Origin of the sequence: Caballeronia sp. ATUFL_F1_KS4A (genome assembly GCF_023630905.1) — a bacterium.
Lineage (GTDB): Bacteria > Pseudomonadota > Gammaproteobacteria > Burkholderiales > Burkholderiaceae > Caballeronia > Caballeronia zhejiangensis.
This window is the reverse complement of the sequence record NZ_JALQEB010000001.1, coordinates 172261-633633: the sequence shown is the minus strand read 5'-3', so window position 1 is coordinate 633633 and position 461373 is coordinate 172261. Positions and strand designations below refer to the sequence as shown.

The following is a 461373-nucleotide window of genomic DNA, read 5'->3' as shown; positions in this document are numbered from 1 at the left end:
GGCCTTGACGAGGCTGCCTTCCGTGAATTCGCGGCGCAGCACGATGCCATCGACGCGCGCGCGCACCTGGGCATCGAGAAAGGCGCTCGTGCGGCCCGAGAGTTCTGTCGTGACCGGCACAGCGGCCGGCTCGACGATGACAACGCCGACTTCCGGCGTGTGCGGCGCCATCGCGGGATGCTTCTCTCCGCAACCGGCTGCCAGCAAGGCGGCCGTCGTGACACCGATGAGGCGGTATGGAATCCGTATGAGACGCATGGAACGCGAGACCTCTGAGGTTACTGACAATGAAAGGCGCGCGTCTTCGCGTTGACCGCGAGCCGCGCGCAATGTGCTGTCGTGCGATGCGAAAGTCGCTGACCGCGGCGACCGGGGCATTCGTGCGGCCCGCGCGCCTTGGATGGGGCTGGCCGCTTTCGGAAGAAATGCGGCCATATTTTTGGGATAACTGAATGTATGCGACGCTCGCGGCGAGCTTCGTCAACGACTTTTTCGAACGATCGATGGAACGGATCGCGCCGTCACGACTGCGGCAAGCAGCCGATTATAGTTATCGCGCGCAGTGAGGAAGACTAAAGAGTAGGCAGATGTGTGGATCTTTGATGGCAACTGAAACAATGTGCCAAGTCTGTTGCATCACCCAGACATCGATGCAAAACGATGTGGAACAAGTTCGAAAGCGCGAAAAAAAGCCCGGCGCGGCCGGGCTTCGAGTGCGACGGTTTTAGGCGAATCAGCTCGCCGCGGGCGCCGAGGCTGCTTGCGGCGCGCCTTGCGAGCCGTAGTCGACGGGCGCATCGGCGGGACGCGGCGCGTCGCCGGAACGCTCGATCCATCCGCCGCCCATGAACTGATACAGATCGACGAGGTTCGTCAGTCGATTCAGCCGCGCCGTGATGAGCAGCTGCTGCGCTTCGTAAAGCGCCGTCTGCGCGGTCAGCACCGACAGATAGCTGTCCACGCCATTGCGATAGCGCAGGTCCGACAGCTCCAGACGCCGGCTCTGCGAATTGACGAAGCGCTCGAGCGCCTTGATCTGCTCGTCGAAGGTGCCGCGCGCGGCGAGGCCGTCCGCGACTTCGCGGAACGCGGTCTGGATCGCCTTCTCGTAGTTGGCGATCTCGATGCGCTTCTGCACGTTCGCCAGATCGAGATTGGCCTTGTTCTGGCCGCCCTCGAAGATCGGCACCGTGATCTGGGGCGCGAACGACCACGCAGCCGACCCCGGCTTGAACAGGCCGCCGAGCGTCGGCGACAGCGTGCCGAAGCTGCCCGTCAGCGAGACGCGCGGAAAGAACGCCGCGCGCGCCGCGCCGATATTCGCGTTGGCCGCGAGCAGCGACTGCTCCGCCGCCGCGATATCGGGACGGCGCGTCAGCAGATCGGACGGCAGACCCGCGGGAATGTCGGAGAGCAGATTCTGCGTATCGAGCGGCATGCCGGCCGGCAAATCCGCAGGCAACGGCTCCCCGACGAGCAGCACGAGCGCGTTTTCCGCCTGCGCGCGCAAACGCGACTGCGTCTGCAGATTCGCCTGCGCTTCCTCGACCACGCCTTCGGACTGACGCAGATCGAGTTCGGTGCCGGTGCCGTTCTCGTATTGCAGCTTGGTGATGCGGAACGACTCCTGCGCCGTCTTGAGCGTGTTCTGCGTGACGACGAGTTGATCGTCGTAGGCGAGCATCGTCAGATACTGGTCCGCCACCGACGACACCAGCGAGATCTCCGCCGCCTTGCGCGATTCCGCCGTCGACAGATATTGCGCGAGCGCCTGATCCTTCAGGCTGCGGATGCGCCCGAAGAAGTCGATTTCCCACGACGCATTCAGGCCGACCGAATACTCGTTCGAGATCGTGTTACCGAAGAACGACAGATTCTTCGGCGTGCGCTGCTTCGTCTGCGACGCGGCCGCATCGAGCGTCGGGAACAGACCCGCGCGCGTGATCTGATACTGCGCGCGCGCCGCATCGACGTTGAGCACCGAGACGCGCAGGTCGCGATTGTTCTTCAGCGCGAGCTCGACGATCTTCTGCAGGCGCGCATCGGCGAAGAAATCGCGCCAGCCGATGTCCGGCGCGCTCTGGCCGTTCGCCGTGCGGCCGTTGCTCGCGCTCGAACTCGCATCCGGCTGGTGCGCGTACACGCCGCCTTCCGGAAACGTCTGCGTGACGGGCTCGGGCGGACGCTCGTACTTCGGCTGGAGCGTGCAGCCCGCGGCGAATACCGCCACGGCGGCCGCGATCAAGGAATGTTTAAGCATCTCAGTGTCCTTCCTTACCGTTCGTGCCTTCGATGTCGCCCGACGAACCCGGCGCCGGCACGTCCTTGCTCTTGCTGAACTTGCTGATAACGACGAAGAACATCGGAATCATGAAGATGGCGAGGAAGGTCGCGGTCAACATGCCGCCGATCACGCCCGTGCCGATCGCGTGCTGGCTCGCCGAGCCCGCGCCGTTACTGATCGCGAGCGGCATCACGCCGAGAATGAACGCGAGCGAGGTCATCAGGATCGGGCGCAACCGCAGGCGCGCCGCTTCCATCGCCGCTTCGACCGTCGACATGCCCTGAATCCGCAACTCGCGCGCGAATTCCACGATCAGAATCGCGTTCTTCGCCGACAGACCCACCGTCGTCAACAGGCCGACCTGGAAGAACACGTCGTTTTCCAGACCGCGCAGCGTCGCCGCGAGCAGCGCGCCGAGCACGCCGAGCGGCACGACCATGATGACCGAGAACGGAATCGACCAGCTTTCATACAGCGCCGCGAGACACAGGAACACGACGAGGATCGAGATGCCGTAGAGAATCGGCGCCTGCGAACCCGACTGGCGTTCCTGATAGGAAAGGCCCGTCCATTCGTAGCCGATGCCCGCCGGCAGCTTCGCCGCGATCGCTTCCATCGCGGTCATCGCCTGGCCGGTCGACTTGCCCGCCGCCGCCGCGCCCTGGATTTCCACCGCCGAGATGCCGTTGTAGCGTTCGAGCTTCGGCGAACCGTAGGTCCAGTTGCCCGTCGCGAAGGCGCCGAACGGCACCATCGTTCCGGCGCCATTGCGCACGTACCACTTGTTCAGGTCGTCCGGGTTCATGCGGAACGGACCATCGCCCTGCACGTAGACTTTCTTGATCCGGTTGTCGACGTCGAGGAAGTTGTTCACGTACTGCGACGCCCACGCGATCGAGAATGTCTGATCGATGTCCGATACGGCGATGCCGAGCGCGCTCGCCTTCTCGCGATCGACATTCACCTTGAACTGCGGCGTGTCGTTCAGGCCGTTCGGACGCACCTGTGCGAGCGTCGGATCCTTCGCGGCCATGCCGAGCAGCATGTTGCGCGCTTCCATCAGCTTCGCGTGGCCGAGGCCGCCGCGATCCTGCAGCTCGAAGTCGAAGCCCGCCGCCGTGCCGAGTTCCGGAATCGAAGGCGGATTGACCGGGAAGATCATCGCGTCCTTGTAAGGCGCGAAGTGCATGAACATGCGTCCGACGAGCGCCTGCACCTTCTGGTCGCTGTGCTGGCGTTCCGCGTAGTCCTTCATCCGCACGAACACGAGGCCGGAGTTCTGGCCGCGGCCCGCGAACGAGAAGCCGTTCACCGTGAAGACCGATTCGACGATCGATTTCTCGTCCTTCAGCAGATAGTCCTGCACGTCCTTCAGAACGTGCGCGGTGTACTCCTGCGTGGAGCCGGACGGCGCGTTCACGAGCACGAACATCGTGCCCTGGTCTTCATCGGGCAGGAACGACTTCGGCAGACGCAGGAACAGCATGCCCACCGCGACGATCACGACGATATAGATGATGAGCCAGCGTCCCGAGCGGCGAATGACGTGCTGCACGCCGCTGTGATACTTCTCCTGACTCTTGTTGAACGTGCGGTTGAACCAGCCGAAGAAGCCCTTCTTCTCGGGCTCGTGCCCTTCCGGATGCGGTTTCAGGATCGTCGCGCACAGCGCCGGCGTGAGAATCAGCGCGACCATGACGGACAGCACCATCGCCGCGACGATCGTCAGCGAGAACTGACGGTAGATCGCGCCGACCGAGCCGCCGGAGAAGGCCACCGGCACGAACACCGCCGACAGCACGAGCGCCACGCCGACCAGCGCGCCGGTGATCTGCCCCATCGCCTTGCGGGTCGCTTCGCGCGGCGATAAATGCTCCTCCGACATCACCCGCTCGACGTTCTCCACGACCACGATCGCATCGTCGACGAGCAGGCCGATCGCGAGCACGAGGCCGAACATCGACAGCACGTTGATCGAGAAGCCCACCGCCGACATGATCGCGAACGTGCCGAGCAAAACGACCGGCACCGCGATCGTCGGGATGATCGTCGCCCGCAGGTTCTGCAGGAACAGATACATCACGAGGAACACGAGCACGATGCCTTCGATCAGCGTCTTGACCACTTCCTCGATCGACAGTCGCACGAACGGCGTCGTGTCATACGGATACTTCACCACCAGTCCATGCGGGAAGTATTTCGACAGATCGTCGATCTTCTGGCGGACCAGTTTCGCGGTCTGGAGCGCGTTCGCGCCCGTCGCGAGCTGGATACCGAAGCCGGCCGTCGGCTGTCCGTTGTACTTCGTATCGAAGTTGTAGTTTTCGCCGCCGAGTTCGATCCGCGCGACATCCTTCAGCAACACGCGCGAGCCGTCCTGATTCACTTTCAGCAGGATGTTGCCGAACTGCTCGGGCGTGCGCAGCAGCGTCGCTTCCGTGATGGTCGCCTGGAGCATCTGCCCCGGCACCGCCGGCGTGCCGCCGAGCGCACCCGCCGCCACCTGCACGTTCTGGTTCGTGATCGCGTTCTTCACGTCGACAGGCGTGAGCGCGAAGTTCGTGAGCTTGGTCGCATCGAGCCAGACGCGCATCGCGTACTGCGAGCCGAACAGCGTCGTCGTACCGACGCCGTCGATACGCGAGAGCGGATCCGCCACGTTCGACGCCACGTAGTTCGCGAGGTCGTACTTGCTCATGCTGCCGTCTTCGGACACGAACGCGAGCACGAGCAGGAAGCTCGAACTCGACTTCGTGACCTTCGTGCCCAACTGCTGCACGACTTGCGGAAGCAGCGGCGTCGCGAGCTGCAGCTTGTTCTGCACCTGCACCTGCGCGATGTCCGGGTTCGTGCCCGCCGCGAACGTCAGCGTGACGGTGGCCGTGCCCGAGTCATCGGACGTCGACGACAGGTACAGCAAGTGGTCGAGGCCGGTCATCTGCTGCTCGATCACCTGCGTCACCGTGTTTTCGACGGTGCTCGCGGATGCGCCCGGATACGTCGCGCTGATCTGGATCGCGGGCGGCGCGATCGTCGGATACTGCGCGACCGGCAGCGTGAAGATCGACGCCATCCCCGCCAGCATCAGGATGATCGCGATCACCCACGCGAAGATCGGTCGATCGATAAAAAACTTTGCCATGTAACAGGCTCCCTTTTATTGCGCGCCCGATGCAGCGGAGGCGGCCGATGCGGCTTGCGGACCGCTGGCAGCGCTCGCGCCGCTGGCACTGGCCGGCGCCGATGCCGCCTGCGCATCCGATGCGCCGGCTACGGGATACGGGAATTTCGCGTCGACCGGCTTCACCTGCATGCCGGGCTTCGCCTTCTCCACGCCGTTCACGATCACGCGGTCGCCCGGGTTCAGGCCGCTGTCGACCACCCAGTTGTTGCCGAACGTGCTGCCCGTGACGAGCTGGCGCAGTTCCACCTTGTTGTCCTTGTTGACGACGAGCGCGGTCGGCGTGCCCTTCTGGTCATGCGTGACGCCGATCTGCGGCACGACGAGCGCGTGGTCGTTCGTGCCTTCCTGAATCCGCGCTCGCACGAACATGCCCGGCAGAAGCACGCGGTCCTTGTTCTGGAAGATCGCGCGCACCGTCACCGAACCGGTGCTCTGGTCGACGCTCACGTCGGAGAACTGCAGCTTGCCCTGCTCGGTGTACGTGCGGCCGTCTTCGAGCTGGAGCGTGACCTTCGCGGCGTGGATGCCTTCGGTCTGCAGACGGCCTTCCTGAATCTGACGGCGCAGGCGCAAGCCTTCGACGCTCGATTGCGTCAGATCGACGTAGATCGGATCGAGCTGCTGCACGGTCGTGAGCAGCGTCGCGGCGCTCGCCTGAACGTAGGCGCCCGGCGTGACCTGCGAGAGACCGGTGCGGCCGGTGATAGGCGAGACGACGTCGGTGTAGCCCAAGTTGATCTGCGCGGTATCGACCGATGCCTTGCCCGCGGCGACATCCGCGACGGCCTGGCCTTGCGCCGCGACGGCGTTGTCGTAATCCTGCTTCGACACGGCATTGGCCGCGACGAGGATCTTGTAGCGCGCGACGAGCGCGTTCTGCGACGCGACGTTCGCCTGCGCCTTCGCGAGCGTCGCCTTGGCGTTGTTCAGCGCGGCGATGTACGGCGCCGGATCGATCTTGTAGAGACGCTGACCGGCCTTGACCTCGGAGCCTTCAGTGAACTCGCGGCGCAGCACGATGCCATCGACCCGTGCGCGCACTTGCGCGACCAGATAGGCGTTGGTGCGGCCCGGCAAATCGACGATGACCGGCACGCTCGTCGGCTGCACGGTGACGATACCCACTTCGGGCGTTTGCGGCGGAGGCGCTGATTGTTTTTGCCCGCACGCTGCCAGGAACACGGCAGCCGTCGCGGCGGTGATTAAGCGGAGTGGAACCCGTTCGACGCGCATGGAGCGACCTCTGTCTAAGACTGAGAGTGAAGTTTGGGCACGCGGCGGCCTTCCCCGGGCAACGCCGCGCACGAGCGTCCTTCGGGACGCTGTGAATACACCAACTTGTCCGGCGAGTGAGCGGCGACGCCAGCCTGCGCGTGACGCCTCATACCCGTGCGCGACGCTCGGAGGCGTCGCCCGTGGCCACAGGACGGCCAGAACGGGCAATGGAAACGCAAGCTTATGCGAAATCCGCCCGCCGGATGAATTTGTGAATATTCGTAAACGGGTGGTATTGTATATACATTCACGAATGAATGTAAAAAACCGTACGTGTTTCTCCCCATTGGCGATGAGAAGAAACCGCTCCGGGGAATCGATTACGTTCGACGAACCTTCGACAGAGTCGTCCTCAGAGCGGCTTTCAAACGGCAGTAGCAGGAGCAGACGGCCACCGGCCGCAGGATATGGTCAGACGAACCAAGGAAGAAGCGCAGTTGACGCGCAACCGCGTACTCGACGCGGCCGAGCGCGTCTTCTACGAAAAAGGGGTATCGCGCACGACGCTCGCGGACATCGCGCAGGCGGCGGGCGTCACGCGCGGCGCGATCTACTGGCATTTCGCCAACAAGGGCGATCTCTTCAACGCGATGTTCGACCGCAGCCTTTTGCCGCTCGACGAACTCGTGGAATCCACGCTGGACGGCAAGGAGGAAGACCCGCTCGCGCGTTTGCATGAACTCTTCGTCTGGTGCATGCGCAACATCACGACCGACGAGCAGCGGCGCCGCGTCTTCGACATCCTCTTCATGAAATGCGAATTCGTCGAGGAAATGGGGCCGGTGCGCGAGCGGCATCAGAACAACATGCGCGACGGCATGGAGCGCATCGAGCGCGCGCTGCGCAACGCCGTCGAAAAGAAGCAGCTTCCGGCGACGCTCGACACGCGCCGCGCGATGACCATGCTCCACTGTCTCTTCACGGGCATCCTGCACGATTCGCTGATGCTGCCCGACATCGTTCATCCGGAACGCGACGCCGAAGCGCTCATCGACGCATGCTTCGACGCATTGCGCTGCAGCCCGTCGCTGCTGATGCCCGCGAGCGCCTGATTCGCGCCGTCTATTGCGAACCGATGTGCTGCGCGAAATACGCGAACAGCGCGATGCACACGAGCATCGCCGCCCACGCCCATATCGGCAGGCCGAGCGGATGCGGATCGTGGGAATGATCGCGGTCGTTGTGCACGAATCCGTGTCCGTGCAGCCGATGCCGCAGCACGCCGCTCGCGTGGGCGTCGGCGGAGTGCCCGCGCATCGCGCCCGAGCGACGCGAGAACGCCGCCGACATCGCGCCCGGCCGCAAGAACACATGCCGGCGCTCGGCGCTTGCGCCTGCCGCGCGCATCGACGGCAAGCCGTGCTTCGCACGCACCACTTCGCAGAACTCGGCGAAGAAATCGTCGGCGCCTTCACGAAGCGCGTTTTCGATCTGACGCGCGGGCAAGCCGGCGAGCGGTCCCGAGACCGTCGCCCAGACGGTGTATTCGATCCACGTCGCGGCGCCGTCGTCATCGGGATTGAGCGCGACCGCGATCTGCCCGCGCAATGAGCCGACGCCTTCGCCGCGCGCCTTGAAGCTCAGCGTGCGCGCGTACGCGCCGTCGTGCGACGCGTCGCTTTCCCCTTCTTCATGCGCCGCCTGTCGCGTGCGCCCGGCGGCGTGCGCGCGAATTTCGTAGCGCGCCCGCAGCGCGCCGAGCGGCACGATCAGCGTGAGGACATACTCGCCGTTGGGCGTGCGCGTGAACGATTCGCAATTGTCGAGGCTCGCGCGCAGCAACGCGAGATCGGAGAGCGCCTCGCGGACGTGCGCGCAATCGAGCGGAACGCACAGCGCATCGGTGACTTCCATTCGAGCCTCCGGGACAAGGATCGCATGCGTTCGTTATGGCGGAGCGGATGTAAGGTGTCTGTTCGGATGCGCGCCTAGGAAGTCTCGTCGATGCGATCGACGCGCGAACCGTAGAACGCGAGATAGCCCTTGATTTTCGCGGCGGCGTCGAGCGGCGCTTCGTAGCTCCACGCGGCGTTCTCGACCGGGCCGTCTTCGGTCAGCAGATGATAGTGCGTCGCCTGGCCCTTCGTCGGGCAGTGCGTGGTGTGAATCGAGCGTTCGAGGCGCGCCATGTTCACGTCGGCGCGCGGAAAGTAGTGCACTTTCTCCGCGCCCTGCTCGACGAGCGTGAGGGATGCGTGCGTATCGGCGTAGGTCACGCCCTGATGGATCACGCGGCAGCGCCGGCCGTTCAGCGTGATCTCGATGTGATGCGCCGTTTCGTGCCCGACGTTCAGTTCCGTGCCCATCGTGCTGCCCCTCCGCGTAAGAACCGGCTTCCAAAGAAAAAGCCACGAGTCATCGAGACACCCGTGGCTTAATTATGAGACAAACTTCGGATCCTGCGTGAGCGCTTTCGACAGCCCGGGCGTTTCCCTTTCGACGCCCGCGCTTACTGAATGTTCCAGTGGAATGCCGCCTTGGCCTTGCCCGGCCCCGCGACCGTCACGGCCTGCTTTTTCTCCTGATCCTTGTACTTCGCGTAGACCGTATAGTTGCCGGGCGGCAGCTTGACGAGCATGTACGGTCCCATCGATTCCGTGGACAGCACCTCGCCGCCCTTGCCGCCGACGACGCGCACATGCACGCCCGAAAGGTAATCGGAAGTCGGACCCGTGAAGCGCAGCGATAGCGGCCAGTGCGCCTGTTCGCGCAACAATGCGCGCGACTCGTCGAGGCCGACGCCGCCCGACGTATACGAAACGTCGCCTTGCTGCTCGATCTGCGGCAGGCCGCCGCCGTTGGTGTTGCCGGCGCTCGACAAATCGGTCGCCGTGCCGCCCGAGGCGCCGCTCGCCTGCTGCGCCCAGGCGCTGCCCGCCATGCTCGCGCTCGCCGCCGCAACGAGAAGCGCGGCCGCCAGCCTGCCCGTGGTTCTGCTCGTCATGTTTTCAGCTCCTTTTTCCGATGCCGCCGCGCTCGAAAGCGCCGGCGGCGTCACGCCCGATGCGTCGGTTTCACGCGATGGGGCACCAGGGAACCCGGGAGCATGCTTCGTGCCCGCGTCGCGGCCGCCGATGCGCTGCGTCAGCCGAGATCGACAGGCACGAAGATCTGCGCGTCGTCGCGCTGGATCAGGAGCGCGATGCTGTCGCCCGCGTGCTGAACCATCGACTTCAACTGTTGCACGGACGTCACCGGCTGGCCGTTGACGGCGAGAATCACGTCGCCCGGCTGAATGCCCGCGTTCGCTGCCGCGCCGCCCGCCTGCTGCACGAGCAGGCCGCGCGAGAGCGAATCGTTCTGCCTTTCTTCCGGCGTAAGCGGACGCACCGCGACGCCGAGGCGCGCATCCTGCGCCGACGATTCGTCACCGCCGCCGGTCTTCGCGCTCGCGGTCTTCGTGTCCTTCAACGCGCCGATGGTCACGCTGAGATCCTTCGCGCTCTTGTCGCGCCACACCGTGACCTTCGCGGACGTGCCCGGCGCGAGACCCGCGACCTGCGACGGCAGCGAGGTCGAGTCCGTGACCGGCTCGCCGTTGAGCGCCGTGATGACGTCGCCCGGTTGCAGACCCGCCTTCGCGGCCGGCCCGCCCGGCTCGACCGAGCTCACGAGCGCGCCTTGCGGCGACTTCATGCCGAAGGAATTCGCGAGCGTCTGATTCATGCCCTGCACCGTCACGCCGAGACGGCCGCGATCGACGTGACCCGTCTTGATGAGCGCGTCCTTGACCTTGATCGCCTCATTGATCGGGATCGCGAACGAAAGGCCCTGGAAGCCGCCCGTCTGCGAATAGATCATCGAATTGATGCCGATCACTTCGCCTTGCAGATTGAAAAGCGGCCCGCCGGAGTTGCCCGGATTCACCGGCACGTCGGTCTGGATGAACGGCGTGTAGTTCTCGTTGGGCAGCGCGCGCGACTTCGCGCTGATGATGCCCGACGTCACCGTGTTGTCGAACCCGTACGGCGAGCCGATCGCGACGACCCACTGGCCGACCTTGCTGCCGTTCGGATCGCCGATCTTCACCGTCGGCAGGCTCTTCGCGTCGATCTTCAGCACGGCGACGTCCGACTGCTTGTCCGCGCCGATGACCTTCGCGCGGTATTCGCGCTTGTCCGTGAGCTTCACGGTGACGACGTTCGCGTTATCGACGACGTGCGCGTTGGTGAGGATGTAGCCGTCGCTGCTGACGATGAAGCCGGAGCCGAGGCCTTCGCTCGGACGATCCGCGCGCGGGCCGCCATCGCCGCCGCCGAAGCCGGGCATGCCGCCGAAGCGCTTGAAGAACTGATAGAAGGGATCGTCGGGGTCCATCGGCAACTGATTCTGGCCGCTGCGCGCGGACGTCTGCTTGACGACGTGCTTCGCGCTGATGTTGACGACGGCCGGGCCATACGTTTCCACGAGACCGGAGAAATCGGGGATGCCCGTCTTGGCCGCGGCTTCGGCGGGCATCATCGCGGCGGCTTGCGCGGGCGCGATGACTTGCGGTGCAGGAACGTTGTTATGACCCGCCACGTAACCCGCCGACAAGGCGACGGCAACGGCAGCCGCGACGGCGCTGCGGGTAAGAATCTTCGCTTTCATCGTGTGTGCTCCTGACGAGGGATGCGCTCTCACGGAGCGCGCTTTATCGATGGAGCAAGGTTACGGGGCGTCGCTTAAACCGCTCTTAAAAGAGGAGAAAGAGCGGCTTGCTTCGGCGCGGCGGCCACGCGCATCAGAACGTTACGGCCACCTTGAGACCGCCCGCGCTCGACTCCGCCAGCGTCACCGTCGCGCCATGCTGCTGCGCGATCCGCTTCACGATCGCGAGCCCGAGGCCGCTGCCGGACACATCCGTGCGCGCGCGATTCGCCCCTTCGCCCACGCGATAAAACCGGTCGAACACCCTTTCTCGCTCTTCTTGAGGAATGCCCGGTCCGGTATCGGAGATTTCGACGACGGGACGGCCATCGGCGAGACGAAGGCACACGTCCACGCGGCCGCCGCGAGGCGTGTACTTCGTCGCGTTGTCGATGAGATTGTTGAACATCACGCGCAGCGAATCGGGATCGCCGTTCACGGTCGCCGGTTCGCTCTCCTCGATGCCGAGATCGACGCCGCGTTGCTGCGCCACCAGCACCGAGCCGCGCACGCATGATTCGAGCAGCGCGGCGAGATCGACCGATGCGAACGCCGCCTTGCCATCCGGTTCCGAGCGGGCGAGCGCCAGCAGTTGCTCCGCAAGCCGCGTCGCGCGCGCGATGCCTTCGTGCAGATCCCTGAGCGCCTCGCGACGCGTTTCGTCATCCTGCGCGCGCGCGACGAGCTGCGCCTGAATCTGCACTGCGGCGAGCGGCGTCCGAAGCTCGTGCGCGGCATCGGCGACGAAGGCCTTTTGCGTGTCGAGCGCCGCCGACAAGCGCGACAGCAGCGCATTCAGCGCACGCACGACCGGCCGCACTTCCTGCGGCAGCGGCCGATCCGGCAGCGGATCGAGCGCTTCCGGATGACGCGTGTCGAGCGCGCGCGTGACGCGTTGCAAAGGCGCGAGCCCGAGCCCGACGATCACCCAGATCGCGAGCCCGAGCAGCGGCAGCAGCAGCACGAGCGGCCACAGCGTGCGCCACGCGACGCCCGCCGCGACGCGATTTCTGATCGACAGCGGCTGCGCGAGCTGCACGACGTTATCGCCGACGATCGCGCTATATACGCGCCATTCGCCGCGCGGCGTCATCTCCGTGGAGAAGCCGAGTTCGGCATGCGGCGCGAGCGGCACGCGCGGATGCGAGAAGTACATCAGCGCGCCGTTGCGATTCCAGATCTGGATGACGACGCCTTCGTCGCTTTCGCTGCGCGAACTGAGCACCGAAGAAAACGGCTCGGACGGCAGCGCGGCCGCGATCTGCTGAAGCTGATAGTCGAAGAGTTCGTTGGCTTCGGCGAGCGCCTGCCGGTAAATGAGCCAGCCCGCGAAGCCCACGCCGACGATCACGAGCGCAAGCAGCCAGATCAGCAATTGCCGGCGGATCGACCGCATCAGGCGTCCTTCGCGACCATGTAGCCGAGGCCGCGCACGTTGCGGATGAGATCGGCGCCGAGCTTCTTGCGCAGCGAATGGATGTAGACCTCGACCGTATTGCTGCCAATTTCCTCGCCCCAGCCGTAGATCTTTTCTTCGAGCTGGCTCTTCGACAGCACTGCGCCGGGCCGCGCCATCAGCGCTTCGAGCAGCGCGAATTCGCGTGCCGACAGCGACACGGGATTGCCCGCGAGCGTCACCTGATGACCGACCGGATCGAGCGTCAGTTCACCGTGCCGAACGAGCGATTCGCCGCGCCCCGCATGACGGCGGATCAGCGCACGCATGCGCGCGCCGAGTTCGTCGAGATCGAAAGGTTTGACGAGGTAATCGTCTGCGCCGGCGTCGAGTCCTTTGACGCGGTCCGCGATGGCGTCGCGCGCCGTCACGATCAGCACCGGCAGCGAGTTCGAACGCGCGCGCAGGGTCTTCAATACGTCGAGGCCGTCGCGCTTGGGCAGGCCGAGATCGAGCAGCATCAGATCGTAGGACTCGCCCGCGACCGCCGTGAGCGCGGCCTCGCCGTCCTGGACCCAGTCGACTGCGAAGCCGTCCGCGCGCAGCGCACGGCGCACGCCTTCGGCGATCATCCGGTCATCTTCGACAAGCAGGATTCGCATGGCACATGTCTGTTGATGGTTACGTGGGGCAGCCGGGGGCCGCGAGTCATTGTATCCGCGCGGGGCTTAAACGGGACTTAACGGCGCCGATCGTCCAGCATCGGAGGACAACCGCATGCCGCACCCGAAGCGCGTCGTGCAATGATTTTTTACCCGTACGATTTCCGCAAGCCAGCTTGTCTACAATAGCCGCTTCCTCGCGGCGCGACCCCGCCCGGCCACGCGCCGCCGCTCGTCATCCAGCCAAGAACAACGCTCGTCCATGCCGCCCGTTTTCCGTTCCTTCTCTCGCCGATTGTCTTCGTACGCTCTCGCCGCAGCGTTCGCCTGCGCGGCCCTCGGCCATATGCCGGATGCCGATGCGCGCGGCGGCGGCTCGAAGGCCGATGCGCAAGGTCACGCGCCGCAGCGCGCGGCCATCGGCGGGGCGAAGTCGAAGCGCGCGAAAGCCGAGCGCGCGGCGAAAGCGGTCGTGCCGGCCGGCCCGCTGCCCGCATCGGTGATGACGGCGCTCGCGCACGCGCATGTGCCGCTGTCGTCGATGAGCGTCGTCGTGCAGCGTGTCGGCGCGCCGCTGCCGCTCGTCTCGGTGAACGCGAACGAGCCGATGCTGCCCGCATCGACGATGAAGCTCGTCACGACCTTCTCGGGCCTTTCGATGCTCGGCCCGGACTATCGCTGGAAGACGACCGCGTACGCCGACGGCCAGCTCGATGCGCAAGGCGTGCTGCACGGCAATCTGTACATTCAGGGTACGGGCGATCCGAAGCTCGTGCCGGAAGAGCTGATCGATCTCGTCGATCAGATTCGCAAGAACGGCATCACGGGCATCGACGGCGCGCTCGTGCTCGACAAGCGCTACTTCGACGCGTCGACGCGCGATCTGCCCGCGTTCGACAACGACGACAGCGCGCCCTACAACGTCGGCCCCGATCCGCTGCTTTACGCGTTCAAATCGCTGTCCTTCACGCTGACGCCCAACGCCGACGGACAAGTATCCATCGACGTATTGCCGCAACTCGCGCAACTTCAGATCGACAACGAACTGCGCGTGACGCGCGGCGCGTGCGTCGGCTCGCTTTCGGCGGCGTCGCCGAGCGTCGCGCAGACGCAGGGCGGCTTCGTGCAGGCGTCGTTCGTCGGCGACTATCCGCTGCGTTGCGGCTCGCGCACGATCAACGTCGCGGCGCTCGATCATTCGACCTTCTTCGCGGGCGGTTTCCTCGCGCTCTGGAAGCAGGCGGGCGGCACGTTCGCAGGCACGACGCGCGAAGGCCCGACGCCGTCGAATGCGCGCCTCGTCGGCACGCATCGCAGTCCGGTGCTGTCCGATGTCGTGCGCGACATCAACAAGTTCAGCAACAACGTGATGGCGCGCAACCTGTTCCTGACGATCGGCGCGGCGCAACTGAAGCCGCCCGCGACGACGGCGAAATCGGCGACGGCGATCCAGGCGTTCCTGAAACGCAGCGCCCTGCCGATGAACGGTCTCGTGCTCGACAACGGCTCGGGCCTTTCGCGCGACGAGCATATTTCCGCGATCTCGCTCGCCGATCTGCTGATGGCCGCGAACGCGAGTCCGGTCGCGCAGGTGTTCGTCGAATCGCTGCCGATCGCGGGCGTCGACGGCACCATGCGCAACCGTCTAACGAACGCGGGCGCGCTCGGCAACGCGCACATCAAGACCGGCACGCTGCGCGACGTGCGCGCGATCGCGGGCTATGTCGGCGCGGCGAACGGCGAGAGCTATGTGGTCGTGAGTTTCATCAACGATCCGCGCGCCGAGGCCGCGCGCGCCGCGCACGATGCGCTGCTCGAATGGGTCTACGAAGGCGCGCGTCGGCCGGGCGTGGCGGATTGAGCGGGCACGGGCGTCTGCAAACACCGAAGATTTCTTCTACGAAGTCGCGTTCGGAAAGACGCGCGCCGCGTGTACGCTGTCGGGCACGGCGCTCGGCCGTAAGCTGCGCGCGCGCCAGGATGGCGCGCGGCATCGCTTAAACTCGCAGCTAGCGGCATGAAGACCGCGACACGGTCTGACGCCGTAATCGAACTAGAAAACAGGTAAGAAGGGAGACGAGGTCATGAAGAAGCAACGCTCGACGCGCGCCGCACTGGTGCGCTTTGCCCAAGTCGCGACGGCCAGCGCGGCCTTCGCCCTGATCGCCGCGTGCGGCGGCGGCGGCGATGACAACAATTCGACGCCCGCGGGCGGCGTGAAGCTGCAAGTGGTGTCGTTCGGCGACAGCCTTTCCGATGTCGGCACGTATGCGCCGGTCGCGGCCGCGAACTTCGGCGGCGGACGGTTCACGACGAATCCGGGTCAGGTGTGGGTGCAGAACGTCGCGCAGTATTACGGCGATACGTTGACGCCGGCGATGACGGGGGGGTTTGGGGTTGCGCCGACGAATCAGTCGGGACTCGGCTATGCGCAAGGCGGCGCGCGCGTGACGAATCCCATGGGCATCGGTCACGCCACGGATCCGAACAGCTACGCGGGCGCGTTGACCGTGCCGGTCGCGACGCAAGTGCAGAACTACCTTGCGGCGCACGGCAGTTTCAACGCGAATCAGCTCGTCATCGTGAATGGCGGCGCGAACGACGTCCTTTACAACTTGCAGTTGGTTAAGGCCGGCGCGATCTCGCAGGCCGATGCATCCACTGCGATCATCACGGCGGCCAAGCAACTCGGCGGAATCGTCGCGACGATCCTGCAGCACGGCGCGACGCATGTGCTGGTATCGAACGTGCCGGATATCGGTACGACGCCGCAGGGCACGATGAGCGACGCGGTCACGCGCGCCGGTCTTTCGAGCGCTTCGATCGGGTTCAATACTGCGCTCGATCAGACGTTGCAGGCGCTCAACATCAAGTCGAAAGTCATCTACCTCGATACGCCGCCGAAGCTGGCGCAGATCACCGCGAACTATCAGCAGTTGGGCTTCACGGTGTCGAATACGGGCACCGCGTGCAACCTGAAGGCGATGGCCGCGGCCGCGCAGAAGTACGGCGAGCCGAATCCGCAGGATTTCGCGACGTCGCTGTTCTGCTCGCCGGAAACGTTGACGGTCGCGGGCGCGGATCAGACGTACATGTACGCCGATACCGTGCATCCGACGACGCATCTGCACGCGCTGTATGCGCAGGCCGCGGAGCAGACGATTGCGGCGACGGGGTTGGGGAAGTAAGGGTTGGGGTTTTAGGATGAAAAACCGCTCGGGCGAGGGATCGCCCGAGCGGTTTTTTTGTTGCGGTGAGAAAGGCTCTGCGGGGCGGAGGAACTCGTCGATACGGTCCAGTTTGACGTTCTAGTACGGTCTATCTCCGCGCACGCGGAGGAACCCCTGCATCATAACTTCCTGACCGGAAAGCAAAATCCCCCAAACCCATCTTTCACAAACAGGCGCAAAGTCCAGTAATCACTCTTCCGCCTCGAACGCCGCCGCCGCCCTGCCAAGCCGATCGTTGACAGCAATCCACTCCACCGTCTCCGGCAGCTTCTCGATCAGAATCCGCTCGACATTGGCCCGATCCAGCGCCCGCAGCAAGCCATAAAGATCGCGCGCGTAAGTCTGCGGATCCTCAGGCGCCGCCACGAAGTGAACATCGGCAGCCCGCGCCCATTCCCCCGCGCTCGACGCCCGCGCCACCAGCGCAATCTTCCCGTCACGATTACGAAGCAACGGCTCGATCGACGCGAACGGCAGCAGCAAAAGCGGCGTGCGCGGCGCGTAATGCGCCTTCAGCGTCCCGGAAGCACGCGGCGCGGTCGCATCCGATCCATCCGGCAGCTTCGGCGCGATCCCGATGACATCCGCGATCTGCCGCGGACTCACATGTCCCGGCCGCAGCAGCGCCGGAAAGCCCCGCGACAAATCCAGAATCGTCGATTCGATGCCGACATCCGCCGCGCCGCCATCGAGCACATGCACGGCATCGCCGAACTCGTCGCGAACGTGCTGCGCGGTCGTCGGACTCACATGCCCGAAACGGTTCGCCGACGGCCCCGCGACGCCGCCCTGCTTGCCCGTCCCCGTTCGCCGCCGATGAAACGCCGACAACAATTGCTGCGCCACCGGATGCGACGGGCACCGCACGCCCACCGAATCCTGTCCGCCGCTGACCGCCGCCGGAATATGCGCGGCGCGCTTGAGAATCAGCGTCAAAGGACCGGGCCAGAACGCATCGATGAGCTTCTGCGCATCGGCGGGCAACTCGCGCACCCAATAGCCCGGATCAGCCTCGGGCGCGAGATGCACGATCACCGGATGATTCGCCGGCCGCCCTTTCGCCGCATAGATGCGCGCGATGGCCTCGGGATTCTCGGCGTCGCCGCCAAGCCCGTAGACCGTCTCGGTCGGAAACGCGACGAGTTCGCCGGCATCGAGCAGGGCCGCGGCTTCGTCGATCTGCGCGGCGCTCGGATAGATGATGGTCATTGCTTCTACTACGAAAAAACTCAATCGAGCGGGATATGCAGCATGCGCGCGCAGTCACGCGCCGCCGTGCGCGCTTCCTCGAGCGTCGCCGCCGTGAAGTTGATGTGGCCCATCTTGCGGCCCCGGCGCGCCTCTTCCTTGCCGTACAGATGCAGCCGCGCCGCCGGCATCGCGGCGACTTCCGCCCACGCGGGCGAACGCGCCTTGTCGCCATCGAACCAGATATCGCCGAGCAGATTCAGCATCGCGGCCGGCGAATGCTGGCGCGTGTCGCCGAGCGGCATGCCGGTCATCGCGCGCACCTGCTGCTCGAATTGACTCGTGGCGCAGGCATCGACGGTGTAGTGGCCGGAATTGTGCGGGCGCGGCGCCATTTCGTTGGCGATGAGCGAGCCGTCTTCCAGCACGAAGAATTCGACGCACAGCACGCCGACGTAACCGAGCTTCGCGGCGATCGTCAGCGCGGCGTCCTGCGCCTGCGCGACGAGCGCATCGGGCGCATCGGGGGCGGGCACGACCGTCCTCGCGAGAATGCCGTTCACATGCACGTTCTGCGCGAGCGGAAACACGGCCGATTTGCCGTCGCCGCCGCGCGCGATCAGCACGGACACTTCGTACTTCAGCGGCATGCGCTTTTCCAGCACGCACGGCACGCCCGACAGCGACGCATGCGCGTTGCGCAATTCCGCGACGTTGCGCACGCTGACCTGCCCCTTGCCGTCATAGCCGAGACGCGCGGTCTTGAGAATGCCCGGCAGCACGGCCGCGATCTTCTCGTCGGGCAGCGCGGCGAGCGCTTCCGTCGATTCGATCACGACATGCGGCGCGACCGGCACGCCCGATTCCGCGATGAAGCGTTTCTCCGCGACGCGATCCTGCGCGATCGCCACGCAACTCGCCGCCGGGCTCACGAACGTGCACGACGCGAGAAATTCGAGGCTGGCGGACGGCACGTTCTCGAATTCCGTCGATACTGCCGCGCACAGTCGGCCGAGTTCCGTGAGCGCGGCGCGGTCGTCGTAGGCGGCGCGGATATGGCGATCCGCGACGGCGCCAGCGGGGCTCGTCTCATCCGGATCGAGAACGGCGACGCGATAGCCCATCGATTGCGCGGCGAAGCAGAACATGCGGCCGAGCTGGCCGCCGCCGACCATGCCGAGCCATGCGCCCGGCAGGATGGGAGAGATCGGGGAGTTTTGTGGATTCATCGTTGGGCCAGATTGCGAAGTGGGATCACAGCGGCGGCAGCGTCATGTCCCGCGCCGCCTGATTCTGCTTCACGCGAAAAGCGGCGAGCGCATCGGCGAATTTCGCATCGGTGACGCTCAATATCGATACCGCGAAGAGCGCCGCGTTCGCCGCGCCCGCCTCGCCGATGGCGAACGTCGCGACCGGCACGCCCTTGGGCATCTGCACGATCGAATGCAGCGAATCGACGCCCTTCAGATACTTGCTCGCCACCGGCACGCCGAGCACCGGCACCGTGGTTTTCGCGGCCAGCATGCCCGGCAGATGCGCCGCGCCGCCCGCGCCCGCGATGATCGCGCGCAGGCCGCGCTCGCGCGCGCTTTCCGCATAGGCGAACATCTCGTCCGGCATCCGGTGCGCCGAGACGACCTGTGCCTCGTACGGCACGCCGAATTCCTGCAGCATCGCGACGGCATGCTTCATCACGTCCCAGTCGGAACTGGAGCCCATCAACACGCCGACGAGCGGCGCTTCGTTCTTGTGTACTTCGTTCGTCATCTTTCTTACTCAGTCGAGCGTCTTGCCGGTCAAACGCTGGAGCGCTTCCTGATACTTCTCCGACGTCTTCGCGATCACGTCGTCGGGCAGCTTGGGCGCGGGCGGTTCCTTCTTCCACGGCTGTGTTTCGAGCCAGTCGCGCACGAACTGCTTGTCGAACGACGGCGGATTCGTGCCCACCTGATAGCCATCGGCGGGCCAGAAGCGCGACGAATCGGCGGTCAGCACTTCGTCCATCAGATAGAGATCGCCCTTGTTGTCGAGGCCGAACTCGAACTTCGTATCCGCGATGATGATGCCGCGCGTCGCCGCGTACTCGGCCGCTTCCTTGTACAACTGGATGGAAATGCGCTTGATCGTCGCGGAAAGCTCCGTGCCGATGCGGCGTTCCATCTCATCGTAGGTGATGTTTTCGTCGTGATGGCCCATTTCGGCCTTGGCCGCAGGCGTGAAAATCGGCTCGGGCAGCTTCTGCGCGTTCTGCAGGCCCGGCGGCAGTTCGACGCCGCACACCGCGCCCGTCGCCTGATAGTCCTTCCAGCCGCTGCCCGCGAGATAACCGCGCACCACGGCTTCGACGAGAATCGGCTCCAGGCGCTTCACGACGACCGCGCGGCCCTTCACCTGCTCGGCTTCGTCCGCCGCGACGACCGTCGCCGGATCGATGCCCGTGTTGTGGTTCGGCACGATGTGGCCGAGCTTCTCGAACCAGAAATCGGCCATCGTGTTGAGCACGCGGCCCTTGTTCGGAATCGGCTCGCCCATGACGACGTCGAATGCGGAAAGCCGGTCGGTCGTCACGATAAGGAGCTTGTCGTCGCCGACGGCGTAGTTGTCGCGGACCTTGCCGCGGCCGAGCAGCGGCAGCGATTTGATCGTGGATTCGTATAGCGTGGACATCGTCATGTACCGGAAAAAAGTGATTCGCCGCTTCGACGTGGGAAGCGGCGAGGAGAAAGACGAACGGGTTCCGAACCCGGAACCCGTTGATTTTACTTTACAAAACCCGGCTGATTCAGATCAGTCTCATTTCACGATCTGAGCCAGCGCGCCGGACTTGTACTTTTCGGCGATCTTGTCGAGCGAAACCGGCTTGATCTTGCCGGCCATGCCCTCGCAGCCGAACTGCATATAGCGCTGGCGGCAGATTTCCTTCGCCGCTTCGCGCGCGGGCTTCAGATAATCGCGCGGATCGAACTTCGACGGATTTTCGAACAGATAGCGGCGGATCGCGCCGGTGATCGCGAGGCGCAGATCGGTGTCGATGTTCACCTTGCGAACGCCGTGCTTGATGCCTTCCTGAATTTCCTCGACCGGCACGCCATAGGTTTCCTTCATGTCGCCGCCGAATTCGCGGATTTCGGCCAGCAATTCCTGCGGTACCGACGACGAACCGTGCATCACGAGGTGCGTGTTCGGAATGCGCTGGTGAATTTCGCGGATGCGGTCGATGGCGAGGATATCGCCCGTCGGCTTCTTCGAGAACTTGTACGCGCCGTGCGACGTACCGATCGCGATCGCCAAAGCATCGCATTGCGTCTGCTTGACGAAATCGGCGGCCTGCTCGACGTCGGTCAGAAGCTGCTCGCGCGTCATCGTGCCTTCGGCGCCGTGGCCGTCTTCCTTGTCGCCCTTCATCGTTTCGAGCGAGCCGAGCACGCCCAGTTCGGCTTCGACCGTGACGCCGATCGAATGCGAGAACTCCACGACCTGCTTCGACACCGCGACGTTGTACTCGTAGGAAGCGACCGTCTTGCCGTCGGCTTCGAGCGAGCCGTCCATCATGACGCTGGTGAAGCCCGAGCGGATCGCGGCCATGCACACCGCGGGCGACTGACCGTGATCCTGATGCATCACGACCGGAATATGCGGATACGACTCGACCGCCGCTTCGATCAGATGACGCAGGAACGCTTCGCCCGCGAACTTACGCGCGCCAGCGGACGCCTGCATGATGACGGGCGCGTTGACTTCGTTCGCCGCCGACATGATCGCCTGCACTTGTTCCAGATTGTTGACGTTGAACGCCGGGAGACCGTAACCGTTTTCCGCAGCGTGATCCAGCAGTTGACGCATTGATACGAGAGGCATTGTGGTGAGACTCCATAAGTGAAACGAATTCTTCAGCGCGCGAACTCGCTCTCGGGCGGTTTTCGGCTTCATCGTCCTGCGCGCTTGACGAAACGAGCGCGGCTGCTGGGACCGCGCTCGCTCCGGACTTGCGACAAATCGCGCGGCGTTTGACCGCGCAGCGTTCTCAAAAACGCTTAGAAGTGATCGCCCACGCGCACGATCTTGAGCGTGTTCGTGCCGCCTGCCTGGCCCATCGGTTCGCCGACCGTCAGCACGACCATATCGCCGCGCGCCGCGTAACCCTTCGACACGACCACTTCCAGCGCCTGATTCAGCGCCGTGTCGCGGTCCATGTTGGTGTCCACGTGCAGCGGCGTCACGTTGCGGTACAGGGACATCGTCCGTTCGCTCGACACGCGCGGCGTCAGCGCGAAGATCGGCACGTGCGTCCAGTGACGCGACATCCACAGCGCGGTCGAGCCGGATTCCGTCAACGCGACGACGGCCTTCGCGCCGAGATGGAACGCCGTGAAGAGCGCGCCCATCGCGATCGACTGGTCGATGCGCGTGAACGTGCGGTCGAGGAAATCGCGATCGAGCTGCGATTCTTCCGACTTCTCCGCTTCGATACAGATGGCGGCCATCGTTTCGATCGTCGTCACCGGATACTTGCCGGCCGCGGTTTCGGCGGAAAGCATCACGGCGTCGGTGCCGTCGAGCACGGCGTTGGCCACGTCGGAGACTTCGGCGCGCGTTGGCACGGGCGCGTGGATCATCGATTCCATCATCTGCGTGGCGGTGATCACGAGCTTGTTCGACTCGCGCGCCATGCGGATCATGCGCTTTTGCAGCGCCGGAACCGCCGCGTTGCCGACTTCGACCGCGAGATCGCCGCGCGCGACCATGATGCCGTCCGATGCGTCGAGAATGCCTTGCAGCGCCGGAATGGCTTCGGCGCGCTCGATCTTCGCGATCATCTTCGGCTTGATGCCGTACGGCGCGCCCGCGATGTTCGCGAGCTGACGCGCCATTTCCATGTCGGTCGCGTTCTTCGGGAACGACACCGCGACGAAATCCGCGCCGAGCGACATCGCCGTCTTGATGTCCTCCATGTCTTTCTCGGTCAGCGCGGGCGCGGTGAGACCGCCGCCCTGACGGTTGATGCCCTTGTTGTTCGAGAGCTCGCCGCCGACCTTCACCGTCGTGTGAATCTCTTCGCCGATGACGCGCACCACGTCGAGCACGATGAGGCCGTCGTTGAGCAGGAGCACGTCGCCCGCGCGCAGGTCGCGCGGCAGATCCTTGTAGTCGAGCCCGACGCGCTCGTTGTTGCCGAGCGTGCAGTTCGCATCGAGGATGAACGGATTGCCCGCGACGAGCATCGTCTTGTTGTTCTCGAACTTGCCGACGCGGATCTTCGGGCCCTGCAGGTCCGCCATGATCGCGACTTCCCGGCCCACCTGACGCGCCGCCTCGCGGACGATTTCGGCGCGCTGGCGGTGATCGTCGGCGGTGCCGTGCGAGAAGTTGAAGCGAACGACGTCGAGGCCCGCCTGCAGCATTTGCAGCAGGACGTCCGGGCTCGTTGAAGCCGGGCCGATGGTGGCAACAATCTTGGTAGCGCGATGCATGTCTTTCCTCGTCTCTGTAGGAACGCCCGTGTTGAGGCCGCGAGCACGTTGCGCTTGCAGTGAGGTGTTGCTCACCGGTTGCGCGCGCGCGCCGGTTCGTGCCGGCGTCGCTTTGTCGATTTCATTCAGGGCATGGGCGGGCACGCCGCCGATGATGACCGGAGGCGTTTCCGGAATCACCGATTCGTCTTCGGGCGCCGTCTGATCGGGTTGAGCCGCTTCCGCGATCACCCGCGCTGCTTCGGCGGCCGCGTCGAGCGCGGCGCCGCTTTCCATTTCTTCGGTTTGCGCGCCGCCGGCTGGCGCGCCCTTCTTTCCTGCTTTCGCCGGATTGTTTCGGGCGGCCAACGCCTCAAGCCCCGGCGCGGGATTCGAGCACTTCGACCGCGGGCAGCTTCTTGCCTTCGAGGAATTCCAGGAACGCGCCGCCGCCGGTCGAGATATAGCTCACCTTGTCGGCGATGTCGTACTTCGCGATGGCCGCGAGCGTGTCGCCGCCGCCGGCGATGGAGAACGCCGACGAATTCGCGATGGCCTGCGCGAGCGTCTTGGTGCCGTTGCCGAACTGGTCGAATTCGAACACGCCGACGGGCCCGTTCCAGACGATCGTGCCGGCCGTTTCGAGTTGCGCGGCGAGCGCCTTCGCGGTGTCCGGGCCGATATCGAGGATGAGGTCGTCGTCGGCGACGTCGGCGACGGGCTTCGTTTCCGCCTTCGCGGTCGCGGCGAATTCCTTCGCGGTGACGACATCGCTCGGAATCGGCACCGATGCGCCGCGCGTGCGCGCCTGTTCGATGATTTCCTTCGCCTCGCCGACGAGATCGGCTTCGGCGAGCGACTTGCCGATCTTCAGGCCCGACGCGAGCATGAACGTGTTGGCGATGCCGCCGCCGACGATCAGCTGATCGACCTTCTCGGCGAGCGACTTGAGAATGGTGAGCTTGGTCGACACCTTCGAGCCCGCGACGATCGCGACGAGCGGACGCTTCGGGTTGCCGAGCGCCTTGCCGAGCGCATCGAGTTCGGCGGCCAAGAGCGGTCCCGCGCACGCGACAGGCGCGTACTTCGCGATGCCGTGCGTCGTGGCTTCGGCGCGGTGCGCGGTGCCGAACGCATCGTTGACGTAGACGTCGCAGAGCTTCGCCATCTTCTGCGCGAGGCCGTCGTCGTTCTTCTTCTCGCCCTTGTTGCAGCGGCAGTTTTCCAACAGCACGACGTTGCCCGGCTGGACCTGAACGCCGTCGACCCAGTCGGCGACGAGCGGCACGTCGCGGCCGAGCAGCTCCGACAGACGCTTCGCGACCGGCGCGAGCGAGTCTTCCGGCTTGAACTGGCCTTCGGTCGGACGGCCGAGGTGCGACGTGACCATCACGGCCGCGCCCGCGTCGAGAGCGGCCTTGATCGCCGGGACCGAGGCGCGCACGCGCGTATCTTCGGTGATGTTGCCGTTATCGTCTTGCGGCACGTTGAGATCCGCGCGGATGAACACACGCTTGCCGGAGACTTTGCCTTCGGCGATCAGATCGGTGAAACGCAGTACTTTCGTCATGGGAGTCAACGTAGATAAAGAAGCGGTTCGGGCGGGAACGGCCGTCGGGGCGGGCCGGTTCGTGGAGTCGCCGCGCGCAGGCCGCCGGGCAGGACGGCTCGCGCGCGGTTCAAGCTGGGGGCGAAGGACGCGCGCTTAAGCCGAACGCGCGCGCGGGATGCGGGAGAAAGGGATGAGACAGATGAATCCGGAGAGGCGCGCAAGCCCTGCCCGGGCGCGGCGATGGAGCCGGGAGCGGCGTGTTGCAAAATGAGTTGCAAAACCGTAGCGCGGTGACTGCCGGACACACTTTCGACCTCGCTCACTCGGGAAAGACCCTCATTTTAACCGATCAACCCGGCCGCTTTTAGCGGGCAATCGTTGATGACGCGTATTTGACGCGGCGCGTAGCCATCTCCACGCCGCGGTCAGGCCACGAGCCGCAGCAGCGTGAACACCACCATGCCGACGGCGATCGTGCCCATCATGCCGCGCCGCCACAGGTAATACGCGAGTCCCGCCGCCGATGCCCACAACGCATGGTTCGACAGCCACAGCGAAATGCCCGCGGGCGTTTCGAGCAGATCCGGCACGACGACGCCCGCGAGCGCGGCGGCCGGCGCATAGCGCAGCACACGCTGCACGCGCGGCGGCAGCACCATGCGCTCGCCGCCGATCAGAAAGAGCGCGCGCGTCACCGCCGTGACCACGCCCATGCCGATGATCGCGAGCCAGACTTGCAGCGCGCTCATCGGCTGGACCTCGTGGCATCGGATGCGGATTTGGGCGCGGCCCGCTCGGCGACGACATCCGCGAGCGTGCCCGCGATAAGCGCCGCGAACACCGCGAGCGGCAAGCCGAAACGATACGGCAGATCGAACGCCAGCAACGCGACGACGCTCGCCACCGCGACCGCCGCGAGCGTCGAACGCGTCGCGATAGCGGAAACGATGAGCGGGATCAGCGCGAGCGTGCCGGCGAGTTCGAGGCCCCAGTCATCGGGAATCAGGCTCGCGAGCAAGATGCCGAGCACCGACGATGTTTGCCATGACAACCAGCTCGATACCGCCAGTCCCCAGAAGAACGCCTCCTTGCCGGGCTGCCAGCCGGCAGGAAAATTCCGCTTCGAGAACATCAGATAGATGATGTCGCCGTTGAAATAGCCGAGCAGCAGACGCCGCTTCAGCGGCAGCCACGAGAAATGCGGCGCGAGCCCCGCGCTGAAGATCACGAAGCGCAGATTGACCATCGCGGCGGTCAGGAGAATCGTCCAGAGCGGCAGCTTCGCGGCGAAGAGCGGCAGCACCGCGAGCTGCGACGAGCCCGCGTACACCGCGAACGACATGCCGAGCGCCTGCGGCACGGTGAGCACGGACTTCGTCATCGCGACGCCGGTCACGAGACCCCAGGAAAACGTCGCCAGGACGGCGGGAGAAAAGGTACGCACGCCCTCGAAAAACGCGCGGCGATTGGTGTCGGACAGCCGGTCAAGCATGAGCGAATGCGAGGCGATGAAGACCACCCGTGATGCCAATGCGCGGCCTCGAGCGATTGCGCGATGGATCGGGAAAAACCGGGAAAATCGGGAATGGCGGGCTTCGCCGTTTCGTCCCGCTGTTTTCAGCGGACGGCGAAAGGCAAATTATAGCGTCGTGAAAGGCGCTCCAAGATCGGTTTCGTCGCGAAAAGACGCTAAAATGACGGTCTTTCACAGCCTTTGCGCCTCCGATGCGCGCGTTCGCCGGCAATCGCCGATGCACGAACGCGGCGCGAGATGCGCGAGCGCCGCCGCCCGGAAGTCTTTGGCGGCCTGCCCGAACTCACTTGAACGAGACAGCTAGGAGAACCGTATGTCAATGGCCGACCGCGACGGCAAGATCTGGATGGATGGCAAGCTGATCGACTGGCGTGATGCCAAGATCCACGTTCTGACCCACACGTTGCACTACGGCATGGGTGTCTTCGAAGGCGTGCGCGCGTACAAGACCGCGCAGGGCACGGCCATTTTCCGCCTGAAGGAACACACGAAGCGCCTGCTAAACTCGGCGAAGATCTTCCAGATGGACGTCCCGTTCGATGCCGCGACGCTCGAAGCCGCGCAACTCGAAGTCGTGAAGGCGAACGCGCTCGAGTCGTGCTACATCCGCCCGATCATCTGGGTCGGCTCGGAAAAGCTCGGCGTGTCGGCGAAGGGCAACACCATCCATGTTGCGATCGCCGCGTGGCCGTGGGGCGCGTATCTCGGTGAAGACGGGCTCGCCAAGGGCATCCGCGTGAAGACGTCGTCGTTCACGCGCCATCATGTGAACGTGTCGATGGTCCGCGCGAAGGCGTCCGGCTGGTACGTGAACTCGATTCTCGCCAACCAGGAAGCCGTCGCCGACGGCTACGACGAAGCGCTGCTGCTCGACGTCGACGGCTACGTGTCGGAAGGCTCCGGCGAAAACTTCTTCCTCGTGAACAACGGCAAGATCTACACGCCGGATCTGGCTTCGTGCCTCGACGGCATCACGCGCGACACGGTCATCACGCTGGCGCGCGATTTCGGCATCCCGGTGATCGAGAAGCGCATAACCCGCGACGAGGTCTACACCTGCGACGAAGCGTTCTTCACCGGCACCGCCGCCGAAGTCACGCCGATCCGCGAGCTGGACAACCGCACCATCGGTTCGGGCGCGCGCGGTCCGATCACGGAAAAGCTGCAAAGCGCGTTCTTCGACGTCGTCGGCGGCAAGAACGAGAAGTACGCGAGCTGGCTCGCGAAGGTTTAAACAATCTCATGCGACGCGGCGGGCCGTTCGCTCGCCGCGCGACGTACATCACGAAAAGAGATAGCAATGAGCGACCTGAAGGAAATGCCGCTGGTGGAATTGTCGGCGAAGGATCTGCCCGCCTTCTGCCCGAACCCGAAGATGCAGCGCTGGAGCACGCATCCGCGCGTGTTCATCGACGTGACGCACGGCGAGGCGCGCTGCCCGTATTGCGGCACGCGCTACAAGCTGAAAGACGGCGAAGTGCTCAAGGGCGGTCACTGAAGCCCGCGGGGCGCTGGCCGCGCCCTGGCTCATGCGCGCCGTACGCGGCGCGAAACATACCCACGACAATCGACGGCTCGCCCCAAGGCGGCGGGCCGCGTTCATTTTGAGATCGGATAACAACAGATGCGCCGCGCGCTGGTTATAGCACCGAACTGGATCGGTGACGCATTGATGGCGCAGCCGCTCTTCACGCTCTTGCGCAAGCTTCATCCGCGTATCGCGATCGACGCCGTCGCGCCCACCTGGGTCGCACCCGTGCTCGAGCGCATGCCGGAAATCCGCGATGTCTACGCGACCGACCTCGCCCACGGCAAGCTGCAACTGCTGCGCCGCTGGCAGCTCGCGAGCGATTTGCGCGATGTCGGTTACGACGCCGCCTATGTGCTGCCCAACTCCGTCAAATCCGCGCTGATTCCGTGGATGGCGGGCATCAACCTGCGCATCGGCTACAAGGGCGAGAGCCGCTACGGGCTCTTGAACGTGCGCCACGCGAATCCGCCGAAGACCGACCGTCCGCCGATGACCGCGCATTACGCGGCGCTCGCCTATGCGCCGGGCGCGAAGCTGCCGTTCGTCGACCGGTTCGCGCAGCCGGAAGCCGCCGCGCTTCCCGACGCGCAGACGCTGCCGGTGCCGCGCCTCGAAGCCGATCCGAACGAAGCCGCGCGCGTCTCGACGCGCTTCAACCTCGACACGCGCGCGCCGCTCGTCGTGTTCTGCCCCGGCGCGGAATACGGTCCGGCCAAGCGCTGGCCGCCGGAGCATTTCGCTTCGCTCGCCCAGTTCATCGCGCAGTCGTTTCCGTATGCGCGCATGATCGCGCTCGGTTCGAAGAAGGATGCGCCGATCGCGCAGGCCATCGCGGAGCGCGCGCCTATGGTGCGCAACCTGTGCGGCCAGACTTCGCTCGGTGAGGCGTGCGCGCTGATTTCGCGGGCGAGCGCCGTCGTCACGAACGATTCGGGGCTGATGCACGTCGCGGCCGCCTCGCGCCGGCCGCTCGTCGCGGTCTACGGCTCGACCGATCCGCGCCACACGCCGCCCTTGTCCGATCTCGCAAAGGTACAATGGCTGCATCTTGAATGCAGTCCGTGCTTTGCCCGCGAGTGTCCGCTCGGCCATCTGAACTGCCTTCGCGAACTCTCGGCCGAACAGGTCTTCGCCGATGTGCGCGGCATGCTGCTCGCGCATCGTTGATGTTGCGCTCACGCGTCGATACGCGTGTTCGTACCGGCGGTTTCCGGCCGTGTGTGCGGGTGCGGACACGCGAATGTCTCCGAACGGGGGCATGCTTTGACCAATGACCGTTGCAGCGCGCCGTTTCGTTGGCGTGAAGCATCGAATGCCAGAGACCCACGAGCCATGCCACGTTTCGCCCGCCTCTTCGAAGCCGCCGCCGATACCCTCAACGCTTACTATCAGGCAGTCGCGGACAACAGCATCGACACGGTGATGTCGTTGTGGATCGACGAGGAGTTCGCCACCTGCGTGTGCGCGGACGGCACGCATCTGCACGGGCTGGAAAGCATCCGCGCGGGTCTCGCGAAGCAGTTCGAGACGCAGCCCGTGACCGTCGAGCCGCTCGATATTCGCGTGTACGACAGCCTGGGCACGGTCGTCTATGCGATCGCCGAGGCGCATCAGCCGGCCGAGCCAGCCAGCGCGCCGCGCATGATCTACACGACGTATGTGATGGTTCACGAACGCGGCGAGTGGCGCATCGCGCATATTCACGCAAGCGAGATGCCGATCGAAACCGCGGGCCAGTTCGCCGCGAAGCTGCGTCACGGTCAGGGACCGCTGCACTAAGAAATTCGAAGAAGACGTCTGTCGGGAGGGGCCATGAAGCGCGATCCGTTGTTGAAGCACGATTCGTCGTTCGTGGACAAAGCGCCCGCCGTGGCACTGAAGGAAACCGCGCGCCTGCTTTCGCCGGGCGCCGCCGAATGGCTCTACAGCGCGCCGCGCTGGCTGCCCACGAGCCATGCGCAAACCATCGTCCCGGCGCTCTTCGGCCGCAAGCCCGACGTGCGTTACCGGCGCGAGCGCTGGAATACGCCCGACGGCGATTTCATCGATCTCGACTTTCTCGCGCACGATCCCGCCGATCAACCCGCCGCGAACGCCCCGCTCTTCGTGCTCTTCCACGGCCTCGAAGGCAGTTCCGATTCGCACTACGCTCGCACGATGATGGCCGCCGCCCGGGCGCGCGGCTGGCACGGCGTCGTGCCGCATTTCCGCAGTTGCAGCGGCCCGCTCAATCTGCTGCCGCGCTTCTACCATCTCGCGGACAGCGCCGAAGTCGACTGGATTCTGCGGCGGCTCGCGCAAGTGCATCGCGGGCCGATCGTCGCGGCGGGCGTGTCGCTCGGCGGCAACGTGCTGCTGCACTGGCTGTGCCAGCGCGGCACGGACGCGTCGATCATCAGCGCGGCGGCGGCCATTTCCGCGCCGCTCGACGTCCACGCGGGCGGCCTCGCGATCTCGCAAGGCTTCGGCATGGTCTATACGCGCAGCTTCCTGAAGTCGCTCAAAAAGAAGGCGCTCGCGAAGCTCGGGCAGTATCCCGGTCTCTACGACCGCAACGCCGTGCTCGCCGCGCGCACGCTGTACGAGTTCGACAACGTCGTCACCGCGCCGCTGCACGGCTTTCGCGACACCAATCACTACTGGTCGACGGCGACGATCCGCGCGCATCTGAAGCACATCGAAGTGCCCGCGCTGCTGCTGAACGCGCGCAACGATCCGTTCCTGCCCGAGTTCGCGTTGCCGTCGACGGCGGAAGTATCGGCGCGCGTGACGCTCGATCAGCCGAACCACGGCGGGCACGTCGGCTTCATGACGGGACCGTTTCCGGGCCGGATCGACTGGCTGTCGCAGCGCGTGTTCGGTTATCTGGAGAACTTCGTTTCGTGAACCGTCATGGATGACATCGTCAAGCAGGCGCTCGCCAAATGGCCCAACGTTCCGCACTGCACGGGCTGGCTGCTGCTCGACCGGCGCGGTCAGTGGCGCATGCGCGACGACGCCGCGCAAGCCGCCGGCGAACTCGGCACGCCGATCCGGCATGAGGCGCTGCTGGGCTTCATCAACCGCAACTACGAAAGCGATGCCGACGGCCAGTGGTTCTTTCAGAACGGCCCGCAGCGCGTGTATGTGGAGCTCGTGTACACGCCGTGGATCGTGCGTCTGCATGCGGCGGACGGCGCATTGCGGCTGATCGATCAGGGCGGCGCGCCGTTCGAGCCGGCGCATGTCTGGATCGACGACGCAGGCGGCATTCTCCTTTCCGATGACGCCTCGCCCGCACGCATCGCCGCCCTTCACGATCACGATCTCGAACTGTTCGCGGACCACGCGTCGCTCGACGATGCCGGCACACGCGGCGTGTTCCACTGGCGCGACGGGGTCGATCTGACCGTGCAGCCGATCGCCCGCGCCGATGTCGCCGCGCGCTTTGGCTTCGTCGCGAGTCCGGCCGAACGCGCCGCCGCGAAGAAAGACTGAGCTAGCTAGCCGTTCTTCTCCATCTCGCGCTCTTCCTTGTAGCGCGTCTCGAAATCGCGCAGCCGGGCGGAAATCGTCGAAAGATCGTAGAAACTCGCGGTCTTGACGTCGCGCGCTTCCTTCAGTTGCCGGATCGCGGATGCCCACGCGCCATCGAGCGCGAACTTTTCCGCCATCGCCTGATGCTGTTGCAGCGGATCGTTGAGACCCGCGCTTGCCTGCGCGAGATAGAACCACCAGTCGGGGCGCGTCGGCTCGGCGCGTGTTTCGCGGCGCGCGAGCGTCTGGGCGTCGGCGAAGCGGCGCGCGGAAAGCAGCGTCTGCAGATGCACGTCGATGGCGGCGTGCGACGCCGGCCAGCGCTTTTGCGCGAGGTCCGCGAGGCGGATCGCATCGTCGTTGCGGCCCGCGCGGCGCGCGATGTCGGCGGCGAGCACGTCGAGGCTCGGCGTGCTGCGCAGCGCCGGCGGTGCGGATTGAGGTTTCGCCGGCGGAGCCGATCGGGCTTCGACGCGAACCGGTGGAAGCACGATGTCGCTCTTCGCGCGCAATGCATTGCCGTTGCTGGAGTCTCCGAGATTGAGCGGCGTGCGCGCGTTGTCGAGCGGCGTCGCGATCGTCGACGCATCCGCGTTGCGCAGCGACGGCTCGCCGCTCTTCTTGCGCGGAGCCGGCTGCGTTTGACCAACCGCGCGATCCTCCTTTTGCACTTGCGCCGATGCCGCCGCCGCGCTCGCCTCCTCGCCCTCGAATAGCGCGCGCGCCTTCGCGAGCGCGTCGCTGGCCGCGTCGTGATTGCCCAGCAGCGATTGCGCGAGCGCGATGCCGTACCAGTTGGACGCGGGATTGAGCGCCGTCTGATCCTCGATTTCCGATTTGAGCCGGCTCGCGACCTCGCGATAATCACTCGCGTAATTCACCTGCAGCACGCGCGCCCGGGCGCGCACGAACGCATATTCGGCCGACTGACGCGGCTGCCGGTACGGCACGCGCCGCGCGCGGCCTTCCATGTCGGCGATGCGGTCGATCGTGAGCGGATGCGTGCGCACGTACGGCGGCACGCCGTTATCGGCCATCGACGCGCGATCGAGACGCTCGAAGAACGCTGCCATCGCGTAAGGATCGTAGCCGGCGGCCGCGAGCATCTGGAAACCGACGCGGTCGGCCTCGTGCTCGGCCGCGCGCGAGAAGCGCAACTGATTGTCGACGGCGAACGCCTGGCCGCCCATCGCGATGCCCATGCCGAGATCGCCGCTATGGGCGAGCAGGCCCGCGAGCAGGCCGGCGAGCATCCCGGCGAGTGCGGCGTAGGAACTCTTTTCCTGCGTGCTGAGCATCCGCGCGATATGCCGCTGAAGGACGTGCCCCATTTCATGGCCGATGACCGACGCCAGCTCCGATTCCGTTTGCGTCGCGGCAATCAGCCCCGTGTTCACGCCGATAAAGCCGCCCGGCATCGAAAACGCGTTGATCTGCGCGTCGCGCACGGCGAAGAGATCGAAATCCGGCCGATAGCCGCCGAGATACTGCGTCGCCGCCGCCGCTGAAAGCTTCGACGAGATCGAGTCGAGATAGTCGCGCAGCAGCCAGTCGTCGAGATAATCGGGATCGGCGCGCACTTCGCGCATCATCTTCTCGCCGACCTTGCGCTCGGCCTGCGGCGTGAGGGAGCCGCCGGAGCCGTCGCCGAGATCCGGAAGCTGCACCGACGACAGCGGCGCGCGCAAACCGGACATCGTCCCGGGGCGGTTCGCGAAACGGCTTTCCGCGCCGCCGTAGACGCCGAACACGCCTTGCGCGATGTTGCCCGGCACGTCGCCGCTGGCGCTTTCCTGCGACGCGCGCAGTTGCGCGGCCGCGAGCGTGCCGGTCGAGCCCGCGGAAGGCGAACTGGATTGCGCCAGCGCCGCGGGCGGCATGACGAGGGCGACGCAAAGGAGGGAGGCGAGCGCGCGGCTCGGACGTGTGAAATGCATGGCGCGAAGCGCCGATAGTCGGCTCGAGAATCGAAACGGGCTTATCGTATCAAGTGTTGCGCGCGGCGCGTCTCAGGTCGGCGGTGCGTCGCGCCGGACCGTGGCGTTCTGCGGAAAATCGCGCGGATTCACGCTGGTATGATAGACGCCCATTCGAAGGAGACGCTATGTCCGGACTCACCCATTTCGATGCCGCCGGCGAGGCGCATATGGTCGATGTCGGCGCGAAAAACGAAACGCGCCGCGTGGCCGTTGCACGCGGCTCGATCGCGATGCTCGCGCCCACGCTCGCGCTGATCCGCGAAGGCCGAGCGAAAAAAGGCGATGTGCTGGGCGTCGCGCGCATCGCCGCGATTCAGGGTGCGAAGCGCACGGCCGATCTGATTCCGCTGTGTCATCCGCTGGCGCTGACGCGCGTCGCGGTGGATTTCACGATCGATGAAGCGCTACCCGGCGTGCACTGTGAAGTGCGCGTGGAGACGGTCGGGCGCACGGGCGTGGAAATGGAAGCGCTGACCGCCGTGCAGGTCGGATTGCTCACGATCTACGACATGTGCAAGGCGGTGGATCGGGGGATGACCATCACCAATGTGAAAGTGATGGAAAAGCACGGTGGGAAGTCGGGGGATTGGGTGGCGGACGACCAGCCGTCGCCCGCGCCCTGACCGCTCACTCTTCTTCCTCATCCTCCGAAGGCTCCTGATTCGGCAGCGGCACACCATACAGCTTCACCAGATCCGCCTTGAACGACGCCAGCGGCTTGCCCGCTTCGTCCGCCAGATCGTAGACGGCCAAAAGCTGCTTCGGCCAGTCGTGCAACTGCGTCGCGAAGATCTTCAGGCGCGCCATCGTGTCGAGCGCCTCGGCCTTCTGCCCGGCGAGCGCCTGCAACACCGCGTAGCGGCGCAGCACGGTCTCCCCCGGCAACAGCGCAATCGCCTTCCGATGCGCCGCGAGTTTCTCCTCGACGTTCTGCGCGTTGATCGGCAGCAAGGTCGCCGCACCGTATTCGCCCCACGCCGTGAACAGGAAAGACGGATTTTCACGATACTGCTCGGCCGGGCGCGAGCCGTAGTACAGCACTTCCGCGCGGTTGTAGTCGCGTAAGGTCGGATACAACGCCGCGAGCCCGCCGAGCACCAGCACGACATATACGCCATAAGAGAGCGGACGCGGAACCAGCCGCAAGGGACGCGTCTCCAGAAGGCCGATGACGAGCATCGCCGGCATCAGAAAGAACATGTACTGCTGCGGATACTCGACGAGCGCATGCATCATCAGGACGCCGAGCAGCGACAATCCGAAAATGCGCGCCGGCGTCTGCGGCGCGCGCAGCACGCGAATCAGCCAGAAGACGACGCTCGCGACCAGAATCGCGACGCCGAGCGCACCCGTTTTTGCGAGCAGATCGATGAAGATGTCGTGCGCGTTGTTCGCGATCTCGACGCCGCCCAGATCGCGCACGAGGTCGAACTGATAGCGCGGAAACTCGCCCCATCCGACGCCCAGCAGCGGATGCGTCTTGAACATCGTCCAGCCGTACTTCCAGAGCGCGAGCCGCGGCGCGATCTGACTCGCTTCCTGCATGCGCTCCGCCGCCGATTGCGCGAGCCCGAAATCGAAGCGCACGTTCGCCCAGCGCACGGCCGCGTTCACCGCGAAAAAGACGATTGCGAGCAGAATCGGGACGATCCACGCGCGCGCATCGCGGCGGCCGGGGCCGTCGAAGCCTTCCGACGCGACCGGCCGCCCGAGCACGAACGCCATCCAGAAGCCGGCGACGACTATCACCGCCGTCTGCAGCCACGGCCCGCGCGATACGGTCAACGCGAGCCCGAGCGAGTAGATCGCCGACAAGATCAGCCACAGAACGAGCGGCAGCCGACGCGCCTGCACGAAATAAAGCGCGCCCGCCAGCGCGAACGCGATCACGGTCGCGAGGTGATTCGCCTGCGCCATGTTGCCGAACGGGCGCCGTTCGATCATCACGTTGTACGCGACCACGAACGGCGTGAATTTCACTTCGAGATGCAGCAACTGCACGATCTGACAGAAGACCGCGAACAGTCCGCCGACCATCAGCGCAGCCGCGCCGATACGCAGCGTCTTCTCGCCGAGCCCCGCCCGCACGAGACCGAAGCCCGTATGCACCGCGAGAAACGAAGCGAGCAGATACGCGCCGCCGAGCCAGTTCATCGATGGCTGCGCGATCGGCAACAGCACCGTCTGCGCGACGAGCAACAGGCCGAACGCAAGCGGCATCAATGCGACGACCGGCGATGCGAACGGCACCTTCGGCTCGGAGACGCGCACGAGGAGCGCAACCGTCGCACCGAGCGCCAGATAAAGCGCGAGCGCGCTGTATTCGGCGTAGAAGGTCGGAATCGGATACGTGTGGTTGACGACCGCGAAGGGAAACGTCAACGCAAGGCACAGAACGGCGAAGCAGAGAAAGCGCGCGTATTGGGAAGGCATGAGGAACTGGGAACGTCGGCGACCGGCGCACTATACAAAACTTTGCCCCCGCTGTCCGTCGAACGGCCGGTTTTGCTACCAAATCGCCAACTTTCGCGCAAAAACGACGGCGCGACGGCGCGGCGGCGACGTAAATCCTCCCGCCGCGCTTCGCCTCAGTGCTTACGCGCGGCACTCCGGCGGTGCGAGATTGCCTGGCAATGTCGGCGCCTGCGCGGGCGTCGGACCGGCGCCCGGCGCGGGCAGCGACGACTCGGTCTTCTTGCCCGCGAAGCATTCCCACGTCACCGACCCCGATTGCACGGAACCGCGGCTGAGCGACACGCGCGCCGTAGGTGTATCGGCGTTGTCGGGTGTCGAAGGCACGAGCACGAGCGTGTTCGAACCCGCCGGCGCGACGCGCGTCGTATAGGCGATCGTGATCTGCCCGTTGTCGCTGTCGACGTGAATCGACTCGACGTTGCGCGTGCCGGGCGGCGACGCGAATCCGCCCGCCAGATCCGCGCCGCTCGCCGCGTTCTCCGCCACTGCGAGGCGCGCGGCCGCCGCGAGCGTCATGCCCTCGCCCACGCGGCTTCGGGCAAGATAATCCTGATACGCCGGTATCGCATACGCCGCGACCACGCCGACGATCGCAAGCACGATCATCAGTTCGATCAGTGTGAAGCCGCGTGTCAGCGCATCTTTCGTGCGCCCGAACCACCATGCGCGCCGTTCGCGCGGCACGTCCAAAACCGAAGCCTTCGTCGTCATTGCTACTCCCTGAAAAACAGAAAAGCGCCCTTCCGCGCAATGCGGTCAGGACGCTTCGATCGTATTCAGGGAGCCGCTCCGGCGGCAGTCAGCCGAACGGCCTAGGAGAAATCAACCCGCCGCGCGATTGCCGTCGGCGAGCGCGCGCCGCTTGAGCAGCCAGCCCAACGCGACGACAAGCAACGCGCCCGCCAGACGCGCCGCATATCCGACGAGTTCGGTATTGAGCGCGGGCCATCGGTCGATGAACGGATCGTCGATGATGAGGCCGCCCGCGATCCAGCCGAGCAGACCCGCGCCGAGCAGCACGACGGCGGGCAAGCGGTCGAGCAGCTTCAGCACCAGCGTGCTGCCCCAGACGATGAGCGGAATGCTCACGACCAGGCCGAAGATCACCAGCGTGAGCCTATGACGCGGATCGGCGGCTTCGGCCGCGCCCGCGATCGCGATGACGTTGTCGAGGCTCATGACGGCATCGGCGACGATGATCGTCTTCACCGCCGCCCACAGCCGGTCGGATGCGTCGATCTGATGATCGTCGTGGTCCGGCTGCATCAGCTTTACGCCGATCCACAGCAACAGCAAGCCGCCGAGAAACTTGAGAAACGGAATGTCGAGCAGAAAGACCGCGAACGCGATGAGCACGACGCGCAGGATGATTGCGCCGAGCGTGCCGAACACGATGCCGCGCGTGCGCTGCCGATCCGGCAGATTGCGGCAGGCGAGCGCGATCACGACGGCGTTGTCGCCGCCGAGCAGAATGTCGATCACGATGATCTGAACGACCGCGCCCCAATGGAGCGTCGAAAAGAATTCAAGCATGAGGCTGAAATGAAAAAAGCGAGGAAGCAGCGCTCCCTCGCTTTTCAATGGCTTTTACGAAAGGAATCAGTAAGAGTACCAAACCCTCGCGTAATTTGCCTGCTTCGATCAGAGAACCGACTTCAGCAGACGTGCCATCTCCGACGGATTCTTCGTGACCTTGATGCCGCACGCGTCCATGATTTCGAGCTTGGCGTCAGCCGTGTCCGCACCGCCCGAGATCAGCGCGCCTGCGTGGCCCATGCGCTTGCCCGGAGGCGCCGTCACGCCCGCGATGAAGCCGACGACCGGCTTCTTCATGTTGTCCTTGATCCAGTAAGCGGCGTTCGCTTCGTCCGGACCGCCGATCTCGCCGATCATGATGACGGCGTCCGTTTCCGGATCGTCGTTGAACATCTTCATCACGTCGATGTGCTTCAGACCGTTGATCGGATCGCCGCCGATACCGACCGCCGACGACTGGCCGAGGCCCAGCGCCGTCAACTGGCCGACCGCTTCATACGTCAGCGTGCCCGAACGCGACACGACGCCGATGCGGCCCTTCTTGTGGATGTGACCCGGCATGATGCCGATCTTCAGCTCGTCCGGCGTGATCGTGCCGGGGCAGTTCGGTCCGAGCAGCAGCGTCTTGCGATTTTCGCGGCGCATGCGGTCCTTGATTTCGAGCATGTCGCGAACCGGAATGCCTTCCGTGATGCAGATCGCGAGATCGAGGTCGGCCTCGACGGCTTCCCAGATCGCGGCGGCAGCGCCCGCGGGCGGCACGTAGATGACCGAAACGGTCGCGCCGGTTTCGGCCTTCGCTTCCTTCACGGACGCGTAGATGGGAATGCCTTCGAAGTCTTCGCCGGCCTTCTTCGGGTTCACGCCCGCGACGTACGCTTCGCGGCCGTTCGCGTATTCGCGGCAGGCGCGCGTGTGGAACTGGCCGGTCTTGCCGGTGATGCCCTGCGTGATGACCTTCGTGTCTTTGTTGATCAGAATCGACATGTAGTGACCTCTGTTCGTTTGGCGTCGCCATGCAAAAAGCCAGGCGCCGCCATTCGTATCTGGTGGAACGCTCTCTTAAGGCAACAAGCGAACGCGCTTACTTGCCTTCGGCCGCCGCGACGACCTTCTGCGCGGCTTCTTCCATGCTGTCCGCCGAGATGATCGGCAGGCCCGAGTCGGCCAGCATCTTCTTGCCGAGGTCTTCGTTCGTGCCCTTCATGCGCACGACGAGCGGCACCTTCAGGTCCACGGCCTTCGACGCAGCGATCACGCCTTCGGCGATCACGTCGCAACGCATGATGCCGCCGAAGATGTTCACGAGGATCGCCTTCAGGTTCGGGTTCTTCAGCATCAGCTTGAACGCTTCGGTCACTTTCTCGGTCGTCGCACCGCCGCCGACGTCGAGGAAGTTCGCCGGCTCGCCGCCGAACAGCTTGATGGTGTCCATCGTGGCCATCGCGAGGCCTGCGCCGTTCACGAGACAGCCGATGTTGCCGTCGAGCGAGATGTATGCGAGGTCGAACTTCGACGCTTCGACTTCAGCCGGATCTTCTTCGTCCAGATCGCGGTACGCGACGATTTCCGGATGACGGAACAGCGCGTTCGAATCGAAGTTGAACTTGGCGTCGAGCGCGATGACCTTGCCTTCGCCGGTCACGATCAGCGGGTTGATTTCCGCGAGCGATGCGTCGGTTTCGAAGAACGCCTTGTACAGGCCTTGCAGGATCGCGCGCGCTTGCGGGATCGATGCATCGGGAATGCCGATCTTGCGTGCGAGATCATCGGCGTCCGCGTCTTGCAGACCGGTCGACGGCTCGACGGCGAACTTGTGCAGCAGTTCCGGCGTCTTTTCCGCGACTTCTTCGATGTCCATGCCGCCTTCGCTCGACGCCATCACGACGATCTTCTGCGAAACGCGGTCGAGCACGAGGCCGACGTACAGTTCCTTCTTGATGTCCGCGCCTTCTTCGATCAGCAGGCGATTGACCTTCTGGCCTTCGGGGCCGGTCTGGTGCGTGACGAGCTGCATGCCGAGGATCTGGTTCGCGTATTCGCGGACCTGTTCGATCGACTTCGCGACCTTCACGCCGCCGCCCTTACCGCGTCCGCCGGCGTGAATCTGCGCCTTGACGACCCAAACCGGGCCGCCCAGCTCTTCCGCGGCCTTGACCGCATCATCCACCGAGAACACGGGTTTGCCGCGCGGGACCGCGACGCCGAATTTCCGCAGGATTTCCTTACCCTGGTACTCGTGAATCTTCATGCGTGATTCCTTCAGTCTGAGAGTTGGAGTGAACTTCTGTTTGCTTGAACCGCTGATTCTTTTCTTGTTTGAATTCCGTGCGTGAGCGCGAGCGCTGCTTGCGCGCTACGAGGCGGACTTTGTCTCCGGCCTGTCTTGCACCGTTGTTCCGGATCTGGATGGTTCGCCGGGCGCGTGGCCGAACCAGCGCGGGTAGTGTTCCCTGACCGCGGGTCCGTCGAAACGCAGCGCGTGGCATCGGCCGAGCTGAAACGGCGGCTCGTCGCGCTGCGCGTTGGCGTCGGCTTGCTTGAATGGATTGCCGTCCTCGATCTTCCAGACGTCGCCCGCGAATGCCTGAATGGCTGCGGTCGGCAAGACCCCGCACAACTCGGTGAGATGCGTGCAGCCGGCAGTGCCGCGCAGCAGCGTGTTGGCTTCGCGGCGAAAATTCTGGAGGAGATTGAGCCCGATGAGCTTGCGATAGACCGCATTGGACTCGGCGCACAAACCGCCATACGGCGCCCAGTCGGACGACGCTTCGACGTCGACGATGCTGAGTGTGCGATCGATGGTGATGCGCAGCCAGAGTTCATGGATCGGCAGGCCGTGCGGCCGGACGCCCGTCGCGAGCTGGAAGTCGCGCGGCTTCTCATCGGTTAGACAGGCTTCGATATCCCACAGGCCGTCGTCGCGTTCGAACGCTTCCACTCGAATCGCGCGGCTATGACGCAATTGTCGGGGAGCGGGAGGCGAGAGAGGCATGCTGGAGTGAGCCGGTACGGGGAAAACCGTGGAATTTTAGCATATCGGGTATTTCGAGCCGGGCATGTGCCTGACGAATGGAACGCGCGTGCGGATCAAGCCGAACGGGCGCTCAGTCGTCGACGATTTCCTCGCTCCAATCTTCGTCACCGCCCTTCAATATCTTGCCGATCGTACCGCTCGAAAAACCGCGCGCAGCCAGAAAGCGCGCCTGCTTGGCGCGCTCGGCGGGCGTCTCCGGCGGCACGCCGTATTTCTTTTCCCACACCGCCCTGGCGCGCGCGGTTTCGGACTGCGCGAGCTTGTCGGCGGTTTCGCTGATGAGCGTTTCGCCGACGGCATGCCGCTTCAGCTCGCTGATGATCCTGCTGCCGCCCATGCGCGACGCCCGCCGATGCACGACGCTCTCGACGAAGCGCTCGTTCGACAGCCAGCCATCGCGCTCGAGACTGTCCAACAGGGATTCGAGCGGAGCGGCTTCTTCGACGTACGGACGCAGCTTGCGCGACAACTCCGCGCGGCTGTACTCGCGACGCGACAGGAACGCGAGCGCGCGGCCCTTCAACGAGCGTTGCGGACGTTTGGGATTGTTGACTTCGTTTGCCGATGTCTTGCGGGTGCGCTGGCTGGAGCGGCTATAAACCGTTTCGCCGGAAACGGCTGGCGATGGCTCGGAAGGCACGCATTGTTCGAAGGGCTCGAATGGATCGGCGTCTTCGAATGGGTCCGGCGGGTTAGCGGACGGCGGGCTGCGATCGGCGGCAGGCGCCTTCGGCTGCGCTGTCGCCTGCTTCAGTAAGGCGCGAGCTTGTTCCAGGCGGGCCGCGCGATCATTCGCGTCTACGCTGCTTTCATCCCTTTTAACAGGCTCGAAAACGCGATGCGCCGACGCGAATGACTTCGCGCCGGCGCGTTCCTTGTTGCTGCGCCTGAAGCCGCCTGACTTCGACGATGCACCGCGCCGCTCGCTGCTTCGCTCGTAGCGATCGACGGAATCGGAATCGTCGCCGGTTCCGTTATCCGCCGGGTCTGCCTTGGATCCGAGCCGGCGCGTCTGCATCTTCCTTCAGGCTCGATGCTTACTCGTCGTCGGCCGCTGCGGCGCTTGCGACGACAGCTTCGCCCAATGCAGCGACGCCCAGCGATTCGCGGATCTTGTTCTCGATCTCGCGCGCGATGTCCGGATTTTCGCGCAGGAATTCCCGCGCGTTGTCCTTGCCCTGACCGATGCGATCGCCGTTGTAGCTGTACCAGGCGCCCGCCTTGTCGACCAGCTTCGCCTGCACGCCCAGATCGATGATTTCACCCTGACGCGAAATGCCTTCGCCATAAAGAATGTCGAAGATGGCTTCGCGGAACGGCGGCGAGACCTTGTTCTTCACAACCTTCACGCGCGTCTCGTTGCCGATGACTTCGTCGTTCTTCTTGATCGAACCGATACGGCGGATATCCAGACGCACCGACGAGTAGAACTTGAGCGCGTTGCCGCCCGTGGTGGTTTCCGGGTTGCCGAACATCACGCCGATCTTCATGCGGATCTGGTTGATGAAGATGACAAGACAATTCGTGCGCTTGATCGTGCCGGTGAGCTTGCGCAGCGCCTGCGACATCAGACGCGCTTGCAGACCCGGCAGCGAGTCGCCCATTTCGCCTTCGATTTCCGCCTTCGGCACGAGCGCCGCGACCGAGTCGATCACGATCATGTCGATGGAGCCGGAGCGCACCAGCGCGTCCGCGATTTCGAGCGCCTGCTCGCCCGTGTCCGGCTGCGAGATCAGCAGTTCGGGCACGTTCACGCCGAGCTTGCCGGCGTACTGCACGTCGAGCGCGTGTTCCGCGTCGATGAACGCCGCCGTGCCGCCGAGCTTCTGCATCTCCGCGATCACCTGCAGCGTGAGCGTGGTTTTACCCGACGACTCCGGACCGTAGATTTCCACGACACGACCGCGCGGCAAGCCGCCGACGCCGAGCGCGATGTCCAGCCCGAGCGAACCGGTGGAAACCACTTGAATGTCTTCGACCGCCTCACCTGCGCCGAGCCGCATGATCGACCCTTTGCCGAATTGCTTTTCGATCTGCGAGAGCGCGGCGGCCAGGGCCTTGCTCTTCTCCGCAGTCATGCCAGCCGGGCCTTTCTTGCTTTCTTCCATGAATCGTCCTTTGCTATGATGAACGGCGTCTGAGGCAGTGTTCACGGGGTTTTTCGCCGCTCGATCGAGCATACGAAACCGCCCTTCCCACTCACGCAGACACTGTATAAAAAAACAGTAGTTTTTGCAAGCCTGTCGCGGCGTGGCGCAGCTTTTTTTCCACGTCGCCCAAGCACGCAAGAACCACGAACACCTGGAGACCGCCGCGCCGGGCGACACACGGTGCCGGCAATGCCGATGCGCTTCATCGCGCATGCATGGCGTACAAAGGCGCACACGACGATGCGAATCCTCATTGCCGAAGACGACAGCATACTCGCGGACGGGCTCGTCCGATCACTCCGCCAATCGGGATACGCCGTCGACCATGTGAAGCATGGCGTCGAAGCGGACACCGCCCTTTCCCTGCAAACTTTCGACCTGCTGATCCTCGATCTCGGCCTGCCGCTGATGCCCGGTCTCGAGGTGCTGCGCCGCCTGCGCGCGCGCAACTCGCAGATGCCCGTGCTGATCCTCACCGCCGCCGATTCCGTCGACGAGCGCGTGAAAGGTCTCGATCTCGGCGCGGACGATTACATGGCGAAGCCCTTCGCGCTCAACGAACTCGAAGCGCGCGTCCGTGCGCTCACGCGCCGCGGCGCGGGCGGCGGTCCGACCGTCGTCCGGCACGGCTCGCTCGCCTTCGATCAGATCGGGCGCATTGCGACGATCGGCGATCAGGTCATCGATCTGTCCGCGCGCGAACTCGGCGTGCTCGAAGTGCTGCTGCAGCGAACCGGCCGGCTCGTATCGAAGGAGCAGCTCGTCAATCACCTGTGCGAGTGGGGCGAGGAAGTCAGCAATAACGCGATCGAGGTCTACGTGCATCGGCTGCGGAAGAAGATCGAACCGAGCGGCGCGAAGATCATCACGGTACGCGGTCTCGGTTACACGCTGGAGAAAGCGGCCGCCACGACGAACGGCGCGGGCGGGCCGCACGCCGGCGACTCCGCCAGCCATCACTATAAGTAGGCCGCATGGCGTCGCCCGTTTCCCACGAAACTCAGCGAAACGCACAAGCGAACGACGACTCCGACGCGCTGCGCGACGCGCGCTACGCGAATCCGTTCGCGCCGCCCGACGAGCTCGAGCCCGACGCCGAAACGCATCCACGCTCGCTCTTCGGCGAGATTCTCGATTGGATGCTCGCGCCGCTGCTGCTGCTCTGGCCGATGAGCATCGCGGTGACGTATCTGGTCGCGAAATCGATCGCGAACGGGCCGTTCGACCGCGCGCTCGAAGCCGACGCCTACGTGCTCGCGCGCCAGATTCAGCCGGTAAACGGCGTCGCGGAACTCCGCCTGCCCGACGCGACGCGCGATTTCCTGCGCGCCGATAACGTCGACAGCGTGTTTTTCCAGGTGCTCGGCACGCGCGGCGAACTCGTCGGCGGCGATCGCGACATGCCCTTGCCGCACGACGACGATCGTCCGCAGCCGGGCATCGTCGAGTTTCGCGACGATGTGCTGCGCGGCAACGATATCCGCGTCGCATACACGACGGTCGATCTGCCCGGCCTCGCGCCCGGGCGCGATCCGCACAGCGCGCAGCCGGTGCTCGTGCAGGTCGCGGAGACGCTCGACAAACGCAGCCAGCTCGCCAACGACATCATCAAGGGCGTGATCCTGCCGCAGTTCGTGATCCTGCCGCTCGCGATCATCCTCGTATGGTTCGGGCTTTCGCGCGGGCTCGCGCCGCTGCACGCGCTGCAGTCGAACATCCGCGCGCGCCGCCCCGACGATCTCTCGCCGCTGCAGGCCGGCAGCGCGCCGCCGGAGATCGCGCCGCTCGTCGCGTCGTTCAACGACCTGCTCACGCGCCTCGAACAGAACATGGAGTTCCAGAAGCGCTTCATCGCCGATGCCGCGCATCAGATGAAAACGCCGCTCGCGGGCCTGCGCATGCAGGCGGAACTCGCGATGCGCCAGGACGTCTCGACGGAAGTGCAGCGCTCGCTAGAACAGATCGCGATGAGTTCCGAGCATGCCGCGCGTCTCGTCACGCAATTGCTCGCGCTCGCGCGCGCCGAGAATCGCGCGACGGGGCAGATATTCACGCGCATCGTCCTGACCGATCTCGCGCGGCTCGCGGTGCGCGACTGGGTTCAGGCGGCGCTCGCGAAACGCATGGATCTCGGTTATGAGGAGCCGCCGTTTGCGGTCGAAGTGGAAGGCAATGTCGTGATGCTGCGCGAGATGCTGTCGAACCTGATCGACAACGCGATCCGCTACACGCCGGCGGGCGGGCGCATCACCGTACGCGTGCGGACCGACGACGACGATCTCGATCTCGTGCATCTGGAAGTGGAAGACACGGGACTCGGCATTCCGGCGGCGGAACGCGAGCGCGTGGTCGAGCGCTTCTATCGCATTCTCGGGCGCGACGGCGACGGCAGCGGACTCGGTCTTGCCATCGTCAAGGAGATCGCGGCGATGCACGGCGGCGCGCTCGCCATCGAGGATCACGTGTATCAGGACAGCCCGCGACTCGCCGGAACGCTTGTCCGCGTCAGTCTTCAGCGGGTTTTTCCTGCCCGGGACAAACCCTGAGCGCGAGCGCGGCAGATTCGCATTTCGCGCGCACGAAGCACGAGCATAGACGAATTTAGACGGTCGTTCGCATCACATATGCGCGGCTTCGGCGCAGATCGTCGTTTCGGACGTCACTCGCGTCCGGACACGCCGCGTCAGAACGCCGTAAGTTTTCGTTCCAATAATCCTTTGCACCGGGAGCCGCCTTATCGCGGACCGATGTAATCGAAAATCAGAACAGGAGACGATGCATGGCTACGGTCGAAGGGCGCGTGTCACACGCACCGATGACGGCGGAGGAGAAGAAGGTCATCTTCGCTTCGTCGCTCGGCACGGTGTTCGAATGGTATGACTTCTATCTGGCGGGCTCGCTCGCCGTCTATATCAGCAAGACCTTCTTCTCGGGCGTCAATCCGACGGCCGGCTTCATCTTCACCTTGCTGGGCTTCGCGGCGGGCTTCGCGGTGCGTCCGTTCGGCGCGATCGTGTTCGGGCGGCTCGGCGACATGGTCGGGCGCAAGTACACGTTCCTCGTGACGATCGTCATCATGGGTCTGTCGACGTTCCTGATCGGCTTCCTGCCGGGATACGCGACCATAGGCATCGCGGCGCCGATCATCTTCATCGCAATGCGGTTGTTGCAAGGCCTCGCGCTCGGCGGCGAATACGGCGGCGCGGCGACGTATGTCGCGGAACATGCGCCGTCGAACAAGCGCGGGGCGTGGACGGCGTGGATCCAGACCACGGCGACGCTCGGCCTCTTCATCTCGCTGATCGTGATTCTCGCGGTCCGCACGATCATGGGCGAAGAGCAGTTCGGCGCTTGGGGCTGGCGCATTCCGTTCCTCGTATCGATCCTGCTGCTCGCGATCTCGGTGTGGATTCGTATGAAACTGCATGAATCGCCGGTGTTCGAGCGCATCAAGGCGGAAGGCAAGACCTCGAAGGCGCCGCTCAAGGAAGCGTTCGGCGAGTGGAAGAACCTGAAGATCGTGCTGCTCGCGCTCTTCGGTCTGACGGCGGGACAGGCGGTCGTGTGGTACACGGGCCAGTTCTACTCGCTCTTCTTCCTCACGCAGACGCTCAAGGTCGATGGCACCAGCGCGAACATCATGGTCGCGGTTGCGCTGCTGATCGGTACGCCATTCTTCGTGTTCTTCGGGTCGCTGTCGGATCGTATCGGCCGCAAGCCGATCATCATGGCGGGCTGCCTGATTGCCGCGCTCTCCTTCTTCCCGCTCTTCAAGGCGCTCGCGCACTACACGAATCCGACGCTCGAAGCCGCGACGCAGAAGTCGCCGATCGTCGTCATCGCCGATCCGGGCGAGTGCTCGTTCCAGTTCAACCCGGTGGGCACGGCGAAGTTCACGAGCTCGTGCGATATTGCGAAGAGCGCGCTGTCGAAGGCCGGTCTCAACTATGAGAACGTGGCGGCGCCGGCGGGCACGCAGGCGCAGATCAAGGTCGGCGAAACGGTGGTGAACACGTACGACGGCAAGGCCGCCGACGCGAAGACGCAAGGCGCGGCGTTCGACAAGACGCTCGCCGGCACGCTGAAGAGCGCGGGTTATCCGGCAAAGGCCGATCCGGCGCTGATCAACTGGCCGATGGCGATCGTGGTGCTGACGATCCTCGTGATCTTCGTGACGATGGTCTACGGCCCGATCGCGGCGATGCTGGTCGAGATGTTCCCGGCGCGCATCCGCTATACGTCGATGTCGCTGCCGTATCACATCGGCAATGGCTGGTTCGGCGGCTTCCTGCCGGCGACCGCGTTCGCGATCGTCGCCGCGAAGGGCGATATCTACTCGGGCTTGTGGTATCCGATCGTGATCGCGTTGATCACCTTCGTGATCGGCATGCTGTTCGTGAAGGACACGCGCAAGTCGAATGTCTATCACGAGGATTAATCGACGGGCTTCTGCGCGATTTGTTAAATAAATCGCGCAGAAGGGGTTGACACCCGCTTCGACGCTCGCCATAATCTCGTCTTCTTTCGGCGAATTAGCTCAGTCGGTTAGAGCGACGGAATCATAATCCGCAGGTCCGGGGTTCGAGTCCCTGATTCGCCACCAGCTTCAAGAAAAAGCCGCTGTTCCACAAGGACAGCGGCTTTTTTGTTTTCTGCGCGCGACCGCTCTCCACGTCGCGCTCATGCTTAAATAGCGCGTCCGCTTCCTCAAGCATCCAGAACGTGCCCACCTTCGACCAACTCGCGGCGACGATCCGCGACCGCTTCCCCGATCTGAGCCCGCAATTCCAGGCCGGCGCCGCCTTCCTTCTCGACTATCCCGACGAAGTCGCCGTCCTCTCGATGCGCAAGGTCGCCGAGCGCGCCAAGGTCCAGCCCGCCGCGATGGTCCGTCTCTCCCAGCAACTCGGCTTCCCCGGCTGGAACGAGTTGCGCGAAATTTTCGTGAGCCGCGTACGCACGCGCCCCGAGCCGCTGACGACGCGCGCCCGTTCGCTCGTCAAAGGCGGCGCCGACAATCACCTGAGCCGCGATCTCGCACACGCGCAATCGCACAATCTCGAACTCACGCTCGCGCAAAACGCGCAGAGCGTCGTCGATACGGCGAAGACGCTCAAGAAAGCGCCGCATGTGCACGTCGCGGGCTTTCGGTCGTGCTATCCCGTCGCGTTCGGCCTGCTTTATGGATATCGCCTGTTTCGGCCGTCGGTGAGTTTGATCAGCGGCGAAGCGGGCACGCTCGAAATGCAACTGCGCGGCATCGAGAAAAAGCACGCGGTGGTCGTCGTCAGCTTTGCGCCGTATTCCGTCGAAGCCGTGCGCGTCGCGCAGGCGGCGATCGAGCGCGGCGCGAAACTCATCACGCTCACTGACAGCGCCGTGTCGCCCATCGCGCTGAACGCCGATCACACGCTAATCTTCGCGCACGAATCGCCGTCGTTCTTTCCGTCGCTCGTCGCGGCGTCGGCGCTGGCGGAGATGCTCGTCGCGCATCTGCTCGCGCTCGAAGGCAAGGACGCCGTCGCCCATCTCGAACAGGCCGAAGCCGCGCTGCACGCGCACGGCGCCTACGCGGCGAGCTAATCGGCCGAGCGTTGCGTCACACGCGATATGGACAACATATGTTGTTATCACGCTAGAATGCCACATCGCGTGTTGCACGCGCATTCCGCATTCGAAAGGCAGGCACCATGACCACGGTATTTCATCGCGCGCCGCGCGCCACGCTTCCGGTCGCCGTCCGCGGCGACGGCATCGAGATCGTCGATTCGACCGGCAAACGCTACATCGATGCATGCGGCGGCGCAGCCGTCTCGTGTCTCGGACACAGCCATCCGCGCGTGATCGAAGCCATCCAGCGGCAAGTGCAGCAGTTGCCGTACGCGCACACGTCGTTCTTCACGACCGAGCCCGCCGAAGAACTCGCCGACCGGCTCATCGATGCCGCGCCGACAAATCTCGGCCACGTCTACTTCGTGTCCGGCGGCTCCGAAGCGATGGAAGCCGCGCTCAAGCTCGCGCGCCAGTATTTCGTCGAGAAAGGCGAACCCGCGCGCCGGCATTTCATCGCGCGCCGGCAGAGCTATCACGGCAACACGCTCGGCGCGCTCGCGATCGGCGGCAACGCGTGGCGGCGCGAGCCCTTCCTGCCGATGCTGATCGAAGCGCATCACGTCACGCCCTGCTTCGCGTATCGCGAACAGCGGGCGAGCGAAACCGACGAAGCCTTCGCGCAACGTCTCGCCGATGAACTCGAAGCGAAGATTCTCGAACTCGGAGCCGAATCGGTGGCGGCGTTCGTCGCGGAAACGGTCGTCGGCGCGACGGCGGGCGCGGTGCCGCCTGTGCGCGAATACTTCCGCAAGATCCGCGCGGTCTGCGACAAATACGGCGTGCTGCTGATCCTCGACGAAGTGATGTCGGGCATGGGCCGCACCGGTCATCTGTTCGCGTGCGAGGAAGACGGCGTGTCGCCCGATATTCTCGCGATCGCGAAGGGTCTCGGCGCGGGCTATCAGCCGATCGGCGCGACGCTCGTCAGCAACGCGATCTTCGAGACGATCGTCGGCGGCTCGGGGTTCTTTCAGCACGGCCACACGTATATCGGTCACGCGACGGCGTGCGCCGCGGCGCTCGAAGTGCAGAAAGTCATCGCCGAAGACAAACTGCTCGACAACGTGAAGGCGCGCGGCGAACAACTGCGCGCGTTGCTGCGCGAGCGGCATGCGGATCATCCGTTCATCGGCGATGTGCGCGGCCGCGGCCTGTTCACCGGCGTCGAACTGGTTCAGGATCGCGCGGGCAAGATGCCGTTCGATCCGAAGCACAGGCTGCACGCGCTCATCAAGAGCGAGGCGATGAAGCGCGGCCTCATGGTGTATCCGATGGGCGGCACCGTCGACGGCCGCATCGGCGATCACGTACTCATCGCGCCGCCGTTCATCACGACAAGCGCGCAAATCGAGACGATCGTCGAGCGGCTCTCCGATTCAATCGATGGCGCGCTTTCCGTCATCCAGTGAGAACAAACATGAAGAAGCGACTTCCCGATTTCGACATCGCGCAGGCTTCCGATGCGCAAAGAGCCGTGTTGCAGGACATCGTGAGCGGACCGCGCGGCAATCTGAACGGGCCGTTTCTCGGTTGGATCTTCAGCCCGGAACTCGCGCAGCACGCGCAAAAACTCGGCGCGTTCTGCCGCTACGAGACCGGCCTGCCGCTGCGCCTTTCCGAGCTTGCGATTCTCGTGACCGCGGCGCGCTGGCGCTCGCAGGCGGAATGGCACATTCATCATCCGATCGCGCTCGATGCCGGCCTGCCCGCCGATCTCGCCGAAGCGCTGCGCACGGGAAAGACGCCGACATTCGCCGATGCCGACGACAAGCTCATCTTCGATTTCGCCAGCGAACTCTACGACACGAAGCGCGTGAGCGATGCAACCTACGACGCCGCCGTCGCACGCTTCGGGCACACGGTCGTCGTGAATCTCGTCGGCTTGCTGGGCTATTACGCGCTCGTCGCGATGACCCTCAACACGTTCGCGATGCGCGCCGAAGGGCAGACGGATCTGCCCTTCGCGGAATGACGCGCGCGCCGTCGCGCTATTCGAACGCCTTGTCGTTCGGTTCGGCGTAGAGCTTCTGCATCGCTTCGCTCATCGGAAAATCGAAGTTGATGTTCTTCGGCGGCACCGGCTTCATGAACCACTTGTCGTACATCGTCTTGATCTCGGGGCTTTTCATCACCTGACTCATGGCGTCGTCGACGAGCTTTTTGAACTCGGGATCGTCGCGACGCATCATGAAGCCGTACGCCTCCGACGACTGCGGCGTGCCGACGAGCACCCAGTCCGACGGCTTCGCCGTCAGCGAGCGCGTGCCGGCGAGCAGCACGTCGTCCATCATGTAGGCCACCGCGCGGCCGGTTTCGAGCGTCGCGCGCCCTTCGCCGTAATCCTTCGCGCTGATGATGCTCATGTTCATCTTCTTCTCTTCGTTCATCTTGCGAAGAATGCGCTCGGACGTCGTGCCCTGATTCGTCACGACGGTCTTGCCCGCGAGATCGGGAAAGTCCTTGATGCCGGAATCCTTTTTCGTCAGCAGACGCGTCGTCGCGACGAAGAACGTGTCCGAAAACGCAACCTGATTCTGCCGCGACGTGAGATTCGTCGTCACGCCGCATTCGAGATCGACCGTGCCGTTCTGCACGAGCGAAATCCGATTCTGCGATGTCACCGGAATGAAGCGCACGCGTAGATCCGGATGCTTCGTTTTCGCCTTGACCGCATCGATCACCTTGTTGCACAAGTCCTGCGAAAAGCCGATGACGTCGTTGTTCGCATCGACGTACGAAAACGGCACCGACGTCTCGCGATGCCCGATCGCGATGAGATTGGCGCTCTGGACCTTGGCAATCGTGGATTGGCCGTAGCTTGCGCCCGCAATCAGAGATAACGCGACAGTCGATGTGAGCAACGACGCAAATTTCATGACGTCCTCTTTGAGAGTGGAATGATACATATGTTGCCATCGACAAAATTAACACAACATATGTATTCACCCTAGGCCACATCGCACAGCGGCCTCTTGCGACTTTTACTTACAAATGTCACAGCACATGCGTCCACCGCCGTCGTCGCGCGGCGTTATAGCTGGCAGGCATCCGGCGGTTACGCGCCTTAAGACACAGCTAATTTTCCGGTGCGATGATGCTTTCAACGTCAAACGCATCCAAACGCATCCAACGCATTCGCGTCCCGGCGCGACAGACAGCACCGGCGTTAAGCGAACACCTTTTCGGGAGCACTGCCGTGAAGAAGAAATCGACGAACATGAAATCCGCCCGTCCCGCGATGTCGCCGCTTCTGCGCGCGCTGACCTACAGCCGCGCCGCCCGCGAACCGATGATCGACGCGATGCTGCTGCGCTGCTATGTGGCGCTCGACGCGTTTCATCGCGGACACGGATCGCAGCCGCTCTTCATGACGCTATGCCGTCACATGTTGGTCGCGGAAGAGTTGTGCCAGTTGGGCCACGCGGCGGAATGCGACCACGACATCACGCTTGCGCACGAAGCGCTCGTCGAACTGGACGCGCGTCATTCGGACGAAGGCGTCTGGACGCTCGATGCCGGTCAGCACGCACGTCTGTGCACGGCGCTCGCCGTTTTCGCGGCGCAACTGGAAGAAGCGACGCTCGAGCACATCGCGCAGGCGGAAGCGCGCATGGTCACGCAATCGCTCGTCGCGGCGAACATGCGTTCGGGTATCGGGCGTGTGGAAACGGTGTCGTCGGCCGACTGAAGATCGCTTCGCGGATCGGGACTTCCCCGCAGATGCTTATCAATTTGCGAATGTGTTTGCGAGCGTACATTCTTAGGAATGGCCATTTGCAATACTTTTTCCAGCGCACGGGGGGCAGCAGCAAAACGCGCTGAGAGACCGACAAACAGGATGGGCGGCACTCGATCAGGTCGTGGGTAAAAGCAAAGCGCAAGAATAAAAAAGCAAAGCGCGAGTTTTTGCCAACGGCGCGACGAGTCGCAGGCGAAAGAGGCCAGCGCCCCGACAAAGAAGCTCAAAAGCCGGCATTCGCCGGCTTTTTCTTTGATGCCGTTGGATCGGTCAGCGGACGGCCGCGAACACGGTGCGCGCGCACTCGCTGCACCAATGGCGCGACACCGCATCGGGAGTCGCATCCCAAACGTGACCGTACGCGCATCGCCAGCTCAAGGGCGTCACGGCATCGACATAGCGGTGCGAAAGCAGCGCGCCGCCGCGCGCTTGCGCGATGTCCTGCAGACGCTTCGTCTCCAATTCGCGCCGCTCGGTCGCGCAATTCATGCAGCGCACGTTCTGCGCGATGTCGAGCGTCTTGTCCCAGCGATGCCCGCGCCCGCAATCCCAGAGCACAAGCTGCTTTGCGCCGGCCTGGCGCGACGCCTGATCGCGATAGCGCGACGCTTCGTCCATCAGGCGAAGGCGCGTGTCGTATGTCACCGAATCACTCATCGTCGTCATGCCGGGAATCAGCGTTGACCGCCGCGGATCGCTTCGGAACGCGACGTCGTCACCACGGTGCCATCCGGACCGAAGTGCACGTTGAACATGGCGTCCTGATTCACGCCGTCTTCGAGCCAGTGCCAGCTCCAGACGCGCTCCTTCTTCAGCCGATACTCCGCGATTTCGGTCGGCTTGCCGAGCAGTCTGCGCACTTCGTCCATCGTCATGCCGAGGCGCACTTTCGCGAAGTTCTCGGCGGTCAGCACCTGCGTCACGGAAACGAAATGCCCGCGGGGGTCGAGATCGACCATGTAGGTGTTCGTGCCCGCCGGGCCGCGCGGATATTCGAGGCGCTTGCTTCCGTCGGTGAACGTGCGCTCCGTCTCGGGTTCGCCCATTTGGTCGCGGATCTGCGCCTCGGTCGTCACGCCGGGCTGCAGGTTCTTGAGCAGCAAGTTGTCCGGCTTCACTGCATTGAAAAATGCCTTGAGCTTGTTCAACGCTTCCTCGCTCTGCTGCTGCTCGCAGCCGGAAAGCAGCGACGTCAGCGACGCCGCGGTCAGCGCGGCGATCATGATCTTCTTCACCTTTCGGCTCCCTTCCCGCCCGGCCAGGAATCAGCCGCCGGCCGCGCCGAGCAACGGCATCGGATCGACCGCGGTGCCCGACTTTCTCACTTCGAAATGCAGCGCGGGCGTGCCGCCCGGGCCGGTGCCCATGTCGGCGATGGTCGCGCCCTGCTTGACGGAATCGCCTTCCTTCACGAGCAGCTTCTCGTTGTACGCGTAGGCGGTCAGATAATCGTTGCCGTGCTTGACGATGATCATGCGCCCGTAGGAACGCAAGCCGCTTCCCGCATACACGACCTTGCCCGACGCCGCTGCCTTGACTGGCTGCCCGACCTTGCCTTCGATGTCGATGCCCTTGTTGCCGCTCGCGCCGAACTTGCGCACGACGTCGCCGTGCGCGGGCCAGACGAAGGTGCCCTTGGATGCAGTCGCGGTGACTGCGGATTGATGTTCTTCGCTGGCCGCAGCGGCGGGCTTTTCCGCCGCTGGCTTCTGCGCCACAGATTTCTCCGGCGTCGGCAGAAGCGGCGGCTGCGCCATCTTCGATCCGGCGGTCGCCGAACTCACCGTCGTTGACGACGCACCCGGCGGCATCACGCGCAACACCTGGCCGACGTTCACCTGCCTGCTTTCCGGCAACGTGTTCCACTTGGCCAGATCAGCGGGCTTCTGCTTGAAGGTGCGCGAAATGCCGTAAAGCGTGTCGCCCGGCTTAACGCGATAAAAGCCCGGTTCGACGGGCGCGGGTGTCGTCGGCCCGAGCGGCACGACTGGCGCGGGCGTCACGATCGGCGACCCGCTCTGCACCACCGGCGGCGCGCTCAGCGCGGAACTTTCGACGATCGGCGCGGGCTCGCGCGGCGTCGATGAACATCCCGTCAATCCGGCAGCCAACCCCGCTGCGAGCGCCACGCCCGCGATCGCCCCGCGCGGGCCCGATCCGAAACCTTCCTTGTGCATCACCACCAGCTTTCTCATGCTTGTCGTCTTGAACTTTTTCAACCAATTCCGCCAGCATAAAACATTACAGATACAAATTCGCCTCAGTGACCTAAACGACACACTTCGCCCAAGCGCCGACCGAACCTTTTGGCAATCCAAATTTTTGACGTATTTTGCCCCGGCCATGTGTCATCTGTCGTCCGCGCTGTTTGCCGACGCTGCATCGACAATCCTTGACAGTTGACAATCCCCCGCCACGGTCATTTCCGCTACATTGCCCGCGCCCGATTGCAGGTCCCGCCTGCGTCCCGCATCTCTCAATTCGACTGGAGTCTCAACGCATGCAAATCATGCAACACGGAATCATCCTCAGCCTCATCATCGGCGGCGTGGCGGGCTGGCTCGCCGGCCTCATCATGAACGGCAGCGGCTTCGGCGTGATCGTCGACATTCTCGTCGGCATCGTCGGCGGCGTGATCGGCGGATGGCTCTTCAGCACGCTCGGCATCTCGTTCGGCGGCGGCATCCTCGGCACGCTGATCACCGCGGTGATCGGCGCGGTCGTGCTGCTTTTCGTGATCCGCCTGTTCCGGCGCCGTTAAGCGGTTTCGCGGCGTGAGCGAGGCCGGCATCCGACGGCCTCGCGCATCCCGCTTTTCCTCAAGCCTTCGAATTGCGACGGCTCATCTTCCATAGCGCGCCGATCGCCACCGGCACGATGGCCGCGCCGATCCCCACCAGCACGATCACGTTCAGATACTGCTTGATGAACGGAATGTTGCCGAAGAAATAGCCGAGCAACACGAGCAACAGCACCCAGATGAGCGCGCCCAGAATATTGAAGAGCTGGAAGCGCCCGTGACTCATCGACGACACGCCCGCGACGAACGGCGCGAACGTCCGCACCACCGGCACGAAACGCGCGATCACGATCGTCTTGCCGCCGTGCTTCTCGTAGAAGTTGTGGGTTTTCTGCAGCGCGGCGCGGTCCAGAAAGCGCTCGAGCACGGGAATGTTCGTATCGAAAACTTTCGGCCCGATGGCGCGGCCGATCCAGTAATTCACCGTGTTGCCGGTCACGGCCGCGATGAGCAGGAGCGCGATCAGCGCGAAGAGATCCATTTCGTGCGACGCGGCGAACGCGCCGCCGATGAACAGCAGCGAATCGCCCGGCAGGAACGGAAACACGACGAGCCCGGTTTCGCAGAACACGATCAGGAACAACACCGCGTACACCCAGGCGCCGTAATTCTGGATGAAGACACCGAGCGACTTGTCGATGTGAAGGATGAGTCCCAGGAATTGCAGCAACGTGTCCAAAAATCTTTCCTCAAAAAGTAAGCCGGCGCCGGAAAAGCGGCGCATCGGCAACAAATGCGGGAGTCGCGCCATGATACCGAAGTGGCGCGGCGCCGGGCTCGCTCACACGAATGTTCACCCGGAAGCGCGCGCAACCCGGGCGCCCGAAAGCCCCACAGGAAAGATCAGGCTCCGGCCGGGTCGCTAAATTGGCAGCGCCTTGTTATAGGCCGCGATTTTCCCAAAAAATTCCTCCAGCCACTCGAGCGTCGTGCTGCCGACCGGCTGCACGATGCCGATATGATCCACGCCGGCGATCGGAGGATGAACGTACCAGACGCCCTTCTTCGGCGGATGAGCGGGGTTGTCCCCGACGAACTCGTGCGCGTGCCCGATCGGGTACTGCGCCGACGGAACCGGGACGCAACCGTCATTGGGACGCCAGTTCAGGAATCCGCCCGCAAGATCCCTTTCATTGAGGCCGAGCGCCGCGCCGCCGCCGAGGAGCAACGGGTTCATGTTCGACATCGGAACACGCGTGTCGGCGAGGCCGGGCACCGTTCCGTCGGCGCAATACGACGCGTAATAAGTGTGCGGCGACGTCTTTACCCAGATGTTCTGCAGTCGGGCCGCGGCGAAGGAAAGATCGTAGATTGCGCTGTCAGTCGTCTTCCAGGCCTTGCTGAGCATGATCTTTTTGGCGTATTCGACCAGATCCTCGCCCTTCTCGCGGTGGATGCCCCACTGCTTCAAGTCGAAGTCGAAAAGCAGATCGCGGTTATCGGCGCCGCACAGGCTCGCCAGGCTCAATAGCAGGTCGGACATCGGCTCGCCGAGATCGTCTGCGACCGGGGTGCCGTTGTTGACGCCAGCGATGGACGTGATGCTATGTACCCATTGCTTGCCGCCCTTGAAGAGTTCGGAGGTGCCGGCTTCCCGCGAACTCGGCGCGAAGGCAATTTCATCCGGATCGCCATGTTCCAGCAATTGCACGAGAGTGCGGATGGTCGGGCCGCCCATGCTGTGCCCGATCAGATGAACCTTGTGTGCTTCGCTCCATTCGGGAAATACGCCGGGATACGAACGTCCATAACGTTCGTGGCCGTAACGCGCCGAATGTACCGCGCCGTAATCCACCACGCCGCCCTTCAAGAAATAATAAAGCTCGCAGGCCCGGTCCCAGTTGCTGGATAACGGTCCGACCGCAGCGGTGAAAGTCTGGTAACCCCTATTATTGAGATATTCCTGAATATCGCCTGTGCCGCCGAAATAGTGATAAATCTTGCTCGTCAGCGTTTCGCGACCCCAACCGCAAAACCCATGCACGAGCACATTCGGAAAGTTGTTTCCGCTTTTACCGTTTGCCGCCACACGACTTTTCTGAGTTTTTGCTTCCGCGTTCTTATGACTGGAATGCGCGCCTGCCTGCTGGCCTTTCGTCGGCGGCGCTTCGGTCACAGCATGATTTCCAGTCGGTTTCTTTTTTTCTGAAGCGATACGGGACATGAATTATCCTTTTTCTGAAGTTTCGAAAACATAACCCAATACATTTGGCCTCCGGCGGAATCCCGTGGCTGAATCGCTCCGCATTTGCGGATAACCGGCATGATCAAAATCGTCGCGGCCATACGAAAACTCTTAAACAATTAATGCCCGAAATGATTATTAGGCCGTGACGATTACCCGATTCAACGGTCGCGAACGCGGCATTCGGAACACAAACGAATTCATACTCAGCAGGAATCGCCGCCTCGATGGCAAACAAATTGGCGGTGCGAGCGAAATATTGCGTGAGTGAGATCGACGGATTGATTGCGCGCGGCCTGGCAGAACTCTCTTGCGGCGGCGTAATGCATTGTACGCGTGGACCCGAAAAAAACTCAGTAATGCAAATAAATTGCGGCGCAAGAAAGTCCCGCTCTGGCCCGCGCTCTTGGATACGTGCGCGCCCGGACCGATGCAGCCGGCCACCCGAAGCCCGAACGTTGCGAATCGTTATAATTTCGCCATGTCCGACCTAAACGAAACCTCCGCTGGCGCTTCGACAGCCGATGCCGGGCGCCGTCCGCGCGCCATCGCCCCGCTGCCCGATCAGCTCATCAGCCAGATTGCCGCTGGCGAAGTGGTGGAGCGGCCTGCGTCGGTCGTCAAGGAACTGCTGGAAAACGCACTCGACGCCGGCGCGACGACACTGCGCATCACGCTCGACGAAGGCGGCGTGAAACGCATCGTGATCGCCGACGACGGCTGCGGCATTCCGCCGAACGAGCTTCCGCTCGCGCTGATGCGCCACGCGACCAGCAAAATCCGCTCGCTCGCGGAACTCGAAGCCGTTGCGACGCTCGGGTTTCGCGGCGAGGCGATTGCGTCGATCGCGTCGATTGCGGAACTGTTCATCACGAGCCGCACCGAAAGCTGCCCGCACGCGACGCGCATCGACGCGCAAACCGGCGCCATCTCGCCCGCCGCGGGCACCGTCGGCACGACAATGGAAGTGCGCGAGCTGTATTTCAACACGCCCGCGCGCCGCAAATTCCTGAAGAGCGAGCAGACCGAGCTCGGGCATTGCCTCGACGTGATTCGCCGCACGGCGCTCGCACGGCCCGACGTCGCGATTTCAGTGATGCACAACGGCAAAGCCGTCGAGCACTGGAACGCGAGCGATCCGCAGACGCGCGTCGCGAAGATTCTCGGCGAGGTGTTCGAAACCGCGCATCTGCCGCTCGACGAACGCGCCGGGCCGGTTGCGGTCTACGGCTGCGCGGGTTTGCCGACCGCGAGCCGCGGGCGCGCCGATCAGCAATATTTCTTCGTGAACGGCCGCTTCGTGCGCGACAAGCTGCTCACGCACGCCGTGCGCGCCGCGTATGAAGATGTGCTGCACGGCAATCGCTATCCGGCGTACGTGCTGTTTCTCGATTTGCCGCCCGAATCCGTCGATGTGAACGTGCATCCGTCGAAGATCGAAGTGCGCTTTCGCGATTCGCGCTCGATTCATCAATACGTCTTTCACGCCGTGCAGCGCGCGCTGGCGCGGCATGCGGGCGCGTCGCCGGAAACGACGGCGGGCGGACACGCGGCGCAATTGCAGCCGACCGGCCCGGCTTCGTTCAGCGCAAAGCCTTTCGCCGGCACGCCGGATGCGCTCACGCTGAAAAGCGAGAACGGCACGAACTGGATGCGCCAGTCGCGCATGACGCAGGGCACGCTGCCCGTCGCGCAGCCGCTCGCGCTTTACGACGCGCTGTTCGGTCGCAAGGACATCGGCGCGGGTACGTCAGGCGCGACGACGACCATCGACACGCCGTATCCGTCGATGAACGAGCGCCCTCCCGCGCCGCTGATCGCCAGTGACAGTGCGGACAGTGCGCTCGATCACGCCGATGAACAGCCGCTCGGTTTCGCCGTCGGCCAGATTCACGGCATCTATGTTTTGGCGCAGAACGCGCGCGGCCTCGTGATCGTCGACATGCATGCCGCGCACGAGCGCATTCTTTACGAGCAATTCAAGCACGCGCTCGCCGATCGCGCGATCGCGGTGCAGCCCCTGCTGATTCCCGTGTCGATGACAGCGGAGCCGGTCGAGATCGGCATCGTCGAGGAAGAGCGCGCGACGCTCGATGCGCTCGGCTTCGATCTCGCGGTGTTGTCGCCGACGTCGATCGCGATCCGCGCCGTGCCCGCGTTGCTGAAGGACGCCGACCTGCAATCGCTCGCGCGCGCCGTGCTCGCCGATCTGCACGCCTATGGCGGCTCGCGCGTGCTCACCGAACGTCAGCACGAATTGCTCGGCACGCTCGCGTGTCATAACGCGGTGCGCGCGAATCGCCGGCTCACGCTCGACGAGATGAACGCGCTCCTGCGCCAGATGGAAGCGACCGAGCGCGCCGATCAGTGCAATCACGGCCGTCCGACGTGGTATCAGCTCACGCTCGCCGATCTCGACCGACTCTTCATGCGCGGACAATGAGCGCTTCCGCCTTGCCTGTTGCGTGTCTTCTCGGGCCGACGGCGTCGGGAAAGACCGCGGCCGCGCTCGCGTTCGCGGCGCTGCATCCGGTGGAAATCGTCAGCGTGGATTCGGCGCTCGTCTATCGCGAGATGGATATCGGCACGGCCAAGCCGAACGCCGAGGAGCGCGCGGCGGCGCCGCATCATCTGATCGATATCATCGATCCCGCCGAAACGTATTCCGCCGCGCAGTTTCGTGCGGATGCGCTGCGGCTCGTCGGCGAGATCGTCGCGCGCGGCAACGTGCCGTTGCTGGTCGGCGGGACGATGCTGTACTACAAGGCGCTGACACAAGGTCTGAACGATCTGCCGACCGCCGATGCCGACGTGCGCGCCGCCCTCGACGCCGACGCCGCCCGCGATGGCTGGCCCGCGCTGCATGCGCGGCTCGCGGCGGTCGATCCGCAAACCGCCGCGCGGCTTGCGCCGAACGACTCGCAGCGCATCCAGCGCGCGCTCGAAATCTTCATGCTGTCCGGCCAGCCGATGTCCGCGCTGCTCGCCGCGCCGCGCGTTCAGGATGCGGATGCGCCGTATCGCTTCGTGCCGGTCGCGCTGGAGCCGTCGGATCGCGCGGTGCTGCATGCGCGCATCGCCGCACGTTTCGATGCGATGCTCGCGCACGGCTTCATCGACGAAGTGCGCGCGTTGCGTGCGCGCGGCGATCTGGATCTTTCGATGCCGTCGATGCGCTGTGTCGGCTATCGGCAAGCGTGGGACTATCTCGACGGCACGACGGGTTACGACGAGATGCGCGACAAGGGCATTTTCGCGACGCGGCAGTTGTGCAAGCGGCAGTTGACGTGGCTGCGCGCGATGCCGGAGCGAGTCGTGGTGGATTGCTGCGCGGGGGACGCGACGGAGCGGGCGGTAGCAGCGATTAGGAAAACTTCGAAAGTCTGAAAAGTCATACTGAAATTTTGCACACGATCGTTCTATAAGCTCAGTATCAAAAGGCTTCGCTGAGCGGCGCCACTGCGCCACGGGCTTGCCAATGTCAGACAGTCACGGCCGCGGCCGAAAGCTTCCAAGGCAGGAAGGACACTTTAACGCTCCTGATGCCGCGGCTGTCGTTTCCGTCCGGCGATACAGCGTTGATGCCACCTGGCTCGAAGATGTACGTGCCGCGCTACGAGGCGCTTACGACGCTCCTTCGGGTCGATCTATCCGAAAAATACAGCGACCCACGCACGCTCGATCAATTGAGCGCGTGGTACAAGCGAGAAATCCAATCGTTTGGCGGCCATCGCTACATGTGGGTGCGGGGGACCTCTATCGGGCTGCTCACGGAGAGCGCGAACTGGATCGTCGAATACAACGGCGCGTTGTACAAGGGCGAGTTGCTTACACCCGGATTGCGCCCGCCTTACCTGCCCAACGGCGTTTCGCACGTCGATCCAAGACCGGCCTATAACAAGACAGCTATGGACTTCCTCCTCACGCAACTGGGGCCGAATCCGCAGCAAATTCGGTCGCCTTACGTGCGGCCGATGTAATCCCCAAACAAAAAACCCTCGCACTCCGCGAGGGTCTTTCTTATCAGCGCGACAACGGCACTATCAAACCACCACCGTCTGCGCCTCACCTTCCTTGCTCTCGCGCACGACGCCGATCTTCCACACCTGCTCGCCCGCGCCCGACAACAGGCCGGTTGCCGCATCGGCATCTTCCGCCGCAACGATCACCGCCATGCCGATACCGCAGTTGAACACGCGATGCATCTCCGCATCCGCGACGCCGCCGTGCTTCTGCAGCCACGCGAACAGCGGCGGCAGCGGCCACGCGCGATGATCCAGCTCCGCCGTCAGCCCATCGCGCAGCACGCGCGGAATATTCTCGACGAGACCGCCGCCCGTGATATGCGCCATGCCCTTCACCGTGACGCTTTGCATCGCCGACAAGAGCGGCTTCACGTAGATGCGCGTGGGCGCCATCAGCGCGTCGCCAAGCGTTCGGCCGTCGAAATCGGCGTTGAGATCCGGATTCGCGCGCTCGATGATCTTGCGCACCAGCGAATAACCGTTCGAGTGGATGCCGCTCGATGCCAGGCCCAGCACCACATCGCCCGGCTTGATCGTGCTGCCGTCGATGATCTTGCTCTTTTCCACCGCGCCGACCGCGAAGCCCGCGAGGTCGTATTCGCCGTCCGGATACATGCCCGGCATTTCCGCCGTCTCGCCGCCGATCAGCGCGCAGCCCGCCAGCTCGCAGCCCGTGGCGATGCCCTTCACGACGTCCGCCGCGGTGTCGACATCCAGCTTGCCGCACGCGAAGTAATCGAGGAAGAAGAGCGGCTCGGCGCCCTGCACGAGAATGTCGTTGACGCTCATCGCGACGAGATCCTGGCCGACCGTGTCATGCCGGTTCAGCGTGAACGCGAGGCGCAGCTTCGTGCCGACGCCGTCCGTGCCCGATACGAGCACCGGCTCCTTGTACTTCTTCGGCACCTCGAAGAGCGCGCCGAATCCGCCGATGCCGCCCAGCACGCCGTCGCGCAACGTTTTCTTGGCAAACGGCTTGATCCGGTCGACGAGCGCGTCGCCCGCGTCGATGTCCACGCCCGCGTCGCGATACGACAAACCTTGGGCGTCCGGTGCGGATTTCGGTTGATTCATGGAGGGAGGAGCAAGAAGGTCGGTAAAATGCGATTTTACCCGATGATGACCCGTCGACGGTCGGCCAGCCGGATTTTCCCGCGCACGCCAGAATCCGCGAAGGCGCTTTTTTCGAGATCGCAGACAATCTCAGAAGCGCCCGAGCCATTGGCGCGCAAGGCCGTCCGCCGCGGCTTTGCGCGTATACCCGCAGCTCATCCGGCAGTTTTCAAGATTCGCCCGACTCAAGGCCCGACGATACCGATCTCCCGTGCAACGCCAACTGACGCTCGATCTGGGCACGCCGCCGCCCGCCACCTTCGATAACTTTTTCGCCGCCGGCAATCACGAACTGATCGCGCGGCTGCGCGAACTCGAAGGCGCGCTCGCGGCCGGGCCGGTCGCCGACCGCACGTTCTACGTGTGGGGCGAGCCGGGCAGCGGCCGCAGCCACCTGCTGCAGGCGCTCACGCACGAGGCGAACGGCCATGCGCGCTATCTCGGCCCGCAGAGCGCGCTCAACGCATTCGGGTTCGATCCGCGCGTGACGCTTTACGCCGTCGACGATTGCGACCGCCTTTCCCCCGCGCAGCAGATCGCCCTTTTCAATCTCTTCAACGAAGTGCGCGCATATCCGGCGAGCGCGCTCGTGGCCACCGGCAACGACGCGCCGCTCGCGCTCACGGTCCGCGAAGACCTGCGCACGCGGCTCGGCTGGGGCCTCGTGTTCCATCTTCAGCCGCTTTCCGACGAAGCGAAGGCATCGGTGCTGAAGCACGCGGCGCGCGAACGCGGCATCGTGCTCGCCGACGACGTGCCCGCCTATCTGCTCACGCACTTTCGCCGCGACATGCCGAGCCTCATGGCCCTGCTCGACGAACTCGACCGCTTCTCCCTGGAACAAAAGCGCGCGGTGACGCGAGCGCTGCTGCGCACGATGCTCCAGCAAACCGGCCGGGCCGCGCCCCTCGTTCCCGTATCGGCGCCGGAAGAAACGCCCGCCGATCCGAACGGCCCCGAATCCGGCCCCGCCGCGCCGGACAACGATCCGACCCGCTTCAAGTAGAATGCGCTCCCATGAACCTTGCCCTCTTTGATCTCGATCACACGCTCATTCCCACCGACAGCGACCACGAATGGGGCCGCTTCATGGTGAAGCTCGGCATCGTCGAGGCGGAATCCTTCGCGCGTCAGAACGACGCCTTCTACGCCGATTACAAGGCGGGCGTGCTCGACATCAACGCGTATCTGCACGCGATGCTGGCCCCGCTCGCGAAATACTCGCGCGAACAGCTCACCGACTGGCACGCGCAATTCATGCGCGAAGTGATCAACCCGCGCATCGTGCCGGCCGCCGTCACGCTCGTGCGCGAGCATCAGGACGAAGGCGATCTCTGCTGCCTCGTCACCGCGACGAACGCGTTCATCACCGCGCCGATCGCCGAAGCCTTCGGCATCGAAACGCTGATCGCCTGCGAAGTCGAAACGGTCGACGATCATCCGCTCGGCGCGCTCACCGGCCGGCCGACGGGCACGCCGAGTTATCGCGAAGGCAAGATCGTGCGCGTCGAGCAATGGCTCGCGACGCTCGGCAAGACGCTCGACGACTTCAAGCACAGCTATTTCTACAGCGACTCGCACAACGACATCCCGCTGCTCGAGCGCGTCACGGATCCGGTCGCGACCAATCCCGACGACACCCTGCGCGCGCACGCGCAAGCCAAAGGCTGGCGCATCCTGAACCTGTTCGACACTCGTGATTAAAAAACTCATCCGCAAGCTGTTCGGGCAAGAAACCGCCTCTGCCGACGAAGGCCACGACATCCCCGCCGCTGCTTCCGAAGCCGCGCCGAAACCCGCTCGCAAGAGCACGCGCAAGAAAGCCGCCGCGCCCGTGAAGCGCGATCCGAACGTGCCGGTCATCCTGTCGTCGGAGATTCACGGCATCGATCCTTCGCTGATCTCGAAGAACGCGATACGCGTGACCGACGGCCTGCAGCAGGCCGGGCATCGCGCGTTCATCGTCGGCGGCGCGGTGCGCGACCTGCTGCTCGGCGTCGCGCCGAAAGACTTCGACGTCGCCACCGACGCCACGCCCGATCAGGTGCAGAAGCTCTTTCGCCGCGCGCGCATCATCGGCCGGCGCTTCCAGATCGTGCATGTGCAGTTCGGGCAGGAGATCATCGAGACATCGACGTTCCGCGCGCTCATGGACGCGCCGCCGGAGCCTTCCGCCGAACCGCCGCGACGCCTCAAGCGCGGCGAGCTCGATGCGCGCACGCACGCCGTCGATGCGAGCGGCCGCGTGCTGCGCGACAACGTCTGGGGCGAGCAGCACGAAGACGCCACGCGCCGCGACTTCACCATCAACGCGATGTACTACGATCCGGCCACGCAAACGGTGCTGGATTATCACGACGGCATGGCCGACATCCGCGCGCGCCTGTTGCGCATGATCGGTGATCCGGCCACGCGTTATCGCGAAGATCCGGTACGCATGCTGCGCGTCGTGCGTTTCGCGGCGAAGCTCGGCTTCGAGATCGATGAAGCCACGCGCGCGCCGATCAAGGATCTCGCCGACCTGATGAACAACGTGCCGGCCGCGCGTCTCTTCGACGAGATGCTGAAGCTGCTCTTGTCCGGCCATGCGCTCGCGTGTCTCACGCGGCTGCGTCAGGAAGGGCTGCATCACGGCGTGTTGCCTCTGCTCGATGTCGTGCTCGAACAGCCGCACGGCGAGAAGTTCGTCACGCTCGCGCTCACCAGCACCGACGAGCGCGTGCGCGCCGGCAAGGGCGTGTCGCCGGGCTTTCTCTTCGCGACGCTCCTGTGGCACGACGTGCAGACGCGCTGGCAGCAATACACCGCGAACGGCGACTATCCGGTGCCCGCATTGCATCGCGCGATGGACGATGTCCTCGATATGCAGACGGAGAAACTCGCGATCCACAAGCGCTACTCGTCCGACATGCGCGAGATCTGGGGTCTTCAGCATCGGCTGGAAAAACGCGGCCGCAGCGCGCTGAAGCTGCTGGAACACCAAAGATTCAGAGCGGGGTATGATTTCCTGCTGTTGCGTTGCGAATCGGGCGAGCTCGATGCGGCCATCGGCCAATGGTGGAGCGACTTCATCGACGGCGATCACGCCGAGCGCGAAGCACTCCTGTCGCAAGGCGGCAAGGATCGCAACGCACCGAAGAAGCGCCGGCGCCGCAGCAACGCGAAGCGTCGCTCGGGCGAACCCGGCGCGCAGGACGAGCAAGCCGCGCAGGCAGGCAATGACGACGCGGTATCGAGTGCGGCGAACAGGCGCGAAGCCGCCGACGACGAGTAACGCCGGATTTGGTTACAGTAGCGAAGAGCGAGCCTGTTCTCCCGCTTTCCGCTGTGACCCACGCGTAGGACTTCTGCCATGACGATTGCTTATCTGGGCCTGGGGGCGAATCTCGGCGATGCGCGCCAGACCCTGAAAGACGCAGTCGTGTGTCTCGCCCAGCAGCACACGATCACCGTGCTCGCGAAATCGAGCGTCTATCGCACCGCGCCGATCGATTCATCGGGCGACGATTACTTCAATTGCGTCGTCAAGCTCGAAACGAGCCTGCCCGCGCGATCGCTGCTGCGCCTGTGTCATCACATCGAGTTGCAGTTCGGGCGCGAGCGGCCGTATCGCAATGCGCCGCGCACGCTCGATCTCGACATCCTGCTGTACGGCGCATCGAGCATCGACGAAGCCGATCTCGTCGTGCCGCATCCGCGCATGACCGAGCGCGCCTTCGTGCTCGTGCCGCTCGTCGAGCTCGAGCCGGATCTCATCCTTCCTCAACGCGGTCGCGCCGATGCGTTCATCGACGGCGTCGCCGATCAGCGCATCGAGAAAGTCGCGACGTGTCAGTGCATGGTCGCGACGCAACCGCGCGGCTCCAACGCAACCGACACCCCTTCCACGAAGACAGACTGCCGATGAGCGTTCCGCCACTCACCGTCACCGCGCCTCAACTGCGGCCGCCGCATCGTTACATCGCGATCGAAGGGCCGATCGGCGTCGGCAAGACCACGCTCGCGACGCTGCTCGCCGAACGGTGGTCGATGCGCACGCTGTTCGAGCGCCCGCAGGACAATCCGTTTCTCGAGCGCTTCTATCGCGACACCACGCGGCACGCGCTCGCCACGCAGTTGAGCTTCGCGTTGCAGCGCGCATCGCAGACGCAGGAAGCCGCCGATATCGTCACGAGCGGCGCCGCGCTGATGACCGACTTTCTCACGCAGAAGAGCGAGCTCTTCGCGCGCCTCACCCTGCCCGACGACGAGTTCCAGCTCTACAAGGACATCGCCTCGCGCATTCATGCGAGCGCGCCCGCACCCGATCTCGTCGTCTATCTGCAGGCGAGTCCGGAAGTGCTTTTTTCGCGCATCCAGAAGCGCGCGCTGCCGATGGAGCTGCAAATTTCCGATTCGTATCTGCGCGCGCTCTGCGATGCTTATAACGACTTCTTCTATCACTACGACGCGACGCCGTTGCTCACGGTGAACGCGGAGCACCTGAACCCGCTCGCCTCGGATGACGACCTCGCGCTTCTGATCGAGCGCATCGGCGCCATGCGCGGGCGCAAGGAATTCTTTGTCAAAGGCGTATCGGTCTGAATTCGCAGCCCGGCCACGCTCTCTTCAGTGAAACGACCATGACGTATCTGCAGGAAACGAATCGCGCGACGATCACCGTCCCCAAGCTCCAGACCATGCGCGAAAACGGCGAGCGCATCGCGATGCTCACGTGTTACGACGCGAGCTTCAGCGCGCTGCTCGAACGCGCGGGCGTCGATGTCATGCTGATCGGCGACTCGCTCGGCAATGTGCTGCAAGGCCACAACACGACACTGCCAGTGACGCTCGCGGACATCGCGTATCACACGGCGTCGGTCGCGCGCGGCAATCGCAGCGCGCTGATCGTCGCGGACATGCCGTTCGGCACCATCGGCTCGAAGGAAGACGCCTATGCGAACGCCGTGCAACTGATGCGCGCGGGCGCGCAGATGGTGAAGATCGAAGGCGGCGAATGGCTCGCGGATACCGTGCGCTTTCTCGTCGAGCGCTCGATTCCGGTGTGCGGGCACGTCGGTCTCACGCCGCAATCGGTGCACGCATTCGGCGGCTTCAAGGTGCAGGGCAAGTCCGAAGCGGCGGCCGAGCAGATGAAGCGCGACGCCATCGCGCTGCAGGAAGCCGGCGCGCAACTGCTCGTGATCGAAGCCGTGCCGACGTTGCTCGCGCGCGAAGTGACCGCAGCGCTCGCGATTCCGACGATCGGCATCGGCGCGGGCGTCGACTGTTCCGGACAAGTGCTCGTGCTGCACGACATGCTCGGCATCTTTCACGGCAAGCGGCCGCGCTTCGTCAAGGATTTCATGCAGGGTCAGCCGAACATTTTCGCCGCCGTCGAAGCCTATGTGCGCGCGGTGAAGGACGGCAGTTTTCCCGGGCCGGAGCACACGTTCTGAGCGAATGCGGCCCCGCGCGGGCCGCGCTTCACGATCTGCGTTTTCTCGTACATACTGGCGAGCTTCTTGCGCATACGCTGCCGATAGTCACCAAAAAAGCGAGAACAATCATGTGGCAGGTCCTTCCCGATGAATACGTCCGTGCCCAGCTCGCGGTCGGCTCGCTCGTCGCGCTGGGCGTGGCGCGCGTGGTGGCCGCGGGAATCGGGGCGCAGCGCGGCTGGCGCATCGCGGCCGTGACGCGCTGGTTCATCGGTGCGGCGGTCGTGTTCTGCCTGCCGCAACTGGTCGAAGTGATCTTCGTCGGCGGTTCGCATACGGCGTTCGTCGAGTTGCAGGGCAAGATCATCGGCTGCGCGGTTGCGCTGTTTTGCGCGCCGATCGTCAGTCACAGGCTCGGCTACGAGTAACGCCGCGCGTCGCCGTTTTCATCCCGCGAGCGACGAACCCGGCACGCTGTGCGACAGCACCGCCGCCGCCACGAACACACCCGCCATCATCAGCGCTTCGACGCGCATCACGTTGATGACCGTATGCGCGTCCATCGTCGATGCCGAGCGCGACAGGCGCGGCAACGCCGACCAGCGGTTGAGCGCGCCGAGCGCGAGCGCCGCCGCAACCAGCAGCATCTTCACGATCAACGCATGACCCCACGCGCTCGCGGTCAGCACCGCGGCCGATCCGCCGATGCCGCGCCACGCGTTGAACACGCCCGTCAGCACGACGAACGCGACCGCGATCGACGCCGCTCGCGACATGCGCGCGACCGTGCGGATCAGATATGCGCGCGCAAGCGATGTATCGAGCGCCGGCAACACGAACGCACCCGCGATCACAATGCCGCCCCACGCCGCCGTCGCGAGCAGATGCAGCGTCTGAACCGCTTCGGCGAGCGAGAACGCGCCGGCATCGGCGGCATGGCCGATCGCCGATTTGCCCGCCGCGACGATCAGCGCGGCAACGAGCGCCATGCCGATCCGCGTACCGGAAAGCGCGCCGCCGCCCGCCGACGCGAGCAGCAACAGCACGCTGCCCGCCAGTGCCACCGACCAGCCGATGCCCGCGTGCGTGCCCGTCGCGACGAGCCACAACGCGCCGCCCGCCTGCACGATCGGCGCGCCGCTCATCGCCGCCGCCTGCAGCCACAACGAAGCGAAGTTGCACAGAACGAGCGCGATGGCTGCGATCGGACCGCCGCGCGCCGCCCGCAACCAGCCGCGCCGCGCGGGCGATACGGTCGCGAACGCCTGTTCGCGCGACAGCCACACGTTCAGCAGCAGCGCGCCGAGCACGCAGGCGAAGGCCAGATCGGCGAGCGCGGCGAAGGCCGTCTGCGCGAGCGAGAGAGGATCGTCGTTCATCATGCGGAACCGGGCGCGGCGTGAACGCGCATTGCTAAAGGGAAGGTCATCGAAGGAATTTTGCGGAGTCTGAATGAAGGTCCGCGGTGCAGCACAGCATCGAACACGAGCGAAACGCCTTGAATTTTTGCCGGACGCTTCCGAAACTGCATGAAGCACGTCGATCGGGCGTCTCGCATCGAGTCGAATATTTGTCGAGAGGCAATGAACCACACGCGCCTAGGAAGTTCGTCGCGGGTGGTCAATAGCCGCGCGGCATATTGTCGCGAATGCGCTGCAGCGGGACTTAGAGCGAGATTGTGTCAAATAGTCATCATCATGCATCGATGATAGAATGCCGCGTCGCATCAGAGGCTCGTCGAGCCGCTGTGGCCGTGGTCCGCCACCCACCGCCCCCTGCGTGGCCGTGGTTCGCCACCTTCGCACCGAGCCGCACGAAGCTCGGCAGGTCCCCGAATTTCATGGAGTGTCGCGTGTTTTCAAGACGCATTTTTCGTCCGCTGCTCGCTATGGCTTTTGCCTCGGCTCTGGTAGGCAGCGCTGGCGTTTTCAGCTCCGCCGCGCAGGCGCAGAACCAGCCGATCGCACCGGACACGATGGCCGCGCGCGTGCAAGGCTGTACCGCGTGCCACGGCGTTCACGGTGAAGGCACGGACAACGATTACTTCCCGCGTCTTGCCGGCAAGCCTGCCGACTATCTGTACAACCAGCTCCAGAATTTCCGCGAAGGGCGGCGCAAGTACCCGCCGATGAACTACCTCGTCACGTATCTCTCGGACGATTACCTTCATCAGATCGCGACGTACTTCTCGAACCAGCGCCCGCCGTATCCGACGCCCGTGAAGTCGAACGTGTCGGCCACGACGCTCGCGCGCGGCCAGCAGCTCGTGCTGAACGGCGATGCATCGAAGAACATTCCCGCGTGCGCGGCCTGCCACGGCAAGGGTCTGACCGGCATGCAGCCGGCCATCCCGGGTCTCGTCGGCCTGCATTCGGACTACATCAGCGCGCAAGTCGGCGCATGGAAGTCGGGCACGCGTCACGCGAAGGCGCCCGATTGCATGCAGCAGATCGCCTCGCGCCTGACGGACGACGACGTGACCGCCGTCGCCGCATGGCTCTCTACGCAAACCGCACCCGCCAACCCGGTGCCCGCGCCCGCTGGCTCGTTGAAGATGCCGCTCAAGTGCGGCAGCGAACCGCAATAAGGCGTCTGGAGCGACAACACAATGAAACGCAAGTCCCTGTTCGCACTTTCCTCGGCTGTCGTGGTGGCAGCCGTCGCAGCCGGCGCCGTCCTCTGGTCGGGCGGCGACAACCTGCATTCGGGCGGCGCCATCGCGGCGACGCCTGCCGACAAAGCCGCGCTCATCAAACAAGGTGAGTACCTCGCCCGCGCCGGCGACTGTATCGCGTGCCACACGGTTCGCGGCGGCAAGGAATTCGGCGGCGGCCTGCCGATGGCCACGCCGTTCGGCACGATGTTCACGCCGAACATCACGCCGGACGATCAATACGGCATCGGCAAGTGGACCTCCGACGACTTCTATCGCGCGATGCACACGGGCCGCTCGAAAGACGGTTCGCTGCTCTATCCGGGCTTCCCGTTCACGAGCTACACGAAGGTCACGCGCGCGGACTCGGACGCGATCTACGCGTATCTGCGCTCGGTGCCGCCGGTTTCCGAACCGAGCCGTCCGCATGAACTGCGCTTCCCGTTCAACAACCGCAACCTGCTGATCGGCTGGCGCACGCTGTTCTTCTCGGAAGGCGAGTACAAGCCGGATCCGACCAAGTCGGTCGAATGGAACCGCGGCGCGTATCTCGTCGAAGGCCTCGGTCACTGCGGCATGTGCCACACGTCGATCAACGCGATGGGCGGCCCGGTCAGCTCGGCGGCCTTCGCCGGCGGCCTCATCCCGCTGCAGAACTGGTACGCGCCGTCGCTGACGTCGAACAAGGAAGCCGGTCTGGGCGACTGGGACCTGAAGGACATCAACGATCTGCTGAAGACCGGCGTGTCGCAGCGCGGCGCGGTGTTCGGCCCGATGGCGGAAGTGGTTCACAACAGCCTGCAGTACATGACCGACGCGGACATCAACGCGATCTCCACGTATCTCAAGTCGATTCCGCAAAAGAAGGAAGCGCCGGAAGTCATGCAGCTGGAGACGTCCGAGAAGTTCGGCGGCGAACTGCTCACGCTCGGCAAGAAGGTCTACACCGAAAACTGCGCGAAGTGCCACGCGGAGAACGGTCTCGGCAAGCCGCCTGCATACCCGCCGCTCGCGAACAACCAGTCGATCCAGATGCAATCGGCCGTCAACCCGATCCGTATGACGCTGAACGGCGGTTATCCGCCGAGTACGGAAGGCAACCCGATGCCGCACGGTATGCCGCCGTTCGCACAGTCGCTGTCGGATACGGAAGTCGCCGCAGTCGTGACGTACATCCGTATGTCGTGGGGCAACCACGGCACGCCGGTGTCGCCGCAGCAGGTGAGCAACCTGCGTTCGGCGCCGCTCGACTGATGGCTTCATAGGTCCTTCGCCGGGACAGCGTACAATACGCATATGGGGCGCAGCCTTCGTGGCCGCGCCCCTTGTCTTTTGGTGAATTCGATATGCATGTCGGCGAGCGTTTCAACAGCATCAGCCATTTGATCGGCGCGCTGCTGTCGGTTGCGGGTCTGGCTGCGCTCGTCACGATGGGCGCGCTCGACGGTGACGCGTACAAGGTCGTGAGCTTCGCGGTGTACGGCGCGATGCTCTGCGCGCTCTACGTGATCTCCACGCTGTATCACTGCGCGCGCTCGCCGCGCATGAAAGCGATACTGCAGAAGTGCGATCACTCGGCCATCTACTTGTTGATAGCCGGCAGCTACACGCCGTATACACTAGTGACCTTGCGCGGTCCCTGGGGCTGGTCGCTCTTCGGCGTGAGCTGGGGGCTCGCCGCGCTCGGGATCGTGCAGGAACTCACGCTCGGGCGGCGAACCCGCAGCGTTTCGATGGTGCTGTACGTGTTGATGGGATGGCTCGCGCTCGTAGCCATTCATCCGCTCGTGACGGCGCTGCCGCCCGCGGGAACCGCGTGGCTGGTGGCGGGCGGCGTCGTGTACACCGCGGGCATCTGGTTTTTCATCAACGACGAGCGCATCCGGCACGGACATGGCATCTGGCATCTGTTCGTGCTCGCGGGCAGCCTGTGCCAGTTCGTGAGCGTCGCGCGCTATGTCGCGTGAGCGCCGGCTGGAACGGGTGCCGCAGCGTCGAAGTGTCCATCGATGCAACTAAGCGCCAGATGACGTGTCTTGATAGCACGTCGAACCTCGCGGCAACGCCCGGCGATCGCTGATCGCCAACTGGCCCGCCGCCCGATTTTCCTTCGAGCGATGCACATGCGCTCTGCCGGCCGAAACTTTTCGCCGTGGCCCATTCGCATGCGCGCCGTTCGACACAACGAATAAGCATCCAATTTATGTCCTTTGATTCACTCGGCCTGTCCGAACCTCTGCTTCGCGCCGTCAACGAACTCGGCTATTCCAGTCCCACTCCGATCCAGCTTCAGGCGATTCCTGCCGTTCTGAAAGGCGGCGATCTGCTCGCGGGCGCGCAGACGGGCACCGGCAAGACCGCCGGCTTCACGCTGCCTATCCTGCAGCGCCTGTCGCAACTCGCGCCCGTCACGGGTGGCGCCAAGCGTCCGGTGCGCGCGCTCATCCTCACGCCCACGCGCGAACTCGCCGCGCAGGTCGAAGAAAGCGTGCGCGCGTACGGCAAATATCTGAAGCTCAAGTCGACGGTGATGTTCGGCGGCGTCGGCATCAATCCGCAGATCGACGCGTTGAAGCGCGGCGTCGATATCGTCGTGGCGACGCCGGGACGTCTGCTCGATCACATGCAGCAAAAGACGATCGACGTTTCGCAGCTCGAAATTCTCGTGCTCGATGAAGCCGACCGCATGCTCGACATGGGCTTCATCCACGACATCAAGCGCGTGCTCGCGCGCCTGCCGGCGAAGCGCCAGAACCTGCTGTTCTCGGCGACTTTCTCCGACGAGATCAAGGCGCTCGCCGACAGCCTGCTCGATTCGCCCGCGCTGATCGAAGTCGCGCGCCGCAATACGACGGCTGAGACCGTCGATCAGAAGATCCATCCGGTCGATCGCGATCGCAAGCGCGAGTTGCTCACGCATCTGATCCGCGGCAACAACTGGTTCCAGGTGCTCGTGTTCACGCGCACGAAGCACGGCGCGAACCGGCTCGCCGAGCAGCTCACGAAAGACGGCATCAGCGCGCTCGCGATTCACGGCAACAAGAGCCAGTCGGCCCGCACGCGCGCGCTCGGCGAATTCAAGGCCGAGACGCTGCAGGTGCTCGTCGCCACCGATATCGCGGCGCGCGGCATCGACATCGATCAGTTGCCTCACGTCGTCAACTTCGATTTGCCGAACGTGCCGGAAGACTATGTGCATCGCATCGGCCGCACGGGTCGCGCGGGCGCGGAAGGCGAAGCGGTGTCGCTGGTGTGCGTGGACGAGCATCAACTGCTGAAGGACATCGAGCGCCTCATCAAGCGGCCGATTCCGCGCGAAGTGATTCCCGGCTTCGAGCCGGATCCGAACGCGAAGCCGGAGCCGATCCAGCGCCGCAGTCAAGGACGCGGCCAGGGACAAGGTCAAGGTCAGGGACGCCAGAATCCGCGTAACGGCGAGGGACGTTCGAGTGGCGAAGCACGCCGCGAAGGCGGCCGTCCGAACGGCGATGCACGCGGCGCGCGTCCGGCGAAGCCGAACAACGGCGGCGCGCAGCCTTCGCGCGATGCGCGCACTCACAGCAAGCCGAACGTGAACGCGGGTTCCGCGCCGCGTCGTCAGGAGCCGGTTCAGGCCGGTCAGGTCGCGAACTCGCGCAAGCCTGGCGGCAATCCCGGCGCATTGCTCGGCGGACGGCGCGACGCATTGCGATCGGGCGATCGCAGCCGTTGATGCATCTGTCGTGATTCAGGCGGCGACGCTCGCCGCCCGCTTCAGCCAGTCGAGTTGCTCGCGCCAGCGCGCGAGCGCCGATTGCGCTTCGGTCAGTTCGAAGGCGATTCCGTTCGTGAGTCGCGCATATCCCACCCGTTGAACCTCACCGCTCTCGATCGTGCCGACGAAGCACGCGAGCGGCACATCGTCGAGCGGCACGCGACGCACGTCCAGATGCACTTGATAAAACGCCTCATCGGATACGAAGGCGAGTGTCGCGCGTCCGCTCGCGGCGACAGCCTGCGCCGTCCGCGACGACGGCCACAACGCGAACGCGAGTCTGCGCGCATCCGGCGCGTACAGCTCACCAGCGCTCAACAAAGCGGTTCGCACGCGATGAGCCTCATCCGCCGCGCATAGCGAAACGGTGAAGCCGTCGTCGGCGCGAGCGAGCGCGCCGTCGAAGCGCGCGCGCAGCTCGGGCGGCCATTCATCGAAAACGGATTGCGACGAAAGCGACGGTCGGGGCGTGTTGTGATCGGTCATGAAAAGATGCCGGCTTTGCGCCGGCATCGTCGAACAAGGTTAGCGGAAGAATAACTGCGTCATCTTCGACAGCGGATAGTGCACGCCGGGTTGAATGCGCGCGGGCAGATCGAGCGGCTTGAGCAGCATCTTGATGGCCTGATCCGCCGACAGATTGCGCCGCACGAGCGCATTCACTCGCGCGGAGAGCTCGCGGTTGTACTCGACATCCTGCGCGCGCTCCGGATAACGAATCGCGAAGACGTGCCGCAGCGCGATCTCCGAATCCTCGCTTTTCAGTTCCACGACGCGCCGCACGAGCGCGCCGAGCACGGCCATGCGGCCATTGCCCTCGATCTTGTTCCACTTCTTGAAGAAATGGAAAAAGTGCTTGTAATGCCGCACTTCGTCCGTGCGGATGTTGTCGGTGATTTCCTTCAGCACCGGTTCATCCGAACAATCGTTGATCGCGCGATAAAGCGTGGCCGTTCCCGTCTCGACGACGCAGCGCGCAACCATCTCGAGCGCGCGCTTCTTCTCGAACTCCTCGTATGAACAAGTGAGCGAGTATTCGTCGAAGAAATTCCTGAACGCAGTGTCCCAGTCGAACTCGGGCCACACATGGTTGATGTAGGTCTTGAGCGCCCTGCCGTGCTGCATCTCTTCGGGCTCCCATTCGTTGTTGAGCCACGCCGAGATTTCGGGATCGTCGTGAAAATACTTGCTGAGATTGCTCGTATAGAGGTCCGTCCCGCTCTCGATGAACGAGCAGGCGCACAACAACAAGAGAAGGTGCTCGTTGGATGCCGCCTTCTGACGATCGATTCGCGTGAGATCGATGTCTTCGATGCGCCAAGGCATCACATGTGTACTGTCCGTATGCATATATCGCGCTCCCTGGCTGGACTGAACGCGCCATCGGCCGATGAGAAACGGCCGAGGTTCAGGCGACGCCGTGATTGGATCGACCCCGGCGCTGTTGACTTCAAGTGTCAGCGGCTTGTTTTCATCTTAGCCGCCCTGCAATGAGTTTGCAGACATGGGGACAGACTCACCCGCGGCCCGCCAGTTCCATGCGTTCCAAATTCTTACGATCTGGCTCGGTCGAGTCGTCGGTGCGCTGCAGCATTATTCATGCCGGTCGGCTCTGTATATGGTTGCGTCGTGTTCGAAATGCAAAAGGCGGCCGAAGCCGCCTCGATTGTTTCGCGCGATGCCGTCGCGCAGCGCGCCGTTACGTTGCGCGTCGTGCCGCGCGCATGCGCCAGGCGACGATCGCCAGCGAGATTCCCGACAAGACGGCAGCCAGCAACACGTAGTAACTCGGCGCGAGCTTGTCCCCCGTGACATGGATGAAGGCTTCCACGATGGTCGGCGCAAAACCGCCAAACAGCGTGACGCCGAGCGCATAGCCGATGGAAAGACCCGTCGAACGCACGCGAGTCGGGAAGATTTCGGACATAAGCGCGGGCATTGGACCGGAATACGCGGCCTTGAGAATGCCCGCGACCGATTGGAGAACGACCAGCGACGCGACTGTCGGATGCGCTTGCAGCCACGCAAACATCGGATAAATCGTGACGCCCATGAAAATCGATGTACCGAGCATGATGCGGATGCGCCCGAGCCGGTCGGAGAGCGCGCCCATCAACGGAGAGAAGATGAACTGAAGTCCGCCATTGAGCACCACGACGGCGAACGATGCGGTCGCCGGCAGGTGCAACTGCTTGACTGCGTACAGCGGCATATAGAGTTGCAGGACGTACACGCCGACCGTCGATTGCGCGACGATGCCCACGGCCAGCAAAAGATTCAGCCATTGATTCGCGAACGACACGCCTGGCGCGCTCGCCTTCTGCGCGGAGCGCGTCGCGAGAAACTCCGGCGTTTCGTCCAGATGCGAGCGGATGTAATAGCCAACCGGCCCGACGAGCAGACCGAAGACAAACGGAATGCGCCAGCCCCAGCTTTCGAGTTGCGGCTGCGGCAGCCAGGCGCTGAGTACCGAGCCGAACGCCGCGGCCATGATCGCGGCAAGCCCTTGGCTCGCGAACTGCCAGCTCGCGTAGTAGCCGCGCCGCGCTTCGCTGTGCTCGACCATGAACGCGGTCGCGCTGCCGAACTCGCCGCCGACCGCGAAGCCCTGCACGAGACGCGCGAGCAAGATCAAAAGCGGCGCGGCGATTCCGATGTGCTGATACGAAGGCATCACGGCCATGGTGAGCGTGCCGACCATCATCAGCAGAATGGCGAGCGTGAGCGCGGCCTTGCGCCCTTTGCGGTCGCCGTAGATGCCGAGCACGATCGCGCCGAGCGGGCGCATCAGGAACGAGATGCCGAACGTGCCGATGGCAAGCATCGTCGAGAGCCATTCGTCATTCGACGGGAAGAACGCCTTCGCGATGACCGTCGCGAAATAGCCATAGACGAGAAAGTCGAACCACTCGAGCGCGTTGCCGATCGACGACGAGAACACGATGCGGCGGATCATCGCCTTGGATGGCGCCGGGTGCGGCGCGGGCGTTTGCGCCTGCGTCGGAGCAGCGCCTTGATACACGCGTTCATTCATGATTTCTCCTATCCCGCTTCCATGTCGTGATGTCGGACCGAGGCCACGAGGCGCGGGCGCGCAGCCCCCTCGCCTGCACAATTGCGGCGATCGGATGCGTGGTTTTTTATCGACGGAGACCGGCCGACGGCGCGGCCTCCGATGGCAGCCTCAGAAGCCTGCGGCGAGTCCGTCGCGCCGGCTGTCGCTCGCCGCGACATAGCCGCGCTCCGGATCATTGCGATCCAGCTTCCAGATGTACTGGCCGGAGCCGAAGTCCATGTAGGGATCGTCGATGGACTTGATCGTGTGGCCGAGACCCTCGAGCGCGCGCGCGGTTTCGAGATCGAGCGTGGCTTCGATGTCGATCGTGAAGTCGCGGTTCACCTTCCAGCGCGGCGCGTCGCACGCGGCCTGCGGCTGCTGGCCGTAGTCGAGCATGCGTACGATGGATTGCAGATGGCCTTGCGGCTGCATGTCGCCGCCCATCACGCCGAAGCTCATGACGGCTTCCTGCCTGCCATCGACCTGCTGAGTGAGGAAAGCCGGAATGATGGTATGGAACGGACGCTTGCCGCCTTCCACGACGTTCGCGGACTTCGGATCCATCGAAAAGCCGCAACCGCGGTTCTGCAGCGCGATGCCTGTGTCGGGAACGACCACGCCCGAACCGAAGCCCATGTAATTCGACTGGATGAAGCTGACCATCATGCCGCGCTCATCGGCGACGGACATATAGATGGTGCCGCCCGCCTTGGGCATGCCGAAGTCGAAGTGCGTCGCCTTTTTCGGATCGATGAGCTTCGCGCGTTCGGTCAGATAGGCGTCGTCGAGCATCTGTTCCGGCGTGACTTCCATCGAGCGCGGATCGGCGACGTAGCGATAAACATCCGCGAAGGCGAGCTTCATCGCCTCGATTTGCAGATGCTGCGACTCGATGCGATCGACGTTCAAAGCGCTCACGTCGAACTTGTCGAGAATGCCGAGCGCGATGAGCGCCGCGATGCCCTGTCCGTTCGGCGGAATCTCGTGCACCGTGTAGCCGCGATAATCCTTGCTGATCGGCTCGACCCAGTCCGCGCGATAGTTGCGCAGGTCGTCCATCGTCAACGCCGCGCCGCCCGCGCGCGCGAACGCGGCGATGCGCTCGGCGATCTCGCCTTCGTAGAACGCGCGCGGACCTTGCTGCGCGAGCAGGCGCAGCGTTTTCGCGTGGCCGGGAAAGCGCACGAGTTCGCTCACGTCAGGCGCGCGGCCGTGCGGCATGAATACATCGGCGAAACCCGGCATGTCCTTGAGCTCCGGCACCGCCGCCGCCCACTTGTAGGCGACGATGCTCGCCACCGCATGACCGCGCTCGGCGATTTCGATGGCTGGCTCCATCAGATCCGCGAAGGGCAGCGTGCCGAACTTCGCGTGCAACGCTTCCCACCCGGCGATGACACCCGGCACCGTCACGGCGTCCCAGCCGCGCTTGGGCTGGCGCGCGAGACCGTTTTCCTCGCCGTACTTGCGCCGGAAATAATCGACGTTCCACGCCGCCGGCGATACGCCCGAAGCATTCAGCCCGTGCAGCTTCCGACCGTCCCAGACGAGCGCGAAAGCGTCGCCGCCCAGCCCGCATGACACGGGTTCCACCACGGTAATGGCCGCCGCGGCCGCGATGGCTGCATCGACCGCATTGCCCCCCTTCCATAGCATGCGCAGACCGGCCTGCGCGGCGAGCGGATGAGATGTCGAAACGATATTGCGGGCGAACACCGGAAGGCGCGGGGTGGGATACGGGTTTTGCCAGTTGAAGCGAGTCATTGAATGAAGTCCGAAATTCCAGCGGGCAGAACGTGCGGGCCGACCTTGTGGCCAATCCGGGCAAAGGGGGAATATTGCATTGTCCGCTTAATCCAAAACAAATTCATTTATCGTATAAATTAATGCGGATTGCGCATTAACCGGGCGATCAGGCGTCGCTGATTGCGTGTGCTCGCATGCCGATCCTTGTGTGCGCCGCCGCACGAACCTCAAGTGGATTCTTCGAATTCGCGTGAGCGATGAACCGCTTCTGCATTGATAAAAAGTCAAAGCCAAAATTTTCTCGGCAAATTTGGCACTTGTCAGACGCTTGCCTACAATCCCAATTCCCGGCATCCGCAGCACAAAATCGACGCGTTTGCCCGGCGATTTTTCAGTTTTCCCGTACAACGTTTCGAAGCAAAAAGACCCGGCTTACAAGGCCGGTTGCTTATGCCGTTCGGTCGTCATGGAGAACACAATGCTGAGTCCGCACGAATTCGCCACGCTGCTATTGGTTCAGGAAGCGCCTAATCAGGTCGACATGGAACGCGAAGAGCTCGACGCCCTGCTCGAACGTCAGCTCGTCCAACTCGAAAATCTCGCATCGGGACGTCAGCAATGGCGCCTCACCGCCACCGGCGACTCCACAGTCAAGGCTTTCAAGCGTTACTCGTAGCACGCGGCAGGACTCGGGACGCGGTGCAAGGCCGCGTCCGCTTCACTTTCCCTTCACCTAGCGTCAAGTCGCGTCAGCCGGCCCGCAGTGTCGGGTCCACTGCCGCACGCCAGCTCAACGCCTGCGCGCGCTGCTCCAGGAAGAACTTGGCCCACGCGCTTTGCGCTTCGGGGCCGGGGTTCGCGCGATAAGCACGATACCGTTCTGCAATCGCCGCCTGGAACGCGCAGAAGCGCTCCTTCTGCAACCCGCCGCGCCGTTCGGCCACATAGGCATCGTAGAAGGCTGAATAGACCGATTGCGCGTCCGCGCCGTAGTCGACGGGCGAGGTCCCGCACATGTCCTGCAGCGCGCTGAACGACGGCGCGCCCAATGAGCCGTCCAGGCTGGGCGTGCCCACGCAGCCCGTCAGAAGCGCCGCGCCCAGCACGCCGGAAATCAACAGCATACGCATCGCACTCACCCTTCAATCGGTTTCGTGCCGCCAGTATCGGACGAACACGAACGCCGCGCCACTCGGCCGAATGGCATAGGCCAAATCCGCATTCGAGCGGTCGATGTCGCGCGGCTTATGCCGTTCGGCCAGCTTGTCCGCGTCGCCTCGCTCCGATAGATTGCGCAAACGGACAGCGCCTTTGCTGCCCGAAACGTCGATGTCCGTTCGAACCGGAGGAGACCATGCAGGATCAGTACGTTCTCGCGCTCGATCAGGGCACCACCAGCTCACGGGCCATGCTGTTCGACCGGAACGGCAACATCGTGTCCTTGGCGCAGAAGGAATTCCAGCAGATTTATCCCGAGGCGGGCTGGGTCGAACATGATCCGCGCGAAATCTGGTCGACGCAGGCAGGCGTCGCCGCGGAAGCCGTCACGCGCGCCGGCGCGAGCGCTGCTTCGATCGCGGCAGTCGGCATAGCGAACCAGCGCGAGACTACGATCGTCTGGGATCGCGAGACGGGCGCGCCGGTCTATAACGCGATTGTCTGGCAGGACCGCCGCACGGCCGGCTTCTGTGACGAGCTCAAGTCGCGCGGCCTCGAAGCGATGGTGCGCGCGAAAACCGGTTTGCCTATCGACGCATACTTTTCGGCGACGAAAATCCGCTGGATTCTCGATAACGTAGAAGGTGCGCGCGACAAGGCGAAGCAAGGGCGGCTCGCGTTCGGCACCGTCGATAGCTGGCTCGTGTGGAATTTCACGCGTCACGGCTTGCATGTCACCGACGTCACGAACGCCTCGCGCACGATGCTCTTCAACATTCACGAACGCCGCTGGGACGACGAACTGCTCGACGCGCTCGACATTCCCCGCAGCATGCTTCCCGAAGTGCGGACGTCGTCGGAACGTTATGGCACGGCGCGAGGCACCGTGTTCAACGCCGATGTCCCGCTTGCAGCGCTTGCCGGCGATCAGCACGCCGCGCTCTTCGGCCAGATGTGCACGGATTCCGGCATGGTGAAGAACACCTACGGCACCGGCTGCTTTCTCGTCATGAACACGGGCGACAAGCCCATCGAGTCGCGCAACAACCTCGTCACCACGATTGCCTGGCAGATCGGCGATCACGTCAGCTATGCGCTCGAAGGCAGCATCTTCATCGCGGGCGCGGTCGTTCAATGGCTGCGCGACGGCCTCGGCCTCATCCGGCGCGCGAGCGAAATCGAGACGCTCGCGCGCGGCGTGCCGCACAGCGACGGCGTGTATCTCGTGCCTGCGTTCGCCGGGCTCGGCGCGCCGCACTGGAACGCGCGCGCACGCGGCACGCTCTTCGGCGTCACGCGCGGAACGACATCGAGTCATGTCGCGCGGGCGGCGCTCGATTCGATCGCCTATCAGTCCCTCGACGTCTTGAAAGCCATGGAAGCGGACTCGGGCATCCGCATCGGCGAATTGCGTGTCGATGGCGGCGCCTGCGCGAACGATCTGCTGATGCAATTCCAGGCCGACATTCTCGGCGTCGATGTCGCGCGTCCGCGCATCGCCGAGACGACGGCGCTCGGCGCGGCTTATCTGGCGGGGCTCGCGGTCGGCTACTGGAAGGACGTCGACGAACTCAAGGCGCAATGGCAACTGGAGCGCCGCTTCACGCCGTCGATGCCGAAACCGGAGATCGATTCCTGCCTCGCCGGGTGGCGCCGCGCGGTCAACGCCGCGAAGGCATGGGCGGACAGCTAACGGCTATGCATGGCGTATCGCACCCTTTCGCGTCATGCGGCGGTGCAAAAACCGCCGGCGTGCGGTATCCTAAAAAAGCTCGTGAGCCTTGCGGCTTGCCGGCATCGAGTACGTCTTCAGGGCGGGGTGCAATTCCCCACCGGCGGTATGTGGCGAGGCTTCGCGGCCGGACCACGAGCCCGCGAGCGCCCGCGCAGGATTCACGCGCGGGGTCAGCAGATCTGGTGAGATGCCAGAGCCGACGGTCATAGTCCGGATGAGAGAAGATGTGCAGATGGTCATGTCCGTCCCCTTGGCGATTTCCGCATCGTGCCGAACCGGACGCCGCCGCGCCTCTTGGCGCGTCGCCGTGGGGTGCCGTTCTGTCTGTTTGCAATGCCCTGAAACGTTTTTCGCTTACATTTCCTGCGAGAGCGTTTCACATGTCCCAGTCCCAAGCTGCCAACCTGTCGTTCGCCACACCGGCCGTCATCGCCGATGACGCTTCTGCCGACCTTCCCCAGCTCGCTTCGTTCGACGTTCCGCCGCGCATCGCCGCCGCGCTCGACGCCATGCGCGAAGGCCGTCCGGTCGTGCTTCAGGACGACGACGATCGCGAGAACGAAGCCGATCTGATCGTCGCCGCCGAAAAACTCACCGACGCCACCATGGCCCTTCTGATCCGCGAATGCAGCGGCATCGTGTGCCTGTGTCTGCCCGACGACAAAGTACGCGCGCTCGAACTCCCGCCGATGGCCGCCGCGAACGGCAGCCGCTACGGCACGGCGTTCACCGTATCGATCGAAGCGCGTGAAGGCGTGACGACGGGCGTATCGGCGGCGGATCGCGTCACGACGATCCGCGCGGCGATCGCCGAAAACGCGAAGCCGGCGGACATCGTGCGGCCCGGCCACGTCTTTCCGCTGCGCGCGATGCCCGGCGGCGTGCTCGCGCGGCGTGGTCACACCGAAGGCACGGTCGACCTGGCGATCCTCGCCGGCCTCAAGCCTGCCGGCGTACTCTGCGAACTGATGAACGCCGACGGCACCATGACGCGCGGCGCGCAAGTCGAGCGTTTCGCGCAGGAGCGCGGCCTGCCGATGCTGACCATCGCGGAACTGGTGGAATTCCGCGCGGCGCTTGCGGCCGCACGTGAATCCGTCGAGGAAGCGGCGTAAGGATCAGGAGAGCACGTCGCCGAAATCCCCGCGCACGCCCGCCGCGACGAGCGCGGGCAGCTCGTCCATGTGCTCCATGATTCGCGTGATGCCGGTTTCGCGCAGCACTTGCGCGTAGCCGGACGGAATATGGCTCGCGCCGACGAACGCGATGGTCTTCATGCCCGCCGCGCGCGCCGCCGTCAGTCCGGCGACGCTGTCCTCGACGACGAGGCAGCGCTCGGGCGCGACATCGAGCGTGCGCGCCGCGAGCAGATATACGTCGGGATAAGGCTTCGGCCGCTCGACTTGCTGCGCGCTGAACACGCGCGCGCCGACGATCTCGGAGAGCCCCGCCCGCCGCACCGACGCGCGCACGCGCTCCATCCGGCTGTTCGACACGACCGCCACCGGCAGGCCGCAGCCTTCCAGCGCGGCGCGCACGCCGGCGATCGGTCCGACCGAGCGCGCGAGTTCCACCGAGACGCGCGCCTCGATCGTATCGACGAAATCGGGCGGCATCACGATGCCGAACTTCGTCTCCAGATGAGTCAGGAAGCGCGAGGTCTGCTGTCCGAAAGCCGTCTTGACGACCGGTCTGAAGTCGATGCCGGGAAACGTCTCGGTGAGCACGTCCAGCATCACGCGATCCGCGATGACTTCACTATCGACGAGCACGCCGTCGCAATCGCAGATGAGATGATCGATCATGTTGGCTCGAATTACGTTGAGCCAACATGATAAGCGCTCAGCAAGCGTCGGCTGCTTTTATGTCCGAGGTAACGCGCGGGACATCCAGGCGCGCGGCGAACCACGTCACCGCGAGCGCGGCCAGCGCGACCGCCGCCGCGGCCCACGGAAGCGCGTCGAGACCGTGACCGTGCGTCAGCACCGCGCCGCCGAGCCACGCGCCGCCCGCATTGCCGACGTTGAACGCGCCGATATTGAGCGTCGAAGCGAGATTCGGCGCGTCCTTCGCTTTCTCGACGACGCGCGTCTGCAACGGCGGCACCGTCGCGAACGCCGCGATGCCCCAGACGAAAATCGTCAGGATCGCGCCGGTCTGGCTGTGGCTCGTCTTCGCGAACACCGCCATCACGACGGCGAGCGCGAACAGAATGCCCATCAGCGACGGCATCAGCGCGCGGTCCGCGAGCTTGCCGCCGATCGTGTTGCCGATCGTCAGCCCGACGCCGAACAGCACCAGGATCAGCGTGACGGCGCGCGGCGAGAAGCCGCCCACCTGTTCGAGAATCGGCGCGATGTACGTGAACACGACGAACACGCCGCCGAAACCGAGCACCGTCATCGTAAGCGCGAGCCAGACCTGGCCGTCGCGCAGCACGCGCACTTCCCGGCCGAGCGTGCTCGGCGCGGCGTCGTGGCGGTTCGGCACGAGCGCGGTCACGCCGAGCGCGGACAATACGCCCAAGCCCGCGACGATCCAGAACGTCGCGCGCCAGCCGAGCTCCTGCCCGATGAACGTCCCGAACGGCACGCCCAGCACGTTCGCGAGCGTGAGCCCGGTGAACATCAGCGCGATGGCGCTCGCGCGCTTTTCCGCCGGGACGAGCGACGCGGCCACGACCGCGCCGATGCCGAAGAACGAGCCGTGCGCGAACGACGTCACGACGCGCGCGACCATCAGCAGGCCATAGCCCGGCGCGAGCGCGCACAGCACGTTGCCGACGATGAACACGAGCATCAGCAACTGCAGCGCGAGCTTGCGCGGCAGCTTGCTCGTCAGCACGGCGAGCAGCGGTGCGCCGACCGCGACACCGAGCGCGTAGCCCGTGACGAGCAGCCCCGCCGATGGAATCGTCACGGAGAGATCGTGCGCCACGTTGGGCAAGAGGCCCATGATGACGAACTCCGTCGTGCCGATGGCGAATGCGCTGATCGCAAGCGCGAGAAGTGGAAGAGGCATGATGAGGTGGAAGGGTTTACACGTAGCGCATTGTGCAAGCCGCGCAGCGATTTGAGAATTGGCCTACCCTTTGAATTATTCTCAAACCGGATTTGAAAATGACGATGGATCGGCTCGGCGACATGCGCCTGTTCGTGGAAGCTGCGTCGGCGGGAAGCCTGTCGGCGGCGGGCCGCAAGCTGGGCCTGTCGCCGGCGGCGGCGAGCGCGCGGCTCATCAAGCTGGAAAAAGCGCTGCACACGCGGCTCTTCGAGCGCACGACGCGCCAATTGCGCGTAACCGACGAAGGCCGCGTGTATTTGCAGCATTGCCGGATCGCGCTGCAGGCGATCGACGATGCCGAAGCCGCGCTGCAGGCCGGCCAGAACGTCGTGCGCGGCAAGGTTCGCATTTCGGCGACATCGAATTTCGGTCGCTCGATGCTGAACGGCTGGCTCGACGGATTCAGCGCGCTGCATCCGGACGTGAAATTCGCGCTCACACTATCGGATTCGGTGTCGAATCTTTTGCTGGAAGAGATCGATCTCGCGATCCGCTTCGGCGCCCCGCCCGACAGCGGCCTCGCCGCCCGCGCGCTCGCGCCGAATCGCCGCGTGCTGTGCGCGTCGCCCGCGTATCTCGCGCGCATGGGCGTGCCCGAAACGCCCGCCGATCTGACCGGGCATGACTTCCTCGTCGTCGTTACGGCGAACGGGCCGCTCAACGAGCTCGTCTTCGTGCGCGGCGACGAGCGTTACGCGTACACGATTCCGCTCGCCGACGCCTGGGAAACCAACGACGGCGCGCTGCTGCGCGAATGGGCGCTCGCGGGCCACGGCATCGCGCATAAATCGATCTGGGATATCGCCGCCGACGTGCGCGCCGGCACGCTGCAGATGGTGTTGCCCGACTGGTGTACGCACGAAGCCGCCGTGCACGCGCTTTTTCACGCCAATCGCTACATGGCGCCGCGCGTGCGGGTGCTGCTGGACTTTCTCGTCGAGCGTTTCGAAAAAACGACGAACGACCTGCTCGGCGACCTGGCGTATCCGCCCGACGCGCGCGGGAAGCGTCGGGAATGGCGGCCAGAGCTATAATATTGGGTCAAATACAGTAAAAAGCGGTGCAGATCAGTGTAATTGCGCCGCAAATTCCCTCTTTAATCTCTTTTACAGCGCCCCCAGGTTAACCACTGCGACCGGCGACGATTCATGACCAAGAAAGTTTATGTAAAGACCTTCGGCTGCCAGATGAACGAGTACGACTCCGACAAGATGGTCGACGTGCTCGGCGCGGCGGAAGGACTCATCAAGACGGATACGCCCGAAGACGCGGACGTCATTCTGTTCAATACGTGCTCGGTGCGCGAAAAAGCCCAGGAGAAGGTGTTCTCCGATCTCGGCCGTGTGCGCGAGCTGAAGGAAGCGAACCCGAATCTGCTGATCGGCGTCGGCGGTTGCGTCGCGAGTCAGGAAGGCGCGTCGATCGTCGCGCGTGCGCCGTATGTCGATCTCGTGTTCGGTCCGCAGACGCTGCATCGTCTGCCCGCGATGATCGATCAGCGCCGCGCGACCGGCCGCGCGCAGGTCGACATCACGTTTCCGGAAATCGAGAAGTTCGATCATCTGCCGCCGGCGCGCGTCGATGGCCCGAGCGCGTTCGTGTCGATCATGGAAGGCTGCTCGAAATACTGCAGCTACTGCGTCGTGCCGTACACGCGCGGCGAGGAAGTGTCTCGCCCGCTCGACGACGTGCTCACCGAAGTCGCCGGTCTCGCGGACCAGGGCGTGCGCGAAGTCACGCTGCTCGGCCAGAACGTGAACGCTTATCGCGGCGCGCTGACGCTCGGTTCGAGCGAGATCGCGGATTTCGCGACGCTCATCGAATACGTCGCGGACATTCCGGGCATCGAACGCATCCGCTATACGACGTCGCATCCGAAGGAATTCACGCAGCGCCTGATCGACACTTACGCGAAAGTGCCGAAGCTCGTCTCGCATCTGCATTTGCCGGTGCAGCACGGCTCGGATCGCATTCTGATGGCGATGAAGCGCGGCTACAGCGTGCTCGAATACAAGTCGGTCATCCGCAAGTTGCGCGCGATCCGCCCGGATCTGTCGCTGTCGACGGATTTCATCGTCGGCTTTCCCGGCGAGACCGAAGACGATTTCAACAAGATGATGGCGCTCGTCGACGAGATGAGCTACGACACGAGCTTCTCGTTCATCTACAGCCCGCGCCCCGGCACGCCGGCAGCGAATCTGCACGACGACACGCCGCGCGAAGTCAAGCTGAAGCGTCTGCAGCATTTGCAGGCGACGATCGAGGAAAACGTGCAGCGCATCAGCGAATCGATGGTCGGCAAGGTCGAGCGCATTCTGGTCGAACGCCCGGCGCGCAAGGATCCGAACGAACTCGCGGGACGCACGCAGAACAATCGCGTCGTCAATTTCCCGGCGCCGGCAGAATCGCACGCGCGGCTCATCGGCCAGATGATCGACGTGAAGATCGTGCATGCCTATCCGCACTCGCTGCGCGGCGAACTGGTCATGGCGCCCGAGCTTGCGCACTAAAGACAGGAACTCAAGTTCACTTTGAAGAACGCTCCCACGCAGCATCTGGAATTCACCGCTCCGCGCGACGACAACGCGCGGCTCGCCAACCTCTGCGGCCCGCTCGACGAAAACCTGCGGCAGATCGAGCAGGCGCTCGATGTGACGCTTTCGCGACGCGGCCACAAGATCGCGATTCGCGGACGTGGCGCCAAAGTCGCGCTCGCGGCGCTCGAAAACTTCTACAACCGCGCGCGGGATCCGATTTCCGTCGACGACATTCAGCTCGCGCTCGTCGAAGCGCGTCATGCGACGCGTCGCGCGAAGGATGCGCGCGACGCTAACGGCGAAGAAGGCGAAATCGATCCGCGTTTTCGTGGCGATCCCGATCATCCGTTCGATGAACCGAGCGCGACGATCGATCTCGGCGAAGACGAAGACCACGGTCCGAAGCTCTACACACGACGCGCCGATCTGCGCGGACGCACGCCCGCGCAGCGCGAGTATCTGAAGCAGATCATCGCGCACGACGTGACCTTCGGCATCGGGCCGGCGGGCACGGGCAAGACGTATCTCGCGGTCGCGTGCGCGGTCGATGCGCTCGAGCGCGATCAGGTCAAGCGCATCGTGCTGACGCGCCCCGCCGTCGAAGCGGGCGAGCGGCTCGGTTTTCTGCCGGGCGATCTCGCGCAGAAGGTCGATCCGTATCTGCGTCCGCTTTACGACGCGCTTTACGATCTGCTCGGCTTCGACAAGACCGCGAAGATGTTCGAGCGCCAGATGATCGAAATCGCGCCGCTCGCGTACATGCGCGGGCGCACGCTGAATCACGCGTTCATCATCCTCGACGAAGCGCAGAACACCACGCCCGAGCAGATGAAGATGTTCCTGACGCGGATCGGCTTCGGCTCGAAGGCGGTCGTCACCGGCGATACGACGCAGGTCGACTTGCCGCGCGGCCACAAGAGCGGCCTGATCGAGGCGCAGCATGTGCTGTCGGAAGTGCGCGGCATCGCGATCACGCATTTCACGTCGGCGGACGTGGTGCGGCATCCGCTCGTCGCGCGCATCGTCGAGGCTTACGACGCGCAATCGCAGAAAGACGCCGCGCTCGCCGAGGCCGCGCGCGCTGCGCAACAGCAAGCGCAGAAGCCCGAATAATGCCGCGCCTCACGTTGACCCTGCAGTTTCCAGCGGCGAAGGCGTATCCGTCGCACAAGGCGATCCTGCCGCGCGCGACGGTCGCCCGCTGGATCAAGGCGTCGCTGTTCGCGGACGCCGAACTGACCGTGCGCTTCGTCGACGAAGAAGAAGGCCGGATGCTCAACCGCACGTATCGGCAGAAGGATTACGCGACGAACGTGCTGACTTTCGCGTATGCAGAATCGGAGGACGATCCGGTCGCGGGCGATCTGATTCTGTGCTGCCCGGTCGTCGAGCGCGAGGCGGCCGAACAGGGCAAGCCGCTCGCCGCGCATTACGCGCATCTGATCGTCCACGGCACGCTCCATGCGCAGGGCTACGACCATGAAGTCGAGAGCGAAGCGCAAGAGATGGAATCCATCGAGACGGATATCATGCAGTCTCTGGGATTTTCCGATCCTTACGTGCCTTCGACCTGAAGCCGGTCCGATGTCCCCGATGTTCCCAACGCGCCGTGAACGACAAGCTGCCCGAACCCACGCATCCCGAGTCACTTCCTGACATCGCGCCCGAGCCGTGCGCCGGCTATCCGCCCGCGCTCGGCGAATCCGCATTGTGGACGGATGCCGAACTTGCGGCATCGCGCGAGGCGGCGTTCGCGCATTGGGACGGCGAGTCGGACGTGTGGCTCTTCGGCTACGGTTCGCTGATCTGGAACCCCGGGCTGCCGACAGTCGAAGCGGTGCGCGGCAAAGTGCATGGCTATCATCGCGGGCTTTATCTGTGGTCGCGCGTGAATCGCGGCACGCCGGAGCAGCCGGGTCTCGTGCTTGCACTCGATCGCGGCGGCTCGTGCACCGGCATGGCGTTCCGGCTCGCGGGCGTCGGAGCGATCGAGCATCTCGACGTGCTGTGGCGCCGCGAAATGGCGATGGGTTCGTACCGCCCCGCGTGGCTGCCCTGTACGCTCGCGGACGGACGGCGCGTCGATGCGCTCGCGTTCGTCATGCGGCGCGATGCGGCGTCTTATACCGGCAAGCTCGCCGATCCGGTCGTGCGAACGGTGCTCGGCTGCGCGAGCGGCCGATATGGGACGACGCTGGATTACGTCAGCCGGACGGTGGAGGCGCTGCGCGAGAGCGGCATGCCGGATCGGGCGCTGGAGGCGTTGTTGAAGCGTTGCCAGGCGCAGGGCGGACGCTGACGTTGGCGCTTTTTGCCTCCATATGATTTTCGCGCCTGATATCGTCCATTCGGCCAACGCTTTCCGCTGGACATACTTCTCGCACATTTATCGGCTAGCATGGCTGAAGTCATGCGCGCCGCGCCACGCAGCCCGCTTTTTGCCTTGGTGTATGCTTAACTTTCCGCTAACCTGCGCCCGGGAACTCCCGGGCGCTCCGCTATGAACGATCCCTATCCCAGTCGACGCCACACCGACAAACCGCAAGAAAAGCGCTCGCTCCTCGAACGCCTGACCGATTTCATCTCGCACGAGCCGGAATCGCGCGACGAACTTCTCGAAGTGCTTCAGGACGCGCACGAGCGCAACCTGCTCGACGCCGACTCGCTCTCGATGATCGAAGGCGTCTTTCAGGTGTCCGACCTCTGCGCGCGCGACATCATGGTGCCGCGCGCCCAGATGGACGCCATCAACATCGCGGAAACGCCCGCGGAATTCATCCCCTTCGTGCTCGAAAAAGCACACTCGCGCTATCCGGTGTACGAAGGCAATCGCGACAACGTCATCGGCGTGCTGCTCGCGAAAGACCTGCTGCGCTACTACGCCGAAGAAGAATTCGACGTGCGCGGCATGCTGCGCCCCGCCGTCTTCATCCCCGAATCGAAGCGTCTGAACGTACTGCTGCACGACTTTCGCGTGAACCGCAATCACATCGCGATCGTCGTCGATGAATACGGCGGCGTCGCCGGCCTCATCACGATCGAGGACGTGCTCGAACAGATCGTCGGCGACATCGAGGACGAATACGACTTCGACGAGGAAGCCGGCAATATCATCGCGACGCCCGACGGCAAGTATCGCGTGCGCGCGCTCACCGGCATCGAGCAATTCAACGAGGAATTCGGCACCGATTTCTCCGACGAAGAAGTCGATACCATCGGCGGACTCGTCACGCATCGCTTCGGGCGCGTGCCGCATCGCGGCGAAAAAGTACGCATCGACGATTTCGTGTTCGAGATCCTGCGCGGCGACGCCCGCCAGATTCACGTTCTTCTCGTGCGGCGCGTGCCGAATCTCGCGCAGCAACATCACCACGCGGGCGACGACGAAGACGAACTGCGCGACTAAGCGCTTCGCGGGCGCCGCAGCCGAACGGCGCCCGCTGTCAGTCCTACACTCGCTTTTGCCGTTTCATCTCGACCGTCATCAATGGCCGATTCATCGTTTCGCTTTCTCTCCCGTCAACGCGACGTCTCCGTGACACCCGATACGCGTCGCGCATTGCCGTTCTGGCATTACCTCGTCGCGGCCGTGCTCGGCGCGATCAATACGCTCTCCTTCGCGCCGACGCCGCACGGCGGATGGATCGAGCTCGCCGTGTTCGCGTTGTTCTTCTCGTGGCTCTCGCGCACGAACGGCTGGAAAAGCGCCGCCGCGACCGGCTGGGCATTCGGCTTCGGCAACTTCGTGACGGGCGTGTGGTGGCTCTACATCAGCATGCATGTCTACGGCGGCATGGCCGCGCCGCTCGCCGCCGCCGCCGTCGCACTGTTCTCGCTGTATCTCGCGATCTATCCGGCGTTGTCGAGCGTGGTCTGGTCGTTCGTCGCGGGGCGCGCGCGCTTCGGCGATGAAGACGCCGCCACCGCACGCGACATCGAAGCATCGCCGCGCTATGCGCCGACATGGCACGGCGCGTTCGCGTTCGCGAGCGCCTGGGCGCTCGGCGAATGGCTGCGCGGCCTCGTGTTCACCGGCTTTCCCTGGCTCGCGAGCGGTTATGCGCAAGTCGACGGTCCGCTCAAGGGCTTCAGCGCGATCGTCGGCGTGTACGGCGTCGGCTGGGTGCTCGCGCTCGTCGCCGCGCTGATCGTGCAGGCCGTCTATCACTTGCGCAAGACGCGGCGGCTCGCGTTCGCGCCGGGCGTCGTCGCGGTTGCGCTGATCGTCGCGGGCATGCTGCTGTCGCTCGTTCAATGGACGACGCCCGCCAACGCACCGCTCGACGTGCGTCTCTTGCAAGGCAACGTGAAGCAGGAAATGAAGTTCGAGCAGTCGGGCGTCGATGACTCGCTCGCGCTCTACAAGCGCCTCATCACCGAGAAGCCCGCTGATCTGATCGTCACGCCGGAAACCGCGCTGCCGGTGCTGTCGGTGCAGATTCCGCAGGATTTCGCCGTCGCGATCCGCAATTTCGCCGACGACACGAACTCGTCGATTCTCTTCGGCGCGATCGGCGTCACGATTCTGCCCGATGGCCGCGCAACCGATTTCACCAACAGTCTCTTCGGCGTCACGCCGCATGTGAACGGCGTGTATCGCTACGACAAGCATCATCTCGTGCCCTTCGGCGAATTCGTGCCGCCCGGCTTTCACTGGTTCGTGCGCATGATGGGCATTCCGCTCGGCGATCTCGCGCGCGGGCCGATCGCGCAGAAGGCATTCGTCGTGCACAACCAGCCGGTCGCCGTCGATATCTGCTACGAGGACATCTTCGGCGAAGAGATCGCGCGCACGATCCGCGAGCAGGAAACGCCCGCGGGCATTCTCATCAACTCGACGAATCTCGCGTGGTTCGGCAATACCATCGCGCTCGATCAGCACTTGCAGATCGCACGGATGCGGTCGATGGAAACCGGCCGGCCGATGCTGCGCGCGACCAACACCGGCATGACGGCGGCGATCGCGGCCAACGGCGATGTCATCTCGAAGCTGCCGACGTTCGCCACGGGCGTGCTCGAAGCGCGCGTGCAAGGCACGTCGGGCAGCACGCCGTATGTGACGAGCGGGAACATGACGGTGATCGCGGTATCGCTGATTCTGCTGGCGTTCGCGTTCGCATTCGCGCCGAATCGGAAACGTTCGGGCGAGCGTTGAACATCGGCTGAAACAAAGCCGCGTCGCGCGATGCGACGCGGCCCGCCTTCTCCCAAAAAGCCGCACCCGCCCGTCCGTTCGGCTAAAATTCTCCGTTTAAGTACTTCGGCCGAGCCTCCGAGTCGCGTCGTCACGACGATGGCCGCGCCGCGTTCGCCCGCAAAAGGCAATCATGCTCACTTTCCAGCAAATCATTCTGACGCTGCAGTCCTACTGGAACGAAAAGGGCTGCGCGCTCCTCCAGCCGATCGACATGGAAGTCGGCGCAGGCACCTCGCACGTCCACACGTTCCTGCGCGCGATCGGCCCGGAGCCGTGGCGCGCGGCCTACGTTCAACCGTCGCGCCGCCCGAAGGACGGCCGCTATGGCGAGAATCCCAACCGCCTGCAGCACTACTATCAGTATCAGGTCGTGCTGAAGCCCGCGCCGGAAAACATCCTCGATTTGTACCTCGGCTCGCTCGAAGCGCTCGGCTTCGATCTGAAGCAGAACGACGTGCGCTTCGTCGAGGACGACTGGGAGAACCCGACGCTCGGCGCCTGGGGACTCGGCTGGGAAGTGTGGCTCAACGGCATGGAAGTGACGCAGTTCACGTACTTCCAGCAAGCGGGCGGCATCGACTGCAAGCCCGTGCTCGGCGAAATCACCTACGGTCTCGAACGCCTCGCCATGTACCTGCAGAAGGTCGAGAACGTGTACGACCTCATCTGGACCGAATGGGAAGAAGACGGCCCGAACGGCCGCGAACTGCGCCGCCTCAGCTACGGCGACGTGTATCACCAGAACGAGGTCGAGCAGTCCACGTACAACTTCGAGCACGCGAACGTCGATCTGCTGTTCACGTTCTTCAAGAGCTACGAAGAAGAAGCGAAGAAGATGATCGATGCGAAGCTCGCGCTACCCGCGTATGAGCTCGTGCTGAAGGCCGGCCATACGTTCAATCTGCTCGATGCGCGCGGCGCCATTTCCGTGACTGAGCGCGCGGCGTATATCGGCCGCATCCGTGCGTTGTCGCGCCTCGTGGCGCAGGCTTATTACGATTCGCGCGAAGCGCTCGGCTTCCCGATGCTCGGCAATCCGGTCAAGGGCGATCGCGATCTCGTCAGCGACGAGCAGGAAGCGCAGCGTCCGGCATGGGCGCCGCCGCTCAAGGTGGAAAGCACGCCGCCGGGCGAACCCAGCAACAACGAACAGGCTTGACGAGGCTCGCTAGAACAATGACGCAATCCAACCACGCTTCGCTCCTCGTCGAGCTGCTCACCGAAGAACTGCCGCCGAAAGCGCTTGCGCGTCTCGGCACCGCTTTCGCCGATGGCATCGTCGAGCGTCTCGCCGCGCGCGATCTCATCGACGGCGCGCCTTCGTTCGAAAAGTACGCGACGCCGCGCCGCCTCGCCGTGCTCATCCGCAATGTGCGCGATGTCGCGCCGGAAAAGCAGGTGCGCGAGAAAGTCTTGCCGGTAACGGTCGCGCTCGATAAGGAAGGCAACCCCACGCCGCCGCTCGCGAAGAAACTCGCGGCGCTCGGCTTCCCCGACTTTCCCATCGCCGAACTCGAACGCGCGCAGGACGGCAAGGCCGAAGCCTTCTTCCTGCGCTACGCCGCGCCCGGCGCGACGCTCGCCGACGGCCTGCAAGCCGCGCTCGACGAAACCCTCGGCAAGCTGCCCATTCCGAAGGTCATGACGTATCAGCGTCCGGACGGCACCAGCGTGCAGTTCGTGCGTCCGGTGCAGCGCCTGATCGCGATGCACGGCCGCGACGTCGTGCCGGTCAGCGCGCTTGGCGTCGATGCGGGCGATACGACCATCGGGCATCGCTTCATGTCGGAAGGCTTCGTCGCGATCGCTCATGCCGACGACTACGCCGACACCCTGCTCGACAAAGGCCGCGTCGTCGCGAACTTCGACGATCGCCGCGAATCGATCCGCACGCAACTGCAGGCGTTTGCGGGCGAAGATCGCGTCGTGATGCCCGAAGCGCTGCTCGACGAAGTGAACGCGCTCGTCGAATGGCCGGTCGTCTACGAATGCCGCTTCGACGAGGAATTCCTGCAGGTGCCGCAGGAATGTCTGATCCTCACGATGCAGACGAACCAGAAATACTTCGCGCTCACGGACCAGAACGGCAAGCTGCGCTCGCGTTTTCTGATCGTGTCGAATATCGATACGAAGACGCCCGGCGAGATCGTCGAAGGCAACGAGCGCGTCGTGCGCCCGCGCCTCGCCGACGCAAAGTTCTTCTTTACGCAGGACAAGAAGAAGCGCCTCGAAGATCGCGTGCCGCTGCTCGCGAACGTCGTCTATCACAACAAGCTCGGCTCGACGCTGCAGCGCGTCGAGCGTCTCGAAGCGCTCGCGGGCGAAATCGCGCCGATGGTCGGGGTCGATCCCGCGCTGACGCGCCGCGCCGCGCGTCTCGCGAAGGCGGATCTGCTGACCGACATGGTCGGCGAATTCCCCGAGCTGCAAGGCACGATGGGCACGTACTACGCGCGTCACGACGGCGAGCCGGAAGAAGTCGCGCTCGCGTGCTCGGAGCATTATCAGCCGCGCTTCTCGGGCGACGAAACGCCGTCGACGGGCGTCGGTGCCGCGGTCGCGCTCGCGGACAAGCTCGAAACGATCGTCGGCATCTGGGGCATCGGGCTCGCGCCGACGGGCGAGAAAGATCCGTTCGCGCTGCGCCGTCACGCGCTGGGCGTGCTGCGCATCCTGCTCGAAAAGAAGCTGCCGGTCGATCTGCGCGATCTCGTCGGCGCGGCGCAACGTCAGTTCGCGGGCATGCCGCAAGTCGCCGATTCGACCGAAGCGGTCTACGCCTTCTTCCTCGATCGTCTGCGCGGACTGTTGCGCGAGCGCGGCTTCGAAGCGAACGATATCGAAGCGGTCCTGAGCCTGAACCCGACGCGCCTCGACGACATCGTCGCGCGCCTCGACGCCGTGCGCGAATTCGCGGCGCTGCCGGAAGCCGCGGCGCTCGCGGCGGCCAACAAGCGCATCTCGAACATTCTGAAGAAGTCGGAGCAAGGCGCGCCTTCGGTGGTCAACAAGGAACTGCTCGTCGAAGCGGCCGAGAAGGATCTGTACGCGCAGATCGAGCAAGTGACGCCGCGCGTGCAAAGCCAGCTCGCCGCGCGCAACTATACGGAGGCGCTCACCGCGCTCGCCGCGTTGCGCGAATCCGTCGATACGTTCTTCAACGACGTGATGGTGAACGCGGAAGACCCGGCGCTGCGCAACAATCGTCTTGCGCTGCTCAACGCGCTGCATCAGCAGATGAACTGCGTCGCCGACATCTCGAAGCTCGCTGCTTAAGAAACGCCGCCCATGGTCATGAACCGCAAACTGGTCATCCTCGATCGCGACGGCGTCATCAACGTCGATTCGGATGCCTTCATCAAGTCGCCGGACGAATGGGTCGCCATTCCCGGCAGTCTCGAAGCGATCGCGCGGCTGAACCAGTCGGGCTATCGCGTGGCGATCGCGTCGAATCAGTCGGGCATCGGGCGCGGTCTATTCGACATGGCCGCACTCAACGCAATGCATCAGAAGATGAATCGCGCGGTCGCGGCCGTCGGCGGGCGCATCGACGCGGTGTTTTTCTGCCCGCACACGGCCGAAGATCAGTGCGATTGCAGAAAGCCCCGGCCCGGCATGCTGCAACAGATCATCGACCGCTTCGAGATCGATCCGGAAGATACGCCGGTCGTCGGCGATTCTTTGCGCGATCTCCAGGCGGGCGCGGCGCTCGGCTTTCCCACGCATCTCGTGCTGACCGGCAAAGGCGAAAAGACGCTCAAGGAAGGCCAGTTGCCCGAAGGCACCCTCGTTCACAAGGACTTGCGCGCATTCGCGCTCGATTTCCTCGCGCGGCATCAGGATCGCGCCGCGGCTCAGTAACAGATATTCCATGCGCTTCATCCGTTCGTTGCTGTTGATGCTTTACTTCGTCGTGTACACGGTGCCGTACGCGATCGCCTGCTTCATCGCGTTTCCGTTCATGCGCGCCGACAAGCGCTACTGGATGGCCGCCGGCTGGTGCAAGTCGACGATCGTCGTGCTGCGGCATCTGATCGGCATTCGCTACACGATCGAAGGCATGGAGAACCTGCCGAATGGTCCGGCCGTGCTGCTGTCGAAGCATCAGTCCGCATGGGAGACGCTCGCGTTTCCCGCGCTGATGCCGCGGCCGCTCTGCTACGTGTTCAAGCGCGAGCTGCTCTATGTGCCGTTCTTCGGCTGGGCGCTCGGACTCCTGAAGATGGTGCACATCGATCGCAAGCAGGGCCGCGACGCCTTCGTCTCCGTCACCAGACAAGGCCGCGCGCGCATGGACGAAGGCGCGTGGATCATCATGTTCCCCGAAGGCACGCGCACACGCGTCGGCAGCCAGGGCAAGTACAAGACCGGCGGCGCACGCTTCGCGGTTGCAACCGGCGCGCCGGTCGTGCCCATCGCGCACAACGCCGGTCACGTGTGGCCACGCAATTCGTTCATCAAATATCCGGGTATAGTCACGGTGTCGGTCGGCAAGCCGATCGATACGGCCGGTCTCACGCCCGAGGAAGTGAACGCGCGCGTCGAAAGCTGGATCGAGACGGAAATGCGCCGCATCGATCCGCACGCTTACGCCGTGCCGAACGCGCAGCCGGCCAAAGCCGGCGCTGCGGGCGCGGGCCGCTGACGCGGCGGCGTTCGATTCGAGCCGAGGCGTGCCCTACTCTTTCTTCTCGTCATTCCTGCGCCGTGAGCGCAAAGCGGAGCCGATGCAGAAAGCCCCTTCGCGACAGCGCCCCGCCGTCGCGCTCGATACCCTGCAACTCGATCTGCCGTTCGAGCATGCGCCGGCTTACTCCGGCGCGCCGCCCGCGAACGGACCGGCTCCGCTGCGCGGCGATGTCCCCCCCGCCGATCCCGTTCCCGTCCTCACGCCCGCTGCACCGAACGCGCCCACCGCACCGCTGCCCGATGGCGTGCGCCTGCGTCGCATCGTGCTCAAAGCGGGCGCGCTCGAATACCGGTTGCGTCGTTCGTCGCGGCGCACGATCGGCTTTTGCATCGACGGAACCGGGCTCGCGATCACCGCGCCGCGCTGGGTGACGATCGCCGATATCGAAAGCGCGATTCTCGACAAGCAGAACTGGATCGTCAGGAAGCTCACCGAATGGCAGACGCGCGTGGAGCAGCGCGCGCTGCCGCGCATCGAATGGAAGGACGGCGCGCAGTTTCCGTTTCTCGGCAAGACGATCAGCGTGTCGCTCAACTCTGCGAGCGCGCTTTCGTTCGATGACGAAACCAGCGTGCTCACGCTTCCGCTGCCAGCATCCGCCGACGCGCAGCAGATCAAGGATCGCGTGCAAGGCTGGCTGCAAAGCGAAGCGAAGCGCATCTTCGGTGCGCGGCTCGCGGTCTATGCGGCGAAGCTCGGCGTCGAGTACCGCGCGTATGCGCTGTCGTCGGCGGCGACGCGCTGGGGCAGTTGCTCCAGCGACGGCAAGATTCGCCTCAACTGGCGGCTCATCCATTTTCCGATGTCGATCATCGATTACGTCGTCGCGCACGAGCTCGCGCATCTGCGCGAGATGAATCACAGCCCGCGTTTCTGGCAGACGGTGGAATCGATCTTCCCCGAGTTCCGCGAGGCGCGGCATACGCTCAAGCATCATCCACCGGACTTGCTGCCGGCACTGTGAGCGCGGTCAGCGCGTAAAAAGCGCCGACGGTACAATTTCATTCCTGTCCCCGCAAACCTACAAACAGGAATCCCACCATGCGACTCCTCCACACGATGCTGCGCGTCGGCGACCTGCAGCGTTCCATCGATTTCTACACGCGCATTCTCGGCATGCATGTGCTGCGTCAAAGCGAAAACACCGAGTACAAGTACACGCTCGCGTTCGTCGGCTACGGCCCGGAAAGCGAGAACAGCGTGCTCGAACTGACCTACAACTGGGGCACCGACAAGTACGATCTCGGCACGGCTTACGGCCATATCGCGCTCGAAGTCGATAACGCCGCCGATGCGTGCGAGCGCATCCGTCAGGCGGGCGGCAAGGTGACGCGCGAAGCCGGTCCGGTGAAGGGCGGCACGACGGTGATCGCGTTCGTCGAAGATCCGGACGGCTACAAGGTCGAACTGATCGAAAAGCATTCCTGAACCGCGCTCAATCCACGCTTTCAAAGCGCGCGCCGCACGCTCGTCGCGGCGCGCAATCTCCACGGGCTCGTCCCGACCTTTCGTTCATCGCAGCGGTTCGCTGGCACAATCGACGCTCCAGATCAGTGCACGCTTAACCGACAGCCGATGAGCTCGCCATCCCTCTCCCTGCGCCGCGCCCCCGACGCCACCGCCGTCATCGTGATGATCGCCCTCTGCGGCGCGTGGGGATTCCAGCAAGTCGCGATCAAGGAAGCCAACGCCTCGATTCCGCCGATGCTGCAGGCCGGCATCCGCTCGCTGATCGCGACATTGCTCGTATGGATCTGGACGCGCACGCGCGGCGTGCCGCTCTTTCAGCGCGACGACACGCTGCCCGCCGGACTGCTCGCGGGCGTGCTGTTCGGCGGCGAATTCGTCTGCATCTTCTTCGGCCTGAGTCTCACGACGGCCACACGCATGGCCGTGTTTCTCTACACCGCGCCCTGTTTCACCGCGCTCGGGCTGCACTGGTTCGTCGCGGGCGAGCGGCTTTCGCGCACGCAGTGGAGCGGCATCGTGCTCGCGTTCTGCGGCATCGCGCTCGCGTTCGCGGACGGCTTTCTGCACGGCAATCCGAATAGCGCATCGACGTTGCAAGGCATCGCTGGCGATGCGCTCGGCATCATGGCCGGCATCTTCTGGGCCGCGACGACGGTCGTCGTGCGCGCGTCCGCGCTCTCCCATGCGAGCGCGAGCAAGACGCTGTTCTATCAGCTGGCGGTATCGGCGGTTCTGCTGCTCGTGCTCGCGGCGGGCATCGGGCAGACGCACGTCGAAGCCGTGTCGCCCATAGCGATCGCGAGTCTCGCGTATCAGGCGATCGTCGTCGCGTTCATCAGCTATCTGACGTGGTTCTGGCTGCTCACGCGCTACATGGCGTCGCGGCTTTCCGTGTTCTCGTTTCTCACGCCGATCTTCGGCGTCACCTTCGGCGTGCTCTTGCTCGGCGAGCATTTCACCGCGCGCTTCATGGTCGCCGCCGCGATGGTCCTCGCGGGCATCGCGCTCGTGAACCGGCCGGCGCGCCGCAGCTAGGGTCGGCTCATTCCGGCGCGGTCGCGCGGATCGTCACCATATCGTGATCGATGTCGTCGTGATCGGCGGGCGCGCGCAAGTGCTCGGGCGGAATCGGCTCGGTCGGATAGCCGTGCTTTTCCCACGCATCGAGCCCGCCCTTCAGCGGCCGCACGTGTCTGAAGCCCTTCGCCCGCAATTGACGCGCGATGGTCTTCGCCGTCGCCTCGTTCGGACACACGCAATACACGACGACCTCGTGCTCCGCATACAACTGATCGACGCGATCCGGCGAATCGAGATCGAGCGCGATCGCGCCCGCGATGCGATACGGCTCGCGACGGCGAATGTCCGCCGGACGCGCGTCGTAGATCACGGGTGGCGTGTCGGAGTGCATCATCGCGTCGAGCTGATCGGGCGTGATGTGATACTTCGCGAGCCACTGACGAAACTGCTCGCGCCGGATCCATCGATACAGCACGAAGCCGAGCGCGATGATCACGAGCACGTCGATCAGCGTCGTGCCGTTCGCGCGCACCAGTTCGATGAGCCGGCCGATCTGCGCCTCGAGCGCCGCGCCGCCGAGCATCCAGAAGCTCGCCCAGGCCGTCGCGCCGATCAGATCCCACAACACGAAGACGCGCACTTCGATCTGCGTGGTGCCGAGCAGCGGCGCCGACACGAGCCCGAGCCCCGGCACGAACTTCGACAGCGCGAGCAGCGGCACGCCGAAGCGCTCGAACCATCGGCGCGCGGTGCGCAGCGTGGTATCGATCGACAGCGAGAAGCGCACGAGCGAATTGAGAAAGGTTCGGCCGTAGAGACGGCCCGCGGTGAACCACAAGGAATCGGCGATGAGCACCGCGAGCACTGCGGCCACCAGCATTTGCCAGAACGGCACGTTGCCGGCGGCGACGAGCGTGCCGGCGAGAATGAGCATCGGCGCGGCGGGGACCGGCACGCCGAGCTGCGTCGCGAGGACGCTGACGAACACGGCCCACGCGCCCCAGGACGACGCGAGCGCGGTCGGGACGTGCGGCATTCAAACCTCTCGATGGAGCTTTCGCGAAGACGACGGCCGGCGCATCGATGCCCGGCGCAAAGGGTTACACTGTATCGCGATCCTGACAAACACGCCCAATCCATCCGGGCCGCAAAAGCACAGGATCGCGTGACGCACCGGGGGAATCAACGTGCAAGCGATCATTCAGCCCTTCTTCGACATCAACACCGGCACGATGACGTACGTCGTCTACGAAGCGCCCGGCTCCGCCGCGGCTATCGTCGATCCGGTGCTCGACTACGATCCCAAAGCCGCCCGCACATCGACGAAATCCGCCGATGCGGTCGTCGCGTTCGTGCGGGACCAGCGGCTTTCCGTCGAATGGATTCTGGAGACGCACGCGCACGCCGATCATCTCTCGGCGGCGCCGTATCTGAAACGCACGCTCGGCGGGAAGATCGGAATTGGCGAGTCGATACGCACGGTGCAGGGCGTGTTCAAGAAGATCTTCGATCTCGAACCCGAGTTCCAGCTCGACGGCTCGCAGTTCGATCATCTGTTCGCCGACGGCGAGCGGTTCATGATCGGCGCGCTCGAAGCAACCGCGCTCTTCGTGCCGGGACATACGCCCGCCGACATGGCGTATCGCGTCGGCGATGCGGTGTTCGTCGGCGACACGCTCTTCATGCCGGATCTGGGCACCGCGCGCTGCGATTTCCCGGGCGGCGACGCCCGCGCGATGTATCGATCGATTCAGCGCCTGCTCGCGCTCGATCCCGACACGCGGCTTTTCGTGTGTCACGACTATCCGCCGGAGACGCGCGCTCCGCAATGGCAAGCCACGGTGCGCGAGCAGCGTGAGAAGAACATCCACGTCGGCGGCGGCAAGACCGAGGACGAGTTCGTCGCGATGCGCGAGGCGCGCGACGCGACGCTCGGCATGCCGACGCTCATCTTGCCCGCCATTCAGGTCAATATCCGCGCGGGCCACTTTCCCGACGCGGCGAGCAACGGCACGACCTATCTGAAGATTCCGCTGAACGCGTTCTAGCCTTCAATCCGGCCGCGTGTCACACCAAGCAGACCGGCCATCGCGCGGCGCGCGCCGTTCGAATCGCGCGCGATGATCGCTTCGAAAACCGCCGTATGTTCCGCGAGCGACGCGTTGTAGACGTCGGCGCGCTTCGCGTTCAGGCGCAACTGGCCTTCGAGCGTGCGCTCGATCAGCGCGCCGAGCGGAATCAGCAATTCGTTGCTGCACGCGGCGAGCACGCCCAGATGGAAGTCGAGATCGGCGCGCACCCATTCATCGACGTTCTGCGCGTCCGCCATCGCCTGATGCGCGCGCGTGAGTCGTTCGCGCGTGCGTTCTTCGTGGTTGTCGGCGGCGAGCGCGGCGGCGTACGGCTCGATCATCTCGCGCATTTCCTGAAGCTTGAGTGCGAATTGCAGCGGCGGCGCGACGCGCGAGTACCAGTCGAGCATGTCGGCATCGAGCAGATTCCACGCGTCTTGCGCGCGCACGCGCGTACCGACTTTCGGCCGCGACTCGATCAATCCTTTCGATGTCAGCGTGCGCAACGACTCGCGCAACACCGTGCGGCTCACGCCGAAGCGCTCCATCAGTTCCGCTTCGCGCGGCAATGGCGAACCCGGCGCAAAGTCGCCGCGCAGGATCGCCATGCCCAGTTCATGCGTCACACGGCCATGCAGATCGCGGTAAATGATGGTCTCCCTTCATATTTTGAGCACGATTATCGGGCATTCGACTGATGTTTCGTAAGTCCCGATCTTTACGCGAATAATACTATTAATATGCCCAGACATCGCCTTTTTGCTACCATGTAAAACCCTTCAGGAGACGCTCAATGAAAATCACGAAACTCGAGACCTTCATCGTTCCGCCGCGCTGGTGCTTCCTCAAGATCGAAACCGACGAGGGCGTCACGGGATGGGGCGAGCCGGTTGTGGAAGGCCGCGCGCATACGGTCGCCGCAGCCGTCGATGAACTCGCCGACTATCTCGTCGGCAAGGACCCGCGCCATATCGAAGACTTGTGGCAGGTCATGTACCGCGCGGGCTTCTATCGCGGCGGCCCGATCGGCATGAGCGCGATCGCGGGCGTCGATCAGGCATTGTGGGACATTCTCGGCAAGCATCACGGCGTGCCGGTGCACGCGCTGCTCGGCGGCCAGGTGCGCGACAAGATCAAGGTGTATTCGTGGATCGGCGGGGACCGTCCGAGCGACGTCGCGAACAACGCGCGGGCGGTGGTCGAGCGCGGCTTCAAGGCCGTGAAGATGAACGGCTCGGAAGAGCTGCAGATCATCGATACCTTCGACAAGGTTCAGGGCGTGATCGACAACGTGCAAGCGGTGCGCGAAGCGGTCGGGCCGAACGTGGGCATCGGCGTCGACTTTCACGGACGCGTGCACAAGCCGATGGCGAAAGTGCTCGCGAAGGAGCTCGATCCGTTCAAGCTGATGTTCATCGAAGAGCCGGTGCTTTCGGAAAACGTCGAGGCGCTGCGCGATATCGTCAACCAGACGAGCACGCCGATCGCGCTCGGCGAGCGGCTCTACTCGCGCTGGGATTTCAAGCACATTCTGGCGGGCGGTTACGTCGACATCATTCAGCCGGACGCGTCGCACGCGGGCGGTCTCACCGAATGCCGCAAGATCGCGACGATGGCCGAAGCCTACGATGTCGCGCTCGCGCTCCACTGCCCGCTCGGTCCGATCGCGCTCGCAACCTGTCTGCAGATCGATGCGGTCAGCTATAACGCGTTCATCCAGGAACAGAGCCTCGGCATTCACTACAACAAGGGCAATGACCTGCTCGATTACATCAGGAATCCGGAAGTCTTCAAGTACGAAGACGGGATGGTGTCGATTCCGCAAGGGCCGGGCTTGGGAATCGAGGTGAACGAGGAGAAAGTGCGCGAAATGGCGAAGGTCGGCCATCGCTGGCGCAATCCGGTGTGGCGTCACGCGGATGGCAGCGTCGCCGAGTGGTGATTCTGGCTAACGCTTGAGGCGCGCTTCGACCGCGCCGCGCAGGGCGTTGCTGATCAGCAGGCTCTGCGCGTTGTCGAGTTCGTTCGGCGTAAGCGCGCGTTCGCGCGCGCCGAGTTCTTCCATCAACACCGCGCGCATCACGCCCGGCAGCACGCCGGCATCGATGGGCGGCGTGAACCACTCGCCGTCGAGCTTCACGAACACGCTCGAGCGGCCGCCCTCGGTCAACTCGCCGCGCTCGTTGACGAACAACATGTCGAACGCGCCTTCGGCTTCGGCGGCTTTCCACGCACGATCGTAATCCGCGCGACGCGTCGTCTTGTGTCTGAGCAGCGGATCGGCCGAGCTTTGCGGCGCGAATCCGCGCTCCGAAGCGAGCAGCACGTTCACCGTATCCGATGGCAACGGCGCAAGCGGCGCGCTCGTCATCGTGATGCGCCCGCTCTTGGCCAGCGCGATACGCATTCGATACGGTTTCTGGCCTTCGAAGTCCGCGATATGTTGCGCAGTCTGCTCGTGCAACGAAGCTTCGTCGAACGTGAAACCGAGATACGCCGCGCTCGCCTTCAACCGCGCGACGTGGCGCGCGTAATGGCGCACGCCTTCATCGCGTGTCGCGTATGTCGTCTCGAAGAGTTCGAAGCCGGGATCCGCGCCCGTCAGAAAACGCGCTTTCAACAGACACTCCTCGTATTCGTCGGCGGCGACACTATCGAGCACGATGCCCGCGCCGATGCCGAGCACGCCGTGCCGCGCGGCCGCATCGATGACGAGCGTACGAATCGCCACCGACATGCAGAAGTCGCCGCTCGCATCGAGCCAGCCGATCGCGCCGGTGTAAAGCCCGCGCGGCGTGCTCTCGATTTCGTCGATCAGTTGCATCGTCCGATACTTCGGCGCGCCGGTGATCGAGCCGCACGGAAAGAGCGCGCGCACGATGTCCGCGAACGACGTGCCCGGAATGACGCGCGCTTCGATCGTCGACGTCATCTGCCACACCGATGCGTACGGCTCGACCGAGAACAGCGCGGGTACGTTGACCGAACCCGTGACCGCCACGCGCGACATGTCGTTGCGCAACAAGTCGACGATCATCACGTTCTCGGCGCGATTCTTCGGGTCGAGGCGCAGCGATTCGGGATCGGCATCCCGCGGCGCGGTGCCTTTCATCGGCCGCGCGCGCAACAGATCGCCATGTTTCTCGACGAACAATTCCGGCGAGCACGACACGACTGACCTGCCGTCCGGCAACGCGATGAACGCGCCGAAATGCACGGCTTGCCGCTCGCGCAATCGCCGATACAGCGCGAGCGGCGTGCCGAATACATCGAAATTCAGCCGATACGTGTAGTTGATCTGATACGACTCCCCTTCCTTCAACGCCTCCTGAACCGTGGCGATGGCCTTGTCGAACTCGTCGCGGGTGACGCTCGGCGCAATGCCCGCGACGCCTGCAACCTCGTCATCGGCGAGCCAGGCGCTCACTTCCTTACGCGACAGAAACACGCACGAGCGAAACATCAGCACGCGAAGCGCCTGATCTTCACCACGCCCGATTTCACCGAACTGGAGATTGCGTCCGAACTCGTAATCCGCGACGACAAGCGCATGCAGGCCGCTCTGCAGATCGCGCTCGATTTCGGCGCAAACGGCATCGAGATCGCGCGCGTTCACGCACACGCGTTCGCGCACGAAGTCCGTGTACAAACGACTCGACCGCCTTTCGGCGGTCGCATCGCAATCGTCGAGCAGCGCGAACACCGCGCTGCGCTCTTCGGTTTTCATCGTCATACCTGCCCGACGTACGACGCACTCGACCGCATCAATCGAAGAAGCTCTTCACGCGGTCGAACCAGCTCTTGCTTTGCGGACTATGCCGCGCGCCACCCTCGACGAGCGACTTCTCGAACTGCTTGAGCAAATCGCGCTGCGCGTCGGTGAGCTTGACCGGCGTTTCCACCTGGACATGCACATACAGATCGCCGGCGATGCTCGAACGCAAGCCCTTGATGCCCTTGCCGCGCAAACGGAACGTCTTGCCCGACTGCGTGCCTTCCGGCACCGTGAAGCTCGCGCGGCCCGCGAGCGTCGGCACTTCGATCTCGCCGCCGAGCGCCGCCGTCGTGAACGGAATCGGCATCTGGCAATGCAGGTCGTCGCCGTCACGCTCGAACACCGAATGCTGCTTGATGTGGATTTCCACATACAAGTCGCCGGCCGGACCACCGTTGATGCCCGGCTCGCCATTGCCCGCCGAGCGGATTCGCATGCCGTCGTCGATGCCCGCCGGAATCTTCACTTCCAGCGTCTTCGTTTCCTTCACCTTGCCAGCGCCGTGGCAGTTCGCGCACGGATCGGGGATGTAGCTGCCGCTGCCGTGACACTTCGGGCACGTCTGCTGGATGCTGAAAAACCCTTGCGACATGCGTACCTGGCCCTGACCATGACAGGTCGGGCAGGTTTCGGGCTTCGTGCCCGGCTTCGCACCGGAGCCGTGGCAGACGTTGCAGTTCACCCAGCTCGGCACGCGAATCTGCGTGTCGTAGCCGTGCGCCGCCTGCTCCAGCGTGATTTCCATGCTGTAGCGCAAGTCCGCGCCGCGATACACCTGCGGACCGCTGCGGCCGCGCGCGCCGGCGCCACCCGCCGTCTGTCCGAAGATGTCGCCGAAGATATCGCCGAAGGCATCGGCGAAACCGCCGAAACCTTGCGCGCCCGCGCCCGCCATGTTCGGATCCACGCCCGCGTGGCCGTACTGATCGTAGGCGGCCCGCTTCTGCTGGTCGGAGAGCATTTCGTAGGCTTCCTTCGCCTCCTTGAAATTCTCTTCCGCCTTCTTGTTGTCCGGGTTGCGGTCAGGGTGATACTTCATCGCGAGCTTGCGATACGCCTTCTTGATCTCGTCGTCGCTCGCATTTTTCGCGACGCCCAGAACGTCGTAGTAATCCCGTTTCGCCATGTCGGTTCGATGCCGCCGCGCTTGAGCGCCGCGGTTCCTGTCAGATGCTGCGAGATGCTGCGGATGTCGCTCGCAACCCGCGCGTAAAACTTTTTGCGCCTCGCCAGAAGCAACGCGCCTCTAAAAACAACGTGCCCGGAGAGCCGAAAGGCTCGCCAGGCGCGCTCCACGTCAGACGCCAACGCGTCCCGGTGATACCACCGAAAAGCGCGTGAATGTCGCCACTCACGCGCCCGATTCGGCGTTAGTCCTTCTTCACTTCCTTGAAGTCGGCGTCGACGACGTCATCGTGATGCTGGCTCGCGCCCGCATCCGCCGACGCGCCCGCGCCTGCCGCACCCGCGGCCGCGCTCGCCGCGCCTTGCTGCGCCTGCATGTCGGCGTACATCTTTTCGCCGAGCTTCTGCGAAGCCTGAGCCAGCGCCTCGACCTTTGCTTCGATCGTGGCCTTGTCGCTCGAGCTGCTCTTCAGCGCCTCTTCGAGGTCCTTCAGCGCCGCTTCGATCTTTTCCTTCTCCGAAGCGTCGACCTTGTCACCGTACTCCGCGACCGCCTTCTTCGTGCTGTGAACCAGCGCATCGCCCTGGTTGCGCGCGTCGGCCAGCTCACGCAGCTTGTGATCTTCCTCGGCGTTGGCTTCGGCGTCCTTCACCATCTTGTCGATTTCCGCGTCCGTCAGACCCGAGTTCGCCTTGATGGTGATCTTGTTTTCCTTGCCCGTCGCCTTGTCCTTCGCGCCAACGTGCAGAATGCCGTTCGCGTCGATGTCGAAGGTCACTTCGATCTGCGGCACGCCGCGCGGTGCGGGCGGAATGCCTTCGAGGTTGAACTCGCCGAGCAGCTTGTTGCCGACGGCCATTTCGCGCTCGCCCTGGAACACCTTGATCGTCACGGCGCCCTGGTTGTCGTCCGCCGTCGAATACACTTGCGAGTGCTTCGTCGGGATGGTCGTGTTCTTGTTGATCATCTTCGTCATCACACCGCCGAGCGTCTCGATGCCGAGCGACAGAGGCGTCACGTCGAGCAGCAGCACGTCCTTGCGGTCGCCCGACAGAACCTGGCCTTGAATCGCGGCGCCCACGGCGACGGCTTCGTCCGGGTTCACGTCACGGCGCGGATCCTTGCCGAAGAATTCCTTCACCTTCTCCTGCACCTTCGGCATACGCGTCATGCCGCCGACGAGAATCACGTCGTCGATGTCGCCGACCTTCACGCCCGCATCCTTGATCGCGATGCGGCACGGTTCGATCGTGCGCTCGATGAGCTCTTCGACGAGCGCTTCGAGCTTGGCACGCGTGAACTTGAGGTTCAGGTGCTTCGGACCGGACGCGTCTGCCGTGATGTACGGCAGGTTGATGTCGGTCTGAGCCGTCGACGACAGTTCGATCTTCGCCTTTTCAGCGGCTTCCTTCAGGCGTTGCAGCGCGAGCACGTCCTTGGACAGGTCGACGCCCTGCTCTTTCTTGAACTCGCCGATGATGTAATCGATGATGCGCTGGTCGAAGTCTTCACCGCCGAGGAACGTATCGCCGTTCGTCGACAGCACTTCGAACTGCATTTCGCCGTCCACGTCCGCGATCTCGATGATCGAGATGTCGAACGTGCCGCCGCCCAAGTCGAACACGGCGATCTTGCGGTCGCCCTTTTCGGCCTTGTCGAGACCGAACGCGAGCGCGGCCGCGGTCGGCTCGTTGATGATGCGCTTCACTTCCAGACCGGCGATGCGGCCCGCGTCCTTCGTTGCCTGACGCTGGCTGTCGTTGAAGTACGCCGGAACCGTGATGACGGCTTCCGTCACCGGCTCGCCGAGGTAGTCTTCAGCGGTCTTCTTCATCTTGCGCAGGACTTCAGCCGAAACCTGCGACGGCGCGAGGTTCTTGCCGTGCGCTTCGACCCATGCATCGCCGTTGTCGTGCTTGACGATCTTGTAGGGCATCAGGTTGATGTCCTTCTGCACTTCCTTCTCGTCGAAGCGGCGGCCGATCAGGCGCTTGACCGCGTACAGCGTGTTCTTCGGATTGGTGACCGACTGGCGCTTCGCAGGCGCGCCGACGAGGATCTCGTTGTCATCCATGTACGCGATGATAGACGGCGTGGTGCGCGCGCCTTCCGAGTTCTCGATGACCTTGACCTGATTGCCTTCCATCAGCGCCACGCACGAGTTCGTGGTGCCGAGGTCGATACCGATGATTCTGCCCATTTTTTATCCTCTCCTAGCTTTGATCGCAGTGGCGTTGCGGCCGGCCTTTCGATGCCGGCTTTTGCCGATTTACCGGGCCGAACGCCCAAAATTCATACCTGTACGCAAGATAAGAGCGTCAGTTTCGATTTCAAGACCCTGCAAACGATGCGGTCTATAAGTTTTTTTGTGCGGCGACCGACACGGCCGGCACGTACGCCGCGAGACCGATTACTTCGGCGCGGCGACGGTCACGAGCGCCGGACGCAGCACGCGGTCGGCGATGACGTAGCCCTTCTGCAGCACCGTGACGACAGTATTCGGGTCTTGTTCCGCCGGAACCATCGAGATGGCCTGATGGCGATGCGGATCGAATTTTTCGCCGACCGGGTTCACCGCGATCACGCGGCCTTTCTCCAACGCGCCCGTCAGTTGACGCAGCGTCAGTTCGACGCCTTCGCGAACCTTGGCGACATCCGTCGACTGGTCGGCGAGCGCGGCTTCCAGGCTGTCGAGCACCGGAAGCAGGTTCTCCGCAAAATTTTCGATGGCGAATTTATGCGCCTTCGCGACATCTTCCTGACTGCGGCGGCGCACGTTCTCGGTTTCGGCCTTCGCGCGCAGGAAGTCTTCCTTGAGCGCGGCGATGGTGGCCTGCGCTTCGGCGAGCGCAGCTTCGGCCTCATTCGGCGCGGCTTGCGGCGCGGCGGCGGCATCAGCCGGTGCGCCTTGGGACGCGGGAGCCGCCGCGCTGGTCGGGTCGGCGGACTGGCGCGCGTTATCGTCGGCGGGCGTTGCGTTCTGGCTCGCTGGATTCTCTTGCGTGTTTTCCATGTCGCTGAATATGTATTGCAGTGAGTTGAATCGGCTGCGAAAGCGGCCAGACCGGAAGTCGGACGCATTTTTCGCACTAACGGCCGAAATGAGGGCGCCGAAAGCTTTTTCAAGCCTTCGAAACGGTTTTTCGGACAAATCTCGACAGCAAGATGGCGCCGCAATGGCTCGTAATACAGACTTCGCCGCGGCGCGCGATTTTCGGATTGAGGGAAAGCCCTGAGTCGCCTACACTTCAAAAAAGCAGCGCAGGACGCACGTTAACCCTAATCCTACGAATTGCTTCAAACCGCTTTCAGCCCTTGCCCGTTTCCTGATCCGGCCGCCTTCTGACCGGGCAACCCGCTTCCCGGGGATACCATGAAACTGACCTTTGCTATCGCGGTGGTCGCCCTGGTACTCGTCGCGGGAACGACCACCATCTGCATGTCCGGCGTCGTGACCGAACGTACCACCGAGTACGGCGGCGTTCACGCGACCATCGAAAGCTACTTCAATCCGAACGAGAAAATTTGTCGATAGTGCGCCGGTCGCGCTTCGTCGGCCTTCCCTGCAGTTCCGCTGCGGGCTCGCGGAAATTCTTGCGGCGCTCGGCCTCGGCCATGCGTTTCGCACGGCCTTCCTCGGTTTCGGCATAGAGCGTCTGGGCGACCGGCGCCGGGCCGCGCACATCGCATATCCCGAGCACTTCAACCTGCCACACCAGCCGTTCGATATCGATCTCGACGATATCGCCGACGCGCACGTCCTTAGACGGCTTCACATTCGCCCCGCCGATCTTCACGCGGCCTTTCTCGACCGCATCGCTCGCGAGCGAACGCGTCTTGAAGAAACGCGCTGCCCAAAGCCACTTATCGATGCGCAAACGCGCGCCAGGTTCCGTCGAAATCTTGTAGTTCATGGGTAAATGCCTGAAAAAGCCGCGCTCAGGCCACTGCGCTGAGCGGCTGCACAGTCTGCACGGGCCATCCCTGAAGATGTTGCGCGGCGATCTCGCCCAGTGCCTTGATCCACGCGGGCGCTGAGTTCAGGCAGGCAATCCGGTGAAAATGCTTGCCGCCCGCCTTCAGAAATTCGTCGCGCACCTCGATGCCGATTTCCTCGATCGTCTCGAGACAATCCGCCGTGAAGCCGGGACAGAACACGTCCACACGAGAAACGCCGCCCGCGCCGAGCTCCGCGACCGTCGGCGCGGTGTACGGCTGAAGCCACTCCGCCCGCCCAAAGCGCGACTGGAACGTCACGCGGCATTCAACCGGCGTAAGCCCGAGCGCGGCCATGAGCAACGAACCGGTCAGCTGGCACTGGTCGTGATACGGATCGCCGAGATCCATCGTGCGCTTCGGCACGCCGTGGAAGCTCAGCACAAGCTTGTCGCCCGCGGCGAAATCCGGCTGGCCGTGATGCCGCCAATAGTCGCGCACCTGCTCCGCGAGCGCCGCGATATACGCCGGATGATCGGCGTAATGGCGGATCGTGCGGATTTCCGGCTGATTGCGCACGCGCTTGAGCGCGGCGAACGCGTCGTCGAATGCGGTGGCCGTCGTGGACGACGAGTATTGCGGATACATCGGCAACAGGAGAATGCGGTCGGCGCCTTCGAGCTTCAGCTGATTGAGCATCGCGCCGATGCCCGGCGTGCCGTAGCGCATCGCATAGTCGACGATGACGTGATAGTCGTTCGCCGCGAAGAGCCGCCGCAAGCCGTCGACCTGCTTTTCCGTATGCACGCGCAGCGGCGAGCCTTCGGGCATCCACACTTGCGCGTACTTCTTCGCCGATGCGCGCCCGCGAAACGGCAGGATCAGGCCGCGCAGAATGAATTGCCACACGAATGACGGAATTTCGACGACGCGCGGATCGGACAGGAATTGCGCCAGATACTTGCGCACCGCCCGCGGCGTGGGCGCGTCCGGCGTGCCGAGATTGATCAGCAGCACCGCGACGCGATGCGAAGCGCTGGGCTGCGAGGGCAACTCGAGGTCGAAACGCATAAGGGAAGCGAGCCTGAAGATGGTCGTCGGAAAAGTTGAGGACCATTATAGCGGCGCGTTTCCGGACGCATCATTGGCCGAACGGCCTAGCGGCGCGCTCTTTCGCGGCGCGCCAAGATGGCGTCACTGATGACTGAGCGACATCGACAGCAAACGCGCGGTGATATCGACGATCGGAATCACGCGGTTGTACGCCATGCGCGTCGGGCCGATCACGCCGAGCGTGCCGACGATTTTCCCGTTGACCTCGTATGGCGCCGTCACGACGCTCATTTCCTCGATCGGCACGAGATTGCTTTCTCCGCCGATGAAAATCTGCACGCCTTGCGCGTGACTCGATACATCCAGCAATTGCAGGAGGCTCGTCTTTTGGTCGAACAAATCGAAAAGCTTGCGCAGCCGCGCCATGTCGGACGAAAGGTCCGCCACTTCGAGCAGGTTGCGCTCGCCGGAAATCAGCACGGTGTCAGTGGGGTCCGTCTCGGCGGTGCTCGCGACCACGGCCGCCTGCATGAGCGCGGTCATGTCGCCGCGCAACTGATCGATTTCCTCGCGCAAACGGCGGCGTACTTCGTCGAAGGACAGGCCCGCGAAATGCGCGTTGATGTAATTGGAGGCTTCTACGAGTTGCGAAGGCGAATAGTCGCGTTGCGTGGCCATCATGCGGTTCTGCACGTCGCCTTCGGGCGTCACGATGATGAGCAGAATGCGCTTGTCCGACAGCCGCATGAACTCGATCTGCTTGAACATGTGGCTCCGGCGCGGCGTGAGCACGACGCCCGCGAACGAAGACAGATTGGACAGCACGCTCGCCGCCGCCGCGACGATCTTCTGCGGCTCCTCGCCTTGCAGGCGAGTCTTGACCGCGGTGGTCATGGCCTCGTCTTGCGGTGCTTCTACAGTCAGCATCGTGTCGACGAAGAGCCGGTAGCCGCGCGGCGTGGGAATGCGTCCCGCCGACGTATGCGGGCTCGCGACCAGCCCGAGGTCTTCGAGATCCGACATGACGTTGCGGATGGTCGCGGGGCTCAGTTCGAGGCCGGAATGACGTGATAACGTGCGCGAACCGACCGGCTGACCTTCGGCGATGTAGCGCTCGATCAACGTTTTGAGGAGGGTTTGTGCACGTGGGTCTAGCATGGGGAAATTTTAGCTCAACGTGTCGGATAGCGGCGAGCCGCGCCGGGTGGTCGGCATTCAACGTCCGCTCCATTCTAGCGACAAACGGCGAGCCTGCCCGCGTCATGCCGCACGGTCTCGTCGCGGCGCGCCCGGCGGCCATCGCCCACGGTTCTTTTCGCTCTCTGACTATGGTGTAATGCCGGCATGGAAATTGGCCAATTCAAGACCGTCGCCCTCGTGGGGCGCACCAACACGCCGGGCATCGAGGCGCCGCTGAGATCGCTCGCCGATCTCCTCAGGAGCCAGGGCTTCGAGGTCGTCTTCGAGGCGGGCACCGCGAAAGACGTCGGCGTGACGGAGTTCCCGGCGCTCTCCATCGCGGAGATGGGCGCGCGCGCGGACGTTGCAATCGTGCTCGGCGGCGACGGCACGATGCTCGGCATCGGACGGCAGCTCGCGCCGTATAAAACACCGCTCATCGGCGTGAATCATGGCCGGCTCGGCTTCATCACCGACATTCCGCTCAAGGCGATGCAGGAAATCGTCCCGCAAATGCTCGCCGGCCAGTTCGAGCGCGAGGAGCGCAGCCTGCTCGAAGCGCGCATCGTGCGCAACGACAAGCCGATCTACCACGCGCTCGCGTTCAACGACGTCGTGGTGAATCGCAGCGGCTTCTCCGGCATGGCGGAGCTGCGCGTGTCGGTGGACGGCCACTTCATGTACAACCAGCGTTCCGACGGACTGATCGTCGCGACGCCGACCGGCTCGACCGCCTACGCGCTGTCGTCGGCGGGGCCGATCCTGCATCCGCAATTGCAGGGCTTCGTGCTCGTGCCGATCGCGCCGCATTCGCTGTCGAACCGGCCGATCGTGCTGCCCGACGATTCGAAAGTGACCATTCAGATCATCGGCGGTCGCGACGTCAACGTGAACTTCGACATGCAGTCGTTCACCGCCGTCGAACTGAACGACGCGATTGAAGTGCGGCGCTCGAAGCATACGGTGCCGGTGCTGCATCCGGTCGGCTACAGCACGTACGCCACGCTGCGCAAGAAGCTGCACTGGAACGAGCATCCGTCGCAGGATTCGTCCGCTCTCTGATCTGCCAGAACTTCCTTCCCCGAAGCGTCCATGCTCCGTCATCTTTCCATTCGAGATTTCGTCATCGTCGCCACGCTGGATATCGATTTCGATCCAGGCTTCACGGTCTTTTCGGGTGAAACCGGCGCGGGCAAGTCGATCCTCATCGACGCCCTCGCGCTCACGCTCGGCGCGCGCGGCGACGCGAGCGTCGTGCGCGCCGGTCAGGCGCGCGCCGACATCACCGCCGAATTTTCGACGCATCCGCTCGTCGTGCGCTGGCTGGACGAACACGCGCTCACGCAGGACGCCGATTCGGTCATGCTGCGGCGGGTGATCGATTCGGGCGGCCGCTCGCGAGCGTTCATCAATGGCACGCCCGCGACGCTCGCGCAGTTGCGCGAAGTCGGCGAAATGCTCGTCGATATCCACGGCCAGCACGCGCATCAATTGTTGATGCGACCGGACGCGCAACGCGAACTCTTCGACACGCACGCGCAGTTGCTCGACACGGCCGGCGCGGTGAATCGTGCCTGGCGCGCGATGCGCGACGCGCAGCAAGCCGTCGAGACCGCCCAGAATCGCGACCGCGAGCTGCAACTGGAACGCGAGCGTCTCGCGTGGCAACTGAGCGAGTTCGACAAGCTCGCGCCGCAGCCCGGCGAATGGGAAGAAGTGAGCGCGGAGCATCATCGGCTGTCGCATTCGGCGAGTCTCATCGACGGCGTGCAGGGTGCGCTCGGCGCGCTCTCCGAATCCGACGAAGCGATGATCTCGCAGCTCGGCGCCATCATCTCGAAGCTGCGCGGCCTGTCCGATATCGATCCCGCGTTGAACGACGTGCTCGCGTCGCTCGAACCGGCGGAAATCCAGTTGCAGGAAGCGTCGTATTCGCTATCGCACTACGCGCAGCGGCTGGAGCTCGATCCTGACCGGCTCGCGCAAGTCGAAAAACGCATGGAGCAACTGCACTCGACCGCGCGCAAGTTCCGCCTTCAACCCGAAACGCTGCCGGAAGAACACGACGCGCGCCGCCGCCAGCTCGCCGAACTCGATGCCGCCGCCGATCTCGATGCGCTCAACGCCGCCGCCGAGAAAGCGAAGAGCGAATATCTCGCGCAAGCCAAGGTGCTGTCCAAGGCGCGCGCGAAGGCCGCGAAAAATCTGTCGAAAGCGGTCACGGAAGGCATGCAGGAGCTGTCGATGGCAGGCGGCAGCTTCGAGGTCGCGCTCGTGCCGCTCGCCGAAGGCGGCGCGAACGGGCTGGAGCAGATCGAATTCCGCGTCGCGGGACACGCGGGCGTCGCGCTGCGGCCGCTCGCGAAAGTCGCGTCGGGCGGCGAACTGGCGCGCATCAGTCTTGCGCTCGCCGTCATCGCGAGCACGGCGAGTCCGACGCCCACGCTCATCTTCGACGAAGTGGACACGGGCATCGGCGGCGGCGTCGCGGAAGTGGTCGGGCGTCTGTTGCATCAGCTCGGCCGCGACCGTCAGGTGCTGTGCGTCACGCACTTGCCGCAAGTGGCCGCGCGTGGCGATCAGCATTTCCAGGTCGCGAAATCGTCGGACGATGCGGGCGGCACGGTGAGCACGGTAAAGCAACTCGATCGCGCAAAACGCGTGGAAGAAGTCGCGCGCATGCTCGGCGGTCTCGAAATCACCGCGACCACCCGCAAGCACGCGAAGGAAATGCTGGCGGCTTAAGCATCCGCGTCAGCCCGCCGACGCCACTGCGAACACGCGGTCCCACAGCGCCGTCACCGCGTCGCGTTCGGTCTGAACCGTGGCCGGATCGACGCGCGCCTTTTCCATACCGTCGAGCCGCAGCGTGTGCTGCAGCTTGCGGTACTGGCGATACGCCGCGCCGATCGCATCGGCTTCTGCTTCGGCGATCAATCCGCTTTTCGCGGCGATCTTCAACAGCGTGATATTCCCCGCGTTGCGCAGAAACTCGCGATGCTCGCGCGCGTGCAGCAACACCCAGTACTGAACGATGAACTCGATATCGACCATGCCGCCGCGATCGTGCTTCAGATCGAACAGGTCGCTGCGATTCGGATGGCCATCGGCGACGCGCTGGCGCATCGACACGATCTCGCGCGCGAGCGCGGCCGCGTCGCGTTCCATGACGAGCACGTCGGCGCGAATCTGCTCGAACTCCGCGCCGATTTCGGCATCGCCCGCGCTGTAGCGTGCGCGCGAAAGCGCCTGATGCTCCCAGACCCACGCCGTGTTCGCCGCGTCGCCCTCGCGAATCTGATAGCGGCGAAACGATGCGAGGTCGGTCACGAGCAGGCCCGATTCGCCATTCGGCCGCAGACGCAAGTCGACGTCGAAGAGCGTGCCCGCGCCCGTCGCCGACGTGAGCCACGTAATGAGGCGGCGCGTGAACATCGCGTAGATGTCGGAGGCCGCGTCGTCGGGATCGTCGTACAGAAAGATGAGGTCGAGGTCCGACGCGTAGCCCAGTTCCTTGCCGCCGAGCTTTCCGTACGCGATGACCGCAAAGCGCGGCGTCTCGCGATGCCGCTTCGGGAACTGCTTCCACACGGTCTGCACGGTGACGTCGAGCACGGCGTCGGCGAGTTCGGAGAGACGGTCGCTCACGTGCTCGACGCTCAGATGCCCGGCGAGATCGATCAGCAGAATGCGAAATACTTCGGCCTGATGCGCGTGACGCAGCAGATCCATTTGATGTTCTGCGTCCTCGGCGGCATCGAGCCGTGCGATCAGCGAGCGTTTGAACGCGGCCCAGTCGAACGGGCTGGCGATGGCTTCGTCGTCGAGCAATTCATCGAGCAATTGCGGATGGCGGATCAGATAGCCCGCCGCCCAGCGCGACCCCGACAGCACCGAGAGCACGCGCGCGAGCGCCGCCGGATATTCGGTCAGCAGCGCGAGATACGCGCCGCGCTTGGCCGTCGCTTCGAGCAGATCGAAAAGCCGCATGATGGTGTCGGCGCGGCGCGGCGCATCGATCGACTGCACGGCTTCTATCGAGCGTTGCGCGACGATATCGAAGCGTTCGCGGCTCTGCGACGGCAAGCCGGCGTAACGCGCCGAATTCCACACGCCCGTCAGACGTGCGAGCACCGGCGCCGGGTCCGCGAAGCCGAGTTCCATGAGGCGCGCGGCGAGCTCTTCCTGCGCGGAATCGTCGGCGAGCGCGCCGCTCCAGATCCACGACGCCACCGAATCCTCCGCGACGCCGCAGCCGCCCTGCCCGCTCACCTTGTCGGCGAAGATCGCGTCGAACTGCTGCTCGACGAGCTCGCGATGCGCGTCGAGTGTTTCCATCAGCGCGGCGTAGTCCGCGAAGCCGAGCGATTTCGCGAGCAACGCGCGCTCGTCGTCGGCGACGGGCATCGCGTGCGTCTGTGCATCGTTGCGGTATTGCAGCCGGTGCTCGACCGTGCGCAAAAAGAGATAAGCGTCGGACAGCGCCTTGCACACCTGCGGCGCGAGCAGGCCATGCGCAGCGGCGCGTTCGAGCACCGCGAGCGTCGGACGAATGCGGAAATCCGCTGCCTGTCCGCCGCGAATCAACTGAAATACTTGCGCGCTGAATTCGATCTCGCGAATGCCGCCGCGCCCGAGCTTGATGTCGTCGGCCTTGTCGGGGCGCATCGACGCGCGCCGCCGCGCTTCCTGCCGAATCTGCTGATGCAGCGAGCGGATCGCGGCGATCACGCCGTAATCGAGATAGCGCCGGTAGATGAAGGGCGTCGCGATGGCTTCGAGCTGCTTCGCGAGACGCTTCGCCGAATCGCTCTTCGTCTCCGAGATGAGCCGGCCCTTGATCCACGCGTAGCGCTCCCATTCGCGGCCCTGCACGTAGAAATACTCTTCGAGCATGCCGAGACTGCACACGAGCGGGCCGGAGTCGCCGTTGGGACGCAGCCGCATGTCGACGCGAAAGACGTAGCCGTCTTGCGTCATTTCCGCGAGCGCGCCGATCAGCCGCCGGCCGAGCCGTGTGAAGAATTCCTGCGTCGGGAGTGCCGAGCGCGTGCCGCCCGAGGTTTCGCCGTCCTCTTCGTAGACGAAGATCAGATCGATATCCGACGATGCGTTCAGCTCGCGCCCGCCCAGCTTGCCCATGCCGACGACGCCGAGCGTGAGCCGCTCGCCGTCCGGTCCGCGCGGCTCGCCGAAGAGCGCTTCGAGATCGGCCGACAGCACCGCCAGCGCGCGCTGCACCGTGACTTCGGCGAGATCGGTCATCGCGCCGGTGACTTCGGCGACATCGGCGGTGCCCGCGAGATCGCGCTCCATCACCGTGCAGAACACTTCGGTCCGCAAGCGGCGCAACGCGGTCTTGAGCGCGGCTTCATCGAGCACGCCGCTTTCGGTGCAAGGCGTGCAGTGCGCGTCCAGCCGCGCTTCGATCCACCCACGCGTGATGCGCGTCTGCGCCCATTGCGCGACATTCGACGCCAGTTCGGGACGCGCCGAGTACGCGCGCGCCGCATAGTTGGAATAATCGGAACTGAGAAGAGTTGCGTCGGTCATGAAAGGTTAGGTTCGCTCATTGCTTCCGGAAAGGCATCGCGGTATAACACCGCGCCGCAAGTCTTGCCGGGCGCGGCTCAGCGAGCCTCCACGAGTGCGCAGGCAGCGGCCGTCGCCGCAATGCCCGTGTTACATTTCAGCGTCAAACACGCAAAACTACCATATCGCCGAACAGCAGCAGCATGTCCGACAGCAGACGATCCGTCGACCCGACCGAAGTTGGACAAGCCAGGCCCAGCGGCAACGCCGAGCGCGTGCTTGCGCGCGTCTTCAAATTCCTTCTCGTCATTGCGGCCATCGCGTATTTCGCGGTGGCGGGCGTGTATGTCGGCCTGCGCTATATCGTCATGCCGCAGGTCGATTCGTTCCGGCCGCGGATCGAGCAACTCGTCTCATCGCAGATTCACGCCCAGTTGCGCATCGGCAGGATTTCCGCGAGATGGTCCGGGCTCTCGCCGACGATCGATATCGACAACCTGCGCATCGACGCCGCCGATGGCTCGCCGGGCCTCGCCGTGCCGCACGCGAGCGCGAGCATCGCGTGGGGATCGCTGCTGCATCTGCGGCCCAAGCTCGCCGATCTGACCGTCGACGGACCCGATGTCATCATCGCGCGCAACGCCGATGGCGCGGTTACTGTCGCGGGCGTGCCGATTCCCACGCATCGCACCGGTTCGAACGCATTCACGACCTGGCTGCTCGGCCAGGACCGCATTCTTCTGCGCGATGGCACGCTGCGCTGGCGCGACGCGCAGCGCGCCGCGCCCGAGATCGCGTTCAAGCGCCTGCACCTCGCGATCGTCAACGACGGCGCGCGTCATCGGCTTGCGCTCAAGGCGCCCGCCGATGGCGACGTGCTGCACGGCCCGCTCGATTTCCGCGCGGACTTCCGTCATCAACCCTTCTCGGCGATGGGCGCGCCCGCGAACTGGACCGGCCGTCTCTACGTTTCGACCGGTCCCGTCGATCTGCCGACGCTCGCGCGCTACGTGAAGCTGCCGTTCCAGATGTACAGCGGCCGCATCAACAACCAGATCTGGCTGAACTTCGCGGGCGGCCAATTGCAGAACGCGACCGGCGACCTGACCGGCGCGAACGTCGCGCTGCGCACGCGCCCGACGCAGCCGCGCCTCGATCTTCCGATCGCCAGCTTCAACTGGAACATCGACAAAAGCGACAACGCGTACACGCTCGATCTGCGCGACCTGCACGCGGAGTTCGGCCAGTTGCCGCTCGACGACGGCACGCCGGTCGCGCGTCTGCTCGTGTCGCGCGCGCTGACGGCCACGTACCGGCTGCCTTCGGTCGGCAAGGGGCAATTGCTGCGGCTGACGGGCGATAGCGTCGATATCGGCATCCTCGCGGAATTCGCGCGTGCGCTGCCGCTGCCGGCGAAGCTCCTCAACGAGCTCGTGCGCTTCAATCCGCGCGGCCAGGTGTCCGATTACACGATCTACACCGAGCGCGCCGCGCCGAAGACCGAGGAAGAAGCGCAGCAGCAGCGCAAGAAAGGCGACGCGCCGCTTCTGCACTACGCGTTCAAGGGCGATCTCAACGGCCTGAGCGTGCAGGCGCAGGAGCCGCCGCCCGGGCTCACGATCAACAACCATCCGCGCGCCGGCATTCCGGGCGTCGAGAATCTGTGGGGCAGCGTCGACGCGAACGAGAAAGGCGGCCACATCACGATCGACACGAAGAACGTCGCCGTCACCGTTCCCGGCGCGTTCGACGATCCGCGCCTCGTCTTCGATTCGCTGCAAGGCCGCGCGCGCTGGACCGTCGCCGATGCGATCGCGCCCGGCGAACTGCGCCGCGCGTTCACGCTGCATCTGGAGACGCTGCGCGTGAAGAACGCGGATGCCGAAGGCGAGGCCACCGCGGACTACTGGAATCAGGGCCACGGGCGCGGCAATCTCGATCTGAAGGCGAAGGTCTCGCATCTGAAAGTGACGAGTCTCGTGCGCTATCTGCCGACGAGCCTCAACGAGCGCGTGCGCGTCTATCTCGGCCATGCGCTGCAGGCGGGCGTCGCGAAGAACGGGACGATCGAAGTGCACGGCGATCTCACGCGCTTTCCGTACGCGAAATTTCCCGATGCGGGCATCTTCCGCATCGAGGCGCCGTTCACCGGCGGCAAGTTCGATCCCACGCCCTTCCCGCCGCGCAAGATGGCCAACGGCCTGCCGAACTTCTGGCCGGCGTTCGAGGGTATCGACGGGACGTTCACGCTCGCGCAGAACAAGCTCGGCTTCGTTATCGGCCGCGGGCATTATCGTGGCGTCAAGGTCTCGAAGGTCGTCGGGCGCATCGACGATACGGGCAATCGCGAAACCAAGCTGTGGATCGACGGCAAGGCGCGCGGCCCGCTCGCCGACATGCTGAAGTACGTCGACGACAGCTCGCTCGGCCTGATGGCGAAGCACGCGACCCGCAAGATCGACGCAAAAGGCAACGCGGATCTCGCGCTCACGCTCGGCATTCCGCGCTATCGGCCGCCCGCGCCGCAGCCGCCGATCAAGCCGGAGTACAAAGGCTCGCTCACCTTCGCCGACAACGAAGTCAGGTACGCCAATCTGCCGCCGCTCTCGCATCTGCGCGGCCGTGCCGATTTCGCCGCGAAAACCGTCACGCTCAATGGCCTCTCGGCGCAATTGCTCGGCGGCGATGTGCGCGCCAAGGGCGGCGTGCAGGCGGACGGCAGCTATGCGTTCGACGTGAACGGACGCATCGGCGCGGATGCCGCGGGCCGCCTCAACAAGCCGATGACGCCGCAAGTCGCGGCTTTCATGAAGCGCATCGACGGCGCCGCGCCTTACGAGATGCACGTTCACGGCGTCAAGAACGCGCTGCCGGTCGTGCAGGCGAGTTCGGATCTGACCGGACTCGGCATCGATCTGCCCGCGCCGTTCGGCAAGGCGAAAGGCGCGCCGATGCCGCTCACCTTCAGCTTCCAGCCATCATCGGGCGGCGCGCCGGATCTGCATGACGCGCAGTTGAACGTCGGCCCGGTGGCCGCGCATTACGTGTTTCAGCAGATCGGCAAGGCTCAGGTCAAGATCGATCCGCAGAACGTCGCCGAGCCGATGAACATGCGCGCGCGCGTGAAGGTCGTGCGCGGCGCGATCGGCCTGAACAAGCCGGCGGATTTGCCGGCCGAAGGCGTGAGCGCGACCGCCGATCTGAACGAATTCGATGCCGATGCCTGGCGCAAGACTTTCGCCGAACTCAGCGCCGCGATGCCTGACTCGCCCGCCGACTCGCCCGCCGACGCGAACGCGCCGCGCGCACCGATGAGCGAGAACGTGAAGCAATTCATCCCAACGCGCGCCGCCATCCATTTCACGACGCTCAATCTGCTCGACCGGCGCTGGGAGAACGTCGCGATTGCCGCGAGTGAAAGCGAGACCGATCGCACATGGCAAGCGAACATCGCGTCGAATCAGATGTCGGGCGATGTCTCGTGGACGCCCGGCGCGAAGAAGGAAAGCCCCGGCGCGTTGCAGGCGCGCTTCGCGAAGATCGTGATTCCGGAGAAGAAGGAGCACGATGCCGCCGGCAAGCTCGTGATGAAGCCGCCGCGCAACATGCCGACGATCGATCTCATCGTGAACGAGATCGTGTTCCGCGACCACGACCTCGGCCGGCTCGAAGTCGACGCACATAACGAAGTCATCGCCGATGAGCCGATCTGGACGCTCGACAAACTCGAACTCGCGAACCCCGACGCGACGCTCACCGCGAACGCGACGTGGCGCACGCTGCCGGGCGGCGTCGTGCAGGCCGCCGCGCAACCGGACGCGATGCGCAGTCAGGCCGATGACGTCACTCCGCGCCGCACGTCGCTCAACTTCAAGCTCGACGTGAAGAACGGCGGCCAGTTGATCGACCGTTTCGGCGCGCCGCACGTGGTCGGTTCGGGCAGCGGAACCGTGTCGGGTCACGCGGCGTGGAACGGCGGGCCGACTGCCGTCGACGTGAACACGCTCGATGGCAACGTCGCCGTCGATCTGCGTCACGGGCAGATTCTGCGTGCGCCGGGCTCGGCGAAGTGGCTCGGCGTCTTCAGCCTGCGCAGTCTCGCGAGCCTGTTGACGCTGCATTTCGAGGATGTCGTCGGCAAGGGCCTGCCGTTCGAGAAGATCACCGGCAACGCGACGATCGTCGATGGCATCAGCCGCACGGACGACTTCCTGATGGTCACGTCGCCGGCGCGCGTGCAGATGCAGGGCATCGTCGATATGCCGAAGCAGACGCAAGACCTCCACGTCAAGGTGATTCCGACCGTCGGCGCCGGCGCGGTCGCACTGGGCGCGGCGGTCATCAATCCGCTGCTCGGCCTCGGCGCGCTCGCCGCCGATCTCGCGCTGTCGGCGTCGATTCAGAAAGCGTTCGCGCTCGACTATTCGATCACCGGCTCGTGGAGCAAACCCGTCGTTAAGCGGCTCACTGGCGATCAGGGTAAGATCGAAACACCCCCCGCCGCCGTGGCTCCGGCCGCTGCCCGCTGAAAACGGGCGTTCGGCGGCGCGGTTTTCGTCCCCTTTTTAGACAGCGCACCCAAGACATGAGCGAAAGATCGAGCGAAAGCGCGGCCCCGTTTCAGGTCGCCGCGCTGCAGATGGTCAGCGCGCCGGACCGCGACCGGAATCTCGCGGACGCCGGACGGCTTATCGCCCAGGCTGCGCGAAGCGGCGCGCAACTGGTGCTCCTGCCCGAATATTTCTGCTACATGGGTTTCAAGGACACCGATAAGCTCGCGATCCGCGAAACGCCGGGCGACGGGCCGATCCAGCGGTTCCTTTCCGACGCGGCGCGCGAACACGGCGTATGGATCATCGGCGGGACGTTGCCGTTGCAGTCGCCGGAACCGGATCGCGTGATGAACACGACGCTCGTCTTCGATCCGCGCGGACAGCAGGTCGCGCGCTACGACAAGATTCATCTGTTCAATTTCGAAAAGGGCGAGGAATCGTTCGACGAAGCGCGCACGATCTGTCCGGGGAACGAAGTGCGCTCATTCGACGCGCCGTTCGGACGCGTGGGATTGTCGGTGTGCTACGACCTGCGCTTTCCGGAGTTGTATCGAAAGCTCGGCGATTGCGCGCTGATGGTCGTGCCATCCGCGTTCACTTACACGACCGGCCGCGCGCACTGGCAGACGCTGCTCACGGCGCGCGCCGTCGAGAATCAGTGTTATGTGCTCGCGGCGGCGCAAGGCGGCAATCACGAGAACGGACGGCGCACGTGGGGTCACAGCATGCTGATCGATCCGTGGGGCGAAATCGTCCATGTGAAGGATGAAGGACCGGGCGTCGTGATCGGCGGCATCGATCTGCAGCGCATCGCCGCCGTGCGACAGAGTTTGCCGGCTTACCGGCATCGCGTGCTCCGTTGAAGCGCGCGCGAACTTGAAGACGCGGGTTTCTCCCCGCACATGATGTGAGCGAATCGGAACGTAGAATAGGCTGCAAATCGTCTGCAAATATCATCGAACTCGTCACAGAACACGCAATAGGCACCGCATGAATATCATCGAACCCGGCATTCGTAACCTGGTCACGGCGAAGGACGTTTTGCTCACGCCCTACGGCCTCGACGAAGGCCTGATCACCCGCACGCTGGCGGAAATCTTCACGCATCGCGTCGATTACGCGGATCTCTATTTCCAGTCCACGCGCAGCGAAGCGTGGAGTCTCGAAGAAGGCATCGTCAAATCGGGCAGTTTCAGCATCGATCAGGGCGTCGGCGTGCGCGCCGTGTCGGGCGAGCGCACCGCGTTCGCGTATTCCGATGACCTCTCGCCCGAATCCATCCGTCAGGCCGCGATCGCCACGCGCGCGATCGCCAAGGCGGGCGGCGGCAAGCACAAGATCAAGCCGGCGAGCACGCTTACGGGCGTGTCGGGCCGCGATCTTTATCTCGCCGCCGATCCGCTGCATTCGCTCGACGCCACCGCCAAGGTGAAATTGCTGGAACGCGTCGAGCAAATGGCGCGGGCGAAAGATCCGCGCATTACGCAAGTGATGGCCGGCATGGCCGGCGAATACGATGTCGTGCTGGTCGCGCGCAGCGACGGCGCGCTCGCGGCGGATGTGCGCCCGCTCGTGCGCGTCTCCGTGACGGTGATCGCCGAGCAGAACGGCCGGCGCGAAATCGGCACCGGCGGCGGCGGCGGGCGTTTCGACTACGGCTATTTCACCGACGCGATCCTCCAGAAGTACGTCGACGATGCCGTGCATGCCGCGCTCGTCAATCTCGAAGCGCGCCCTGCTCCGGCCGGCGCGATGACCGTCGTGCTCGGGCCGGGCTGGCCCGGCGTGTTGCTGCACGAGGCGGTCGGACACGGCCTGGAGGGCGATTTCAACCGCAAGGGCTCGTCGGCGTTCGCGGGACGCATCGGCGAGCAGGTCGCGGCGAAGGGCGTCACCGTCGTCGATGACGGCACGCTGCCGAATCGGCGCGGCTCGCTCAATATCGACGACGAAGGCAATCCGACGCAGTGCACGACGCTGATCGAAGACGGCATTCTCAAGGGCTACATTCAGGATTCGCTGAACGCGCGCCTGATGAAGATGCCGGTGACGGGCAACGCGCGCCGCGAATCGTACGCCGCGCTGCCGATGCCGCGCATGACCAACACGTACATGCTCAACGGCGACAAGGATCCGCAGGAGATTCTGGCGTCGGTGAAGAACGGCCTGTATGCGGTGAACTTCGGCGGCGGTCAGGTCGATATCACCAACGGCAAGTTCGTGTTCTCGGCGTCCGAGGCGTACATGATCGAGAACGGCAAGATCACGTATCCGGTGAAGGGCGCAACGCTGATCGGCAGCGGGCCTGAGTCGCTCAAGTACGTGACGATGATCGGCAACGACATGTCGCTGGATAGCGGCGTCGGCGTCTGCGGCAAGGAAGGACAGAGCGTGCCGGTGGGCGTCGGTCAGCCGACGTTGCGTATCGAGAAGATGACGGTCGGCGGCACGGTCTGATGGCCCACCGCGTGCATGCGGGATTTCCGCATCGATCGGGCGTGGATGTACCGTCTTTGTTTCGTTCGATGCGGATTGTCCGCGTTCTCGTAGCTGCGGGGTTGTCAACGCCGTGCGTTTGAGGTTATAAAAGCAGTCACAACTTTTTTGACACGCCTTCGATCCATCATGTCCGCCAAGTTTTATTTTTATTTTTTTTGGCATCTCAGACCGCTGGCGGATCGAGAGGGTGAGTCGTACACAGGTTGAAAGACCGAATTCCCGAAAAAACCGCCAGCGAGTCTGGCGGTTTTTTTTCGTCTCATAGTTTGATTAGAACGCTGCCGTTGGAGAACCGACATGCCCCCGCACAACACCGATGACGTTCGTATCCGTGAACTGAAAGAGCTGACCCCGCCCGCGCATCTGATCCGCGAATTCCCCTGCGCCGAGCCGGTTTCGGAGCTGATCTATAACGCGCGGCAGTCGATGCACCGCATTCTTCATGGGATGGATGACCGGCTGATCGTCATCATCGGGCCTTGCTCGATTCATGATCCCAAGGCCGCTATGGAATACGCGGGGAAGTTGATCGAGCAGCGTAAGCGTTTTGCGGGTGAGCTGGAAATCGTGATGCGCGTGTACTTCGAAAAGCCGCGCACGACCGTCGGATGGAAGGGGCTCATCAACGATCCGTATATGGATAACAGCTTCAAGATCAATGATGGATTGAGGGCTGCGCGGGAACTGCTCATGCATGTCAATGAGCTTGGGCTTCCGGCTGGGACTGAATACCTCGACATGATTAGCCCGCAGTACATCGCCGATCTGATTTCTTGGGGAGCGATCGGGGCTCGAACGACGGAATCGCAGGTTCATCGGGAATTGGCTTCGGGGCTGTCGTGTCCTGTTGGGTTCAAGAATGGCACTGACGGAAATGTAAAGATCGCCGTCGACGCGATTAAGGCGGCTTCGCAGCCGCATCATTTTCTTTCAGTGACCAAAGGCGGGCATTCCGCGATTGTTTCCACTGCGGGGAATGAGGATTGCCATATTATTTTGCGCGGAGGGAAAGCGCCTAATTATGATGCTGCGAGTGTGGATGCGGCTTGCTCGGATATCGGGAAGGCGGGGTTGGCGGCGCGTCTGATGATCGATGCGAGTCATGCTAATAGCTCGAAGAAGCATGAAAATCAGATTCCGGTCTGTGAGGATATTGGTAAGCAGCTTGCGGCTGGAGATGAGCGGATTGTCGGCGTGATGGTGGAATCGCATCTCGTTGCCGGGCGGCAGGATTTGAAGGAAGGGTGCGAGTTGACGTACGGGCAGAGTATTACCGATGCCTGTATCGGGTGGGATGAGAGTGTCGGCGTGCTTGAAGGACTGGCGGAAGCGGTGAAGCAGCGGCGGGTTGTGAGGGGTGGAGGAAACTAGTAACTCTACTCTTGCGGAGGTGCGGAAAAAGATAATTCGCACCTCGCCTAAAGATCCTTTTTCAAAACGGGATCTGATGCCTCAATCGCGCCTTAAAGTTAGTTAAATAAATCGCATGATCTTCGTACAGTTTGATTTTTATGCGCGACTCAACTGTCCGGAGAGTTGATTTTCGGCAATCTTGGCAGAGTGCAACATTAATATTTGCCTTCAACGATACAAGGACGAAGAATTTTTCTTGACTGAGCAAGACCCAGCCAATCTGAAAAAACGCTCACTGCCCCGCGAAGCTAACATGCCAAGTATTTCCGCATAGGTGAAGCGCAAATCAGCATGCAGTTGATTCGCCCGCTCCGCTTCATGAATCGATAGATGAACTGGTAACGAGGTACGTACATGCTCAAGACCTAGCGCCGCCACAACGCATCCTCGCCACCGTCAGCACGGTTTAAGATCCTCGCCAGTACGAACATCAAATCCGACAACCGATTCACATACCTCCGCGGCGCCTCATTAACCCCAGCAGTTTCAATGCGCCCCAACGCGACAATAGCCCTCTCTGCCCGACGGCAGACAGTGCGCGAGACATGCGCCAGCGCCGCCGCCCTTGACCCACCCGGCAAAATAAATTCCTTGAGCGGCGGCAATGTCGCGTTGTACTCCTCCAGCCATGCGTCTAATTGAGCGAGATGCGATTCCTGAATCATCGAATGCCCCGGAATCGACAACTCCCCGCCCAAGTCAAACAAATCGTTCTGGATCCGAGTTAAAGCATCGCGCACATCTGAAGGCATCGGCTCACACAGAAGGACGCCGATACACGAATTCAACTCATCCACATCCCCGATTGCAGCAATTCTCGCATCGTCCTTGGAAACGCGGCTTCCATCGCCCAGCCCGGTCGTTCCATCATCGCCGGTACGCGTGGCGATCTTGCTCAAGCGGTGACCCATCATCGACTCCTGAAAAGCGGACAAAAACCCCGACCCATTATAGGCACGCGCCTCCGCGCGAAGCCCGCGGCGCCGACCGGCTCCCCGACGGCGTAAAATGAGATACAAAGCCACGCCCAGAACAGAAACCAAAGCCGCACCGCCCGGAGACACGCACGTGAATCACCCGACCGAACATCAGGCGCTTCAGAAACGCCCCTTCCCCGCCGCGCTTCTCGATGCCCTGAAGCAGCAATTCGCCGACCGCGTCTCCACTGCGCAAGCAGTACGCGAACACCACGGCCGCGACGAATCGCCGTTCGATCCGCAACTTCCCGACGCCGTCGTCTTCGCGCGCAGCACCGACGAAGTGCAAACCATCGTCAAGCTCTGCGCCGAACACGACGTCCCGATCATCCCCTACGGCAACGGCTCGTCGCTCGAAGGCCATCTCCTCGCGGTGCAAGGCGGCGTCTCCATCGATTTGTCGGAGATGAACCAGGTCGTCTCGATCAACGCCGAAGACCTCACCGTCACCGTGCAGCCCGGCATCTCGCGCAAGCAACTGAACGAAGCGCTCAAAGACACCGGCCTCTTCTTTCCGATCGATCCGGGCGCGGACGCGAGCATCGGCGGCATGTCCGCGACGCGCGCCTCCGGCACCAACGCCGTGCGCTACGGCTCGATGCGCGAAAACGTCCTCGCGCTAACCGTCGTCCTCGCCGATGGCCGCGTCATCAAAACCGGCACGCGCGCGCGCAAATCGTCGGCGGGCTATGACCTCACGCGTCTTTTCGTCGGCTCGGAAGGCACGCTCGGCGTCATCACCGAAATCACCGTGCGCCTCTATCCGCAACCCGAAGCGATTTCGGCGGCCGTGTGCGCGTTTCCGTCGCTGGGCCACGCCGTGCGCGCCGTCATCGAAACCATTCAGATGGGCGTGCCGATCGCGCGCGTCGAATTCGTCGACAAGCTCGCCGTGCGCGCCATCAACAAGCATTCGAATCTGACGCTACGCGAATCGCCGATGCTGTTCTTCGAATTCCACGGCACCGAATCCGGCGTCGCGGAACAGGCGCAGACGGTGCAGGACATCGTCGCGGAAAACAAAGGCGAGGACTTCGAGTGGGCGACGCGCCCCGAAGATCGCAGCCGTCTCTGGAACGCGCGCCATTCCGCCTACTTCGCGATGCTGCAACTGAAGCCCGGCTGCCGCGCCGTCACGACCGACGTCTGCGTGCCGATCTCGCGCCTCGCCGAATGCGTCGAGGAAACGGAGAAGGACCTGCAAGGCTCGTACTTGCCGAGTCCGATCGTCGGGCATGTGGGCGACGGCAATTTCCACGTCGCGATGCTGCTCGATCCGGCCAAGCCCGAAGAGCTCGAAGAAGCCGAGCGCATCAATCGGCTCATCGTCGGACGCGCGCTGAGGATGGGCGGCACCTGCACCGGCGAACACGGCGTCGGGCTGCACAAGATGGGCTTTCTGATCGACGAACACGGCGAGGACGCCGTCGACACGATGCGTGCCATCAAGCAGGCGCTCGATCCGAAGAATCTGATGAATCCGGGAAAAATCTTCGCTTTCGAAGGCTGACGAAGTCGCGCAAGATGCACGCATGAAGACGCGGCGCCGACCGCGCGGTCATCGAACAAGGAGGAGACGTGAACGCACCCGACGAGCTCAAAGCCGAGCAGATGTCGCCGAATCTGCCGCACGAAGACGCGCCCGCGCTGACCGAAGATCAGCTCGCCGCGCGTCAGCGTGAAGTCGTGCAGGCGCTGATGGCCGTGCTGCCGACGCACTGTCTGCTCTTTCGCGAGGAAGACACGGCCGCGTACGAATGCGACGGCCTCGCCGCGTATCGGCGTTTGCCGCTCGCCGTCGCGCTGCCTGAAACTGAAGCGCAGGTGCAGCGCGTCGTGCAGATCTGCGCGCGTCTCGCCGTGCCGATCGTTCCGCGCGGCGCGGGCACCGGCCTCTCCGGCGGCGCGATGCCGATCCGCCACGGCATCGTGCTGTCGCTCGCGCGCTTCCGGAAGATCATCGAGGTCGATCCGTACGCGCGCACGGCGACCGTGCAACCGGGCGTCCGCAATCTCGCCATTTCGGAAGCCGCCGCGCCGTTCGGCCTCTACTACGCGCCCGATCCGTCGTCGCAGATTGCGTGCACGATCGGCGGCAACGTCTCCGAAAACTCGGGCGGCGTGCACTGCCTGAAATACGGGCTCACGGTTCACAACGTCCTGCGCGTGCGCGCGGTGACGATGGACGGCGATGTCATCGAATTCGGCTCGCTCGGCCCCGATGCGCCCGGCCTCGATCTGCTCGCGGTGATGATCGGCAGTGAAGGCATGTTCGCGATCGTCACGGAGATCACCGTCAAGCTGATTCCGAAGCCGCAGACCGCGCAAGTCATCATGGCGAGCTTCGACGATGTCGTGAAAGGCGGCAACGCGGTTGCCGCGATCATCGCGGCGGGCATCATCCCGGCCGGACTCGAAATGATGGACAAGCCCGCGACGCGCGCCGTCGAGGAATTCGTCAACGCGGGCTACGATCTCGACGCCGCCGCGATCCTGCTATGCGAATCCGACGGCACGCACGATGAAGTCGCCGAGGAAATCGTCCGCATGACGGCGGTGCTGCGCGAACACGGCGCATCGCGCATCCAGATCTCGCGTTCAGAAGCCGAGCGCCTCAAGTTCTGGTCGGGCCGCAAGAACGCGTTTCCGGCGGCGGGCCGCATCTCGCCGGACTATTACTGCATGGACGGCACCGTGCCGCGCCGCGCGATCGGGCCGCTGCTCGCGCGCATCGAAGAGATGGAGAAGAAGTACGCGCTGCGTTGCATCAATGTGTTCCATGCGGGCGACGGCAACATGCATCCGCTGATTCTCTTCAACGGCAACGATCTCGACGAGTGGCATCGCGCGGAAGCGTTCGGCTGCGACATCCTGGAGGCGTGCGTCGAACTCGGCGGCACGGTGACGGGCGAGCATGGCGTCGGCATCGAGAAGATCAATTCGATGTGCGTGCAATTCTCGCCCGAAGAGCGCGACGCGTTCTTCGCCGTGAAGCGCGCGTTCGATCCGCCGGGTCTGCTCAACCCCGACAAGGGCATTCCGACGCGCGCGCGCTGCGCCGAATACGGCAAGATGCACGTGCGCGGCGGCCTGTTGCCGCACCCCGAGTTGCCGCGCTTCTAGCCGGGAGAACGCGTTCCGCTATCCACGTTTCCCCGCGTGTGGCGCCGTTAAGCGGCCGGTACAATCGACCGGACTGCCATAGAAAACCAGAATTCGAGAGCGGAACACCCATGGAACAGGACGACGTCGTCGCCGGCTGGTCGGAGAGGATCGCCCGGGCCACAGAAACCGGCACGCTGCTGCGTATTCGCGGCGGCGGCACGAAGGACTGGTACGGTCAAACGCTCCAGGGAGAGATCCTCGACACGCGGGCGTATCGCGGCATCATCGCGTACGATCCGGCGGAGCTCGTCATCACCGCTCGAAGCGGCACGCCGCTCGCCGAAATCGAAGCCGCGCTGCGTGAGCACAATCAGATGCTGCCGTTCGAGCCGCCGCATTTCGGGCGCAACGCGACGCTCGGCGGCTGCATCGCCGCGGGGCTTGCGGGCCCGCGACGCGCATGGACCGGCGCGCCGCGCGACTTCGTGCTCGGCGCGGTCGTCATGAACGGCCACGGACAAGTGCTGCACTTCGGCGGGCAAGTCGTGAAGAATGTCGCGGGCTATGACGTGTCGCGCCTGCTCGCCGGATCGCTCGGCACGCTTGGCCTGATTCTCGAACTGTCGATCAAGGTGCTGCCGCGCCCCGTCGCCGAAGCCACGCTGAAATTCGACATGCACGCGACAGACGGCGTGCGCAAGCTCAACGAATGGGGCGGGCATCCGCTGCCGATCTGCGGCAGCGCGTGGCGCGACGGCACGCTCGCGCTGCGTCTCGCGGGCGCCGAAGCCGCCGTGAAAACCTCGCGCAACACGCTCGGCGGCGAGGTCGTCGATGCGGTCGAAGCCGACCGATTCTGGATCGGCATGCGCGAACAGACCGATCCGTTCTTCGCTGTCATCGAACCGCGTTCGGCGCTGTGGCGGCTCGCCTTGCCGTCGATCGCCGAGCCGCTGCATCTGCCGGGCGCGCAACTGATGGAATGGGGCGGCGCGCAACGCTGGTGGATCACCGACACCGATCCGCAAACCGTGCGCATCAGCGCGAAACAGGCGGGCGGCCACGCGACGATCTTCCGCGCCGGCTCCGCCTACGATCGCAATGCAGGCGTTTTCACGCCGCTGCCCGCGCCGCTCATGAAAATTCACCGTGGATTGAAAGTTGCGTTCGATCCGGCGCGCATCTTCAATCGCGCGCGTTTGTATCCAGACTTCTAGGCGCATCGATGCAAACCAATCTCGCCGATTTCATCCGCGGCACGGCCGATGGCGACGAAGCCGACGCCATTCTGCGCAAGTGCGTGCACTGCGGCTTCTGCACGGCGACCTGCCCGACGTATCAGTTGCTCGGCGACGAGCTCGACGGGCCGCGCGGGCGCATCTATCTGATGAAGCAGATGTTCGAAGGCGCGCCCGTCACGCGCAGCACGCAACTGCATCTGGACCGCTGCCTCACCTGCCGCAATTGCGAAAGCACGTGTCCGTCCGGCGTGCAATACGGCAAGCTCGTCGAGATCGGGCGCAAGGTCGTCGAAGAAAAGGTCGAGCGGCCGATGCGTCAGCGTCTGCAACGGCGTCTGCTCGCAAGCTTCCTGCCGAACAGCACGCTCTTCACGCCCGCGATGAAGCTCGGTCAGCAGTTCCGCGGCATTCTTCCGCGCAAGCTGCGCGCGAAGATTCCGCTGCCCGAGCGCCCGCTCGCCGCGCCGACCAACAAGCACGAACGCAAGATGCTGATGCTCGCCGGATGCGTCCAGCCGGCGATGATGCCCAACGTCAACACCGCGACGGCGCGCGTGTTCGACGCGCTCGGCATCGAGATCGTCACGGCGCCGGGCGCGGGCTGCTGCGGCGCGATCCGCCTGCATCTCGGCTACAACGACGACGCGCTCGACGACGTGCGCAACAACATCGACGCATGGTGGCCGTATGTCGAAAACGGCGTCGAGGCGATCGTGATGAACGCGTCGGGCTGCGGCGCGACCGTCAAGGAATACGCGCATCTGCTGCGCAACGATCCGGCGTACTCGGCGAAGGCGCAAAAGATCGTCGATCTCACGCGCGATCTCGCCGAAATCCTGCCGATGTACGAAGAAGAGCTGGTCGCGCTCGCGCGGCGGCGCGGCGTGCATACGGTCGCATTTCATCCGCCGTGCACGCTGCAGCACGGGCAGCAGATTCGCGGACGCGTCGAGCATCTGCTGACCGCGCTCGGCCTCGAAGTGCGCCTGCCTGCGGACAGCCATCTGTGCTGCGGATCGGCGGGCACGTATTCGGTCTTGCAGCCGAAGCTCTCGTACACGCTGCGCAATCAGAAGCTCGACCGGCTGGAAAAGCTGGAACCGCAGATGATCGTGTCGGCGAATGTCGGCTGCATCGCGCATCTGCAAAGCGGCACGTCGACGCCCGTCACGCACTGGATTCAACTGCTGGAACATCTGCTGTACGGTTGAGGCCGCTTCGTATAATGAGCGGCTCGACCGTCCCGAGCCTCAAGCATGTCCATCGCCCAACATCTCGAAGAAGTCCGGCAACGCATCGCGAAGGCGGCGCACGAAGCGTCGCGCGATGCGGATTCCGTCAAGCTGCTCGCCGTGTCCAAGACCTTTCCCGCCGACGACGTGCGCGCCGCCTTCGAAGCCGGCCAGCGCGCGTTCGGCGAGAACTACGTGCAGGAAGGCATCGCGAAGATCGCCGAGCTCGCGGATCTGCGCGGCGAAATCGAATGGCATTTCATCGGGCCGCTGCAATCGAACAAGACGAAGGTCGTCGCCGAGCAGTTCGACTGGGTGCATTCCATCGATCGCCTGAAGATCGCCGAACGTCTTTCCGCACAACGTCCGCCAAGCGCGCCCGCGCTCAACGTATGCGTGCAGGTGAACGTGAGCGGCGAGGCATCGAAGAGCGGCGTCGAACCGGATGAGGCCGCCGCGCTCGCGCATGCGGTCGCCGCCCTGCCGGGCTTGCGTCTGCGCGGCCTGATGGCGATTCCCGAACCCGCCGAAACACTCGACGCGCAACGCGAACCGCACGCGCGCCTGCGCGAACTGATGAACGCGCTGCGCGCCGACGGCCTCGATCTCGACACGCTGTCGATGGGCATGTCCGCCGATCTCGAAGCGGCCGTGCTCGAAGGCGCGACGATGGTCCGCATCGGCACCGCGATTTTCGGCGCGCGCAATTACACCAACTGACTTCGTCATCAACCATGAAAATTGCATTCATCGGCGGCGGCAACATGGCCGCGGCGCTCATCGGCGGTCTCATCAAGCGCGGCACGGCGCCCGCTGACATCTATGCCATCGACATCAACGACGAAGCGCGCGCGCGCACGGCGAAGCAGTTCGGCATCGCGACGGGCGCGGCTGTCGACGAAGCGCTCGCCGGCTACGACGCGATCGTGCTCGCGGTGAAGCCGCAAGTGCTCAAGAGCGTGGCCGAAGCGCTCGCGCCGCATCTGTCGAAGCAGACGATCATCAGCATCGCGGCCGGCATTCGCGCGACGGATCTTTCGCGCTGGCTGAACGGCTACGCGCAGATCGTGCGCACGATGCCGAACACGCCCGCGCTGATTGGCATGGGCGTGACGGGGCTCGCCGCGCTGCCTGGCGTCGCCGATGCGGCGAAGGCGCTCGCGTCGCAAGTGCTGGAAGCGGTCGGCACGGCCGTCTGGTTCGACGACGAAGCGAAGCTCGACGCCGTCACCGCGATCTCCGGCAGCGGCCCGGCCTACGTGTTCTATTTCATCGAAGCGATGCAGGAAGCCGCGCGCCAGCTCGGTATGGATGAGGAGCAAGGGCGCGCGCTCGCGGTCGCGACCTTCACCGGCGCGGCGCAACTCGCCGCGCAATCGGGCGAGCCGGCGAGCGTGCTGCGCGAGCGCGTGACGTCGAAGGGCGGCACGACGGCGGCGGCGCTCGCATCGTTCGAGGCGCAAGGCGTGAAGGATGCGATCGTGCGCGGCGCGCTCGCGGCAGAAGCGCGGGCGAGAGAGATGGGGGATGAGTTGGGCGGGGCTTGAGGGCGCCGCGCTCTCAAAGTTTCTGCACGACGAATTCTATGCCGCATTCCGAGAATGCGGTGCGCGTCTGATCGTAGCGCTCCATGCCGTGCAGGAAACTGTGATCCAGAAGCTCGATCTTCTTGATGCTGACTTCGCGCTCGAAACTGCGCAGCAAATCCACAACGTTGATCGAAACGGGCGACCAGCTTTCCCGCTTGTATAGGGTGAACGTGTGCTTGTGGTCGCCGTTGAACGTTGACGGCCACATGCCCTGCTCGTAGAGATCCTCGTCCGGCACGGTGATGACGAGATGGCCGCCCGGCTTGAGCACGCGCAACCAGTGGCGCATCGCGACACGCGGGTCGATCATGTGTTCGAGGCAGTGCCCGGAATAGACGAAATCGAAGCTGTCGTCCTGAACGTTCTCGAGATATTGCGCGTCGCCCTGCTCCCACTCGTAGACCGTCACCCTGTCGATACGCGGAAACAACGATCGATACAGCGCGATGCTGTCATTGCCGCCGCCGATATCGAGCCCATTGCCCACGAGCCAGCGATTGCTGAAACGAGCGTCGAGCAAGCGGCGGTTGACCGAGATGCAGGTCGTGCCGGGAACGCCTAGGGTGAGCGCGAACGGCTGCGTCTGGTCGCCGGGCATCACCCATTTTTTCAGCGCGTATTCGCCCCAAGCGCGCGGCCACAGGACCGCGTAGCCCGTATCCTCGGAATGCCAGTGCAGCGTGTGCGAGGAGTCGAACGACGCAAGCAATTCGAGAAACGCCGCTTCCTGATCGAAGCCGTTTTCGGCCCAATCCGGAAGCGTCCCGCAGCTTGTCTGAAACTCGCGCCGGTAGATGCGTACATCGTCCAGCACGATAAGCGCGTCACTGGCCCGCCCGCGCATGAGTTCAAGTTCCGCGAGCAACGGCAGGCGCTCGGTCGGAGAGTGTTCCTGACTCATGTAACTCTTGCCGCCATGGTCCGCGCCCGGATAGTGTGCGTCGAGAAACACGAGGCAGCGCTGTTCGGCGAGCACGCCGGTCACCGAATCGGAGCGCAGGAAGGTGAGACTGTCCGCGTTCACCACATTGAGCCGCTCGCTTTGTTCCGCTTCGGCGAAGAGCGGTTCGAAGATTTCGCAGGACAGCGCTTTCGCGAAACCCGCGCCCAAGGCGGCACGGCACGAGTCGCCTCGTCCATAGCCGGTCTCGATGAGATGCGTGACTCCGTTTCGGGATGCGAGTCCGGCTAGATCGAAGCGAGCGAGAAAACCCATGACTGACACATTGGAAGTAAAGCAAACGAACGAATGCAGCCGCGCGGAAATACCCCGCGGCGTTCGGTTGGCTTGTCGAAGGAAGGCCGGCGCGTTCGCAATCGAATTGCCGGGCGGTGTATAACGCGTCTTTCAGACGCGCCCAAAGGATTAGCTAGTTGCCTAACTTGGCGAACTTATCAAAAGATAAGACCGCGAGACTTCAATGTGAACAAATTTGTCGTTCTCAGACCATTTCGCAGGCCGGAATAAAATAGCGGGCGGCGCGATGTCGCAACGTGCGTTGCACACGTTGCGGCACCCGATCCACGCGAACGGGATCAGTTCGACAGTGCATACTGCAATGCAATCCCCGCAAACAACATCCCGCCGAGCCAGTTGTTATGCCTGAACGCGGCGAAGCACGCCATGCGCTCACGATTGCGGATCAGCCCGTAGTGATAAACCGCGCAGCCCGCCGCTGCGAGCCAGCCGAGCCAGTAGGGCCAGCGGAAGCCCAGCGCGACGCCGATGCCCGCGTAAATCGCGAGCGTTATCGCGTAGCAGAGCATGACGGCAAGCACGTCGTATCGCCCGAAGGTGAGCGCGGACGTGCGAATGCCGATCTTGATGTCGTCGTCGCGATCGACCATCGCGTATTCGGTGTCGTACGCGACCGACCAAAACACGTTCGCCGCGAGCATGATCCACGCGAGCATCGGCACCTGGTTCTGCACGGCGGCGAAGGCCATCGGAATGCCGAAGCCGAACGCGATGCCCAGATACGCCTGCGGGATCGCGAAGAAACGCTTGGTGAACGGATACGAACCCGCCACGAACAGCGCGAACACCGACAGTTCCTTCGTGAGCGTGTTGAGCGGCAGGATCAGCAGGAACGCGACGAGCGAGAGCGCCGCCGCGAGCGCCACGGCTTCCCACGCCTTGATCTTGCCCGATGTGATCGGCCGCTCCGCCGTGCGCTTCACGTAGCGGTCGAAATCGCGATCCGCGTAGTCGTTTATCGCGCAGCCCGCCGAGCGCATCAATATCGTGCCGACGATGAAAATGACGAGCAGCATCGGCGACGGATGGCCGCTCGACGCGATCCACAACGCATTGAGCGTCGGCCACAAGAGCAGCAGGCTGCCGATAGGCTTGTCGAGGCGCACGAGGCGCATGTAGAGCGGAAAACGGGCGAACATGGCGGACCCTGGGAGCGAAATTCACGACGAGCTATTTTAGATCAGCCCGAAAAGCAAAAACCCCGCGTGAAAGCGGGGTTTCGTCATGTCGAGGCCGAGCGCTTCAGGCCAGCATCGCGCGCAGCATCCACGCGGTCTTCTCGTGCGTCTGCATGCGTTGCGTGAGCAGGTCGGCGGTCGGCTCGTCGTTCGCGGCTTCCGTCGCCGGGAAGATCTCGCGCGCGGTGCGGACGACGGCTTCCTGGCCTTCCACGAGTTGGCGGATCATGTCTTCGGCGGCCGGCACGCCGTCCGCTTCCGGAATCGACGACAGCTTCGCGAAGTCCTTGTAGCTGCCCGGCGCGTGCACGCCCAGTGCGCGAATGCGTTCGGCGATCGAATCGACGGCGAGCGCCAGTTCGTTGTACTGGGTCTCGAACATCAGATGCAGCGTGTTGAACATCGGACCCGTGACGTTCCAGTGAAAGTTGTGGGTCTTCAGATACAGCGTGTACGTGTCGGCCAGCAGGCGGGACAGCCCGTCGGCGATCTTCTTGCGGTCTTTGTCGCTGATGCCGATATTGACGGCGGGTGCAATGCCTTTCTTCGCCATGATGACTCCGAGAGAGAGTTGATTCGAAAGGTGCGAACGCCGCGCGCAAGAGCTTGCCGCGCGGCGTTTCGAGCGTTCGACAGTTTATCGTATAAACGGGGAACGATTCATTGCACGGCGACGCTATCACGCGCCCGCGACACCGCCCGCGACGATCAGCCCGTATCCCGCCGCGACGATCCCGAACGCGATCGCGACGCGCACGCCGCGCGATGCCCGAACGCTCGTTGCGTCGATCTGCTCGACGGCCTGTGCGATGTGATGCAACGCCTGAGACATGATGTGTTCTCCCGTGTTTCCGAAAGCGCCGCCGTCAGACGGCTGCGGTGTCCTGCTCTTCGATCGTCTGCCCGAGCTTCGCGAGCGCATCGATCACGCCTTGCGCATACGCCGGATCGATACGGCGGAAATGCCCGATCTGCCGCGCGACGATCTCGTTCGGCACGCCATGAATGTGCCGCGCGATGTTGCCGAAGAAGCGTTCGCGCTGGGCTTCGTCGAAGAGTCTGAAAAGCGCTGCCGGCTGGCTGTAGTAATCGTCGTCCTCGCGATGGTCGTAGCGATGCACCATCCCGCCCGCTTGCGGCGGCTCGTTTGCGTTCACGTCCTGCGCGAATTCGCCGTAACGGTTCGGCTCGTAGTTCACGCGGCCGCCGAGGTTGCCGTCGGTCCGCATCGCGCCATCGCGATGAAACGTGTTCGCGACCGACGTACGCGGCGCATTCACCGGAATCTGATGATGGTTGACGCCGAGCCGATAGCGCTGCGTGTCGCCATAGGAGAAAAGACGCCCCTGCAACAGCCGGTCCGGCGAGAAGCCAATGCCCGGCACCACGTTCGCCGGCGTGAAGGCGGCCTGCTCGACGTCCGCGAAGTAGTTCTGCGCATTGCGATTCAGCTCGATCACGCCGACGTCGATCAGCGGATAGTCCTTGTGCGACCACACTTTCGTGATGTCGAACGGATTCACCTTCGACTTCGCAGCCTCGTCTTCCGTCATCACCTGAATGCGGAAATTCCAGCGCGGGAAATTGCCTTTGTCGATGTTGTCGACGAGATCGCGCTGCGCGCTCTCGCGATCGGCGGCGATCACGGCGGCGGCTTCGGCGTCGGTATAGTTCTCGAGCGGCTGCTGCGACTTGAAATGGAACTTCACATAGAAGCGCTCACCGTCGGCATTGATGAACGAGAACGTGTGCGATCCGAAGCCGTGCATTTGACGGTAGTTCTTCGGGATGCCGCGGTCGCTCATGAGAATCGTCACCTGATGCAGCGATTCCGGATGACGCGACCAGAAGTCCCACGCCGCGACATTGCTGCGCATATTCGTGTACGGATCGCGCTTTTGCGTGTGGATGAAGTCGGGAAACTTCAGCGGATCGCGGATGAAAAATACCGGCGTGTTGTTGCCGACGACGTCCCAGTTGCCCTCTTCCGTGTAGAACTTGATCGAGAAGCCGCGCACGTCGCGTTCGGCGTCCGCGGCGCCGCGCTCGCCCGCGACTGTGGAAAAGCGCATGAAGATCGGCGTTTCCTTGCCGATGTCGGCGAACAGCTTCGCCTTCGTGTAGCGCGAGATATCGTGGGTGACGCAGAACGTGCCGAAAGCGCCCGAGCCCTTCGCGTGCACGCGGCGCTCGGGAATCACTTCGCGGTCGAAGTGCGCGAGCTTTTCGACGAGCCAGAAGTCTTGCAGCGTGACCGGGCCGCGCGGACCTGCGGTCTGCGAGTTCTGGTTGTCGCCGACGGGTGCGCCTGCTGCGGTCGTGAGTCGTTGAGTCGTCATCGTGATGCTCCTGTTTTTGAGGTTCGGCGTGAGATGAATGCGGATCGGCCGCGCGTCATGCGGCGCTTGCGAAATCGGCGAGGATCGAGACCGCCATCTGGCGAAGGTCACTCCAGCGGTCGAAGAAGGTCGCGGCGGTCATGAAATCCTCTCTGTGTCGTCATCTGAGAAGGATCGTAACGCAAGCTATCGGCTTTTATAATTCGATTAAATTTATATATGCGATAGATCAAGCGAAGTGCCGGTTTCGCTTGCGCGCGCTACCGCAAAAAAGAAAACGCCGCGCTCCGTTGCCAGAGCGCGGCGTTTCGTGGGGACAGCCGAGTCAGTTCACGGCGACCGGCATATCGAGCTTTTTCACGCCCGGCAGATCGCAATTGGCGATTGCGTCGCAGATGGCGTCGATCGCGGGCATGCGCGTGAAACTCTTGCGCCACGCGAGCACGACGCGCCGGTCCGGCACGGGTTCGTCGAACGGTACGTAGCTGAGCAGACCCGAATCGATGCCCGCCGCGTGCGGCTTCACCTCGCTCACCGACATGCGCGGCAACACGGTAATGCCGACGCCGCTCGCGACCATATGGCGGATCGTTTCCAGCGACGAGCCTTCGAACGTCTTCTGGATGCCGTCCGCGTTCTGCGAGAAGCGCATCAGTTCCGGGCACACGCCGAGGACGTGATCGCGGAAGCAATGGCCGCTGCCGAGCAGCAGCATGGTTTCCTGCTTGAGATCGTCCGGATCGATCTTCGCACGGTTCTCCCACGCGTGCCCCGACGGCATCGCGACGACGAACGGCTCGTCGTAGAGCGCGCGCACCATCAGGCCGGTTTCAGGGAACGGCAGCGCCATGATCGCGACATCGATTTCGCCTTGCTTCAGGAGCTCGATCAGTTTGAGCGTGTAGTTCTCCTGGAGCATGAGCGGCATCTGCGGAACCGACTTGATCATCTGCTTGACGAGCGTCGGCAGAAGGTACGGTCCGATCGTATAGATCACGCCCAGACGCAGCGGTCCGACGAGCGGATCCTTGCCCTGCTTGGCGATTTCCTTGATGGCGAGCGTCTGTTCGAGCACGCGCTGCGCCTGCGTCACGATCTGCTCGCCGATCGGCGTTACGCTGACTTCGCTCGTGCCGCGCTCGAAGATCTGCACGTTCAGTTCGTCTTCGAGCTTCTTGATTGCCACCGACAAGGTCGGCTGGCTGACGAAGCACGCCTCGGCCGCGCGGCCGAAATGCCGTTCACGCGCGACCGCGACGATGTACTTCAATTCGGTGAGGGTCATTGGAGGCCAATGAAATACATTGATTCGATAGGTTTGAGTTATACACCCGCCGGCTGCCGTTCGACAACTTTTGCCGATTCGCCGGTCCGCGCAGGTTAAATAGGGACCGACATGGCCCGCGCGAGTTCAGTCAAGCCTTCAAATAGTGCTCCCGCGCGCCGAGCCAGCGCGCCAGATGGCGCGTGACGGCGTCGGGAAACTGCGCAAGCATCTGATCGGCGGCGGCGCGCGCCGGTTCGATCAGCCAGCCGTCGTTTTCAAGACTCGCGAATCGCAGCATCGCTTCGCCCGATTGCCGCGCGCCGAGAAACTCGCCGGGACCGCGAATTTCCAGGTCGCGCCGGGCGATCTCGAAGCCATCGGTCGTTTCGCGCATCGTTTGCAGCCGCGCACGCGCCGTCTGCGACAACGGATTCGAGTACATCAGCACGCAGATGGACGCCGCGCTGCCCCGCCCCACGCGTCCGCGCAACTGATGCAACTGCGCGAGGCCGAAGCGCTCGGCATGCTCGATCACCATCAGCGATGCGTTCGGCACGTCCACGCCGACTTCGATCACCGTCGTCGCGACGAGCAATTGCACTTCGTTGCGCGAGAACGCGTCCATCACGGCGGCTTTTTCGGCGGGTGCGAGCCGGCCATGGACCAGCCCGACGCGCAGTTCCGGCAGCGCGGCGACGAGCGTCTCGTAAGTCTCGACGGCCGTCTGAAGCTGAAGTGTCTCGCTTTCTTCGATCAGCGGACAGACCCAATACACTTGCCTTCCGGTCAGCGCCGCCTCGCGCACGCGGCCGATGATCTCGTCGCGCCGTCCGTCGGACACCACTTTGGTGAGAATCGGCGTGCGGCCGGGCGGCAGTTCGTCGATGGTCGAGACATCGAGATCGGCGTAGTACGTCATGGCGAGCGTGCGCGGGATCGGCGTCGCGGACATCATCAGTTGATGCGGCTGGAAATCGGCTTTTCCGTCAGCCGCGTTCAGCGCCTTCGCGCGCAACGCGAGCCGCTGCGCGACGCCGAAGCGATGCTGCTCGTCGACGATCACGAGCCCGAGGCGCGCGAATTCGACCGCGTCCTGAATGATCGCGTGCGTACCGATGACGAGTTTCGCCGTGCCGAGCGCCGCTGCTTCGAGCGCGGAACGCTTGGCCTTCGCCTTGAGACTGCCCGCGAGCCACGCGACCGTGACCCCGAGCGGCTCTAGCCAGCCGCGCAGCTTGCGCGCGTGCTGCTCCGCGAGAATTTCGGTCGGCGCCATGAGCGCGGCCTGATAACCCGCGTCGATGGCCTGCGCCGCCGCGAGTGCCGCGACGATCGTCTTGCCGCTGCCGACATCGCCCTGAAGCAGACGCTGCATCGGATGCGCGAGCGTCAGTTCGCCCGCGATTTCCGCGACCACGCGCTGCTGCGCGCCAGTCAGCGCGAACGGCAGCGCGCGCAACAGACGCACGACGAGCGACGCGTCGTCGTCCGGCGCACGGCGCGGCATCGCGGGCGCGGCGCGCGTGCGGCGCTCTTCATGCGCGCGCTTGAGCGACAACTGCTGCGCGAGCAGTTCCTCGAACTTGATGCGCGTCCACGCCGGATGCGTGCCGTCGATCAGCGCGGTTTCGTCGGAATCGGCGCGCGGATGATGGAGCGTCTTCACGGCGTCGAGCAGACCGGGCACGTTGAGCGGCTGCAAATGCGCTTTCGCGATCGGCGCCGGCAGCAGTTCGGGCAGATCGACCCGCGTGATCGCGTTGTCGATCGCTTTGCGCAAATACGCCTGCGAAATTCCCGCCGTCGACGGATAAACCGGCGTCAGCGCTTGCGGCAGCGGCGTGTCGTCATCGACGGGACGTACCGCCGGATGCACCATCTCCAGCCCGAAAAAGCCGCCGCGCACATCGCCGCGTACGCGCAGACGCACGCCGATCGCCATTTGCTTGACCTGCGAGCCGTAGAAGTTGAGAAAGCGCAGCGTGAGTTCGTCGCCGGAATCGTCGTGGATTTTCACGAGCAACTGACGGCGCGGCCGATACGCGATCTCGTTGTCGAAAACGACGCCTTCGGTCTGCGCGATGTCGCCCGGAATCAGCTCGCCGATGGGCGTGATCTGCGTTTCGTCCTCATAGCGCATCGGCAGATGAAGGACGAGATCGATGTCGGATTTCAGGCCGAGCTTGGCGAGCTTGTCCGCCGTCTTGACGACGGTTTTCGGCTTTTCGTCCGCTTTCGCCTTCTTTTTCGCCGGCGCGGCGGCACGCGGCGCGTCCCTTTCCTCCAGGGTCAGCGGATCGGTCGTGGCGGCGGCGCGGCGGTCGGACAAGGGCATTGACTCTCTTCGCAAGTACAATATGAGGTTTGTTCGGCGCGATTGCACTTCGTTCGCGCCCGTTCGCGCTACGTTCAAGCCATGTTCACGCTTTCCGATTTCGATTTTAATCTGCCGCCCGAGCTGATCGCGCAGAACGCGCTCGCCGAGCGCAGCGCGAGCCGTCTGCTCGAGGTGTCCGATGGCGCGCTCGTCGACCGCCGATTCTCCGAGCTGCCGAACCTGCTCGCACCCGGCGATCTGCTGGTGTTCAACGATACCAAAGTCCTGAAGGCGCGCTTTCCCGGCCAGAAGGCCAGCGGCGGGCGCGTCGAGGTGCTGGTCGAGCGGCTGACCGGCGCGACCACGGCGCTCGCGCAGATCCGCGCGAGCAAGAGCCCGGCCGAAGGCACGACGATCCGCCTCGCGGATGCGTTCGACGTGACCGTCGGCGAACGCGTCGAGCCGTTCTACACGCTGCACTTCCCTGCCGAATGCCTGACGCTCATCGAGCAATACGGGCGCTTGCCGCTGCCGCCGTACATCGAGCACGACGCCGACGCCTACGACGAAACGCGCTATCAGACCGTTTATGCGGCAAATCCGGGCGCGGTCGCCGCGCCGACCGCCGGCCTGCACTTCGACGACGCGCTGTTCGCCGAACTCGAAAAACGCGGCGTCGAGCGCGCGACGCTGACGCTGCACGTCGGCGCGGGCACGTTCCAGCCGGTGCGCGTCGAGAACATCGCGGAGCACAAGATGCATAGCGAGTGGTACGACCTGCCGCAATCGCTCGTCGATCGCATCGCGGCGGTGAAGGCGCGCGGCAACAAGGTGGTCGCGGTCGGCACGACGTCGATGCGCGCGCTCGAAGCCGCCGCGCGCGACGCCGCGCAAGCGAACCGCCCGCTCTCGGCGACGCAGGCCGAAACCGATATCTTCATCACGCCGGGCTACGCGTTTCGCGTCGTCGACCGGCTCGTGACGAATTTCCATCTGCCGAAGTCGACGCTGCTGATGCTCGTCTCCGCGTTCGCCGGCATGGATACGATTCGCGATGCATATCGTCACGCAATCGAGCAAAAGTATCGTTTCTTCAGCTACGGCGACGCAATGCTTCTGACTCGCCGCGACTAGTTTTCTCAACCGATGCGCTGGACTGTTTTCCAGTGGCAGGAACTCAAATGACCGCAACCCACACTCCGCCCGACAACGGGCTCAAGTTCGAACTGCTGACGACCGATGGCCAGGCGCGCCGTGGCCGTCTGACGCTCAATCACGGCGTCGTCGAAACGCCGATCTTCATGCCGGTCGGCACTTACGGCACCGTCAAGGCAATCCAGCCGCGCGAACTCGAAGAGATCCGCGCGCAGATCATCCTCGGCAACACATTCCATTTGTGGCTGCGTCCCGGTCTCGAAGTGATCGGCGCGCACGGCGGCCTGCACAAGTTCATGGGATGGAACCGGCCGATCTTGACTGACTCCGGCGGCTTCCAGGTATTTTCGCTCGGCGATCTGCGCAAGATCACCGAAGATGGCGTCACGTTCGCGTCGCCGATCAATGGCGACAAACTCTTCCTGTCGCCGGAAGTATCGATGCAGATTCAGAAGGTGCTGAACTCCGACATCGTCATGCAGTTCGACGAATGCACGCCCTACTCGACCAACGGCATTTCCACCTCGCACAAGGACGCCGCCGATTCCATGCGCATGTCGATGCGCTGGGCGAAGCGCTCCATCGACGAGTTCAACCGGCTAGGCAATCCGAACGCGCTCTTCGGCATCGTGCAGGGCGGCATGTTCGAAGACCTGCGCGACGAATCGCTCGCGGGCCTCTCGGACATCGGTTTCCACGGCCTCGCGATCGGCGGGCTGTCGGTCGGCGAGCCGAAGGAAGACATGATGCGCGTGCTGAATCACATCGGCCCGAAGCTGCCCGCCGACAAGCCGCATTACCTGATGGGCGTCGGCACGCCGGAGGATCTCGTCGCGGGCGTCGCGGCGGGCGTCGACATGTTCGACTGCGTGATGCCCACGCGTAACGCGCGCAACGGCTGGCTCTTCACGCGTTTCGGCGATCTGAAGATCAAGAACGCGACGCACAAGAACTCGATGAAGCCGCTCGACGAATCCTGCGGCTGCTACACGTGCCGGAACTTCACGCGCGGCTATCTGCATCATCTGCATCGCGTCGGCGAGATTCTCGGCGCGCAATTGAACACGATTCACAACCTGCACTATTACCTGCAACTCATTGGCGAAGTGCGCGAATCGATCGAAAATCATACGTTCGAGGCGTTTCGCAAGACGTTCGCGGAGAATCGCGCGCGCGGCGTGGATTGAAAACGCGCGGCTTCGTTGCGCCAAGCTTTACAATCTGCTTTCTACTGCTTGCGATAAGGCCCGCGAATCGTCCGTAACGGCTTGATGGCAAAGCGCATTCGGGCATTTTCGGGCAGGTGCGGGTGGTAGAATGCCGGGCTGACTTCCAGTCAATTATTTCGATGTAACAACGGAGAGACCAACGTGTCGTTCATTTCCAATGCCTTTGCACAAGGCGCAACCGGTGGCGCGGAATCGAGCCTGATGAGCTTCCTGCCGCTGATCCTGATGTTCGCGGTGCTGTACTTCATCATGATCCGTCCGCAGATGAAGCGTCAGAAGGAGCATCGCAACATGCTCGCCGCCATGGCCAAGGGCGACGAAGTGGTGACGAATGGCGGCATCGTCGGCAAGATCACGAAGGTGACAGACGCCTACGTCGGCGTGGAAATCGCCGAAGGCACGGAAATCACCATCCAGAAGGCGGCAGTGACGACCATTCTCCCGAAGGGCACGATCAAGTCGCTGTAAGGCCACTCGTTCCACCGCGTCCGGCGCGGCCTCGCTCACCGAGCCATCCGGGTCTTCAGACCGGCTCGTCGCGCATATCGCCGGACGCCCTCTCCTCCGAAGCCAACTTTCCGGTCGGCCATTCCCATGAATCGTTATCCCCTCTGGAAGTATGTCGTGATGCTGGTGGCGCTCGTCATCGGCCTCGTGTACACGCTCCCCAACTTCTTCGGCGAAGCGCCCGCAGTTCAGGTATCGAGCGGCAAGGCGACGGTCAAGCTCGACTCGACCACGCTTTCGAACGTCGAAGCCGCGCTCGCCGCGAGCAGCATCAAGGCCGACGAAGTCACCTTCGACAATTCGCAGCTGAACGCGAACATCCGCGTGCGTCTGAAAGACACGGACACGCAGCTGCATGTGAAGGATCTGCTTTCGAAGGCGCTGAACACCGATCCGAGCGATCCGCAGTACATCGTCGCGCTGAATCTGCAGAGCGCCTCGCCGCGCTGGCTGACGGCCCTGCACGCACTGCCGATGTACCTCGGTCTCGATCTGCGCGGCGGCGTGCACTTCCTGCTGCAGGTCGACATGGCCGGCGCGCTCAACAAGAAGCTCGACTCCGACGCCGCCGATGCGCGCACCTATCTGCGCGACCGCAATATCCGCGATGGCGGCGTGAACCGGGTCGGGCAATCGGTCGTCGTGAGTTTCTCGGATCAGGCGGGCGCGGACAACGCGCGCACGCTGCTCCAGACGGGCGTGTCCGAACTGCAATGGACGACGCGCCAGGGCGGTGATGGCTTTCAGGTCGTCGGCACGTTCTCGCCCGCCGCGCAGAAAGTCGTCGAGGACAGCGCGCTCAAGCAGAACATCACCACGCTGCATAACCGCGTGAACGAACTCGGCGTCGCGGAGCCGGTGATCCAGCAGCAAGGCTCCGACCGCATCGTGGTCGAGCTGCCGGGCGTGCAGGACACGGCGAAGGCGAAGGACATCATCGGCCGCACGGCGACGCTCGAAGCGCGTCTCGCGGATCCGGTCAACACCTATATCGGCCCGAACGACGCGGTGCCGCCCGGCGACGAAGCGTTCAAGCAGGGCGATCGCATCGTGCTGCTGCGCAAGCAGGTGATCTTCACCGGCGACCGCATCATCGACGCGTCCGCGGGCTTCGACGACCATCAACGGCCTTCGGTCAATATCCGTCTGGATTCTGCGGGCGGACGCGCGGTGTCGTCCGTGTCGCGCGACAACATCGGCAAGCCGATGGCGATGGTGCTGTTCGAAAAGGGCAAGGGCGAAGTGCTGACGGTCGCGACCATTCAGTCCGAACTCGGCGACCGCTTCTCGATCACCGGCCAGCCGACGCCGCAAGCCGCAACCGATCTCGCGCTGCTCCTGCGCGCGGGTTCGCTCGCCGCGCCGATGGACATCATCGAGGAACGCACGGTCGGCCCGAGCCTCGGCGCGGACAACATCAAGAAGGGCTTCGATTCGGTCACGTACGGTTTCGCCGCGATCGCCGTCTTCATGATCGCGTACTACCTGCTCTTCGGCGTGTTCTCCATGCTGGCGCTGTCGGTGAACCTGCTGCTGCTCGTCGCCGTGCTGTCGTTGCTTCAGGCGACGCTGACCTTGCCGGGTATCGCGGCTATCGCGCTCGCGCTCGGTATGGCGATCGACGCGAACGTGCTGATCAACGAACGTATCCGCGAGGAACTGCGTAACGGCGCGCCGCCGCAGACCGCGATTCAGGAAGGCTTCAAGCACGCGTGGGCGACGATTCTCGACTCGAACGTCACGACACTGATCGCCGGCCTCGCGCTGCTCGCGTTCGGTTCGGGTCCGGTGCGCGGCTTCGCGGTGGTGCACTGTATCGGCATTCTGACGTCGATGTTCTCGGCGGTGTTCTTCTCGCGCGGCCTCGTGAACCTGTGGTACGGCGGCAAGAAGAAGCTGAAGTCGCTCGCGATCGGTCAGGTGTGGCGTCCGGAAGGCACGAATGCCGAAGCGGCCGCGGCGGCTTATCTCGCGGCGCAACGCGGCGATGAATCGCCCGTCGACGAAATCGTGAAAACGGCCAAGGGCAAGACGAAGACCGCAGTGGCCGCGCCGCGCCAGACCGAACAAGCGCCGGCGCGCACGGGCAAGCCGACGGTGCGCCGTCGTTCGGGCCCCGGCATCGATCAACAGAAACCGGGCGAGTCCCGCTGAATCCGCTGAGTCCGGAGCAATAGACAATGGAATTCTTCCGCATTCGCCGCGATTTGCCGTTCATGGAGCGCGCGTTGATTTTCAACGTGATTTCGCTCGTGACGTTCCTCGTGGCCGTATTTTTCCTCGTGCATCGCGGGCTGCATCTGTCGGTGGAATTCACCGGCGGCACGGTCGTCGAGGTGCAGTATCCGCAAGCCGCGCAACTCGAACCGGTGCGCGCGTCGATGTCGAAGCTCGGCTATCCCGACGCGCAGGTGCAGAACTTCGGCACGTCGCAGGACGTGTTGATCCGTCTGCCGCTCAAGCAGGGTTTGACGTCCGCGCAGCAGAGCGATCAGGTGATGACCGCGCTCAAGGCCGACAACGCTGCCGTGAAGCTGCAGCGCGTCGAGTTCGTCGGTCCGCAGGTCGGCAAGGAACTCGTGACGAACGGCCTGCTCGCGCTCGCGTGCGTGGTCATCGGCATCGTGATTTACCTGTCGTTCCGCTTCGAGTGGAAGTACGCGGTCGCGGGCATCATCGCGAACCTGCACGACGTGGTCATCATTCTCGGCTTCTTCGCCTATTTCCAGTGGGAGTTCTCGCTGTCCGTTCTGGCGGCGATTCTCGCGGTGCTCGGCTATTCGGTGAACGAGTCGGTGGTTATCTTCGACCGGATCCGCGAAACGTTCCGCAAGCAACGCAAGATGAGCGTGAAGGAAGTGATCGACCACGCGATCACGAGCACGATGTCGCGAACCATCATCACCCACGGCTGTACGGAAATGATGGTGCTGTCGATGTTCTTCTTCGGCGGCCCGACGCTGCATTACTTCGCGCTGGCGCTGACCGTCGGTATTCTGTTCGGCATTTACTCGTCGGTGTTCGTCGCGGCGGCGCTCGCGATGTGGTTCGGCGTGAAGCGCGAGGATCTCGTGAAGGACAAGAAAGACAAGTACGATCCGAACGATCCGAATGCGGGTGCGCAGGTTTGAGCGTTGCGGCGCACTGAAAGCTGAAACCAAAACGGGCCAGTCATCGTGACTGGCCCGTTTGCTTTTCCGGCTCCCGAATTTCATCAAATTTCGACGCAAGAACAAAAGACAACCTCGACTTCGACTAGGCTCGAATCCGCACGCAATGCGCTGCCGAGCAAATCAGTCCGTTCCAACCGTACGTTATGTCGTCCTCACAGAAAAACAAAATCGGGATTTTCATCCCGACTTACAATCGCCCGGAATTGCTACGGAGTTGTGTCCTGCAACTGCTCGCCCAAACGCGACGCCCGGATATCATTTGCGTGCATCAGAACGGAGCCGGAGACAACTACGCATGGTGCGTCATGGATCTCGGCGCGCCCGTAGTATGGATGTACACGCCCCAGAGCATTCCCCAAAACGACTGGTATCGGATTCCGTTGAATCATCTCATCCAGGAGGACTGCACTCATTTTTTCTGGATGGATCACGACGACATCTATCTCACCAATCACATCGAAACCTGCGTCGCCGAACTCGATAGCGGCTACGACTTCAGGATCTCAAAACATTGCGGCATCCTTATTTCCCGTTCGGAGAAATACGAGTACCTACCGCATGCTTTATTCAAGGACATTCACGCCACGGGCGGAATGAGCGCTTCGATGGCGTTCACCTTGCCGTTCGCGACGGCGCTGTCCGCCGACCTGAGCAATCCCGAGTTCAACCACGTCTTTTCGGACGAAGTTCTAGCGCGCCATACCATGCCGCGTTTCCGCTGCCTGCAGTCGACAGAGAGAACAACCATTTACTTTTCTCATGCGATGTCGCTGTCGTCCGCACATTGGGTTCGTGAGGAAACGTCTTTCCCCGAGTATCGAAGCGATGCGTGAAATACGTCGAGCCGATAAGAACGACCGGGCCTGTCTTCGCGGACAGGCCCGTTTTCATTCAGGCGATGAAGCGCTCAGGAGCCTCCGCCCATCGCGCCGCCTCGCGCAATCGATCTTCGCAAAATGAAATGCACAGTTGCGACACCGCGGCGGAAAAGCCGCAGTCAGTCAACGTATCCCTGATATGTTCCGCGCTTACCGTCTCCAAGGCCAGCGCCAGCGCGCACCGATGTAGTCGTAGTCGAGAAATTCCGCGCGCCACGCGGACGGATCGACGACGTAGCCGTCCCACTGAATCAGCAGCACCCAAGGCGTGCGGATGTGCTGAATGACTTGTTTCAGCACGAAATCGCTGTACTGTTCGCGCGAAGCAATATGCGGCGTACGCACAATGCGCGCTTTGGTCGCGATCTTTTCATGCGTGAACAACACGACATCGCCGAAGTCGCAGTGCGCGCTCGATATTTCCAGCGCCCGCGCGGCAAGCCGGGGATTGAGTGAATCGACAGCGCAAACGGTTACATCGCGGAGGTCGGGACGCAATTCATGGATCATATTCGTTTTGGAATGCAGAGCAAATTTTGGAGCGCTTTCGGCTGGCAAAGAGCGGCCGGTCCTGGCGCACGCCAAACTACCATCCTTCAATTGGCAGGCGGCGATTGCCTGCAGAAATTGCCAAACCCAAAACTCGATCCACAAAAAAGGCTTCGCGCATGACACGCGAAGCCTTCTCTAAGCAGCAATGGAGCACGAGTTACTGCTTCACGCCCTCAGCCTGAATATGCAGCACCGTCGTCAGGCTGAAACCGTACGACTTGCCGTAATCCATCCCGAAGTCGCCGCGATCGAAGGTCGCCGTCGCTTCGACGCCGCACACTTCCTTCTTCATCATCGGGTTCATGAAGCACTTGAAGCTCTCGATCTTCAGGTTCATCGGCTTCGTCACGCCGTGCATCGTCAACGTGCCGATCACTTCGGAAGGCTTGTCGCCGTCGAATTTGATCGACGTGCCCTTGTACTCGGCTGTCGGATATTTCGCGACGTCGAAGAACTCGGCCTTTTGCAGATGCTCGTCCAGCTTCGCATTGCCGGTGTTGACCGAAGCGATGTCGATCGTCACGTTCACCGTGCCCGTCTTCGCCGCGCGGTCGAGCGTGACTTCACCGCTGCTCTTGTTGAACTTGCCGCGCCACGTCGACACGCCACCGAAGTGGTCCGCCTCGAAGCTCGGATAAGTGTGGTTCGGGTCGAGCTTGTACGTGTCGGCGGCGAATGCGCTCACCGAGGCGCCGAACGACAGTCCCAATGCGAGCGCGCTCGCGGCAATGATCGAAAGCTTTTTCAAGTTCTTCTCCTGACTAACCAGATACGCCGACTATGCGTCGTGTGTGACAAAAACGCCGCTCACTTCTTCGCGGCAACGATGTGAAACTTGATGACGACGTCGTCCGCGACGATCGACGTATCTTTCCATTCGCCCGTTCCGACATCGAACTGGGTGCGCTTGATCGGCAGCGCGCCGTCGAAGGTTTCCGTCGCGCCCTGCTGCGTGACCGTCACCGGCACCGTGACCGTCTGCGACTTGCCCTTGATCGTGATCTTGCCGGTCACGTTGTACTTGTTGCCGCCCGCCGGGGCGATCGCGCTGGAGACGAACGTCGCGCTCGGATACTTGCCCGCGTCGAACCATTCCGCGCCGCGCACCTGCTTGTTGTAATCGTCGTCGCCGAGGTCGTAGCTGCCGGTGTCGATCATGATGTTCGCCGAGCCCGCCGTCGGCTTCGCCGGATCGAACGCAATCTGCGCGCTGAACTTGTTGAACTTGCCGTCGGTGGGCACGTTCATCTGCTTCGACGTGGCTGTCACCGTGCTCTTGCTCATGTCTACCTGCGCATGCGCGCCCGCGATCATCGCGAACGAAGCAGCGGCTGCCATCCAACGGTTGAGTTTCACTTTCATGTGTGCCCTATTCAAACGGTTCGAACGAACAAACCGGTATTGGAAATCATAAGTACGCGATCACAATCAGCCGCCGGGAAACGCCTTGCCAACGGCGAGGAAACAATGACACGCGTTCATCTGAGAAACGGCAGCATGCGGCCGAGCAGGCCGTCGCGATCGACGAAATGATGCTTCAGCGCAGCCAGAACGTGCATCACGACGAAGAACAGCAACGTGTAGTTCAACGCGATGTGCACGATGCGCAGCGTCGCCTTCAGCGCCTTGTCCGGCCCGATGATCGTCGGCAGCGGCAGCACGCCGAGATACACGACCTGAATGCCGGCCGCCGAGCTGTACAGATAACCCGACACGGGAATGACGAGCATCAGCGCGTAAAGCAGAATATGCGTGAGATGCGCCGCGCCCTGTTGCCAGCGCGGCATGCCATCGGGCATCGACGGCGCCTGGTGCGTGGCGCGCCAGACGACGCGCAGCAGCGCGAGCGCGAACACCGTTACGCCGATCCACTTGTGCCACGAGAAGTATTTGAGCTTCGTCGGCGTGAAGCCCGGAATGTCCGTCATGATCCAGCCGAGCCAGAAGCCGCCCACGATCAACAACGCGATCAGCCAGTGCAGGCCGATCGCCGTGGCGCTGTATCGTTGCGCCGGCGCGCTCGCCGTGATGCCAGCGGTGCTTTCCATATTGCTCTCACCCAAGTGTTCGATGTCGCACGGCCTGCCGCCGCCTGACGACAAGTGTTCAAGGCCGCCATGCTACCTCAACGATAACGAATTGCCAGCGCGCGCAAAAAGCCCGCGCCGAACCGGCAAACCCAGTCCCGACGCGGCTTTGCGGGCTTTCGAGCCGGCTCGGCGAGCCTCGTGTGCCGCCCATGCAACGAACTATTCCATGCGTGCAACGGTCGATGAAGGCGCGAACCGCGACCGATTCCGGCATCGATGTATTAACGGGCGGCCTGGCAGTTTAATTCCGCTTGTAAAGAAGCGTTCTGTCCAAATTCGCCCGCCCCGCGCCATTTGATACCATGCTGCTACCAATCTCGCTGGCCCGCCGTTTGCTATGCCCGGTCGGAGCCGGTCTCGCGGCGCCCGACCAATACGCTCGACAAGCCTCGGGCCTCGACCATGAACGCGAATGAACGCGAACGAATCCGATGACCTGATCGCGTGTCACGAATGCGACGCGCTCTTCCATAAACGTGCATTGCCTCGACGCACCTCGGCGAAATGCCCTCGCTGCGGATCGCTGCTCTATCGAAGCATCTCGTCGAACCTCGACAAGATCTCGGCGATGACGCTCGCCGCGCTCTTCACGTTCCTGATCGCGCAAGGCTTTCCCATCGTCGAGCTGGAGGCGAACGGCCTCACGTCGGAGACGACGCTCATCGGCGCGATCGTCGCGTTGTGGAACGAGCAGATGGAAATCATGGCGGTGCTCGTCTTCTGCTCGACCATCCTGTTTCCGTTGTGCGAACTCGTTGCCCTGCTCTACGTGCTGCTTCCGCTGCGTTCCGGTTACGTGCCGCCTGGCTTCAACGCAATCCTGCGGGGCATTCAGCTCGTGCGTCCGTGGGGCATGATCGAAGTCTTCATGCTCGGCGTGCTCGTCACGCTCGTGAAGATGGTGAGCATCGCGCGCGTGATTCCCGAAGCGGCGCTCTTCGCGTTCGGCGCGCTGACGCTCATGTTCGCCGTCGTCGTGAGCTTCGATCCGCGCGCGTTGTGGGACATCGCGGCAAGGCTCCGTCCGCTCGAATCGAAGCGCGTCACAACCACGGCGAGGCAAAAATCGTGAGCGATTCCATCGATCCGAAAACCGGCGAAGCGGCGCGCGAAACGCAGTTCATCACGGCGTCGCGCGCGAATGTCGTGTCGTGTCATGCGTGCGGACTCGTGCAGCCGCTCGCGCACACCGTCGAGAAACAGCGCTGCACGCGCTGCGACGCCGTCGTGCACCGGCGTCATCCGGACAGCATCGCGCGTACGTGGGCACTGCTCATCAGCGCGGCGATTCTCTACATTCCGGCGAACCTCTTTCCGATCATGCATACGTCGTCGATTCTCGGTTCCGAGGACGACACCATCATGAGCGGTGTCGCGCTCTTCTGGAACGACGGCGACTATCCGCTCGCGGCGGTGATTTTCATCGCCAGCATTCTCGTGCCGATGCTCAAGCTCGTCACGCTCGCCTTTCTTACCATCAGCGTGCAGCGGCGCTCCACATGGCAGCCGCGTCAGCGCACGACGCTCTTTCGCATCGTCGAGGGCATCGGGCGCTGGTCGATGCTCGACGTCTTCGTCATCACGCTCACCATCGCGCTCGTGCGCTTCAAATCGCTCGCCGTCATCACGCCGGGACCGGGCGCGCTCGCGTTCGCGTCGGTGGTCGTGCTGACGATGATCGCGTCCATGCAATTCGACCCGCGCCTCATGTGGGACAACATCGAACCGTCAGGAAAGAAACATGACTAGTGCCCAAGGTCCGAACGACCCGAAGCAGCCCGCGCCGCCCGCCAGCAACGCCGGCAGCGGTAACGGGGACAAGGGCGGCCTCCCGCCGAACCTCCCCGAACCCGTGATCGAGCCGCGCAGCCGCTGGCTGCCCTCGCTCGTGTGGGTGATTCCGCTCGTCGCGGCGCTGATCGGCGTGATTCTCGTCGTGAAGACGGTGTCGAGCCGCGGACCGACCGTGACGATCAGCTTCGTTTCCGCGGAAGGCCTCGAGCCCGGCAAGACGAAAGTGAAGTTCAAGGACGTGGATATCGGCACGGTGAAGACGATCACGCTGTCGAAGGATCACGCGCGCGTGCTCGTCGACGTGCAGCTCACCAAGGAAGCCACCGATTTCGCCGTCAAGGACACGCGCTTCTGGATCGTGCGTCCGCGCGTTGCGGCAAGCGGCGTGACCGGCCTGTCGACGCTTTTGTCCGGCGCGTATATCGGCGTCGATGCGGGCAAGTCGACCGACGATGAGACTTATTTCGTCGGGCTCGAAACGCCACCCGCCGTCACCGGCGATCAGAAAGGCCATACCTTCACGCTGCACGGCGAATCGCTCGGCTCGCTCGATATCGGCTCGCCCGTCTATTACCGGCGCGTGCAGGTCGGCCAGGTCGTCGCGTTCTCGCTCGACAAGGACGGCACCGGCGTCACGCTGCAGGTATTCGTCACCGCGCCTTACGATCAGTACGTCGGCACCAACTCGCGCTGGTGGCATGCGAGCGGCGTCGATCTGCGGCTCGATTCGAGCGGCTTCACGCTCAACACGCAATCGCTCGCAACGGTCGTGCTCGGCGGCATCGCGTTCCAGACGCCGCCGAACCAGCAATCCGGCCCGCAGGCGCAAAACAACGCGACCTTCCGTCTGGCCGGCGATCAGTCCGACGCGATGCGCGATCCGGATGGCGAGGCCGTGCACGTCGTGATGAACTTCAATCAGTCGCTGCGCGGCCTGTCGGTCGGCGCGCCGGTCGATTTCCGCGGCATCGTGCTGGGGCAGGTCACGGGCATCGGCGTGCAATACGATCAGAAATCGCATTCGTTCATGATGCCGGTCACGATCGACCTCTACCCGGATCGCCTCGGCAAGCGCGCGCGTCAGGCGCTGCCGGAGCAAGGTTCGGTGGCGAGCCAGGACATGCTGCAACTGCTCGTGAAGCGCGGGCTGCGCGGACAGTTGCGCACCGGCAACCTGCTGACGAGCCAGTTGTATGTCGCGCTCGACTTCTTCCCGAAAGCGCCGCCCGCGAAGGTCAGCGTTGGCAACGATCCGATCGAACTGCCGACCGTGCCGAACACGCTCGACGAGCTGCAGCTGCAGATCGCCGACATCGCGCGCAAGATCGACAAGATTCCGTTCGACGAGATCGGCACGAATCTGAACGGCTCGCTCAAGAACGCCAACGCGCTCTTCGACAGGATGGACAAGGAAGTCCTGCCGGAAATGCGCGACACGCTCACGCAGGCCAAGCAGACGTTCGGTCAGGCGCAATCGACGTTGCAGTCGGATTCGCCGCTTCAGTCGGACGTGCATCAGGCGCTGCAGGAACTCACGCGCACGCTGCAATCGCTCAACTCGCTCGCGGATTATCTGGAGCGCCATCCGGAATCGCTCTTGCGCGGAAAATCGGGAGATAAACCATGAAGTTCGGCTCGTTGATGTTGACTCTGAGCGCAGCGGCGATGCTCGCTGCCTGCGCCTCGCCGACGAGCCGTTTCTACACGCTCGGCGGCGGCGACGCGCGGCCCGTGCCGTCGACGCAGGCTTCGTTCTATTTCGAGCTTGCGCCCGTCGACATGCCGCAGCAGGTCGCGAAGAATCAGTTGGTGGTGCAGACGAGTCCCGCGCAGGTGCGCGTGCTCGAAGAGGAGCGCTGGGCATCGCTGCCGGGCGACGAAGTGCGGCGCGCACTCTCCGCCGATCTCACGCAGCAGCTCGGTGCGATCGACGTCTACGGCACGCCGCATCCGGAATCGGTGCCGGTATATCGCGTGAAGGTGAACGTGCGGCGCTTCGAATCGTGGCCGGGCGCGCAAGCGGTGATCGACGCCGTGTGGAGCGTGCGCGCCGCCGGATCCGATACGGTGCTGACATGCCGGACGCTCGCGCAGGAACGCGTCGGCTCCGGTTACGACGCGCTCGTCGACGGCCATCGCAAGGCGGTCGACGAACTCGCCGCCGCGATCTCCGCAGGTGTGCGCAGCCTCGGTTCCTTGCCGCACGCGACGGCGAGCGCGCCTTCGGCATCCGCGAAGGGCAAGAGCGGCGCCAGTTCCAAACCCGCCGCGGCGCCGGTGCTGCCGTGTCCGCCAATGGGCGCAGCAACCACTGCCAGCGCGCAGTGATCCATGACGCCCGGCGCGCGCCGGGTGCGCTTCATGTTGTCGGCAGGCGACATTGTCGGCCGCCGCTATCTCTAATTCGCCGATGGTTCGCGCGCGCCGGTTAAGATCGTCGACGCCCGCATTTCGAATCAACGTGAAAATTAGATGATGAAACTGATCGGTTCGCACCCCAGCCCATTCGTCCGCAAGGTGCGGATCGTCATGGCGGAAAAGAAGATCGACTGCGAACTGGTGCTCGAAGACGTCTGGGCATCCGATTCGAAGATCCACGACTACAACCCGCTCGGCAAAGTGCCGTGCCTCATTCTCGACGACGGCGAAGCGGTATTCGATTCGCGCGTCATCTGCGAGTTCGTGGACACGCTCACGCCGGTCGGCAAGCTGCTGCCGCAGGAGCGGCGCGAGCGCACCGAAGTGCGCTGCTGGGAAGCGCTCGCCGACGGCATGCTCGACGCCGCCGTGCTGATCCGTCTCGAAGGCGTGTTGCGCGAAGAGGAACATCGCAGCGACAAATGGATCGCGCGGCAACGTCACAAGATCGAAGACGGCTTGCGCGCGATGGCGCGCGGCATCGGCTCGAAGCAATGGTGCTCGGCGAATCGCTTCACGCTTGCGGATATCGCCTGCGGCTGCGCACTGGGCTATCTCGATTTCCGTATGCCCGATCTGAACTGGCGCGACGCACATCCGAATCTCGACAAGTATTACGCGCGTATTTCGCAGCGTCAGTCGTTCGTGGATACCGCGCCGGTCTGATTCCTTTCTTGGACCAAGCTCCCGCGCGCGGCGGGAGCTTCCGGCGCACTCGGAAGCGCAAAGTGAGATCGAAGATTATCTACTGCTAGATAGATCACCGGCGAAGGGCGCGATCGACCGATTCTCTCCCAAACCCCTTTTCTTCCTGAAACCATCGGTCCGCGTGCGGCGACATGGTTCGAACGACGAATCGGGTCAGAGAAATGCTCTATTCCGCCAAAATCTATCTACTCAACGGTAGATAATCAACGCCCAGTTCAGGGGTTTTTCACAAGGTTATCCACAGGCTTATCTACCGCCGAAATGCGTCTGCGACCTCTTCAAGCCGCGACCGCGTCTGAAACAGGCGGCATGCAAGCAAACTCCCCTGAAACGCTGCATACAAGGTGCGTGCCGCCGCTTCAGGCTTTCCGCCAGCGTCGAGCGTGTCTTGCGCTTCGCCTTCGGCCAGAACTTTCGCCAGCCAGGTTTCATTCGCCTTGTAGAACGATTGCACCGCGTGCCGTACTTTCTCCGGCAGCGACTCGATATCCGACGCAAGCATGCCGCACAGACAAATCTGATTGCCGTCGCCGATGATCCTTCCAAATAGCTTCGTATAGCGGTCGAGTTTCTTGTCGGCCGGGGCGGAGCTGTCGATCGCGTAGATCGTCGACATCACGTCGGCGCTATACGCATTCACCGCTTCGAGCGCGAGATCTTCCTTGGTCGGGAAATAATAGTGAATGCTCGACGTTTTCACACCGACCAGTTCGGACAAATCGCGAAAACTGAAGCCGTTATAGCCGCGTGTCATCAACAGCGTCTGAGCGTGATCCAGTAAAGCGTCGCGTACCGTGTTCTTGTCCATTTCGCGTATCTCTGCAATTGTCCCTGCATTCGGTGTGCGTTAATTATCTACTACTAGATAGACGATCAAGCGACTGTTTCAAAAAAGTTTTTATCGGATCGATAGAAAAAAGCCCCGACCGAAGTCGGAGCTGATCGCTCGTTTGCCGCCGGAGATGCTCAACGCGCCGCAGCGAGCGCCGCAACTTGCGGCGACTCGTGCCCAGCCGCCGCGTGTTCGATGATTCCGCCACCCAGACACACGTCTTCCTGATACAGCACGGCGGATTGTCCCGGCGTCACGGCCCACTGTGCGTCGTCGAAATGAAGCGCGAAACGGCCATCGTCCGCGTTGGCGAAGCGGCACGCCGCATCCTGCTGCCGATAGCGCGTCTTCGCGCCGCACGCCGCGCCCTCTTCCGGCGCGAAACCCGCGACCCAGCCCGTGTTTCCGGCCACGAGCGTCGGCGACAGCAGCCACGGATGATCGTGCCCCTGCACGACATAGAGCGTGTTCGACGCCATGTCCTTGCCCGCGACGAACCACGGTTCGCCGCTGCCGTCTTTCGCGCCGCCGATGCCGATGCCCTTTCTCTGCCCGAATGTGTAGAACGCAAGCCCGATATGCTCGCCGACGATCTTGCCTTCGGCCGTCTTCATGGGGCCGGGCTTTGTCGGCAGATAGCGGTTCAGGAATTCGCGGAACGGCCGCTCGCCGATGAAGCAGATGCCGGTCGAGTCCTTCTTTTTGGCGTTCGGCAGGCCGATTTGCACGGCGATCTCGCGCACTTTCGTCTTCGGGATTTCGCCGAGCGGAAAGAGCGTCTTCGACAGTTGCGCCTGATTCAATCGATGCAAAAAGTACGACTGATCCTTCGTCGAATCCGTTGCCTTGAGCAACTGGAAAAGTCCATCGCGCTCGCGCACGCGCGCGTAATGTCCCGTCGCGATGGTTTCCGCGCCGAGCGACATCGCGTGATCGAGGAACGCCTTGAACTTGATTTCGGCGTTGCAAAGCACGTCCGGATTGGGCGTGCGGCCGGCCGAATATTCGCGCAGAAACTCGGCGAACACGCGGTCCTTGTATTCGGCGGCGAAGTTGACCGCTTCGACATCGATGCCGATCAAATCCGCGACGGAAACGACGTCGATCCAGTCCTGACGGGTCGAACAGTATTCGCCGTCGTCGTCGTCTTCCCAGTTCTTCATGAAAAGGCCGACGACGTCGTAGCCCTGTTCCTTCAGAAGCCATGCCGTTACGGACGAATCCACGCCGCCCGACATGCCCACCACTACTCGTTTCTTGCTCATAGGGATATCACGCCCGCACCACCGGCGCGACCGAATGCGTATGGATGAAATCGAGCGGGACGCGCCGCCCGGATAAATAATCGTCGACACACTTCATCACGAGCGGCGTCCGATGCCGGTCGACCGATGCGCGCAATTCGTCCGCGCTGAGCCACATCGCGCGCACGATGCCTTCGTCGAGCGCGCGGCCTGCTTCTTCGCCGAGCGACTTGCCGCAAAACGTGAAACGCAAATACGTGACGTCGCGCCCCGGCCGCGCGAAGTGCGTCATATACGCGCCGACGATTGCCTCCGGCTCGAAGCGATGCGCCGTTTCTTCGAGCGCCTCGCGGACCACGGCATCGACGAGCGTTTCGCCCGCTTCGAGATGACCGGCCGGTTGGTTGATTCGCAGCCCTGCCGACGTGTGCTCCTCGATGACGAGGAAACGACCATCCTTTTCGATGATGGCAGCCACCGTAACGTGGGGGGCCCAAGTGTCTGATTTCATGGTGAGATATTTTACCGTCCTCGCACAGATCTCGCGCACGCGGACTAAGGGAAAGCGCTGACTGTGGCAAAACGGAACGGGTGCCGGATCGGATTCTTGCGCGTGCAATCTTCGGTTACAGTTGAGATAGCCGTCAGTTCCAGCATTTGAAATAAAACTCAGCCTTAAGCCTTCCTAAGCCTTGCCCGGGCGAAAAAGGCAACAAAGACAGGAGGATTACAAGATGCACATTGGAGTGCCTGCTGAAACGCGGGCGAACGAGGCGCGCGTCGCCGCCACGCCCGAAACGGTCAAAAAGCTCGTCACGCAAGGACATCGTGTTTCTGTCCAGAGCGGCGCGGGCTTGCCGGCAAGCTATATCGACGATGCGTTCGCGCAAGCAGGCGCGGATCTCGTCGATGCCGCCACGGCCTTTTCCGCCGAGATCGTCCTCAAGGTGCAATCGCCGAGCGAAAGCGAACTGGCGATGCTCAAGCCGGGCGCCGTGCTCATCGGCATGCTCGATCCTTTCAATACAGAGAACACCGCGCGGCTCGCGTCGGCGGGCGTCACTGCGTTCGCGCTCGAAGCCGCGCCACGCACGACGCGCGCGCAGAGTCTCGACGTGCTGTCTTCGCAGGCGAACATCGCCGGATATAAGGCCGTGCTGATGGCCTGCCAGTATTACCAGCGCTTCATGCCGATGCTGATGACCGCCGCCGGCACCGTGAAAGCGGCGCGCGTGCTCGTGCTCGGCGCAGGCGTCGCGGGCTTGCAGGCAATCGCGACGGCCAAGCGTCTGGGCGCGGTCGTCGAAGCATCCGATGTGCGTCCGGCGGTTAAGGAGCAGATCGAATCGCTCGGCGCGAAGTTCGTCGACGTGCCGTTCGAAACCGATGAGGAACGCGAAGCGGCGGAAGGCGTCGGCGGTTACGCGCGCCCGATGCCGCCGAGCTGGCTCGCGCGGCAATCGGCGCAGGTGCACGAACGTGCGAAGGCGGCGGACATTGTCATCTCGACGGCGCTGATTCCCGGCCGCCCCGCGCCGACGCTGATTTCTGTCGAAACGGTGAAGCACATGAAGCCGGGCTCCGTGATCGTCGATCTCGCCGCCGGACGCGGTCCCGAGTTCGAGGGCAGGAAAGGCGGCAACTGTCCGCTCACCGAAGTCGACACGGTGGTGATGAAGCACGGCGTGCATATCGTCGGCCACACGAATCTCGCTTCGATGATCGGCGCCGATGCCTCCGCGCTCTACGCCCGCAATCTTCTCGACTTCCTGAAGCTGATCATCACGAAGGAAGGCACGCTCAACATCGATCTCGCGGACGATATCGTCGCGGCCACGCTCCAGTGCCGCGACGGACAACTCGCCCGCGCCACGGCCTGAACGGAGACGCACATGGATGTCATCAATCACACGGTGATCAACCTCATCATCTTCGTGCTGGCCATTTACGTCGGCTACCACGTCGTGTGGAACGTCACGCCCGCGCTGCATACGCCGCTCATGGCCGTGACCAACGCGATTTCGGCGATCGTCATCGTCGGCGCGATGCTGGCTGTCGGCCTGACGGTCGGCGCGGCGGGCAAGTTCTTCGGCACGCTCGCGGTGCTGCTCGCGGCCGTGAACGTGTTTGGCGGCTTTCTCGTCACACGGCGAATGCTCGAGATGTTCAAGAAGAAAGAGCCCAAGAAGATCACGAGCAAGGAGGGCGCGTAAATGAGCCTTAACGTCGTTACTCTCCTGTATCTCATCGCCTCGGTGTGCTTCATTCAGGCGTTGAAGGGCTTGTCGAATCCGAAGACCGCGCGCATCGGCAATACGTTCGGCATGGCGGGCATGGCGATCGCCATTCTCACCACGCTCGCGCTGATCGTGAAGCAGGCCGCGTTTCTCGAAGCGAATCTCGCGCTCGGGCTGTCGCTGCTGTTCGTCGCGCTGATCATCGGCGGCGGCGCGGGCGCGTACATCGCGGCAAAAGTCGAGATGACGAAGATGCCCGAGCTCGTCGCGGCGATGCACTCGCTGATCGGTCTCGCGGCTGTCTGCATCGCCTATGGTGTCGTGGCGGAGCCCGCCGCGTTCGGGCTCGCACCGCTCGGCGAGCCGATTCCGTATGGCAATCGGGTCGAGTTGTTCATCGGCACGTTTGTCGGCGCGATCACGTTCTCGGGCTCGGTCATCGCGTTCGGGAAGCTCTCGGGCAAGTACAAGTTCCGGCTCTTTCAGGGCGCGCCGGTCACGTACTCGGGACAGCATCTGATCAACCTGCTGCTCGCCATCGCGATGATCGGCTTCGGCGTGATCTTCATGCTCACCGAATCGTGGCTGCCGTTCATCATCATGACGATCATCGCATTCGCGCTGGGCGTGCTCATCATCATTCCGATCGGCGGCGCGGACATGCCCGTGGTCGTGTCGATGCTGAACTCGTACTCGGGCTGGGCGGCGGCGGGCATCGGCTTCTCGCTGAACAATCCGATGCTGATCATCGCCGGCTCGCTCGTCGGCTCGTCGGGTGCGATTCTGTCGTACATCATGTGCAAGGCAATGAACCGCTCGTTCTTCAACGTGATTCTCGGCGGCTTCGGCGGCGAGGCGGGCGGTGCGGCGGCGGGCGGATCGACGGAGCAGCGCCCCGTCAAATCCGGTTCCGCCGATGACGCCGCGTTCATGCTCGGCAACGCGGAAAGCGTGGTGATCGTGCCGGGTTACGGCCTCGCGGTCGCGCGCGCGCAGCACGCGTTGAAGGAGCTGACCGACAAGCTGGTCGAGAAAGGCATCGATGTGCGGTACGCGATTCACCCCGTCGCGGGGCGGATGCCGGGGCACATGAACGTGCTGCTGGCGGAAGCCGAAGTGCCGTACGAGATGGTTCAGGAGATGGAGGACATCAATAGCGAGTTCGGTCAGACGGACGTGGTGCTCGTGCTCGGCGCGAACGACGTCGTCAACCCGGCCGCGAAGACCGATCCGAAATCGCCGATCGCGGGGATGCCGATTCTCGAAGCGTACAAGGCTCGGACGATCATCGTGAACAAACGGTCGATGGCGGCAGGTTACGCCGGCCTCGACAACGAACTGTTCTATATGGACAAGACGATGATGGTCTTCGGGGACGCGAAGAAGGTGGTCGAGGAGATGATGAAGGCGGTGGATTAGGCACGCTGCTGATTTCCATCATCGCGTAGCGATCCGGACAAAGTCCGGATCGCCACTTGCGCTTCTGAAGCGTAGCGCTCAACGTGAACGGCGCAGAATCAGCCAAACGAAAACCCCGAGCGCGACGCCGATCGCCAGCAAGAGCACATAGATCCAGCGCCGCCTTCGGATCGTGGACCCGCTTACAACGTCCGGCACTTCACCGCCTACGATTGCCAGCGCCACAACACACAGAAGGGCGAGGAGCATCGTCGCCTTCGCGATCCCGCCAAACAGTAGTTCGGCAGCGCGATGAACGCGTGAATCGCGGTAAGGGCCAGACGCCCGACGACGAAGATCTGGGTAGTTCACACGCAATTACCTTTGAAAAGCAACTCGGAGCATAACGCCCGTCCGAGTGCGCTTGCTCGATTTGCGATGATTTTTTGCGCGGTTTAGAAGAAGCCGCTTCCGGCCGCAAACCGCCGCCCCCCTTCAACCAAGCCGCGCCGCCCGACCTGTACGGTCTGACCGGCTCCCTTTGCCCGCGTACAATACGTTCTTTGAACATTCAATCAAGCACCACATGGCCTCCCCCCTCTTCGACTGGTTCGTCCCCTGCCCGCGCGGTCTCGAAGCACCGCTTGCCGCCGAGTTGGCGGAGATCGGGGAAAGGCACGTGGCCGACGCGCCCCTTTCCGGCGGCGGATCGCTGATCGTCGGCACGCAAGTGCCCGGCGGCGTGCACTTTCGGGGCGGCTGGGTCGCGGGCATGGCGGCGAATCTGCATTCGCGCATCGCGAGCCGCGTGCTTCTCAAAGTCGCGCAAGGCCCCTATCGCAACGAGCAAGACATCTACGAACTCACGCATCGCCAGCGCTGGGAGCAATGGTTCACGCCCAGCCAGACGATGCGCGTCGATCTCACCGCAATCAAATCGCCGGTGAAAAGCCTCGAATTCACGACGCTGCGCGTGAAGGACGCCGTCTGCGATCGCCTGCGCGACGTGGCCGGCGCGCGCCCGAGCATCGACACCGCCCAGCCCGACGTCCGCGTGTTCGCGTTCCTCACGCTGAACGAGTGCACGCTCTATCTCGATACCTCCGGCGAGCCGCTCTTCAAACGCGGCTGGCGCCTGGACAAGGGCGCCGCGCCGCTGCGCGAGAATCTCGCCGCGGGCATTCTGCGCCTGACCGGATGGACGCCCGGCACGCCGCTCTTCGACCCGATGTGCGGCAGCGGCACCTTCCTCGCCGAAGCCGCACAAACGGCGCTCAACATCGCGCCGGGCAACGATCGGCGCTTCGGCTTCGAAAAGCTGAAGCCGTTCCATCCCGGCATGTGGCAGAAGCTCAAGACGGCCGCGCTCGAACAACGCCGCGCCGCGCGTGCGTCGCAAGCCGAGTTGAGCATCTTCGGCAGCGACATTTCCGGCGATATGCTCGAAAAAGCGCGCGCGAACCTGACCCGCGCGGGCATCACCGACCTTTCGCTCAAGCAAGTCGATGCCCGCAATATGGTCCCGCCGACCGACGCGCCCGGCATTCTGATCGCGAATCCGCCGTACGGCGAGCGTATCGAAGTGCGCGGACGCGGCCCGCGCGGCGAAATTCGCGATACGGCGCGCTCCCGCCGCGAAGACGAGGACGCCTTCGCCCGCGCGCAACCCGATCCGGCCGACACCGAGTTCTTCGTCTCCTTCGGCAACGCGCTCAAACAGCGCTTTCCGGGATGGCGCGCCTACGTGCTCACGTCCGACCGCAAGTTGCCGGGCTTGCTGCGGCTGCGCGAATCGACGAAAACGCCGCTTTTCAACGGCGCGCTCGAATGCCGCCTGTTTCGCTTCGATCTGATCGCGGGCAGCGTGCGCAATCGTCCCGCTGGCGAATGAGTATGCGGCGCGGTCACTCGCCGCGCCACTAGGCCGAATGGCATAGGCAAATTCACGCGTCGCCGTCGTTTTGGCCTATGTCGAATGGCCGAGTGCGCGCATCGTGAAGCCGGCGCTACAATCGGCGCATGAACTCATCGACCGAACTCGCCAGCCCCATCGCCGTCGACATTTACCGTGCGCGTCGCGAGCGCGTGCTCGCCGCGTTGCGTGCACGCGGCGGCGGCGTCGCCATCGTGCCGACCGCGCCGGAAGTCCTGCGCAACCGCGACACGGACTACCCTTTCCGTCACGACAGCTACTTCTACTATCTGACGGGCTTCAACGAACCCGAAGCGACGCTCGTGCTGAACGCGAGCGCGCAGGATGGCGAGCCCGTGTCGATCCTTTTTTGTCGCGAGAAGAACGCGGAGCGCGAAACCTGGGAAGGCTTTCGCTTCGGCCCCGACGCCGCGCGCGACGCTTTCGGCTTCGACGCCGCGTTTGCCATCGATTCGATCGACCAGGAGATGCCGCGCATGATCGCCGACAAACCCGCGCTTCACTACGCGCTCGGCACATCGGCGGAACTGGATGCCCGGGTGCGCGCCTGGCTCGCCGCCGTGCGCGCGCAAAGCCGCACCGGCGTGCGCGCTCCCGCCCGCGCGGAGAACCTGCTGCCGGTTCTCGACGAGATGCGGCTCGTGAAAGACGCGCACGAAATCTCGATCATGCGCCGCGCGGCATCGATCTCCGCCGAAGCGCACCGTCGCGCGATGCGCGCGTGCCGCCCGGGCATGCGCGAGTACGAAATCGAAGCCGAATTGCTGTACACGTTCCGCCGCCACGGCGCGCAGTCGCCGGCGTATGGATCGATCGTCGCGGCGGGCGCGAACGCCTGCGTGCTGCACTATCCGGCTGGCAACGCGATCGCGCGCGACGGCGACCTGATTCTCATCGACGCCGCGTGCGAACTGGACGGCTACGCATCCGACATCACGCGCACGTTCCCCGCTAGCGGCCGTTTCACTCCGGCGCAGCGCGAACTGTACGAAATCGTGCTCGCCGCGCAAGCCGCGGCCATCGATGCCACACGCGCCGGCGTCAGCTTCGACGCGCCGCATCAGGCTGCGTTGAAAGTGCTGTCGCAAGGCTTGCTCGATACCGGCATCCTCGACAAGGCGAAGTTCGGCAGCGTCGACGACGTCCTCGCGCAACGTGCCTACGCGCGCTTCTATATGCATCGCACGGGACACTGGATCGGCATGGACGTGCACGACGCGGGCGAATACCGCGAAGCCGACGGCCCGCTCGACGAGCAAGGCGCACGACCATGGCGCGCGCTCGCGCCCGGCATGGCGCTCACGATCGAGCCGGGTCTCTACGTGCGCGCCGCCGAAGACGTGCCGGAACAATATTGGAATATCGGCATTCGCATCGAGGACGACGCCATCGTCACCGAAAACGGCTGCGAGTTGCTCACGCGCGAAGTGCCCGTCGCCGCCGACGAAATCGAAGCGCTGATGCGCGAATCAAACGCAAATTGACCATGAGCGACGTTCAAGGCATCGAACCGCATTTCGATTACGACATCGCCATCGTCGGCGCGGGGCCGGTCGGGCTCGCGCTCGCCGGCTGGCTTGCCCGGCGCAGCGCGACGTCACGGCTGTCCATCGCGCTGATCGACGCGCGCACGCCCGCAGCCGCCGCCAACGATCCGCGCGCGCTCGCGCTTTCGCACGGAAGCCGCGTGATGCTGCAGCCGCTCGGCTTTCCGGGCGATGCCACGCCGATCCGCCGCATCCATGTCTCGCAGCGCGGGCATTTCGGCCGCACGTTGATCGAGCACGACGAGCACGAGTTGCCCGAACTGGGCTACGTGGTGCGCTACGGTTCGCTCGTCGGCGCGCTCGCCGATGCGGTGCGCGCAACGAAGGTCGACTGGCTCACCGACACGTCCGCGCTCGCGCCGCTGCAGGACAACGACGGCGTCACCTTGCCGCTGCAATCGGCGCAAGGCGAGCGCTCCGTCCGCGTAAGAGTGCTCGTGAACGCGGAAGGCGGTCTTTATCAGAAAGGCGAGTCATCCGATGAGCGCCGCGCGCGCGATTACGGGCAAACGGCCATCGTGGGCACGGTAAGCGTGTCCGATCCGCGCGCGAATGTCGCGTGGGAGCGCTTCACGCCGGAAGGGCCGATCGCGCTTTTGCCGTGCGGCGGCCAGCGTCACGCGGATTATTCGCTCGTTTGGTGCTGCTCGCCCGACGAAGCCGCGCGCCGCATGCAGCTCGACGACGACACTTTCCTCGCCGAACTCGGCGCTGCGTTCGGCACGCGCATGGGCCGTTTCACGCGCATCGCGTCACGCGCGGCGTTTCCGCTCGGGCTGACCGCGCTCGACGTGCTCGTCGACCGGCGCACCGTCGCGATCGGCAATGCCGCGCAGACGCTGCATCCGGTTGCCGGACAGGGCCTGAATCTCGGCCTGCGCGACGCGCTCGCGCTCACCGACGCGCTGTCCGCCGACGGTCCCCGGCCGCTCGCGCTCGCCCGTTTCGCGCAGCGCCGTGCGCTGGACCGGCGCCTGACGATCGGCGCCACCGATACGCTCGCGCGCATCTTCACGGTCGATTTCCCGCCGTTTGCGGCGATGCGCGGCCTCGCGCTGACCGCTCTCGAATTCCTTCCGCCGGTAAAAACGGCCCTCGCCCGTCAGATGATGTTCGGTCAAAGGCGCTGATCGAGCACGAAAAAAGGGCAATCGTCCAGGCGAAGTCCGGGAACTTATCCTCTATGGCCGGCCGTTCTTTCATAGAAGATTTAATGACTTGCACGCGATTGCTCTTAATTTCAGCACGCTCTTCGCGTTAAAATAGCTGTTTACCCTTCAGCAACGTTGCATCCGCCTGACGCGGCTTCTCGCCGGCACCGACAGCGCGGATCGTTTAGCCTTCATGCCCACAATCGGTTCACACGTCCTGCGCAATAACCTGTTCGTCGCACCGATGGCAGGCGTCACCGACCGCCCGTTCCGGCAGCTCTGCAAGCGCATGGGCGCGGGCTACGCGGTGTCGGAGATGGTCGCGTCGAACGCGCAGTTGTGGAAGAGCGAGAAGACCATGCGCCGCGCCAACCATGCGGGCGAGGTCGAGCCGATTTCCGTGCAGATCGCGGGCGCGGATCCGCAGATGCTCGCCGAGGCCGCGCGCCACAACGTCGCGAACGGCGCGCAGATCATCGACATCAATATGGGCTGCCCGGCGAAGAAGGTCTGCAACGTGGCCGCGGGTTCCGCGCTGCTGCAGAACGAGCCGCTGGTCGCGCGCATCGTGGAGGCCGTCGTCCAGGCGGTCGGCGTGGGGCCGGACGCGGTGCCGGTCACGCTCAAGATTCGCACGGGCTGGAATCGCGAGAACAAGAACGCGCTGACCATCGCGCGGATCGCGCAGGAAGCCGGCATTTCGATGCTCACCGTCCACGGCCGCACGCGCGCCGATCTCTACAAGGGCGACGCGGAGTACGAAACCATCGCGGCAGTGAAGGCGTCGGTGAAGATTCCGGTGGTCGCGAACGGCGACATCACCACGCCCGAGAAAGCCCGCGACGTGCTCGCCGCCACGCACGCCGACGCCATCATGATCGGCCGCGCGGCGCAGGGCCGTCCGTGGCTCTTTCGCGAGATCGAACACTTTCTGAATACCGGCGAGCGCCTGCCGCCGCCGCGCATCGACGAGATCCAGCAGGTGATGAACGAGCACCTCGAAGATCACTACGCCTTTTATGGGGAATTCACGGGCGTTCGGACTGCGCGCAAGCATATCGGCTGGTACACTCGCGGCCTTTCCGGCGCCAACACCTTCCGGCACCGGATGAATACGCTGGACACGACCAAAGAACAATTGCTCGCTGTCAACGAATTCTTTGACGCGCAAAAGGCGTTGTCGGACCGTCTCGTCTATGTGGACGAGGCCGGTGACGCCGAGGACGCGGACGGGGAAGAATCGTGCGGCGGGCTCAACAACACGACAGACCGACTGATTGCCGCATGAGCAGACATAACATCGAACAATGCGTCCGCCAGAGCCTCGACAACTATTTTCAGGACCTGGACGGCTCCAACCCGCACGACGTGTACGACATGGTGATTTCGTGCGTGGAAAAACCGATGCTCGAAGTGGTGCTCGAGCAGGCGGGCGGAAACCAATCGCTCGCGGCCGAGTATCTCGGCATCAACCGCAACACCTTACGCAAGAAGCTTCAGCAGCACGGATTGATTTGATTCATCGGACTGAGGCGCGCGCCTTGGTCCGGCCTGGTTTCCCTTTTCGGTTTCAGTGTTCATCATGATCAAGCAAGCGCTCCTCTCCGTTTCCGACAAATCCGGCATCGTCGATTTCGCCAAATCGCTGTCGGCGCTTGGCGTCAAGCTCCTCTCGACCGGCGGCACGGCGAAACTGCTCGCCGACGCGGGCCTGCCCGTGACCGAAGTCGCCGATTACACCGGCTTTCCGGAAATGCTCGACGGGCGCGTGAAGACGCTGCATCCGAAGGTTCACGGCGGCATTCTCGCGCGCCGCGACCTGCCCGAGCACATGGCCGCGCTGGAAAAGCACGACATTCCGACCATCGATCTGCTGGTGGTGAATCTGTATCCGTTCGTGCAGACGGTCTCGAAGGAAGAGTGCTCGCTGGAAGACGCGATCGAGAACATCGACATCGGCGGTCCGACGATGCTGCGCTCGGCGGCGAAGAATCATCGCGACGTGACGGTCGTCGTCGATCCGGCCGATTACTCCGCCGTCCTCGACGAGATGCGCGCAAACGGCAACAACGTCGGCTACAAGACGAATTTCCGTCTCGCGACGAAAGTCTTCGCGCACACCGCGCAGTACGACGGCGCGATCACGAACTATCTAACGAGCCTGACCGAAGAGCTGCAGCATTCGAGCCGCAATACGTATCCGGCGACGTTCAACCTCGCGTTCGAGAAAGTGCAGGATTTGCGTTACGGCGAGAATCCCCATCAGAACGCGGCCTTTTATCGCGATCTGAGCGTGCCGGCCGGCGCGCTCGCGAACTACGAGCAGTTGCAGGGCAAGGAACTGTCGTACAACAACATCGCAGATTCGGACGCCGCGTGGGAATGCGTGAAGACGTTCGACGCGCCGGCGTGCGTCATCATCAAGCACGCGAATCCGTGCGGCGTGGCGCTCGGCGCGAATGCGGCCGAAGCGTATTCGAAGGCGTTCCAGACGGACCCGACTTCGGCGTTCGGCGGCATCATCGCGTTCAATCGTGAAGTGGACGAAGCGGCGGCGCAGGCTGTCGCGAAGCAGTTCGTCGAAGTGCTGATCGCGCCGTCGTTCAGCGAGGCGGCGCGCGCCGTGTTCGCGGCGAAGCAGAACGTGCGCCTCTTGCAGATCGCGCTCGGCGACGGCCACAACGCGTTCGATCTGAAGCGCGTCGGCGGCGGTCTGCTCGTGCAATCGCTCGATGCGAAGAACGTGCAGCCGCACGAGTTGCGCGTCGTGACGAAGCGTCATCCGACGCCGAAGGAAATGGACGATCTGATGTTCGCGTGGCGCGTCGCGAAGTTCGTGAAGTCGAACGCGATCGTGTTCTGCGCGAACGGCATGACGATGGGCGTCGGCGCAGGCCAGATGAGCCGCGTGGATTCGGCGCGCATCGCGGGCATCAAGGCGCAGAACGCCGGTCTGACGTTGAACGGCTCGGCGGTGGCATCGGATGCGTTCTTCCCGTTCCGCGACGGCCTCGATGTCGTCGTGAACGCGGGCGCGACCTGCGTGATTCAGCCAGGCGGATCGATGCGCGATGACGAAGTGATCGCCGCCGCCGACGAGCACAACATCACGATGATTTTCACGGGCACGCGTCATTTCCGCCATTGATCGCGGCCGCTTCATTTAAGATTGGCCTGTTTGCGCTTCGAACGGCGCAAACAGGCCTTTTTAGTTTCAACGAGCCGCGAAACGCGAACGAATGAGAATCCTTGGCATCGACCCCGGCCTGCGCGTGACGGGCTTCGGCATCATCGAGAAGACGGGGCACACGCTCAACTACGTGACGAGCGGCGTCATCAAGACGGCCGAGGCGGATCTGCCTTCGCGTCTCAACACCATTTTCAGCGGCATCTCGACGCTCATCGCGCAGCACAATCCGGATCAGGCGGCGATCGAAAAAGTCTTCGTCAACGTGAATCCGCAATCGACGCTGCTCCTCGGGCAGGCGCGCGGCGCGGCCATCTGCGGGCTCGTCGCGAGCGGCGTGCCGGTTGCCGAATACACGGCGCTGCAACTGAAGCAGGCGGTCGTCGGCTACGGACGCGCGACCAAGGAACAGATGCAGCAGATGGTCGTGCGTCTGCTGTCGCTTTCCGGCGTGCCCGGCACCGACGCCGCCGATGCGCTCGGCATGGCGATCTGTCACGCGCACGGCGGCACCGGCCTCGCGGCCCTGGGCGGCATCGCGCCGGGGCTGGCGAAGAAGGGCTTGCGCGTGCGGCGCGGTCGTCTCATCGGCTAATTTCCTCTACGAATACCAAACATGATCGGTCGCATCGCCGGCGTTCTGCTGGAAAAAAATCCGCCGCATTTGCTCGTCGATTGCAACGGCGTCGGCTACGAAATCGACGTGCCGATGAGCACGTTCTACAACCTGCCGAATGCCGGCGAGAAGGTCGTGCTGCTCACGCAGTTGATCGTGCGCGAGGACGCGCATCTGCTGTACGGTTTTCTCACCGCGCAGGAGCGTTCGACGTTCCGCGAGTTGCTGAAGATCAGCGGGATCGGCGCGCGCATGGCGCTCGCGGTGCTTTCGGGCATGAGCGTGCACGAGCTCTCGCAAACCGTGACGACGCAGGACGCCGCGCGCCTCACGCGCGTGCCGGGCATCGGCAAGAAGACGGCGGAGCGCCTGCTGCTCGAACTGAAAGACAAGCTCGGCGCGGATCTCGGCGCGATCGCGGGCACGGTTTCGCAGTCCGATCACGCGTCCGACATTCTCAACGCACTGCTCGCGCTCGGCTATTCGGAGAAGGAAGCGCTCGCCGCGGTCAAGAACGTGCCGGCCGGAACGGGCGTGTCCGAGGGCATCAAGCTGGCGTTGAAGGCGCTTTCGAAGGGCTGATAGCCTAGGCCATTCGGCCAGCTTCGTCGCGCAAAAGCTCGCTGTACAATCGAAAAATGATCGAAACCGACAAACTCGCCGCCGAACGCGTCATCTCGGCCTCGCCCGTCTCGCCGAACGAGGAAGCGTTCGAGCGCGCACTGCGTCCGCACAAGCTCGATGAATACATCGGGCAGGAAAAGGCGCGCGGCCAGCTCGAAATCTTCATCGAGGCGGCGAAGCGCCGTTCCGAAGCGCTCGATCACGTGCTGCTGTTCGGGCCGCCGGGTCTCGGCAAGACGACGCTCGCGCACATCATCGCGCGGGAAATGGGCGTGAATCTGCGGCAGACGTCGGGACCGGTGCTCGAGCGCGCGGGCGATCTCGCCGCGCTGCTCACGAATCTCGAAGCGAACGACGTGCTGTTCATCGACGAAATTCATCGGCTTTCGCCGGTCGTCGAGGAAATCCTGTATCCGGCGCTCGAGGATTATCAGATCGACATCATGATCGGCGAAGGGCCGGCCGCACGCAGCGTGAAACTGGATCTGCAGCCGTTCACGCTAGTCGGCGCGACCACGCGCGCGGGCATGCTGACGAACCCGCTGCGCGACCGCTTCGGCATCGTGTCGCGGCTGGAGTTCTATAACGCGAGCGAACTGGCGCGCATCGTGTCGCGATCCGCGTCGTTGTTGAAGGCGGAGATCGTGCCGGAAGGCGCGCTGGAAATCGCAAAGCGCTCGCGCGGCACGCCGCGTATCGCGAACCGGCTGCTGCGCCGCGTGCGCGATTACGCCGAAGTAAAGGCGAACGGCATGATCACCGCCGACGTCGCCGACAAAGCGCTGAAAATGCTCGACGTCGATCCCGTCGGCTTCGATCTGATGGACCGCAAGCTGCTCGAAGCCATCCTGCACAAGTTCGATGGCGGGCCGGTCGGCGTGGATAACCTCGCTGCGGCTATCGGCGAGGAGCGCGACACGATCGAGGACGTGCTGGAGCCGTATCTGATTCAGCAGGGCTTTTTGCAGCGCACGCCACGCGGACGGGTCGCGACGATGCTCACGTATCGGCACTTCGGTCTTGCTGCGCCGGATGCGGGGCCGATTCGGGATCTTTGGGATACGAACAACGGCTAGGCCCGCTTGCGCAGATTGTCGTCGTCCGTGTCCGTCGACAGATGCGCGATATCGCCCCACGACGCGACCTTCGCGCCGCCATCGGCATAGTCCACCACGTTCACGCTGCAATTGAGCAGCGGCCAGTTGCGCGGCTCCTGCAACGGCAGGTTCATCGCGAACCTGTACACACAATCGAGCACGCCGCCATGCGCGACGACCGCGATGCGCCCGCCCGCGTGCGCCGCGACGATCGGTTCAATCGCATGCAGGATGCGGTGATAAAACACGCGCTGCGATTCACCGTCGCCGGGTGGCGAGAAGCCGGGGTCGCGCGTCTGCCATTCGATATATTCGGCGGGAAACTTGTCGTTGATCTCGTCGCTGTCGTGGCCTTGGAACGCGCCATAGAAACGCTCGCGCAAGTTCTCCGATAACCGCACGTCGAGCCCGAGCGCATCCGCGAAAGGACGCGCCGTCTGCTGCGCGCGTTGCAGATCGCTCGAATAGACCGCGTCGATGCGCCCGTCGTGCGCCAGACGCCGGCCGAGCTGTTCCGCCTGCAGAAAGCCATGTTCGGACAACGGGATGTCGATATGCCCTTGAATGCGCTTGATGCGGTTCCAGTCGGTTTCGCCGTGTCGAATAAAGAGAACCTGAGTCGTCATGGTCGTACCTGAAGCCAGAAAGTGACTGGCCCGTCGTTCACGAGCGACACCTGCATTTCCGCGCCGAACTCGCCCGTTTCGACGACGGGATGCTTCGCGCGCGCTTGCGTCACGAAATAATCGAAGAGCCGCTTGCCTTCGTCGGGCGGCGCGGCGGGCGTGAAGCTCGGGCGCAAGCCGCTGTTCGTGTCGGCGGCAAGCGTGAACTGCGAGACGAGCAGCAAGCCGCCGGCAACGCCTTGCACCGAGAGATTCATCTTGCCCGCTGCATCGCTGAACACGCGGTAGCCGAGCATCTTCGCGAGCAGCTTGTCGGCGGCGGCTTCGTTGTCGCCGCGCTCGGCACAGACCAGCGCGAGCAGGCCCGCGTCGATCGCGCCGGTCACGCGCTCGCCCACGCGCACATCGGCGCGCTTCACACGCTGAATGAGCGCGATCATCGGCTTACGCCGTCAGCGTGACGCGCGCGAAGCGGCGCTTGCCCACCTGCACGACGAACTCGCCCGCTTCGACCTTCAGCCCCTTGTCGGAGACCGTCGCGCCGTCGATCTTCACGCCGCCCTGCTCGATGTTGCGCAGCGCTTCGCTCGTCGACGGCACGAGTCCCGCCTGCTTGAGCAGCTGGCCGATCGCGACCGGCGCGCCTGCGAGCGTGACAGTCGGAATGTCGTCGGGCACGCCGCCCTTTGCGCGATGATTGAAGTCTTCGAGCGCCCGCTCGGCATCCGCCGGCGAGTGAAAGCGCGCGACGATTTCCTGCGCCAGCATCACCTTGAAGTCGCGCGGATTGCGGCCGCCTTCGGCTTCGCGCTTGTAGCCTTCGATTTCGCTCATCGGGCGGAATGACAGCAGTTCGAAGTAACGCCACATGAGCACGTCCGAAATGCTCATCAGCTTGCCGAACATCTCGGTCGGCTTCTCGCTGATGCCGACGTAGTTGTTCTTCGACTTCGACATCTTTTCGACGCCGTCGAGACCTTCGAGCAGCGGCATCGTCAGAATGCACTGCTGTTCTTGGCCGTACTGCTTCTGCAACTCGCGGCCGACGAGCAGATTGAACTTCTGGTCCGTGCCGCCGAGTTCGAGATCCGCGTTGAGCGCGACGGAATCGTAGCCCTGCATCAGCGGATAGAGGAATTCGTGGATCGAAATGGGCACGCCGCCCTGGAAGCGCTTCGTGAAGTCCTCGCGCTCAAGAATGCGCGCGACCGTGTAGCGCGATGCGAGCTTGATCATGCCGTCGGCGCCGAGCGGCATCGACCATTCGCTGTTGTAGCGGATTTCGGTCTTTTCGCGATCCAGCACGAGCGCCGCCTGCTCGAAGTACGTCTTCGCGTTCATCTCGATCTGCTCGCGCGTGAGCGGCGGGCGCGTCGCGTTGCGGCCGGACGGATCGCCGATCAGCGACGTGAAATCGCCGATCAGAAAAATGACCTGGTGGCCGAGATCCTGCAACTGGCGCATCTTGTTCAGCACGACCGTATGGCCGATGTGAATGTCGGGCGCGGTCGGATCGAGGCCGAGCTTGATACGCAGCGGCTTGCCCGTCGCGGCGCTTCGCGCGAGCTTCTGCGCGAATTCGTCTTCGATCAGCAGTTCGTCGCAGCCGCGCTTGGCGATGGCGAGCGCGCTTTTGACATCTTCGGTGATCGGGAAGCTGGGCGCGTTGGAATCAGTGGTCATGCTTGCGGCTTGTGAAGTCAAAAGGGTTCGATGACCGGCGATGCGGTGGCGTGGCCTGCGCAGATGCCGCGTCGAGAAGTGGGGCGCGGAAAATGACGAAATCGCGCGCAATTGCTTGTTCAGGCTCACGATTTTACGCGATGACGCGGGCATTCGCGCCCTTTCGTGTCTGATCGCGCGGTTTTGCGCGGCATACGGCGCTCAGGAGTGTGGAATCGCGTCTTAACGATTCGCCCCGTAACGCGGATAATCGCCGCTGATTGGCAACATCGGCATCGACGAGGAGATCAGCGTGGGAAAGAAAACCGAAGCAATCGAAACCGGCAAGGCGGACGGCGTGTACTTCGGTTTGATGTCCGGAACCAGCATGGACGGCGTCGATGGTGTCGCGGTCCAGTTCGCGACGGGCAAGCCGCCCGTCGTGCTCGGCGAGGCGCATGTCTCCTTTTCCAAAGGCTTGCGCGATGCGCTGTTCGAACTGCAGTCGCCCGGCGACAACGAACTCGAACGCGAAGCGCTCGCCGCGAATGCGCTCGCGACACGCTATGCCGTCTGCTGCCACGAACTGCAGAGCATGAGCGGATGCTCGGCGACGAAGGTGCGCGCGATCGGCGTGCACGGCCAGACGGTGCGGCATCGGCCTGACAAAGGCTACACACGGCAGATCAACAATCCGGCGTTGCTCGCGGAGATGACCAGCATCGACGTGGTCGCCGATTTCCGCAGCCGCGATGTCGCCGCGGGCGGCCAGGGCGCGCCGCTCGTGCCGGCGTTCCACACGACCGTGTTCGGCGAAAAGAACGAGACGCGCGTCGTGTGCAACCTCGGCGGCATCAGCAACATCACGATTCTCGCGGCGAACGGAGACGTGCGCGGCTTCGATTGCGGCCCGGCCAACGCGCTGATCGACGAATGGGCTTTGCGCCACACACAGCGCGCCTATGACGACGGCGGGCAGTTCGCAGCCAAAGGCCGAATCGATCAATCGCTTCTCGACGCGCTGCTCGACGAACCGTTTTTCGACCTCGCGCCGCCGAAGAGCACAGGGCGCGATCTGTTCAATCCGGCGTGGATGGACGCGAAGCTCGCAGCCTTCGCGAACCTCGCTCCCGCCGATGTCCAGGCGACGCTCACGGCCCTCACCGCGACGACCGTCGCGCGCGAGATCGCGCGACACGCGCCGGACACGCGCGCCGTGTACGTGTGCGGCGGCGGCGCACGCAATCCTGTGTTGATGAAGATGCTCCAGCAGGCGCTCGAAGGCAGCAGAATCGCAGGCGTTCCCGTGATGACGACCGAGGCGCTCGGCGTGCCGCCGCAACAAGTGGAAGCGCTTGCTTTCGCGTGGCTCGCGATGCGCTGTGTCGCGCGCGAGCCGGGCAATCTGCCCGCGGTGACGGGCGCGGCGGGCGAGCGCGTGCTCGGCGCGATTTATCCGCGTTAACAAAAAACGGAGCCGCTGAGGCTCCGTTTTCTTCAGCGTCAGAAATGCACGCTTAGACCGAGAACGACGAACCGCAACCGCAAGTCGTCGTGGCGTTCGGATTCTTGATGACGAACTGGGCGCCGTTGATGTCGTCCTTATAGTCGATCTCCGCGCCGACGAGATACTGATAGCTCATCGAATCGACGAGCAACTGCACGCCAGCCTTGTCCATGACGGTGTCGTCTTCGTTCACTTCTTCGTCGAACGTGAAACCGTACTGGAAACCCGAGCAGCCGCCGCCTTGCACGAACACGCGCAGCTTCAGATCCGGATTGCCTTCTTCATCGATCAATGACTTGACCTTTTCCGCGGCCGCGTCGGTGAAGACGAACGGCATCGGCATTTCGGTCGTGGGGGTGTCGCTGACAGCGCTCATTCGAATTCTCCAATTAAGCTTCTAGCCGCTATTGTAGGGCTGATCTCAATATCGTGCCGAATGTCCATGGAATCAATGGGCTATATGAAAATTCGACATGGTCCAGCCCAAACGCGCCAAAACGAAAAAAGCCGCCTGCACAGGGCGTGCGGGCGGCTTTTGCAGCTTCGCCGGAACCCGTCCGGCAAGAAGCGCTTAACGCTTCGAGAACTGCTTGCGGCGGCGTGCCTTGTGGAAACCGACCTTCTTACGTTCCACTTCACGCGCGTCACGCGTGACGAAGCCTGCGTTCGACAGTTGCGACTTGAGCGTAGCGTCGTAGTCCATCAGCGCGCGGGTGATGCCGTGGCGAACCGCACCGGCTTGACCCGTCTCGCCGCCGCCGTTCACGTTGACCTTGATGTCGAACGTGGTGGCGTGGTTCGTGAGTTCGAGCGGCTGGCGCACGATCATCAGCGACGTTTCACGCGAGAAGTAGTCGGCGATGGGCTTGCCATTGACGATGATTTCGCCCTTGCCCGACTTGATGAAGACACGAGCGACGGCGCTCTTGCGGCGGCCCGTACCGTAGTTCCAGTTACCGATCATGTGGGCTCCCCTTAGATCTCGAGCGCTTTAGGCTGTTGAGCCGTATGCGGATGCGTTGCTTCGGCGTAGACCTTCAGCTTCTTGATCATCGCGTAGCCGAGCGGACCCTTCGGAAGCATGCCCTTGACAGCCTTCTCGAGCGCGCGGCCCGGGAAACGCTCTTGCATCTTGCCGAACGTCGTTTCGTAGATGCCGCCCGGGTAGCCCGAGTGACGATAGTACTTCTTGTCCGTGGTCTTGTTGCCGGTGACCTTCAACTTGCCGGCATTGACGACGATGATGAAATCACCGGTGTCGACGTGCGGAGTGAATTCAGGCTTGTGCTTGCCGCGAAGACGGCGTGCCACTTCGCTGGCGACACGGCCGAGAACCTTATCCGTCGCGTCAATCACGTACCATTCGCGCGTCACCTCTTCGGCTTTTGCGGAAAACGTCTTCATGATCGATCCAAAAAATTGATCTGCCCTTGAACTGTGTCTTGTTCGGCCCTGCTTATATGAGTGCGCTCAGGTCGAAACCGGGCGCGTGCAGGCTCTCACAAGCCTCTCTCCGCGGGCGTGTGGCGAAGAGAACTTTGAATTATAAAGGGAATTTGGTCGCCGCGTCAAAAGAATGCTTCGACAGGCGCGAGGACGAAAAAAAGCCCGAGCAGCTTGGCTCGGGCTTAATCCACCAAAGGAGGAGGTGGAGGAGACAGAAACGAGTATAGGCACGGTCATGCTGCAAAGCAAGAAGATTTGCATGGTGGAAGATGATTTCATAATCTGGAATGTGAGCACAATGGACATGTCCCCAGAAAGGCCTTTATTTTCAGATGTTTACGGGCCGCGACTGCTTGGACGCCGTCGCGATGAGCCTTTAGAGCCCGTCCTCGACTGGCGCGCTCACGGCCGGCATCAGAATCGCCGCGCCGATTTACGCTTCGTCAACCGGTAGATGCTCGTAAGCAGCGACCGGTGGAAAAATTCCGAACCGCTACAATGTAGCCTCTGTAACGACGCGCTGAGCAGCTGGAGCCTGAGCATGGAATGCAAAGTTAGCTGGATGGGACAAGACGGCATGGCCTTCGCCGCCGAGACGGGAAGCGGCCATCTCGTAAACATGGACGGCGCACCGGAAGGCGGCGGCCGCAATCTCGCGCCGCGCCCGATGGAAATGGTGCTGCTCGGCACCGGCGGATGCACCGCCTACGACGTCGTGATGATCCTGAAAAAGAGCCGTCAGGAAATCCAGGGCTGCTCGGTCACGCTGAAGGCCGACCGCGCGAGCGAAGACCCGAAAGTCTTCACGAAGATCCACTTTCACTTCACCGTGACGGGCAAGAACCTGAACCCGGCGACCGTCGAGCGCGCGATCAACCTGTCGCACGACAAATATTGCTCCGCGTCGATCATGCTGGCGAAATCGGCGGAGCTGACGCATTCGTTCGAGATCGTCGAAGCGTAAGTTTCATCGGAAGCAAAAACGAAAAGAGCCGACGTCGCGAGACGCCGGCTCTTCTCTTTTGAATGACGACAAAGCGGGCCGATAAGCCGGATTCTGTGCACGCGCCGCCCGAAAGCGACGCGCGTGGCAATCATTCCTCTAGACGCGTCATTACTGACGCGCTCAAGCTTCCTACCCGCAGACGAACGGGGGCCCCGTCCTGCATCGCGAAGATGCGCGCCTGCCTATTTGGAATTGCTCCGGGTGGAGGTTACCGTGCCGGAACGTCTCGCGACGTCCGCGGTGCGCTCTTACCGCACCGTTTCACCCTTACCTGATCTCCGGACTTGCGCCCGGAGCCATCGGCGGTTTGCTTTCTGTTGCCCTGTTCCGCGTGTCGCCACGGATGGCCGTTAGCCATCACCCTGCCCTGTGGAGTCCGGACTTTCCTCGCCCTCTTCGGCTTTCACCTCGGAGGCCGCGATTGCCTGGCCCGCTTTGCAACTCGTCATTTTAGCATCCGCGCGATCGGCGGCCCGGTCGAAAGACGGAAACGTCGTCGTAGAAATCGGGCGATGCATTCGCGTCCCACCAGCCCGGCACGCCCAGCACCGGCAGCGGCGCGAACGCGCGGCTGTCGATCGGCGCGGCGTTCAGCCGTTCGGACACGCATCCGTCGATGAACGCGCGGCGCGCGGCATCGTCGAGCGAAAAATAGTCGGCGGGAACATCGACGATCCACGCGTGTCCCGTACACGCCTTGTACGGCGCGACGAGCTTTTCCAGCAACGCGTGCCCGAAAATGCGCGCCTCGCAGCGCGTGCCCCACGCCGCGCGCTCGCCGACGAAGAGCGTGCGCCAGCCGAAACCGCGCAGCGCGCGTCCAAGCGATGCATCGGCGCAGGCGAAGAACACCGCGTTTTCATCGAAGAGCGTGAGCGCGTCGCGCACGCCGCCGCGCGTCGGTCCGATGCCGAGCGTATCGATCTGCTCGGCCTGCCGCGCGTTGAGCGCCGCCTTGATGCGCGGATACGCGAACCACATCGAGGCGTTGAAGAAATCGTGGAGATTGTGGCGCGTCGGCACGCAGCCGGTCTGCGCGATGTGACCTTCGTACGACGCACCCGAAGGCAGCGCTTCCTGCGCGATGAATGCAAGCGGCTTGCCGCGGCCCGTGACCTGCGCGGCGGCCGTGGCGTCGTCGTTCAATGTCGCGAGATAGTTGTCGTAACCCGCGAGCGCCGCCGTCTGCCAGCGCCTGCCGCGCGCTTCGATGGACGCGAGCCAAGGCCGCGCCCAGTCGATATCGGCGAAACCCGCGCTCACGTCGGCGTGCTTACTGCGCGTCCACGAAACGCCAGCCGATCGATTCGCCGCCACGCAGCGGCACGACGGTCGAATCGCCGGCGGTGAATTCGGCGGGCAACGTCCACGAACCGCGCTCGATCGTCACCGATTCCTTGCTGCGCGGCAGACCGTAGAAGTCCGCGCCGTGGAAGCTCGCGAAGCCTTCGAGCTTGTCGAGCGCGCCGGCTTTGTCGAAAGTTTCCGCATAGAGTTCGAGCGCGTGCAGCGCCGTGTAGCAACCCGCGCAACCGCACGCGTGCTCCTTCAAGCCCTTCGGATGCGGCGCGCTGTCCGTGCCGAGGAAAAAGCGCGGATTGCCCGACGTCGCCGCTTCGACGAGCGCCACGCGATGCGTCTCGCGCTTCAGCACCGGCAGGCAGTAGTAATGCGGACGCATGCCGCCGACCAGCATGATGTTGCGGTTGTACAGCAGGTGATGCGCGGTGATCGTCGCGCCGATCTCGCCGTCCGCGTCGCGCACGTAATCGGCGGCGTCCTTCGTCGTGATGTGCTCGAACACGACTTTCAGCGCGGGAAAATCGCGGCGCAGCGGCGTCATCACGCGGTCGATGAACACTTTCTCGCGATCGAACACGTCGATGTCGCTATCGGTCACTTCGCCGTGAGTCAGCAAGGGCATGCCGACTTCCTGCATCGCTTCGAGCGTTTTCGCGCATTTGCCGAGCAGATCCGTCACGCCTGCGTCGGAATTGGTCGTCGCGCCCGCCGGATACAGCTTCACGCCATGCACGAAGCCGCTTTCCTTCGCGCGGCGGATTTCGTCGGGCGGCGTGTTGTCGGTGAGATAGAGCGTCATCAACGGCTCGAAGCGCGCGCCCTTCGGAAGCGCCGCCAGAATGCGCTCGCGATAGGCCGCGGCCATTTCCGTCGTCGTCACGGGCGGCTTCAGATTCGGCATGATGATTGCGCGGCCGAACTGGCGCGCCGTGTGCGGCAGGACGGCCGCGAGCGTCGCGCCGTCGCGCACGTGCAGATGCCAGTCGTCGGGACGCGCGATCGTGAGCGAATTGGGCGAGGATGAAGTAGCGGACATGGCGAGATGACGGGGAACGTTGGAATGGCGCAAGTCCACGCAAGGACCGGAAAAAATCGCCGTGGAATTTCCACAACGCGCGCATCGACGAGCGTTTGCGCGTTTTTTTCGATTCGGTCTCGGTGATATGCTTGTCGGACGTATTGTAACAACAGGCCAAAAGCCGACCGCCTCAGCATCATGTGCCAACTTCTCGGAATGAACTGCGCCGAACCGACCGACGTGACGTTCTCGTTCACCGGCTTCGCGGCGCGCGGCGGCGTCACCGATCATCATGCCGACGGCTGGGGCATCGCGTTTTTCGAGGACAAGGCGTGCCGGCTTTTCATCGATCATCAGTCGTCCGCCAGTTCGCCGCTCGCGGACATGGTGAAGCGCTATCCGATCAAGTCGAAGAACACGATCGCGCATATCCGCAAGGCGACGCAGGGGCATATCCTGCTCGAGAACTGCCATCCGTTCATGCGCGAACTGTGGGGCCGGCACTGGATCTTCGCGCACAACGGCGACCTCAAAGGCCACGCACCCGAACTCACCGGCGTATATCAGCCGGTCGGCACGACGGACAGCGAGCTTGCCTTCTGCGCGCTGCTGCAAGGCTTGCGGCGCGCGTTTCCGTGCTCGCAGCCGCCGCTCGACGAACTGTTCGACGCGCTCGCCGAACTCACCCGCGACATCACGCAATACGGCGTCTTCAACTTTCTGATGTCGAACGGGCAGGCGCTCTTCTCGCACTGCTCGACGCATTTGTACTACCTGGTGCGTAGCTGGCCGTTCTCGACCGCGCATCTGATCGATGCCGACATGTCCATCGATTTCGCCAAGTACACGACGCCGGAAGACCGCGTCGCCGTGATCGCGACGTCGCCGCTCACCGACAACGAAATCTGGACGCGCTTCGCCCCCGGCGATCTCGCGATGTTCCAGTGCGGCGATCTCGCCCGCGCGACGAATATTCCGGTGCCGGAGGAAGTGGCGAGGAAAGCGGCCGAGCCGCTCGCGAAGGCGTGCATCGGATCCGCGCTGAAGATCGACGAGATACGGACGACAGCGGCGATGGAATCGGAACTCGGGATCGAATAAAAAACGGCGCTTCTTTTCGGAAGCGCCGTTTTGCTTTGCCGAGCCGAGACTCAGTGCAGGATCTTCGCGAGGAAATCCTTCGCACGATCCGACTTCGGATTCGCGAAGAACGCTTCCTTCTGATCGTCCTCGACGATGAGCCCGCGATCCATGAAGATCACGCGATTCGCCACCTTCTTCGCAAAGCCCATTTCGTGCGTCACGCACATCATGGTCATGCCTTCCTGCGCGAGTTCGACCATCACGTCGAGCACTTCGTTGATCATCTCCGGATCGAGCGCGGACGTCGGCTCGTCGAAGAGCATCGCGATCGGGTCCATCGACAGCGCGCGCGCAATCGCCACGCGCTGCTGCTGACCGCCGGACAACTGGCCCGGAAACTTGTCCGCATGCGCGCGCAGGCCGACGCGATCCAGCAGCTTCATGCCCTTCTGCGTGGCTTCGTCGCTCGAACGGCCGAGCACCTTGATCTGCGCGAGCGTCAGGTTCTGCGTGATCGTCAGATGCGGAAACAGCTCGAAGTGCTGGAACACCATGCCGACCTTCGAACGCAGCTTCGACAGATTCGTCTTCCTGTCCGTCAGCGACTGGCCGTTGATCGTGATTTCGCCCTTCTGGAACGGCTCCAGGCCGTTCACGGTCTTGATGAGCGTCGACTTGCCCGAACCCGACGGGCCGCACACCACGACGACCTCGCCCTTCTTCACTTCGGTCGTGCAGTCGGTGAGCACCTGGAACTGCCCGTACCACTTGGAAACATTCTTGATAGAGATCATCTTGCGACCTTTTTCTGAAGACTTTTGACGAGCGCCGACGCCACCACGCAAATCACGAAATAGCACGCGCCCGCGAACAGAACCATTTCGACGGACGTGCCGTCTCGATCCCCGATGTTCGTCGCCGTGCGGAAGAAGTCCGCGAGACTGATGACGTAGACGAGCGACGTATCCTGAAACAGGACGATCGCCTGCGTGAGCAAGAGCGGCACCATCGCGCGGAAGGCCTGCGGCAGCACGACGAGCTTCATCGCCTGGCCGTAGGTCATGCCGAGCGCGAACGCCGCGTTCACCTGACCGCGCGGCACCGCTTGAATGCCGGCGCGGATGATTTCCGAATAGTACGCGGCTTCGAAGAGCGAGAACGCGACCATCGCCGAGGCAAGACGGATGTCGATGTCGGCCGACAGTCCGAGCACGTTTTGCAACAGCTGCGGCACGATCAGGAAGAACCACAGCAGCACCATCACGAGCGGAATCGAGCGGAACAGCGTGACGTACGCGCTCGCGAACCATTGCAGCGGCTTCACGCCCGAAAGGCGGAACAGCGCGAGAATCGTGCCCCAGATGATGCCGACCACGATGGCGAGCACGGTGATCTGCAGCGTGATCTTCGCGCCCGTCATCAGCGTGGGCCACGACGCGAGCACACCGCTCCAGTTGAACTGATGCATTTATTTGCCTCCGATGTAGCCAGGCAACCGCGTCTTCGCCTCGACCCAGCGCATCAGTTGCATCACGACGAGGTTGATGAGCATGTAGGCGATCGTCACCGCGATGAACGATTCATACGTCTGCGCCGTGTAATCGACGAGCTGGCGCGCCTGAGCGGACAGATCCAGCAGACCGATGGTCGACGCGACCGCCGAGTTCTTGAACACGTTGAGGAACTCGGACGTGAGCGGCGGCACGATGATGCGGTACGCGACCGGCATCAGCACGTAGCGATACGTCTGCCATTGCGTGAAGCCCATCGCGAGACCCGCGTTGCGCTGTCCGCGCGGCAGCGCGTTGATGCCCGAGCGCACCTGCTCGCACACGCGTGCGCCAGTGAAAAGCCCGAGACAGATGATCGACGACGAAAAGAACTGCGCGGTGGGCGGCAGTTGCTTGAACCAGTTGCCGATGGAAGGCGGCAGCAATTCCGGTATCACGAGATACCAGACGAAGAACTGCACGATCAGCGGAATGTTGCGGAAGATCGCGACGTAGACGGTGCCGATACCCGCCAGCGTGCGATTCGGGACCGTGCGCAAGATGCCGAACAACGAGCCGACCACGAGCGCGATCACCCAGGCCGCGAGCGACACGGTGATCGTCACCCAGAAGCCGGAAATCAGCCAGCCGAGATAGGTGGTGGGCTCGCCGGTCGAAACCGGACTCAGCAGGATGCCCCAGTTCCAGTGATAAGACATGGACTCACTCCAAAAAGAAACGGAAGAAGCAAGCTCCTTCCGTTTCGTCTGTTCGATTACCGAACCGGTTAGTCGATTGCCTTGTCATTCGGGCTCTTGTAGAGAGCCTTCATGTCTTCACTTTCGGGGAAGTTGAGGTTGAGACCCTTCGGCGGAATCGGGCTTTCGAACCACTTCTTGTAGATCTTGTCCGCTTCGCCCGAGGTTTCGACCTTGGCGATCGCGTCGTCGACGACCTTCTTGAACTCCGGATCGTTCTTGCGGATCATGCAGCCGTACGCTTCATGCGATTGCGGCGCACCGACGATCACGAAATCGTTCGGGTTGTTCGACTTCGCGCGCTCGCCCGCGAGCAGCGCATCGTCCATCATGAACGCGACGGCGCGGCCGGTCGACAGCGTCAGGAACGACTCGCCGTGATCCTTCGCGCTGATGATGTTCATGCCCATGTTCTTGTCCTGATTCATCTTGCGAAGCAGGCGCTCGGACGTGGTGCCGGCGGTCGTCACGACGGTCTTGCCCTTCAGGTCGGCCCAGTCCTTCACGCCCGAATCCTTCTTGGTCATGAGGCGCGTGCCGATCACGAAGATCGTGTTCGAGAAGGAAACTTGCTGCTGACGCTCGGCGTTGTTCGTCGTCGAGCCGCACTCGATATCGACGGTGCCGTTCTGCACGAGCGGAATGCGGTTCTGCGAAGTGATCGGCGTGAGCTTCACCTTCAGGTCGGACATGCCGAGCTTCTGCTTGACCGCGTCCACGACCTTCAGCGCGAACTCATGCGAGTAGCCGACGACTTGCTGCTTGTCGTCATAGTAGGAAAACGGAATGGACGATTCGCGATGCCCCAGCGAGATCACGCCCGTGTCCTTGATTTTCTTCAGCGTGCCGGCGTCTTGAGCGTATGCGCCGGTGGCGAGAAACCCGAGCGCGGCGACGAGCAGCGCAGCCTTTTTAACCTTCATGTGTTCGATCTCCTGTGGCGAAAAACCGGGGCAAGTTTAGCAGGGTAATTATTCTGAAAGAATGATTGTTAACCCACGACCGTCTTATTTCTGAGACGCTGTCGCCGTAAGGGTGCAACCCGGTGCGACCGCGCATATTACTGGCGTTTTTGTGACCATGCTTGACCGAATGCAGCGAGTCGGCCGACTTGTCGCTTTCATGCAAATGCGGGCGGCATTCCGAATGAAATGCCGCCCGCAATCAATTAAAGGGCACGACCGCCTGACACCGAATCAGGGATACAGCCCGCGCATCTCGCGCGCCTGCAGAATGCGCGTACACGCGACGATGAACGCCGCCGTGCGCACCGATACCTTGTGCTCGCTCGCGACCTGCCACACGCCCGCGAACGCTTCGCGCATCACGCGCTCGAGACGCTGATTGATCTCGTCCTCGGTCCAGAAGAAGCTCGAGAAGTCCTGCACCCATTCGAAGTACGACACGGTCACGCCGCCCGCATTCGCGATCACGTCCGGGATCACGAGGATACCCTTGTCGTTGAGGATGTCGTCGGCCGCGGTCGTGGTCGGGCCGTTCGCGCCTTCGACGACGATCTTCGTGCGGATCTTCGACGCGTTCTTCTCGGTGATCTGGTTTTCCAGCGCGGCCGGAATGAGGATGTCGCTTTCGATCATCCAGAATTCTTCCGCCTGTACCGGATCCGCGCCCGCGAAGCCGCCCACGCCGCCGTTCTTCGCGACGTGATCGAGCAGCGCGACGGTATCGATGCCCTTCGAGTTATGAATCGTTCCCGTGTGATCCTGCACGGCGATGACCTTCGCGCCCGCTTCTTGGAACAGCTTGGCCGCGATGCCGCCGACGTTGCCGAAGCCCTGCACCGCGATGCGCGCGCCTTCGATCTCCATGCCGATGCGCCGCGCCGCTTCCGTGCCGACGACGAACACGCCGCGCCCCGTCGCTTCCTTGCGGCCGAGCGAACCGCCGAGCGAAATCGGCTTGCCGGTCACGACGCCGGTTGCCGTCTGGCCCTGGTTCATGGAGTAGGTGTCCATCATCCACGCCATGATCTGCTCGTTCGTGTTCACGTCCGGCGCGGGAATGTCCGTGTTCGGCCCGATGATGATGCCGATCTCGCTCGTATAGCGACGCGTCACGCGTTCCAGTTCGCCACGCGACAGCGTGCGCGGATCGACACGAATGCCGCCCTTCGCGCCGCCGTACGGCACGTTTACCGCCGCGTTCTTCACCGACATCCACGCGGACAGCGCCATCACTTCGGAGAGCGTCACGTCCTGGTGGTAACGCACGCCACCCTTGCCGGGACCGCGCGACGTGTTGTGCTGCACGCGATAACCCTCGAAATGCGCGACGGTGCCGTTATCCAGCTCGATCGGGCAATCGACGACGAGAATGCGCTTCGGGCGCTTGAGGGTTTCGAGCCAGCGGGAGAGAGAACCGAGATACGGGGCAACGCGATCGACCTGTTGCAGATAGTTTCCCCAGGGACCGAGATCATCGGCATGGAGATACGACGGGATGGCGTGTTTTGCGTCCGGCGCTTGCACAGGTTGCTTCGAGGCAGACATTGATGCTCCAGCGGTGAAGGAATTCGCTCATTGTCGAAAAACGTCGTTTCCAAATCCAATGCCGTTTCCTTATCCCGTCATGCAAAACTTGCATAACGTCGCCGAGCCTTATGCCGCGGGCTTCTCAGGCTGCGCCTTCAGCAATTCCTCACCGACCGCGTCCCATAGCGCGCGCATCAATGCCTGTCGCGGCTCTTCGCCCTGCGCTGCGAGCTTGTCGCGATAAAGGCGGATTTCCATCGTCAGCGTGAACTGGCCGGCGGGCGTGCCGCGCGTGCCGCGATCGAGGCGCACGAGCCGCCCTTCTTCCACTGCATCCTCGACAGCGCTGTGCGGCAGGAACGCGACGCCATGACCGGCGAGCGCCATCGCTTTCAGACCTTCGGCCATGTCGGTTTCATAGACCTTGTCGAGATAGAGGCGCGTCGGCGCGGTCGCGATGATGACTTCCGTCATGCGCCCGAGGTACGCATTAGGCGTGTACGACAGATACGGCACCGGCGATTCGGCCGTCGCGGGCAGCGTGAAGCGCGCGCGTCCGCCTTTGGTCACGGCGGAAAACGGGCTGATCGGTTCGGCGCCGAGCGTGAGCATGTCGTAGCGCGCGGGATCGAGCGCAACCGGATGACTCGGATGGTGATAGCCCATCACGAGATCGACACCGCCTTCGACGAGCGACAGCACCGCATCGTGCACATTGAGCGCGCGCAGTCGCGTGCGGATGCGTCCGAGCCGCGCCTCGATGTGTTCGAGCCAGCGCGGAAAATACGTGAGCGAAAGCGTGTGCGGCACGGCGAATTCGATGGTCGCCGACGGCACGCCGCCTTGTCCGCGCAATAGCGTGCGCGCTTCGTGGAACTGCGAGAGCATCGCGAGCGCCTGCTCGTAGAACACGTTGCCGGCTTGCGTGAGGCGCGTCGGATACACCGACCGGTCGATGAGTTCCGTGCCGAGCCACGCTTCGAGCGCCTGAATGCGTCGCGAGAACGCGGGCTGCGTGATGTGCCGAAGCTCGGCGGATCGACTGAAGCTGCGCGTCTCCGCGAGCGACACGAAGTCTTCCAGCCATTTCAGTTCCATGCGTTTCTCGGGCGCGCGCGGCGCTTCCTTGGCAAAGAACGCATTCTAGCGGGCGCATGAGCCGTGCGAAGGCGCGGCGCACCATTCGCATGCGGTCACGCACGGACGCGGTGCTGTCGGTTTGCGGGACGCGGAACCTCACGCGTGCTCTGATCCCTCGCCGACCCTTGCGCTACCCGGCGCATCGGTAAATATGCATTCCATTGGCATGATGCTTGCAATTTTCGGGGCCGTCGCGTGCTCATTCGGCAGCACGCGCATATACGGAACCCGCAATGTCCAATCTGATCGCATCGCTCAAGAGCGGCAACTGGCGCTCGCTCCTCGCCTGCTTCCTCTACTTCGATACGGGCTTTACCGTCTGGGTACTGTATGGGCCGCTCGCGCCGTTCATCGGACGCGACGTGACGATGTCCGCCGCGCAGCAAGGCTTTCTCGTCGCGGTGCCGGTGCTGGCCGCCGCCATTCTGCGCGTGACGCTCGGCAACCTCTATCAATCGACCGATGGACGGCGCGTCGCGCTGATGGGCGTCCTGCTCTCGTCGATTCCGTCGATCGTGCTGCCGCTCATGCCCGGCGTGCCGTCGTATGCGGTGTTGCTTGTGCTCGGCGTGTTCCTCGGCATGGGCGGCGCGAGCTTCGCCGTCGCGTTGCCGATGGCTGGCAGCAACTATCCGCCGAAGGTGCAGGGCCTCGTGCTCGGACTCGCCGCGGCAGGCAACATCGGCGCGGTGCTCGACGGCTTCCTGTTCCCGCATCTCGCCGATGCCTTCGGCTGGCAGATGTCGACCGCCGCCGCGCTGCCGCTGCTCGCGATTACGGGCGTCGCGCTCTTCGCATGGGCGTCCGACGCCGGCGTGAAAACCGGCAGCACGATGCGCGCGCTGTCGAGCTTCGCGGTGACGCTCGTGAGCCTGATCGTGCTGGTGCTCGCGGTCAACGCGGGCGTGTTCGGCGGCGGCAAGGCGGGCGTGCTGCTCTTGCCGGTGATCGGCGCGCTCATTGCGATCGCGGTGCTGCCGCGGCATTATCGGTCGGTGCTCGGCGAGCGCGATACGTGGGTCATCATGCTCATTTACAGCATCACGTTCGGCGGTTTCGTCGGCATGTCGTCGTATGTGACGCTGCTGCTTACCTCGCTTTATCAGATGCCGAAGCTCGAAGCCGGCCTCTTCATGTCGCTGCTCGCGTTTCTCGGCGCGATCGTGCGTCCGTTCGGCGGTTATGTCGCCGATCGCGTGACCGGCGTGCGTGCGCTGCTCGTGCTGCTCGCGGCCATCGCCATCGGCGACTTCGCGTTCGCGATCTGGATGCCGCCGGTCGCGGGCGGTCTCGCGATTCTCATCTGCCTGTATATCGCGTTCGGCCTGGGCAACGGCTCGACGTTCCAGCTCGTCCCGCATCGCTGGAAGGGCAAGACGGGATTGCTGTCGGGAATCGTCGGCGCAGCGGGCGGTATCGGCGGGTTCTATCTGCCGGTCATCATGGGCATCGCGAAGGAAAGCACGGGCAGCTATCAAATGGGCTTCGCCACGTTCGGCGTGCTCGCAACGTGCGCGTTCGGCGCGCTCTTCGCGCTGCGCGGTCAGTGGCTGCGCTGGTCGTCGACGGCTTCGCAATCGCACGATGGCGTCGCCATCGGCGGCGCGCACGCGATGGAGTGAGGACAGCGCGTCATTCGCCCAGTGTCGCCAGCGCCGCCTCTCCTTCGCCGGAGCTGGCGGCGCGCTGTTGCTGAAGCGCCCACATCTGCGCGAACAGCCCGCCCGCACGCAGCAACTCCGCATGCGTGCCGCGCTCGACGATGCGCCCGTGATCCATCACGATGATCTGCTGCGCATGCACGACCGTCGATAGCCGATGCGCGATGATGAGTGTCGTCCGCTCGCGCGCGATCGAGTCGAGTTCGTGCTGAATCGCGCGCTCGGAATTCGAATCGAGCGCGGACGTGGCTTCGTCGAAGATCAAAATCGGCGGATTCTTGAGCAGCGTGCGCGCGATCGCGACGCGCTGCTTCTCGCCACCCGACAGCTTCAATCCACGCTCGCCGACGGCCGTGTCATAGCCCGCTGGCAACGCCTCGATGAAATCGTGAATATGCGCCGCGCGCGCCGCCGCGATCACTTCGTCGCGGCTCGCCGAAGGACGCCCGTACGCGATGTTGTAATAGATCGAATCGTTGAAGAGCACGGTGTCCTGCGGCACGATGCCGATCGCCGCGCGCAACGAATCCTGTGTGACGTCGCGAATGTCCTGCCCGTCGATGCGAATGCTGCCGCCCTGCGCGCGATCGAGATCGTAGAAGCGAAAGAGCAGCCGGCCGAGCGTCGATTTGCCCGAGCCGCTGTGTCCGACGACCGCCGTCGTCGTGCCCGCGGGAATCGTGAAATCGACGCCATGCAGGATCGGCCGCGCCTTCTCATACGCGAAGCTCACGTTCTCGAAGCGCACTTCGCCGCCGCGCACGGCAAGCGCGGGCGCGTTCGGCGCATCGGGCACTTCGCGGCCCGCGCCGAGCAGCGTGAACATGCGATCCATGTCGGTCAGCGCCTGCTTCAGTTCGCGATACACGACGCCGAGAAAATTCAGCGGAATGTACAACTGCAACATGAAGGTGTTGATGAGCACGAGATCGCCGAGCGTCAGACGCCCCGCCATCACGCCCTGCGTCGCGCGCCAGAGGATGAAAACGAGCCCCACGCCGATGATCGTCTGCTGCCCGAAGTTCAGCATCGACAGCGAGCGCTGCGACTTGATCGCGGCCGCGCGATAGCGCTGAAGATTTTCATCGTAACGGCCCGTTTCCCACTCTTCGTTGCCGAAGTATTTCACGGTCTCGTAGTTGAGCAGCGAATCGATCGCGCGCGAATTCGCTTTCGAATCGAGATCGTTCATCGTGCGGCGAAAGTGCGTGCGCCACTCCGTCACCTTCACCGTGAACACGATATACGTGACGAGCGCGATGAACGTGACGATCGCGTAATACGCCTCGTACTTCGTCACGAAGAACGCGAGCACGAGTCCGACCTCGACGAGCGTCGGCAGAATGCTGTAGAGCGAATACGAAACGAGCTGCTGGATGCCGCGCGTGCCGCGTTCGATATCGCGCGACATGCCGCCCGTCTGTCGCTCCAGATGAAAGCGCAGCGACAGCGAATGCAGATGCCGGAACACTTGCAGCGCGAGTTGCCGCACGGCGCTTTCCGTGACCTTGGCGAAGAGCAGTTCGCGCAACTCGGTGAAGAGCGACGTAGAAAGCCGCGCGGCCGCATACGCGACGACGAGCAGCCCGATTCCGCCGATCAGCACGATGCCCGGCGAATCGTTCGCGCGTCCGAGCGCGGTGAGATGCTGCACGGAAGCGAGGCCGTCGACGATGCGCTTCATCACGATCGGCACGCCGAGGTTCGCGACCTTCGCGCCGATGAGGCACGTCAGCGCGAACGCGACGCGCCATTTGTACGTCGTGAGATAAGGCAGCAGCGAGCGGATCGTCTGCCAGTCGTTGCGCGGGCCTTGCTGCGCGGGCCCGGGCTCTGCGTTCGGGAAGCGGCGCATGAGTTCGTATCGTTCGAGCGCGTCGCGCGAATGGAGTCGGGCGCGGCGTGGGGAAGGTTTTTATCGTCGAAACGGGCGCAACTTCGTCTGGATGCTTTCCCGTACAATTTGCTGCAAGCCCTGGCGCGACGTCGCGCGCAATCGGGCTCATTCATAAATAGGCATTGTCGCAGAAGGTTCAAGAGGCCGCTCACGCGCGCCAGCCTTCGCGCCGCCTTGCAAACCGGAACGCCTCCCATGACCGACCATCCCAATCTTCCTGAGAAACACGTCGCGCTGCGCGTCGTGCCGCAGCCCGCCGACGCCAACGTCCACGGCGACGTCTTCGGCGGATGGATCATGGCGCAGGTCGATATCGCCGGCTCCATTCCGGCGAGCCGCCGCGCGAACGGCCGCGTCGCGACCGTCGCCGTGAATTCGTTCCTGTTCAAGCACCCGGTTTTCGTCGGCGATCTGCTGAGCTTTTACGCCGACATCGTCAAGACGGGCAACACGTCCATCACGGTGTCGGTCGAAGTCTGGGCGCAGCGCATGAGCCTCGCCGAAGAAGTCGTCAAGGTGACGGAAGCGACGCTCACCTACGTCGCGACTGACCGCGATCGCCGCCCGCGCGTGCTGCCGTCGCTGGACTGATAAGAATCGATCAGTGGGGCAGCACGCCCTGCTGCAAAAGGCCCGGAATCGCCTCGTGCGGCATCGGGCGCGAGAAAAGGTAGCCCTGCATTTCGTCGCAATCGCGCTCGCGCAGGAAATCGTGCTGCGCGTGCGTTTCGACGCCCTCCGCGATCACCTGCATCTCGAGCGAATGCGCGAGCGCGATGATCGCCGACGTGATGGTTTCATCGTCGCCCGACGAGCCGATATCCGCGACGAACGAGCGATCGATCTTCAGCCGATGCACCGGAAAGCGCTTGAGATACGACAGGCTCGAATAGCCGGTGCCGAAGTCGTCGATTGCAATACCGATGCCGAGCGCCGATAGCTCCGAGAGCATCGTGATCGCTTCCTCGGCGTTGCGCATGATCGCGCTTTCGGTGAGTTCGAGTTCGAGATAGCGCGGCGCAAGGCCCGTCTCTTCGAGCACCGAAGTCACGAGCCGGGCGATGTCGCGCTGCTGGAAATGCCGCGCCGACAAGTTCACCGACACGCGCGCCGGCGGCAGCCCCGCATCCTGCCACGCCTTGTTCTGCCGGCACGCTTCGCGCAGCACCCATTCGGAAAGCGGTCCGATCAGCCCGCTCTCCTCCGCCACCGGAATGAACGACGCCGGCGACACGAGCCCTTGCTCGGGGTCGCGCCAGCGCACGAGCGCTTCGATGCCGACGATCTGACGCGTCGACATGTCGACCTGCGGCTGATAGTGCAGCAGGAATTCGCCGTCGCGCAGCGCGCGCCGCAAGCGCCGTTCGAGATTCATGCGCGCGCCGACGCTCGCGTTCATCTCCGGCTGATAAAACTGATAGTTGTTGCGGCCCATGTCCTTCGCGCGATACATCGCGAGGTCGGCCTTCTTCATCACGGTTTCGGCGTCGTCGCCGTCTTGCGGATAAAGACTCGCGCCCATGCTGCAGCCGACATACAGCTCGGTGTCGTCGATCCACACCGGTTCGGAGATCGCCGCGCGCGTGCGCTCCATCCACACGATGAGACCGGCTTCGTCGGTGATGTCCGGCAGCACGACGACGAACTCGTCGCCGCCGTGACGCGCGACCGTATCGCTCGTACGCGCCGAGCGCGCGAGCCGCTCCGCGATCACCGCAAGCAGACGGTCGCCGACGCTGTGGCCGAGACTGTCGTTGACGTTCTTGAAGCCGTCGAGATCCATGAACACGACCGCGATCTTCGCATCGCGCCGCCGCGCCGTTTCTATCGCGTGCTGCAGGCGATCTTTCAGCAGATTGCGATTCGGCAGGCGCGTGAGCGTGTCGTAATTCGCCTGATATTCGAGCTCTTCCTGATAGCGCATCAGATCGGTCACGTCGTTGATGATGCCGATGTGATGCGTGGTCATGCCCTGCGCGTTCGGCACCGGCGCGACGAAGAGCTGGTTCCAGAAGAGCGCGCCGTCCTTGCGATAGTTGCGCACGACGACGCTCGCTTCCATGTTCGCGTCGAGCGCGCGGCGGATCGACGTGAGCCCTTCCTGATCTCCGTCCGGGCCGTGCAAAAAGCGGCAATCCTGGCCGATGACCTCGCTCGGGTCATAACCCGTGATGCGCTTGAACGCCGGATTCGCATACTCGATCACGTTCGCGCCATCGACGACGCCGGTGATCAGAATCGCGTTCACGCTCGCGTCCAGCGCGCGGCTTTGCAGACGCAGCGCGAGTTCGGCGCGCTTGTGATCGGTGACGTCGTGATACGAACCGAGCACGCCGATGGTCTGCCCTTCGCCGTCGAGCAACGGCAGCTTGCTCGAAACGACGGTGCGCAACTGGTCGCCCATCACGATGTCGCGCTCATGATGCATCTTCGGCACGGTCGTGACGATGACCTCTTCGTCGTCCGCGCGCACCAGATCCGCGAGCGCGCTCCACGGCAAGTCGAAATCCGTCTTGCCGATGACCTGCTCGTTGTACGCGAGACCCGCATCGCGCGCGAACGCATTGTTGCAGCCGAGATAGCGCAGTTCGCGGTCCTTCCAGAACACGCGCTGCGGAATGTTGTCGATGACCGCTTCGAGCATCTCGTTCGAGCGGCGCGCTTCGGCTTCCGCGTTGATGCGGTCGGTCACGTCGTTCGCCAGCATGAAGATGCCCGGCCGGCTCGAGTAGATGAGCGAGTGATGCGACACGTCCGCGCCCACGATCGATCCGTCCTTGCAGCGATAGCGCCAGACGCCCGCCGAACCTCGTCCCGACTGAGCGCGCTCGCCCCGCTCGCCGCCTTCGCCGCCGCTGCGCGCAAGACGCGCGGCGAAGCTGTCGAAGTCGTCCGCATGATGCAGATCGCGCAGCGTCATGTTCATGAACTCCGGCTCGTTGAAGCCGAAGTGTTCGATCGCGGCCTGATTCACGGCAACGAAGCGCATCGTCTCGCTATCGACGATCCACATCGGCACCGGATGCGCCTCGAACATGCCGCGAAAGCGCTCGTTGCTGCGCTGTCGCGCGCGCGCCGCGCCGAGCTTCTCGCGCGATTGCCGCTCGCGGCTCGCGAAGAGCCAGATCAGCACGGCGCTGCCCGCGAGCATCGTGAAGACGAGCAGCAGCATGGCGCCGCTCGACGCCCGCGCGGACTGATCGAGCGCGCCGATCGTCGCGTTGTCGATGCGCGAGCGCACCGCCGCGAGCTCGTCGTCGACGCCTTGCTGATCCTCGCCGAGCGTAACGAACGCCGCATCGGCCCATGCACGGGACGCGTCGGGGCTCGCCTTCCTCGCGCGCTCGAAGGCGACGTCGGCGTCGTGCCGCATGACGGCGGCGCGGGCGGCGAGCGCATCGAATGCGCCCATCATGCCGGGCTCCATTTCGAACTGCGCGCGCAGGCCGCTTTCGAGCGCGTCGAGATGCGCCACGCGTTCCTGATGGCCCGCTGCGGTTTCCGCGATGCCGGTCGCTTCGAAGCGGCTCAGTTGCGTCAGCGATTCGCCGAGCGTGCTGCGATAGTTCGCGAGGTCGCGCAGCAGGCTCATCGAGCGCAAGGTGCGCGCGTCGCTTTCACGCAGACCGCCGATCCGCTCGCAGGCGACGAACGCGTTGGCGCCGAGCGCGGCCAGCACGACGGCAATGTTGACGAGCAAACCTCTGGAGAGGAATCGAGTCATGAAGAGCGGGCTAATCCCTTTGATGCGCGCACATCGAACGCAATGCGCGGCGTGGCGAACGGCTCCACGCCCGATTAATGGATAACGTCCATTAACGGCGCCTCTCGCCCGACATTTAGGGCTCACGCGCAAATAATCTGATTAAAGCGGCTGCTTAACGTTTGCGAGCCGCGTGCTCACTCCGTGAGACCGAACTCTTTCATCGCGGGCAGGAAATCGTGATTGACCTTGTCCGTGTTGCGCGAGAGTTTCGCGAGCGCGTAACGCTGGAAACGATCGAGTTGGCCCCAGCGATCGAGACTCGGCGCGCTGATCCCGGAGAGGCTGCTTTGACGGATCACGGTTTCCGGCACGGCATCGGCGTGCATCCACACCGGATCGGGGTCGCGTTCGATCTTTTCGGGCGCGGCATTGGCGTGCGTCTTCAGCATCTCTTCAAGCGCGAGGTCGAAGTTCTTCTCGAGCTCGGCCTCCTCTTCGATCGGAAAGCGCGCCAGCAACGCGCGATCTTCGTAAGGAAGCTGCTGCCATTGGTCAAGCGAGATGCGCATGCCGAAGCGGTCGAGATTGAAGCGCACGGCAAGCGGAATGAAGCGCAGATTGTCAGAGGATTCGACTTCGAATCCGAAGAGACGCGCGGCGTCGTAAAGTCCCATAGCGAAGCCTCGTTGGATTGAAGCGGGCGGCGCGGCGCGCGATGCCCGCTTAAGTTATTGTAGGGCCTTGGATCTGGCTGGAACCATTGCAATCTAGCCGCTGTTCGCGTCGCGATGCGTGCGGACAGCAACTTTTGGCAGCAAGTCACATACCCGACTTTACTCGAAGTGAGCGGTCAGGAGCATTGAAGTGGAACAACTCGAAACCGACGACCAACCCGGCTTCGTCGAGCGCCAGGTGCGCAGGCATCGCAGGAACGAAGTTGCGATCGCCGCTGACAACGTCGGTCAGGAATGGCCCGTCGCGCTGGTTTTCAACGGCATTTCGCACGCGGTGATGATGTGCACGCCACGCGATCTCGAAGCGTTCGCAGTGGGCTTTTCGATGACGGAAGGCATAGTTGAGCGCGGCAGCGATATCCACGATATCGAGGTTTATTTGCGGGATGACGGCGTCGCGTTGCCGCATGCGGAAGTACATCTGCAGGTCGTGCAGCAGGCTTTCGCGTCGCTGAAGGACAAGCGGCGCGCGCTCGCCGGGCGCACCGGATGCGGCGTGTGCGGCATCGAAAGCATCGACTTGCTCGATCTTCAGCCGGAACGCGTGCCGGACACCGGCTTTCTGAATCGTCTCGCGTCCGATGCGATCGAACGCGCCGCGCGCGAATTGCCCGCGCATCAGCAATTGACGAAGCTGACGGGCGGTCTGCACGCCGCCGCGTGGTGCGACGAAAACGGCGCGGTGCGCTACGCCTTCGAGGACGTCGGGCGGCATAACGCGCTCGACAAGCTCATCGGCCAGTTGATCCTGCGCCGCGAGGACACGACGCAAGGTTTCGTGTACCTGTCGAGCCGCGCGAGCTATGAACTCGTGCGCAAATCGGCGCGCGTCGGCGTGCCGATGATCGCGACGATTTCCGCGCCGACCTCGCTCGCCATTTCGATCGCGAAGCAGGCGGGCCTGCGGCTCGTCAGCTTCGCGCGCGAGAACAGCTTCGTCGAATACGATGTCGAGTGAAGCGCGCTATTCGAACTATCCGAGCTATTCGAACTTGCTGAAGTCCGGCTTGCGCTTCTCGAAGAACGCCTGAAACGCCTCGCGCGCTTCGGGCGCGACGAGCATCCGCGAGAAATGCGCGGCTTCGTCTTCCATGCGCGCGGTCACTTCGTGCGCGTGCGCGCCTTTCATCAGCGACTTGGTCACGCGCAGCGACGACGCCGGCAGGAGCGCGAGCCGCTTCGCCTTGTCGAACGCGTAGGCGTCGAGTTCGGCGGCATCGATCGCGCCGTTGAGGAAGCCCATGCCGATCGCTTCGTTCACGTCGAACGCTTCGCCCAGCAAGAGCTTTTCCGCCGCGCGCTGATAACCCGCCGTGCGCGGCAGCAGCAGGCTCGACGCCGCTTCCGGACACAGCCCCAGTTGCGAAAACGGCAGCGAGAACTTCGCGTTCGGGCTCGCGTAGACGATGTCGCAATGCAGGAGCATCGTCGTGCCGATGCCGACCGCCGTGCCCGCGACCGCCGCGACGATCGGCTTCGGAAAACCGGCGATGCGCCGCAGGAACTGGAAGACGGGCGCGTCGAGTCCCTTCGGCGGATCGTTCAGGAAGTCATCGAGGTCGTTGCCGGCGGAGAACGTCGTGCCGTTCGCGCGGATCAGCACCGCGCGCACGGTCGGGTCCATCTCGGCTTCGTAGAGGCCGTCGGCCATTTCCTGATACATCGCCGCGGTGATCGCGTTCTTCTTTTCCGGACGATTGAGCACGATGCTCAGCACGCCGTCCGCGCGTTCGATCTGAATCTCCATCCGCTGTCTCCTTCGTGTCGGTCCGCGAGCTTTCGGCACTCGCGGACCGTTTGCGTCAAAGCCGCTCGATGATGCCCGCCGCGCCCATGCCGGTGCCGACGCACATCGTCACCATGCCGTACTTCAGGTTGCGGCGACGCAGGCCGTGCACGACCGTCGACGCGCGGATCGCGCCCGTCGCGCCGAGCGGATGGCCGAGCGCGATCGCGCCGCCGAGCGGATTGACCTTGGACGTATCGAGTCCGAGATCGCCGATCACCGCGAGCGCCTGCGCCGCGAACGCTTCGTTCAGCTCGATCCAGTCGAGATCGTCCTGCTTCAGGCCCGCCGCATTCAACGCGGCCGGAATCGCTTCCTTCGGCCCGATGCCCATAATCTCGGGCGGCACGCCGCGCACCGCGAAGCTCACGAAGCGCGCGAGCGGCGTGAGGTTGAACTGCTTCAGGATCTTTTCCGACACGACGATCAGCGCGCCGGCGCCGTCCGACGTCTGCGAGCTGTTGCCCGCCGTCACCGAGCCTTTGTTCGCGAACACGGGACGCAGCTTCGCGAGACCTTCGACCGACGTATCCGCGCGCGGACCTTCGTCGAGCGCGATCTCGCGCGCGTTCACGCGAACTTCGCCCGATGCGAGATCGGGGAAGCGCTCGTTCAACGTGTATGCGGCGATTTCATCGGCGAATTCGCCCGCTTGCTGCGCGGCCAACGCCTTGCGATGCGACTCCGCGGCGAACGCGTCCTGCGCCTCGCGGCTCACCTTCCAGCGTTCCGCGACGCGCTCCGCCGTCAGCCCCATGCCGTACGCGATGCCGACATCTTCGTTGCGATCGAAGATATGCGGCGACAGCGAAGGCTTGTTGCCCATCATCGGCACCATGCTCATCGACTCGCAGCCGCCGGCGATCATCGCATCGGCTTCGCCGACGCGGATGCGGTCCGCCGCCATCGCGAGCGCCGTCAGGCCCGACGCGCAGAAGCGGTTCACCGTGACGCCGCCGACGGTATTCGGCAAGCCCGCGAGCAACGCGCCCATGCGCGCAACGTTCAGTCCTTGCTCGGCCTCGGGAATCGCGCAGCCGACGATCGCGTCCTCGATCACGTTCGTATCGAGCCCCGGCACCTGCGCGACGGCCGACCTGATCGCGTGGACGAGCAGCTCGTCCGGGCGCGTGTTCCTGAACACGCCGCGCGGCGCCTTGCCGATCGGCGTGCGGCTCGCGGCGACGATGTATGCGTCTTGAAGTTGTTTGCTCATCTTATGCAGCTCCGCTTAGTTACGCACCGGCTTGCCGGTCTGCAACATGCCCATGATTCGCTCTTGCGTCTTTTGCGTGCCGAGCAGCTCGACGAACGCGCGGCGCTCCAGCGCCAGCAGCCATTCTTCGTCGACGAGACTGCCCGCTTCGACATCGCCGCCGCACACGGCTTCGGCGATACGGCTCGCGATCAGATAGTCGTGATCGCTGATGAAGCGGCCGTCGCGCATGTTGACGAGCGACGCCTTGATCGTCGAGATCGCCGAGCGGCCCGCGACCGGCACCTGCTTCGCGCGCAACGGCGGACGATAGCCCGATGCGCTCAATGCGCGCGCTTCCTTCTTCGCGATGTCGAGCAGTTCGTGCACGTTGAAGACGATCGTGTCGGACGGCTTCAGATAGCCCATCGCGCGGGCATCGAATGCGGAGGACGACACTTTCGCCATCGCCGCGTTTTCGAAGGACTTCTGCAGGAACTTGAGCAGATCGCTGGTCGCGTTGACGGCGCTCGCCGCTTCCGCCGCGCGCAGTGCCGCTTCCTTGAGACCGCCGCCCGCCGGCACGAGACCGACGCCCACTTCGACGAGACCGATATAACTCTCGACATGCGCGACGCGCTTCGCCGAATGCAGCAGCAGCTCGCAACCGCCGCCGAGCGCAATGCCCGAAACCGCCGACACGACCGGCACGTTCGCGTATTTCACGCGCATCATGCCTTGCTGGAACTTTTTCACGAACGGCTCGATGCCCTTCGCGCCGCCCATCATGAACGCGGGCATCGCTTCTTCGAGATTCGCGCCCGCCGAGAACGGACCGCCCGGCGCGCCGAGTTGCAGCGAAGTCGGCTGCCAGATCACGACGCCACGGTATTCCTTCTCCGCGAGTTCGATGGCTTGCGTGAGGCCCTCGATCACGCCCGGACCGATGGTGTTCATCTTCGACTTGAACGACACGATCACGACATCGCTTTGATCGTCGTCGAGCCACGCGCGCACGTTTTCGGTTTCGAAGAGCGTCTTGCCGTAGGTCTTCGGATCGGCGCCCGTCTCACCGACGAGCGGCGCGCGGAACACCTGCTTCTCGTACACGGGCAGCGTCGAGCGCGGCTCGAAACGGCGCGCGGCGGGCGACCACGAACCTTCGTCCGTGTGCACGCCGTTCTTCTCGGCGACGGGACCATCGAGCACCCACGCGGGCAGCGGCGCGTTCGAGAGCGCCTTGCCTGCATCGATGTCTTCCTGGACCCACTTCGCGATCTGCTGCCAGCCCGCGGCTTGCCAGCTTTCGAACGGTCCCTGGTTCCAGCCGAAGCCCCAGCGGATCGCGAGATCGACGTCGCGCGCGTTGTCCGCGATCGATTCCAGATGGACCGCGATGTAGTGGAACACGTCGCGGAAGATCGCCCAGAGGAACTGCGCCTGCTTGTTGTCGGTTTCGCGCAAGAGCTTGAAACGCTCGGCTGGCGGACGCTTCAGAATGCGGCCGATGAGTTCGTCGGCTTTCGCCCCGCCATCGACATAAGAAGCCGTCTTCGGATCGAGAACCTTGATCGCCTTGCCTTCCTTGCGATAAAAACCCGCGCCCGTCTTCTGGCCGAGCGCGCCGTTCTTGACGAGCGCGTCGAGCACGGGCGGCGTCTTGTAGACGGCGAAGAACGGATCGTCGGGCAGGTTGTCCTGCATCGTCTTGATGACGTGCGCCATCGTGTCGAGACCGACGACATCGGCTGTGCGGAACGTCGCGGACTTCGCGCGGCCGAGGCGCGAGCCGGTGAGATCGTCGACTTCGTCGAAGCGCAGGCCGAACTTTTCGGCTTCGGCGATGACCGCGAGAATCGAGAACACACCGACGCGATTCGCGATGAAGTTCGGCGTGTCTTTTGCGCGCACGACGCCCTTGCCGATCACGCTCGTCAGGAACGTTTCGAGTTGATCGAGGATCTCGGGCTTCGTGGATGCGGTCGGGATCAGCTCGACCAGATGCATGTAGCGCGGCGGATTGAAGAAGTGCACGCCGCAGAAGCGCGATTTGAGTTCATCGGAGAAGCCGTTCGACAGCTCCGTGATCGACAGGCCCGACGTGTTGCTCGCGAAGATCGCGTGCGGCGCGATGTGCGGTGCGACCTTCTTGTAGAGATCGTGCTTCCAGTCCATGCGCTCGGCGATGGCTTCGATCACGAGATCGCATTCTTTCAGTTTCTCGATGTCGTCGTCGTAGTTCGCGGGCTCGATGTACTGAGCGTCGTCTTTCACGCCGAACGGGGCGGGCGACAGCTTCTTCAGATTCTCGATGGCCTTCAGCGCAATGGCGTTCTTCGGGCCTTCCTTGGCCGGAAGGTCGAAGAGCATGACCGGGACGCGGGCGTTGATCAGATGGGCGGCGATCTGCGCGCCCATCACGCCCGCGCCGAGCACGGCGACTTTTTTGACGTTCACGGTGGGGTCACTCCGGGGTTCGTGAATGTTTGGGGTTTCGTCTTGCTGCGGCTTTCGCTTTTTTGTTCGCTTTCGCTTTCGCTCGGGTTCGCTTCCGCCTTCGTGCAATCACCCGAAAGCGAAAGCAGAAGCGAAAGCAAAAACATCAAAACAACGCTTCGTCGTAATCCATCATAGGCTTGGCACCGGCCCGAGCAGCGCGAATCGTAGAAGCGGTCTCAGGCAGCAGCTTGGCGAAATAGAACCGCGCGGTGGCCAGCTTGGCCTTATAGAAAGCATCACCGCCCGAGGCACGATCGAGCGCAACCCTCGCCATCCGCGCCCAGAAATAAGAAAACACGAGATGCCCGACAGTGCGCAGATAGGGCACAGCAGCAGCCCCGACCTCATCGGGATTCTGCATGGCCTTCATGCCGATCTCCATCGTGAGCTTCTGCACCTTCTCGCCGATATCCGCGAGCGGATTGATGAACTCCTGCATCTCCGGCTTCACGCCTTCCTGCTCGACGAAGTCCGCAACCAGCTTGCCGAAGCGCTTCAGCTTCGCGCCCATGTCGCCGAGAATCTTGCGGCCCAGCAGGTCCAGCGCCTGAATGGAATTCGTGCCCTCGTAGATCATGTTGATGCGCGCATCGCGGACGTATTGCTCCATGCCCCATTCGGAGATGAAGCCATGTCCGCCGTAGATCTGCATCGCCATGTTCGTGCCTTCGAACGCGTTATCGGTCAGGAAAGCCTTGATGACCGGCGTCAGCAGCGCGACAAAATCGGCGGCTTCGGCGCGCACGGCTTCATCCGCATGCGACAGTTCCTTGTCGATATTCAACGCCGCCCAGTACGTGAACGCGCGGCCTGCCTCGGCATAGGCCTTCTGCGTGAGCAGCATGCGACGCACATCCGGATGCACGATGATCGGATCGGCGGCCTTCTCCGGCGCCTTCGGGCCGGTCAGCGAGCGCATCTGCAGACGCTCTTTCGCGTACACGAGCGAGTTCTGATACGCGACTTCAGTCAGCCCGAGACCCTGCATGCCGACGCCCAGACGCGCTGCGTTCATCATCACGAACATCGCGTTCAAGCCCTTGTTCGACTCGCCGACGAGCCAGCCCTTCGCGCCGTCGAGGTTCATCACGCAGGTCGCGTTGCCATGAATGCCCATCTTGTGCTCGATCGAGCCGCACTTGATGTCGTTGCGCGCACCGACCGCACCGTTCGCGTCCGGTACGAACTTCGGCACGATGAAAAGCGAGATGCCCTTGGTGCCCATCGGCGCGCCGGGCAGACGCGCGAGCACCAGATGAACGATGTTCTCGGCCATGTCGTGCTCGCCGCTCGAAATGAAGATCTTCGTGCCGGTGAGCGCGTACGAGCCGTCGGGATTCGGCTCGGCCTTCGTGCGCAGAATGCCGAGGTCCGTTCCGCAATGCGGTTCCGTGAGGCACATCGTGCCGGTCCACTCGCCCGAGACGAGCTTCGAGAGATACGTCGACTTCTGCTCCGGCGTGCCGTGCGCATGCAGGCATTCGTAGGCGCCGTGCGACAGGCCCGGATACATCGTCCAGGCCTGATTCGCCGAGTTGAGCATTTCGTAGAGCGCGTTGTTCACGAACGCGGGCAAGCCCTGGCCGCCGTACTCGGGATCGCATCCGAGCGCGGGCCAGCCTGCATCGATGTACTGCCGATAAGCTTCCTTGAAGCCGGCAGGCGTCTTCACGACGCCATCGCCCTCGTAAGTGCAGCCTTCGCGGTCGCCGCTCTGATTGAGCGGGAACACGACTTCGGAGCAGAACTTCCCGGCTTCCTCGAGCACCTGATTGATGGTGTCGGCGTCAAGGTCGGCATGCTTCGGCATGCTCTTCAATTCGGCTTCCACGTTCAGCACTTCGTGCAGCACGAACTGCATGTCGCGAAGGGGGGCGGCGTACTGTCCCATGAGTCTCTCCAGTTTCTTCAAGCGTCTGGTTGCGCGCCGCCGAACCCTTTGTCGATTCGAACGGCGCCGCTAACGGCTGTCGGTCTGTTGCGATGTCAGATTCGTGGCCGGGATCGGAGTCGGCTGCGCAACGCTTCCATTCGCGCCCGCACTCGACGTCTGATACGACTGAATCGTCTTTTCCAGCGCGTCCCGCGTCAGTTGCACGGCTTCCGGCAGATGCAGGAAGCGCGCGTCGTGATGCAGGCCGAGCGTAAAGCTGTACAGCTCGAACAACATCAGATGCGGATCGGTTTCCGCCTTCAGATGCCCTTCGTCCTTCGACTGGCGGATCGCGCGCAGCAGCGCCTCGCGCCACATGCTCACGCTATGCACGAGCTGCTCGCGCACGGCGCTCGCGGCGCGGTCGTCGTACTCCACCGCTCCGCTGATATAGATACAACCCGTGGTCACTTCCTGGATGCGTTTCTCCATCCAGCGATTCATCATCGCGCGCAATCGCGGCAGGCCTCGCACCTCACGCAGGCTCGGAAAGAACACCTCATCTTCGAAGCGCCTGTGGTACTCGCGCACCACTTCCACCTGCAAGTCCTCGCGCGACCCGAAATGCGCAAACACACCGCTCTTGCTCATTTGCATCCGTTCGGCCAACAGGCCGATCGTCAGCCCTTCCAGCCCGTCCCGACTTGCCAACTCCAGCGCTGCGTCGAGAATCGCGGCCCGCGTCTGTTCGCCTTTTCGCATGATGTCCCTACCGTTCTTATGTGACCCGTAAAATCGAACGGCCGTTCTATTATTATGGCCGAACGTTGGTGATACAAGCAGATTTTTAGACACGCATTTCTAAAACGCCAAGCCTTGTCTATAGGATAAATCTCAACAATGTCCGGGTTCATTGTCGCGTTTTATGTACGGACTGCCTGTAAGTGACTGCCCGAATTTCCCGATTCGTGGGAAGCCTTCTCCAGCGCTGCTTGTCGGTATGTATTTTTGCGCAATCGCTGCTAAAAGGCAGGTTAATCGTACTGCCCGATGGTGATCACCTTCATCATCAGCCGGTACGTGTTATAAGCCAGCCAATTAAGCGTGCGCTCCGTAACGGGCCGCGCCGCATAGTGTTTTTCATCGATGGGGCGGCCTTCGTCAAAAGCCTGAAGAATGGCGTCGTGCAACCCCGCGATCTCGGAATGATTGACGAGCACCATGTTGGCCTCGTTGTTGAGCACGAGCGACAGCGCATCGAGATTGGATGAGCCGATGGTCGCCCAGTCCGCGTCCACTACCGCGACCTTGCCGTGAAGCATCGTCTTCTCATACTCGGCGATCCTCACGCCATGCTTGAGCAGATTGCCGTAGAGAAACGGCGTCGCGTAATCGAGCGCGACGAACTCTTTACGACCGATGACGAGGGACACGCGCACGCCGCGCTCCGCCGCGTTGACAAGCGCGCGCCGCAGCTTGCGACCCGGCATGAAGTAAGGATTCGCCAGCAGGACTTCGCTCTCGGCGTTCGCGATCGCCCGCAGATACGCCTTTTCGATCGCGCGCCGGTTGAGCAGATTGTCGCGCGCGACGAACGCGACGCACGGGCGATCGACCGCGTGAATCTCGCCGAGACGCGCGCGCCGGCGTGCCAGCATGGCGCGACGGGCGTTCCATCGGCCGGGCGCGCGATCGCTCTCTTGCGTTTCACAACCCGGCTGCGACGGCTGACGCGGCTTCACGCCGAGCCGGATGCGCTGCCATTGGAGATCGAACGCTTCGCGCACGTCCTTGACGACGGGGCCTTGCGCCTCCATCGCGAAATCCCAGCGCGGACGCTCCAGACGCGTGCCGTTCTGGTCGTAGTCGTCGACGATATTGATGCCGCCGCAAAACGCAAAGGTCTCGTCGATCAGCGCGAGCTTGCGATGCGTGCGCGACCAGCCTTGCGGACCGAACAGCAGATGCGGGTTATAGATGCGATGCTCGACGCCGCGCGCCTTCCAGAGCTCGAACATCGGCAGATTGCTTTCCGTGCCGATGCCATCCGTGATCACGCGCACCGTGACGCCGCGCTCGGCGGCGCGCACGAGCGCATCGGAGACGGCGCGACCGATGTCGTCGTTGGCGAAGATGTAGGTTTCGAGCGACACCGATTTGCGCGCGTTGTCGATCCGCTCGATCAACGCCGGAAAGAACTGCACGCCACCTTTGAAGAGCCTGACGTGATTGCCCGTCGTGAAGCATAAGCGCGGCGGCCGGCGGCCGGAGAACAGCGCCTGGCGCAGCCGCTTGAAACTGCGCCGGGGACGCAGTCCGATCATCGGTTATGCGCCGCGAGGCGCTCGGGCAATTGCAGGATCGCTTCCCGGTTCGACCACGAGAAGCATCGGTCGGCGGCCTCGCGAAACGGCAGCCAGAGATGCGCGGTGTGTTCGCGCGGCGCGAGCGTCACTTCGAGACAATGTGGCACGAGCAGGCTGAACTGATGCTCAGTGTTGCGCATGATCCCTTCCGCGTAGCGATGCCGCCATTGCGGATAAATCTCGTACTGAATGCTGTGATGCCAGTCGAGCAGCGCGTTCTCGGGCACGAGCGCGCTGCCTATCACGATGCCCGTCTCTTCCTGCACCTCGCGCGCGGCGGTCTCGATGAGCGGCTCGTCGATGTGATCCTTCGAGCCCGTCACCGATTGCCAGAAGCCCTTGTGATCCGCGCGTTCGATGATGAGCACGTCGAGCTCGGGCGTATGAATGACGACGAGGACGGATTCGGGAATTTTGGGCGGCTTCTGCATGAGCTTTTGAACGCGCGTTTCTTTATCTGTTTATGCCCAAAGACTGTAACGCAAAAAACGAAAAAGGCGCACCCGGCGCCTTTTTCATCACATCGACAACGAAAGCTGCTTATTGCGCTTTCTGCTCCGGCTGACGCAGACGGATGTGCAACTCGCGCAACTGGCGCTCGTCCACTTCGCTCGGGGCCTGCGTGAGCAGATCCTGCGCGCGCTGCGTCTTCGGGAACGCGATCGTGTCGCGGATCGAATCGGCGCCGGACATCAGCGTGACGATGCGGTCCAGACCGAACGCGATGCCGCCATGCGGCGGCGCGCCGTACTGCAGCGCGTCGAGCAAAAAGCCAAACTTCAGGCGGGCTTCTTCAGCGCCGATCTTCAGCGCGCGGAACACCTTGCTCTGCACGTCTTCCTGGAAGATACGCACGGAACCGCCGCCGATTTCCCAGCCGTTCAGCACCATGTCGTACGCCTTCGCAAGGCAGCGGCCCGGGTCCGTTTCCAGATACTCGAGGTGCTCGTCCTTCGGGCTCGTGAACGGGTGATGCGCGGCCACGTAGCGGTTCTCTTCCTCGTCGTACTCGAACATCGGGAAGTCGATGACCCAGAGCGGCTTCCAGCCGGTTTCCAGCAGGCCGTTCGCCTTGCCGAATTCCGAATGACCGATCTTGAGACGCAGCGCGCCGAGGCTGTCATTCACGACCTTCGCGCGATCCGCCGCGAAGAAGATGATGTCGCCGTCTTCCGCCGCCGTGCGCTCCATGATCGCCGCGAGCGCCGCGTCATGCAGATTCTTGACGATCGGGCTTTGCAGGCCGTCGCGGCCCTTGGTCTTGTCGTTGACCTTGATCCACGCGAGCCCCTTCGCACCGTAGATGCGCACGAATTCCGTGTAGCCGTCGATGTCGCCGCGCGACAACTCGCCGCCCTTCGGCACGCGCAGCGCCGCGACGCGGCCGTCCTTCGAGTTGGCCGGCATGCTGAACACCTTGAAGTCGACGTCCTTCACGGCATCCGTCAGGTCGGCGAATTCGAGCTTCACGCGCAGATCCGGCTTGTCGGAGCCGAAGCGGCGCATCGCTTCCGAGTACAGCATGACCGGGAATTTCTCGGGCAGCGCGACTTCCATCGTCTCCTTGAAGACGTGGCGGATCATGTTCTCGAACAGATCGCGGATTTCCTGCTCGGTGAGGAACGAGGTTTCGCAGTCGATCTGCGTGAATTCCGGCTGACGGTCGGCGCGCAGGTCTTCGTCGCGGAAGCACTTGGTGATCTGGTAGTAACGGTCGAAGTTCGCGACCATCAACAATTGCTTGAACAATTGCGGCGACTGCGGCAGCGCGAAGAACTGGCCCGCGTTCACGCGCGACGGCACGAGGTAGTCGCGCGCGCCTTCCGGTGTGCTCTTGGTCAGCATCGGCGTTTCGATGTCGATGAAGCCCTGCGCGTCGAGATACTTGCGCACTTCCATCGCGACGCGATAGCGCAGGCGCAGATTCTTCTGCATCTGCGGACGGCGCAGGTCGAGCACGCGATGCGTGAGGCGCGTGGTCTCCGACAGGTTGTCGTCGTCGAGCTGGAACGGCGGCGTCACCGATGCGTTCAGCACCACGAGTTCGTGGCATAGCACTTCGATCTTGCCGCTCGTGAGGTTCGCATTGACGGTGCCTTCCGGACGGTTGCGCACGACGCCCTTCACCTGCACGCAGAACTCGTTGCGCACGCCTTCGGCCACCTTGAACATCTCGGCGCGGTCCGGGTCGCAGACGACTTGAACGAGGCCTTCGCGGTCGCGCAAGTCGATGAAGATAACGCCGCCGTGATCGCGCCGGCGATGCACCCAGCCGCACAGCGAGACGGTTTCGCCCAGTCGGGCCTCGGTCACCAGACCGCAGTATTCAGATCGCATCGACATGATGTTGTGTCTTTCGTTGTTCGTTAATCAACGGCTCGCGCGCTCGGGTCATGCTCTCTCGCGGCTGACTCTCGCTGCGCGCGCGCCGGCATTACATCGGCGGCTCGGTGGGGCGGCGGGCTGGCGCGACCGGTGTCGGTGCGCTCGGCGAAGGGGCCACCACGCCCATCGAGACGATGTACTTCAGTGCGGCGTCGACGGTCATGTCCAGTTCGACGACTTCGCTTTTCGGCATCATCAGGAAGAAGCCGGACGTCGGGTTCGGCGTCGTCGGCACATAGACGCTCACGTGCTCTTCATCGAGATGATTCAGCACGTCGCCGCCCGGAATGCCCGTGAGAAATCCGATGGTGTACGAGCCTTTGCGCGGATACTCGATCAGGAGCGCCTTGCGAAACGCGTTGCCGCTCGAAGACAGCAACGTGTCCGACACCTGTTTCACGCTCGTGTACAACGGGCCGACGACCGGAATGTGACGAAGGATGGCGTCCCACCATTTCACGAGCTTCTGGCCGACGAAGTTCTGCGTCAACAGCCCGACGATGAAAATGAACGCAAGCGTCAGCACCGCGCCCACGCCCGGCAGATGAAAACCGACGATCCGCTCGGGCTGCCACGATTGCGGCAGCAGAAGCAGCGTCTGGTCCATCGTTCCGATCACGAGCCCGAGCACCCACAAGGTGATGGCGAGCGGCACCAGCACGAGCAGGCCGGTGAGGAACACGGTTTTCAGCGTAGTCTTTTTCGTGGTCATTTACACGGGGCGAAGGCTGCGCCGGCTCTCGAGTGCGTCGGAGATTCGGCTTGGCAGGCGGGTCGCGCTCGGCTGAGCGCGGTCTACGAGGTCATCGGCGCGGCATGTGGCCCGCCGCGCCGGCCGTCTGGCGCTCAGGCGGCGCTCGACGATGCGGACGCGCCCGCGGCGGGTTTGGCGGCATCCGAGGATGATGGCGTGCTCGCCGGCGTCGCGCTATCGCTCGAATTCGAGTTGCCGGAACCGGCCGAAGCGGCATCGTCCGATTTCGCCGCCGATGCGTCAGACGCGGCCGCGTTGCTCTTGTTGCCGGCATTGCTGTTTCCGCCACGGAAGTCGGTGACATACCAGCCTGAACCCTTCAACTGGAATCCGGCGGCAGTCACCTGCTTCGAAAAAGTGTCCTTCCCGCAGGCGGGACACTGCGTGAGCGGCGCATCGCTCAGTTTCTGAAGCACGTCTTTTTCGTGGCCGCACTCGGCGCAACGGTACGCGTAAATCGGCATGGCACTCTTCCTACAATGATCTGTCGACGCTTGCAAAGCCTTGAATTATAGCCGCAAACCGATATTGGCCCGCGATTTTCGGGACCGCGGGCGCAAGATTAACCGCGCAATATTTCAGGGCGTCGGCGGCGAATTTCAAGCCGGCTGGCTCAGATTCGCCGCCACGTCATCCAGCGCTCGCGGCCGGCGAATACGGGTATCGAGTTGCTCACCTCGCGGTCTTCGATCAATTCGAAGTGCGGCGACAGCAGCGCATCCAGTTCGGCGCGCTCGATTCCGAAAGGCGGCCCTTTCGGCGTCGCTCCGATGAAAAAGAAGCCCGCCAGCAGCGCGCCGGGCGCAAGCAACGCCGCCATCCGGCTGGCGTAATCCTGCCAGCGGGTCTTCGGCAGCGCGCAGAGAAACGCGCGCTCGTAGATCCAATCCGGCGAAAACGGCGGCACATACGCAAAAAAATCCGCCTCTTCGACGACGCCCGCATGCGCGCCGAGTTGCGCGCGCGCCGCCTCGACAGCGGCCGGCGAGAAGTCGATTGCGCGGACCGGCCAGCCGCGTTCGGCAAGATGGAGCGCTTCGTACGCGCTGCCACAGCCCGGAATCAGCACACTCTGCGCACTGCGCGACGCGACGAAACTCTTGAACATCTCCGGAACGCCGGCCTGATCCCACGGCGTGAAGTGCTGACCGAAACGTTCATCCCAGAAACCCGGAGAGTTCGGATCGCGGTTTTCGAAATCGGGAACATTTGAGTTCGTCGGATCGCTCATGCTGCGCGCTCTCAGGGATGGAGCCAGAACTGCGCGATTACGAAGCCCGCGCCCGCCATCGCGACGACACCGGCAACGAGCACCGCGACGAGCAGGCGGTTCGTGCGCTTCTGCTCCGCAAGGAGCATTCGCATCAGTTCGTCGCTGCCGCTTTTCGGCGCGTCGTGGCGCTCCGCCAGAATATGGTGAATCAACCGCGGCAGCTGCGGAATCGTCTTGCTCCACTGCGGCGCTTCCATTTGAAGCCGCTCGTACCAGCCGCGCCAGCCGATCTGCTCGTTCATCCAGCGCTCGAGATACGGCTTGGCCGTTTTCCACAGATCCAGCTCCGGATCGAGCGAGCGCCCGAGTCCTTCGACGTTGAGCATCGTCTTTTGCAGAAGCACGAGTTGAGGCTGAATCTCGACATTGAAGCGTCGCGACGTCGAGAAAAGGCGCATCAGCACCTGCCCGAGCGAAATGTCCTTCAGCGCGCGATCGAAATAGGGCTCGCAGACCGCGCGGATCGCGCTTTCCAGTTCCTCGACGCGCGTGCTCGGCGGCACCCAGCCGGATTCGAGGTGCAGCGTCGCGACGCGGTGATAGTCGCGCTTGAAGAAGGCGAGGAAGTTCTGCGCGAGGTAGTTCTTGTCGAAGTCCGAAAGCGCCCCGACGATGCCGAAATCCAGCGCGATATAGCGCCCGAACGTCGCTGGATCGAGGCTCACCTGAATGTTGCCGGGATGCATGTCGGCGTGAAAGAAGCCGTCGCGGAACACTTGTGTGAAGAAAATCTCGACGCCTTCGCGCGCCAGCTTGGGAATATCGACGCCCGCGGCGCGCAAGGTCTCCACCTGGCTGATCGGCACGCCGACCATGCGCTCCATGACGAGCACCGTCGGCGCGGACAAGTCCCAGTACATCTCCGGCACGAGCAGCAGATCGAGCCCCTGGAAATTGCGGCGCAACTGGCTGCCGTTGGCGGCCTCGCGCATCAGATCGAGCTCGTCGTGCAGATATTTGTCGAACTCCGCGACCACTTCGCGCGGTTTCAGACGCCGGCCGTCCGCCCAGAGGCGCTCGGCCCACGTCGCGATGTCGCGCAGCAGGGCGAGGTCGGAGTCGATCACGGGCAGCATGCCCGGGCGCAACACCTTCACCGCGACGGCCTTTCCCGCGTGCTCGCCGTTCCTGATCTTCGCGAAATGCACCTGCGCGATCGACGCGCTCGCCACCGGCACGCGCTCGAAACCGTCGAACAATTCGTCGATGGGCGCACCGAGCGATTTCTCGATGATCGACACGGCCACCGCCGAATCGAACGGCGGCACCTGATCCTGAAGCTTGGCGAGCTCGTCGGCGACATCGACGGGCAGAAGATCGCGCCGCGTCGACAGCACTTGCCCGAACTTCACGAAGATGGGCCCGAGGCTTTCCAGCGCGAGCCGCAAGCGGATGCCGCGCTCGACGTCGAACCTGCGGCCGAACGTCGTGATACGCATGAGGTAGCGCACGCGACGATCGTCGATGCCGCTCATCACCAGCTCATCGAGACCGAATCGGACGATCGTGAAAAAAATCTTGAGGAAACGCAGAAAACGCATGGTTCGAATTTGCTTCAGCTCGTTATTCGTGCGAGTCGCGCACAGACTCGCCGCCGGATCGCGCTGAGGCGCCGCTCGCCGGCCGGGATTGTTCGGTTTGCCGTTCGATTCTTTCGATGCGCTTTTCGACGCGCGCCAGTGCATCGCGCGCTTTCGAAAGCTCGGCATTGAATGCGTCGAGCGCGCTCTTGCGCACGAGTTGCGGGCGCTCGTCGAGGAAATACTCGGTGAAGGTGTCAAGAAGATTGCGCCCGGTGCGCTGCGCCTGCTCCTGCACCGCCCGAGCGATGATGCCAACGCGATGCGCGGGCGCGTCGCCGATTACGCGCGCCAGATCCTCTTCCGGATCCCAGCGCAGATGTTCGGCCAGCTTGGCGAGCGTCGTCGCGAATTCGGCGTCGCCCTCGATGCGAACGTGTTTCATCACCGCCGCCTGGCCGCCTTGCAGGAACGCGGGCAGCGCGTCGAGCGGCACGGCGATCGTCACGTCGAATGCGCCCGCTTCCGCTTCCGTGGTTGCCGCGAAGAGACCGTCCGGCTGCACGACGAGCGCGATCGAAACCGGCCCGCACGACAGCTTCACGCGCTTGCCTGCATAAGGCTTGAGCCGCTCGAGCGCCCAGGGCTCGCGCACGAGCAGATGGTTCACGGCGGCCGCGAATCCACTGGACGCGGTCTTCAAGGCGGGATTTGCTGCGGGACGGGCGGATTCGTCTGCGTTCGTCATCGGCTGTGAGATGAAAAAACCCGCGCGGGACACTTCTCGCGCGGGTTTCTATTCTACCTTCGCAACCGGCCATCACACCGACGGTTGCCGGCGCCCTGGCCATTCGGCCAAGGGCATGGTCGAGCTCAACTGACCTGCTGAATGCCCGCCAGCAGCCAGCCTTCGTTGCCCGACTTCTGCTTCGACAGGTTCCAGACCTCGACGAACGGTTCCGCCGCCGCCCCTTCCGACTCGCGGATCAGGCCGTGGAAGCGCACGCTCGCGAGATACTCGGACGCACGGTCCTCGACACCGAGCACATCGGCGTTGAGCTGAACCACGTCGGTACGGTTCGGCGCGCTGCCGCGTGCGTCGACGTCGAGTTTCACCTCGGCGAACATCTCGGGCGTCGTGAACTCGCGGATGTCGTTGACATTGCCGCGATCCCACGCGTCCTGCAAACGCACGAAGTAGACCTTCGCGTTACGCACGAATGCTTCGGTGTCGAAGCCCGCCGGCACGTTGGGATTCGCGACCGCTTGCGTCGCCGGCGATTCGATGTAGTTGGCACCGAAACCGGTCGGCTGCTGCGGCATTTGCGGCGGTTCCTGATTCAGGCTCTGGCGCGCGGCCGCGCCGTACGGCGAACCCGAAGCAGATCCGGCACCCGCGTATGCCGGCGTGTTGTTGCCCTGACGCTTGCGCATGATGAAGCGGAACAGCATGACGGCCGCCAGCACGATCAACGCGATCATGATCATGTTGGCCATCGCGCCGGCGAACGCCTCGCCCAGCCCGAAGTGTGACAGGAGCGCCGCGATGCCGAGACCCGCCGCGAGACCGGCGATCGGCCCGAGCCAGCGATTGCGCGCGGGTTGCGCCGCGGCGGGTGCGGCCGGCGCGGCCGGCGCGCGTTGTGCCTGCGCTGCGTTGTTCTGCTGCATCGATTGAGACTGCGAAGGCGGCGTCGCCTGATGCTGCTGCGTTGCCGTGGCCGACTGACGGCCCATGCTGCGGCCGCCGCCCATGCGCTTGGCTTCCGCCGTTTCCGCGAAGATTGCGCCGGCCGCAATAACGCCAGCCAGCGCCAAGATTCCGGCCTTCCTGAAGAAGAGGTTCAGGAAACCCCGGGATTGGGGTTTGCGCGAATCGAACATATCGAATCCTTAAGAGAGTGGAACATCAAAATTTGGTCCCGACGTGTAACGCTACCACGCCACCTGACAAATTGTAATATTCGACTCGATCCAGGCCCGCTTGTTCCATCATTGTTTTGAGAGTTTCCTGGTCCGGGTGCATGCGGACGGACTCGGCCAAGTACCGATAGCTATCCGCATCTTTGGCCACTTTTTCGCCAAGCCACGGCAAAATCTTGAAACTGTAGACATCGTACGGCTTCTTTAGCGGCTCCCATACTTTCGAAAATTCCAGCACGAGCAGCTTTCCACCGGGTTTCAGCACGCGCGTCATTTCGGCCAACGCGCGATCCTTATGCGTCATGTTACGAAGACCGAAGGCAACTGTAACCACATTGAAATAATTGTCCGGGAACGGGATCTTTTCGGCGTCGCAGAGCAGCGCGGGCGTCAGCACGCCTTTGTCGATCAGCCGGTCGCGGCCTACGCGCAGCATCGATTCGTTGATGTCCGTGTGCCAGACTTCGCCGGTCTCGCCGGCCTGCTTGGCAAACGCCATCGCGAGATCGCCCGTGCCGCCGGCGATGTCCAGCACCTTGTAGCCCGGCCGCACCTTGGCCTGCCCGATCGTGAAGTGTTTCCAGATCCGATGCAGTCCGCCGGACATCAGGTCGTTCATCAAGTCGTAGTTGCCCGCGACGGAATGAAACACGCCCGCCACTTTCTTCGCCTTGTCCTGCTCTTCGACCGTTTCGTATCCGAAGTGGGTCTTGCTCATCGCGCGTTTTCCTCGCCTGTTGTTCGTTCTATGTCTGCGCAAAACTCGCGCCGGCTATGCGGCGTTATGCCGCAGCCCTATTGCTCAGTGACAGTGTCCGCCGGATGGTTTTGCGGCCATCGGCGCGTCTCGGTCCACGCCGGCGGCTTCCAGCTTCGCCAGATACTCGCGCCACAGTTCGTCCTGACGCGTCGCCAGGTCGTGCAGGATGTCCCAGGAATAGATGCCGGTATTGTGACCGTCCGAAAAATTGAGTTGCAGCGCATAGTGCCCGACCGGATCGACGCCGATGATCGTCACCTCGCGCTTGCCCGTCTGCAGCGTTTCCTGTCCGGGGCCGTGGCCCTGCACTTCGGCGGACGGCGAATAGACGCGCAGAAGCTCGAACGGCACGCGATACGACTCGTCGCCGTATTGCAGCTCCAGCACGCGCGATTTCGAATGCACGACGACGCCGGTGGGAATCGGCGTCGTGGAAGTGAGTCCGCTCATGATCTCGTCTTATTGATGGCCGAAGGCCTGGTTCAGCTCGTTGCGCACCTGTTCGCGCAAAAGCGTGGCCTGCGCGCGGCGCTTCGATAGCTGCGATTCGGACACCGTGCGCTGGCGCGGCGCCCAGATCGGCAGAGGAAAGCGGGAATCGTTGGAAAAGCGTGGAATGACGTGCCAGTGGACGTGCGGCACCTGATTGCCGAGACTTGCCAGATTGATCTTTTCCGGCACGAGCACGCGGCGCATCGCGCGCTCGACGCCGTTGACGGCGGTCATCACGCGCACGCGGTCGGCATCCGGCAAATCGGACATTTCGGCGACGTGCGCGCCCCAGATCACGCGACACAAGCCCGGCCAGTCGGGCTCATCGGCAAGGACGACGCGCAACGTGTCGTCCGACCACAGCACTTCGCCGCCGTCTTCACGGCAAAACACACAGTCCATCTCATACCTCTAGCGAATCAAACCTCGATTTCGCTATTACACCAGCACGCGCTCGATACCGCCATTGTTCGCGCGTTCGACGTACTGTTCCATCCAGTTTTCGCCGAGCACCTTGCGCGCCATTTCCACGACGATATAGTCCGCCTCGACGTTGGCGTCCTCGTTGTAGCGCGACAGACCTTGCAGGCACGACGGGCAGCTCGTCAGGATTTTCACGTCCGTGCCGTTGGTCTGCGCGCCATCGCCTGCGGAGAGCACCGAACCGGGCGCCGCGCCGGCCGAGCCCGCAGACGCGTTCATCGGATTGATCGCGTTCGAGCCCGCTTCCGCGACGAGCGGAATGCCGCGCAACTTGGCCGCGCCCTTGCGAATCTCTTCTTCCTTGCGGAAGCGCACTTGCGTCGAGATGTCCGGACGCGTGACCGCGAGCGTGCCCGATTCGCCGCAGCATCGATCGTTCTTCTCGATCTTGTAGCCGTCGTTCTGCGAACCCATCAGATCGTTGACGAGCTTGACCGGGTCCATCGTCTTGATCGGCGAGTGACACGGATCGTGATACATGTAGCGCGTGCCGGTCACGCCGTCGAGCTTCATGTTCTTCTCGAGCAGGAACTCGTGAATGTCGATGATCCGGCAGCCCGGGAAGATCTTCTCGAATTCATAGCCCGCGAGCTGGTCGTAGCACGTTCCGCACGACACGACCACGGTCTTGATATCGAGATAGTTCAGCGTATTCGCGACGCGATGGAACAGCACGCGATTGTCGGTGACGATCTTCTCGGCCTTGTCGTACTGGCCGGAACCGCGCTGCGGATAGCCGCAGCACAGATAGCCCGGCGGCAGCACGGTCTGCACGCCCGCTTCCCACAACATCGCTTGCGTCGCGAGCCCGACTTGCGAGAAGAGACGTTCCGAGCCGCAGCCGGGGAAATAGAACACGGCTTCCGAATCGACGGTGGTCGTCTGCGGATTGCGGATGATCGGAACGATCTTGTTGTCCTCGATATCCAGCAGCGCGCGCGCCGTCTTCTTCGGCAAATTGCCCGGCATCTTCTTGTTGACGAAGTGGATCACCTGCGTCACGACCGGCGGCTTGCCGACCGTCGCGGGCGGCTGCGCCGTCTGCTTCTTGACGATCTTCTTCAGCACATCGTTGCCGAAACGCTGCGCCTTGTAGCCGAAGTCCATCATCACGTTGCGCGCGAGATTGATGGTCTGCGGATTCGTCGCGTTCAGGAAGAACATGCCCGCCGCGTTGCCCGCGTTGAACTTCTTCTTGCCCATCTTGCGCAGCAGATTGCGCATGTTCATCGACACGTCGCCGAAATCGATCTTCACCGGACACGGCGTCACGCACTTGTGACAGACCGTGCAGTGATCGGCGACGTCGTTGAACTCGTCCCAGTGCTTGATCGACACGCCGCGGCGCGTCTGCTCTTCGTACAGGAACGCTTCGACGAGCAGCGACGTCGCGAGAATCTTGTTGCGCGGGCTGTAGAGCAGGTTCGCGCGCGGCACGTGCGTCGCGCAGACCGGCTTGCACTTGCCGCAGCGCAGGCAGTCCTTGATCGACTCGGAAATCGCACCGATATCCGACTGCTGCATGATGATCGACTCGTAGCCCATCAGCCCGAACGACGGCGTGTAGGCGTTGCGCAGATCGGCGCCGTCGAACAGCTTGCCCTTGTTGAAGCGGCCATGCGGATCGACGCGCTGCTTGTACGCGCGGAAATCGCCGATTTCGTCTTCGGTCAGGAATTCCAGCTTCGTGATGCCGATGCCGTGCTCGCCCGAGATCACGCCGTCGAGCGAACGCGCGAGCTTCATGATGCGCGCGACCGCGTGATGCGCGTCCTGCAGCATCGCGTAGTTGTCGGAGTTGACGGGAATGTTCGTGTGCACGTTGCCATCGCCCGCATGCATGTGCAGCGCGACGAAGACGCGCCCGCGCAGCACTTGCTTGTGGATGGCCTGCGCTTCGTCGAGGATCGGCTTGAACTCGCCGCCGTTGAAGATCTGGCGCAGTTCCGCGCGGATTTCCTGCTTCCACGACACGCGCACCGTACGGTCCTGCGCGACATGGAACACGTTGGCGTCAGGCTGAATGTCGACGCGATCCGCGAACTTTTCCGCGAGCGCTTCGTAGCCGAGATTGACGAGATAGTGCTGCGCCTCGCGCAAGGACATGTCGAGCTTGTCGCCGACGAACGTCCAGCGCTCACGCACGCGCTTCAGCAGATCGAGCGCCTGCTGCACGCGGTCTTCGAGCAGTTCGGCGCTCGGAATTTCGTTCGCGTCGTCGGACTTGCCGAGCGGCAGCTTGCCGTTGCGGAAGAACGCTTCGAGCGCGTCGACGAGTTGCAGCTTGTTCTTCAGCGACAACTCGATGTTGATGCGCTCGATGCCGTCCGTGTACTCGCCCATGCGATTGAGCGGAATCACGACGTCTTCGTTGATCTTGAACGCGTTCGTGTGCTTCGCGATGGCGGCCGTGCGCGAGCGGTCGAGCCAGAAACGCTTGCGCGCCTCGGCGTTCACCGCGACGAAGCCTTCGCCGCTCTTGCCGTTCGCCATGCGCACGACTTCCGATGTGGCGGCGGCGACGGCATCGGCGTCATTGCCGACGATATCGCCGATCAGCACCATCTTCGGAAACGCGTTGCGCTTGCTCTTGGTCGCGTAGCCGACCGCGCGCAGATAGCGTTCGTCGAGATGTTCGAGGCCGGCGAGGATCGCGCCGCCCTGCTTCGACGTCTCGAACAGATAGTCCTTGATTTCGACGATGCTCGGAATCGCATCGCGCGCCTGGCCGAAGAATTCGAGGCAGACGGTGCGCGTATGCGCGGGCATCTTGTGCAAAATCCAGCGCGCGGACGTAATGAGACCGTCGCAGCCTTCCTTCTGCACGCCGGGCAGCCCGGCGAGGAATTTATCGGTGACGTCCTTGCCGAGCCCTTCCTTGCGGAACGTGCGCCCGGCGATGTCGAGGCTTTCGGTGCGCAGCAGCTTCTCGCCCGGCGGACGATTGCCATCGAACCAGTCGAGCCGGAAACGCGCCACTTCGACGTCGTGAATCTTGCCGCAGTTGTGATCGAGACGCGTGACTTCGAGCCAGTTGCCTTCCGGATCGACCATGCGCCACCACGCGAGGTTGTCGAGCGCCGTGCCCCACAACACCGCCTTCTTGCCGCCCGCGTTCATCGCGACATTGCCGCCGACGCACGACGCATCGAGCGAAGTCGGATCGACGGCGAACACGAAGCCCGCCTGCTCCGCCGCTTCGGTGACGCGCCGCGTGACCACGCCCGCGCCGGAGAAAATCGTCGCGACCTTGTGATCGACGCCCGGCAGATCCGTCATTTCGACGGGACCGAGCTGTTCCAGCTTTTCCGTGTTGATGACCGCCGAAAACGGCGTGAGCGGAATCGCGCCGCCGGTGTAGCCGGTGCCGCCGCCGCGCGGAATAACGGTAAGCCCGAGTTCGAAGCACGCCTTGATGAGTCCGGCGATTTCGGCTTCGGTGTCCGGCGTCAGCACGACGAACGGGTATTCGACGCGCCAGTCGGTTGCATCGGTGACGTGCGCGACGCGCGACAGGCCGTCGAACTTGATGTTGTCCTTCTGCGTTTCCTTGCCCAGCACACGCGACGCGCGGCGGCGCAAGTCGGCCATGCGGCCGAACTCGGCGGCGAAATCATCGACGGCGCGGCGCGCGGCGGCGACCAGCAACTGCACGCGCTCGGCGCGTTCGCGGCTGCCGGCTTCGTCGCTATGCGCGGTGAGATCGGCGCTGCGGCGCTTTTCGATTTCGGCGAGACGGTGATTCAGCGCTTCGACGAGCAGCGCCCGGCGTTTCGGATTGTCGAGCAGGTCATCCTGCAGATACGGATTGCGCCGCACGACCCAGATGTCGCCGAGCACTTCGTACAGCATGCGCGCCGAACGGCCGGTGCGGCGCTCGTTGCGCAGTTCGTCGAGCACGGCCCAGGCTTCGTCGCCGAGGAGCCGCATGACGATTTCACGATCGGAAAACGATGTGTAGTTATAGGGAATTTCGCGGAGACGCGGCTCGATATCGAGCGCCAAGGCGGCATGGGCGCCGTTCGGATCGAAGGCTTGAGGTGCGTTCATGTTCGACGGTTCGGTGTGCCGGCGCTCGCGCTAGAAAAGCGGAAATGCCGGCGATGCGCGTGGGGGCGCAAATTTTCGAATGAAACTTCTCTTGGCGAAGGCCGCCGGGCTCGTCACAGCGCCTTCGGTGTGCCCTGGATCAACGCCACGATCGCGCGTGGCGCGCATGCCTTTCCGCCGCGGGATGCGACTCGCGGGAAACATGCGCCAGAAAATCGATCCGAAGCTGCCGGTGCATCTGCCGATCCTGATTGCTGATTCGTAAAAGGAAATTCTAACCCATCGGGCAAACGCGCGTTTGCGGGCGCTAGCAGCGAGAAGGGGCTTTTGCGTGCGGATTCGCGACGCGTTCATGTCATTTTCGACGCTTTTTTACACGACCGTCCGGACGGTCGAAGCACACGGCGCGCCCGGAACGCGCGCGGATGGCGCTATCATTGATGCTTTCGCTCTCAAAAACCTGCGCGCATCGCGGCCGCCTGACGATTTCTCGCATGACACATCCCGACTACCTGAAAAAAGTGCTGACCGCGCGCGTGTACGACGTCGCGCGTGAAAGCGAGCTCGAACCCGCGCGCAACCTGTCCGCGCGCCTGCGCAACTCCGTGTTCCTCAAGCGCGAGGACAATCAGCCGGTTTTCTCGTTCAAGATTCGGGGCGCCTATAACAAGATGGCGCAGCTCCCGGCAGACGTGCTCGCACGCGGCGTGATTACGGCGTCGGCGGGCAACCACGCGCAGGGCGTGGCGCTGTCGGCGGCGCGGCTCGGCTGCCGCGCGGTGATCGCCGTGCCGACGACCACGCCTCAAGTGAAGATCGACGCGATTCGCGCGCACGGCGGACCGACGGTCGAAATCGTGCTCGCGGGCGAGTCGTACAGCGACGCCTACGCGCGCGCCGTGCAGCTTCAGGAAGAGCGCGGCCTGACCTTCGTGCATCCGTTCGACGATCCGGACGTGATCGCCGGACAAGGCACGGTGGCGATGGAAATCCTGCGCCAGCATCAGGGTCCGATCCACGCGATCTTCTGCCCGATCGGCGGCGGCGGGCTGGCTGCGGGCGTCGCGGCGTACATCAAGGCGGTGCGCCCGGAGATCAAGGTGATCGGCGTGCAGACCGAGGATTCCTGCGCGATGGCGCAGTCGATCAAGGCGGGCGAGCGCGTGACGCTCTCCGAAGTCGGCCTGTTTTCGGACGGCACGGCGGTGAAGCTCGTCGGCGAGGAAACGTTCCGGCTGTGCAACGAGTTGCTCGATGAAGTCATCACCGTCGATACCGATGCCCTTTGCGCCGCGATCAAGGATGTCTTCCAGGACACGCGGAGCGTGCTCGAACCCGCCGGCTCGCTCGCGGTCGCGGGCGCGAAGCTGTACGCGGAGCGCGAGGGCATCGAGGGCAAGACGCTCATCGCGGTGACGTCGGGCGCGAACATGAACTTCGACCGCATGCGCTTCGTCGCGGAGCGCGCGGAAGTCGGCGAGGCGCGCGAGGCCGTGTTCGCCGTGACGATTCCCGAAGAGCGCGGCAGCTTCCGGCGCTTCTGCGAGCTCGTCGGCACACGCAGCGTGACCGAGTTCAATTACCGCATCGCCGATGAAAGAGCCGCGCATATCTTCGTCGGCGTGCAGATCAAGTCGCGCAAGGAAACCGCGCAGATGATGTCGTCGTTCATCGAGCATGGTTTCGCGACCGTCGACCTTTCGCACGATGAGCTCTCGAAGCAGCACATTCGCTACATGGTCGGCGGACATTCGCCGCTCGCGCGCGACGAACGTCTGTTGCGCTTCGAGTTTCCGGAACGTCCGGGCGCGCTGATGAAGTTCCTTTCGTCGATGGCGCCCGACTGGAACATCAGCCTGTTCCATTACCGGAATCAGGGCGCGGATTACAGCTCGATTCTCGTCGGCATTCAGGTGCCGCAGTCGGACAACGCGGAGTTCGAGCGCTTCCTCGCGACGCTCGGCTATCCGTGGTGGGACGAAGGCGCGAATCCGGTCTACAAGCTGTTTCTGGCGTAAATCGAAATGCCGAAGTTCACGCTCGAAGACAAGCTCGTCGTCGCGATTTCGTCGCGCGCGCTGTTCGATTTCGAGGAAGAGAACCGTGTCTTCGAGACCGGCGATCTCGCGCAATACGAAGCGCTGCAACGCTCGCGGCTCGACACGCCCGCGAAACCCGGCGTCGCGTTCGGGCTGATCCGCAAGCTGCTCGCGCTGAACGCGGATGAACAGCGCGTCGAAGTGGTGATCCTGTCGCGCAGCGATCCGATCAGCGGGCTGCGCGCGTTTCATTCGTGCCGCGAACACGGACTTGCGATCGAGCGCGGCGTGTTCACGCGCGGCCGTTCGCCGTTTGCGTATCTGAAACCCTTGCGGGCGTCGCTGTTTCTATCGGCGAATCCGGACGATGTGCGCGACGCGCTCGCCGCCGGTTTTCCCGCCGCGCGCGTGCTGCCGGAAACGCCGCGCGCCGCGAGCCGTTACGCGGACGAAATCCGCATCGCGTTCGATGGCGACGCCGTGCTCTTTTCCGACGAAGCCGAGCGCGTGTTTCAAAGCGATGGTTTGCATGCGTTCGTCGGGCATGAATTGGACAAACGCGAGTCGCCGCTGCCGGACGGTCCGCTTAAGCCGCTGCTCGCCGCGCTCAACAAATTGCAGCGCATCGCCGACGATCACGACGATCAGCCGATGCACATCCGCACGGCGCTCGTCACCGCGCGGTCCGCGCCGGCGCACGAGCGCGCGATCCGCACGCTGATGGCGTGGAACATCGAAATCGACGAAGCGATGTTTCTCGGCGGACTCGACAAGGGCGAATTCCTGCGCGAATTCGAGCCCGACTTTTTCTTCGACGATCAAATTCGCCACTGCGAATCGGCTCTCGTCGTCACCGCGACGGGGCACGTTCTCAGCGGCATAGCGAACGCATCATGACACCCGATCAATCTCCGCTCGGCAAGCCCGTCCATTACACCGAACAGTACGATGCGTCGCTGCTGTTTCCGATCGACCGCAAGCGCGCGCGCGATGCGATCGCCGTGCCCGCGCGTCTGCCGTTCTTCGGCACGGATATCTGGAACGCGTATGAGTTGTCGTGGCTGAACAAGCGCGGCAAGCCGCAGATCGCGGTCGCGACGTTCTTCGTGCCGGCGGATTCGCCGAACATCGTGGAATCGAAGTCGTTCAAGCTGTATCTCGGCTCGTTCGCGCAGACGCAATTCGATTCGATCGACGACGTGCGCGCGGCAATCAAGCGCGATGTGTCCGCCGTCTGCGGCGCGACGGTTTCGGTGCAACTCGCCGCGCCGGCCGATTTCGGCAAGCTCACGATGGAAGAGTTCGATGGTTTGTCGCTCGACCGGCTCGATCTCGATTGCGATGTTTTCTCGCCGGATCCTTCGTTATTGAAGGCCGCGCACGATGAAGCGCCCGTCGACGAGACGTTGTTTTCGAACCTGTTGAAATCGAATTGCCCGGTTACGGGACAGCCGGACTGGGGCAGCGTGCAGATCCGCTATTACGGCGGGCAGATCGATCACGCGGGATTGCTGCGGTATATCGTGTCTTACCGCGAACATACGGGGTTTCATGAGCAATGCGTCGAGCGCATCTTCATGGACATCATGCGGGAGTGCAAACCGGAACGGCTCGCGGTGTATGCGCGTTATACGAGGCGCGGCGGGCTGGATATCAATCCGTTCAGAACGAATTTCAACTTGCCGATGCCGGATAATGCGCGGCTGGCGCGGCAGTGAATAACGACGCGGCTCTGCTTTACAGGAATCAGAGCCGCGATCGCATGTTCGCCTTCTTACGCCTTCTTATAAGCCACGCAATCCACCTCGACCTTGCAGTCGATCACCATCGACGACACCACGCAAGCCCGCGCCGGCGGATTCGCGCCGAAGTACTCCTTGAACACCTTGTTGAACGACGCGAAATCGCGCGGATCGTCCAGCCACACGCCGCAGCGCACGACGTGCTCGGTGCCGTAACCCGCCTCCTTCAGAATCGCGATGACGTTCTGAATCGCCTTGTGCGATTGCTCGACGATGCCGCCGTTGATCACTTCGCCATCTTCCATCGGCGTCTGGCCCGACACGAACAGCCAGCCATCGGCCTCGACCGCGCGTGCGAACGGCATATGCGCGCCGCCTTGTCCCTTGCCACCTTCCACGCCATAACGCTTCATCTTTCAGACTCCTTTTCCTGACTCGAATCAGTGCTCAAAACGCGCCGGCCGCATCCAGCTTGGATGCCGAACCGCGCGCCACGAAACGTCCCGCTCGCGCGCCGGTCACGGCCTGCTCGCGATACGTCAAAACGCCATTCACCCACACCGCGTCGATGCCGTCCGCCGCCTGCTGCGGATTCGCGAACGTCGCCGAATCGATCACGCGCTCCGGATCGAACACGACCAGATCCGCGTGATAGCCGACCTTCACTTCGCCGCGCTCCGCGATGCTGAAACGCCGCGCCGACAGGCTCGTCATCTTGCGCACGGCTTCTTCGAGCGTCAGCACGCCTTCGTCGCGCGCATAGTGGCCGAGCACGCGCGGAAACGCGCCCCACAAACGCGGATGCGGCAGCGGATCGTTCGGCAAACCGTCCGAACCGACCATCGTCGCGGGATGCGAAAGAATGCGCCGCACGTCGTCTTCCGACATGTTGTGATACACCGCGCCCGCCGGCTGCAAGCGCTTCGCCGCTTCCTGCTGCGTCACCTTCCATTCGTCGGCGACTTCGCGGATCAGCTTGCCGGCCATCTCCGGATGCGGCGTCGACCAGGTGATCGTGATGTCGATATCGCCCGTCACCTGCTTCAAGTCCAGCGTCGATGAACTGCGGTTATACGGATAACAATCGCATCCGACCGGCTGCCCGTCGCGCGTCGCTTCGATCGACTTGAGCACTTCCGCGCTGCGTCCCCAGTTCGACGGCCCCGCGCACTTCAGATGCGAAATCACCACCGGCACGCGTGCATGACGCCCGACGCGATACGCCTCGTCCATCGCGTCGAGAATGGCGTCGAACTCGGTTCGCATGTGCGTCGTGTAGAGCGCGCCCGCTTTCGCGAGCGGCTCGGCGAGCGCCTGCACTTCCTCGGGCGGCGCGCTGAACGCCGAGCCATACGCCAATCCGCTCGACAATCCGAGCGCGCCGTTACCCAGCGCTTCTTCGAGCTGCGCGCGCATCGCGGCGACTTCATCGGCGGACGCGCCGCGATCCAGCCGGTCCATATGATTGTTGCGCAGCGCCGTATGGCCGATGAGCGCGCCGACATTCACCGTCGGGCGCGCGGCATTCACGGCATCGACGTAAGACGCGAAAGTCGGGTACGCGAACGCGGCGGCGTCACCGAGCAGGTTCATCGGATCGGGAGGATCGCCCTTCAGCGTCACCGGCGACGCGCTGATCCCGCAATTGCCGACGATCACCGTCGTCACGCCCTGCGTGATCTTCGGCATCATCTGCGGCGAGCGGATCACGTGCGTGTCGTCGTGCGTGTGGACGTCGATGAAACCGGGCGCGAGCACTTTGCCTTGCGCGTCGAACACGTCGTCGGCGGTCCAGTCCGCGAGACCGCCCGGCGCCTCGATCGCAACGATGCGTCCGTCGCGCACGGCGACATCGCGTTCGACGGCGGGCGCGCCCGTGCCGTCGATCACGCGCGCGCCGACGATCAGCGTGTCGGCCTTCAACGATTCCATGATCAGTCTCCCAAAGGTTGACGTTCGCCGCCGCCGCGATGCGAATCGAGCGCGTGCTTCATGCGGCGCAACAGTTCGCGGCTGTGATCGGCCTGCTTGACGGCCAGTTCGGTGACGAGCAAATCGAGCGCCATCATCATCGCGTAACGCGACGACGAGGGCTTGTAGATGAAATCCGTTTCGATCGCGATGACCGGAATCAGCCAGTCCGCGAGCGCGCCGAGCGGCGATGCGGGCGCGGTCAGCGCGATCACGCGCGCGCCGTACTGCTTCGCCAGCGCGCAGCTTTCGACGATCTCGGGCGTCTGCCCCGTCACCGAAAGCGCGACGACCACATGTTCCTTCGATAACGTCGACGCCACCATGCGCTGCAACAGCCCGTCCTGATACGACGCGACCGGCCGCCCGAGCCGCACGAGGCGAAAGCGCATTTCGTCGGCGAGCGCCGTGGAGCCGCCGCCCATGCCGAACACGTAGATCATCGACGCGGCCGCGAGCGCATCCGCGGCTTCGGCGATCGGCGCGGCGGCGAGCGCGCCCTGATTCTGCGCGAGCGTCGCCTGCACTTCCTCGAAGATGCGCGCGGCGAGCGAATCGGGCACGGCGTCCGCGTCGCGCCGGAAGAAACGCTGTCCGACGCCCGCCGCCTGCGCGAGCCGCAGCTTCAGTTCGCGCACGTCCTCGCAACCGACGGCTTTCGCGAAACGCGTCACCGTCGCGACGCTGACCTCGGCCTTGTCCGCCAGCGCGCCGATGCTCGCGCGCGACGCGCTCACGATGTCGTCGAGAATCAGCGCGGCTACCTTGCGCTCGGCCCCGCGCAACTCGGGCGCCCGCTCCGCGATGCGTGCGACGATGTCGAAACTGAGCGTGTCGGCGTGGCCGTTCATGGTTTACGATGAGCCCGTGTTACTAAATAACATTTCCTTCCCGGATGCTACTTTGGTTAACATGGCACCGTCAACCTTGACGCACATCGCACTGCGCGCGGGGTTTATTTAAACGGACGATGGAGTGGCAGCACATGAAAGTTACAAACTATCAGAACGCGACGATCGACCCGTTCGGCAAGGGCCTCGGAATGGTGCCCGGCACGGGCATCCAATTGAACGACGCGTCGCGCCTGCAATGGAATCTGCTCGAAGAGGACGTGAGCCTGCCCGCCGCCGTCCTCTATTCGGATCGCATCGAACACAATCTGAAGTGGATGCAGGATTTTGTCGGCGAATACGGTGTGAAGCTCGCGCCGCACGGCAAGACGACGATGGCGCCGCAACTTTTCCGCCGTCAGCTCGACACCGGCGCGTGGGGCATTACGCTCGCGACCGCGCATCAGGTGCGCGCGGCGTATCGCGGCGGCGTGCATCGCGTCCTGATGGCGAATCAGCTCGTCGGCAAACGCAACATGGGCATGATCGCCGAATTGCTCACGGACGCGAGTTTCAAGTTCTTCTGTCTCGTCGATTCAGCCGATGGCGTCGATCAGCTCGGCGAATTTTTCAGCTCGGTGCGCAAGAAGCTGAACGTGCTGATCGAACTCGGGGTGCCGGGCGGACGCACCGGCGTGCGCGATGACGCGCAGCGCGATGCCGTCCTCGCCGCGATCGCGCGCTGGAACGGCACGATCGAACTCGCGGGCATCGAGTTGTATGAAGGCGTGCTGCAGGACGAAACCAAGGTGCGCGAGTTTCTGAAGAGCGCGGTCGATGTCACGCGCAAGCTGATCGGCGAAGGCAAGATCGCGCGCAAGCCGGCGATTCTGTCGGGCGCGGGATCGGCGTGGTACGACGTCGTCGCCGACGAGTTCGCGAAGGCCAACAGCGATGCGATCGAGGTCGTGCTGCGGCCGGGCTGCTATCTGACGCACGACGTCGGCATCTACAAGAAAGCGCAGAACGAGATTTTCGCGCGCAATCCTATCGCGAAGAAGATGGGCCAAGGTCTGAAGCCGGCGCTGCAACTATGGGCGTACGTTCAGTCGATTCCGGAACCGGACCGCGCGATCATCGGTCTGGGCAAGCGCGATTCCGCGTTCGATGCGGGCATGCCGGAGCCGGCGAAGCATTATCGTCCGGGCAACGAAGCGCCGCGTGACGTATCGCCCGACGAAGGCTGGGAGATTTTCGGCCTGATGGATCAGCACGCGTACTTGCGCATCAAGCCGGGCGACGACGTGAAAGTCGGCGACATGATCGCGTTCGATATCTCGCATCCGTGCCTGACGTTCGACAAGTGGCGTCAGATTCTGGTCGTCGACCCGAAGTATCGCGTCACCGAAGTGATCGAAACGTTCTTCTAAGCCTTTTCTTCTAGCGCGGCCGCCGATGCGGCATTCGCGGCCGCCACTTCCTGAAGGCGTCCCTCGAACATGTGCAGCGCGCTCGACAAGGCCTCGATGGCCTCGTCGGGCAGCGAAGCCATCGTGTCGTGAAGGAACGCATTGCGTCGCGGCAAACCATCTTCCGCGATGGCGCGTCCTTGCGCCGTCAGCGCGACATTCGACACGCGATTGTCGCGTGCATCGACGCTGCGCACGATCCAGCCGAGTCCTTCCAGCGTCTTTAGCTGACGCGTCAGCGCGCCCGGGTCGACTTTCAGATGCTCGACGAGCCGCTTCTGCGACAGCACGCCCGCGTGCTCGTGCAACGCGAGCAGAATGCGCCAGCGCGGCATCGGCTGGCCGACGGCCGTCTCGAACGCCGACATGAACGCGCGATATGTGCGCCCGAATTGCTGCACCACGGCGATACGGTCCTGTTCATTCATGCTCTTTCTCTATCATTCGGCGAGGATGACCGGCTCTTGCGGCCCTTTCAGTCGCACCGGCGGAACGCGGCGCGACTGCCACAACGACACCACCGCGATCACCGCCGCGAGCGCGAGACCAATATGGATCGCGGCGACGAGCGCTTCGCGCGCGGCTTCGAGCAGCATCGCGCCGTTATGCCCCGCCGCGCTCAGTTGCGCAAGCAGCGTCTCCTGACCTTCGCGATTGATGAGGATTTGCGGATCGGAGAGATCAGCGGCCCAATGCATCGCGTGATCTTTTTCCAGCGCGAGATTCACGCCGCTCGCATAGAGATGCGCGACAAGCGTGCCGGTGAGCGCCGTGCCGATCATCCCGCCGATCATGCGCAGCGACTGCAAAAGCGCCGTCGCGATGCCCAGATGCGCGCGGCCCGCGGTCTGTTGCGCGAACACGGTGAGATTCGGCATGACGAAGCCGAGGCCGAGTCCGCCGAGCAGCATGATGACGAGCAGCAGCGAACGCGGCATGTTGTGCGTCGCGACGACGGTGCCGAGACACGACACCGCGAGCAGCGCGAAACCGACGTACAGCATCAGATTGGCGTTCTTCAGGCGCGTGACGATGCGCCCGTTCACGATGCTGCCGATCGTGATGAACACGACGAGCGGCGTAATCATCATGCCTGCGTCCTTCGGCGACATGCCGAAGCCGCCCTGGAACAGCAGCGGCGCATAGAAGAGCAGCGAGAACATCGTGAAACCGCCGAGAATCGCGAGCGTGAAGAGCGCGGCGAGCGCCTTGTTGCGAAACATGTCGATGGGCAGGATCGCGTAATCGCAGCGCATTTCCCACTTCCACAGCGCGAAGCCGGCGGCGACGCTCATCGCGAGCAGCGCGACGGATTCCGCGCCGAAGCCGTGTTTCGGCAGCATTTCGACGAACAATTGCAGCGCGCCGAGCGCCACCGCGATCAGCGCGGCGCCCGGCCAGTCGAGGCGCATCTTGCCTTCATGCGCGACGTGCCGCAGATGCGGCAGGAAGCGCCACACGAAAAAGAGCGACACGATGCCCACCGGCAGATTGACGTAGAAGACCGAACGCCAGCCGTAATACTGCGTGAGGAAGCCGCCGAGCGACGGCCCGACCGCGTTCGCGATGCCGAACGCGGAACTCATCAGCACTTGCCAGCGCAGGCGCACGACGTTATCGGGGAAAAGATCGGCGATGCACGCGAACGCCGTGCCGACGAGCATCCCGCCGCCGATGCCTTGCAAGCCGCGCGCGAGCACGAGGAACATCATGCTGTTGGCGAGCCCGCACAGCACGGAGGCGACGGTGAACACGACGATCGACGCGATCACGAACGGCTTGCGGCCGTAGTAATCGCCGAGGCGTCCGAAAATTGGCACGGTGATGACGGAAGTCAGAAGATACGACGTGGCGACCCACGCGTAGAGATCGAAGCCTTTAAGCTCCGCGACGATCGTCGGCAGCGCGGTGCCGACCACAGTCTGATCGAGCGCGACGAGCATCGTGACGAACGAAACGCCCAGCATCGCCATGAGGGATTCGCGAAAAGGCAGCACCTGCCCGCTGGAATGATGCGCGGCTGTATGAACGGCCATCTTTGTAACCGCAATGATTGACTAGTCAACGGAAATGGAATCATAGCACGGGCGCGCACTCTAATTCTGCGTGTCAACTTACCTTTTCCCGGATAGAACCCTCGCATGGAACCGACGCCGATCATCACCTCGCCGCTTACGACCGAAGATTTCGCGGCCCTTGCCCGCGCGAAGGAATTGCTGGAAAGCCCGTCGCTGACGATGAAGCTGGCGAGTGTCGTCGGCGCGCCCATCGAAAAGCTGATGGGCCGCTTGCCGGCCGCCGCGCAGGAAAAAGTCGACGACGCGACGCAGCTCGCGCTGAAGAAATGCCTTCAGGTCGCGCTGCGCACGCTCGGCAAGAGCGCGCCCTCCGATTCGCTACTCGCGCCGCCGCCCGACAAGCCGCACAACCTGATGCACAAACTCGCCGTCGCGACGACCGGCGCGGCGGGCGGCGCATTCGGACTGTTCGCGTTGCCTGTCGAGTTGCCCGTTACGACGACGCTGATGTTCCGCTCGATCTGCGATATCGCGCGCAGCGAAGGCGAGGACGTGCATCGAGTCGAGGCGCAATTGCAATGCATGATGGTGCTCGGCATGGGCGGCACCAAAACCGACGACGACAACGCCGATCTCGGCTATTTCATCGTGCGCGGCGCGCTTGCGCAGTCGGTCTCGCGCGCGACAAACGAGATCGCCGCCAAGGGTCTGAGCAGTCACGGATCGACGGCGCTGCTCAAGTTCCTGCAGACGGTCGCATCGCGGTTTTCGGTGCAGGTCAGCGAGCAGGTCGCGGCGAAGTCGATTCCGGCGATCGGCGCGGTGCTCGGCGCGATGGTCAACACCGTGTTCATCGACCATTTCCAGCAGATGGCGCATGGGCACTTCACCGTGCGCAGACTCGAGCGTCGATACGGCGCGTCGGCGGTCGAGCGCGCGTATCAGACGATCGAGGTCATGGGCGGGCGATGAGCATTCGTCGCCGCCGCCGTCGATTCGATGAATGCGGCGGCGTGCGCGAGCGCTTCGCGCGCCTCGGGCATGAACGGCGCCCAGATCTGGAAGATGTGCGGCACGCCGCGCCAGATTTCCATTTCGACGCGCACGCCCGCCGCGCGCGCTTTGGCTGCGACGCGGGTGGCGTCGTCGAGGAGCAATTCCGTATCGCCGGCCTGGATGAAGAGCGGCGGCAAGCCTTCGTAATCCCCGAAAACGGGCGACGCGTAAGGATTGCGCGCGTCCGCCGCGCCGAGATATTGCGCGGCTACTTTGGGAAACGCCGACGCGTGATACATCGGGTCGCGGCCGTCGTTGGTTCGCATCGACTCGCCGCTGCACGTCAGATCCGTCCACGGTGAAAACAGCACGGCTGCGGCCGGAAGCGGATCGCCTGCGTCGCGCAGCGAGAGAAGCGTCGCGAGCGCGAGGCCGCCGCCCGCGGAATCGCCCGCGATGACGATCGATTGCGCCGGCACCCCGTTTTCGAGCAACCGACGATAGGCCGCGACGCTATCGTCGAGCGCCGCTGGAAAGCGATGTTCCGGCGCAAGACGATAATCAAGCGAGAAAACGCTGGCATTCGCGTGGGTGGCCAATCCGAACGTAATCGCTCGATAACTGCGGGGCGAGCAAAAGTAATAACCGCCGCCGTGCAGATAAAGAATCGTTGCGCGCGGCGTTGTCGGCGGGATGAGCCATTCGCCGCGCAGCGGTGCATCGCCGATTGTCTCGCGGATGTCGAGCCGCCATCCTTTCGGCACGCGCGGCGACCAGAGCCGGCGCGACGCGTAGTCGCGCGCGAGTTCGACGTCGAGCGTGGGATGCGCGCTGTGCGGACGCACGCGTTTCGCTACGACCCAGCACGCGAAGGCGCTTTGCCAACTCATCGTCGCCGAGCGTCAATCGGCAGGCACCACCTGACCGCGTATCTCGCCGGTCGGGTTCTCCTGCGTGTGAATATTGAAATACCACTGACCCGCCATGAGATCGGTGACTTGCGGGTCCGTCAGCGTCGCTTGTCCTTTCATCGGGCTCGCGAGCGCTTTCTTGTCGACGGGCACTTGCACCTTCGCGTTCTGCCCGACCGGCGCGGGGCCGTGGAAATGTGCCATCGTCACCGGACCCGATAGCTCCGCATAAGTCGCGGTCCAAGTCAGCACTTTAGTGTCGGTGTCGAAAGTGGCGTCGAGGATGCCGTGGCCTTTGCTCACGCGCGGCGGAACTTCGCTCGAAGGCTGGAGGTTCGCTTTTAGCGCGACGGAGTCGGCGTGAGCGGGGCTCGCGGCGAGCGTCGCGAGCAGCAGAATGGGTATCCAGCGGACATGTGGTCGGCATGTCGAGATCATCAATGCTCTCCTGGTCGCGGTCAGTGCGCGTTTTGCTGGGAGGACCGCATCGCCATGGTAGATCAATTCAAATACGTGACGCATTTCTCTTCGGTGAAAGCGGGCGCGCCAATGCGAGAAGGGCGCCTCGCGGCGCCCTTCTCTAGCTAGCTACAACAGCTTGGTACTGCTCAAACCGCTTAGAAGCGGTGACGGATACCCGTCGTCAGGAGAACCTGACGGCTGCTCGAGGAAGCGTCGCCTGCGCCGCTAATAGCAGCGCGCGGGTACACGCCGTCTCCACCGCCGCTCGCGATCTGCACAACGCCTTCAGCATAGATGTCGGTGCGCTTGGACAATGCATAGTCCGTCTGCAAACCGAACTGGTGACGGCGAACGCGCCTGGACTCCTCCAGCGGATCTTCGGTCTTGGCGTACGTGAAGGTGTAAGCCGCACCAACCGACAGTGCCGGGCTAAGTGCGTAGCGGCCGTTGATTTCGTAGTTATTGGTAATCGACGAAGAATCAAGCGCGGCGTTGCTATTGTTGTCCAGGCGGATCTGCGTCCAAACCAGACCGAACGTCATAGCACCGGTCGTGAAACTACCGCCCGCACCGAACGTACGCACGCGTGCTGTGTCTTGATCGGCCGGAGTGAACAGCGTTACCGGAACCTCCGTGATCGCGCCGACGTTGTTCGAGTTGTAACCGTTCGCTTGCGTATATGCCGCGCCGAACTTGAAGGGACCATTCGCATAGCCCGCACCGAGGCTGTATGCACGGTTTGCGGCGAAGCTGCCCGCGGTGTTCGAGAAGCCGTATGCGCCAGCGAACGACAGGCCGGAATAGTTCGCACTCACGAACTTGATGGAGTTGTTGATGCGGAAAGCGTTACCGTCCAGATTGTCCAGATCGCCCGGGTGCGCGAAGTACGTGCCGCCCCACGAACCGGTCGCGCTCAACGGGCCGAGATAGTCAGCAACAGCGTCGTTCTGACGACCGAGCGTCAGAGTACCCGCTTGCGCCATCGACAGACCGACGTAAGCCTGACGGCCGAACTGGCGACCATCGCTGGTGCCGTTCGCGATGTTGAAACCGTTTTCCAACGTGAAGACGGCTTTCATGCCACCGCCGAGGTCTTCAGCGCCGCGCAAGCCCCAACGGCTGTTCTGCAGATTGCCGCTGGTCACGCCCCACGCGCTTGCCTTTTCGTAGCCTGCGCCGAACGGAGCTTGCACGTTGTTGACGTACGTCAGGCCCGCATCGACCAGACCATACAGCGTGACGCTGCTTTGCGCGCTTGCAGCAGTTGCGAACGAACCGGCCAGAGCGGCGACGGCCGTTACGATCAGAGTCTTTTTCATGTGTATTCCTTTGAGTCTTGAGACTCGATGGGTTGCTTCAGGCCAAACGCCTGTCGAGTTCGGACTCCCGTCTTCGCTCGTCTTGTTCAGCACCGATATTCGGCACGGCAAAGTTTATTGCCCGCTATTTTTGAGAAACCGCCAAAGGAATCACAAAAACCTTTTCGAATAATTCGAAAAGTTCAATTTCGGGATGGGTTAACGCTTAGGCCGCATGGACTTACGCGTCATCCGATTAGCGCCGTGCGAACGCGCCTATGGACACGAGTTGCGTTCATGCCACAGTGGTCGCATTGAGACATTCGTCTCCGATCAGAACACTCCGATTCCCCAGCATGTCATCGCGCTCTAACATCGCGCACGCGAGGCCGCGCTTTAGCCGCCGGCATTTATCGGCATACTCGAAGCGTTCGAAATGCGCTTCTCACATCGATCGCTCAATGAATCAACTCCAGGCGATGCGCGTCTTCCTGAAAGTGGCGGAAACCGAATCGTTCGGCCGTGCCGCCAACGCGCTCGATCTATCCAACGCCGTGATAACGCGCTACGTCTCGTTGCTCGAGGCGCATCTCAACACGCGCTTGCTGAACCGCACGACGCGCAGCGTGTCGCTAACCGAGGCCGGTCGCGCCTATGCGGACGGCTGCCGTGCAGTGATCGAACAGATCGAGACGATCGAAGCATCAGTGGGGAACAGTTCGGTCGACCCTTCGGGCACGCTCAAGCTCGTCGCGTCGGCATCATTCTCATTGCTCGGACTCACGCCAATGCTGCGCGGATTCCGCGAGCGATACCCGAACGTGAAGTTGCGCTTGACGCTGCTGCATCGTCCGGTCGATCTCGTCGCGGAGGGCTTCGACGTCGGCATCGTCGTGCCGCATCTCGTGAACAGCGGCATGCTGATCAACCGCCCGTTGGTGAGAGTCGCGGCGGTGCTCGTCGCCGCACCGGCTTATCTGGCGCAACGCCGCGCGCCCGTCGGGCCGGCATCGCTGGCGTCACATGAGTTTCTCGCGCCGTCTTCGGATATCCATGGATCGACGTGGTCCTTCATCGGACCGTCGGGAGAGACGGAAAGCGTCGAACTCGATCCGGCATACAGCGTGAACAGTTCGCACATGCTGCGGCAGGCGGCGCTTTCCGGAATGGGAATCGCGGTGCTCCCGGAGAGCTACGTGGCGCAGGATATCGAGGTGGGTTCGCTCGTGCGACTGCTGCCCGGCCATACGCTCAAGGACGCTGACAAGGAAGTGTCTATCGTCTACCCGGGACGCCGGCACGTTTCGGCCAAGACACGCGCGTTCGTCGATTTCGCGCTCGCCTATTTCCGCGATGGCGAACTCGCCGATGCGAGTCCCTGCACACCTACGGAATAAGAAAGCGCCCGGTCAGAGAATTGCGGCGCCTTGCGCGTGGATACGGTCCACGAGCTGCTCGCATCGCGCGATCAACGCAAGTCCCTCGCGACGGCGCACGTCGCGCGATTTCACATGCAGATCGCGACGAAACTCCTCCAGCGCGCCGAGCAGCGGCCGATACTGCAACACGCTCGCCGCCCCGACGACGCGATGATGCCAGTCCCGCAGATCATCGACCGTGCCGCGATCGAGCAATTGCCGAAGCGCCACGAGATCCTCGCGGAACGACGACACGAACGCATCCAGCAATGCCTTGACGGTCGCTTCGCTGCCCCATAGTTGCGCCATGGCGCTCAGATCGAGTTCGTCATCGTCGCGGGCCGGCACATCGGTTCCCTGAGCGGAATGTGTAACGGCTTCGGGCGCAGGATCATTCGTGATCCACCATCGGTTCAGATGCTCCCGCAAGGTAGCGAGCCGGGTCGGCTTCACGAGACAGTGGTCCATGCCCGCCTCACGGCACTTGCGCAATTCGTCGGGCGCCGTGCTCGCCGTGACGCCGAGGATCGGCAAGCGACGCGACGCGCCGGCTTCATCCGAACGGATGCGTCGAGCCAGTTCGTAGCCCGTCATGTTCGGCATGTGGCAATCGGTAATCAGGAATCCGTATCGGGTGTCAGCGAGGGCAGCGTATGCCTCGGCGCCGTCGTGCACGACATCGCACGCGAAACCCAGCAGGGTAAGCTGATTTCGAATCAGCTCCTGATTCACCGGATGATCTTCGGCGACGAGCACGAGCCTGCCGCTGCGCAGCGCGTCTTCCCGGTCGGGCGCCACCATCTTCGCTTCGTGCGAATGCGTGACGCCCGATGCGACCTGCGGCATGCCTGTCAATGCGGCGACGCAGGCCGCGCCGAGGCCGTGCCACGAAATCGGATTGACGCTCACGCGGATGTCGTCTTCGAGAATGCGGTATCCCGTCGGCTTCGGCTTTTCGGTTACGTGGATCACACGCGAAGCGGATGGCGAAGCGTGCTTGTGCGTATCGCTCAGAAAGACGATCTCGATGTCTTCGAGCAACTCGTGTTCTGATCGCGCGAGTTCGTCGGGCGTGTAGCGCAGCAATTGCAGACCAAGCGCCTCGCCATAGTGCACGAGGGCCGCCGCGACGCGATCGTCGTCGATCGCCACGATGCCTCGCTTGCCGCGCAATCCGTCGATCTGATAATGCAAGGTCTCGACGGGCATCGTGAGACGAACGGTCATTGCCGTGCCGACGCCCAGCGCGCTTTCAAGGCTCATCGCGCCGCCCATCAGCGCGACGAGACGATTGCAGATCGTCAGGCCGAGCCCGGTGCCGCCGAAGCGCCGCGTCGTGGAGGTTTCAGCTTGCACGAACGGCTCGAAGAGGCTTCGCTGCGCGTCCGGAGCGATCCCGATGCCCGTGTCTTTCACGCACAGTTCGATCACCTGCGCCGACTCGGTGTGCTCGACCGCGCGAACGTGCAGCGCGACATCGCCCTTGATCGTGAACTTGATCGCGTTGCTCATAAGATTGAAGAGAACCTGCCTGAGCCGCACGCTGTCGCCCCTGACCGCCGCGGCCACTTCGGGCGCCACGTCGACGCGCACGCGCAGGCCCTTTTCGTGCGCTCTTGCGGCGAGCAGGCCCACCGCACTATCGACGAGTTCGCGCAAATCGATCGGCGTGGACTCGATCGTCAGCCTGCCGGCCTCGATCTTCGAATAGTCGAGGAGATCGTCCAGAATCTGCAGGAGCGCGCTCGCCGAATCCTGAATCATGCCGAGCATTTGCGACTGGTCGGGGTTCAGACGCGTATTTTCGAGCACTTCGACGAGCCCGAGCACGCCGTTCATCGGCGTACGGATTTCATGACTCATCATCGCGAGGAAGTCGTCCTTCGCGCGCGATGCGGCTTCGGCGGCGTCGCGCGCGCGGGCGAGTTCGTCGGCGCGGGCGTGCTCGACACTCGCGTCGGCCCAATAGCCGCTCCAGACCACGGCGCCGTCGTCTTCGCGGTGCGCGACGAGATCCGCGCGAATCCAGCGGTGCACGCCTTCCACCGTCGAACGAAACTCGGTGTGCAGCGGCTCGAGTGTCCGCGCCGAAGTTTCGATTTCCGCGAGAAGCCGGGCGCTGTCTTCGTCGTGGACGTGCGTCAGCGCGTGAATCGGATCGTCGGCCAGAGCGGCGACGTCCAGACCGAGCAACTGACGCGTATCGCCATCGATATAAGGAAGGCTGTACGTGCCGTCGCTCGCGCGGCGCAACTGGAACACGACCGCCGGCAGCGATCGCGTCACGTCGTGAAGACGCCGCTCGGTTTGCCGCGCGCGCGTTTCGGCGTCGCGAATATCGGTGATGTCGATCATCGTGCCGACGACGCCCGCTCGCTCCCCGTTCGACGCATTGAACGCGCCCGTCCAGAAAAGCCCGCAGCGCGAGTGATTGCTGTTGTCGGCAAATTCCGCTTCGACTTCCTGACGTTGACCCGTTTTGAGCGTCGTGCTGGTCAACTCGTGAAGCACGCGGCTGTGCGCGTCTCCCCACGCCGTGACTTCGACGCTCGTGCGTCCGAGAACGTCTCCGCGTCGAACGCCGAGCGCTTCTTCGAAGGCACGATTCACCGCGATGTAGCGATTCTGCATGTCCTTCGCGACGAGGGGATACGGCACCACCTCCATCATGGTCTGCTGGAAACTGAGTTGCGTAGCCAGACGCTGCTCGGTCTCCATGCGCCGTCCCATTTCCTGCTGCAATCGGACGAAAGCGCGCAGCGTCACGAACAGGACGGCTGCGATGCCGATGAGCGCAGGCAGCAAGCGCAACGCGGAGATATGCGTGGTCGCGGATGCCGCCTGCCTGGCGACGGCTTGCGTCTCGGCTTGCCTGAACGCCCGCTTGATCAACAGGTCGAGCGGCTGCAACTCGGAATGCATCGCGTAGTTCAAGGTTCCGGGCGGGCTCGGTGCGACGATCATTTCGATTTCGCCGCGTTGAAACGCCGATGCGGCCGTGGGCCAGTCGTTGAATCGCTTCGGCTCGAACGTGACGCCGAGGGACTGTTCGATTTTGGCGAGCGCGACTTCCGGCGGCTGAAGCGGCTGATCCGGACGACCGCGTGACGCTTCTATCAAGCCGACGGCGATCGGACTCAGCGTGCGCAAGTAACCGCGCTCGGGCTCATCGAGTTGGGCGCTGGCCGTTGCGTCGTTTGTATTTTTTCGAAGTCCAGAAGTCGGCTGGGAAGCGTAGGCATGCGGGTCGGCCGCATTGCCGAACGATGGCGCGATCAGGCTGAAAAGGAGCAAACAACGCGCGAACAGAAATCTCAATTCGAATCCTTCGGATGCGGGCCGGCGCGGCAAGGACCGTTGCTGCGCCGTCTGAGCAAGAACTCGATGACGCCGATTCACGGCTTTTGACCGCTACGAGTCGCCGCGCTTCGTGCTTGCCTGTCGAGTGCAAATGTCTTGAGTCTGAGCCGCTGCGTATCAGGATCGAATCAGAACCGTCCCAATTTGCTCCTAAACCGGGCATCGGCGACGGCTACACCACTTCAGACCAGGCCGACTTGCTGAAAGTAGGCGACCAGCTCCTCCTCGCTATCGAGTCCCAGCTTGCGCATGCCGGCACGCTTCTGCGTCGCGATCGTCTTGCGGCTTCGTCCGAAGTGCTCAGCGATCTCATGGACCAGAAGACCGCGAGCGTAGAGCTGGAAGACCTCCCATTCGCGTCGGCTCAGTACGCCCACGCGCGCCGGCGATGTCGCGGGCAAATGGCGCACGGCCGCCTCCACGGTTGGGGAGAGGAAACAGCCGCCGGCTTCAGCGACGGATATCGCGTCGTGCAGGCATTCGAGTCCGTCGCGCTTGTCGATCACGCCGTCTACGCCGAGCTGAACGAGCCCGGCCAGCATTCGCGTTTGGCAGATCATCGTGAGCACGATGATCTTCGGCCGCTTTTCCTGCCAGGTCAGACGCCTGAGAAAGGTGATCGAGCTGCTTTCCCCGTCGATACCGCGCATACCGATGTCGGAGAAGACGAAGTCACACGGCGTGGTATCGATTGCTTCGGCAAGTTCCAGCGTGTCGCACGCGGTGGCGACCACGCGCACCGCGCCATCTCGCTCGAGCAGGGTTTGAATACCCTTGATGACGACCGGATGGTCATCCGCAACGATGGCGCGTTTCGGCGTTCTTGTTCTCATTCTGTTATGCGTTCTTGCTGGCCTCAGGGCTTGCGGGGCGTGCGCACTATGCGATGCGTCTAGATCAAGCCACTGTCCGCGATAAATCGATACAAATCCGCGTCTGTCGATAAATCGAGCTTTCGCATGGCCGCGCATTTTTGGGCGCTGATCGTCTTCACGCTGCGATCGAGTTCCTTCGCGATCTCGGTGACATTCGCGCCGCGTGCATAGCGCTCGATCACTTCCAGTTCGCGGCTCGTGAGCCGCTGACGAATGAAACGCGCGTGGCTTTCGGAATCCGCGAGCGCGAGCGTGCGGCGTATTGCGGGCCCAAGATAGGTTTCATTGGCGATGACCGAAACGATCGCGACGTAGATCAGTTCGAGCCGGTCTTCCTTGCTTAGAAACGCGTGGGCTCCCGCTTCCAGCGCCTGCTTGACGAGCGCGGCGTCGCCGCTGCGCGACATGACGACGATCCTGACCTCCGGATACTGGTTCGCCACATGCTGAATCAGCTCGACGCCGTCGCCGTAACGTCCGCCCGGCATGAAATAGTCGATGACGACGACGTCGCACTCGCCGCGAGCAAGCGACTCTTCGAGTTGGGTCGAATTAGCGTGACGACTTACCACCTCTACATTGGGAAAATTCCCAGCGAGTCGCTCGACGGCGAGGATGACGAGAGGATGATCATCCGCTATTGCGAGCCTTATCCGTTTAGCGTGCGAGAACACCTGGTTCCCGTTCCAGAACTCCATTGCCTCAAACCCCTTCTAGTCCTGCGGACCAGAATTCACATCCAAAAAAAGAGAAGGTCGATCATCCGGCATCGAAAAATTTAGATACATAAGATGCATCCGAAACCATTTCAGTGCGCCAAAAACTCATCCTAATCCGCGTGCGCGCACAAACGCGAATAACCCGGGATCGTTTCTTACGCCTAGCTTATTCATCGCATCACGTTTCTGACGGCTGATCGTGCGAACATCGCGATCGAGTTCTTTTGCTATTTCGGTAATCGAATGGCCTTTGGCAAACAGGCGGACGACTTCGATCTCTCGCACGGACAGGCGCGGCTCCTCCGGCGAAAATTCGGTCTCCGTGCCCGCTTCCGCAAGCGCCGCGACAAACGAGGCGCTCACGAAACGGCGTCCGACGCTCGCATGCCGCACGGCCGTCACCACGAGTTCGATGGGTTCGGCCTTGTTGACGAGGCTCATCGCGCCGGCATTCAGGATGGAGCGCAAAATCGCGACGTTGCTCACGCTGGTGAGCACGACGATGCAGAGGTCGGGGAAATCCTGGCGCACCTTGCGAATGAGACGGAGGCCGTCATTTGCATCCACGCCCGGCTCGGGCATGGCGAAGTCCGTGACCAGCACATCGCACGGCTTGACCGCGAGTTCTGCCAACAAAGTGCTCGCATTATTCGCCTCGCCGACGACCTCTAATCCGTCTGCGGCGGCGAAGATGGCCTTCATCCCAAGGAGAACGAAAGGATGATCGTCAGCCAGTACTATTCGAAGCTTCAAGAGGCCCCCGGTTATTCTTGGTCTCGGTGAAAATGCTTGTGGGCTGCAACAGCGCGCAACGGATTAATCCACGCGGCACGATTAAGCACGGCTTTCCGATTCGCGTTTACCAGAAACACATAAACCGCAAACCTTCAAAAACCTCAATTAGATGACGACAAGCAAATAAAGATTGCGTTTATTTTCTCGGATAATCGCCTCAAAAATAGAATGTGACCAATTTGCAGGCCATAGGATAAATCCGATTAGACTGCGGAATAGTTGGTGTGCACTTGATGGCGTACGAGCGCGACTATCAGGCGCCGAGCGCTTAATAGGCTCCGGCGCGAGCAATAGATCACACCGCAATCAGGAAGCGCCTCGCCGACTCAAAAAAATGGGCCTCAGGCTGTTTCAGCCAGAGGCCCATCTTCCGATGCGCGAATTGTCGGTGATTCTTTAGAACGGGATATCGTCGTCCATGTCGTCGAAGCCGCCGCCTGCCGGCGCGCTCGGGCGGCTGGAACCGCCGCCTGCTGAGCCGCCGCTCGCACGACCGCCTGCGGGCGCGCGTCCGCCGCCGCCACCACCGCCGCCCGAACGATCCATCGGCGCACTGCGGCTGTAGCCGCCATCATCGCCGGCACCGGCGCCGCCGCGACCGCCGAGCATCTGCATCTGATCCGCGACGATTTCGGTCGAATAGCGCTCCTGGCCCGATTGATCGGTCCATTTGCGCGTGCGAATACGCCCTTCGATGTAAACCGACGACCCCTTCTTCAGATATTCGTTGACGATTTCGGCGAGCCGGCCGAAGAACGCCACGCGATGCCACTCCGTGAGTTCCTTGAATTCGCCGGAGGCCTTGTCCTTGTAGCGGTCCGTCGTCGCGAGACGAATATTGGCCACGGCGTCGCCGCTCGGGAGGTAGCGGGTTTCCGGGTCGGCGCCCAGATTGCCCACGAGAATGACCTTGTTGACTGATGCCATGATTTCTCCGGTAGATTCCTTGCTAACTGTCAGCCGAAAGATGCGATTGGACCGATCTCGTCTTCAGACGTGGATTCGGTTGCACCCTGTCGGCTCGATTCGATGATTCCAATTTCTCTCAGGCCGCGCGCTCTGTTCTGCGCGGTGGCGGCTTCATCCATGCAGCGACGAGGAGCCACGCCAACACCAGCGCCGAACACGCGAAGAAAACCGCGCTCGGCCCGTCGAGCTTCAGCAGCCAGCCGCCGATCACCCCGCCGAGGGCAAGGCCGATCGACTGCGTCGTGTTGTACACGCCCGCCGCCGCGCCCTTTCTCGTGCCCGGCGCAAGCTTCGACACCAGAGACGGCTGCGACGCCTCCAGCACGTTGAAGCCGAGAAAGTACACGAACAGAATGGCTGCCACGGACCACAGCGTATGGGGAGCCGCGCCCAATAACAACTGGCCGATCAGGATAAGCCCGATCGCACTCAGCATCACGCTCTTCATTTTTCCACGTTTCTCGGCGGCGATGATGGCCGGCACCATGAGCACGAACGCGAGCGCCATCACGGGCAGGTAAATCTTCCAGTGCGATGCGACCGGCAACCCGCCGTCCACCAGAATGCGCGGCACGACGAGGAAAAGCGCGGTCTGCGTCGCGTGGAGCACGAGCACGCCGAAGTTCAAGCGCAACAACTCGACGTTGCGCAGCACTTCCGCGAACGGCGCCTTGACGTGAACCGGATGCGCGGGCGGATCGGGCACGATCCAGAACACCACGCCCACCGCGAGGATCGACAGAACGCCGATCACCGTGAAAAGCCCGCTCATGCCGACCCAGTGGAACACGATCGGCGCGCCGACGATCGCCACCGCGAACGACACGCCGATGCTGCCGCCGACCATCGCCATCGCCTTCGTGCGGTTTTCCTCGTGCGTGAGATCGGCAATGAACGCGATCACCGCGGACGAAACGGCGCCCATGCCCTGGATCACGCGCCCGGCGATGATCCACGTCATCGAATGCCCGGCGGCCGCGACGAAGCTGCCCACCGCGAAGACGAGCAAGCCGAACGCGATGACCGGCTTGCGCCCGAGCTTGTCGGAAATCCAGCCGTAGAAGATGTAGAGCATCGACTGCGTGACGCCGTAGGCGCCAAGCGCAATGCCGACGAGCAGCACGTTGTCGCCGCCGGGGATGGTTTTCGCGTACACCGAAAACACCGGCATGATCATGAAAAGACCGAGCATGCGCAGCGCGAAGATGGCAGCGAGCGACACGGTCGCGCGCAACTCCGGCGCAGACAGACGTGTGGACGTGGCAGACGGATTGGACATCAGAAACGGGAAAAGGATGAGGGTCGCGTCTGGCCTGGCCTGCGGCGCAGCCAGGCGCGGCCGCCTTGTTCTTGCTCGAAGCGGCACTATATGGAATCGCACGGCTAAAAGCGCGCCGCTCGATGCGTCGGCGCTCTCCCGTACTTGGCCGGCAAGTCCCCGCGCCGGCCGATCGACGCGCATCCGGCCCTCGGGCTCGGGCGCTGCGCCCTTTAAAAGTCGTTATAGTAGCAGGTTTGGCCCCCTCTCTTTCCGCCCGGCAATGGCTTCGTGGCCCGTCCGGACAGATGAAAGCGCCGCTGAAAACATCCGAAAGCACCCGAAAAACGCCGGAACGAACTCGTGGAAGAAATTCGTATTCGTGGGGCTCGCACCCACAATCTGAAGAACGTCAATCTCGACTTGCCGCGCCATAAGTTGATCGTGATCACGGGGCTGTCGGGGTCGGGCAAGTCGTCGCTCGCGTTCGACACGCTCTATGCGGAAGGCCAGCGCCGTTACGTGGAAAGCCTCTCGGCGTATGCGCGGCAATTTTTGCAGCTGATGGAAAAGCCGGACGTCGATCTGATCGAAGGTTTGTCGCCGGCCATTTCGATCGAGCAGAAGGCCACGTCGCACAATCCACGCTCGACGGTCGGCACCGTCACTGAAATTCACGATTACCTGCGTCTTTTGTACGCGCGCGTCGGCACGCCGTATTGCCCGGATCATCTGATTCCGCTGGAGGCGCAAAGCGTCTCGCAAATGGTCGACGCCGCACTCGCGCTGCCTGAAGAAACCAAGCTGATGATCCTCGCGCCGGTCGTCGCGGATCGGAAGGGCGAGCACGTCGAGCTGTTCGAGGAAATGCAGGCGCAGGGTTTCATCCGCTTTCGCATCCGCTCGGGCGGCGGCACGGCGAACGAAGGCGTCGCGAAAATCTACGAAGTCGATTCGCTGCCGAAGCTCAAGAAGAACGACAAGCACACGATCGACGTCGTGATCGACCGTCTCAAAGTGCGGCCGGACATGAAGCAGCGCCTCGCGGAATCGTTCGAAACCGCGCTGCGTCTCGCCGACGGCCGCGCGATCGCGCTCGAAATGGACACCGAAAAGGAGAAGCTCTTCAGCTCGAAATTCGCGTGTCCGATCTGCTCGTATTCGCTGCCGGAACTGGAGCCGCGTCTTTTCTCGTTCAATAATCCGATGGGCGCGTGCCCGGAATGCGACGGTCTCGGACAGATCACGTTCTTCGATCCGAAGCGCGTGGTCGCGCATCCGTCGCTGTCGCTCGCGGCGGGCGCGGTAAAGGGCTGGGACCGGCGCAATCAGTTCTATTTCCAGATGCTGCAGAGCCTCGCGGCATTCTACGAATTCGAAATCGACGCGCCGTTCGAGGATCTGCCCGAGAAAGTGCGCAAGATTCTTCTGTACGGCTCGGGCAAGCAGGCGATTCCGTTTTCGTACATTAACGAGCGCGGGCGCGCGTCGGTCCGCGAGCATGCGTTCGAAGGCATCATCCCGAATCTGGAGCGACGCTATCGCGAGACCGATTCGGCGGCGGTGCGCGAAGAACTCGCGAAATACCAGAACAATCAGCCGTGCCCGGCGTGCGAAGGCACGCGTCTGCGGCGCGAAGCGCGCTTCGTGAAAGTCGGCGCAGAAGAACAGGCGCGCGGCATCTATGAAATCAGCGGCTGGCCGCTACGCGATGCGCTCGGCTATTTCCAGACGCTGCGTCTGGAGGGCGCGAAGGGCGAAATCGCCGACAAGGTCATCAAGGAAATCGTCGCGCGGCTCTCGTTCCTGAACAACGTCGGGCTGGATTATCTGTCGCTGGAACGCAGCGCGGAGACGCTTTCGGGCGGGGAGGCGCAGCGCATCCGGCTCGCGTCGCAGATCGGCTCCGGCCTTACGGGCGTGATGTACGTGCTCGACGAGCCGTCGATCGGCCTGCATCAGCGCGACAACGACCGGCTGATCGACACGCTCAAGCATCTGCGCGATATCGGCAATTCGGTGATCGTCGTCGAGCACGATGAGGACATGATCCGCATGGCCGATTACGTCGTCGACATGGGACCGGGCGCGGGCGAGCACGGCGGCGTGATCGTCGCGCAAGGCACGCCGGTGCAGGTGCAAAAGGACGCGAATTCCATTACCGGGCAGTATCTGTCCGGCAAGCGCACGATCAGCTATCCCGCCGAGCGCACCGCGCCGGACGAGCGCATGCTGCGCATCGTCGAGGCGTACGGCAACAATCTGAAGCGCGTGACGCTCGATTTGCCCGTCGGACTTCTGACCTGCGTGACGGGCGTGTCAGGCTCTGGCAAGTCGACGCTCATCAACGACACGCTGCAGCACGCGGTCGCGCAGCATCTGTACGGCTCGGCGACGGAGCCCGCACCGTACGAGTCGATCGAAGGTCTCGAACACTTCGACAAAGTGATCGCCGTCGATCAGTCGCCGATCGGCCGCACGCCGCGCAGCAATCCGGCCACTTACACCGGACTGTTCACGCCCATCCGCGAACTGTTCGCAGGCGTGCCGGCGGCGAAGGAGCGCGGCTACGACCCCGGCCGCTTCTCGTTCAACGTGAAGGGCGGCCGCTGCGAAGCCTGTCAGGGCGACGGCGTTCTGAAGGTAGAAATGCACTTTTTGCCGGATGTCTACGTGCCCTGCGACGTGTGTCACGGCAAGCGCTACAACCGCGAGACGCTGGAAGTCCAGTACAAGGGCAAGAACATCAGCGAAGTGCTGGACCTGACGGTCGAGGCCGCGCACGAGTTCTTCAAGGCGGTGCCGGTGGTGGCGCGCAAGCTGAAAACGCTGCTCGACGTCGGTCTCGGCTATATCCGGCTCGGCCAGTCCGCGACGACGCTATCGGGCGGCGAGGCCCAGCGCGTCAAGCTTTCGCTGGAACTGAGCAAGCGCGATACCGGTCGGACGCTATATATCCTCGACGAGCCGACGACCGGTTTGCACTTCCACGACATCGCGCTTTTGCTCGAAGTGATTCATCGATTGCGCGATCAGGGTAATACTGTCGTAATCATCGAGCATAATCTCGACGTAATCAAAACCGCCGACTGGGTCATCGATCTCGGTCCGGAAGGCGGCGCCGGCGGCGGGCAGATCATCGCCCAGGGGACGCCGGAGCAGGTTGCGAAGTCGAAGGCGAGCTTTACCGGCAGATATCTGGCACCCTTGTTGCAACGAGCCAAATCGGCGGCCTGATTCACGGCGCCGGTCTGGCTGCCGAAGCGCTGTCAGCCGGACCGTCGAAATGCGCCGCGCGCGCCGCGGCACGAATAACCGTCGTACGCAGCAGGGGAAAAGGAACGCAGTCATGGCGAAGCGCAACGAAGCGGCCAACGAGGAAGCGCGTGTACGGGACCTGCCCACGCGCCACGTCAGGCTGACGAGCGACATGAGCTTGCCGAAGCTGTCGGCGGTGGAGATCGGCAGCTACGTCCTTGCGCTGCTGGCGCTGTATCTCACGCTCAGGCTGCAATTGCTCGGCGGCCTGCTCGCCGGCATGCTGGTTTTTCAGCTTACGCACATGATCGCGCCGCTGATCGAGCGGCATGTGGTCAGCCGGGGCGCGCGTCTCATCGCGGTCGGGCTGATTTCGGCGATCATCGTCGGCGGGCTGACGGGCGCGACCATCGCCACCATCGAACATTTCGAGCGCGACTTCCCGAGCGTCCAGAAATTGCTCGATCAGCTGATGAGCATCACGTCGAGCGCGCGGCTGTCCGTGCCCGACTGGCTCGCGAATTACCTGCCCGTGGACACCGTGCAGATGAAGGACAAAGCCACCGAGCTGATGCACAAGCACGCCGAGATGCTCCAGCAAGGCGGCAAGGAGATGGCGCGCGGCTTCGGTCATATCGTAATCGGCATGATCGTCGGCGCGATTATCGCGGTGAGCGCGCCGCGGGCGACGCACCATCGGCTGCCGCTTTCCACCGCGCTCGTCGCGCGCGTGTCGCGCTTCTCCGATGCCTTCCGCCGCATCGTGTTCGCGCAAATCAAGATTTCAGCGATCAACGCAGTCTTCACCGCGCTCTATCTTCTCGTCGCACTGCCGCTCTTTCACGAACGGCTGCCGCTTTCGAAAACGCTCGTGCTCGTCACGTTCATCGTCGGGCTGCTGCCGGTGATCGGCAATCTCATTTCGAACACGATCATCGTCGGCATTTCGCTGTCGGTGTCGTTCGGCACGGCGGTCGCGTCGCTCGCGTTCCTGATCCTGATCCACAAGCTCGAATACTTCCTGAACGCGCGCATCATCGGCGGGCAGATCGAGGCGCGCGCGTGGGAACTGCTACTCGCGATGCTCGCAATGGAAGCCGCGTTCGGCATTCCCGGCGTCATCGCCGCGCCGATTTTCTACGGATATATCAAGCGCGAGCTGATTTATCTGCGGCTCGTCTGAGCGTAAAAAAGCCCGCCTGAACCGGCGGGCTTTGTCTTTCCGAAAGCGCGATCTAGCGGAACACGACCGTCTTGTGTCCGTTGAGCAGAATGCGATGCTCGGCATGCCACTTCACCGCGCGCGCGAGCGTCACGCATTCGACGTCGCGGCCGATCGCCGTCAGTTGATCCGGCGTCATGTTGTGATCGACGCGCTCCACTTCCTGCTCGATGATCGGGCCTTCGTCGAGATCGGACGTGACGTAGTGCGCGGTCGCGCCGATCAGCTTCACGCCGCGATCGAACGCCTGATAGTACGGCTTCGCGCCCTTGAAGCTCGGCAGGAACGAGTGATGAATGTTGATCGCGCGTCCCGACAGCTTCGCGCACAAATCCGGCGACAGAATCTGCATGTAGCGCGCGAGCACGACGAGATCGGTGTCGTGCTGATCGACGATTTCCATTACGCGCGCTTCCTGCGCGGCCTTCGCTTCGGACGTCGCGTTGAGCAGCGGAAGATGATGGAACGGGATGTCATAGCTCGCCGCGAGCTGATAAAAATCCTTGTGATTCGAGATGATCGCCGGAATCTCGATCTGCAATTGCCCGGTGCGATAGCGGAACAGCAGATCGTTCAGGCAATGGCCAATCTTCGACACCATGATGACGACGCGCGGCTTGACCGATGCGTCGTGCAGTTCCCAGCGCATGCCGAATTCATCGGCGAGATCGCTGAACGACTTGCGCAGCGCGTCGAGGCCCGGATCGCCGCCGACTTGCTGGAAATGCACGCGCATGAAGAACTCGCCGGTGCGGCTGTCGCCGAACTGCGCGGAATCGAGGATATTGGCGCCGAGATTGAACAGGAAGCCCGACACGGCATGCACGATTCCCGGCCGGTCCGGGCACGACAACTTCAGATAAAAACTATGTTCGGTCGACATGACCTTTCCTCGTTCGGTTCTTTCAAATTTGCGGCGCTTCGAACAGCGCGTCGATGCCTTCGCACGCGTCTTCGTCGATCCACTGATGACGCAGCATGCAATCGAGCGTCGCGAGACTCGCATCGACGGTGAGCTTGCCCTCTTCGATCCAGCGCGCGACGTCCTCGATGCGCGCAAGGCGATGCTCGCCGACTTCGCCGTCCTGATTGTGCGGCGCGAAATCGGGCGGCAGGGAGACGTCGTACACGAAGATCTGCTCGGCCTGCGTGCCTTCCGGAAGCGACTGAAGCACATGAAACGTGCGGCCGGGCGTCGCCGTCGAAGCGAGTTCGGCGCTCATGCCCGCCTCTTCCCAGCATTCCTTCACGAGCGTCGGCATGAGTGCGAAACCCCAGCCGATGCCGCCCGCGACGACGTTGTCGAGCATGCCGGGATCGGTCGCCTTGGTGTCGCTGCGGCGCGCGATCCACAACTGCGGCGCCTTATCCCGGTATTTTACGATGCCGTTCAGATGCACCGCGTAGGTCATCGTGCCGAAGAAGCGCGACGCCGCACGCTCGATGAACGCGAGCGGCGCGGCGTCGAAGCCGTTGCGGATCGCGTAGGTTTCGTCGCGCCAACCGGGAATCTTGCCTTCGGCGAAAAACGCGCCGATGACCGCGCCAAGCGCGGCGCTGCGCGCGTTCACATCGGCGAGCGCCGCGTGCAGGCGAACCGAAGCGGCGTCGATCACGAAGACGTCCGGCCAGCGGCGCAGCGCGTCGACGTCGGATCGGCGAATCCAGCCGACGCGTTCATCGCCGATAAAGAACGGTAGGTGCGCGGCGGCAACGAAGCGGCGTGCGGCAACGATCGAAGCGAGCGGCATCTCTCAGTCCTTGAGCGCGACGCGAATGCCGAGCGCGATGAACGTGACACCCGCGAGCCGGTCGAGCCACACGCCCACGCGCGGACGGCGCTTCAGCCACGCGCCGATCATTCCCGCGCCGATGCCGAAAAGCGAAAACACGACGACCGTCTGCAGCATGAAGAGCGCGCCGAGTTCGAACATCTGCAGCATCACGCTTTGCGCGCCGTGCGGATCGACGAACTGCGGCAGGAACACGATGAAGAACAGCGTCACTTTCGGATTCAACATGTTGCCGATCACGCTCTGGCGGAACACGGTCGTAAGCGGCTGGCTCGGGCGCGCGTGCGCGGTCGCGAGGCCGTGGCTGCGCAGCGCCTTGATGCCGATCCACACGAGATACGCCGCGCCCGCCAGTTTCACCGCCTGAAACGCCATCGGCGACGAACGCAGCAGTGCTGCAACCCCGAGCGCCGCGAGCGTCGTATGGAAGATCACGCCGAATGCGAACCCGCACGCCGCGACCACGCCCGCGAGCCGTCCTTGCGAAATGCCGCGCGCGAGCACCTGAAGATTGTCCGGCCCCGGCGCGACGGTGATCGCGACGGAAGCCGCGAGAAAGAGCAGAAAGTTGGGCATGTCAATGTCCGGCGAATTCGCACACGGTATAAAGCGGCACGCCATTTTCGCGCAGCAGTTTCGAGCCGCCGAGATCCGGCAGATCGATGATCGCCGCCGCCTCGACTACTTGCGCGCCGAGCCGCTCCAGCAGGATCTTGCCGGCCATCATGGTGCCGCCGGTCGCGACGAGATCGTCGACGATCACGACGCGGTCGCCCGGCTTGCACGCATCCTCGTGAATCTCGACGGTCGCGCGGCCGTATTCCAGCTCGTACGACTGTTCGAGCGTCTTGTACGGCAGCTTGCCCTTCTTGCGGATCGGCACGAAACCGAGGCTCAGCTCGTACGCGAGAATCGGCCCGATGATGAAGCCGCGCGCGTCCATGCCGGCGATCACGTTCACGTTTTCGTCGATATAGCGCTGCACGAACAGGTCGATCAGCATGCGCAGCGCCTTGCGGTCTTGCAGGATGGTCGTGATATCGCGGAACTGCACGCCGGGCTGCGGCCAGTTATCGACGGTGCGCACGCGCTCCTTGATGAAACGCGCGGCGTCGAGCTGGGCGTGCGAGGGGGTAATGGACATGACTTCTCCGGAGTCCGCGCCGTGAGGCCGCGCGTTCGCCTTGGTGACAAAAGAGGGAAGCTAGGCTGCCCGGCGATTGCGCGAGAGCCGTTCCTCGGCTTGCGCCAGCACTTCGGGCAGGCCGCGCAGCACGACGATATCGTTCGCGCGCAGCTTGGTTTCGGGGTCCGGTGCGACGCCCCGGATGCCGTGGCGCCGGATCGCGGTCACTTCGACACCGTTGCCGACGAGTCCGAGATCGTCGAGCGAATGCCCGACGGCTTCGGAATTTGCGTCGATGGGTACGGATTGTAGCCGGACCTGCTCGTGGCCATCGTCGTCGTCGACGTCGTCGGCGCCGTGGAAATAGCCGCGCAGCAGGCTATAGCGCGCATCGCGCATTTCCTCCACGCGCCGCACGACGCGGCGCATCGGCACGCCCATCAGGACGAGCGTGTGCGATGCGAGCATCAGGCTGCCCTCGACGATCTCCGGAATCACTTCCGTCGCGCCCGCCGCGGTGAGCTTTTCGAGATCGGCGTCGTCGACGGTGCGCACGATCACCGGCAAAGTCGGCGCGAGTTCGTGGATGTTGTGCAGCACGCGCATCGCGGACGGCGTGTTCGCGTACGTGATCGCGACCGTCGCCGCGCGATGCAGGCCCGCCGCGAGCAGCGACTCGCGCCGCCCGGCATCGCCGAACACGACCGATTCGCCCGCCGCCGCTGCCGCCGCCACGCGATCCGGGTCGAGATCGAGCGCGACATACGAAATGCCCTCTTGCTCCAGCATGCGCGCGAGGTTCTGTCCGGCGCGGCCGTATCCGCAGATGATGACGTGGCCGCTCTGCTTCAGGCTCTGCGTCGCGATTTTCGTCATTTGCAGCGATTGCAGCATCCATTCCGTCGACGAGAGCCGCAGCACGATCCGGTCCGCGTTCTGGATGATGAACGGGGCGGCGAGCATCGAGAGCAGCATCGCGGAAAGAATGGCTTGCAGGATCGTGGAATCGACGAGATGCGAATCCAGAATCAGATTCAGCAGCACGAAGCCGAACTCGCCCGCCTGCGCGAGACCGAGGCCCGTACGCATCGCGACGCCCGGCGTCGCACCGAAGGCGCGCGCGAGACCGGTGATCATCACCGCCTTGAGCAGGATCGGCACGACGAAAAAGCCGAGCACGAGAAACGGATGCTCCCAGATCACGCGCGGATTCAGCAGCATGCCGGTCGTCACGAAGAACAGACCGAGCAGCACGTCGCGGAAAGGCTTGATGTCCTCTTCCACCTGATGCCGATACGGCGTCTCCGCGATCAGCATGCCCGCGATGAACGCGCCGAGCGCAAGCGACAGACCGAACTTGTCGGTGATGAACGCCGCGCCCAGCGTCACGAGCAGCAGGTTCAGCATGAACAGCTCTTGCGAGCGGCGCCGCGCGACGAGGTCGAACCAGCGCGTCATGAACTTCTGGCCGATGAAAAGCAGCACCGTCAACGCGATGACGATTTTCACCGCGGCGATGCCGAGCCACATCGCGAGCTGCGACGACTGGCCGTTGCCGAACGCCGCGATGATGATGAGCAGCGGCACGACCGCCAGATCCTGAAACAGCAGCACGCCGAAGATGTTGCGGCCGTGCTCGGATTCGAGCTCGAGCCGCTCGGCGAGCAGTTTGCTGACGATGGCGGTCGAGGACATGGACATCGCGCCGCCGAGCGCGAAGCTCGCCTGCCACGACATGCCGATCCAGAAATTGGCGATCCAGCCGAAGATCATCGCGAGCGCGATGGTCGCACCGACCTGGCTCGCGCCGAGTCCGAACACGATGCGCCGCATCGAGCGCAGCTTCGAGAGCGAAAACTCGAGCCCGATGGAGAACATCAGGAACACGACGCCGAATTCGGCGAGATGCTGCGCGCGGTCGGTGTCCGGCGCGATGCCCGCCGCGTGCGGCCCGACGATGATGCCGACCGTCAAATAGCCGAGCATCGGCGGCAGGTTGAAATAGCGAAATACGACGACGCCTGCCACGGAGCAGAGCAGCAGCAACAGCGTCATTTCGAGCGGAGAAATCGGCATCCGACTAGCGTCCTCGTTCGTCAGCGTTCCGAGGCGCGTAAATCGGGCGCTCCGGCATCTTAAAAAGGCCCCTGACGACAGGGCTTGCGGGGGCGGATAGACGGCGGCGCACCGGGCTCCGTAGGGGGCGGCCCGGAATCGCCTTTGCTATACTCCGCGCATGATAGCGAAAATCAATGGCGACCGGGCGCTGGCGCTGGCTCGCAACGTAATTCAGATCGAAGCCGACGCCGTTCGCGGGCTCTCCGAACTCCTCGACGACAACTTCACGAACGCGGTCGAAACGCTGCTCGGCTGCCGCGGCCGCGTGGTCGTCTCGGGCATCGGCAAGTCGGGCCACGTCGCGCGCAAGTTCGCCGCGACGCTCGCCTCCACCGGCACGCCGGCGTTCTTCGTGCATCCGGCCGAAGCGAGCCACGGCGACCTCGGCATGGTCACCGCCGACGACATCTTCATCGCGCTGTCGAACTCGGGCGAAACCGAGGAGCTCGTCGCCATTCTGCCGCTCATCAAGCGGCTTGGGGCAAAGCTGATCGCGATCACCGGCCGTCCCGAATCGAGTCTCGCGCAACTGGCGGACATGCATCTGAATGCACGCGTCGAAAAGGAAGCGTGTCCGATGAATCTCGCGCCGACGGCCAGCACGACCGCCGCCATGGCGCTCGGCGATGCGCTCGCCGTAGCCGTGCTCGACGCGCGCGGCTTCGGTCCCGACGACTTCGCGCGCTCGCATCCGGGCGGCGCGCTCGGGCGGCGCCTGCTCACCTATGTGCGCGACGTGATGCGCGTAGGCGACGAAGTGCCGGTCGTTTCGCTCGACGCAACCGTTGCGGACGCGCTCTTCCAGATCACCGACAAGCGCATGGGCATGACCGCGGTCATCGACGAAAATCGTCACGTCCACGGCATTTTCACCGATGGCGACCTGCGCCGCATCCTGCAGCGCGACGGCGATTTCCGCGCGTTGAAACTCGCCGATGTCATGACCCGTGATCCGCGCACGATTGCGCCGGATCATCTCGCGGTCGAAGCCGTGGAACTGATGGAGCGCTTTCGCATCAATCAGATGCTAGTCGTGGACGCCGATGCGACGCTGATCGGCGCACTGAACATGCACGACCTCTTCTCCAAGAAGGTAATCTGATGGCGCAGAAGCCTCTCACCGCCGCCGAACGCGCGAGCCGTCTGAAGCTGATGGTGTTCGACGTCGACGGCGTTTTCACCGACGGCAGCCTCTATTTCACCGCCGAAGGCGACGCGATGAAGTCGTTCAATTCGCTCGACGGCCACGGCGTGAAGATGCTGCAGTCGGTCGGCGTGCAGACGGCGATCATCACGGGACGGCAATCGGGCATCGTCGCGGCGCGCGCGCGCGAACTGGGCATCACGCATCTCTATCAGGGCGTCGGCGATAAAACCGTCGCGCTCGCCGAACTTCTCGAAGCCACCGGCATTCCGGCCGACGAATGCGGCTACATGGGCGACGACTGGCCGGATCTCGCGGTGATGCGCCGCTGCGGCTTTGCGGCCGCGCCCGCGAACGCGCATCCCGAAGTAATTCAGCGCGTGCACTGGGTCGCGGAAGCGCGCGGCGGCCACGGCGCCGTGCGCGAAGTCTGCGACGCGATCCTGCGCGCGCAACATCGCTACGACGAACTGCTCGCCGCAGCGCTCGGAGGCTGAGGCCATGCCGCGCCCCGGAAAGCTCGCCTCGCTCCTGCCGCTTCTCGCGGTGGCGGCGCTGGCCGGCATCACCTACTGGCTGCTGCAGGCCACGCTGCCTCCAGCACAGCAGGCGCCCGCGCCCGAGAAGCGCCACACGCCCGACTACTTCGCCAACAACTTTTCGGTTTCCGAGCTCGACGCCACCGGCACGACGCAATATCGTCTGACGGCGAAGTCGATGGTGCATTACGAAGACGACGAGATCAGCGAGCTCACGCTGCCCGCGATGCGAATGTTCCAGCCGATGAAGCCGACCGTCACGGCGACGGCCCAGCGCGGCACGGTCAATGGCGACGTCTCGATCGTCGATCTCTACGACGACGCGCGCATCGTGCGCGCGGCCGGTTACGGAGATCCGCAGATGCAGGCGGATTCCCAGCATTTTCGCGTGCTGGTGAACGACGATGTCATCGAAACGGAAAAACCGGTTAGACTTCAGCGCGGCCCGTCGGTGATGACGGCCTCTGGCATGAACTACAACAACGTGACCCGGGTGATGAAGCTGTTCGGTAACGTGCGCGGCGCGATCGCAGCCACGGATATCAACGGCGGTTCGTCCAAGTAATCCCGGCACTCCCATCCGAATTGTGACTGCATGAACGAAAGGTTCCCTCGTCCCGATGGCGGCCCTGCGCGCGCAATGCTCGCGCGCCGTGCCACGCACGCCGTGCGGGCCGGGCTCGCTGCCGCCCTGACCATCGCGGTCGCGCTGGCCGCGCTGCCGGCGCACGCCGAAAAGGCCGACCGCGACAAACCGCTCAACATCGAAGCGGACAACATGTCGTACGACGATCTCAATCAGAAGAACATCTTCACCGGTCACGTAGTCGCGACGAAAGGCACGATCGTGATCAAGGCCGACCGCGTTGAGGTGACGCAAGACCCGCAGGGTTATCAGTACGCCACCGGCACGTCGACCGGCAACAATCTCTCGTATTTCCGCCAGAAGCGTGACGGTCTGAACGAGTACATCGACGGCAACGCGGTGCGAATCGATTACGACGGCAAGAACGACTTCACGAAGCTCACGACGCGCGCGGTCGTGCGCCGCCTGCAAGGCCTGACGACCGTGCAGGACGAAGTGCACGGCAGCGTGATCACCTATGACGGCCAGAAGGACTTCTACACGGCGAGCGCGGGCAAGGACCAGGCCGGACCCGGCAATCCGAGCGGCCGCGTGCGCGCGATGCTCGCGCCGCGTTCAGGCGGCGCCGCGCCGCTGAACGGTTCGCCTGCCACGCTTTCTCCGTCGAATACCATTCAAGGAACGCCGCAGCAGTGAATTCGCCCGCCATGCCCCACCGTAAGCCGGAAGGCGAGTCGAGTTCGCTCGTCGTCCGCAATCTGAAGAAGCGTTACGGCTCGCGCACCGTGGTGAAGGACGTGTCGCTCGATGTGAAGAGCGGCGAAGTGGTCGGGTTGCTCGGCCCTAACGGCGCGGGCAAGACCACGTCGTTCTATATGATCGTCGGCCTCGTGCCGCTCGATGCCGGCGAAATCGATCTCGACGGCAACTCGATCAGCCTTCTGCCCATCCACCAGCGCGCGCACCTCGGCCTGTCGTATCTGCCGCAGGAAGCATCGGTGTTTCGCAAGCTCACTGTCGAGCAGAACATCCGCGCGGTGCTGGAACTGCAAACCGATGCGTCGGGCAAACGCCTGTCAAAAGACGCCATAACACAGCGCGCCGAAGCCTTGCTCGACGAGTTGCAGATCGCGCATCTTCGCGAGAATCCGGCGCTGTCGCTGTCGGGCGGAGAGCGCCGTCGCGTCGAGATCGCGCGGGCGCTCGCGACCAACCCGAGCTTCATCCTGCTCGACGAACCCTTCGCGGGCGTCGATCCGATCGCGGTGCTGGAAATCCAGAAAATCGTGAAGTTTCTGAAGCAGCGCAACATCGGCGTTTTGATTACCGACCATAACGTGCGCGAGACGCTCGGCATTTGCGATCACGCGTACATCATCAGCGACGGCACCGTGCTCGCGGCGGGCGCGCCGAGCGAAATCATCGAGAACGAAAGCGTGCGCCGCGTCTATCTCGGCGAGCATTTCCGCATGTGAGCGCACCGTCGCAAAGGCCGCATTGATAGTGCGCCGCATCATGCGAAAGTTGCAAACTTACGTGCCGCCCCCGTGGGCGGCATGCGCTTTTTTGGAATCCCCGCGAGGTTTCGCGCGCGTGGCAAACTCTCTACAATGATTAAAACTTTGCCATGAAAGCCAGCCTCCAACTCCGCCTCTCGCAGCATCTTGCGCTGACCCCGCAACTTCAGCAGTCGATCCGGCTGCTGCAGTTGTCGACGCTCGAACTGCAGCAGGAAGTCGCGATGGCCATCGCTCAGAATCCGCTGCTCGAGAACGACGACGACTGGATTGCGAGCCCTTTGCGCGTCGCCGCGGACGGTTCGCTGATCGCGGCGCCGGCCACATCGAGCGCGCCGCCCGATTCGATGATGAGCAACGGCTCCACGTCGAGCAGTTCCAGTTCCGAGCGTTCGGAAAACAGCGAGCCGCAAGGCGTCGACGAGTACAACGGCCTGGGCTCGGACAGCGGTCAGGACTCGAGTTCATGGAATCTGGAAGACTACGGCCGTTCTAACAACGCTTCCGACGACGACGATCTGCCGCCGCTGCAAATCCACGAATCGACCACGACGCTGCGCGACCATCTGACGGCGCAGTTGCGCATGACCGCGGCGAATCAGCGCGATCGGGCGCTCGTCACGTTTCTGATCGAGTCGCTGGACGAGGACGGGTATCTCACGGCATCGCTCGACGAAGTCCAAACCGATCTTCCCGAAGAACTCGAAGTCGATCTCGACGAACTGAGCGCGGCACTCGCGTTGCTGCAGAGTTTCGATCCGCCCGGCGTGGGCGGACGCTCGGCATCGGAATGCTTGAAACTGCAGTTGCTGCGGCTCGATGGCTCGCCAACGCGCACGCTGGCGCTCGAGATCGTCACGAATCATCTGGAATTGCTCGCCGCGCGCGACTTCACGCGCCTGCGCAAACAGTTGAAGGCAAGCGACGACGCCCTCCGGGACGCACATTTGCTCATCAAGTCGTTGGAGCCGTTTCCGGGCGCGGCGTATGGCAAGAGCGAAGCAGACTACGTCGTTCCGGACATTCTCGTGCGCAAGACGTCGGGCGGCTGGACGGCTGAACTCAACCCGGAGATCGTGCCGAAGCTGCGCATCAACCATTTGTACGCGAACATCCTGCGCAACAATCGCGGCGATCCGGGCAGCGGTTCGTTGCGTCAGCAGCTTCAGGAAGCGCGCTGGCTCATCAAGAACATTCAGCAGAGGTTTGAGACGATCCTGCGTGTCGCGCAGGCAATTGTCGAGCGTCAGAAGAACTTTTTTGCACATGGCGAAATCGCCATGCGCCCCTTGGTTTTGCGGGAGATTGCTGATACGCTGGGTTTACACGAGTCGACGGTTTCTCGTGTGACCACAGGCAAGTACATGCTCACCCCATTCGGGACGCTTGAATTTAAGTACTTCTTTGGATCGCACGTTTCGACCGACACAGGAGGCGCGGCATCGTCAACGGCGATCCGGGCCCTCATCAAGCAACTGATAGGAGCGGAAGACCCCAAAACTCCTCTTTCAGACAGCCGCATCGCCGAACTGCTGGCGGAACAAGGATTCGTGGTAGCGCGGCGCACCGTAGCCAAGTACCGCGAAGCCCTCAAGATCCCGGCAGTGAATCTGCGCAAGTCTCTATGACCCGTCTCTGTAGTCCATCGCGTGTTGCGATGGGCGTTTACCGGCCGCAACGCGAAAGCGCGGACGTGCCGGCCGATGCGCCCCGTTTGTCAAGCGCGCCAGGATGACGCGCCGGCGGGACACATTGCCGACCGGTATCGGACGAGCCGACGTGGCCTAGCGGCCATTAGCTTGGAGAGCAACTATGAATCTGAAGATCAGTGGACACCACCTCGAATTGACGCCTGCGTTGCGCGAGTATGTGATCACGAAACTGGACAGGGTGCTCCGTCATTTCGATCAAGTGATCGACGGCAACGTGGTCCTCTCGGTCGACAATCATAGGGAAAAGGAAAAGAGGCAGAAGGCGGAAATCAACCTGCACCTGAAGGGCAAGGACATTTTCATCGAGAGTTGTGACGCTGATATGTACGCGGCCATCGACCTGATGGTCGACAAGCTGGATCGGCAGGTCATCAAGCACAAGGACAAGATCCAGGGCCACGCCCATGAGTCCGTGAAGTACCGCGGCGAGTCGCATGAGATGGAAGCGCCGTCGCCGTGAGCATGAAGCACGGCATGCACGAAGTCTGATCGCCGGATGACAGCAAAACCCGCCGCCACAGGACGGCGGGACTGATTGGAGGGAGTCCTCGAATATCCGGAAACGATGGATCGGCGCATGCACCGAACCGAAGCCGCCCCGACTGGCGGCTTTTTTGTTGGATTTCTGCCGCTAGGTGATACAAGCCATTGATTTTCAGGGCTTTGTCCTGCACATTGAATTGAAAACCGTGCCATTGCGCGGCGCACCATCGGGCAGTGCCCTGTTCTATAATGGTCCGGTAATTTTCGGGGTCGCACGACAGGCACGCTGCAGGCAACGCCGCCAGCGCACTTTCCGTTTCACCATCGCCGTGAGCGCTTTCAGACAGCTGCCACGATGAGGAGCTATCAGGCCACGCTTTCGCCTGCCAACATGAATCGTTTAGCCAAATTTCTTCCCATCGAGAACGTGGTTCTCGGACTGTCCGTTACCAGCAAGAAACGCGTATTCGAGCAAGCGGGCCTGATTTTCGAGAACCAGAACGGCATCGCTCGCAGCACCGTCACCGACAATCTCTTCGCGCGTGAGCGCCTCGGCTCGACCGGCCTCGGCGAAGGCGTCGCCATTCCGCACGGCCGCATCAAGGGGCTGAAGCAACCGCTCGCCGCCTTCGTGCGTCTCGCCGAACCCGTCGCGTTCGAATCCCCCGACGGCCAGCCGGTCTCTCTGCTCATCTTCCTGCTTGTGCCCGAACAGGCGACGCAGCAGCATCTTGAAATTCTGTCGGAGATCGCCCAACTGCTCTCCGACACCGAGGCGCGCGAGCGTCTGCACAAGGAAGAAGATCGTGACGCGCTCTATCAGGTGCTCACGCAATGGCAACCGTAATAGCCACCCGAACATAGCGTTGCGCGTCCGTGCCGCCTCCGCGCCGGGCGCGCCTCGCTTACGCAAGGCTTCTGGGGCACAATCGGTCAAACGCAGCGCCATGCAGCGTATCGAAGCGACCCGCTTCGTCGTGACGCAAAGGCTGCTCCCGGCTTCCAACGGAGTTCCGGTCTCATGGATACGTCCAGCATCAACGCCCAAAGCATTTTCGACGACAACGCCGCCGCTCTTAAGCTCAGCTGGCTCACCGGGCATGAAGGCTGGGAACGCGGCTTTTCGAGCGAGACGGTCGCCAACGCGACGTCGAGCGCCGACCTCGTCGGTCACCTGAACCTGATTCACCCGAACCGTATCCAGGTGCTCGGCGACGCCGAGATCAACTACTACCAGCGCCAGTCCGACGAAGACCGATCGCGCCACATGGCCGAGCTGATCGCGCTCGAGCCGCCGTTTCTAGTCGTCGCGGGCGAAGTGGGCGCGCCGCCGGAGCTCGTTCTGCGCTGCACGCGCTCGTCGACGCCGCTCTTCACGACGCGCATGTCGGCGGCGGCCGTTATCGACAGCCTGCGCGCGTACATGTCGCGCATTCTCGCGCCGCGCGCGACGCTGCACGGCGTGTTCATCGACATCCTCGGGATGGGCGTGCTGCTCACCGGCGACTCCGGTCTCGGCAAGAGCGAGCTCGGTCTGGAGCTCATCAGCCGCGGCCACGGACTCGTCGCCGACGACGCCGTCGATTTCGTGCGCCTCGGCCCCGATTTCGTCGAAGGCCGCTGTCCGCCGCTGCTGCAAAATCTGCTCGAAGTGCGCGGCCTCGGACTGCTCGACATCAAGACGATCTTCGGTGAAACCGCCGTGCGCCGGAAGATGAAGCTCAAGCTGATCGTGCAACTCGTGCGCCGGCCGGACGGCGAATTCCAGCGCCTGCCGCTGGAAAGCCAGACCGTCGACGTGCTCGGCCTGCCGATCAGCAAGGTGACGATTCAGGTCGCCGCGGGCCGCAACCTCGCCGTGCTGGTCGAGGCCGCGGTGCGCAACACGATTCTGCAACTGCGCGGCATCGATACCTTGCGCGACTTCATGGATCGCCAACGCCTTGCGATGCAGGATCCCGACAGCCAGTTTCCCGGCAAGCTGATCTGAGCGCGCGCCGAAACGAATCGGGCGCAGGTGCTAAGCTTAGGAAAAGCGAATTTCCCGAGACCCATGCGTATCATCCTGATCACCGGCATCTCCGGTTCCGGCAAGTCCGTTGCGCTGAACGCGCTTGAAGACGGCGGCTACTATTGCGTCGACAACCTGCCGCCGCGCTTTCTGCCCGAACTCGCCGACTATCTCGCGAAAGAAGGCCAGACGCGCCTCGCCGTCGCGATCGACGCGCGTTCGAGTCTCTCGCTCGATGAAGTGCCGTCCATCATCGACAAGCTCTCGAAGGACTTCGATCTGCGCGTGCTGTTCCTCAACGCGAGCACGCAGTCGCTGATCCAGCGTTTCTCCGAGACGCGCCGGCGTCATCCGCTGTCGGGCCCGCCGATGCGCGAAGCCGATGTCGGCGTGCTGAACTCGCTCGCCGAAGCGATCGAACGCGAGCGCGAACTGGTCGCGGGCCTCGCGGAATACGGCCATCAGATCGACACGAGCAATTTGCGCGCGAACGTTCTGCGCGCGTGGGTCAAGCGCTTCGTCGAAACCGACGCCGCCGACCTCACGCTGATGTTCGAATCGTTCGGCTTCAAGCGCGGCGTGCCGCTCGACGCCGATCTCGTCTTCGACGTCCGGACGCTGCCCAATCCGTACTACGACCGCGAATTGCGCCCGTTCACGGGCCTCGACAAACCGATCATCGATTTCCTCACCGCGCAGCCGCTGGTCGGCGAGATGATCGACGATATCGGCGCGTTCGTCGGCAAATGGCTGCCGCGTTTTCGCGACGACAACCGCAGCTATCTCACTGTCGCGATCGGCTGCACGGGCGGCCAGCATCGCTCGGTGTTCATCGCGGAGGCGCTCGCCGCGCGCTTTTGCGAGACGGCGAATGTGATCGTGCGGCATCGTGACGCGCCCATCCCCGCCGGGTAGCGCGATCCACACGCGAACCTGATCGCCGCGCCGGCGGTCCATCCTGGAGGGACGCGATGTCCGCGAATCCTGTTCTGGCCGACTTGCCGCTGTTTCCGCTTCACACCGTGCTTTTTCCCGGCGGCCTGCTGCCGCTCAAGATATTCGAGGCACGCTATCTGGACATGGCGCGCGAGTGTCTGCGCGAGCAGACGCCGTTCGGCGTGTGCCTGCTCAAGAGCGGGCACGAAGTCGCCTCGCCGGGCGATCCGTCGGTGCCGGAAAGCATCGGCTGCCTGGCTGAAATCGCGGAATGCGATGTCGATACCTTCGGTCTCCTGCTCGTGCAGGCACGCGGAACCGATCGTTTCCGGCTCACCGATCATCGTGTCGAGCCGAGCAATCTGATCGTCGGCACGGCCGAGTTGCTGGGTGAAGATCAGCCGCTGCAGGGCGCCGAGGCGCTCGCGAAATTCGGCGCGTGCGCAGAAGTGCTGGAGCGCATCATCGACACGATCAAGGAACGCGAGCCGCAGAATCTGCCCTTCGTCGAGCCCTTTCTATACGACGATCCCACCTGGGTCTCCAACCGCCTCGCCGAAATCCTGCCGATCCCGATGCGCGCACGCCAGAAGCTCATGGAGTTGATGGACGCCGGCGCGCGCATCGACGTCGTGCATCACTACATGCAGCATCATCAACTGCTTTAGAGGAGCGTGCCTGTCAGCGCGTCGAGCAGCTTGCGCACCGGCGCGGGCACGCCATAGGCGTCGATCTTCGCGAGCGACGCCCAGACGGTTTCGAGGTCCATCAAGTCGCGCGGCGCCTGGCGCGCCTCGCCGAGCCGCGGCTCGATATCCAGCTTGAAGTGCGTGAATGCGTGCGACATCGGCGCGAGTCGCTGCAGATGTTCATCGGCGCCGAGACGCTGCGCGACTTGCGCTAGCGCGGCTTCGTCCGCCGCTTCGGGCAGGCTCCACAATCCGCCCCATATTCCGATCGACGGACGCTTCTGCAGCAGGATCGAATCGCCGTCCCTCAGGACCAGCATCCATGTCTTGCGCGTCGGCACGGCTTTCTTCGGGCGCGCGGCGGGCAACTCGCGCTGACGCCCTTCGACCTTCGCCACGCAATCCGATGCGAACGGACAGCGCGCGCAGTCCGGCTTGCCGCGCACGCACAGCGTCGCGCCGAGGTCCATCAGGCCTTGCGTGTAAGCGGTCACATCGTTGTTGTTCGCGGCTTCCGGCAAGAGCGATTCCGCGAGCGTCCACATCGCCTTCTCGACTTTCTTCTCGCCCGGAAAACCTTCGACGCCGAATACGCGCGCGAGCACGCGCTTCACATTGCCGTCGAGGATCGTCGCGCGTGCGCCGAACGCGAACGACGCGATCGCCGCTGCCGTCGATCGTCCGATGCCCGGCAGCAGCGCGAGTTCGTCGACGGTCTGCGGAAACGCGCCACCGTGCTCGTGCGCGACGGCCTGCGCGCAGCGGTGCAGATTGCGCGCGCGCGAGTAGTAACCGAGCCCGGCCCAGAGCGCCATGACGTCGTCGATGGGCGCATCGGCGAGCGCCGATACCGTCGGAAAGCGTTCGAGAAATCGCGCGTAGTACGGAATGACGGTGGAAACCTGCGTCTGCTGCAGCATGATCTCCGACAGCCAGATGCGGTAAGCATCGCGCGTGTTCTGCCACGGCAGGTCGTGACGGCCGTGAATGCGTTGCCACGCGATGAGGCGCGACGAAAAATCGGTGAGAGCGAGCATCGGATATTAGCGTTGGCAGCGCGGGCAGAAGTAAGTCGAGCGCTGTCCCTGGACGATTTGCCTGATCGCCGTGCCGCAGACGTGGCACGGCAGGCCCGCGCGATCATAGACGAAATAGTCGAGCTGGAAGTAGCCCGACTCGCCGTTGCTGCCGACGAAATCGCGCAGCGTGCTGCCGCCCTTGTCGATGGCGGCGGCGAGCGTCACGCGCACGGCGTCCGCGAGCAGGTCATAGCGCACGAGAGAGATGCGCCCGGCGGCGGTCGTCGGCCGGATGCCCGCGCGAAAGAGGCTCTCCGACGCATAGATATTGCCGACGCCCACCACGATCCCGCCCGCGAGCAGCGCCTGTTTCACCGACACCTTGCGCCCGCGCGTCTCGCGGAACAGCAGCGCGCCCGAAAACTCCGGCGAAAACGGCTCGACGCCGAGGCTCGCGAGCAGCGGATGTTCGAGCACGTCGCCGTCCGAGCGCGGATGCCAGAGAATCGCACCGAATCGGCGCGGATCGCGAAAACGGAGAATGAAATCGTCGAACACGATATCGACGTGATCGTGCTTCGCCGCCTCGGGCGGCTGCGGCACATGCCGCAGCACACGCAGCGTGCCGGTCATGCCGAGATGGACGATCAGCCAGCCTTCGACGGTTTCGAACAGCAGATACTTCCCGCGCCGCTCTACTTTGTCGATTTTCAGATGGCCGAGCGTCTTCGGAAGATGCTTCGGGATGGGCCAGCGCAGCGCGGGCGTACGCACGTCGACGTGCTCGACGCGCCGTCCGGCGACATAGGGTTCGATTCCGCGGCGAGTGACTTCGACTTCCGGCAGTTCGGGCATTTTTCTGGAGAGAGACTTGCTCTGGCGTTTGTGCCGGTATTTTAGCGACCGCGTTACAATCGACTGAAACATCGTCTGGATTTCCATGAACTCGTTCGTCATGAAGCTGTTTGCGAAGCGTCAGTCCAGTTCGACGCATTCGTTCGCCGTGCCAATGTCGCGAATCGCCGGCGCCGTTGCGCTCGCGATGGCCGCGCTCGCGTTCGCGCCCGCGCACGCCCAGGCGCAGAACGCCACGCCCGTTCCGAGCGCCGACGATCAGGCCGACGCGCAAAACGCCGCCGATCTGCTGACCGCGCCCGTCAGCGGCGCGGAGACACAGGATCTGCCGAATGTGACAATGTCGAGCCAGATCGTGTTCCAGGTTCTGGCGGCCGAAGTCGCATTGCAGCGCGGCCAGCCCGCGCCCGCATTCCAGACCTATCTCGCGCTGGCCCGCGACACGCACGATCCGCGTTTCGCGCAGCGCGCGACTGAAATCGCGATCGCCGCGCAAAGCCCGAACGACGCGCTCACGTCGGCGCAGCTCTGGCAGCAGTTCGCGCCGCATTCCGATCGCGCGGCGCAGTTGAGCGCATCGCTGCTAATCGTCGGCGGCAAGCCCGAAGACGCGAAGCCGACGCTCGAACGCGAACTCGCGAAGGTGGCGCCGGACCAGCGCGGCGACGCCATACTTTCTCTTCAGACCTTACTCGCGCGCGGGCCGAATCGTGTCGGTGGCCTGAACGTGCTCAAGGACCTGACGCAAAACGATCAGAACCGGCCCGAAGCGCAACTCGCGCTCGCACGTCAGCAGCTCGTCGCGGATGATCCGCCGGGCGCGAAGGCATCGCTCGAAAAGGCGTTGCAACTCAAGCCGGACTACCTGCCTGCCGCGCTGACGCTTGCGCGCATGGGCCCGGAAGAGCGCAAGGAAGGCATCGCGTCGTTCGAGAAATACGTCGACAAGAATCCGAAATCGCATGACGCGCGGCTCGCGCTCGCGCAGTTGTATCTGTCCGCCGACAGGCTCGACGACGCGCAGAAGCAGTTCGAGATCATGCGCAAGAACGACCCGAAGGACCTGACGCCGTTGATGGCGCTCGCGCTCATCAACATCCAGAAAAAGCAGTTCGACAAGGCGCAGGACTTCTTGAACCAATACGCGAAGGCGGCGGAAAACACGCCGGGCGCGGATCCTGGTCAGGCCTATATCTATCTCGCGCAACTGGCGCTGGAACAAAAGAACGACGACGCCGCGAGCCAGTGGCTCGACAAGATTCCGCGCACGAGCCAGCAGTATTTGCCTGCGCAGATCACGCGCGCGCAACTGCTCGCGAAGCAAGGCAAGGTCGACGATGCACGCGCGCTGATCGGCAATCTGCAAAGCTCGGATCCGCGCGATCTGGCGCTGCTCGCACGCACCGATTCGGCGATTCTTTTCGAGGCGCATCGCTACAAGGAAGCGGAGGCGAATCTCGCGAAGGCGGTCGCCGCGTTCCCCGACGATCCCGATCTGACGTACGACTACGCAATGGCCGCCGAGAAGAACGGTCACTACGACGTCATGGAAACGCAGCTTCGCACTTTGATGCGGACGCAGCCGAACAACCCGCAAGCGTACAACGCGCTCGGCTATTCGCTCGTCGATCGCAATCAGCGGCTCGACGAAGCGGTGAAGCTGATCGAACGAGCGGTTTCGCTCGCCCCGAACGACGCGTTCATCATGGATAGTCTCGGCTGGGCGCGCTTCCGTCAGGGCAATGCGGCCGAGGCGGAGAAGATCCTTAAGAACGCCTACAACCTTCAGCCGAATGCCGAAATCGGCGCGCATCTGGGCGAGGTGCAGTGGAAGTCAGGGCAGCAGGATCAGGCACGCGCCACATGGCGGCAAGCGCAGAAGCTCGAACCTGACAACGACACGCTCGTCAAAACGCTGAAACGACTTCAGGTGAACGACCTTTGATCGCATTCGATTCATTCGCCGGCGCATCGCTTCGACGCGGCGCGCTCGGCATCGCGGCGGCCGCCGCGCTGGTAATGTCCGGTTGCGCGCTGGAACCGCGCGTTCCCACGACGACGAACGCATCCACGTCGCTCGCGACGCAGACGAGCCGCATGTATCACGGACGCTTCGCCGTGCAGTACAACGACCAGAACGGCACGCCGCGCAACGCCTACGGCAATTTCGACTGGCAGGAGACGGGCGACACCGTCACGCTGCAGTTGCGCAATCCCCTCGGCCAGACGATGGCGATCGTGACTTCATCGCCGTCGCTCGCGACGCTCGAATTGCCGAACCGGCAACCCGTCAGCGCCGACAACGTATCTCAACTCATGCAGAACACGCTCGGATTCGCGCTGCCGGTCGAAGGGTTGCGCTACTGGCTCCAGCCGTCGGCCGCGCCTAGCTCGCGTGCACAGACCACGCTCGATCCGGGCGCGGACAACGGCCGTCCGAAAGAAATCAAGCAGGACGGATGGACGATCGACTATCTCGCCTATGCCGACGCGCCGGGAACCGGCGTGAAGCGCGTGAATCTCACGCGCAGCGAACCGCCGCTCGACATCAAGCTCGTGCTCGATCAATAACTCAGCCGCTTTCGGTTCAAAGCATCACGCATGTCCTCATCGAACGAAACGCTTCGTGACTGCCTCGCGCCCGCGAAGCTGAATCTTTTCCTGCACATCACGGGCCGCCGTCCGGATGGCTACCACTCGCTGCAGACCGTTTTCCAGTTGCTCGACTGGGGCGACCATCTGCACTTCAGGCGTCGCGACGACGGCGTCATCATGCGCAAGACCGACGTGCCGGGCGTGCCCGAAGAACACGATCTCGTCGTGCGGGCCGCACGTTTGCTCCAGCATCACACGCGGACGAAGTTCGGCGCGGAGATCGAGATCGACAAGCGTTTGCCAATGGGTGCGGGCCTCGGCGGAGGCAGTTCCGACGCGGCGACAACTCTTTTAGCGTTAAATCGTCTCTGGGGTGTTGATCTTTCGCGTGAGATTCTGCAGAATCTCGGCCTGCAACTCGGCGCGGACGTGCCGTTTTTTGTCTTCGGGCAAAATGCTTTCGCAGAAGGTGTAGGTGAGGCGCTCCAGGCAGTCGATCTGCCGAAACGTTTCTTCCTCGTAGTAACGCCTGATGCTCACGTCCCCACCGCGGCGATTTTCTCCGAAAAAAGCTTGACACGGGATACGAAAGTCGTCACAATGATGGACTTTCTTGCACAGCAAAGGTCAGACACAAACTGGCCAGACAGCTTCGGTCGAAACGACATGCAGGCTGTGGTTGCAGGAAAGTACGCGGAAGTTGCAAAGGTGCTCGAGTGGTTTTCCAATCTCGCACCGGCGCGAATGACCGGATCTGGAGCAAGCGTGTTTGCCGCTTTCGCCAGCCGAGCCGAAGCAGAAATGGCGCAAGCCAAACTGCCGGCAAGCTGGAAGAGTGTGGTAACGGCAAGTCTGGATTCTCATCCTCTCTTCGCTTTCGCGTCATAGGTTTCGTTTTGCCGGGTATGTCCTACACTTCCCGGCGAGACTCAGAGTTGTGTAGGGGAGTCGCCAAGTTGGTCAAGGCACCGGATTTTGATTCCGGCATGCGAGGGTTCGAGTCCTTCCTCCCCTGCCATTCCTTTTCTCGCGTTTTTCCTCTCGCCTCCAGCCGCAGACAGGTGCACGATGAGCAGTGACGGCCTGATGGTTTTTACTGGCAACGCTAATCCCGCGCTTGCACAGGAAGTCGTCAAAATCCTTGGTATTCCTCTCGGCAAAGCGATGGTCAGCCGCTTCTCAGACGGCGAGATCATGGTCGAGATTCAGGAAAACGTTCGGGGCAAAGACGTATTCGTTCTGCAGTCCACCTGCGCTCCCACGAACGACAACCTGATGGAACTGATGATCATGGTCGATGCGCTCAAGCGCGCATCCGCAGGCCGGATCACCGCAGCCATCCCCTACTTCGGCTATGCGCGCCAGGACCGCCGTCCGCGTTCCGCGCGAGTGGCCATCTCGGCGAAGGTCGTCGCGAACATGCTGGAAATTGCCGGCGTCGATCGCGTGATCACCATGGACCTTCACGCCGACCAGATTCAAGGCTTCTTCGACATCCCCGTCGACAACATCTACGCAACACCCGTTCTTCTCGGCGATCTGCGCAAGCAGAACCATGACCATCTGCTGGTCGTGTCGCCGGACGTCGGCGGCGTGGTGCGCGCGCGTGCGCTCGCCAAGCAGTTGAACACGGACCTCGCGATCATCGACAAGCGCCGTCCGAAGGCGAATGTCGCTGAAGTGATGAACATCATCGGTGAAGTGGAAGGCCGCACCTGCGTCATCATGGATGACATGGTCGACACCGCCGGCACGCTGTGCAAGGCCGCGCAAGTATTGAAGGATCGTGGCGCGAAACAGGTTTTCGCATACGCGACGCACCCCGTTCTGTCGGGCGGCGCGGCGGCGCGCATCACGGCGTCGGAGCTGGACGAACTCGTCGTCACGGACACGATTCCCCTTTCGGCCGAATCGCTCGCGTGCGCGAAGATCCGTCCGCTGTCGAGCGCGGGTTTGCTCGCGGAGACGTTCTCCCGAATCCGGCGCGGCGACTCGGTGATGTCGCTCTTCGCCGAAGGTTAATCAGAATCGAGCAAGGAACGCGAAGCAGAGGCTTCGCGTTTTTGCATGATCGGCGCGAACGGACGAAGGTTCGCGTCGCTTGTTGTGGGATCACACGTTTTCGATGATCCCGGTTTCCCTGCCTGGTCGCGGGCAGATATAGGAGTCGAATATGAAAGTCGTCGCTTTCGAGCGTAGCAAGCAAGGTACGGGTGCGAGCCGCCGCCTGCGTAACTCGGGCAAGACCCCGGGTATCGTGTACGGCGGTGAAACGGACGTTCAACTGGTCGAACTCGACCACAACGCCCTGTGGCACGCCCTGAAGAAAGAAGTTTTCCACTCGTCGATTCTCGACCTGGAAGTGGCCGGCAAGTCGCAACAAGTTCTGCTGCGCGACGTGCAATACCACCCGTTCAAGCAGCTCGTGCTGCACGTGGACTTCCAGCGCGTCGACGCGAAGAAGAAGCTGCACACCAAGGTGCCGCTGCATTTCATGAACCAGGAAACCAACCCGGCCGTGAAGCTGTCGGGCGCGGTGATCTCGCACGTCGTGACGGAACTGGAAGTGGAATGCCTGCCGGCAGACCTGCCTGAGTTCCTGGAAATCGATCTGGCGAAGATCGAAGCCGGCCAGACGATGCACGCGAAGGACATCCCGCTGCCGAAGGGCGTGAGCCTGACGATCTCCGTCGAGGCGGAAAATCCGGTGGTGGCTTCGGCGACCATTCCGGCTGCCGTCGTGTCGGAAGGGACTGGCGAAGCTGAAGGCGACAAGCCGGCAGCCGAGTAAGCACGCGGAATATCGCTATCCTCTCGATCCGTTCGCAAGAACGGTCGACGTGACCCGCCGGCGCGCAAGCCCCGGCGGGTTTTTTTTCGTTCTACAAGACTCGACATGATCAAGCTGATCGTCGGCCTGGGCAATCCGGGCGCCGAATACACGGCGACGCGGCATAACGCGGGCTTCTGGTTCGTCGACCAGTTCGCACGCGACGCCGGCGCCACGTTGCGCGAAGAGCGCCGTTTCCACGGTTTCTACGGCAAGGGACGTCTGCACGGCCACGAAGTGCATCTGCTCGAACCGCAGACGTTCATGAATCGCTCAGGGCAATCGGTCGTTGCGCTCGCGCAGTTCTTCAAGATTCTCCCCGACGAAATTCTCGTCGCGCACGACGAACTCGATCTTCCGCCCGGCACCGTCAAGATGAAGCTCGGCGGCGGCAGCGGCGGCCACAACGGCCTGAAGGACATCTCCGCGCATCTTTCGTCGCAGCAGTACTGGCGGCTGCGCATCGGGATCGGGCATCCGCGTGATCTGATTCCCGAAGGCGCGCGCGCGGGCGCGAAACCCGACGTCGCGAACTTCGTCCTCAAGCCGCCGCGCCGCGAGGAACAGGACGCGATCGATCAGTCGATCGAGCGCGCGCTCGCCGTGATGCCGTTCGTCGTCGCAGGCGAAACCGAGCGTGCGATGATGAACCTGCACCGCAATTCTTGATTTGGAGCCGACAGTGAGCCGTTTCTGGAGCGATATCGTCCATCGTTTGACGCCGTATGTGCCGGGCGAGCAGCCCGCGCTGGCGCATCCCGTCAAGCTGAACACCAACGAGAATCCGTATCCGCCGTCGCCGCGCGTCGTCGATGCAATCCGCCACGAGCTCGGCGCGGACGGCGCGGCGCTGCGCAAATATCCGGATCCGACCGCGCGTGCATTGCGCGAGGCCGTCGCGAACCATCACGGATTGCGCATCGAGCAGGTTTTCGCGGGCAACGGTTCGGACGAAGTGCTCGCGCACGCGTTCCAGGCGCTGCTCAAGCACGACAAGCCGATCCGCTTTCCCGACATAACCTACAGCTTTTATCCCGTGTACGCGCAGCTTTACGGCGTCGAATACGAGACCGTGCCGCTGAACGCCGATTTCGCCATCGATGTCGACGATTACCGCGCGCCATGCGGCGGCGTGCTGCTGCCGAATCCGAATGCGCCGACGGGCCGCGCCCTGCCGCTGTCGGAAATCGAAGTGCTGCTGAAGGCGAATCCGGATGCACCCGTCATCATCGATGAAGCGTATGTGGACTTCGGCGCGGAATCGGCCGTGAATCTGATCGACGCCTATCCGAACCTGCTCGTCGTGCAGACGACGTCGAAAGCGCGTTCGCTGGCGGGTATGCGCGTCGGCTTTGCGTTCGGCGATCCGGCGCTCATCGAGGCGCTCACGCGCGTGAAGGACAGCTTCAATTCGTATCCGCTCGACCGCCTCGCGCAAGTCGCGGCAATCGCGTCGTACGAAGATCAGGCGTGGTTCGAGGAAGGTTGCGCGAAGGTGATCGCGAGCCGCGAGAAGTTGAGCGCGCAGCTACAGACGCTTGGATTCGATGTCGTTCCGTCCGCAGCCAACTTCGTCTTCGCGAAACATCCCGCGCACGATGCCGCGACGCTCGCCGCGGCGCTAAAGTCGAAGGAAATTTTCGTGCGCCACTTCAAACTGCCGCGCATCGATCAGCATCTGCGCATTTCCATCGGCACGCCGGCCGAATGCGATGCGCTCGTCGCTGCATTGACGGAGATCGTCGCTTAGGAATTGCCCTTCGCGGCCATCAGCGCGTGGTACTTGGCCATCAACTGTTCGGGCGATTCGGCGTGCGCCGGATCGCGCGGAATGCATTCCACCGGGCACACTTGCTGGCACTGCGGCTCGTCGAAATGGCCGACGCATTCCGTGCATTTGTTCGGGTCGATGACGTAAATCTCGGGACCCATCGAAATTGCGTCGTTCGGGCACTCGGGCTCGCAAACGTCGCAGTTGATGCACTCGTCGGTAATGATCAGGGACATGCTTCACTCTCTTCTTGCCGGATGGCTTCCGGCATAAACCCGCGCACCTTCGCAGATAAGTGCGCGGGCCCGGCGTCTCAAGGCGCCGCCGGATCTTTCTGCGTCTGCTCGCCGACCTTGTCCATCAACCGCTTTTCCACCGACGGGAACACGAACTTGCTCACGTCGCCGCCAAGCTGCGCGATCTCGCGCACGATGGTGCCGGAGATGAACTGATATTGATCGGACGGCGTCATGAACATCGTCTCGACATCGGGCAGCAGATAGCGGTTCATCCCGGCCATCTGGAATTCATACTCGAAATCGGAGACGGCGCGCAATCCGCGCACGATCACGCGCGCGTTGTTCTTACGCACGAAATCCTTCAATAGCCCGGTGAAACTGCTCACCTGCACGTTCGGATAATGCCCGAGGACCTCGTGCGCGATATCGAGCCGTTCCTGCAGCGAGAAAAACGGCTTCTTCGCGCGGCTGTCCGCGACGCCCACGACGAGCTGATCGAAAATGCTCGATGCGCGCCGCACGATGTCTTCATGCCCGCGGGTGAGCGGGTCGAACGTACCCGGATACACGGCGACAACCATGAGCTTCTCCTCTTCTATTTACACTGGGCCGCGTGGCTGCGACGACCAGCTCTGCCTCGTTTCCCGCGAAATCGGCTGCGTCGAAATCGGGAACGCGCATTATTCCTCATTTTCGCGGCGCAGCAAATGATAGCGGACGGCGCCCGCCTTGCCCTCGCGCACGACGCTCCAGCCGGCGAGCGCATCGATGCCGGACATGTCCAGCGCATCGCCGCATTCGACGTAAATCGCGCCATCGGGCGAAGCGAGCGGCGCCGTCAGCTCGAGCGCGCGCAATAGCAACGCGTGATCGCCGAAAGGCGGATCGAGAAAGATCACGTCGAACGAACCGGGCGCGAGGCTCGCGACGAGCCGCAGCGCATCGGCCTCCGCGATCTCGATGTTGCGCGCGCCGAGCTTGGCCTGATTTGCGCGGATCTGAGCGGCCGCCTTCGCGCTTCGTTCGATCATCAGCACGCGCGCCGCGCCGCGCGACGCGGCTTCGAAACCGAGCGCGCCGCTACCGGCGAACATGTCGAGACAACGCTGTCCGGAGAGATCCTGGCCGAGCCAGTTGAAGAGGGTCTCACGCACGCGATCCGGCGTGGGCCGAAGGCCATCGAGATCGAGCACGGGCAGCGGCGTGCGCTTCCAGTCTCCGCCGATGATGCGGATCGTGTGCGGTTTGCCGCCGCGCGATGGCGTGTGGCTGGTCAGGGCGGAGCGGGTAGCGGACGAGCGAGGCATAAAAGGAAGGTGGGAATCGGGCGCGCCGGGCGTGTTTTTGCTTGAGATCGGATGGCGCGAGCAATGAAAGCCAACGTTACCACACGCACGCCATGACGGGAGCCGCACGGGCGCGCACGGCAGCGCCTGATAAAATATGCCGCTTCCATCCCATCGCGCGGGCCTCGCGCAAAAACGACTCGAAAGCGCGCACAGGGCCATCGGATCACGCGCGCATCATCGTCACACATCCATGTTCAGCTTCTTCAAGAAATTCAAAAAGCCGGCTGATGCGCCGCTCGACGCGCCTCAGGACGAATCCGTCGAGGCGGCCGAAGACGAAGAAATCTCCGACGCCGAGCTGGAACGTCAGGCGCTTTCCGCCGAAACGCCGTCGGAGGAAGTGCAGCCGGAGGAACCGGCGCCCGCGGAAACCGTCGCTCCCGCTGCGCCCACGCCGCCCGCCGCACCGCCCTCGGAGGAATCGAAGGAATACTGGCAAGGGCGCACGCAATCGCAATGGGCGCGCGGCCCAGAGACGGATCAGGCGAGCGAGGAAGTCGTGCCGCCGCCGACGCTCGATGCGGCCGCGAAAAAATCGTGGATCTCGCGTCTGCGGCACGGTCTTTCGAAGACGAGCTCCAATCTGACGGGGATTTTCGTCAGCGCGAAGATCGACGAGGATCTCTACGAAGAGCTCGAAACCGCGCTGCTCATGTCCGACGCCGGCGTCGATGCAACGGAATTCCTGCTCGAATCACTGCGCGAGAAGGTGCGCGCGGAACGCCTGACGGACGCCTCGCAGGTCAAGAAGGCGCTGCGCGAACTGCTCGTCGATCTGCTGCGCCCGCTCGAGAAATCGCTGATGCTCGGACGCGCGCAACCGCTCGTCATCATGATCGCGGGCGTGAACGGCGTCGGCAAGACGACGAGCATCGGCAAGCTGGCGAAGCATTTGCAGCGCTTCAATCAGTCGGTGATGCTCGCCGCCGGCGACACGTTCCGCGCCGCCGCGCGCGAACAGCTGACGGTCTGGGGCGAGCGCAACAACGTGACGGTGATCGCGCAGGAAAGCGGCGACGCCGCCGCCGTGATCTACGACGCGGTCGGCGCGGCGCGCGCACGCAAGATCGACGTGATGATGGCCGACACCGCCGGACGTCTGCCGACGCAATTGCATCTGATGGAAGAGCTGCGCAAGGTGCGCCGCGTGATCGCGAAGGCAATGCCCGATGCGCCGCACGAAGTGCTGCTCGTCATCGACGCGAACACGGGTCAGAACGCGCTCGCGCAGGTCAAGGCGTTCGACGACGCGCTCGGTCTCACCGGTCTCGTCGTCACGAAACTCGACGGCACCGCGAAGGGCGGCATTCTCGCGGCCATCGCGCGTCAGCGGCCGGTGCCGGTGTATTTCATCGGCGTGGGAGAGAAAGTCGAGGACTTGCAGCCGTTCAGCGCCGAAGAATTCGCCGACGCGTTGCTCGGCTGAACGTGAAACGAGCGCCCGCGTGGCGCTCTTTTTTATCGCGCGAAGAGCAAGGAAGCCGCGATCCACCACATCACGCAGCCGACGATCACATCGAGCACGCGCCACGACACGTCTTTCTCGAACCACGGTTCCAGAAGACGCGCGCCGTAGCCGAGCGCCGTGAACCAGACGATCGACGAAGACATCGCGCCGGCCGCGAACCACGCGTCGCCCGGCCAGCCGCGTTGCGCGCCGATGCCGCCGAGCAGCACGACGGTATCGAGATAAACGTGCGGATTGAGCAGCGACAAGGCGAGCACCGTGGATGCCGCGCCCACCGCCGTCTGCGAATCGCCATCCGATGCGTCCAGATGCCCCGGCCCGCGCCACGCCGCGATGAACGCGCGCAAGCCGTACAGGAACACGAAGATCGCGCCGGCCCAGCGGATCACGTCGAGCAGGACGGGCGCACGCGAAATGAGCGCCCCCATGCCGCCGACGCCGAGCCCGATCAACATCACGTCGATGAACGCGCAGATCGACACGACGATTCCTACGTGACGTCGCTTCAAACCCTGCCGCAACACGAAGGCGTTCTGCGCGCCGATCGCGACGATCAGGCTCGCGCCCAGTCCCGCCCCCGACAGAAAGCTCGGGAAATCGGCCGTCATTCGGCGTCCGGTTGCTGCGCGGGAGCGGCCCGCGCGAAGGCGTCGATCGTGCTGGCGTGATCGGCGATGCGCGAAATCGTCGGATAAGCGCTCACGTCGATGCCGAAGCGCCGCGCGTTGAACACCTGCGGCACGATGCACAGATCGGCAACGGTCGGCGTGTCGCCGAACGTGAGCGCGCCGACGCGCCTGTCGGCGGCCAGCCGCGTTTCGAGCGACGTGAAACCCATCTCGACCCAATGCCGATACCACGCGTCCTTCACGTCATCCGGCACCTTCACCTGATGCTTCAGGTACTTGAGCACGCGCAAATTGTCGAGCGGATGAATCTCGCACGCGACCTGCATCGCGACCGAACGCACGAAGGCGCGATCGGACGGATTCTTCGGCAGGAGCGCCGGCTCGGGATGCGTCTCCTCGAGATACTCGATGATCGCGAGCGACTGCGTGAGAACGTCGTCGCCATCGACGAGCGCCGGCACAATGCCGTCCGGATTCACCGCGCGATATTCGGGCTTCAACTGCTGGCCGCCGTCGCGCAGCAAATGCACGCCCTCGTACTCGTAATCGAGCCCCTTCAGATTCAGCGCGATACGCACGCGATACGCCGCCGAGCTGCGGAAATAGCTGTAGAGCTTCATGGTCGCGGACTCAGACGACGCGCACGGAGAATTCGCCGATGCCGTCGACGCCGCCCTTCAGCACGTCCCCCTTCACGACCGCGCCGACGCCTTCGGGCGTGCCGGTGAAGATGAGATCGCCGGGGAAGAGTTCGAAGAGCGTCGACAGATACGCGACCGTCTCGCCGACCGACCAGATCAGTTGCGAGATGTCCGAGCGCTGCTTTTCCTCGCCGTTGACCGTCAGCCAGATCGCGCTCTTTTCCAGATGCCCGACCTTCGATACGGGATGAATCGGGCCGATCGGCGCGGAGCGGTCGAAACCCTTCGCCGTGTCCCACGGACGGCCGAGCTTCTTCGCTTCGGCTTGCAGGTCACGGCGCGTCATGTCGAGCCCGAGCGCGTAGCCGTAGACGTAGTCCAGCGCCTTATCGGCGGGAATGTTCTTGCCCTGCTTGCCGATCGCGGCGACGAGTTCCATCTCGAAGTGCAGATTCTTCGTCTGCGACGGATACGGGAATTCCGCCGTCGAGCCCGGCGCAACGTTCAGCACGGCATCGGCGGGCTTGCTGAAGAAGAACGGCGGCTCGCGATCCGGATCGTGGCCCATTTCGCGCGCATGGGCTTCGTAGTTTCGCCCGACGCAGTAGATGCGGCGCACGGGAAACTGCTCGTTCGAACCATCGACGGGCACGGCTGCTGCCGGCGCCGGAGGAAACACATAACTCATCCCGCTCTCCTGATGCTGTTTTGATTTGCAGATTTCCGGACGAATGCGTCGGCGTTCACGGCCGGCGAGAACAAGGAGTGTAACGTGCGCGCACAAATCGTGGCGAAGCTTGTCGGGCTTGGCTCAGCGAGCTTTCGACCGGCCTTCGGAGCGGCGGCTGGCGCGGTGGTTTTAGTAAGCATCGGCGGAAAAGCGCGCGAAACGTTCGATGGGCAAACCTTGCCAGCGCTCCTCAAATGCGGTACTCAATAGCATTCCTGCACCTTAAAAAGCGCAACGGCATCGCTCAGATTACGGAATTGAGCGCCCGATCGCGCACCTCTCCGATGACCGACTCCGCTTTCCCCACTTTCGCCTGCGCACGCTACATCAAGGAAATCGGCCGCGGGCCGAATGGCGCGCGCGCACTTTCGCACGAGGATACTTACGCGCTCTACGAAGCGATGCTCGACGATCGCGTGCCCGAACTCGAACTGGGCGCGGTGCTGCTGGCCTATCGCGTCAAGGGCGAAACCGCCGCCGAGCTTGCCGCGATGCTTTCCGCCGCGCATCGCTCGTTCGAGCCGCTGCATGTCCAGGATGGCCGCGAGCACGCACGGCCCGTCTCGATCCCGAGCTACAACGGCGCACGCAAGACGCCCAATCTCGTGCCGCTCCTGTCGCTGCTGCTCGCGCGCGAAGGCGTACCGGTCCTGGTGCACGGTGTCACCGGCGATCCCGGCCGCGTGACGAGCGCCGAAATCTTCGCCGAACTGGGCATCGCGCACGCGGCTTCGCACGATGAAATCGAAGACAGCCTCGCCTCGCGCCGCCTCTCCTTCGCGCCGATCACCGTGCTCGCGCCGAAGCTCGCGCGATTGCTCGCGCTCAGACGCCGCATGGGCGTGCGCAATTCGACACATACGCTCGTGAAGATCCTTCAACCGTTCGCGGACCCGGGCCTGCGGCTCGTCAACTACACGCATCCCGAATATCGCGAGAGTCTCACCGGGCTTTTCACCGCGCATCCGGACGCGGCGGCGGGCGGCGCACTGCTCGCGCGCGGCACGGAAGGCGAAGCCGTCGCGGACACGCGCCGCCAGGTGCAGGTCGACTGGTTTCACGACGGCCACGCCGAAACGCTGATCGCGCCCGAGCATTCGCAGCCGGACGCCCCGCGTGTCGAGCTGCCCGAGACGCTCGACGCCGCGACCACCGCGCGCTGGATCGAATCCGTGCTGCGCGGCGATGTGCCGGTGCCGCCCGCGGTCGCGCGCCAGGTTGAAGTCATCGCCAATGTGGTGCGCAAGCCGGTCGCCGGTCAGGAAAATCCCGTTTGACACACTATTCAACGCTGGTTTAAAGTCGAACGCATGCGCTTGACCCAGTTCTCCTCCCTCCGAATTATTTCGGGCCGCCTAGCGCGGCCCCTATCGCTACGTCTAGCGTAAGTCGCCAGACGTAGCGCCGTGCGTTCGCAAGTCGCGCGGTCCTCCAGAAGTTTCCCGCAGTACCTTTTCTTACCAACCTGTAGTCGTCAGCTTTTCGTTCGCGCATCCCGCGAAACGGAAACGCGAGGGTCACATGCACGCTGCTTCGCGCACGTTCACGTTGGTCGCAGGCGTCACCATCGCCGGTGATTCGTGTGAACGCGCGCGCCGCCCGGTCTTACGTGCATGCCGCCACGCCCGGCCAGCCGCCGGACACGGCCTCTCTCGCAGACGCTACGCAAACCGTCCGAAGAGAGATCGACGATCATGATGCCGAACCCCGCCGAGAAATACCGTCCGTTTCCGCAAGTCCGTCTGAATGGCCGCCGCTGGCCGAACCGCACGATCGAAAAAGCGCCCGTCTGGATGAGCACCGATCTGCGCGACGGCAACCAGTCGCTCATCGAGCCGATGAGCATCGCAGCGAAGCTCGAGTTCTTCGAAATGCTGGTGAAAATCGGGTTCAAGGAAATCGAGGTGGGCTTCCCGTCGGCATCGCAGACGGATTTCGACTTCGTGCGCAAGCTGATCGACGAAAAGCGCATTCCGGACGACGTGACCATCGAAGTGCTCGTGCAGTCGCGCCGCGAACTGATCGAGCGCACGTTCGAAGCGGTGGAAGGTGCGAGCAAGGTGATCGTGCATCTCTATAACGCGATCGCGCCGTCGTTCCGCAAGATCGTGTTCAACCAGTCGAAGGACGAAGTGAAGGCGCTGGCGGTCGAAGGCACGCGCATCATCAAGGAATGCGCGGCGGCGCGGCCGGACACGCACTGGATCTATCAGTACTCGCCCGAAACCTTCAGCATGACGGAGCTGTCGTTCGCGCGCGAAGTTTGCGATGCCGTCGCGCAAATGTGGCCTCCGACGCCCGATCACAAAATGATCGTGAATCTGCCCGCGACCGTCGAAGCGGCAACGCCCAACGTCTTCGCCGATCAGGTCGAGTGGATGGACCGCAACATGGGCTTTCGCGACAGCATCGTGCTGTCGGTGCATCCGCATAACGATCGCGGCACGGCCGTCGCGGCGGCGGAAATGGCGTTGCTCGCTGGCGCGGATCGCATCGAAGGCTGCCTCTTCGGCAACGGCGAGCGCACCGGCAATGTCGATCTCGTGACGCTCGCGATGAATCTCTACACGCAAGGCGTCGATCCGGGCCTCGATTTTTCCGATATCGACGCCGTGCGCCGCGTCGTCGAGCGCTGCAATCAGATTCCGGTGCATCCACGCCATCCGTACGCGGGCGATCTCGTGTTCACCGCGTTTTCAGGTTCGCATCAGGACGCGATCCGCAAGGGCTTCGCGCAGCGCGTGCCGGGCACGGTGTGGGAAGTGCCCTATCTGCCGATCGATCCGGCCGATCTCGGCCGCAGCTACGACGCCGTGATCCGCGTGAACAGCCAGTCCGGAAAGGGCGGTTCGACGTATCTGCTCGAACGCGGTCTCGGCTTCACGCCGCCGCGCCGCGTGCAGATCGAATTCAGCCACGCCGTCCAGAAAGTCACCGATGCATCCGGCGCGGAAATCAGCGGCGAAGCGATCTGCGAGCTCTTCAAGCGCGAGTATTTCGATGCGGGCGGGCCGGTATCGCGCATCGACGTTTCGACGCTTACGGTATTCGAAAGGCGCGTCGCATTACCGGCCGTAGTGGCTGCGACGAGCGGCGACGCTCACGCGCAGGCGGTCGCCGCCGCGCTCGGCGTGGACGCGAGCGTGAACTGGTTCGAGACGTCCGTGACGGCGAACGGCGACACGGCGGCGTTCGTCGGCTGTCGTGTCGGAGACGGGCCGACGCGCTTCGGCGTCGCGGTGCATGAGAATCCGGCGCTCGCGGTCGCCGATGCCGTCGTGAGCGCGGTCAACCGCTCCGGGCGCGTCGTGGACAACCTGCGGCAAGACGAAGCCGTGGAAGCGTGATGGGCGGCGCGCGTGGCTATTCGAGCGCCACGCGCGTCGCCTGCAGGGCCAGCAGCTGCCATTGGCCTTCGGTCTGCACATGGACGGCGGTGTAGGCGATCGGAAACAGCAGCGCGCCGTTCTTCGATTCCATCTCGATCAGCGCACGGCCCGACACGAGGCACGTATCGCGGCCGGCGGGCAGCACATCCTGCGACTGAATTTCGATCTGCCGATAGCGGCGGCGGCCCGCGGTGATCGCGTCGATGAACTGGCGCTTCGTCTCCCGCTTGCCGTTCGTGTGGACGTAGCTGACGTTCTCGGCCAGCAGCGCGTCCAGCGCCGGGCCGTCGCCCTCGACCATGGCACGGAAGCGATCGCGCTCGAGGCCGCGGATGGCCTCAATGGTTTTTGCCGGCATCTGTCGATTCCCCTTGTGTCGAGGAACCGATGCGCCGGCGCCTCGTCAGAAGTTGTATTGCAGATATAGCTGGCTGAAATTTATACCAGGATTCGGCTCTTTGATACCGCCGTTCGACAGATGCTGAAAGCGAAATCCCGCTTGATAGCTCTGCTTCGACCCGAAGATCATGCCGACGCCCACCATGTCCGCGAACTGGAACGCCGACCCGACGCTGAAATCCTCGGTGATGCGCGTGTGCGAGAGCAGCCGCACGCCGACGCCCGCCTCGATGAACGGCCGGAAGTAGCCCGAGCTCTTCACGAAGCGCAGCACTGGCGTAATGCCGAATTCCCATATGTTCGGATGCACGGCGTTGTCCTCGGTCGTGTGCCAGTAGGACACGTGACCTTCGCCGATGAGCGTGAAGTGAAAACCGCCGATCTCCCACCAGGTGAGGCCCGGATCCCAGGACAGGCCGAGATCGGCCTTCTTGATGTCGTGGTCGGCGACGCCGCCGGCGATCTGGACACCGAATCGGTCGGCATGAGCCGCCGCCGACGCGAGACCCAATGCAGTACAAACCGCCACGCGCGCTAGCGGGCGGGGCCACGAACTCTTGTTTTTATGCATTTGCACCCCAATTTGCTCGGATAGCGGGTGTGTTTCGTAAATTGCTGTCGCTTGGCGATTCTAGTGACGTTTTAAAACATTTGCAGAAATCGCATCAGCGCGCCCCCGTTTGTAGAATTTCTGATCGCGACAGTGGGCAAGTAAGGTAAATCATGCGAAAACGTTTCAGCCTCCGGTAGTTTCTTCCGCTGCTCGCGCAACAGTCCGTCCTATTGGACCCGCAAATTCGATAGTTTTTGTGGGAACTCCCACATTCCCCTCTGCTCTAACACTTAGCACTCGATGGACTGGAGTGCTAATATCGTGTCTGACTTGCCGCGGTCGTTAAGCGGCACGTGAATTGTTGATAAGGAGCTTATGAGCGTGACCAATGCGATGACCCTTCCGAATGTTGTGAGCTCGGCACCTGCCAAGGCATCTTCGGCAGGCGCGCTGACGTACGCACAGTCGTCGATGCTGACCGGCCAGATCGGCAACATCGATTCATACATACAAGCAGTGAACCGTATTCCGATGCTTTCGCAGGCGGAGGAACGACAGTACGCCACCGAATTCCGCGAGCAGGGCAACCTGAACGCCGCGCGCCAGCTGGTGCTTTCGCACCTGCGCCTCGTCGTGTCGATCGCCCGTAACTATCTCGGTTACGGCTTGCCGCACGCCGACCTGATCCAGGAAGGCAACATCGGTCTGATGAAAGCGGTGAAGCGCTTCGACCCAGAGCAAAACGTGCGCCTGGTGTCGTATGCGATGCACTGGATCAAGGCCGAGATTCACGAGTACATCCTGCGCAACTGGCGCATGGTGAAGGTCGCGACGACCAAGGCGCAGCGCAAGCTGTTCTTCAATCTGCGCAGTCACAAGACCAGCCATTCGGCGTTCACGCCGGACGAGATCGAAGGTCTCGCGAGCGAGCTGAACGTAAAGCGCGAGGAAGTCGCGGAGATGGAAACGCGCTTGTCGGGCGGCGATATCGCGCTCGAAGGCCAGGTCGAGGATGGCGAGGAAGCGTACGCGCCCATCGCCTATCTGGCCGACTCGCACAACGAGCCGACTAACGTCATCGCCGCGCGGCAGCACGACAGGCTGCAAAGCGACGGCCTCGCCGATGCACTCGAATCGCTCGACGAACGCAGCCGCCGCATCATCAAGGCGCGCTGGCTCGACGTGCAGGACGACGGCTCGGGCGGCAAGACGCTGCATGAACTGGCCGACGAGTTCGGCGTCTCGGCGGAGCGCATTCGCCAGATCGAGGCGAGCGCGATGAAGAAGATGCGCTCGGCGTTGCATGACTACGCGTAACAATTGACTGTGCCATTGCAGAAATTGCAGAGCCCGCCGTCGACGAGACGGCGGGCTTTTTCTTTGGCACTTCGCTGAAAAAACAAACGGCGCCCACGGGCGCCGTTTGTTATCGAGCTTCGATTACCGCTTCAGGCAGGCATCGGTGCAGCGCCGCCGCCATTGCCGGACAAGCGCGTGGACAGTTGCGCCGCATAGCGCTGCGCCGCCGCGCCCACGACGATGTGGAACGTATCCGCCGACACCCACGCCACATCCAGCGACGACAAACGCTGACGATCCACCGACGACGGATCGCGCACGACCACGCGCAGGCGCGTCTGCGCAACCGCGTCGAGCGATACCACGTTGGTCGCGCCGCCGAACACCGCGAGCCAGCGGAACGGGTCCGGATCGAGCGGGCCGGGCGTCTGGTCGCCGCTCACCGCTGCCGCGACCGGTTGCGCCGGCGTCGACGATGCGGGCGTTGCGCCGCGCGTCGACGAACGCTCGAGTTCGCTGCGGATTTCATCGGCGATCAGATCGGCTTCCGGCCCGATGATCACCTGGACGTTGGTCGCGCCGCGCTTCAACACGCCGCGCGCGCCGATGCTCTTCAACTGCGGCTCCGACACCTTCTCCGAATCGACGACCGACAGACGCAGACGCGTCGTGCAGGCATCGACGAGCGTCAGATTGGATGCGCCGCCGAGCGCCGCGACGTACTTCGCAGCGCGCGTGTTCGACACGGCTGCTGCCGCGCCGGGCACGGGCGGAATCAGGCCGCCATCGACGGTTTGGGCCACGTCGGTTTCGGCGTCGGTCGTGGCCGGCTCGCGGCCCGGCGTCGCCATGTTGAACTTGCGGATAAAGAAGCGGAACAGGCCGTAATAGATGACGAAGTACACCGCACCGACCACGAGCGCCAGCCAGCCGCGCTGCGACAGACCGTAGTTCAGCACGTAGTCGATCGCGCCCGCCGAGAACGTGAAGCCCAGATGGATGCCGAGCGCCGAGCAGATGGCGAGCGACAGGCCCGTCAGCACTGCGTGGATGCCGTAGAGCACCGGAGCCAGGAACATGAACGAGTATTCGATCGGCTCGGTCACGCCCGTCAGGAATGCGGTCAGGGCCATGGAGAACAGCAGGCCGCCGACGATCGCGCGGCGCTCCTTCGGCGCTTCATGGAACATCGCGAGGCACGCGGCCGGGAGACCGAACATCATCACCGGGAAGAAGCCCGTCATGAAGCCGCCCGCCGTCTTGTCGCCCGCGAAGAAGCGATGCAGGTCGCCGTGCACGATCGCGCCGCCGTCGGGCGGCGTGAACGAGCCGAACACGAACCACGCGAGCGAGTTGATGATGTGATGCAGACCCGTAACCAGCAGGATGCGGTTCAGCACGCCGAACACGAAGGTGCCGAGCGCGCCGGCGGTCGTCAGCCAGTTGCCCGCGCCGTCGATGGCCGCCTGCACCGGCTGCCAGATGTAGCCGAAGACGATGCCGAGCACCAGACACGCGACGCCTGTCACGATCGGCACGAAGCGCTTGCCGCCGAAGAATGCCAGATACTCGGGCAGCTTGATGTCCTTGTATCGGTTATACAGATAGCCGGCCACCATACCGGCGATGATCCCCGACAGCACGCCCATGTTGAGCTTGTCGTTGATGTCCTTCATCACGGCCACTTCGATGAGGTAGCCGATCGCGCCGGCGAGACCCGCCGTGCCGTTGTTGTCCTTCGCGAAGCCCACCGCCACGCCGATCGCGAACAAGAGCGGCAGATTGGTGAAGATCGCGTCGCCGGCGTCGGCGATCATCTTGATGTTGAAGACATCGGGCTGGCCGAGACGCAAAAGCAGGCCGGCCACCGGTAGTACGGCGATCGGCAGCATCAGCGCGCGGCCTAGTCGCTGCATCTTTGCAAACGGGTTGGCGTCCATCGGGTTCTCCAAAAAATATAGGTCTTGTCTTTGCTGCTTCGGGGATTGCTGAAAAGGCATCCGTGAAGCTGGCTGCAGGGAAGACGTTCAGTCCTGCGGCCAGATTTCGCGGCTTGCCGCTCTTACTGCCTGAGCCGATTCGAGCGCGAGGCAATCCTCGGCGCGCTGACGGCACAGTTGGTAATCGAGATTGCGCACGCGTGCCTTGATGCCGGGCACCGACACCGGATCGACCGACAATTCCGTCACGCCGAGTCCGATGAGCAAGGGCGCCGCGACCGGATCGCCGCCGAGCGCGCCGCACACGCCGACCCACTTGCCGTGCTTCTCCGCGCCCTGCACCGCCGCCTTGATGAGACGCAGCACGGCCGGATGCAGGCCGTCGGATTGCGCGGCGAGATCGGGCTGGCAACGGTCCATCGCGAGCGTGTACTGCGTGAGATCGTTGGTGCCGATCGAGAGGAAATCCGCGTATTTCGCCAGTTGGTCGGCAAGCAGCGCCGCCGACGGCACTTCGATCATCACGCCCACTTCGACCGGATCGGTGCGGCCCGCTTCGCGCGCCAGTTCGTCGATGCGCGCACGCAAGCGCTGCAGTTCGCCGGAATCGGTGACCATCGGCAACAGGATTCGCAGCGCGCCCGCCGGCTTCACGGCGAGCAGGCCGCGCAACTGGTCATCGAGCAGATCGGGGCGCACTTGCGCGAGCCGGATGCCGCGCAGCCCGAGCGCCGGATTTTCCTCGGGCGGCAGCGTCAGATAATCGACTTCCTTGTCCGCGCCGACATCGAGCGTGCGGATGATCGCGGTGCGGCCCTGCAAGGCATCGACGATGCCCTGATAGCTTTGCGCGTGCTCCGCGACCGTCGGCGCCGACTGGCGATGAATGAACAGCAGTTCGGTGCGCAACAGTCCGACCGCATCGGCGCCGTTTTCGACGGCGGCTTTCGCGTCGTCGAGCGTCGCGATGTTCGCGGCGACTTCGATCGCGCGGCCATCCTTCGTCGATGCCGCTTCGCGCGACAGCTTGCGGTTCGCTTCACGCACGCCCGCGAGCCGCTCGCGCTCGTTGCGTGCGCGCTCGACGTCGAGCGCGGTCGGCGCATGCTCGATGCGTCCCGCCGATGCATCGACGACGACTTGCGTGCCTTCGGGAATCGCGTGCAGCGCATCGCCGATCGCGACGAGCGCCGGAATGCCGATCTGCCGCGCGATGATCGCCGCGTGCGAGGTCGCGCCGCCGCGCGCCATCACGAGCGCGGTGACGCGCGTGCGGTCGAGCGACGACAGATCGGACGGCGTGAATTCCGTGGCGGCGAGCACGGCTTCCTGAGGCAACTCGAGCGCCGCCGTGTTGTTGAGGCCGAGCGCGCGCAACACGCGCTTTTCGATGTCGCGAAGATCGGCCGCGCGCTCGGCGAGCAGTTCGTCCTGCACGTTCGAGAGCAGCGCGATCTGCGCGCGGATCGCCTCGCGCCATGCGAAGCCCGCGCTCTTGCCGAGGCTGATGAGATCGCGCGCGGCGTCGAGAAGCGTCGGATCTTCGAGCAGCACGCGATGCACCGCGAAAATGCCCGCTTCGCCGACCGCGCCGCGCTGCGACGCGGTACGCACGGTTTCGCCGAGTTCGGCATCGACCTGGGCGATGGCTTTATCGAGCGCGCGGCTTTCCGCCGCCGACGCGCCGCTCGCCTGTTCCGGCGGCACGATTTCCTGATCGTCCCAGCGCACCAGCTTGCCGATCGCGATGCCCGGCGCCGCGCACACGCCCGCGAGCGTGTTCGGCGGCAACGGCTCGCCCGTTCGCGTGGCTTGCACGACCGGCGCGGGCGACTTCTCGCGCGCGGGCGATTCTTCGACTTCGCCTTGCGCCGCGCGCAGCAATTCCACCGCGACCGCTTCGACCGCCTGTTGCGCCTGCACGCCGATGCCGACGAGCTCGATGGTCGCGCCCTCGCCCGCACCGAGGCCGAGCAGGCCGACGACGCTTTCCACCGGCGCCTTCTTGCCTTCGTAGCGCACTTCGACCTTCGCGTCGAAACCGCGGGAAGCTTCGCGTGCCCGCGCCGCCGGACGCGCATGGAGGCCGCCCGCATGGGAGAGCGTCAGGCTGCGGCGCGCTTCGTCGAGAACGACCGCGCCCGCGCGCGCCGTCTCGGCTTTCTCGCCGTCCTTGGCGCGCAGAACCAGCAGGCGCGAGCCCGCTTTCAGCACGCCGCGGCCGGCGCGATCGATGACATCGAAGGCATCGCCGTTGGCGATCGCGATTACCGAAACGAGGCTCGGCGCGTGCTGCGCGACGAAATCCGCATCGAACTCGATCAGCGGCTCGCCCGCGCGCACCGTCGCGCCTTGCTGGATCTTCGGCGTGAAGCCCTTGCCGCCCAGCTCGACCGTGTCGATGCCGATATGCACGAGAATCTCGGCGCCTTCCTTCGTGCGCAGCGTCACGGCGTGATGCGTGCGCGCCAGATGCGTGATGGTGCCGTCGCAGGGCGAGACGAGCACGTTATCGAGCGGATCGATGCCGATGCCGTCGCCGAACATGCCCTCGGCGAACACGGGATCCGGCACGTCGGCGAGCGGCACGACGGGACCGGTGAACGGCGCGAGCAGCACGACGTCGTTCGGGTTATCGATGGAATGGTTCAACAGTGACTCCTCGGCACGGCGCATCGGCTATCTCACTCAATGGGTTTCGGTGACCTTGTTCAGGTGGCGCGGCGCGTCGGGATTGCGCCCGCGCGCGGCGGCCAGACCCGCGGCCATCACGTAGAACGAAAGAATCGCGGCGATCGGATCGAGCGCGGGATGGTCCGTGGCGACGAGCGGCAGTTCCGCTTCGGCGACGTCGGCTGGGGCTGCGAGCAGCACGCGCGCGCCGCGGGCACGCATATCGGCGGCAAGCTGGATGAGACCCGCCTGCTCCGGCCCGCGCGGCGCGAATACGAGCAGCGGATAGTCGCGGTCGATGATCTCCATCGGACCGTGACGCACTTCCGCGCTGGAAAACGCTTCGGCCTGAATGCCCGACGTTTCCTTCAGCTTGAGCGCGGCTTCCTGCGCGATGGCGAGGCCGAGGCCGCGCCCGATCACGATCATGCGATCGACGCTCTTCAGTTCGTCGACGGCGCGCGTCCAGTCGAGCTTGCCGGCGGCGCGCAGCTTCTCGGGCAGCGAATCGAGCGCCTTCAGCAATTCGACGTCGCGCTGAACGTGCGCGATCACGATCGCGGAAAGCGACAGCATCGCGATATAGCTCTTGGTCGCGGCAACCGACAGTTCGGGACCGGCGAGCAGCGGCAGGAAGTATTCGCACGCGCTTTCGAGCGGCGAACCGGAGACGTTGACGGCCGCGACGGTGAACGCCCCCGCGTCGCGCAGCGCCTGCATGGTGCCGACGAGATCGGGGCTCTTGCCCGACTGCGAGAACGCGACGGCCAGTTGGCCCGAGACACGCAGCGGCGCCTGCTGCAACGTCGCGACGGACATCGGCAGCGATGCGACCGGCACGCCGATGCGGCTCATCGTCAGGCTTGCGAAATAACTGGCGGCGTGGTCGGAACTGCCACGCGCGACCGTGAGCGCGACATTGCGCGGCTGTTCCTTGAGCTTTTCCGCGAGTTCTTCGATGCGCGAGGTATCGGCGAGCTGGGCCGCGACGACGTCGGCGGACTCGAGCGCCTCATTAAGCATATTCGACAATTGATTCTCCTTCGACGTACGTGGCGGTCAGCGCGTGCTCCCGGTCGAGCACGACGAGATCGGCCCAAGCGCCGCGCGCGATGCGGCCGCGGTCTTCGAGTCCGAGATAGTCGGCGGGGAAACGCGACAGGCGATTCGAGACGTCCGCGAGCGGAATGCCCAGCGAGACGAGATTGCGCAGCGCCTGATCCATCGTCAGGGTGCTGCCGGCGAGCGTGCCGTCCGCGAGGCGCACGCCGCCCATGCATTTGGTGACGTGCTGGCTGCCGAGGCGATATTCGCCGTCGGGCATACCGGCCGCCGAGGTGCTGTCGGTCACGACGTAGAGACGCGGAATCGCGCGCATCGCAGCCCGAATCGCGCCCGGATGAACGTGCAGCAGATCAGGAATCAGTTCCGCGTATTCGGCATGCGCGAGCGCCGCGCCGACCATGCCCGGGTCACGGTGATGCAGCGGCGACATTGCGTTGAACAGATGCGTGAAGCCGCGCGCGCCGTGCTTGAGCGCGTTCACGGCGTCGTCGTATGTGCCGAGCGAATGGCCGAGCTGCACACGCACGCCGCGCGCCGCGAGGTCCGAAATAATGTCGAGATGACCGGAGATTTCCGGCGCGATCGTGACGACGCGGATCGGCGCGAGATCGAGATACTTCAGCACTTCGTCGCGCACCGCGACGGCGGCCGCGTCCGGCTGCGCGCCGAGCTTGCCGGGATTGATGTACGGACCTTCCAGGTGCACGCCGAGCATGCGCGCGCCGCCCGCCGCGCGGTGTTTGGCCTGTTCGCCGAGACCCGCGACGACGCTCATGAGTTCGTCGCGCGGCGCGGTCATCGTGGTGGCGAGCAGGCTCGTCGTGCCGTGCTGCGCGTGCTGGCGGGCAACGGTGTCCGCCGCGTCGCCGCCTTCCATGATGTCGCGGCCGCCGCCGCCGTGAACGTGCAGATCGATAAAGCCCGGCAGGATGTAGGGCGCGTCGTTGGCGAGCGGATCGGCGATATGTCCTTCGAGCGCCGTCACGCGGCCGTTCTCGAAGCGGACCGTGCCGTGGATCCAGCCATCGGTCGTGAGTATGTTTCCTTTCAGCATGAATTTCTCTGGAAGTACGCGATGCATGGATGAGGTTCAGTGCCGTCCGCGCCGTGCTGCGAGCAGGCTTTCGTCGCGAAAGAAGCGAACGGCGTCCTTGGGTCCTCTCGTTCTCTGTTTGCTCTCTTGATGCGTCCGGATTAAGCGCGTCTGTGCCGACGCTTATCGATGCAGTTCCGCGACGAAGTCGTAGTAGTCGTCGCGACAGTAGGTGTCCGTCAATTCGATCGCGCGTTGATCCGCCGAATAGCCGATGCGCGTGATCACGAGCAGCGCTGCACGCGGCGCGACGCCCATGAGCCGCGCGATCTCCGCGCCGGCGTTCACCGCGCGAAAGTGCTGCAACGCGCGCACCACCGACAGCCCGCGCGCCTCCAGATACCGGTAGAGCGAAGCGCCGATCGCGAGTGGATCGGGCACCGCGGCGACCGGCAACGTTGAATGCTCGACCGCCATCACGATGCCGTCCGCGCGCCGCAACCGCTTCAGGCTTGCAACAGCCGCGCCCGGCGCCAGACCGAGGCGCACGGTTTCATCGCGATTCGCTGCGCGCAGTCCGCGTTCTAGCCAGATCGAATCGGGCGTGAAGCCGCGCTGCTCCATCTTTCGCGTGAAACCGGTGAGACGGGAAAGCGGATCTTCGACGCGCGGCGTGATGAAACTGCCCGCGCCTCGTACGCGCCGGATCAGGCCTTGCTCGACCAGCAGCGCGATGGCCTTTCTCGCGGTGATCCGCGACACGCCCACACCTTCCGACAACGTGCGCTCGGACGGCAGCGCCTCGCCAGCCGACCAGTTGCCCGCGTGGATCGCCGTGGCGAGGCGCGACGCCAACTGAAGATAGAGCGGCGTGTCGCTCCGCGCGTCGGGTGTCAGGTCCTGCCAGCGATGCTCCATCGAAAGCTCTCACCTCAGAAGTGGAGCCCATTATATAACCAACATAATACCAGTCAACGCTAAAGCGGCGTCTCAGGACGAACGTCAAATTTCTCGTTAAATCAACGAGTTAAAAAATGTTTAGCGGCTCGATTCGGAACATGTCTGCTATTGGGACTTACCCGTACACGTAGTCCACTTGCCGAATTGGTTCCTTAATTGCCTGATAACCCATTTTTCGGGCATTTTCGTATTCGCACGGTCGTTCTTCTTTGGCACAATGCATGTATTAATTCGGATTCACAATTAATTTCAACAAAACGAGAGACTAGAGCGATGGGCAGTTCCGATCCGAGCCGGGCCGTCGAAGCGGTGCGCCGTTTCAACCGTTTTTATGCACGCCATACCGGCGCACTCCACGAGCGGCTCCATAAAAGCTGCTTTTCGTTAACTGAAGTTCGCATCCTGCATGAGTTGGCGCAGGACCGGGCTGCCACGGCGGCCGATTTATCGCGCAACCTTGGACTTGATACGGGCTATCTCAGTCGCCTGATCAACAATTTCCAGAAGAACGGCCTCGTGGTACGGCGAAAGAACGAATCGGACGGCAGAGCGCATCTGCTTCATATCACGCCCGAAGCGAAAGCCCAGGTCGATGAGATCGATCTGCACGTATCGGCCGAGGCCGCCGCGCTGCTCAAGCGGCTGACCGCTGCCGAAATCGATCAGCTCTGCACGGCAATGGCGGACGTCGAGCGTCTGCTCTCGCCGCCGAACGCCGAAGGAGAAACGCGACTGCGCGGCCCGCGCGCCGGAGACTTCGGCTGGATGATCGAGCGCCAGGCGCATCTATATAGCGGCGAGCGGCCGAAGCTGGTCAGCGAGGCATGGGCGGCGAACATGGTCGCGAACTTTCTCGCGGAGATGCAGGCGAACACCCCGCGCATCGCGTGTTGGGTGGCGGAGCAGAACAACGCGACGCGCGTCGGTGCCGCGATACTTACTGCGGACTCCGAAAGCCGCGCACGCATCGACATGTTGTTCGTCGAACCGGGCGCGCGGCGTCGCGGACTCGGCGAGCGGCTCGTCGCGGCGTGCACGAACTTCGCGCACGGCGCTCGCTACGAACAAGTGATCTGCCGGCTGGACGAACCCTACGAAGATTTCTGCGGACTCTTCATGCGAACCGGTTTCACGCCGGTGCAGGAGGGGAGCACGGGCATTCTTTGGCAGCGGCAGTTGCAGCAGATTTGCGTCGACTGATTGCGCCAAGGAAAACGGCGTCCCGCAGGACGCCGTTTCGAAACTCAAGCGATGACATTCAGAACGAAGGCACGACCGAGCCTTTGAACTCGCTCTTCAGGAACTGGCGGACATCTTCCGACTGGTAAGCCGCAACCAGCTTCTTCACCCACGGCTGATCCTTGTCCTTCGCGCGCACCGCGATCAGGTTCGCGTACGGGCTATGCACGTCTTCGAGCGCGATTGCGTCCTTCGTCGGCTGCAGGCCCGCGGCAAGCGCGAAGTTCGTGTTGATCGCGGCGGCATCGACGTCGGCGAGCGTGCGCGGCAATTGCGCGGCGTCGAGTTCGACGAGCTTGATCTTCTTCGGATTCTCCGCCACGTCGAGCGCCGTCGCGTTGTTGCCGTTCGCGCCCGCGCCCGCCTTCAGCTTGATGACGCCTTGCGCTTGCAGCAGCAACAGCGCGCGATTCTCGTTCGACGGATCGTTCGGCACCGCGACCTTCGCGCCTTGCTGCAGATCCTTCAGCGACTTCAGTTTCTTCGAATAGACCCCGAGCGGCGAGATATACGTCAGCCCTGCGTTGACGATCTTGTAGCCGCGCTGCTTGATCTGACTGTCGAGATACGGCTGATGCTGGAAACTGTTTGCGTCGAGATCGCCGGCGTCGAGCGCTGCGTTCGGCTGCACGTAGTCGTTGAACTCGATCACTTTCACGTTGAGCCCTTCGCGCTTCGCGACCTTCTGCACGACTTGCCAGATTTGCGCGTCAGGACCGCTGATGGTGCCGACCTTGATCACCTTGTCGTCGGCGTGAGCGGCGAGGCTCGTGAACAACGCGGCGGAGGCCGCGACTGCGGTAATGGCTTTAAGCAAATTTCTGCGCTGCATGGTGTTCCTGTTTCGATGATGCGTGCTTGCTGGATTGCCTGATTCGTCTCCGATCGATGATCAGACCGGGTGACGGATGTTCGCACAGCATTGGTGCGACGTGAAATACAGATTGCTCATGTGAATATCCGCTGCCACGGGGTACGGCTAGAATCGACAACAGAACATCACAAATCTCGCGAGCCGGAGGCGCATCTCACCATGTACGTCATCAATCTTCGCTACACAGGCGCGCTTGCCGAGATCGACGACGCGCTCGACGCGCATCGCGCCTATCTCGAGCGCTATTTCGCGGCGGGCGTCTTCGTGATGGCGGGACCGAAGGTGCCGCGGGATGGCGGCGTCATCGTGGCGTCAGGCATCGAGCGCGATCGGCTAGATGCGATCGTCGCGGAAGATCCGTTCGCGCAGCAAGGGCTCGCGCACTACGACATCATCGAATTCAAGGCGACGCGGCTCGCGCCGGGTCTGAATCTGCCTGAGCCGTCGCTGGACGGCTGAAAAAAGAAGTGGCCCGTTCGGGCCACTTTCGCGATCAGTCGATCAAGATCTTCAGGTCGTGAACCCACGGCTCGACGCCCTGCCCGTCGCGCGCGAAGAGACGCAGCTTGCCGTCCTTGTCGAACACGTAGCTCGCGGCGGTGTGATCCATCGTGTAGTCGTCGGGCGTCTTGCCCTGCGACTTCGCATAGTAGACGCGGAAGTCCTTGGCGAGCTTCGCGAGTTGCGCATCGTCGGCGGGCCGCAGACCGACATACGACGAGTTGAACGCCGCCACGTACTGACCGAGCAGATCGGGCGTGTCGCGCGCGGGGTCGACGGTGACCATCAGCACCTGCACGTCTTTCGCTTTGTCGCCGAGTTGCTGCATCGCTTGGGAGAGCTCGGCGAGCGTCGTCGGGCACACGTCGGGGCAATGCGTATAGCCGAAGAACAGCACCACGGCCTTGCCCTTGAAGTCCGCGAGCGTGCGCGTCTTGCCGTGCGTATCGGGCAAGGCGAAATCGCTGCCGAATTGCTTGTTCCCGGTGATGTCGAGATTCTTGAAATCCGGGGCTTTCTCGCACGCCGAAAGCAGCGCCGCGAAAAACAGCAGCGCGAAGATGCGACGAAGAATGGCCGTCATGCGCCGATCACCGTACGCACGTAGTGATCGACGAGCAGCGCGCCGAACAGCAGCGACAGGTACACGATCGAATAGCGGAAGGTCTTGCGCGCGAGCGCATCGGAATAGTCGCGATACATCTTCCACGCGTAGCCGATGAAACCCGCGCCGAGGGCGATCGCGCTCGCCAGATACACGACGCCGCTCATGCCGGAGATATACGGCATCAGCGTCACGGCGAACAGCACGAGCGTGTAGAGGAAGATGTTGAGCAGCGTGTACTTCTCGCCGTGGGTGATCGGCAACATCGGCAGGCCGGCGTTCTCGTAATCCTTGCGGCGATACAGCGCGAGCGCCCAGAAATGCGGCGGCGTCCACACGAAGATGATCAGCACGAGAATCCATGCGTCGCCGGGCACGTGTCCCGTGACCGCGGCCCATCCGAGCGCCGGCGGCATTGCGCCCGACGCACCGCCGATCACGATGTTCTGCGGCGTGTAAGGCTTGAGCAGCAGCGTGTAGATGACCGCGTAGCCGACGAACGTGGCAATGGTGAGCCACATCGTGAGCGGATTGGTGAACGTGTAGAGCGTCCACATGCCGATGCCGCCGAGCAACGCGGAGAACGTCAAAATCTGCGTGGACGTGATCTGGCCGCGCGCGGACGGTCGCCACGCGGTGCGGCGCATTTTTGCATCGACTTTTTGCTCGACGAGACAATTGATTGCAAATGCCGCGCCGGCCAGCAACCAGATGCCGACGGCGCCGCCGATCAGCTTGTCCCACGGCACCATGCCGGGCGTGGACAGAAACATGCCGATGACGGCACAGAAAACGGCGAGCTGCGTGACGCGCGGCTTGGTCAGCGCGAGATACTGCGATGCGCGGCTGCCGAGTGGGGAGTTGAGTGTCGTGCTATCCATGATGTGGAGTCACGCTGAAACGACGTCGCGCGCGGGAACTGCGGCGCGGCCGGGACGGCTGGAAGAGATTCGAAAGTTTAGCATAACGAGTAGCAGCAACAGGATCGCGGCTCCGCCGTTGTGCGCCACCGCGACCGGCAACGGCCACTGCAGCACGATGTTCGACATGCCCGTCAGGAACTGAAGGACGATCATCAACAATACGCCGTTTGCGGGCTTTCGCAGCGATTCGAAACGTCGCAGTCTCAGCGCGAGCCACAGCAGATAAATCACGACGACGACCGCGAACGTGCGATGCGTCCAGTGAATCGCCACCAACGCGTCCTGCGAGATCACGTCACCGTCGCCGGTCATGCCGAGCGCGCGCCAGAGATGAAAGCCGTGCTCAAAATTCATTGGCGGAACCCACTGGCCGTTGCACAGCGGAAAGTCCGTGCACGCGAGCACCGCGTAATTCGTGCTGACCCAGCCGCCGAGCGCGATCTGCACGACGAGCACCAGCAAGCCGAATGCCGCGGCCGGCATCCAGCGCGCGGCGGCGGCATTCGAAACCGAGTCGAGCGATGGAATCGGCGTCATGCGCGCCGCCAGCCAGCCGAGCACGCCGAGCAGCGCGAGTCCGAGCAGCAGGTGCGTCGTGACGATCACCGGTTGCAGCTTCAGTGTGACGGTCCACGCGCCGAACGCGCCTTGCAGCAGGATAAGCAGCAGAATGCCCGTCGGCCACCACGGCGACACGTGCAGCGGACGCTTCTTGATGCGCGCCGTCCACGCGATGATCACCTGCGCGATGATGAGCACGCCGATCGCCATCGCGAAATAGCGATGCAGCATCTCGATCCACGCCTTCACCATGCTGACGGGACCGGTCGGCATCGCCTGATACGCGGCTGAAATCTGCGCATGGGCGATGAACGGCGACGACGTGCCGTAGCAGCCGGGCCAGTCCGGGCAGCCGAGGCCGGAATCGGTCAGACGCGTGAAGCCGCCGAACATGATGAGATCGAGCGTCAGGAAAGTGGTCAGCCAGACGAGTTTCCTGAACTTGTCGTCATCGGCCTTCACCCATACGTACGAGAGCGGCAGCAGCGCGATGCAGATGCCGATCAGGCCCAGTTGCAATACATAACTCATGTTTAACCTTCAAACCGCGTATTAGCCGCGCTTTAGCCGATGCGCGACCACTTCAGGAGCTTTGCCACATCCCCGTTGATCTTCTTCGGATCGGGATTTTTCGGGAAGCGCATCATCAGATTGCCGTTCGGATCGACGAGAAAGATGTGATCCGTGAGCTTTGTGCCGTCATTCACCGGCAGCCACGCCGCGATCGCCTTCTCGTCGGCGACGAGCATGCGCGTGTCCGGCTGCGGATACGCGGACTTGATGACGTCGGCGACCGGCTTGTCATCGGTGCGCAGCCACACGTTCACGACGCGCTCGCGCTCGGCGTTCTGCAACACGCGCACTTGCCGCATGAAATAGAGGCGCGTCGCGCATTGCTCGTCGCAGTCGCTGCCGTTGACGGTGATCATCAGCCATTTGCCTTCGAGCGACTTGAACGGCAGGGTCTGCCCTTTTTCATCGGTGACGACGAGCTGCGCCGGAATCGGGCGCTGCGGATCGATCAGCGTGCCGTAGCTCGATGTGCCGCCCGCGGGCTTGAACACGTAGTACATCAGATACGACGCGATCACCGGCGCCGCGCACACGAGCGCGAGCAGCAAAAGCATCCAGCGGCCGCTGATCCAGGAGCCTTTCTTCGCGTTTCCTTGCTGCGTGCGTGTCTTGTCGGTGGTAGCGGAGCGTTGTGATTGCATCGATGAAAATGTGTCTCTGTTCGTCAGTGTTCAGGCGTGATGCTCGGCTTCATCGTCGGATTCGCCGCCTATGTCGGTTGCATCGCGCTTCTTCCCGGCGCGGCGCGCGGCGTACAGGCCAAACCCGATGGCCGCCGCCGCCATGCCCCACCACTGGAACATGTAGCCGTAATTGCGCTCGACGCCGAGCGTCGGCGCGGGCCAGTCGCGCACGAGCCTGTCGCCGGTATCGTTCGTCTGCTGGATCACGAACGGCTGAAACGCCAGCCCGGTTTCGGCCGCGTACGATCTGATATCCAGGTTCTGGCGGATCTCCTTGTGCGCAGCCGATCCGCCGCTGCCCAGTTCGAACGCCTGCGACGCATTCGCGCGCGCGATCCCCTTCACCTCGACCACGCCTTTCGGCGTCTCATACGGCTCGATGCCCGTGCGGTCCGCCATGTTGCGCGGCAGCCATCCGCGATTGACGAGCACATAGCCGCCGCCCTCGAGTTTAAGCGGCATCACGACATAAAAGCCTGGCTGGTCGTTATAGGGACGATTGTCCAGATACACGACGCGCTCCGGCATGAACTCGCCGCGCGCCTCCACGCGATGGAACTCGATCGACTTGAGCGGCATCGGCTCGACGCCGACTTCGCGCGCGGGCGCATTCTCGAACGCGACGATCTGCGCGTTGAGCGCTTCCTTCTGATGCGCGCGGTCGCGCTGCCAGAAGCCGAGGCGCACCGTGATCGCGACGACGATCAGAATCAGGAGCGCGGGCCAGAACCGGATCTTCATGCCGAACGCCTAACCGTCGGCATCCGGCCGGCCGCTACACGCCGGGTTCCGTCGAGTGAGATAATGAGATAGTCCAAATTCATACTGCTCACCGTCGTTCCTGAGCAAAATCGCTGGCTGGTTTCATGCACATCTTCGTTGCTATCGCATTCATCCTTATCATCGGCAGCCTGGGCTCGGCGCTCTATTTCATGATGACCGACCGGGGCAGGACGAAGCGGATGGTGTGGTCGCTCGCCGCGCGCGTCGGGCTGTCCATCTCGCTCTTCCTTTTCATCCTGTTCGCTCACTGGATGGGCTGGATTCAAACGTCGGGCGTTCCCATCGGACGCTGATCGCGACGATACGCGCAACGCGCGCCTCGCCCCGCGAGGCGAATTGTCGCGCGCGGCGCTAAAACGCACCGCCTCTTCAAACGACAACGCCGCCCCTTGAGACATCGAGGGCGGCGTGTTGATCACTGCTTCTATGCTCTCGGACCGGCGTCGCCGCCGGCCTTGCATCGCGGACGGCGCATCGCGCGCGCCCGCGTCGATATTCCTTACAGCCAGTAGACGACGACGTACAGACCCAGCCACACGACGTCGACGAAGTGCCAGTACCACGCGGCGCCCTCGAACGCGAAGTGGTGCTCCGCCGTGAAGTGACCGCGAATCAGCCGGAACATCACCACTGCCAGCATCGTGCCGCCGAGGAACACGTGGAAACCGTGGAAGCCCGTCAGCAGGAAGAACGTCGAGCCGTACACGCCGGAGTTGAGCGTCAGGTTGAGTTCGTTGTACGCGTGGAAATACTCGTAGCCCTGGCAGAACAGGAAGATGATACCGAGCAGAACAGTCGCGCCCAGCCAGATGATCGCCTTCTTGCGATGATCTTCGCGCAGCGCGTGGTGCGCCACCGTCAGCGTCGCGCCGGAAGACAGCAGAAGCGCCGTGTTGATGGTCGGCAGGGGCCACGGCACCATCGCGCGGAAATGCGGCACGAGCGCGGCGGGGCCGTTGTTCGGCCACACGGCGGTGAAGTCCGGCCAGATCAGCTTGTAGTCGAGGCTGCCGAGTTCGTGCATCGCGATGGCGCGCGCGTAGAACAGCGCGCCGAAGAACGCCGCGAAGAACATCACTTCGGAGAAGATGAACCAGCTCATGCTCCAGCGGTACGACACATCGACACGCTTGCCGTACATGCCGCCTTCGGATTCGGAGATGGCGTCGCCGAACCAGTGCCACAGCACGAACAGCACGAACAGCAAGCCGATAAACGTGCCGGCGGGCCCGAAGCTATGGCCGTTCACCCACGACGCCAGCGAGGCGAGCATGATCAGCAAGCCAGTTGCAGCCATCACCGGATGCCGCGACGGATGCGGCACGAAATAGTACGGGCTCTCGTTTTGACCGCTCATTGTTGATTCTCCACTTCGATCCAGTTGCTTGAATTTTCTTTTGCCGCCGGCTGCAGCGCTTCGCGCGACGCCCGGCGTTTTCCGTCTATCCCACTACCGCGCGCACGATCAGCAACAACACGACGATGAACAGCACCGCCCCGATGATGCCCGCCGCGATCAGATGCAGCGGATTCAACTGCGCGGCGTCGCTCTCCAGGTCGGCCCGGCGGCGCACGCCGAAAAACGACCAGCACACCGCCTTGATGAGCTTGAAGAAACCGCCCTTTTTCGGCGTATCCGCGCTCATGGCCGTCACGAGCCCTTCGCCACCGACTTCGGCGTGTTCAGCTCGAAGAACGTGTACGACAGCGTGATCGTCTTCACATCCTTCGGCAGCTTCGGATCGACGACGAACACGACCGGCATGCGCTTGGTCTCGTTCGGCGCGAGCGTCTGCTGCGTGAAACAGAAGCATTCGATCTTCTTGAAATACTCGGTGGCCTGCTTCGGCGCATAGCTCGGAATCGCCTGCGCGTTCACCGTGCGATTCTGCTCGTTGGTCACGTCGTACATGACCGTCATCACTTCGCCGGGATGGATGTCCAGCGAGTTCTGCTCCGGCTTGAACTTCAGCGGGCCGCGCGCGTTCGCATCGAATTCGATCGAGATCGAGCGGCTCATGTCCACTTGCGTGTTCTTCGCCTCGCGCGCGCCGACGTCCTTCTGCACGAGGTTGTTGATGCCGGTGATCTGGCAGATCGCGCGGTACATCGGCACGAGCGCAAAGCCGAAGCCGAACATCAGCGCGGCGACGACGAAGAGCTTGACCAGCATCGACCGGTTGAACGACCGGTCGACATGCGAATTTTCCTGCTGAGTGGACACGTTGCTTTCCTACCCTCGCGACAACAGGTATTGCCTGACGACGATACCCAGAAAGAAGACGGCGGCAACCAACACCATGATGATTCCGAGCCGCTTGTTACCCGCGCGTATTTCCTCGGGCGTGCGTCTTTTTTGTGGATTCGGGGCCATGCTTTCTCTTGCTTGCCGGCTGCAAGACTTCCGTGGCGGAAGCCTTGCAAACCTCGATGCTATTTATTCGACCGTCGGCGGATTTTCAAATGTATGGAACGGCGCCGGGCTCGGCACGGTCCATTCGAGGCCTTCCGCGCCATCCCACGGCTTGTCGGATGCCTTCTCCAGCTCGCCGCCGCCACGATACGTCGGCAGCGCGACCGCGAACAGGAAGTACACCTGTGCGAGGCCGAAGCCGAATGCGCCGATCGTCGCGACCTGGTTGAAGTCCGTGAACTGCGCCGGGTAGTCCGCATAACGGCGCGGCATGCCGGCGAGACCCAGGAAGTGCATCGGGAAGAACGTGATGTTGAAGAAGATCATCGACGCCCAGAAGTGGATCTTCCCGCGCATCTCGTTGTACATCCAGCCGGTCCACTTCGGCGCCCAGTAGTACCAGCCTGCGAACAACGCGAAGAGCGAACCCGCCACCAGCACGTAGTGGAAGTGCGCCACGACGTAATAGGTGCCGTGCATCTGGATGTCGAGCGGCGCCATCGACAGGATCAGGCCCGTGAAGCCGCCCATCGTGAACACGAACAGGAAGCCGATCGCGAACAGCATCGGGGTTTCGAACGACAGCGCGCCGCGCCACATCGTCGCCACCCAGTTGAACACCTTCACGCCCGTCGGGACCGCGATCAGCATCGTCGCGTACATGAAGAAGAGCTGGCCCGTCACCGGCATGCCGGTCGCGAACATGTGGTGCGCCCACACCATGAACGACAGGATCGCGATCGATGCCGTCGCGTACACCATCGAGCTATAGCCGAACAGCGGCTTGCGCGAGAACGCCGGAATCACCTGCGACACGATCCCGAACGCCGGCAAGATCATGATGTACACCTCGGGGTGACCGAAGAACCAGAAGATGTGCTGGTACATCACCGGATCGCCGCCGCCCGCCGCGTTGAAGAACGACGTGCCGAAGTGACGGTCGAACAGCACCATCGTGATCGCGCCCGCCAGGACCGGCATCACGGCGATCAGCAGGTAGGCGGTGATGAGCCACGTCCACGCGAACATCGGCATCTTCATGAGCGTCATGCCCGGCGCGCGCATGTTCAAAATCGTCACGACGATGTTGATGCCGCCCATGATCGACGACGCGCCCATGATGTGGACCGCGAAAATCGCGAAGTCCATGCCGGGGCCCATTTGCGTGGAGAGCGGCGCGTACAGCGTCCAGCCCGCGGCGGTTGCGCCGCCCGGCACGAAGAACGAGCCGACGAGCAGCACCGCGGCAGCCGGCAGCAGCCAGAAGCTGAAGTTGTTCATCCGCGCGAACGCCATGTCCGATGCGCCGATCTGCAGCGGCACCATCCAGTTCGCGAAACCGACGAACGCCGGCATGATCGCGCCGAACACCATGATGAGGCCGTGCATGGTGGTCAGCTGATTGAAGAACTCGGGACGCATGATCTGCAGGCCCGGCTCGAACAGCTCGGCACGGATGCCGAGCGCCATCACGCCTCCGGAGAGGAACATGATGAAGGAGAACAACAGGTACAGCGTACCGATGTCCTTGTGGTTGGTAGCGAAGAGCCACCGGCGCCAGCCATGCGGCGTCTCGTGCGCATGGTCGTGCGCGTGGTCGTGACCTGCGCCTACATCGTGTCCGATGCTAGACATGACAATCATCTCCTAAAGCGAATACTCGGGGCACTTGGCAATGACGCGTGGGACTTTCCGTTGCCGTCCGGCGAAGGAAAGCGCCACGCTCGGCACGTCAAGCAGCCGGACTGATTTCCACGCGACGGGCTTCCTTGTTATCGGCGCCGCCCGTGATGGTTTCCGGTTTCTTCAACACGATGCGGTCTTCCGACACGCCCGCTGCCTTCAGCGCGTCGCGCACGGCTTGCGCGCGGCGCTTGGCGAGATCGGCGTTCTGGTCGGCGTTGCCGGTCGCATCGGTGAATCCCGACAACGCGATCTTCGCGTCCGGATGCGCCTTTGCGTAGGCCGCCGCGGCGTCCACCGCACTCTTCGCGTCGGCGGGCAGCGAATCCTTGCCCGTCTCGAAATAGATGCTGGCGGGCAGACCGGCGGCTTGCGACGCCTGCGCACCCGATGCAGCCGGCGCGCTCGCTTCGGCCGCCGCGGGCGCGGCACTCGCCGCTTCCGGCGCCGATGCCGCCGCCGCATTGCCGCCGCCTTCGGGCATCTTGCCCGCCTTGGCGTCGATGACCTGCTTCGGTTGCAGCAGATCGCCGGTGTGGTTGCTCCAGCTATTACGCTCGAACGTGACGACCGACGCGATCTCGACGTCGTTCAACACACCTTGCCACGGCGGCATCGCGGCCTTGCCGTGCAGCACGATATTCAGATGCTCGGCGATGGAACCGTTCGCGATCTTCGAGCCGTCGAGCGCCGGGAACTGGCCCGCGCCCTTGCCGGTCGGCTGGTGGCAGACCGCGCAGTTCGACGTGTAAACCTGCTGGCCGCGCGCCATCAGTTCGTCCTTCGTGTACGTCTTGAGCGGATCGTCCTGGCCGGCGGCCATCTTCTTCTTTTGCCCGTCGACCCACTTCGCGTAGTCATCGGCCGACAGCACTTCGACGACCACCGGCATGTACGCGTGCTCCTTGCCGCACAGTTCCGTACAGAATCCGCGATACGTGCCCACCTTCTCGGCCTTGAACCAGGTGTCGCGCACGAAGCCCGGAATCGCATCCTGCTTCACGCCGAATGCCGGGACGTACCACGAGTGAACGACATCGTTCGCCGTCGTGATGATGCGGATCTTCTTGTCGACCGGCACGACGAGCGGGTTGTCGACTTCCTGCAGATACAGCGTCGAGATCGGCTTCTGACCGTTCACTTCGCTGCGCGGCGTGGAGAGCGTCGAGAGGAAGCTGATGCCTTCGCCCGGACCCTTCACGTAGTCGTAGCCCCACTTCCACTGATAGCCCGTGACCTTGACGGTGAGATCGGCGTTGGACGTGTCCTTCATCGCGACGACGGCCTTGGTTGCCGGCAGCGCCATCAGAATGACGATGATGAACGGCACGATCGTCCAGATGATTTCGACCGTGGTGCTTTCGTGGAAGTTGGCCGGCTTGAAGCCTTTCGACTTGCGATGCTTGAAGAGCGAATAGAACATCACCCCGAACACGCCAATGAAGATGACGGTGCAGATGATGAGCATGAAGATATGGAGGCCGTAGAGCTCCTCGGCGATCTTCGTCACAGGCTGCTGGAAGTTGATCTCGTTGACAGCGGGACCGCCTGGACTGTTTTCGACCGCCAGGGCTGCACCGGCGGAAAGCAGTGCGCCTGCCGCCAGCACGCCCGAGAGGGCTCGCTTGATTGTTTTCATAGCATCCTTACCCAAATTTTCCATTCAAACCCTCGACCCCCGTGGCATCGCACCCGCCGGCTCCTCTCATAGACGTCTCAGCGACGCCTGTAACTCGGCAGCAAATTGTTTGCGACGATGCTGTGCAAGGTGTTGTCCGATTTTCACCGATTGACCGCGCGATACGATCGTGAGCGGCTCTCTCGGCGTCGCGCCCGCTTCGACCCGCACCCAACGCGGATTGAACTCGAACTGCGTCAGCTCTTCGGCGTTCATCTGTTCGATCAACAACCGGTTTTGATACAGCCGGATCCGTTCGTAGTCGACCGCATGGCGCGCGTAGATCAGAAACGCGATGCCCACGACCGCCAACTCGATTCCGGTGAACGGCAGCACCAGCCAGGCGCCGTTCAGAAACAGCGGCGTTGCGATTGCCAGCGAAAACAGCGCAAGCGACACATAGAAGCCCACGAACTGACGCGGCGAGACCGAGCAGTTTCGTTTCATCAGCCAGTCCTTGATGACCGGCTCGGACTCCGTCAGCGTCTGGCTGGCTTGCATCGCTGCCTCCATCAATCCGCACGCAATCACACACATTTGCTCGGATTTCGCCCAAATTTGTGTCGGTCCGGGCGACAAACTGACGCATTATAGGCGTCTTGGGTGGCATCCACAAGCAAGGGTCGTAACCTCGCAAAGCCAAGCGCCACAAGCTTCTGCGCCTTTTTGACGCACCTTTTTGCGCGCTTTTCTTGCGCAAAATTCAGACATAACAACTGCGCTCTTTACCGATTCAGCGTTTCGGTTTCGAGCCTCGTCCAATATCTTCGAGACGGACGATGCCGTGCCCGTCCGCCGTCATGCGCGGCACCGCCTTCCACGCATGCCCGTAGATCACTTCGAAGGTCAGCGGGATCGTGCCGTCGTCGCGGCGCAGCGCTTCGAGCGCCTGATGCACCGCGCCGCGCACGGCCCTGGCGTCCGCATAGCCTTCGTCGAACGCGCGCTCGAACGGATACGCGCCCCAGCGCGTCACGTCCGCGAACAGCGATTCAGGTGATTTGTACGTGATCGTCAGCACTTCCTGATCCATCACCGGAATTTCGAAGCCGCTTTCGACGAGCATGTCGCCGAGATCGTGCATGTCGACGAAATCGATCGTATGCGCTTGCGGCGCGAGCCCGAGCGTCCGCTCCGCTTCGCGATACGCGGCGCGAAGCTCGCGCAGCGTATCGGGGCCGAACGTGCTGAACATCAGCAAGCCGTTCACCTTGAGCACGCGCTGCCATTCGGGAAAAACGAGGTCGGGCCGCGCATGCCAGTGCAGCGCGAGATTCGACCACAATAGTTCGAACGCGCCCGATGCGAACGGCAGCGCGGAAAAATCCGCCTGCGCGAGTTGCGGGCCGCGTGCGCCGAACGCCTTCGCGAGCGTCGAAGGAAGAAAGCGGCGCCATCCCGCGCCGTTGTCCGCGTCCGTGGCTTCGGCGGCGCGCGCGCGCGCGAGCATCGCGGACGAGATGTCGATGCCGGTCACCGACGCCTCTGCAAAGCGTTCCCGCAAACCGGCCAGGTCCGCCCCGGCGCCGCACGCCGCATCGAGGACGCGCATCGGCGCAACCTTGATGTATTCGAGCCGCTCGCGCATGCGCTCCGCGATCTCGCGTGGCAGGAACGCGACCTCGTCGAAGGCGGCGGCGCGACCGTCGAAGATCGCGCGCAAACGGCGCGGATCATAGGCCGGACGGCTAGTTTTAGGGGATGTCGGGGACATGTCGATCTTTTTGCGGAGAGTGCGAAGTATACTCGGTCGTCTCGAAAACGACCCATGCGAAGTGCTGATACGAGGCATAAACGCTTCGTGAGGCGCAATGAATGCGCGTGTTTAGCGCATCGAGCCGCGATTTTTCCGATTCAGCAGTCATGAAAGCCGACAGCATTCCCCTTCCCTTCCGGACGCCCGTCACGGCACGCGCTCGCGGATTCGCGTCGGCGGCAAAACGGCTCGTCGCGTGCGCGCTGCCGAGCCAGTGCGCGTTATGCGGCAATTTGTCGCAAGCACTGCTGTGCGATGGTTGCGACGCGCAGTACTGGAACGAGCCGCGCTTGCGCTGTGCGACGTGCGCGCTGCCGTTGGCGGCATCCGCGATGCGACGCGAGCGCGAAGACCTGCGCGTGCACTGCGCCGCGTGCCTCGAAGCGCCGCCCGCGTTCAACAACACGCTCGCGCTCGCCGACTATCGCGCGCCCCTCGACACGCTCGCCGTCGAGTTGAAGTTTCGTGCGCGGCTCGCCGCGGGCGAGGCATTCGCGCGGCATCTGCATGCGCGTTTCGAGGACAGCGATCTGCCCGCGCCGGATGTGATCGTGCCGATGCCTCTCTCGCGGGAACGGCTCATCGCGCGTGGCTACAACCAGGCGTGGGCCATCGCGCGTCCGCTCGCACGCATGATGCGCGTGCCCGCCCACGCATCGATGATCGCGCGGGTCCGGCATACGTCGGCGCAATCGCGGCTCGATCGCGAAACGCGCCGCCGCAATGTTGCGAGCGCGTTCGCCGTCTCGGGCGATGTGCGCGGCACGCATGTCGGCGTCGTCGACGATGTGATGACATCGGGCGCGACGCTCGACGCGCTTGCTCGCACGCTGAAGCTCGCCGGCGCGCGGCGTGTCAGCAATTTCGTGGCGCTGCGCACGCCTAAAGATTAATCACCTTTATTAGAAGCAATCCATGTTCAACGTCGTACTCGTCGAACCCGAAATCCCGCCGAACACCGGCAACGTGATCCGCCTGTGCGCGAACACGGGCGCGCGTCTGCATCTGATCGAGCCGCTCGGCTTTCCGCTCGACGACGCGAAGATGCGCCGCGCCGGCCTCGACTATCACGAGTACGCCGAAATGAACGTGCATGCGGACTGGGATGCCTTCATCGCGAAGGAAACACCCGACGCCACGCGCATGTTCGCGTTCACGACGCGCGGCTCGACGCCGTTCTTCGATCACGCGTTCAGGCCGGGCGACTGGTTCGTGTTCGGCGCGGAGACGCGCGGCCTCGCGCCCGAATTGCTGGCGCACTTTGCGACGGAACAGCGCGTGCGCCTGCCGATGCGGCCGGGTAATCGCAGCCTGAATTTGTCGAATACGGTGGCGATCGTGACGTTCGAGGCGTGGCGTCAGGCGGGATTCGAAGGCGGCGCTTAAGCCTTTGCCGCTTCGAGTTCGGCTCGATAGAGCGCGAGCATGTCGTCCTGAAAGCATGCAAAGACGACACGCTGAACGGCGGGCGTGGAAGGCAAGGTGTCGATGACCGTGCGCACCGCGATCTTCACGGCTTCATCGTGAGGAAAGTGATAGATGCCGCAACTGATGGCCGGGAACGCAATCGACTCGCAGCCCGCTTCCTGAGCGAGTTCGAGCGAGCGCCGGTAGCAGTTCGCGAGCAATTCGGGCTCGTTCTTCTTGCCGCCGCTCCAGCGCGGCCCGACCGCATGAATGACGTGCTTCGCGGGAAGCTCGTAGCCGCGCGTGATTTTCGCGTCGCCGGTTTCGCAGCCGCCGAGCGTCTCGCACTCGCGCAGCAGGCCTTTGCCGGCCTTGCGATGAATCGCCCCGTCGACTCCGCCGCCGCCGAGCAGCGATTTGTTCGCCGCGTTGACGATGGCATCGACTTCGAGCGTGGTGATATCGACTTTCAGCGCTTCGAGCCTGGGCCTACGCACACACGCCTCCGATTACTCTGCTTTTGCGTCCCGACTGAGAAGCGCCTGCACGGCATCGCGCGGCGTCACGTTATCGAAGAGCACGCGGCATACCGCCTGCGTGATCGGCATCTCGATTCCGCGCGAATGCGCGAGCCCGAGCACGGCGCGCGCGCATCGCACGCCTTCCGCGACATGGCCGAGCGCCGCGAGAATCTCCTCGAGCGTGCGTCCGCTGGCGAGTCGCATGCCGACAGTGCGATTGCGCGACAGATCGCCCGTCGCGGTGAGGATGAGATCGCCGAGGCCCGTTAGCCCGGTGAAAGTCTCCGCGCGGCCGCCGAGCGCGACGCCTAAGCGCGACATCTCCGCGAGCCCGCGCGTGATGAGCGCGGCGCGGGCGTTCAGGCCGAGACCGAGGCCGTCGGAAATGCCCGTCGCGATTGCGAGCACGTTTTTCACCGCGCCGCCGACTTCGACGCCGATGACATCGTCGCCGGTATAGATACGCATCGCGCCATGATGGAACGCCGCGACCGTGCGCGCGCCCAGTTCCGCCGATGCGCTCGCGACCGTCAGCGCGACCGGCAAGCCTTGTCCCACTTCGCGCGCGAAGCTCGGTCCGGACAGCGTTCCGTTGCTGCGATGCTCGGGCAATTCGGCCGCGACGACCTCGTTGGGCAGACACTGCGTATCCGCCTCGAAGCCTTTGCACAGCCAGACGATATGCGCCGGTACGACGCCGGCGTCGCGCATCGAACGGCACAGCGCGCGCAGGCCCGCGACCGGCGTCGCGACGACGCACAGCGCTTCATCCGCCGATGCATGCGCGAGCGCCGCGGCGAAATCGGTCTCGAATGCGAGCGCGTGCGGCAGCGTCACGCCTTCGAGATAGCGCGTGTTTTCGTGCGTGCGGGAAAGTGATTCGATGAGCGCGGGGTCGCGCGCCCAGAGCTTCGTGTCGTGCCGGGTCGCGAGGTGGCCCGCGAGCGCGGTGCCCCATGCGCCGGCGCCGAGAACGGCTACTTTCATGCTCGGCTCCGGTCCGGCAGAGTCAGGTCAGTGCGTCGCGCCGTTCGCCGCGCCTTCCTGGGCGCTCGCGAGTTGGGCGATACGCTGCTCGTACAGCGCCTGGAAGTTGATCTCCGCGAGGTGGATCGGCGGGAAACCGGCGCGCGTGATCGCGTCGGCGATGTTCGAGCGCAGGTACGGGAACAGAATGGTCGGGCACGCGATGCCGACGAGCGGATCGATCTGCTCCGCCGGAATGTTGCGGATGTCGAAGATGCCTGCCTGCTTGGCTTCGATCAGGAATGCGACCTTGTCGGTGACTTTCGCCGTGACCGTGCCCGTGACCAGCACTTCGAAGACGCTTTCCGCGAGGCGGTCGGCCTTCACGTCGACTTCGACTTCGACCGACGGCATTTCCTGCTCGAGGAAGATAGCCGGCGAATTCGGCTGCTCCAGCGACATGTCCTTCAAATAGATGCGCTGGATGTTGAAAAACGGCTGGTTGTTCTCGTCAGACATTTTGATTTCCTAGGTAATCCGGTATGCGGCGCGCGTTCGTGTCGAATCGCGCGCCGCGAGTATGCATGTGTCAGGCCGATTCGAGCAGCGGCACGAGGCCGCCCTTTCGATCGAGCGCGGACAGATCGTCGTAGCCGCCGACGTGCGTCTCGCCGATGTACACCTGCGGCACGGTCCGCCGTCCGGTGCGCGTCATCATTTCCTCGCGCCGGCCCGGCTCGCGATCGATCAGGATCTTCTCGATCGTTTCGACGCCGCGGGACTTTAAAAGACGTTCGGCCATCTGGCAATACGGGCACACGACCGTGCTGTACATCACCACTTTTTTCACTTGACTGCTCCTTGTTTCACCACCGGCATGCCGGCTTTTTGCCAGGCGTCCACTCCGCCTTGCAAAACGTGGACCTCGGCGTAACCCGCCTCGGACACGGTGCGGCTCGCACGCTGCGATTCCTGACCGGTTTGGCAAACGAGCACGACCGGATTGCTCTTATTCTTCGCGATCTGGCCGATTTTTGCTTGAAGCTCCGTGGCTTCGATATTTCGTGCAGACGGCAGATGTCCCTTCGCGAATTCCGCGGCGGGCCGCAAATCGACAACCACGGCGTTGCGCCGGTTGATGAGCGTCGTGGCTTCGGCGGCCGAAATGCCGCCGCGCCCGCGCCGCGTGACGGCGGGCCAAAGGAGCAGCGCGCCGGAAACCAGCGCGATGACGATAAGTGCAATATTCGTGTAATCAGTGAAAAACTTCACGTCGAGGGCCGCCGAAATTTAGTAGGAAAGGAAGAAAGGGAAATGGGCGCAATCGGGGCATTATAAAATAACCGTTTCCCGCGATGGCCTCTGCCGTCCGGCCGATGGCGACACCCCGCCCGTTCGGGCAGCATGACGGGGTGCGATCGGCGCACCGCTTTTCCAACTGACCGACCGAAATCATGTACAAGCTAGTGCTCATCCGCCACGGCGAATCGACGTGGAACAAGGAAAACCGCTTCACCGGCTGGGTCGACGTCGACCTGACCGAGCAGGGCAACCGTGAGGCGCGCCAGGCAGGCGTGCTGCTGAAGGAGGCGGGCTACCAGTTCGACATCGCGTATACGTCGGTGTTGAAGCGCGCCATCCGCACGCTGTGGCACGTCCAGGACGAGATGGATCAGATGTATATCCCGGTTGTGCATTCGTGGCGCCTGAACGAACGCCACTACGGCGCGCTCGCGGGCCTGAACAAAGCAGAAACCGCGAAGAAGTACGGCGACGATCAGGTGCTCGTCTGGCGCCGCAGCTACGACACGCCGCCGCCCGCGCTCGAACCGGGCGACGAGCGTGCGTCGTACAACGATCCGCGTTACGCGAAGGTGCCGCGCGAACAGTTGCCGCTCACCGAATGCCTGAAAGACACGGTCGCGCGCGTCCTGCCGATCTGGAACGAATCGATCGCACCCGCCATCAAGTCCGGCAAACAGGTCGTGATTTCGGCGCACGGCAACTCGATCCGCGCGCTGGTCAAGTATCTGGACAACATCTCCGATCAGGACATCGTCGGGCTGAACATCCCGAACGGCGTGCCGCTCGTGTACGAACTCGATGAAAACCTGAAGCCCATCCAGCACTACTATCTGGGCGATCCGGAAGCCATCGCGGCCGCGCAGGCCGCTGTCGCCAAGCAAGGCAAAGCGGGCTGATTCCGGCTGTCCGGCAGGTGTTTGGCCTGACGAGGGCGCCATAACGGGCGCCCTCGCCGCGTTCATGGCGCCCGGCTGACGAACCGCGAGCGGCATCGACAGGATCGCGTCTAAACGTGCGCGAGCCATCGCTTCAACGGATGAAAGCCTCAGGCATTTAAGTTGCGTTTAAGTCGCCAATCAAGGCGAGCGGGTATACTGGCCCGTCACCAACGATGCAGCCCATCCGATTCCGACCGCACTCTCTATGCGAAAGAACCTGAAAAACTTCGGCCTGGTAGCCGTTGGCGTTGCTGCCGGCGCACTCGCCACCCTGCAGATCTCCGCATCCGCACAGCAAGCTGCTTCCTCGCCTCTGCCGCTCGAACAATTGCGGCTTTTCGCCGAAGTTTTCGGTCAGATCAAGCACGAATACGTCGAACCGGTCGACGACAAAAAGCTCCTCACCGCCGCCATCAAGGGCATGGTGTCGAGCCTCGACCCGCACTCGTCCTATCTCGACAAGACCGATTACGAAGAACTGCAGGAACAGACCAAGGGCCGATTCGCGGGCCTCGGCATCGAGATTTCTTCGGAAGACGGCCTCATCAAGGTCATTTCGCCGATCGAAGACACGCCAGCGTTCCGCGCCGGCATTCGTCCGGGCGACCTCATCACGCGCATCAACGACAAGCCGGTGCGCGGCATGACGCTGGATAAAGCCGTGAAGCAGATGCGCGGCGAGCCGGGCACGAAGGTCACGCTCACGATCTTCCGCAAGAGCGACGACCGCACGTTCCCGCTCACCGTGACGCGCGCCGTGATCCGCGTGCAGTCGGTGAAGATGAAGGTGCCGGAGCCGGGCTACGGCTACATCCGCATCACGAGCTTCCAGGAGCGCACGGTGCCGGATCTCGCGTCGAAGCTGCAGGATCTCGCGCGCCAGCAACCGAATCTGAAGGGCCTCGTGCTCGATCTGCGCAACAACGGCGGCGGCTTGCTGCAAAGCGCGGTCGGCGTCGCGGGCGCGTTCCTGCCGGATAACGCGGTCGTCGTGTCGACCAACGGCCAGATTGCGGACGCGAAGCAGACTTTCCGCGACACCTACGACAACTATCGCCTGCCGTCCTTCGATTCCGATCCGCTGAAGAGCGTGCCGGAAATCTTCAAGAAGGTGCCGATGGTCGTGCTGACCAACGCGTATTCGGCGTCGGCCTCCGAGATCGTCGCGGGTGCGCTGCAGGATCATCATCGCGCGCTGATCGTCGGCAAGACCACGTTCGGCAAGGGCTCGGTGCAGACCGTGCGTCCGATGACCGCCGACAGCGCCCTGCGCCTGACGACGGCCTATTACTACACGCCGAGCGGCAAGTCGATCCAGAATCAGGGCGTGCGCCCCGACGTGCCGGTCGATCAATACGCGGACGGCGATCCGGACGACGCGCTCGTCACGCGCGAAGTCGATTACTCGAACCACCTCGCGAACACGCAGGATCCGAACGAGAAGAAGGAACAGGAGCAGCGCGAGGCGGATCGTCTGGAGCAACTGCGCATTCTCGAAGAGCAGAACGACAAGAAGACGCCCGAGCAGCGCCGCAAGGACCGCGAGCGCAAGCCGGTCGAGTTCGGCAGCGCGGACGACTTCATGCTCCAGCAAGGTCTGAACAAGCTGGAAGGCAAGCAGGTCGTGGAGTCCAAGTCGTACAGCGAACGCAAGCTCGCGCAGAACAAGCCGGCACGTTCGGCGTCCGCTCCGGTGGTTGCACCGCCTGCGCTGCCGGCCACGCCGGGTTCCGCGCCGGCGTCGGGCGCGCAGCCGGCATCGGCGCCTACCGCGCAGCAGTCGAAGTAACTTTTCCGTAGTCCCCGCAAAGGCTTCGCAGCGTAACGTTGCGAAGCCTTTCTTCTTTTCGCGCTTAGAATGCTTCGTTCGAGCAAGCCGATTCTTTCCGCGATGAACGACGACCAACTCCTTCGCTATTCCCGCCACATCCTCGTCGATGAAATCGGCATCGAGGCGCAGCAGCGCTTTCTCGACGCGCACGCCGTCATCATCGGCGCGGGCGGACTCGGCGCGCCCGCGGCGATGTATCTCGCGGCGTCAGGTGTCGGAAAAATCACGCTCGTCGATGCCGATACTGTCGATCTCACGAATCTCCAGCGGCAGATCGTGCACATGACGCGATCGGTCGGAGCGCCCAAGGTGGAATCGGCACGCGAGACGTTGAGCGCGCTGAATCCGGACATCGACGTCATCGCGGTGAACGCGCGCGCCGACGCCGCGTGGCTCGACATCAACGTGCCGGGTAAAACCGTGGTGCTCGATTGCAGCGACAACTTCACGACGCGTCACGCGATCAACGCGGCCTGCGTCGCGCATCGCGTGCCGCTCGTGTCGGGCGCGGCGCTGCGTTTCGACGGGCAGATCAGCACCTTCGACTTCCGCGCACCCGATTCGCCCTGCTACGCGTGCGTGTTCCCGCCGGATCAGCCGTTCGAGGAAGTCGCGTGTTCGACGATGGGCGTGTTCGCGCCGACGGTCGGCATCATCGGTGCGATGCAGGCGGCGGAGGCGCTGCGCGTGATCGGCGGTTTCGGCGAGACGCTCGCGGGCCGGCTGATGATGCTCGACTCGCTGCGCATGGAATGGAACACGATGCGAATCGCGCGGCAGCCCGATTGCGCTGTCTGCGGAAACACCGGAAGCCGCGAAGCAGCGCGCTAAATCGGTCGCGTCTTACGCCGTCGACCGGACGGTCCGCTTAAGCTCATCGATTCTTCAATCGCAGGGCGGATCGTTCTTTGAGCGCCATCACTTCGCCGGCGAGCGCGCAACGCGGGCTCACGCAAAGCGCGTTCGCGCGGCCGTCGCTTCCGCGAATCACCCGCACACGGAGTTCCGCACGCCGTATCGCGTGATCAATTTCCACGCATGCAACAGTTGCTTCAACGACACGACGTGCGACTTCGACAACCGCGATTTTCTGTGGTGTCCGCGCCGGCGCGGCAAGCCAAGCCGCTTTCAATGCACTTCGGCGATCTCACCCGAGCAGGTCATCGCTCGGGTGGATCGACTGATTGCGGATCACGGCTTGGCCTAGACCTTCTGCAACGCCGTGAGCGCGGCCTGCAATTCAGCGGGTTCGTAGGCCGCAAGCACATCCGCGACCGGCTTTTCCAGCGCCTTCAGGTTCGAGCGCAGAATTTCCTGCTTCACGATCAGCAACTGGCTCGGATGCATCGAAAACTCGGTGAGCCCGAGGCCGAGTAACAGGCGCGTGACGGCGGGATCGCCCGCCATTTCCCCGCACACCGACACCGGCACGCCCGCGCGCTTCGCCTCGCGCAACGTGAACGCGATCAGGTTCAGCACCGCCGGGTGCAGCGGATCGTAAAGATGCGCGACGCTGTTATCGGCGCGATCGATCGCGAGCGTGTACTGGATCAGATCGTTCGTGCCGATCGACAGAAAATCGAGCCGGCTCAGGAACAGCCGCACGGCGATGGCCGCCGCCGGAATCTCGATCATCGCGCCGACCTGAACCTGACGGTCGTACGCCACGCCTTCGTCGTCGAGTTGACGCTTCGCCTCGCGGATCAGATCGAGCGTCTGGTCGATTTCCTGTGCGTGCGCGAGCATCGGAATGAGAATCTTGGTCGGCCCGAACGCCGACGCCCGCAGAATGGCGCGCAATTGCGTGATGAACATCTGCGGCTCGGACAGGCTCCAGCGGATCGCGCGCAAGCCCAGCGCGGGATTCGGCGCGGTTTCGTAGCCATCGCTTCCGGTCATGGAATCGAGCGGCTTGTCCGCGCCGACATCGATCGTGCGGATCGTCACCGGCTTGCCGTTCATCAACTCGACGGCGCGCTTGTACGCCTCGAACTGCTCCTCTTCCTCCGGCAACTGGTCCTTGTGATTCATGAAGAGGAATTCGGTGCGGAACAGGCCGACGCCCATCGCGCCCGCTTCGACGGCGACTTGCGCGTCTTCCGGCAATTCGATGTTCGCGCACAGTTCGATCTTCGTACCGCAGAGCGTCTGCGTCGGCGAGAATTTCAGGCGCTGGAGCTTGCGCTGTTCCAGCAGTTTCTCGCTCTGACGATACGAATACTCTTCGAGAACGATCGGCGCCGGATCGACGATCACGATGCCATGATCGCCGTCGACGATGATGAGATCGTTCTGGCGGATCAGCACGCTCGCCTGCTGCACGCCGACGGACGCCGGAATGCCGAGACTGCGCGCGACGATCGCCGTATGCGAAGTGCGGCCGCCGAGGTCGGTGACGAAGCCCTTGAACGCCTGCGTCTTGAACTGAAGCATGTCCGCCGGCGCGATATCGTGGGCGACGACGATCATTTCGTTGTGCCCGTTGCTGGCGGCCGTATGCACGACGAGCGACGCGGCCGTCGGCGCGCCGGCCAACGCTTTCAAAAGACGCTCGACGACCTGCTCGACGTCCGCCTTGCGTTCGCGCAGATATTCGTCTTCGATCTCGTCGAAATAACCGCCGAGGATTTCCAGTTGCTCGGTGAGCGCCCACTCGACGTTGTAGCGGCGCGTGCGAATCAGGTCGATGGTTTCCTGCACGAGCATGGCGTCGTTCAGGATCATCGTATGGACGTTGATGAACGCGCCCATTTCGCTCGGCGCATCGGCGGAAAGGTCTTCGCGCAGCGCTTCGAGTTCGGCGAGGACGGCCGCCTGCGCCGCGTGGAATCGGGCGATTTCCGCGTCGATCTGATCCGGCTCGATCAGATAGTGGTCTACGTCGAGCGCCGCCGGCGCGATCAAATACGCGCGCCCAATGGCGATGCCGCGCGAGACGGGAATTCCATGCAGCGTGAAGGACACGCGCCCTCCTCTAGTTCTTTGAATGTCGCGGTCTGCCAGGCGCCCCCTCGACGGGCACAAACCGCGCGTCCATTATATGTTCGATCGTGCTCACAAGTCCCTGAACACCCGGTGACGACAGGGCCGGAACGGTTGCACGACGTTACGCGAAAGCGTGATGCGGATACGAAAAAGCCGCGTCGATGCGCGGCTTTTCACTGACGGACACTGCGGCGAAACGCTTACTGCCCTTCTCCGAATTTATCGGCGATGAGCGCGAGAATGGCTTGCATCGCTTCGGCTTCGTCTGCGCCTTCGGTTTCGATCGTCACCGTGCTGCCGATGCCCGCCGCCAGCATCATCACGCCCATGATGCTTTTCGCGTTGATCCGGCGCCCGTTGCGGCTCATCCAGATCTCGCATTGAAAATTGCCCGCCAGTTGTGTGAGCTTGGCCGAAGCGCGTGCGTGGAGCCCCAGCTTGTTCACGATTGTTGTTTCTTGTTGCAGCATGATGCTCCGAAGCGCTAGATGGATGAAATGAGCGGCGTCAGTGGCTGGCGGCCTTCGCGCTGATGAGATCGGCGCTCGCCGAGCATGCCGGATCGGGCGAGCCGGCGGCCTTCGTCGCGAGGGCGCAGGGGTTGAGCGGCGTGGACGAATCCAGTTCCTGGATGCCCTTCGAGCCGCCCTGAAGAATCTTTTCGGCGAGCGTGTCGAGCGGCGTCGCGCGGTAGCAGACGGCGCGCACGAGCATCGGCAGATTGCAGCCGGCGAGCACGCGCACATCGGTGTCGTGCAGGCTCGCCGCGATGTTCGCGGGCGTCGCGCCGAACACGTCGGTGAGCACGATCGCGCCGTTTTCTTCTTTCAGGCGATCGATTTCGGAGCGCGCGAACGCGCGAACTTCGACCGGATCGCAGTCGGGCATCACGTCGATGACGCCGATGCGCGCCGGCAAGCCACCGTAAATATGTGCGATGCACTCGCGTAGCGCGGTGGCGAAAGGTGCGTGCGCGATGATCAGAATGCCAGCCATGTCAGGAAATTGCCTCAGCGACAAATCAACGACGAAAAATCGGACAAATACGTCGGAGTTCGCTCGAAAGCGCGCGAGCGGCGCGGAACACAACTCTAAAGTGGATGCCGTTACAACGAAATCAACCGCCTTCCAGCTTCATTACCCCAAGCCTGCGCGTCGATGCTTAAGCGAACTTTAAGCGCACTTTTAGACGCGATCGCGCCCCAGAAACGCGGGCGCGGGAAAGTCAATTCTAACAGTCCCGCCGAGGTGAGTTTGGCGCGCTGTCCGCGCGCGTTTCGTTGGCCGGCAGACTCAGTGCGCCGCGCGCTCGAGCGCGTCGATAAACATGCCCGCAACGTCGAAGCCGGTCTGATCCATGATTTCGCGAAAGCACGTCGGACTCGTGACGTTGACTTCGGTGAGATAGTCGCCGATCGCATCCAGCCCGGCGAGCAGCAGGCCGCGCGCCTGCAGCACCGGCCCGAGCGTCTCGGCGATTTCGCGATCGCGCGCCGACAGCGGCTGCGCGCGCCCGAGCCCGCCCGCCGCGAGATTGCCGCGCACTTCGCTGCCCTGCGGAACGCGCGCCAGCGAATACGGCACCGGCTGACCGCCGATGACGAGAATGCGCTTGTCGCCATCCTTGATTTCGGGGATGAACTTCTGCGCCATCACCGTGCGCGCGCCGTCCTCGGACAACATCTCGACGATCGAGCCGAGATTCATCCCGTCCGCCTTCACGCGGAACACGCCCATGCCGCCCATGCCGTCGAGCGGCTTCAGGATCACGTCGCCGTGCTCGGCGTGGAAAGCGCGCAGGCGCGCGGCATCGCGCGTGACGAGCGTCGGCGTGACGAACTGCGGCCATTCCGCGATGGCGAGCTTCTCGGAATGATCGCGGATCGCCTGCGGCTTGTTGAAGATCCGCGCGCCGTTGCGCTCGGCGATCTCCAGCAGCCACGTCGCGTTCACGTATTCCAGATCGAACGGCGGATCCTTGCGCATCAGCACGGCGTCGAAATGCGTGAGCGGCAGATGCTCGGCCTGCTCGGCCGCATACCACGGCCAGCGGTCACTGTTGGCCTCGTCGCCGACGATCGCGATGCGCCGCGCGCTCGCCTCGACCTTCGTTCCGGTCCACGCGAGATGCTGCGGCTCGCACGCATAGAGCACGTGGCCGCGCCGCGCGGCTTCGGCCATCATCGCGTAGGTCGTGTCCTTGTAGATCTTGAAGCGATCGAGCGGGTCGGCGATAAAGAGGATGTTCATGACGATTTGCTAGTTCGGTGCGCGGCCTGCGAGCTTACCGCAAGCCGCGAACTCACACCTGAATGGCTTCAGGATCGGTCTTTTCGAGCTCGACCGATGCCGCCAGCAGCGCCAGCCGCGCCACCACGCCGTACATGTAGAAGCGGTTCGGCGGCGCGGCGCCGGGCTTCGCGTGCGTGTCGGGCAACGCCGTGTGCTCGAAGCCGAGCGGCACGAAATGCATGCCCGGCGCGTTGAGGTTCTGATCGCGCTCGCGCGAATCGTGCACGCGGTAAAACCCGCCGACGACATACCGGTCGATCATGTACACGACCGGCTCCGCGACCGCATTTTCCACGCGCTCGAACGTATGCACGCCTTCCTGCACGATCACGTCGTGAACTTGCAGGCCTTCCTTGGCGTCGTTCATCTTCGTGCGTTCGCGCTTGGTCAGCGCGGCGACTTCGCTCGCGTCGTGGACGGTCATCACGCCCTTTCCGTACGTGCCGGCATCCGCCTTGATGACGACATACGGACGCTCGCTGATGCCGTACTCGCGATACTTCTTCGCGATCTTCTTGAGCACGCCGTCGATGGCTTCCGCGAGCGCTTGTTCGCCCGTGCGCGCTTCGTAATCGACGCCTTCCACATGCGCGAAGTACGGATTCACCATCCACGGATCGATCTCGACGAGTTTCGAGAACTTCTTAGCGACGTCGTCATAGCAGGAGAAATGGGTCGACTTGCGGCGCACCGCCCAGCCGGCGTGCAGCGGCGGCAGCAGATACTGCTCGTGCAGATTTTCCAGCACGGGCGGAATGCCGGCCGAAAGATCGTTGTTGAGCAGGATCGAGCAGGGATCGAAGTTCTTCAGGCCGAGGCGCCGCGGCGTGCGTTCGAGCGGCTCCAGCACGATTTTCTGGCCATCGGCGAGCGCGATGGTCACAGGACCGTGGATATTCTCGTCCAGCGTGCCGAAGCGGATGTTGAGCCCCGCTTGCCGCATGATGAGCGCGAGGCGCGCGACGTTCTCGAGATAGAACGCGTTGCGCGTATGGCGCTCGGGAATGACGAGCAGATTCTTCGCGTCCGGGCAGATTTTTTCGATGGACGCCATCGCTGCCTGCACCGCGAGCGGCAACACTTCCTGCGGCAGATTGTTGAAACCGCCGGGAAAGAGATTGGTGTCGACGGGCGCGAGCTTGAACCCCGCGTTGCGCAGATCGACGGAACAGTAGAACGGCGGCGTGTGCTCCTGCCATTCGAGCCGGAACCAGCGCTCGATGGCGGGCATGGCCTCGAGGATTTTCCGCTCGAGATCGAGCAGCGGGCCACTTAACGCCGTAACAAGGTGCGGAACCATGTATTACTCGCGGAAGAAGACAAAAGATTGTAGAGCAATTGCTTTGCCTAAATGGGTATCAACCGCCAATTGACAAGGTTTTGCGGCCCGCGCCGCGCCGCTTCCACGCACTTTTCCGCCTGTCGCTTCAATAGGTTTGGCCGCCGCCTTCGACGAAACCCGGACGGAAATGGCGGGCAAAAAAATGCCCGCCATAAGGCGGGCGAAGTCGCTGCGCTCGTTCCTTGCTCGCAGCCTACGCGCCCTCTCGCGGCGCGCCGGTTGCGGCGTAAGACTTACTCGACGTGCTCGCCGTGCAGCGTGACGTCGAGACCTTCGCGTTCCTGTTCTTCCGTGACGCGCAGGCCCATGGTCATGTCGATGATCTTCAGCAAAACGAAGCTGACGACGCCGCTGTAGACGAGCGTGACGAGCACGCCCTTCGCCTGCACGAGCACGCTGCCGTCGAAGCCGCCGATGTCCTTCACCGCGAACACGCCCGTCAGCAGCGCGCCGATGATCCCGCCCACGCCGTGCACGCCGAACGCGTCGAGCGAGTCGTCGTAGTTGAACTTGTGCTTGAGCCACGTCGCCGACCAGAAGCAGACCACGCCCGCGACAATGCCGATCACGATCGCGCCCGTCACGCCGACGAAACCCGACGCCGGCGTCACGGCCACCAGACCCGCAACCGCGCCCGAGATGATGCCGAGCACCGACGGCTTGCCCTTCGTGATCCACTCCGCGAACATCCAGCCGAATGCGGCGAACGCGGTGGCGATCTGCGTCGTGAGCATCGCGAAACCGGCACGGCCGTCAGCCGCCACTGCCGAACCCGCGTTGAAGCCGAACCAGCCCACCCACAGCATCGATGCGCCGATCAGCGAGAGCACGAGGTTGTGCGGCGCCATCACTTCGCGGCCATAGCCGACGCGCTTGCCGAGCACGAGACAGCACATCAGACCCGCGATACCGGCGTTGATGTGAACCACCGTGCCGCCCGCGAAGTCGAGCACGCCAGCCGATGCGAGCCAGCCGGTAGGTTCCCAGACCATGTGCGCGATCGGCGAGTAGACGATCAGCGACCACAGCGCCATGAACACGAGCATCGCCGAGAACTTCATGCGATCCGCGAACGCGCCGGTAATGAGCGCCGGCGTGATGATCGCGAACGTCAGCTGGAATGCGAAATAGACCGACTCGGGGATCGTCACGGCCAGATGGCTGACGGTAAGCGTCGTCGCCTTGTCGCCCTTGATGTAGGCCATGCCGTGCAGGAACACGCGCGAGAAGCCGCCGAGGAACGAGCCGCCCGGCGTGAACGCGATGCTGTAGCCGACGACCGTCCAGAGGATCGTCACGAGACAGCAGATCGCGAAGCTCTGCATGACCGTCGCGAGCACGTTCTTCTTGCGGACCATGCCCGCGTAGAAGAGCGCGAGGCCGGGAATCGTCATGAACAGCACGAGCGCCACGGAAGTCAGCATCCACGCGGTGTCGCCGGAGCTGATCTTCGACGAATCGACCATGACCGGCTCGGTCGGTGCGGCCGGCGCGGCATCGGACGCGGCGGATGCGCCGGACGCGGCTTCTGCCGCCGATGCCGACGACGCCATCGCCGTGTTGGCGCTTTCGGGCGCGCTTGCAGCGGGTGCCGAGGCTGCGGCCGGAGCGGACGCATCCTGGGCGAGAGCGGTGCCGACATTCGCGCCGATCAGCGCGCCCGCCACCAACAGTGACATCAAAAAGTTACGCATTCTTCTGGTTCCTCTTATCGCCAATTTCTTGTTAGAGCGCGTCGGCGCCGGTCTCGCCGGTGCGGATGCGGATCACCTGTTCGATCGAGGTGACGAAGATCTTTCCGTCACCGATTTTTCCCGTGCGTGCGGCGCGTTCGACGGCTTCGATCGCCTGATCGACGATGTCGTCCGAGACGGCCGCCTCGATCTTCACTTTCGGCAGAAAGTCGACGACGTACTCCGCGCCCCGATACAGCTCGGTGTGCCCCTTCTGTCGGCCAAAGCCTTTCACCTCGGTCACGGTGATGCCCGAGACGCCGATGGCCGAGAGCGCTTCACGCGCTTCGTCCAGCTTGAACGGCTTGATGATTGCGGTAATGAGCTTCATGTATCCCTCGCTGTGGTGTGCTGATCCTTCGATGCCGTCCATTGAAGCGTGCAGAAAAGGTCGCGCCACTTATGCAACTCGTATGCCATGCGAGCATCCATGCGGCTTTGCGCGATTTCGCGAAACAATCGCACGAAGGGTCGGCCGAACGGCTAACGCGGGCCGCGCGTGCTGGCGTCGGGGTAGGTTCATTGCTAGAGTGGTCCAGAGGTCCCGCAAAAAGGGGCATGGGCGGACAACGCGAGCGCGCGGCGGCGCTAAAATCGCGGCGCCTCAAAGGTGCTTCGACGCGCGTTCGCGCATTCGGCGGCGCGCACCAATATCGAACATTCGATAATTCGGGGCACTGACCTAACAATGAATGCACTTTTTTTGTGCAAGAAGGGAGAAACGATGAAGCAGCCCAACGACGTTTTCAACGATTTGCAGCAGAAGATGAGCGATCTCTTCAAGAATTCGCCCGCGAAAGACGTCGAACGGAATATGAAGGCGATGCTCTCGCAAGGCTTTTCGAAGCTCGATCTCGTGACGCGTGAGGAATTCGACACGCAGACGCAAGTGCTCGTCCGCACGCGCGCTCGTCTCGAAGAACTCGAAAAGCGCGTCGCGCAACTGGAGCAGCGTCTCGCGGGCGGAAATACGGCCGCGCAAGACTGAGGCGCCAGCACTGCCTATCGCGTACCTCGGCTAGCGAGCCGTGAGTTTCTAGTTTATTGCCGGCGCGGTCCATGCGCCGTTTCAGGTGAAATCATGTCGCTTGCCGTGGTACGCAGCCGCGCGCCCGCTCCTGGGCGCGCGCCCGAAGTCGTCGTCGAAGTCCATCTCGCCAACGGGTTGCCGTCGTTTTCCATCGTCGGTCTGCCCGATCTCGAAGTCCGCGAAAGCCGCGAGCGCGTGCGCGCCGCGCTGCAGAACTGCGGCTTCGATTTCCCCGTCCGCAGAATCACCGTCAATCTCGCACCCGCCGATCTTCCGAAGGAAAGCGGCCGCTTCGATCTGCCGATCGCGCTCGGCATTCTGGCCGCGAGCGGACAGATTCCGGCTGCAGCGCTCGAACATCGCGAGTTCGCGGGCGAGCTTTCGCTGACCGGCGCGCTGCGTCCGATGCGCGGCGCGTTCGCAATGGTCTGCGGCGCGGCGCGCCACTATGCATCGATGCGCGATGCAGCCCCGCCAATCCCCGAAATCTACGTGCCGCTCGCAAGCGCGGCGGAAGCGGCGCTCGTGCCGGGCATCGAGGTCTTCGGCGCGGCGGACTTGCCCACGCTCTGCGCGCATCTGAACGATGTCCCCGACGCCCGTCTGCGACCCGTGCAAGCCGCTCCGCTTCCCTCGACAGCCGCGCCGTCCGCGGATCTCGCCGATGTCATCGGCCATCCCGCCGCCCGCCGCGCGCTCGAAGTGGCGGCTGCGGGCGGTCATCATCTGCTGATGGTCGGTCCGCCCGGCGCGGGCAAGTCGATGCTGGCCGCGCGCCTGGCCGGCCTGCTCCCGCCGATGAACGACGACGAAGCGCTCACCTCCGCCGCGATCCTTTCGGCGAGTTCGCTCGGCTTTACGCCCGAGCAGTGGCGGCGACGGCCGTTCCGCGCGCCGCATCATTCGGCGAGCGCGGCGGCGCTCGTCGGCGGGCGCAATCCGCCGCAGCCGGGCGAGATCACGCTCGCGCATCTCGGCGTCCTGTTTCTCGACGAGCTGCCCGAATTCGACCGAAAAGTGCTGGAAACCCTGCGTGAGCCGCTCGAAGTCGGCCAGATCACGATTTCGCGCGCCGCACAGCAGGCGGAATTTCCGGCGGCCTGCCAGCTCGTCGCCGCGATGAATCCATGTCCGTGCGGCTGGCGCGGCGACCCGAGCGCGCGCTGCCGCTGCTCGCCCGATGTCGCCGCGCGTTATCTGCGCAAGCTGTCGGGTCCGCTGATGGATCGCATCGACATTCAGATCGAGTTGCCGGCGCTCTCGCCCGCGGAACTGTCGGCGCGCGGCACCGAGCGCGGCGAGTCGAGCGCCGTCGTCGCGGCGCGGGTCGCGGCGGCCCGCGACATACAGACGCAGCGTCAGGGCAAGATCAACCGCGATCTCGACGGCCGCGAAGCCGACGCCGTCTGCCGCCCCGATTCCGCCGGCGAAGCCTTGCTGCGCGCTGCGGGCGAGCGCTTCGGCTGGTCCGCGCGCGCGTACTACCGCGTGCTGAAGGTCGTGCGGACGATCGCGGATCTCGCCGGCGCCGATATGCCCGACGCGTCCCATGTCGCGGAAGCCGTTCAGTACCGCCGGGCGCTGTCGATCGCCTGAAGCCAGCGCGGACGCGGGGTGGTCCGCGCGATGCTAAGCGGAAAATTACTTGTCAAGACTTGACTTATGCACACTGAAGCGATCCGGGGCCGTCCTTCGTCTGATCAAACCCCGGTTTTGGCCACATTTCACAGACCATTGATTTTATTGAATTATTTAACTTGCCGCGAACGAAGGCAAACTAACGTAAACCGCATGAGTCGGGCTTTTGAGCGCTACCACACACTGTTTTCCACAAAGTTATCCACAGACATTGTGGATAGCGCAAAAAGTCCATATGAATCCGAGAATTAGCGCGTAAACTTCTGAAGGAACTTCGGCTAATTCCGACACACTAAGACACTTCTTAAGTTAGTGCCTGCAGAATTCGAGGCCTTCCTCTAAAACAGTTTGAAGGACGAAAAGAACTGCTCGGCCTGCTCGGTCGGCGTCGTCTTGTCTGACACGATCGCCAGTTGATAGACGTGCGCGCCGCGCGCCACGAAGCGCGCGTGAATCGTCCGCGACTCGCGCTTCTGCCCCCCTTCGCCCTTCACCTCGATCTCGCTGCCCAACACGCGTCCGCCCGCCGCGAGGTCGATCTGCGTCGCACGCGCCTCGGGCTTCGCATTCACGTTGCGCGCGAGACCTTGCTGGAGGAAATCGAGTGTCGCGCGCTGCAGTTGCGGATCGGCGCTCGGCAGCACGACCGTGCCGACGGCGAACACGGCGTCGCCGGCTTCTGCGGTCTGCATGCGCATCGTCATCGACCGGCCTGCGATGTCGATCTTGCGCTCCTCGGAACGCGGCTTCGCGGGCAGCATCACTTCGTAGCCGTCGTCGTTGTTCGTCACGGTGCGCCAGTCATATGAGGGCGTGCATGCAAGCAATGCGCCGCATGTGACACTTGCGCACATCAGCTTGTTGGCGGAAGCAATATTCGGAAGAAAGCGCGCGGCCGCGCGCCGCAAACGGACAGGAAACACGGGGAAAACTCGTTTCATGAGGAATCGCTGCGTGAAAACCATCATTATCGCGCTGCGATGCCGGGCTTATCGGCGCGTCACGAACGCATCCCGAAATTGGCGCTAAAATACGCAGCAGTCTCCGTTCCGTTCGCCGGAGCGCCATCCGAGGTTCCCATGTCCCAAGCCACGCAAGAAACATCCACGCGCGCGAAGAGTCCGCTGCGTTACATCGTGATGGCGCTCGTCGCGGGCGTGATCGCCTGCACCGGGTATTTCGCCTTCGGCGGCCAGCAGAAAGTGCCGGACGCGACCTTCACGCTGCTTTCGGGACAGAAGATTTCGACGTCGGGCGATCTGAAGGGCAAGGTCTATCTCGTCAATTTTTGGGCGACGAGCTGCGAGACATGCATGAAGGAAATGCCGCAGATGATCGACACGTACAACAAATTCAAGGGCCGCGGCCTGGAGTTCGTCGCGGTCGCGATGAACTACGACGCGCCGATGTACGTCAACAACTACGCGCAGACGCGCAAGTTGCCGTTCAAGGTCGCGATGGACGACGGCAGCGCCGCCAAGCAGTTCGGCAACGTGCAACTGACGCCGACGACCTTTGTCATCGACAAGAACGGGAAGATTTTGAAGCGCTATGTCGGCGAGCCGACGTTCGCGGAACTGGATCAACTGCTCGACAAGGCGCTCGGTTCGGCCTGAACGCCTTTACGCGAAACGCGCAGCCCGCTGGCGACAACCAGCGGGCTTTTTTATCGCTCGGACGAATCGCCTTTCACGACGATTCCGTATCGCTTGATCTTCTCGTACAGCGTCGCCTTGCCGAGCTGCAGCCGATCCGCCGCCACCGCGACCGCGCCGCCGCACTGCTCCAGCGCCTGCCCGATCACCGCGCGCTCGAACTGCTCGGTGCGTTCCTTGAGCGATTGCGTCGATGTGTCGAGCGCCGCCGCCGCACCGCTGTCGTCGAGAATGCCGAGCACCATGCGATCCGCCGCGTTGCGCAACTCGCGCACGTTGCCCGGCCAGTCGCGCTGCATCAGTTCGGCACGCTGACGATCCGTGATGAGCGGCGCGGGCCGCTCGTAGCGCACGGCCGCATCGAGCAGAAAATGCTCGAAGAGCGGCACGATATCTTCGCGGCGCTCGTTGAGCGGCGGCAGCGTGATCGTCACCACGTTCAGCCGATACAGCAAGTCGCGTCGGAACGTGCCATCGGCGACGAGTTCGTTCATGTCGCCCTTCGCCGCCGCGACGACGCGCAGATTCGCGCGCACCGGCTGATTCGAGCCGAGCCGCTCCAGCACGCCGTCCTGCAATACGCGCAGCAGTTTCACTTGCAATGACAGCGGCATGCTCTCGATTTCATCGAGAAAGAGCGTGCCGCCCGACGCGTGTTCCAGCTTGCCGATACGCCGCTTCTGCGCGCCCGTAAACGCGCCTGCCTCGTAGCCGAACATCTCCGATTCGAACATCTGCTCCGGCAGCGCGCCGCAATTCACCGCGATGAACGGCTTGTCGCGACGCGGCGACATGTCGTGCAGGCTGCGCGCGATGAGTTCCTTGCCCGCGCCCGTATCGCCGTTGATGAGCACGGAGGCATCCGTCGGCGCGATGTTCGCGATCAGCCGGCGCACCTGCTCGATCGCGAGACTGCGCCCGATGATGCGGCTCTGCCCCGCGCCCGCCAGCTCGCGCCGCAGCGCCTGATTCTCGAGCACGAGCGTGCGGCGCTCCAGCGCGCGGCGCACCGCTTCGATCAGGCGCTCGGACGCGAACGGCTTTTCGATGAAGTCGTAGGCGCCGTCGCGCATCGCCTGCACGGCCATGGAGATGTCGCCGTGGCCGGTGACGAGAATGACCGGCACTTCGGGCGCACGCTCGCGGCATTGCGCGAGCAGATCGAGGCCGCTCGCGCCGGGCAAGCGGATATCGCTCACGATCACGCCGGGGAAACTCGCGTCGATCGCGCGCGCGGCGGATTCGACGCTGCCGTGCCCGATCACGTCGAAGCCCGCGAGTTGCAGGCTCTGCACGCTCGCGCGGCGCACGAGTTCGTCGTCCTCGATGAAGATCACCTGCAAACCGGTGGTCATGTGTTGCTCCAACTGTGTTTTCAAGCGCGCCGCAAAGTCAGCACGAACTCCGCGCCGTGCGAATGATCGGCGTCCGCCTGCGTGCCGCCTTCGGGACCGTCCGCGACGATCGGCGCCTCGCGATTGCGCGCGACGAGCGTGCCGCCGTAATCGCGCGCGATCGCCGATGAAATCGCAAGCCCGAGGCCCAGTCCCTGCCCCATTTCCTTCGTCGTGAAGAACGGCTCGAAGAGTTTCGGCAGCGCATCGACGGGAATGCCGGGACCATTGTCGCGCACGATGAGCTCGATCGTATCCGCGTGGCCATTCAGTTCGATGACGATGCGCGGCCTGTCGCACGACGCGACCGCATCGAGCGCGTTGCCGATCAAATTGATGAGCACCTGCTCCAGCCGCAAGTCCTCGCAACGCACGAAGATCGGCGCGCTGCCTTCGGCGAGTTCCGGCGCGATATCGATGACGACGTTCTTCATGCGCGGACGCAGCATCGAGAACACTTGGCGCAGCGCCCGCGCGACGTCGGCGCGCGCATTCTTCGGCCGCGCCTTCGTGACGAACAACTTCAGCTGATTCGTGATTTTGCCCATGCGCTCGGTCAGCGACGCGATCGCTTCGAGATTCTCGCGCGCCGCCGCTTGATCGCCGCGATCGATCAGCACGCGAGTGTTGTCGGAAAAACTGCGCAACGCGGCGAGCGGCTGATTCAGTTCATGCGTGATGCCCGCCGCCATCTGGCCGAGCGCGGCGAGCTTGCTCGCCTGAATGAGCTCGTCGTGCGCGGCGCGCAGATCCTGTTCGGCGCGCGTGCGCTCGTTCACTTCCTTCGTGAGTTGCGCGTTCGCTTCCGATAAATCCGCCGTGCGCTCCGCGACGCGTTGATTCAATTCGGCATACGCGGTCTGCAACATCTCCCGGCTGCGGATCATCTCGCGCACGCGCGCGCGCCGCATGCGCCAGTAGAACGCGAGCAGGCACAGCGAGACGAATACGAGCGCGGTGACGATGACCGCGATCTGCGCGCCGCTCTCGACGGGATCGAGCGCGGCCATCGTGATCAGTTGCCAGTCGGGTTCGCCGATGGAGCGATGCGTCGCGAGAAACGCCGGCGCATGGTGTCCGTCTCGCCCGCCGCCGCCGACGCGCACGATCTGCGCGCCGCCCTCGAGCGTCTTTACGATAGTCATCGGCAGCGGCGTGATCGCCTGTTGCGCGTATTGGCGCGTCGCATAGACGGACGCCTCGACGTTCTGCGGCAGCGGCCGCACCGTGTGATATTTCCACGCGGGCACGGACGAGAGAAAGATGACGCCGTGATCGTCGGTGACGATGAGCGGCTCGGATGCATCCGCGCCTTGCAGCCATTCGAGATTCAGCTTCACGACCGCGACGCCGATGATCTCTTTCGTGCCCTCGCGATAGACCGGTTGCGAGATGTAGTAGCCGGGCTCGGTCGAGATCGTCCCGATGCCGAAGAAACGGCCGGTGCTGCCCTTCATCGCGTCGATGAAATACGGCCGGAAGTTGTAGTCCACGCCGACGAAACTGTCCGTCGCGTTCCAGTTGCTCGCGGCAACCGCGATGCCGTTTGCGCGAATCAGATACGTGACGGTGGCGTGCGAGCGCGCGTTGAGGTCTTCGAGATAACGGTTCGCGCGCTCGACGTTCGCACGATCCGGATGATCGAGCGCGTCCTGCACGACCGGATGCCGCGACAGCAGATAAGGCAGATATTCGTAGCGGTCGAGCGTGCTCTTGAGCGTGTTCGTCGTGCGATCGACGCGCGCGGCGGCGTTGAGCCTCAACTCGTCGATGCCGCTTTGCCACGCGAGATGCCACGTGAGCGCGCAGCACGCCACGAGCGCGGCGAAAAGCGCGAAGAACACGACGATGCGGCGCGACACGTGAGCAGATTCCCGCGAAAGAGGATCTGCCATTGTGTCATAGGCTTGTAGCGAATCAGGCGCCGGAAACGACTGCGGCGAAGCACTCGCAGACTGAGGCTTCGCCGCTTGCATGATCGCTTCCGGCTTCAGTGCGGATTCAGACCGACTTCGCTTCTTCGGCGTCGGTCACGTCGACATCGCGCGACAACGCCGCCTTCAGCTTGCTGCGATCCAGCTCCTTCTCCCATGCCGACACGACGACCGTCGCCACGCCGTTACCGACGATGTTCGTCAGCGCGCGGCATTCCGACATGAAGCGGTCGATGCCGAGAATCAGCACCATGCCCGCGAGCGGAATCGTCGGCACGACGGCGAGCGTCGCGGCCAGTGTGATGAAGCCTGCGCCGGTCACGCCGGAAGCGCCCTTCGACGTGAGCATCGTCACGGCGAGCAGCGTCAGTTGCTGGCCCCACGAGAGATCGGTGTTGGTCGCCTGCGCGATGAACAGCACGGCCATCGTCATGTAGATGTTGGTGCCGTCGAGGTTGAACGAGTAGCCTGTCGGCACGACGAGACCCACGACCGAACGCGAGCAGCCGAGCTTTTCGAGCTTGAGCATCAGTTGCGGCAGCGCGGCTTCCGACGACGACGTGCCGAGCACGATCAGCATTTCTTCCTTGATGTACGCGATGAACTTCAGGATGTTGAAGCCCACCATGCGCGCGATCGCACCGAGCACCACGACGACGAAGACGATCGACGTCAGATAGAACGTGCCGATGAGCTTGAGCATCGGCAGCAGCGAACCGATGCCGTACTTGCCGATGGTAAACGCCATCGCGCCGAACGCACCGATCGGCGCGAGCTTCGTGATGATGCCGACCATGCCGAACAGGATGCTCGACAGACCTTCGATGAACGTCGTCACGACCTTGCCGCGCTCGCCGATATGCGCGAGCACCGCGCCGAACAGGAGCGCGATCAGCAGGATCTGGAGGATTTCGCCCTGCGCGAACGCCGACACCAGCGTGTCCGGGATGATGTGCAGGAAGAAATCGACCGTGCTCTGGCCGTGCGCCTTCGTCGCGAAGGAATCGACGGCCTTGTGGTCGAGCGTCGAAGGATCGACGTTGAAGCCGACGCCCGGCCGCAGGAGGTGCGTCGCGGCGAGACCGAGGATCAGCGCGAACGTCGACACGACTTCGAAGTACAGCAGCGCCTTGCCGCCGACGCGGCCGACCTTCTTCATGTCTTCCATGCCGGCGATGCCGGTCACGACGGTACAGAAGATGATCGGGCCGATGACCATCTTGATGAGTTTGATGAACCCGTCGCCGAGCGGCTTCATGTCGGTGGCGAGCGAGGGATAGAAGTGCCCGAGCGCGATGCCGATGATGATCGCGACGATCACCTGCACGTACAGGACTTTATGGATGGGTTTTTTCACGATGTTTCCAGGCGATAACAAGCAGTTGGCGGAAGTACGGCCAGCGGCGAGCGTTGACGCGGGGCGGGCGTGTGTGGGCACGTCTGAACGCGTCGATGGGCGATAGCCGCTTCGTCGACGGATCAGGGACGTTTGGATGCGAGAGGGGTCATCGGCTTGTCTCCTTGACTTTTATGGGCGGCTCATGGGCCGTGCCGTTTGTATCGCAAGGGCAATGCCAGGTTTAAGTTTCGCTTAAGCCGATGATTCTATGGGAGTTTTCTGAGCGGCTGGCGGCTTCGAATCCGGGATTCCGGAAATCCGGAATGCGGGCGTCCGGGGTTCTGGACGGTTAGCGCCTCGATTACGAGAAACAAAAAACCCACCGTCTCCGGTGGGCTTTCTCTCAGCGGAAGGGCAAAACCGGCGTCAAACCACGCCCGCCCCATGCGCCTGCACATCCGCGTGATAGCTCGAGCGCACCATCGCGCCGACCGCCGCGTGCGTGAAGCCCATCTTGTACGCCTCTTCCTCGTACATCTTGAAGGTATCCGGATGCACGTACGCCCGCACCGGCAGATGATGCTCCGAAGGCTGCAGATACTGCCCGATCGTCAGCATGTCGACGTCGTGGGCGCGCAGGTCGCGCATCACCTGAAGAATTTCCTCTTCCGTTTCGCCGAGACCCACCATCAGGCCCGATTTCGTCGCGACTTCCGGATGCAGCGCCTTGAAGTCCTTCAGCAACTTCAGCGAATGGTGATAATCCGAACCCGGACGCGCTTCCTTGTAGAGACGCGGCACCGTTTCGAGGTTGTGGTTCATCACATCGGGCGGCGCGGCGGTCAGAATGCCGATCGCGCGATCCAGACGCCCGCGGAAGTCCGGCGTCAGAATTTCGATGCGCGTTTCCGGCGAATGCTCGCGAACCTGCCTGATGCACTCGACGAAGTGCGCGGCGCCGCCATCGCGCAGATCGTCGCGATCGACGGACGTGATCACCACGTATTTCAGCTTCAGCGCGCCGATGGTGCGCGCGAGATTCAGCGGCTCGTCGGCGTCCAGCGGATCGGGGCGGCCGTGTCCGACATCGCAGAACGGGCAGCGGCGCGTGCACTTGTCGCCCATGATCATGAACGTCGCGGTGCCCTTGCCGAAGCATTCGCCGATGTTCGGGCAGCTCGCTTCCTCGCAAACCGTATGAAGACTGTGCTCGCGCAGGATCTTCTTGATCTCGTTGAAGCGCGAGTTGCCCGTCGCGGTGCGTACGCGAATCCACTCCGGCTTCTTCAGCTTCTCGATCGGAATGACCTTGATCGGAATGCGCGATGTCTTCGCCTGTGCCTTCTGCTTTGCAGTGGCGTCGTAAGCGGTGGGCGACGAAGCAGAAGCGGCGGTGTCGCCAGCCAGGTTTGCGGTTGCGTCAGTCATTCGGTCGATCCGGTTGTTGCAGCGGCAATTGCGGGGAGGCCGCCGATTTGAAGTGCCAGCCGTTCGGCCAGCACGAGAGCTACGTCGCGCCAGTCGGCCGCGACGCCGAGCGTCGCCATGTCGACCGTTTCGAGCCCCGCGTAGCCGCACGGGTTGATTGCGAGGAACGGCTGCAAGTCCATTCGCACATTGAGGCTCACGCCGTGATAACTGCAGCCGTTGCGAATCTTGAGTCCGAGCGCGGCGATCTTCGCGCCTTCATGCGCCTGCGTACGATCGTTCGCGCCTTGAGGATGCCGCGCCACGTAAATGCCCGGCGCGCCGGCCTTGCGGTCGGTCGCGAGATTATACGTCGCGAGGGTTTCGATCACGGCCTCTTCGATGCGCCGCACCAGCTCGCGCACCATGAGCTTGCGGCGGCGCAGGTCGATCAGCAGATAAGCGACGATCTGCCCCGGCCCGTGATACGTGATCTGTCCGCCCCGATCCACCTTGACGAGCGGAATGCCGCTTTCGGCGAGCAGCAGATGCGCCGGATCGCCCGCGAGACCGAGCGTGAAGACGGGCGGATGCTCGACGAGCCAGATTTCGTCCTGTGTTTCGGGCGTGCGGGCGTCGGTGAAGGCGCGCATCGCGTCGAAGCTCTGGCTGTACGGTTCGAGACCGCGCCAGCGCAACGCGACCGGAAAGTCACCGGAACTGAGCACGGTGGCGGGCGCGTCGTGGATTGCTTGTGGGATGGCGAGCGGTGTAGCGGACATGGTGCCGGTAGTTTACCGAAATAGCCCCATGCCCGCCGATGGTGAATTCGCATGCCTTCGATGGCAAATGCGAATACTTGAGGGTCAGACGGTTCTCCATCCGGAGCGCAACCGCTGCGCGAGACGCTCGATGCGCGTCGAAACCCAGTGCATCGCGCGTTCGTCGCAGCGCGGCAGGATCGTGAAGACGACATAGGCCGGACGGTCGCCCTCGACGGAAAGCCAGAGCCGCTCGCGCTCGCGCAGCTTGAGATTGTCGCCGGGCACGAGCCAGTAATCCTCGATGTCGTTGCTTCGCGTCGCCCAGACGGGACTGCCGTGGACCATGAGACGCGTGCCGCGCGCAATTCTCATCGGCACGGTTTCGCCGGGCTTGATTTCAAAGGTGACGCTTGTTGATATTTCTCGCATGATCCACTCCGCCAAGGGAACGTTTCGATGACTACAATCCTAGGCGTGACAAGGCATCAGGCAAAACGATCAATTTTCACTGCTATGTGAGCTGTATTGACAACGACACCGCCGACAATCCATATGGACCTCCGCCAGCTTCCCGCCCTGAACGCGCTGCGCGCCTTCGAAGCCGCCGCCCGTCACGAGAGCTTTTCCCGCGCCGCCGACGAGCTTTTCGTCACGCACGGCGCGGTCAGTCATCAGATTCGCGCGCTGGAGTCGGAGCTCGGCGTGTCGCTGTTCGCGCGCGACGGCAAACGCGTGCGTCTCACCGATCGCGGCCGGCAGTACGCGGCGGAAGTGCGCTCGGCGCTCGTCGCGCTGGCGGAATCGACGCGCCGCATCCGCTCCGGCGATCGCGACCGGCGGCTGATCGTATCGACGATTCCGTCGTTTTCCGCCCGCTGGCTGACGCCGCGCGTCGGCAGATTCATCGAGCAGCATCCGGATATCGATCTCGAACTGCTGACGACGGCCTCGCTCATCGATTTCAACCGCGACGACGCGGACGTGGCGCTGCGTTTCGGCTACGGCAAGTACGCGGGTCTGCACACCGAGGAATTGCTCGACGAGGTTTTTTTCCCGGCGTGCTCACCGAACTTTCGCGGCGGCGCGCTGCCCCGCGTGCCGCGCGATCTGGAAAAGCTGCCGCTTCTGCGCTCGGACGACGAGCTCTGGCGTCCGTGGTTCGACGCCGCGGGACTCACCGATCTGCCCGAACCGAAGCGCGGCGTCTTGTATGAGGATTCGTCGAATTTGCTGCAGGCGGCGATCGACGGTCAGGGCATCGCGCTCGTGCGCCGCTCGCTCGCGATGCAGGAAATCATCGCGGGACGGCTCGTGCGGCTTTTCAATGTCGAAGGGCCGAGTCCGTGGAAGTATTACTTCGTGTGCCCGACCGCGCTGCTTCAGACGAAGCGCGTGCACGCGTTCAGGGAGTGGGTTTTCGAGGAAGCGGAGCAGTTCAGGCTGCTCTACGAGCGCACGCCGGCGGTGTGCGATGCGCCCGCGGGCAAGATCAAAGCACTACCTTGACCATCGGATGGCCGGTGAGCGCGCGATAGATATCGTCGAGATGCGCGCGATTCTGCGCGCGCACGGTGCAGGTGAGACCGGTGTAGTTGCCGCCCGAAGACGGGCGCGACTCCACACGCGACGCGTCGAAATCCTTGTCGAAAGCCTTGAGCACATCGACGATCGTGTCGTGGAATTCCGGATGCGTCTTGCCCATCACCTTGATCGGGAAATCGCAGGGAAAATCGAACAGCTCGTCGGCGCTGTGCTTGGCGCTGTCGGTCGGATCGGTGGCTTGTGGCTTGTCAGTCATGACTTTCTCCTTCACTTGCCGCGCTTGGCCTCTTCGGCGAACTCGCGCGCTTTGGCCCGCTGGTAGGCGTCGTACAGTGCAGCATAGACCGGACCGGGGCGGCCGTCGCCGACGCTCTTGCCGTCGAGCGTCGTGACCGGCATGACTTCTTTCGTCGCCGAGCTGATCATGACTTCGTCCGCCGAACGCAATTCTGCTTCGGTGATGTCGCGCTCCTCGAACGCGATACCCGCCTCGCGCGCCAGTTCCTCGATGAGCCCGTAGCGGATGCCTTCGAGAATGCGCGGTCCGCGCGGCGCGCCCAGCAGCGTGCCGCCCTTCACGATCCACACATTTGAGGACGAACCCTCGGTAAGCAAGCCGTCGCGCAACTGAATGGTTTCGAGCGCGTCGTTTTCGGCGGCGTGCTGCGCCATCAGCACGTTGCCGAGCAACGACACCGATTTGATGTCGCAATGCAGCCAGCGTTTGTCTTCGGCGGTGACGGCGACGGCGCCGCGCGCGCGATCCGCCGCGCTCGGGAACACGAGCTGGCCGAGCATGACGAACACGGTCGGCACGATTCCCGCCGGGAACGCGTGCCCGCGCCGTTTGGCGACGCCGCGCGTCACCTGGATGTAGACGAGCGCATCGCCCGCGCCGGCGTTCTCCGCGATGACGCGATCGATCAGCGCGCGCCAGCCGGCGCCATCGAACGGATTGCCGATGCGAATCTTGCCGAGACTGCGATCGAGCCGCGCGAGATGCTGCTTCAGGCGGAACGGCAGACGCGCGCCGTCGGCTTGCGCGTAGAGCGGCACGACTTCGTACACGCCGTCGCCGAAGATGAAACCACGATCGAGCACGGGAATGCGCGCTTCGGAAAGCGGTCCCCACTCGCCGTTCAGATAGACCGTCGGATCGAATGCTTCGGCTTGGCTCATCACAGGCTCCTTACTTACGCTTTTGCCACCAGAGCAGCGCCGAATCCCACAGGCGGCCGAAGATGCCCGCTTCCGGCACATCCTGCAACGCGACGAGCGGGAACTGCGCGACTTCCTTGCCATCGGCCATCATCTTGACGCTGCCGATCTGCTGGCCCTTCTTGATCGGCGCGACGATCAGATTGTCGTGCGTGACCGTCGGCTTGACCTTCTCGCCCAGGCCCTTCGGCACGGTGATGTACTGATCCGTCGTGACGCCCGCCTGCACGTTGTCGGCCGCGCCCTTGTACACGCGCGGCGAATCGATCACCTGATTCGCCTTGTACAGACGCAGCGCGTCGTACGCGGTGTAGCCGTAGTTCAGCATCTTCAGGCTGTCCTGCACGCGGTTGTGCTCTTTCGGCTCGCCCATCATCACGGCGACGAGGCGGCGGCTCGCGTCGGGCACGCCGACGAGCGAACGCTTCGCGGTCGCGATCAGGCAGTAGCCGGCGGCCTTCGTGTGGCCGGTCTTGAGGCCGTCGACGGTCGGATCGAGCCACAGCAGGCGATTGCGGTTCGGCTGCTTGATCTTGTTGTACGTGAAGTCCTTCACCGAGAAGATGCTGTAGTACTCGGGGAAGTCGCGGATCAGGCGCGTCGACAGCACGGCGAGATCGCCCGCGGTCGTGTAGTGCTGCGGATCGGGCATGCCGTTCACATCGGCGAAATTCGTGTGTGTCATGCCGATGCGCTTCGCCGCCGCGTTCATCAGCGTGACGAAGTTGCCTTCGCTGCCGCCGACGAGTTCCGCGAGCGCGATGGCCGCGTCGTTGCCCGACTGCACGATCATGCCGTACACGAGATCGTGCACGGTGACGGGCTTGTTCGCCTCGATGAACATGCGCGACTCGTCGGTGCGCACGCGGCGCACGGCCTCGCTCGGCATGACGGTCTGATCCATGTTGATCTTCTTCGACTTCAACGCATCGAAGACGAGATACGCGGTCATCAGCTTGGTGAGCGATGCCGGCTCGACGCGCTCATCGGGATTGCCCGAGGCGAGCACCTGATTGCTGGTGGCGTCGACGAGCACCCACGAACGTGCCGTCACGTCGGGCGGCGGAACCTGGGCGAAAGCGCTCGCCGCCGCCAGCACGGCGGGCAGAACGAAAACGGCTTTTGCGGAAACGGAAACGGAAGGAAAAGACAGGCCGGAAGGGACAAAGCGCATAGGATCGATCGGCGGAAAAAGCACGCTGCGACGATGACGATCGAGGATCGGATGATCGGCGAAGCACGGGTTGAACAGGCTGACCGTCGCTGTCGGTCGGGCATTTCGCCAGGACAGCGGCACGCGCGGCGCCGCGGCGAAAAGCGCTCGTTCGACAGACGGACGCAAAAACGGTTCTCAGAAGCCGGGGTTTCGACGGCCGCGATACGTCGAATGCAACGTCGCGCGGCCGGAATCCGTGAAAAAATTCTGCGCCATTATACGCGCGGGCCGCTTCCGTTTTCCTTGGAATCTGCGCGGTTGCCGCTCGTTTTAACGTTTTTCAGGCTGCGCTTAGCCGCTTTTGCCGATCGATGACGAGCGATGCGCTCAACGCCACGCGTCGACGATCACGCGCTTCAGGATATGCAGCTTGCGATGGAAGAAATGCTCGCCGCCCGGAATCACGACGACGGGCAGTTCCTGCGGCCGCGCCCAGTCGTAGACGGATTGAATCGGCACGGTGTCGTCGACTTCGCCGTGGATCACGAGCGTCGTGTCGGGCACGGGCGCGACTTCCCAGCGGCTCGCCGCCGTGCCGACGAACACCATGCGCTCGATGTTCTTGCCGGCATCACGCATGCGCTTCGCGACGTGCGACAGCACGAAGGTGCCGAACGAAAAGCCCGCGAGCACGATCGGCACGTCCGCCTGACCCGGCTGCGCGCGCATGTGATCGATCAGCGCAAGCAGATCGTCCTGTTCGCCGATGCCGTTGTCATGCTCGCCGCCCGTCTGCCCGACGCCGCGAAAGTTCGAACGATACGTCGTGTAGCCGAGCTGGACGAACGTGCGCGCGAGCGTCTGCGCGACCTTGTTGTCCATCGTGCCGCCGAAAAGCGGATGCGGATGCGCGACGAGTGCGATGCCGCGCGGCGCGCTGTCGGTCTTGTCGAGCGCGCATTCGATCTTGCCGACCGGACCGTCGATGAGAAACTTTTCGGTTTGCGCGTTCATGCGGGTTGATCGATTAGAAGACGTTCGACGATTTTGCCGTTGGCGAGATGCGAATCGACGATCTCGTCGATGTCGGTTTCATCGACATACGTGTACCAGGTGCCTTCCGGATACACGACCACGACCGGCCCGAGTTCGCAGCGGTCGAGGCAGCCGGCCTTGTTGATCCGCACGTTGCCTTCGCCCGCGAGACCCAGTTTTTTCACGCGCTTTTTAGCGTATTCCTGCATGGCCTGCGCGTTGCAGTTCGCGCAGCTCGGACGCGCCGCATCGGCTTCGCGCTGGTTCAGGCAGAAGAACACGTGGTACTTGTAGAAGGAATCCATGAGCGGGTGCGATGAGAGTGTCGGTCGATTATAGCCAGCGATGTTCGTGCCCGCCGTATCAGGCCGAGCGCCCCGCCTTGCGCGCGCGCCGCCGCGCGAGCCACGCGCGCTCCGCCGCCGAAGCGAGCCAGCCGAGCGCCGCGTACGGCCACACCCACGCGAGCCAGTGCGCAAGCCCGTTGAAATGCAGATAGCGGCCCTGCCGCCAGTCGGCGAGCACGATGTCGAAATACGGATTCACCGGCAGCAGATTGATGAGCGCGAGCGAGATCACGAGCGCCCCGCCCGCGAGCGCCGCGCGCAAGCCGCGCGGCAACGCGACCGACAGCACGCCCGCGATCGTCGCGATGGCGATGCCTTCCAGCGCGCCGTCCGTCGCCCAGTCGAAGGTCAGACCCGCGCGCGACTGCAGAAAGCTTGCGCCCGCTTTCGCGAAGATCGTCATCGCGATCAGGCCGAGCATCAGGCGGATGCGTGGCGCGCGCTGCCGCGTGAGCAGCGTCGCGAGCACGAGCGCGGCGAACAGGCTCGTCGATGTGATCAGCGCTTCCCAGGCGTCGTCCGGCAGAAGCGCGCCGAGCCGGTCCGGCCAGCTTTCGATGTCCCACGCGGCGGGCGTCCACGCGAGAATCGCGTCCTGCATCGCCGGGTCGAGCTCGTCCCACAGCACGCGCGGAAGATCGCCGCCGCCGAAGAGATACGGCGCGGGGAACATCGCCGCGAACGGCCAGAGCGCCGTCAGCCCGAGCACATACGCCGCGTCGCGCTCGAACCACGTAAAGCGGATGCGCCGCAACAGGCCGCGATCGAGCAGCGCGCTCGTCGTGGGCGCGATCAGCATGCCGCCGACGAGCGCGCCGAACGCGTTCGCGGCGAGATCGAGGTTCGAGGCGACGCGCGTCGGCAGATACGTCTGGATCGCTTCCATCGCGCCGGAGAGCAGCGCGCCGCCGATGAGCGCCGCGCCGACCGCGAATGTGCCGCGCAGACGCGGATAGAGCGCGAGCACGATCAGCGCGCCGAGCGGCATGTAGCCGAGCACGTTGGTCACGACATCGAAAACGGTCAGATATTGCGGCAGCGGATCGGTGAGATACGCGAGCGGGCTCAATCCGAGCGAGCGCCAGCCGGAAAACGGATAAAGCGAACCGTAGACGACGAGCGCCGCATACGCGGCGAGCGCCTGCCGGGAGAACGCCGACGGGCGACGCTGCCATTGCTTGATCGTCATGAGCCGCCCGGACGCTTCGATGCTGGGCGGAAGATCATCGTGACGCGGAGAGCGGCTGCGCGGCGAGCCACGCGGAAAGTTGCGCGATCACATCGTCCGATGCAGCCGCGAGCGCCCGCGCGCCGCCGGGGGCATCGGCGCTCGGCGCGGGCGCGCTCGCGGCGAAGCTGCGCTGGCCGACGACGCGGCCTTGCTGCGTGAGCGTCGCGCGCACCGACACGAGGCCGCGGCTTTGCTCGGGCGCATCGAAGACCTGTTCGAAGCTCGTCAGCTCGACTTCGAGCAGCGGCACGGCGCGCACCGGATCGGCGCCCGACAGAACCGGGCCGCGCGCCGCGAGCGCATCGCGCAGGCGTTGCGTCAGCAACTGCGCGGGCGGCATCGTCCAGTGGCTGTTCGAATAGTTGCCGGTGCGCTGTGCATCGACATAGCTGAGCCGATACGCGAACGAATCGGTTTCGAGACTGCGCGGCGCGCCCACCGCGAGCACTTTGACCGGCGGCATCGGCGCGGCGTTGGCGCTTGCGTTGGCAGCCGGTATCGCGCCGAGGTCGTAATGCGCGTTCGGCATCGCGGTCGACGTCGATCCGCAACCTGCGAGCAACGCGGCGCAGCCGAGCGCGAACGCCGCGACCGCTCCTTTCATGTCGATGTCCGTCATATCTTTTCCCCGATCAATGCGCCGCTTTCGCCGGCCACGCGAAGCCCGGCTCGCCCGGTCCCGGCTCCTTCTGCGGCGCGCCGAAGAGCACGCTGCGCGGATTGGTGCTGAACGCGTCGGCGGCGCGATCGACGGAACGCGCCGCCGCGCTCACGTCGTCGCTGAACGAATAGAAGCGCGGCAACGCCTCGAAACCGACGCGCGCCGTGATGAAACGCAGCGATTCGTTCATGTCCGCGAGCGCCGCGCCCGCGTCTTCGGCGGCCTTGCCCGCCTTGTTCAAGTTGGACACGAGCGGGCCGTCCGGACGATTCAGGTTCTGCACGAGCTGATGCGTCGAGGCGAGCGTCGTGTTGATCTGCCTGAGCGTCTGCGGCAACTGCGCCGTCGCGGGCTGCACCTGGCTCGCAAGCGTCGCGATGCCGTCGGCGGCGGTTTGCAGGCTCTTCGTCGTCGCCATGAGCTGATTGCGCACGTCGTCGGAGAGGAACTTGTCGGCGTCGTCGGAAAGGCGCTCGAACTTCTTCAGGATGATGTCGCCGCGCTGCTGCAACTGCTCGAAGAGACCGGGACGCATCGGCACTTCGGCGACGTGCTGCGGCGACGAAGCCAGCGCGGCCGTATCGGTGCCGGTGTCGTCGAGCTGCACGAACGCGATGCCCGTCACGCCCTGAAAGCCGAGCGTCGCGTACGTGGAATGCGTCATCGGCGCGTTCTTGTCGACGACAATGCGGATGCGGATCTGCCCCGGATGCGACTTGTCGAAGCTGATCGACTGCACCTTGCCGACGCCCAGGCCGCGATAGCGCACGGCCGCGTCCGTGAAGAGGCCGGTCACGTTGGTGCGCGCGATCAGATCGTACGGCACGCGCACGGTGCGATCGACGTTGAAGAAGAACACGGCGAACGCGATGGCCAGCACGAGCACGATCGTGAAAAGCCCGGTCCAGAACGCGTGTGATTTGTTTTCCATCGGCAGGTTCCTTTGGCGCTCGCTTCGCGCTTACTTGTTCACGGCGATCGGCGCATCTTCGAGCGCGGCCGGCGGCAGCTTCGCGCGGCGCTCGGACGGCAATGCCTGCAACGCGCGGCGGCCGCGTCGCCCCAGAAAGTACTCGCGGATAAACGGATGATCCACCGCGCACGCCTCTTCCACCGGCGCCGCGACGAGCACGCGATGATCCGCCAGCACCGCGACGCGCGTGGACAGCGCGACCATGGTGTCGAGATCGTGCGTGACCATCACGACCGTCAGACCGAGCGCGCGATGCAGCGTCGCGATCAGATCGACGAATTCGTCCGATGCCTTCGGATCCAGCCCGGCCGTGGGTTCGTCGAGGAACAGCAGTTCGGGCTCGAGCGCGATCGCCCGCGCGATGCCGACGCGCTTCACCATTCCGCCCGACAACGCGGACGGCATCTTGCTCGCGTGCTTGCACGACAGGCCGACCATTTCGAGCTTCAGCATCACGAATTCGCGGATCAGGTCCTCGGGAATCTTGCCGAGTTCGCGAAACGGCTGCGCGATGTTGTCATATACCGTCAGCGACGAAAACAGCGCGCCTTGCTGAAACATCATGCCGGAGCGCGTGCGCAGCATCTTCGCGGTTTCGTCGTCCATTTGCGCCCATTCCTCGCCGAGCACGCGAATGGTGCCCGATGTCGGCGACTCGAGGCCGAGAATCTGCCGCACGAGCGTGGTCTTGCCCGAGCCCGAACCGCCGAGCAACGCGACGATCTCGCCGCGCCGCACATCCAGATTCAGATGCTCGTGAATCACCGTGCGCCCGTAGCGCTTGGTGAGATCGCGCACTTCGATCACCGGTTCCGCGATGACGGGCGGCGGCTGATGACGAACGGCGGTGGCGAGCGTGGTCGACATGGCGGTCAGAGTCCGACGTTCTGAAAGAGGATCGCGAAGACGGCGTCCGCGAGAATCACGATGGTGATCGACGTCACCACGGACGTCGTCGTGCCTTCGCCGAGACTCTGCGAATTCGCCTTGATGCGAAAGCCGAAGTGACACGCGGCGAGCGCAATCAGCATGCCGAACACGACGCCCTTGCCGAGCCCGATCCACAGATTCGCGATCGGCACGACCGACGGCAGCGAGCGAATGAAGAAGTTCATGTCGATGGACAGCACGAGCTTCGCCGCGAGCGCGCCGCCCGTCAGCGCGATGATGTTGGTCCACATGACGAGCAGCGGCATTGCGATGCCGAGCGCGATCACGCGCGGCAGCACGAGGCGCAGGCTATGCGGAATGCCCATGACCTGCATCGCGTCGAGTTCTTCGGTGACGCGCATCACGCCGATCTGCGCGGTGATCGCCGAACCCGAGCGGCCCGCGACGAGAATCGCGGAAAGCACCGGCCCGAGCTCGCGGATCACGGAAAGCCCGAGAATATTGACGATGTACTGGTTCGCCCCGAACGCCTGCAACTGCTGCGCGGACAAGTAGCTCAACACGATGCCGATCAGGAACGCGACGAGCGCGGTGATCGCGAGCGCCTGCGCGCCGGCGCTGTAGATGTTCGCGGAGATTTCCGTCCACGGAATGCGCTGCGGGCGCCGCACCAGCCCGATGAGATCGAGCACGAAGGCGCCGAACATCGCGAGGCCGCCGTACAGGTGATCGAAGAAACCGAAGATGAGCTGGCCGAGCCGCGTGACCGGATCGACGCGATCGACGGCTTCGGGTTCCTCGCGTTCGGCGTCGAGCAGCGCGACGCGCTCGAAGATTTCGCGCTGCGTGTCGGACAGCGCGATGGTCGCGGGCATCTTGCGTCCCCACACGCGCCAGAGCGCCTGGCCGCCGACGTGATCGAGCCGCTCGACGGAAAGCAGATCCCACTGGCTGATCGCCTCGCGCCCGATGGCGCGCAGACGCCGCGTGACGCCGCTCTTCGCGCGATCGCGAGCGAGCGCGAGCGCGGTCCACTGGCCCGATAGCCGGACCACCTTGCCCTGCAGACCGGCTTCCACTCTTAGGCGCGGCGGCGTGTCGAAGTCCAAGGATCGATGGCGCGATGAGACGCGGTTAAAGGGGAGAGGACATTGTAGCGAAGAGTGTCGGGGGGACGCGGGGATGGTGGCAGGCGGGTTTCGGCTGGAAGGCGCAAGGATCGGAATTTCCGTGTTGCGGTGCACTTGAGTCGCTGAGCCATCATGGTTTCGACAACTCTGGTGCAACCGCAATGGACAAACGACTCGATCCGCTTATTTCCGAACTCGGATTCGCTCGAAGAGGCTGAACTGCACGACGCCTGGTTCCGCGCGGAGGTAGAAGCGTCACTTGCGGACCCGGAGCCGTCGATTCCCAACGATCAAGTATTCGCGGAAATGGATGCGCTCGTGGCGGCCAAGCGAAAGGCACGGAATGCTCGTTGATTGGCGGCCGCGCGCACGGAGACAACTCAGGGAAATCTACGAATACATTGAAGAGCGTGATCCGCAGGCGGCCGACAATCTACTTTCGATGAACAGGGAAGCAGTCCGGACGTTAGCGGATGTTCCATACATCTATCGTCACGGAAGGGTCTCGAATACCAGAGAGATGGTGGTTCATCCGAATTACTTGGTGGTTTACCGTGCGACGGACCGCGTCACCGTACTGGACTCGCTGCATGCACGGCGGCGGTATCCGAGCGACAAGACGCGCTGAAGCGGAGTTTCACGGGCTTCGAACACGCATCCCACGGCTACAATACCCGCCATGACCCCCTCTCCTTTCGCCCCCTTCGCCCCCGACGCGCCCTGGCGCATCGACCGCTCGCGGCTTGCGACGCTTGCCGAGCGGCCCGCTCGCGACTGGACCATCGACATCGTCGACGAAACGGGCTCCACCAACGCCGACGTTTTGGAGCAGTTGCGCGCCTCGCGACGCGACGGCACGCCTGCACCCGTCGTCCGCGTCGCGTACTCGCAATCCGCCGGTCGCGGGCGGCGCGGGCGCGCGTGGCTCGCCGAACCGGGCAATGCGCTGCTGATGTCGGTCGGCTGCGTGCTGCGGCGGCCGATCGAAGGGCTGTCGGGTCTGAGTCTCGCCATCGGCACCGCCGTCCTCGATGCGCTCGCGCGTCTGCCGCTCACGCCATCCGCGCGTCCTGCGCTGAAATGGCCGAACGACGTCCTGCTCGACGACGGCAAGCTCGCCGGGATTCTCATCGAAACCGCGTGGAACACGCCTGACGCGACCGCGGTCGTGATCGGCATCGGCATGAATCTGCACGGCGCGGAACAACTCGCCGCGCAGGTCGACGAAGCCAACCGGCTCGCCGCGCAATCCGCGCCCGGCGCCGCGCCGGCAGCGCTCGCGCGGGCATGGCCCGACGCCAATCTCACCGACACTCTCGCCGCGCTCCTCAACGCGCTCGACGCAGCGCTGCCGCGCTTCGAAGCCGAGGGCTTCAGGCCGTTCCGCCAGCGCTGGCTCGACGCGCACGCGTGGGCCGGACGTGAAGTCGCGCTGATCGACCAGGGCATGGAAGTGACGCGCGGCATCGCATCGGGCGTCGACGAGGGCGGCCAGTTGCTGATCGACGCGCCCGAAGGCCCGCGCGCCGTCACGACCGGCGAACTCACGCTGCGCCTTGCGAAGGAACGTCCGTGAACGCGTCGGGAACCGAGGCGCCGTATCTGCTCATCGATGCGGGTAACAGCCGCATCAAATGGTCGCTCGTCGATGAAGCCGGCGCGTCGCTCGCGAACGGCGCATTCGAGCACGCGCATCACTCGACCGTCGCCGACGACGCCGCGCTCGACGATTGGTCCGAACTTCCCGCGCCGGCGAGCGCGTGGATTTCGAACGTCGCGGGCATGCCGGTACAGAACCGCATCCAGCGCCTGCTCGACGCGCGCTGGCCGACGCTGCCGCGCACCGTGGTCCGCGCGCGCGCCGAGCAGTGCGGCGTCATCAACACCTATGCCGATCCGGCCCGACTCGGCAGCGACCGCTGGGCCGGCATGATCGCAGCGCGCGCGGCGTATCCGGGCGAGCATCTGCTGGTCGCGACCTTCGGCACGGCGACGACGCTCGAAGCACTGCGCGCCGACGGCGTGTTCACCGGCGGCCTCATCGCGCCCGGCTGGTCGCTGATGATGGAATCGCTCGGCAGCCATACGGCGCAATTGCCGACGCTCGACGCGGCATCGGCGCGTGAGGCGCTGAGTCAGACGCGCAGTCTTTTCGCCACCGACACCGCCGCCGCGCTATCCGCCGGATGCCTGCTCGCGCAGGCGAGCCTGATTGAGCGTGCGTGGCGCGACCTCAAGGCCGACTGGCGCGCCGACGTCCGGCTCGTGCTGGGCGGCGGCGCGGCAAATGAAATCGCGGGCGCGCTCGACGTGCCGCACACCCGACACGATTCCCTCGTGCTGTCCGGCCTCGCGCTCATCGCGCGCGACGCGACGGCGCGCCACTCATCCTGACTTTTCTGATTTGATTGACGGACGGAGCCCAAGAATGCTGCGCTGGCTGATCGCCCTTCTGATTCTCGCCAACTTGCTGATGTTCGCGGTCATGCGCGGCATGTTCGGCCCGCTTCCCGCGGCCGGCGTGCGCGAACCGCATCACTTATTGCAGCAGGTTCATCCCGAGGCGCTCGCGACGCGCCCGCTGAGTCCCGAAGAAGCGTTCGATCAGCCGCGCGTCGGCGGACCGGCGCCTGCCGCCAACGTGCAGACCGCGCCGCTCGGGCAGTGATCGCGCGCGTGCGAATCAGCTCTGCGCGCGGACTTTCTTGAGGAGCGCGGTCGTCGATCGATCGTGCTCGAACGCGATGGCGAGCGCCTTGCCGCCCCAGCCGCGCACGAGTGCCGATTCGGCCAGCTTGTCCATGTCGTAGTCGCCGCCCTTCACGAGCACGTCGGGGTGCACGGCTTCGATCAATTGCAGCGGCGTCGTTTCCTCGAACTTCACGACCCAGTCGACGCTCTCCAGCGCGGCGAGCAGCGCCATGCGGTCATCTTCCCGATTGATCGGGCGATCGTCGCCCTTGCCTAGCGTGCGTACCGACGCATCGCTGTTCACGCCGACGATGAGCGTCGCGCCGAGCGCTTTCGCATCGGCGAGATAGGTCACGTGGCCGCGATGAAGGATGTCGAAGACGCCGTTGGTGAAAACGACGGGACCGGCGAGCGTCGGACGGCGCGCGGCGAGCGCTTCGCGCGTGATGATCTTGCGTTCGAAAATAGCGGGCATGACGGCGCTCGTTGCGATGTGCTGAAAGCGCGCATTGTGCCACGGCGCTTCGCACGGGAAAAATGCAAAACGGCTCGCCGGTGCTGACCGGCGAGCCGTCCGTTCATCGAAGCCGAAACTCAGGCCGGCTGTTCAGCCCCGCCGCCCGGCGCGGCCTGAAGCCGCTGCGTCACTTCCTTGCGATAGCGATTCAGTTCCTGCGCGGTCACGAACGAACGCTCGAACAGAATCGACAGGTTGTGCAGAATGCGCTCGACGACCTTCTTCTCCCAACTGTCGTCGAAGCGGATCTGGTCGTCCAGCCAGCGCTCGAGCCATTCGGGATCGGGCAAACGCGACTGCACGGTGTCGCGCGGGAAGAGCGCCTGATTCACATGCAGGTTGGTCGGATGCAGCGGCTTTTCCGTACGGCGCGCGGACGCCATGAGCACGCCGATCTTCGCGAACGCCGCACGCGCGGTGTCGCCGGCGTTGACGAGCGCCTTCTTCATGTAACGCAGATACGCGCCGCCGTGACGGGCTTCGTCGCGCGAGATGGTTTCATAAATGTGCTTGATGACGGGTTCCGTGTGCCACTCGGCCGCGCGGCGATACCAGTGATTCAGGCGGATTTCGCCGCAGAAATGCAGCATCAGCGTTTCGAGCGGCGGCGCCGGATCGAACTCGAAGCGCACCGCGTGCAGCTCTTCTTCGCTCGGCACCATGTCGGGCTTGAAGCGCCGCAGATACTCCATCAGCACCAGCGAATGCTTCTGCTCCTCGAAAAACCACACGCTCATGAACGCGGAGAAATCGCTGTCGTGGTGGTTGTCACGCAGGAACATTTCGGTTGCGGGAAGAGCGGACCATTCGGTGATCGCGTTCATCTTGATGGTTTTGGCCTGCTCGTCGGTGAGCAGGGAAGCATCGAATTTGTCCCAGGGAATGTCCTTCTCCATATCCCAGCGGACGGATTCCAGCGATTTATAAAGTTCCGGATAAAGCATGGTGTTCATAGTCCACCCCTGATGCCACTTATGCGACGTTATATCTGTATTGACTTTCGGCCGGAACGTGCAGACATGCCTTGCACGCGAGCAGCCAAGCTTTCAATTTTACGCGGGATTCGGTCGGCCGAAGACGAAATGCGACAACGAAGCGCGACATTTGGCGCTGCGGCAACGCGTCGCGTCCCGCGTAAACACTGCACTCCCCGTGCAAATGTTGCTGTTGTGCGTCTTGTTCTACCGTGGGTGAGGAGCCAAACCTGTGCCTGAGGTATGTTCAAGTGGCGCCGAACTGCCGCCGGAACCGCGCCGGCCGCGCAGTATGACGTGCGTGCATGACAACGATGCGATGCGCGCTTGATGCGGATTTCCGCGCCAATGCCCGACGTTTCGGGCGTCGTCGATCATAGCACGGTGGATTGACGCCAATCCGCGACGGTCTCATCGATCGGGGTCAACCCCGCGATGTGATGCACGCCGTCGTCGAACTTGCGGCGCAGCGCCGGGCTGCTGCCGCCAACCCAGATGCGGACGTGCGGCGGCAGCAGGTTGCGCAGGTCGGTCAGCCCGTTCGAAATGGACTGCGCCGGCAGCACCGCCGTGAACGACAGCGCGACGATATCGATCTTGTGCACCGACACGGCATCGACGATATCGTGCAGCGGCGTCTGCAATCCCAGTTGCACGCATTCGCACTCGGATAGCGTGAACATCGCCTCGGCCATCAGGATGCCGAGGCCGTGACCTTCGCCGGAAAGCGTCGTGAGCAGCACGCGCGGACGGCCGTTGCGCCCGCGCACGGCATCCGAGAGCGGACGTATCAGCGTGCGCAGCGTCGACTGGATCGCCTCGCTGAACAGATGTTCGTGATAGACCTGCAACGTGCCCGCCGCCCACGCATTGCCGATGCGTGCCGACAGCGGCGCCGCGACATCCAGCACGAAGCGTTCGAGGCCGTCGCGCGTTGCGCGCTTCAGCAGGCCGAAGCGGAAATCGTCATAAGCGCCCGCGCGCAGCAGTGAGATCAGATGGTCGAGCTCGGCGTCCGGCGCGTCCTGGCCGACGCCCGAGCTTTCGGCCAGTTGCTGCAGCGCGTCGATCGATTGCCCGAGCACTTTGCTCGGCCGATGTCCCGCGTCGAGCAATCGCTTCACGAGCCGCAGCTTCGTCACCTGCTCCTGCGGATACAGCCGCTCCCCGCCGGAAGTGCGCATCGGCTGCGGAAATCCATACCGGCGCTCCCAGACACGCAAAGTGTCCTTCGTCAGACCAATCTCCTGAGCGATCGCGCCGATGCCTATGCCGGTCGCGCCCGCCGTTGCGGCGCTTGGCGGCACGGGTTCCGGACGCTCGGGGCCATCGGAGATCGAATCCGAATCGAATTCTTGTTCTGATGAGTTTGTCATGGACAGACCGGTTCGAACGAAATATCGCATTCGATGCAGATTGCGTGCCCAACGCCGATGGATGGACAAAGATTCCGCACCGTCAAGCTTTCATCATAGACAAAATCGAAATGTGCGTCGGTGCTGAGATGCGTTTCGGCTACGGAAATGTGCGCGTCGAGGGGAATTGGCGAGCGCGGCGGCGCTATGCGCGCCGCCGGTCGTAGTGAAGGAAGTGAGCGCGCCGGAACGCGCGTAGTCAGCCGGGTTTCTTGCGCGGCGCCGTCTTGCGCGCGGCCGCCTTCTTCGCGGCCGCCGCGTCGGGCCTTTCATCGGCGTCGTTGGCGGGCTGCTCCGCGGCGCTCTCACCAGCGGCGGCCGGCTGCGCGGCCGCGGCGCCCATCGGGTTGAGCGGGCCGCTCATGCCGGGCTGAATCATCGCGAGATGCGCAAGCTGATTGAACTGCGATTGCAGCACGTTCCACCAGCCGGTCGGATCGAAGCCGGGCGGCGGCGCTGAAGTCTGCCCCGAAGCGTCTTCGCCTTCAGCCGATGCCTCGCTCGCGGGCGCGGCGCCCGACGCTTCCTGCTTCGGGGCATCGGTCTTCGCCGCGCCGCCCATCGGCCATCCGGCTGACGCGGCCTTCGCATTCTCCGCCGCCGCGGTGTGCGCGCTCTCGACGGACGTCTGAGCGAACGCGCCGAACGCGCGCAGCGTCGCGAGCGTCGCGCGCTGCACTTCGAGCGCCTGAATCGCCGATTGCAGCATGTTGAGATTGAGCTTCAGCCAGTGCTCGACGGCGCGCATGTCGGTCACGCGCTTGTCGAGTTCTTCGATGTTGCTGAGCGGAGCGAGCATGTCGGACATCATCGAGAGGGAGGGGCCCATGCCCTGCCCGCCGCCGGGCATCGCGGCGGCGAACGGATTCAGGCGCATCAGTTCCCACATCTTGCCCATCATGTCGGCCTGGCCGAATCCGGGAAAACCGGGAATCGTGTAGGGCGGCGTGCCGCCGGCGTTATCGGTCATTCGACTCTCCTTGTTTTCGTGTGAGGTTCGCGCGGTTCAGAACGGCGCGCCGCCCGGGAAATCCGGCGCGCGCCGTTCGCGCAGCGAGCGCATGCCTTCGTGCACGTCCGGCCCCGCGAAGCCCATGAATTCGAGCGCGAGCGACGTATCGAAAGTCGGCCCCGCCGAGCGCAGCCAGTTGTTGAGCGCGTACTTGGTCCAGCGAATCGCGGTCTGCGAACCTTGCGCCAGACGGTTCGCCACTTCGATTGCCTTCGGCATGAGTTCGTTCTCGTCGACGGCGAGCGACACCAGCCCGATGCGTTCCGCCTCCTCGCCGCTCACCGGCTCGCACAGCAGCAGATAGTACTTGGCCTTCGCCATGCCGCACAGCAGCGGCCAGACGATCGCCGCGTGATCGCCCGCCGCGACGCCGAGCCGCGTATGCCCATCGATGATGCGCGCCGACTTCGACGCGATCGAAATATCGGCGAGCAAGCCCGCGACCAGCCCCGCGCCGACCGCCGGACCGTGCATCGCGGAGACGATCGGCTTGCCGCAGTTGATCACGTTATAGACGAGATCGCGCGCCTCGCGCCACACCCGCGCGCGCACGTCGAAATCGTTCGCCATCTCTTCGACGAGCCCGAGATCGCCGCCCGCCGAAAAGCCCTTGCCTTCGCCGCGAATGAGCGCGACGCGCGTGTCCGGATCGCGATCGATGTCGCGCCAGATATCCGCGAGCTCGCGATGCATGTTGGCGTCGGCGGTGGACAGGCCGCTCTTGTTCGCGCCCGCGCCGGGCATGACGACTTCGAGCACGCCATGCGGATGGCGGCGCAGTTCGAGCGACCTATAGCCCGAATACATGGATAGATCGCTCATGGTCTCGTCGATTGAAGGTTAGCGCGGCTGATAGACCCACTTGCCGTCGCGGATCTCGACCAGCACGCGCGCGCGCTGATCGAGGCCGATGTGATCGTTGGGCGACATGTTGACCTGCCCGTTGGTGTCGGAGAAATTCTTCGTGCCTTCGAGCGCATCGCGCAGCGCAGCGCGAAACGCCGGCGTGCCGGGCGCGCCCGCTTTCATCGCGATAGGCACCGCGCGATTGAGCAGCATGCCCGCGTCCCACGCATAGGAGCCGAACGCCGAGACCGTGCCCGCGCCCTGCTTCGCCTCGTACAGTTTGATGTATTCGAGTGCGAGCCGCTTGGCCGGATGGTCGTCGGGCAACTGCGCGGCGACGAGCACCGGGCTCGCGGGCAGGAACGTGCCGTTGCAATCCGCGCCGCACACGCGCAGGAAGTCGCGGTTGCCGACGCCGTGATTGTGATAGACCTTGCCTTTGAAGCCGCGCTGCGCGAGCGTTTTCGGCGGCAGCGCGGCGGGCGTGCCGGCCGCGCCGACGACCACCGCATCGGGCTTGGCCGCGAGAATCTTCAGGATCTGCCCGGTCACGCTCGGATCGGTGCGATTGAAACGTTCATTCGCGACCACTTCGATCTTGTGCAGCTGCGCGAACTTCGCGACTTCGGCGTAGAAGGTCTCGCCGAGCGCGTCCGCCTGGCCGATGTACGCAAGCGTCTTCACGCCATGATTGCTCGCATGCGCGATGATCGCGGAGGCCATCATCGCGTCGGTTTGCGGCGTCTTAAAGACCCAGCGGCGCTTGTCGTCGACAGGCTCGATGATCTTCGCCGACGACGCCAGCGAGATCATCGGCGTTTGGCCTTGCGCGACGACATCGATCATCGCGAGCGAGTTCGGCGTGATCGACGAGCCGATGATCGCATCGACCTGATCCTCGCTGATGAGCTTCTTCGTGCTTTGCACGGCCTGCGTGGTGTCGGAGGCGTCGTCGAGCACGATGTAGTCGACGGGCTTGCCACCCATTTCCTTCGGCAAGAGCGCGACGGTATCGCGCGCGGGAATGCCGAGCGACGCGGCCGGCCCCGTAAGCGACAGCACGAGACCGATCTTCACGTGCTGCGCCGTCTGCGCGAATGCCGCCGTTGCCACCGTCGCGGCGGCGAGCGCGAATGCCGCGCCCGCCAGAAATTTCCACTTGCCTGCCGCCATCGAAGTCTCCTTTTTTTGATCGTTCTTGTGCTGCCCGAAGAGCAGCCCGGCAAAGTGTAAGGCGAGGCTTGGGCGCGCCGCATCGGGCGAAACCCGTTCAATGCTCCGGTTGCACGACCGCCTGATCGATTGCGCCGAAGATCGACTTGCCTTCTTCGTCGAACATTTCGATCTTCACGCTGTCGCCGAATTTCATGAACTCTGTCTGCGGCGCGCCGTGCTCGATCGTCTCCAGACAGCGCTTCTCGGCGATGCAGCAGTAGCCGCGCTTCGTGTCCTTGTTCGAGATCGTGCCCGAGCCGACGATCGAGCCCGCGCGCAGATTGCGCGTCTTCGCCGCGTGCGCGATGAGCTGGCCGAAGTGGAAGACCATGTCGGTGCCGCAGTCCGGCTGACCGACTTTCCTGCCGTTCCAGTGCACGATCATCGGGCGATGCACGCGCCCTTCGCGCCACGCGTCGCCGAGTTCGTCGGGCGTCACGGCAACCGGCGAGAACGCGGTCGCGGGCTTGCTCTGGAAAAAGCCGAAGCCCTTCGCAAGTTCGGCGGGAATGAGATTGCGCAGCGACACGTCGTTGACGAGCATCAGCAGGCGCACGCTGCGAAGCGCTTCGTCGGGCATCGCGGCCATGTGTACGTCGGACGTGATGATGGCGACTTCCGCTTCGAAGTCGATGCCATACGATTCCGTCGCGCACACGATGTCGTCCGTCGGGCCGATGAAGTCGTCGCTGCCGCCTTGATACATCAGCGGATCGGTCCAGAATTCGGGCGGCATTTCCGCTTTGCGCGCCTTTCGCACGAGCTCGACGTGATTCACGTACGAGGAGCCGTCCGCCCACTGGAACGCGCGCGGCAACGGCGCCATGCAGGCTTTCGGATCGAACGAAAAGCTGTTGCGCGCGCGGCCGGCGTTCAGCGCTTCGTAGACTTCCATGAGTTGCGGCGCGTAAAAGGTCCAGTCGTCGAGCGCGCGTTGCAGCGTCGAGACGATTCCATCGGCGATTGCGGCCGTGCGCAGGTCGCGCGAGACGACGATCAGCTGGCCGTCGCGCGTGCCGTCCTTCAAGGTTGCAAGTTTCATGGAGCAGTGCCGGGTGAGCGTGGTGACGCGGGTGACGTTAAAGGAAATGTATTTTACGATGGTGAATCCGCCGCCGGCACTCGGCCGAACGGCATAGGCCTTTTCGCACATGCAATCCACCTCTCTCACCGACGACGAAGACACCAGCGACGCCGCCGAAGAAAAAACGCGCTCCGGCATTCAGTCGATCGAAGTCGGCTTCCGGCTGCTCGACGTCCTCACCAACGAGCCGCGCGCGATGATGCTGCGCGATCTCGCCCAACGCGCGGGCATGAGCCCGGCAAAGGCGCATCGCTATCTTGTGAGTTTTTTGCGGCTCGGCGTCGCATCGCAGGATCCGGTTTCCGGGCGCTACGAACTCGGCGGTTTCGCGTTGCAAATGGGCCTCGCGCGGCTTGCGCGCGTCGATGGCGTGCGGCTGGCGCGCATCGCGCTCGCGGAACTGCGCGACCGGCTGGATCAGACGGTCGGCATCGCGGTGTGGGGCAATCAGGGGCCGACCGTCGTGCACTGGATGGAATCGAGCCATCCGGCGAAGGCATCGCTCAAGCTGGGCGACGTGATGCCGCTGCTTTCATCCGCGACGGGTCTGCTTTTCGCCGCGTATCTGCCGCGCAGCAAGACGCAGCCGATCCTTGATCGCGAGCTCGCCGCAATGAAGCAGACGATGGCCGATGTCGAGCCGCTTCTCGCCGAGGTGCGCGAGCACGGCGCGGCGCGCGTCGAAGGCATGCTGCTGCCGACGATCCACGCGTTCTGCACGCCGGTCTTCGATTCGACGGGCGAACTCGCGCTCGGTCTCATCGCGCTCGGGCACGAAGGCACGTTCGACACGCGCTGGGGCGGCGAAATCGACTCTGCCTTGCGCGAGTGCGCACGGGGCCTGTCGTACGAATTGGGGCACAAGGCGAGCGAGCGCTGAAAATGTCCGTCGAAGGGGCCAGGAACATCGTTTCCCTCGCGCATGTCTTATGCCTTTCGCCCGATCGTCCGTAACACGCGCTTTTCACGCTTTCCACGATGTCACTGTTTCAATTCCGCCGTCCTCGCCCCGCGTCCGGCGAGCCGCCCGATGCCGCTATCGAATCCGCCGCGCCCCGCCGCTGGGGACGCTGGGTGCTGGCCGTGCTCGTCGTTGCGGGCCTGCATCTGAGCGCGATGCGGTGGATCGAGCACAACCGTCAGCCGGCGAGCGCGCCGCCCGAAACGCCGCCCGTGCAGGTGGAATTGCTGACGCCCAAGCCGATCGCGCCGCCCGCGCCGACGCCGCCCGCGCCGCCGAAACCGGCCGCGTCTCCGGAAACCGCCGCGCCTCCGAAGCCCGCCGCGCCTGCGCCGAAGCCTTCGCCCGCTCCGGTGTCGAGCGCTGCGACGCCAGAGCCCGACGCGCCCGCAGCCGCTTCCGCTCCCGCGCAAATGCCGCAGGCTCAAGCGCCGTCGCCCGCTTCGCAGACCGCGCCGCAACCCAGCGCCGCATCGGGCGACAAGTTCAGCGTCCCGCCCACGGGCGATTTACGTTACGACACGCTCGTGAACGGCATGATGAATCAGACCGGCACGATCCACTGGAGCAACGACGGCCAGCATTACGAAATGATCGTCTCGATCCCGCTGCCTTTCGTCGGTCCGTATGTGTATTCGAGCAAAGGCCATATCGACGGCTTCGGCATCGCGCCGGAACAGTATTCGGAACAGCGCGGCCGCCGTGCCGCCGATATCGCCATCTTCAATCGCGAAACGAAGCAGATCGTCTACACGAAAACGCCGCAAAGCCAGCCGCTCGCGGACGGCGCGCAGGACCGCTTCAGCGTCGTCATGCAGTTGGCGAGCCTCGTGCGCGGCGCGCCGGACAAGTACAAGCCGGGCGTCACGCGGCAATTCAGCGTCGCGGATAACGACAGCAACGAAATCTGGCCGATAGAAACCGTCGGCGACGAAACCGTGGAGGCGCGCGGCGGCTTTACGACGGCGCGCCACTTCACGCGCCTGCCGCGCAAGGAAGGCGACCGCCGCAAGCTCGATATCTGGCTCGCGCCGTCGATCGGCTGGCTGCCCGTGCGGATTCTGCAAACCGAGCCGAACGGAATGCAAATCGAACTGCTCTGGGCAGGCAAGCTCGCCGCGCCGCCGGCGGCGGCACAGGATGTCACCTCGGGCACGCAAGCTGCGTCTGATGAATCCGCGCCCGCCATGCCGAGCACGCCCGCCGCGGACAAACCGTAACGGGGCCGTCACACTCCGTCATGTCAGGCACGAGCGCATTCTTTACGGAGCCGATATGCAGTTGACGATCAATCGCATCGATACACGCTATGTTCTCGACAACGAAGGCGGCGGTCCCTGGCTCGTCTTCATCCATCAGCTCGCCGGCGATCTTTCGATCTGGGATCAGATGGCCGGCTACTTCCGCGACGACTTCACCGTGTTGCGCTACGACCTGCGCGGACACGGCGAAACGACCGTGTCGCCGGATTCGTTCACGATCGACGATCTCGCCGACGATCTCGCGCAACTGCTCGACAAACTCGGCGCGCCTTCGGCACATGTGGTCGGGCTGTCGATAGGCGGCATGGTCGCGCAGAAATTCGCGATCAACCATGCCGACAAAATGGATTCGCTGACGGTCGTGGGCGCGCCCGCCTTTATTCCCGAGGACGCGCGTCCGACATTCGCGCAACGTGCAGCATCCGTGCGCGAACACGGGACAGCGAGTATCGTGGAAGCCACGCTCGAACGCTGGCTCACGCCGGAGTTCCGCAAGGCGCACCCTGAAGTGACCGAGCCGATCGCGGACACGATCGCGCGCACGCCCGTCGAGGGTTTCGCGCGCGCGGCGGAGGCGATCAGCCGTTTCGATGCGCGAGACAAACTGGCTTCCGTGAAGCAGCGCACGCTCGTCGTCGCGGGTGAAAAGGATGTTGGCACGCCGCATGCTGCTTCAAAGGTTGTCGCAGACACGGTGCCGGGCGCACGCTTCGAATTACTTAACGCCGCGCACCTTACACCGGTGGAGGAATCGCAGCGCTTCTCCGCTTTATTGGGGAACTTCTTGCGCGGTTCGAGCTGATTCTTCCTGTTTTTGTTGCAAAAGAAAGCCTCGATACAACCGGCATCACGTCGAGGCCACCCCTTGAATTCCAACCCAATCGCTCCAACTACGATTCAGGATTGCCACGGAGCAAACAAGGAATAAGGAGTGTCGCCATGCAAATGATCTACAACAGCCCCAACTATTGCGTCGTCGAATTTCCGCCGCAAGACAACCACCTCGCCATGAAGGCGGGCGGCTACGAGATCGTCGACAAGAACACGCAGCGGGAGATCTTCATCGACGGCGCGCTCGCGGCGAAGTTTCGCGAGCACGTGCAACAGTTGATCGCTGAAGAGCCGTCGCTCGAGGATGTCGATGAATTCCTCGGCCAGTTCGATATCTTGATGAATCAACCCGTCGTGCTTCACTGATGCATGCACGCGCGCGTGCGGCGCCATGCCGCTCGCGCCCGCCGCCGCCCGGACCAGCGGCACAGGCGACACTCGCCACTTCCCAAAGACCCCGCCCGCGCCAGGCGGGGTTCTTTTTTTGCCCGCCCGGAATCGCGCACGCGCCCGCCCATCGGGAGCGACCGTTGCGCGCTGCGGCTACAATGTCAGGCTATTTCACATTTGGTGCAGGCCTCGTCCGTCATGACCCAGAACGCCATTCCGAAAGCCCCCGCGCGCGCCTATACGCGCGGCGCCGCGCTGCCCGCGCTGCTGCAAAAGCGCATCCTGATTCTCGACGGCGCGATGGGCACGATGATCCAGCGCTACAAGCTCGACGAAGCCGCGTATCGCGGCGAGCGCTTCAAGGACTACGGCCGCGACATCAAGGGCAATAACGAACTGCTGTCGATCACGCAGCCGCAGGTGATCCGCGAGATTCACGAGCAGTATCTGGCTGCGGGCGCGGACATCCTCGAAACGAACACGTTCGGCGCGACGCGTGTCGCGCAGGCCGATTACGGCATGGAAGACCTCGCCGCCGAGATGAACATCGAGTCGGCGAAGCTTGCGCGCGAAGCCTGCGACAAATACTCGACGCCCGGCAAGCCGCGTTTCGTCGCGGGCGCGATCGGACCGACGCCGAAGACCGCGAGCATTTCGCCCGACGTGAACGATCCGGGCGCGCGCAACGTGACCTTCGACGAACTGCGCGACGCGTACTACGAGCAGGCGAAGGCGCTGCTCGATGCGGGCTGCGATCTGTTCCTCGTCGAAACGATCTTCGACACGCTCAATGCAAAGGCCGCGCTGTTCGCGCTCGATCAACTGTTCGAGGACACCGGCGAACTCGTGCCGATCATGATCTCCGGCACCGTCACCGATGCATCGGGCCGCATTCTCTCCGGGCAAACGGTCGAGGCGTTCTGGAACTCGCTGCGTCACGCGAAGCCGCTCACGTTCGGCCTGAACTGCGCGCTCGGCGCGGCGCTGATGCGTCCGTACATCGCCGAGCTGGCGAAGCTGTGCGATACCTACGTGTCCTGCTACCCGAACGCGGGCCTGCCGAATCCGATGAGCGACACCGGCTTCGACGAGACGCCGGACGTAACGTCCGGATTGCTGAAGGAATTCGCGTCCGCCGGGCTCGTCAACGTCGCGGGCGGCTGCTGCGGCACGACGCCGGAGCACATCGCGGAAATCGCGAAGGCGCTCGCCGAAGTGAAGCCGCGCGCTTTCCCCTCGCAATACCGCGACGCCGCCTGAATCAGAGAAGAGAACAAGACATGACCGATCACACGATGCGTCTTTCCGGCCTCGAGCCGTTCAACGTCACCGACGGCTCGCTTTTCATCAACGTCGGCGAGCGCACGAACGTGACCGGCTCGAAGGCGTTCGCGCGCATGATCCTGAACGGCCAGTTCGACGAAGCGCTCGCCGTCGCGCGCCAGCAGGTCGAGAACGGCGCGCAGGTCATCGACATCAACATGGACGAAGCGATGCTCGATTCGAAAGCCGCGATGGTGCGCTTTCTGAATCTGATCGCGTCGGAGCCGGATATCGCGCGCGTGCCGATCATGATCGACTCGTCGAAGTGGGACGTGATCGAAGCGGGCCTGAAATGCGTGCAAGGCAAGGCCATCGTCAATTCGATCTCGCTGAAGGAAGGCAAGGAGCAGTTCGTTCATCACGCGAAGCTGATTCGCCGCTACGGCGCGGCATCGGTGGTGATGGCCTTCGACGAGCAAGGCCAGGCCGACACGTTTCAGCGCAAGACGGAAATCTGCAAACGCTCTTACGACATTCTCGTGAACGAAGTCGGCTTCGAGCCCGAAGACATCATCTTCGATCCGAACATCTTCGCAATCGCGACGGGCATCGAAGAGCACAACAACTACGCGGTCGATTTCATCGAAGCGACACGCTGGATCAAGCAGAACCTGCCGCACGCGAAAGTGAGCGGCGGCGTGTCGAACGTGTCGTTCTCGTTTCGCGGCAACGATCCGGTGCGCGAGGCGATTCATACCGTGTTTCTGTATCACGCGATTCAGGCTGGCATGGACATGGGCATCGTCAACGCGGGCCAGCTCGGCGTGTATGCCGATCTCGACGCCGAGTTGCGCGAGCGCGTGGAAGACGTCGTGCTGAATCGTCGTGAGGACGGCACCGACCGTCTGCTCGAAATCGCGGACAAGTTCAAGACCGGCGCCGCGAAGAAGGAAGAAAACCTCGAATGGCGCAATCAGCCGGTCGAGGCGCGTCTGTCGCATGCGCTCGTGCACGGCATCACGAACTTCATCGTCGAAGATACGGAAGAAGTGCGGCAGAAGATCGACAAGGCCGGCGGTCGTCCGATCAACGTGATCGAAGGCCCGCTGATGGACGGCATGAACATCGTCGGCGACCTGTTCGGCGCGGGCAAGATGTTCCTGCCGCAAGTCGTGAAGTCGGCGCGCGTGATGAAGCAGGCGGTCGCGCATCTGATCCCGTTCATCGAAGAAGAGAAGAAGCGTCTCGCCGATGCCGGCGCGGACGTGCGGCCGAAGGGCAAGATCGTCATCGCGACCGTGAAGGGCGATGTGCACGACATCGGCAAGAACATCGTGTCGGTCGTGCTCCAGTGCAACAACTTCGAAGTGGTCAACATGGGCGTGATGGTGCCCTGCGCGACCATCCTGCAGAAGGCGAAGGAAGAAGGCGCGGACATCATCGGGCTGTCGGGACTGATCACGCCGAGCCTCGAAGAGATGGCTTATGTCGCGTCCGAAATGCAGCGCGACGAATACTTCCGCGGCAAGCAGACGCCGCTGCTCATCGGCGGCGCGACGACTTCGCGCGTGCATACCGCCGTGAAGATCGCGCCGCATTACGAAGGGCCGGTCGTGTACGTGCCGGATGCGTCGCGTTCGGTGTCGGTGGCGTCGAGCCTGTTGTCGGACGAAGGCGCGGCGAAGTATCTCGACGAACTCAAGAGCGACTACGAGCGCATCCGCACGCAGCACGCGAACCGCAAAGCGCAGCCGATGGTCACGTACGACGAAGCGCGCGCCAACAAGACGAAGATCGACTGGAGCGCCTACGCGCCGAAGAAGCCGAGCTTCATCGGGCGGCGCGTGTTCAAGAACTACGACCTCGCGGAACTGGCGAATTACATCGACTGGGGTCCGTTCTTTCAGACGTGGGATCTCGCCGGTCCCTATCCCGCGATTCTCAATGACGAGATCGTCGGCGAGTCGGCGCGGCGCGTGTTCTCCGACGGCAAGTCGATGCTCTCGCGCCTCATTCAGGGCCGCTGGCTGACGGCGAACGGCGTCATCACGCTTTTGCCCGCCAACACCGTGAACGACGACGACATCGAGATCTACACGGACGAATCGCGCTCGCAAGTGGCGATGACGTGGCGCAATCTGCGTCAACAAAGCGTGCGTCCGGTCGTCGATGGCGTGATGCGCCCGAACCGCTCGCTCGCCGATTTCATCGCGCCGAAGGATTCGGGCGTGAAGGACTACATCGGCATGTTCGCGGTGACGGCGGGCATCGGCGTCGATAAAAAGGAACAACAGTTCGAAGCCGATCACGACGACTACAGCGCGATCATGCTGAAGGCGCTCGCCGACCGTTTCGCGGAAGCCTTCGCCGAAGCGCTTCATGCGCGCGTGCGCCGCGAATTGTGGGGCTACGCCGCGAACGAGACGCTCGACAACGATGCGCTGATCGCGGAGAAGTATGTCGGCATTCGTCCGGCGCCGGGTTATCCGGCGTGCCCGGATCACCTCGTCAAGCGCGACATGTTCGAAGTGCTTCAAGCGAACGAGATCGGCATGAGCGTGACCGAATCGCTCGCGATGCTGCCGGCCGCGAGCGTCTCGGGCTTCTATATCGCGCATCCGGACAGCACGTACTTTTCGGTGGGCAAGATCGGCGACGATCAGCTCGCGAGCTACGCCGAACGCATGGCGATCTCGACCTCCGACGCCGAACGCGCGCTCGCGCCGTTGCGCTAAGGCATCGTGAAAACGACATATCGCGCAAGTGATAGCCGGAATATGCACGGAACGGGCGGGAAATTTTTGAATTCCGTAGACTTGTCAGCGCGATAAGCCGTCGACATGACGGCCAACGCATTCTTTTCGTCAACGGAGAAAGTCGCATGAAGAAGATGACGTCCGCCGTAACCGTAGCGATCACCGCGGCTTTGCTCGCCGCGTCGAGTACCGCCGCTTTCGCGCAGGCGAGCAGCACCGAGGCTTCGTCGTACTCGCCGCCGCAAACCGAGCACAAGAAGAAACCGAAGAAGCCGAAGAAGCAACATCCGCCCGCGAAACCCGCCGGGCCGGAAGGCGGCCAGTCGCAGTAACACGCCGCAGCGCGACTGAAGCCGTCAGACGTTTCGTCGGAAGAAAAAAACCCGCATCGGAAACGATGCGGGTTTTTCTTTGTGTCGCTGCGAATCGCGCGCCTCAGACGCCCCAGAGAATGTCCTTGTCGTGCTTTTGCGCGAGGCGAAGCATGTCGAGGAAAGGAAACGCGCGCTGCGCGAGCCCAATGGGAAGCTCGTGCGGCTCATGTCCTTCTTCGCCTTCATGAAAACGGCCGTCGTGCTCGGCGCGCTCTCTCTTGTCGGTGACGACCGCCGCTTCGAGCTTCTGAATGGCGGCGGGAATTTCATCGTGCGTGATGACGCCCCGCGCCGTGAGCTGCTTGCCGATGATGCCGAGCAAGTACTCCGCGAGGTTCTCGAGCATGATGACATCCGGTGCGGCCGGGGATTTGAATGTGATCAGCATGGCATGGTCCTTTTGTTTATGTTGGGTCATAGGCGGTTTGCAAACGAAACGCGCAGACGAGCCGGTCTCCCTGACAACATGACGACACCCTGATTCGACATATTAGCACCTGCTAAAATCCCCACTTTATGTGGTGGCCGGTTCCGTTCGCCTGCCAACACCACATGCGGGGCCAACGCGTCGCGAAGACGTCCTTCCGAGCCGGCATGCACGCCGGAACGCGCCCCGTCAGCCCTCGCTCCACTGGATCACATTCAGCATGCTGCCCGCACATAAACACACTCTCGAAACGCTCATCACCGACGCGGTCAAGCAGGTCGCGCAAGCCACGCAAGGCGCCAGCGAAGCGGCCTTCGTCACGCCCACGATCGTCCTCGAACGACCGAAGGTCGCGGCGCACGGCGACGTGGCGTCGAATGTCGCGATGCAGCTCGCCAAGCCGCTGCGCGCGAATCCGCGTCAGCTCGCGCAGCAGATCGTCGATGCGGTGCTCGGCCTGCCGGCCGCGAAGGGTCTCGTCGAGAGCGCCGAAGTGGCGGGTCCGGGCTTCATCAATCTGCGTCTTTCGGCGACGGCCAAGCAAGACGTGATCCCGGCCGTGCTCGGCGAAGCCGCCGCGTTCGGCCGTTCGACGCGCGACGCCGGCAGGCACGTGCTCGTCGAATTCGTATCGGCGAACCCGACGGGCCCGCTGCATGTCGGCCACGGCCGTCAGGCGGCGCTCGGCGATGCGCTCTCGAACCTGCTCGAAACGCAGGGCTACGACGTGCATCGCGAGTTCTACTACAACGACGCGGGCGTGCAGATCGGCAATCTCGCCACGTCCACGCAACTGCGCGCGCGCGGCCTCAAGCCGGGCGACGAGCAGTGGCCGGAAGCGGCGTACAACGGCGAGTACATCGCCGATATCGCGCGCGACTACATGGCGGGCGAAACCGTCGCGGCGAAGGACGGCGAACCGGTGAAGGGCAAAGGCGACGTCGAGGACCTCGAAGCCATCCGCCATTTCGCGGTCGCGTATCTGCGTCACGAGCAGGACATGGATCTCACCGCGTTCGGCGTGAAGTTCGACCAGTTCTATCTGGAGTCGTCGCTGTACAAGGAAGGCCGTGTCGAGAAGACGGTCGCGGCGCTCGTCGATGCCGGCAAGACGTACGAGCAGGACGGCGCGCTGTGGCTGCGCACCACCGACGACGGCGACGACAAGGACCGCGTCATGAAGAAGTCCGACGGCACGTACACGTACTTCGTGCCGGACGTGGCGTATCACGTGACCAAGTGGGAACGCGGCTACACGAAGGTCATCAACATCCAGGGCTCGGACCATCACGGCACGATCGCGCGCGTGCGCGCCGGCTTGCAGGGACTCGGCATCGGCATTCCGAAGGGCTATCCCGACTACGTGCTGCACAAGATGGTCACCGTCATGCGCGACGGCCAGGAAGTGAAAATCTCCAAACGCGCGGGCAGCTACGTGACGGTGCGCGATCTGATCGAATGGTCGGGCGGACTCACGCCGGGCCACGAAACCGCGCCCGATCAGATCGACGAGGACACCATCCGCCGCGGCCGCGATGCCGTGCGCTTCTTCCTCATTTCGCGCAAGGCCGACACCGAATTCGTGTTCGACATCGACCTCGCGCTCAAGCAGAACGACGAGAATCCGGTCTATTACGTGCAATACGCGCACGCGCGCATTTGCACGATCCTGAACGACTGGAAGGAGAAGTTCGGCGGCGACATTTCGAAGGCAGCGCAGGCCGATCTCTCGCCGCTGTCGAGCGACCGCGCAATGGCGCTGCTCAACAAGCTCGCCGAATTCCCCGAAATGCTCGCGCACGCCGCCGACGAACTCGCGCCGCACGCCGTCGCGTTCTATCTGCGCGATCTCGCTGGCGAATTTCACTCGTTCTACAATGCGGAGCGCGTGCTCGTGGACGACGAAAAGGAACGCACCGCGCGCATCGCGCTGCTCGCGGCGACGCGTCAGGTTCTCGAAAACGGTCTCGCGACCATCGGCGTTTCCGCTCCTCAAAAGATGTGACCCTTCTGCCGCGCACGCACGAATTCAGAATTTTCGGCGTGCGCAAGCAGATGCCTGGCGCGGGCTTGTCTTGAGCCGCCGCTATAATCGTCGCCCAACCAGAAGACTTTCTCGCAGGTGATTCATACGATGGCAAAACCACGCCGCACATCGAAGCAGTCGAAGCAAACGGGGGGAACGTTCATCGGTATCGTGCTGGGCCTGATCGTCGGCCTCGCGATTGCCGTAATCGTCGCGCTGTACATCACGCGTGCGCCGACGCCATTCGTGGCGAAGGTCGCGCCGCCGCCGTCCGAGGCCAACTCCGCGCCTGCCGCCGCGCAACCGTACGATCCGAATCGTCCGCTGCAAGGCAAGACGCCGGGCCAGGCGGTGCCGCAAGCCGCGCAGCCCACGCCGCCCAACACCGCGCCGGGCCAGACCAACAATCAGACGCAGTCGTCGGGCATGCTCGACGAGCCGCAGATCGTCGAAGTACCGCCGTCGGGCGCAACGGCATCGGCGCCGAAGACCGCGAGCACAGCGCCCGCGAAGAAGCCCGAAGCCGCACCGGGCGCGCCCGCCGCGACGAGCAACGCGAACGCCACGCCGCCGAAGGGCGGCTCGGCGCCCACGACGGCGAAGACCACGCCGCCCGCGCCCGGCGAGCCGAACACGGGCTACTTCCTGCAAGTCGGCGCGTACAAGACGCAGGCGGATGCCGAACAGCAGCGCGCGCGTCTCGGCTTCCAGGGCTTCGAATCGAAGGTCACGCAGCGCGATGCAGGCGGCGTCACGTACTATCGCGTGCGGATCGGGCCGTTCGCGAAGTTCGAGGACATGAACACCGCGCGCCAGCGTCTGTCCGATGCGGGCGTCGATACCGCCGTCATCCGTTTCTCGAAGCAATAACGAAGCAATAACGCAGCAAACGAAGTCGAAGCGCCGCGACGCTTAAGCGTGGCTTAAGCGTCGTATGTCCCACTTATGGGCCTGCTTTTGTTCCGTCGCGTTTCCATTGCGTATCTCTTCAATCATGAAAAAAATCTTTAGCGCGTTGGCTCTCTCCCTCGGCATCGCAGCCGCATCCCTGAGCGTCGCGAATTCCGCGATGGCCGCGCCCACCGCCGGCAAGGATTACACCGTGCTGCAGGCGGCTCAGCCGATCGCCGCGCCTGCGGGCAAGGTCGAGGTCATCGAGTTCTTCTGGTACGGCTGCCCGCATTGCAACGAGTTCGAGCCGTACATCGAGGCATGGGCGAAGAAGCAAGGTCCGGACGTCGTGTTCAAGCGCGTGCCGGTGGCATTCCGCGACGACTTCATTCCGCACTCGAAGATGTATCACGCGCTCGACGCGCTCGGCGTCGCGGAAAAGGTCACGCCGGCCGTGTTCAACGAAATCCACGTGAAGAAGAACTATCTGCTGACGCCGCAGGCGCAGGCGGACTTCCTCAAGACGCAGGGCGTCGATCCGAAGAAGTACATGGACGCGTATAACTCGTTCTCGACGCAAAGCGCCGTGCAGCGCGACGCCAAGCTCCTGCAGGACTACAAGATCGACGGCGTGCCGACGGTCGTCGTGCAGGGCAAGTACGAAACCGGCCCGGCGATGACCAACAGCCTGCCGGGGACGACGCAGGTCATGGACTTCCTCGTCCAGCAAGTCCGCGACAAGAAGCTGTAAGCACCGACGCTCCGCATGACCGCAGTTCGTTTGAAGGTCTTTATCACCGGGGCGTCGAGCGGCATCGGCCTTGCAATGGCCGAAGAGTATGTGAAGCGCGGGGCCATCCTCGGCCTCGTCGCCCGCCGCGCCGATTCCCTCGCCGCATTCGCGGCCCGTCATCCGCAAAGCTCCATCTCGATCTATCCCGCCGATGTGCGCGACCCCGACGCGCTCGCCGATGCCGCGCGCCGCTTCATCGCGGAGCACGGCACGGCGGATGTCGTCATCGCGAACGCGGGCATGAGCCGGGGCGCGCTGACGGGCCACGGCGATCTCGACACCTTCCGTGCCGTGATGGACGTGAACTATTTCGGCATGGTCGCGACGTTCGAGCCGTTCGTCGCGTCGATGACGGCCGCGCGGCGCGGCACGCTCGTCGGCATCGCAAGCGTCGCGGGCGTGCGCGGGCTGCCCGGCGGCGGCGCGTACAGCGCGTCGAAATCGGCGGTGGCGAAATATCTGGAATCGTTGCGCGTGGAGATGCGCCCGCTCGGCGTGGCCGTCGTCACGATCGCGCCGGGCTACGTGCGCTCGGAGATGACCGCGCACAATCCGTATCGCATGCCGTTCCTGATGGACGCCGACCGCTTCGCCGCGAAAGCCGCCGACGCGATCGAACGCAAGGTGGGTTACGCGACGTTTCCATGGCAGATGCGCGTCGCGGGCATGCTGATGCACGTCCTGCCGCGCTGGCTCTACGACGCGCTCGCCGAACGCGCGCCACGCAAACCACGCGCGGACGAATGACGCAAAAAAAAACCGGCTGCGCGCAAACGCAGCCGGTTTTTTATCGGGCGAACGTCCGAACGGTCAGAACGCCACGTAGGCCGAGCTGTTCGGCAACTGGTATCCGACGTAGACATGCCGGCCGAAGAAGAACGGCAAGCCGAAGTCGAAGAAGTTCGACATGCCCAACTGACCGCCGAGACTGTTGAAGGCGAACTTGTTCTTGCCTTGCGTCAGCGTGCTCGCGTTGGCGAGCAGGAACGGCACGGTGGCGCTGTTGCCTTCGCTGCCTTTGATCGTGGTCGACAGCGACTGCGTCGCGCTCGGGCAATAGAACGCCGACGATCCGTTGCACAGCGGAAAACTATCCTGGAAGAAGTTGCCGTTCGACCCGGTGTCGAAGAACGTCTTGTACGTCTTGCCCTTGTACGTGCCGGTCAGATCGCCATAGGGATCGGTGCCGTACTTCGTCACGTTGCTGATCCCGTTGTTGCTCTGCGTGCCGATGCCGAATATCAGCACGCCGGTCGCGGTGGCCGCGCCGTTATCGGCAACGGGCGGCAATTGCACGATCACGCCGTTGTTGTTGACCGCGAACTTGGTGACCGGATTCGTCACTTGCTGCGCCAGCGGCACCGCGACACCCGAGCAATTCGCGCCGTTGGTGCACGAGAAGTACATCGCGTTGAGCGCCGTGCTCGCGCAGCCGTCGCCGCAGTCGTAGGCCTGCGGGCCGATGCCGAGAATGCCGTTCGCGCCGATGTCGGCGGTCGAATTTTCGTCGCTGCCGGACGGACAGCCGTTGTCGCCGGTCGGCGCCGCGGATGCACTCAGATCGCCGATGATCTGAATCGGCACGCCCGACGCCACTTCCGTGCCCATCTTCACGTCGGCCGTGCGGACGGTGCCCCACGTGTAGCCGTCGGCGAAACCGGCGCATTCGGCGAGCTGCCCGCCGTTCGACGCGCGCGAGGTCGGCAGGCTGCCGAGCACGTTCTGCGCCGCCGATCCGAGAATGCGCAGGCCGAAGGACGCCGTGTCGACCTGAATGTTGTCGATCGTCTGACACACCGACGAGCCCGGCGCGCACACCGTCACCGATACGTTCGGAATGTTGACGAAGCCCGCGGCGCCGGAGTTGACGTTGATCGCCACCGCGTTCGTGCCGTTGGGCGCGATCGGCTGCGCGTTCGCGGTGCTGGTGGTCGAGCCGCCGCCGCTGGAACCGCCCGAGCCGCCGGAGCCGCCCGACGAACCGCCGCCGCTGCTGGAACTGGAGTCGTCGCCGCCGCCACCGCCGCAGGCCGCGAGCATGACGGAAAGGCAGAGCACGCCGAGCCAGCGGGCAAGGCCGCCGCGCCGGGACGAAGAGAGAGCGGGATGGCCGAGTGTCGTTCTATGCATACTGAGTCTCCCGTCGCTTACTGGATGTCGCTGGCGGACACGCCGGCAGGCAACGATTGCGGCAAATACGCGCTGCCCGCGAACGAGCCCATGTGACCGCCCGAATCCACGACGAGTCCGGAATCCTGCACGCTGACCGGCCCGCGGCCGCCGCGCGCGGCGCGTTGCGCCTTCAGGCCCTGCTGATACTGCGGGAAATTGCTGCCGAGCAGGCTGGCGAGATCCGGCATGCGGGGACCGTGCCACGCGATGCCGAACACGACGCCTTCCGTCGACAAATATTCGTTGATGACCGTTCCGCTCGCGAGCGTGGTCGTGCGAACGGTGTAGTTCGACGCCGATGTCGTCGATGCGCTCGATGCGCCGCTTGCGACGGCCGCACGCGCGACCGCGGCCGTGGATGATTCCGCCGTGGCGCCTTGCGGCGCTGCCATCGGCTGGCCGCCGAGCACGGCGTAGGCGGGCGCTGCCGCGCTCACGCCGAGCGCGCCGGCAACGATTGCCAACGCGCTCATGAGATGCCCATGACGGGATTGCTTCGGTGCCTTCACTGGGCCTCCTATCGGTTATCCGCCGGCCCCGCCACTTGATTCAGAGACCGGTGCTTGACGATTGAGTGACAGATGCGCCACCGCCTTTCGCCCCAAAACCGTGCGGGCGCGAACATCGTCAGTATGCCAGCCAGGTGGAACCGTCCTAACGTTCGCAAGCGCACGAAATAAAAAACGCGAAGCGCAATGGTATGCGCTTCGCGTCATCTCGCAACTTCGATGCCGGCCTAAGTTACGAAGGCTTACAAAATCACCCTCAAAATCCCAGGCTGGCGAGCAGATCGTCCACTTGTGACTGATCCTGCACGACGTCGCTGCGTCCTTCAGGATTGATTTGCGGACCGTTCAGCAGGCTTTCCGGACTGCCGGTCGACACTGCCGACATCAGCGCCGCCGCCGATGCAGCGAACTGCTCGCGGCGTTCCGGCGCGATGTTCTCGAGCAAAACGCCCAGCAATTGCTGCTCGATCAGATACACGACGTCCGTAATCTTTTTGATGACCTGGCCGGTCAGATCCTGGAAATCCTGCGCGAGCATGATTTCGAGCAATTGGGCATTGGTCGCCTGCGTGCGCTCCGGCACGCTCTGCAGGAACGAGCGCGTCTGCGCGAGCAGTTCCCCCGCCTCGCCCTGCGCGAGCGGCGCGCCGTACCACTTCGCCCAGCGCGCGTCGAGCGCCTGCGCTTCGGTTTGCAGCGATTCCTGCATCGGCTTGGCAAGCTCGATCGCGTTGAGCGCGCGCTCGGCGGCCTGCTCGGTCATCGTCGCGACATATTTCAGGCGGTCGCGCGCGTCGGGCACGGCTTGCGCGGCGGCTTCGACCTGCTTGTCGAGGCCGAGCTCGCGCATCGAATCGCGCAGCGTGCGCGTCAGTTGGCCGATGCGCGCGAGAATGCGGTCGCTCGACGGATCGCCTTCGCTTTCGGCAACCGCGGCGACCGCGGCTGCGAGTTCAGTGGTCAGATCGTTCAAGATCAGCTCCCCGCTTTGGCCATCTTCTCGAGAATCTTGGTGAGCTTCTCGTCGAGCGTGGCGGCCGTGAAAGGCTTCACCACGTAACCGTTCGCGCCCGCTTGCGCCGCCGCGATGATGTTTTCCTTCTTCGACTCGGCCGTCACCATCAGCACCGGCAGATGCGAGAGCGTCGCGTCCGCGCGGATCTGCTGAAGCATCGACAGGCCGTCGAGGTTCGGCATGTTCCAGTCGGTGATCACGAAGTCGAAGCCGCCGCCGCGCAGACGCGCGAGGCCCGCCGCGCCGTCTTCGGCTTCGTCGACGTTGCCGTAGCCCAGCTCCTTGAGCAGGTTACGCACGATACGGCGCATCGTCGGAAAATCGTCGACGACGAGGATCTTCATGTTCTTGTCCATCATGACTCCAGTGTGTTCTCAATGCGGCGGCGCCGCTTAAATCCAAAGTTCAGACGCGCTGTACGCGTTCGCCCATCGAGGCAAGCCGCGCCATCACGCGCCGGCTCATTTCAGAGAGCGGCGCGATTTCGCTCGCACCGCCCATTGCAATCGCTTCGCGCGGCATGCCGAACACCACGCAACTCGCTTCGTCCTGCGCGAGCGTGTAAGCGCCCGCCTGCTGCATGTCCAGAAGACCGGCGGCGCCGTCGCGGCCCATGCCGGTCAGGATCACGCCGATCGCGTTCTTGCCCGCGTGCTGCGCCGCCGAACGGAACAGCACGTCGACCGAAGGCCGATGCCGGTTCACGGGCGGCGCATCCGACAGATGCGCGACATAGTTCGCACCGCTCCTCGCGAGCACCAGATGCGCGTGGCCGGGCGCGATGTACGCGTGGCCCGGCAACACGCGCTCGCCGTGCTCGGCTTCCTTCACGGTGATGCGGCACAGCCCGTTCAGGCGCTGCGCGAACGACTTCGTGAAGCCCGGCGGCATGTGCTGCGCGATGAGCACCGCGGGCGCATCGGGCGGCAGCGGCACGAGCACTTCGCGGATCGCTTCCGTTCCGCCCGTCGAAGCGCCGACGATCACGAGCTTTTCCGTCGACACGAGCGGATTGTTGAAATGCGGCGCGGGCTTGTGCGTCGCCGCGTTCGCCGGCGCGCTCGCCGCGTGCGTCGTCTGCTTCACGCGTGCCCGCGATGCGGCGCGCACCTTGTCGGCGAGCTTTTCCGCGTAATCGAGCATGCCGTCGCGGATGCCGACTTTCGGCTTCGTGACGAAATCGACCGCGCCGAGTTCCAGCGCGCGCAGCGTGATTTCGTTGCCGCGCTCGGTCAGCGACGACACCATCACGACCGGCATCGGTCGCAGGCGCATCAGCTTCTCCAGGAAGTCGAGGCCGTCCATGCGCGGCATTTCGACGTCGAGCGTGAGCACGTCCGGGTTATGCAGCTTGATGAGCTCGCGCGCGACGAGCGGATCGGGCGCGGTCGCGCAGACGTGCATGTCGGGCTGCGCGTTGATGATCTCGGTCATCAGGCTGCGCACGAGCGCCGAATCGTCGACGCACAGCACTTTGATCTTTGGCGCTGTGTTCATGCTTCCTCCACGGTCTTGAGACGCGACGTGAACAACTCGACGCGCGGGCGCTTCGCCGCCGATGCATTCGTCGTGAACGACTCCGCACGCGGTTTCGCGTTCGACTGAAACAGCTCGACGCGCGCACGCGCTTTCGCGAGCCGCTCCGCGCGCTCTTCCGGCGTGCGCTGCACGAGCGCCTGCTCGCGCTCGACGACCACCGGGTCATGCGCCGTCTTCAGCTTCTTGACCATCACCTGACCCGAGCGCGGCATGAACGCGACCTTGCGCGGATGCGCGCCCTGCAAGTCCTCGGCGACGATGCGAATCTTTTCCAGCGCGAGATAACGCCGCACGAACTCCGAATTGCGATCGCCGATGTTGATGGTCGTCATGCCCGCGAGCACCGCGCCGCCGCCGAACACCTTCGCTTCGAAGCGCTCGCGCCGTCCGCCGCGCTTGATGAGCTCGTTGATGAGCACTTCCATCGCGTACGCGCCGTAGCGCATCGAATCCGACGATGCGTGCGACGCGTCGGAACCGTCATCGGGCAGCATGAAGTGATTCATGCCGCCGATGCCCGCCGTGCGATCGTGGATGCACGCCGCCACGCACGAACCCAGCACCGTGACGAGCACCATGTCTTCGCTCGTCATGTAGAACTCGTTCGGCAGGAGCTTCACGCCCTGCTTCTTGAAGTGATTGTCGAAATAGAGATTCGACGCCATTGGCAGACCGCTCATGCCGGCTCTCCCGCGAGCGCGCGCTTCGATCCGCTCGCAACCTTCGTATCGCGCGTGAGTTCGTACACGGTCTGGCCGCGCAGCCTGAACGCCTGCGACACATACGTGAAGTTTTCCGAATGCCCCGCGAAGAGCAGCGCGCCCGGCTTCATCAGCGGCTCGAAGCGCGTGAGCACCTGGCCCTGCGTCGGCTTGTCGAAGTAGATCATCACGTTGCGGCAGAAGATCGCGTCGAACGGGCCTTTCACGTCGTAGCGCGCTTCGGTCAGATTCACGCGGCCGAAGTTCACCATCGCGCGCAACTCGGGGCGCACTTTGACGAGACCCGCGTGCGCGCCCGTGCCCTTCAGGAAGAAGCGCTTGAGACGCTCGACGGGCAATGCCTTCACCTGATCGAGCGAATACACGCCCGCTTCGGCTTTCGCGAGCACTTGACTGTCGATGTCGCTCGCGAACACCGTGCACTGGCGCGCGGCGTGTTCGCCCAACGCTTCGACGAGCGTCATCGCGATGGAATACGGCTCCTCGCCGGTCGACGCCGCCGAGCACCACACCGAGAACGGCTGCTGCCGGCGCTTCACGAAGTCCGCGAGAATCGGAAAGTGATGCGACTCGCGGAAAAACGCCGTCAGGTTCGTGGTCAGCGCGTTGACGAACGCTTCCCATTCGGCGTTGTCGTCGTTGGTTTCGAGACGGTCGAGATACTGCTTGAACGTATCGATGCCGCAGGCGCGCAGCCGGCGCGCGAGGCGGCTGTACGCCATGTCGCGTTTGTGGTCCGACAGCGAGATGCCTGCGCGGCGATGAATCAGCTCGCGAATGCGGGCGAAATCCGCCGATGTGAATTCGAAATCGCGCTCGACTTCCGTGCCGCGCACATTGGCGGGCAAGTCGACGCGCGCGTTGCGCGTTGCCATCATGATGTTTCGTGCTTCCTTGACGTCGTCCCCGACGTCCGATGTGGCGTGTTCGTCGCGCTCGACCATGCGGACTCGCGCTTTTCCTGCGTGTCGATCGTGCTGCGCGATGCCTGCATGGCCGTTTTCGTTCCGGTCCGGTTAAAAGGTTTCCCAGTCGCCGTCGTCGGCGGTCGTCGCTTTCGCACGCGGTGCCGCAGCGAGCTTGGCAACGCTCGCCGGCTTGATCGCCGGCTTGACCGTTTCCTTGACTGCTTCCTTATTAACGGCCGCTTCCGGCGCAACTTTTGGCGTCTCGACAGCTTTCGCTTTCGCTGCAACCGAAGACGTCGACGGTTCGACGCGCGCCGCCGGCGCAAGACGCGCCACGGCCGTCGATGCGCTCGTGCGCGCCGGCGCTGCCGCCGCGCCTTGCACGCGCCATTGCGCGACCACGTCCTTCAGCTGACGCGTCTGCTCTTCGAGCGATGCCGCAGCGGCGGCCGCCTGCTCGACGAGCGCGGCGTTCTGTTGCGTCACGCTGTCCATCTGCGTGACGGCGCGATTGACCTGCTCGATGCCATCGGACTGTTCCTCCGACGCCGCGCTGATCTCGCCCATGATGTCGGTCACGCGGCGCACCGCCTGCACGATCTCGCTCATCGTCTGACCGGCGCGCGCGACGAGTTCCGTGCCGCTGTCGACCTTCGCGGCCGAATCGCCGATGAGCGCCTTGATTTCCTTCGCCGCCGCCGCGCTGCGTTGCGCGAGCGAGCGCACTTCGCCCGCCACGACCGCGAATCCCCGCCCTTCCTCGCCCGCGCGCGCCGCTTCCACGGCCGCGTTCAACGCGAGAATGTTGGTCTGGAACGCGATGCCTTCGATCACGCCGATGATGTCCACGACCTTGTTCGAGCTCGATGCAATGGCGTGCATCGTTTCGACGACCTGCTCGACGACTTCACCGCCGCGCGAAGCGATATCCGACGCGTTCACCGCGAGCTGGCTCGCCTGGCGCGCGTTGTCGGCGTTCTGCTTCACCGTGCTCGTGAGCTCTTCCATGCTCGACGCCGTTTCCTGCAGCGACGCCGCCTGCTCTTCCGTGCGCTGCGACAGATCCGTGTTGCCGCTCGCGATTTCATGCGCGCCGACATCGATCGATTCCGCGCCGCGATGCACCGCGCCGACCATCGTCGTCAGATTGCCGCGCATGCGCTCGATACCCGCGAACAGGCGGCCGATTTCGTTGCCGCTTTCGCTCTGCGCGGACTGCGTGAGATCGCCGCGCGAGATGCGGTCGAAGTGATCGACGGCCTCGTTGATCGGCTTCACGATCAGGCTGGAGAGCGCCATGCGCGTGCCGATCAGCATCAGCACCGCGAGCACGAGCACCGCGCCGATCGTCATGTTGAGCGCCGCGATATTCGACGACGTGCTGGCGCGCGAGCTTTCCGCGTGCGCCTGATGCGACGCGACCGCAGCCGTCACGGCCTGATCGAACGCGACGAACATCGGGCTGATCTTCGTGTCCGCGATCGCGTGATACGCGGCCAGGTCGTTCGCCCGGATCGCGGTGAATTCCGGCTCCACGCCGGTCTTCACGAGCGTCTCGTGCTGGGCGACGAGCGCATCGAGCGTGTCCTTCGGGAGCATCGGCTTCGGCGTATCGAGATAGAGCTTCCAGTTCTCGTTGCTCTTGTCGAGCAGATACTGGCCGCGATCGATCGCCTTCTTCGCTTCTTCCGTATTGCCCGCTTCGGCGAGCGAACGCACGCGGTCGAGCGTCACGCGCGAGCGCAGCAGATACGACGACGTTTCCGACAGCGCGCGCATCGCGACCATGTCTTCCTGCGCGAGCGACGCGAGCGACGCATTGGCCGAGTTCAGTCCGACGAGCGCGAGTGCGCCGATGAGCGCCGCGCAACCGACGAACAACAAGCCGACGAGCGTGAGCGTCGTGCGGATCGACAACTTCTTCAGCATGGCTTCTTCCTGCTTCCTGAATACGTTTTTATGCGCCGACGGAGTCGATCAACTCCATCTCGCGGCTCGTCATGAGCTTCTCGATGTCCATCAGGATCAGCATGCGGCCGTCGACCGTGCCGAGGCCCGTCAGATATTCGGTCGTGAGCGTGCCGCCGAATTCCGGCGCGGGCATCACCTGTTCCTGCGTGAGCGTGAGCACGTCCGACACGCCGTCGACGACCATGCCGACCACGCGATGCGCGACGTTCAGGATGATGACGACCGTCTGGTTGTCGTACTCGACGCGGCCCAGATTGAACTTGATGCGCATGTCGACGATCGGCACGATGATGCCGCGCAGATTGATCACGCCCTTGATGAACCCGGGCGCATTCGCGATGCGTGTAACGTTGTCGTAGCCGCGGATCTCCTGCACTTTCAGGATGTCGATGCCGTATTCCTCGGCGCCGAGCGTGAACACGAGGAATTCCTGTCCGGCTGCTTCCGTGTTTTGCGTGTCACGACGCGAAGGCGCAGCGGTTTGAATCGATTGAACGTCTGCCATGAAAGACTCCTTCGGTATTAGTGAGCGTGCGCGCCGTGCTGTGCGCGCGATTCGCGGTTGAGCGCGGCCACGTCGACGATCAGCGCGACGCTTCCGTCGCCCAGGATGGTCGCGGCGGAAATGCCGTGCACCTTGCGGTAATTCGTTTCGAGGTTCTTGACGACGACTTGCTGCTGGCCGACGAGCTCGTCGATCAGCATCGCGAAGCGGCGTCCTTCCGTCTGCATGATCGTGACGATGCCCTGCGTCGGCTCCGTGCGCGCGCCTTCGACATCGAACACGCGATGCAGCGCGACGAGCGGCAGATATTCGCCGCGCACGCGCACGACGCGCTCGCCGTTCGCGACCGTGTAGATGTCCTCGGCGACCGGTTGCAGCGACTCCATCACGAAGTTGAGCGGCAGAATGAAGATCTCGTTGCCGACCTTCACCGACATGCCGTCGAGAATCGCGAGCGTGAGCGGCAGCACGATCTTCGTCGTCGTGCCCGCGCCCTGGCGCGACATGATTTCGACGTGGCCGCCCATCGACTGGATGTTGCGCTTCACCACGTCCATGCCGACGCCGCGGCCGGAAATGTCCGTCACTTGTTCGGCGGTCGAGAAGCCCGGCATGAAGATGAGTTGCCAGACTTCTTCGTCGCTCATCGATTCGGAAACCTGCATGCCCTGCTTCTGCGCCTTCGCGAGAATCTTGTCGCGGCGCAGGCCCGCGCCGTCGTCGCTCACTTCGATCACGATGTTGCCGCCGTGATGCGCCGCCGAGAGCACGAGCTGGCCGGTCGTCGACTTGCCCGCCGCGCGGCGCGCTTCCACGGTCTCGATGCCGTGATCGAGCGAGTTGCGCACGAGGTGCGTGAGCGGATCGATGATGCGCTCGATCAGGCTCTTGTCGAGTTCGGTCGCCTGACCGAACGTGACGAGTTCCACTTCCTTGCCGAGCTTGCCGGCGATGTCGCGCACGAGGCGCGGGAAGCGGCTGAAAACGTAATCCATCGGCATCATGCGGATGGACATGACGGCCTCTTGCAGATCGCGCGCGTTGCGCTCGAGCTGCGCCATGCCGTTGAACAGGCGGTCGTGCAACGCGGGATCGAACGTGCTCGTGGTTTCCGCGAGCATCGCCTGCGTGATGACGAGTTCGCCCACCAGGTTGATGAGCTGATCGACCTTCTCCACGCCGACGCGAATCGAGCTGCCTTCCGCCGATGCCGCAGCCTGGGGGCGCGCTTTCTTGTCGGCGTCGCTTGCTGCGGACTTTGCCGGCTGAGCGGCGGACGGGTCTTTCGAGCCCGCCGCCGTCGCCGCTTCTTCCTTCACTGCTTCCTTGCCAGCGGCGGATGCGGGCGCCGCGTGCGCCTGCGATTGCTTCGGCTCTTCGTGTATCGTGGGTTGCGCAATCTGCGTGGCCGTCGCTTCCAGGCGCGCCGGCTGGGCTTCTGCGGATTGCGCCGCTGCATCGCCGCGGCCGATCGTGATCTGCTTTTCATCGATCACGAAGCAGCACACAGCGACGATATCGTCGGCGGGGACGTCCGAGTCGAGCCATACCACGTACTCGGCGTCCGCTTTCTTTTCTCCGACGATGCTTCCCAGGTTCCCCAGCTCCTCGATCAGAGTCGCCAGGTCCTTCTCGCCCACCCCCCGTAGCGTAATTTTCAGGTGGGGTCCAACTTCCGCGTGCGGCGCGCCGGTGTGTCCCGGCGTCGCGGCAGCGGTTCCTGCATTCGTTCCATCGGCGAGCTCGAACGCGCCGTCCCAGTTGCCGTCGTCCTCGATCGCGTCCATCGCCTGTGAAAGCACGTGAGCGGGCGGCGCATTCGGGCCGTCGTAGGCCGGCGCGGCGTTCGCGCTCGCGGCGGACGCGACGTTCGCGTCGGCGCCCGGCAGCGCGGGCGGCTCGATCCGGCCGGACGGTGCGCCTTCGGCCTGTTCGTTCTTCAGACGCTCGAGCTTCGCGCAGATCGCGGCGGCCGCGGCCGCATCCGGCTCCGCGCTCGCGCGATACGCGGCGAGCTGATCCGACAGCACGTCCTTCGTCGCGAGGAACGTGTCGATCATGTCGCGGCGCAGGACGAGTTCGTTGTTGCGCGCGCGGTCCAGCAGCGATTCGAGGATGTGCGTCGTTTCGGTGAGCGCGGTGAAACCGAACGTCGCCGCGCCGCCCTTGATCGAGTGCGCCGCGCGGAAGATCGCCGCGAGGTCTTCCGGATCGGGATTCGCGATGTCCAGAACGAGCAGCAGTTGCTCCATCTGCGCGAGCAGTTCGTCTGCTTCGTCGAAGAAGGTCTGGTAGAACTGGGTAATGTCGAGTGTCATGCTTGAGTCACCATCGGCGCGTGCGTGCGCGAGTTGTCTTGTGCGTTCGCTTTAGTGCTGCGTTTCTTCGGAGAGCGCGGCGACCAGTTCCGTCAGCAGGTCCGGATCGAGCGGCTTCTCGATCCAGCCTGTCGCGCCCGCCGAGCGCGCCGCGTCCTTGAACGGCTCGCCGCCTTCGGTCGTCAGCACGAGAATCGGCGTCGCCTTGTATGCGGGATTTCCGCGCAGCGCCACGATCAGATCGAGCCCGCTTCTGCCCGGCATGTGCTGATCGGTCAGAACCAGATCGAAGCGCTCCGCGAGCGCCCACTCCAGCCCCTCGTCGCCGTCCGACGCAACGGTCACTTGGTAACCCGCCGCCGCCAGCGTCGCCGAGAGGATTTGCCGCATGGCGGCTGAATCGTCGATTGCCAGAATGTGTTTGATCATGTTTGTCTCTTGCCGGGATGACGGTCGAAACGTGTCGACACTTGAGCGTCTTTTTCGAGGTTTTTGCTCACTTCGCCACGGGTCTCACCGCGACGCCGGGAATGAGCTGGCCGAGCGCCGACGACGGATTGCCGTTCGCGTCCGTGCCGTTGTCGAGCGTCGCGCCGCGTGAGCCGTCGTCGCGCAGCATCGACAGCTCCGTCTTGCGATTGAGCACGATCACGCTGATGCGCCGGTTCTCCGGATCGAGCGGATCTTTCTTGTTCAGGTTTTGCGTCGATGCGAGTCCGAGCACGCGCATCACCTTTCCTTCGTCCATGCCGCCCGCGACCAGCTCGCGCCGCGACGCGTTCGCGCGGTCCGCGGACAGCTCCCAGTTGCTGTAGCCCTTGTCGCCGCCCGCGTACTTCACGGCGTCTGTGTGTCCCTGCACGACGATGTGATTCGGCACGTCGTTGAGCGAGCGGCCGATCTCGCGCAGGATGTCGCGCATGTACGGCTGCACGGCGTCGCTGGAGAGCGCGAACATCGGGCGCTTCTGGGTATCGACGATTTCGATGCGCAAGCCCTGTTGCGTCGATTCGATGCGGATCTGCTGCTTGAACTGGCGCAGCGTCGGATTGGCCTCGATCGCGGCCATGAGCTTCACCTGAAGATCGTGCAGGCGCACCTGCTCGCGCCGTTCGAGCTCGCCCTGCGCGGACTTGAGCAGTTCTTCGTCGGTGTCGGACGAGGCGCGCTGCGCGAGCTGCGTGGCGCCATCGGTCTTGCGCGCGGCGCCTGCGTCGGTGCTGGAAATGTCGCGGCCGCCGCCCATGATGATGCTGTTGTCCATGCCGACGGTCTTGCCGCCGACCATCGCGGCCTTGAGCGGCATCTGAAAATATTCGGCGATGCCGCGCCGCTGCACCGGCGACGTCGACGAAAGCAGCCACATCAGCAGGAAGAACGCCATCATCGCGGTCATGAAGTCCGCGTAGGCGAGTTTCCACGCGCCGCCGTGATGGCCTTTCTTGCCCGCGACGACGCGCTTGATGAATATCGGGCGATCGGTATCGTTGCTCATCGCTGTGTCTCGACTATGGCGGAAGTCACTTCGACTTGACCTTGCGCACGTGTTCTTCCAGCTCGGAGAACGACGGGCGCTCCGTCGAGAACAGCACCTTGCGGCCGAATTCCACCGCGATCGCGGGGGCGTAGCCATTCAGGCTCGCGAGGATCGTCACCTTGATGCACTGGAACATCTTGGTCTGCTCCGCGACGCGCTGTTCCGCGACGTTCGCGAGCGGTCCGATGAAGCCGTACGAAAGCAGAATGCCGAGGAAGGTGCCGACGAGTGCCTGCGCGATCATCTCGCCGAGAATCGCGGGCGGCTGATCGGCGGAGGCCATCGTGTGCACGACGCCCATCACCGCCGCGACGATGCCGAACGCGGGCATCGCGTCGCCGACCTTGGTGAGCGCGTGCGCCGGCGCTTCGCCTTCGACGTGATGCGTCTCGATTTCCTCGTCCATGAGGCTTTCGATCTCGAACGCGTTCATGTTGCCGCTCACCATGAGGCGCAGGTAATCCGTGAGGAATTCGACGATGTGATGGTCCGCGAGAATCTTCGGGTACTGGCTGAACACCGGGCTCTTCGCCGGATCTTCGATATCCGCTTCGAGCGCGAGCGTGCCTTCCTTGCGCGCTTTCGCGAGCAGCACGTAGAGCAGGCCCATCAGCTCCATGTACATGCTCTTGTCGTACTTCGCGCCCTTGAAGAGCGTCGGCAGCACCTGAATCGTCGCCTTGATGGTCTTGACGTTGTTGCCGAGGATGAACGCGCCGACGCCCGCGCCCGCGATCATCAGAATTTCGACCGGCTGCATGAGCGCGCCAAGGTGGCCGCCTTCGATGGCATAGCCGCCGAAGACGGACAGCAATGTCACGAGCGATCCAATGAAAATCAGCACAGTCGAGTCCTCACGTTTGATGCGGTAAGACCGCCGTTAAGTGGTTTACGGCACTCGACCGGAAAACTTTGGGGCACGGTCAAACCGCCGTACGTTCCGTGCGGTTTGCCGCGCGGCCTTCTCGCTGTTTCGCAAAATCTGCGTCTCAATCGCTGAAATCTCGAACTTTTCCTAACGGCGAAACAAAATTTTCCCGTTCGACACGAAACATCACATTTCCTGCCGATAATACGAACGCGCGTTCAGTTTTGTTGGAGACGCGAAGTCGTGAAATCGGAGAGAACGATGACAAGAGCAATGAAACAGGCCAGCGCGCTCGCGCTGACAGTGACCGCGAGTTCATTCGCGCATGCGGGTTTCGACTGCAGCGGTTCGCGCGGCGGCTGGCGTATGCAGACATCGGATAGCTGGACCGGCTCCGACAAACTTGCCCACGTGGCCGCGTCCGCGCCGTTCGGCGCGCTCGGCGCCTATTTGACGCGCGGCTCGGACCATCCGGTCGTCTACGGCACGTTGATCGGCACTGCGCCGGGCTTGGTGAAGGAAATCGTCGACGGAACCTGCCGCACGGACGGCTTCTCCTACAAGGATCTGGCCGCCGACGCGCTCGGTGCGTGGATCGGCGCATCGGTGACGCATTGGGCGATCATGTATCAGCGCACGCCGCACGGGATGACCGTCGGGCTTTCGTACCACGATCGCTTTTAGACGGACGCGGGCGCGCGGATCAGGCGGCGATCCGCCCCGCTTCGCGGTCCGCGCCCGCCTTGCGCGTCTTGCCCGCGCGCGATGGCGGCTGGCAGAGGCCGCACACGTAACCGGCGCGCAGTTCGTACGCATGTGCGACGAAACGTCCGCGGCAGCGCGTGCAGACGTTGGTCTGGAGCATGCCGGATTCGAAGTAGCGCACGAGCGTCCACGCGCGCGTGAGCGACAGCACGGGTTCGTCGCCGTACAGCGCCGCGTGTTCGAGATAGAGGCGGTAGCTTTTCACGATCGCGTGAATCGTCGGCTGGCTCTTGTCGTTGGCCGCCATGAAGCGATAAATGCCGTGAAACAGCGACGAATGGATGTTCGGCTGCCACGTCATGAACCAGTCCGTCGAGAACGGCAGCATGCCCTTGGGCGGCGACACGCCTTTCAGTTCCTTATAGAGCTTGATGAGACGGTCGCGCGACAGGCTCGTTTCCGCTTCGAGCAGTTGCAGGCGCGCGCCGAGCTCGATCAGCTCGATCGCCAAAGTGATTTCGCGGACCTCCGCGACCACGCTTTTCGTCGCCATCGGGCTTCGCGCGCGGCGTCAGCCGATCTGCTCGACGGGACTGTCCGCCAGCACAATCGCCGCGTGGGCGTGCGCGAGCGCCGCGCTGCGGTCCTTGTCGGCGAGCGACGAAAGGATCGCGTGGTCATCGAAACGAAAGCGGCACAGCAAATGGCTCGACGACGCCACTTTCACTGCCTGCGCGAGCGTCAGCGAAGCCAGAACTTGCGCAACCTGCTCCGAAAGGCCCAGGCGATACATCGCCGAGATGCGGTCTTCCTGAAGAAGCCGCTGAGCGAGGAGCAAGTACGACAGGTTCACCTCGCGGATTTCCGCGAGCGTACTCGTAGTGCTGGTCGTCATCTTTTTCCCCGAATCGAAACGTGGCTGGTCAGGCCCGGCGGGAACGTTTGCTCGAATTCGCAAAGAAACGCGAATGCGGCCCCGCGCGTGTTGTCTGTTGTCGATTCGATTGTCGCCGATGCCCGCGGCCGCGCCTGTCGGACAAAGCATCCGACGCTGCGACGGAGTTTCGCGAAGAATCGTGTAGGAAAATTTCTTACAAGCCGGCCGCTTCGATGCCGCTCGGCAGACATGCGTTATCGGCACGTATTCGTCTGACTTAATAGCCGCGCCCCGTTTTTTTAAGACGGGCGCGCGCTGTCGCGCCTTTCAGGCCGCAGGACCGTGAATTGCTGATTCATGCCGCCCGGCGCGTCCGACGCTTCAAATCCGCCCTCATCGCCGCCATCGATGCAATTTCTGACTTCGTAACAGCACATGTATCGCGCTGTAACAACGATAAGCGATTGAAAAATGAAGTGAAATGCCGGTCTCGATCCCGATAATGATCGGTAAGGGATAACCCGGTCGCGATGTTTTTTCATCTCCGGGCCTGTCTCGGGCGGCGTCCAACCACACGCGGCCCGCCCGAATGGCATGCGTTGAGCGCTCGACCGGAGCGTGACTGCAATGCCTTACCTACATGGAGAGTCACGTTATGCGAATCGCACAAATTGCACCGTTGCACGAAGCAGTTCCTCCGAAGTTTTACGGCGGCACTGAGCGCGTCGTGTCTTATCTGACGGATGCGCTCGTCGAACTCGGCCACGATGTAACGTTGTTTGCCAGCGGCGATTCGCAAACCAAGGCGACGCTCGAACCCGTGTGGCCGCGTGCGTTGCGTCTCGATCCGACCGTGCGCGACGCGCTCGCGCCGCACATGCTGCTGCTCGAAACCGTCCGCCAGCGCGCGCACGAGTTCGACGTGCTGCACTTCCACCTCGATTACATGCCGTTCCCGCTGTTCACGCAGATGGACACGCCGTTCGTGACGACGCTGCACGGCCGGCTCGATCTGCCGGAACTGCAGCCGATCTTCAACACGTTCACGAAGGCGAACGTCATTTCGATCTCGGACAATCAGCGCGGGCCGCTGCCGCAGGCGAACTGGCTGAACACCGTTTATCACGGTCTGCCGAGCCAGTTGCTGACGCCGCAGCCCCACAAGCAGCCGGAATATCTGGCGTTCCTGGGCCGCATCTGCCCGGAAAAGCGCGCCGATCTCGCAATCAAGATCGCGGCCCAGAGCGGTCTGCCGCTGAAGATCGCCGCCAAGGTGGACAAGGTCGACCAGGAATACTTCAAGTCGACGATCGAACCGCTGCTTTCACAGGCGCACGTCGAGTTCATCGGCGAGATCAATGAAGCGCAGAAGCCGGAATTTCTGTCGGGCGCGAAGGCGCTACTCTTCCCGATCGATTGGAACGAGCCGTTCGGCCTCGTGATGATCGAGGCGATGGCCTGCGGCACGCCGGTGATCGCGTTCAATCGCGGTTCGGTGCCGGAAGTGATCGACCACGGCGTGACGGGCTTCATCTGCGAGGACGTGCAAGGCGCGGTCGGCGCGCTGCAACGTCTCGACGAGCTGTCGCGCACGGAAATCCGCGCGCAGTTCGAGCGCCGCTTCAGCGCGCAGACGATGGCGCAGAACTACGTCGAAAGCTACACGGCGATGCTTCAGGCCGCGAAGCGCCCGGTGTTGCGTCAGGTCGCGGTGGGCTGATTGCCTTCCTGACCAGATTTGCTGGAACTGCCGCCCGCTTGCCGGGCGGCATTTTTTTGCGCGCTTGTTAAGACATTCGCTAAGGAATGATCCGAAGTTTCGGTGCAATGCCCGTGAATTGAGAGCCGATCGACCATTTTTGACAGTTCGCCAAAGACACCGCGCTTAAACTGCGCTGCGCAAAAGCGCGTCACGCGTTCTTGTTTGAAATCAACGGCTTTTCATCTTTTTCACGAAGGCAGAATCATGCATTTGTCGAAGCGTCTCGGCGCTGAAATTTTCGGTACTTTCTGGCTCGTGCTGGGCGGCTGCGGAAGCGCCGTGCTCGCCGCGGCCTTTCCTGAACTCGGCATCGGATTCGCCGGCGTTTCGCTGGCATTCGGTCTCACCGTCCTGACGATGGCCTACGCCATCGGCCACGTCTCGGGCTGCCACCTGAACCCGGCCGTGAGCATCGGGCTCGCGACGGCGGGCCGCTTTCCGGTGCGCGATCTCGTGCCGTACATCGCGGCGCAAGTGATCGGCGCGACGCTCGGCGCGTGGGTAATCTATCTGATCGCCACGGGCAATCCGAGCTTCGACTTCGCGTCGAGCGCATTCGCCGCGAACGGTTTCGGCGAGCACTCGCCGGGGCACTTCTCGATGGCCGCCGCGCTCATCGCCGAAATCGCGATGACGTTCTTCTTCCTCTTCGTGATCCTCGGCGCGACCGACGAGCGCGCGCCGAAAGGCTTCGCGCCGCTTGCCATCGGCCTGTGCCTGACGCTCATCCATCTGATCTCGATTCCGGTCACGAATACGTCGGTGAATCCGGCGCGCTCGTCGAGCCAGGCGTTCTTCGTCGGCGGCTGGGCGCTCGATCAGCTGTGGCTGTTCTGGATTGCGCCGATCGTCGGCGCGATTCTCGCGGGCGTGCTTTATCCGTTGCTGACGCGTCAGAAGTAAGTCACGGCGGCAGCAAACGGCGGCAAGCAAAACGGGCGCGAAATGCGCCCGTTTTTGTTTTTGCGCCACAGCGCGCATACGAAAGATTAAACGCGCGCGACAAATGTAATGCCGAATTACGCAGCCTGCTTATGAATTTCCGTCACGCGATGCCAAGGATCATTTCGCGCGCCGCCGAAGGCTTGAAGGATAAGGCTTCCAGCGATGTCGACGGCGCCGCCGCGCTTGCGAACTCCCTTACGCCGTCCTTGCACACGGTAACAAGTCCTCGAAGCATGTAAGACGGCGGGCGCTTAAATTGGACTCATGCGACACACGTCGCCTTAAAGGAGAAACACAATGAAGCGCATCGTCACCCACATGCTTGTCGCGACTGGTCTTGCTATCGGTGCTGTCGGCGCGGCTCAGGCTCACAGCGATCTGCACATCGGCGTCTCGCTCGGCGCGCCGGCTTATGTGGCGCCGGCTCCGGTGTACGTGCGTCCGGCGGTTCCGGCGTATCGCGCGCCGTACTATCGCCACGAAGCGCCGCGCTGGTATGGCCGCGATCATCGCGACTATGGCCGATACGACCGCGCGGGCTGGAATCACGGCGGCTACGGCAACAACTGGGGCCATCGCGGATAAGCGGGACCGGCCGCGGATCGAGGTCCGCGGCCCGCCGTGACGGATATCAGTCGGGCGTCTGTCCCGGCGACGCGAGTTCGTCGCGAATGTCGAACAGCTTGCGCAGCTGATGCGCGACGCCCGCCTCGAAGTTGTACCCAATACGCGGCACGTTCGGCAGGCGCTTGATCAGATCGGGGTTCGCGTTGTTCATCATGAACGGATGCCCGGCGGTTTCGAGCAGATCGATATCGTTCATGTTGTCGCCGAACGCGACGCATTGCGCGGTATCGACATCGAGCCGCTCCAGCACGAAACGCAGCGCGCGCCCTTTCGATACGTCCGACGTCATCACTTCCAGACAGTCCGGCAGCGAATACGTGACGTAGAGCGAATCGCCGAACTCCCGTTCGAGGTTCGCGGCGGTCACCTTCAGATCGGCCGGATCGCCGATATACAGCACTTTCGCGATGTTCTCGCCATCATGCTCGCGCAGATCCATCACTTCGTACTTGAAGCCGGAATCCTGGTGGAAGACCAGCAACTCGGGCGCGTGACGGTCGATGAGCCAGGCGTCGTCGGCAAAAAGATTGACGATGACGCGCTCGCTGCCCGCGATCTCGGGCTGCACGAGGCGGCGCACGGCGGCGGGCTCGAGGTCGCGCGAATAAATGCGCTCGTCGGCCGGCGTATGCACGCGCGCGCCGTTGGACGTGATGAGATACGCGTCGACGCCGAGCACATCGCGAATGCCGGCGACGTCGCGATAATGCCGGCCCGTCGCGATGACGATAGGCACGCCGCGCGCCGCGAGCGCGCGCACGGTTTCGGCGGTGAAGGGATCGAGCTGGTGGTCGCTGTTGAGAAGCGTACCGTCGAGATCAGTAGCGATAACCGAATACATGACTGCCTTTGTGGTGCCGCGAAGGTCGGTATTTTATCGCGCCGCACCGTCCGCAGCCGCGAAAGCGGACGCCGCGCGTCGCGCCAGTTCGAGCGCGCCCGCTGCGGAATCGGCGCGTGGCGCACGCATGCGTTCGCGCAACATGGCCGGCACGAATGGCTCGTAAGGCGCGGCCAGCCCGCCGCACAGCGCGACGGGCAGCACGCCGGCGGAATCGAGCGCCGCGACGAGTTTCGCGATTTCCTGCCCCGCCTGATCCAGCAGACGCGCTGCCTCGGGATGGTCGCGGAACTCGAACACGGTGGGCGCAAGCGTCGCATAAGCGGTTTGATTCGCGGCGCACAGCCAGACGACGAGACTGTCGCGATCCGTCGCGCCAGTGTGGGCGAGCATCGCGCGCGACCAGCCATCTTCGGGCGCGCGGCCGTCGAGCACGCGCTGCAGATGCACCACCGCGCGCAGGCCGAGCCACGCGCCGCTGGCTTCATCGCCGCTCGGAAAGCCGTAGCCACCCGCGATTCGGCAAACGCCCGATTCGTCCAGCGACGCCGCGATGCTGCCCGTGCCGAGCGCGACGATCACGCCGGATTCCCCGCCGTGCGCGCCGAGCACGGTCGTATAGGCGTCGCTTTCCACGCTCAACGCGCGCACGTCCGGCGCCGCGCCGAGAAACGCGGTGAGCCAGTCCGCGTTGTTGACGCCCGCCAGGCCACAGCCGAGTGCGCAGTTGCGCCAGTCGAACGGCAGCGCGGCGGCCTCGAATGCGCGCGCGCACGCGTCGCCGATCGATTGCCACGCGCGCGCCACCCCGAGCCCGAGCCCCGAAGGTCCGCCGCTCGCGCGCGCCAGTTCGTTGCCGTGCGCGTCGGCGAGAATCACGCGCGTGCCGCTCCCGCCGCCGTCGATGCCGAGCAGGAAGCCGTCAAATGCCGAAGTCGAAGATGTAGTCATGGGCGCAAGCTTACCGGCGGCCGCGACGCGCGCCAATTGGCCGAATGGCATAGATGGCGCGAGCCGGGCGATCAGCTATGCTGACGCGATTCAAAATAATGATGAGGACTCGCAATGGCAGACGCCGAACACACCCGCTGCGCCTGGGCCACGACCGACGCGATGATCGAATATCACGACGGCGAATGGGGCGTGCCGTCGCACGACGACCGGCATCTGTTCGAAATGCTGGTGCTGGAAGGCGCGCAGGCGGGCCTTTCCTGGTCGACGATCCTCAACAAGCGCGAGGGCTATCGCGCGCTCTTCGCGGGCTTCGACATCGACAAGGTGGCGCGCTTCACCGAGAAGGACGTCGAGCGGATCGTGCAGGACGCGCGCATCGTGCGTAACCGGGCGAAGATCGAATCGGCGGTGCTCAATGCACGCGCCGTGAAGCAGATCCAGCAAGAGCACGGCTCGTTCGCGGATTTCGTCTGGTCGTTCGTCGCCGGCAAAACGATCGACACGCCGCGCGATGCGAAAAATCCCACGCCCGCGTCCACGCCGGAATCGGACGCGCTCAGCAAGGCGCTCAAGAAATACGGCTGCAAGTTCGTCGGCACGACGATTTGCTACGCGTTCATGCAGGCCACCGGCATGGTCAACGATCACGCCGTGGGTTGCATGTCGCGAGAAAAACCTAAGACAAAACGGAAGACCGTTGCAAAAACCCCGCTTTGATCGATTCCTATGCGGAAAAATTTTGCCTTTTGACAACATCGTATAGCGTAATTTACGCGATCTAGGGTAAATCCTTATAGATGACGTTTTTTTTGCAGTGAAGCACGCGCAATTGCCCGAACTGCAAGGCTTTTGGCCGGGTTTTCCGCACTGCACGAACGTACGAGCCGTGTAAAAATGGCTTCCTCGCGTGCGCTGGCGCACCTTTTTACCGTTCCGAACCGTTATAACTGACGGTGTACGGATCGTCACTGAGTGTAGAAATCCGACGCGAGCACACAGGGCGCAGTCAGACCACACGCCCAGGCCGGGAAAACCGCCGTGCTCGGAGCAGAGGCCGGGCGGCGAGCGTCGATTCTGTTGCGCCACATTTGCAACGACGCTGCCGCTTTCGGTAAGCAGGTGCAGGTTCTCGAATACTTAAACGTATGGCCGCTGCGCAGGGGCGCAGGGGAGAAGATCATGAAAAGCTTGAACTTCCTGACGCATCAGGAGATTTTCAACAGCGCAGTCCAGCATCTTTTCGGACAAGGGCAAGCGGCTTTGCTGCCGCGGGGCGGCGGCGCCTATCGCGGATACTGCGGCGGCTGCCCTGTCGGGAGCTTCATCAAGCCGCGCGACTATGTCACCGCGATGGAAGGCGTGCCCATTCGCTTCATCGCGAAGCCGCCCGAGCAGGTGCCGGCGTACATGGATGTCGGCGTCGTGGCGCTGAAGCGCGCGCTGCTCCGTTCGCGCATCAACGTGTTCGATCCCAACACCGTCGAGCTGCTGTCGTGCCTGCAGAACGTGCATGACGTCTTCGGCAAATGGGAATGGCGCGAGCGTTTGACGTCGATCGCGCGTCAGTTCGGGTTGTCAGCCGAACTTCTTAAAACGGCCGCGTGATATTGCAGGTGCTGTGATGTTGAGCCCTATTACGATGTTGAGCCCGAAGGACATTTACGAGCGCGTCAGCGAGCACTTGCTGACGCAGCGCGCGGTCTCGGAAGACGACAACGGTTCGTGCAGGCTTCGCAGTCCGGAAGGCCGCAAGTGCGCGATCGGGTCGCTCGTGCGCGACGATGTGTACGAGCCGGAGCTGGAAGGCGTCGGCATTTCCTACTATCGGCATGCGCGGGACGGCGGTCTGCTGCGGGCGCTCTACGCATCGAACGTGAATGCCTACGATCCGAACATCATCGATCTGCTGATCGAGCTGGAGGAAGTTCACGACTACGCCGAAATCGAAGAGTGGCCGGCGTTGCTCGCGGCGCTTGGCAGGCGTCACGCGTTCGTCTGAGCGCCCTCGCTAAAAAAGGCAATAGAAACGAAAACGGCGGTGCGCCCTTACGGGTCGCACCGCCGTTTTGCCGTTCGGCGCGAGGATCCGTAAACCCTCGCCCGAACAAGACGCTTAGTGCATCTTCTTCGGCAGCATCTGGCTGCGCAGGCGCTTGCGCAGGCGCGCGACAGCGGCGGCCTTCTTGCGCTTGCGCTCGGTGGTCGGCTTTTCGTACGACTGGCGCTCGCGCAGTTCGGCGATCAGGCCATTGCGCTCGATGGTGCGGCGGAAACGCCGAATCGCGACATCGAACGGCTCGTTTTCTTTGAGGACGATAGTGGTCATGTAAATCCTGGTTTGCTAAACGTATTTTCAAGCGCGCGACGACTGCGAGTTGCCGCGCCCCGGCACTCCGATCGTCCGCCGGACGTGAGAACGGCGCGACGGACACGAGCAAAGCGGCCACGGAGGCCGGAAAAGAGAGCGTTGAGATTCAGCCGCGGAAGCGGCAGGCGCTTTCGAAAGAACCACACGAAGGCGCGTTTCAGAGCCGTTCGCCGCTGTTGGTTGACGTTGTCATTTTCAGCGGCGAAGGCAGGAAATCGGGCACATTTCTCGATTCGGGCGCGATGTTACCAGAACACCGCGCCATTGCCAACTCCCGCGCGCCGGCCAACTCGTTGATGCAACAGAACTATTTCTGCCACGCGCTGGCTTCGTCGAGCAGATGGATATCGTCGGCTGCGAGTTGCAGGCGCGTCGCGGCGGCCAAGCTCTCCAGTTGCGCGACCGACGTGGCGCTGGCGATCGGCGCCGTCACGCTCGGGCGCGCGATCATCCACGCGAGCGCGACCGTCGCGGGCGTCGTGTCGTTGCGTTTCGCGACTTCGTCGAGCGCGTCGAGAATCTCGAGGCCGCGCCGTGTCAGATACTTTTCGACGCGCGAGCCGCGCGCCTTGTGCTGCGTGTCCGCCTTCGACCGATATTTGCCCGACAGAAAGCCGCTCGCGAGCGCGTAATACGGCACGACGGCGATCTTGTGCTGTTCTGCCACCGGTTCGAGACCGGTCTCGTAGCCCTCGCGGTCGTAGAGGTTGTATTCGGGTTGCAGAATCTGATACGCCGGCAAGCCCGAATCCTTCGCGACTTTCAACGCCTCTTCTAGCCGCTCGCCCGTGTAGTTCGACGCGCCGATCACCCGCACCTTCCCCGCCTTGATGAGCGTCTGATACGCGTCGAGGGTTTCGTCGAGCGGCGTGGTTTCGTCGTCGTAATGGGAGAAATAGACGTCGATGTAATCGGTCTTGAGACGCCGCAGCGAATCGTCGACGGCCGCCGCGATGTTCGCCGCCGAGAGCCCGGCGCGCGTGGACAGCTTGCCGACTTTCGTCGCGAGCACGACCTGGTGGCGCTTGCCGCTTTCCCTGAACCACTTGCCGATGATCGTCTCCGATTCGCCGCCCTGATGCCCGTCGACCCAGGCGGAATAGACGTCGGCTGTATCGATGAAATTCAGGCCGTGGTCGACGAACGCGTCGAGGATCGAGAACGACGTGCGCTCGTTGGCAGTCCAGCCGAACACGTTGCCGCCGAAGACGAGCGGCGCAACTTTCAGTTCCGATGTGCCGATATTGCGTGTCTGCATGTGCGCTCCGAATGCGTCGTGAGGGACCAAAAAGCATACGCGCGAAATCGGCGCCTTGCCGGGCAAGGCTTCGCGGCCTCGCAACAGAATTCGTTACACAAATCGTTTGCGCGGGCCTTAAGTTTTTTTCGAGGGGCCCGATAACCACAAGTAGGCGGCCGGCTATCACCGAGCGCAGGACCGCCAGGCAACTTACTCGGTGCTTTAGCCAAAGCCAGATACAGTCTCCCAGGAGAGAACAAAATGATCGGTATCAACAGCAACATCAACTCGCTGGTTGCACAGCAGAACCTCAACGGCACGCAAAGCGCGCTGTCTTCGGCGATCACCCGCCTCTCGTCGGGCAAGCGCATCAACAGCGCTGCTGACGACGCAGCAGGTCTCGCGATCTCGAACCGGATGCAAACGCAGATCAACGGCCTGAACCAGGGCGTTTCGAATGCGAACGACGGTGTGTCGATTGCCCAGACGGCTTCGAGCGCGCTTTCGTCGATGACCTCCAGCCTGCAGCGTATCCGTACGCTGGCCGTGCAAGCCGCGAGCGGCTCGCTCTCGTCGAGCGACCAGGCTTCGCTGCAGAAGGAAGTTTCGCAGCAGATCGCCGAAGTGAACCGTATCGCTTCGCAAACGACGTACAACGGCCGCAACATTCTTGACGGTTCGGCTGGCAGCCTGAGCTTCCAGGTCGGCGCGAACGTCGGTCAGACGATCAATCTGGACCTGAGCCAAGACATGGGCGCGAACTCGCTCGGCGGCGGCATGGTGCAGAAGGGCAACACGCTCGGCACGTTCTCGAACCTGTCGCTGTCGTCGAGCGGCGCCTACGCCTCTTCCGGCGCGACGATCACCTCGATCAACGTGCTGTCGGACGGCAAGGGCGGCTTCTCGTTCACCGACCAGAACAACGTCGCGCTGAGCTCGACGGCCGTCACGGCCATCTTCGGCTCGGGCACCGCAGGCACGGGCACGGCTGCAGCACCGCACGAAAACACGCTGACGTTCAGCACGAGCATTGCCGGTTCGATGGGCGCATCCGTGAGCTCCGCGATCACCACCCTCAACGCGTCGATCAACAAGATCAACAAGCCGGACACGGTCGCGAACCTCGACATCAGCACCACGACGGGCGCCAACGTCGCGCTGGTCTCGATCGACAACGCACTGCAGACGCTGAACAACGTGCAGGCAACGCTGGGTGCAGCCCAGAACCGTCTGAGCGCAATCGCTTCGTCGCAGCAAGCTGAATCGACCGACCTGTCGTCGGCTCAGTCGCAGATCACCGACGCGAACTTCGCGCAGGAAACGGCGAACCTCAGCAAGGCTCAAGTGCTGCAACAGGCTGGTATCTCGGTGCTCGCGCAAGCGAACTCCCTGCCGCAGCAAGTTCTGAAGCTCCTCGGCTAAGCGGTACGCCAAGGTAGCACCCGACGCCGGATCTTCATCCCGAAGATCCGGCGTCGGGCCGTCCCGGCGACGAAACCACGTTTCGATCTCTTGCGTGTGCGCCCGCGCCCACGAGCGCACACGGAAGAGTTTGTTTCCCGCAACGAGCAGTTGACTGCGATCACGCGCAATCAGGCGACAGCGCGATACACGGAGTTACCCGATGTCCACGATCAGTACGGCCACCACGGCGGCGACCGCCGCGCAGACCCAGGCGTCCGCGAACGCGGCGCTTGCCGAAGCAGCGCAATCCATCATCAGCGGCGCGACGGGCAACTCGTCGATGGACGTCAACGCGCTCGTCACCGCGATGGTCAACGCGAAAACGGCCGGCCAGAGCGCATCGCTCGCCGCCGCGCAATCGAACGACAACACGAAGCTCTCGGCGATCGGCACGCTGTCGTCGGCGCTCTCGACGCTGCAAACTACGATGACGAGCCTGACCGACGGCTCGCTGATGTCGACCTTCACGACCAACGTGACGGGCACCGGCATCACCGCATCGGGCGCCGCCGGCGCCGTGGCGGGCAGCTACGACGTGACGGTCTCGCAGATAGCGAAGGCGCAATCGCTGACGTCGACCGGCTTCGCAACGGACGAAAAGCTCGGCACCGGCACGATGCAGATCAGCGTCGGCTCCAAGTCGATGTCGATCAACATCACGAGCAGCAACAACACGCTTTCGGGCATCGCCGCCGCGATCAACAACGCGTCCGGCAATCCGGGCGTGAGCGCGACGATCGTGACCGGCACGGACGGCCAGCATCTGGTGCTCAACTCCACGTCGACGGGCGCGTCGAACGTCATCTCGACCACGATCACCGGCGCGGCCAGCGGCAGCGACCTGAACAAGCTCGGGGTCTCGTCGACGGCCGGCGCAAACGGCGCGGCGTCCACGATTTCCGACGATTCCGTCACCAACGGCTGGTCGCAAAGCGCGACCGCGCAGGACGCGATGTACAAGGTCGGCGGCGTCGCGGGCACGAGTTCGAGCAACACGGTCACGAGCGCGATCAAGGGCGTGACGCTGAACCTCACGCCGGCGGCGGTGACGACCCCGGCGAGCACGCAGACGGTCACGATCTCGCAGGACACGTCGTCGATTTCGAGCGCGATTTCGAACTTCGTCAGCCTCTACAACACGGTCGTCTCGACGATCAACTCTTATACGTCGTTCAACAGCAGCGCGTCCGCGGGCTCGCAGGGCGGCGTGCTGCTCGGCAACTCGGCGGTCAACACGATCAAGAATCAGCTTTCGGCGATCATCGGCAGCGCGGTCGGCAAGGGCAGCGGCTCGATCTCGCTGGCGTCGCTCGGCATCAGCCAGGTTTCGTCGCTCGATGCGACCGCGGAGCAGCCGGCCGGCACGCTGACCATCGACAGCGACAAGCTCACCGACGCGCTGACGAACAACGCAACCGGCGTGTCGCAGCTTTTCAACGCGATCAACGGCGTCGGCGCGCAGCTGACCGACAAGATTTCGAGCTATCTGAGCACGGGCGGCCTGCTCACGTCCGAGACGGATTCGATCAACAAGGATCTCGCCAACATCTCGACGCAGCAGACGACGCTGACCAACTACGCCGCGCAGCTCACGTCGGACTACAACGCGCAGTTCACGGCGCTCAATACGCTGATGGCGAGCATGAACCAGAACACGCAATATCTGACGGCGCTCTTCGGCGGCACGAACAGCGCAGGCGCGATGGCGACCAACAAGTCCTAAAAGCGGAGAACCGGCACGATGAACCAGGACGCTCTCGTCGAACAACTGTTCGCACTGACGAAAGACATGGAAACGGCGGCCACGCTCGCGGACTGGCCGCGCGCAGCGGAGCTCGATGCCGCGCGCACGCCGCTTTTGCAGGCGCTGACGCGCGAGCAGAGCCCGCAGGCGCTCGCGAAAATCCGCGAAATCCAGGGTATCGACGCTGCCGTGCTCGCGGACGCGAGCGCGACCCGCACCGGTCTCGCCGCCGAATATCACGCGGCGATGAAGCGCGTGAACGCCGTCAACCGCTACCAGCAAGGCGCGCGGTTCTAGAAACACCGCGCTTTCGCTTCAGTTTTCCCCCGATGCCCGCTTCACGCGGGCATTTTTTCGCCCGCTGGCGATCCCCCGAATTACGGCGGCTTTCCCGCTCATCTCCGCGCTTCGGTTTGGCGGCCTCGCTTGGATAATCAGTTCAATCGCAAGGAGCACGCCGAAGATCATGAGCATTTCCCTACAGGTTCCGGACGCCACGACGCTGACGCCGGAGCAACAGTTCGAGCAGGACATCGCGACCGTCATGCAGTCGGCGCTGGAGAATCATCACGCCGGCAATCATGCCGACGCCGAAGCGCTCTATCGCGCGATTCTCGATCACAAGCCGGATCACGCGGACGTGCTGTACAACCTCGCGGTTCTCTTTATCCAGACGCAACGTCCGGACGACGCGGTGCCGCTGTTCGAATCCGTGCTCGGCCTGCGTCCGGACAACGGCCAGTACTGGGTCTCGTACATCGACGCGCTCGCGCGCACCAATCAGACGCAGGCTGCCTGGTTCGCGGTTGAAATGGCGCAGCAGCGCGGCGCGCGCGGTCCGGCGATGGACGGCCTGATCGAGCGCCTGTCGCACCCGAATGGCTACGCGGCGGCCGTGCTCGCCGAGGCCTCGCAGCTCGCGCGCCTCGCGCCGAAGACCGTCGATGGCAGCGCGGACGACGCGTCACAATCGACCGCCGGCAAGCGCGGCAATCCCACGCCGCAGGACCTGAACCAGTTCGCGTCGCTTTACAACAAGGGCCGCCACGACGAAGCGATCAAGCTGGCGCGCGTGCTCGTCGAACGTTATCCGCATCACGTCGGCGCGCAGCGTTCGCTCGGCCTGGCGCTGTACTCGCACGGCCGCTTCGTCGAAGCCATCGAGCCGCTCGGCCGCACGGTCGAGCTGGAGCCCGCGGACCAGCATTCGCGCATGCTGTTCGCGAGCGCGCTGCAGGTTCATGGCGACAACGTCGGCGCCGAGCGGCAGTGCCGTCTGGTGATCGCGCGCGACCCGAATCACGCGGAAGCGCATCGCGTGCTCGGCGTGTCGCTGTCGGCGATGCGCCGTCACGCCGAAGCCATCGAAGCCTGCGAACGGGCGATCGAGCTCGCGCCCAAAAACGGCGACATGCACGGCGCGCTCGGCGTCGTGCTGATGGACGACGGTCAGATCGCGCGCGCCGAAGGCACCTTCCGCAAGGCGCTCGAGTGCAACCCGATCGACTTCATTTCGCACAGCAATCTGCTGTTCTGCCTCACGCACCGTACCGATCTGACGCCCGTCGCGCTCTTCGACGAACATCGCGAATTCGACCGCCGTCACGGCGATCCGGCGCGCCGCCTGTGGCGCGCGCACGAGAACGCGAAGGATCCGCACAAGACGCTGCGCGTCGGTCTCGTGTCCGGCGACTTGTTCCGCCACGCCGTCGCATCGTTTCTGGAACCCGTGCTCGCATTGCTCGCGAAGGATCCGGGCATCGAGATTCACGTCTACAGCACCCATGCGCGCGAGGATTCGACGACGCAGCGCCTGCGCGGCCACGCGCCACGCTGGAACGTCGTCTCGGGCTTGTCGGACGATGCGTTCGTCGAGAAAGTGCGCGCCGACGGCATCGATATCCTGATCGACCTGTCGGGCCATACCGGCCGCAACCGCCTGCGCGCCTTCGCACGCAAGCCCGCGCCGGTCCAGGCGTCGTGGATCGGCTATCCGCAGACGACCGGCGTCAGCGCCATCGACTATTACTTCGCGAACCGCACGCCGGATTTCTCGCCGATCGACGACCAGTTCGTCGAAAAGATCGCGTACCTGCCGGCGGCGGCGCCGTTCCTGCCCGATGCGAATTCGCCGCCGGTCAATCTGCTGCCCGCGCTCCACAAGGGCTACGTCACGTTCGGCAGCTTCAACCGCGTGTCGAAGCTGCGCCGCGAGGTGATCGCGCTGTGGGCGCGCGTGCTGCACGCCGTGCCGGATTCGAAGATGCTGATGGGCGCGATGCCCGACGACAGCGCCGTCGCCGAACTGGGCAAGTGGTTCGCCGAAGAAGGCATCGCCGCGGACCGGCTTGCGCTGCTCAAGCGCTCGAACGTGTCGGTGTATCTGCAGCAGCATCATCAGGTCGATCTGTGTCTCGACACCTTCCCGTATGCGGGCGGCACGACGACGCTGCACGCGCTCTGGATGGGCGTGCCGACGCTGACGCTGCTCGGCGACACGATGCCCGGCCGCGCGGGCGGCACGTTGATGAGCCAGGTCGGACTCGAATCGTTCATCGCACGCGACGCGGATGAATTCGTCGCGAAGGGCGTCGCGTACGCAAGCGATCTGAATGCGCTCGCGGCCCTGCGCACCGGCATGCGCGAGCGCTGCTCGGAATCGGCGCGCTTCCGTCCGGACGTGATCGCCGCGAGCATGAGCCACGCGCTTCGTCACATGTGGCAGCGCTGGTGCGCCGGCCTGCCCGCCGAATCTTTCGATACCGAACTCCTCGCCGCCGCGCCCGCCGCAGCGAATTCAGCAGCCACCACGCAAGGTTGATCATGAGCGCCATTCCTCTCTTTCGCGAGCAGCCCGCCATCGACGAGCGTATCTTCGTCACGCAGCCGCATCTGCCGCCGCTCGACGAATTCGTTCCGTATCTCGAGAAGATCTGGGAAAACAAGACGCTGACCAACGGCGGCCCGTTTCATCAGCAGCTCGAACAGGCGCTGTGCGAATACCTCGGCGTGCAGCACCTCGCGCTGTTCTCGAACGGCACGATGGGTCTCGTCACCGCGCTGCAGGCGCTGCGCATCACGGGCGAAGTGATCACCACGCCGTATTCGTTCGTCGCGACCGCGCATTCGCTGCTGTGGAACGGCATCAAGCCGGTGTTCGTCGACGTGGACCCGGTCACGCTGAATCTGGATCCGCGTCAGATCGAAGCCGCCATCACGCCGCAGACCACCGCGATCATGCCGGTGCACTGCTACGGCCAGCCGTGCGACGTCGAAGCGATCCAGGCGATCGCCGACAACTACAACTTGAAGGTGATCTACGACGCCGCGCACGCGTTCGGCGTGCGCAACGAGGCGGGCAGCATCCTCACGCACGGCGACCTGTCGGTGCTGAGCTTCCACGCGACGAAAGTCTTCAACACGTTCGAGGGCGGCGCGATCGTCTGCCCGGACGCGAAGGTGAAGCAGCGCATCGACCATCTGAAGAACTTCGGCTTCGTCAACGAGACGACCGTGGTCGCGGCCGGCATCAACGGCAAGATGAGCGAAATCAATGCGGCATTCGGCCTGTTGCAGCTTCAGCACATCGATCGCGCGCTCGCGCGCCGTCAGGAGATCGACGCGCTGTATCGCACCCTGCTCGCCGACGTCGACGGCATCGTGCCACTGCCCGGTCTCGCGGGCGGCGCGACGAACCACTCGTATTTCCCAGTGCTCGTGCAAAGCGACTACAAGCTGACGCGCGACGAGCTGTATCAGCGTCTGCGCGATCACGAGATTTTCGGCCGCCGCTATTTTTATCCGCTGATTTCGGATTTCCCGATGTATCGCGGCCTGCCCTCCGCGCAGCCGAGCCGACTGCCGAACGCGCAGGAAGCATCGCGCAAGGTGCTGTGCCTGCCGATCTATCCGGCGCTCGCGGACCGCGACGTCGAGCGCGTCGTGGACGTGATCCGCGCGGCCAACGTCTAAGGCCCGGCAGCCCGGCGCACGCAGGATCGACCCATGCACGTGTTTCTTCTCTTCAGCGGCACCAACGATCGCGCCGTCGTCGCGCTGCTGCGCGCGATCGGCAAGCTCGGGCAACAGGCGGCGGTGATCGCCCGTTCGGCCGCCGATCAGGTTCTGTCGAGCGCGTATCGCGATCTCGTGGTCGCCGTGCGCGAAAACGACACGCTCTCGGTCCCGCTGCTCGCCGGTTATATCGCGCAGGCGAAGGCGAAGTTCGGCGCGCGCCGCGTGACGCTCGTGCCGATCTCCGAATTCTTCAACACCTTCCTGCTGAATCACAAGGAAGCGCTGGAATCCATCGACGGCGTGCATGTGCCGCTCGTCGATCCGTCGCTGTACGCGAAGCTCACGAACAAGGCGAGCGCCACCGAGTTCTTCGCGCGCGAAGGCATCGCGCCGCCGCCCGAATACGCGGGCATCGACGATGCCGTGGTGCCTTTCGTCGCCAAGCCGAAATGCAACGTCGACGGCAAGCGCGTGCTTTATCCGGTGCTCGTGAAAAGCGACGCGGACCTCGCCGCTTTCAAGGCGAGCGAAGATCCGTCGCACTATTTCTTTCAGCACTTCGTGACGGGACGCAGCTTTTATCTGCTCGCCTATTTCGCGCGCACGGGCGAAGTCTTCTGCTCGTCGCAGGAAAACCTCGCGCAGCAGCCCGGCGGCAAGTCGATCGTGCTCGCGCGCACCGCCGATTTTCATGCGAGCGATATCGGCGTGAAGCTGCGGCAGGCGCTTTCGCAATGCGGCTATTTCGGCTTCGCGATGATCGAATGCATCGTCGGGGACGACGGCGCGTACTTCATCGAAATGAATCCCCGTCCGTGGGGACCGCTCGACCTGTGCCTGAACCACGACTGCGGCATCGTCGAAGCTTTCGTGGGCGACTGGGCGACGGAAGATGCAACCGCTTATCAAGGCCGGCGCCTTTCGCGCGCACGCCACGCCACGTATCTGTGGACGGGCGGCATCGTGAACACATGGCGCCGGCGCCGGACGACCGTGCATCGCTATGGCAGCGAAGCGCGTCTCGCGGGCGCCGCGTTGCGCGCCCTGGCCGGCGACGTCTATCTCGCAAGCGACAGCTGGCGAATCTTTTACAAGGAACTATGGAAATGACCTCTGGCGCCACCGCAGTCAAGGAGCGGCTCGCTCAACTCTACGGAGAAGTCTCCAAGCACTCGGGGTATCAGACGATCCCCGACTTCGTCGCGAGTACGCTCGGTTATCAGGAGACCATTCAGAGCCAATGGCGCGGCGACCGCAACCGCCTCGACTGGATTCTCGCGCATCGCGCGCCGCAAGCCGGCGAGCGCTGGGCCGACTTCGGCGCGAATACGGGCTTCTTCACGTACACGATCGCGCATGCGCATCCCGATGCGCGCGTGACGGCGATCGAAGCGAACGCCGAACACGCGAGGTTCCTGCGCGAACTCGGCGATGCCTTCTCGATCGGCAATGTCGACGTGCATCACGAAGCGCTGCCCTTCGATGGCCTCGACAAGCTGTCGAACATCGACGTGCTTTTGCATCTGAATGTGCTGCATCACGCGGGCGCGGATTTCGACCGCGAATATGTGACCGGCGCGCACGACTTTCCGGCGTATGCGGTCGCTTATCTGAAGAAGCTGCGTCAGGCGTCGCGCTCGCTCGTGTTCCAGCTCGGCTGCAATCTGTGGGGCGACAAGACGCATCCGCTGCAGCCGGGCGCGACCGATGCGGAGCGTCTCGCGTATGTGTCGAAGCTGCTGACGGACGCCGGCTGGCGCATTCGCGATCTCGCGTACGCGAAGAAGACGACCGACGCGCCGATCGCCTATGCCGATCTCGGCAAGGACGTCATCGAAGCGCTGAACGGCCAGCACGGACAAGCCGAACTGCGCCTCTTCGCCGACGCGCTCGCGCCGTATGCGCTGGAACAGCACATCGGCGAGTTTTATCGGCGCGCGATTTACATCGTCGATTAATTGACGGACGGCACTAAAGTTATCGGCGCACGTGCCGATAACCCCTATAAGAACAACAAGAACGACGTGCCGGTTTTCTCGGCGCGCTGCTTCGCTCTTCGATGCCCGCCTCGCGCGGGCATTCTTCTTTGTGCCGCAGCTTTGTCAGCGCCCGAGCGTCAACGCGAGATAGGCCGCGTACAGCACGCCGTTGCCGAGCAGCGCCCACAGCACGACGCCGTTCTCCTTCGCATTGAAGCGCAGCCACGCCGCCGCCGCGAGCGTGATGAGCACGCCCGTCAGCACTTCGATACGCGGCTCCCACGGCGTCAGCATGATGCCGATGGCCGGCAGCAACGTCCCTTGAAACACCATCGCGCCGGTGATGTTGCCGAACGCGAGCGTGTCCTTTCCTCGGCGCGCCCACAGAATGCTGTTCACTTTCTCGGGCAGTTCCGTCGCGATCGGAATGATGATGAGCGACAGCAGCAGCGCCGAAATTCCCAGCGCATGCGACACGCCCTCGACGCCGTGAATGAAGCCCTTCGCGCCGCCGACGAGCAGCGCGATGCCGAAGAAAAACTGCAGCATGATCGTGCCGAGCGACGTTTTCAAACCGAGACGCGAAGCGAACAAGGCCTCGGGCGCTTCCGTTCCGTGTCCGCCCTCGACGAGCTTCGCCGAAGCCTTGAATGTCGAAATCACATAAACGATATAGAGCGCGACGAGCCCGACCGCGAACAACGCGCGCACTTGCCACGCGTGATGCGGCACGAACATCGCGGCGCACGCGATGAGAAACGCGACCAGAAAGAAGTTCAGATCGCGCACGAAGCCGCTGCGCTCCGGCACGATGCGCCCGCTCATGCCGCGCGACTTGAGGATCGCGAACGTCATCAGACACGTCGAAAGCGTCGCGAGCATAAGCGGCGCGCCGAGAATCGCGCCGACGCCGATCTCTTCGTTGACCGCACGGCTCGTCGTGCCGCCGAGCAGCGCGATGATCGGCACCGTCGTCTCGGGCAATGCCGTGCCGACCGCCGCGAACAGCGATCCGGTCACGCCTTCGGAAATGCCGAGCCGTTCGCCGAGATGTTCGAGCGCATTCGTGAATAGCTCCGCCGCGACCAGGATGATCGCGAGCATCAGCGCGAGTTCGAGAAAGAGCATCGTCATGCGGCACCTCGCATCGAAACATGCGACGGGTGCGCGAGCGTGCGCGGGAAACGGGGATGTTGTAGTTGTGGGGACACGATGATTCCACGGCCGGACGTCGAGCGAACCACGATGCGCCACGCGCCGTCCGGCCAGGAACGACATAGCGCATCGATGGTCTCGCCAAACCGTTCCGGTCGAACGCGCCACGGCAGCAGGGCCGAGGATGTTGACGCGTTCTCCTTCGCTCGCGAAGGAAGGCTACTCCCCAAAGAAGGCGCAAGTTTAGCCCGATGCGCCCCGTTTCGGCAACCCGCGGAATAAGCGTATGCCGATCGGATCGTTGTCGTCGACGGATGCATCCGCTAATCTGGCCGCGCCGGGCGCGTCGCTTGCTGCGCGTGCTCAAGCTCATCCACGAACAAAAATGAAGATCACGGGAGATCTCATGCGTCTGAAACTCTTCGCCGCGGCCGCCGCGATGGCCATGCTCGCCGCGCCGATGCTCGCGATGTCCAAGCCGCTCACCGTCTGCACCGAATCGAGCCCGGACGGCTTCGATGTCGTGCAATTCAATTCGCTCGTAACGACCAACGCATCGGCGGATGTCATCTTCAATACGCTCGTCTCCTACGACGAAGCCGCGAAGAAGGTCGTGCCCTCGCTCGCGGAAAAGTGGGACGTGACGAGCGACGGGCTCACGTACACATTCCATCTGCGTCCGAACGTTCAGTTTCAGACGACCGATTACTTCAAGCCGACGCGCCCGCTCAGTGCCGACGACGTCGTGTTCACGTTCTCGCGCATGCTCTCGGACGACAATCCGTGGCACAAGATCGCTGGCGCGAGCGGCTTTCCGCACGCGCAGTCGATGGGCCTCGTGAAGCTCATCAAGGCCGTATCGAAAGTCGATGACCATACCGTGAAGTTCGAGCTCAACGAGCCGAACGCGACCTTCGTGCCGATCCTCACGATGGGCTTCGCATCGATCTATTCGGCCGAATATGCGGACAAGCTGCTGAAGGCGAACCAGCGGGTCGATCTGAACAGCAAGCCGATCGGCACCGGCCCGTTCGTGCTGAAGAGCTACACGAAAGATTCGGTCATCCGCTACGACGTGAATCCGTCGTACTGGGGCGCGAAACCGAAGATCGACCGGCTGATCTACGCGATCACGCCCGACGCCGCCGTGCGCGCGCAGAAGATCAAGGCGGGCGAATGCCAGATCGCGCTGTCGCCGAAGCCGCAGGACGTCATCGACGCGAAGAAGGACAAGTCGCTGAAGGTGAGCGAAGCGCCCGCGTTCATGACGGCGTTCGTCGCGCTCAACACGCAGAAGAAGCCGCTCGACAATCCGAAGGTGCGTCAGGCGATCAACATGGCCTTCGATCGCACGACCTACATGAAGACCGTGTTCGACAACACGGCGACGCAAGCGGTGAATCCGTATCCGCCGAATACGTGGAGTTACGACAAGAGCATCGAGGCGTACAAATATTCATCCGCCGATGCGAAGAAGCTGCTCGCCGATGCGGGCTTTCCGAACGGTTTCGACACGACGATCTGGGTACGCCCGAACGGCAGCGTGCTCAATCCGAATCCGAAGGCGGGCGCGGAATTGCTGCAAGCCGATCTCGCGAAAATCGGCGTGAAGGCGCAGGTGAAAGTGATCGAATGGGGCGAACTCATCAAGCAGGCGAAGCAGGGTCAGCACGACATGCTGTTCATGGGCTGGGCCGGCGACAACGGCGACCCGGACAACTACATGTCGCCGCTTTTCAGTTGCAACGCGGTGAAGTCAGGCATCAACTTCGCGCGCTATTGCGATCCGCAACTGGACAAGCTCATCGCCGATGGCAAGTCGACCGCCGATGTCGCCAAACGCACGAAGTCGTATGTCGACGCGCAGAAGATCATCCACGATCAGGCGCTGTGGATTCCGCTCGTCTATCCGACGGCGGCGGCGCTCACGCGCGCGAACGTCAGCGGCTATAACGTGAGTCCGTTCGGGCGCGTGAATTTCGGCGCTGTTTCCGTGCAGTAAGCGAAGTCAGGCCGGCGTGAAGCGGATCACGCCGTCAGCGCCGGTCTGACGTTTCAGCGTGCCATCGAGCCAAAGCAGGTTCAGATGCGCGAGCGCTTCGCCGAGCGCGAACGTCATCTGATGGATATCGAGCTTGCGCTTGAACATGATAGGGACGATGTCTGCGGCGCTGCATGGCTTTTGAGCGCACGCGTCGCGCACTTCCGCCAGCCGCGCGCGATGATGCTCGCGCAATTGCCCGATGCGCGTTTGCACGCCGCGAAACGGCTTGCCGTGTGAGGGCAGCGCGAGCGTATCGGCGGGCATGGTTTCGTAGCGGCCGAGCGATTCCAGATACAGCGCAAGCGGATTGCCTTCCGGCTCGACCGCGAACACCGACACGTTTGTCGAAATGCGCGGCAACACCATGTCGCCGGAAATGAGCAACTTGTCGGCGGCGCAGAAAAGCGCGCTGTGCTCCGGCGAATGGCCGTAGCCCGACACCACTTCCCAATTGCGCGCGCCGATACGCATGACATCGCCATCGCGGATACGCCGATATTCCGCCGGAATCGACGGCACGAGCGTCGGGTAATAGCTATCGCGCTTGCGCAGCGCATCGAGCGACGCTTCGTCGGACAGGCCGTGCGCCGCGAAATGCGCCGCCGCGCGCTCGCCGCCCGCGTTCGAGCCGTCGCCGGCGGCCATCACGCGGCCCATCGCGTATTCGCCGAGCGACATCCACAGGCGCACGTTCCATCGATTCTTGTCGCCGCCCGTGCAGATCCAGTCGGCAAGTCCCAGATGATCCGGATGACAATGCGTGACGATCACACGCAGCACCGGCTTTCCATCGAGCACGGAATCGAACACGCGCTCCCAGTTCGCGCGGATCGTATCGCTCGAAATGCCGCAATCGACGACGGTCCAGCCTTTTACACCGTCGATTTCATCGGCGAGCAGCCACAGATTGATGTGATCGAGCGCGAACGGCAGCGGCATGCGCAGCCAGAACACGCCCGGCGCCACTTCCATGACGCCGCCCGATTCGGGCAGCCGGTCCGCGAAAACATAGTCGAGCTGGTGTTCGAGTGCGTTCATTCGGTGCCTGTCTCCGGGTTTGCGCCGCGTTGCAATTTGGCCAAGTTGACGATAACGTAAACGTCCATTCTAACGTTGCGCGCGCATTTGCGCTGCCGGCCGGCAATGACCCAACCGACGCATTACACGATCACCGAACTGGCGCGCGAGTTCGACATTACGCCGCGCGCCATTCGCTTTTACGAAGATCAGGGGCTGCTCGCGCCGAAGCGCGAAGGCTCGAACGGCCTGCGGCGTGTGTATTCGGCGCGCGATCGCACGCGCCTCAAGCTCACGCTGCGCGGCAAGCGGCTCGGTTTCACGCTGTCGGAAATCCGCACGCTGCTCGATCTGTATGACTCACCTACCGGCACCGCGACGCAGCTACAGGCTTTCGTCGATACGATCGCGGCGCATCGCGAAGTGCTGCAGCGTCAGCTCGAAGACTTGAACACGACGCTCGCCGAACTTTCCGCGTATGAGGAACAGGGCCGCGCGCTGCTCGCGGCGGGCGCGGAAAAGCGTGCACGCAAACCCAAAGCGGCATAACGCGTGACGCCCGCACAGGAAGCGCAGGGTCGATATGAATCATTTCCCCAAGCTGCTCTCGTCGCAAATCGGCTTCGATGTCGCCAAGACGATACTCGAAGGCTTCGAGCATCATTACCGCGTGTTCCGCGAAGCCGCGATCAAGGCGAAGGAGCTATTCGAGCGCGGCGACTGGCTCGCGTTGCAACAACTGGCGCGCGATCGCATCGCGTCGTATGACGATCGCGTCACGGAATGCGTGACGGCGCTCGAAGACGAATACGACGCGGAGAATATCGAGGACGACGTGTGGCAGCAGATCAAGCTGCATTACATCGGCTTGCTGACGACGCATCGTCAGCCGGAATGCGCGGAAACGTTCTTCAATTCCGTGTGCTGCAAGATCCTGCATCGCTCGTACTTCAACAATGACTTCATCTTTGTGCGGCCGGCCATTTCGACGGAATACATCGAGAACGACGAGCCCGCCGCAAAGCCGACGTATCGCGCGTATTACCCGGAAAAGGACGGCCTCGCCGCGACGCTCGAACGCATCGTCACGAACTTTCAGTTGGAACCGCCGTTCGAGGATTTGCCGCGCGACGTGCAATGCGTGATGCAGGCGCTGCGCGAAGCCTTCGGCGATATCACGCCGGCGCCGAACTTTCAGATTCATGTGCTTTCGTCGCTGTTCTTTCGCAACAAGGCGGCGTATGTCGTCGGGCGGATCATCAACGGCGATGCGCTGCTGCCCTTCGCCATCGCGATCCGGCATACGAAGCCCGGCTTGCTCGCGCTCGATACCGTGCTGCTCTCGCGCGAGCAGGTGCTCATCATCTTCAGCTTCTCGCATTCGTACTTTCTCGTCGATATGGAAGTGCCGTCGGCGTTCGTGCAATTTCTGAGCACGATCATGCCGCGCAAGCCGAAGGCCGAAATCTATACGTCGGTCGGTTTGCAGAAGCAGGGCAAGAACGATTTCTATCGCGACTTGCTGCATCATCTGTCGCATTCGAGCGATAAGTTCATCGTCGCGCCGGGCATCAAGGGACTCGTGATGATCGTCTTCACGCTGCCGTCGTTTCCTTACGTGTTCAAGCTCATCAAGGACGCGTTTCCGCCGCCGAAGGAAACCACGCGGCAGAAGATTCAGGACAAGTATCAGCTCGTGAAGCGGCACGATCGCGTTGGCCGAATGGCCGATACGCTCGAATATTCGAGCGTCGCGCTGCCGGTCGCGCGCCTCGACGACGCGCTCATCCGCGAACTCGAAAAGGAAGCGCCTTCGATGATCGAATACGAAGGCGACAAGCTCGTCATCCGGCATGTGTATATCGAGCGCCGCATGGTGCCGCTCAATCTCTTCCTGCAGAACGGCAACGCCGACGACGTCGATCACGGCATCAAGGAATATGGCGACGCGATCAAACAGCTGATTCAGGCGAACATCTTCCCCGGCGACATGCTGTACAAGAACTTCGGCGTGACGCGGCACGGTCGCGTGGTGTTCTACGACTACGATGAAATCGAGTATCTGACCGATTGCAACGTGCGCCGCGTCCCTGCGCCGCGCACGGAAGAGGACGAGCTGTCCGTCGAACCGTGGTATACCGTCGGGCCGCACGATATCTTTCCCGAAACGTACGGCACATTTTTGCTCGGCGATCCGCGCGTGCGCGAAGCGTTCATGCGTCATCACGCGGATTTTTTCGATCCCGCGTTCTGGCAGCATCACAAGGAACAACTGCTGCGCGGCGAACTCGCCGATTTCTTTCCCTATGACCGGGACGTCCGATTCTGCATCCGTTACCCGGAGCGTTTCGACGAGCCCGGCCGATCGGACGCGCGCGCCGCGTGAAGCGCGCGGTCCGGCTTTTGACTTTCGAACATGAAACACATTGACGATAAAACGCCGCTTGCTCACCTGTTCGCAAACAATCAGGAATGGGTCGAACGCAAGCTCGCCGAAGACGCCGCTTTCTTCGAGCGCCTCGCGCATCAGCAGACGCCCGAATATCTGTGGATCGGCTGCGCGGACTCGCGCGTGCCGGCCAACGAGATCATCGGCTTGCCGCCGGGCGAAGTCTTCGTGCACAGAAACATCGCGAACGTCGTCGTGCACTCCGATCTCAATTGTCTGTCGGTGATCCAGTTCGCCGTCGATCTGCTGAAGGTGAAGCACATCATGGTCGTCGGCCATTACGGCTGCTCGGGCGTGGGCGCGGCGCTCGTCGGGCGGCGCGTCGGTCTCGCCGATAACTGGCTGCGCCATGTCGAAGACGTGCGCGAAAAGCACGGCGCGCTGCTCGACGAATGGCCGATGGGCGACGCGCGCCATCGCCGTCTCGTGGAGCTGAACACGATCGAGCAGACCATCAACGTCTGCCGCACGACCGTCGTACAGGACGCATGGGCGCGCGGACAGGAGCTCACCGTGCACGGCTGGACCTACGGCGTGCACGACGGCCGCCTGCGCAACATGGGCATGATGATCGGCGCACCGGCCGAGATCGATCCGGTTTATCAGTCGTGCGTTGCCGCGATGACTCGCAGCGGCGCGCATTCCGCGGAAAACGATGTCCTCGCGTCAGATGCGGCACTTGCCGAACGCTTGGGCGACGTTCCCGACGTGATCAAGGGCGTCATCAAGGAGCTGAAACATGAGTGAGACAAGGAACGATCCGATCGTCATCGTGTCGGCGGCGCGCACGCCGATGGCCGCGTTTCAGGGCGATTTCGCGTCGCTGACCGCGCCGCAGGTTGGCGCTGCTGCGGTGAAGGCGGCGGTCGAACGCGCGGGATTAAAACCCGAGCAGATCGACGAAGCCATCATGGGCTGCGTGCTGCCCGCCGGTCAGGGTCAGGCGCCCGCGCGTCAGGCGGCGCTCGGCGCGGGCTTGCCGCTATCCACCGGCTGCACGACGATCAACAAGATGTGCGGCTCGGGCATGCGCGCGGCGATGTTCGCGCACGACATGCTGCTGGCCGGATCGGTCGACGTGATCGTCGCGGGCGGAATGGAAAGCATGACGAACGCGCCGTATCTGCTGCCGAAAGCGCGCGGCGGCATGCGCATGGGTCACGGTCAGGTTCTCGATCACATGTTCCTCGACGGCCTCGAAGACGCTTACGAAAAAGGCCGTCTGATGGGCGCGTTCGCGGAGCAATGCGCTTCGTCGTATGCGTTCTCGCGCGAGTCGCAGGATGCGTTCGCGGTCGAATCGCTGCGGCGCGCGCAGCGAGCGAACGACGATGGCTCGTTCGACTGGGAAATCGCGCCCGTGACGGTACAGGGCAGGAAGGGCGATACGGTGATCGGGCGCGACGAGCAGCCGTTCAAGGCGAACATCGAGAAGATTCCGTCGCTCAAGCCCGCGTTCGCGAAGGACGGCACGGTGACGGCCGCGAATTCGTCGTCGATTTCCGATGGCGCGGCGGCGCTCGTGATGATGCGCGAATCGACCGCGATGCGGCTCGGCGTCACGCCGATCGCGCGTATCGCCGGACACAGCACGTTCGCGCAACAACCGGCCTTGTTCACGACGGCGCCCGTCGGCGCGATCAGCAAGCTCTTCGAGAAAAACGGCTGGCGCGCGGGCGATGTCGATCTGTATGAAATCAACGAAGCGTTCGCCGTCGTGACGATGGCCGCGATGCGTGAGCACGATCTGCCGCATGACAAGGTCAATGTGAACGGCGGCGCGTGCGCGCTCGGGCATCCGATCGGTGCGTCGGGCGCGCGGATTCTTGTGACGCTGCTCGGTGCGTTGAAGGCGCGTGGGCTGAAGCGCGGGGTGGCGAGCTTGTGTATCGGCGGTGGGGAGGCGACGGCGATGGGGGTGGAGTTGGTTTGAGTGTTCCGGGCCGGTCCGGCGCGAGCCGGGCCGCATTCATTCCTATTCGAAGGGATTCAGCATCTCGACGCCCATTCGCTCGAAGTCTCTGACGTTGCGCGTGACCACCGTCAATCCGTGGAAAATGGCCGTTGCGCTTATGAGCTTGTCCAAAGCGGGTTCAGGGTGCGGCGCGCGCAGGTTTCCCCATAGCCTGCCGATCTCCTTGCCCGCCGGCAGGATTCTCGTGTCGTATTCTCGCAGGACGTTGTTCACCCACGATTCGAGCTTTTCGGCCTGCCGTTTATCGCCTCTTCGGCGCACCCGCTCAACGCCCTGTCGAAGTTCCGCGACAGTCACGACGGAGAGATGAACGCATCTCTTATCGAGCTTGGCTTGCCGGAAGAACACGCGAACGCCTTCATTGGCGCGTTCTTCGAGTCTCGTTTCACTGATCACGTTCGTATCAGCCAGATACATCGGAGGCTCCTCGTTTCGGATGACGATCGAAGAAGTCGTCCTCCACGTCGAGTTTCGGAAAGTTCAGCAGATGATCGATGAAACGGCTGTTGTACTCGGGACTGTCGATGTATTCCTCGGCCGTCCCTTTGCGGCTTTCGATCTCGAGCTTGCGACGGATGGCAGCCTGTTCCGCGTATTCGCGAATCTCCTCGGCGGTTATATTCCAAGGTAACTCGGCCTTGATGATCTTGAACATGCTCGGCTCCTTATCGATGTTGCGACAGTCGTCACTCTATCGAATTCAATAAGCACGACTAGTCATCCAAACGAAATAAGCGAAATCTCACTCACCCCGTCAGCGACATCGCCACGGCCCGCTTGAACGGCGTCAGCTTCTCTCCGATCCGCAGCATCGCATCGCGCGCGATCCGTGCCGGCAGCGAGTCGCGCGTATAAACCTCCGTGATGAATCGCGTGATCAGATAAAGCGGCCGCGTTTCCTGCCGATGCTTCGCTTCATATCGCGCGAGCAGCCCATCGCCGGCGATGTCGAGCCCCGCCGCCTGCGCGTCGCGAATCGCGCGCGTGAGCGTCTCGATGCCGGCCAGCCCGAAGTTGAACCCGTGCGCCGTGACCGGATGCATGCCGACCGCCGCATCGCCGACCGTCGCAAAACGCTTCGCCACGAAGCGCTTCGGATAAACCGACACCAGCGGATAAACATGCCGCGTCGTGCGCAGCGCCATCGTTCCGAGTCTGCGCTCGAAGCGGCGTTCGATCTCGCGGTTGAACGCATCCTCGTCGAGCTTGCTCAGGCGCTCGATGTCGCGCGCCTCGAGCGTCACCACGACCGACGACCGATGCGCGCCCGTCTCCGGATCGGGATTCATCGGCAAGAGCGCGAGCGTCTGCCGGTGGCCGAACCATTCCCACGCCGCGTGATCGTGGGGCACGTCGTGCGTCATGCAGCAGACCAACATCGACTTGCCGAAATCGTGCATGTCGGCGGCGATGCCCATCATGCGGCGCGTCGCGGAGAACCGGCTGTCCGCCGCGACGACGAGCCGCGCCGCGATCGTCTCGCCGCTTTCGAGCCGCACGCGCGCGCCACATGCGTCGGTATCGAGGTCGGTCACGCGTTCGGACGTCATGATGCGGACGTCCGCGCTCACTGCTTCGAACGCGGCGCGCCGGATCAGATGATTCGACACGAGCCAACCGAGCTCGTCGTGACCGGAAAGCGCATGACCGATTTTCATCGCGAACGGCGACGATCCGTTGAAAACGCGCGCATCGGCCAACTGCGATTTCGCGTGCGCGTCGATGCGCTCCCACACGCCGAGCGTCTTGAGAAACGCGACGGATTTCTGCGTCAACGCGATCTCGCGGCCGTCGAAGGCGGGCTCGCGCAGCGCGTCGTGGCTTTGCTGCTCGACGAACACGATCGACAAACCCGCGCCGCTCAGCGCGTTCGCGAGACACAAGCCCGCCGGCCCCGCGCCGACGATCACGACATCGGTTTGCATCATCTTTCCGGTCCTGCTGTTTGAAAGCGCACAACGATAGCCGAAAGGCCGAACGGCGATCCGCGACAGCGGGTCGCGCGTTATATTCACGAAGTCTGTTCACACAAGGAACATGTCGCTCATGAAAACGGTTCTGATCGTCGGCGCGTCGCGCGGCCTCGGCCACGAATTCGCACGCGAATATTGTCGCGACGGCTGGCGCGTGCTCGCCACGGCCCGCGATAAAACCTCGCTCTCCGCGCTCGACGCGATGGGTGCGCAAACCTTCCCGCTCGACGTCACGCAGCCCGAGCAGATCGCCGCGCTCGCCTGGCAACTGGACGAGGAAAAGCTGAATGTCGCGATCGTCGTGTCGGGCGTGTATGGACCGCGCACCGAAGGCGTCGAGACGATCGGCGCGGAGGACTTCGATCAGGTCATGCACACCAACGTGCGTGGTCCGATGCAACTGATTCCCGTGCTCCTGCCGCTAACCGACGCCGCGAACGGCGTGCTCGCGGTCGTGTCGAGCAAGATGGGCAGCATCGCCGAGACGAGCGGCACGACCGGCTGGCTGTATCGCGCGAGCAAGGCGGCGCTCAATTCTGCGCTGAAGGTGGCGTCGCTGGAATCGCGGCATTCGGCGTGCATCGCGCTGCATCCGGGCTGGGTTCGCACGGAAATGGGCGGGCCATCGGCGGCGATCGACGTCGCGCGCAGCGTCGCCGGCATGCGCGCGGTGATCGCCGAAGCGGGCGCGCTGCGCGAGGAATTCAACGGGACTTTCGTGCAGTACGACGGCACGAAGATCGAATGGTGAACAAGGAGTGAATGTGACCTATCAGGTACACGGCGTTTCGGCATCGGGCAACTGTCACAAGGTTCGCCTCGTCCTCGAACAGCTCGGCCAGCCTTATGTCTGGCACGAAGTCGACATGATGAACGGCGCAACGCGCACCGACGAATTCAAAAAGCTGAATCCGAACGGCAAGGTGCCGGTGCTCGTCATCGACGAGAACACGACGCTCTCCGAATCGGACGCGATTCTCTGCTATCTCGCCGACGGCACGCCGCTCATGCCCGACGACCGGCTCGAACGCGCGCAAGTGCTTCAGTGGATGTTCTTCGAGCAGTACAGCCACGAGCCGTATGTCGCGGTGGCGCGCTTCATCCTGCAGTTTCAGAAGAATCCCGGCGACGCGCGTCTGCCGGAGAAGATCGCCGGTTCGTATCGCGCGCTCGACGTGATGGAACGGCATTTGTCGACGCGCACGTTTTTAGTCGGCGAGCGCTACACCGTCGCCGATATCGCGCTGTATGCGTACACGCATGTCGCGGATCAGGCGAATCTCGATCTGTCGCGCTATCCGGCGATCCGCGCGTGGCTCGAACGCGTGCGCAGCCAGCCGCGCCATGTCGTCATGCCGGGTGTCGATCAATGAAGTTCGTGGAATGTCCGTGCGGCGGCGCCGCGCCCGGCCAGCGGCCTGACGCGCGCGCGCCGCGTTACGACGCGTGTTGCGGACGATTCATCGAAGGCGGCGAAAAGCCCGCGAACGCAATGGAACTGATGCGCTCGCGCTACACCGCCTACGTGCTCGGCGACACCGCGTATCTGCGCGCGACCTGGGCCGAAGCGACCTGCCCGCCCGATCTCGACGCCTCCGACGCCGGCACGCGCTGGCTCGGCTTGCAGATCAAACGCCACACGCCGACCGACGCGAATCACGAGGAAGTCGAGTTCGTCGCGCGCTACAAGGTCGGCGGGCGCGCGCATCGTTTGCACGAAGCCAGCCGCTTCACTCGAGACAGCGCCGGAAACTGGATCTATGTCGATGGTCGGATTAAAGAAAACTAAATATTCCTTTAAGAAATATGCTGTGGCACGCGGTATTAATTTCCTAAGAATTTCCTTACAGATTAAACAGTTACGGGGTTTCTCTTATTGTGCAGTGCAATTTTGAACGGTTAATCTGTGTTCACGTCAGGGCGCTGTCATTCCCGTGCCCGGACACTCGCAGCGAAGCCCCGTTTTGAAGCCAATTGTCATGCCTTTTCAGGGCATGACTCCCGGAACCCGCAGCCGATACTGCTCTCATCGAGCAGCGCGATAGGTTTGTGACTTCAAAAAGACGTTCCGGGCTCGCCGTATCAACGTCCTTTGGAAGCGCAGTCGGAGTTCACGGATGGCGATCAGAACCTGGTTGGTCGGATGCAGCATGGTGTGCGCGCTCGCGGCATCGCTCGTCACGTCCGCCGTGCGTGCCGAACCGGTCGGCGGCGTGCGTCAATCCGAAGGTCTGCAGGCGCCCGCATTCGGCCAGACGCTCTCGCAGATTCCCGATTCGCTCGATGCCGGCCTGCCCGTCGTCGCGATCGGACTGAACGAAAGCGTCATCGAGATTCCCGAAGCCGACATCTCGCTCGAAACCACCGTGTTCAAGCCGGACGGCGCCGGCCCGTTCCCGATGATCGTCTTCAATCACGGCAAGCTCCCCGGCGATTCGCACGCGCAACCGCGCAATCGCCCGGTCGCGCTCGCGCGTGAATTCGTGCGCCACGGGTATGTCGTCGTCGTGCCGAACCGGCGCGGCTTCGCGGGCTCGGGCGGCGATTACACCGGCCACGGCTGCGACGTCGAGGCGAACGGGTTCGCGCAAGCGCAGGACGTCGCCGCGACCATCGCCTATATGAGCCAGCAAGCGTATGTCGACAAGACGCATATCGTCGTCGCGGGCACGTCGCACGGCGGTTTGACGACCATCGCCTACGGCGCGCGCGATGCCGTCGCGGCGCCCGGCGTGCGCGGTCTCATCAATTTCTCGGGCGGGCTGCGTCAGGACGAATGCGGCGACTGGCGGAAGAATCTCGTCAACGCGTTCGGCGATTACGGGCAGAACGTGCGCCTGCCGTCGCTGTGGCTCTACGGCGACAACGATTCGGTCTGGGACGGCGACTTGTCCGCGCAGATGTACACCGCGTTCACCGCGCACGGCGCGCGCGCCAACATGGTCGATTTCGGCAGCTACAAGAACGACGCGCATCGGCTCGTCGGCGACCGCGACGGCGTGCAGATCTGGTGGCCGCGCGTGAAGGCCTTCCTCGCGCAGATCGGCATGCCGACCGCCGTGCAATATCAGGTGGCCGAGCCGCGCATGCCGAACGCGACGCACTTCGCGGACCTCGATTCCGTGCAGGCCGTGCCGTTCGTCGATGAAAACGGCCGCGCCGGTTATCGCAACTTCCTTTCGCAGTATTCGAGCCGCGCGTTCGCCGTGTCCGATTCGGGCGCGTGGTCGTGGGCCGAAGGCGGCGACGATCCGATGGCCGTCGCCATCGCGAGCTGCCAGAAGCAGAGCGCCGATCCGTGCCGGCTGTACGCGGTGAATAATCGCGTCGTCTGGAACGATCAGGCCGCCGAGACGCAGACGGCGTCACGCTAGAACACCTTTTCCGCCTGTCGGGAACGCCGGCCTTCGCGCCGGCGTTTTTGCGTCGATCGCACGTTAAGCGACCCATTTGGCCGACGTTGCACGCGATAGCGCGTTTTCGCATTTCCATTGCGCGCGCACGCATGTCCAAAAAACCTTCCGAATACGGAAGGTCGGCCATGTTTTAGGGATAATTGACTCGCGCAGTTTTCACGCAGTTTCCCCGTAACGCAGGCGCCTGGCGCTTGCCCGATGTATCCGGCCCGCATCGCGCGCGCGGGCCTGGGAGCCGTTTTTGAACACAGAAGCCAATCAGGACTGGGTTGCCCGCTCGCTTGCGGCCGTGTGGCATCCGTGCACCCAGATGAAACATCACGAGCGCGTGCCGCTCGTGCCGATCGCGCGCGGCAAGGGCGCGTGGCTCTACGACCACGAAGGCCACCGCTATCTCGATGCGATCAGTTCGTGGTGGGTCAATCTCTTCGGCCACGCTAACGACGACATCAACCGCGCGCTCAAGGATCAACTCGACACGCTCGAACACGCGATGCTCGCGGGCTGCACGCACGCGCCGGCCGTCGAACTGGCCGAGCGTCTTTGCGCGCTCACCGATCGCACGCTCGGCCATGCGTTTTTCGCGTCCGATGGCGCGTCGGCGGTCGAGATCGCGCTGAAGATGAGCTTTCACTTCTGGCGCAATCGCGGCGCAAGCGAGAAGCGCGAATTCGCGTGTCTCGCGAACAGCTATCACGGCGAAACGATCGGCGCGCTCGGCGTGACGGACGTCGCCATTTTCAAGGACGCTTACGATCCGCTGATCCGTCACGCGCATGTGGTCGCGTCGCCGGCGGCGGTCGGCGTCGACGAAGCCATCGCCGCGATGCGCGCGCTCTTCGGGCAGCGCGCGTCGCAGCTTGCGGCCGTGATCGTCGAGCCGCTCGTGCAGTGCGCGGCCGGCATGTCGATGTACGACGCGTCGTATCTCACGCGTTTGCGCGCGCTGTGCGACGAATTCGGCGTGCATCTGATCGCCGATGAAATCGCGGTCGGCTGCGGGCGCACCGGCACTTTTTTCGCGTGCGAGCAGGCGGGCATCTGGCCTGATTTCATCTGCTTGTCGAAGGGCATCAGCGGCGGATACTTGCCCCTTTCGATCGTGCTCACGCGCGACGACATCTACGCCGCGTTCTACGACGACGACGTCACGCGCGGCTTTCTGCATTCGCATTCGTACACGGGCAATCCGCTCGCGTGCCGCGCCGCGCTGGCGACGCTCGATCTGTTCGACAGCGCGAACGTGCTCGCGGAAAACAAACGCAAATCGGCGTTGCTGGGCGAGGCGTTGCGCGCGCGCGTCGGCGGGCACGAACGCGTGAAGAATCTGCGCAATCGCGGCACGATCTTCGCGTTCGATGTCGATATCGACGACAAGACGTTCTCGCGCCGCTTCTTCGCAAACGCGTTGCAGCGCGAACTGCTGATGCGCCCCATCGGCACGACGGTCTACATGATGCCGCCGTACATCCTCTCCGACGACGAACTGCTGCTCCTCGCGCAACGCACGCGCGAAACGCTCGACGCCACGCTCGCGGGGGTCGCAGCATGAGCACGACAGCGAGAGCGTTGTACGAAACGCTCGAACAGGGCTTGAACGATATCGATGCGCGCGGCCTGCGGCGTCGCCGCAAGACGATCGACGGCGCCTGTTCCGCGCACATGACCGTCGATGGCCGCGCGATCGTCGGCTTCGCGAGCAACGATTATCTCGGCCTCGCCGCGCACGATGCGATTCGCGCGGCGCTCGCCGAAGGCGCGTCGCTTTTCGGCGCGGGCAGCGGCGGCTCGCATCTGCTGGGCGGCCATTCACGCGCGCACGCGCAACTCGAAGACGATCTCGCCGCGTTCTCGGGCGGTTTCGTCGACAACCCGCGCGCGCTTTACTTCAGCACCGGCTACATGGCGAACCTCGCGGTCGTCACGGCGCTCGCCGGACGCGGCACGCTCGTGTTTTCGGACGCGCTCAATCACGCATCGCTGATCGACGGCGTGCGCCTGTCGCGCGCGCAAACGCAGATTTATCCGCACGCCGACATCGACGCGCTCGACGCGATGCTCGACGCCTCCCGCGACGAAACAGCGACGAAGCTCATCGTCACCGACACGGTGTTCAGCATGGACGGCGATATCGCGCCGCTCGCGCGTCTCGTCGAGCTTGCGGAGAAGTACGGCGCGTGGCTCGTCGTCGACGACGCGCACGGCTTCGGCGTGCTCGGCCCGCAAGGACGCGGCGCGCTGGCGCATTACGCACTGCGCTCGCCGCATCTCGTCTATGTCGGCACGCTCGGCAAGGCGGCGGGCGTGTCGGGCGCGTTCGTCGCGGCGGATGAAACCGTCATCGAATGGCTCATTCAGCGCGCGCGTCCGTATATCTTCACGACGGCGTCCGCGCCGGCGGTCGCGCATGCGGTGTCGAAGAGCATCGAAATCATCGCGGGCGATGAAGGCGACGCGCGCCGCGCGCACCTCGCGTCGCTGATCGACACCACGCGCGCGATGCTGAAACGCACGCGCTGGATGCCGGTCGATTCGCATACCGCCGTGCAGCCGCTCGTGATCGGCGGCAACGACGAAACGCTGGAAATCGCCGCCGCGCTCGACAAGCAAGGCCTCTGGGTTCCGGCGATTCGTCCGCCGACGGTTCCGGCGGGCACGTCGCGCCTGCGCATTTCCCTTTCCGCCGCGCACAGTGAGGACGATCTCGCGCGGCTCGATCACGCGTTAAACGCTTTGAATACGCTATGACCGCTTTATCCCTGTTCGTCGCCGGAACCGATACGGAAATCGGCAAGACGCTCGTCTCTTGCGCGCTGCTGCACGGCTTCGCGCGCGCGGGCCTTTCCGCCGCCGCGATGAAGCCGATCGCGTCGGGCGCGGTCGAGCGCGACGGCGTGCTGCACAACGAAGACGCCGATCAGCTCGACGCCGCCGCGAACGTCGCGCTGCCGAACGACATCCGCACGCCGTTCATGATGCGCGAGCCGATCGCGCCGCATATCGCTGGGGCGCGCGAAGGCGTGGCGCTCGACATCGGGCGCATTGTGCAAGCGCATCAGTTCGCGATGACGAAAGCGGATATCGTCGTCGTGGAAGGCGTCGGTGGTTTTCGCGTGCCGCTCACCGACACGCACGACACCGCCGATCTCGCCGTCGCGCTGAATCTGCCGGTCGTGCTCGTCGTCGGCATGCGGCTCGGCTGCATCAGCCATGCGTTGCTGACGGTCGAAGCCATCGCGTCGCGCGGCCTGAAGCTCGCCGGCTGGGTGGCGAATCGCGTCGATCCGAATATGCTGTATCCCGACGAAAACATCGCAACACTGAAACAACGCATCAAGGCGCCGCTCATCGGCGTGATTCCGCATCTCGCGGCACCCGATGCAACGCGCGCCGCCGATTCGCTCGATATCGGCGCTCTGACCGACTCGCTTCATCAAAAGGATTGAATACATGACACAGCAAATCGCCACTGAGACCACCTCGAAAACCACGCCGCAACCGATGCAGCGCTGGCGCGTCGCCGATGTCGTCGCGCTGTACGAACTGCCGTTCAACGATCTGCTCTTCCGCGCGCAGACCGTGCATCGCGAACACTTCGATCCGAACGCGGTGCAGTTGTCCACGCTGCTGTCGATCAAGACGGGCGGCTGCGAGGAAGATTGCGCGTACTGTCCGCAGTCGGTGCATCACGACACCGGCCTCAAGGCCGAAAAGCTGATGGACGTCGATGAAGTCCTGAAGGCAGCCGAAGTCGCGAAGTCGAACGGTGCGACGCGCTTTTGCATGGGCGCGGCGTGGCGCAATCCGAAGGATCGCCATCTCGAGCCGATCAAGGACATGATTCGCGGCGTGAAGGCGATGGGCCTCGAAACCTGCGTGACGCTCGGCATGCTCGAAGCGCATCAGGCGCAAGGCTTGCGCGACGCCGGCCTCGATTACTACAACCACAATCTCGACACGTCGCCGGAGTTCTACGGCCAGATCATTTCGACGCGCACGTATCAGGATCGCCTCGATACGCTCGAACACGTTCGCGACGCGGGCATCAACGTGTGCTGTGGCGGGATCGTCGGCATGGGCGAATCGCGACGCGAACGCGCGGGACTGATCTCGCAGCTCGCGAACATGGAGCCGTATCCGGAATCGGTGCCGATCAACAATCTCGTGCAGGTCGCGGGCACGCCGCTCACCGGCGTCGACGCGCTCGATCCGTTCGAGTTCGTGAGGACGATCGCGGTCGCGCGCATCACGATGCCGAAGGCGATGGTGCGTCTGTCCGCCGGACGCGAGCAGATGGATGAAGCGTTGCAGGCGCTGTGCTTCGCGGCGGGCGCAAACTCGATCTTCTACGGCGATCAGCTTCTGACGACGAGCAACCCGCAAGCCGAAGCCGACCGCAAGCTGATCGAGCGCCTCGGCATGCGCGCGGAAGCCGCGCAGAACGCCGGCGCGCAGGAAGCCGAACGCGGTTGCGGACACAAGCACGCGAACTAAACGGAAAACGGACGCGGCCATGAAAATCATCTTCTACGAGAAGGGCGCCGATATCGACGCGTGGCTCGGCGGCCTGAAACGCGAGTTGCCCGATGCGGACCTGCGCGTTTGGGAGCCGGGCGACACCGCGAACGCCGACTACGCGATCGTGTGGCGCGCGCCGCGCGAGCTCTTCGCGAATCGTCCCGATCTTCAGGCCGTGTTCAATCTCGGCGCGGGCGTCGATGCGATTCTCGATGTCGAGCGCCGCGAACCCGGCACGCTGCCGCCGAACGCGAAGCTCGTGCGTCTCGAAGACACCGGCATGGCGCAGCAGATGGTCGAATACGCGACGTACTGCGTGCTGCGCTACCTGCGCCGCTTCGACGAATACGACGCCCTGGAACGCGAAGGCCGCTGGGAAAAACTGCCGCAGCACGCGCGCGAATCGTTCACTGTCGGCGTGCTCGGGCTCGGCGTGCTCGGCGCGGAAGTCGCGAAGGGTTTGCTGAAACTCGGCGTGCCCGTGCGCGGATACAGCCGCACGCCGAAGACGATCGAAGGCGTCCACGTTCACGCGGGCGCGGACGAATTCGACGCGTTTCTCGACGGCGTAAAAGTGCTCATCAATCTGTTGCCGCACACGCCGGACACCGAAGGCATTCTGAACGCGCGCACGTTCGGCAAGCTCGCGCGCGGCGCGTATCTGGTGAACGTGGCGCGCGGCCCGCATCTCGTCGATGCCGATCTCATCGCCGCGCTCGACAGCGGCCAGATCGCCGCCGCGACGCTCGATGTCTTCCACACCGAGCCGCTGCCGCAGGAACATCCGTTCTGGACGCATCCGCGCGTGTCGGTGACGCCGCATATTTCGGCGGAAACGCTGCGCGAGGAAAGCATCGTGCAGATCGCCGGCAAGATCAAAGCGCTCGCGCGCGGCGAGCCGATCAGCGGCATCGTCGATTTCAAGCGCGGGTACTGAGACCACATCGAAAGGAGACAGAGACATGATTCCGTCAAAAGTGAAAATCGTCGAAGTCGGGCCGCGCGACGGCCTGCAGAACGAAAAGGAATTCGTGCCCACCGAAACCAAGATCGAGCTCGTGAACCGGCTCGCGCGGGCGGGCATCGTGAACGTGGAATCGACATCGTTCGTGTCGCCGAAATGGGTGCCGCAAATGTCCGACGCCGCCGCACTCATGGCCGGCATCGAGCGCCGTCCGGGCACGATCTACTCCGTGCTCACGCCGAACATGCGCGGCTTCGAAGGCGCGCTCGAAGCCAAAGCCGATGAAATCGTGATCTTCGGCGCGGCGAGCGAGGCGTTCTCGCAGAAGAACATCAATTGCAGCATCGCGGAGAGCATCGCGCGCTTCGAGCCGGTCGCGAAAGCCGCGAAGGACGCCGGCATGCGGCTGCGCGGATCCATCTCGTGCGCGCTCGGCTGTCCGTATCAGGGCGAAGTGAGCATCGAATCGGTCGTGGATGTCGTCGAACGCATGAAAGCGCTCGGCTGCGACGAGATCGATATCGCCGATACCATCGGCGTCGGCACGCCCAAACGCACGCGCGAAGTGCTCGCGGCAGCGCAGAAAGCGTTTCCGCGCGAGCGCCTTTCCGGACATTTCCACGACACGTACGGGCAAGCCATCGGCAACATTTATGCGGCGCTGCTCGAAGGCATCGAGATCTTCCACGCGTCGGTGGCGGGGCTCGGCGGCTGTCCGTATGCGAAGGGCGCGACCGGGAATGTCGCGACCGAAGACGTCGTGTATCTGATGAACGGGCTCGGCATCGAGACCGGCGTCGATCTGGATCAGCTCGTCGATATCGGCGATTTCATTTCGCGCGCGATCGGCAAGCCGAGTTCGTCGCGTGCAGGAAAGGCGATCTTCACGAAGAAACGCGACGGCGCCGCCGCCTGCGTCTGAACAACAAAGGACAAAGATGATCGATCAATTGCCCGATTCCGCGCGCCGCGTCGCGCTTTTGTTGAAGGAACGCGGCCATCCGCATGACGTCGTGATGCTGCCCGAAACCGGCAAGACGTCGGCGGAAGCGGCGGCCGGCCTCGGCTGCGAGGTCGCGCAGATCGCCAAGTCGATTCTGTTTCGCCGCAAGGAAGACGACGCGCCCGTGCTCGTGATCGCGAGCGGCGCGAATCGCGTCGATGAAGCGAAGGTCGCGGCGCGCGTCGGCGCTCTGGCGCGCGCGGACGCGAAGTTCGTGCGCGAGAAGACCGGCTACGCGATCGGCGGCGTGTGCCCGATCGGACATGCGGTCACGCCGGTCACGCTCATCGACGAAGACCTGCTCGCGCTCGACAGCCTGTGGGCGGCGGCCGGGCATCCGCACGCGGTGTTCAATCTGTCGCCGCAGGAATTGATCGAGCTGACGGGCGCGCCGGTCGCGGACGTTGCGTTGCGCGAGACGGCGGAATCGTGACGAACGTGACGGACGTTGCGTCGCCGTGCGTCGATGTATGCCGCATGAATCCGGAGACCGGTTTCTGCGACGGCTGCTTTCGCAACATCGACGAAATCGCCGCGTGGTCCTCCCATGACGATGACGCGAAACGCGCGGTGCTCGCGCGCGTCGAGAGCCGTCGTCAGGGCGCGCGCGTGGTGACGCTCGGCGAATCGTTCGACGCGACGCTCGCGCTGCCGCCCGATTCGATCAAGCACTTCGCGACGCTCGTCAACGATCTCAACCCGCTGCATCACGACGACGCCTACGCGCGCGCAAGCCGTTTCGGTGCGCTGATCGCATCGGGCACGCAGCCGACCGCGCATCTGATGGCGATGCTCGCCACGCACTTCTCGCAATACGCGCAGCCGCTCGGACTCGAATTCGGCATCAGGCTGACGCGCGCGGTGAAGGCGAACGACGTGCTCACGATGTCCTGGCGCGTGACCGAAGCGAAGTGGAAAGCGAGTCTGAACGGGGATCTCGTGAAGCTGGAAGGCGACGCGCGCAATCAGCTCGGCGAAACGGTGATGAAGGCGACGGCGACCATCGTCGTGATGCCGCTGGAGACACGCGCGTGAGAACGCTGCCGGAGTCGATGACGGTCTTCGAGCGCGGCTGGCTCTCGTCGAACAACGTGCTGTTCAGAAGCGCCGAAGGCACCGCGATCGTCGACACGGGCTATGTATCGCACGCGCCGCAAACGCTCGCGCTGGTCAAACAAAAGCTCGGCGCGCGCAAGCTCGATCTGATCGTCAACACGCATCTGCATTCGGATCATTGCGGCGGCAACGCGCTGCTCCAGCGCACGTACGCCTGCGACACGCTGATTCCCGCAAGCGAAGCGCACGCCGTGCGCGCATGGGACGAAGACGCGCTCACGTTTCGCGCGACCGGCCAGCGCTGCGATCGCTTCGATTTCACGGGCACGATCGCGCACGGCGCGACGCTCGCGCTCGGCGGCTTCGACTGGAACGTGCTCGGCGCGCCGGGCCATGATCCGCATTCGCTGATGCTCCATTGCCCCGAGACGCGCGTGCTCATCAGCGCGGACGCGTTGTGGGAAAACGGCTTCGGCGTGATCTTTCCCGAACTCGAAGGCGACAGCGGTTTCGCGGAAGAACGCGCGGTGCTCGAACTCATATCGACGCTCGACGTCGATATCGTGATTCCCGGCCACGGCGCGCCGTTCACGGACGTTGCGCGCGCGCTCGAGGTCGCTTCGTCGCGACTCGAATACTTGGAGGCCGATCCCGCGCGCAACGCGAAGAACGCGCTCAAGGTGCTGATCGTCTTCAAGTTGATGGAAGTGCGCACGATGACGCTCGATGCGCTCGTCACGATGACGCAAGACGCCCGCGCGATGCGCGCCGCCGCCGATGCGCTCGCGCCATCGGGCGAATGTCATACGCTCGTCGAGAAAATCGTCGGGGAACTGGCGCGCGGCGGCTCGGTGAACGTGAGCGGCGAAACCGTGTCGGTGGCCTGAACCGCCCGAGTGCACAAAAAGAAAGCCGCTTGTCAGCTACGGCAAGCGGCAGAATCATATGGACGTGATCAACGTCCCAAGTATCGTATCGCGACACTATTTCACGTGCATCGGTGCTTTCCCTACAAAATTGTAACGACACCTGAATTCACGTAAAGCCCAATGCCGGCGCGGGTTTCAGGGCGCATCTGCCTCGAAGAACGCGAGCATTTCCGCGAGCAGCATGTCGGGCTGTTCCTCGGGAATGTAGTGCCCGCACGGCAGCGCGCGGCCGCTCACGTCGCGTGCGACGCGCCGCCATTCGTCGAGCGCGTCGAAGCGCCGTCCGATGACGCCTTGCTCGCCCCACAGCACGCGCAGCGGACAGGCGATCTTCATGCCGCGTTCGAGATCGGCGCGTTCGTGTTCGAGGTCGATGCCCGCCGACGCGCGATAGTCCTCGCACGTCGCGAAGATCGCACCCGGCGCGGCAAACGCGTCGCGATACGCCTGCAACGCATGCGGCGCGAAGGGCGCAAATCCCGCTTGGCCACTGCCCAATAGCCGATCGATATATGCGTCCGGGTTGCCGCCGATCAGCAATTCCGGCAGCGGCGACGGCTGGATCAGCATGAACCAGTGGAAGTTTGCAGTCGCGAATTCGCGGTCGGTAGCGTCGTACATCGCGAGCGTCGGCGCGATGTCGAGCAGCATCAGACGATCGACGGCGTCGGGGAAATCCATCGCCATGCGATGCGCGACCCGCGCGCCGCGATCGTGCGCGCAGACAAGAAACTGTTCGAAGCCGAAGTGACGCATGACCGCGACCTGATCGCCGGCCATCGCACGTTTCGAATACGGCGTGTGATGCGTGTCGCTTTCCGGCTTTCCCGACGCGCCGTAGCCGCGCAGATCGCTGGCGATCACCGTGAAGTGCTTCGCAAGCTCGCCGGCGCACTTGTGCCAGATCTCGTGCGTTTGCGGATGTCCGTGCAGGAGCAAGAGCGGCGGCCCCTCGCCGCCTTTCATCCCGGCGATCTCGACGCCGCCCGCATCGACGCGAAACGGCTCGTAGTCTTTGAACGACATTGTGTTTTCTTGTTCGTGGCGTTGCGGACCATTGTAGGCGCGCTCGCGCAGTCGCCGATGCCGTGGCGAGCGTGGAACGCCGAAACCGAATACTTCTTCGGGAAATGGCGGATGTTTCGGCGGCGATGTCGTGCATATAATCGAACGATCGTTCGCTGGCCACGCGTGCCTTCCGGAAAATGATCGTGCGTGCCGGATCGCGCGCCAGTTCTCTAGAATGGTTTAACGCTGCTCGGACACACTCAGGAGATTCGTGCCATGGCTCTGCCCGCCATCTTGCAGCACCTCAGCTTGCCCGTCGTCGGCTCGCCGATGTTCATCGTCAGTTATCCCGAGCTCGTGCTTGCGCAATGCAAGGCGGGCATCGTCGGCTCTTTTCCGGCGTTGAACGCGCGTCCCGCCGAACTGCTCGACGAATGGCTCACGCAGATTCAAAGCGAGCTCGCCGCGCACAAGGCCGCGAATCCCGATGCCGTGATCGGGCCGATCGCGGTCAATCAGATCGTTCATCAGTCGAATGCGCGGCTCGAACAGGACGTGCGCGTGTGCGTCGAGCATGAGGTGCCGATCTTCATCACGAGCCTGCGCGCGCCGGTCAAGGAGATGATCGACGCCGTGCATTCGTACGGCGGCATCGTGCTGCACGACGTCATCAACTTGCGGCACGCGCAGAAAGCGCTCGAAGCGGGCGTCGACGGCCTCATTCTCGTCGCGGCGGGCGCGGGCGGCCACGCGGGGACGACGTCGCCGTTCGCGCTCGTCGGCGAAGTGCGGCGCATGTTCGACGGCCCGATCGTGCTGTCGGGCGCGATCGCCAATGGCGGCTCGATCCTCGCGGCGCAAGCGATGGGCGCGGACCTCGCCTACATGGGCACGCGCTTCATCGCGACGAAGGAAGCGCACGCGCTCGAGGAATACAAGCGCGCGATCGTCGATGCAACCGCCGCCGACATCATCTACACGAATCTCTTCACGGGCGTGCATGGCAACTACATCCGCGAGAGCATCGTCAATGCGGGACTCGATCCCGATGCGCTGCCTGTCTCCGACAAGAACGCGATGAACTTCGCCGAAGGCACGAGCAAGGCGAAGGCGTGGAAGGAAATCTGGGGCGCGGGCCAGGGCGTCGGGCTGATGGAGGACGTGCCGAGCGTCGCGGAACTGGTCGAGCGTCTGAAGCGCGAATACGACGACGCGAAGGCGCGCCTCGCGATCGGCTGATTTTTTGTGCCGTAGAAAGCAAAACACCGCGCCCTTGAGCGCGGTGTTTTCGTTCGATGCGAAACGCTTTAGAACTTCGCGCGGAGACCGACGCCGAAGGTATCGCCCGTCGACATACCCGTGTACTTGTCGTTCAGGTACGCGGCGTAGACGTCGGTGCGCTTCGACAGCGGATAGTCGTAGCCGAGCGCCCAGCTCTTGTGCGTCTGATCGAGACCGCCGTTGCTGCGCGAGTACGCATACGACGCCATCACCGTGCCCGGGCCGAGCGGAACCGTCACACCGCCTTGTCCGGTGTTGACGTGGAACGTGCCGGGGCCTTCGTAGTCGTTCTTCGTGTACATGTACTGCGCGAAGAACTTGACGTACTTCATGTCGTACGACGCGCCCAACTGGCCGACGCTCTGGCTCTTGTAGCCCGGCGAAGCGAAGCCGTCCACCGACGTCAGATCGCCCGGGGTGTTGTTGAAGTTCACGTACTGATAGACGCCCGTCGCCGCGAACGGACCGTGGAAGTACAGGAACTGCGCGCTGTACTTCTTCGAGCGGCCGTCGCCGGCGGTGTTGCCGAAGCTGTACATCACGCTGCCCGACAGACCGTTGAAGTCAGGCGACGTGTACTGGACCGAGTTGTTCCAGCCCGAATCGCCGATCACGCCCTGATCCGTGCGGTACGTCGGGAATGTGCCCGCGCCGAGGAACACGTGATAGACCATCGGCGAGAAGACGTACGAATCGACGAACGGGTTGAACAGGATCGTCGAGACGAAGAGTTGCGTCGTCAGGCGGCCCACGGTGAACGTGCCGATCGGACCTTGAATGCCGACGTATGAGTTGCGCGCGAAGAAGGTGTCGCCCTGGAAGCGTCCGTACTGACCGTTCTGCGCGCGGAAGAAGCTTTCCAACGTGAAGATGGCCTTGTAGCCGCCGCCGAGATCCTCGGCGCCCTTCAAGCCCCAGTACGACGTCGACATGCCGCCGCCGCTCACGTTCCAGGCACGATCGCCGCCGGGAAATTTCTGCGCGCCGACCCATTCGTCGACCTGTCCATACAGCGAAACGCTCGATTGCGCGTGCGCCGTGCCCGCGGCGAAGAGGCCGAACATCGCTGCGGCGACCGCGGTGGCCTTGACCGTTGTTTTCACCGTAGTCATTGCACGGTTGACGGTTGACTTCATGAACTCTCCTGTTCTTTGTCGAAAATTGAAATCTTTGCGGGCGAGTTGCGTTGCGCTCGCCTCGTCTGACCGGCATAACGGTTTAGTGGGCGAAGAGGCATCGCGTGTGGAGCGGCACCATCTTTACGGACCATTTTTCCGGTCAAAAATGTTTTTGGTTATTGCGGGTATAGCGGTTCGAATACTTCCCGCCCCGCCCGCGCGCAGGAAGGGACGCTTTGCCTCAGGCTCGCGATGGCCGGATCGACAACCGGCGAGATGCGCAGCGAGTACCGGCGCGCCTCTCCAAGCGTCGAAAGGCGTTTGAAATTAAGAATTTCGGACATTTTCCCGCGCAGGCCGCATTGTCCTTGCGCGGAAAAAAGAGCGGAACGTCTGGGGGAAATTCGATGCGCAACTGTGGCGAGATTACGTCATCGTGACAGCGAAGCTAGACGCGCAAACAGTTTTGCGCTCCGCGCGGTGAACGCGGCGAAACGGAGGTCAGCTCAGGAAGACTGCGGAGCGTTCAGTTGCGGTAGTTCGCGTTCGTCGGCGCGCGACCGTCGTCGGCCGGACGGCCGGGGGGGCGCGGCAGGCTGCGCTCTTCGTTGTAGCGCGTGATGTCGGCGCGAATCGAGCCCGCGCCACGCAGCGGCACCGTCTGATCGCCCCGCGGGCCCGGACGCACTTCGGCGCTAACGGGCGTCAAGCCGTCTTTGGCGGCGACCGGCGTGTAATGCAGCGATTGCCTGCTGGCGCCGGAATCGGTGAGGACTGTCGACGGCAGCCACTCGACGCGCGGCCCGGCAAGCGCGAGCGAACCCGCCACCGCGAGCGCGCCAAGCGCTGCAGATGCGAAAAGCCGGGTAGTGTTGCGAATGCCTGTGAGCGCCATGTCGAAACAGCCTGCGTCCGACCGATATTTCCGTCCGTGAATGGAAAGCGGAGACTTTCGCTTCAGGCGGACAACCGGCGGCAGTCGGAACATTCGGGGCCTTGCATCGAGCGATGCATAAACCCGCCAACCGGTGTATTCAACAATTTATTTCGCGCCGCGAAAGCAGTCGAGCCAAAAAGTGTTAGGCCCGCTCGATGGTTGTAACACCATGTTACGTCAGAGTTTTTCGCTGCCGCCGAGCATTTCGGACGACCAAACATATGAAGAACAAATGTGCTGGACAAAAGAATCTGAAAGCCGCGAAATTGGCTCGCGCGCGGCCCGAGTTTTGCTGTAGCGCTCATTCGGCCTTCCTCGTGCACAGGTCGTTTCATGTGGACGTGTCATCAATCGATCCAGTAAATGAATTTGCCAATTTAATCGGGTGCGAGCGAAAATCATGGTTTTTCCTGACTTGACGCAAAAAACGCCCCGCCCAGCGGCCGGCGTGTCCAAGTACGAGACTCTTTGATGGCACGGCCCAAACTTCTTCCCGACAACTTCACGCTGGCGCTCGTCGGCACCGTCATCGTCGCGAGCTTTCTGCCCTGCCGCGGCGGCGCGGCGGTCGCATTCAACTGGATCACCGATATCGCCATCGGCCTCTTGTTCTTCCTGCATGGCGCGAAGCTTTCCCGCGAGGCGATCATCGCCGGCGCGACGCACTGGCGGCTGCATCTCGTCGTGCTGCTCAGCACCTTCGCGCTCTTTCCACTGCTCGGGCTCGCGCTCAAACCGGTGCTGACGCCGCTCGTGACGCCGGCGCTGTACACCGGCATCCTGTTTCTGTGCACGCTGCCGTCCACGGTGCAGTCGTCGATTGCGTTCACGTCGATGGCAAAGGGCAACGTGCCGGCCGCCGTGTGCAGCGCGTCCGCGTCGAGCCTGCTCGGCATTTTCATCACGCCGGCGCTCGTCGGGATCGTCGTGAGCAATCACGGCGCGACGACCGGCTCGCCGTGGCACACCGTCGGCAACATCACGCTGCAACTGCTCGTGCCGTTCATTGCCGGGCAATTGCTGCGGCCGGCCATCGGCAAGTGGATCGACAGGCATCGCGCGATGCTCAAGTTCGTCGACCAGGGCTCGATTCTGCTCGTCGTGTACGTCGCGTTCAGCGAAGCCGTGAACGAAGGCATCTGGCATTCGATTTCGCTCGGGACGCTCGCGGGGCTGCTCGCGGTCAATATCCTGTTGCTGGCGGCGGCGCTGTTCATCACGGCGTTCACGGCCAAGCGCCTCGGCTTCTCGCGCGCCGACCAGATCACGATCATCTTCTGCGGTTCGAAGAAGAGTCTCGCCTCCGGCATTCCGATGGCGAAGGTGATTTTCGCGTCGCACGCGGTCGGTGCGGTCGTGCTTCCGCTCATGCTTTTCCACCAGATTCAATTGATGGTGTGCGCGGTGCTCGCGCAGCGTTGGGGCGCACGCAAGACTGCGCCCGAAGCCGCGCGCGAGAACAAGGCCGTCGGAGCGCCCGCCCGCCGCTGATTCACGCCCGTCCGCGAACGGCGCCCGCTGGTTCGCCATATTCGATCCCTTTCCAGAAGGCCGCCGCGTGCGGCCTTTTGCGTCATTTGAACCCGGCCACGCTCAAGCGACCATTCAGCCAAGCGGCATAAGCCAGAAAGCCTGACTTTTCACATCGATTCGTCGGAACGCGTTGCCGCGCGTCCGGCACTTTGGCCTACGTCTTTGGGCTGAATGGTGCTCGGGCATGTCCCTTGCCACACTCTTGTTCAAAACCGGGCAAAAGCGGACACGGCGCGCCATGTGGACACAACGCATCAAACTTAAACAGCGGATGGACCGATGAACTGCGTCGAACAGCATGCGACGGCCTCCGCCTTGCGCGACTTTCTCGGCAAGTTGCCGTTTCAACGCGGCAACGCCGAAGAAACAGGCCGCGCGCTTCATGCGCTGATCGGCGCGGGTCTCGATCGCCTTCCCTTGCCGGGCCGGGGAAACACGGCTGAGCGCTGGCGCGCGTTGGGCGCGGTCGCAGCCTTCGACCTCTCTTTGGTCAAGCTCTACGAAGGCCACACGGACGCGCTCGCCATCCTCGCCGAACTGGGCGGCCCGCCACCCGACGACGGCAGCGCGTGGGCCGTGTGGGCAGCCGAACCGCCGAGCGCGCGCTTGTTGGCGCTGGGTGACGCCGGCTCACAGATCGTCGCGCTGGACGGCACGAAGGCATGGTGCTCGGGGGCGGCATCGGTCACGCATGCGCTCGTAACCGCGTGGAACGAGCGCGACGAACCGGTTCTCGCCGCCGTCGATCTGCGGCAGAACGGCGTGAAAGTCACCGGTTCCGGCTGGCAGGCGGTCGGCATGGAGGCGAGCGCGAGCGTCGACGTGCGCTTCGAGCGAGTACCCGCGCAGTTGGTCGGTCCGCCGCGTGGTTATCTCGAGCGCCCTGGTTTCTGGCAGGGCGGCGCGGGCATTGCCGCGTGCTGGTTCGGCGCGGCATCGGGCATTGCAGCGTTCGTCGCGCGCGATACAAAGCATCGCGCGGGGCCGCACAAGCTCGCGCATCTCGGTGCGATCGATACGGCGCTATCCGCGACGGCCGCGTTGCTGCGCGAGACGGCGGCGTTCATCGACCGCGAGCCGCAGGCCGACGCCATGGTGCCGACGATGCGTGCGCGCCTCGCGGCCGAACATGTGGCAACGCTGGTCGTGGAGCGCGCGGGCCGCGCGCTGGGCGCCGGCCCGCTCTGCCGCGACGCGCACTTCGCGCAGTTGATGGCCGATCTGCCGGTTTTCATTCGACAAAGCCACGCCGAGCGTGACGAAGCATCGCTCGCCGAGCACGTCATAGAGGAGGAAAGGATTTCATGGCAAGTGTGACCACGCAAGCGCCTACCGACGAAACGGCCACTGACCGCGCCATACGCGGCGAAGGCACGCCCGAAGCCGCATGGCAGGGATGGGCGCGTCTGAATGCGCTGCCCGAAGTCGATCCGGCGGAACTGGTGCCGCTCGGCAGCCGGGCCGTCGTCGTTGCGCCACACCCCGACGATGAAATCCTCGGCACCGGCGGCCTGCTCGCTCGACTGTCGGAGATCAGCCGGCACATTCTCATCATCGCCGCAACAGACGGCACGGCAAGTCACCCGAAGTCATCCGAATGGCCGCCGGAACGTCTTGCACGCGTACGTCCGCAGGAAACGAGGGCTGCGCTGCAACGGCTGCATCTGCGTCAGGTCCAGGTAGTCCGGCTCGGGCTCCAGGACGGCGATCCTGACCAGATCGAATCGAGTTTGTCAGGATGCCTGTCGGAGTACCTTCAACCGGGCGACATAGTTTTCACGACATGGCGCTATGATGGTCACCCCGACCACGAGGCGGCCGGGCGCGCCGTTCAGTCCGCGGCACAAGCGCTCGATCTGCCTTGTGTGGAGGTGCCGCTCTGGACCTGGCACTGGGCGTCGCCGGACGATACGCGCGTGCCATGGAGCCGTGCTCGCCGCATCGTGCTCGACGGCGCCACGCATGCCCGGAAGCTTCGGGCCGTGCAGGCTTTTCGGAGCCAGCTCGACCCCGACGCCACCACCGGACAAGCGCCAGTGCTGCCCGAGCATGTGCTGGCAAGGCTTACACGGCCTTTCGAAGTCGTACTCATATGAACAACACCAACAACAATACTAAGCAGTACTTCGATACCCTTTATCGAGATAACGACGATCCCTGGAAAATCAGGCATCGATGGTATGAACGGCGCAAACGCGCGCTCCTGCTCGCCTCGCTTCCGCACGAACGCTATGCGCGCGCATTCGAGCCAGGCTGCGGCAACGGCGAACTGACGGCGCTGCTCGCGCCACGCTGCGACGAGCTGATCGCAACCGACATCGCCGAGGACGCCGTCGCGCTCACGCGGCAACGCGTCGCGGAATATCGGAACGTCGATGTCCGGCAGATGCTGCTGCCCGACTGCTGGCCCACCGGCAAGTTCGATCTCGTCGTGATCAGCGAGATCGGCTATTACCTCGACGAGCCGCAGCTATGGCACATCGTCGAGCACATACATCAAAGCTTGTCGCACGACGGCGCGGTCGTCGCGTGTCACTGGCGTCGGCCGATCGAAGGCTGGCTTCAGAACGGCGACGAAGTCCACGCAAAGCTGCGCGGCCGCATGAGTCTGCCGCTGCTAAGCCACTATTGGGACGACGATCTGATCCTCGACGTATGGACGCCCGACAAGCGCTCGGTTCACGACCGCGAAGCCGCGGCGTAATGTTTCCGTATTTTTACTAAACAAACAATTCGCAAGGAATCGCATATATAACAACGGCCTACTGGTTTTCTCCAATCTTCGCATACGGTAGGTTCGAGACTTTTTACTATACAATCGCCTCGAACAAGTGAACCGGCCGAGCGCGCGCAACATCGCGCCTGAGCGGAAAACAGCCGAGAAAAGCGGAGACAGAGAACACCACGATGGCCACCACCATTCGCGATGTCGCGCGCGCGGCAAGCGTCTCGATCGGGACGGTTTCGCGCGCGCTTAAGAATCAACCAGGCTTGTCCGAGGCGACGCGCGTGCGCGTCGTCGAAGTGGCGCAGCAACTCGGCTACGATTCGGCTCAGTTGCGCACGCGCATTCGTCGCGTGACCTTTCTGCTGCATCGGCAGCACAACAATTTCGCCGTCAGCCCTTTCTTTTCCCATGTGCTGAACGGCTTCGAGGAAGCGTGCCGCGAGCGGCGGCTCGTGCCATCCGTGCTCACGGCCGGTCCGACGCACGATCTCGCGCAGCAGATGCGCCTGCACGCGCCGGACGCCATCGCGGTCGCGGGTTTCGTCGAGCCGGAACTGCTCGCGCATCTTCATTCGCTCGCGCGGCCCACCGTGCTGATCGACCTGCGCGCGCCGGGATTCCGCTCCGTCAACATCGACAATGTGACCGGCGCGTCGCTCGCGATGCAGCATCTGTTCGCGCAAGGGCGGCGGCGCATCGCGTTCATCGGCGGATCGCTCGCGCATTACAGCATCGCGCAACGCGCGCTCGGCTATCGGAAAGCATATTTCGATGCCGGCCAGCTTTTCGATCCGACGCTCGAGGTCATGACGCAGCCGGGTCTGACCGCCGATCAGGCCGCCGCCGACGCGATGGAACGCCTCATCGCGGAAGCCCGCGCGCAATCCGGTCCCCTGCCCGACGCCGTTTTCGCCTATAACGATGCAGCGGCCCTCGCCGCGATGCGCGTCTGTCTCGCGCACGGCTTGCGCGTGCCGGACGACATCGCGTTCGTCGGTTTCGACGACATTCCGGCCGCCGCCCAAAGCACGCCGCCGCTCTCGACCGTGACCGTCGACAAGGAAGCGCTCGGGCGCCGCGGTGTCGAATTGCTGTTGGAAGATCAATCGAGCCCGCCGAGCCAGGCCGACACGCTCGTCGCCGTCAATTTCGTTCCTCGCGCGAGCTCGGGCACGAAACAGGACATCAGCACGCCATGAACATGACCGCCTCACCTGCCCTCGCGGAACCGGCGCCAGCAGAACGCGCGATCGATTTCCGCAGCCGCGACTTCCTGCTCTCCCACGTACGCGACACGCTCGCGTTCTACGCGCCGAACGCGCGCGATCCGTCCGGCGGTTTCTTTCATTTCTTCAAGGACGACGGCAGCGTCTATAACCGCACGACGCGCCATCTCGTCAGCAGCACGCGCTTCGTCTTCAACTACGCGATGGCCTTCCGCCACTTCGGCGACGCGCGCTATCGGGACGACGCGCATCACGCGTTCAGATTCCTGCGCGACGCCCACTGGGACGCCGCGAACGAAGGTTACGACTGGGAAATCGAGTGGCACGACGGCCAGAAGCGCACGCTCGACGGCACGCGCCACTGCTACGGCACGGCGTTCGTGCTGCTCGCATGCGCGCACGCGGCGATGGCGGGCATCGACGAAGCCAGGCCGATGATCGACGAAACCTTCGCGCTGATGGAAAAGCGTTTCTGGGACGCCGACGCCGGCCTCTACGCCGACGAAGCCACGCCCGACTGGCGGCTTTCGGACTATCGCGGGCAGAACGCGAACATGCACGCGACCGAGGCGCTGCTCGCGGCTTACGAGGCGACGGGTCACGTCATCTATCTGGATCGCGCGGAAAAGATCGCGGGCAACATCACGCTGCGGCAGGCGAAGCTGTCGCACGGCATGGTGTGGGAGCATTTTCATCGCGACTGGTCGGTCGACTGGCATTACAACGAATCGGACAGTTCGAACATCTTCCGTCCGTGGGGTTTTCAGCCGGGTCATCAGATCGAATGGGCGAAGCTGCTGCTGATTCTGGAGCGGCATCGCGCGCTGCCGTGGCTCTCGGCGCGCGCCGTCGAACTGTTCGACGCCGGCTTCAACCGCGCGTGGGACAGCCGTCACGGCGGCCTCTACTACGGCTTCGGCCCGGACGACACCATCTGCGACCACGACAAGTATTTCTGGGTGCAGGCCGAAGGCTTCGCGGCGGCGGCGCTGCTCGGCGCGCGCACGGGACGCGAGCGTTTCTGGGATTGCTATGACGAACTCTGGCGCTATAGCTGGGAGCACTTCGTCGATCACGAATACGGCGCGTGGTATCGCATTCTGACGTGCGACAACCGCAAGTACGGCGACGAGAAAAGTCCCGCCGGCAAGACCGACTACCACACGATGGGCGCGTGCTACGAAGTGCTGAACGCGCTGGCCCCGACTTCGACTCAACGGTGACAAGCATGGCAAGCGAGCAAACCACTTTTCCGCAATTCGTTTCCGCGGGCGACATCCTCACCGACATGATCCGCACGGACGTGTCGAGCTGGCTTTCGCGTCCGGGCGGCGCGGGCTGGAACGTCGCGCGCGCGGTCGCGCGGCTCGGCCTGCCGACGGCCTGCGCCGGCTCGCTCGGCACGGACAATTTCTCCGACGATCTGTGGGACGCGAGCGTCGCTTCGGGCCTCGACATGCGCTTCATGCAGCGCGTCGAGCGTCCGCCCTTGCTCGCGATCGTCCACAAGACGCAGCCGCCCACGTACTACTTCATGGGCGAGAACGGCGCTGATCTCGCGTTCGATCCGTCGCGGCTGCCGCAAGGCTGGATGGAGCGCGTGAAGTGGGCGCATTTCGGCTGCATCAGCCTCGTGCGTCAGCCGCTCGGCGCGACGCTTGCCGCGCTCGCCCGTCAGTTGCGCGAACACGGCGTGAAGATCAGCTTCGATCCGAACTATCGCAATCTGATGGAGCACGGCTACGAGCCGATCCTGCGCAACATGGCGGGCCTCGCCGATCTGATCAAGGTGTCCGACGAAGATCTGCACATGCTGTTCAAAGGCATGCCCGAAGCCGACGCGCTCGCGAAAATCCGCGCGATGAACCGCCAAGCCACCGTGCTCGTCACGCGCGGCTCGTCGGAAGCCACGCTCTATGCCGGCGACGAGCAGTACAGCGCGCGTCCGCCGAGCGTCGAAGTGGCCGATACGGTCGGCGCGGGCGATGCGTCCATCGGCGGATTGCTCTATAGCTTGATGGCGCGTCACGGCGAATGGCCCGAACATCTGAAGTTCGCGCTCGCGGCGGGCGCGGCGGCGTGCCGTCATTCGGGCGCGCATTCGCCGTCGCTGGATGAGGTCGAGGCGTTGCTGAAATAAGCGTCGCACGCGTTACATATCAGCGTGCTAGCATGGATTCGTCCTTGCCTGGAGGCGAATCCATCATGGAAGACACCACCTACACGAAAGGCATCTACACCGCGACGATCGGCGTGCGCGCCATCGACGGCGGTCAGTACCAGGGCCTCGTCTCGCTCGCACGCGACGACGGCGAAGATACCGAAGCGACGCTCTACGAAGTGGAAGCCGCGTCGGGCAACGAAGAAGAAGCGCTCAACGAAGCGCGCGCGCTCGCGCACCGCATCCTCGGGGAAATCGAGTTGTAGCCACGCTGCATGGCCGCATCGGAGGACAACATGCCGGAGCAGATCTTCCTTTATGGCGTCTACGCCATCCACGTGAGGCCGGTCGAGCTGCAGGGCTCGCGCTGGGACGCGGAGTACGAGATCCGTCATCACGACAAGGCGGTGCAGACGTGGACGACCGTCGGCGGCGACGACGGTCTCGCCGATCGCGCCGAAGCCGTCGAGCTGGCGCATCGGCGCGCGGTGTCGGATATCGAAGCCGGCGCGGGCATTCCCAAGCCGCGCGCGTTTCCCTAACTCTCGCTCGACGAATGCACGACGCCCGCGTGGCTGTTCAGCGCCAGCCGCTCGGCCTCGCGATGATCGATCGCTGACGCGCGCTCGTAGCCCTCGCGCCCGAGCGCGCGTTCGACGTAATCGAAAAGCACGCCCTGCGGCTCGATCAGCTTCGCCCTGAACGCGATCTGCAGCGTGCTCGCCGCGAGAATGTCCGCGGCGGTGAATTGCTCGCCGAGCAGCCACGGCCCCTCTTCCAGCGCGTTTTCGATCGCGTGCTCGACGCGCGCGAGATCGCCCCATCCGAAACTCACCGTGTTGCCTTGCGCGCCGGTCACGCGTTCGGCCATCGCGGGTTCGAGGCACGAACCGGTGAAAAACATCCACTGCAGAAAGCGCCCGCGCGACGGATCGTGCAGCGGCACGCCGAGCGTCGTTTCCGGATAGCGATCCGCCAGATACAGCAGCACCGCGCCCGATTCGGCCACGCGCACGCTGCCGTCTTCCAGCGCGGGCAGCTTCGACATCGGATTGACGCGGCAGAAGTTCGGATCGTTCTGCGCGCCGGCTCGGATGTTCACGAACTCCAGTTGATACGGCACGCGCATTTCTTCGAGCATCCACAGCGCGCGAAAGGCGCGCGTCTTCGGCCAGTAAAAGAGCTTCATCGGCTGCAATCGGGTTGGCTGTCGAGGCATTCAGGTTAGCCCTTTCGCGCGCCGACGCCCGATCCGGGTTTACGCGAAGCACGGACAGATCGAGGAAATTTCTCTCGCGTATCTCGAAAATCAGCCCGATGTTTCTCGGCGCGACGGTATTCGCTGCGAGTAAGCAAAAACATTCCGCTTTTGTCGGCAAAGAATGTCGCATTGCCTCGCATACCTACAAGACACGGAGATCTCATGAACGCGCGCGTCCCCGCCGATGCCTTTTTTCCTCCCGCGCTGTCGGACTATCAACTCGGCGACAACCTCTCCGCCACGAAAGGCCGGATCTTCCTCACCGGCACGCAGGCGCTCGTGCGTCTCGTTTTGATGCAGCGCGAACTCGACCGCGCCGCCGGCCTGAACACCGCTGGCTTCATCAGCGGATACCGCGGCTCGCCGCTCGGCATGGTCGATCAGCAATTGTGGAAAGCGAAGAAACTGCTCGCGTCGCACGATGTGCGCTTCTTGCCCGCGATCAACGAGGAACTCGGCGGCACGGCCGTGCTCGGCACGCAGCGCGTGGAATCGGACGCGGAACGCACCGTCGATGGCGTGTTCGCGATGTGGTACGGCAAAGGCCCGGGCGTCGATCGAGCAGGCGATGCGCTCAAGCACGGCAACGCGTACGGCTCGTCGCCGCACGGCGGCGTGCTCGTCGTCGCGGGCGATGACCACGGCTGCGTGTCGTCGTCGATGCCGCATCAGAGCGATCAGACGATGATCTCCTGGCACATGCCGGTGGTGAATCCGTCGAACGTCGCCGACATGCTGGAGTTCGGCATCTACGGCTGGGCGCTGTCGCGCTTTTCGGGCGCGTGGATCGGCTTCAAGGCGATTTCGGAGACGGTCGAATCCGGCTCGACTGTCGATCTCGATGCGCTCAGGCTCGACTGGCAAGCGCCGCAAGATTTCACGCCGCCGGCGGGCGGCCTGCACAACCGCTGGCCCGATCTGCCGAGCCTCACGATCGAAGCGCGTCTCGCGGCGAAGATCGAGGCCGTGCGCCACTTCGCGCGCACGAACAGCATCGACAAGTGGATCGCGTCGAGCCCGCGTGCGAACGTCGGCATCGTGACGTGCGGCAAGGCGCATCTCGATCTGATGGAAGCGCTGCGCCGCCTCGATCTCACCGTCGACGATCTCGACCGCGCGGGCGTGCGGATCTACAAGGTCGGGCTGTCATATCCGCTCGAAACGACGCGGCTCGAGACCTTCGTCGAAGGTCTGAGCGAAGTGCTCGTCATCGAGGAGAAGGGCCCGGTCATCGAGCAGCAGATCAAGGATCATCTGTATAACCGCGTCGACGGCGCGCGGCCGATCGTCATCGGCAAGAACGCTCGCGACGGCGCGCAACTGCTTTCCGCGCTCGGCGAATTGCGTCCGTCGCGCGTGTTGCCGGTGTTCGCGGACTGGCTCGCGCGTCACAAGCCGGCGCTCGATCGCCGCGACAAAGTGGTCGATCTGGTCGCGCCGCAAATCCTGTCGAATGTCGCCGATGCCGTGAAGCGCACGCCCTATTTCTGCTCGGGCTGCCCGCACAACACCTCGACGAAAGTGCCGGAAGGCTCGGTCGCGCAGGCGGGCATCGGCTGTCACTTCATGGCGTCGTGGATGGAGCGCGACACGACCGGTCTCATCCAGATGGGCGGCGAAGGCGTCGACTGGGCGTCGCACTCGATGTTCACGAAAACGCCGCACGTCTTTCAGAATCTCGGCGACGGCACGTACTTTCATTCCGGCATTCTCGCGATTCGCCAGGCCGTGGCCGCGAAGGCGAACATCACGTACAAGATTCTGTATAACGACGCCGTCGCGATGACGGGCGGCCAGCCCGTCGACGGCAGCATTTCCGTGCCGCAGATCGCGCGTCAGGTCGAAGCCGAAGGCATCGCGCTGCTCGTCGTCGTGAGCGACGAGCCGGAGAAATACATCGGTCACGAAGATCAGTTTCCGCGCGGCACGACGTTTCATCATCGCGGCGAGCTGGACGACGTGCAGCGCCGTCTGCGCGACACGCCGGGCGTCACCGTGCTCATCTACGATCAGACGTGCGCCGCCGAAAAGCGCCGCCGCCGCAAGAAAGGCGAGTTTCCCGATCCGGACAAGCGGCTTTTCATCAACGAAGCCGTCTGCGAAGGCTGCGGCGATTGCGGCGTGCAATCGAATTGCCTGTCGGTCGAGCCTGTGGAAACGGAACTGGGACGCAAGCGCCGCATCGATCAGTCGTCGTGCAACAAGGATTATTCGTGCGTGAACGGCTTCTGCCCGAGCTTTGTCACGGTCGAAGGCGCGAAGCTCAAGAAGGCCGAAGGCCACGCGTTCGATCCCGCCGAACTCGCGCGCCGCGTCGATGCCTTGCCGCTGCCGCAAGGCCAGCTCGATAACGCGCCGTACGACATCCTCGTGACGGGCGTCGGCGGCACGGGCGTCGTGACGGTCGGCGCGCTCATCAGCATGGCAGCGCATCTGGAAGGCAAGAGCGCGTCGGTGCTCGATTTCATGGGCTTCGCGCAGAAAGGCGGCTCGGTGCTGTCGTTCGTGCGCTTCGCCGCGACCGATGCGCTGCTCAATCAGGTACGCATCGACGCGCAACAGGCGGACTTGCTGCTCGCGTGCGACATGGTCGTCGGCGCGAGCCCGGAAGCGCTGCAGACGGTGCGGCACGATCGCACGAAGATCGTCGTGAACACGCACGCGATTCCGAACGCGAGCTTCGTGCAGAACCCCGAAGCGAATCTTCACGCGGATGCGCTGCTCGACAAGATGCGTCACGCCGCCGGCCACGCCGCGCACGACGCGATGCGCAGTTGCGACGCGCAAGCGCTCGCCCAGCGTTTTCTCGGCGACACCATCGGCGCGAACATTCTGATGCTCGGCTTCGCGTGGCAGCTCGGCCTCGTGCCGCTGTCGCTCGCAGCGTTGATGCGCGCGCTCGAACTGAACAACGTCGCGGTCGCGGCGAACAAGCTGGCGTTTTCGATCGGCCGTCTCGCCGCGCACGACATGAAAGCGCTCGAATCGCTGACCGCTTCGACGCAGCCGAAGCGCATCGTCATGGCGGATATGCCGCTCGCGGAACTCATCGGCGATCGCGAAGCGCGCTTGCTCGCGTATGGCGGCAAGAAGTTCGTCGGGCGCTATCGGTCGCTGCTCGCGAAGGCATCGGCGAATGAGGACGTGAAGCGCGCCATCGCGATCTCGTTCTACAAGCTGCTCGCCGTGAAGGACGAATACGAAGTCGCGCGCCTGCACGCGGACCCGGCGTTCCGCGCCGCGCTCGGCGCGCAGTTCGAAGGCACGGCAGGCTCGGATTACGCGGTGAAGTTCAACTTCGCGCCGCCGGTTCTGTCACACGGCGCGCCGAAGAAGAAAGTGTTCGGCCAGTGGATGTGGCCGGTGCTCGGCGGTCTCGCGAAGTTTCGCGCGCTGCGAGGCACCGCGCTCGACGTCTTCGGACGCACGCTCGAACGCCGCATGGAGCGTCAGCTCGCCGACGACTTCGAGATCACCATGACGCGCGCCTTGTCCCGCCTGAACGCCGACAACGCGAAGGACGTGCAAGCCCTCGCCGCGCTGTTCGAGAAAGTGCGCGGCTACGGACACGTCAAGCTCGCGAACGTCGCGATGGTCAAGCGCAGCGAACGCGACATCGCGGCGCGCATCGGCATCGAAGCGGCGACGGGCGACGCGGTGCGCGCCTCCATCGATTCGATGAAGGGCGCGGCATCGCTGAAGGGGATTCCGGTCGTCGTGGCGAAGTAATCAGTCGATATCGTCGGGCAGCCAGTCGATATCGCCGCACAGCACGCAGCGCTTGCCCTGCGCGCGCGTCTCCACGGAGAGCGTGACGCAGGGCATCGCTTCGTTGATCGACAGATACGGCTTCGTCACGTGCACGCGCTCGGGATCGCCGAGGGCCGCGCGGAAGTACGGACGGCGCAGCCAGTTCGCGCCCTGCGCATCGATGAGCGGCAGAAAGCGCGCTTCGTGCGCGGCGCGGTCGGCGCGCAGCACGACGTTGCGGCCGGCCTGCTTGCCGTTCTGATCGAGCAGAAAACAGCGCGCGGCGTTATCGAGCGCGAGGAAATTCCAGCACACTTCTTCGAGCGGCTCCCCCGCCGCGAGCCGCTCGGCCGCGCGCTCGAACGCGCGGATATACGGCTGAAGCCTCGTCGCGACGCGCCGTTCGCGCGCTTCGGTCTGCAGTCGGTAACGCTCGGTCAGCTCGCCGATCACGTTTTGCGCGTGCGCGCTGTCCGCGAGACCCGGATGCGGCCGCGCGAAGAAAAAGCCCTGCACGAAATCCGCGCCGCTCGCGAGCGCGAGTTGCGCCTCGTGCTCGGTCTCGACGCCTTCGATCAGCACGAGCTTGCCCGCCTGATGCAGCAACGACACGATGCCCGACAGCACCGCCTCCATGTTCTGCCGCTGCTTGAGCGAGCGAGCGGACAGCGGCGCGTGAACGTTGTGGCCGGCGTGCGAAAGCATGACGCGATCGAGTTTGACGATGTCCGGATCGAGCTGCCAGATCCGTTCGATGTTCGTATGTCCCGCGCCGAAATCGTCGAGCGCGATGAGAAAGCCGTGGTCGCGGAACTGCTGCACCGCGAGCGCGAGCCGCTCGATATCCTCGGCGCTTTGCTCGAGCACTTCCAGCACGACGCGGCGCGGCTCCAGATTCAGGCGCTTCAGATTCGCGAGCAGCGCGGCGGCGTGATACGGCTCGGTCAGCGCGCCCGGATGCACGTTGAGAAAGAGCCATTCGTCCTTCGCGCCGAGCATCCTGAAGTTTTCCAGATGCAGCGCCTGCGCGAGCCGGTCGATCTGCAACGCCTCGCCGACGCGCGATGCCTGCCCGAACACATCGAGCGGCGACACCGGGCGATCGAGCGCATCGTGCGCGCGCAGCAAGCCCTCGTATCCGACGGCGCGCATGTGCGACAGACTGAACACCGGCTGAAAGACGCTCGATAACGTCAACTCGCCGTGTTCGACCGAATAGCGATCGAAGCCCGATGTCACGCCTAGCTCGAAGCTGCGCGCGGAAACCGTCGTCTTCTCGGGATTTGCGATCATCATGCGGATGCCCTCGCCTGAACGCCGTGGCGAAACGCACTCGGCTGCGTGATGCCCCATACCATTGTCATAAGAACTGCCCTCGGTGATCTCGCCGGGAGTCTCTCTGTCCCGTGGCTTTCGGTAAAGCAAGCTCCATGCGCAGAGCGCGCTGCGCGCAGCCGGTGTTTTGCGTCCCGCGTGCACCGTCAGCAGGCGATTTCAGGTGCACGCGCACCGTCGCGGTGCGAAAGCCGGCGGCGCGTCCGCTGCCCGCATCGCGAGCAAACGCTAAACTTTGCGCTCATCGAAACAATGCTAGACGCCGCGCGCACAGCCGTTCGTGCGTCTGGTGCAGTAGCGCACACATGGAAATCGTTTTTACCGTTCTCATTCTTCTGCTGGCTGTCGCGCTTTCGGGATTCGGACTGAGCCTGCTTCCGATCAAGCTGCCGCTGCCGCTCATCCAGATCGCGATCGGCGCGTGCCTCGCGTGGCCGGGCTTCGCACTGCACGTCACGTTCGATCCTGAACTTTTCATGCTGCTCTTCATTCCGCCGCTGCTGTTCGCGGACGGCTGGCGCATACCGAAGCGCGAGCTGTACATGCAGCGCCGCGCGATCCTGATGCTTGCGCTCGGGCTCGTGTTCATCACCGTCGGCGTGCTCGGCTATTTCCTGCACGCGATGATTCCGTCGATGCCGCTGCCCATCGCGTTCGCGCTCGCCGCCGTGCTTTCGCCGACCGATGCCGTCGCGCTGACGGGCATCGCCGGGCGCAACCGGATTCCCGCGAACCTGATGCACGTTCTCGAAGGCGAGGCGCTGATGAACGATGCGTCGGGCCTCGTCGCGCTCAAGTTCGCGATCGCGGCCGCGCTGACGGGCGTGTTCTCGCTGCGCGACGCGACGGTCAGCTTTTTCATCATCGCGGCGGGCGGGTTGGCGATCGGCGCGGCGATCAGTTGGGCCGTCACCGAGATTCCGTCGCGCCTGCTGAAATTCTCCGACGACGACGATCCCGCCGCGGGCGTCATCCTCACGATCCTGATTCCGTTCGCGTCGTACGTGATGGCCGAGCACGTTGGCTGCTCGGGCATTCTGGCGGCGGTGTCGGCGGGCATGATGATGAACATCCAGAGCTTGCGCGAAGGCATTCCGAGCGCGGTGCGCGTGCGCATGACGAGCACCTGGACGATGATCGAATTCGTCTTCAACGGCATGGTGTTCATCCTGCTCGGGCTGCAGTTTCCGCACATCATCGGGCAGGCGCTGATCGAGGCGCATCACGACGGCAACGCGCAGGTCGGGCTGCTCATCGGCTATGTGTTCGCGACGCTGATCGCGCTTTATGCGTTGCGTTTCGTGTGGGTGTATTCGCTGCGCTGGGTCGCCGCGCGCCGTACGGCGAAGCAGGGCCTCGACAGCGCCGCGCCCGGTTTTCGCACGCTGGCGCTGACGACGATCGGCGGCGTGCGCGGTGCCGTGACGCTGGCGGGCGTGCTGTCGCTGCCCGTGACGCTCGCCGGGCGCGATCTGGCGATTTTCATCGCGTCGGCGGTGATCCTGGCGTCGCTCCTGATCGCCGTCGTCGGCTTGCCGCTGATGCTGCGCGGCATCGAGCGCGAGAAGAATCCGCATGCGGTGGAGGAGCGCATGGCGCGTCGTCGCGCGGCGCAGGCCGCGATTCGCGCGATCGACGATACGCATGATGAGCTCATCGAACAGATGGACGAAGCCGCGTCCGCGCGTTGCGCCGATTCGACCGCGCGCGTGATGAGCATGTATCGCAGACGGCTGGAATCGCTCGGCGATGAAGAAGCGTCGCGCAAGGCCGCGAAGAAGAGCGAAATGGTGGAGACGCGGTTGAAGATGGCGGCGTTGCGGGCCGAGCGAGCGGAATTGCTGAAGCTGCGCTCGTTGCAGCATATCAACGATGAAACGCTCAATAAGCTGATGCGGGAGGTGGATCTTTCGGAGACTGCTATTGTGAATCGGAAGCGGGGGGCGGGGGCGTAGGGGTTTGGGGCTTCTTGTCGCGATCTTGATTTTTATTGGCCTCGTTTCTGTGCGGCGCAAAGCAGGAATTTTTCTATCTTCCTTACATGGGCCATGCGAATTCCCGAATAGATACGACTAACGCTGAGTAAAAAGTTCGCATCGCGCGAGACGCTAAAGCGAGTTTCGCTTTCCCTTGCGACTGTCTCGCCTCGCCTGAGCGCGCAAGAACAATCTGATTCTCTCGTCCGGCGCGGGCGATTGATCTTCGCAAGGGCGGTGCGTCAAGAATTGACACACATATCAAGCGGCTTGCGTTACCCTTCGTAGGGCTAACGAGTCTGATCGGAAACAATGGCAACTTCGGACTAGGAAAGCGCGGCTTCTCGCGTACGTCATCGTCTGGATCAACGACGCTCCGAAGTTAAGCACTGCTTCTGACTCGCCAACGGCGGTTTTTTTTATGCCGGTTACGTGCGTTCAGCCGCGAAGGAGGAATACTTGAATCGAAGCGACGAATACTTTGAACGGCGTGACCAGGCCTTTCGAGGACAGCATCAACCTTATTTTCTGGAGATGCGCAGTGTACCGAGTTCGGCCACTGCCGATGTTTTCAGTATCGAGGGCGAAGAAGCGATCGGACGCGAGAGCCGCTACACAATCCAGTTCACGCATACCTCGCACGATTTGTCTCAGCGTGAATATCTTGGCAAGCGCGGCTCGTTGCTTATTCAGCCGCCGCGACGACTCAGACCCGAACCGCCACGTCACAAATACGGCGTCGTGACGGGCTTCTCCAAACTTTCGACCTCGAAGAACCAAAGCGTCTACGAAGTCGTATTGGAATCGCGGCTCTCGCTTCTGCGAAACACGCCGAAAGTTCGCTTCTTCTTCGACAAGAGCGAGCCTGAAATCATGCAACAAATCTTGCAGGAGCACGGCTTCAACAAGATTTGGGCGCGCGTGGACATGAAGCTGTATCGGACGTATGGAAAGCGGCGCATCGTCACGCAGTGGCAAGAGTCTGATCTGGCATTCCTCAAGCGGATGTGCGAACGCACCGGCATCTGGTTCGTCTGCGAAGAAGGCGACGATTGCGAAGTCGTGCGCTTCGGCGATGACTTCACGCATTATCGCCGTGATGCAGCGCGTGATAATCGCGCGTTTGGATTACCGTTCCGTCCTGAAGCCGGCATGGACACGCACGGTGCGGAATCGGTGAAGTCGTTGGAAATGCACGCCGTGAGCATTCCGGCTGCCTATCACGTGCGCAGCTATAACTACCGGCAGGCGCCTTATCCGATCGAGGCGACCGAACAGATTCTCGCCAAGAAGGACGATACCAGCACTTACGGCGAGGCGTCGACGGCCAGTCTGGCTATTGAAACCAAAGAGGATGCGCAACGCGAAGCACTATTGCGTCGCGAAGCCGCGGAGGCCGCGCAGATCGAATATCGCGGCACGGGCGATTCGCTGGATGCCACGCCCGGCACAGTCATCGCGTTCACCAATCACACGCTCGCGGATGCGAAGTATGGCTTGCTGATCGTGAGCATGAAGTGCAGCGCTTCACGCAAGCAAGGATATAAGGTCGAATTTACCGCGATGCCTTCCGATCGCCTGTATCGGATGCCTTTGCGTGAGTCGGAATGGCCGCGCATCGAGGGCACGATAACCGGAACGATTGCGTCGACGGAAGGTTATAGCGGTCCTTACATCGATCCGCACGGCGAATATATCGTTCAGTTCCACGATGACCGAGAGAAACGCGTCGCGGGTCTGAATAGCTGTCTGCTGCGACTCGGCAAGCCTTTCGCGGGGAAATGGCAGAGCGGCTTTCATATGCCCTATATACCCGGTACGGAGGTGGCCGTCGCGTTTTTCGCGGGCAATCCGGATCTGCCATACATACTCCATGCGCTGCATAACTCGCAAGATACCGACCCGGTTCATCAGCAACACAAGTGGCGCACGCGTAACGTCGTCATCCACACGATTCGCAATAACACGATTCAAGTCGAGGATCGGGAGAATCAGGAACACATCAAGATTGCGACGGAGCCAGGTAAGTCACAACTGAATCTCGGGCATACGGTCAATAACGGAGACCAGCTTCGCGGACTCGGTTTTGAGCTGCGCAGCGATGCGAAAGGCGCGCTCAGGGCCGGTCAAGGTCTGTTGATTTCCGCCGAGGCGCAAAGCAAAGCGCAAGGACAGATCGCCGATACGAGCGGCGCGACGGCGCTGTTCGAACGCACACAAGCGCAAGCCGATGCGTTGGCGCAAGGTGCGGCTGCATCGAAGGCGGAAGTCGCGGATCTGAAGGCCGAGAATCAATGGCTCCGGGACGAACTCGCCGACATCAAGAAGCAGGTTATTGCGCTGTCCGCGCCTCACGGGATCGGGCTCGCTACGCCGGATCGCGTGATGATCGGCGCGGGCAAAGACGTGAGTGTGGCGACTTCTCGCGGATTCAATGTCAGCGCGTTCAAGAACGTGGCGATTGCCGCGCGTGAAGTGCTGTCGCTGTTCGCGAACACAATGGGGATTCGCATGTTCGCGGCTAAAGGGCCTGTAGAGATTCAGGCGCAATCCAATGTGTTGGCGCTTGCCGCGCAGAAGGACGTGATCGTGACGAGCGCGAACGGCGCGGTGCATGTGCGCGCCGATAAAGAGCTTGTGCTTGAGTGCGGCGGTGCGTATGTCGAGTTGAAGGATGGCGCGATTACGCTTGGTAGTGCAAAGCCGTTGCAACTCAGGCTTCCGGGGATGAAAAAGGCACCGCCGGAAATCATGCATCTGGCCGGCCCCGCATTCGCGCCTACGGTTGTTCCGTTCAAAACGGCGTGCGACGCGTGGTTGGGAGCAGAGAGCTTCGCGGAGAAGACAACGCTACTGGCTTCGAAGGCAGTGGATGGGCAGGAGCCAGACACGACCGCAGCGGTGCCTGCTGCCCCGGCCGCACCTGCTCCACAGGCAACACCTAACGCGAACGTGTCGAACCCTTCGCCGTGGATTCCGGCCGTTGCACTAATCGTTGTCGTCATCGCGGGCTTCATTCTCACGATCCTGAACTGGAAACAGGGCGAAGCGATCTTATCGGGCACGTTCTTTCTCTTCGCGTTGGTGGTGCCTTTACTGCTGTGGGGCGCGTTCTGCGCCTTGCTGTATCAGTCCTACGAGGATTGGAATACGCGTGTCGACTGGTGGAACTACCTGTGCAAGGACCATTTCGCCGACTGGCGTGATTGGGCGCGCTGGGATCTGGCCTTGCTCGATACCGTGACGGTGACGCCTGAAGTGCAACTCGCTGAGCGCATGGCCGCGCTGGACGGTACGCCGCCGGCGAACGGCGGCAAATCGCCGAAGCTGGCGCAGCGCGACTTCGCCGCGTTGCTTACGCAGCTTGTCGAACCGTTGATGCCGCATCTCGCGCGCTTCGCAGGGAAAAGCACCATCCACATTGCGCTTCAGACGTCACATGAGACGCACGTCGCGCAACTTCGCGGCGTGCTGCAAGCGCTCGAAGTGCCGAACCTCGAGCACATCGCTGTGAGCCGCGTCGAAGCGAACGAGTGTTCGGCGTTGCTCGATACGTGGATGACGAACCAGACCGCCCGCTATGACTATGCCTCTGACCGGCGCAAGAGAACGCCGGACCTGTGCCTTCTGCTCGCGTGTCAGCTTCAGGAGGAAAGCGCGGCACCTTGCACGGAAGCGGCCGTCGCGCTGCTGTTCGCTTCATGGAATCTGCTTCACGAGAAGAAGCTCAAGCCCAAGGCGCGGCTCTTTCGCTCGATGCCCACGACAACAGACGACATACCTGACGCCATCAAGACGCTTGTCACTGCCGAGCCGACACCGGTCAAGCGCCTGAAGCACATGTGGATGAGCGGTCTGTCCAAACCCGACGGCCACGTGATGCGCGCAGCGGTCAAGGACAGCGAGCCGGAATTGACCTTGCTCGACCTCGATCATGCAATCGGCCTTCCGGGACCGGCCAGCCCGCTGCTGATGCAAGCACTCGCGGCTGAATTGATGCAGTACGGGCAAGGTCCGCAGGTCGTAGTCGCGCCTGCCGCCGAGGGTGTCCGGCTGAATTTGATCGGCAAGGACTATGCACCGATCGCGCGCGCCGTCGAGCCGAACCTGAGCCTGATTCAAATGTCGACTTCATACGGCTTCGTTTGCCTGACCGTGTTGCTGCTGATCCTGGGCGAATCGGGCGAGTTCGGCCCTGGCTGGTTTTGGGGTATCGCGGCCGCCGGGGTAGTCTTTCTGTTGATAGTTCAGCCCGCTGCGCAGATCTTCAAGCGGCGCACAGTGACTCAGGAGTTCTACGAGCGAGCGCGTTCGGGGGGATGAAATCGATCAGGAGAAGCGGATGGATCGGCTGAGGTGGCGACGCGCGCTGTGGCGCGTCGATCGCTGAGCCAGCGCGTCTGCGACGGACGCGCTTGCGCGGTTTGAGGGACGTCATCCACCGATGCCGCCCCGTACGAGCGCAATGTTCTCAAACCCAAGAAATTGAAACCGAGCGGCAAAGACCCTCAAACCACCCCCGCCCCCCGCCGCCGCAACAGCGCATAAAAGATGATAGCGCCGAACGTAGCCGTCCCGATGCCACCGAGAGCGAACCCACCGAGCTTCAGCGTGAAATCCCCGGTCCCGAGCACGAGCGTCACCGCCGCAACGATCAGATTCCGGTTATCCGAAAAATTCACCTTGTTGACGACCCAAATGCGCGCGCCCGTCACCGCGATAAGCCCGAACACGACGATCGACACACCGCCGAGCACCGGCCCCGGAATCGTCTGAATCAGCGCGCCGAACTTCGGCGAAAACCCGAGCACGATCGCGAACAGCGCCGCGATCACGAACACGAGCGTCGAATAGATCTTCGTGACGGCCATCACGCCGATGTTCTCGGCATACGTCGTCACACCGGTGCCCCCGGCAAAGCCCGATGCAATCGTCGCCAGCCCGTCGCCGATAAACGCGCGTCCGATGTACTTGTCGAGACTCTTGCCGGTCATCGCGCCGACAGCCTTGATGTGCCCGAGATTCTCCGCGACGAGAATGATCGCGACCGGCGCGATCAGCGTCATCGCCGGGGCTTCGAAGACAGGCGCGGTGAAGTGCGGCATGCCGAACCACGCAGCGTTCGCGACGATCGAAAAGTCGATCGGCTTGCCCATGCCCATCCCGTTCGTGAGCGCCGCATAAATGATGTACGCGATCGCGAGACCGATCAGGATCAGCAGCCGCTGCGCCATCCCGCGCGCGAACACCGCGACGCCGCCCACGCACAGCACGGTGACGAGCGCCATCCACGATTCGAAGCTGCTGCCCATCACGCCTTTCACCGCGATCGGCGCGAGATTCAGCCCGATCACGCAGACGATCGCGCCCGTCACGACCGGCGGCATCAGCGCTTCGATCCACTTCGTGCCGACCGCCGCAACGATCAATCCGATGATCGTGTAAGCCACGCCGCACGCAATGATCCCGCCGAGCGCCACCGGTATGTTCAGGTTCGGGCCATGACCGCTGTATCCCGTCACCGCGATCACGAGGCCGATGAACGCGAAGCTCGAACCGAGATAACTCGGCACGCGCCCGCCGACCAGCACGAAAAACAGCAACGTGCCGATGCCCGACATGAAGATGCACAGATTGGGATCGAAGCCCATCAAGAGCGGCGCGAGCACGGTCGAGCCGAACATCGCGACGACGTGCTGAACGCCCATCGCGATCATCTGCGGCCAGGCGAGGCGCTGGTCGGGCCCGACGACGCGACCCTCCTGGGCGTCCGGCTGGACCGGCCAGCGCGGGAAATAGGAATCGGACATCGGCGGGGCTCCTTGGCGGCGGTGAGGCGCCGCTCCGTGCGGCGCGCTCGATCTGAAAAAATCAGGCGCGAGTGTACGGAGCGGGCTCTCGGGTGGCAAGCGAGCCGATATTACGACCGTTTGGCCGTCGCATGCCCGCGACGCGTCACACTTTTCCCGCGCCGGAGACGTCGCGCTCCAGCTCGAAAACCGCGACCGCGCTCTTCAATTGCTCGGCCTGATCGGCCATCGCGCCCGCCGCGGCGGCGGCCTGTTCGACGAGCGCCGCGTTCTGCTGCGTCACCTCGTCCATCTGCGCGACCGCGCGATTCACCTGCTCGATGCCCGCGCTCTGCTCATGCGATGCCGACGAAATCTGCGCCATGATGTCCGTCACGCGCTGCACGGCCTGTGTGACTTCGGCCATCGTCGCGCCGGCACGCTCGGCGAGCGCCGCGCCGCTGTCCACGCGCGCCGTCGACGCTTCGATCAGCTCCTTGATTTCCTTCGCCGACGTCGCGCTCCGCTGCGCGAGCGAGCGCACTTCGCCCGCGACCACCGCGAAGCCGCGCCCTTCCTCGCCGGCGCGCGCCGCTTCCACGGCCGCGTTCAGCGCGAGTATGTTCGTCTGGAACGCGATGCCTTCGATCACCGCGATGATGTCCGTCATGCGCTTCGAGCCCGACGCCAGTTCGCGCATGTTGTCGACGACCTCGCCCACGAGCTCGCTGCCGCGCGCCGATACATCCGACGCGCCGCGCGCGAGTCCGCTCGCCTCGTCCGCATTGCTCGCATTCTGTTTCACGGTCTGCGTGAGCTGCTCCATGCTCGACGCCGTCTCTTCCAGCGATGCCGCCTGCTCTTCCGTGCGCTGCGACAGATCGGTGTTGCCCTGCGCGATTTCGCGCGATGCGTACAGGATCGAATCGCTCGAATGCCGAATCCCGCCGACGATGTCCGCGAGCTTCGCGCTCATGTTGCCGAGGCTCGCGAGCATGCTGCTGTCGTCGCCCGGACGCGTGGCGACGCGCGTCGCCAGATCGCCGCGCGCGATGCGGTCGGCGATATCCGCCGCGTACGCCGGCTCGCCGCCGAGTTGCGCCGACAGACGCCGCCCGATCAGCACCGCGAGCAACGCGCCCGCGACCATCGCGCCGAACACGAGCGCGAGCATCACGACGCGCATCGTTTCATACTCCGATGCCGCGCTGCTGCGCGCCTCGGTCGCGCGCTTGCGCTTGAAGTCGGCGAGACGCTCAAGCGATTCGCGCGCCTTCTCGCTCGCGGCGATCGCGCGCGCGATGAGGCCCATCTGATCGACGTCGACGGGCATCGCTTTCTTGCCCATCTGCATCAGCACGATGTCTTCCCACGCGGCGACGGACTTGCTGGCCGCATCGTAGAGCGCGAGGCTTTCTGCCGAGCGCATCGTCGGGCGCATGCGCTCGAACGCGCGGTGCATGCTGTCGAGCGATCCGGCCATGCCTTCCTTCAGCTTTTCCTTGCCGGCATCGTCGGCGAAAGTGAGGTTGGCGGCGGCGAGGTCCGTGTTGAGCTTGTGCTTGTTGATTTCCTCGACCCAATAGAGGCCGTCCATGTGACGGTCGCCGATTTCCTCGATCAGGAAGTTCATCTTCGCGAGCGAAACCACGCCGGTGGCGCCCACGCACGCAGTGAACAGAATCACGACCGCGAAAGACAGCAAAAGCTTGCTGAGCACGGACAGGCGGTCAAACCATTTCATCGAAGTCTCCTCTTTCACGCCCCGCGGACGACGCCCGCGGACGGCGCGGCGCAAACTTCGGTTCGCGCACAGAGTGGCTTTACGGCGCTCGCTGCAAAATTCTTGAGCGCGTATGAAGGAGATAACGCCGGCGAAATGGACGCTGAAACGAGGACGAAAGAACCGCGAAAGCTCGTCCGAAAGAAATCCGCAAATTGCTGCTAAGTAGCAGACAACCTAAGCAAATTCCTAATTGGGAATTTTCTGATTTGGGCGCCCAACGCTGCAACGTATGCTTTGTCCATGCGTGTTCCATGTACGCGCATGTCGTTGCAACTCTCCGATTTCCGCCCTTGGCACCCGGCTTGGGCGGTTCTTTTTTTTGGGCGCCCGTTTTCGTCGATGCGATTTTCGAACGCATCGATATCGAACCGACGCCCGAGCTTCCTCGGGCGTCATCCGCCTTACTGCCGCACCGGTTTCTTCGCCAATTTGCGCTGCAGCGTGCGCCGATGCATGTTGAGCGCGCGCGCCGTCGCGGAAATATTGCCGTTGTTCTCTGCCAGCGCGCGCTGGATGTGCTCCCATTCGAGCCGCGCAACCGAAAGCAACGTCGGGTTCTCGATCGCCTCTTCGGCCGTCTGCTCGCTCGCCTGCTCGTGCAGCGCGGAAAGAATCGATTCGACGTTCGCCGGTTTCGCGAGATAGTTGTCCGCGCCGTCCTTCACCGCCTGCACGGCCGTCGCGATGCTCGCGTAGCCGGTCAGCACGAGAATGCGCGCGTCCGGTTGCAGGTCGCGCAGCGGCGCGACGAGGCGCAGGCCGGAATCGTTGCCCAAGTGAAGATCGACGGTGATCATGCCGAATTTGTGCTGGTTGGCGAGCTTCAGCGCTTCGTCCGCATTGTGTGCCTGATGCGGCGTGAAACCGCGCCGTGTCAGGCCGCGGGCGAGAATGCCGGCAAAGACTTCATCGTCGTCGATGATCAGGAAGTTGGTATCGCTCATGTGTTTCTTCTCCAAAATGCCGCTCGCGTGCGCCTGAGTTCGAGTTCAGGCCGCGCCGCTTCGTTCAGTTCTTGCCGTCTGCGCGGGCGCCGCCACCGCGCCGCGATTCGGCAGGCGCAACACGGCGCACGTGCCGCGCGGCTTGCCGTCGATCAGTTCGATCGAACCTGCGAGCCGCGCCGCCGCCGCGAACGCCAGATATAACCCGACGCCGTGTCCGCCCTGCGTGCTGTCCACCGGTCCGGCGCCCAGCGTGCCGCGCAGCGCGGCAGGAATGCCCGGACCGCGGTCGCACACGTCGAAGCGCACGTAATCCAGTTCGTCGACGGTTTCCGCCGACGCCTGCAGCGTCACCGATTCGCTGCTCGCGCGCGCGGCGTTGTCGAGCAGGATCGTCAGAATCTGTCCGACGGCGACGGCATCGTCGATCGATGCATCCGCGGGCGTCCGGTCGATTTGCGCGAATTTCACCTGCGGATGCCGCAGACGCCATTGCTCGATGAAACTCGACAGCCACTCGTCGAGCGCCTGGCGGCTCGACGGCCCGGTCGCGCGGCTGCGCAGGCGCGCGAGCGCGGACGTGCACAAAGCCATCTGCTGTTCGAGCAATTCGAAATCGGCCGCGTAGGGCGCGAGGTTCTTGTCGTGCGCGGCGGAATCGCGCAATTCCTCCGACAGCATCGCGATGGTCGAAAGCGGCGTGCCCATTTCGTGCGCGACGGTCGCCGCCTGCACGCCGAGCGCGACGGCCCGTTCATCGCGAAGATGACGCTGCTGCGCGTCGGCGAGCGCGGCGTCGCGCACGCGCAGCGCCCGCGACATGCGCGCGACGAACCAGCCGATCAGCACGACGCTCACCATGAAGTTGACCCACAGGCCCGTGCGGAAATAATCGAACAGATTGGCCGGATTCTCGATGTTGAGCGGCACATAGTTGTAACTAAGCAGCGCGTAACAGGTGACGGCGAAGAGCGCGAGGCAGGTCATCATCGTCCACGGCAGGACGGCGGCGGCGATCGCGAGCGACGGCAGATAAAGCGTGACGAACGGATTGGTCGCGCCGCCGGACAGGAACAGCAGCGCCGACAGCGCGCCGAGGTCGACGAGCATCTGCCCGAACAGTTCGAGATTGGTTTCCGGACGCGCCCGCGCGACGCGCATCCAAGTGAGGCCGTTGAAGACCATTTCGAGCGCGATGACGAGCAGCATCGCGGGCAGCGGAAGCTTCGCGCCGAAGAATATCTGGACGACGGCGATGGTCGTCAGCTGGCCGATGATCGCGAGCGAGCGAAGCCAGAAAAGATGGCCGAGATTGACCCGTCCGGTGTTGGTTATGCGATGCATCTGATTGAGTGCGTGTTAGCGCGTGCGCGCTCCGTGCGACATTATCCCGTTTGCATCCCGCCTGCTGCGACATCTGGCGCGATTTGTCGCACCTCGGCACGCGCTCTGCTAACTGGAAGTCGTGCCGCGCCCGGCTTCCGTTGTGAGACACGCGGGACACAGACAACGAATGCCGGGCCGCAATCGATCCAGCGGCAACGCGGGCAGCGACGCGCACCAGCACGACGCATCGCCCGCGAGCGCGCCGCAGCGAAACGTCGCGCCGCAGCGTTCGCAAACCTGCGCGCCCGGCGCTTCGCGTTCGTTCGTTTCCGTGGATGGGTTCATCATCTTGTCATCAATCTGCCGAAACGATGATCGCACGCCGGAACGCCCGCCGGAAAACGTGGCGCGACCGCGGCAATTCGTCCTGCCGCGGAGCGTCGGTCCTGTACAATTCGGCGTGTTTAAACGCTCCTCGCCTCATTTGCCGCCATGTCCGAGCTACCCGACCTCACGCAAATCGCGCCGACCCTGAAGGCTGAAATCCTGGCCGAGGCGCTGCCCTACATCCGTCAGTATCACGGCAAGACGGTCGTGATCAAATACGGCGGCAATGCCATGACCGAAGAGCGCCTTAAGCAGGGCTTCGCGCGCGACGTCATTCTGCTGAAGCTCGTCGGCATCAATCCGGTGATCGTGCATGGCGGCGGCCCTCAGATCGATCAGGCGCTGAAGAAGATCGGCAAGCAGGGCACCTTCATTCAAGGCATGCGCGTCACCGACGAAGAGACGATGGAAGTCGTCGAGTGGGTGCTCGGCGGCGAAGTGCAGCAGGATATCGTCACGCTGATCAATCACTTCGGCGGCCACGCGGTCGGTCTGACCGGCAAGGACGGCGGCCTGATCCACGCGCGCAAGCTGATGATGCCGGACCGCGACAATCCGGGCCAGTTCATCGACATCGGTCAGGTCGGCGAGGTGGAGGCGATCAATCCGGCGGTCGTCAAGGCGCTGCAGGACGACGCGTTCATCCCGGTCATTTCACCGATCGGCTTCGGCGAAGACGGCCTCTCGTACAACATCAACGCGGACCTCGTCGCGGGCAAGCTCGCCGTCGTCCTGAACGCGGAGAAGCTCGTCATGATGACGAACATCCCCGGCGTGATGGACAAGGAAGGCAATCTGCTCACCGATCTTTCCGCGCGCGAGATCGACGCCCTCTTCGCCGACGGCACCATCTCCGGCGGCATGCTGCCGAAGATTTCGTCCGCGCTGGATGCCGCGAAGAGCGGCGTGCGCTCGGTGCACATCATCGATGGCCGCATCGAACATTCGGTGCTGCTCGAAATCCTGACCGAGCAGCCGTTCGGCACGATGATCCGCTCGCATTGAGCTCGTTCCCTTGCTAAAGACGCCCGCCTTCGCGCGGGCGTTCTTACGATAACGGCGCACGATGACCGCGCAACGCATTTCCCGCCGACGCCGCGTCAAGACGCGCGGCCCCGTCTGGCTCTTCGATCTCGACAACACGCTGCATCACGCGTCGCACGCGGTGTTTCCGGCGATCAATCGCGGCATGACGCAGTACATCATGGATCGCCTGAACGTCGACGTCGACGAGGCGAACCGGCTGCGCGTCGGCTATACCGTGCGTTACGGCGCGACGCTGCTCGGGCTCGTGCGGCATCACGGCGTCGATGCCGCCGACTTCCTGCACGAGGTGCACACGTTTCCCGATCTTGCGTCGATGCTGCGCGCCGAACGCGGCCTCACGCGCATGCTGCGCGCGCTGCCCGGACGCAAGATCGTGCTCACCAACGCGCCGACGCTCTACGCGCGCACGGTGCTTGCGGAACTGGGCATCGCGAAGCTGTTCGAGCGCGTGATTGCCATCGAAGACATGCGCAGCGGCCACCATTGGCGCGCCAAGCCGGATGCGCCGATGCTCCGCCACGCGATGCGCCGCGCGCACGTGCGTCTCGAGGACGCGATTCTCGTCGAGGACACGCGCGGGCATCTGAAGTCGTATCGGCGGCTCGGGATTCGCACCGTGTGGATCGTCGGACATCTGCCGGTCGCGAAAACGTCAAACGGCGGGCTGTCGATTCGCAAGCCCGGTTCCGGGCGGCCGCACTATGTGGATCGCACGGTGCGCTCGCTGCGCGCGCTGACGCAATCGCGCCGATTGCCGCTACATCCGAAATAAGCGGCGCGCGAGTATGTCTTCGAGGTCCGAGCGTGCATCGACGACGAGATGCACGTAAATCGTGTCGCCATCGACCTTGTAGATGATGCGGTTCGTGCCGCTCGGCACTTCGTAATAGCCCGACATGCGAAAGTCGACGAGCTCGGGCGGCGTCGAGCCGTTGCGCGGCGCGGCTTCGATCTCGGCAATGGTTTCCGCGAACTTGTTGCGCGTAGCGGCCCACGCCGTGCCGCCGAACTTGTTGATGACATAGCGCCGGAAATCCTGCAGATCCCGACGCACCGGATCCAGGAAAACGGTCTTCATTTGAAGCCTTCCTCGCGGTCCATGCGCTCGATCTCGGCGAAGACATCGCCGGCGCTCACGCAGTGGCCGGCTTCGATGGTCTTCTGTCCCATCGCGAGAATCTTCAGCAAGGCAAGCGTCTGATGCAGGTCTTCATAGGACTGCACATCCTGCACGACGACCCTGCCTTCACCGTTCTGCGTGATGAGCATCGGCTCGCGGCTCTCGACGATATTGCGGATCATCTCGGCCGCGCGGCTCTTCAGGTGACTGAGCGGTCTGACCCGGCTCGGTTTCATGTCCTTTCCTCGGGACGACGAGGCGATTAGACAATATAGACGCTAAAGCGGGCCGCATCCAAGGCGCGGCAGATGGCGGCATTATTGACGGCGTTATGACGTTTTCCGCTATACTTCCCCGCTAACGAGATTTTCTCGAACATGAACAGTGCGCCGATTTGCTGACTCGATTGCGGGCGCGCGAACCTCAGTGATCTTTCGCGGGGTTCACTATAAATGCGGCTAAAGAGGTCGTCAGCCGCGCTCGATTTCTCAGGCAGCGCATCGCCGACACCGTTTAGCCGCCAGGTCAAAGGCGGAATGAATGGAATCGATCGGCATCGTCACTCCCCAAACAATGCGCTTCACCGAGCCGCTGCGGATGCAGAACGGCTCGTCGCTCGGCGACTACGAACTCGTCGTCGAAACCTATGGCGAACTGAACGCCGCGCGCTCGAACGCCGTGCTCGTGTGCCATGCGCTGAACGCGTCGCATCACGTCGCCGGCATTCACGCCGATAACCCGAAGAACGTCGGCTGGTGGGACAACATGGTCGGCCCCGGCAAGCCGCTCGACACGAACCGCTTCTTCGTCATCGGCGTGAACAATCTCGGCTCGTGTTTCGGCTCGACCGGACCGATGAGCATCGACGGCGCAACCGGAAAACCGTATGGCGCGAGCTTTCCCGTCGTCACCGTCGAGGACTGGGTGAACGCGCAGGCGCGTCTCGCGGACCGCTTCGGTATCGAGCGCTTCGCGGCCGTGATGGGCGGCAGCTTGGGCGGCATGCAGGCGCTCGCGTGGAGCATGATGTATCCGGAGCGGCTCGCGCATTGCATCGTGGTGGCGTCGACGCCGAAGCTGTCCGCACAGAACATCGCGTTCAACGAGACGGCGCGCTCCGCGATCCTCTCGGACCCCGACTTCCACGGCGGCGATTACTACGCGCACGGCGTGAAGCCGCGCCGCGGCTTGCGCGTCGCGCGGATGATCGGCCACATCACGTATCTGTCGGACGACGACATGGCCGTGAAATTCGGCCGCGCGCTGCGCCGTGCCGAAGGCGCGCTCGACGCGTACAACTTCAATTTCGATGTCGAATTCGAAGTGGAGTCGTATCTGCGCTATCAGGCCGACAAGTTCGCCGAATACTTCGATGCGAACACGTATCTGCTCATCACGCGCGCGCTCGATTATTTCGATCCCGCGAAAGCCTTCGACGGCGATCTAACGAAAGCGCTTGCCAATACATCGGCGAAATATCTCATCACCAGCTTTACGACCGACTGGCGTTTCGCGCCGGCGCGCTCGCGCGAGATCGTGAAGGCGCTGCTCGACAACAAGCGCACGGTGAGCTACGCGGAAATCGACGCGCCGCACGGCCACGACGCCTTCCTGCTCGACGACGCGCGCTATCACAATCTGATGCGCGCCTACTACGAACGCATTGCCACGGAGATCGGCGCATGAACCAGCACACTCTCGATTCCCTCGCGCTGCGCTCGGACTTTCGCGCGATCGCCCGCTGGGTCGAACCGCGCTCGACGGTGCTCGATCTCGGCTGCGGCGACGGTTCGCTGCTGTCGCTGCTCGGTGAAGAACTGGAAGTGAAGGGCTACGGCATCGAAATCAACGATGCCGGCGTGCTCGCGTGCGCGCAAAAAGGCGTGAACGTGATCCAGCAGAATCTCGAAGACGGCTTGCGTCTCTTCGAAGACGACAGCTTCGACTTCGCGATCCTCTCGCAGACGCTGCAGACGATCCATCAGACCGCCGCGATCCTGCGCGAAACGGTGCGCGTCGGACGCGAATGCATTGTGTCGTTTCCGAATTTCGGTTACTGGCAGCATCGGCTTTCGGTGATTCAGGGACGCATGCCGGTGTCGAAATCGCTGCCTTATCAATGGCACAACACGCCGAACGTGCGCGTGCTCACGATCAAGGACTTCGAGGCGCTCGCGCCGGAAGTGGGCATCGAGATTCTGGATCGCGTGGTGCTGCACGGCGGGCAGTCGGTCCGTTGGGGCGCGAACTGGCGTGGTAGTCTTGCGGTCTATCGCGTGAAGCGCCGGTAACATCGACCGGCGGGTTCCCGCATCGACAACTGCCCGTAATCTGACATGCCCGATACGCCACACGAGGCGCCCGCTCTAACTGCTCACGAAGATCATCCCGGATGGCGCGCGTTCCTCAACAAGCGCATCCTCATTTGCGTCTTTCTCGGCTTTACGTCCGGATTGCCGCTCTTCACGCTTTATAGCCTGTTGCAGGCGTGGCTCACGACCGCGCACATCAACGTCAAGGAGATCGGTCTCTTCGCGCTGATCGGACTTCCGTACACGTGGAAATTCGTCTGGTCGCCGCTGATGGACCGTTTCATTCCGCGCTTTCCCGGCTGGAGTCCGGGCAGGCGGCGCGGCTGGATGTTCGTCACGCAAGTGCTCGTGATGATCGCGATCGGCTCGTTCGGCTTCTTCTCGCCCGAGCAGAATCTCTGGGCCGTCGCCGCGATCGCCGCGCTCGTCGCGTTCTTCAGCGCGAGTCAGGATATCGTCATCGATGCCTATCGCCGCGAGCTCCTCGCCGACACCGAACAAGGGCTCGGCAACGCGGTGCACGTCAACGCATATAAGGTCGCGGGACTCGTGCCCGGTTCGCTGTCGCTGATTCTCGCGACCGTCCTGCCGTGGAAAAGCGTCTTTCTGATCACCGCCGCGTTCATGCTGCCGGGGCTCATCATGACGCTCGTCGTGAAGGAGCCGCAGATTCATGGCGCGCCGCCGAAAAATCTGCGCGAGGCGATCGTCGAGCCCTTTCACGAGTTCGTCACGCGTGACGGCTGGCGCGCGGCGCTGCTCGTGCTCAGTTTCATCTTCCTGTACAAGCTCGGCGATACGATGGCCACCGCGCTCGCGACGAAGTTCTTCATCGACGTCGGATTCTCGCTCGCGCAGATCGGCGTGATCGCGAAAGCGGTCGCGTTCTGGGCGAGCATCGCGGGCGGCTTGCTCGGCGGCATCGCGCTCGTGAAGATCGGCATTGCGCGCGGCTTGTGGATCTTCGGCATTCTGCAGATCGTCGCGACGCTCGGCTTCGCATGGCTCGCGAAGATCGGGCCGTCGCCGTTCGCGCTCGGCGTGCTGTACGGCTTCGAAACCTTCGCGACGGGTCTCACGCTCGCGACCTTCACGGCGTATATCGCGAGCACGACCGACCCGCGCTACACCGCGACGCAATTCGCGCTCTTCACGAGCCTCGCGGCCGTGCCGCGCACCTTCGCGGCGGCGGGCAGCGGCTACATCGTGAATGAAACCGGCTGGTTTCCGTACTTCATGATCTGCGTCGCGCTGTCCATTCCGGGCATGTTACTGTTGCCCAAGATCGCGCCCTGGAGAATTCGACGATGACGGTTTCTTTCAAGCTTCGCGCCTTGGTTTGCGCATGGACATGGGCGTCGCTCGCGCCTTCGTCCGCGCATGCCCAGGACGAACAAAAGACGCCGCCGCCGTACTCCGCACCGAACAACCAGATCCGTTTCGGCAATACGGCGCTGTTTCGCAACTTGATTGCGCCCGCGACGCTCGAAGCGCAGGCCGCCGACGAATACGCGCAGGTCATCCACGATGCCGAGCGCAACAAGACGCTGCTCCCCGATACCAACCCGCTCGTCAAACGCGTGCGCGAAATCGCGAATCACGAGATTCCGTTCGCGCTCAAGTGGAACGATCGCGCGAAGAGCTGGAAGTGGGAGATCAACGTCATCAAGTCGGCCGACGAGCGCATGGTCTGCCTGCCGGGCGGGAAGATCGTCGTGTACAGCGGGCTGATCGACAAGCTGCATCTGAACGACAACGAGATCGGCATGATGATCGGCCATGAAATCGCGCACGCGTTGCGCGAGCATGCGCGCGAGCGGCTCGGGCGGCAGCAGGCGGCGCAGCTCTCGTCGAACGGCATGCCGCAGCTTTTCGGCTTTTCGAATTACGCGTCGCAGCAGCCCGATATCGGCGATGAACTGCTGACGATGCGCTATTCCCCCGCCGACGAAACCGAAGCCGACGTGATCGGCAGCGAGATCGCGTCGCGCGCGGGCTACGATCCGCGCGCGGCCGTCACGTTGTGGAACAAGATCGATTCGGGCACGCGCCGCGCGGACGATGGCTTCATCTGGCTGCATCCGTACGGGCCGGATCGCCGGCAGGATCTGCTCAAACGCATGCCGGACATGATGCCGCTCTATGCGAAGGCGGTCGGCAAGACCATCGATCAATTGCCGAATTACGCCGGGATGGGGCGGTTCAAGAAGAGCGGGCGCTAGCTCACTTCTTCTTCGCGATCTTCCAGTCGTAATCGATCGTCAGCGGCGCGTGGTCGCTGAACTTGATATCCCGGAAAATCGACGTCTTCTTCGCGGTCGCGGCGACTTCCTTCGTCGCGATCTGATAATCGATACGCCACCCGACGTTCTTCGCATACGCCTGGCCGCGATTGCTCCACCACGTATATTGCTCGGGACGCTGATCGAGCGTGCGGAATACATCGACATAACCGACGTCCTCGAAAAGCTTCGTGAGCCACGCGCGTTCTTCGGGCAAACAACCGGAATTCTTCTGGTTGCTCTTCCAGTTCTTGATGTCGATTTCCTTGTGCACGATATTCACATCGCCGCACAGGATGACTTCGCGCTCCTTCGAAAGCGCGTCCAGATGCGGCATGAACTCGTCCATGAAGCGATACTTCGCCTGCTGACGCTCGTCGCCGCTCGAACCCGACGGCACATACACCGAAACGACCGACAACTTGCCGAAACGCGCTTCGACATAGCGCCCTTCCGGATCGAACTCTTCCGAACCGAAGCCGATGATCACGTCATCCGGTTCGTGGCGCGTGTACAGACCGGCGCCGCTGTAGCCCTTCTTCACCGCGTGCTGGAAATAGCCCTGGAAACCGTGCGGCGCGAGAAATTCCGGCGTCAGATCGTCCTGCGAGCATTTGATTTCCTGAACGCACACGACGTCGGATTTCTGCTCTCCGAACCAGTCGAAGAAACCTTTCTTGGCGGCCGAACGGATGCCGTTGAGATTGGCGGTTATCACGCGAAACATGTTCTTCCTTTTTGATCTTAATTATTCGACCTTCACGCCCTTCAGCGATTCTTTCGCCGGCGGGAATTCGAGCTTCATGTCCTGCATCGTGCGCAACAGCAGCTCTGCGACCATCACGTTGCGATGCGTCTTCGAATTGCCCGGAATGATGTACCAAGGCGCGTAACCCGTCGATGTCGCCGCGAGCGCGTCGGCGTATGCGGCCTGATAGTCGTCCCATTGCTTGCGCGCTTCGAGATCGGAGACGTCGAACTTCCAGTGTTTCGTCGGATCGTCGATGCGCGCCTGCAGTCGCTCGCGCTGCTCGTCCTTCGAAATGTGCAGGAAGCATTTGACGATGGTGGTGCCGCTGTCAGCGAGCAGCGCCTCGAATTCGCGAATATGCCGATAACGCCGTTCGCATTCGTCGGCATCGATCGACTTCAGCACGCGCGGCACGAGCACGTCTTCGTAGTGACTGCGGTTGAAGATCGCGAATTCGCCGGCCATCGGCGCCTGCGCGTGCACGCGCCACAGAAAATCGTGCGCGGCCTCGCGCTCGGACGGCGCGCGAAACGGCACGATGCGCAAGCCGAGCGGATCGACATCGTGAAACACCGCGCGCACCGTGCCGTCTTTGCCGCTCGTGTCCATGCCCTGCAGCACGAGCAGCACGCGCCGGCGGCGCTGCGCGTGCAGTTTCTCCTGAAGATCGTCGAGCTGCACGCCGATCGCCGTGAGACGCTCGCGGTCGATGTCCTTCGTGCCGCTGGAAAACGGCTTCGCGGACGGATCGATCGCGCTCAGGTCGAATGGCTTGCGCTTCTTGCCGGCGTCGAAGAAAGGCACACGGAAGTCGTCGAGTTCGGGTTTTTTTGCCATATTTTTGTGATCACCAAAAAGAAAGGCCGTCGCCTAGCTTAACCGGCAACGGCCCTGTCTTTCACGCACCGAAACAATCAGCCGAGTTTCTTCTTCAAAAGCTCGTTCACCTGCTGCGGATTCGCCTTGCCCTTGGTCGCCTTCATCGCCTGACCGATCAGCGCGTTGAACGCCTTCTCCTTGCCCGCGCGGAATTCCTCGACGGACTTCTGGTTTGCCGCAAGCACCTCGTCGATGATCGCTTCGAGCGCGCCGGTGTCGGAAATCTGCTTCAAACCCTTCGCGTCGATGATGCGATCCGCGGCGGCCTCGTCGGTCGCCTTCTCTTCCCAGATCGTCTGGAAAATGTCCTTCGCGATCTTGTTGGAGATGGTGCCATCGGCGATACGCTGAATGATGAGCGCGAGCTGCGCAGCCGATACCGGCGATTCGCTGATATCGAGCGATTCGCGATTCAGTTGCGCGGAGACGTCGCCCATCATCCAGTTCGCGGCGATCTTCGCCTGGGCCGCGCCCGCCTTCTGCACGAGCGCTTCGAAGTAGGACGCCATCGCCTTCGACGAAGTCAGCACGCCCGCGTCATACGGCGTCAAACCGTACGTGTCGACGAAACGCTTCTGCATGTCCGCCGGCAGCTCGGGCATCTCGCCCTTCACGCGATCGATCCACGATGCATCGATCACGAGCGGCATCAGATCGGGATCGGGAAAATAGCGGTAATCGTGCGCGTCTTCCTTGCTGCGCATCGAACGCGTTTCGCGCTTGTCCGGGTCATAAAGACGCGTTTCCTGAACCACCGTGCCGCCGTCTTCGATCAGCTCGATCTGACGGCGCACTTCGTACTGGATCGCTTCTTCGAGAAAGCGGAACGAGTTCAAGTTCTTGATCTCGGCGCGCGTGCCGAATTCCTTCTGGCCGACCGGGCGCACCGAGACGTTCGCGTCGCAACGGAACGAGCCTTCCTGCATGTTGCCGTCGCAGATGCCGAGCCAAACGACGAGACCGTGCAGTGCCTTCGCATACGCGACCGCTTCCGCGGCGCTGCGCATTTCCGGCTCAGTGACGATTTCGAGCAGCGGCGTGCCCGCGCGGTTCAGGTCGATGCCCGTCATGCCCGCGAAGTCTTCGTGCAGCGACTTGCCCGCGTCCTCTTCGAGGTGCGCGCGCGTCAGGTTGATGGTCTTCTCGTACGCTTCCTTGCCCGCCTTCTCGTTGGCCGGCACCTGAATCGTGATCTGCCCGCCCTGCACGACCGGAATCTCGTACTGGCTGATCTGATAGCCCTTCGGAAGATCCGGATAGAAGTAGTTCTTGCGCGCGAAGATGCTGCGCGGCGCGATGTGCGAACCGATCGCGAGACCGAAGCGGATCGCGCGCTCGACGGCGCCGCGGTTCATCACAGGCAACACGCCGGGCAACGCGAGATCGACGGGACTCGCCTGCGAATTCGGGCTCGCGCCGAACTGCGTGGGCGCGCCGGAAAAAATCTTGGAGACGGTGGAAAGCTGCGCGTGCGTTTCCAGACCGATGACGACTTCCCACTGCATGTTCACACTCCCGATGCCAATGCCGATGCAGGTGCCTTGCGGTGCCAGTCGGTCGCGCGCTGATAAGCGTCGGCGACCTGGAGCATCCGGGCTTCGTTGAAATAGTTGCCGATGATCTGCAGACCGACCGGCCGATTCGCATTCGCGCCCGCGCCGAAACCGCACGGCACGCTCATGCCGGGCAGGCCCGCGAGGCTCACGGAAAGCGTGTAGATATCGGCGAGATACATCTGCACGGGATCGTCGGCCTTCTCGCCGAGATTCCACGCGACCGACGGCGCGACCGGTCCCATGATGACGTCGCACTGCTTGAACGCTTCCTGGAAATCGCGCGCGATGATGCGGCGAATCTTCTGCGCCTGCAGGTAGTACGCGTCGTAATAACCGTGCGACAGCACGTACGTGCCGACGAGAATCCGCCGCTTCACTTCCGGCCCGAAGCCTTCCGCGCGCGACTTCTTGTACATGTCGAGCAGATCGCGGTACTCGGCCGCGCGATGCCCGTAGCGCACGCCATCGAAGCGCGACAGATTCGACGATGCCTCCGCCGGCGCGATGATGTAGTACACGGGAATCGAAAGCTCGGTCTTCGGCAGCGACACTTCGACGAGCGTCGCGCCGAGCGCTTCGTATTGCCTCAATGCGGCGTCGATGGACGCGCGCACGTCGTCGGCGAGACCCGCGCCGAAATACTCCTTCGGCATGCCGATGCGCAGGCCCTTCAGCGGCTTGCCGGCATCATCGCTGCCGTTCCACGTCTTGCCGAGATAGCGCGTGTAGTCTTCGTTCTCGCGTTGAAGGCTCGTGGAATCGCGCTCGTCGAAGCCGCCCATCGCGTTCAGCAGCAGCGCGCAGTCGTGCGCCGTTTGCGCCATCGGGCCGCCCTGATCCAGCGACGACGCGAACGCGATCATTCCATAACGCGAAACGCGGCCATACGTCGGTTTGATGCCGGTGATGCCGGTGAACGAAGCGGGCTGGCGGATGGAGCCGCCGGTGTCCGTGCCGGTCGCCGCGGGCGCGAGACGCGCGGCCACGGCAGCAGCCGAACCGCCCGACGAACCGCCCGGCACGGCCTTCATATCCCACGGATTCTTCACCGCGCCGAAGTACGAATTCTCGTTGGACGAGCCCATCGCGAACTCGTCCATGTTGGTCTTGCCGAGCGTGACCATACCGGCGTTCGCGAGGCGATCGACGACGGTCGCATCGAACGGACTCGAATAGTTTTCGAGCATGTGCGAGCCGGCGGTCGATGTCCAGCCGCGCGTGACGAAGACGTCCTTGTGCGCGATCGGCAAGCCGGTGAGCGCGCCCACGCGGCCTTCGCTGATGAGCGCGTCGGCGGCTTTCGCCTGTTCGAGCGTGAGCGCGGCGTCGACGCCGATGAACGCGTTCAATTCCTTCGCGCCCTCGATGCGCCGCAGATACGACTGCGCCAGTTCGACCGCGGATACTTCCTTCGAGTCGAGCGCGGCGCGCAGTTCGGTCAAGCTTTTCTGATGCATTGCAGTTTCCTGATGAGCGCGGTGTGAATCACGCGCTGACGCTGAATGTTTGATGCTTATTCGATGACTTTGGGCACGAGATAGAGTCCGTCTTGCACGGCGGGCGCGCAACGCTGGAACTCTTCGCGTTCGACACGCTCTGAGACAGCGTCGTCACGCAGACGCAGCGCGACTTCCTCGATCTGCTCGATCGGGTGCGCGAGCGGTTCGATGCCGGTCGTGTCGACGGCCTGCATCTGCTCGACGAGACCGAAAAAATCGTTGAGCCGCGTGAGCGTGGGCTCGGCTTCGTGGTCGGGCAATTCGAGCCGCGCGAGGTGCGCGATGCGTTTTACGTCGGTCAGGGTCAAAGACATGGATTCACCGGAGAAAGCGTGGACAGCCTCAATCTCGAAAACTTTCGCTGCAGCAGCCAGTTGCGATCTTGAAAGGAGCCCTCGGAAACAGGTCTGGCGATGGCAAAAACTGCCATCCTTTTCCTATAGATACC

The 461373-nt window shown here is 63.6% G+C and carries 434 protein-coding genes, 2 tRNA genes, 1 other RNA gene and 2 riboswitches (1 of these 439 only partly in view); of the genes, 207 read left to right on the top strand and 230 right to left on the bottom strand.

What is annotated here, in order from left to right; all coding sequences use genetic code 11:
- From NCS03_RS02955 to NCS03_RS02940, 4 genes are all read right to left on the bottom strand, one after another.
- Positions 1-258: the beginning of an efflux RND transporter periplasmic adaptor subunit gene (locus tag NCS03_RS02955; RefSeq protein ID WP_250481490.1), read on the bottom strand. 942 nt of this gene lie to the left of the window's left edge; 258 of the gene's 1200 nt are visible here — the first part of the coding sequence; its start codon is at positions 256-258; the stop codon falls past the left edge of the window.
- 475 nt (positions 259-733) lie between these two features.
- Entirely contained in the window at positions 734-2260 is a 1527-nt protein-coding gene (locus NCS03_RS02950; protein WP_008351304.1) for an efflux transporter outer membrane subunit, read from the bottom strand.
- A 1-nt stretch (position 2261) separates the two neighbouring features.
- Complete coding sequence (locus NCS03_RS02945; protein WP_250433812.1) at positions 2262-5426, bottom strand: efflux RND transporter permease subunit; 3165 nt, start codon at positions 5424-5426, stop codon at positions 2262-2264.
- Between the two features lie 15 nt (positions 5427-5441).
- Positions 5442-6701 (bottom strand): efflux RND transporter periplasmic adaptor subunit, encoded by a 1260-nt coding sequence (locus NCS03_RS02940; RefSeq protein ID WP_034470730.1) that lies wholly within the window; start codon positions 6699-6701, stop codon positions 5442-5444.
- 449 nt (positions 6702-7150) lie between these two features.
- Between NCS03_RS02940 and NCS03_RS02935 the strand changes: the two genes are divergently transcribed.
- Entirely contained in the window at positions 7151-7795 is a 645-nt protein-coding gene (locus NCS03_RS02935; RefSeq protein WP_033536527.1) for a TetR family transcriptional regulator, read from the top strand.
- Positions 7796-7805: 10 nt separating this feature from the next.
- On the opposite strand, the gene NCS03_RS02930 is transcribed toward NCS03_RS02935, so the two are convergent.
- The 6 genes from NCS03_RS02930 to NCS03_RS02905 all read right to left on the bottom strand — a co-directional run bounded on the left by NCS03_RS02930 (position 7806) and on the right by NCS03_RS02905 (position 13430).
- Complete coding sequence (locus tag NCS03_RS02930) at positions 7806-8597, bottom strand: SRPBCC family protein (protein WP_250433807.1); 792 nt, start codon at positions 8595-8597, stop codon at positions 7806-7808.
- A gap of 74 nt (positions 8598-8671) precedes the next feature.
- Entirely contained in the window at positions 8672-9049 is a 378-nt protein-coding gene (locus NCS03_RS02925; protein WP_008351311.1) for a DUF427 domain-containing protein, read from the bottom strand.
- A 143-nt stretch (positions 9050-9192) separates the two neighbouring features.
- A complete protein-coding gene (locus tag NCS03_RS02920) occupies positions 9193-9687 on the bottom strand; it encodes a hypothetical protein (RefSeq protein WP_008351312.1) in 495 nt (164 codons plus the stop codon).
- A 140-nt stretch (positions 9688-9827) separates the two neighbouring features.
- Positions 9828-11333 (bottom strand): DegQ family serine endoprotease, encoded by a 1506-nt coding sequence (locus tag NCS03_RS02915; protein ID WP_008351314.1) that lies wholly within the window; start codon positions 11331-11333, stop codon positions 9828-9830.
- A gap of 133 nt (positions 11334-11466) precedes the next feature.
- Positions 11467-12768 (bottom strand): ATP-binding protein, encoded by a 1302-nt coding sequence (locus NCS03_RS02910; protein ID WP_034470724.1) that lies wholly within the window; start codon positions 12766-12768, stop codon positions 11467-11469.
- On the bottom strand, positions 12768-13430 hold the full coding sequence (locus tag NCS03_RS02905; protein ID WP_008351316.1) for a response regulator: 663 nt from the start codon (positions 13428-13430) through the stop codon (positions 12768-12770). The genes NCS03_RS02910 and NCS03_RS02905 overlap by 1 nt, the downstream gene beginning before the upstream one ends.
- Before the next feature lie 262 nt (positions 13431-13692).
- Here NCS03_RS02905 and dacB point away from each other — a divergent pair, with 262 nt between their 5' ends.
- Positions 13693-15291 (top strand): D-alanyl-D-alanine carboxypeptidase/D-alanyl-D-alanine endopeptidase, encoded by a 1599-nt coding sequence (gene dacB / locus NCS03_RS02900; RefSeq protein WP_033536528.1) that lies wholly within the window; start codon positions 13693-13695, stop codon positions 15289-15291.
- Positions 15292-15514: 223 nt separating this feature from the next.
- Positions 15515-16618 carry an SGNH/GDSL hydrolase family protein gene (locus NCS03_RS02895; protein ID WP_008351318.1) on the top strand — a complete coding sequence of 368 codons (1104 nt, stop codon included), beginning with the start codon at positions 15515-15517 and terminating at the stop codon, positions 16616-16618.
- Positions 16619-16849: 231 nt separating this feature from the next.
- On the opposite strand, the gene NCS03_RS02890 is transcribed toward NCS03_RS02895, so the two are convergent.
- The 4 genes from NCS03_RS02890 to NCS03_RS02875 are packed head-to-tail and all read right to left on the bottom strand — an operon-like array spanning position 16850 to position 20515.
- The gene (locus tag NCS03_RS02890) at positions 16850-17869 is read right to left on the bottom strand and encodes an L-threonylcarbamoyladenylate synthase (RefSeq protein ID WP_250528731.1); all 1020 of its coding nucleotides are present in this window, start codon (positions 17867-17869) and stop codon (positions 16850-16852) included.
- Between the two features lie 20 nt (positions 17870-17889).
- A complete protein-coding gene (locus NCS03_RS02885; RefSeq protein WP_008351320.1) occupies positions 17890-19077 on the bottom strand; it encodes a 5-(carboxyamino)imidazole ribonucleotide synthase in 1188 nt (395 codons plus the stop codon).
- Positions 19078-19102: 25 nt separating this feature from the next.
- The gene (gene purE / locus NCS03_RS02880; protein WP_008351321.1) at positions 19103-19615 is read right to left on the bottom strand and encodes a 5-(carboxyamino)imidazole ribonucleotide mutase; all 513 of its coding nucleotides are present in this window, start codon (positions 19613-19615) and stop codon (positions 19103-19105) included.
- A 9-nt stretch (positions 19616-19624) separates the two neighbouring features.
- Complete coding sequence (locus tag NCS03_RS02875) at positions 19625-20515, bottom strand: phosphoribosylaminoimidazolesuccinocarboxamide synthase (protein ID WP_034470824.1); 891 nt, start codon at positions 20513-20515, stop codon at positions 19625-19627.
- On the opposite strand from NCS03_RS02875, the gene NCS03_RS02870 reads away from it, so the two are divergent.
- Positions 20508-20657: a hypothetical protein gene (locus NCS03_RS02870; protein WP_160172878.1), complete on the top strand. Its 150-nt coding sequence runs from the start codon at positions 20508-20510 to the stop codon at positions 20655-20657. The two genes, NCS03_RS02875 and NCS03_RS02870, sit on opposite strands and share 8 nt — an antisense overlap.
- On the opposite strand, the gene fba is transcribed toward NCS03_RS02870, so the two are convergent.
- The 5 genes from fba to NCS03_RS02845 form a co-directional block, all read right to left on the bottom strand.
- The gene (fba, locus tag NCS03_RS02865) at positions 20642-21706 is read right to left on the bottom strand and encodes a class II fructose-bisphosphate aldolase (RefSeq protein WP_250528730.1); all 1065 of its coding nucleotides are present in this window, start codon (positions 21704-21706) and stop codon (positions 20642-20644) included. The genes NCS03_RS02870 and fba overlap by 16 nt on opposite strands.
- Before the next feature lie 176 nt (positions 21707-21882).
- Positions 21883-23319 (bottom strand): pyruvate kinase, encoded by a 1437-nt coding sequence (gene pyk, locus NCS03_RS02860; protein ID WP_008351324.1) that lies wholly within the window; start codon positions 23317-23319, stop codon positions 21883-21885.
- A gap of 352 nt (positions 23320-23671) precedes the next feature.
- Complete coding sequence (locus NCS03_RS02855) at positions 23672-24868, bottom strand: phosphoglycerate kinase (protein ID WP_008351325.1); 1197 nt, start codon at positions 24866-24868, stop codon at positions 23672-23674.
- 407 nt (positions 24869-25275) lie between these two features.
- Positions 25276-25599: an AzlD domain-containing protein gene (locus NCS03_RS02850; RefSeq protein ID WP_008351327.1), complete on the bottom strand. Its 324-nt coding sequence runs from the start codon at positions 25597-25599 to the stop codon at positions 25276-25278.
- Entirely contained in the window at positions 25596-26342 is a 747-nt protein-coding gene (locus NCS03_RS02845; protein WP_034470821.1) for an AzlC family ABC transporter permease, read from the bottom strand. Before NCS03_RS02845 ends, NCS03_RS02850 begins: the two co-directional genes overlap by 4 nt.
- A gap of 355 nt (positions 26343-26697) precedes the next feature.
- On the opposite strand from NCS03_RS02845, the gene NCS03_RS02840 reads away from it, so the two are divergent.
- From NCS03_RS02840 to NCS03_RS02815, 6 genes are all read left to right on the top strand, one after another.
- Positions 26698-27618 (top strand): branched-chain amino acid transaminase, encoded by a 921-nt coding sequence (locus NCS03_RS02840; protein WP_008351330.1) that lies wholly within the window; start codon positions 26698-26700, stop codon positions 27616-27618.
- A gap of 66 nt (positions 27619-27684) precedes the next feature.
- Positions 27685-27882, top strand: coding sequence for a zinc-finger domain-containing protein (locus NCS03_RS02835; protein WP_008351333.1), 198 nt, complete (start codon positions 27685-27687; stop codon positions 27880-27882).
- Between the two features lie 126 nt (positions 27883-28008).
- Positions 28009-29082: a lipopolysaccharide heptosyltransferase II gene (gene waaF, locus NCS03_RS02830; protein WP_008351335.1), complete on the top strand. Its 1074-nt coding sequence runs from the start codon at positions 28009-28011 to the stop codon at positions 29080-29082.
- Between the two features lie 165 nt (positions 29083-29247).
- Positions 29248-29694, top strand: coding sequence for a nuclear transport factor 2 family protein (locus NCS03_RS02825; protein WP_008351336.1), 447 nt, complete (start codon positions 29248-29250; stop codon positions 29692-29694).
- A 33-nt stretch (positions 29695-29727) separates the two neighbouring features.
- Positions 29728-30801, top strand: a complete 1074-nt coding sequence (locus NCS03_RS02820) for a YheT family hydrolase (RefSeq protein ID WP_008351338.1) — start codon at positions 29728-29730, stop codon at positions 30799-30801.
- Between the two features lie 6 nt (positions 30802-30807).
- On the top strand, positions 30808-31392 hold the full coding sequence (locus NCS03_RS02815; RefSeq protein WP_008351340.1) for a DUF2946 family protein: 585 nt from the start codon (positions 30808-30810) through the stop codon (positions 31390-31392).
- 5 nt (positions 31393-31397) lie between these two features.
- On the opposite strand, the gene NCS03_RS02810 is transcribed toward NCS03_RS02815, so the two are convergent.
- Complete coding sequence (locus NCS03_RS02810; protein WP_250528729.1) at positions 31398-33368, bottom strand: M48 family metalloprotease; 1971 nt, start codon at positions 33366-33368, stop codon at positions 31398-31400.
- A 167-nt stretch (positions 33369-33535) separates the two neighbouring features.
- Here NCS03_RS02810 and moaC point away from each other — a divergent pair, with 167 nt between their 5' ends.
- On the top strand, positions 33536-34033 hold the full coding sequence (gene moaC, locus NCS03_RS02805) for a cyclic pyranopterin monophosphate synthase MoaC (RefSeq protein WP_008351343.1): 498 nt from the start codon (positions 33536-33538) through the stop codon (positions 34031-34033).
- Positions 34034-34037: 4 nt separating this feature from the next.
- Here the strand turns inward: moaC and NCS03_RS02800 are convergent, their stop codons facing one another.
- The 8 genes from NCS03_RS02800 to recA form a co-directional block, all read right to left on the bottom strand.
- Positions 34038-35843: a PglL family O-oligosaccharyltransferase gene (locus NCS03_RS02800; protein WP_250528728.1), complete on the bottom strand. Its 1806-nt coding sequence runs from the start codon at positions 35841-35843 to the stop codon at positions 34038-34040.
- A 162-nt stretch (positions 35844-36005) separates the two neighbouring features.
- Entirely contained in the window at positions 36006-36596 is a 591-nt protein-coding gene (locus NCS03_RS02795; RefSeq protein WP_008351347.1) for a pilin, read from the bottom strand.
- 111 nt (positions 36597-36707) lie between these two features.
- Positions 36708-37418, bottom strand: a complete 711-nt coding sequence (locus NCS03_RS02790) for a TerC family protein (protein ID WP_008351349.1) — start codon at positions 37416-37418, stop codon at positions 36708-36710.
- A gap of 108 nt (positions 37419-37526) precedes the next feature.
- The gene (gene sucD, locus NCS03_RS02785) at positions 37527-38408 is read right to left on the bottom strand and encodes a succinate--CoA ligase subunit alpha (RefSeq protein WP_008351350.1); all 882 of its coding nucleotides are present in this window, start codon (positions 38406-38408) and stop codon (positions 37527-37529) included.
- A 97-nt stretch (positions 38409-38505) separates the two neighbouring features.
- A complete protein-coding gene (gene sucC, locus NCS03_RS02780; protein ID WP_008351353.1) occupies positions 38506-39672 on the bottom strand; it encodes an ADP-forming succinate--CoA ligase subunit beta in 1167 nt (388 codons plus the stop codon).
- A gap of 105 nt (positions 39673-39777) precedes the next feature.
- Positions 39778-40416, bottom strand: coding sequence for a DUF2889 domain-containing protein (locus NCS03_RS02775; RefSeq protein ID WP_034470713.1), 639 nt, complete (start codon positions 40414-40416; stop codon positions 39778-39780).
- A 112-nt stretch (positions 40417-40528) separates the two neighbouring features.
- On the bottom strand, positions 40529-41476 hold the full coding sequence (recX, locus tag NCS03_RS02770; protein ID WP_250481482.1) for a recombination regulator RecX: 948 nt from the start codon (positions 41474-41476) through the stop codon (positions 40529-40531).
- Positions 41477-41495: 19 nt separating this feature from the next.
- Positions 41496-42566, bottom strand: coding sequence for a recombinase RecA (gene recA / locus NCS03_RS02765; protein WP_008351360.1), 1071 nt, complete (start codon positions 42564-42566; stop codon positions 41496-41498).
- 282 nt (positions 42567-42848) lie between these two features.
- Here recA and NCS03_RS02760 point away from each other — a divergent pair, with 282 nt between their 5' ends.
- The 7 genes from NCS03_RS02760 to NCS03_RS02730 all read left to right on the top strand — a co-directional run bounded on the left by NCS03_RS02760 (position 42849) and on the right by NCS03_RS02730 (position 50193).
- Complete coding sequence (locus NCS03_RS02760; RefSeq protein ID WP_033536566.1) at positions 42849-43577, top strand: response regulator transcription factor; 729 nt, start codon at positions 42849-42851, stop codon at positions 43575-43577.
- Between the two features lie 5 nt (positions 43578-43582).
- Positions 43583-45154 (top strand): sensor histidine kinase, encoded by a 1572-nt coding sequence (locus NCS03_RS02755; RefSeq protein ID WP_008351363.1) that lies wholly within the window; start codon positions 43583-43585, stop codon positions 45152-45154.
- Positions 45155-45387: 233 nt separating this feature from the next.
- Positions 45388-47046, top strand: coding sequence for an MFS transporter (locus NCS03_RS02750; RefSeq protein ID WP_008351365.1), 1659 nt, complete (start codon positions 45388-45390; stop codon positions 47044-47046).
- A gap of 88 nt (positions 47047-47134) precedes the next feature.
- Positions 47135-47211, top strand: a tRNA-Met gene (locus NCS03_RS02745).
- Positions 47212-47330: 119 nt separating this feature from the next.
- Positions 47331-48191: a MurR/RpiR family transcriptional regulator gene (locus NCS03_RS02740; protein WP_175979834.1), complete on the top strand. Its 861-nt coding sequence runs from the start codon at positions 47331-47333 to the stop codon at positions 48189-48191.
- Positions 48192-48298: 107 nt separating this feature from the next.
- Positions 48299-49630, top strand: coding sequence for an aspartate aminotransferase family protein (locus tag NCS03_RS02735; protein ID WP_250528727.1), 1332 nt, complete (start codon positions 48299-48301; stop codon positions 49628-49630).
- 8 nt (positions 49631-49638) lie between these two features.
- Positions 49639-50193, top strand: a complete 555-nt coding sequence (locus NCS03_RS02730; RefSeq protein WP_175979832.1) for a carboxymuconolactone decarboxylase family protein — start codon at positions 49639-49641, stop codon at positions 50191-50193.
- 16 nt (positions 50194-50209) lie between these two features.
- Here NCS03_RS02730 and NCS03_RS02725 read toward each other — a convergent pair whose 3' ends face one another.
- On the bottom strand, positions 50210-51097 hold the full coding sequence (locus NCS03_RS02725) for a glutamate/aspartate ABC transporter substrate-binding protein (protein WP_008351374.1): 888 nt from the start codon (positions 51095-51097) through the stop codon (positions 50210-50212).
- A gap of 320 nt (positions 51098-51417) precedes the next feature.
- Between NCS03_RS02725 and NCS03_RS02720 the strand changes: the two genes are divergently transcribed.
- The gene (locus NCS03_RS02720) at positions 51418-51909 is read left to right on the top strand and encodes a hypothetical protein (protein ID WP_008351375.1); all 492 of its coding nucleotides are present in this window, start codon (positions 51418-51420) and stop codon (positions 51907-51909) included.
- Positions 51910-52230: 321 nt separating this feature from the next.
- On the opposite strand, the gene NCS03_RS02715 is transcribed toward NCS03_RS02720, so the two are convergent.
- The 3 genes from NCS03_RS02715 to NCS03_RS02705 are packed head-to-tail and all read right to left on the bottom strand — an operon-like array spanning position 52231 to position 54155.
- Positions 52231-52626 carry a hypothetical protein gene (locus tag NCS03_RS02715; RefSeq protein WP_250528726.1) on the bottom strand — a complete coding sequence of 132 codons (396 nt, stop codon included), beginning with the start codon at positions 52624-52626 and terminating at the stop codon, positions 52231-52233.
- 8 nt (positions 52627-52634) lie between these two features.
- Positions 52635-53183, bottom strand: coding sequence for a lipoprotein (locus tag NCS03_RS02710; RefSeq protein ID WP_033536569.1), 549 nt, complete (start codon positions 53181-53183; stop codon positions 52635-52637).
- 42 nt (positions 53184-53225) lie between these two features.
- A complete protein-coding gene (locus NCS03_RS02705; RefSeq protein ID WP_250456569.1) occupies positions 53226-54155 on the bottom strand; it encodes a peptidoglycan DD-metalloendopeptidase family protein in 930 nt (309 codons plus the stop codon).
- A gap of 314 nt (positions 54156-54469) precedes the next feature.
- Between NCS03_RS02705 and NCS03_RS02700 the strand changes: the two genes are divergently transcribed.
- A complete protein-coding gene (locus NCS03_RS02700; RefSeq protein WP_008351379.1) occupies positions 54470-54721 on the top strand; it encodes a GlsB/YeaQ/YmgE family stress response membrane protein in 252 nt (83 codons plus the stop codon).
- A 58-nt stretch (positions 54722-54779) separates the two neighbouring features.
- On the opposite strand, the gene NCS03_RS02695 is transcribed toward NCS03_RS02700, so the two are convergent.
- Together NCS03_RS02695 and NCS03_RS02690 are read right to left on the bottom strand one after the other, a co-directional pair.
- Positions 54780-55439 (bottom strand): DedA family protein, encoded by a 660-nt coding sequence (locus NCS03_RS02695; RefSeq protein ID WP_008351380.1) that lies wholly within the window; start codon positions 55437-55439, stop codon positions 54780-54782.
- 183 nt (positions 55440-55622) lie between these two features.
- The gene (locus NCS03_RS02690; protein ID WP_250528725.1) at positions 55623-56924 is read right to left on the bottom strand and encodes an esterase/lipase family protein; all 1302 of its coding nucleotides are present in this window, start codon (positions 56922-56924) and stop codon (positions 55623-55625) included.
- A gap of 502 nt (positions 56925-57426) precedes the next feature.
- Between NCS03_RS02690 and mutL the strand changes: the two genes are divergently transcribed.
- From mutL to NCS03_RS02675, 3 genes are all read left to right on the top strand, one after another.
- Entirely contained in the window at positions 57427-59388 is a 1962-nt protein-coding gene (gene mutL / locus NCS03_RS02685) for a DNA mismatch repair endonuclease MutL (protein ID WP_250528724.1), read from the top strand.
- Positions 59385-60332, top strand: coding sequence for a tRNA (adenosine(37)-N6)-dimethylallyltransferase MiaA (gene miaA / locus NCS03_RS02680; RefSeq protein ID WP_244807702.1), 948 nt, complete (start codon positions 59385-59387; stop codon positions 60330-60332). Before mutL ends, miaA begins: the two co-directional genes overlap by 4 nt.
- A gap of 155 nt (positions 60333-60487) precedes the next feature.
- On the top strand, positions 60488-60925 hold the full coding sequence (locus NCS03_RS02675; protein WP_250528723.1) for a hypothetical protein: 438 nt from the start codon (positions 60488-60490) through the stop codon (positions 60923-60925).
- 63 nt (positions 60926-60988) lie between these two features.
- Here the strand turns inward: NCS03_RS02675 and purM are convergent, their stop codons facing one another.
- The gene (gene purM, locus NCS03_RS02670) at positions 60989-62044 is read right to left on the bottom strand and encodes a phosphoribosylformylglycinamidine cyclo-ligase (RefSeq protein WP_250528722.1); all 1056 of its coding nucleotides are present in this window, start codon (positions 62042-62044) and stop codon (positions 60989-60991) included.
- Positions 62045-62294: 250 nt separating this feature from the next.
- Between purM and hda the strand changes: the two genes are divergently transcribed.
- The 7 genes from hda to NCS03_RS02635 all read left to right on the top strand — a co-directional run bounded on the left by hda (position 62295) and on the right by NCS03_RS02635 (position 67931).
- Positions 62295-63089 (top strand): DnaA regulatory inactivator Hda, encoded by a 795-nt coding sequence (hda, locus tag NCS03_RS02665; RefSeq protein ID WP_008351391.1) that lies wholly within the window; start codon positions 62295-62297, stop codon positions 63087-63089.
- A gap of 11 nt (positions 63090-63100) precedes the next feature.
- The gene (locus NCS03_RS02660) at positions 63101-63787 is read left to right on the top strand and encodes a histidinol-phosphatase (protein WP_008351393.1); all 687 of its coding nucleotides are present in this window, start codon (positions 63101-63103) and stop codon (positions 63785-63787) included.
- A complete protein-coding gene (gene pcnB / locus NCS03_RS02655) occupies positions 63780-65357 on the top strand; it encodes a polynucleotide adenylyltransferase PcnB (RefSeq protein ID WP_034470693.1) in 1578 nt (525 codons plus the stop codon). Before NCS03_RS02660 ends, pcnB begins: the two co-directional genes overlap by 8 nt.
- Before the next feature lie 78 nt (positions 65358-65435).
- Positions 65436-65990, top strand: a complete 555-nt coding sequence (gene folK, locus NCS03_RS02650) for a 2-amino-4-hydroxy-6-hydroxymethyldihydropteridine diphosphokinase (RefSeq protein ID WP_250528721.1) — start codon at positions 65436-65438, stop codon at positions 65988-65990.
- Positions 65987-66667, top strand: a complete 681-nt coding sequence (locus tag NCS03_RS02645; protein ID WP_008351398.1) for a deoxynucleoside kinase — start codon at positions 65987-65989, stop codon at positions 66665-66667. Before folK ends, NCS03_RS02645 begins: the two co-directional genes overlap by 4 nt.
- Before the next feature lie 38 nt (positions 66668-66705).
- Entirely contained in the window at positions 66706-67521 is an 816-nt protein-coding gene (gene panB / locus NCS03_RS02640) for a 3-methyl-2-oxobutanoate hydroxymethyltransferase (RefSeq protein ID WP_034470688.1), read from the top strand.
- A gap of 110 nt (positions 67522-67631) precedes the next feature.
- The gene (locus tag NCS03_RS02635; RefSeq protein WP_008351402.1) at positions 67632-67931 is read left to right on the top strand and encodes a hypothetical protein; all 300 of its coding nucleotides are present in this window, start codon (positions 67632-67634) and stop codon (positions 67929-67931) included.
- Positions 67932-67949: 18 nt separating this feature from the next.
- Here NCS03_RS02635 and NCS03_RS02630 read toward each other — a convergent pair whose 3' ends face one another.
- On the bottom strand, positions 67950-68882 hold the full coding sequence (locus NCS03_RS02630) for a CopD family protein (RefSeq protein WP_250507193.1): 933 nt from the start codon (positions 68880-68882) through the stop codon (positions 67950-67952).
- 461 nt (positions 68883-69343) lie between these two features.
- Here NCS03_RS02630 and NCS03_RS02625 point away from each other — a divergent pair, with 461 nt between their 5' ends.
- The 4 genes from NCS03_RS02625 (at position 69344) to NCS03_RS02610 (ending at position 73868) form a co-directional block, all read left to right on the top strand.
- The gene (locus NCS03_RS02625; RefSeq protein WP_008351405.1) at positions 69344-70090 is read left to right on the top strand and encodes a c-type cytochrome; all 747 of its coding nucleotides are present in this window, start codon (positions 69344-69346) and stop codon (positions 70088-70090) included.
- Positions 70091-70111: 21 nt separating this feature from the next.
- On the top strand, positions 70112-71410 hold the full coding sequence (locus NCS03_RS02620) for a c-type cytochrome (RefSeq protein ID WP_008351407.1): 1299 nt from the start codon (positions 70112-70114) through the stop codon (positions 71408-71410).
- 92 nt (positions 71411-71502) lie between these two features.
- Positions 71503-72123, top strand: coding sequence for a PAQR family membrane homeostasis protein TrhA (gene trhA / locus NCS03_RS02615; RefSeq protein ID WP_008351409.1), 621 nt, complete (start codon positions 71503-71505; stop codon positions 72121-72123).
- Positions 72124-72359: 236 nt separating this feature from the next.
- The gene (locus NCS03_RS02610; RefSeq protein ID WP_175979824.1) at positions 72360-73868 is read left to right on the top strand and encodes a DEAD/DEAH box helicase; all 1509 of its coding nucleotides are present in this window, start codon (positions 72360-72362) and stop codon (positions 73866-73868) included.
- A gap of 15 nt (positions 73869-73883) precedes the next feature.
- On the opposite strand, the gene NCS03_RS02605 is transcribed toward NCS03_RS02610, so the two are convergent.
- The 4 genes from NCS03_RS02605 to ggt all read right to left on the bottom strand — a co-directional run bounded on the left by NCS03_RS02605 (position 73884) and on the right by ggt (position 78732).
- Complete coding sequence (locus NCS03_RS02605; protein WP_244807699.1) at positions 73884-74396, bottom strand: PNPOx family protein; 513 nt, start codon at positions 74394-74396, stop codon at positions 73884-73886.
- A gap of 39 nt (positions 74397-74435) precedes the next feature.
- On the bottom strand, positions 74436-75260 hold the full coding sequence (locus NCS03_RS02600) for a ferritin-like domain-containing protein (RefSeq protein ID WP_008351417.1): 825 nt from the start codon (positions 75258-75260) through the stop codon (positions 74436-74438).
- 349 nt (positions 75261-75609) lie between these two features.
- Positions 75610-76944 carry an MFS transporter gene (locus NCS03_RS02595; protein WP_008351418.1) on the bottom strand — a complete coding sequence of 445 codons (1335 nt, stop codon included), beginning with the start codon at positions 76942-76944 and terminating at the stop codon, positions 75610-75612.
- Between the two features lie 150 nt (positions 76945-77094).
- On the bottom strand, positions 77095-78732 hold the full coding sequence (ggt, locus tag NCS03_RS02590) for a gamma-glutamyltransferase (RefSeq protein WP_250456577.1): 1638 nt from the start codon (positions 78730-78732) through the stop codon (positions 77095-77097).
- A 460-nt stretch (positions 78733-79192) separates the two neighbouring features.
- On the opposite strand from ggt, the gene NCS03_RS02585 reads away from it, so the two are divergent.
- A complete protein-coding gene (locus NCS03_RS02585) occupies positions 79193-79390 on the top strand; it encodes a hypothetical protein (protein WP_008351420.1) in 198 nt (65 codons plus the stop codon).
- A gap of 73 nt (positions 79391-79463) precedes the next feature.
- Here NCS03_RS02585 and NCS03_RS02580 read toward each other — a convergent pair whose 3' ends face one another.
- A complete protein-coding gene (locus NCS03_RS02580) occupies positions 79464-79844 on the bottom strand; it encodes a hypothetical protein (protein ID WP_034470682.1) in 381 nt (126 codons plus the stop codon).
- Positions 79845-80068: 224 nt separating this feature from the next.
- Between NCS03_RS02580 and glpK the strand changes: the two genes are divergently transcribed.
- Both glpK and ribB read left to right on the top strand, forming a co-directional pair.
- The gene (gene glpK / locus NCS03_RS02575) at positions 80069-81565 is read left to right on the top strand and encodes a glycerol kinase GlpK (protein ID WP_250456579.1); all 1497 of its coding nucleotides are present in this window, start codon (positions 80069-80071) and stop codon (positions 81563-81565) included.
- Positions 81566-81673: 108 nt separating this feature from the next.
- Positions 81674-81837: riboswitch (FMN riboswitch) on the top strand.
- Between the two features lie 174 nt (positions 81838-82011).
- The gene (gene ribB, locus NCS03_RS02570) at positions 82012-82722 is read left to right on the top strand and encodes a 3,4-dihydroxy-2-butanone-4-phosphate synthase (protein WP_250433912.1); all 711 of its coding nucleotides are present in this window, start codon (positions 82012-82014) and stop codon (positions 82720-82722) included.
- A 3-nt stretch (positions 82723-82725) separates the two neighbouring features.
- Here the strand turns inward: ribB and NCS03_RS02565 are convergent, their stop codons facing one another.
- A complete protein-coding gene (locus tag NCS03_RS02565; RefSeq protein WP_008351424.1) occupies positions 82726-83412 on the bottom strand; it encodes an HAD family hydrolase in 687 nt (228 codons plus the stop codon).
- Between the two features lie 37 nt (positions 83413-83449).
- On the bottom strand, positions 83450-84628 hold the full coding sequence (locus NCS03_RS02560; RefSeq protein WP_034470678.1) for an MFS transporter: 1179 nt from the start codon (positions 84626-84628) through the stop codon (positions 83450-83452).
- Positions 84629-84732: 104 nt separating this feature from the next.
- On the opposite strand from NCS03_RS02560, the gene NCS03_RS02555 reads away from it, so the two are divergent.
- From NCS03_RS02555 to NCS03_RS02490, 14 genes are all read left to right on the top strand, one after another.
- Positions 84733-85704 carry a LysR family transcriptional regulator gene (locus tag NCS03_RS02555; RefSeq protein ID WP_200889180.1) on the top strand — a complete coding sequence of 324 codons (972 nt, stop codon included), beginning with the start codon at positions 84733-84735 and terminating at the stop codon, positions 85702-85704.
- 114 nt (positions 85705-85818) lie between these two features.
- Positions 85819-87180, top strand: a complete 1362-nt coding sequence (miaB, locus tag NCS03_RS02550) for a tRNA (N6-isopentenyl adenosine(37)-C2)-methylthiotransferase MiaB (protein ID WP_008351429.1) — start codon at positions 85819-85821, stop codon at positions 87178-87180.
- Between the two features lie 21 nt (positions 87181-87201).
- Positions 87202-88320, top strand: a complete 1119-nt coding sequence (locus NCS03_RS02545; RefSeq protein ID WP_250496614.1) for a PhoH family protein — start codon at positions 87202-87204, stop codon at positions 88318-88320.
- Positions 88320-88781: an rRNA maturation RNase YbeY gene (gene ybeY, locus NCS03_RS02540; protein ID WP_008351433.1), complete on the top strand. Its 462-nt coding sequence runs from the start codon at positions 88320-88322 to the stop codon at positions 88779-88781. Before NCS03_RS02545 ends, ybeY begins: the two co-directional genes overlap by 1 nt.
- Positions 88782-88816: 35 nt before the next feature.
- The gene (locus NCS03_RS02535; protein ID WP_008351435.1) at positions 88817-89506 is read left to right on the top strand and encodes a gamma-glutamylcyclotransferase; all 690 of its coding nucleotides are present in this window, start codon (positions 88817-88819) and stop codon (positions 89504-89506) included.
- 201 nt (positions 89507-89707) lie between these two features.
- Complete coding sequence (locus NCS03_RS02530; protein ID WP_008351437.1) at positions 89708-90613, top strand: CorC family transporter; 906 nt, start codon at positions 89708-89710, stop codon at positions 90611-90613.
- Positions 90614-90694: 81 nt separating this feature from the next.
- Positions 90695-92362 carry an apolipoprotein N-acyltransferase gene (gene lnt, locus NCS03_RS02525; protein WP_008351439.1) on the top strand — a complete coding sequence of 556 codons (1668 nt, stop codon included), beginning with the start codon at positions 90695-90697 and terminating at the stop codon, positions 92360-92362.
- Positions 92363-92534: 172 nt separating this feature from the next.
- Positions 92535-93563 (top strand): glycine--tRNA ligase subunit alpha, encoded by a 1029-nt coding sequence (gene glyQ, locus NCS03_RS02520; protein ID WP_250528720.1) that lies wholly within the window; start codon positions 92535-92537, stop codon positions 93561-93563.
- Positions 93564-93580: 17 nt separating this feature from the next.
- Positions 93581-95680, top strand: coding sequence for a glycine--tRNA ligase subunit beta (glyS, locus tag NCS03_RS02515; protein ID WP_008351445.1), 2100 nt, complete (start codon positions 93581-93583; stop codon positions 95678-95680).
- Between the two features lie 12 nt (positions 95681-95692).
- On the top strand, positions 95693-96265 hold the full coding sequence (gene gmhB, locus NCS03_RS02510) for a D-glycero-beta-D-manno-heptose 1,7-bisphosphate 7-phosphatase (protein ID WP_008351447.1): 573 nt from the start codon (positions 95693-95695) through the stop codon (positions 96263-96265).
- 10 nt (positions 96266-96275) lie between these two features.
- Complete coding sequence (locus tag NCS03_RS02505; RefSeq protein WP_008351449.1) at positions 96276-97049, top strand: lysophospholipid acyltransferase family protein; 774 nt, start codon at positions 96276-96278, stop codon at positions 97047-97049.
- Positions 97050-97131: 82 nt separating this feature from the next.
- The gene (locus tag NCS03_RS02500; protein WP_034470804.1) at positions 97132-98058 is read left to right on the top strand and encodes a M48 family metallopeptidase; all 927 of its coding nucleotides are present in this window, start codon (positions 97132-97134) and stop codon (positions 98056-98058) included.
- A 77-nt stretch (positions 98059-98135) separates the two neighbouring features.
- The gene (gloA, locus tag NCS03_RS02495; RefSeq protein WP_008351454.1) at positions 98136-98522 is read left to right on the top strand and encodes a lactoylglutathione lyase; all 387 of its coding nucleotides are present in this window, start codon (positions 98136-98138) and stop codon (positions 98520-98522) included.
- A gap of 147 nt (positions 98523-98669) precedes the next feature.
- Positions 98670-99599, top strand: coding sequence for a DMT family transporter (locus NCS03_RS02490; RefSeq protein ID WP_250501723.1), 930 nt, complete (start codon positions 98670-98672; stop codon positions 99597-99599).
- Between the two features lie 7 nt (positions 99600-99606).
- Here NCS03_RS02490 and NCS03_RS02485 read toward each other — a convergent pair whose 3' ends face one another.
- Positions 99607-100620 carry a DedA family protein/thiosulfate sulfurtransferase GlpE gene (locus NCS03_RS02485; protein ID WP_008351458.1) on the bottom strand — a complete coding sequence of 338 codons (1014 nt, stop codon included), beginning with the start codon at positions 100618-100620 and terminating at the stop codon, positions 99607-99609.
- A gap of 151 nt (positions 100621-100771) precedes the next feature.
- Here NCS03_RS02485 and NCS03_RS02480 point away from each other — a divergent pair, with 151 nt between their 5' ends.
- Complete coding sequence (locus NCS03_RS02480) at positions 100772-101632, top strand: MBL fold metallo-hydrolase (RefSeq protein ID WP_034470664.1); 861 nt, start codon at positions 100772-100774, stop codon at positions 101630-101632.
- On the opposite strand, the gene NCS03_RS02475 is transcribed toward NCS03_RS02480, so the two are convergent.
- Positions 101629-102309 carry a FadR/GntR family transcriptional regulator gene (locus NCS03_RS02475; protein ID WP_033536533.1) on the bottom strand — a complete coding sequence of 227 codons (681 nt, stop codon included), beginning with the start codon at positions 102307-102309 and terminating at the stop codon, positions 101629-101631. The genes NCS03_RS02480 and NCS03_RS02475 overlap by 4 nt on opposite strands.
- A gap of 140 nt (positions 102310-102449) precedes the next feature.
- Between NCS03_RS02475 and dgoD the strand changes: the two genes are divergently transcribed.
- A complete protein-coding gene (gene dgoD, locus NCS03_RS02470; protein WP_250528719.1) occupies positions 102450-103598 on the top strand; it encodes a galactonate dehydratase in 1149 nt (382 codons plus the stop codon).
- Between the two features lie 6 nt (positions 103599-103604).
- On the opposite strand, the gene pabB is transcribed toward dgoD, so the two are convergent.
- The 4 genes from pabB to grpE form a co-directional block, all read right to left on the bottom strand.
- Complete coding sequence (pabB, locus tag NCS03_RS02465) at positions 103605-105383, bottom strand: aminodeoxychorismate synthase component I (RefSeq protein ID WP_372492477.1); 1779 nt, start codon at positions 105381-105383, stop codon at positions 103605-103607.
- 37 nt (positions 105384-105420) lie between these two features.
- On the bottom strand, positions 105421-106557 hold the full coding sequence (gene dnaJ / locus NCS03_RS02460; RefSeq protein WP_008351467.1) for a molecular chaperone DnaJ: 1137 nt from the start codon (positions 106555-106557) through the stop codon (positions 105421-105423).
- Between the two features lie 244 nt (positions 106558-106801).
- Positions 106802-108757, bottom strand: coding sequence for a molecular chaperone DnaK (gene dnaK, locus NCS03_RS02455; RefSeq protein WP_008351469.1), 1956 nt, complete (start codon positions 108755-108757; stop codon positions 106802-106804).
- Between the two features lie 210 nt (positions 108758-108967).
- The gene (gene grpE / locus NCS03_RS02450; protein WP_008351471.1) at positions 108968-109570 is read right to left on the bottom strand and encodes a nucleotide exchange factor GrpE; all 603 of its coding nucleotides are present in this window, start codon (positions 109568-109570) and stop codon (positions 108968-108970) included.
- Positions 109571-109930: 360 nt separating this feature from the next.
- On the opposite strand from grpE, the gene NCS03_RS02445 reads away from it, so the two are divergent.
- Positions 109931-110092 carry a hypothetical protein gene (locus NCS03_RS02445; protein ID WP_008351472.1) on the top strand — a complete coding sequence of 54 codons (162 nt, stop codon included), beginning with the start codon at positions 109931-109933 and terminating at the stop codon, positions 110090-110092.
- On the opposite strand, the gene NCS03_RS02440 is transcribed toward NCS03_RS02445, so the two are convergent.
- From NCS03_RS02440 to hrcA, 3 genes are all read right to left on the bottom strand, one after another.
- On the bottom strand, positions 110064-110471 hold the full coding sequence (locus NCS03_RS02440) for an RNA-binding S4 domain-containing protein (protein ID WP_250480283.1): 408 nt from the start codon (positions 110469-110471) through the stop codon (positions 110064-110066). The two genes, NCS03_RS02445 and NCS03_RS02440, sit on opposite strands and share 29 nt — an antisense overlap.
- Before the next feature lie 25 nt (positions 110472-110496).
- Positions 110497-111564: a ferrochelatase gene (hemH, locus tag NCS03_RS02435; RefSeq protein WP_008351474.1), complete on the bottom strand. Its 1068-nt coding sequence runs from the start codon at positions 111562-111564 to the stop codon at positions 110497-110499.
- A gap of 123 nt (positions 111565-111687) precedes the next feature.
- The gene (gene hrcA, locus NCS03_RS02430) at positions 111688-112704 is read right to left on the bottom strand and encodes a heat-inducible transcriptional repressor HrcA (RefSeq protein ID WP_008351475.1); all 1017 of its coding nucleotides are present in this window, start codon (positions 112702-112704) and stop codon (positions 111688-111690) included.
- Between the two features lie 186 nt (positions 112705-112890).
- Here hrcA and NCS03_RS02425 point away from each other — a divergent pair, with 186 nt between their 5' ends.
- Positions 112891-113787, top strand: a complete 897-nt coding sequence (locus NCS03_RS02425; protein ID WP_008351476.1) for an NAD kinase — start codon at positions 112891-112893, stop codon at positions 113785-113787.
- Between the two features lie 30 nt (positions 113788-113817).
- On the top strand, positions 113818-115470 hold the full coding sequence (gene recN, locus NCS03_RS02420) for a DNA repair protein RecN (protein ID WP_250528718.1): 1653 nt from the start codon (positions 113818-113820) through the stop codon (positions 115468-115470).
- A gap of 9 nt (positions 115471-115479) precedes the next feature.
- On the opposite strand, the gene glnE is transcribed toward recN, so the two are convergent.
- Positions 115480-118278 carry a bifunctional [glutamate--ammonia ligase]-adenylyl-L-tyrosine phosphorylase/[glutamate--ammonia-ligase] adenylyltransferase gene (glnE, locus tag NCS03_RS02415; RefSeq protein ID WP_175979811.1) on the bottom strand — a complete coding sequence of 933 codons (2799 nt, stop codon included), beginning with the start codon at positions 118276-118278 and terminating at the stop codon, positions 115480-115482.
- Between the two features lie 182 nt (positions 118279-118460).
- Between glnE and NCS03_RS02410 the strand changes: the two genes are divergently transcribed.
- From NCS03_RS02410 to aroG, 4 genes are all read left to right on the top strand, one after another.
- Positions 118461-122786 carry a YhdP family phospholipid transporter gene (locus NCS03_RS02410; protein WP_250528717.1) on the top strand — a complete coding sequence of 1442 codons (4326 nt, stop codon included), beginning with the start codon at positions 118461-118463 and terminating at the stop codon, positions 122784-122786.
- 56 nt (positions 122787-122842) lie between these two features.
- Positions 122843-123673 (top strand): carbon-nitrogen hydrolase family protein, encoded by an 831-nt coding sequence (locus NCS03_RS02405; protein ID WP_250528716.1) that lies wholly within the window; start codon positions 122843-122845, stop codon positions 123671-123673.
- A gap of 127 nt (positions 123674-123800) precedes the next feature.
- Positions 123801-125267: a metalloprotease TldD gene (gene tldD / locus NCS03_RS02400; protein ID WP_008351481.1), complete on the top strand. Its 1467-nt coding sequence runs from the start codon at positions 123801-123803 to the stop codon at positions 125265-125267.
- 339 nt (positions 125268-125606) lie between these two features.
- The gene (aroG, locus tag NCS03_RS02395) at positions 125607-126680 is read left to right on the top strand and encodes a 3-deoxy-7-phosphoheptulonate synthase AroG (protein ID WP_244807690.1); all 1074 of its coding nucleotides are present in this window, start codon (positions 125607-125609) and stop codon (positions 126678-126680) included.
- A gap of 407 nt (positions 126681-127087) precedes the next feature.
- Here the strand turns inward: aroG and NCS03_RS02390 are convergent, their stop codons facing one another.
- Positions 127088-127633, bottom strand: a complete 546-nt coding sequence (locus tag NCS03_RS02390; RefSeq protein WP_250528715.1) for a cob(I)yrinic acid a,c-diamide adenosyltransferase — start codon at positions 127631-127633, stop codon at positions 127088-127090.
- 157 nt (positions 127634-127790) lie between these two features.
- On the opposite strand from NCS03_RS02390, the gene NCS03_RS02385 reads away from it, so the two are divergent.
- From NCS03_RS02385 to proC, 6 genes are all read left to right on the top strand, one after another.
- A complete protein-coding gene (locus tag NCS03_RS02385; RefSeq protein ID WP_250528714.1) occupies positions 127791-129209 on the top strand; it encodes an FAD-binding oxidoreductase in 1419 nt (472 codons plus the stop codon).
- A 101-nt stretch (positions 129210-129310) separates the two neighbouring features.
- Entirely contained in the window at positions 129311-130822 is a 1512-nt protein-coding gene (locus NCS03_RS02380; RefSeq protein WP_033536577.1) for an FAD-linked oxidase C-terminal domain-containing protein, read from the top strand.
- A 110-nt stretch (positions 130823-130932) separates the two neighbouring features.
- A complete protein-coding gene (gene glcE, locus NCS03_RS02375; protein WP_250528713.1) occupies positions 130933-132021 on the top strand; it encodes a glycolate oxidase subunit GlcE in 1089 nt (362 codons plus the stop codon).
- Positions 132022-132029: 8 nt separating this feature from the next.
- A complete protein-coding gene (gene glcF, locus NCS03_RS02370; protein ID WP_008351491.1) occupies positions 132030-133256 on the top strand; it encodes a glycolate oxidase subunit GlcF in 1227 nt (408 codons plus the stop codon).
- A 45-nt stretch (positions 133257-133301) separates the two neighbouring features.
- Positions 133302-133997 (top strand): YggS family pyridoxal phosphate-dependent enzyme, encoded by a 696-nt coding sequence (locus tag NCS03_RS02365; RefSeq protein ID WP_034470643.1) that lies wholly within the window; start codon positions 133302-133304, stop codon positions 133995-133997.
- 14 nt (positions 133998-134011) lie between these two features.
- Positions 134012-134824, top strand: coding sequence for a pyrroline-5-carboxylate reductase (gene proC / locus NCS03_RS02360; protein ID WP_250528712.1), 813 nt, complete (start codon positions 134012-134014; stop codon positions 134822-134824).
- A gap of 13 nt (positions 134825-134837) precedes the next feature.
- Here proC and NCS03_RS02355 read toward each other — a convergent pair whose 3' ends face one another.
- The 7 genes from NCS03_RS02355 to recG form a co-directional block, all read right to left on the bottom strand.
- Complete coding sequence (locus NCS03_RS02355) at positions 134838-136082, bottom strand: methyltransferase domain-containing protein (RefSeq protein WP_250528711.1); 1245 nt, start codon at positions 136080-136082, stop codon at positions 134838-134840.
- Positions 136083-136402: 320 nt separating this feature from the next.
- A complete protein-coding gene (ubiA, locus tag NCS03_RS02350; RefSeq protein ID WP_250433697.1) occupies positions 136403-137263 on the bottom strand; it encodes a 4-hydroxybenzoate octaprenyltransferase in 861 nt (286 codons plus the stop codon).
- Positions 137264-137366: 103 nt separating this feature from the next.
- The gene (locus NCS03_RS02345; RefSeq protein WP_008351500.1) at positions 137367-137855 is read right to left on the bottom strand and encodes a Dps family protein; all 489 of its coding nucleotides are present in this window, start codon (positions 137853-137855) and stop codon (positions 137367-137369) included.
- 126 nt (positions 137856-137981) lie between these two features.
- Positions 137982-138134 carry a hypothetical protein gene (locus tag NCS03_RS02340; protein WP_160172877.1) on the bottom strand — a complete coding sequence of 51 codons (153 nt, stop codon included), beginning with the start codon at positions 138132-138134 and terminating at the stop codon, positions 137982-137984.
- A gap of 34 nt (positions 138135-138168) precedes the next feature.
- Complete coding sequence (locus tag NCS03_RS02335) at positions 138169-139641, bottom strand: catalase (protein ID WP_250528710.1); 1473 nt, start codon at positions 139639-139641, stop codon at positions 138169-138171.
- 325 nt (positions 139642-139966) lie between these two features.
- Positions 139967-140926, bottom strand: coding sequence for a hydrogen peroxide-inducible genes activator (locus tag NCS03_RS02330; RefSeq protein ID WP_008351503.1), 960 nt, complete (start codon positions 140924-140926; stop codon positions 139967-139969).
- Positions 140927-141056: 130 nt separating this feature from the next.
- A complete protein-coding gene (gene recG, locus NCS03_RS02325) occupies positions 141057-143243 on the bottom strand; it encodes an ATP-dependent DNA helicase RecG (protein WP_250528709.1) in 2187 nt (728 codons plus the stop codon).
- Positions 143244-143324: 81 nt separating this feature from the next.
- Here recG and queA point away from each other — a divergent pair, with 81 nt between their 5' ends.
- The 6 genes from queA (at position 143325) to NCS03_RS02295 (ending at position 150122) form a co-directional block, all read left to right on the top strand.
- Positions 143325-144359, top strand: coding sequence for a tRNA preQ1(34) S-adenosylmethionine ribosyltransferase-isomerase QueA (queA, locus tag NCS03_RS02320; RefSeq protein WP_008351506.1), 1035 nt, complete (start codon positions 143325-143327; stop codon positions 144357-144359).
- 47 nt (positions 144360-144406) lie between these two features.
- The gene (tgt, locus tag NCS03_RS02315) at positions 144407-145567 is read left to right on the top strand and encodes a tRNA guanosine(34) transglycosylase Tgt (protein WP_250528708.1); all 1161 of its coding nucleotides are present in this window, start codon (positions 144407-144409) and stop codon (positions 145565-145567) included.
- Between the two features lie 183 nt (positions 145568-145750).
- On the top strand, positions 145751-146077 hold the full coding sequence (gene yajC / locus NCS03_RS02310; protein WP_008351510.1) for a preprotein translocase subunit YajC: 327 nt from the start codon (positions 145751-145753) through the stop codon (positions 146075-146077).
- 126 nt (positions 146078-146203) lie between these two features.
- A complete protein-coding gene (secD, locus tag NCS03_RS02305; protein ID WP_250433685.1) occupies positions 146204-148270 on the top strand; it encodes a protein translocase subunit SecD in 2067 nt (688 codons plus the stop codon).
- A gap of 26 nt (positions 148271-148296) precedes the next feature.
- The gene (gene secF / locus NCS03_RS02300; protein WP_008351514.1) at positions 148297-149247 is read left to right on the top strand and encodes a protein translocase subunit SecF; all 951 of its coding nucleotides are present in this window, start codon (positions 148297-148299) and stop codon (positions 149245-149247) included.
- A gap of 347 nt (positions 149248-149594) precedes the next feature.
- The gene (locus NCS03_RS02295; RefSeq protein WP_008351515.1) at positions 149595-150122 is read left to right on the top strand and encodes a hypothetical protein; all 528 of its coding nucleotides are present in this window, start codon (positions 149595-149597) and stop codon (positions 150120-150122) included.
- Positions 150123-150317: 195 nt separating this feature from the next.
- On the opposite strand, the gene NCS03_RS02290 is transcribed toward NCS03_RS02295, so the two are convergent.
- The 4 genes from NCS03_RS02290 to NCS03_RS02275 all read right to left on the bottom strand — a co-directional run bounded on the left by NCS03_RS02290 (position 150318) and on the right by NCS03_RS02275 (position 152767).
- Positions 150318-150842 (bottom strand): DUF5672 family protein, encoded by a 525-nt coding sequence (locus NCS03_RS02290; protein ID WP_250528707.1) that lies wholly within the window; start codon positions 150840-150842, stop codon positions 150318-150320.
- A gap of 34 nt (positions 150843-150876) precedes the next feature.
- Entirely contained in the window at positions 150877-151467 is a 591-nt protein-coding gene (locus tag NCS03_RS02285) for a YceI family protein (RefSeq protein ID WP_008351520.1), read from the bottom strand.
- A 59-nt stretch (positions 151468-151526) separates the two neighbouring features.
- Positions 151527-152081 (bottom strand): YceI family protein, encoded by a 555-nt coding sequence (locus tag NCS03_RS02280; protein WP_250528706.1) that lies wholly within the window; start codon positions 152079-152081, stop codon positions 151527-151529.
- A 116-nt stretch (positions 152082-152197) separates the two neighbouring features.
- Complete coding sequence (locus tag NCS03_RS02275) at positions 152198-152767, bottom strand: cytochrome b (protein ID WP_008351524.1); 570 nt, start codon at positions 152765-152767, stop codon at positions 152198-152200.
- 454 nt (positions 152768-153221) lie between these two features.
- On the opposite strand from NCS03_RS02275, the gene NCS03_RS02270 reads away from it, so the two are divergent.
- From NCS03_RS02270 to NCS03_RS02250, 5 genes are all read left to right on the top strand, one after another.
- On the top strand, positions 153222-153881 hold the full coding sequence (locus NCS03_RS02270) for a paraquat-inducible protein A (protein ID WP_250456598.1): 660 nt from the start codon (positions 153222-153224) through the stop codon (positions 153879-153881).
- Positions 153878-154558 (top strand): paraquat-inducible protein A, encoded by a 681-nt coding sequence (locus NCS03_RS02265; protein WP_250456599.1) that lies wholly within the window; start codon positions 153878-153880, stop codon positions 154556-154558. Before NCS03_RS02270 ends, NCS03_RS02265 begins: the two co-directional genes overlap by 4 nt.
- Positions 154551-156230 (top strand): PqiB family protein, encoded by a 1680-nt coding sequence (locus tag NCS03_RS02260; protein ID WP_008351531.1) that lies wholly within the window; start codon positions 154551-154553, stop codon positions 156228-156230. The genes NCS03_RS02265 and NCS03_RS02260 overlap by 8 nt, the downstream gene beginning before the upstream one ends.
- The gene (locus tag NCS03_RS02255; RefSeq protein WP_250528705.1) at positions 156227-156931 is read left to right on the top strand and encodes a PqiC family protein; all 705 of its coding nucleotides are present in this window, start codon (positions 156227-156229) and stop codon (positions 156929-156931) included. The genes NCS03_RS02260 and NCS03_RS02255 overlap by 4 nt, the downstream gene beginning before the upstream one ends.
- Before the next feature lie 144 nt (positions 156932-157075).
- Positions 157076-157687, top strand: a complete 612-nt coding sequence (locus NCS03_RS02250; RefSeq protein WP_174447708.1) for a glutathione S-transferase C-terminal domain-containing protein — start codon at positions 157076-157078, stop codon at positions 157685-157687.
- 292 nt (positions 157688-157979) lie between these two features.
- Here the strand turns inward: NCS03_RS02250 and NCS03_RS02245 are convergent, their stop codons facing one another.
- The 3 genes from NCS03_RS02245 to NCS03_RS02235 all read right to left on the bottom strand — a co-directional run bounded on the left by NCS03_RS02245 (position 157980) and on the right by NCS03_RS02235 (position 160316).
- Entirely contained in the window at positions 157980-158537 is a 558-nt protein-coding gene (locus NCS03_RS02245; protein ID WP_034470623.1) for a TetR/AcrR family transcriptional regulator, read from the bottom strand.
- A gap of 158 nt (positions 158538-158695) precedes the next feature.
- On the bottom strand, positions 158696-159826 hold the full coding sequence (gene mnmA / locus NCS03_RS02240) for a tRNA 2-thiouridine(34) synthase MnmA (RefSeq protein ID WP_250528704.1): 1131 nt from the start codon (positions 159824-159826) through the stop codon (positions 158696-158698).
- 7 nt (positions 159827-159833) lie between these two features.
- Positions 159834-160316 (bottom strand): NUDIX hydrolase, encoded by a 483-nt coding sequence (locus NCS03_RS02235; protein WP_175979798.1) that lies wholly within the window; start codon positions 160314-160316, stop codon positions 159834-159836.
- Positions 160317-160539: 223 nt separating this feature from the next.
- Here NCS03_RS02235 and NCS03_RS02230 point away from each other — a divergent pair, with 223 nt between their 5' ends.
- From NCS03_RS02230 to ruvB, 12 genes are all read left to right on the top strand, one after another.
- Positions 160540-161685, top strand: coding sequence for a Re/Si-specific NAD(P)(+) transhydrogenase subunit alpha (locus NCS03_RS02230; RefSeq protein ID WP_250528703.1), 1146 nt, complete (start codon positions 160540-160542; stop codon positions 161683-161685).
- A 12-nt stretch (positions 161686-161697) separates the two neighbouring features.
- Positions 161698-162018, top strand: coding sequence for an NAD(P) transhydrogenase subunit alpha part 2 (locus NCS03_RS02225; protein ID WP_008351539.1), 321 nt, complete (start codon positions 161698-161700; stop codon positions 162016-162018).
- Positions 162019-163461 (top strand): NAD(P)(+) transhydrogenase (Re/Si-specific) subunit beta, encoded by a 1443-nt coding sequence (locus NCS03_RS02220; RefSeq protein WP_008351540.1) that lies wholly within the window; start codon positions 162019-162021, stop codon positions 163459-163461.
- 565 nt (positions 163462-164026) lie between these two features.
- The gene (locus NCS03_RS02215) at positions 164027-165331 is read left to right on the top strand and encodes a THUMP domain-containing class I SAM-dependent RNA methyltransferase (protein ID WP_033536536.1); all 1305 of its coding nucleotides are present in this window, start codon (positions 164027-164029) and stop codon (positions 165329-165331) included.
- Positions 165332-165459: 128 nt separating this feature from the next.
- Positions 165460-166857 carry an aminopeptidase P N-terminal domain-containing protein gene (locus NCS03_RS02210; RefSeq protein ID WP_250496595.1) on the top strand — a complete coding sequence of 466 codons (1398 nt, stop codon included), beginning with the start codon at positions 165460-165462 and terminating at the stop codon, positions 166855-166857.
- A 2-nt stretch (positions 166858-166859) separates the two neighbouring features.
- A complete protein-coding gene (locus NCS03_RS02205; protein ID WP_250481458.1) occupies positions 166860-168050 on the top strand; it encodes a UbiH/UbiF/VisC/COQ6 family ubiquinone biosynthesis hydroxylase in 1191 nt (396 codons plus the stop codon).
- A 214-nt stretch (positions 168051-168264) separates the two neighbouring features.
- Entirely contained in the window at positions 168265-169359 is a 1095-nt protein-coding gene (dusB, locus tag NCS03_RS02200; protein ID WP_034470615.1) for a tRNA dihydrouridine synthase DusB, read from the top strand.
- Positions 169356-169589 (top strand): Fis family transcriptional regulator, encoded by a 234-nt coding sequence (locus tag NCS03_RS02195; RefSeq protein ID WP_008351548.1) that lies wholly within the window; start codon positions 169356-169358, stop codon positions 169587-169589. The genes dusB and NCS03_RS02195 overlap by 4 nt, the downstream gene beginning before the upstream one ends.
- A gap of 64 nt (positions 169590-169653) precedes the next feature.
- Complete coding sequence (purH, locus tag NCS03_RS02190; protein WP_250518047.1) at positions 169654-171219, top strand: bifunctional phosphoribosylaminoimidazolecarboxamide formyltransferase/IMP cyclohydrolase; 1566 nt, start codon at positions 169654-169656, stop codon at positions 171217-171219.
- A 91-nt stretch (positions 171220-171310) separates the two neighbouring features.
- Positions 171311-171853, top strand: coding sequence for a crossover junction endodeoxyribonuclease RuvC (gene ruvC / locus NCS03_RS02185; RefSeq protein WP_008351552.1), 543 nt, complete (start codon positions 171311-171313; stop codon positions 171851-171853).
- Between the two features lie 21 nt (positions 171854-171874).
- On the top strand, positions 171875-172456 hold the full coding sequence (gene ruvA, locus NCS03_RS02180) for a Holliday junction branch migration protein RuvA (protein ID WP_250528702.1): 582 nt from the start codon (positions 171875-171877) through the stop codon (positions 172454-172456).
- 56 nt (positions 172457-172512) lie between these two features.
- Entirely contained in the window at positions 172513-173574 is a 1062-nt protein-coding gene (gene ruvB / locus NCS03_RS02175) for a Holliday junction branch migration DNA helicase RuvB (protein ID WP_008351556.1), read from the top strand.
- On the opposite strand, the gene NCS03_RS02170 is transcribed toward ruvB, so the two are convergent.
- Genes NCS03_RS02170 through tyrS form a run of 3 tightly spaced genes read right to left on the bottom strand, consistent with a single transcriptional unit; the run spans position 173571 to position 175904 of the window.
- Positions 173571-174221 carry a histidine phosphatase family protein gene (locus NCS03_RS02170; RefSeq protein ID WP_250528701.1) on the bottom strand — a complete coding sequence of 217 codons (651 nt, stop codon included), beginning with the start codon at positions 174219-174221 and terminating at the stop codon, positions 173571-173573. The genes ruvB and NCS03_RS02170 overlap by 4 nt on opposite strands.
- Entirely contained in the window at positions 174218-174661 is a 444-nt protein-coding gene (gene dtd, locus NCS03_RS02165; RefSeq protein WP_175979793.1) for a D-aminoacyl-tRNA deacylase, read from the bottom strand. Before dtd ends, NCS03_RS02170 begins: the two co-directional genes overlap by 4 nt.
- Before the next feature lie 4 nt (positions 174662-174665).
- Positions 174666-175904, bottom strand: a complete 1239-nt coding sequence (tyrS, locus tag NCS03_RS02160; protein ID WP_008351563.1) for a tyrosine--tRNA ligase — start codon at positions 175902-175904, stop codon at positions 174666-174668.
- A 313-nt stretch (positions 175905-176217) separates the two neighbouring features.
- On the opposite strand from tyrS, the gene NCS03_RS02155 reads away from it, so the two are divergent.
- A complete protein-coding gene (locus NCS03_RS02155) occupies positions 176218-177348 on the top strand; it encodes an anhydro-N-acetylmuramic acid kinase (RefSeq protein ID WP_502801509.1) in 1131 nt (376 codons plus the stop codon).
- Positions 177349-177400: 52 nt separating this feature from the next.
- Here the strand turns inward: NCS03_RS02155 and erpA are convergent, their stop codons facing one another.
- From erpA to rplM, 3 genes are all read right to left on the bottom strand, one after another.
- A complete protein-coding gene (gene erpA, locus NCS03_RS02150) occupies positions 177401-177766 on the bottom strand; it encodes an iron-sulfur cluster insertion protein ErpA (RefSeq protein ID WP_008351567.1) in 366 nt (121 codons plus the stop codon).
- 195 nt (positions 177767-177961) lie between these two features.
- Positions 177962-178354 (bottom strand): 30S ribosomal protein S9, encoded by a 393-nt coding sequence (rpsI, locus tag NCS03_RS02145; protein WP_008351569.1) that lies wholly within the window; start codon positions 178352-178354, stop codon positions 177962-177964.
- An 11-nt stretch (positions 178355-178365) separates the two neighbouring features.
- Positions 178366-178794, bottom strand: a complete 429-nt coding sequence (rplM, locus tag NCS03_RS02140) for a 50S ribosomal protein L13 (RefSeq protein ID WP_008351572.1) — start codon at positions 178792-178794, stop codon at positions 178366-178368.
- 583 nt (positions 178795-179377) lie between these two features.
- Between rplM and NCS03_RS02135 the strand changes: the two genes are divergently transcribed.
- Positions 179378-179800 (top strand): OsmC family protein, encoded by a 423-nt coding sequence (locus tag NCS03_RS02135; RefSeq protein WP_014190403.1) that lies wholly within the window; start codon positions 179378-179380, stop codon positions 179798-179800.
- A gap of 66 nt (positions 179801-179866) precedes the next feature.
- On the opposite strand, the gene rnpB is transcribed toward NCS03_RS02135, so the two are convergent.
- The 3 genes from rnpB to pyrC all read right to left on the bottom strand — a co-directional run bounded on the left by rnpB (position 179867) and on the right by pyrC (position 182180).
- Positions 179867-180279: RNase P RNA component class A (gene rnpB / locus NCS03_RS02130), an RNA gene on the bottom strand.
- A gap of 13 nt (positions 180280-180292) precedes the next feature.
- Complete coding sequence (locus NCS03_RS02125; RefSeq protein WP_033536582.1) at positions 180293-181105, bottom strand: DUF3025 domain-containing protein; 813 nt, start codon at positions 181103-181105, stop codon at positions 180293-180295.
- A gap of 10 nt (positions 181106-181115) precedes the next feature.
- On the bottom strand, positions 181116-182180 hold the full coding sequence (pyrC, locus tag NCS03_RS02120) for a dihydroorotase (RefSeq protein WP_175979792.1): 1065 nt from the start codon (positions 182178-182180) through the stop codon (positions 181116-181118).
- 180 nt (positions 182181-182360) lie between these two features.
- Here pyrC and NCS03_RS02115 point away from each other — a divergent pair, with 180 nt between their 5' ends.
- Positions 182361-183263, top strand: a complete 903-nt coding sequence (locus tag NCS03_RS02115) for a class II glutamine amidotransferase (protein WP_075583487.1) — start codon at positions 182361-182363, stop codon at positions 183261-183263.
- A gap of 50 nt (positions 183264-183313) precedes the next feature.
- Here NCS03_RS02115 and NCS03_RS02110 read toward each other — a convergent pair whose 3' ends face one another.
- From NCS03_RS02110 to NCS03_RS02085, 6 genes are all read right to left on the bottom strand, one after another.
- Positions 183314-184039: an amino acid ABC transporter ATP-binding protein gene (locus NCS03_RS02110; RefSeq protein WP_250528700.1), complete on the bottom strand. Its 726-nt coding sequence runs from the start codon at positions 184037-184039 to the stop codon at positions 183314-183316.
- A complete protein-coding gene (gene gltK, locus NCS03_RS02105) occupies positions 184036-184713 on the bottom strand; it encodes a glutamate/aspartate ABC transporter permease GltK (protein WP_008351586.1) in 678 nt (225 codons plus the stop codon). The genes NCS03_RS02110 and gltK overlap by 4 nt, the downstream gene beginning before the upstream one ends.
- Complete coding sequence (locus NCS03_RS02100; RefSeq protein ID WP_008351587.1) at positions 184714-185454, bottom strand: amino acid ABC transporter permease; 741 nt, start codon at positions 185452-185454, stop codon at positions 184714-184716.
- 68 nt (positions 185455-185522) lie between these two features.
- Positions 185523-186416: a glutamate/aspartate ABC transporter substrate-binding protein gene (locus NCS03_RS02095; RefSeq protein WP_008351588.1), complete on the bottom strand. Its 894-nt coding sequence runs from the start codon at positions 186414-186416 to the stop codon at positions 185523-185525.
- A 273-nt stretch (positions 186417-186689) separates the two neighbouring features.
- Positions 186690-188003 (bottom strand): Glu/Leu/Phe/Val family dehydrogenase, encoded by a 1314-nt coding sequence (locus NCS03_RS02090; protein ID WP_008351589.1) that lies wholly within the window; start codon positions 188001-188003, stop codon positions 186690-186692.
- A gap of 108 nt (positions 188004-188111) precedes the next feature.
- Positions 188112-189083 (bottom strand): LysR substrate-binding domain-containing protein, encoded by a 972-nt coding sequence (locus NCS03_RS02085; RefSeq protein WP_008351590.1) that lies wholly within the window; start codon positions 189081-189083, stop codon positions 188112-188114.
- 275 nt (positions 189084-189358) lie between these two features.
- On the opposite strand from NCS03_RS02085, the gene NCS03_RS02080 reads away from it, so the two are divergent.
- Complete coding sequence (locus tag NCS03_RS02080) at positions 189359-190747, top strand: MFS transporter (protein ID WP_034470596.1); 1389 nt, start codon at positions 189359-189361, stop codon at positions 190745-190747.
- Positions 190748-190757: 10 nt separating this feature from the next.
- Here the strand turns inward: NCS03_RS02080 and NCS03_RS02075 are convergent, their stop codons facing one another.
- On the bottom strand, positions 190758-192641 hold the full coding sequence (locus tag NCS03_RS02075; protein WP_250528699.1) for an ABCB family ABC transporter ATP-binding protein/permease: 1884 nt from the start codon (positions 192639-192641) through the stop codon (positions 190758-190760).
- A 237-nt stretch (positions 192642-192878) separates the two neighbouring features.
- Between NCS03_RS02075 and NCS03_RS02070 the strand changes: the two genes are divergently transcribed.
- Positions 192879-193274 (top strand): acyl-CoA thioesterase, encoded by a 396-nt coding sequence (locus NCS03_RS02070; RefSeq protein ID WP_008351593.1) that lies wholly within the window; start codon positions 192879-192881, stop codon positions 193272-193274.
- Positions 193275-193284: 10 nt separating this feature from the next.
- On the opposite strand, the gene NCS03_RS02065 is transcribed toward NCS03_RS02070, so the two are convergent.
- Positions 193285-196407 (bottom strand): sensor domain-containing protein, encoded by a 3123-nt coding sequence (locus NCS03_RS02065; protein ID WP_250528698.1) that lies wholly within the window; start codon positions 196405-196407, stop codon positions 193285-193287.
- Between the two features lie 176 nt (positions 196408-196583).
- Positions 196584-197063 (bottom strand): nitrate reductase associated protein, encoded by a 480-nt coding sequence (locus NCS03_RS02060; RefSeq protein ID WP_008351596.1) that lies wholly within the window; start codon positions 197061-197063, stop codon positions 196584-196586.
- Between the two features lie 190 nt (positions 197064-197253).
- Here NCS03_RS02060 and fdhD point away from each other — a divergent pair, with 190 nt between their 5' ends.
- Positions 197254-198081 (top strand): formate dehydrogenase accessory sulfurtransferase FdhD, encoded by an 828-nt coding sequence (gene fdhD, locus NCS03_RS02055; protein WP_250528697.1) that lies wholly within the window; start codon positions 197254-197256, stop codon positions 198079-198081.
- A 24-nt stretch (positions 198082-198105) separates the two neighbouring features.
- Here fdhD and NCS03_RS02050 read toward each other — a convergent pair whose 3' ends face one another.
- The 18 genes from NCS03_RS02050 to NCS03_RS01965 all read right to left on the bottom strand — a co-directional run bounded on the left by NCS03_RS02050 (position 198106) and on the right by NCS03_RS01965 (position 220482).
- A complete protein-coding gene (locus NCS03_RS02050) occupies positions 198106-198870 on the bottom strand; it encodes an enoyl-CoA hydratase (RefSeq protein WP_008351601.1) in 765 nt (254 codons plus the stop codon).
- 55 nt (positions 198871-198925) lie between these two features.
- On the bottom strand, positions 198926-200125 hold the full coding sequence (locus NCS03_RS02045) for an acetyl-CoA C-acyltransferase (protein ID WP_250507167.1): 1200 nt from the start codon (positions 200123-200125) through the stop codon (positions 198926-198928).
- A 15-nt stretch (positions 200126-200140) separates the two neighbouring features.
- Positions 200141-202561, bottom strand: a complete 2421-nt coding sequence (locus NCS03_RS02040; protein WP_350029344.1) for a 3-hydroxyacyl-CoA dehydrogenase/enoyl-CoA hydratase family protein — start codon at positions 202559-202561, stop codon at positions 200141-200143.
- A 145-nt stretch (positions 202562-202706) separates the two neighbouring features.
- Positions 202707-204494: an acyl-CoA dehydrogenase C-terminal domain-containing protein gene (locus NCS03_RS02035; RefSeq protein WP_008351605.1), complete on the bottom strand. Its 1788-nt coding sequence runs from the start codon at positions 204492-204494 to the stop codon at positions 202707-202709.
- Between the two features lie 69 nt (positions 204495-204563).
- Positions 204564-205238, bottom strand: coding sequence for a TetR/AcrR family transcriptional regulator (locus NCS03_RS02030; RefSeq protein WP_008351607.1), 675 nt, complete (start codon positions 205236-205238; stop codon positions 204564-204566).
- A gap of 272 nt (positions 205239-205510) precedes the next feature.
- The gene (locus NCS03_RS02025) at positions 205511-206800 is read right to left on the bottom strand and encodes a phospholipase D-like domain-containing protein (RefSeq protein WP_034470584.1); all 1290 of its coding nucleotides are present in this window, start codon (positions 206798-206800) and stop codon (positions 205511-205513) included.
- The gene (gene nudB, locus NCS03_RS02020) at positions 206797-207273 is read right to left on the bottom strand and encodes a dihydroneopterin triphosphate diphosphatase (RefSeq protein ID WP_008351611.1); all 477 of its coding nucleotides are present in this window, start codon (positions 207271-207273) and stop codon (positions 206797-206799) included. Before nudB ends, NCS03_RS02025 begins: the two co-directional genes overlap by 4 nt.
- A gap of 109 nt (positions 207274-207382) precedes the next feature.
- Positions 207383-209185, bottom strand: a complete 1803-nt coding sequence (gene aspS / locus NCS03_RS02015) for an aspartate--tRNA ligase (RefSeq protein ID WP_008351612.1) — start codon at positions 209183-209185, stop codon at positions 207383-207385.
- Positions 209186-209276: 91 nt separating this feature from the next.
- A complete protein-coding gene (locus NCS03_RS02010) occupies positions 209277-209939 on the bottom strand; it encodes a DUF502 domain-containing protein (protein ID WP_008351614.1) in 663 nt (220 codons plus the stop codon).
- A 134-nt stretch (positions 209940-210073) separates the two neighbouring features.
- A complete protein-coding gene (locus NCS03_RS02005; RefSeq protein ID WP_250528696.1) occupies positions 210074-210445 on the bottom strand; it encodes an FmdB family zinc ribbon protein in 372 nt (123 codons plus the stop codon).
- A gap of 149 nt (positions 210446-210594) precedes the next feature.
- Complete coding sequence (locus NCS03_RS02000; protein WP_034470581.1) at positions 210595-211212, bottom strand: methyltransferase; 618 nt, start codon at positions 211210-211212, stop codon at positions 210595-210597.
- An 11-nt stretch (positions 211213-211223) separates the two neighbouring features.
- Positions 211224-212795 (bottom strand): ubiquinone biosynthesis regulatory protein kinase UbiB, encoded by a 1572-nt coding sequence (gene ubiB, locus NCS03_RS01995; RefSeq protein ID WP_250528695.1) that lies wholly within the window; start codon positions 212793-212795, stop codon positions 211224-211226.
- Between the two features lie 22 nt (positions 212796-212817).
- On the bottom strand, positions 212818-213522 hold the full coding sequence (locus tag NCS03_RS01990; protein ID WP_051079038.1) for a ubiquinone biosynthesis accessory factor UbiJ: 705 nt from the start codon (positions 213520-213522) through the stop codon (positions 212818-212820).
- A 125-nt stretch (positions 213523-213647) separates the two neighbouring features.
- Positions 213648-214658: a Tim44 domain-containing protein gene (locus NCS03_RS01985; protein ID WP_008351625.1), complete on the bottom strand. Its 1011-nt coding sequence runs from the start codon at positions 214656-214658 to the stop codon at positions 213648-213650.
- Positions 214659-214683: 25 nt separating this feature from the next.
- Complete coding sequence (ubiE, locus tag NCS03_RS01980) at positions 214684-215415, bottom strand: bifunctional demethylmenaquinone methyltransferase/2-methoxy-6-polyprenyl-1,4-benzoquinol methylase UbiE (RefSeq protein WP_250528694.1); 732 nt, start codon at positions 215413-215415, stop codon at positions 214684-214686.
- 84 nt (positions 215416-215499) lie between these two features.
- Positions 215500-215907 (bottom strand): gamma-butyrobetaine hydroxylase family protein, encoded by a 408-nt coding sequence (locus tag NCS03_RS01975; RefSeq protein ID WP_008351631.1) that lies wholly within the window; start codon positions 215905-215907, stop codon positions 215500-215502.
- A gap of 9 nt (positions 215908-215916) precedes the next feature.
- The gene (locus tag NCS03_RS01970; protein WP_008351633.1) at positions 215917-216351 is read right to left on the bottom strand and encodes an HIT family protein; all 435 of its coding nucleotides are present in this window, start codon (positions 216349-216351) and stop codon (positions 215917-215919) included.
- A gap of 36 nt (positions 216352-216387) precedes the next feature.
- On the bottom strand, positions 216388-220482 hold the full coding sequence (locus NCS03_RS01965; RefSeq protein WP_034470575.1) for a DUF3683 domain-containing protein: 4095 nt from the start codon (positions 220480-220482) through the stop codon (positions 216388-216390).
- A gap of 494 nt (positions 220483-220976) precedes the next feature.
- Here NCS03_RS01965 and ilvA point away from each other — a divergent pair, with 494 nt between their 5' ends.
- The 3 genes from ilvA to queF are packed head-to-tail and all read left to right on the top strand — an operon-like array spanning position 220977 to position 224239.
- Positions 220977-222500 (top strand): threonine ammonia-lyase, biosynthetic, encoded by a 1524-nt coding sequence (gene ilvA / locus NCS03_RS01960; protein ID WP_008351636.1) that lies wholly within the window; start codon positions 220977-220979, stop codon positions 222498-222500.
- A 6-nt stretch (positions 222501-222506) separates the two neighbouring features.
- Positions 222507-223418 carry a 5'-nucleotidase gene (locus NCS03_RS01955; protein WP_250528693.1) on the top strand — a complete coding sequence of 304 codons (912 nt, stop codon included), beginning with the start codon at positions 222507-222509 and terminating at the stop codon, positions 223416-223418.
- A complete protein-coding gene (gene queF / locus NCS03_RS01950) occupies positions 223415-224239 on the top strand; it encodes an NADPH-dependent 7-cyano-7-deazaguanine reductase QueF (protein ID WP_008351640.1) in 825 nt (274 codons plus the stop codon). The genes NCS03_RS01955 and queF overlap by 4 nt, the downstream gene beginning before the upstream one ends.
- 56 nt (positions 224240-224295) lie before the next feature.
- On the opposite strand, the gene NCS03_RS01945 is transcribed toward queF, so the two are convergent.
- From NCS03_RS01945 to NCS03_RS01935, 3 genes are read right to left on the bottom strand one after another with little or no spacing between them, the layout of a single operon-like run.
- Positions 224296-224676, bottom strand: coding sequence for a RidA family protein (locus NCS03_RS01945; RefSeq protein ID WP_008351642.1), 381 nt, complete (start codon positions 224674-224676; stop codon positions 224296-224298).
- Between the two features lie 34 nt (positions 224677-224710).
- Positions 224711-226195, bottom strand: a complete 1485-nt coding sequence (locus NCS03_RS01940; RefSeq protein ID WP_034470570.1) for an N-acyl-D-amino-acid deacylase family protein — start codon at positions 226193-226195, stop codon at positions 224711-224713.
- A 2-nt stretch (positions 226196-226197) separates the two neighbouring features.
- On the bottom strand, positions 226198-227085 hold the full coding sequence (locus NCS03_RS01935; protein ID WP_008351646.1) for a MurR/RpiR family transcriptional regulator: 888 nt from the start codon (positions 227083-227085) through the stop codon (positions 226198-226200).
- Between the two features lie 134 nt (positions 227086-227219).
- On the opposite strand from NCS03_RS01935, the gene NCS03_RS01930 reads away from it, so the two are divergent.
- Positions 227220-228494, top strand: coding sequence for an amino acid deaminase (locus NCS03_RS01930; protein ID WP_250528692.1), 1275 nt, complete (start codon positions 227220-227222; stop codon positions 228492-228494).
- Here the strand turns inward: NCS03_RS01930 and NCS03_RS01925 are convergent.
- Positions 228491-228961 carry a MarR family winged helix-turn-helix transcriptional regulator gene (locus tag NCS03_RS01925; protein ID WP_008351651.1) on the bottom strand — a complete coding sequence of 157 codons (471 nt, stop codon included), beginning with the start codon at positions 228959-228961 and terminating at the stop codon, positions 228491-228493. The genes NCS03_RS01930 and NCS03_RS01925 overlap by 4 nt on opposite strands.
- Before the next feature lie 12 nt (positions 228962-228973).
- Positions 228974-230569, bottom strand: coding sequence for an MFS transporter (locus NCS03_RS01920; RefSeq protein WP_250478655.1), 1596 nt, complete (start codon positions 230567-230569; stop codon positions 228974-228976).
- Between the two features lie 105 nt (positions 230570-230674).
- On the opposite strand from NCS03_RS01920, the gene NCS03_RS01915 reads away from it, so the two are divergent.
- Complete coding sequence (locus NCS03_RS01915) at positions 230675-231523, top strand: EcsC family protein (RefSeq protein WP_008351653.1); 849 nt, start codon at positions 230675-230677, stop codon at positions 231521-231523.
- On the opposite strand, the gene NCS03_RS01910 is transcribed toward NCS03_RS01915, so the two are convergent.
- The 3 genes from NCS03_RS01910 to NCS03_RS01900 all read right to left on the bottom strand — a co-directional run bounded on the left by NCS03_RS01910 (position 231493) and on the right by NCS03_RS01900 (position 234239).
- Entirely contained in the window at positions 231493-232437 is a 945-nt protein-coding gene (locus NCS03_RS01910) for an alpha/beta hydrolase (protein ID WP_250528691.1), read from the bottom strand. The genes NCS03_RS01915 and NCS03_RS01910 overlap by 31 nt on opposite strands.
- Before the next feature lie 12 nt (positions 232438-232449).
- A complete protein-coding gene (locus NCS03_RS01905; protein ID WP_008351655.1) occupies positions 232450-232896 on the bottom strand; it encodes a CHRD domain-containing protein in 447 nt (148 codons plus the stop codon).
- Positions 232897-233075: 179 nt separating this feature from the next.
- The gene (locus NCS03_RS01900; RefSeq protein ID WP_175979781.1) at positions 233076-234239 is read right to left on the bottom strand and encodes a porin; all 1164 of its coding nucleotides are present in this window, start codon (positions 234237-234239) and stop codon (positions 233076-233078) included.
- 440 nt (positions 234240-234679) lie between these two features.
- Here NCS03_RS01900 and NCS03_RS01895 point away from each other — a divergent pair, with 440 nt between their 5' ends.
- A complete protein-coding gene (locus tag NCS03_RS01895; protein ID WP_008351657.1) occupies positions 234680-235615 on the top strand; it encodes a LysR family transcriptional regulator in 936 nt (311 codons plus the stop codon).
- A 12-nt stretch (positions 235616-235627) separates the two neighbouring features.
- On the opposite strand, the gene NCS03_RS01890 is transcribed toward NCS03_RS01895, so the two are convergent.
- Positions 235628-238786, bottom strand: coding sequence for an ATP-binding protein (locus NCS03_RS01890; protein ID WP_250528690.1), 3159 nt, complete (start codon positions 238784-238786; stop codon positions 235628-235630).
- A gap of 90 nt (positions 238787-238876) precedes the next feature.
- On the opposite strand from NCS03_RS01890, the gene NCS03_RS01885 reads away from it, so the two are divergent.
- Complete coding sequence (locus tag NCS03_RS01885; protein ID WP_160172875.1) at positions 238877-239044, top strand: hypothetical protein; 168 nt, start codon at positions 238877-238879, stop codon at positions 239042-239044.
- Between the two features lie 134 nt (positions 239045-239178).
- On the opposite strand, the gene NCS03_RS01880 is transcribed toward NCS03_RS01885, so the two are convergent.
- From NCS03_RS01880 to NCS03_RS01860, 5 genes are all read right to left on the bottom strand, one after another.
- A complete protein-coding gene (locus NCS03_RS01880) occupies positions 239179-239829 on the bottom strand; it encodes a response regulator (RefSeq protein WP_250528689.1) in 651 nt (216 codons plus the stop codon).
- A gap of 59 nt (positions 239830-239888) precedes the next feature.
- Positions 239889-240569, bottom strand: coding sequence for a response regulator (locus NCS03_RS01875; protein WP_033536541.1), 681 nt, complete (start codon positions 240567-240569; stop codon positions 239889-239891).
- Between the two features lie 126 nt (positions 240570-240695).
- On the bottom strand, positions 240696-241331 hold the full coding sequence (locus NCS03_RS01870; RefSeq protein ID WP_081987227.1) for a response regulator transcription factor: 636 nt from the start codon (positions 241329-241331) through the stop codon (positions 240696-240698).
- Positions 241332-241781: 450 nt separating this feature from the next.
- Positions 241782-242312 carry a single-stranded DNA-binding protein gene (locus tag NCS03_RS01865; RefSeq protein WP_008351662.1) on the bottom strand — a complete coding sequence of 177 codons (531 nt, stop codon included), beginning with the start codon at positions 242310-242312 and terminating at the stop codon, positions 241782-241784.
- 118 nt (positions 242313-242430) lie between these two features.
- Positions 242431-243633: an MFS transporter gene (locus NCS03_RS01860; protein WP_175979778.1), complete on the bottom strand. Its 1203-nt coding sequence runs from the start codon at positions 243631-243633 to the stop codon at positions 242431-242433.
- Between the two features lie 342 nt (positions 243634-243975).
- Between NCS03_RS01860 and uvrA the strand changes: the two genes are divergently transcribed.
- Both uvrA and NCS03_RS01850 read left to right on the top strand, forming a co-directional pair.
- On the top strand, positions 243976-246849 hold the full coding sequence (gene uvrA, locus NCS03_RS01855) for an excinuclease ABC subunit UvrA (RefSeq protein WP_034470549.1): 2874 nt from the start codon (positions 243976-243978) through the stop codon (positions 246847-246849).
- Between the two features lie 112 nt (positions 246850-246961).
- Positions 246962-248053 (top strand): AI-2E family transporter, encoded by a 1092-nt coding sequence (locus NCS03_RS01850; RefSeq protein WP_008351668.1) that lies wholly within the window; start codon positions 246962-246964, stop codon positions 248051-248053.
- Between the two features lie 52 nt (positions 248054-248105).
- Here NCS03_RS01850 and purU read toward each other — a convergent pair whose 3' ends face one another.
- The 5 genes from purU to NCS03_RS01825 are packed head-to-tail and all read right to left on the bottom strand — an operon-like array spanning position 248106 to position 253087.
- The gene (gene purU / locus NCS03_RS01845) at positions 248106-248975 is read right to left on the bottom strand and encodes a formyltetrahydrofolate deformylase (protein ID WP_008351670.1); all 870 of its coding nucleotides are present in this window, start codon (positions 248973-248975) and stop codon (positions 248106-248108) included.
- A gap of 22 nt (positions 248976-248997) precedes the next feature.
- Complete coding sequence (locus tag NCS03_RS01840; RefSeq protein WP_250528688.1) at positions 248998-249843, bottom strand: NUDIX hydrolase; 846 nt, start codon at positions 249841-249843, stop codon at positions 248998-249000.
- A gap of 3 nt (positions 249844-249846) precedes the next feature.
- Positions 249847-250461: a LysE family translocator gene (locus NCS03_RS01835; RefSeq protein ID WP_008351673.1), complete on the bottom strand. Its 615-nt coding sequence runs from the start codon at positions 250459-250461 to the stop codon at positions 249847-249849.
- Position 250462: 1 nt separating this feature from the next.
- The gene (locus NCS03_RS01830) at positions 250463-251029 is read right to left on the bottom strand and encodes an adenine phosphoribosyltransferase (RefSeq protein WP_008351675.1); all 567 of its coding nucleotides are present in this window, start codon (positions 251027-251029) and stop codon (positions 250463-250465) included.
- Between the two features lie 60 nt (positions 251030-251089).
- The gene (locus tag NCS03_RS01825) at positions 251090-253087 is read right to left on the bottom strand and encodes a monovalent cation:proton antiporter family protein (protein WP_008351676.1); all 1998 of its coding nucleotides are present in this window, start codon (positions 253085-253087) and stop codon (positions 251090-251092) included.
- A 160-nt stretch (positions 253088-253247) separates the two neighbouring features.
- Between NCS03_RS01825 and kdsD the strand changes: the two genes are divergently transcribed.
- From kdsD to NCS03_RS01770, 11 genes are all read left to right on the top strand, one after another.
- Positions 253248-254231 carry an arabinose 5-phosphate isomerase KdsD gene (kdsD, locus tag NCS03_RS01820; protein WP_250480249.1) on the top strand — a complete coding sequence of 328 codons (984 nt, stop codon included), beginning with the start codon at positions 253248-253250 and terminating at the stop codon, positions 254229-254231.
- A complete protein-coding gene (locus NCS03_RS01815) occupies positions 254231-254770 on the top strand; it encodes a KdsC family phosphatase (protein WP_034470545.1) in 540 nt (179 codons plus the stop codon). Before kdsD ends, NCS03_RS01815 begins: the two co-directional genes overlap by 1 nt.
- Positions 254771-254774: 4 nt before the next feature.
- A complete protein-coding gene (gene lptC, locus NCS03_RS01810) occupies positions 254775-255377 on the top strand; it encodes an LPS export ABC transporter periplasmic protein LptC (protein WP_008351682.1) in 603 nt (200 codons plus the stop codon).
- Between the two features lie 30 nt (positions 255378-255407).
- Positions 255408-256094, top strand: coding sequence for a lipopolysaccharide transport periplasmic protein LptA (gene lptA / locus NCS03_RS01805; protein ID WP_033536543.1), 687 nt, complete (start codon positions 255408-255410; stop codon positions 256092-256094).
- Between the two features lie 11 nt (positions 256095-256105).
- A complete protein-coding gene (gene lptB / locus NCS03_RS01800) occupies positions 256106-256873 on the top strand; it encodes an LPS export ABC transporter ATP-binding protein (RefSeq protein WP_085955336.1) in 768 nt (255 codons plus the stop codon).
- A 152-nt stretch (positions 256874-257025) separates the two neighbouring features.
- Positions 257026-258543 (top strand): RNA polymerase factor sigma-54, encoded by a 1518-nt coding sequence (locus NCS03_RS01795; RefSeq protein WP_034470542.1) that lies wholly within the window; start codon positions 257026-257028, stop codon positions 258541-258543.
- A gap of 184 nt (positions 258544-258727) precedes the next feature.
- A complete protein-coding gene (hpf, locus tag NCS03_RS01790; RefSeq protein WP_008351690.1) occupies positions 258728-259087 on the top strand; it encodes a ribosome hibernation-promoting factor, HPF/YfiA family in 360 nt (119 codons plus the stop codon).
- A gap of 414 nt (positions 259088-259501) precedes the next feature.
- Positions 259502-259957 carry a PTS IIA-like nitrogen regulatory protein PtsN gene (ptsN, locus tag NCS03_RS01785; RefSeq protein WP_008351691.1) on the top strand — a complete coding sequence of 152 codons (456 nt, stop codon included), beginning with the start codon at positions 259502-259504 and terminating at the stop codon, positions 259955-259957.
- Positions 259958-260131: 174 nt separating this feature from the next.
- Positions 260132-261100, top strand: coding sequence for an HPr(Ser) kinase/phosphatase (gene hprK, locus NCS03_RS01780; protein WP_008351692.1), 969 nt, complete (start codon positions 260132-260134; stop codon positions 261098-261100).
- A gap of 63 nt (positions 261101-261163) precedes the next feature.
- Complete coding sequence (gene rapZ, locus NCS03_RS01775; RefSeq protein WP_008351693.1) at positions 261164-262036, top strand: RNase adapter RapZ; 873 nt, start codon at positions 261164-261166, stop codon at positions 262034-262036.
- A gap of 56 nt (positions 262037-262092) precedes the next feature.
- Positions 262093-262725: an LON peptidase substrate-binding domain-containing protein gene (locus NCS03_RS01770; RefSeq protein WP_008351694.1), complete on the top strand. Its 633-nt coding sequence runs from the start codon at positions 262093-262095 to the stop codon at positions 262723-262725.
- Here NCS03_RS01770 and mutY read toward each other — a convergent pair.
- A complete protein-coding gene (mutY, locus tag NCS03_RS01765) occupies positions 262722-263783 on the bottom strand; it encodes an A/G-specific adenine glycosylase (RefSeq protein WP_034470540.1) in 1062 nt (353 codons plus the stop codon). The two genes, NCS03_RS01770 and mutY, sit on opposite strands and share 4 nt — an antisense overlap.
- Positions 263784-263789: 6 nt before the next feature.
- Positions 263790-264620: a bifunctional DNA-formamidopyrimidine glycosylase/DNA-(apurinic or apyrimidinic site) lyase gene (gene mutM / locus NCS03_RS01760; RefSeq protein WP_008351696.1), complete on the bottom strand. Its 831-nt coding sequence runs from the start codon at positions 264618-264620 to the stop codon at positions 263790-263792.
- An 85-nt stretch (positions 264621-264705) separates the two neighbouring features.
- On the opposite strand from mutM, the gene NCS03_RS01755 reads away from it, so the two are divergent.
- The 8 genes from NCS03_RS01755 to hisC all read left to right on the top strand — a co-directional run bounded on the left by NCS03_RS01755 (position 264706) and on the right by hisC (position 271795).
- Positions 264706-266565 carry a tetratricopeptide repeat protein gene (locus NCS03_RS01755; RefSeq protein WP_008351697.1) on the top strand — a complete coding sequence of 620 codons (1860 nt, stop codon included), beginning with the start codon at positions 264706-264708 and terminating at the stop codon, positions 266563-266565.
- Positions 266562-267191 (top strand): lipoprotein insertase outer membrane protein LolB, encoded by a 630-nt coding sequence (lolB, locus tag NCS03_RS01750; protein ID WP_008351698.1) that lies wholly within the window; start codon positions 266562-266564, stop codon positions 267189-267191. The genes NCS03_RS01755 and lolB overlap by 4 nt, the downstream gene beginning before the upstream one ends.
- A 30-nt stretch (positions 267192-267221) precedes the next feature.
- Complete coding sequence (ispE, locus tag NCS03_RS01745) at positions 267222-268103, top strand: 4-(cytidine 5'-diphospho)-2-C-methyl-D-erythritol kinase (protein WP_008351699.1); 882 nt, start codon at positions 267222-267224, stop codon at positions 268101-268103.
- Between the two features lie 53 nt (positions 268104-268156).
- A tRNA-Gln gene (locus NCS03_RS01740) sits at positions 268157-268233 on the top strand.
- Between the two features lie 50 nt (positions 268234-268283).
- Entirely contained in the window at positions 268284-269237 is a 954-nt protein-coding gene (locus NCS03_RS01735) for a ribose-phosphate pyrophosphokinase (protein ID WP_008351701.1), read from the top strand.
- Positions 269238-269388: 151 nt separating this feature from the next.
- Entirely contained in the window at positions 269389-270006 is a 618-nt protein-coding gene (locus tag NCS03_RS01730) for a 50S ribosomal protein L25/general stress protein Ctc (protein ID WP_034470532.1), read from the top strand.
- Between the two features lie 105 nt (positions 270007-270111).
- Positions 270112-270714 (top strand): aminoacyl-tRNA hydrolase, encoded by a 603-nt coding sequence (gene pth, locus NCS03_RS01725; RefSeq protein ID WP_250481454.1) that lies wholly within the window; start codon positions 270112-270114, stop codon positions 270712-270714.
- Between the two features lie 13 nt (positions 270715-270727).
- Positions 270728-271795, top strand: a complete 1068-nt coding sequence (hisC, locus tag NCS03_RS01720) for a histidinol-phosphate transaminase (RefSeq protein ID WP_250528687.1) — start codon at positions 270728-270730, stop codon at positions 271793-271795.
- On the opposite strand, the gene NCS03_RS01715 is transcribed toward hisC, so the two are convergent.
- From NCS03_RS01715 to rsmD, 3 genes are all read right to left on the bottom strand, one after another.
- Positions 271792-272052: a YfhL family 4Fe-4S dicluster ferredoxin gene (locus tag NCS03_RS01715; protein WP_008351708.1), complete on the bottom strand. Its 261-nt coding sequence runs from the start codon at positions 272050-272052 to the stop codon at positions 271792-271794. The genes hisC and NCS03_RS01715 overlap by 4 nt on opposite strands.
- A gap of 77 nt (positions 272053-272129) precedes the next feature.
- Positions 272130-272636 (bottom strand): pantetheine-phosphate adenylyltransferase, encoded by a 507-nt coding sequence (gene coaD / locus NCS03_RS01710; RefSeq protein ID WP_008351711.1) that lies wholly within the window; start codon positions 272634-272636, stop codon positions 272130-272132.
- Between the two features lie 99 nt (positions 272637-272735).
- On the bottom strand, positions 272736-273362 hold the full coding sequence (gene rsmD, locus NCS03_RS01705) for a 16S rRNA (guanine(966)-N(2))-methyltransferase RsmD (protein ID WP_034470529.1): 627 nt from the start codon (positions 273360-273362) through the stop codon (positions 272736-272738).
- Positions 273363-273594: 232 nt separating this feature from the next.
- Here rsmD and ftsY point away from each other — a divergent pair, with 232 nt between their 5' ends.
- Positions 273595-274830, top strand: coding sequence for a signal recognition particle-docking protein FtsY (gene ftsY / locus NCS03_RS01700; RefSeq protein ID WP_008351714.1), 1236 nt, complete (start codon positions 273595-273597; stop codon positions 274828-274830).
- 32 nt (positions 274831-274862) lie between these two features.
- Here ftsY and NCS03_RS01695 read toward each other — a convergent pair whose 3' ends face one another.
- Genes NCS03_RS01695 through NCS03_RS01685 form a run of 3 tightly spaced genes read right to left on the bottom strand, consistent with a single transcriptional unit; the run spans position 274863 to position 276830 of the window.
- Positions 274863-275480 carry a LysE/ArgO family amino acid transporter gene (locus NCS03_RS01695; protein WP_008351716.1) on the bottom strand — a complete coding sequence of 206 codons (618 nt, stop codon included), beginning with the start codon at positions 275478-275480 and terminating at the stop codon, positions 274863-274865.
- The gene (maiA, locus tag NCS03_RS01690; protein ID WP_008351718.1) at positions 275477-276121 is read right to left on the bottom strand and encodes a maleylacetoacetate isomerase; all 645 of its coding nucleotides are present in this window, start codon (positions 276119-276121) and stop codon (positions 275477-275479) included. Before maiA ends, NCS03_RS01695 begins: the two co-directional genes overlap by 4 nt.
- Before the next feature lie 10 nt (positions 276122-276131).
- A complete protein-coding gene (locus tag NCS03_RS01685) occupies positions 276132-276830 on the bottom strand; it encodes a fumarylacetoacetate hydrolase family protein (protein ID WP_239294308.1) in 699 nt (232 codons plus the stop codon).
- 326 nt (positions 276831-277156) lie between these two features.
- Between NCS03_RS01685 and ybiB the strand changes: the two genes are divergently transcribed.
- Positions 277157-278149 (top strand): DNA-binding protein YbiB, encoded by a 993-nt coding sequence (gene ybiB, locus NCS03_RS01680; RefSeq protein ID WP_250496577.1) that lies wholly within the window; start codon positions 277157-277159, stop codon positions 278147-278149.
- Between the two features lie 417 nt (positions 278150-278566).
- The gene (leuA, locus tag NCS03_RS01675; protein ID WP_250528686.1) at positions 278567-280219 is read left to right on the top strand and encodes a 2-isopropylmalate synthase; all 1653 of its coding nucleotides are present in this window, start codon (positions 278567-278569) and stop codon (positions 280217-280219) included.
- A gap of 16 nt (positions 280220-280235) precedes the next feature.
- Here the strand turns inward: leuA and NCS03_RS01670 are convergent, their stop codons facing one another.
- Together NCS03_RS01670 and NCS03_RS01665 are read right to left on the bottom strand one after the other, a co-directional pair.
- Complete coding sequence (locus tag NCS03_RS01670; protein ID WP_008351729.1) at positions 280236-280619, bottom strand: nuclear transport factor 2 family protein; 384 nt, start codon at positions 280617-280619, stop codon at positions 280236-280238.
- A 45-nt stretch (positions 280620-280664) separates the two neighbouring features.
- The gene (locus tag NCS03_RS01665; RefSeq protein ID WP_034470522.1) at positions 280665-281231 is read right to left on the bottom strand and encodes an acyloxyacyl hydrolase; all 567 of its coding nucleotides are present in this window, start codon (positions 281229-281231) and stop codon (positions 280665-280667) included.
- Positions 281232-281594: 363 nt separating this feature from the next.
- Here NCS03_RS01665 and rpoH point away from each other — a divergent pair, with 363 nt between their 5' ends.
- Entirely contained in the window at positions 281595-282530 is a 936-nt protein-coding gene (gene rpoH / locus NCS03_RS01660; RefSeq protein ID WP_008351733.1) for an RNA polymerase sigma factor RpoH, read from the top strand.
- A gap of 131 nt (positions 282531-282661) precedes the next feature.
- On the opposite strand, the gene nagE is transcribed toward rpoH, so the two are convergent.
- From nagE to NCS03_RS01635, 5 genes are all read right to left on the bottom strand, one after another.
- Complete coding sequence (gene nagE / locus NCS03_RS01655; RefSeq protein WP_175979768.1) at positions 282662-284452, bottom strand: N-acetylglucosamine-specific PTS transporter subunit IIBC; 1791 nt, start codon at positions 284450-284452, stop codon at positions 282662-282664.
- An 87-nt stretch (positions 284453-284539) separates the two neighbouring features.
- Positions 284540-287128, bottom strand: a complete 2589-nt coding sequence (gene ptsP, locus NCS03_RS01650; protein ID WP_008351737.1) for a phosphoenolpyruvate--protein phosphotransferase — start codon at positions 287126-287128, stop codon at positions 284540-284542.
- Between the two features lie 12 nt (positions 287129-287140).
- Positions 287141-288148 (bottom strand): SIS domain-containing protein, encoded by a 1008-nt coding sequence (locus tag NCS03_RS01645; RefSeq protein WP_008351738.1) that lies wholly within the window; start codon positions 288146-288148, stop codon positions 287141-287143.
- Positions 288141-289244 (bottom strand): N-acetylglucosamine-6-phosphate deacetylase, encoded by a 1104-nt coding sequence (nagA, locus tag NCS03_RS01640; protein ID WP_008351739.1) that lies wholly within the window; start codon positions 289242-289244, stop codon positions 288141-288143. The genes NCS03_RS01645 and nagA overlap by 8 nt, the downstream gene beginning before the upstream one ends.
- A gap of 162 nt (positions 289245-289406) precedes the next feature.
- Entirely contained in the window at positions 289407-290141 is a 735-nt protein-coding gene (locus NCS03_RS01635; protein ID WP_008351740.1) for a GntR family transcriptional regulator, read from the bottom strand.
- 198 nt (positions 290142-290339) lie between these two features.
- Between NCS03_RS01635 and NCS03_RS01630 the strand changes: the two genes are divergently transcribed.
- Positions 290340-291383 (top strand): bifunctional helix-turn-helix transcriptional regulator/GNAT family N-acetyltransferase, encoded by a 1044-nt coding sequence (locus NCS03_RS01630; protein ID WP_239294310.1) that lies wholly within the window; start codon positions 290340-290342, stop codon positions 291381-291383.
- 58 nt (positions 291384-291441) lie between these two features.
- Here NCS03_RS01630 and NCS03_RS01625 read toward each other — a convergent pair whose 3' ends face one another.
- Positions 291442-292254: a MetQ/NlpA family ABC transporter substrate-binding protein gene (locus tag NCS03_RS01625; protein WP_034470515.1), complete on the bottom strand. Its 813-nt coding sequence runs from the start codon at positions 292252-292254 to the stop codon at positions 291442-291444.
- 201 nt (positions 292255-292455) lie between these two features.
- Here NCS03_RS01625 and NCS03_RS01620 point away from each other — a divergent pair, with 201 nt between their 5' ends.
- Positions 292456-292755, top strand: coding sequence for a YciI family protein (locus NCS03_RS01620; RefSeq protein WP_034470513.1), 300 nt, complete (start codon positions 292456-292458; stop codon positions 292753-292755).
- 34 nt (positions 292756-292789) lie between these two features.
- On the opposite strand, the gene NCS03_RS01615 is transcribed toward NCS03_RS01620, so the two are convergent.
- Genes NCS03_RS01615 through NCS03_RS01595 form a run of 5 tightly spaced genes read right to left on the bottom strand, consistent with a single transcriptional unit; the run spans position 292790 to position 296882 of the window.
- Positions 292790-293380: an SCO family protein gene (locus NCS03_RS01615; protein ID WP_008351744.1), complete on the bottom strand. Its 591-nt coding sequence runs from the start codon at positions 293378-293380 to the stop codon at positions 292790-292792.
- Entirely contained in the window at positions 293377-294282 is a 906-nt protein-coding gene (gene cyoE / locus NCS03_RS01610; protein WP_008351745.1) for a heme o synthase, read from the bottom strand. Before cyoE ends, NCS03_RS01615 begins: the two co-directional genes overlap by 4 nt.
- A gap of 9 nt (positions 294283-294291) precedes the next feature.
- Complete coding sequence (locus NCS03_RS01605; RefSeq protein ID WP_008351746.1) at positions 294292-295416, bottom strand: COX15/CtaA family protein; 1125 nt, start codon at positions 295414-295416, stop codon at positions 294292-294294.
- A 32-nt stretch (positions 295417-295448) separates the two neighbouring features.
- Positions 295449-296099 carry an SCO family protein gene (locus tag NCS03_RS01600; RefSeq protein WP_250528685.1) on the bottom strand — a complete coding sequence of 217 codons (651 nt, stop codon included), beginning with the start codon at positions 296097-296099 and terminating at the stop codon, positions 295449-295451.
- 30 nt (positions 296100-296129) lie between these two features.
- A complete protein-coding gene (locus NCS03_RS01595) occupies positions 296130-296882 on the bottom strand; it encodes an SURF1 family protein (protein WP_034470509.1) in 753 nt (250 codons plus the stop codon).
- Between the two features lie 125 nt (positions 296883-297007).
- Here NCS03_RS01595 and NCS03_RS01590 point away from each other — a divergent pair, with 125 nt between their 5' ends.
- The gene (locus tag NCS03_RS01590; protein ID WP_008351753.1) at positions 297008-297217 is read left to right on the top strand and encodes a twin transmembrane helix small protein; all 210 of its coding nucleotides are present in this window, start codon (positions 297008-297010) and stop codon (positions 297215-297217) included.
- 206 nt (positions 297218-297423) lie between these two features.
- Here NCS03_RS01590 and NCS03_RS01585 read toward each other — a convergent pair whose 3' ends face one another.
- From NCS03_RS01585 to NCS03_RS01550, 8 genes are all read right to left on the bottom strand, one after another.
- Complete coding sequence (locus NCS03_RS01585; RefSeq protein ID WP_008351755.1) at positions 297424-298281, bottom strand: cytochrome c oxidase subunit 3; 858 nt, start codon at positions 298279-298281, stop codon at positions 297424-297426.
- Between the two features lie 85 nt (positions 298282-298366).
- Positions 298367-298570 carry a DUF2970 domain-containing protein gene (locus NCS03_RS01580; RefSeq protein WP_008351758.1) on the bottom strand — a complete coding sequence of 68 codons (204 nt, stop codon included), beginning with the start codon at positions 298568-298570 and terminating at the stop codon, positions 298367-298369.
- A gap of 5 nt (positions 298571-298575) precedes the next feature.
- Positions 298576-299148, bottom strand: a complete 573-nt coding sequence (locus tag NCS03_RS01575; RefSeq protein WP_008351760.1) for a cytochrome c oxidase assembly protein — start codon at positions 299146-299148, stop codon at positions 298576-298578.
- A gap of 9 nt (positions 299149-299157) precedes the next feature.
- On the bottom strand, positions 299158-299298 hold the full coding sequence (locus NCS03_RS01570) for a cytochrome oxidase small assembly protein (RefSeq protein ID WP_008351762.1): 141 nt from the start codon (positions 299296-299298) through the stop codon (positions 299158-299160).
- Between the two features lie 63 nt (positions 299299-299361).
- Positions 299362-300972, bottom strand: a complete 1611-nt coding sequence (gene ctaD / locus NCS03_RS01565) for a cytochrome c oxidase subunit I (RefSeq protein ID WP_008351764.1) — start codon at positions 300970-300972, stop codon at positions 299362-299364.
- A gap of 97 nt (positions 300973-301069) precedes the next feature.
- Positions 301070-302683, bottom strand: a complete 1614-nt coding sequence (gene coxB / locus NCS03_RS01560) for a cytochrome c oxidase subunit II (RefSeq protein WP_008351767.1) — start codon at positions 302681-302683, stop codon at positions 301070-301072.
- Between the two features lie 42 nt (positions 302684-302725).
- The gene (locus NCS03_RS01555) at positions 302726-303199 is read right to left on the bottom strand and encodes a DUF2244 domain-containing protein (protein ID WP_008351769.1); all 474 of its coding nucleotides are present in this window, start codon (positions 303197-303199) and stop codon (positions 302726-302728) included.
- Between the two features lie 232 nt (positions 303200-303431).
- Positions 303432-304412 (bottom strand): methyltransferase domain-containing protein, encoded by a 981-nt coding sequence (locus NCS03_RS01550; RefSeq protein WP_250528684.1) that lies wholly within the window; start codon positions 304410-304412, stop codon positions 303432-303434.
- Positions 304413-304561: 149 nt separating this feature from the next.
- Here NCS03_RS01550 and NCS03_RS01545 point away from each other — a divergent pair, with 149 nt between their 5' ends.
- Positions 304562-305347 carry a ComF family protein gene (locus NCS03_RS01545; RefSeq protein ID WP_250528683.1) on the top strand — a complete coding sequence of 262 codons (786 nt, stop codon included), beginning with the start codon at positions 304562-304564 and terminating at the stop codon, positions 305345-305347.
- Between the two features lie 22 nt (positions 305348-305369).
- Positions 305370-305840 (top strand): tRNA (uridine(34)/cytosine(34)/5-carboxymethylaminomethyluridine(34)-2'-O)-methyltransferase TrmL, encoded by a 471-nt coding sequence (trmL, locus tag NCS03_RS01540; RefSeq protein ID WP_008351775.1) that lies wholly within the window; start codon positions 305370-305372, stop codon positions 305838-305840.
- On the opposite strand, the gene NCS03_RS01535 is transcribed toward trmL, so the two are convergent.
- From NCS03_RS01535 to NCS03_RS01515, 5 genes are all read right to left on the bottom strand, one after another.
- Positions 305837-306358 (bottom strand): O-acetyl-ADP-ribose deacetylase, encoded by a 522-nt coding sequence (locus NCS03_RS01535; RefSeq protein WP_250528682.1) that lies wholly within the window; start codon positions 306356-306358, stop codon positions 305837-305839. The genes trmL and NCS03_RS01535 overlap by 4 nt on opposite strands.
- A gap of 12 nt (positions 306359-306370) precedes the next feature.
- Positions 306371-307369 carry an NAD(P)H-dependent glycerol-3-phosphate dehydrogenase gene (locus NCS03_RS01530; RefSeq protein ID WP_250528681.1) on the bottom strand — a complete coding sequence of 333 codons (999 nt, stop codon included), beginning with the start codon at positions 307367-307369 and terminating at the stop codon, positions 306371-306373.
- A gap of 27 nt (positions 307370-307396) precedes the next feature.
- Positions 307397-307867, bottom strand: a complete 471-nt coding sequence (secB, locus tag NCS03_RS01525; protein WP_008351779.1) for a protein-export chaperone SecB — start codon at positions 307865-307867, stop codon at positions 307397-307399.
- Positions 307868-307937: 70 nt separating this feature from the next.
- The gene (grxC, locus tag NCS03_RS01520) at positions 307938-308198 is read right to left on the bottom strand and encodes a glutaredoxin 3 (RefSeq protein ID WP_008351780.1); all 261 of its coding nucleotides are present in this window, start codon (positions 308196-308198) and stop codon (positions 307938-307940) included.
- Positions 308195-308620 carry a rhodanese-like domain-containing protein gene (locus NCS03_RS01515; protein ID WP_008351781.1) on the bottom strand — a complete coding sequence of 142 codons (426 nt, stop codon included), beginning with the start codon at positions 308618-308620 and terminating at the stop codon, positions 308195-308197. Before NCS03_RS01515 ends, grxC begins: the two co-directional genes overlap by 4 nt.
- A gap of 182 nt (positions 308621-308802) precedes the next feature.
- Here NCS03_RS01515 and gpmA point away from each other — a divergent pair, with 182 nt between their 5' ends.
- From gpmA to NCS03_RS01500, 3 genes are all read left to right on the top strand, one after another.
- The gene (gpmA, locus tag NCS03_RS01510) at positions 308803-309549 is read left to right on the top strand and encodes a 2,3-diphosphoglycerate-dependent phosphoglycerate mutase (RefSeq protein ID WP_008351782.1); all 747 of its coding nucleotides are present in this window, start codon (positions 308803-308805) and stop codon (positions 309547-309549) included.
- 247 nt (positions 309550-309796) lie between these two features.
- Positions 309797-311380: a S41 family peptidase gene (locus NCS03_RS01505; RefSeq protein ID WP_008351783.1), complete on the top strand. Its 1584-nt coding sequence runs from the start codon at positions 309797-309799 to the stop codon at positions 311378-311380.
- A gap of 102 nt (positions 311381-311482) precedes the next feature.
- Positions 311483-312253, top strand: coding sequence for a HesA/MoeB/ThiF family protein (locus NCS03_RS01500; protein WP_250528680.1), 771 nt, complete (start codon positions 311483-311485; stop codon positions 312251-312253).
- 372 nt (positions 312254-312625) lie between these two features.
- On the opposite strand, the gene ptsP (NCS03_RS01495) is transcribed toward NCS03_RS01500, so the two are convergent.
- The 7 genes from ptsP (NCS03_RS01495) to NCS03_RS01465 form a co-directional block, all read right to left on the bottom strand.
- Positions 312626-314386: a phosphoenolpyruvate--protein phosphotransferase gene (gene ptsP, locus NCS03_RS01495; protein WP_008351786.1), complete on the bottom strand. Its 1761-nt coding sequence runs from the start codon at positions 314384-314386 to the stop codon at positions 312626-312628.
- Between the two features lie 221 nt (positions 314387-314607).
- On the bottom strand, positions 314608-314877 hold the full coding sequence (locus NCS03_RS01490; protein ID WP_008351787.1) for an HPr family phosphocarrier protein: 270 nt from the start codon (positions 314875-314877) through the stop codon (positions 314608-314610).
- Between the two features lie 37 nt (positions 314878-314914).
- A complete protein-coding gene (locus tag NCS03_RS01485) occupies positions 314915-315403 on the bottom strand; it encodes a PTS sugar transporter subunit IIA (RefSeq protein WP_008351788.1) in 489 nt (162 codons plus the stop codon).
- Positions 315404-315700: 297 nt separating this feature from the next.
- Positions 315701-316657: a glutathione synthase gene (gene gshB, locus NCS03_RS01480; RefSeq protein ID WP_008351790.1), complete on the bottom strand. Its 957-nt coding sequence runs from the start codon at positions 316655-316657 to the stop codon at positions 315701-315703.
- 52 nt (positions 316658-316709) lie between these two features.
- Positions 316710-317999 carry a glutamate--cysteine ligase gene (gene gshA / locus NCS03_RS01475; RefSeq protein WP_033536547.1) on the bottom strand — a complete coding sequence of 430 codons (1290 nt, stop codon included), beginning with the start codon at positions 317997-317999 and terminating at the stop codon, positions 316710-316712.
- Positions 318000-318274: 275 nt separating this feature from the next.
- The gene (locus NCS03_RS01470) at positions 318275-319735 is read right to left on the bottom strand and encodes an ammonium transporter (RefSeq protein ID WP_250528679.1); all 1461 of its coding nucleotides are present in this window, start codon (positions 319733-319735) and stop codon (positions 318275-318277) included.
- Positions 319736-319766: 31 nt separating this feature from the next.
- Complete coding sequence (locus tag NCS03_RS01465; RefSeq protein WP_008351794.1) at positions 319767-320105, bottom strand: P-II family nitrogen regulator; 339 nt, start codon at positions 320103-320105, stop codon at positions 319767-319769.
- 393 nt (positions 320106-320498) lie between these two features.
- On the opposite strand from NCS03_RS01465, the gene NCS03_RS01460 reads away from it, so the two are divergent.
- Together NCS03_RS01460 and NCS03_RS01455 are read left to right on the top strand one after the other, a co-directional pair.
- Entirely contained in the window at positions 320499-320762 is a 264-nt protein-coding gene (locus NCS03_RS01460) for an accessory factor UbiK family protein (RefSeq protein WP_008351796.1), read from the top strand.
- A 93-nt stretch (positions 320763-320855) separates the two neighbouring features.
- On the top strand, positions 320856-322400 hold the full coding sequence (locus NCS03_RS01455) for a YifB family Mg chelatase-like AAA ATPase (RefSeq protein ID WP_175979755.1): 1545 nt from the start codon (positions 320856-320858) through the stop codon (positions 322398-322400).
- Between the two features lie 380 nt (positions 322401-322780).
- Here NCS03_RS01455 and NCS03_RS01450 read toward each other — a convergent pair whose 3' ends face one another.
- Positions 322781-323383 carry a hypothetical protein gene (locus NCS03_RS01450; RefSeq protein ID WP_250528678.1) on the bottom strand — a complete coding sequence of 201 codons (603 nt, stop codon included), beginning with the start codon at positions 323381-323383 and terminating at the stop codon, positions 322781-322783.
- A 138-nt stretch (positions 323384-323521) separates the two neighbouring features.
- On the opposite strand from NCS03_RS01450, the gene NCS03_RS01445 reads away from it, so the two are divergent.
- A complete protein-coding gene (locus NCS03_RS01445) occupies positions 323522-324058 on the top strand; it encodes a peroxiredoxin family protein (protein ID WP_008351800.1) in 537 nt (178 codons plus the stop codon).
- Positions 324059-324108: 50 nt separating this feature from the next.
- Here NCS03_RS01445 and NCS03_RS01440 read toward each other — a convergent pair whose 3' ends face one another.
- The 6 genes from NCS03_RS01440 to NCS03_RS01415 form a co-directional block, all read right to left on the bottom strand.
- Complete coding sequence (locus NCS03_RS01440; RefSeq protein ID WP_008351801.1) at positions 324109-325452, bottom strand: sigma-54-dependent transcriptional regulator; 1344 nt, start codon at positions 325450-325452, stop codon at positions 324109-324111.
- A gap of 20 nt (positions 325453-325472) precedes the next feature.
- Positions 325473-327467, bottom strand: coding sequence for a sensor histidine kinase (locus NCS03_RS01435; protein ID WP_502799576.1), 1995 nt, complete (start codon positions 327465-327467; stop codon positions 325473-325475).
- Between the two features lie 25 nt (positions 327468-327492).
- Complete coding sequence (locus NCS03_RS01430; RefSeq protein ID WP_008351804.1) at positions 327493-328782, bottom strand: dicarboxylate/amino acid:cation symporter; 1290 nt, start codon at positions 328780-328782, stop codon at positions 327493-327495.
- A 408-nt stretch (positions 328783-329190) separates the two neighbouring features.
- Positions 329191-330192, bottom strand: a complete 1002-nt coding sequence (gene lipA / locus NCS03_RS01425) for a lipoyl synthase (RefSeq protein ID WP_008351805.1) — start codon at positions 330190-330192, stop codon at positions 329191-329193.
- The gene (gene lipB / locus NCS03_RS01420; protein WP_075583485.1) at positions 330189-330953 is read right to left on the bottom strand and encodes a lipoyl(octanoyl) transferase LipB; all 765 of its coding nucleotides are present in this window, start codon (positions 330951-330953) and stop codon (positions 330189-330191) included. Before lipB ends, lipA begins: the two co-directional genes overlap by 4 nt.
- Before the next feature lie 84 nt (positions 330954-331037).
- The gene (locus NCS03_RS01415) at positions 331038-331364 is read right to left on the bottom strand and encodes a DUF2917 domain-containing protein (protein WP_033536549.1); all 327 of its coding nucleotides are present in this window, start codon (positions 331362-331364) and stop codon (positions 331038-331040) included.
- 123 nt (positions 331365-331487) lie between these two features.
- Here NCS03_RS01415 and NCS03_RS01410 point away from each other — a divergent pair, with 123 nt between their 5' ends.
- The gene (locus NCS03_RS01410; RefSeq protein ID WP_008351810.1) at positions 331488-332441 is read left to right on the top strand and encodes a transcriptional regulator GcvA; all 954 of its coding nucleotides are present in this window, start codon (positions 331488-331490) and stop codon (positions 332439-332441) included.
- Here the strand turns inward: NCS03_RS01410 and NCS03_RS01405 are convergent.
- From NCS03_RS01405 to NCS03_RS01395, 3 genes are read right to left on the bottom strand one after another with little or no spacing between them, the layout of a single operon-like run.
- Entirely contained in the window at positions 332425-332733 is a 309-nt protein-coding gene (locus NCS03_RS01405; protein ID WP_034470775.1) for a DUF493 family protein, read from the bottom strand. The two genes, NCS03_RS01410 and NCS03_RS01405, sit on opposite strands and share 17 nt — an antisense overlap.
- Positions 332734-332744: 11 nt before the next feature.
- The gene (locus tag NCS03_RS01400; RefSeq protein WP_250528677.1) at positions 332745-333656 is read right to left on the bottom strand and encodes a D-amino acid aminotransferase; all 912 of its coding nucleotides are present in this window, start codon (positions 333654-333656) and stop codon (positions 332745-332747) included.
- Between the two features lie 10 nt (positions 333657-333666).
- Positions 333667-334869, bottom strand: coding sequence for a D-alanyl-D-alanine carboxypeptidase family protein (locus NCS03_RS01395; RefSeq protein WP_033536586.1), 1203 nt, complete (start codon positions 334867-334869; stop codon positions 333667-333669).
- A gap of 33 nt (positions 334870-334902) precedes the next feature.
- Between NCS03_RS01395 and NCS03_RS01390 the strand changes: the two genes are divergently transcribed.
- Positions 334903-335226 (top strand): hypothetical protein, encoded by a 324-nt coding sequence (locus NCS03_RS01390; RefSeq protein ID WP_144403732.1) that lies wholly within the window; start codon positions 334903-334905, stop codon positions 335224-335226.
- Between the two features lie 12 nt (positions 335227-335238).
- Here NCS03_RS01390 and NCS03_RS01385 read toward each other — a convergent pair whose 3' ends face one another.
- The 7 genes from NCS03_RS01385 to NCS03_RS01355 are packed head-to-tail and all read right to left on the bottom strand — an operon-like array spanning position 335239 to position 341098.
- Entirely contained in the window at positions 335239-335865 is a 627-nt protein-coding gene (locus NCS03_RS01385; RefSeq protein ID WP_250522861.1) for an alpha/beta hydrolase, read from the bottom strand.
- Positions 335862-336191 (bottom strand): (2Fe-2S) ferredoxin domain-containing protein, encoded by a 330-nt coding sequence (locus NCS03_RS01380; protein ID WP_008351817.1) that lies wholly within the window; start codon positions 336189-336191, stop codon positions 335862-335864. Before NCS03_RS01380 ends, NCS03_RS01385 begins: the two co-directional genes overlap by 4 nt.
- Positions 336192-336249: 58 nt before the next feature.
- The gene (locus NCS03_RS01375) at positions 336250-337422 is read right to left on the bottom strand and encodes a VanZ family protein (protein WP_250481443.1); all 1173 of its coding nucleotides are present in this window, start codon (positions 337420-337422) and stop codon (positions 336250-336252) included.
- 34 nt (positions 337423-337456) lie between these two features.
- Positions 337457-338083 (bottom strand): ABC-type transport auxiliary lipoprotein family protein, encoded by a 627-nt coding sequence (locus tag NCS03_RS01370; protein WP_008351820.1) that lies wholly within the window; start codon positions 338081-338083, stop codon positions 337457-337459.
- A gap of 13 nt (positions 338084-338096) precedes the next feature.
- Positions 338097-339056: an MlaD family protein gene (locus NCS03_RS01365; protein WP_175979746.1), complete on the bottom strand. Its 960-nt coding sequence runs from the start codon at positions 339054-339056 to the stop codon at positions 338097-338099.
- Positions 339057-339086: 30 nt separating this feature from the next.
- The gene (locus NCS03_RS01360; protein ID WP_008351823.1) at positions 339087-339965 is read right to left on the bottom strand and encodes an ABC transporter ATP-binding protein; all 879 of its coding nucleotides are present in this window, start codon (positions 339963-339965) and stop codon (positions 339087-339089) included.
- A gap of 5 nt (positions 339966-339970) precedes the next feature.
- A complete protein-coding gene (locus tag NCS03_RS01355) occupies positions 339971-341098 on the bottom strand; it encodes an MlaE family ABC transporter permease (protein WP_008351824.1) in 1128 nt (375 codons plus the stop codon).
- 153 nt (positions 341099-341251) lie between these two features.
- On the opposite strand from NCS03_RS01355, the gene relB reads away from it, so the two are divergent.
- Genes relB through NCS03_RS01330 form a run of 5 tightly spaced genes read left to right on the top strand, consistent with a single transcriptional unit; the run spans position 341252 to position 343787 of the window.
- The gene (gene relB / locus NCS03_RS01350; RefSeq protein ID WP_250528676.1) at positions 341252-341473 is read left to right on the top strand and encodes a type II toxin-antitoxin system RelB family antitoxin; all 222 of its coding nucleotides are present in this window, start codon (positions 341252-341254) and stop codon (positions 341471-341473) included.
- Positions 341430-341747 (top strand): type II toxin-antitoxin system RelE/ParE family toxin, encoded by a 318-nt coding sequence (locus NCS03_RS01345; RefSeq protein WP_309779193.1) that lies wholly within the window; start codon positions 341430-341432, stop codon positions 341745-341747. The genes relB and NCS03_RS01345 overlap by 44 nt, the downstream gene beginning before the upstream one ends.
- 51 nt (positions 341748-341798) lie before the next feature.
- On the top strand, positions 341799-342695 hold the full coding sequence (locus NCS03_RS01340; protein ID WP_175979745.1) for a biotin--[acetyl-CoA-carboxylase] ligase: 897 nt from the start codon (positions 341799-341801) through the stop codon (positions 342693-342695).
- The gene (locus tag NCS03_RS01335; RefSeq protein WP_008351830.1) at positions 342692-343513 is read left to right on the top strand and encodes a type III pantothenate kinase; all 822 of its coding nucleotides are present in this window, start codon (positions 342692-342694) and stop codon (positions 343511-343513) included. Before NCS03_RS01340 ends, NCS03_RS01335 begins: the two co-directional genes overlap by 4 nt.
- A gap of 34 nt (positions 343514-343547) precedes the next feature.
- Positions 343548-343787, top strand: coding sequence for a hypothetical protein (locus NCS03_RS01330; protein ID WP_008351832.1), 240 nt, complete (start codon positions 343548-343550; stop codon positions 343785-343787).
- Between the two features lie 15 nt (positions 343788-343802).
- On the opposite strand, the gene rfaE2 is transcribed toward NCS03_RS01330, so the two are convergent.
- From rfaE2 to NCS03_RS01295, 7 genes are all read right to left on the bottom strand, one after another.
- Positions 343803-344285 carry a D-glycero-beta-D-manno-heptose 1-phosphate adenylyltransferase gene (gene rfaE2, locus NCS03_RS01325; RefSeq protein WP_034470462.1) on the bottom strand — a complete coding sequence of 161 codons (483 nt, stop codon included), beginning with the start codon at positions 344283-344285 and terminating at the stop codon, positions 343803-343805.
- Between the two features lie 119 nt (positions 344286-344404).
- Positions 344405-345280, bottom strand: coding sequence for a ferritin family protein (locus tag NCS03_RS01320; RefSeq protein ID WP_033536551.1), 876 nt, complete (start codon positions 345278-345280; stop codon positions 344405-344407).
- Between the two features lie 395 nt (positions 345281-345675).
- Complete coding sequence (locus NCS03_RS01315; RefSeq protein WP_250528675.1) at positions 345676-346677, bottom strand: MerR family transcriptional regulator; 1002 nt, start codon at positions 346675-346677, stop codon at positions 345676-345678.
- A gap of 238 nt (positions 346678-346915) precedes the next feature.
- Entirely contained in the window at positions 346916-347686 is a 771-nt protein-coding gene (locus NCS03_RS01310) for a PhaM family polyhydroxyalkanoate granule multifunctional regulatory protein (protein ID WP_250528674.1), read from the bottom strand.
- 36 nt (positions 347687-347722) lie between these two features.
- The gene (locus tag NCS03_RS01305) at positions 347723-348550 is read right to left on the bottom strand and encodes an enoyl-CoA hydratase/isomerase family protein (protein WP_250528673.1); all 828 of its coding nucleotides are present in this window, start codon (positions 348548-348550) and stop codon (positions 347723-347725) included.
- An 18-nt stretch (positions 348551-348568) separates the two neighbouring features.
- Positions 348569-349747: an ABC transporter substrate-binding protein gene (locus tag NCS03_RS01300; protein ID WP_250528672.1), complete on the bottom strand. Its 1179-nt coding sequence runs from the start codon at positions 349745-349747 to the stop codon at positions 348569-348571.
- A 97-nt stretch (positions 349748-349844) separates the two neighbouring features.
- The gene (locus tag NCS03_RS01295) at positions 349845-350831 is read right to left on the bottom strand and encodes a fumarylacetoacetate hydrolase family protein (RefSeq protein ID WP_250528671.1); all 987 of its coding nucleotides are present in this window, start codon (positions 350829-350831) and stop codon (positions 349845-349847) included.
- Between the two features lie 109 nt (positions 350832-350940).
- On the opposite strand from NCS03_RS01295, the gene NCS03_RS01290 reads away from it, so the two are divergent.
- From NCS03_RS01290 to NCS03_RS01260, 7 genes are all read left to right on the top strand, one after another.
- Complete coding sequence (locus NCS03_RS01290; RefSeq protein WP_250528670.1) at positions 350941-351753, top strand: IclR family transcriptional regulator; 813 nt, start codon at positions 350941-350943, stop codon at positions 351751-351753.
- A 98-nt stretch (positions 351754-351851) separates the two neighbouring features.
- On the top strand, positions 351852-353054 hold the full coding sequence (locus NCS03_RS01285; protein ID WP_250528669.1) for a DUF3108 domain-containing protein: 1203 nt from the start codon (positions 351852-351854) through the stop codon (positions 353052-353054).
- 55 nt (positions 353055-353109) lie between these two features.
- Positions 353110-353898 carry an alpha/beta fold hydrolase gene (locus NCS03_RS01280; protein WP_250528668.1) on the top strand — a complete coding sequence of 263 codons (789 nt, stop codon included), beginning with the start codon at positions 353110-353112 and terminating at the stop codon, positions 353896-353898.
- Between the two features lie 137 nt (positions 353899-354035).
- Positions 354036-354293 carry a BTH_I0359 family protein gene (locus NCS03_RS01275; protein ID WP_008351849.1) on the top strand — a complete coding sequence of 86 codons (258 nt, stop codon included), beginning with the start codon at positions 354036-354038 and terminating at the stop codon, positions 354291-354293.
- 222 nt (positions 354294-354515) lie between these two features.
- A complete protein-coding gene (locus NCS03_RS01270) occupies positions 354516-355577 on the top strand; it encodes a homocysteine S-methyltransferase family protein (RefSeq protein ID WP_250528667.1) in 1062 nt (353 codons plus the stop codon).
- Complete coding sequence (gene metH / locus NCS03_RS01265; protein WP_275445841.1) at positions 355574-358315, top strand: methionine synthase; 2742 nt, start codon at positions 355574-355576, stop codon at positions 358313-358315. The genes NCS03_RS01270 and metH overlap by 4 nt, the downstream gene beginning before the upstream one ends.
- Before the next feature lie 146 nt (positions 358316-358461).
- Complete coding sequence (locus NCS03_RS01260; RefSeq protein ID WP_008351852.1) at positions 358462-358668, top strand: hypothetical protein; 207 nt, start codon at positions 358462-358464, stop codon at positions 358666-358668.
- A 103-nt stretch (positions 358669-358771) separates the two neighbouring features.
- On the opposite strand, the gene NCS03_RS01255 is transcribed toward NCS03_RS01260, so the two are convergent.
- Positions 358772-359098 carry a DUF1840 domain-containing protein gene (locus NCS03_RS01255; RefSeq protein WP_008351853.1) on the bottom strand — a complete coding sequence of 109 codons (327 nt, stop codon included), beginning with the start codon at positions 359096-359098 and terminating at the stop codon, positions 358772-358774.
- 259 nt (positions 359099-359357) lie between these two features.
- On the opposite strand from NCS03_RS01255, the gene argS reads away from it, so the two are divergent.
- The 4 genes from argS (at position 359358) to NCS03_RS01235 (ending at position 363594) form a co-directional block, all read left to right on the top strand.
- A complete protein-coding gene (gene argS / locus NCS03_RS01250; RefSeq protein ID WP_034470443.1) occupies positions 359358-361142 on the top strand; it encodes an arginine--tRNA ligase in 1785 nt (594 codons plus the stop codon).
- A gap of 129 nt (positions 361143-361271) precedes the next feature.
- Positions 361272-362033 (top strand): SPOR domain-containing protein, encoded by a 762-nt coding sequence (locus NCS03_RS01245; protein WP_008351857.1) that lies wholly within the window; start codon positions 361272-361274, stop codon positions 362031-362033.
- A 124-nt stretch (positions 362034-362157) separates the two neighbouring features.
- The gene (locus tag NCS03_RS01240) at positions 362158-362805 is read left to right on the top strand and encodes a thiol:disulfide interchange protein DsbA/DsbL (RefSeq protein ID WP_034470441.1); all 648 of its coding nucleotides are present in this window, start codon (positions 362158-362160) and stop codon (positions 362803-362805) included.
- Positions 362806-362820: 15 nt separating this feature from the next.
- A complete protein-coding gene (locus NCS03_RS01235) occupies positions 362821-363594 on the top strand; it encodes an SDR family oxidoreductase (protein WP_250528666.1) in 774 nt (257 codons plus the stop codon).
- Positions 363595-363657: 63 nt separating this feature from the next.
- On the opposite strand, the gene NCS03_RS01230 is transcribed toward NCS03_RS01235, so the two are convergent.
- From NCS03_RS01230 to motA, 13 genes are all read right to left on the bottom strand, one after another.
- Positions 363658-364977 carry a DUF3443 domain-containing protein gene (locus NCS03_RS01230; protein WP_034470435.1) on the bottom strand — a complete coding sequence of 440 codons (1320 nt, stop codon included), beginning with the start codon at positions 364975-364977 and terminating at the stop codon, positions 363658-363660.
- 17 nt (positions 364978-364994) lie between these two features.
- The gene (locus NCS03_RS01225) at positions 364995-365492 is read right to left on the bottom strand and encodes a DUF2844 domain-containing protein (RefSeq protein ID WP_250528665.1); all 498 of its coding nucleotides are present in this window, start codon (positions 365490-365492) and stop codon (positions 364995-364997) included.
- 292 nt (positions 365493-365784) lie between these two features.
- On the bottom strand, positions 365785-366501 hold the full coding sequence (cheZ, locus tag NCS03_RS01220) for a protein phosphatase CheZ (protein WP_008351868.1): 717 nt from the start codon (positions 366499-366501) through the stop codon (positions 365785-365787).
- A 2-nt stretch (positions 366502-366503) separates the two neighbouring features.
- Positions 366504-366899, bottom strand: a complete 396-nt coding sequence (cheY, locus tag NCS03_RS01215; protein ID WP_008351870.1) for a chemotaxis response regulator CheY — start codon at positions 366897-366899, stop codon at positions 366504-366506.
- Between the two features lie 49 nt (positions 366900-366948).
- Entirely contained in the window at positions 366949-368040 is a 1092-nt protein-coding gene (locus tag NCS03_RS01210; RefSeq protein WP_008351872.1) for a protein-glutamate methylesterase/protein-glutamine glutaminase, read from the bottom strand.
- The gene (cheD, locus tag NCS03_RS01205) at positions 368037-368762 is read right to left on the bottom strand and encodes a chemoreceptor glutamine deamidase CheD (RefSeq protein WP_033536555.1); all 726 of its coding nucleotides are present in this window, start codon (positions 368760-368762) and stop codon (positions 368037-368039) included. The genes NCS03_RS01210 and cheD overlap by 4 nt, the downstream gene beginning before the upstream one ends.
- Entirely contained in the window at positions 368759-369682 is a 924-nt protein-coding gene (locus tag NCS03_RS01200) for a CheR family methyltransferase (protein ID WP_033536589.1), read from the bottom strand. The genes cheD and NCS03_RS01200 overlap by 4 nt, the downstream gene beginning before the upstream one ends.
- Before the next feature lie 138 nt (positions 369683-369820).
- Positions 369821-371641, bottom strand: a complete 1821-nt coding sequence (locus tag NCS03_RS01195; RefSeq protein WP_250522853.1) for a methyl-accepting chemotaxis protein — start codon at positions 371639-371641, stop codon at positions 369821-369823.
- A 28-nt stretch (positions 371642-371669) separates the two neighbouring features.
- Positions 371670-372188 (bottom strand): chemotaxis protein CheW, encoded by a 519-nt coding sequence (cheW, locus tag NCS03_RS01190; protein ID WP_250528664.1) that lies wholly within the window; start codon positions 372186-372188, stop codon positions 371670-371672.
- A gap of 17 nt (positions 372189-372205) precedes the next feature.
- Positions 372206-374506: a chemotaxis protein CheA gene (cheA, locus tag NCS03_RS01185; protein ID WP_008351881.1), complete on the bottom strand. Its 2301-nt coding sequence runs from the start codon at positions 374504-374506 to the stop codon at positions 372206-372208.
- Positions 374507-374557: 51 nt separating this feature from the next.
- On the bottom strand, positions 374558-374935 hold the full coding sequence (locus NCS03_RS01180; protein WP_008351883.1) for a response regulator: 378 nt from the start codon (positions 374933-374935) through the stop codon (positions 374558-374560).
- Between the two features lie 67 nt (positions 374936-375002).
- On the bottom strand, positions 375003-376001 hold the full coding sequence (gene motB / locus NCS03_RS01175; RefSeq protein WP_250433526.1) for a flagellar motor protein MotB: 999 nt from the start codon (positions 375999-376001) through the stop codon (positions 375003-375005).
- A gap of 25 nt (positions 376002-376026) precedes the next feature.
- Positions 376027-376887: a flagellar motor stator protein MotA gene (gene motA / locus NCS03_RS01170; protein WP_008351887.1), complete on the bottom strand. Its 861-nt coding sequence runs from the start codon at positions 376885-376887 to the stop codon at positions 376027-376029.
- A gap of 297 nt (positions 376888-377184) precedes the next feature.
- Between motA and NCS03_RS01165 the strand changes: the two genes are divergently transcribed.
- On the top strand, positions 377185-377595 hold the full coding sequence (locus tag NCS03_RS01165) for a YfiM family lipoprotein (RefSeq protein ID WP_008351888.1): 411 nt from the start codon (positions 377185-377187) through the stop codon (positions 377593-377595).
- A gap of 19 nt (positions 377596-377614) precedes the next feature.
- On the opposite strand, the gene flhC is transcribed toward NCS03_RS01165, so the two are convergent.
- Both flhC and flhD read right to left on the bottom strand, forming a co-directional pair.
- Entirely contained in the window at positions 377615-378169 is a 555-nt protein-coding gene (gene flhC, locus NCS03_RS01160; RefSeq protein ID WP_008351890.1) for a flagellar transcriptional regulator FlhC, read from the bottom strand.
- An 18-nt stretch (positions 378170-378187) separates the two neighbouring features.
- A complete protein-coding gene (gene flhD, locus NCS03_RS01155; RefSeq protein WP_008351892.1) occupies positions 378188-378511 on the bottom strand; it encodes a flagellar transcriptional regulator FlhD in 324 nt (107 codons plus the stop codon).
- Between the two features lie 637 nt (positions 378512-379148).
- Between flhD and NCS03_RS01150 the strand changes: the two genes are divergently transcribed.
- The 3 genes from NCS03_RS01150 (at position 379149) to NCS03_RS01140 (ending at position 381785) form a co-directional block, all read left to right on the top strand.
- Complete coding sequence (locus NCS03_RS01150) at positions 379149-380213, top strand: glycosyltransferase family 4 protein (protein ID WP_250528663.1); 1065 nt, start codon at positions 379149-379151, stop codon at positions 380211-380213.
- Between the two features lie 246 nt (positions 380214-380459).
- On the top strand, positions 380460-381158 hold the full coding sequence (aqpZ, locus tag NCS03_RS01145; protein WP_008351895.1) for an aquaporin Z: 699 nt from the start codon (positions 380460-380462) through the stop codon (positions 381156-381158).
- A 339-nt stretch (positions 381159-381497) separates the two neighbouring features.
- Positions 381498-381785, top strand: a complete 288-nt coding sequence (locus tag NCS03_RS01140; protein ID WP_008351896.1) for a hypothetical protein — start codon at positions 381498-381500, stop codon at positions 381783-381785.
- Positions 381786-381831: 46 nt separating this feature from the next.
- Here the strand turns inward: NCS03_RS01140 and NCS03_RS01135 are convergent, their stop codons facing one another.
- A complete protein-coding gene (locus NCS03_RS01135) occupies positions 381832-382668 on the bottom strand; it encodes a Cof-type HAD-IIB family hydrolase (protein ID WP_008351897.1) in 837 nt (278 codons plus the stop codon).
- 33 nt (positions 382669-382701) lie between these two features.
- A complete protein-coding gene (locus NCS03_RS01130; protein ID WP_033536590.1) occupies positions 382702-383619 on the bottom strand; it encodes a glucosamine kinase nucleotide-binding domain-containing protein in 918 nt (305 codons plus the stop codon).
- A 114-nt stretch (positions 383620-383733) separates the two neighbouring features.
- On the opposite strand from NCS03_RS01130, the gene NCS03_RS01125 reads away from it, so the two are divergent.
- The 3 genes from NCS03_RS01125 (at position 383734) to NCS03_RS01115 (ending at position 385621) form a co-directional block, all read left to right on the top strand.
- Positions 383734-384339 (top strand): DNA-3-methyladenine glycosylase I, encoded by a 606-nt coding sequence (locus NCS03_RS01125; protein ID WP_250528662.1) that lies wholly within the window; start codon positions 383734-383736, stop codon positions 384337-384339.
- A 462-nt stretch (positions 384340-384801) separates the two neighbouring features.
- Positions 384802-385227, top strand: a complete 426-nt coding sequence (locus NCS03_RS01120; RefSeq protein WP_175979735.1) for a hypothetical protein — start codon at positions 384802-384804, stop codon at positions 385225-385227.
- Between the two features lie 16 nt (positions 385228-385243).
- The gene (locus tag NCS03_RS01115) at positions 385244-385621 is read left to right on the top strand and encodes a hypothetical protein (RefSeq protein WP_239294315.1); all 378 of its coding nucleotides are present in this window, start codon (positions 385244-385246) and stop codon (positions 385619-385621) included.
- Positions 385622-385735: 114 nt separating this feature from the next.
- On the opposite strand, the gene rpsU is transcribed toward NCS03_RS01115, so the two are convergent.
- Together rpsU and NCS03_RS01105 are read right to left on the bottom strand one after the other, a co-directional pair.
- Entirely contained in the window at positions 385736-385948 is a 213-nt protein-coding gene (rpsU, locus tag NCS03_RS01110; RefSeq protein ID WP_008351904.1) for a 30S ribosomal protein S21, read from the bottom strand.
- 349 nt (positions 385949-386297) lie between these two features.
- On the bottom strand, positions 386298-387248 hold the full coding sequence (locus tag NCS03_RS01105) for an aldo/keto reductase (protein ID WP_250478617.1): 951 nt from the start codon (positions 387246-387248) through the stop codon (positions 386298-386300).
- 243 nt (positions 387249-387491) lie between these two features.
- Here NCS03_RS01105 and NCS03_RS01100 point away from each other — a divergent pair, with 243 nt between their 5' ends.
- The 7 genes from NCS03_RS01100 (at position 387492) to NCS03_RS01070 (ending at position 396413) form a co-directional block, all read left to right on the top strand.
- A complete protein-coding gene (locus NCS03_RS01100) occupies positions 387492-388652 on the top strand; it encodes a flagellin (RefSeq protein ID WP_250433509.1) in 1161 nt (386 codons plus the stop codon).
- A 202-nt stretch (positions 388653-388854) separates the two neighbouring features.
- Entirely contained in the window at positions 388855-390417 is a 1563-nt protein-coding gene (gene fliD, locus NCS03_RS01095) for a flagellar filament capping protein FliD (RefSeq protein ID WP_250528661.1), read from the top strand.
- Between the two features lie 18 nt (positions 390418-390435).
- Entirely contained in the window at positions 390436-390735 is a 300-nt protein-coding gene (locus NCS03_RS01090; RefSeq protein ID WP_250433483.1) for a flagellar protein FliT, read from the top strand.
- 169 nt (positions 390736-390904) lie between these two features.
- Positions 390905-393259 carry a tetratricopeptide repeat protein gene (locus tag NCS03_RS01085; RefSeq protein ID WP_250528660.1) on the top strand — a complete coding sequence of 785 codons (2355 nt, stop codon included), beginning with the start codon at positions 390905-390907 and terminating at the stop codon, positions 393257-393259.
- A 2-nt stretch (positions 393260-393261) separates the two neighbouring features.
- Positions 393262-394410 (top strand): dTDP-4-amino-4,6-dideoxy-D-glucose aminotransferase VioA, encoded by a 1149-nt coding sequence (vioA, locus tag NCS03_RS01080; RefSeq protein ID WP_250433479.1) that lies wholly within the window; start codon positions 393262-393264, stop codon positions 394408-394410.
- Positions 394411-394443: 33 nt separating this feature from the next.
- Entirely contained in the window at positions 394444-395565 is a 1122-nt protein-coding gene (locus NCS03_RS01075) for an ATP-grasp domain-containing protein (RefSeq protein ID WP_250507143.1), read from the top strand.
- Positions 395562-396413 (top strand): class I SAM-dependent methyltransferase, encoded by an 852-nt coding sequence (locus NCS03_RS01070; protein WP_250456640.1) that lies wholly within the window; start codon positions 395562-395564, stop codon positions 396411-396413. The genes NCS03_RS01075 and NCS03_RS01070 overlap by 4 nt, the downstream gene beginning before the upstream one ends.
- 144 nt (positions 396414-396557) lie before the next feature.
- Here the strand turns inward: NCS03_RS01070 and NCS03_RS01065 are convergent, their stop codons facing one another.
- A complete protein-coding gene (locus NCS03_RS01065) occupies positions 396558-397568 on the bottom strand; it encodes a sodium:calcium antiporter (protein WP_250528659.1) in 1011 nt (336 codons plus the stop codon).
- An 88-nt stretch (positions 397569-397656) separates the two neighbouring features.
- Positions 397657-397832, bottom strand: a riboswitch (yybP-ykoY riboswitch).
- Between the two features lie 163 nt (positions 397833-397995).
- Here NCS03_RS01065 and NCS03_RS01060 point away from each other — a divergent pair.
- A complete protein-coding gene (locus tag NCS03_RS01060; protein ID WP_250528740.1) occupies positions 397996-399591 on the top strand; it encodes an ABC transporter substrate-binding protein in 1596 nt (531 codons plus the stop codon).
- A 6-nt stretch (positions 399592-399597) separates the two neighbouring features.
- On the opposite strand, the gene NCS03_RS01055 is transcribed toward NCS03_RS01060, so the two are convergent.
- Positions 399598-400671 (bottom strand): MBL fold metallo-hydrolase, encoded by a 1074-nt coding sequence (locus tag NCS03_RS01055; RefSeq protein WP_008351918.1) that lies wholly within the window; start codon positions 400669-400671, stop codon positions 399598-399600.
- A gap of 105 nt (positions 400672-400776) precedes the next feature.
- Between NCS03_RS01055 and NCS03_RS01050 the strand changes: the two genes are divergently transcribed.
- From NCS03_RS01050 to NCS03_RS01035, 4 genes are read left to right on the top strand one after another with little or no spacing between them, the layout of a single operon-like run.
- A complete protein-coding gene (locus NCS03_RS01050; RefSeq protein ID WP_008351922.1) occupies positions 400777-401199 on the top strand; it encodes a MerR family transcriptional regulator in 423 nt (140 codons plus the stop codon).
- Positions 401200-401233: 34 nt separating this feature from the next.
- On the top strand, positions 401234-403036 hold the full coding sequence (gene aceK / locus NCS03_RS01045) for a bifunctional isocitrate dehydrogenase kinase/phosphatase (RefSeq protein WP_250528658.1): 1803 nt from the start codon (positions 401234-401236) through the stop codon (positions 403034-403036).
- A gap of 30 nt (positions 403037-403066) precedes the next feature.
- Positions 403067-403846: a carbonate dehydratase gene (can, locus tag NCS03_RS01040; protein ID WP_250528657.1), complete on the top strand. Its 780-nt coding sequence runs from the start codon at positions 403067-403069 to the stop codon at positions 403844-403846.
- The gene (locus tag NCS03_RS01035; protein ID WP_008351928.1) at positions 403839-405032 is read left to right on the top strand and encodes an acetyl-CoA C-acetyltransferase; all 1194 of its coding nucleotides are present in this window, start codon (positions 403839-403841) and stop codon (positions 405030-405032) included. Before can ends, NCS03_RS01035 begins: the two co-directional genes overlap by 8 nt.
- A gap of 42 nt (positions 405033-405074) precedes the next feature.
- Here NCS03_RS01035 and NCS03_RS01030 read toward each other — a convergent pair whose 3' ends face one another.
- From NCS03_RS01030 to ubiM, 3 genes are all read right to left on the bottom strand, one after another.
- On the bottom strand, positions 405075-405491 hold the full coding sequence (locus NCS03_RS01030) for a type II toxin-antitoxin system VapC family toxin (RefSeq protein ID WP_250528656.1): 417 nt from the start codon (positions 405489-405491) through the stop codon (positions 405075-405077).
- Positions 405478-405729 carry a hypothetical protein gene (locus NCS03_RS01025; protein ID WP_250438849.1) on the bottom strand — a complete coding sequence of 84 codons (252 nt, stop codon included), beginning with the start codon at positions 405727-405729 and terminating at the stop codon, positions 405478-405480. Before NCS03_RS01025 ends, NCS03_RS01030 begins: the two co-directional genes overlap by 14 nt.
- Positions 405730-405820: 91 nt before the next feature.
- Complete coding sequence (ubiM, locus tag NCS03_RS01020) at positions 405821-407002, bottom strand: 5-demethoxyubiquinol-8 5-hydroxylase UbiM (RefSeq protein ID WP_250528655.1); 1182 nt, start codon at positions 407000-407002, stop codon at positions 405821-405823.
- Between the two features lie 118 nt (positions 407003-407120).
- Here ubiM and NCS03_RS01015 point away from each other — a divergent pair, with 118 nt between their 5' ends.
- The 13 genes from NCS03_RS01015 to NCS03_RS00955 all read left to right on the top strand — a co-directional run bounded on the left by NCS03_RS01015 (position 407121) and on the right by NCS03_RS00955 (position 418891).
- A complete protein-coding gene (locus NCS03_RS01015; RefSeq protein ID WP_008351935.1) occupies positions 407121-407798 on the top strand; it encodes an SDR family oxidoreductase in 678 nt (225 codons plus the stop codon).
- Positions 407799-407811: 13 nt separating this feature from the next.
- On the top strand, positions 407812-408420 hold the full coding sequence (locus NCS03_RS31225; protein ID WP_008351936.1) for a glutathione S-transferase family protein: 609 nt from the start codon (positions 407812-407814) through the stop codon (positions 408418-408420).
- Positions 408417-408836, top strand: coding sequence for a YchJ family protein (locus NCS03_RS01005; protein ID WP_250528654.1), 420 nt, complete (start codon positions 408417-408419; stop codon positions 408834-408836). Before NCS03_RS31225 ends, NCS03_RS01005 begins: the two co-directional genes overlap by 4 nt.
- Before the next feature lie 328 nt (positions 408837-409164).
- Positions 409165-410421, top strand: a complete 1257-nt coding sequence (locus tag NCS03_RS01000; RefSeq protein WP_034470383.1) for a dienelactone hydrolase family protein — start codon at positions 409165-409167, stop codon at positions 410419-410421.
- Positions 410422-410704: 283 nt separating this feature from the next.
- Complete coding sequence (locus NCS03_RS00995) at positions 410705-412015, top strand: adenosylmethionine--8-amino-7-oxononanoate transaminase (RefSeq protein WP_008351942.1); 1311 nt, start codon at positions 410705-410707, stop codon at positions 412013-412015.
- Positions 412012-413211 carry an 8-amino-7-oxononanoate synthase gene (gene bioF, locus NCS03_RS00990; protein ID WP_034470377.1) on the top strand — a complete coding sequence of 400 codons (1200 nt, stop codon included), beginning with the start codon at positions 412012-412014 and terminating at the stop codon, positions 413209-413211. The genes NCS03_RS00995 and bioF overlap by 4 nt, the downstream gene beginning before the upstream one ends.
- Positions 413208-413909 (top strand): dethiobiotin synthase, encoded by a 702-nt coding sequence (bioD, locus tag NCS03_RS00985; RefSeq protein ID WP_250528653.1) that lies wholly within the window; start codon positions 413208-413210, stop codon positions 413907-413909. The genes bioF and bioD overlap by 4 nt, the downstream gene beginning before the upstream one ends.
- Positions 413910-413913: 4 nt before the next feature.
- Complete coding sequence (gene bioB / locus NCS03_RS00980) at positions 413914-414957, top strand: biotin synthase BioB (RefSeq protein WP_008351947.1); 1044 nt, start codon at positions 413914-413916, stop codon at positions 414955-414957.
- A 19-nt stretch (positions 414958-414976) separates the two neighbouring features.
- Entirely contained in the window at positions 414977-415918 is a 942-nt protein-coding gene (locus NCS03_RS00975; RefSeq protein ID WP_250528652.1) for a 2-hydroxyacid dehydrogenase, read from the top strand.
- A 25-nt stretch (positions 415919-415943) separates the two neighbouring features.
- A complete protein-coding gene (locus NCS03_RS00970; RefSeq protein ID WP_008351950.1) occupies positions 415944-416867 on the top strand; it encodes a hydroxymethylglutaryl-CoA lyase in 924 nt (307 codons plus the stop codon).
- Between the two features lie 16 nt (positions 416868-416883).
- Positions 416884-417381 (top strand): YbaK/EbsC family protein, encoded by a 498-nt coding sequence (locus NCS03_RS00965; RefSeq protein ID WP_008351951.1) that lies wholly within the window; start codon positions 416884-416886, stop codon positions 417379-417381.
- A 44-nt stretch (positions 417382-417425) separates the two neighbouring features.
- Complete coding sequence (locus NCS03_RS00960) at positions 417426-417983, top strand: DUF1289 domain-containing protein (protein WP_250528739.1); 558 nt, start codon at positions 417426-417428, stop codon at positions 417981-417983.
- Positions 417980-418891, top strand: a complete 912-nt coding sequence (locus NCS03_RS00955) for an MBL fold metallo-hydrolase (protein WP_250528651.1) — start codon at positions 417980-417982, stop codon at positions 418889-418891. Before NCS03_RS00960 ends, NCS03_RS00955 begins: the two co-directional genes overlap by 4 nt.
- Positions 418892-419068: 177 nt before the next feature.
- Here NCS03_RS00955 and NCS03_RS00950 read toward each other — a convergent pair whose 3' ends face one another.
- On the bottom strand, positions 419069-419959 hold the full coding sequence (locus NCS03_RS00950) for an alpha/beta fold hydrolase (RefSeq protein ID WP_250528650.1): 891 nt from the start codon (positions 419957-419959) through the stop codon (positions 419069-419071).
- A gap of 258 nt (positions 419960-420217) precedes the next feature.
- On the opposite strand from NCS03_RS00950, the gene NCS03_RS00945 reads away from it, so the two are divergent.
- Positions 420218-421180, top strand: coding sequence for an NAD(P)H-dependent flavin oxidoreductase (locus NCS03_RS00945; protein WP_008351955.1), 963 nt, complete (start codon positions 420218-420220; stop codon positions 421178-421180).
- Positions 421181-421248: 68 nt separating this feature from the next.
- On the opposite strand, the gene NCS03_RS00940 is transcribed toward NCS03_RS00945, so the two are convergent.
- Both NCS03_RS00940 and NCS03_RS00935 read right to left on the bottom strand, forming a co-directional pair.
- Positions 421249-422358, bottom strand: coding sequence for a porin (locus tag NCS03_RS00940; RefSeq protein ID WP_250528649.1), 1110 nt, complete (start codon positions 422356-422358; stop codon positions 421249-421251).
- Positions 422359-422866: 508 nt separating this feature from the next.
- Positions 422867-423235, bottom strand: coding sequence for a hypothetical protein (locus NCS03_RS00935; RefSeq protein ID WP_034470363.1), 369 nt, complete (start codon positions 423233-423235; stop codon positions 422867-422869).
- A gap of 513 nt (positions 423236-423748) precedes the next feature.
- On the opposite strand from NCS03_RS00935, the gene NCS03_RS00930 reads away from it, so the two are divergent.
- The 9 genes from NCS03_RS00930 to NCS03_RS00890 all read left to right on the top strand — a co-directional run bounded on the left by NCS03_RS00930 (position 423749) and on the right by NCS03_RS00890 (position 431467).
- On the top strand, positions 423749-424768 hold the full coding sequence (locus tag NCS03_RS00930) for a bile acid:sodium symporter family protein (RefSeq protein WP_033536558.1): 1020 nt from the start codon (positions 423749-423751) through the stop codon (positions 424766-424768).
- Between the two features lie 321 nt (positions 424769-425089).
- Complete coding sequence (locus tag NCS03_RS00925) at positions 425090-426127, top strand: acyl-CoA dehydrogenase family protein (protein WP_250478604.1); 1038 nt, start codon at positions 425090-425092, stop codon at positions 426125-426127.
- The gene (locus NCS03_RS00920) at positions 426115-426906 is read left to right on the top strand and encodes a PIG-L deacetylase family protein (protein ID WP_034470357.1); all 792 of its coding nucleotides are present in this window, start codon (positions 426115-426117) and stop codon (positions 426904-426906) included. The genes NCS03_RS00925 and NCS03_RS00920 overlap by 13 nt, the downstream gene beginning before the upstream one ends.
- Entirely contained in the window at positions 426903-427514 is a 612-nt protein-coding gene (locus tag NCS03_RS00915; RefSeq protein WP_034470354.1) for a class I SAM-dependent methyltransferase, read from the top strand. The genes NCS03_RS00920 and NCS03_RS00915 overlap by 4 nt, the downstream gene beginning before the upstream one ends.
- A 203-nt stretch (positions 427515-427717) precedes the next feature.
- Complete coding sequence (locus tag NCS03_RS00910; protein WP_008351968.1) at positions 427718-428737, top strand: LacI family DNA-binding transcriptional regulator; 1020 nt, start codon at positions 427718-427720, stop codon at positions 428735-428737.
- Positions 428734-429987: an AGE family epimerase/isomerase gene (locus NCS03_RS00905; protein ID WP_034470352.1), complete on the top strand. Its 1254-nt coding sequence runs from the start codon at positions 428734-428736 to the stop codon at positions 429985-429987. The genes NCS03_RS00910 and NCS03_RS00905 overlap by 4 nt, the downstream gene beginning before the upstream one ends.
- Positions 429988-429992: 5 nt before the next feature.
- Positions 429993-430904 carry a carbohydrate kinase family protein gene (locus NCS03_RS00900; RefSeq protein ID WP_008351973.1) on the top strand — a complete coding sequence of 304 codons (912 nt, stop codon included), beginning with the start codon at positions 429993-429995 and terminating at the stop codon, positions 430902-430904.
- A 65-nt stretch (positions 430905-430969) separates the two neighbouring features.
- Positions 430970-431191 (top strand): hypothetical protein, encoded by a 222-nt coding sequence (locus NCS03_RS00895; protein ID WP_008351974.1) that lies wholly within the window; start codon positions 430970-430972, stop codon positions 431189-431191.
- A gap of 30 nt (positions 431192-431221) precedes the next feature.
- A complete protein-coding gene (locus NCS03_RS00890) occupies positions 431222-431467 on the top strand; it encodes a hypothetical protein (RefSeq protein WP_008351976.1) in 246 nt (81 codons plus the stop codon).
- Here NCS03_RS00890 and NCS03_RS00885 read toward each other — a convergent pair.
- The gene (locus NCS03_RS00885) at positions 431464-432114 is read right to left on the bottom strand and encodes a glutathione S-transferase family protein (RefSeq protein ID WP_034470349.1); all 651 of its coding nucleotides are present in this window, start codon (positions 432112-432114) and stop codon (positions 431464-431466) included. The genes NCS03_RS00890 and NCS03_RS00885 overlap by 4 nt on opposite strands.
- Positions 432115-432348: 234 nt before the next feature.
- On the opposite strand from NCS03_RS00885, the gene NCS03_RS00880 reads away from it, so the two are divergent.
- On the top strand, positions 432349-435915 hold the full coding sequence (locus tag NCS03_RS00880; protein WP_250528648.1) for an indolepyruvate ferredoxin oxidoreductase family protein: 3567 nt from the start codon (positions 432349-432351) through the stop codon (positions 435913-435915).
- Here NCS03_RS00880 and NCS03_RS00875 read toward each other — a convergent pair whose 3' ends face one another.
- On the bottom strand, positions 435916-437232 hold the full coding sequence (locus tag NCS03_RS00875) for an EAL domain-containing protein (RefSeq protein ID WP_008351986.1): 1317 nt from the start codon (positions 437230-437232) through the stop codon (positions 435916-435918).
- A 344-nt stretch (positions 437233-437576) separates the two neighbouring features.
- Between NCS03_RS00875 and NCS03_RS00870 the strand changes: the two genes are divergently transcribed.
- Positions 437577-439226 (top strand): Na+/H+ antiporter, encoded by a 1650-nt coding sequence (locus NCS03_RS00870; RefSeq protein ID WP_250433399.1) that lies wholly within the window; start codon positions 437577-437579, stop codon positions 439224-439226.
- Positions 439227-439706: 480 nt separating this feature from the next.
- Positions 439707-443570 carry a KPHS_23130 family T6SS system protein gene (locus NCS03_RS00865; protein WP_250528647.1) on the top strand — a complete coding sequence of 1288 codons (3864 nt, stop codon included), beginning with the start codon at positions 439707-439709 and terminating at the stop codon, positions 443568-443570.
- Positions 443571-443755: 185 nt separating this feature from the next.
- Here the strand turns inward: NCS03_RS00865 and NCS03_RS00860 are convergent, their stop codons facing one another.
- From NCS03_RS00860 to NCS03_RS00840, 5 genes are all read right to left on the bottom strand, one after another.
- The gene (locus tag NCS03_RS00860; protein WP_034470340.1) at positions 443756-445057 is read right to left on the bottom strand and encodes a solute carrier family 23 protein; all 1302 of its coding nucleotides are present in this window, start codon (positions 445055-445057) and stop codon (positions 443756-443758) included.
- Positions 445058-445202: 145 nt separating this feature from the next.
- Positions 445203-446780, bottom strand: coding sequence for a methyl-accepting chemotaxis protein (locus NCS03_RS00855; protein ID WP_175979717.1), 1578 nt, complete (start codon positions 446778-446780; stop codon positions 445203-445205).
- 443 nt (positions 446781-447223) lie between these two features.
- The gene (locus tag NCS03_RS00850; RefSeq protein ID WP_008351997.1) at positions 447224-447766 is read right to left on the bottom strand and encodes a response regulator transcription factor; all 543 of its coding nucleotides are present in this window, start codon (positions 447764-447766) and stop codon (positions 447224-447226) included.
- Positions 447767-447811: 45 nt separating this feature from the next.
- Positions 447812-449110, bottom strand: coding sequence for an ATP-binding protein (locus NCS03_RS00845; RefSeq protein ID WP_008351999.1), 1299 nt, complete (start codon positions 449108-449110; stop codon positions 447812-447814).
- Between the two features lie 108 nt (positions 449111-449218).
- Positions 449219-449440, bottom strand: coding sequence for a cysteine-rich CWC family protein (locus NCS03_RS00840; RefSeq protein WP_008352000.1), 222 nt, complete (start codon positions 449438-449440; stop codon positions 449219-449221).
- A 144-nt stretch (positions 449441-449584) separates the two neighbouring features.
- Here NCS03_RS00840 and argB point away from each other — a divergent pair, with 144 nt between their 5' ends.
- Together argB and NCS03_RS00830 are read left to right on the top strand one after the other, a co-directional pair.
- Positions 449585-450484: an acetylglutamate kinase gene (gene argB, locus NCS03_RS00835; RefSeq protein ID WP_008352001.1), complete on the top strand. Its 900-nt coding sequence runs from the start codon at positions 449585-449587 to the stop codon at positions 450482-450484.
- Positions 450485-450545: 61 nt separating this feature from the next.
- Positions 450546-451298, top strand: coding sequence for a pyrimidine 5'-nucleotidase (locus NCS03_RS00830; protein ID WP_008352002.1), 753 nt, complete (start codon positions 450546-450548; stop codon positions 451296-451298).
- On the opposite strand, the gene NCS03_RS00825 is transcribed toward NCS03_RS00830, so the two are convergent.
- Together NCS03_RS00825 and NCS03_RS00820 are read right to left on the bottom strand one after the other, a co-directional pair.
- Positions 451284-451604 carry a type II toxin-antitoxin system RelE/ParE family toxin gene (locus NCS03_RS00825; RefSeq protein WP_008352003.1) on the bottom strand — a complete coding sequence of 107 codons (321 nt, stop codon included), beginning with the start codon at positions 451602-451604 and terminating at the stop codon, positions 451284-451286. The two genes, NCS03_RS00830 and NCS03_RS00825, sit on opposite strands and share 15 nt — an antisense overlap.
- Complete coding sequence (locus NCS03_RS00820) at positions 451601-451882, bottom strand: type II toxin-antitoxin system Phd/YefM family antitoxin (RefSeq protein ID WP_034470337.1); 282 nt, start codon at positions 451880-451882, stop codon at positions 451601-451603. Before NCS03_RS00820 ends, NCS03_RS00825 begins: the two co-directional genes overlap by 4 nt.
- Positions 451883-452186: 304 nt before the next feature.
- On the opposite strand from NCS03_RS00820, the gene metX reads away from it, so the two are divergent.
- The 4 genes from metX to NCS03_RS00800 are packed head-to-tail and all read left to right on the top strand — an operon-like array spanning position 452187 to position 456180.
- Positions 452187-453332, top strand: a complete 1146-nt coding sequence (gene metX / locus NCS03_RS00815; RefSeq protein ID WP_008352005.1) for a homoserine O-succinyltransferase MetX — start codon at positions 452187-452189, stop codon at positions 453330-453332.
- Entirely contained in the window at positions 453329-453937 is a 609-nt protein-coding gene (gene metW, locus NCS03_RS00810; protein ID WP_008352006.1) for a methionine biosynthesis protein MetW, read from the top strand. The genes metX and metW overlap by 4 nt, the downstream gene beginning before the upstream one ends.
- 45 nt (positions 453938-453982) lie before the next feature.
- Positions 453983-455269, top strand: a complete 1287-nt coding sequence (locus NCS03_RS00805; RefSeq protein ID WP_008352007.1) for an AmpG family muropeptide MFS transporter — start codon at positions 453983-453985, stop codon at positions 455267-455269.
- The gene (locus tag NCS03_RS00800; RefSeq protein ID WP_175979713.1) at positions 455266-456180 is read left to right on the top strand and encodes a M48 family metallopeptidase; all 915 of its coding nucleotides are present in this window, start codon (positions 455266-455268) and stop codon (positions 456178-456180) included. The genes NCS03_RS00805 and NCS03_RS00800 overlap by 4 nt, the downstream gene beginning before the upstream one ends.
- A 1-nt stretch (position 456181) precedes the next feature.
- Here the strand turns inward: NCS03_RS00800 and NCS03_RS00795 are convergent, their stop codons facing one another.
- The 5 genes from NCS03_RS00795 to gatC form a co-directional block, all read right to left on the bottom strand.
- Positions 456182-456967, bottom strand: coding sequence for an exodeoxyribonuclease III (locus NCS03_RS00795; protein ID WP_250480198.1), 786 nt, complete (start codon positions 456965-456967; stop codon positions 456182-456184).
- Positions 456968-456988: 21 nt separating this feature from the next.
- Complete coding sequence (locus NCS03_RS00790) at positions 456989-457828, bottom strand: PPK2 family polyphosphate kinase (protein WP_250528646.1); 840 nt, start codon at positions 457826-457828, stop codon at positions 456989-456991.
- Positions 457829-457905: 77 nt separating this feature from the next.
- Positions 457906-459375, bottom strand: a complete 1470-nt coding sequence (gene gatB / locus NCS03_RS00785; RefSeq protein ID WP_250435423.1) for an Asp-tRNA(Asn)/Glu-tRNA(Gln) amidotransferase subunit GatB — start codon at positions 459373-459375, stop codon at positions 457906-457908.
- 2 nt (positions 459376-459377) lie between these two features.
- Positions 459378-460883 carry an Asp-tRNA(Asn)/Glu-tRNA(Gln) amidotransferase subunit GatA gene (gene gatA / locus NCS03_RS00780; protein ID WP_250528645.1) on the bottom strand — a complete coding sequence of 502 codons (1506 nt, stop codon included), beginning with the start codon at positions 460881-460883 and terminating at the stop codon, positions 459378-459380.
- Between the two features lie 56 nt (positions 460884-460939).
- The gene (gene gatC, locus NCS03_RS00775) at positions 460940-461239 is read right to left on the bottom strand and encodes an Asp-tRNA(Asn)/Glu-tRNA(Gln) amidotransferase subunit GatC (protein ID WP_008352020.1); all 300 of its coding nucleotides are present in this window, start codon (positions 461237-461239) and stop codon (positions 460940-460942) included.
- Between the last annotated feature and the right edge of the window lie 134 nt (positions 461240-461373).

Coding starts and splice junctions, on each gene's coding strand:
- NCS03_RS02885 (WP_008351320.1), bottom strand. CDS start 19,077: ATGAATCCACAAAACTCCCCGATCTCTCCCATCCTGCCGGGCGCATGG.
- NCS03_RS02090 (WP_008351589.1), bottom strand. CDS start 188,003: ATGTCTGCCTCGAAGCAACCTGTGCAAGCGCCGGACGCAAAACACGCC.
- NCS03_RS01270 (WP_250528667.1), top strand. CDS start 354,516: ATGACCCAGAACGCCATTCCGAAAGCCCCCGCGCGCGCCTATACGCGC.
- purU (WP_008351670.1), bottom strand. CDS start 248,975: ATGTCGACCGAACATAGTTTTTATCTGAAGTTGTCGTGCCCGGACCGG.
- NCS03_RS02725 (WP_008351374.1), bottom strand. CDS start 51,097: ATGAAATTTGCGTCGTTGCTCACATCGACTGTCGCGTTATCTCTGATT.
- NCS03_RS02170 (WP_250528701.1), bottom strand. CDS start 174,221: ATGACGACTCAGGTTCTCTTTATTCGACACGGCGAAACCGACTGGAAC.
- NCS03_RS01715 (WP_008351708.1), bottom strand. CDS start 272,052: ATGTCCCTGATCATTACCGACGAGTGCATCAACTGCGACGTTTGCGAG.
- NCS03_RS02760 (WP_033536566.1), top strand. CDS start 42,849: ATGCGAATCCTCATTGCCGAAGACGACAGCATACTCGCGGACGGGCTC.
- NCS03_RS00825 (WP_008352003.1), bottom strand. CDS start 451,604: ATGAAGACCGTTTTCCTGGATCCGGTGCGTCGGGATCTGCAGGATTTC.
- NCS03_RS02195 (WP_008351548.1), top strand. CDS start 169,356: ATGAGCAGACATAACATCGAACAATGCGTCCGCCAGAGCCTCGACAAC.
- NCS03_RS01235 (WP_250528666.1), top strand. CDS start 362,821: ATGACCGCAGTTCGTTTGAAGGTCTTTATCACCGGGGCGTCGAGCGGC.
- recX (WP_250481482.1), bottom strand. CDS start 41,476: ATGCAGACGCGCCGGCTCGGATCCAAGGCAGACCCGGCGGATAACGGA.
- NCS03_RS02025 (WP_034470584.1), bottom strand. CDS start 206,800: ATGATCGGACTGCGTCCCCGGCGCAGTTTCAAGCGGCTGCGCCAGGCG.
- NCS03_RS02080 (WP_034470596.1), top strand. CDS start 189,359: ATGTCCAATCTGATCGCATCGCTCAAGAGCGGCAACTGGCGCTCGCTC.
- miaB (WP_008351429.1), top strand. CDS start 85,819: ATGACCAAGAAAGTTTATGTAAAGACCTTCGGCTGCCAGATGAACGAG.
- NCS03_RS01460 (WP_008351796.1), top strand. CDS start 320,499: ATGAAGCAGCCCAACGACGTTTTCAACGATTTGCAGCAGAAGATGAGC.
- NCS03_RS02050 (WP_008351601.1), bottom strand. CDS start 198,870: ATGGAGATTCAGATCGAACGCGCGGACGGCGTGCTGAGCATCGTGCTC.
- lnt (WP_008351439.1), top strand. CDS start 90,695: ATGGCCGATTCATCGTTTCGCTTTCTCTCCCGTCAACGCGACGTCTCC.
- NCS03_RS01665 (WP_034470522.1), bottom strand. CDS start 281,231: ATGCATAAAAACAAGAGTTCGTGGCCCCGCCCGCTAGCGCGCGTGGCG.
- NCS03_RS01050 (WP_008351922.1), top strand. CDS start 400,777: ATGACCCAACCGACGCATTACACGATCACCGAACTGGCGCGCGAGTTC.
- hrcA (WP_008351475.1), bottom strand. CDS start 112,704: ATGCTAGACCCACGTGCACAAACCCTCCTCAAAACGTTGATCGAGCGC.
- NCS03_RS02205 (WP_250481458.1), top strand. CDS start 166,860: ATGAGCGACGTTCAAGGCATCGAACCGCATTTCGATTACGACATCGCC.
- maiA (WP_008351718.1), bottom strand. CDS start 276,121: ATGAAGCTCTACAGCTATTTCCGCAGCTCGGCGGCGTATCGCGTGCGT.
- NCS03_RS01360 (WP_008351823.1), bottom strand. CDS start 339,965: ATGTCGACCACGCTCGCCACCGCCGTTCGTCATCAGCCGCCGCCCGTC.
- dtd (WP_175979793.1), bottom strand. CDS start 174,661: ATGATCGCGCTCATTCAGCGTGTGAAGCGCGCCGATGTGCGCGTGGGC.
- NCS03_RS00970 (WP_008351950.1), top strand. CDS start 415,944: ATGATTCCGTCAAAAGTGAAAATCGTCGAAGTCGGGCCGCGCGACGGC.
- NCS03_RS01440 (WP_008351801.1), bottom strand. CDS start 325,452: ATGACCACCGGTTTGCAGGTGATCTTCATCGAGGACGACGAACTCGTG.
- NCS03_RS00790 (WP_250528646.1), bottom strand. CDS start 457,828: ATGGCAAAAAAACCCGAACTCGACGACTTCCGTGTGCCTTTCTTCGAC.
- NCS03_RS01685 (WP_239294308.1), bottom strand. CDS start 276,830: ATGAGTTATGTGTTTCCTCCGGCGCCGGCAGCAGCCGTGCCCGTCGAT.
- NCS03_RS02940 (WP_034470730.1), bottom strand. CDS start 6,701: ATGCGCGTCGAACGGGTTCCACTCCGCTTAATCACCGCCGCGACGGCT.
- NCS03_RS01455 (WP_175979755.1), top strand. CDS start 320,856: ATGTCGCTTGCCGTGGTACGCAGCCGCGCGCCCGCTCCTGGGCGCGCG.
- NCS03_RS01865 (WP_008351662.1), bottom strand. CDS start 242,312: ATGGCATCAGTCAACAAGGTCATTCTCGTGGGCAATCTGGGCGCCGAC.
- NCS03_RS00950 (WP_250528650.1), bottom strand. CDS start 419,959: ATGTCGTTCAAAGACTACGAGCCGTTTCGCGTCGATGCGGGCGGCGTC.
- NCS03_RS00850 (WP_008351997.1), bottom strand. CDS start 447,766: ATGAGCGATACCAACTTCCTGATCATCGACGACGATGAAGTCTTTGCC.
- NCS03_RS02270 (WP_250456598.1), top strand. CDS start 153,222: ATGAACGCGAACGAATCCGATGACCTGATCGCGTGTCACGAATGCGAC.
- NCS03_RS02355 (WP_250528711.1), bottom strand. CDS start 136,082: ATGGGTTTTCTCGCTCGCTTCGATCTAGCCGGACTCGCATCCCGAAAC.
- NCS03_RS02560 (WP_034470678.1), bottom strand. CDS start 84,628: ATGCCTCTTCCACTTCTCGCGCTTGCGATCAGCGCATTCGCCATCGGC.
- NCS03_RS01490 (WP_008351787.1), bottom strand. CDS start 314,877: ATGCTGCAACAAGAAACAACAATCGTGAACAAGCTGGGGCTCCACGCA.
- NCS03_RS01985 (WP_008351625.1), bottom strand. CDS start 214,658: ATGTTCGATTCGCGCAAACCCCAATCCCGGGGTTTCCTGAACCTCTTC.
- NCS03_RS01340 (WP_175979745.1), top strand. CDS start 341,799: ATGACCCCCTCTCCTTTCGCCCCCTTCGCCCCCGACGCGCCCTGGCGC.
- NCS03_RS02700 (WP_008351379.1), top strand. CDS start 54,470: ATGCAACACGGAATCATCCTCAGCCTCATCATCGGCGGCGTGGCGGGC.
- ybeY (WP_008351433.1), top strand. CDS start 88,320: ATGCCGCGCCTCACGTTGACCCTGCAGTTTCCAGCGGCGAAGGCGTAT.
- NCS03_RS02715 (WP_250528726.1), bottom strand. CDS start 52,626: ATGACGACGATGAGTGATTCGGTGACATACGACACGCGCCTTCGCCTG.
- hprK (WP_008351692.1), top strand. CDS start 260,132: ATGGATACGTCCAGCATCAACGCCCAAAGCATTTTCGACGACAACGCC.
- NCS03_RS01315 (WP_250528675.1), bottom strand. CDS start 346,677: ATGACAAACTCATCAGAACAAGAATTCGATTCGGATTCGATCTCCGAT.
- NCS03_RS02890 (WP_250528731.1), bottom strand. CDS start 17,869: ATGACCATCATCTATCCGAGCGCCGCGCAGATCGACGAAGCCGCGGCC.
- NCS03_RS02100 (WP_008351587.1), bottom strand. CDS start 185,454: ATGTCTTATCACTGGAACTGGGGCATCCTGCTGAGTCCGGTTTCGACC.
- NCS03_RS02920 (WP_008351312.1), bottom strand. CDS start 9,687: ATGACGAGCAGAACCACGGGCAGGCTGGCGGCCGCGCTTCTCGTTGCG.
- purE (WP_008351321.1), bottom strand. CDS start 19,615: ATGACGAACGAAGTACACAAGAACGAAGCGCCGCTCGTCGGCGTGTTG.
- trhA (WP_008351409.1), top strand. CDS start 71,503: ATGCATGTCGGCGAGCGTTTCAACAGCATCAGCCATTTGATCGGCGCG.
- NCS03_RS01850 (WP_008351668.1), top strand. CDS start 246,962: ATGGCGAAGCGCAACGAAGCGGCCAACGAGGAAGCGCGTGTACGGGAC.
- NCS03_RS01795 (WP_034470542.1), top strand. CDS start 257,026: ATGAAAGCCAGCCTCCAACTCCGCCTCTCGCAGCATCTTGCGCTGACC.
- ruvC (WP_008351552.1), top strand. CDS start 171,311: ATGAGAATCCTTGGCATCGACCCCGGCCTGCGCGTGACGGGCTTCGGC.
- NCS03_RS00905 (WP_034470352.1), top strand. CDS start 428,734: ATGAACATGACCGCCTCACCTGCCCTCGCGGAACCGGCGCCAGCAGAA.
- sucC (WP_008351353.1), bottom strand. CDS start 39,672: ATGAAGATTCACGAGTACCAGGGTAAGGAAATCCTGCGGAAATTCGGC.
- NCS03_RS02755 (WP_008351363.1), top strand. CDS start 43,583: ATGGCGTCGCCCGTTTCCCACGAAACTCAGCGAAACGCACAAGCGAAC.
- NCS03_RS00805 (WP_008352007.1), top strand. CDS start 453,983: ATGCCCGATACGCCACACGAGGCGCCCGCTCTAACTGCTCACGAAGAT.
- NCS03_RS02330 (WP_008351503.1), bottom strand. CDS start 140,926: ATGACCCTCACCGAATTGAAGTACATCGTCGCGGTCGCGCGTGAACGG.
- lipB (WP_075583485.1), bottom strand. CDS start 330,953: ATGTCCGCTACACCGCTCGCCATCCCACAAGCAATCCACGACGCGCCC.
- NCS03_RS02115 (WP_075583487.1), top strand. CDS start 182,361: ATGTGCCAACTTCTCGGAATGAACTGCGCCGAACCGACCGACGTGACG.
- NCS03_RS01025 (WP_250438849.1), bottom strand. CDS start 405,729: ATGTTCAAGATCATCAAGGCCGAGTTACCTTGGAATATAACCGCCGAG.
- argS (WP_034470443.1), top strand. CDS start 359,358: ATGCTGCCCGCACATAAACACACTCTCGAAACGCTCATCACCGACGCG.
- cheA (WP_008351881.1), bottom strand. CDS start 374,506: ATGACACTCGACATTACCCAGTTCTACCAGACCTTCTTCGACGAAGCA.
- ubiE (WP_250528694.1), bottom strand. CDS start 215,415: ATGAGCAAGACCCACTTCGGATACGAAACGGTCGAAGAGCAGGACAAG.
- NCS03_RS00960 (WP_250528739.1), top strand. CDS start 417,426: ATGAATCCGGAGACCGGTTTCTGCGACGGCTGCTTTCGCAACATCGAC.
- pabB (WP_372492477.1), bottom strand. CDS start 105,383: ATGAAAACCGAAGAGCGCAGCGCGGTGTTCGCGCTGCTCGACGATTGC.
- argB (WP_008352001.1), top strand. CDS start 449,585: ATGTCCGAGCTACCCGACCTCACGCAAATCGCGCCGACCCTGAAGGCT.
- NCS03_RS02070 (WP_008351593.1), top strand. CDS start 192,879: ATGACCGACCATCCCAATCTTCCTGAGAAACACGTCGCGCTGCGCGTC.
- cyoE (WP_008351745.1), bottom strand. CDS start 294,282: ATGGATAGCACGACACTCAACTCCCCACTCGGCAGCCGCGCATCGCAG.
- ggt (WP_250456577.1), bottom strand. CDS start 78,732: ATGACTCGCTTCAACTGGCAAAACCCGTATCCCACCCCGCGCCTTCCG.
- purM (WP_250528722.1), bottom strand. CDS start 62,044: ATGAATCAACCGAAATCCGCACCGGACGCCCAAGGTTTGTCGTATCGC.
- NCS03_RS00885 (WP_034470349.1), bottom strand. CDS start 432,114: ATGAAGCTCTTTTACTGGCCGAAGACGCGCGCCTTTCGCGCGCTGTGG.
- fba (WP_250528730.1), bottom strand. CDS start 21,706: ATGCCTCTCGTATCAATGCGTCAACTGCTGGATCACGCTGCGGAAAAC.
- NCS03_RS01835 (WP_008351673.1), bottom strand. CDS start 250,461: ATGCCCAACTTTCTGCTCTTTCTCGCGGCTTCCGTCGCGATCACCGTC.
- gatA (WP_250528645.1), bottom strand. CDS start 460,883: ATGCATCAGAAAAGCTTGACCGAACTGCGCGCCGCGCTCGACTCGAAG.
- NCS03_RS02915 (WP_008351314.1), bottom strand. CDS start 11,333: ATGAAAGCGAAGATTCTTACCCGCAGCGCCGTCGCGGCTGCCGTTGCC.
- NCS03_RS00910 (WP_008351968.1), top strand. CDS start 427,718: ATGGCCACCACCATTCGCGATGTCGCGCGCGCGGCAAGCGTCTCGATC.
- NCS03_RS02845 (WP_034470821.1), bottom strand. CDS start 26,342: ATGCTTGACCGGCTGTCCGACACCAATCGCCGCGCGTTTTTCGAGGGC.
- NCS03_RS01275 (WP_008351849.1), top strand. CDS start 354,036: ATGCAAATGATCTACAACAGCCCCAACTATTGCGTCGTCGAATTTCCG.
- vioA (WP_250433479.1), top strand. CDS start 393,262: ATGAGCGCCATTCCTCTCTTTCGCGAGCAGCCCGCCATCGACGAGCGT.
- NCS03_RS02705 (WP_250456569.1), bottom strand. CDS start 54,155: ATGAGAAAGCTGGTGGTGATGCACAAGGAAGGTTTCGGATCGGGCCCG.
- NCS03_RS02275 (WP_008351524.1), bottom strand. CDS start 152,767: ATGGAAAGCACCGCTGGCATCACGGCGAGCGCGCCGGCGCAACGATAC.
- NCS03_RS01695 (WP_008351716.1), bottom strand. CDS start 275,480: ATGACGGCCGATTTCCCGAGCTTTCTGTCGGGGGCGGGACTGGGCGCG.
- NCS03_RS02710 (WP_033536569.1), bottom strand. CDS start 53,183: ATGATCGCCGCGCTGACCGCGGCGTCGCTGACGTCGCTGCTTTCCGGC.
- NCS03_RS01935 (WP_008351646.1), bottom strand. CDS start 227,085: ATGAACGGCCACGCCGACACGCTCAGTTTCGACATCGTCGCACGCATC.
- NCS03_RS02895 (WP_008351318.1), top strand. CDS start 15,515: ATGAAGAAGCAACGCTCGACGCGCGCCGCACTGGTGCGCTTTGCCCAA.
- NCS03_RS01445 (WP_008351800.1), top strand. CDS start 323,522: ATGTCCCAAGCCACGCAAGAAACATCCACGCGCGCGAAGAGTCCGCTG.
- NCS03_RS02045 (WP_250507167.1), bottom strand. CDS start 200,125: ATGAGCAAACAACTTCAAGACGCATACATCGTCGCCGCGAGCCGCACG.
- gloA (WP_008351454.1), top strand. CDS start 98,136: ATGCGACTCCTCCACACGATGCTGCGCGTCGGCGACCTGCAGCGTTCC.
- rsmD (WP_034470529.1), bottom strand. CDS start 273,362: ATGCCTCGCTCGTCCGCTACCCGCTCCGCCCTGACCAGCCACACGCCA.
- NCS03_RS00795 (WP_250480198.1), bottom strand. CDS start 456,967: ATGTTTCGCGTGATAACCGCCAATCTCAACGGCATCCGTTCGGCCGCC.
- lptB (WP_085955336.1), top strand. CDS start 256,106: ATGCCCCACCGTAAGCCGGAAGGCGAGTCGAGTTCGCTCGTCGTCCGC.
- NCS03_RS00900 (WP_008351973.1), top strand. CDS start 429,993: ATGGCAAGCGAGCAAACCACTTTTCCGCAATTCGTTTCCGCGGGCGAC.
- NCS03_RS02365 (WP_034470643.1), top strand. CDS start 133,302: ATGTCCATCGCCCAACATCTCGAAGAAGTCCGGCAACGCATCGCGAAG.
- rapZ (WP_008351693.1), top strand. CDS start 261,164: ATGCGTATCATCCTGATCACCGGCATCTCCGGTTCCGGCAAGTCCGTT.
- NCS03_RS00915 (WP_034470354.1), top strand. CDS start 426,903: ATGAACAACACCAACAACAATACTAAGCAGTACTTCGATACCCTTTAT.
- NCS03_RS01370 (WP_008351820.1), bottom strand. CDS start 338,083: ATGACGGACATCGACATGAAAGGAGCGGTCGCGGCGTTCGCGCTCGGC.
- NCS03_RS02660 (WP_008351393.1), top strand. CDS start 63,101: ATGAACCTTGCCCTCTTTGATCTCGATCACACGCTCATTCCCACCGAC.
- NCS03_RS01860 (WP_175979778.1), bottom strand. CDS start 243,633: ATGTCCAATCCGTCTGCCACGTCCACACGTCTGTCTGCGCCGGAGTTG.
- mutY (WP_034470540.1), bottom strand. CDS start 263,783: ATGCTCGCTCTCACCGATTTTTCGTCGCGCCTCATCGCGTGGCAACGC.
- NCS03_RS01385 (WP_250522861.1), bottom strand. CDS start 335,865: ATGAACGCGCAAACCGAAAAGTTTCTCATCGACGGTCCGGTCGGCAAG.
- secB (WP_008351779.1), bottom strand. CDS start 307,867: ATGTCTGACGAGAACAACCAGCCGTTTTTCAACATCCAGCGCATCTAT.
- lipA (WP_008351805.1), bottom strand. CDS start 330,192: ATGACTGACGCAACCGCAAACCTGGCTGGCGACACCGCCGCTTCTGCT.
- NCS03_RS00870 (WP_250433399.1), top strand. CDS start 437,577: ATGGAAATCGTTTTTACCGTTCTCATTCTTCTGCTGGCTGTCGCGCTT.
- NCS03_RS02750 (WP_008351365.1), top strand. CDS start 45,388: ATGGCTACGGTCGAAGGGCGCGTGTCACACGCACCGATGACGGCGGAG.
- NCS03_RS01015 (WP_008351935.1), top strand. CDS start 407,121: ATGAAAACGGTTCTGATCGTCGGCGCGTCGCGCGGCCTCGGCCACGAA.
- ubiB (WP_250528695.1), bottom strand. CDS start 212,795: ATGCGTTTTCTGCGTTTCCTCAAGATTTTTTTCACGATCGTCCGATTC.
- folK (WP_250528721.1), top strand. CDS start 65,436: ATGACGATTGCTTATCTGGGCCTGGGGGCGAATCTCGGCGATGCGCGC.
- NCS03_RS01585 (WP_008351755.1), bottom strand. CDS start 298,281: ATGAGCGGTCAAAACGAGAGCCCGTACTATTTCGTGCCGCATCCGTCG.
- NCS03_RS00845 (WP_008351999.1), bottom strand. CDS start 449,110: ATGCATCGCATAACCAACACCGGACGGGTCAATCTCGGCCATCTTTTC.
- gshA (WP_033536547.1), bottom strand. CDS start 317,999: ATGGTTCCGCACCTTGTTACGGCGTTAAGTGGCCCGCTGCTCGATCTC.
- NCS03_RS02945 (WP_250433812.1), bottom strand. CDS start 5,426: ATGGCAAAGTTTTTTATCGATCGACCGATCTTCGCGTGGGTGATCGCG.
- NCS03_RS01735 (WP_008351701.1), top strand. CDS start 268,284: ATGAGCAGTGACGGCCTGATGGTTTTTACTGGCAACGCTAATCCCGCG.
- NCS03_RS02565 (WP_008351424.1), bottom strand. CDS start 83,412: ATGATCGATCATCTCATCTGCGATTGCGACGGCGTGCTCGTCGATAGT.
- NCS03_RS01290 (WP_250528670.1), top strand. CDS start 350,941: ATGCAATCCACCTCTCTCACCGACGACGAAGACACCAGCGACGCCGCC.
- ftsY (WP_008351714.1), top strand. CDS start 273,595: ATGTTCAGCTTCTTCAAGAAATTCAAAAAGCCGGCTGATGCGCCGCTC.
- NCS03_RS02030 (WP_008351607.1), bottom strand. CDS start 205,238: ATGCGAAAAGGCGAACAGACGCGGGCCGCGATTCTCGACGCAGCGCTG.
- tldD (WP_008351481.1), top strand. CDS start 123,801: ATGAATATCATCGAACCCGGCATTCGTAACCTGGTCACGGCGAAGGAC.
- NCS03_RS02600 (WP_008351417.1), bottom strand. CDS start 75,260: ATGCATACGGACAGTACACATGTGATGCCTTGGCGCATCGAAGACATC.
- NCS03_RS02060 (WP_008351596.1), bottom strand. CDS start 197,063: ATGGGACTTTACGACGCCGCGCGTCTCTTCGGATTCGAAGTCGAATCC.
- NCS03_RS01930 (WP_250528692.1), top strand. CDS start 227,220: ATGAAAGTTACAAACTATCAGAACGCGACGATCGACCCGTTCGGCAAG.
- NCS03_RS01255 (WP_008351853.1), bottom strand. CDS start 359,098: ATGCTGATCACATTCAAATCCCCGGCCGCACCGGATGTCATCATGCTC.
- NCS03_RS01395 (WP_033536586.1), bottom strand. CDS start 334,869: ATGCGCTTTGTCCCTTCCGGCCTGTCTTTTCCTTCCGTTTCCGTTTCC.
- secF (WP_008351514.1), top strand. CDS start 148,297: ATGGAATTCTTCCGCATTCGCCGCGATTTGCCGTTCATGGAGCGCGCG.
- coaD (WP_008351711.1), bottom strand. CDS start 272,636: ATGGTTGTCGCCGTGTATCCGGGTACGTTCGACCCGCTCACCCGCGGG.
- pyrC (WP_175979792.1), bottom strand. CDS start 182,180: ATGTCCGCTACTTCATCCTCGCCCAATTCGCTCACGATCGCGCGTCCC.
- NCS03_RS01100 (WP_250433509.1), top strand. CDS start 387,492: ATGATCGGTATCAACAGCAACATCAACTCGCTGGTTGCACAGCAGAAC.
- NCS03_RS02835 (WP_008351333.1), top strand. CDS start 27,685: ATGAGCGACCTGAAGGAAATGCCGCTGGTGGAATTGTCGGCGAAGGAT.
- NCS03_RS01645 (WP_008351738.1), bottom strand. CDS start 288,148: ATGCTTAATGAGGCGCTCGAGTCCGCCGACGTCGTCGCGGCCCAGCTC.
- NCS03_RS00800 (WP_175979713.1), top strand. CDS start 455,266: ATGACGGTTTCTTTCAAGCTTCGCGCCTTGGTTTGCGCATGGACATGG.
- NCS03_RS02935 (WP_033536527.1), top strand. CDS start 7,151: ATGGTCAGACGAACCAAGGAAGAAGCGCAGTTGACGCGCAACCGCGTA.
- NCS03_RS02235 (WP_175979798.1), bottom strand. CDS start 160,316: ATGAAATCAGACACTTGGGCCCCCCACGTTACGGTGGCTGCCATCATC.
- NCS03_RS00945 (WP_008351955.1), top strand. CDS start 420,218: ATGGCTCTGCCCGCCATCTTGCAGCACCTCAGCTTGCCCGTCGTCGGC.
- NCS03_RS01230 (WP_034470435.1), bottom strand. CDS start 364,977: ATGCATAGAACGACACTCGGCCATCCCGCTCTCTCTTCGTCCCGGCGC.
- dacB (WP_033536528.1), top strand. CDS start 13,693: ATGCCGCCCGTTTTCCGTTCCTTCTCTCGCCGATTGTCTTCGTACGCT.
- NCS03_RS02335 (WP_250528710.1), bottom strand. CDS start 139,641: ATGACGACTCAACGACTCACGACCGCAGCAGGCGCACCCGTCGGCGAC.
- ruvA (WP_250528702.1), top strand. CDS start 171,875: ATGATCGGTCGCATCGCCGGCGTTCTGCTGGAAAAAAATCCGCCGCAT.
- NCS03_RS01500 (WP_250528680.1), top strand. CDS start 311,483: ATGAACGACGACCAACTCCTTCGCTATTCCCGCCACATCCTCGTCGAT.
- NCS03_RS01965 (WP_034470575.1), bottom strand. CDS start 220,482: ATGAACGCACCTCAAGCCTTCGATCCGAACGGCGCCCATGCCGCCTTG.
- aqpZ (WP_008351895.1), top strand. CDS start 380,460: ATGCATTTGTCGAAGCGTCTCGGCGCTGAAATTTTCGGTACTTTCTGG.
- NCS03_RS00820 (WP_034470337.1), bottom strand. CDS start 451,882: ATGAAACCGAGCCGGGTCAGACCGCTCAGTCACCTGAAGAGCCGCGCG.
- NCS03_RS02800 (WP_250528728.1), bottom strand. CDS start 35,843: ATGCCTTCCCAATACGCGCGCTTTCTCTGCTTCGCCGTTCTGTGCCTT.
- NCS03_RS02425 (WP_008351476.1), top strand. CDS start 112,891: ATGGAAATTGGCCAATTCAAGACCGTCGCCCTCGTGGGGCGCACCAAC.
- aceK (WP_250528658.1), top strand. CDS start 401,234: ATGAATCATTTCCCCAAGCTGCTCTCGTCGCAAATCGGCTTCGATGTC.
- NCS03_RS01165 (WP_008351888.1), top strand. CDS start 377,185: ATGAAACAGGCCAGCGCGCTCGCGCTGACAGTGACCGCGAGTTCATTC.
- NCS03_RS02255 (WP_250528705.1), top strand. CDS start 156,227: ATGAAGTTCGGCTCGTTGATGTTGACTCTGAGCGCAGCGGCGATGCTC.
- NCS03_RS02110 (WP_250528700.1), bottom strand. CDS start 184,039: ATGATCTCTATCAAGAATGTTTCCAAGTGGTACGGGCAGTTCCAGGTG.
- purH (WP_250518047.1), top strand. CDS start 169,654: ATGATCAAGCAAGCGCTCCTCTCCGTTTCCGACAAATCCGGCATCGTC.
- NCS03_RS01390 (WP_144403732.1), top strand. CDS start 334,903: ATGACGATCGAGGATCGGATGATCGGCGAAGCACGGGTTGAACAGGCT.
- NCS03_RS02595 (WP_008351418.1), bottom strand. CDS start 76,944: ATGAATGAACGCGTGTATCAAGGCGCTGCTCCGACGCAGGCGCAAACG.
- NCS03_RS01005 (WP_250528654.1), top strand. CDS start 408,417: ATGAAGTTCGTGGAATGTCCGTGCGGCGGCGCCGCGCCCGGCCAGCGG.
- NCS03_RS02000 (WP_034470581.1), bottom strand. CDS start 211,212: ATGAGCGATCCGACGAACTCAAATGTTCCCGATTTCGAAAACCGCGAT.
- recN (WP_250528718.1), top strand. CDS start 113,818: ATGCTCCGTCATCTTTCCATTCGAGATTTCGTCATCGTCGCCACGCTG.
- NCS03_RS01150 (WP_250528663.1), top strand. CDS start 379,149: ATGCGAATCGCACAAATTGCACCGTTGCACGAAGCAGTTCCTCCGAAG.
- ruvB (WP_008351556.1), top strand. CDS start 172,513: ATGATCGAAACCGACAAACTCGCCGCCGAACGCGTCATCTCGGCCTCG.
- NCS03_RS02580 (WP_034470682.1), bottom strand. CDS start 79,844: ATGCGTATGCTGTTGATTTCCGGCGTGCTGGGCGCGGCGCTTCTGACG.
- NCS03_RS02075 (WP_250528699.1), bottom strand. CDS start 192,641: ATGCGCCGCTTCCCGAACGCAGAGCCCGGGCCCGCGCAGCAAGGCCCG.
- NCS03_RS02950 (WP_008351304.1), bottom strand. CDS start 2,260: ATGCTTAAACATTCCTTGATCGCGGCCGCCGTGGCGGTATTCGCCGCG.
- motB (WP_250433526.1), bottom strand. CDS start 376,001: ATGAGCAACGATACCGATCGCCCGATATTCATCAAGCGCGTCGTCGCG.
- NCS03_RS02820 (WP_008351338.1), top strand. CDS start 29,728: ATGAAGCGCGATCCGTTGTTGAAGCACGATTCGTCGTTCGTGGACAAA.
- NCS03_RS01470 (WP_250528679.1), bottom strand. CDS start 319,735: ATGCGTAACTTTTTGATGTCACTGTTGGTGGCGGGCGCGCTGATCGGC.
- NCS03_RS00935 (WP_034470363.1), bottom strand. CDS start 423,235: ATGGCGCTCACAGGCATTCGCAACACTACCCGGCTTTTCGCATCTGCA.
- NCS03_RS02095 (WP_008351588.1), bottom strand. CDS start 186,416: ATGAAGGTTAAAAAGGCTGCGCTGCTCGTCGCCGCGCTCGGGTTTCTC.
- NCS03_RS02690 (WP_250528725.1), bottom strand. CDS start 56,924: ATGTCCCGTATCGCTTCAGAAAAAAAGAAACCGACTGGAAATCATGCT.
- NCS03_RS01880 (WP_250528689.1), bottom strand. CDS start 239,829: ATGAGAACAAGAACGCCGAAACGCGCCATCGTTGCGGATGACCATCCG.
- NCS03_RS01075 (WP_250507143.1), top strand. CDS start 394,444: ATGCACGTGTTTCTTCTCTTCAGCGGCACCAACGATCGCGCCGTCGTC.
- NCS03_RS01330 (WP_008351832.1), top strand. CDS start 343,548: ATGCTGCGCTGGCTGATCGCCCTTCTGATTCTCGCCAACTTGCTGATG.
- panB (WP_034470688.1), top strand. CDS start 66,706: ATGACGTATCTGCAGGAAACGAATCGCGCGACGATCACCGTCCCCAAG.
- NCS03_RS01310 (WP_250528674.1), bottom strand. CDS start 347,686: ATGACCGATAACGCCGGCGGCACGCCGCCCTACACGATTCCCGGTTTT.
- NCS03_RS02815 (WP_008351340.1), top strand. CDS start 30,808: ATGGATGACATCGTCAAGCAGGCGCTCGCCAAATGGCCCAACGTTCCG.
- leuA (WP_250528686.1), top strand. CDS start 278,567: ATGATGCCGAACCCCGCCGAGAAATACCGTCCGTTTCCGCAAGTCCGT.
- NCS03_RS01140 (WP_008351896.1), top strand. CDS start 381,498: ATGAAGCGCATCGTCACCCACATGCTTGTCGCGACTGGTCTTGCTATC.
- ctaD (WP_008351764.1), bottom strand. CDS start 300,972: ATGTCTAGCATCGGACACGATGTAGGCGCAGGTCACGACCACGCGCAC.
- pth (WP_250481454.1), top strand. CDS start 270,112: ATGATCAAGCTGATCGTCGGCCTGGGCAATCCGGGCGCCGAATACACG.
- NCS03_RS01195 (WP_250522853.1), bottom strand. CDS start 371,641: ATGCTGAAGAAGTTGTCGATCCGCACGACGCTCACGCTCGTCGGCTTG.
- NCS03_RS02645 (WP_008351398.1), top strand. CDS start 65,987: ATGAGCGTTCCGCCACTCACCGTCACCGCGCCTCAACTGCGGCCGCCG.
- NCS03_RS01915 (WP_008351653.1), top strand. CDS start 230,675: ATGGAACCGACGCCGATCATCACCTCGCCGCTTACGACCGAAGATTTC.
- NCS03_RS02825 (WP_008351336.1), top strand. CDS start 29,248: ATGCCACGTTTCGCCCGCCTCTTCGAAGCCGCCGCCGATACCCTCAAC.
- NCS03_RS01210 (WP_008351872.1), bottom strand. CDS start 368,040: ATGAACACAGCGCCAAAGATCAAAGTGCTGTGCGTCGACGATTCGGCG.
- NCS03_RS01975 (WP_008351631.1), bottom strand. CDS start 215,907: ATGAGCGGACTCACTTCCACGACGCCGATTCCCACCGGCGTCGTCGTG.
- rpsU (WP_008351904.1), bottom strand. CDS start 385,948: ATGACCACTATCGTCCTCAAAGAAAACGAGCCGTTCGATGTCGCGATT.
- NCS03_RS01830 (WP_008351675.1), bottom strand. CDS start 251,029: ATGTCCATTACCCCCTCGCACGCCCAGCTCGACGCCGCGCGTTTCATC.
- NCS03_RS01955 (WP_250528693.1), top strand. CDS start 222,507: ATGCCGAAGTTCACGCTCGAAGACAAGCTCGTCGTCGCGATTTCGTCG.
- NCS03_RS02610 (WP_175979824.1), top strand. CDS start 72,360: ATGTCCTTTGATTCACTCGGCCTGTCCGAACCTCTGCTTCGCGCCGTC.
- NCS03_RS02625 (WP_008351405.1), top strand. CDS start 69,344: ATGGAGTGTCGCGTGTTTTCAAGACGCATTTTTCGTCCGCTGCTCGCT.
- NCS03_RS02345 (WP_008351500.1), bottom strand. CDS start 137,855: ATGGCGAAGAAAGGCATTGCACCCGCCGTCAATATCGGCATCAGCGAC.
- NCS03_RS02340 (WP_160172877.1), bottom strand. CDS start 138,134: ATGTCTCAGGCGTTGCATCACATCGCACAGGCCGTCGAGCAGATCGAC.
- queA (WP_008351506.1), top strand. CDS start 143,325: ATGTTCACGCTTTCCGATTTCGATTTTAATCTGCCGCCCGAGCTGATC.
- NCS03_RS02210 (WP_250496595.1), top strand. CDS start 165,460: ATGAACTCATCGACCGAACTCGCCAGCCCCATCGCCGTCGACATTTAC.
- NCS03_RS02795 (WP_008351347.1), bottom strand. CDS start 36,596: ATGACGACGAAGGCTTCGGTTTTGGACGTGCCGCGCGAACGGCGCGCA.
- gmhB (WP_008351447.1), top strand. CDS start 95,693: ATGGTCATGAACCGCAAACTGGTCATCCTCGATCGCGACGGCGTCATC.
- NCS03_RS01245 (WP_008351857.1), top strand. CDS start 361,272: ATGGCAAAACCACGCCGCACATCGAAGCAGTCGAAGCAAACGGGGGGA.
- flhC (WP_008351890.1), bottom strand. CDS start 378,169: ATGGCGACGAAAAGCGTGGTCGCGGAGGTCCGCGAAATCACTTTGGCG.
- mutM (WP_008351696.1), bottom strand. CDS start 264,620: ATGCCCGAACTGCCGGAAGTCGAAGTCACTCGCCGCGGAATCGAACCC.
- NCS03_RS01000 (WP_034470383.1), top strand. CDS start 409,165: ATGGCGATCAGAACCTGGTTGGTCGGATGCAGCATGGTGTGCGCGCTC.
- NCS03_RS01570 (WP_008351762.1), bottom strand. CDS start 299,298: ATGGCCCCGAATCCACAAAAAAGACGCACGCCCGAGGAAATACGCGCG.
- NCS03_RS02225 (WP_008351539.1), top strand. CDS start 161,698: ATGGATGTCATCAATCACACGGTGATCAACCTCATCATCTTCGTGCTG.
- hpf (WP_008351690.1), top strand. CDS start 258,728: ATGAATCTGAAGATCAGTGGACACCACCTCGAATTGACGCCTGCGTTG.
- glyQ (WP_250528720.1), top strand. CDS start 92,535: ATGCTCACTTTCCAGCAAATCATTCTGACGCTGCAGTCCTACTGGAAC.
- NCS03_RS01615 (WP_008351744.1), bottom strand. CDS start 293,380: ATGACGGCCATTCTTCGTCGCATCTTCGCGCTGCTGTTTTTCGCGGCG.
- NCS03_RS01970 (WP_008351633.1), bottom strand. CDS start 216,351: ATGGACTGTGTGTTTTGCCGTGAAGACGGCGGCGAAGTGCTGTGGTCG.
- NCS03_RS02035 (WP_008351605.1), bottom strand. CDS start 204,494: ATGGGACAGTACGCCGCCCCCCTTCGCGACATGCAGTTCGTGCTGCAC.
- NCS03_RS01595 (WP_034470509.1), bottom strand. CDS start 296,882: ATGAAGATCCGGTTCTGGCCCGCGCTCCTGATTCTGATCGTCGTCGCG.
- NCS03_RS01590 (WP_008351753.1), top strand. CDS start 297,008: ATGCACATCTTCGTTGCTATCGCATTCATCCTTATCATCGGCAGCCTG.
- dgoD (WP_250528719.1), top strand. CDS start 102,450: ATGAAAATCACGAAACTCGAGACCTTCATCGTTCCGCCGCGCTGGTGC.
- nudB (WP_008351611.1), bottom strand. CDS start 207,273: ATGCAGAAGCCGCCCAAAATTCCCGAATCCGTCCTCGTCGTCATTCAT.
- NCS03_RS01550 (WP_250528684.1), bottom strand. CDS start 304,412: ATGTCCCCGACATCCCCTAAAACTAGCCGTCCGGCCTATGATCCGCGC.
- tyrS (WP_008351563.1), bottom strand. CDS start 175,904: ATGACCACTGATTCCAACGCGCCCAGCTTCCCGATCACCGAAGATGTC.
- NCS03_RS01055 (WP_008351918.1), bottom strand. CDS start 400,671: ATGAACGCACTCGAACACCAGCTCGACTATGTTTTCGCGGACCGGCTG.
- NCS03_RS01320 (WP_033536551.1), bottom strand. CDS start 345,280: ATGAACACCATGCTTTATCCGGAACTTTATAAATCGCTGGAATCCGTC.
- NCS03_RS01875 (WP_033536541.1), bottom strand. CDS start 240,569: ATGGAGTTCTGGAACGGGAACCAGGTGTTCTCGCACGCTAAACGGATA.
- NCS03_RS02010 (WP_008351614.1), bottom strand. CDS start 209,939: ATGACCACGAAAAAGACTACGCTGAAAACCGTGTTCCTCACCGGCCTG.
- NCS03_RS01280 (WP_250528668.1), top strand. CDS start 353,110: ATGCAGTTGACGATCAATCGCATCGATACACGCTATGTTCTCGACAAC.
- NCS03_RS01135 (WP_008351897.1), bottom strand. CDS start 382,668: ATGTATTCGGTTATCGCTACTGATCTCGACGGTACGCTTCTCAACAGC.
- gatB (WP_250435423.1), bottom strand. CDS start 459,375: ATGCAGTGGGAAGTCGTCATCGGTCTGGAAACGCACGCGCAGCTTTCC.
- rplM (WP_008351572.1), bottom strand. CDS start 178,794: ATGAAGACGTTTTCCGCAAAAGCCGAAGAGGTGACGCGCGAATGGTAC.
- NCS03_RS02675 (WP_250528723.1), top strand. CDS start 60,488: ATGCCGCGGCTGTCGTTTCCGTCCGGCGATACAGCGTTGATGCCACCT.
- NCS03_RS00925 (WP_250478604.1), top strand. CDS start 425,090: ATGAACTGCGTCGAACAGCATGCGACGGCCTCCGCCTTGCGCGACTTT.
- NCS03_RS01070 (WP_250456640.1), top strand. CDS start 395,562: ATGACCTCTGGCGCCACCGCAGTCAAGGAGCGGCTCGCTCAACTCTAC.
- NCS03_RS02485 (WP_008351458.1), bottom strand. CDS start 100,620: ATGCCGCACGTCCCGACCGCGCTCGCGTCGTCCTGGGGCGCGTGGGCC.
- NCS03_RS01415 (WP_033536549.1), bottom strand. CDS start 331,364: ATGCGAGAAATATCAACAAGCGTCACCTTTGAAATCAAGCCCGGCGAA.
- NCS03_RS01505 (WP_008351783.1), top strand. CDS start 309,797: ATGCGAAAGAACCTGAAAAACTTCGGCCTGGTAGCCGTTGGCGTTGCT.
- relB (WP_250528676.1), top strand. CDS start 341,252: ATGGTTTCGACAACTCTGGTGCAACCGCAATGGACAAACGACTCGATC.
- bioB (WP_008351947.1), top strand. CDS start 413,914: ATGACACAGCAAATCGCCACTGAGACCACCTCGAAAACCACGCCGCAA.
- recA (WP_008351360.1), bottom strand. CDS start 42,566: ATGGAAGAAAGCAAGAAAGGCCCGGCTGGCATGACTGCGGAGAAGAGC.
- NCS03_RS00830 (WP_008352002.1), top strand. CDS start 450,546: ATGACCGCGCAACGCATTTCCCGCCGACGCCGCGTCAAGACGCGCGGC.
- NCS03_RS01375 (WP_250481443.1), bottom strand. CDS start 337,422: ATGACGATCAAGCAATGGCAGCGTCGCCCGTCGGCGTTCTCCCGGCAG.
- NCS03_RS01435 (WP_502799576.1), bottom strand. CDS start 327,467: ATGCAAGCGGCGAAGCCTCAGTCTGCGAGTGCTTCGCCGCAGTCGTTT.
- NCS03_RS02875 (WP_034470824.1), bottom strand. CDS start 20,515: ATGTCCACGCTATACGAATCCACGATCAAATCGCTGCCGCTGCTCGGC.
- sucD (WP_008351350.1), bottom strand. CDS start 38,408: ATGTCGATTCTGATCAACAAAGACACGAAGGTCATCACGCAGGGCATC.
- nagA (WP_008351739.1), bottom strand. CDS start 289,244: ATGCTGAAAGGAAACATACTCACGACCGATGGCTGGATCCACGGCACG.
- dnaJ (WP_008351467.1), bottom strand. CDS start 106,557: ATGGCGAAACGGGATTACTACGACGTTCTGGGCGTCGCGAAAAATGCG.
- NCS03_RS01905 (WP_008351655.1), bottom strand. CDS start 232,896: ATGATCTCGACATGCCGACCACATGTCCGCTGGATACCCATTCTGCTG.
- gatC (WP_008352020.1), bottom strand. CDS start 461,239: ATGTCTTTGACCCTGACCGACGTAAAACGCATCGCGCACCTCGCGCGG.
- ybiB (WP_250496577.1), top strand. CDS start 277,157: ATGACCGACTCCGCTTTCCCCACTTTCGCCTGCGCACGCTACATCAAG.
- NCS03_RS01465 (WP_008351794.1), bottom strand. CDS start 320,105: ATGAAGCTCATTACCGCAATCATCAAGCCGTTCAAGCTGGACGAAGCG.
- tgt (WP_250528708.1), top strand. CDS start 144,407: ATGACCGCAACCCACACTCCGCCCGACAACGGGCTCAAGTTCGAACTG.
- cheW (WP_250528664.1), bottom strand. CDS start 372,188: ATGGCAGACGTTCAATCGATTCAAACCGCTGCGCCTTCGCGTCGTGAC.
- NCS03_RS01085 (WP_250528660.1), top strand. CDS start 390,905: ATGAGCATTTCCCTACAGGTTCCGGACGCCACGACGCTGACGCCGGAG.
- NCS03_RS01450 (WP_250528678.1), bottom strand. CDS start 323,383: ATGAAACGAGTTTTCCCCGTGTTTCCTGTCCGTTTGCGGCGCGCGGCC.
- NCS03_RS02620 (WP_008351407.1), top strand. CDS start 70,112: ATGAAACGCAAGTCCCTGTTCGCACTTTCCTCGGCTGTCGTGGTGGCA.
- NCS03_RS02490 (WP_250501723.1), top strand. CDS start 98,670: ATGAGCTCGCCATCCCTCTCCCTGCGCCGCGCCCCCGACGCCACCGCC.
- hemH (WP_008351474.1), bottom strand. CDS start 111,564: ATGCGTTTCGACCTCGAGTTGCCCTCGCAGCCCAGCGCTTCGCATCGC.
- NCS03_RS01090 (WP_250433483.1), top strand. CDS start 390,436: ATGAACCAGGACGCTCTCGTCGAACAACTGTTCGCACTGACGAAAGAC.
- NCS03_RS01580 (WP_008351758.1), bottom strand. CDS start 298,570: ATGAGCGCGGATACGCCGAAAAAGGGCGGTTTCTTCAAGCTCATCAAG.
- NCS03_RS00975 (WP_250528652.1), top strand. CDS start 414,977: ATGAAAATCATCTTCTACGAGAAGGGCGCCGATATCGACGCGTGGCTC.
- NCS03_RS01620 (WP_034470513.1), top strand. CDS start 292,456: ATGTACGTCATCAATCTTCGCTACACAGGCGCGCTTGCCGAGATCGAC.
- mnmA (WP_250528704.1), bottom strand. CDS start 159,826: ATGAGCAAGAAACGAGTAGTGGTGGGCATGTCGGGCGGCGTGGATTCG.
- NCS03_RS01815 (WP_034470545.1), top strand. CDS start 254,231: ATGGCGCAGAAGCCTCTCACCGCCGCCGAACGCGCGAGCCGTCTGAAG.
- rpsI (WP_008351569.1), bottom strand. CDS start 178,354: ATGATCGGTAACTGGAACTACGGTACGGGCCGCCGCAAGAGCGCCGTC.
- lptA (WP_033536543.1), top strand. CDS start 255,408: ATGAACGAAAGGTTCCCTCGTCCCGATGGCGGCCCTGCGCGCGCAATG.
- NCS03_RS01555 (WP_008351769.1), bottom strand. CDS start 303,199: ATGCAAGCCAGCCAGACGCTGACGGAGTCCGAGCCGGTCATCAAGGAC.
- NCS03_RS02380 (WP_033536577.1), top strand. CDS start 129,311: ATGTCGCCGAATCTGCCGCACGAAGACGCGCCCGCGCTGACCGAAGAT.
- NCS03_RS01895 (WP_008351657.1), top strand. CDS start 234,680: ATGAATCAACTCCAGGCGATGCGCGTCTTCCTGAAAGTGGCGGAAACC.
- bioF (WP_034470377.1), top strand. CDS start 412,012: ATGAGCACGACAGCGAGAGCGTTGTACGAAACGCTCGAACAGGGCTTG.
- ptsP (WP_008351737.1), bottom strand. CDS start 287,128: ATGCGCCGTGCCGAGGAGTCACTGTTGAACCATTCCATCGATAACCCG.
- lptC (WP_008351682.1), top strand. CDS start 254,775: ATGCCGCGCCCCGGAAAGCTCGCCTCGCTCCTGCCGCTTCTCGCGGTG.
- NCS03_RS02220 (WP_008351540.1), top strand. CDS start 162,019: ATGAGCCTTAACGTCGTTACTCTCCTGTATCTCATCGCCTCGGTGTGC.
- NCS03_RS02735 (WP_250528727.1), top strand. CDS start 48,299: ATGACCACGGTATTTCATCGCGCGCCGCGCGCCACGCTTCCGGTCGCC.
- NCS03_RS02855 (WP_008351325.1), bottom strand. CDS start 24,868: ATGACGAAAGTACTGCGTTTCACCGATCTGATCGCCGAAGGCAAAGTC.
- metW (WP_008352006.1), top strand. CDS start 453,329: ATGAACCAGCACACTCTCGATTCCCTCGCGCTGCGCTCGGACTTTCGC.
- NCS03_RS01295 (WP_250528671.1), bottom strand. CDS start 350,831: ATGAAACTTGCAACCTTGAAGGACGGCACGCGCGACGGCCAGCTGATC.
- secD (WP_250433685.1), top strand. CDS start 146,204: ATGAATCGTTATCCCCTCTGGAAGTATGTCGTGATGCTGGTGGCGCTC.
- fliD (WP_250528661.1), top strand. CDS start 388,855: ATGTCCACGATCAGTACGGCCACCACGGCGGCGACCGCCGCGCAGACC.
- NCS03_RS02135 (WP_014190403.1), top strand. CDS start 179,378: ATGGAATGCAAAGTTAGCTGGATGGGACAAGACGGCATGGCCTTCGCC.
- coxB (WP_008351767.1), bottom strand. CDS start 302,683: ATGGAAAATTTGGGTAAGGATGCTATGAAAACAATCAAGCGAGCCCTC.
- NCS03_RS02230 (WP_250528703.1), top strand. CDS start 160,540: ATGCACATTGGAGTGCCTGCTGAAACGCGGGCGAACGAGGCGCGCGTC.
- gpmA (WP_008351782.1), top strand. CDS start 308,803: ATGTACAAGCTAGTGCTCATCCGCCACGGCGAATCGACGTGGAACAAG.
- NCS03_RS01225 (WP_250528665.1), bottom strand. CDS start 365,492: ATGAGCGCGTTGGCAATCGTTGCCGGCGCGCTCGGCGTGAGCGCGGCA.
- aroG (WP_244807690.1), top strand. CDS start 125,607: ATGCCCCCGCACAACACCGATGACGTTCGTATCCGTGAACTGAAAGAG.
- NCS03_RS01260 (WP_008351852.1), top strand. CDS start 358,462: ATGAAGAAGATGACGTCCGCCGTAACCGTAGCGATCACCGCGGCTTTG.
- NCS03_RS01105 (WP_250478617.1), bottom strand. CDS start 387,248: ATGCAGACACGCAATATCGGCACATCGGAACTGAAAGTTGCGCCGCTC.
- NCS03_RS01925 (WP_008351651.1), bottom strand. CDS start 228,961: ATGAATGAACAGGACCGTATCGCCGTGGTGCAGCAATTCGGGCGCACA.
- NCS03_RS01035 (WP_008351928.1), top strand. CDS start 403,839: ATGAGTGAGACAAGGAACGATCCGATCGTCATCGTGTCGGCGGCGCGC.
- NCS03_RS02905 (WP_008351316.1), bottom strand. CDS start 13,430: ATGCGAATCCTGCTTGTCGAAGATGACCGGATGATCGCCGAAGGCGTG.
- NCS03_RS02925 (WP_008351311.1), bottom strand. CDS start 9,049: ATGGGCACGGAACTGAACGTCGGGCACGAAACGGCGCATCACATCGAG.
- NCS03_RS01345 (WP_309779193.1), top strand. CDS start 341,430: ATGCGCTCGTGGCGGCCAAGCGAAAGGCACGGAATGCTCGTTGATTGG.
- glcE (WP_250528713.1), top strand. CDS start 130,933: ATGGAACAGGACGACGTCGTCGCCGGCTGGTCGGAGAGGATCGCCCGG.
- dnaK (WP_008351469.1), bottom strand. CDS start 108,757: ATGGGCAGAATCATCGGTATCGACCTCGGCACCACGAACTCGTGCGTG.
- mutL (WP_250528724.1), top strand. CDS start 57,427: ATGTCCGACCTAAACGAAACCTCCGCTGGCGCTTCGACAGCCGATGCC.
- NCS03_RS01910 (WP_250528691.1), bottom strand. CDS start 232,437: ATGAGTTGGCAAAGCGCCTTCGCGTGCTGGGTCGTAGCGAAACGCGTG.
- NCS03_RS02605 (WP_244807699.1), bottom strand. CDS start 74,396: ATGACCGATCACAACACGCCCCGACCGTCGCTTTCGTCGCAATCCGTT.
- NCS03_RS01115 (WP_239294315.1), top strand. CDS start 385,244: ATGTTGAGCCCTATTACGATGTTGAGCCCGAAGGACATTTACGAGCGC.
- NCS03_RS01770 (WP_008351694.1), top strand. CDS start 262,093: ATGTCCGCGAATCCTGTTCTGGCCGACTTGCCGCTGTTTCCGCTTCAC.
- NCS03_RS02445 (WP_008351472.1), top strand. CDS start 109,931: ATGAAACTGACCTTTGCTATCGCGGTGGTCGCCCTGGTACTCGTCGCG.
- NCS03_RS00895 (WP_008351974.1), top strand. CDS start 430,970: ATGGAAGACACCACCTACACGAAAGGCATCTACACCGCGACGATCGGC.
- NCS03_RS01065 (WP_250528659.1), bottom strand. CDS start 397,568: ATGACGATGCTCTTTCTCGAACTCGCGCTGATGCTCGCGATCATCCTG.
- NCS03_RS01990 (WP_051079038.1), bottom strand. CDS start 213,522: ATGACGAACGCAGACGAATCCGCCCGTCCCGCAGCAAATCCCGCCTTG.
- NCS03_RS01885 (WP_160172875.1), top strand. CDS start 238,877: ATGCGGGTCGGCCGCATTGCCGAACGATGGCGCGATCAGGCTGAAAAG.
- NCS03_RS02555 (WP_200889180.1), top strand. CDS start 84,733: ATGGATCGGCTCGGCGACATGCGCCTGTTCGTGGAAGCTGCGTCGGCG.
- ubiA (WP_250433697.1), bottom strand. CDS start 137,263: ATGTTCGCCCGTTTTCCGCTCTACATGCGCCTCGTGCGCCTCGACAAG.
- cheD (WP_033536555.1), bottom strand. CDS start 368,762: ATGAGCGGTCTGCCAATGGCGTCGAATCTCTATTTCGACAATCACTTC.
- NCS03_RS01730 (WP_034470532.1), top strand. CDS start 269,389: ATGAAAGTCGTCGCTTTCGAGCGTAGCAAGCAAGGTACGGGTGCGAGC.
- NCS03_RS02295 (WP_008351515.1), top strand. CDS start 149,595: ATGGATCTCGGCGCGCCCGTAGTATGGATGTACACGCCCCAGAGCATT.
- bioD (WP_250528653.1), top strand. CDS start 413,208: ATGACCGCTTTATCCCTGTTCGTCGCCGGAACCGATACGGAAATCGGC.
- NCS03_RS01200 (WP_033536589.1), bottom strand. CDS start 369,682: ATGATGGCAACGCGCAACGCGCGCGTCGACTTGCCCGCCAATGTGCGC.
- NCS03_RS02005 (WP_250528696.1), bottom strand. CDS start 210,445: ATGCCGATTTACGCGTACCGTTGCGCCGAGTGCGGCCACGAAAAAGAC.
- NCS03_RS01125 (WP_250528662.1), top strand. CDS start 383,734: ATGGCAGACGCCGAACACACCCGCTGCGCCTGGGCCACGACCGACGCG.
- NCS03_RS01365 (WP_175979746.1), bottom strand. CDS start 339,056: ATGGAAAACAAATCACACGCGTTCTGGACCGGGCTTTTCACGATCGTG.
- NCS03_RS00875 (WP_008351986.1), bottom strand. CDS start 437,232: ATGATGATCGCAAATCCCGAGAAGACGACGGTTTCCGCGCGCAGCTTC.
- NCS03_RS01635 (WP_008351740.1), bottom strand. CDS start 290,141: ATGGAGCATCGCTGGCAGGACCTGACACCCGACGCGCGGAGCGACACG.
- NCS03_RS02775 (WP_034470713.1), bottom strand. CDS start 40,416: ATGCCTCTCTCGCCTCCCGCTCCCCGACAATTGCGTCATAGCCGCGCG.
- NCS03_RS02840 (WP_008351330.1), top strand. CDS start 26,698: ATGTCAATGGCCGACCGCGACGGCAAGATCTGGATGGATGGCAAGCTG.
- NCS03_RS02505 (WP_008351449.1), top strand. CDS start 96,276: ATGCGCTTCATCCGTTCGTTGCTGTTGATGCTTTACTTCGTCGTGTAC.
- waaF (WP_008351335.1), top strand. CDS start 28,009: ATGCGCCGCGCGCTGGTTATAGCACCGAACTGGATCGGTGACGCATTG.
- ispE (WP_008351699.1), top strand. CDS start 267,222: ATGTCCTCATCGAACGAAACGCTTCGTGACTGCCTCGCGCCCGCGAAG.
- ptsN (WP_008351691.1), top strand. CDS start 259,502: ATGAATCGTTTAGCCAAATTTCTTCCCATCGAGAACGTGGTTCTCGGA.
- queF (WP_008351640.1), top strand. CDS start 223,415: ATGACACCCGATCAATCTCCGCTCGGCAAGCCCGTCCATTACACCGAA.
- metX (WP_008352005.1), top strand. CDS start 452,187: ATGGAATCGATCGGCATCGTCACTCCCCAAACAATGCGCTTCACCGAG.
- NCS03_RS01625 (WP_034470515.1), bottom strand. CDS start 292,254: ATGCAGCGCAGAAATTTGCTTAAAGCCATTACCGCAGTCGCGGCCTCC.
- NCS03_RS01600 (WP_250528685.1), bottom strand. CDS start 296,099: ATGCAATCACAACGCTCCGCTACCACCGACAAGACACGCACGCAGCAA.
- can (WP_250528657.1), top strand. CDS start 403,067: ATGAAACACATTGACGATAAAACGCCGCTTGCTCACCTGTTCGCAAAC.
- NCS03_RS02390 (WP_250528715.1), bottom strand. CDS start 127,633: ATGGGTCACCGCTTGAGCAAGATCGCCACGCGTACCGGCGATGATGGA.
- NCS03_RS00965 (WP_008351951.1), top strand. CDS start 416,884: ATGATCGATCAATTGCCCGATTCCGCGCGCCGCGTCGCGCTTTTGTTG.
- NCS03_RS01530 (WP_250528681.1), bottom strand. CDS start 307,369: ATGAAAGTAGCCGTTCTCGGCGCCGGCGCATGGGGCACCGCGCTCGCG.
- glcF (WP_008351491.1), top strand. CDS start 132,030: ATGCAAACCAATCTCGCCGATTTCATCCGCGGCACGGCCGATGGCGAC.
- NCS03_RS01030 (WP_250528656.1), bottom strand. CDS start 405,491: ATGTATCTGGCTGATACGAACGTGATCAGTGAAACGAGACTCGAAGAA.
- NCS03_RS00855 (WP_175979717.1), bottom strand. CDS start 446,780: ATGAAATGGTTTGACCGCCTGTCCGTGCTCAGCAAGCTTTTGCTGTCT.
- NCS03_RS02245 (WP_034470623.1), bottom strand. CDS start 158,537: ATGGACAAGAACACGGTACGCGACGCTTTACTGGATCACGCTCAGACG.
- NCS03_RS01130 (WP_033536590.1), bottom strand. CDS start 383,619: ATGACTACATCTTCGACTTCGGCATTTGACGGCTTCCTGCTCGGCATC.
- NCS03_RS00840 (WP_008352000.1), bottom strand. CDS start 449,440: ATGATGAACCCATCCACGGAAACGAACGAACGCGAAGCGCCGGGCGCG.
- NCS03_RS02930 (WP_250433807.1), bottom strand. CDS start 8,597: ATGGAAGTCACCGATGCGCTGTGCGTTCCGCTCGATTGCGCGCACGTC.
- NCS03_RS01305 (WP_250528673.1), bottom strand. CDS start 348,550: ATGAGCGATCTATCCATGTATTCGGGCTATAGGTCGCTCGAACTGCGC.
- NCS03_RS01755 (WP_008351697.1), top strand. CDS start 264,706: ATGAACTCGTTCGTCATGAAGCTGTTTGCGAAGCGTCAGTCCAGTTCG.
- NCS03_RS02500 (WP_034470804.1), top strand. CDS start 97,132: ATGCAGAAAGCCCCTTCGCGACAGCGCCCCGCCGTCGCGCTCGATACC.
- NCS03_RS02850 (WP_008351327.1), bottom strand. CDS start 25,599: ATGAGCGCGCTGCAAGTCTGGCTCGCGATCATCGGCATGGGCGTGGTC.
- NCS03_RS01380 (WP_008351817.1), bottom strand. CDS start 336,191: ATGGATTCCTTCTACAAGTACCACGTGTTCTTCTGCCTGAACCAGCGC.
- NCS03_RS02585 (WP_008351420.1), top strand. CDS start 79,193: ATGCTGAGTCCGCACGAATTCGCCACGCTGCTATTGGTTCAGGAAGCG.
- NCS03_RS01060 (WP_250528740.1), top strand. CDS start 397,996: ATGCGTCTGAAACTCTTCGCCGCGGCCGCCGCGATGGCCATGCTCGCC.
- NCS03_RS00940 (WP_250528649.1), bottom strand. CDS start 422,358: ATGAAGTCAACCGTCAACCGTGCAATGACTACGGTGAAAACAACGGTC.
- pyk (WP_008351324.1), bottom strand. CDS start 23,319: ATGCATCGCGCTACCAAGATTGTTGCCACCATCGGCCCGGCTTCAACG.
- NCS03_RS02260 (WP_008351531.1), top strand. CDS start 154,551: ATGACTAGTGCCCAAGGTCCGAACGACCCGAAGCAGCCCGCGCCGCCC.
- NCS03_RS01240 (WP_034470441.1), top strand. CDS start 362,158: ATGAAAAAAATCTTTAGCGCGTTGGCTCTCTCCCTCGGCATCGCAGCC.
- NCS03_RS02085 (WP_008351590.1), bottom strand. CDS start 189,083: ATGGAACTGAAATGGCTGGAAGACTTCGTGTCGCTCGCGGAGACGCGC.
- NCS03_RS00920 (WP_034470357.1), top strand. CDS start 426,115: ATGGCAAGTGTGACCACGCAAGCGCCTACCGACGAAACGGCCACTGAC.
- trmL (WP_008351775.1), top strand. CDS start 305,370: ATGTTCAACGTCGTACTCGTCGAACCCGAAATCCCGCCGAACACCGGC.
- NCS03_RS02530 (WP_008351437.1), top strand. CDS start 89,708: ATGAACGATCCCTATCCCAGTCGACGCCACACCGACAAACCGCAAGAA.
- NCS03_RS00860 (WP_034470340.1), bottom strand. CDS start 445,057: ATGTCCGATTCCTATTTCCCGCGCTGGCCGGTCCAGCCGGACGCCCAG.
- glyS (WP_008351445.1), top strand. CDS start 93,581: ATGACGCAATCCAACCACGCTTCGCTCCTCGTCGAGCTGCTCACCGAA.
- NCS03_RS02440 (WP_250480283.1), bottom strand. CDS start 110,471: ATGAACTACAAGATTTCGACGGAACCTGGCGCGCGTTTGCGCATCGAT.
- NCS03_RS02215 (WP_033536536.1), top strand. CDS start 164,027: ATGGCCTCCCCCCTCTTCGACTGGTTCGTCCCCTGCCCGCGCGGTCTC.
- ilvA (WP_008351636.1), top strand. CDS start 220,977: ATGACACATCCCGACTACCTGAAAAAAGTGCTGACCGCGCGCGTGTAC.
- NCS03_RS01840 (WP_250528688.1), bottom strand. CDS start 249,843: ATGCCGCTCGCTTCGATCGTTGCCGCACGCCGCTTCGTTGCCGCCGCG.
- NCS03_RS01120 (WP_175979735.1), top strand. CDS start 384,802: ATGAAAAGCTTGAACTTCCTGACGCATCAGGAGATTTTCAACAGCGCA.
- erpA (WP_008351567.1), bottom strand. CDS start 177,766: ATGAGCGCTGTCAGCGACACCCCCACGACCGAAATGCCGATGCCGTTC.
- NCS03_RS01545 (WP_250528683.1), top strand. CDS start 304,562: ATGAAAGCCGACAGCATTCCCCTTCCCTTCCGGACGCCCGTCACGGCA.
- flhD (WP_008351892.1), bottom strand. CDS start 378,511: ATGACGACCAGCACTACGAGTACGCTCGCGGAAATCCGCGAGGTGAAC.
- NCS03_RS02810 (WP_250528729.1), bottom strand. CDS start 33,368: ATGCATTTCACACGTCCGAGCCGCGCGCTCGCCTCCCTCCTTTGCGTC.
- NCS03_RS01180 (WP_008351883.1), bottom strand. CDS start 374,935: ATGATCAAACACATTCTGGCAATCGACGATTCAGCCGCCATGCGGCAA.
- NCS03_RS01485 (WP_008351788.1), bottom strand. CDS start 315,403: ATGGCTGGCATTCTGATCATCGCGCACGCACCTTTCGCCACCGCGCTA.
- glnE (WP_175979811.1), bottom strand. CDS start 118,278: ATGACCGACGCAACTCTTCTCAGTTCCGATTATTCCAACTATGCGGCG.
- NCS03_RS01900 (WP_175979781.1), bottom strand. CDS start 234,239: ATGAAAAAGACTCTGATCGTAACGGCCGTCGCCGCTCTGGCCGGTTCG.
- NCS03_RS01285 (WP_250528669.1), top strand. CDS start 351,852: ATGTCACTGTTTCAATTCCGCCGTCCTCGCCCCGCGTCCGGCGAGCCG.
- NCS03_RS01400 (WP_250528677.1), bottom strand. CDS start 333,656: ATGAGCCAAGCCGAAGCATTCGATCCGACGGTCTATCTGAACGGCGAG.
- grpE (WP_008351471.1), bottom strand. CDS start 109,570: ATGGAAAACACGCAAGAGAATCCAGCGAGCCAGAACGCAACGCCCGCC.
- gltK (WP_008351586.1), bottom strand. CDS start 184,713: ATGCATCAGTTCAACTGGAGCGGTGTGCTCGCGTCGTGGCCCACGCTG.
- glpK (WP_250456579.1), top strand. CDS start 80,069: ATGCAGGATCAGTACGTTCTCGCGCTCGATCAGGGCACCACCAGCTCA.
- NCS03_RS01410 (WP_008351810.1), top strand. CDS start 331,488: ATGGACCTCCGCCAGCTTCCCGCCCTGAACGCGCTGCGCGCCTTCGAA.
- NCS03_RS00890 (WP_008351976.1), top strand. CDS start 431,222: ATGCCGGAGCAGATCTTCCTTTATGGCGTCTACGCCATCCACGTGAGG.
- NCS03_RS02630 (WP_250507193.1), bottom strand. CDS start 68,882: ATGAACGACGATCCTCTCTCGCTCGCGCAGACGGCCTTCGCCGCGCTC.
- NCS03_RS00930 (WP_033536558.1), top strand. CDS start 423,749: ATGGCACGGCCCAAACTTCTTCCCGACAACTTCACGCTGGCGCTCGTC.
- NCS03_RS02730 (WP_175979832.1), top strand. CDS start 49,639: ATGAAGAAGCGACTTCCCGATTTCGACATCGCGCAGGCTTCCGATGCG.
- NCS03_RS02410 (WP_250528717.1), top strand. CDS start 118,461: ATGTCCGACAGCAGACGATCCGTCGACCCGACCGAAGTTGGACAAGCC.
- miaA (WP_244807702.1), top strand. CDS start 59,385: ATGAGCGCTTCCGCCTTGCCTGTTGCGTGTCTTCTCGGGCCGACGGCG.
- moaC (WP_008351343.1), top strand. CDS start 33,536: ATGTCCGGACTCACCCATTTCGATGCCGCCGGCGAGGCGCATATGGTC.
- NCS03_RS01940 (WP_034470570.1), bottom strand. CDS start 226,195: ATGGAATCGTTGAAGGCCGACACGCTGATCGTCGGCGCGCGCGTGATC.
- NCS03_RS01945 (WP_008351642.1), bottom strand. CDS start 224,676: ATGAAGCGTTATGGCGTGGAAGGTGGCAAGGGACAAGGCGGCGCGCAT.
- proC (WP_250528712.1), top strand. CDS start 134,012: ATGAAAATTGCATTCATCGGCGGCGGCAACATGGCCGCGGCGCTCATC.
- ubiM (WP_250528655.1), bottom strand. CDS start 407,002: ATGATGCAAACCGATGTCGTGATCGTCGGCGCGGGGCCGGCGGGCTTG.
- NCS03_RS01825 (WP_008351676.1), bottom strand. CDS start 253,087: ATGCCGATTTCTCCGCTCGAAATGACGCTGTTGCTGCTGCTCTGCTCC.
- NCS03_RS02635 (WP_008351402.1), top strand. CDS start 67,632: ATGTGGCAGGTCCTTCCCGATGAATACGTCCGTGCCCAGCTCGCGGTC.
- kdsD (WP_250480249.1), top strand. CDS start 253,248: ATGATAGCGAAAATCAATGGCGACCGGGCGCTGGCGCTGGCTCGCAAC.
- NCS03_RS02065 (WP_250528698.1), bottom strand. CDS start 196,407: ATGACTCGATTCCTCTCCAGAGGTTTGCTCGTCAACATTGCCGTCGTG.
- NCS03_RS00880 (WP_250528648.1), top strand. CDS start 432,349: ATGAACGCGCGCGTCCCCGCCGATGCCTTTTTTCCTCCCGCGCTGTCG.
- NCS03_RS01405 (WP_034470775.1), bottom strand. CDS start 332,733: ATGACTGACAAGCCACAAGCCACCGATCCGACCGACAGCGCCAAGCAC.
- NCS03_RS02405 (WP_250528716.1), top strand. CDS start 122,843: ATGAGCGAAAGATCGAGCGAAAGCGCGGCCCCGTTTCAGGTCGCCGCG.
- nagE (WP_175979768.1), bottom strand. CDS start 284,452: ATGGACGCCAACCCGTTTGCAAAGATGCAGCGACTAGGCCGCGCGCTG.
- NCS03_RS02910 (WP_034470724.1), bottom strand. CDS start 12,768: ATGCGGTCGATCCGCCGGCAATTGCTGATCTGGCTGCTTGCGCTCGTG.
- rfaE2 (WP_034470462.1), bottom strand. CDS start 344,285: ATGCCCGCTATTTTCGAACGCAAGATCATCACGCGCGAAGCGCTCGCC.
- NCS03_RS02250 (WP_174447708.1), top strand. CDS start 157,076: ATGATGAAACTGATCGGTTCGCACCCCAGCCCATTCGTCCGCAAGGTG.
- NCS03_RS02280 (WP_250528706.1), bottom strand. CDS start 152,081: ATGAAAGTGAAACTCAACCGTTGGATGGCAGCCGCTGCTTCGTTCGCG.
- aspS (WP_008351612.1), bottom strand. CDS start 209,185: ATGTCGATGCGATCTGAATACTGCGGTCTGGTGACCGAGGCCCGACTG.
- NCS03_RS01920 (WP_250478655.1), bottom strand. CDS start 230,569: ATGGCCGTTCATACAGCCGCGCATCATTCCAGCGGGCAGGTGCTGCCT.
- recG (WP_250528709.1), bottom strand. CDS start 143,243: ATGCCCTTGTCCGACCGCCGCGCCGCCGCCACGACCGATCCGCTGACC.
- NCS03_RS01605 (WP_008351746.1), bottom strand. CDS start 295,416: ATGAGTTATGTATTGCAACTGGGCCTGATCGGCATCTGCATCGCGCTG.
- NCS03_RS01670 (WP_008351729.1), bottom strand. CDS start 280,619: ATGCCGGCAAAAACCATTGAGGCCATCCGCGGCCTCGAGCGCGATCGC.
- dusB (WP_034470615.1), top strand. CDS start 168,265: ATGCCCACAATCGGTTCACACGTCCTGCGCAATAACCTGTTCGTCGCA.
- NCS03_RS02790 (WP_008351349.1), bottom strand. CDS start 37,418: ATGCTTGAATTCTTTTCGACGCTCCATTGGGGCGCGGTCGTTCAGATC.
- cheY (WP_008351870.1), bottom strand. CDS start 366,899: ATGGACAAGAACATGAAGATCCTCGTCGTCGACGATTTTCCGACGATG.
- gshB (WP_008351790.1), bottom strand. CDS start 316,657: ATGAACATCCTCTTTATCGCCGACCCGCTCGATCGCTTCAAGATCTAC.
- NCS03_RS01300 (WP_250528672.1), bottom strand. CDS start 349,747: ATGGCGGCAGGCAAGTGGAAATTTCTGGCGGGCGCGGCATTCGCGCTC.